Origin of the sequence: Marinobacter salexigens (assembly GCF_018860765.1) — a bacterium.
Lineage (GTDB): Bacteria > Pseudomonadota > Gammaproteobacteria > Pseudomonadales > Oleiphilaceae > Marinobacter > Marinobacter salexigens_A.
Genome location: NZ_JAHKPV010000021.1, coordinates 583,543 through 1,044,915 on the forward strand (window position 1 = coordinate 583,543; position 461,373 = coordinate 1,044,915).

415 protein-coding genes, 6 tRNA genes and 1 CRISPR repeat array (2 of these 422 cut by a window edge) are annotated in these 461,373 nt (G+C 52.3%); of the genes, 147 read left to right on the forward strand and 274 right to left on the reverse strand.

Annotated elements, in window-relative coordinates:
• The 3 genes in view from KO508_RS16230 to hutG are tightly spaced (at most 41 nt apart) and all read right to left on the reverse strand, a layout consistent with a single transcriptional unit that may run on beyond the window.
• Positions 1 to 65, reverse strand: the beginning of a protein-coding gene (locus KO508_RS16230) for a DUF1850 domain-containing protein (protein WP_216009328.1). 406 nt of this gene lie to the left of the window's left edge; the window shows 65 of its 471 coding nt (coding positions 1-65); the start codon lies at positions 63 to 65; its stop codon lies beyond the left edge, outside the window.
• The gene (locus KO508_RS16235) at positions 58 to 1,023 is read right to left on the reverse strand and encodes a TAXI family TRAP transporter solute-binding subunit (protein WP_252738165.1); all 966 of its coding nucleotides are present in this window, start codon (positions 1,021 to 1,023) and stop codon (positions 58 to 60) included. Before KO508_RS16235 ends, KO508_RS16230 begins: the two co-directional genes overlap by 8 nt.
• 41 nt (positions 1,024 to 1,064) lie before the next feature.
• Positions 1,065 to 2,036, reverse strand: coding sequence for a formimidoylglutamase (gene hutG, locus KO508_RS16240; protein WP_216009330.1), 972 nt, complete (start codon positions 2,034 to 2,036; stop codon positions 1,065 to 1,067).
• Positions 2,037 to 2,257: 221 nt separating this feature from the next.
• On the opposite strand from hutG, the gene KO508_RS16245 reads away from it, so the two are divergent.
• Genes KO508_RS16245 through KO508_RS16255 form a run of 3 tightly spaced genes read left to right on the forward strand, consistent with a single transcriptional unit; the run spans position 2,258 to position 4,729 of the window.
• Positions 2,258 to 3,034, forward strand: coding sequence for an IclR family transcriptional regulator (locus KO508_RS16245; RefSeq protein WP_216009331.1), 777 nt, complete (start codon positions 2,258 to 2,260; stop codon positions 3,032 to 3,034).
• 15 nt (positions 3,035 to 3,049) lie between these two features.
• The gene (locus KO508_RS16250) at positions 3,050 to 4,324 is read left to right on the forward strand and encodes an NAD(P)/FAD-dependent oxidoreductase (protein WP_216009332.1); all 1,275 of its coding nucleotides are present in this window, start codon (positions 3,050 to 3,052) and stop codon (positions 4,322 to 4,324) included.
• 27 nt (positions 4,325 to 4,351) lie between these two features.
• Positions 4,352 to 4,729 (forward strand): RidA family protein, encoded by a 378-nt coding sequence (locus KO508_RS16255; protein WP_216009333.1) that lies wholly within the window; start codon positions 4,352 to 4,354, stop codon positions 4,727 to 4,729.
• Between the two features lie 68 nt (positions 4,730 to 4,797).
• Here KO508_RS16255 and KO508_RS16260 read toward each other — a convergent pair whose 3' ends face one another.
• On the reverse strand, positions 4,798 to 5,193 hold the full coding sequence (locus KO508_RS16260; protein WP_216009334.1) for a hypothetical protein: 396 nt from the start codon (positions 5,191 to 5,193) through the stop codon (positions 4,798 to 4,800).
• Between the two features lie 15 nt (positions 5,194 to 5,208).
• Between KO508_RS16260 and KO508_RS16265 the strand changes: the two genes are divergently transcribed.
• The 6 genes from KO508_RS16265 to KO508_RS16290 all read left to right on the forward strand — a co-directional run bounded on the left by KO508_RS16265 (position 5,209) and on the right by KO508_RS16290 (position 10,669).
• On the forward strand, positions 5,209 to 5,958 hold the full coding sequence (locus KO508_RS16265) for a CLCA_X family protein (protein ID WP_216009335.1): 750 nt from the start codon (positions 5,209 to 5,211) through the stop codon (positions 5,956 to 5,958).
• A gap of 77 nt (positions 5,959 to 6,035) precedes the next feature.
• Entirely contained in the window at positions 6,036 to 7,118 is a 1,083-nt protein-coding gene (dusA, locus tag KO508_RS16270) for a tRNA dihydrouridine(20/20a) synthase DusA (RefSeq protein ID WP_216009336.1), read from the forward strand.
• A gap of 128 nt (positions 7,119 to 7,246) precedes the next feature.
• On the forward strand, positions 7,247 to 8,215 hold the full coding sequence (gene tal, locus KO508_RS16275; RefSeq protein WP_216009337.1) for a transaldolase: 969 nt from the start codon (positions 7,247 to 7,249) through the stop codon (positions 8,213 to 8,215).
• Between the two features lie 64 nt (positions 8,216 to 8,279).
• Positions 8,280 to 8,744 (forward strand): TerB family tellurite resistance protein, encoded by a 465-nt coding sequence (locus tag KO508_RS16280; RefSeq protein ID WP_216009338.1) that lies wholly within the window; start codon positions 8,280 to 8,282, stop codon positions 8,742 to 8,744.
• A 9-nt stretch (positions 8,745 to 8,753) separates the two neighbouring features.
• Positions 8,754 to 9,881, forward strand: coding sequence for a 3-deoxy-7-phosphoheptulonate synthase (locus KO508_RS16285; RefSeq protein WP_216009339.1), 1,128 nt, complete (start codon positions 8,754 to 8,756; stop codon positions 9,879 to 9,881).
• Positions 9,878 to 10,669 (forward strand): glycerophosphodiester phosphodiesterase, encoded by a 792-nt coding sequence (locus KO508_RS16290; protein WP_216009340.1) that lies wholly within the window; start codon positions 9,878 to 9,880, stop codon positions 10,667 to 10,669. The genes KO508_RS16285 and KO508_RS16290 overlap by 4 nt, the downstream gene beginning before the upstream one ends.
• Positions 10,670 to 10,681: 12 nt before the next feature.
• Here KO508_RS16290 and sthA read toward each other — a convergent pair whose 3' ends face one another.
• The 10 genes from sthA to KO508_RS16340 all read right to left on the reverse strand — a co-directional run bounded on the left by sthA (position 10,682) and on the right by KO508_RS16340 (position 21,117).
• Positions 10,682 to 12,073 carry a Si-specific NAD(P)(+) transhydrogenase gene (gene sthA, locus KO508_RS16295; RefSeq protein WP_216009341.1) on the reverse strand — a complete coding sequence of 464 codons (1,392 nt, stop codon included), beginning with the start codon at positions 12,071 to 12,073 and terminating at the stop codon, positions 10,682 to 10,684.
• A 65-nt stretch (positions 12,074 to 12,138) separates the two neighbouring features.
• Complete coding sequence (gene nqrM / locus KO508_RS16300) at positions 12,139 to 12,390, reverse strand: (Na+)-NQR maturation NqrM (RefSeq protein WP_216009342.1); 252 nt, start codon at positions 12,388 to 12,390, stop codon at positions 12,139 to 12,141.
• A 12-nt stretch (positions 12,391 to 12,402) separates the two neighbouring features.
• Complete coding sequence (locus KO508_RS16305; RefSeq protein ID WP_216009343.1) at positions 12,403 to 13,455, reverse strand: FAD:protein FMN transferase; 1,053 nt, start codon at positions 13,453 to 13,455, stop codon at positions 12,403 to 12,405.
• Positions 13,456 to 13,464: 9 nt separating this feature from the next.
• Positions 13,465 to 14,691 (reverse strand): NADH:ubiquinone reductase (Na(+)-transporting) subunit F, encoded by a 1,227-nt coding sequence (gene nqrF, locus KO508_RS16310; protein WP_216009344.1) that lies wholly within the window; start codon positions 14,689 to 14,691, stop codon positions 13,465 to 13,467.
• A gap of 37 nt (positions 14,692 to 14,728) precedes the next feature.
• Positions 14,729 to 15,337 (reverse strand): NADH:ubiquinone reductase (Na(+)-transporting) subunit E, encoded by a 609-nt coding sequence (gene nqrE, locus KO508_RS16315; protein ID WP_200201103.1) that lies wholly within the window; start codon positions 15,335 to 15,337, stop codon positions 14,729 to 14,731.
• Entirely contained in the window at positions 15,337 to 16,002 is a 666-nt protein-coding gene (locus KO508_RS16320; protein WP_216009345.1) for an NADH:ubiquinone reductase (Na(+)-transporting) subunit D, read from the reverse strand. The genes nqrE and KO508_RS16320 overlap by 1 nt, the downstream gene beginning before the upstream one ends.
• Positions 16,003 to 16,004: 2 nt before the next feature.
• The gene (locus KO508_RS16325) at positions 16,005 to 16,808 is read right to left on the reverse strand and encodes a Na(+)-translocating NADH-quinone reductase subunit C (RefSeq protein WP_216009346.1); all 804 of its coding nucleotides are present in this window, start codon (positions 16,806 to 16,808) and stop codon (positions 16,005 to 16,007) included.
• A complete protein-coding gene (locus KO508_RS16330; RefSeq protein WP_200361520.1) occupies positions 16,801 to 18,009 on the reverse strand; it encodes an NADH:ubiquinone reductase (Na(+)-transporting) subunit B in 1,209 nt (402 codons plus the stop codon). Before KO508_RS16330 ends, KO508_RS16325 begins: the two co-directional genes overlap by 8 nt.
• 4 nt (positions 18,010 to 18,013) lie before the next feature.
• Positions 18,014 to 19,360 (reverse strand): Na(+)-translocating NADH-quinone reductase subunit A, encoded by a 1,347-nt coding sequence (locus tag KO508_RS16335; protein ID WP_216009347.1) that lies wholly within the window; start codon positions 19,358 to 19,360, stop codon positions 18,014 to 18,016.
• Positions 19,361 to 19,623: 263 nt separating this feature from the next.
• Entirely contained in the window at positions 19,624 to 21,117 is a 1,494-nt protein-coding gene (locus tag KO508_RS16340; RefSeq protein WP_252738231.1) for a glyceraldehyde-3-phosphate dehydrogenase, read from the reverse strand.
• A gap of 161 nt (positions 21,118 to 21,278) precedes the next feature.
• Between KO508_RS16340 and mfd the strand changes: the two genes are divergently transcribed.
• Together mfd and KO508_RS16350 are read left to right on the forward strand one after the other, a co-directional pair.
• Positions 21,279 to 24,809 (forward strand): transcription-repair coupling factor, encoded by a 3,531-nt coding sequence (gene mfd, locus KO508_RS16345; RefSeq protein WP_216009349.1) that lies wholly within the window; start codon positions 21,279 to 21,281, stop codon positions 24,807 to 24,809.
• A gap of 44 nt (positions 24,810 to 24,853) precedes the next feature.
• A complete protein-coding gene (locus tag KO508_RS16350) occupies positions 24,854 to 25,612 on the forward strand; it encodes a CsiV family protein (protein WP_216009350.1) in 759 nt (252 codons plus the stop codon).
• Here KO508_RS16350 and KO508_RS16355 read toward each other — a convergent pair.
• Genes KO508_RS16355 through KO508_RS16375 form a run of 5 tightly spaced genes read right to left on the reverse strand, consistent with a single transcriptional unit; the run spans position 25,587 to position 29,863 of the window.
• On the reverse strand, positions 25,587 to 26,369 hold the full coding sequence (locus tag KO508_RS16355) for an S-methyl-5'-thioinosine phosphorylase (RefSeq protein ID WP_216009351.1): 783 nt from the start codon (positions 26,367 to 26,369) through the stop codon (positions 25,587 to 25,589). The two genes, KO508_RS16350 and KO508_RS16355, sit on opposite strands and share 26 nt — an antisense overlap.
• Positions 26,369 to 27,631 carry a mechanosensitive ion channel family protein gene (locus KO508_RS16360; RefSeq protein WP_252738166.1) on the reverse strand — a complete coding sequence of 421 codons (1,263 nt, stop codon included), beginning with the start codon at positions 27,629 to 27,631 and terminating at the stop codon, positions 26,369 to 26,371. The genes KO508_RS16355 and KO508_RS16360 overlap by 1 nt, the downstream gene beginning before the upstream one ends.
• 32 nt (positions 27,632 to 27,663) lie before the next feature.
• Positions 27,664 to 28,164: a L,D-transpeptidase family protein gene (locus tag KO508_RS16365; RefSeq protein ID WP_216009352.1), complete on the reverse strand. Its 501-nt coding sequence runs from the start codon at positions 28,162 to 28,164 to the stop codon at positions 27,664 to 27,666.
• A gap of 55 nt (positions 28,165 to 28,219) precedes the next feature.
• Positions 28,220 to 28,897 carry a TetR/AcrR family transcriptional regulator gene (locus tag KO508_RS16370; RefSeq protein WP_216009353.1) on the reverse strand — a complete coding sequence of 226 codons (678 nt, stop codon included), beginning with the start codon at positions 28,895 to 28,897 and terminating at the stop codon, positions 28,220 to 28,222.
• Between the two features lie 60 nt (positions 28,898 to 28,957).
• Positions 28,958 to 29,863 carry a hypothetical protein gene (locus KO508_RS16375; protein WP_216009354.1) on the reverse strand — a complete coding sequence of 302 codons (906 nt, stop codon included), beginning with the start codon at positions 29,861 to 29,863 and terminating at the stop codon, positions 28,958 to 28,960.
• 190 nt (positions 29,864 to 30,053) lie between these two features.
• Here KO508_RS16375 and KO508_RS16380 point away from each other — a divergent pair, with 190 nt between their 5' ends.
• A complete protein-coding gene (locus KO508_RS16380; RefSeq protein ID WP_216009355.1) occupies positions 30,054 to 30,674 on the forward strand; it encodes a riboflavin synthase subunit alpha in 621 nt (206 codons plus the stop codon).
• Between the two features lie 16 nt (positions 30,675 to 30,690).
• Here the strand turns inward: KO508_RS16380 and KO508_RS16385 are convergent, their stop codons facing one another.
• The 4 genes from KO508_RS16385 to KO508_RS16400 all read right to left on the reverse strand — a co-directional run bounded on the left by KO508_RS16385 (position 30,691) and on the right by KO508_RS16400 (position 38,766).
• Positions 30,691 to 31,830, reverse strand: a complete 1,140-nt coding sequence (locus tag KO508_RS16385) for a class I SAM-dependent methyltransferase (protein WP_216009356.1) — start codon at positions 31,828 to 31,830, stop codon at positions 30,691 to 30,693.
• A gap of 194 nt (positions 31,831 to 32,024) precedes the next feature.
• The gene (locus KO508_RS16390) at positions 32,025 to 33,086 is read right to left on the reverse strand and encodes a class I SAM-dependent methyltransferase (RefSeq protein WP_216009357.1); all 1,062 of its coding nucleotides are present in this window, start codon (positions 33,084 to 33,086) and stop codon (positions 32,025 to 32,027) included.
• A 30-nt stretch (positions 33,087 to 33,116) separates the two neighbouring features.
• Positions 33,117 to 33,797 (reverse strand): carbonate dehydratase, encoded by a 681-nt coding sequence (gene can, locus KO508_RS16395; protein ID WP_216009358.1) that lies wholly within the window; start codon positions 33,795 to 33,797, stop codon positions 33,117 to 33,119.
• Positions 33,798 to 33,888: 91 nt separating this feature from the next.
• Entirely contained in the window at positions 33,889 to 38,766 is a 4,878-nt protein-coding gene (locus tag KO508_RS16400; protein WP_216009359.1) for an NAD-glutamate dehydrogenase, read from the reverse strand.
• 130 nt (positions 38,767 to 38,896) lie between these two features.
• Between KO508_RS16400 and KO508_RS16405 the strand changes: the two genes are divergently transcribed.
• Genes KO508_RS16405 through KO508_RS16430 form a run of 6 tightly spaced genes read left to right on the forward strand, consistent with a single transcriptional unit; the run spans position 38,897 to position 45,894 of the window.
• The gene (locus KO508_RS16405) at positions 38,897 to 39,871 is read left to right on the forward strand and encodes an AAA family ATPase (RefSeq protein ID WP_216009360.1); all 975 of its coding nucleotides are present in this window, start codon (positions 38,897 to 38,899) and stop codon (positions 39,869 to 39,871) included.
• An 8-nt stretch (positions 39,872 to 39,879) separates the two neighbouring features.
• Complete coding sequence (locus KO508_RS16410; RefSeq protein ID WP_216009361.1) at positions 39,880 to 40,812, forward strand: DUF58 domain-containing protein; 933 nt, start codon at positions 39,880 to 39,882, stop codon at positions 40,810 to 40,812.
• The gene (locus tag KO508_RS16415) at positions 40,809 to 41,279 is read left to right on the forward strand and encodes a DUF4381 domain-containing protein (protein ID WP_216009362.1); all 471 of its coding nucleotides are present in this window, start codon (positions 40,809 to 40,811) and stop codon (positions 41,277 to 41,279) included. The genes KO508_RS16410 and KO508_RS16415 overlap by 4 nt, the downstream gene beginning before the upstream one ends.
• The gene (locus tag KO508_RS16420) at positions 41,273 to 42,313 is read left to right on the forward strand and encodes a vWA domain-containing protein (protein WP_216009363.1); all 1,041 of its coding nucleotides are present in this window, start codon (positions 41,273 to 41,275) and stop codon (positions 42,311 to 42,313) included. Before KO508_RS16415 ends, KO508_RS16420 begins: the two co-directional genes overlap by 7 nt.
• A gap of 3 nt (positions 42,314 to 42,316) precedes the next feature.
• Positions 42,317 to 44,155: a VWA domain-containing protein gene (locus KO508_RS16425; RefSeq protein WP_216009364.1), complete on the forward strand. Its 1,839-nt coding sequence runs from the start codon at positions 42,317 to 42,319 to the stop codon at positions 44,153 to 44,155.
• A complete protein-coding gene (locus KO508_RS16430; protein WP_216009365.1) occupies positions 44,149 to 45,894 on the forward strand; it encodes a BatD family protein in 1,746 nt (581 codons plus the stop codon). The genes KO508_RS16425 and KO508_RS16430 overlap by 7 nt, the downstream gene beginning before the upstream one ends.
• 87 nt (positions 45,895 to 45,981) lie before the next feature.
• On the opposite strand, the gene ccmI is transcribed toward KO508_RS16430, so the two are convergent.
• The 9 genes from ccmI to ccmA form a co-directional block, all read right to left on the reverse strand.
• Entirely contained in the window at positions 45,982 to 47,268 is a 1,287-nt protein-coding gene (gene ccmI / locus KO508_RS16435) for a c-type cytochrome biogenesis protein CcmI (RefSeq protein WP_216009366.1), read from the reverse strand.
• Positions 47,269 to 47,367: 99 nt separating this feature from the next.
• Entirely contained in the window at positions 47,368 to 47,847 is a 480-nt protein-coding gene (locus tag KO508_RS16440) for a cytochrome c-type biogenesis protein (RefSeq protein ID WP_216009367.1), read from the reverse strand.
• On the reverse strand, positions 47,847 to 48,383 hold the full coding sequence (locus KO508_RS16445; RefSeq protein WP_216009368.1) for a DsbE family thiol:disulfide interchange protein: 537 nt from the start codon (positions 48,381 to 48,383) through the stop codon (positions 47,847 to 47,849). The genes KO508_RS16440 and KO508_RS16445 overlap by 1 nt, the downstream gene beginning before the upstream one ends.
• Positions 48,380 to 50,383: a heme lyase CcmF/NrfE family subunit gene (locus KO508_RS16450; RefSeq protein WP_216009369.1), complete on the reverse strand. Its 2,004-nt coding sequence runs from the start codon at positions 50,381 to 50,383 to the stop codon at positions 48,380 to 48,382. Before KO508_RS16450 ends, KO508_RS16445 begins: the two co-directional genes overlap by 4 nt.
• A gap of 39 nt (positions 50,384 to 50,422) precedes the next feature.
• Positions 50,423 to 50,896, reverse strand: a complete 474-nt coding sequence (gene ccmE / locus KO508_RS16455; RefSeq protein WP_200361544.1) for a cytochrome c maturation protein CcmE — start codon at positions 50,894 to 50,896, stop codon at positions 50,423 to 50,425.
• Between the two features lie 15 nt (positions 50,897 to 50,911).
• Positions 50,912 to 51,151: a heme exporter protein CcmD gene (gene ccmD, locus KO508_RS16460; RefSeq protein ID WP_200361545.1), complete on the reverse strand. Its 240-nt coding sequence runs from the start codon at positions 51,149 to 51,151 to the stop codon at positions 50,912 to 50,914.
• Between the two features lie 3 nt (positions 51,152 to 51,154).
• Positions 51,155 to 51,898, reverse strand: coding sequence for a heme ABC transporter permease CcmC (ccmC, locus tag KO508_RS16465; protein ID WP_216009370.1), 744 nt, complete (start codon positions 51,896 to 51,898; stop codon positions 51,155 to 51,157).
• Between the two features lie 32 nt (positions 51,899 to 51,930).
• Positions 51,931 to 52,656 carry a heme exporter protein CcmB gene (ccmB, locus tag KO508_RS16470; protein WP_252738167.1) on the reverse strand — a complete coding sequence of 242 codons (726 nt, stop codon included), beginning with the start codon at positions 52,654 to 52,656 and terminating at the stop codon, positions 51,931 to 51,933.
• Positions 52,646 to 53,287, reverse strand: coding sequence for a cytochrome c biogenesis heme-transporting ATPase CcmA (gene ccmA, locus KO508_RS16475; RefSeq protein ID WP_216009371.1), 642 nt, complete (start codon positions 53,285 to 53,287; stop codon positions 52,646 to 52,648). Before ccmA ends, ccmB begins: the two co-directional genes overlap by 11 nt.
• 125 nt (positions 53,288 to 53,412) lie before the next feature.
• Between ccmA and KO508_RS16480 the strand changes: the two genes are divergently transcribed.
• Both KO508_RS16480 and KO508_RS16485 read left to right on the forward strand, forming a co-directional pair.
• Positions 53,413 to 54,774, forward strand: a complete 1,362-nt coding sequence (locus KO508_RS16480; RefSeq protein WP_216009372.1) for a flagellar hook-length control protein FliK — start codon at positions 53,413 to 53,415, stop codon at positions 54,772 to 54,774.
• Positions 54,771 to 55,091 (forward strand): EscU/YscU/HrcU family type III secretion system export apparatus switch protein, encoded by a 321-nt coding sequence (locus KO508_RS16485; protein WP_216009373.1) that lies wholly within the window; start codon positions 54,771 to 54,773, stop codon positions 55,089 to 55,091. The genes KO508_RS16480 and KO508_RS16485 overlap by 4 nt, the downstream gene beginning before the upstream one ends.
• Here KO508_RS16485 and KO508_RS16490 read toward each other — a convergent pair.
• The 16 genes from KO508_RS16490 to flhA all read right to left on the reverse strand — a co-directional run bounded on the left by KO508_RS16490 (position 55,077) and on the right by flhA (position 72,750).
• On the reverse strand, positions 55,077 to 56,180 hold the full coding sequence (locus KO508_RS16490; RefSeq protein ID WP_216009374.1) for an ATP-binding protein: 1,104 nt from the start codon (positions 56,178 to 56,180) through the stop codon (positions 55,077 to 55,079). The genes KO508_RS16485 and KO508_RS16490 overlap by 15 nt on opposite strands.
• Complete coding sequence (locus tag KO508_RS16495) at positions 56,177 to 58,459, reverse strand: ATPase, T2SS/T4P/T4SS family (RefSeq protein ID WP_216009375.1); 2,283 nt, start codon at positions 58,457 to 58,459, stop codon at positions 56,177 to 56,179. Before KO508_RS16495 ends, KO508_RS16490 begins: the two co-directional genes overlap by 4 nt.
• 26 nt (positions 58,460 to 58,485) lie before the next feature.
• Positions 58,486 to 58,878 carry a DUF2802 domain-containing protein gene (locus KO508_RS16500; RefSeq protein ID WP_216009376.1) on the reverse strand — a complete coding sequence of 131 codons (393 nt, stop codon included), beginning with the start codon at positions 58,876 to 58,878 and terminating at the stop codon, positions 58,486 to 58,488.
• Positions 58,879 to 58,945: 67 nt separating this feature from the next.
• Complete coding sequence (locus KO508_RS16505; protein WP_216009377.1) at positions 58,946 to 59,434, reverse strand: chemotaxis protein CheW; 489 nt, start codon at positions 59,432 to 59,434, stop codon at positions 58,946 to 58,948.
• 134 nt (positions 59,435 to 59,568) lie between these two features.
• On the reverse strand, positions 59,569 to 60,354 hold the full coding sequence (locus KO508_RS16510; protein ID WP_216009378.1) for a chemotaxis protein CheW: 786 nt from the start codon (positions 60,352 to 60,354) through the stop codon (positions 59,569 to 59,571).
• Entirely contained in the window at positions 60,347 to 61,144 is a 798-nt protein-coding gene (locus KO508_RS16515; protein WP_216009379.1) for a ParA family protein, read from the reverse strand. The genes KO508_RS16510 and KO508_RS16515 overlap by 8 nt, the downstream gene beginning before the upstream one ends.
• A gap of 177 nt (positions 61,145 to 61,321) precedes the next feature.
• Positions 61,322 to 62,104, reverse strand: coding sequence for a flagellar motor protein MotD (gene motD / locus KO508_RS16520; RefSeq protein WP_216009380.1), 783 nt, complete (start codon positions 62,102 to 62,104; stop codon positions 61,322 to 61,324).
• 18 nt (positions 62,105 to 62,122) lie between these two features.
• Positions 62,123 to 62,863, reverse strand: coding sequence for a flagellar motor protein (locus KO508_RS16525; protein ID WP_216009381.1), 741 nt, complete (start codon positions 62,861 to 62,863; stop codon positions 62,123 to 62,125).
• The gene (locus tag KO508_RS16530; RefSeq protein ID WP_216009382.1) at positions 62,863 to 64,017 is read right to left on the reverse strand and encodes a protein-glutamate methylesterase/protein-glutamine glutaminase; all 1,155 of its coding nucleotides are present in this window, start codon (positions 64,015 to 64,017) and stop codon (positions 62,863 to 62,865) included. Before KO508_RS16530 ends, KO508_RS16525 begins: the two co-directional genes overlap by 1 nt.
• A 55-nt stretch (positions 64,018 to 64,072) precedes the next feature.
• Positions 64,073 to 66,196: a chemotaxis protein CheA gene (locus KO508_RS16535; RefSeq protein WP_216009383.1), complete on the reverse strand. Its 2,124-nt coding sequence runs from the start codon at positions 66,194 to 66,196 to the stop codon at positions 64,073 to 64,075.
• 17 nt (positions 66,197 to 66,213) lie between these two features.
• The gene (locus tag KO508_RS16540; protein WP_216009384.1) at positions 66,214 to 66,999 is read right to left on the reverse strand and encodes a protein phosphatase CheZ; all 786 of its coding nucleotides are present in this window, start codon (positions 66,997 to 66,999) and stop codon (positions 66,214 to 66,216) included.
• 20 nt (positions 67,000 to 67,019) lie between these two features.
• Entirely contained in the window at positions 67,020 to 67,403 is a 384-nt protein-coding gene (gene cheY / locus KO508_RS16545; RefSeq protein ID WP_008173086.1) for a chemotaxis response regulator CheY, read from the reverse strand.
• A 131-nt stretch (positions 67,404 to 67,534) separates the two neighbouring features.
• Complete coding sequence (locus KO508_RS16550) at positions 67,535 to 68,278, reverse strand: RNA polymerase sigma factor FliA (RefSeq protein ID WP_200361561.1); 744 nt, start codon at positions 68,276 to 68,278, stop codon at positions 67,535 to 67,537.
• 29 nt (positions 68,279 to 68,307) lie between these two features.
• The gene (locus KO508_RS16555; protein ID WP_200361562.1) at positions 68,308 to 69,120 is read right to left on the reverse strand and encodes a MinD/ParA family protein; all 813 of its coding nucleotides are present in this window, start codon (positions 69,118 to 69,120) and stop codon (positions 68,308 to 68,310) included.
• A gap of 72 nt (positions 69,121 to 69,192) precedes the next feature.
• Positions 69,193 to 70,509, reverse strand: coding sequence for a flagellar biosynthesis protein FlhF (flhF, locus tag KO508_RS16560; protein ID WP_216009385.1), 1,317 nt, complete (start codon positions 70,507 to 70,509; stop codon positions 69,193 to 69,195).
• 60 nt (positions 70,510 to 70,569) lie between these two features.
• Positions 70,570 to 72,750, reverse strand: a complete 2,181-nt coding sequence (gene flhA / locus KO508_RS16565) for a flagellar biosynthesis protein FlhA (protein WP_216009386.1) — start codon at positions 72,748 to 72,750, stop codon at positions 70,570 to 70,572.
• A 225-nt stretch (positions 72,751 to 72,975) separates the two neighbouring features.
• Here flhA and upp point away from each other — a divergent pair, with 225 nt between their 5' ends.
• A complete protein-coding gene (gene upp / locus KO508_RS16570) occupies positions 72,976 to 73,614 on the forward strand; it encodes a uracil phosphoribosyltransferase (protein WP_200361565.1) in 639 nt (212 codons plus the stop codon).
• Between the two features lie 2 nt (positions 73,615 to 73,616).
• Positions 73,617 to 74,873: a uracil-xanthine permease family protein gene (locus KO508_RS16575; RefSeq protein WP_216009387.1), complete on the forward strand. Its 1,257-nt coding sequence runs from the start codon at positions 73,617 to 73,619 to the stop codon at positions 74,871 to 74,873.
• Positions 74,874 to 75,069: 196 nt separating this feature from the next.
• On the opposite strand, the gene flhB is transcribed toward KO508_RS16575, so the two are convergent.
• The 23 genes from flhB to KO508_RS16690 all read right to left on the reverse strand — a co-directional run bounded on the left by flhB (position 75,070) and on the right by KO508_RS16690 (position 97,239).
• Positions 75,070 to 76,206 carry a flagellar biosynthesis protein FlhB gene (flhB, locus tag KO508_RS16580; protein WP_216009388.1) on the reverse strand — a complete coding sequence of 379 codons (1,137 nt, stop codon included), beginning with the start codon at positions 76,204 to 76,206 and terminating at the stop codon, positions 75,070 to 75,072.
• 22 nt (positions 76,207 to 76,228) lie between these two features.
• Positions 76,229 to 77,014, reverse strand: coding sequence for a flagellar biosynthetic protein FliR (fliR, locus tag KO508_RS16585; RefSeq protein WP_216009389.1), 786 nt, complete (start codon positions 77,012 to 77,014; stop codon positions 76,229 to 76,231).
• A 3-nt stretch (positions 77,015 to 77,017) separates the two neighbouring features.
• A complete protein-coding gene (gene fliQ / locus KO508_RS16590) occupies positions 77,018 to 77,287 on the reverse strand; it encodes a flagellar biosynthesis protein FliQ (protein WP_200361569.1) in 270 nt (89 codons plus the stop codon).
• 9 nt (positions 77,288 to 77,296) lie between these two features.
• Positions 77,297 to 78,061 carry a flagellar type III secretion system pore protein FliP gene (gene fliP, locus KO508_RS16595; RefSeq protein WP_216009390.1) on the reverse strand — a complete coding sequence of 255 codons (765 nt, stop codon included), beginning with the start codon at positions 78,059 to 78,061 and terminating at the stop codon, positions 77,297 to 77,299.
• 8 nt (positions 78,062 to 78,069) lie between these two features.
• The gene (gene fliO / locus KO508_RS16600; RefSeq protein ID WP_216009391.1) at positions 78,070 to 78,525 is read right to left on the reverse strand and encodes a flagellar biosynthetic protein FliO; all 456 of its coding nucleotides are present in this window, start codon (positions 78,523 to 78,525) and stop codon (positions 78,070 to 78,072) included.
• Position 78,526: 1 nt separating this feature from the next.
• Positions 78,527 to 79,039: a flagellar motor switch protein FliN gene (gene fliN / locus KO508_RS16605; RefSeq protein ID WP_216009392.1), complete on the reverse strand. Its 513-nt coding sequence runs from the start codon at positions 79,037 to 79,039 to the stop codon at positions 78,527 to 78,529.
• The gene (fliM, locus tag KO508_RS16610) at positions 79,032 to 80,030 is read right to left on the reverse strand and encodes a flagellar motor switch protein FliM (protein ID WP_216009393.1); all 999 of its coding nucleotides are present in this window, start codon (positions 80,028 to 80,030) and stop codon (positions 79,032 to 79,034) included. Before fliM ends, fliN begins: the two co-directional genes overlap by 8 nt.
• A 134-nt stretch (positions 80,031 to 80,164) precedes the next feature.
• Positions 80,165 to 80,674: a flagellar basal body-associated FliL family protein gene (locus KO508_RS16615; protein ID WP_216009394.1), complete on the reverse strand. Its 510-nt coding sequence runs from the start codon at positions 80,672 to 80,674 to the stop codon at positions 80,165 to 80,167.
• 173 nt (positions 80,675 to 80,847) lie between these two features.
• Entirely contained in the window at positions 80,848 to 81,960 is a 1,113-nt protein-coding gene (locus KO508_RS16620) for a flagellar hook-length control protein FliK (protein ID WP_216009395.1), read from the reverse strand.
• 133 nt (positions 81,961 to 82,093) lie between these two features.
• Positions 82,094 to 82,450, reverse strand: coding sequence for an Hpt domain-containing protein (locus tag KO508_RS16625; protein ID WP_216009396.1), 357 nt, complete (start codon positions 82,448 to 82,450; stop codon positions 82,094 to 82,096).
• A 35-nt stretch (positions 82,451 to 82,485) separates the two neighbouring features.
• Entirely contained in the window at positions 82,486 to 84,213 is a 1,728-nt protein-coding gene (locus KO508_RS16630) for an ATP-binding SpoIIE family protein phosphatase (protein WP_216009397.1), read from the reverse strand.
• A gap of 24 nt (positions 84,214 to 84,237) precedes the next feature.
• A complete protein-coding gene (locus KO508_RS16635; protein WP_216009398.1) occupies positions 84,238 to 84,543 on the reverse strand; it encodes an STAS domain-containing protein in 306 nt (101 codons plus the stop codon).
• 124 nt (positions 84,544 to 84,667) lie between these two features.
• Positions 84,668 to 85,111: a flagellar export protein FliJ gene (gene fliJ / locus KO508_RS16640; RefSeq protein ID WP_216009795.1), complete on the reverse strand. Its 444-nt coding sequence runs from the start codon at positions 85,109 to 85,111 to the stop codon at positions 84,668 to 84,670.
• Positions 85,111 to 86,511 (reverse strand): flagellar protein export ATPase FliI, encoded by a 1,401-nt coding sequence (gene fliI / locus KO508_RS16645; RefSeq protein WP_216009399.1) that lies wholly within the window; start codon positions 86,509 to 86,511, stop codon positions 85,111 to 85,113. Before fliI ends, fliJ begins: the two co-directional genes overlap by 1 nt.
• Positions 86,492 to 87,430 carry a flagellar assembly protein FliH gene (locus KO508_RS16650; protein WP_216009400.1) on the reverse strand — a complete coding sequence of 313 codons (939 nt, stop codon included), beginning with the start codon at positions 87,428 to 87,430 and terminating at the stop codon, positions 86,492 to 86,494. The genes fliI and KO508_RS16650 overlap by 20 nt, the downstream gene beginning before the upstream one ends.
• Positions 87,430 to 88,473, reverse strand: coding sequence for a flagellar motor switch protein FliG (fliG, locus tag KO508_RS16655; RefSeq protein WP_216009401.1), 1,044 nt, complete (start codon positions 88,471 to 88,473; stop codon positions 87,430 to 87,432). Before fliG ends, KO508_RS16650 begins: the two co-directional genes overlap by 1 nt.
• Positions 88,466 to 90,178: a flagellar basal-body MS-ring/collar protein FliF gene (gene fliF, locus KO508_RS16660; RefSeq protein WP_216009402.1), complete on the reverse strand. Its 1,713-nt coding sequence runs from the start codon at positions 90,176 to 90,178 to the stop codon at positions 88,466 to 88,468. The genes fliG and fliF overlap by 8 nt, the downstream gene beginning before the upstream one ends.
• A gap of 15 nt (positions 90,179 to 90,193) precedes the next feature.
• Positions 90,194 to 90,562: a flagellar hook-basal body complex protein FliE gene (fliE, locus tag KO508_RS16665; protein WP_216009403.1), complete on the reverse strand. Its 369-nt coding sequence runs from the start codon at positions 90,560 to 90,562 to the stop codon at positions 90,194 to 90,196.
• Positions 90,563 to 90,974: 412 nt separating this feature from the next.
• A complete protein-coding gene (locus KO508_RS16670; protein ID WP_216009404.1) occupies positions 90,975 to 92,423 on the reverse strand; it encodes a sigma-54-dependent transcriptional regulator in 1,449 nt (482 codons plus the stop codon).
• A gap of 12 nt (positions 92,424 to 92,435) precedes the next feature.
• Positions 92,436 to 93,674 carry a sensor histidine kinase gene (locus tag KO508_RS16675; RefSeq protein ID WP_216009405.1) on the reverse strand — a complete coding sequence of 413 codons (1,239 nt, stop codon included), beginning with the start codon at positions 93,672 to 93,674 and terminating at the stop codon, positions 92,436 to 92,438.
• A 240-nt stretch (positions 93,675 to 93,914) separates the two neighbouring features.
• Positions 93,915 to 95,366 (reverse strand): sigma-54 dependent transcriptional regulator, encoded by a 1,452-nt coding sequence (locus tag KO508_RS16680; protein ID WP_216009406.1) that lies wholly within the window; start codon positions 95,364 to 95,366, stop codon positions 93,915 to 93,917.
• Positions 95,367 to 95,437: 71 nt separating this feature from the next.
• Positions 95,438 to 95,791 carry an SOS cell division inhibitor gene (locus tag KO508_RS16685; protein WP_216009407.1) on the reverse strand — a complete coding sequence of 118 codons (354 nt, stop codon included), beginning with the start codon at positions 95,789 to 95,791 and terminating at the stop codon, positions 95,438 to 95,440.
• Positions 95,792 to 95,880: 89 nt separating this feature from the next.
• On the reverse strand, positions 95,881 to 97,239 hold the full coding sequence (locus KO508_RS16690) for a DUF1329 domain-containing protein (RefSeq protein ID WP_216009408.1): 1,359 nt from the start codon (positions 97,237 to 97,239) through the stop codon (positions 95,881 to 95,883).
• A 178-nt stretch (positions 97,240 to 97,417) separates the two neighbouring features.
• Here KO508_RS16690 and KO508_RS16695 point away from each other — a divergent pair, with 178 nt between their 5' ends.
• Both KO508_RS16695 and KO508_RS16700 read left to right on the forward strand, forming a co-directional pair.
• On the forward strand, positions 97,418 to 97,918 hold the full coding sequence (locus tag KO508_RS16695; RefSeq protein WP_216009409.1) for a DUF6586 family protein: 501 nt from the start codon (positions 97,418 to 97,420) through the stop codon (positions 97,916 to 97,918).
• Between the two features lie 49 nt (positions 97,919 to 97,967).
• Positions 97,968 to 98,228 carry a hypothetical protein gene (locus KO508_RS16700; RefSeq protein WP_216009410.1) on the forward strand — a complete coding sequence of 87 codons (261 nt, stop codon included), beginning with the start codon at positions 97,968 to 97,970 and terminating at the stop codon, positions 98,226 to 98,228.
• Positions 98,229 to 98,237: 9 nt separating this feature from the next.
• Here KO508_RS16700 and KO508_RS16705 read toward each other — a convergent pair whose 3' ends face one another.
• Together KO508_RS16705 and lexA are read right to left on the reverse strand one after the other, a co-directional pair.
• Positions 98,238 to 98,738, reverse strand: coding sequence for a cell division inhibitor SulA (locus tag KO508_RS16705; protein ID WP_216009411.1), 501 nt, complete (start codon positions 98,736 to 98,738; stop codon positions 98,238 to 98,240).
• 43 nt (positions 98,739 to 98,781) lie between these two features.
• On the reverse strand, positions 98,782 to 99,390 hold the full coding sequence (gene lexA, locus KO508_RS16710; RefSeq protein WP_216009412.1) for a transcriptional repressor LexA: 609 nt from the start codon (positions 99,388 to 99,390) through the stop codon (positions 98,782 to 98,784).
• A 228-nt stretch (positions 99,391 to 99,618) separates the two neighbouring features.
• Here lexA and KO508_RS16715 point away from each other — a divergent pair, with 228 nt between their 5' ends.
• From KO508_RS16715 to KO508_RS16725, 3 genes are read left to right on the forward strand one after another with little or no spacing between them, the layout of a single operon-like run.
• The gene (locus KO508_RS16715) at positions 99,619 to 100,620 is read left to right on the forward strand and encodes an amidoligase family protein (protein ID WP_216009413.1); all 1,002 of its coding nucleotides are present in this window, start codon (positions 99,619 to 99,621) and stop codon (positions 100,618 to 100,620) included.
• The gene (locus tag KO508_RS16720) at positions 100,613 to 101,344 is read left to right on the forward strand and encodes a gamma-glutamyl-gamma-aminobutyrate hydrolase family protein (RefSeq protein WP_216009414.1); all 732 of its coding nucleotides are present in this window, start codon (positions 100,613 to 100,615) and stop codon (positions 101,342 to 101,344) included. Before KO508_RS16715 ends, KO508_RS16720 begins: the two co-directional genes overlap by 8 nt.
• 30 nt (positions 101,345 to 101,374) lie before the next feature.
• Positions 101,375 to 102,064: an SIMPL domain-containing protein gene (locus KO508_RS16725; RefSeq protein ID WP_216009415.1), complete on the forward strand. Its 690-nt coding sequence runs from the start codon at positions 101,375 to 101,377 to the stop codon at positions 102,062 to 102,064.
• Position 102,065: 1 nt separating this feature from the next.
• Here the strand turns inward: KO508_RS16725 and KO508_RS16730 are convergent, their stop codons facing one another.
• Entirely contained in the window at positions 102,066 to 105,848 is a 3,783-nt protein-coding gene (locus KO508_RS16730; RefSeq protein ID WP_354668050.1) for a translocation/assembly module TamB domain-containing protein, read from the reverse strand.
• Positions 105,845 to 107,599 carry an autotransporter assembly complex protein TamA gene (locus KO508_RS16735; protein ID WP_216009416.1) on the reverse strand — a complete coding sequence of 585 codons (1,755 nt, stop codon included), beginning with the start codon at positions 107,597 to 107,599 and terminating at the stop codon, positions 105,845 to 105,847. The genes KO508_RS16730 and KO508_RS16735 overlap by 4 nt, the downstream gene beginning before the upstream one ends.
• A 173-nt stretch (positions 107,600 to 107,772) precedes the next feature.
• Here KO508_RS16735 and KO508_RS16740 point away from each other — a divergent pair, with 173 nt between their 5' ends.
• Positions 107,773 to 108,777 (forward strand): hypothetical protein, encoded by a 1,005-nt coding sequence (locus tag KO508_RS16740; protein WP_216009417.1) that lies wholly within the window; start codon positions 107,773 to 107,775, stop codon positions 108,775 to 108,777.
• Positions 108,778 to 108,928: 151 nt separating this feature from the next.
• Here KO508_RS16740 and cysI read toward each other — a convergent pair whose 3' ends face one another.
• Entirely contained in the window at positions 108,929 to 110,626 is a 1,698-nt protein-coding gene (cysI, locus tag KO508_RS16745; protein WP_252738168.1) for an assimilatory sulfite reductase (NADPH) hemoprotein subunit, read from the reverse strand.
• Entirely contained in the window at positions 110,626 to 112,428 is a 1,803-nt protein-coding gene (locus tag KO508_RS16750) for an assimilatory sulfite reductase (NADPH) flavoprotein subunit (RefSeq protein WP_216009418.1), read from the reverse strand. The genes cysI and KO508_RS16750 overlap by 1 nt, the downstream gene beginning before the upstream one ends.
• Before the next feature lie 300 nt (positions 112,429 to 112,728).
• On the opposite strand from KO508_RS16750, the gene KO508_RS16755 reads away from it, so the two are divergent.
• Positions 112,729 to 113,964 carry an NAD(P)/FAD-dependent oxidoreductase gene (locus KO508_RS16755; protein ID WP_216009419.1) on the forward strand — a complete coding sequence of 412 codons (1,236 nt, stop codon included), beginning with the start codon at positions 112,729 to 112,731 and terminating at the stop codon, positions 113,962 to 113,964.
• A gap of 72 nt (positions 113,965 to 114,036) precedes the next feature.
• On the opposite strand, the gene KO508_RS16760 is transcribed toward KO508_RS16755, so the two are convergent.
• From KO508_RS16760 to KO508_RS16785, 6 genes are all read right to left on the reverse strand, one after another.
• The gene (locus KO508_RS16760) at positions 114,037 to 115,455 is read right to left on the reverse strand and encodes an efflux transporter outer membrane subunit (RefSeq protein WP_216009420.1); all 1,419 of its coding nucleotides are present in this window, start codon (positions 115,453 to 115,455) and stop codon (positions 114,037 to 114,039) included.
• Between the two features lie 11 nt (positions 115,456 to 115,466).
• Positions 115,467 to 117,401: a MacB family efflux pump subunit gene (locus KO508_RS16765; protein WP_200361603.1), complete on the reverse strand. Its 1,935-nt coding sequence runs from the start codon at positions 117,399 to 117,401 to the stop codon at positions 115,467 to 115,469.
• 2 nt (positions 117,402 to 117,403) lie between these two features.
• The gene (locus KO508_RS16770; protein WP_216009798.1) at positions 117,404 to 118,573 is read right to left on the reverse strand and encodes an efflux RND transporter periplasmic adaptor subunit; all 1,170 of its coding nucleotides are present in this window, start codon (positions 118,571 to 118,573) and stop codon (positions 117,404 to 117,406) included.
• A gap of 121 nt (positions 118,574 to 118,694) precedes the next feature.
• Positions 118,695 to 119,564 (reverse strand): ABC transporter substrate-binding protein, encoded by an 870-nt coding sequence (locus tag KO508_RS16775; RefSeq protein ID WP_216009421.1) that lies wholly within the window; start codon positions 119,562 to 119,564, stop codon positions 118,695 to 118,697.
• Positions 119,565 to 119,575: 11 nt separating this feature from the next.
• A complete protein-coding gene (locus tag KO508_RS16780; RefSeq protein ID WP_216009422.1) occupies positions 119,576 to 121,597 on the reverse strand; it encodes a TonB-dependent receptor domain-containing protein in 2,022 nt (673 codons plus the stop codon).
• Between the two features lie 129 nt (positions 121,598 to 121,726).
• Positions 121,727 to 122,683, reverse strand: a complete 957-nt coding sequence (locus tag KO508_RS16785; protein ID WP_216009423.1) for a LysR family transcriptional regulator — start codon at positions 122,681 to 122,683, stop codon at positions 121,727 to 121,729.
• A 140-nt stretch (positions 122,684 to 122,823) separates the two neighbouring features.
• Between KO508_RS16785 and KO508_RS16790 the strand changes: the two genes are divergently transcribed.
• From KO508_RS16790 to KO508_RS16815, 6 genes are all read left to right on the forward strand, one after another.
• Positions 122,824 to 123,780 carry an ABC transporter substrate-binding protein gene (locus KO508_RS16790; protein WP_216009424.1) on the forward strand — a complete coding sequence of 319 codons (957 nt, stop codon included), beginning with the start codon at positions 122,824 to 122,826 and terminating at the stop codon, positions 123,778 to 123,780.
• 82 nt (positions 123,781 to 123,862) lie between these two features.
• A complete protein-coding gene (locus KO508_RS16795) occupies positions 123,863 to 124,849 on the forward strand; it encodes a FecCD family ABC transporter permease (RefSeq protein WP_216009425.1) in 987 nt (328 codons plus the stop codon).
• Positions 124,846 to 125,934, forward strand: coding sequence for a FecCD family ABC transporter permease (locus tag KO508_RS16800; RefSeq protein WP_252738169.1), 1,089 nt, complete (start codon positions 124,846 to 124,848; stop codon positions 125,932 to 125,934). The genes KO508_RS16795 and KO508_RS16800 overlap by 4 nt, the downstream gene beginning before the upstream one ends.
• Positions 125,935 to 125,942: 8 nt before the next feature.
• Positions 125,943 to 126,776, forward strand: a complete 834-nt coding sequence (locus tag KO508_RS16805) for an ABC transporter ATP-binding protein (RefSeq protein WP_252738170.1) — start codon at positions 125,943 to 125,945, stop codon at positions 126,774 to 126,776.
• 50 nt (positions 126,777 to 126,826) lie between these two features.
• Positions 126,827 to 127,741 (forward strand): AraC family transcriptional regulator, encoded by a 915-nt coding sequence (locus KO508_RS16810; protein WP_216009426.1) that lies wholly within the window; start codon positions 126,827 to 126,829, stop codon positions 127,739 to 127,741.
• A gap of 93 nt (positions 127,742 to 127,834) precedes the next feature.
• A complete protein-coding gene (locus tag KO508_RS16815; RefSeq protein WP_216009427.1) occupies positions 127,835 to 129,970 on the forward strand; it encodes a TonB-dependent siderophore receptor in 2,136 nt (711 codons plus the stop codon).
• On the opposite strand, the gene fhuB is transcribed toward KO508_RS16815, so the two are convergent.
• The 3 genes from fhuB to KO508_RS16830 are packed head-to-tail and all read right to left on the reverse strand — an operon-like array spanning position 129,967 to position 133,528.
• Complete coding sequence (gene fhuB, locus KO508_RS16820; RefSeq protein WP_216009428.1) at positions 129,967 to 131,967, reverse strand: Fe(3+)-hydroxamate ABC transporter permease FhuB; 2,001 nt, start codon at positions 131,965 to 131,967, stop codon at positions 129,967 to 129,969. The two genes, KO508_RS16815 and fhuB, sit on opposite strands and share 4 nt — an antisense overlap.
• Positions 131,964 to 132,866 (reverse strand): iron-siderophore ABC transporter substrate-binding protein, encoded by a 903-nt coding sequence (locus KO508_RS16825; protein ID WP_216009429.1) that lies wholly within the window; start codon positions 132,864 to 132,866, stop codon positions 131,964 to 131,966. Before KO508_RS16825 ends, fhuB begins: the two co-directional genes overlap by 4 nt.
• The gene (locus tag KO508_RS16830) at positions 132,860 to 133,528 is read right to left on the reverse strand and encodes a TonB-dependent siderophore receptor (protein WP_216009430.1); all 669 of its coding nucleotides are present in this window, start codon (positions 133,526 to 133,528) and stop codon (positions 132,860 to 132,862) included. Before KO508_RS16830 ends, KO508_RS16825 begins: the two co-directional genes overlap by 7 nt.
• A gap of 434 nt (positions 133,529 to 133,962) precedes the next feature.
• Between KO508_RS16830 and KO508_RS16835 the strand changes: the two genes are divergently transcribed.
• Complete coding sequence (locus tag KO508_RS16835) at positions 133,963 to 134,877, forward strand: HAD-IIA family hydrolase (RefSeq protein ID WP_216009431.1); 915 nt, start codon at positions 133,963 to 133,965, stop codon at positions 134,875 to 134,877.
• 438 nt (positions 134,878 to 135,315) lie between these two features.
• Positions 135,316 to 136,263 carry a porin gene (locus KO508_RS16840; protein WP_216009432.1) on the forward strand — a complete coding sequence of 316 codons (948 nt, stop codon included), beginning with the start codon at positions 135,316 to 135,318 and terminating at the stop codon, positions 136,261 to 136,263.
• A gap of 136 nt (positions 136,264 to 136,399) precedes the next feature.
• Here the strand turns inward: KO508_RS16840 and KO508_RS16845 are convergent, their stop codons facing one another.
• The 6 genes from KO508_RS16845 to KO508_RS16870 form a co-directional block, all read right to left on the reverse strand.
• Positions 136,400 to 138,187 (reverse strand): bifunctional diguanylate cyclase/phosphodiesterase, encoded by a 1,788-nt coding sequence (locus tag KO508_RS16845; protein WP_216009433.1) that lies wholly within the window; start codon positions 138,185 to 138,187, stop codon positions 136,400 to 136,402.
• Positions 138,188 to 138,193: 6 nt separating this feature from the next.
• On the reverse strand, positions 138,194 to 139,807 hold the full coding sequence (locus tag KO508_RS16850; protein ID WP_216009434.1) for a methyl-accepting chemotaxis protein: 1,614 nt from the start codon (positions 139,805 to 139,807) through the stop codon (positions 138,194 to 138,196).
• Positions 139,808 to 139,884: 77 nt separating this feature from the next.
• Positions 139,885 to 140,721, reverse strand: a complete 837-nt coding sequence (locus KO508_RS16855) for a lysophospholipid acyltransferase family protein (protein WP_216009435.1) — start codon at positions 140,719 to 140,721, stop codon at positions 139,885 to 139,887.
• A complete protein-coding gene (locus KO508_RS16860; protein ID WP_216009436.1) occupies positions 140,718 to 141,476 on the reverse strand; it encodes a GNAT family N-acetyltransferase in 759 nt (252 codons plus the stop codon). The genes KO508_RS16855 and KO508_RS16860 overlap by 4 nt, the downstream gene beginning before the upstream one ends.
• 120 nt (positions 141,477 to 141,596) lie before the next feature.
• The gene (locus KO508_RS16865; RefSeq protein WP_216009437.1) at positions 141,597 to 142,355 is read right to left on the reverse strand and encodes an alpha/beta fold hydrolase; all 759 of its coding nucleotides are present in this window, start codon (positions 142,353 to 142,355) and stop codon (positions 141,597 to 141,599) included.
• On the reverse strand, positions 142,355 to 143,461 hold the full coding sequence (locus tag KO508_RS16870; protein ID WP_216009438.1) for a M14 family zinc carboxypeptidase: 1,107 nt from the start codon (positions 143,459 to 143,461) through the stop codon (positions 142,355 to 142,357). Before KO508_RS16870 ends, KO508_RS16865 begins: the two co-directional genes overlap by 1 nt.
• 346 nt (positions 143,462 to 143,807) lie before the next feature.
• Between KO508_RS16870 and KO508_RS16875 the strand changes: the two genes are divergently transcribed.
• Both KO508_RS16875 and ppk1 read left to right on the forward strand, forming a co-directional pair.
• Positions 143,808 to 144,032 (forward strand): hypothetical protein, encoded by a 225-nt coding sequence (locus KO508_RS16875; RefSeq protein WP_216009439.1) that lies wholly within the window; start codon positions 143,808 to 143,810, stop codon positions 144,030 to 144,032.
• A gap of 276 nt (positions 144,033 to 144,308) precedes the next feature.
• Positions 144,309 to 146,534 (forward strand): polyphosphate kinase 1, encoded by a 2,226-nt coding sequence (ppk1, locus tag KO508_RS16880; protein WP_252738171.1) that lies wholly within the window; start codon positions 144,309 to 144,311, stop codon positions 146,532 to 146,534.
• Here ppk1 and KO508_RS16885 read toward each other — a convergent pair whose 3' ends face one another.
• Together KO508_RS16885 and KO508_RS16890 are read right to left on the reverse strand one after the other, a co-directional pair.
• Positions 146,535 to 147,269, reverse strand: coding sequence for a ParA family protein (locus KO508_RS16885; protein WP_216009440.1), 735 nt, complete (start codon positions 147,267 to 147,269; stop codon positions 146,535 to 146,537).
• A 54-nt stretch (positions 147,270 to 147,323) separates the two neighbouring features.
• A complete protein-coding gene (locus KO508_RS16890; RefSeq protein WP_216009441.1) occupies positions 147,324 to 147,485 on the reverse strand; it encodes a hypothetical protein in 162 nt (53 codons plus the stop codon).
• Between the two features lie 105 nt (positions 147,486 to 147,590).
• Between KO508_RS16890 and KO508_RS16895 the strand changes: the two genes are divergently transcribed.
• Entirely contained in the window at positions 147,591 to 149,036 is a 1,446-nt protein-coding gene (locus KO508_RS16895; protein ID WP_216009442.1) for an esterase-like activity of phytase family protein, read from the forward strand.
• Between the two features lie 263 nt (positions 149,037 to 149,299).
• Here the strand turns inward: KO508_RS16895 and KO508_RS16900 are convergent.
• Together KO508_RS16900 and KO508_RS16905 are read right to left on the reverse strand one after the other, a co-directional pair.
• Positions 149,300 to 149,376, reverse strand: a tRNA-Met gene (locus tag KO508_RS16900).
• A 90-nt stretch (positions 149,377 to 149,466) separates the two neighbouring features.
• Positions 149,467 to 150,804: an acetyl-CoA C-acetyltransferase gene (locus KO508_RS16905; RefSeq protein WP_216009443.1), complete on the reverse strand. Its 1,338-nt coding sequence runs from the start codon at positions 150,802 to 150,804 to the stop codon at positions 149,467 to 149,469.
• Positions 150,805 to 151,034: 230 nt separating this feature from the next.
• Between KO508_RS16905 and KO508_RS16910 the strand changes: the two genes are divergently transcribed.
• Positions 151,035 to 152,441: a 3-oxoacyl-ACP reductase gene (locus tag KO508_RS16910; protein ID WP_216009444.1), complete on the forward strand. Its 1,407-nt coding sequence runs from the start codon at positions 151,035 to 151,037 to the stop codon at positions 152,439 to 152,441.
• Between the two features lie 40 nt (positions 152,442 to 152,481).
• Here KO508_RS16910 and KO508_RS16915 read toward each other — a convergent pair.
• The 5 genes from KO508_RS16915 to KO508_RS16935 all read right to left on the reverse strand — a co-directional run bounded on the left by KO508_RS16915 (position 152,482) and on the right by KO508_RS16935 (position 154,859).
• Positions 152,482 to 152,557: transfer RNA gene (locus tag KO508_RS16915), tRNA-Val, on the reverse strand.
• Between the two features lie 8 nt (positions 152,558 to 152,565).
• Positions 152,566 to 152,642, reverse strand: a tRNA-Asp gene (locus tag KO508_RS16920).
• A 69-nt stretch (positions 152,643 to 152,711) separates the two neighbouring features.
• Positions 152,712 to 152,787 (reverse strand) — tRNA-Val (locus KO508_RS16925).
• Between the two features lie 130 nt (positions 152,788 to 152,917).
• Entirely contained in the window at positions 152,918 to 153,802 is an 885-nt protein-coding gene (locus KO508_RS16930; RefSeq protein WP_216009445.1) for a DUF2846 domain-containing protein, read from the reverse strand.
• Between the two features lie 94 nt (positions 153,803 to 153,896).
• Positions 153,897 to 154,859, reverse strand: coding sequence for a hypothetical protein (locus tag KO508_RS16935; RefSeq protein ID WP_216009446.1), 963 nt, complete (start codon positions 154,857 to 154,859; stop codon positions 153,897 to 153,899).
• A 310-nt stretch (positions 154,860 to 155,169) separates the two neighbouring features.
• Here KO508_RS16935 and purE point away from each other — a divergent pair, with 310 nt between their 5' ends.
• The 6 genes from purE (at position 155,170) to KO508_RS16965 (ending at position 162,590) form a co-directional block, all read left to right on the forward strand.
• Positions 155,170 to 155,661: a 5-(carboxyamino)imidazole ribonucleotide mutase gene (gene purE / locus KO508_RS16940; protein ID WP_216009447.1), complete on the forward strand. Its 492-nt coding sequence runs from the start codon at positions 155,170 to 155,172 to the stop codon at positions 155,659 to 155,661.
• Between the two features lie 174 nt (positions 155,662 to 155,835).
• On the forward strand, positions 155,836 to 156,960 hold the full coding sequence (locus tag KO508_RS16945) for a 5-(carboxyamino)imidazole ribonucleotide synthase (RefSeq protein WP_216009448.1): 1,125 nt from the start codon (positions 155,836 to 155,838) through the stop codon (positions 156,958 to 156,960).
• Between the two features lie 89 nt (positions 156,961 to 157,049).
• Entirely contained in the window at positions 157,050 to 157,628 is a 579-nt protein-coding gene (sodB, locus tag KO508_RS16950; protein WP_216009449.1) for a superoxide dismutase [Fe], read from the forward strand.
• Between the two features lie 269 nt (positions 157,629 to 157,897).
• Complete coding sequence (locus KO508_RS16955; protein WP_216009450.1) at positions 157,898 to 159,958, forward strand: putative bifunctional diguanylate cyclase/phosphodiesterase; 2,061 nt, start codon at positions 157,898 to 157,900, stop codon at positions 159,956 to 159,958.
• 23 nt (positions 159,959 to 159,981) lie between these two features.
• Positions 159,982 to 160,569, forward strand: a complete 588-nt coding sequence (locus tag KO508_RS16960) for a LemA family protein (RefSeq protein WP_216009451.1) — start codon at positions 159,982 to 159,984, stop codon at positions 160,567 to 160,569.
• An 11-nt stretch (positions 160,570 to 160,580) separates the two neighbouring features.
• Positions 160,581 to 162,590: a M48 family metallopeptidase gene (locus KO508_RS16965; protein ID WP_216009452.1), complete on the forward strand. Its 2,010-nt coding sequence runs from the start codon at positions 160,581 to 160,583 to the stop codon at positions 162,588 to 162,590.
• A 10-nt stretch (positions 162,591 to 162,600) separates the two neighbouring features.
• Here KO508_RS16965 and gspD read toward each other — a convergent pair whose 3' ends face one another.
• The 6 genes from gspD to KO508_RS16995 form a co-directional block, all read right to left on the reverse strand.
• Complete coding sequence (gene gspD / locus KO508_RS16970; protein ID WP_216009453.1) at positions 162,601 to 164,562, reverse strand: type II secretion system secretin GspD; 1,962 nt, start codon at positions 164,560 to 164,562, stop codon at positions 162,601 to 162,603.
• Between the two features lie 32 nt (positions 164,563 to 164,594).
• On the reverse strand, positions 164,595 to 165,458 hold the full coding sequence (locus tag KO508_RS16975; protein ID WP_216009454.1) for a type II secretion system protein N: 864 nt from the start codon (positions 165,456 to 165,458) through the stop codon (positions 164,595 to 164,597).
• Complete coding sequence (gene gspN, locus KO508_RS16980) at positions 165,458 to 166,249, reverse strand: type II secretion system protein N (protein ID WP_216009455.1); 792 nt, start codon at positions 166,247 to 166,249, stop codon at positions 165,458 to 165,460. Before gspN ends, KO508_RS16975 begins: the two co-directional genes overlap by 1 nt.
• A 175-nt stretch (positions 166,250 to 166,424) precedes the next feature.
• Positions 166,425 to 168,077, reverse strand: coding sequence for a chaperonin GroEL (gene groL, locus KO508_RS16985; RefSeq protein ID WP_216009456.1), 1,653 nt, complete (start codon positions 168,075 to 168,077; stop codon positions 166,425 to 166,427).
• A 79-nt stretch (positions 168,078 to 168,156) separates the two neighbouring features.
• Positions 168,157 to 168,444, reverse strand: coding sequence for a co-chaperone GroES (gene groES, locus KO508_RS16990; protein WP_216009457.1), 288 nt, complete (start codon positions 168,442 to 168,444; stop codon positions 168,157 to 168,159).
• A 194-nt stretch (positions 168,445 to 168,638) separates the two neighbouring features.
• Complete coding sequence (locus KO508_RS16995) at positions 168,639 to 169,181, reverse strand: FxsA family protein (protein WP_216009458.1); 543 nt, start codon at positions 169,179 to 169,181, stop codon at positions 168,639 to 168,641.
• Positions 169,182 to 169,271: 90 nt separating this feature from the next.
• On the opposite strand from KO508_RS16995, the gene KO508_RS17000 reads away from it, so the two are divergent.
• Positions 169,272 to 170,033, forward strand: a complete 762-nt coding sequence (locus KO508_RS17000) for an SDR family oxidoreductase (protein ID WP_216009459.1) — start codon at positions 169,272 to 169,274, stop codon at positions 170,031 to 170,033.
• A gap of 95 nt (positions 170,034 to 170,128) precedes the next feature.
• Here the strand turns inward: KO508_RS17000 and KO508_RS17005 are convergent, their stop codons facing one another.
• The 3 genes from KO508_RS17005 to KO508_RS17015 all read right to left on the reverse strand — a co-directional run bounded on the left by KO508_RS17005 (position 170,129) and on the right by KO508_RS17015 (position 172,359).
• The gene (locus KO508_RS17005) at positions 170,129 to 170,446 is read right to left on the reverse strand and encodes an MGMT family protein (protein WP_216009460.1); all 318 of its coding nucleotides are present in this window, start codon (positions 170,444 to 170,446) and stop codon (positions 170,129 to 170,131) included.
• A 5-nt stretch (positions 170,447 to 170,451) separates the two neighbouring features.
• Complete coding sequence (locus KO508_RS17010) at positions 170,452 to 171,798, reverse strand: AmpG family muropeptide MFS transporter (RefSeq protein ID WP_216009461.1); 1,347 nt, start codon at positions 171,796 to 171,798, stop codon at positions 170,452 to 170,454.
• Between the two features lie 78 nt (positions 171,799 to 171,876).
• Positions 171,877 to 172,359, reverse strand: coding sequence for a YajQ family cyclic di-GMP-binding protein (locus KO508_RS17015; RefSeq protein WP_216009462.1), 483 nt, complete (start codon positions 172,357 to 172,359; stop codon positions 171,877 to 171,879).
• Between the two features lie 116 nt (positions 172,360 to 172,475).
• Here KO508_RS17015 and KO508_RS17020 point away from each other — a divergent pair, with 116 nt between their 5' ends.
• Both KO508_RS17020 and KO508_RS17025 read left to right on the forward strand, forming a co-directional pair.
• Complete coding sequence (locus KO508_RS17020) at positions 172,476 to 173,447, forward strand: GGDEF domain-containing response regulator (protein ID WP_216009463.1); 972 nt, start codon at positions 172,476 to 172,478, stop codon at positions 173,445 to 173,447.
• A 307-nt stretch (positions 173,448 to 173,754) separates the two neighbouring features.
• A complete protein-coding gene (locus KO508_RS17025) occupies positions 173,755 to 174,780 on the forward strand; it encodes an AraC family transcriptional regulator (protein WP_216009464.1) in 1,026 nt (341 codons plus the stop codon).
• 136 nt (positions 174,781 to 174,916) lie between these two features.
• On the opposite strand, the gene KO508_RS17030 is transcribed toward KO508_RS17025, so the two are convergent.
• The 12 genes from KO508_RS17030 to KO508_RS17085 form a co-directional block, all read right to left on the reverse strand.
• Positions 174,917 to 176,128, reverse strand: a complete 1,212-nt coding sequence (locus KO508_RS17030; RefSeq protein ID WP_216009465.1) for an argininosuccinate synthase — start codon at positions 176,126 to 176,128, stop codon at positions 174,917 to 174,919.
• A gap of 146 nt (positions 176,129 to 176,274) precedes the next feature.
• The gene (fliS, locus tag KO508_RS17035) at positions 176,275 to 176,676 is read right to left on the reverse strand and encodes a flagellar export chaperone FliS (RefSeq protein ID WP_216009466.1); all 402 of its coding nucleotides are present in this window, start codon (positions 176,674 to 176,676) and stop codon (positions 176,275 to 176,277) included.
• A 54-nt stretch (positions 176,677 to 176,730) separates the two neighbouring features.
• Positions 176,731 to 178,704, reverse strand: a complete 1,974-nt coding sequence (fliD, locus tag KO508_RS17040) for a flagellar filament capping protein FliD (RefSeq protein ID WP_216009467.1) — start codon at positions 178,702 to 178,704, stop codon at positions 176,731 to 176,733.
• 203 nt (positions 178,705 to 178,907) lie between these two features.
• On the reverse strand, positions 178,908 to 179,345 hold the full coding sequence (locus KO508_RS17045; RefSeq protein WP_216009468.1) for a flagellar protein FlaG: 438 nt from the start codon (positions 179,343 to 179,345) through the stop codon (positions 178,908 to 178,910).
• A gap of 69 nt (positions 179,346 to 179,414) precedes the next feature.
• Positions 179,415 to 180,908: a flagellin gene (locus tag KO508_RS17050; protein ID WP_216009469.1), complete on the reverse strand. Its 1,494-nt coding sequence runs from the start codon at positions 180,906 to 180,908 to the stop codon at positions 179,415 to 179,417.
• A gap of 150 nt (positions 180,909 to 181,058) precedes the next feature.
• Positions 181,059 to 184,682, reverse strand: a complete 3,624-nt coding sequence (locus KO508_RS17055; protein ID WP_216009470.1) for a glycosyltransferase — start codon at positions 184,680 to 184,682, stop codon at positions 181,059 to 181,061.
• The gene (locus KO508_RS17060) at positions 184,679 to 185,740 is read right to left on the reverse strand and encodes a methyltransferase domain-containing protein (RefSeq protein ID WP_216009471.1); all 1,062 of its coding nucleotides are present in this window, start codon (positions 185,738 to 185,740) and stop codon (positions 184,679 to 184,681) included. Before KO508_RS17060 ends, KO508_RS17055 begins: the two co-directional genes overlap by 4 nt.
• Before the next feature lie 17 nt (positions 185,741 to 185,757).
• Positions 185,758 to 186,423: a DegT/DnrJ/EryC1/StrS family aminotransferase gene (locus KO508_RS17065; protein ID WP_216009472.1), complete on the reverse strand. Its 666-nt coding sequence runs from the start codon at positions 186,421 to 186,423 to the stop codon at positions 185,758 to 185,760.
• Between the two features lies 1 nt (position 186,424).
• Entirely contained in the window at positions 186,425 to 187,477 is a 1,053-nt protein-coding gene (locus tag KO508_RS17070) for a DegT/DnrJ/EryC1/StrS family aminotransferase (RefSeq protein ID WP_216009473.1), read from the reverse strand.
• An 86-nt stretch (positions 187,478 to 187,563) separates the two neighbouring features.
• Positions 187,564 to 188,253 (reverse strand): class I SAM-dependent methyltransferase, encoded by a 690-nt coding sequence (locus KO508_RS17075; protein ID WP_216009474.1) that lies wholly within the window; start codon positions 188,251 to 188,253, stop codon positions 187,564 to 187,566.
• Positions 188,243 to 188,983 carry a WbqC family protein gene (locus KO508_RS17080; protein ID WP_216009475.1) on the reverse strand — a complete coding sequence of 247 codons (741 nt, stop codon included), beginning with the start codon at positions 188,981 to 188,983 and terminating at the stop codon, positions 188,243 to 188,245. The genes KO508_RS17075 and KO508_RS17080 overlap by 11 nt, the downstream gene beginning before the upstream one ends.
• Complete coding sequence (locus KO508_RS17085) at positions 188,980 to 190,113, reverse strand: DegT/DnrJ/EryC1/StrS family aminotransferase (protein WP_216009476.1); 1,134 nt, start codon at positions 190,111 to 190,113, stop codon at positions 188,980 to 188,982. Before KO508_RS17085 ends, KO508_RS17080 begins: the two co-directional genes overlap by 4 nt.
• A 329-nt stretch (positions 190,114 to 190,442) precedes the next feature.
• On the opposite strand from KO508_RS17085, the gene KO508_RS17090 reads away from it, so the two are divergent.
• Positions 190,443 to 191,924: a flagellin gene (locus KO508_RS17090; RefSeq protein ID WP_216009477.1), complete on the forward strand. Its 1,482-nt coding sequence runs from the start codon at positions 190,443 to 190,445 to the stop codon at positions 191,922 to 191,924.
• A 69-nt stretch (positions 191,925 to 191,993) separates the two neighbouring features.
• Here the strand turns inward: KO508_RS17090 and rfbC are convergent, their stop codons facing one another.
• From rfbC to rfbB, 4 genes are read right to left on the reverse strand one after another with little or no spacing between them, the layout of a single operon-like run.
• Entirely contained in the window at positions 191,994 to 192,539 is a 546-nt protein-coding gene (gene rfbC / locus KO508_RS17095) for a dTDP-4-dehydrorhamnose 3,5-epimerase (protein ID WP_216009478.1), read from the reverse strand.
• Positions 192,540 to 193,424, reverse strand: a complete 885-nt coding sequence (gene rfbA, locus KO508_RS17100) for a glucose-1-phosphate thymidylyltransferase RfbA (RefSeq protein WP_216009479.1) — start codon at positions 193,422 to 193,424, stop codon at positions 192,540 to 192,542.
• The gene (rfbD, locus tag KO508_RS17105; protein ID WP_354668051.1) at positions 193,421 to 194,335 is read right to left on the reverse strand and encodes a dTDP-4-dehydrorhamnose reductase; all 915 of its coding nucleotides are present in this window, start codon (positions 194,333 to 194,335) and stop codon (positions 193,421 to 193,423) included. Before rfbD ends, rfbA begins: the two co-directional genes overlap by 4 nt.
• Entirely contained in the window at positions 194,332 to 195,453 is a 1,122-nt protein-coding gene (gene rfbB, locus KO508_RS17110) for a dTDP-glucose 4,6-dehydratase (protein ID WP_354668052.1), read from the reverse strand. The genes rfbD and rfbB overlap by 4 nt, the downstream gene beginning before the upstream one ends.
• Positions 195,454 to 195,653: 200 nt before the next feature.
• On the opposite strand from rfbB, the gene KO508_RS17115 reads away from it, so the two are divergent.
• Positions 195,654 to 197,654, forward strand: coding sequence for a hypothetical protein (locus KO508_RS17115; protein WP_216009480.1), 2,001 nt, complete (start codon positions 195,654 to 195,656; stop codon positions 197,652 to 197,654).
• Between the two features lie 47 nt (positions 197,655 to 197,701).
• On the opposite strand, the gene sbcB is transcribed toward KO508_RS17115, so the two are convergent.
• Positions 197,702 to 199,144, reverse strand: a complete 1,443-nt coding sequence (gene sbcB / locus KO508_RS17120) for an exodeoxyribonuclease I (protein ID WP_216009481.1) — start codon at positions 199,142 to 199,144, stop codon at positions 197,702 to 197,704.
• A gap of 48 nt (positions 199,145 to 199,192) precedes the next feature.
• Positions 199,193 to 200,092 carry a hypothetical protein gene (locus KO508_RS17125; RefSeq protein WP_216009482.1) on the reverse strand — a complete coding sequence of 300 codons (900 nt, stop codon included), beginning with the start codon at positions 200,090 to 200,092 and terminating at the stop codon, positions 199,193 to 199,195.
• 284 nt (positions 200,093 to 200,376) lie between these two features.
• On the opposite strand from KO508_RS17125, the gene KO508_RS17130 reads away from it, so the two are divergent.
• Positions 200,377 to 201,408 (forward strand): response regulator, encoded by a 1,032-nt coding sequence (locus KO508_RS17130; RefSeq protein ID WP_216009483.1) that lies wholly within the window; start codon positions 200,377 to 200,379, stop codon positions 201,406 to 201,408.
• Between the two features lie 3 nt (positions 201,409 to 201,411).
• Complete coding sequence (locus tag KO508_RS17135; protein WP_216009484.1) at positions 201,412 to 202,368, forward strand: GGDEF domain-containing protein; 957 nt, start codon at positions 201,412 to 201,414, stop codon at positions 202,366 to 202,368.
• A gap of 86 nt (positions 202,369 to 202,454) precedes the next feature.
• Here KO508_RS17135 and KO508_RS17140 read toward each other — a convergent pair whose 3' ends face one another.
• From KO508_RS17140 to KO508_RS17155, 4 genes are all read right to left on the reverse strand, one after another.
• A complete protein-coding gene (locus KO508_RS17140; RefSeq protein ID WP_216009485.1) occupies positions 202,455 to 202,823 on the reverse strand; it encodes a histone-like nucleoid-structuring protein, MvaT/MvaU family in 369 nt (122 codons plus the stop codon).
• 177 nt (positions 202,824 to 203,000) lie between these two features.
• On the reverse strand, positions 203,001 to 204,041 hold the full coding sequence (gmd, locus tag KO508_RS17145) for a GDP-mannose 4,6-dehydratase (RefSeq protein WP_216009486.1): 1,041 nt from the start codon (positions 204,039 to 204,041) through the stop codon (positions 203,001 to 203,003).
• A 204-nt stretch (positions 204,042 to 204,245) separates the two neighbouring features.
• Positions 204,246 to 205,388 carry a glycosyltransferase family 4 protein gene (locus tag KO508_RS17150; protein ID WP_216009487.1) on the reverse strand — a complete coding sequence of 381 codons (1,143 nt, stop codon included), beginning with the start codon at positions 205,386 to 205,388 and terminating at the stop codon, positions 204,246 to 204,248.
• The gene (locus KO508_RS17155) at positions 205,385 to 206,560 is read right to left on the reverse strand and encodes a glycosyltransferase (protein ID WP_216009488.1); all 1,176 of its coding nucleotides are present in this window, start codon (positions 206,558 to 206,560) and stop codon (positions 205,385 to 205,387) included. Before KO508_RS17155 ends, KO508_RS17150 begins: the two co-directional genes overlap by 4 nt.
• Positions 206,561 to 206,715: 155 nt before the next feature.
• Between KO508_RS17155 and KO508_RS17160 the strand changes: the two genes are divergently transcribed.
• From KO508_RS17160 to KO508_RS17180, 5 genes are all read left to right on the forward strand, one after another.
• On the forward strand, positions 206,716 to 210,327 hold the full coding sequence (locus KO508_RS17160) for a glycosyltransferase (protein ID WP_216009489.1): 3,612 nt from the start codon (positions 206,716 to 206,718) through the stop codon (positions 210,325 to 210,327).
• On the forward strand, positions 210,324 to 211,130 hold the full coding sequence (locus tag KO508_RS17165; protein ID WP_216009490.1) for an ABC transporter permease: 807 nt from the start codon (positions 210,324 to 210,326) through the stop codon (positions 211,128 to 211,130). The genes KO508_RS17160 and KO508_RS17165 overlap by 4 nt, the downstream gene beginning before the upstream one ends.
• Positions 211,127 to 212,374 (forward strand): ABC transporter ATP-binding protein, encoded by a 1,248-nt coding sequence (locus KO508_RS17170; RefSeq protein ID WP_216009491.1) that lies wholly within the window; start codon positions 211,127 to 211,129, stop codon positions 212,372 to 212,374. The genes KO508_RS17165 and KO508_RS17170 overlap by 4 nt, the downstream gene beginning before the upstream one ends.
• Positions 212,371 to 213,273 (forward strand): GDP-mannose 4,6-dehydratase, encoded by a 903-nt coding sequence (locus tag KO508_RS17175; protein ID WP_216009492.1) that lies wholly within the window; start codon positions 212,371 to 212,373, stop codon positions 213,271 to 213,273. The genes KO508_RS17170 and KO508_RS17175 overlap by 4 nt, the downstream gene beginning before the upstream one ends.
• A 145-nt stretch (positions 213,274 to 213,418) precedes the next feature.
• A complete protein-coding gene (locus tag KO508_RS17180; protein WP_216009493.1) occupies positions 213,419 to 214,357 on the forward strand; it encodes a hypothetical protein in 939 nt (312 codons plus the stop codon).
• 5 nt (positions 214,358 to 214,362) lie between these two features.
• Here KO508_RS17180 and KO508_RS17185 read toward each other — a convergent pair whose 3' ends face one another.
• From KO508_RS17185 to KO508_RS17205, 5 genes are read right to left on the reverse strand one after another with little or no spacing between them, the layout of a single operon-like run.
• On the reverse strand, positions 214,363 to 215,208 hold the full coding sequence (locus KO508_RS17185; RefSeq protein WP_216009494.1) for a hypothetical protein: 846 nt from the start codon (positions 215,206 to 215,208) through the stop codon (positions 214,363 to 214,365).
• Positions 215,205 to 215,627 carry a GtrA family protein gene (locus tag KO508_RS17190; protein WP_216009495.1) on the reverse strand — a complete coding sequence of 141 codons (423 nt, stop codon included), beginning with the start codon at positions 215,625 to 215,627 and terminating at the stop codon, positions 215,205 to 215,207. The genes KO508_RS17185 and KO508_RS17190 overlap by 4 nt, the downstream gene beginning before the upstream one ends.
• The gene (locus KO508_RS17195; RefSeq protein WP_216009496.1) at positions 215,611 to 216,570 is read right to left on the reverse strand and encodes a glycosyltransferase family 2 protein; all 960 of its coding nucleotides are present in this window, start codon (positions 216,568 to 216,570) and stop codon (positions 215,611 to 215,613) included. Before KO508_RS17195 ends, KO508_RS17190 begins: the two co-directional genes overlap by 17 nt.
• Positions 216,554 to 218,551, reverse strand: a complete 1,998-nt coding sequence (locus tag KO508_RS17200) for a hypothetical protein (protein ID WP_216009497.1) — start codon at positions 218,549 to 218,551, stop codon at positions 216,554 to 216,556. The genes KO508_RS17195 and KO508_RS17200 overlap by 17 nt, the downstream gene beginning before the upstream one ends.
• A gap of 49 nt (positions 218,552 to 218,600) precedes the next feature.
• Entirely contained in the window at positions 218,601 to 219,401 is an 801-nt protein-coding gene (locus tag KO508_RS17205; RefSeq protein WP_216009498.1) for a SapC family protein, read from the reverse strand.
• A gap of 94 nt (positions 219,402 to 219,495) precedes the next feature.
• Here KO508_RS17205 and KO508_RS17210 point away from each other — a divergent pair, with 94 nt between their 5' ends.
• Positions 219,496 to 221,970: an acyltransferase family protein gene (locus KO508_RS17210; protein WP_216009499.1), complete on the forward strand. Its 2,475-nt coding sequence runs from the start codon at positions 219,496 to 219,498 to the stop codon at positions 221,968 to 221,970.
• Between the two features lie 57 nt (positions 221,971 to 222,027).
• Here KO508_RS17210 and KO508_RS17215 read toward each other — a convergent pair whose 3' ends face one another.
• The 6 genes from KO508_RS17215 to KO508_RS17240 all read right to left on the reverse strand — a co-directional run bounded on the left by KO508_RS17215 (position 222,028) and on the right by KO508_RS17240 (position 231,708).
• Positions 222,028 to 222,723, reverse strand: a complete 696-nt coding sequence (locus KO508_RS17215; protein WP_216009500.1) for a DUF1566 domain-containing protein — start codon at positions 222,721 to 222,723, stop codon at positions 222,028 to 222,030.
• 264 nt (positions 222,724 to 222,987) lie between these two features.
• Positions 222,988 to 226,278, reverse strand: a complete 3,291-nt coding sequence (locus KO508_RS17220; RefSeq protein ID WP_216009501.1) for a DUF4214 domain-containing protein — start codon at positions 226,276 to 226,278, stop codon at positions 222,988 to 222,990.
• Positions 226,279 to 226,699: 421 nt separating this feature from the next.
• Positions 226,700 to 228,034, reverse strand: a complete 1,335-nt coding sequence (locus KO508_RS17225; protein WP_216009502.1) for a TolC family outer membrane protein — start codon at positions 228,032 to 228,034, stop codon at positions 226,700 to 226,702.
• 8 nt (positions 228,035 to 228,042) lie between these two features.
• Positions 228,043 to 229,539 (reverse strand): HlyD family type I secretion periplasmic adaptor subunit, encoded by a 1,497-nt coding sequence (locus KO508_RS17230; protein WP_216009503.1) that lies wholly within the window; start codon positions 229,537 to 229,539, stop codon positions 228,043 to 228,045.
• Positions 229,540 to 229,541: 2 nt separating this feature from the next.
• Positions 229,542 to 231,293 carry a type I secretion system permease/ATPase gene (locus KO508_RS17235; protein ID WP_216009504.1) on the reverse strand — a complete coding sequence of 584 codons (1,752 nt, stop codon included), beginning with the start codon at positions 231,291 to 231,293 and terminating at the stop codon, positions 229,542 to 229,544.
• Positions 231,294 to 231,447: 154 nt separating this feature from the next.
• The gene (locus tag KO508_RS17240) at positions 231,448 to 231,708 is read right to left on the reverse strand and encodes a DUF2279 domain-containing protein (RefSeq protein WP_216009505.1); all 261 of its coding nucleotides are present in this window, start codon (positions 231,706 to 231,708) and stop codon (positions 231,448 to 231,450) included.
• Positions 231,709 to 231,880: 172 nt separating this feature from the next.
• Here KO508_RS17240 and KO508_RS17245 point away from each other — a divergent pair, with 172 nt between their 5' ends.
• Both KO508_RS17245 and KO508_RS17250 read left to right on the forward strand, forming a co-directional pair.
• The gene (locus KO508_RS17245; protein ID WP_216009506.1) at positions 231,881 to 232,090 is read left to right on the forward strand and encodes a hypothetical protein; all 210 of its coding nucleotides are present in this window, start codon (positions 231,881 to 231,883) and stop codon (positions 232,088 to 232,090) included.
• A 45-nt stretch (positions 232,091 to 232,135) separates the two neighbouring features.
• Positions 232,136 to 232,477 carry a DUF6447 family protein gene (locus KO508_RS17250; RefSeq protein ID WP_216009507.1) on the forward strand — a complete coding sequence of 114 codons (342 nt, stop codon included), beginning with the start codon at positions 232,136 to 232,138 and terminating at the stop codon, positions 232,475 to 232,477.
• A gap of 166 nt (positions 232,478 to 232,643) precedes the next feature.
• On the opposite strand, the gene KO508_RS17255 is transcribed toward KO508_RS17250, so the two are convergent.
• The 5 genes from KO508_RS17255 to cysQ are packed head-to-tail and all read right to left on the reverse strand — an operon-like array spanning position 232,644 to position 238,495.
• Entirely contained in the window at positions 232,644 to 234,617 is a 1,974-nt protein-coding gene (locus KO508_RS17255) for a nucleoside-diphosphate sugar epimerase/dehydratase (RefSeq protein WP_216009508.1), read from the reverse strand.
• A gap of 51 nt (positions 234,618 to 234,668) precedes the next feature.
• Entirely contained in the window at positions 234,669 to 235,628 is a 960-nt protein-coding gene (locus tag KO508_RS17260; protein ID WP_216009509.1) for an NAD-dependent epimerase/dehydratase family protein, read from the reverse strand.
• 27 nt (positions 235,629 to 235,655) lie between these two features.
• The gene (locus KO508_RS17265; RefSeq protein WP_216009510.1) at positions 235,656 to 237,077 is read right to left on the reverse strand and encodes an MBL fold metallo-hydrolase RNA specificity domain-containing protein; all 1,422 of its coding nucleotides are present in this window, start codon (positions 237,075 to 237,077) and stop codon (positions 235,656 to 235,658) included.
• A 38-nt stretch (positions 237,078 to 237,115) separates the two neighbouring features.
• Entirely contained in the window at positions 237,116 to 237,673 is a 558-nt protein-coding gene (locus KO508_RS17270) for a sugar transferase (RefSeq protein ID WP_216009511.1), read from the reverse strand.
• 54 nt (positions 237,674 to 237,727) lie between these two features.
• The gene (gene cysQ / locus KO508_RS17275) at positions 237,728 to 238,495 is read right to left on the reverse strand and encodes a 3'(2'),5'-bisphosphate nucleotidase CysQ (protein WP_216009512.1); all 768 of its coding nucleotides are present in this window, start codon (positions 238,493 to 238,495) and stop codon (positions 237,728 to 237,730) included.
• Between the two features lie 147 nt (positions 238,496 to 238,642).
• Here cysQ and KO508_RS17280 point away from each other — a divergent pair, with 147 nt between their 5' ends.
• The 3 genes from KO508_RS17280 (at position 238,643) to KO508_RS17290 (ending at position 243,628) form a co-directional block, all read left to right on the forward strand.
• Entirely contained in the window at positions 238,643 to 239,959 is a 1,317-nt protein-coding gene (locus tag KO508_RS17280) for a hypothetical protein (RefSeq protein WP_216009513.1), read from the forward strand.
• 109 nt (positions 239,960 to 240,068) lie between these two features.
• A complete protein-coding gene (locus tag KO508_RS17285; protein WP_216009514.1) occupies positions 240,069 to 241,430 on the forward strand; it encodes an MBL fold metallo-hydrolase in 1,362 nt (453 codons plus the stop codon).
• Complete coding sequence (locus KO508_RS17290; RefSeq protein WP_252738172.1) at positions 241,427 to 243,628, forward strand: mechanosensitive ion channel domain-containing protein; 2,202 nt, start codon at positions 241,427 to 241,429, stop codon at positions 243,626 to 243,628. The genes KO508_RS17285 and KO508_RS17290 overlap by 4 nt, the downstream gene beginning before the upstream one ends.
• Before the next feature lie 31 nt (positions 243,629 to 243,659).
• On the opposite strand, the gene KO508_RS17295 is transcribed toward KO508_RS17290, so the two are convergent.
• A complete protein-coding gene (locus KO508_RS17295; RefSeq protein WP_216009515.1) occupies positions 243,660 to 244,163 on the reverse strand; it encodes a carboxypeptidase-like regulatory domain-containing protein in 504 nt (167 codons plus the stop codon).
• Between the two features lie 152 nt (positions 244,164 to 244,315).
• Between KO508_RS17295 and KO508_RS17300 the strand changes: the two genes are divergently transcribed.
• Positions 244,316 to 244,582 carry an RNA recognition motif domain-containing protein gene (locus KO508_RS17300; RefSeq protein ID WP_200361695.1) on the forward strand — a complete coding sequence of 89 codons (267 nt, stop codon included), beginning with the start codon at positions 244,316 to 244,318 and terminating at the stop codon, positions 244,580 to 244,582.
• A gap of 4 nt (positions 244,583 to 244,586) precedes the next feature.
• Here KO508_RS17300 and KO508_RS17305 read toward each other — a convergent pair whose 3' ends face one another.
• The 3 genes from KO508_RS17305 to KO508_RS17315 all read right to left on the reverse strand — a co-directional run bounded on the left by KO508_RS17305 (position 244,587) and on the right by KO508_RS17315 (position 248,170).
• Positions 244,587 to 244,865 carry a YkgJ family cysteine cluster protein gene (locus tag KO508_RS17305; protein WP_216009516.1) on the reverse strand — a complete coding sequence of 93 codons (279 nt, stop codon included), beginning with the start codon at positions 244,863 to 244,865 and terminating at the stop codon, positions 244,587 to 244,589.
• A gap of 8 nt (positions 244,866 to 244,873) precedes the next feature.
• Complete coding sequence (locus KO508_RS17310) at positions 244,874 to 245,860, reverse strand: diaminopimelate dehydrogenase (RefSeq protein ID WP_216009517.1); 987 nt, start codon at positions 245,858 to 245,860, stop codon at positions 244,874 to 244,876.
• 105 nt (positions 245,861 to 245,965) lie between these two features.
• On the reverse strand, positions 245,966 to 248,170 hold the full coding sequence (locus tag KO508_RS17315; RefSeq protein ID WP_216009518.1) for an OsmC domain/YcaO domain-containing protein: 2,205 nt from the start codon (positions 248,168 to 248,170) through the stop codon (positions 245,966 to 245,968).
• Positions 248,171 to 248,454: 284 nt separating this feature from the next.
• Between KO508_RS17315 and KO508_RS17320 the strand changes: the two genes are divergently transcribed.
• Positions 248,455 to 249,861, forward strand: coding sequence for a PLP-dependent aminotransferase family protein (locus tag KO508_RS17320; protein WP_216009519.1), 1,407 nt, complete (start codon positions 248,455 to 248,457; stop codon positions 249,859 to 249,861).
• A 178-nt stretch (positions 249,862 to 250,039) separates the two neighbouring features.
• On the forward strand, positions 250,040 to 251,431 hold the full coding sequence (gene ccoG, locus KO508_RS17325) for a cytochrome c oxidase accessory protein CcoG (RefSeq protein WP_216009520.1): 1,392 nt from the start codon (positions 250,040 to 250,042) through the stop codon (positions 251,429 to 251,431).
• A gap of 44 nt (positions 251,432 to 251,475) precedes the next feature.
• Here the strand turns inward: ccoG and KO508_RS17330 are convergent, their stop codons facing one another.
• From KO508_RS17330 to KO508_RS17355, 6 genes are all read right to left on the reverse strand, one after another.
• Positions 251,476 to 252,429 carry a DMT family transporter gene (locus tag KO508_RS17330; RefSeq protein ID WP_216009521.1) on the reverse strand — a complete coding sequence of 318 codons (954 nt, stop codon included), beginning with the start codon at positions 252,427 to 252,429 and terminating at the stop codon, positions 251,476 to 251,478.
• Between the two features lie 185 nt (positions 252,430 to 252,614).
• Complete coding sequence (gene mmsB / locus KO508_RS17335; protein WP_216009522.1) at positions 252,615 to 253,502, reverse strand: 3-hydroxyisobutyrate dehydrogenase; 888 nt, start codon at positions 253,500 to 253,502, stop codon at positions 252,615 to 252,617.
• Positions 253,503 to 253,564: 62 nt separating this feature from the next.
• The gene (locus KO508_RS17340) at positions 253,565 to 254,647 is read right to left on the reverse strand and encodes an enoyl-CoA hydratase/isomerase family protein (protein WP_216009523.1); all 1,083 of its coding nucleotides are present in this window, start codon (positions 254,645 to 254,647) and stop codon (positions 253,565 to 253,567) included.
• 30 nt (positions 254,648 to 254,677) lie between these two features.
• A complete protein-coding gene (locus KO508_RS17345; protein WP_216009524.1) occupies positions 254,678 to 255,457 on the reverse strand; it encodes an enoyl-CoA hydratase in 780 nt (259 codons plus the stop codon).
• Positions 255,458 to 255,483: 26 nt separating this feature from the next.
• A complete protein-coding gene (locus KO508_RS17350; RefSeq protein WP_216009525.1) occupies positions 255,484 to 256,650 on the reverse strand; it encodes an acyl-CoA dehydrogenase family protein in 1,167 nt (388 codons plus the stop codon).
• 26 nt (positions 256,651 to 256,676) lie between these two features.
• Positions 256,677 to 258,170 (reverse strand): CoA-acylating methylmalonate-semialdehyde dehydrogenase, encoded by a 1,494-nt coding sequence (locus KO508_RS17355; RefSeq protein ID WP_216009526.1) that lies wholly within the window; start codon positions 258,168 to 258,170, stop codon positions 256,677 to 256,679.
• Positions 258,171 to 258,344: 174 nt separating this feature from the next.
• Between KO508_RS17355 and KO508_RS17360 the strand changes: the two genes are divergently transcribed.
• The 6 genes from KO508_RS17360 to KO508_RS17385 all read left to right on the forward strand — a co-directional run bounded on the left by KO508_RS17360 (position 258,345) and on the right by KO508_RS17385 (position 263,719).
• On the forward strand, positions 258,345 to 259,220 hold the full coding sequence (locus KO508_RS17360; protein WP_216009527.1) for an AraC family transcriptional regulator: 876 nt from the start codon (positions 258,345 to 258,347) through the stop codon (positions 259,218 to 259,220).
• Between the two features lie 102 nt (positions 259,221 to 259,322).
• Entirely contained in the window at positions 259,323 to 259,751 is a 429-nt protein-coding gene (locus KO508_RS17365; protein WP_216009528.1) for an SRPBCC family protein, read from the forward strand.
• A 149-nt stretch (positions 259,752 to 259,900) separates the two neighbouring features.
• Positions 259,901 to 260,701: an MBL fold metallo-hydrolase gene (locus KO508_RS17370; RefSeq protein WP_216009529.1), complete on the forward strand. Its 801-nt coding sequence runs from the start codon at positions 259,901 to 259,903 to the stop codon at positions 260,699 to 260,701.
• 97 nt (positions 260,702 to 260,798) lie between these two features.
• Complete coding sequence (locus KO508_RS17375) at positions 260,799 to 261,524, forward strand: YebC/PmpR family DNA-binding transcriptional regulator (RefSeq protein ID WP_216009530.1); 726 nt, start codon at positions 260,799 to 260,801, stop codon at positions 261,522 to 261,524.
• On the forward strand, positions 261,521 to 262,255 hold the full coding sequence (locus KO508_RS17380) for a glutamine amidotransferase (RefSeq protein WP_354668053.1): 735 nt from the start codon (positions 261,521 to 261,523) through the stop codon (positions 262,253 to 262,255). The genes KO508_RS17375 and KO508_RS17380 overlap by 4 nt, the downstream gene beginning before the upstream one ends.
• A gap of 18 nt (positions 262,256 to 262,273) precedes the next feature.
• Entirely contained in the window at positions 262,274 to 263,719 is a 1,446-nt protein-coding gene (locus tag KO508_RS17385) for a phospholipase D-like domain-containing protein (protein ID WP_216009531.1), read from the forward strand.
• 32 nt (positions 263,720 to 263,751) lie between these two features.
• On the opposite strand, the gene KO508_RS17390 is transcribed toward KO508_RS17385, so the two are convergent.
• Positions 263,752 to 264,444, reverse strand: a complete 693-nt coding sequence (locus KO508_RS17390; protein ID WP_354668054.1) for a class I SAM-dependent methyltransferase — start codon at positions 264,442 to 264,444, stop codon at positions 263,752 to 263,754.
• A gap of 205 nt (positions 264,445 to 264,649) precedes the next feature.
• Between KO508_RS17390 and KO508_RS17395 the strand changes: the two genes are divergently transcribed.
• From KO508_RS17395 to rluF, 4 genes are all read left to right on the forward strand, one after another.
• Positions 264,650 to 265,672, forward strand: a complete 1,023-nt coding sequence (locus KO508_RS17395; RefSeq protein ID WP_216009532.1) for an AraC family transcriptional regulator — start codon at positions 264,650 to 264,652, stop codon at positions 265,670 to 265,672.
• A gap of 258 nt (positions 265,673 to 265,930) precedes the next feature.
• Positions 265,931 to 267,742: a choice-of-anchor D domain-containing protein gene (locus KO508_RS17400; RefSeq protein WP_216009533.1), complete on the forward strand. Its 1,812-nt coding sequence runs from the start codon at positions 265,931 to 265,933 to the stop codon at positions 267,740 to 267,742.
• Between the two features lie 99 nt (positions 267,743 to 267,841).
• On the forward strand, positions 267,842 to 268,666 hold the full coding sequence (locus KO508_RS17405) for a DUF6160 family protein (protein WP_216009534.1): 825 nt from the start codon (positions 267,842 to 267,844) through the stop codon (positions 268,664 to 268,666).
• A 134-nt stretch (positions 268,667 to 268,800) separates the two neighbouring features.
• Entirely contained in the window at positions 268,801 to 269,718 is a 918-nt protein-coding gene (gene rluF, locus KO508_RS17410; protein ID WP_216009535.1) for a 23S rRNA pseudouridine(2604) synthase RluF, read from the forward strand.
• A gap of 16 nt (positions 269,719 to 269,734) precedes the next feature.
• On the opposite strand, the gene KO508_RS17415 is transcribed toward rluF, so the two are convergent.
• Positions 269,735 to 270,052: a putative signal transducing protein gene (locus tag KO508_RS17415; RefSeq protein WP_216009536.1), complete on the reverse strand. Its 318-nt coding sequence runs from the start codon at positions 270,050 to 270,052 to the stop codon at positions 269,735 to 269,737.
• A 93-nt stretch (positions 270,053 to 270,145) separates the two neighbouring features.
• On the opposite strand from KO508_RS17415, the gene KO508_RS17420 reads away from it, so the two are divergent.
• Positions 270,146 to 271,225, forward strand: coding sequence for an alpha/beta hydrolase (locus KO508_RS17420; protein ID WP_216009537.1), 1,080 nt, complete (start codon positions 270,146 to 270,148; stop codon positions 271,223 to 271,225).
• Here KO508_RS17420 and arfB read toward each other — a convergent pair.
• Together arfB and KO508_RS17430 are read right to left on the reverse strand one after the other, a co-directional pair.
• Complete coding sequence (gene arfB / locus KO508_RS17425) at positions 271,216 to 271,629, reverse strand: alternative ribosome rescue aminoacyl-tRNA hydrolase ArfB (protein WP_216009538.1); 414 nt, start codon at positions 271,627 to 271,629, stop codon at positions 271,216 to 271,218. The genes KO508_RS17420 and arfB overlap by 10 nt on opposite strands.
• Positions 271,630 to 271,666: 37 nt before the next feature.
• The gene (locus tag KO508_RS17430; RefSeq protein WP_216009539.1) at positions 271,667 to 272,287 is read right to left on the reverse strand and encodes a LysE/ArgO family amino acid transporter; all 621 of its coding nucleotides are present in this window, start codon (positions 272,285 to 272,287) and stop codon (positions 271,667 to 271,669) included.
• Between the two features lie 88 nt (positions 272,288 to 272,375).
• Between KO508_RS17430 and KO508_RS17435 the strand changes: the two genes are divergently transcribed.
• On the forward strand, positions 272,376 to 273,242 hold the full coding sequence (locus KO508_RS17435; RefSeq protein WP_216009540.1) for a LysR family transcriptional regulator ArgP: 867 nt from the start codon (positions 272,376 to 272,378) through the stop codon (positions 273,240 to 273,242).
• On the opposite strand, the gene KO508_RS17440 is transcribed toward KO508_RS17435, so the two are convergent.
• Together KO508_RS17440 and KO508_RS17445 are read right to left on the reverse strand one after the other, a co-directional pair.
• Positions 273,239 to 273,841: a CPBP family intramembrane glutamic endopeptidase gene (locus KO508_RS17440; RefSeq protein ID WP_216009541.1), complete on the reverse strand. Its 603-nt coding sequence runs from the start codon at positions 273,839 to 273,841 to the stop codon at positions 273,239 to 273,241. The genes KO508_RS17435 and KO508_RS17440 overlap by 4 nt on opposite strands.
• On the reverse strand, positions 273,842 to 274,696 hold the full coding sequence (locus KO508_RS17445; RefSeq protein WP_216009542.1) for a crotonase/enoyl-CoA hydratase family protein: 855 nt from the start codon (positions 274,694 to 274,696) through the stop codon (positions 273,842 to 273,844).
• Positions 274,697 to 274,989: 293 nt separating this feature from the next.
• Here KO508_RS17445 and KO508_RS17450 point away from each other — a divergent pair, with 293 nt between their 5' ends.
• Entirely contained in the window at positions 274,990 to 275,196 is a 207-nt protein-coding gene (locus tag KO508_RS17450; protein WP_071266268.1) for a cold-shock protein, read from the forward strand.
• Positions 275,197 to 275,258: 62 nt separating this feature from the next.
• Here KO508_RS17450 and KO508_RS17455 read toward each other — a convergent pair whose 3' ends face one another.
• Positions 275,259 to 276,329: a GGDEF domain-containing protein gene (locus KO508_RS17455; RefSeq protein ID WP_252738174.1), complete on the reverse strand. Its 1,071-nt coding sequence runs from the start codon at positions 276,327 to 276,329 to the stop codon at positions 275,259 to 275,261.
• Between the two features lie 268 nt (positions 276,330 to 276,597).
• On the opposite strand from KO508_RS17455, the gene KO508_RS17460 reads away from it, so the two are divergent.
• The gene (locus KO508_RS17460; protein WP_216009543.1) at positions 276,598 to 276,774 is read left to right on the forward strand and encodes a CCGSCS motif protein; all 177 of its coding nucleotides are present in this window, start codon (positions 276,598 to 276,600) and stop codon (positions 276,772 to 276,774) included.
• Between the two features lie 86 nt (positions 276,775 to 276,860).
• On the opposite strand, the gene KO508_RS17465 is transcribed toward KO508_RS17460, so the two are convergent.
• Both KO508_RS17465 and KO508_RS17470 read right to left on the reverse strand, forming a co-directional pair.
• Complete coding sequence (locus tag KO508_RS17465; protein ID WP_216009544.1) at positions 276,861 to 277,370, reverse strand: copper chaperone PCu(A)C; 510 nt, start codon at positions 277,368 to 277,370, stop codon at positions 276,861 to 276,863.
• Between the two features lie 154 nt (positions 277,371 to 277,524).
• Positions 277,525 to 277,863 carry a zinc ribbon domain-containing protein YjdM gene (locus KO508_RS17470; protein ID WP_200361725.1) on the reverse strand — a complete coding sequence of 113 codons (339 nt, stop codon included), beginning with the start codon at positions 277,861 to 277,863 and terminating at the stop codon, positions 277,525 to 277,527.
• Positions 277,864 to 277,989: 126 nt separating this feature from the next.
• On the opposite strand from KO508_RS17470, the gene KO508_RS17475 reads away from it, so the two are divergent.
• Together KO508_RS17475 and KO508_RS17480 are read left to right on the forward strand one after the other, a co-directional pair.
• On the forward strand, positions 277,990 to 278,451 hold the full coding sequence (locus KO508_RS17475) for a YaiI/YqxD family protein (RefSeq protein WP_216009545.1): 462 nt from the start codon (positions 277,990 to 277,992) through the stop codon (positions 278,449 to 278,451).
• 187 nt (positions 278,452 to 278,638) lie between these two features.
• Positions 278,639 to 279,763, forward strand: coding sequence for a PQQ-dependent sugar dehydrogenase (locus tag KO508_RS17480; protein ID WP_216009546.1), 1,125 nt, complete (start codon positions 278,639 to 278,641; stop codon positions 279,761 to 279,763).
• On the opposite strand, the gene KO508_RS17485 is transcribed toward KO508_RS17480, so the two are convergent.
• The gene (locus tag KO508_RS17485) at positions 279,757 to 280,170 is read right to left on the reverse strand and encodes a GFA family protein (protein ID WP_216009547.1); all 414 of its coding nucleotides are present in this window, start codon (positions 280,168 to 280,170) and stop codon (positions 279,757 to 279,759) included. The two genes, KO508_RS17480 and KO508_RS17485, sit on opposite strands and share 7 nt — an antisense overlap.
• Positions 280,171 to 280,274: 104 nt before the next feature.
• On the reverse strand, positions 280,275 to 281,042 hold the full coding sequence (locus tag KO508_RS17490; RefSeq protein ID WP_216009548.1) for a glutathione S-transferase N-terminal domain-containing protein: 768 nt from the start codon (positions 281,040 to 281,042) through the stop codon (positions 280,275 to 280,277).
• A gap of 257 nt (positions 281,043 to 281,299) precedes the next feature.
• Between KO508_RS17490 and dacB the strand changes: the two genes are divergently transcribed.
• The gene (gene dacB / locus KO508_RS17495; RefSeq protein ID WP_216009549.1) at positions 281,300 to 282,868 is read left to right on the forward strand and encodes a D-alanyl-D-alanine carboxypeptidase/D-alanyl-D-alanine endopeptidase; all 1,569 of its coding nucleotides are present in this window, start codon (positions 281,300 to 281,302) and stop codon (positions 282,866 to 282,868) included.
• 34 nt (positions 282,869 to 282,902) lie between these two features.
• Here the strand turns inward: dacB and KO508_RS17500 are convergent, their stop codons facing one another.
• Positions 282,903 to 283,160, reverse strand: coding sequence for a DUF2798 domain-containing protein (locus tag KO508_RS17500; RefSeq protein WP_216009550.1), 258 nt, complete (start codon positions 283,158 to 283,160; stop codon positions 282,903 to 282,905).
• 243 nt (positions 283,161 to 283,403) lie between these two features.
• On the opposite strand from KO508_RS17500, the gene KO508_RS17505 reads away from it, so the two are divergent.
• Positions 283,404 to 284,213, forward strand: a complete 810-nt coding sequence (locus KO508_RS17505; protein ID WP_252738175.1) for a DUF6279 family lipoprotein — start codon at positions 283,404 to 283,406, stop codon at positions 284,211 to 284,213.
• Here KO508_RS17505 and KO508_RS17510 read toward each other — a convergent pair whose 3' ends face one another.
• The 5 genes from KO508_RS17510 to KO508_RS17530 form a co-directional block, all read right to left on the reverse strand.
• Positions 284,214 to 284,984 (reverse strand): SDR family oxidoreductase, encoded by a 771-nt coding sequence (locus tag KO508_RS17510; protein ID WP_216009552.1) that lies wholly within the window; start codon positions 284,982 to 284,984, stop codon positions 284,214 to 284,216.
• 17 nt (positions 284,985 to 285,001) lie between these two features.
• Positions 285,002 to 285,691 carry a histidine phosphatase family protein gene (locus KO508_RS17515; protein WP_216009553.1) on the reverse strand — a complete coding sequence of 230 codons (690 nt, stop codon included), beginning with the start codon at positions 285,689 to 285,691 and terminating at the stop codon, positions 285,002 to 285,004.
• Positions 285,691 to 286,755: a phosphotransferase family protein gene (locus KO508_RS17520; RefSeq protein ID WP_216009554.1), complete on the reverse strand. Its 1,065-nt coding sequence runs from the start codon at positions 286,753 to 286,755 to the stop codon at positions 285,691 to 285,693. The genes KO508_RS17515 and KO508_RS17520 overlap by 1 nt, the downstream gene beginning before the upstream one ends.
• Positions 286,756 to 286,786: 31 nt before the next feature.
• Positions 286,787 to 287,608, reverse strand: a complete 822-nt coding sequence (locus KO508_RS17525) for an SDR family oxidoreductase (RefSeq protein WP_216009555.1) — start codon at positions 287,606 to 287,608, stop codon at positions 286,787 to 286,789.
• A 172-nt stretch (positions 287,609 to 287,780) separates the two neighbouring features.
• Positions 287,781 to 288,992 (reverse strand): acyl-CoA dehydrogenase family protein, encoded by a 1,212-nt coding sequence (locus KO508_RS17530; protein WP_216009556.1) that lies wholly within the window; start codon positions 288,990 to 288,992, stop codon positions 287,781 to 287,783.
• 164 nt (positions 288,993 to 289,156) lie between these two features.
• Between KO508_RS17530 and KO508_RS17535 the strand changes: the two genes are divergently transcribed.
• Entirely contained in the window at positions 289,157 to 290,050 is an 894-nt protein-coding gene (locus KO508_RS17535) for a LysR family transcriptional regulator (protein WP_216009557.1), read from the forward strand.
• Here KO508_RS17535 and KO508_RS17540 read toward each other — a convergent pair.
• Positions 290,044 to 290,400, reverse strand: coding sequence for a hypothetical protein (locus KO508_RS17540; protein WP_200361739.1), 357 nt, complete (start codon positions 290,398 to 290,400; stop codon positions 290,044 to 290,046). The genes KO508_RS17535 and KO508_RS17540 overlap by 7 nt on opposite strands.
• Positions 290,401 to 290,588: 188 nt before the next feature.
• On the opposite strand from KO508_RS17540, the gene KO508_RS17545 reads away from it, so the two are divergent.
• Positions 290,589 to 291,743, forward strand: coding sequence for an isocitrate/isopropylmalate dehydrogenase family protein (locus KO508_RS17545; RefSeq protein ID WP_216009558.1), 1,155 nt, complete (start codon positions 290,589 to 290,591; stop codon positions 291,741 to 291,743).
• A gap of 55 nt (positions 291,744 to 291,798) precedes the next feature.
• Here KO508_RS17545 and KO508_RS17550 read toward each other — a convergent pair whose 3' ends face one another.
• The 3 genes from KO508_RS17550 to KO508_RS17560 all read right to left on the reverse strand — a co-directional run bounded on the left by KO508_RS17550 (position 291,799) and on the right by KO508_RS17560 (position 293,902).
• A complete protein-coding gene (locus KO508_RS17550) occupies positions 291,799 to 292,371 on the reverse strand; it encodes a DUF1439 domain-containing protein (protein WP_216009559.1) in 573 nt (190 codons plus the stop codon).
• Between the two features lie 92 nt (positions 292,372 to 292,463).
• Positions 292,464 to 292,655, reverse strand: a complete 192-nt coding sequence (locus KO508_RS17555) for a CPXCG motif-containing cysteine-rich protein (protein WP_216009560.1) — start codon at positions 292,653 to 292,655, stop codon at positions 292,464 to 292,466.
• A 20-nt stretch (positions 292,656 to 292,675) separates the two neighbouring features.
• A complete protein-coding gene (locus KO508_RS17560; RefSeq protein WP_216009561.1) occupies positions 292,676 to 293,902 on the reverse strand; it encodes a pyridoxal phosphate-dependent aminotransferase in 1,227 nt (408 codons plus the stop codon).
• A gap of 265 nt (positions 293,903 to 294,167) precedes the next feature.
• Between KO508_RS17560 and KO508_RS17565 the strand changes: the two genes are divergently transcribed.
• Positions 294,168 to 295,151, forward strand: coding sequence for a D-2-hydroxyacid dehydrogenase (locus KO508_RS17565; protein ID WP_216009562.1), 984 nt, complete (start codon positions 294,168 to 294,170; stop codon positions 295,149 to 295,151).
• A gap of 75 nt (positions 295,152 to 295,226) precedes the next feature.
• Here KO508_RS17565 and KO508_RS17570 read toward each other — a convergent pair whose 3' ends face one another.
• The 4 genes from KO508_RS17570 to KO508_RS17585 all read right to left on the reverse strand — a co-directional run bounded on the left by KO508_RS17570 (position 295,227) and on the right by KO508_RS17585 (position 301,053).
• Positions 295,227 to 295,892, reverse strand: coding sequence for a response regulator transcription factor (locus KO508_RS17570; protein WP_216009563.1), 666 nt, complete (start codon positions 295,890 to 295,892; stop codon positions 295,227 to 295,229).
• 40 nt (positions 295,893 to 295,932) lie between these two features.
• A complete protein-coding gene (acs, locus tag KO508_RS17575; protein ID WP_216009564.1) occupies positions 295,933 to 297,882 on the reverse strand; it encodes an acetate--CoA ligase in 1,950 nt (649 codons plus the stop codon).
• Between the two features lie 278 nt (positions 297,883 to 298,160).
• Positions 298,161 to 299,699, reverse strand: a complete 1,539-nt coding sequence (locus KO508_RS17580; RefSeq protein WP_216009565.1) for a fatty acyl-CoA reductase — start codon at positions 299,697 to 299,699, stop codon at positions 298,161 to 298,163.
• Positions 299,700 to 299,808: 109 nt separating this feature from the next.
• Complete coding sequence (locus KO508_RS17585) at positions 299,809 to 301,053, reverse strand: AAA family ATPase (protein ID WP_252738176.1); 1,245 nt, start codon at positions 301,051 to 301,053, stop codon at positions 299,809 to 299,811.
• A gap of 222 nt (positions 301,054 to 301,275) precedes the next feature.
• Between KO508_RS17585 and KO508_RS17590 the strand changes: the two genes are divergently transcribed.
• From KO508_RS17590 to KO508_RS17605, 4 genes are all read left to right on the forward strand, one after another.
• On the forward strand, positions 301,276 to 303,237 hold the full coding sequence (locus tag KO508_RS17590) for an HDOD domain-containing protein (RefSeq protein ID WP_216009567.1): 1,962 nt from the start codon (positions 301,276 to 301,278) through the stop codon (positions 303,235 to 303,237).
• Between the two features lie 41 nt (positions 303,238 to 303,278).
• Positions 303,279 to 305,453: an EAL domain-containing protein gene (locus KO508_RS17595; RefSeq protein WP_216009568.1), complete on the forward strand. Its 2,175-nt coding sequence runs from the start codon at positions 303,279 to 303,281 to the stop codon at positions 305,451 to 305,453.
• Positions 305,454 to 305,701: 248 nt separating this feature from the next.
• Complete coding sequence (locus KO508_RS17600; RefSeq protein WP_216009808.1) at positions 305,702 to 306,355, forward strand: class I SAM-dependent methyltransferase; 654 nt, start codon at positions 305,702 to 305,704, stop codon at positions 306,353 to 306,355.
• 40 nt (positions 306,356 to 306,395) lie between these two features.
• On the forward strand, positions 306,396 to 307,403 hold the full coding sequence (locus KO508_RS17605; RefSeq protein ID WP_216009569.1) for a DUF2156 domain-containing protein: 1,008 nt from the start codon (positions 306,396 to 306,398) through the stop codon (positions 307,401 to 307,403).
• Here the strand turns inward: KO508_RS17605 and murI are convergent.
• Positions 307,398 to 308,225: a glutamate racemase gene (murI, locus tag KO508_RS17610; RefSeq protein WP_216009570.1), complete on the reverse strand. Its 828-nt coding sequence runs from the start codon at positions 308,223 to 308,225 to the stop codon at positions 307,398 to 307,400. The genes KO508_RS17605 and murI overlap by 6 nt on opposite strands.
• On the reverse strand, positions 308,222 to 309,049 hold the full coding sequence (gene nudC, locus KO508_RS17615; RefSeq protein ID WP_216009571.1) for an NAD(+) diphosphatase: 828 nt from the start codon (positions 309,047 to 309,049) through the stop codon (positions 308,222 to 308,224). The genes murI and nudC overlap by 4 nt, the downstream gene beginning before the upstream one ends.
• Before the next feature lie 156 nt (positions 309,050 to 309,205).
• Here nudC and plsB point away from each other — a divergent pair, with 156 nt between their 5' ends.
• Positions 309,206 to 311,674, forward strand: a complete 2,469-nt coding sequence (gene plsB / locus KO508_RS17620; RefSeq protein WP_216009572.1) for a glycerol-3-phosphate 1-O-acyltransferase PlsB — start codon at positions 309,206 to 309,208, stop codon at positions 311,672 to 311,674.
• A 37-nt stretch (positions 311,675 to 311,711) separates the two neighbouring features.
• Here the strand turns inward: plsB and KO508_RS17625 are convergent, their stop codons facing one another.
• From KO508_RS17625 to ppc, 6 genes are all read right to left on the reverse strand, one after another.
• On the reverse strand, positions 311,712 to 312,563 hold the full coding sequence (locus KO508_RS17625; RefSeq protein ID WP_216009573.1) for a class I SAM-dependent methyltransferase: 852 nt from the start codon (positions 312,561 to 312,563) through the stop codon (positions 311,712 to 311,714).
• Entirely contained in the window at positions 312,563 to 312,922 is a 360-nt protein-coding gene (locus KO508_RS17630; protein WP_216009574.1) for a UDP pyrophosphate phosphatase, read from the reverse strand. Before KO508_RS17630 ends, KO508_RS17625 begins: the two co-directional genes overlap by 1 nt.
• A 77-nt stretch (positions 312,923 to 312,999) precedes the next feature.
• Positions 313,000 to 313,698, reverse strand: coding sequence for a tRNA (adenosine(37)-N6)-threonylcarbamoyltransferase complex dimerization subunit type 1 TsaB (tsaB, locus tag KO508_RS17635; protein ID WP_216009575.1), 699 nt, complete (start codon positions 313,696 to 313,698; stop codon positions 313,000 to 313,002).
• Positions 313,699 to 313,731: 33 nt separating this feature from the next.
• Positions 313,732 to 314,385 (reverse strand): adenylate kinase, encoded by a 654-nt coding sequence (gene adk / locus KO508_RS17640; RefSeq protein WP_216009576.1) that lies wholly within the window; start codon positions 314,383 to 314,385, stop codon positions 313,732 to 313,734.
• 199 nt (positions 314,386 to 314,584) lie between these two features.
• On the reverse strand, positions 314,585 to 315,958 hold the full coding sequence (locus tag KO508_RS17645; protein WP_216009809.1) for an HDOD domain-containing protein: 1,374 nt from the start codon (positions 315,956 to 315,958) through the stop codon (positions 314,585 to 314,587).
• Positions 315,959 to 316,020: 62 nt separating this feature from the next.
• Positions 316,021 to 318,666 carry a phosphoenolpyruvate carboxylase gene (ppc, locus tag KO508_RS17650; RefSeq protein WP_216009577.1) on the reverse strand — a complete coding sequence of 882 codons (2,646 nt, stop codon included), beginning with the start codon at positions 318,664 to 318,666 and terminating at the stop codon, positions 316,021 to 316,023.
• A gap of 135 nt (positions 318,667 to 318,801) precedes the next feature.
• Here ppc and KO508_RS17655 point away from each other — a divergent pair, with 135 nt between their 5' ends.
• Complete coding sequence (locus tag KO508_RS17655; RefSeq protein ID WP_216009578.1) at positions 318,802 to 319,035, forward strand: hypothetical protein; 234 nt, start codon at positions 318,802 to 318,804, stop codon at positions 319,033 to 319,035.
• A gap of 24 nt (positions 319,036 to 319,059) precedes the next feature.
• Here the strand turns inward: KO508_RS17655 and KO508_RS17660 are convergent, their stop codons facing one another.
• The 5 genes from KO508_RS17660 to cysM all read right to left on the reverse strand — a co-directional run bounded on the left by KO508_RS17660 (position 319,060) and on the right by cysM (position 324,992).
• Positions 319,060 to 319,404, reverse strand: a complete 345-nt coding sequence (locus KO508_RS17660; protein WP_216009579.1) for a pilin assembly protein — start codon at positions 319,402 to 319,404, stop codon at positions 319,060 to 319,062.
• A gap of 156 nt (positions 319,405 to 319,560) precedes the next feature.
• Positions 319,561 to 320,427, reverse strand: a complete 867-nt coding sequence (mazG, locus tag KO508_RS17665; RefSeq protein WP_216009580.1) for a nucleoside triphosphate pyrophosphohydrolase — start codon at positions 320,425 to 320,427, stop codon at positions 319,561 to 319,563.
• The gene (gene relA, locus KO508_RS17670) at positions 320,424 to 322,664 is read right to left on the reverse strand and encodes a GTP diphosphokinase (RefSeq protein ID WP_216009581.1); all 2,241 of its coding nucleotides are present in this window, start codon (positions 322,662 to 322,664) and stop codon (positions 320,424 to 320,426) included. The genes mazG and relA overlap by 4 nt, the downstream gene beginning before the upstream one ends.
• 58 nt (positions 322,665 to 322,722) lie before the next feature.
• A complete protein-coding gene (gene rlmD / locus KO508_RS17675) occupies positions 322,723 to 324,072 on the reverse strand; it encodes a 23S rRNA (uracil(1939)-C(5))-methyltransferase RlmD (protein ID WP_216009582.1) in 1,350 nt (449 codons plus the stop codon).
• Between the two features lie 26 nt (positions 324,073 to 324,098).
• Positions 324,099 to 324,992: a cysteine synthase CysM gene (cysM, locus tag KO508_RS17680; RefSeq protein WP_216009583.1), complete on the reverse strand. Its 894-nt coding sequence runs from the start codon at positions 324,990 to 324,992 to the stop codon at positions 324,099 to 324,101.
• A gap of 224 nt (positions 324,993 to 325,216) precedes the next feature.
• Here cysM and KO508_RS17685 point away from each other — a divergent pair, with 224 nt between their 5' ends.
• Entirely contained in the window at positions 325,217 to 328,090 is a 2,874-nt protein-coding gene (locus KO508_RS17685; protein ID WP_216009584.1) for an ATP-binding protein, read from the forward strand.
• Here KO508_RS17685 and pdxJ read toward each other — a convergent pair.
• From pdxJ to rpoE, 13 genes are all read right to left on the reverse strand, one after another.
• Positions 328,072 to 328,809: a pyridoxine 5'-phosphate synthase gene (gene pdxJ, locus KO508_RS17690; protein WP_216009585.1), complete on the reverse strand. Its 738-nt coding sequence runs from the start codon at positions 328,807 to 328,809 to the stop codon at positions 328,072 to 328,074. The two genes, KO508_RS17685 and pdxJ, sit on opposite strands and share 19 nt — an antisense overlap.
• 11 nt (positions 328,810 to 328,820) lie before the next feature.
• The gene (recO, locus tag KO508_RS17695; protein ID WP_216009586.1) at positions 328,821 to 329,546 is read right to left on the reverse strand and encodes a DNA repair protein RecO; all 726 of its coding nucleotides are present in this window, start codon (positions 329,544 to 329,546) and stop codon (positions 328,821 to 328,823) included.
• A gap of 32 nt (positions 329,547 to 329,578) precedes the next feature.
• Entirely contained in the window at positions 329,579 to 330,496 is a 918-nt protein-coding gene (era, locus tag KO508_RS17700; protein ID WP_216009587.1) for a GTPase Era, read from the reverse strand.
• Entirely contained in the window at positions 330,496 to 331,185 is a 690-nt protein-coding gene (gene rnc / locus KO508_RS17705) for a ribonuclease III (protein ID WP_216009588.1), read from the reverse strand. The genes era and rnc overlap by 1 nt, the downstream gene beginning before the upstream one ends.
• Entirely contained in the window at positions 331,182 to 331,571 is a 390-nt protein-coding gene (locus KO508_RS17710; protein ID WP_216009589.1) for a DUF4845 domain-containing protein, read from the reverse strand. The genes rnc and KO508_RS17710 overlap by 4 nt, the downstream gene beginning before the upstream one ends.
• A gap of 27 nt (positions 331,572 to 331,598) precedes the next feature.
• Positions 331,599 to 332,375 (reverse strand): signal peptidase I, encoded by a 777-nt coding sequence (gene lepB / locus KO508_RS17715; protein ID WP_216009590.1) that lies wholly within the window; start codon positions 332,373 to 332,375, stop codon positions 331,599 to 331,601.
• An 11-nt stretch (positions 332,376 to 332,386) separates the two neighbouring features.
• Positions 332,387 to 334,189 (reverse strand): translation elongation factor 4, encoded by a 1,803-nt coding sequence (lepA, locus tag KO508_RS17720; protein ID WP_216009591.1) that lies wholly within the window; start codon positions 334,187 to 334,189, stop codon positions 332,387 to 332,389.
• Positions 334,190 to 334,295: 106 nt separating this feature from the next.
• Complete coding sequence (locus KO508_RS17725) at positions 334,296 to 336,884, reverse strand: bifunctional diguanylate cyclase/phosphodiesterase (protein WP_252738179.1); 2,589 nt, start codon at positions 336,882 to 336,884, stop codon at positions 334,296 to 334,298.
• A 138-nt stretch (positions 336,885 to 337,022) separates the two neighbouring features.
• A complete protein-coding gene (locus tag KO508_RS17730) occupies positions 337,023 to 338,423 on the reverse strand; it encodes a DegQ family serine endoprotease (RefSeq protein ID WP_216009811.1) in 1,401 nt (466 codons plus the stop codon).
• Between the two features lie 93 nt (positions 338,424 to 338,516).
• Complete coding sequence (locus KO508_RS17735; protein WP_216009592.1) at positions 338,517 to 338,984, reverse strand: SoxR reducing system RseC family protein; 468 nt, start codon at positions 338,982 to 338,984, stop codon at positions 338,517 to 338,519.
• Positions 338,981 to 340,012, reverse strand: coding sequence for a MucB/RseB C-terminal domain-containing protein (locus KO508_RS17740; RefSeq protein WP_216009593.1), 1,032 nt, complete (start codon positions 340,010 to 340,012; stop codon positions 338,981 to 338,983). Before KO508_RS17740 ends, KO508_RS17735 begins: the two co-directional genes overlap by 4 nt.
• 21 nt (positions 340,013 to 340,033) lie before the next feature.
• Entirely contained in the window at positions 340,034 to 340,609 is a 576-nt protein-coding gene (locus tag KO508_RS17745) for a sigma-E factor negative regulatory protein (RefSeq protein ID WP_216009594.1), read from the reverse strand.
• Between the two features lie 15 nt (positions 340,610 to 340,624).
• On the reverse strand, positions 340,625 to 341,311 hold the full coding sequence (gene rpoE, locus KO508_RS17750; RefSeq protein WP_216009595.1) for an RNA polymerase sigma factor RpoE: 687 nt from the start codon (positions 341,309 to 341,311) through the stop codon (positions 340,625 to 340,627).
• A 135-nt stretch (positions 341,312 to 341,446) separates the two neighbouring features.
• Between rpoE and nadB the strand changes: the two genes are divergently transcribed.
• The 5 genes from nadB (at position 341,447) to KO508_RS17775 (ending at position 345,775) form a co-directional block, all read left to right on the forward strand.
• Positions 341,447 to 343,051 (forward strand): L-aspartate oxidase, encoded by a 1,605-nt coding sequence (gene nadB, locus KO508_RS17755; RefSeq protein ID WP_216009596.1) that lies wholly within the window; start codon positions 341,447 to 341,449, stop codon positions 343,049 to 343,051.
• A gap of 22 nt (positions 343,052 to 343,073) precedes the next feature.
• Complete coding sequence (locus KO508_RS17760) at positions 343,074 to 343,346, forward strand: succinate dehydrogenase assembly factor 2 (protein WP_216009597.1); 273 nt, start codon at positions 343,074 to 343,076, stop codon at positions 343,344 to 343,346.
• Positions 343,330 to 343,791 (forward strand): hypothetical protein, encoded by a 462-nt coding sequence (locus tag KO508_RS17765; protein WP_216009598.1) that lies wholly within the window; start codon positions 343,330 to 343,332, stop codon positions 343,789 to 343,791. The genes KO508_RS17760 and KO508_RS17765 overlap by 17 nt, the downstream gene beginning before the upstream one ends.
• A 21-nt stretch (positions 343,792 to 343,812) precedes the next feature.
• The gene (gene ygfZ, locus KO508_RS17770) at positions 343,813 to 344,823 is read left to right on the forward strand and encodes a CAF17-like 4Fe-4S cluster assembly/insertion protein YgfZ (protein ID WP_216009599.1); all 1,011 of its coding nucleotides are present in this window, start codon (positions 343,813 to 343,815) and stop codon (positions 344,821 to 344,823) included.
• 118 nt (positions 344,824 to 344,941) lie between these two features.
• The gene (locus KO508_RS17775; protein ID WP_216009600.1) at positions 344,942 to 345,775 is read left to right on the forward strand and encodes an HDOD domain-containing protein; all 834 of its coding nucleotides are present in this window, start codon (positions 344,942 to 344,944) and stop codon (positions 345,773 to 345,775) included.
• Between the two features lie 166 nt (positions 345,776 to 345,941).
• Here KO508_RS17775 and ung read toward each other — a convergent pair whose 3' ends face one another.
• The 13 genes from ung to ffh all read right to left on the reverse strand — a co-directional run bounded on the left by ung (position 345,942) and on the right by ffh (position 359,664).
• Positions 345,942 to 346,667 (reverse strand): uracil-DNA glycosylase, encoded by a 726-nt coding sequence (ung, locus tag KO508_RS17780; RefSeq protein WP_216009601.1) that lies wholly within the window; start codon positions 346,665 to 346,667, stop codon positions 345,942 to 345,944.
• A gap of 5 nt (positions 346,668 to 346,672) precedes the next feature.
• Positions 346,673 to 348,220, reverse strand: coding sequence for a lysine--tRNA ligase (gene lysS, locus KO508_RS17785; protein ID WP_216009602.1), 1,548 nt, complete (start codon positions 348,218 to 348,220; stop codon positions 346,673 to 346,675).
• Between the two features lie 52 nt (positions 348,221 to 348,272).
• A protein-coding gene (gene prfB / locus KO508_RS17790; RefSeq protein WP_216009603.1) for a peptide chain release factor 2 occupies positions 348,273 to 349,368 on the reverse strand; the annotation gives its coding sequence in 2 pieces (ribosomal slippage) (positions 348,273 to 349,295 and positions 349,297 to 349,368; 1,095 coding nt in all).
• Positions 349,369 to 349,670: 302 nt separating this feature from the next.
• Entirely contained in the window at positions 349,671 to 351,404 is a 1,734-nt protein-coding gene (recJ, locus tag KO508_RS17795) for a single-stranded-DNA-specific exonuclease RecJ (protein ID WP_216009604.1), read from the reverse strand.
• A gap of 6 nt (positions 351,405 to 351,410) precedes the next feature.
• The gene (thrC, locus tag KO508_RS17800; protein ID WP_216009605.1) at positions 351,411 to 352,811 is read right to left on the reverse strand and encodes a threonine synthase; all 1,401 of its coding nucleotides are present in this window, start codon (positions 352,809 to 352,811) and stop codon (positions 351,411 to 351,413) included.
• A gap of 26 nt (positions 352,812 to 352,837) precedes the next feature.
• Positions 352,838 to 354,139, reverse strand: coding sequence for a homoserine dehydrogenase (locus KO508_RS17805; RefSeq protein ID WP_216009606.1), 1,302 nt, complete (start codon positions 354,137 to 354,139; stop codon positions 352,838 to 352,840).
• A gap of 150 nt (positions 354,140 to 354,289) precedes the next feature.
• Positions 354,290 to 355,021 carry a DsbC family protein gene (locus KO508_RS17810; protein WP_216009607.1) on the reverse strand — a complete coding sequence of 244 codons (732 nt, stop codon included), beginning with the start codon at positions 355,019 to 355,021 and terminating at the stop codon, positions 354,290 to 354,292.
• A gap of 135 nt (positions 355,022 to 355,156) precedes the next feature.
• Complete coding sequence (xerD, locus tag KO508_RS17815; protein WP_216009608.1) at positions 355,157 to 356,059, reverse strand: site-specific tyrosine recombinase XerD; 903 nt, start codon at positions 356,057 to 356,059, stop codon at positions 355,157 to 355,159.
• A gap of 113 nt (positions 356,060 to 356,172) precedes the next feature.
• A complete protein-coding gene (rplS, locus tag KO508_RS17820) occupies positions 356,173 to 356,529 on the reverse strand; it encodes a 50S ribosomal protein L19 (RefSeq protein WP_200361791.1) in 357 nt (118 codons plus the stop codon).
• Positions 356,530 to 356,554: 25 nt separating this feature from the next.
• Complete coding sequence (gene trmD, locus KO508_RS17825; protein ID WP_200361792.1) at positions 356,555 to 357,313, reverse strand: tRNA (guanosine(37)-N1)-methyltransferase TrmD; 759 nt, start codon at positions 357,311 to 357,313, stop codon at positions 356,555 to 356,557.
• 3 nt (positions 357,314 to 357,316) lie between these two features.
• Positions 357,317 to 357,844 carry a ribosome maturation factor RimM gene (gene rimM, locus KO508_RS17830; RefSeq protein WP_216009609.1) on the reverse strand — a complete coding sequence of 176 codons (528 nt, stop codon included), beginning with the start codon at positions 357,842 to 357,844 and terminating at the stop codon, positions 357,317 to 357,319.
• Between the two features lie 27 nt (positions 357,845 to 357,871).
• A complete protein-coding gene (gene rpsP, locus KO508_RS17835; protein WP_200361794.1) occupies positions 357,872 to 358,111 on the reverse strand; it encodes a 30S ribosomal protein S16 in 240 nt (79 codons plus the stop codon).
• A gap of 164 nt (positions 358,112 to 358,275) precedes the next feature.
• Complete coding sequence (gene ffh / locus KO508_RS17840; RefSeq protein WP_216009610.1) at positions 358,276 to 359,664, reverse strand: signal recognition particle protein; 1,389 nt, start codon at positions 359,662 to 359,664, stop codon at positions 358,276 to 358,278.
• Between the two features lie 181 nt (positions 359,665 to 359,845).
• Here ffh and KO508_RS17845 point away from each other — a divergent pair, with 181 nt between their 5' ends.
• From KO508_RS17845 to KO508_RS17865, 5 genes are all read left to right on the forward strand, one after another.
• Complete coding sequence (locus tag KO508_RS17845) at positions 359,846 to 360,652, forward strand: cytochrome C assembly family protein (RefSeq protein ID WP_216009611.1); 807 nt, start codon at positions 359,846 to 359,848, stop codon at positions 360,650 to 360,652.
• Between the two features lie 82 nt (positions 360,653 to 360,734).
• Positions 360,735 to 362,018, forward strand: coding sequence for an HlyC/CorC family transporter (locus tag KO508_RS17850; protein ID WP_216009612.1), 1,284 nt, complete (start codon positions 360,735 to 360,737; stop codon positions 362,016 to 362,018).
• Between the two features lie 154 nt (positions 362,019 to 362,172).
• Positions 362,173 to 362,775: a Yip1 family protein gene (locus KO508_RS17855; protein WP_216009613.1), complete on the forward strand. Its 603-nt coding sequence runs from the start codon at positions 362,173 to 362,175 to the stop codon at positions 362,773 to 362,775.
• Positions 362,776 to 362,974: 199 nt separating this feature from the next.
• Positions 362,975 to 365,173, forward strand: a complete 2,199-nt coding sequence (locus KO508_RS17860) for a DUF1631 domain-containing protein (RefSeq protein WP_216009614.1) — start codon at positions 362,975 to 362,977, stop codon at positions 365,171 to 365,173.
• A gap of 80 nt (positions 365,174 to 365,253) precedes the next feature.
• Complete coding sequence (locus KO508_RS17865; RefSeq protein WP_216009615.1) at positions 365,254 to 366,039, forward strand: energy transducer TonB family protein; 786 nt, start codon at positions 365,254 to 365,256, stop codon at positions 366,037 to 366,039.
• A gap of 12 nt (positions 366,040 to 366,051) precedes the next feature.
• Here the strand turns inward: KO508_RS17865 and grxD are convergent, their stop codons facing one another.
• A complete protein-coding gene (grxD, locus tag KO508_RS17870) occupies positions 366,052 to 366,378 on the reverse strand; it encodes a Grx4 family monothiol glutaredoxin (RefSeq protein WP_200361801.1) in 327 nt (108 codons plus the stop codon).
• A 241-nt stretch (positions 366,379 to 366,619) separates the two neighbouring features.
• Between grxD and argF the strand changes: the two genes are divergently transcribed.
• The gene (argF, locus tag KO508_RS17875; protein WP_216009616.1) at positions 366,620 to 367,534 is read left to right on the forward strand and encodes an ornithine carbamoyltransferase; all 915 of its coding nucleotides are present in this window, start codon (positions 366,620 to 366,622) and stop codon (positions 367,532 to 367,534) included.
• A 5-nt stretch (positions 367,535 to 367,539) separates the two neighbouring features.
• Positions 367,540 to 368,613, forward strand: coding sequence for an ABC transporter ATP-binding protein (locus KO508_RS17880; RefSeq protein WP_216009617.1), 1,074 nt, complete (start codon positions 367,540 to 367,542; stop codon positions 368,611 to 368,613).
• Positions 368,614 to 368,845: 232 nt separating this feature from the next.
• Here KO508_RS17880 and KO508_RS17885 read toward each other — a convergent pair whose 3' ends face one another.
• The 6 genes from KO508_RS17885 to KO508_RS17910 form a co-directional block, all read right to left on the reverse strand.
• Positions 368,846 to 370,414 (reverse strand): ATP-binding protein, encoded by a 1,569-nt coding sequence (locus KO508_RS17885; protein WP_216009618.1) that lies wholly within the window; start codon positions 370,412 to 370,414, stop codon positions 368,846 to 368,848.
• A 64-nt stretch (positions 370,415 to 370,478) separates the two neighbouring features.
• Positions 370,479 to 371,219: a response regulator gene (locus KO508_RS17890; protein WP_200361805.1), complete on the reverse strand. Its 741-nt coding sequence runs from the start codon at positions 371,217 to 371,219 to the stop codon at positions 370,479 to 370,481.
• Positions 371,220 to 371,386: 167 nt separating this feature from the next.
• Entirely contained in the window at positions 371,387 to 371,860 is a 474-nt protein-coding gene (locus tag KO508_RS17895; protein WP_216009619.1) for an FKBP-type peptidyl-prolyl cis-trans isomerase, read from the reverse strand.
• The gene (locus KO508_RS17900; RefSeq protein WP_216009620.1) at positions 371,860 to 374,070 is read right to left on the reverse strand and encodes an acetyl-CoA hydrolase/transferase C-terminal domain-containing protein; all 2,211 of its coding nucleotides are present in this window, start codon (positions 374,068 to 374,070) and stop codon (positions 371,860 to 371,862) included. Before KO508_RS17900 ends, KO508_RS17895 begins: the two co-directional genes overlap by 1 nt.
• A 213-nt stretch (positions 374,071 to 374,283) precedes the next feature.
• The gene (locus KO508_RS17905; protein ID WP_216009621.1) at positions 374,284 to 374,613 is read right to left on the reverse strand and encodes a hypothetical protein; all 330 of its coding nucleotides are present in this window, start codon (positions 374,611 to 374,613) and stop codon (positions 374,284 to 374,286) included.
• A 243-nt stretch (positions 374,614 to 374,856) separates the two neighbouring features.
• A complete protein-coding gene (locus KO508_RS17910; RefSeq protein ID WP_216009622.1) occupies positions 374,857 to 375,894 on the reverse strand; it encodes an NADP(H)-dependent aldo-keto reductase in 1,038 nt (345 codons plus the stop codon).
• A 104-nt stretch (positions 375,895 to 375,998) separates the two neighbouring features.
• On the opposite strand from KO508_RS17910, the gene KO508_RS17915 reads away from it, so the two are divergent.
• Both KO508_RS17915 and KO508_RS17920 read left to right on the forward strand, forming a co-directional pair.
• The gene (locus KO508_RS17915) at positions 375,999 to 377,231 is read left to right on the forward strand and encodes a glycosyltransferase family 4 protein (protein ID WP_216009623.1); all 1,233 of its coding nucleotides are present in this window, start codon (positions 375,999 to 376,001) and stop codon (positions 377,229 to 377,231) included.
• A complete protein-coding gene (locus KO508_RS17920) occupies positions 377,197 to 377,769 on the forward strand; it encodes a phosphatase PAP2 family protein (RefSeq protein ID WP_216009624.1) in 573 nt (190 codons plus the stop codon). Before KO508_RS17915 ends, KO508_RS17920 begins: the two co-directional genes overlap by 35 nt.
• 2 nt (positions 377,770 to 377,771) lie before the next feature.
• Here KO508_RS17920 and dinB read toward each other — a convergent pair whose 3' ends face one another.
• Positions 377,772 to 378,836, reverse strand: coding sequence for a DNA polymerase IV (gene dinB, locus KO508_RS17925; protein WP_216009812.1), 1,065 nt, complete (start codon positions 378,834 to 378,836; stop codon positions 377,772 to 377,774).
• A 115-nt stretch (positions 378,837 to 378,951) separates the two neighbouring features.
• Here dinB and KO508_RS17930 point away from each other — a divergent pair, with 115 nt between their 5' ends.
• From KO508_RS17930 to minE, 5 genes are all read left to right on the forward strand, one after another.
• The gene (locus KO508_RS17930; RefSeq protein WP_216009625.1) at positions 378,952 to 379,230 is read left to right on the forward strand and encodes a DUF1244 domain-containing protein; all 279 of its coding nucleotides are present in this window, start codon (positions 378,952 to 378,954) and stop codon (positions 379,228 to 379,230) included.
• Positions 379,230 to 379,616 (forward strand): HopJ type III effector protein, encoded by a 387-nt coding sequence (locus tag KO508_RS17935; protein ID WP_216009626.1) that lies wholly within the window; start codon positions 379,230 to 379,232, stop codon positions 379,614 to 379,616. The genes KO508_RS17930 and KO508_RS17935 overlap by 1 nt, the downstream gene beginning before the upstream one ends.
• On the forward strand, positions 379,613 to 380,362 hold the full coding sequence (gene minC / locus KO508_RS17940) for a septum site-determining protein MinC (RefSeq protein WP_216009627.1): 750 nt from the start codon (positions 379,613 to 379,615) through the stop codon (positions 380,360 to 380,362). Before KO508_RS17935 ends, minC begins: the two co-directional genes overlap by 4 nt.
• An 80-nt stretch (positions 380,363 to 380,442) precedes the next feature.
• Positions 380,443 to 381,255 (forward strand): septum site-determining protein MinD, encoded by an 813-nt coding sequence (minD, locus tag KO508_RS17945; RefSeq protein ID WP_216009628.1) that lies wholly within the window; start codon positions 380,443 to 380,445, stop codon positions 381,253 to 381,255.
• 3 nt (positions 381,256 to 381,258) lie between these two features.
• Entirely contained in the window at positions 381,259 to 381,510 is a 252-nt protein-coding gene (minE, locus tag KO508_RS17950) for a cell division topological specificity factor MinE (RefSeq protein WP_200361816.1), read from the forward strand.
• 54 nt (positions 381,511 to 381,564) lie between these two features.
• Here minE and KO508_RS17955 read toward each other — a convergent pair whose 3' ends face one another.
• Complete coding sequence (locus tag KO508_RS17955) at positions 381,565 to 382,572, reverse strand: DUF2804 domain-containing protein (RefSeq protein ID WP_216009629.1); 1,008 nt, start codon at positions 382,570 to 382,572, stop codon at positions 381,565 to 381,567.
• 137 nt (positions 382,573 to 382,709) lie between these two features.
• On the opposite strand from KO508_RS17955, the gene KO508_RS17960 reads away from it, so the two are divergent.
• The 9 genes from KO508_RS17960 (at position 382,710) to choV (ending at position 392,590) form a co-directional block, all read left to right on the forward strand.
• On the forward strand, positions 382,710 to 383,450 hold the full coding sequence (locus KO508_RS17960; RefSeq protein WP_216009630.1) for an START domain-containing protein: 741 nt from the start codon (positions 382,710 to 382,712) through the stop codon (positions 383,448 to 383,450).
• Positions 383,451 to 383,517: 67 nt separating this feature from the next.
• Complete coding sequence (locus KO508_RS17965) at positions 383,518 to 384,009, forward strand: CBS domain-containing protein (RefSeq protein ID WP_216009631.1); 492 nt, start codon at positions 383,518 to 383,520, stop codon at positions 384,007 to 384,009.
• Positions 384,010 to 384,075: 66 nt separating this feature from the next.
• Entirely contained in the window at positions 384,076 to 385,431 is a 1,356-nt protein-coding gene (locus tag KO508_RS17970; RefSeq protein ID WP_216009813.1) for a PhoH family protein, read from the forward strand.
• 259 nt (positions 385,432 to 385,690) lie between these two features.
• A complete protein-coding gene (gene betI, locus KO508_RS17975) occupies positions 385,691 to 386,287 on the forward strand; it encodes a transcriptional regulator BetI (protein WP_216009632.1) in 597 nt (198 codons plus the stop codon).
• On the forward strand, positions 386,287 to 387,750 hold the full coding sequence (betB, locus tag KO508_RS17980) for a betaine-aldehyde dehydrogenase (protein WP_216009633.1): 1,464 nt from the start codon (positions 386,287 to 386,289) through the stop codon (positions 387,748 to 387,750). The genes betI and betB overlap by 1 nt, the downstream gene beginning before the upstream one ends.
• A 63-nt stretch (positions 387,751 to 387,813) precedes the next feature.
• Positions 387,814 to 389,481: a choline dehydrogenase gene (gene betA / locus KO508_RS17985; RefSeq protein WP_252738180.1), complete on the forward strand. Its 1,668-nt coding sequence runs from the start codon at positions 387,814 to 387,816 to the stop codon at positions 389,479 to 389,481.
• A 35-nt stretch (positions 389,482 to 389,516) separates the two neighbouring features.
• On the forward strand, positions 389,517 to 390,446 hold the full coding sequence (locus tag KO508_RS17990) for a choline ABC transporter substrate-binding protein (RefSeq protein ID WP_216009635.1): 930 nt from the start codon (positions 389,517 to 389,519) through the stop codon (positions 390,444 to 390,446).
• A 117-nt stretch (positions 390,447 to 390,563) separates the two neighbouring features.
• Positions 390,564 to 391,412 carry a choline ABC transporter permease subunit gene (gene choW, locus KO508_RS17995; protein WP_216009636.1) on the forward strand — a complete coding sequence of 283 codons (849 nt, stop codon included), beginning with the start codon at positions 390,564 to 390,566 and terminating at the stop codon, positions 391,410 to 391,412.
• On the forward strand, positions 391,409 to 392,590 hold the full coding sequence (gene choV / locus KO508_RS18000) for a choline ABC transporter ATP-binding protein (protein WP_216009637.1): 1,182 nt from the start codon (positions 391,409 to 391,411) through the stop codon (positions 392,588 to 392,590). Before choW ends, choV begins: the two co-directional genes overlap by 4 nt.
• A 172-nt stretch (positions 392,591 to 392,762) precedes the next feature.
• On the opposite strand, the gene KO508_RS18005 is transcribed toward choV, so the two are convergent.
• The 4 genes from KO508_RS18005 to KO508_RS18020 all read right to left on the reverse strand — a co-directional run bounded on the left by KO508_RS18005 (position 392,763) and on the right by KO508_RS18020 (position 399,270).
• Positions 392,763 to 394,115: a sigma-54-dependent transcriptional regulator gene (locus KO508_RS18005; RefSeq protein ID WP_216009638.1), complete on the reverse strand. Its 1,353-nt coding sequence runs from the start codon at positions 394,113 to 394,115 to the stop codon at positions 392,763 to 392,765.
• On the reverse strand, positions 394,112 to 395,926 hold the full coding sequence (locus tag KO508_RS18010) for a sensor histidine kinase (RefSeq protein ID WP_216009639.1): 1,815 nt from the start codon (positions 395,924 to 395,926) through the stop codon (positions 394,112 to 394,114). The genes KO508_RS18005 and KO508_RS18010 overlap by 4 nt, the downstream gene beginning before the upstream one ends.
• Before the next feature lie 86 nt (positions 395,927 to 396,012).
• Positions 396,013 to 398,193 carry a TRAP transporter permease gene (locus tag KO508_RS18015; protein ID WP_216009640.1) on the reverse strand — a complete coding sequence of 727 codons (2,181 nt, stop codon included), beginning with the start codon at positions 398,191 to 398,193 and terminating at the stop codon, positions 396,013 to 396,015.
• Positions 398,194 to 398,292: 99 nt separating this feature from the next.
• Positions 398,293 to 399,270, reverse strand: coding sequence for a TAXI family TRAP transporter solute-binding subunit (locus tag KO508_RS18020; protein WP_216009641.1), 978 nt, complete (start codon positions 399,268 to 399,270; stop codon positions 398,293 to 398,295).
• A 375-nt stretch (positions 399,271 to 399,645) separates the two neighbouring features.
• On the opposite strand from KO508_RS18020, the gene KO508_RS18025 reads away from it, so the two are divergent.
• On the forward strand, positions 399,646 to 400,272 hold the full coding sequence (locus tag KO508_RS18025) for a DJ-1/PfpI family protein (RefSeq protein WP_216009642.1): 627 nt from the start codon (positions 399,646 to 399,648) through the stop codon (positions 400,270 to 400,272).
• A 37-nt stretch (positions 400,273 to 400,309) separates the two neighbouring features.
• A complete protein-coding gene (locus tag KO508_RS18030; RefSeq protein ID WP_216009643.1) occupies positions 400,310 to 400,975 on the forward strand; it encodes an HAD family hydrolase in 666 nt (221 codons plus the stop codon).
• 48 nt (positions 400,976 to 401,023) lie between these two features.
• Here KO508_RS18030 and KO508_RS18035 read toward each other — a convergent pair whose 3' ends face one another.
• The 7 genes from KO508_RS18035 to cas1f all read right to left on the reverse strand — a co-directional run bounded on the left by KO508_RS18035 (position 401,024) and on the right by cas1f (position 416,528).
• Entirely contained in the window at positions 401,024 to 401,275 is a 252-nt protein-coding gene (locus tag KO508_RS18035) for a hypothetical protein (RefSeq protein WP_216009644.1), read from the reverse strand.
• Between the two features lie 251 nt (positions 401,276 to 401,526).
• Positions 401,527 to 408,098: direct repeats of the CRISPR family, unit length 28 nt; unit sequence TTTCTAAGCCGCCTGCATGGCGGCGAAC.
• A gap of 135 nt (positions 408,099 to 408,233) precedes the next feature.
• Positions 408,234 to 408,860 carry a type I-F CRISPR-associated endoribonuclease Cas6/Csy4 gene (gene cas6f / locus KO508_RS18040; protein ID WP_216009645.1) on the reverse strand — a complete coding sequence of 209 codons (627 nt, stop codon included), beginning with the start codon at positions 408,858 to 408,860 and terminating at the stop codon, positions 408,234 to 408,236.
• A gap of 10 nt (positions 408,861 to 408,870) precedes the next feature.
• Positions 408,871 to 409,893, reverse strand: a complete 1,023-nt coding sequence (gene csy3 / locus KO508_RS18045) for a type I-F CRISPR-associated protein Csy3 (protein ID WP_216009646.1) — start codon at positions 409,891 to 409,893, stop codon at positions 408,871 to 408,873.
• A gap of 32 nt (positions 409,894 to 409,925) precedes the next feature.
• The gene (gene csy2 / locus KO508_RS18050) at positions 409,926 to 410,864 is read right to left on the reverse strand and encodes a type I-F CRISPR-associated protein Csy2 (RefSeq protein ID WP_216009647.1); all 939 of its coding nucleotides are present in this window, start codon (positions 410,862 to 410,864) and stop codon (positions 409,926 to 409,928) included.
• Positions 410,861 to 412,129 (reverse strand): type I-F CRISPR-associated protein Csy1, encoded by a 1,269-nt coding sequence (gene csy1 / locus KO508_RS18055; protein WP_216009648.1) that lies wholly within the window; start codon positions 412,127 to 412,129, stop codon positions 410,861 to 410,863. The genes csy2 and csy1 overlap by 4 nt, the downstream gene beginning before the upstream one ends.
• A 20-nt stretch (positions 412,130 to 412,149) precedes the next feature.
• Positions 412,150 to 415,554, reverse strand: coding sequence for a type I-F CRISPR-associated helicase Cas3f (cas3f, locus tag KO508_RS18060; protein WP_216009649.1), 3,405 nt, complete (start codon positions 415,552 to 415,554; stop codon positions 412,150 to 412,152).
• Complete coding sequence (gene cas1f / locus KO508_RS18065; RefSeq protein ID WP_216009650.1) at positions 415,551 to 416,528, reverse strand: type I-F CRISPR-associated endonuclease Cas1f; 978 nt, start codon at positions 416,526 to 416,528, stop codon at positions 415,551 to 415,553. Before cas1f ends, cas3f begins: the two co-directional genes overlap by 4 nt.
• Before the next feature lie 550 nt (positions 416,529 to 417,078).
• Here cas1f and amn point away from each other — a divergent pair.
• Entirely contained in the window at positions 417,079 to 418,554 is a 1,476-nt protein-coding gene (gene amn / locus KO508_RS18070; protein ID WP_216009651.1) for an AMP nucleosidase, read from the forward strand.
• 14 nt (positions 418,555 to 418,568) lie between these two features.
• Here amn and KO508_RS18075 read toward each other — a convergent pair whose 3' ends face one another.
• The 6 genes from KO508_RS18075 to KO508_RS18100 are packed head-to-tail and all read right to left on the reverse strand — an operon-like array spanning position 418,569 to position 423,179.
• Complete coding sequence (locus KO508_RS18075; protein ID WP_216009652.1) at positions 418,569 to 418,994, reverse strand: secondary thiamine-phosphate synthase enzyme YjbQ; 426 nt, start codon at positions 418,992 to 418,994, stop codon at positions 418,569 to 418,571.
• A 15-nt stretch (positions 418,995 to 419,009) separates the two neighbouring features.
• The gene (locus KO508_RS18080; protein WP_216009653.1) at positions 419,010 to 420,074 is read right to left on the reverse strand and encodes a succinylglutamate desuccinylase/aspartoacylase family protein; all 1,065 of its coding nucleotides are present in this window, start codon (positions 420,072 to 420,074) and stop codon (positions 419,010 to 419,012) included.
• A gap of 3 nt (positions 420,075 to 420,077) precedes the next feature.
• Entirely contained in the window at positions 420,078 to 420,983 is a 906-nt protein-coding gene (gene rimK / locus KO508_RS18085; RefSeq protein WP_216009654.1) for a 30S ribosomal protein S6--L-glutamate ligase, read from the reverse strand.
• The gene (locus tag KO508_RS18090) at positions 420,980 to 421,477 is read right to left on the reverse strand and encodes an ATP-dependent zinc protease family protein (RefSeq protein ID WP_216009655.1); all 498 of its coding nucleotides are present in this window, start codon (positions 421,475 to 421,477) and stop codon (positions 420,980 to 420,982) included. The genes rimK and KO508_RS18090 overlap by 4 nt, the downstream gene beginning before the upstream one ends.
• A complete protein-coding gene (locus tag KO508_RS18095) occupies positions 421,458 to 422,345 on the reverse strand; it encodes a mechanosensitive ion channel family protein (protein WP_436836625.1) in 888 nt (295 codons plus the stop codon). The genes KO508_RS18090 and KO508_RS18095 overlap by 20 nt, the downstream gene beginning before the upstream one ends.
• A 24-nt stretch (positions 422,346 to 422,369) precedes the next feature.
• Complete coding sequence (locus KO508_RS18100; RefSeq protein ID WP_216009656.1) at positions 422,370 to 423,179, reverse strand: hypothetical protein; 810 nt, start codon at positions 423,177 to 423,179, stop codon at positions 422,370 to 422,372.
• 156 nt (positions 423,180 to 423,335) lie between these two features.
• Between KO508_RS18100 and phrB the strand changes: the two genes are divergently transcribed.
• Complete coding sequence (gene phrB / locus KO508_RS18105; RefSeq protein WP_216009657.1) at positions 423,336 to 424,754, forward strand: deoxyribodipyrimidine photo-lyase; 1,419 nt, start codon at positions 423,336 to 423,338, stop codon at positions 424,752 to 424,754.
• A gap of 132 nt (positions 424,755 to 424,886) precedes the next feature.
• On the opposite strand, the gene KO508_RS18110 is transcribed toward phrB, so the two are convergent.
• From KO508_RS18110 to hemA, 4 genes are read right to left on the reverse strand one after another with little or no spacing between them, the layout of a single operon-like run.
• Positions 424,887 to 425,636, reverse strand: coding sequence for a molybdopterin-synthase adenylyltransferase MoeB (locus KO508_RS18110; RefSeq protein WP_216009658.1), 750 nt, complete (start codon positions 425,634 to 425,636; stop codon positions 424,887 to 424,889).
• Complete coding sequence (prmC, locus tag KO508_RS18115) at positions 425,626 to 426,492, reverse strand: peptide chain release factor N(5)-glutamine methyltransferase (protein ID WP_216009659.1); 867 nt, start codon at positions 426,490 to 426,492, stop codon at positions 425,626 to 425,628. Before prmC ends, KO508_RS18110 begins: the two co-directional genes overlap by 11 nt.
• Positions 426,482 to 427,570, reverse strand: coding sequence for a peptide chain release factor 1 (gene prfA, locus KO508_RS18120; RefSeq protein ID WP_216009660.1), 1,089 nt, complete (start codon positions 427,568 to 427,570; stop codon positions 426,482 to 426,484). The genes prmC and prfA overlap by 11 nt, the downstream gene beginning before the upstream one ends.
• The gene (hemA, locus tag KO508_RS18125) at positions 427,567 to 428,856 is read right to left on the reverse strand and encodes a glutamyl-tRNA reductase (protein ID WP_216009661.1); all 1,290 of its coding nucleotides are present in this window, start codon (positions 428,854 to 428,856) and stop codon (positions 427,567 to 427,569) included. Before hemA ends, prfA begins: the two co-directional genes overlap by 4 nt.
• Positions 428,857 to 429,104: 248 nt before the next feature.
• Here hemA and KO508_RS18130 point away from each other — a divergent pair, with 248 nt between their 5' ends.
• The 8 genes from KO508_RS18130 (at position 429,105) to ychF (ending at position 436,101) form a co-directional block, all read left to right on the forward strand.
• Positions 429,105 to 430,853 carry a tetratricopeptide repeat protein gene (locus tag KO508_RS18130; RefSeq protein WP_216009662.1) on the forward strand — a complete coding sequence of 583 codons (1,749 nt, stop codon included), beginning with the start codon at positions 429,105 to 429,107 and terminating at the stop codon, positions 430,851 to 430,853.
• A complete protein-coding gene (lolB, locus tag KO508_RS18135) occupies positions 430,853 to 431,488 on the forward strand; it encodes a lipoprotein insertase outer membrane protein LolB (RefSeq protein ID WP_216009663.1) in 636 nt (211 codons plus the stop codon). Before KO508_RS18130 ends, lolB begins: the two co-directional genes overlap by 1 nt.
• Positions 431,485 to 432,348 carry a 4-(cytidine 5'-diphospho)-2-C-methyl-D-erythritol kinase gene (gene ispE / locus KO508_RS18140; RefSeq protein WP_216009664.1) on the forward strand — a complete coding sequence of 288 codons (864 nt, stop codon included), beginning with the start codon at positions 431,485 to 431,487 and terminating at the stop codon, positions 432,346 to 432,348. The genes lolB and ispE overlap by 4 nt, the downstream gene beginning before the upstream one ends.
• Before the next feature lie 19 nt (positions 432,349 to 432,367).
• Positions 432,368 to 432,442: transfer RNA gene (locus tag KO508_RS18145), tRNA-Gln, on the forward strand.
• Between the two features lie 52 nt (positions 432,443 to 432,494).
• Complete coding sequence (locus KO508_RS18150) at positions 432,495 to 433,445, forward strand: ribose-phosphate pyrophosphokinase (RefSeq protein WP_354668055.1); 951 nt, start codon at positions 432,495 to 432,497, stop codon at positions 433,443 to 433,445.
• 185 nt (positions 433,446 to 433,630) lie between these two features.
• Positions 433,631 to 434,281 carry a 50S ribosomal protein L25/general stress protein Ctc gene (locus KO508_RS18155; protein ID WP_216009665.1) on the forward strand — a complete coding sequence of 217 codons (651 nt, stop codon included), beginning with the start codon at positions 433,631 to 433,633 and terminating at the stop codon, positions 434,279 to 434,281.
• Between the two features lie 21 nt (positions 434,282 to 434,302).
• Positions 434,303 to 434,896, forward strand: coding sequence for an aminoacyl-tRNA hydrolase (gene pth / locus KO508_RS18160; RefSeq protein WP_216009666.1), 594 nt, complete (start codon positions 434,303 to 434,305; stop codon positions 434,894 to 434,896).
• A gap of 113 nt (positions 434,897 to 435,009) precedes the next feature.
• Entirely contained in the window at positions 435,010 to 436,101 is a 1,092-nt protein-coding gene (gene ychF / locus KO508_RS18165) for a redox-regulated ATPase YchF (RefSeq protein WP_216009667.1), read from the forward strand.
• A 59-nt stretch (positions 436,102 to 436,160) separates the two neighbouring features.
• Here the strand turns inward: ychF and KO508_RS18170 are convergent, their stop codons facing one another.
• Together KO508_RS18170 and KO508_RS18175 are read right to left on the reverse strand one after the other, a co-directional pair.
• Complete coding sequence (locus KO508_RS18170) at positions 436,161 to 436,820, reverse strand: pseudouridine synthase (protein ID WP_252738181.1); 660 nt, start codon at positions 436,818 to 436,820, stop codon at positions 436,161 to 436,163.
• A 71-nt stretch (positions 436,821 to 436,891) separates the two neighbouring features.
• Positions 436,892 to 437,272 carry a nuclear transport factor 2 family protein gene (locus KO508_RS18175; RefSeq protein WP_216009669.1) on the reverse strand — a complete coding sequence of 127 codons (381 nt, stop codon included), beginning with the start codon at positions 437,270 to 437,272 and terminating at the stop codon, positions 436,892 to 436,894.
• Positions 437,273 to 437,539: 267 nt separating this feature from the next.
• Between KO508_RS18175 and KO508_RS18180 the strand changes: the two genes are divergently transcribed.
• Positions 437,540 to 437,616: transfer RNA gene (locus KO508_RS18180), tRNA-Met, on the forward strand.
• A 135-nt stretch (positions 437,617 to 437,751) separates the two neighbouring features.
• Complete coding sequence (locus KO508_RS18185; RefSeq protein WP_216009670.1) at positions 437,752 to 438,036, forward strand: excalibur calcium-binding domain-containing protein; 285 nt, start codon at positions 437,752 to 437,754, stop codon at positions 438,034 to 438,036.
• A 12-nt stretch (positions 438,037 to 438,048) separates the two neighbouring features.
• On the opposite strand, the gene KO508_RS18190 is transcribed toward KO508_RS18185, so the two are convergent.
• From KO508_RS18190 to KO508_RS18200, 3 genes are all read right to left on the reverse strand, one after another.
• Positions 438,049 to 438,555 (reverse strand): tyrosine-type recombinase/integrase, encoded by a 507-nt coding sequence (locus KO508_RS18190; RefSeq protein ID WP_216009671.1) that lies wholly within the window; start codon positions 438,553 to 438,555, stop codon positions 438,049 to 438,051.
• 142 nt (positions 438,556 to 438,697) lie between these two features.
• Positions 438,698 to 438,997 (reverse strand): hypothetical protein, encoded by a 300-nt coding sequence (locus KO508_RS18195; protein WP_216009672.1) that lies wholly within the window; start codon positions 438,995 to 438,997, stop codon positions 438,698 to 438,700.
• 2 nt (positions 438,998 to 438,999) lie between these two features.
• Entirely contained in the window at positions 439,000 to 439,218 is a 219-nt protein-coding gene (locus KO508_RS18200; RefSeq protein WP_216009673.1) for a hypothetical protein, read from the reverse strand.
• A gap of 250 nt (positions 439,219 to 439,468) precedes the next feature.
• Between KO508_RS18200 and KO508_RS19100 the strand changes: the two genes are divergently transcribed.
• Complete coding sequence (locus KO508_RS19100) at positions 439,469 to 439,618, forward strand: hypothetical protein (RefSeq protein WP_354668056.1); 150 nt, start codon at positions 439,469 to 439,471, stop codon at positions 439,616 to 439,618.
• 547 nt (positions 439,619 to 440,165) lie between these two features.
• On the opposite strand, the gene KO508_RS18210 is transcribed toward KO508_RS19100, so the two are convergent.
• From KO508_RS18210 to KO508_RS18220, 3 genes are all read right to left on the reverse strand, one after another.
• Positions 440,166 to 440,699, reverse strand: coding sequence for a hypothetical protein (locus KO508_RS18210; RefSeq protein WP_216009674.1), 534 nt, complete (start codon positions 440,697 to 440,699; stop codon positions 440,166 to 440,168).
• Positions 440,700 to 440,820: 121 nt separating this feature from the next.
• Complete coding sequence (locus KO508_RS18215) at positions 440,821 to 441,351, reverse strand: hypothetical protein (protein WP_216009675.1); 531 nt, start codon at positions 441,349 to 441,351, stop codon at positions 440,821 to 440,823.
• A 46-nt stretch (positions 441,352 to 441,397) separates the two neighbouring features.
• Entirely contained in the window at positions 441,398 to 442,336 is a 939-nt protein-coding gene (locus KO508_RS18220) for an FRG domain-containing protein (RefSeq protein WP_216009676.1), read from the reverse strand.
• 335 nt (positions 442,337 to 442,671) lie between these two features.
• On the opposite strand from KO508_RS18220, the gene KO508_RS18225 reads away from it, so the two are divergent.
• Entirely contained in the window at positions 442,672 to 442,848 is a 177-nt protein-coding gene (locus KO508_RS18225; protein ID WP_354668057.1) for a helix-turn-helix transcriptional regulator, read from the forward strand.
• Between the two features lie 499 nt (positions 442,849 to 443,347).
• Here the strand turns inward: KO508_RS18225 and KO508_RS18230 are convergent, their stop codons facing one another.
• Entirely contained in the window at positions 443,348 to 443,788 is a 441-nt protein-coding gene (locus tag KO508_RS18230; protein ID WP_216009677.1) for a helix-turn-helix domain-containing protein, read from the reverse strand.
• 79 nt (positions 443,789 to 443,867) lie between these two features.
• Here KO508_RS18230 and KO508_RS18235 point away from each other — a divergent pair, with 79 nt between their 5' ends.
• On the forward strand, positions 443,868 to 444,239 hold the full coding sequence (locus KO508_RS18235; protein WP_216009678.1) for a DUF2938 family protein: 372 nt from the start codon (positions 443,868 to 443,870) through the stop codon (positions 444,237 to 444,239).
• Positions 444,240 to 444,379: 140 nt separating this feature from the next.
• Here KO508_RS18235 and KO508_RS18240 read toward each other — a convergent pair whose 3' ends face one another.
• Positions 444,380 to 446,020, reverse strand: coding sequence for a methyl-accepting chemotaxis protein (locus KO508_RS18240; protein WP_216009679.1), 1,641 nt, complete (start codon positions 446,018 to 446,020; stop codon positions 444,380 to 444,382).
• Between the two features lie 406 nt (positions 446,021 to 446,426).
• Between KO508_RS18240 and KO508_RS18245 the strand changes: the two genes are divergently transcribed.
• Positions 446,427 to 446,861, forward strand: coding sequence for a PACE efflux transporter (locus KO508_RS18245; RefSeq protein ID WP_216009680.1), 435 nt, complete (start codon positions 446,427 to 446,429; stop codon positions 446,859 to 446,861).
• Here KO508_RS18245 and KO508_RS18250 read toward each other — a convergent pair.
• The gene (locus tag KO508_RS18250; protein ID WP_354668061.1) at positions 446,855 to 447,301 is read right to left on the reverse strand and encodes a DMT family transporter; all 447 of its coding nucleotides are present in this window, start codon (positions 447,299 to 447,301) and stop codon (positions 446,855 to 446,857) included. The genes KO508_RS18245 and KO508_RS18250 overlap by 7 nt on opposite strands.
• Before the next feature lie 67 nt (positions 447,302 to 447,368).
• On the opposite strand from KO508_RS18250, the gene KO508_RS18255 reads away from it, so the two are divergent.
• Positions 447,369 to 448,646, forward strand: a complete 1,278-nt coding sequence (locus KO508_RS18255; protein WP_216009681.1) for an O-acetylhomoserine aminocarboxypropyltransferase/cysteine synthase family protein — start codon at positions 447,369 to 447,371, stop codon at positions 448,644 to 448,646.
• Between the two features lie 139 nt (positions 448,647 to 448,785).
• A complete protein-coding gene (gene lipA / locus KO508_RS18260; protein ID WP_216009682.1) occupies positions 448,786 to 449,829 on the forward strand; it encodes a lipoyl synthase in 1,044 nt (347 codons plus the stop codon).
• Positions 449,830 to 449,907: 78 nt separating this feature from the next.
• Here the strand turns inward: lipA and KO508_RS18265 are convergent, their stop codons facing one another.
• Both KO508_RS18265 and KO508_RS18270 read right to left on the reverse strand, forming a co-directional pair.
• Entirely contained in the window at positions 449,908 to 450,486 is a 579-nt protein-coding gene (locus tag KO508_RS18265; RefSeq protein WP_216009683.1) for an outer membrane beta-barrel protein, read from the reverse strand.
• A gap of 171 nt (positions 450,487 to 450,657) precedes the next feature.
• Entirely contained in the window at positions 450,658 to 451,101 is a 444-nt protein-coding gene (locus KO508_RS18270) for a Spy/CpxP family protein refolding chaperone (protein WP_216009684.1), read from the reverse strand.
• 212 nt (positions 451,102 to 451,313) lie between these two features.
• On the opposite strand from KO508_RS18270, the gene ylqF reads away from it, so the two are divergent.
• Positions 451,314 to 452,249: a ribosome biogenesis GTPase YlqF gene (gene ylqF, locus KO508_RS18275; protein ID WP_216009685.1), complete on the forward strand. Its 936-nt coding sequence runs from the start codon at positions 451,314 to 451,316 to the stop codon at positions 452,247 to 452,249.
• A gap of 97 nt (positions 452,250 to 452,346) precedes the next feature.
• The gene (gene fnr / locus KO508_RS18280; RefSeq protein WP_216009686.1) at positions 452,347 to 453,102 is read left to right on the forward strand and encodes a fumarate/nitrate reduction transcriptional regulator Fnr; all 756 of its coding nucleotides are present in this window, start codon (positions 452,347 to 452,349) and stop codon (positions 453,100 to 453,102) included.
• 27 nt (positions 453,103 to 453,129) lie between these two features.
• Here the strand turns inward: fnr and KO508_RS18285 are convergent, their stop codons facing one another.
• Complete coding sequence (locus KO508_RS18285) at positions 453,130 to 454,011, reverse strand: SDR family oxidoreductase (RefSeq protein ID WP_216009687.1); 882 nt, start codon at positions 454,009 to 454,011, stop codon at positions 453,130 to 453,132.
• Between the two features lie 173 nt (positions 454,012 to 454,184).
• On the opposite strand from KO508_RS18285, the gene KO508_RS18290 reads away from it, so the two are divergent.
• Positions 454,185 to 454,541 (forward strand): hypothetical protein, encoded by a 357-nt coding sequence (locus KO508_RS18290; RefSeq protein WP_216009688.1) that lies wholly within the window; start codon positions 454,185 to 454,187, stop codon positions 454,539 to 454,541.
• A gap of 9 nt (positions 454,542 to 454,550) precedes the next feature.
• Here the strand turns inward: KO508_RS18290 and alr are convergent, their stop codons facing one another.
• The 8 genes from alr to rnr form a co-directional block, all read right to left on the reverse strand.
• Entirely contained in the window at positions 454,551 to 455,627 is a 1,077-nt protein-coding gene (gene alr, locus KO508_RS18295) for an alanine racemase (protein WP_216009689.1), read from the reverse strand.
• Positions 455,627 to 457,033, reverse strand: a complete 1,407-nt coding sequence (gene dnaB / locus KO508_RS18300) for a replicative DNA helicase (protein WP_216009690.1) — start codon at positions 457,031 to 457,033, stop codon at positions 455,627 to 455,629. Before dnaB ends, alr begins: the two co-directional genes overlap by 1 nt.
• Positions 457,034 to 457,262: 229 nt before the next feature.
• Positions 457,263 to 457,709 carry a 50S ribosomal protein L9 gene (gene rplI / locus KO508_RS18305; protein ID WP_216009691.1) on the reverse strand — a complete coding sequence of 149 codons (447 nt, stop codon included), beginning with the start codon at positions 457,707 to 457,709 and terminating at the stop codon, positions 457,263 to 457,265.
• 20 nt (positions 457,710 to 457,729) lie between these two features.
• The gene (locus tag KO508_RS18310; RefSeq protein ID WP_216009692.1) at positions 457,730 to 458,596 is read right to left on the reverse strand and encodes a hypothetical protein; all 867 of its coding nucleotides are present in this window, start codon (positions 458,594 to 458,596) and stop codon (positions 457,730 to 457,732) included.
• Positions 458,597 to 458,622: 26 nt separating this feature from the next.
• Positions 458,623 to 458,853, reverse strand: coding sequence for a 30S ribosomal protein S18 (rpsR, locus tag KO508_RS18315; protein ID WP_114613426.1), 231 nt, complete (start codon positions 458,851 to 458,853; stop codon positions 458,623 to 458,625).
• A gap of 25 nt (positions 458,854 to 458,878) precedes the next feature.
• The gene (rpsF, locus tag KO508_RS18320; protein ID WP_216009693.1) at positions 458,879 to 459,322 is read right to left on the reverse strand and encodes a 30S ribosomal protein S6; all 444 of its coding nucleotides are present in this window, start codon (positions 459,320 to 459,322) and stop codon (positions 458,879 to 458,881) included.
• A 230-nt stretch (positions 459,323 to 459,552) separates the two neighbouring features.
• A complete protein-coding gene (rlmB, locus tag KO508_RS18325) occupies positions 459,553 to 460,290 on the reverse strand; it encodes a 23S rRNA (guanosine(2251)-2'-O)-methyltransferase RlmB (protein ID WP_216009694.1) in 738 nt (245 codons plus the stop codon).
• A 15-nt stretch (positions 460,291 to 460,305) separates the two neighbouring features.
• On the reverse strand, positions 460,306 to 461,373 hold the 3' portion of the coding sequence (gene rnr / locus KO508_RS18330; RefSeq protein ID WP_216009695.1) for a ribonuclease R. It continues 1,416 nt past the right edge of the window; 1,068 of the gene's 2,484 nt are visible here — the last part of the coding sequence; the start codon falls outside the window, past its right edge; the stop codon is at positions 460,306 to 460,308.

A 461,373-nucleotide genomic window follows, 5' to 3' on the forward strand; every position in this document is an offset into this window, starting at 1 on the left:
CCTGCAGCCTGTAGATTACCAGCCAGGGCAAAGGCCCCGGCCAGCAGCAGGGCTAGCTTATTCAATGATGCCCTTCTCACGGAAATACTTCGCGGCACCTGGGTGCAGAGGGATTGAAACAGACTCAAGCGCACTTTCAGGAGTAATTTCCTTACCCTTAACGTGAACCTTGGCTAAAGTATCGGTGTTTTCGTAAAGCGCTTTGGTAACGGCATAGGCTATATCATCAGGCAGGTCAGCGTGGGTTGCCCAGATAGCCCTTACTGCAATGGTTTCAACATCGTTATCCACGCCTTTATAGGTACCGCCTGGCAAAATCGTAGAGGCATAATATGGCTGGGTTTCTTGGAGTTTTTTGATCGGCTCACCGGTCAGCGGAATGATGTTGATATCATGCCCATTAGAAAGCTCCAGAATCGATGCCGTTGGTGAACCCGCGGTGATCAAGGAGGCGTCAAGGTTACCGTCTTTAATCTTCTCTGCAGACTGTGAGAAGGAGGAGTAATCCTCAGTCACATCGTCACGGGTCATGCCGTGAGCTACCAGCAGATCTCCTAGCAGTTGCCACTGGCCTGAGCCTGGCGACCCTGAACTAACGGAGTGACCTTTCAGGTCTTTGAATGAACTAATTCCAGGCTGAGCCACCAACTGAACTGCCTCCGGGTACAGAGCTCCCAAGGCTCGTAGATTCTTCTGCGCCTTCCCTTCAAATTGATTCTGTCCTTTATAGGCTGCGTCAAGTATGTCAGCTGCAACAAAAGCTGACTCTATATCTCCACGCCCAAGCAGTCCGGCATTGGCAACTGACGCGTTTCCGGTCTCAGCCGTTGCCGACAGCTTCTTTCCTTCCAATTCGGCGTTGTTGGAAATCACCTGAGCGAGCATGCCGCCAAGCGGATAGTAAGTACCGCCCGTGCCACCAGTAGCAATGCCGAAAAAGACTCGCTCTTGCGCCTGAGCAGCTCCGGCAGCAAGACCCACTCCCAAGACTGCAGTCATAAGCACTGTTTTCAGTTTTTTCATTGTTTTCACTTCCTTTACTGTTTTAGCTTAGGGATACCGCGTTACGAGCGGCAGTTTTGACACAGAAGCGTGTCGGCCAGCAGAGCCGCTGTTTTAGCGGTAACGCCGGATTCATCAAATTCAGGATTCAACTCGCAAATTTCTACCAGTGGCATGCCGTAAGGTAATGTCATAGCGATTTGCTGCACTTCATCTATCACCGCTTGCACAACCTCCAACGCAACACCTCGTGCCGCTGGAGCACTAACACCAGGCGCCTGATAATGAGGAAGTACGTCCAAGTCGATGGTCAAGTAGAGCATGTCCATACCCTGACTAAATTCGCGGACTTGTTTTATGACGTCTGGAATATCTGCTACCTGCATATCCCTATCTTCACGATAACTCACACCCATAGCACGCGCACGATCGAACAACGACGAGGTATTACTCGTCCGAGCAAGACCCAAGCAGCAGTAATGAAAAAAGTCCTGTCCGCAATGCTCAGCTATTTGTGTAAAGGGCGTACCCGACGATGCACCCTGCCCACCTTTCATGCGCAGATCAAAATGGGCATCTAGATTGATAATGCCAATTCTTGTGGCAGTCGGGTCGTACACCTTTGCTAGACCCGAAAAACTCCCCCAAGCTGTCTCGTGTCCCCCGCCGACAACCAACAGGCGACTCACGGACGTAAGTGCTTCAGCAACTCTTGTCGCCAACTCTTCTTGACCCTGTTCAAGTCCGTCACCTCCAACCTCGACCGTACCAAGATCCGTAACCGACAGGTCATCGCCACCGTGCCAGGCTAATCCCCCCAGCTGACGCCGAAGTGCATCAGGCCCAGCAGCAGCGCCGGGGCGCCCCTTATTTCTAAGCACACCCGCGTCGCACGCGAAGCCAAGTATTCCAACGCTTCGTCCAACGGGTAAATGTGGCGCTAACGACACCTTTTGATGCCACCTTGCTGCACCAACCCCTTCTTCACTATCTACCCTTCCGCGCCACTCTGATGCTGGCTTGAACGTGACCATACTCTTTAACCCTAATTCAAGATTCGATCATATAAGCATATAGATACAGACATTTAAACACCTAAACCTCACATGCCATTCATATGTGAAGAAACTATTCATATATGAATTTATTTAATCAAATTTAGGTACATTTCTCACTTTGCGATAAGCCGAAATGAACAGGAAGAGGTACAGTTACACCAGAAGCGGGCAGAGAAATCGAAAAGGGTAGTGCTGGTATGAATGAAAGTGGAATTCAGACTTTGGACAGGAGCTATTCATTGCTTCATCTGGTGATAAGAGCTGGGCAACACGGTCTTTCCATTGCCGAACTCACCAATTCAACAGGCCTCAGCGCGCCAACCGTATATCGCTTGGTTCGCGCCCTCAAAGATCTAGGTCTTGTTCGGCAACCTTTTAGTCGAGGGCCAATCTACCCCGGCCCGGAACTCTTGAGCTGGAGCGAGCTGACTCGCGCCGCCCTAGATAAGTTCGCGCACATGCACCTACTGGATATGGCAGAGAATTTAGGTGACAGCTTTTTTCTTATGATCCCTGACGGCTTCCACGTGTTATGTCTAGATATCGCTGATGGGCAACACCCAGCGCGAAGTTACACTCGCCAAAAGGGAGATCGAATTCCCTTCGGAGTCGGCCAAGCCTCAATCGCCATCCTTAGTTTTATGAGTAAGCAGGAACAGACACAAATCCTTGACCACAACGAAGTGTCGTTTCTACGTCCAAAAGGAATTACGCGCGGGCGCGTACAGGAAGCTATCACCAATTGCCGACACCTAGAAAGCACCTGCGGAGTGGAAGGTACTGACCCTCCCGAATTTACCGGTGTAGCTGTCCCTGTTTTCGGAAATAACCAGACACCGATCGCCGCATTAAGTTGTTGTCTGCGGCGTTCCAGACTGTCCGACGAACATTACGATCGCCTTACGAAATCACTTCTGGCCAGTGCCAGAGCAATCAGCCACAACCTTTTCGGCCCGCTGAAAAACCCCAGATAAAAGAGTCTAGCCACGATGAACACGAGCAGTTCCCCGTATCCTGATTATAAACGCGCCTGCGGTTGGAATGAGCCGTCTGAGCTGTCCCCGAAACACTCTCGCCTTACAGGTTATCAAACCTGCGATGCGATCATTGTAGGCGCTGGCTATACCGGCATCGGCATAGCCCGCCAACTCGCAAAGTTAAAGCCAAATAGTGATATCAGAGTTTTGGAGGCGGAAACCATTGGAGCAGGCTCCCCCGGCCGCAACTCGGGCTTTGTTCTCGAACATGCCTTCACTGGTGCCACCCCTGAGGCAGCCGGAGTTCTGTACCATCGTTATCAGTCCACGCAAGATGTCATGCGTGAAATAGGCTATACGGGAGCCGTCACGGCAAACTCTAAAATTTTCAAAGGCGCAGCTACAGATCGAGGCATGCGAAATTTGTCAGCCTTAGCGACCCTCCTTGAAAAAAGCGGCCAACCTTTCGAGTGGATGAGTGCGGAGCGATTAAGATCAATTACGGGCAGTAGCTATTACCGTGCTGGGCTTAATTTGCCAGGCAATAGTTTGGTTAACCCCTATGCACTGATCTCAAACCTGGCACAAAGCCTTCCTCCAATCATTAAATTGTATGAGCAAAGCCCAGCTGTTCACCTCTCCCGAACCTCATCTGGCTGGCTGGCCACAACACCCGAAGGTTCCATACAAGCTCCAAAGGTATTTCTGGCAAACAATGCCTTTGCCGCCTCTCTGGGGTTTGGCAATGCTTATAGCGTCAAAATATTCACCTATGCAGGGATCACCCCCAAATTGCCAGCCGATTTATTCGCTGCCCTGGCACCGGAAGGGCAATGGGGATTGCTACCTGCCCACCGTCTTGGCTCCACCCTAAGAACGACCGACGATGGAAGACTTCTTATACGCGGCTTTTACGGCTACGAGCGCGAAGGTAATGACTCCACACGGCGCTATCTTGAACAAAGCCTATTAAACCGTTTCCCTGAACTGAGTAGTTATGGTTTGGAGGAATGGTGGGGCGGAACCACGTCGCTTACGGCAAATGGTGCCCCGCTGTGGGGCCAGCTTAAGAAAGGGCTATTCGCCTCCATCGGATGTAACGGTGTAGGTATTTTAAAGGGAACGCTTCTGGGACAGCAGTTGGCCAACCTTGCTTCCGGCCAACCCTGCTTAAACGTAAACGAACTCATGGGCGTACCCAGCTGGATGCCACCTGAGCCAATTAGACACATTGGATTCAATCTCGTCAGCGCTGTGGAAAGGCGGCTGGCTGGTGCTGAACGCTAACCAAAACCCACCTAAGGAAGAGCAAAAATGATTAAAACAGTAAAAACAGAATTGTACGCGTCCCCCTCGCCGCTTGAGTGGGCAACCATTGGTAACGGGATATTGTTTACTGCTCAAATCCCTATTGATGGCCAAGGGAACGTTGTTGAAGGCGGTATTGAAGCCCAAACTCGCCAGACCATGGAAAACTTGCGCCACACACTAGAATGCGCAAATGCAAACCTAACAGATGTCACACAGGTATTGATTTACGTCACCGACAGATCACACCTGCCGATTGTTAACAGCATCTACGCAGAGTACTTCGAGAAGCCTTATCCAAACCGAGCTGCGTTGGTAATAGCCGGTCTTGCTCGAGAAGAAATGCTGGTTGAGCTGGTGGTCTATGCAGCCATCAAAGATTAGGCATTAATTGACTGCGCCAAACTATCTCCCTGTTTTAATTTCCCAGCAAGAACTGGGCGGTCGACTAATCAAAGATTCACGTTCAGCCGCAACCGTTGCTGAAGTATTCCCTCTACAGGCAGCCTGTATGCGGCTGCCTCCCACCAAACATCATCACGTTTAAGCTCGTCGGCTCTTGGTGTTTGAGGCAAAGGAACTGGCATGACTGCACGCTGACGGGCAAAGCCGTCTATCTCAGCCCTACTGACCTCATAGAATTTCCTCTCACCATCGCTGGGGCCATACCGGAGAGTAACAACCAGCATTCCCGATGGCGCTAACAATTCAGTGAGAATACGGAACGCCCTATCACGCGAACCAAAATACTGTACATATAGACAGCTTTTGCATGTAACATGCTCGTCACACTCCTTGGCGACCATAAGCCGCTCTATCACCAATGCCATTCCGTTTTGATCGCTCAAACGTGGAGGATATTCATGACGATCTCTCACCCCATCTCTTTTATTACGGTACGACGCCGATTCGATTTCCGCGGCATCGAGATCGGTCGCTGGGTGACGCCAACAGAGCGGGATCGTGCAGCGGATCGATTTTACAGGGCTCTGTGTGATCTAATGACGACTTTGCAGGGGCCAGAAAACCTCATATCTCTTCGTGGAACTCTCGGCATGCAGTACGGCATTGGTGGTCGGCCCGGGGTGTCTGCCCACTATGTTCCCGCAACCCGACAACTGGCACTCGCAAAGAACGCTGGTGCCGGTAGCCTGGCTCATGAATGGTTCCATGCTTTTGATCATTACATGGGGTCTAGAGCCTTCCGAAGTTTAGGGAAATTTGGGTTTGCCTCAAGCGGCTGGCTCGGTGGTGCCCTGCAGAAAGATCATCCACTAAACAGCTTACTCAGCACCTGCTTTAAGACCATTCTGTTAACTGAAGACGGAACGGCGCCAAGCCCCCTATTTCAGGCATCCAAAGATGCCGACGAGCAACTAAAGGTGCTGTATTACGCAAAGCCGGAAGAGCTTTGCGCCCGGGCTTTTGAGGCTTTCATAGAAGATAGCACTCCCAACAACTCTTTCCTGGTACGCGGTACTGTCTATTCAGACGAAGCCAATGCGGGCCTTTATCCAAAGGGCATGCATCGCCAGCGTATCAACGAAACATTCCAAGACTATTTTGCCTCGCTGGGTGCGGCCTTGTACCGGGAACAGGCGAAAGCTGGATGAAGCAGTCTGTTTTGGTCAGCTGAACCGTTTTCCTGATAGACTTGGATATTCGAATAATGAGCAGACTTGAGCAATAGATGACCAGCAACGTACCTTCGGAATACGCGAACCTCTCCAACAAAACCCCTGAAAATACTGGGCCAGAGCCATCTCGCCGCTTTTGCGTTGCGCCAATGATGGATTGGACTACCCCGCATTACAGGTATCTTGCTCGCCTGCTTAGCCGACACACCCTACTCTACACCGAAATGGTCACCACAGGCGCCTTGATTCACGGCGATACTGATCGGTTTTTACGCCACAACTCTGCTGAATACCCGTTGGCTCTTCAGCTAGGCGGCAGTGATGCACGCGAGTTGGCCCACTGTTCACGACTTGCGGAAGAGTTTGGCTTTAGCGAAGTAAATCTGAACGTTGGTTGCCCTAGTGATCGCGTTCAGAACAACATGATTGGCGCCTGCCTGATGGGGCACCCTGACAAGGTAGCCGAAGGCATTCGGGCGATGATTGAAGCTACTCGTCTACCGGTTACGGTCAAGCACCGTATTGGCATTAACGGCCGCGAGTCTTGGGACGAGCTTTGCGAATTTATTGAGAAGGTCGCCGCTGCAGGTTGCCGCACCTTTATAGTGCACGCACGCATCGCTATTCTTGAGGGCCTGAGCCCTAAGGAAAACCGGGATGTTCCGCCCCTGAAATACGACTGGGCTTACCGATTGAAACAGACGTACCCGCACCTTGAAATCATTATCAACGGCGGCATCAAAACCTTCGAGGAATGCCACCAACATTTGGAGTATACAGATGGTGTAATGCTGGGCCGCGAGGCATATCACAACCCCTGGCTACTGGCGGGCGTAGATTCAGAATTCTTTGGTAACGAGCCCCCTGTTGCTTCGCGCCACGAAGCACTCCGGTCTATGTATCCGTTTATTCAAAGTGAGTTGGACCGTGGTGTTTTCCTTGGCCACATTTCTAGGCACCTGCTTGGGCTTTTTCACGGAATGCCCGGTGGTCGCCAATTTCGCCGCTACATCAGTGAAAATGCCCATAAACCTGGTGCGGGCTTGGAAGTGATTCAGGCGGCGCTGGCGAAGGTTCAAGAGCAAGAGGAGCCTGTACAAACGGAAGCCGCAACGAGTGCCGTGTCACAGCCTTAACGTTGTATTGCCAGAACCTAACGTTTTGCTATCTTGTTCCTGCCTTTACAGCCCGTTATTGTAGAAGTACAACCCGCATCCAGGAGTCGGATGTGCTGATAAAAATATCAATCGGGACGACTATACGAATGACCACTAAGCTCGACCAACTGAAAACCATGACCACCGTAGTGGCAGATACAGGCGATATCGATGCTATTGCCCAGTGGCGCCCTGAGGATGCCACCACAAACCCCTCGCTATTATTGAAGGCGGCCGTATCTGATGCCTATCGGCCCATGCTTGGAAAAGCCGTTGCTATGGCACGTAAACAGGGTGGTTCAGACGCAGAGCAACTAACCTTGGCCACCGATATGCTCGCGGTTCTGGCGGGTCAGGAAATACTCAGCCTGATACCCGGTGTGGTTTCTACCGAAGTGGATGCGCGCTTATCTTTTGATACTGAGGCCACGCTCAAGCGGGCACGCCGCCTGATCGAGCTTTATGACCAGCAGGGCGTGGATACCAGTCGAGTCCTCATCAAGATTGCATCTACTTGGGAAGGTATACGCGCTGCGGAAATACTCGAGCAGGAAGGCATACGATGCAATCTCACACTCCTGTTCTCTTTCGTTCAGGCTGCGGCCTGCGCTCAGGCTGGCGCTTTTCTGATTTCGCCTTTCGTGGGGCGCATTCTGGACTGGCATATCGCCAATAGTGGCCGCGACCACTTCCCTGCTTCAGAAGACCCCGGCGTACTGTCGGTAGCGCGAATCTACAACTACTACAAAGCGAATGGCTTTAGCACTGTGGTTATGGGCGCTAGCTTTCGCAATATCGGCGAAATCGAAATGCTGGCCGGCTGCGACCGGCTTACAATCAGCCCGGCATTGCTTCAGGAGCTCAAAGACGACAACGGCAAGCTGGAGCAGCAGCTGACTGCTACCGGTGCCTCTTCAACCGATGGCTTTGGAATTCTGGATGAAAAGCGCTTCCGTTGGGAATCCAATGAAGATGCTATGGCCACTGAAAAGCTTGCAGACGGCATTCGCCGCTTTACTTCCGATCAGATTGAATTGGAAAACCGGGTTCGCCAATTGGCCAACAAAGCTGCCTGAGGACCAATATTTGTTTGGCGCAATCTCGGAGCACTTTTAATCCACCTAAACATCCGTGCAGATTATGATTGAGAGCCTGAAAAAACTGTTTAGTGCGCCGGAAACGGAGCATCATAAACCCGATGATCGCCAGCTTGCGATTGCTGCCACTGCTTTGATGGTTCAGCTTTCACGAGTAGACAGTGATCAGGATGAGCGTGAGCTGCAAGTTATCGTGGACTGCGCCGTGAAGGCCCATCAGATAACCCGTGAAGAAGCAGAAGAAATACTGGCCACTGCGCTAAGCCAGGCTGAGGATGCCACTTCACTTTATGAGTTTACCGGACAAATAAACGATGCACTGGATCAAGACGGTAAGCAGGCACTACTGGAGAGCATCTGGCACGTTGCTCTGGCAGATGATCGCATCGACAAATACGAAGAGCACCTAATTCGCCGTATCGCTGATTTATTGCACCTGAACCACAGGGAACTCATGCAGGCACGGCACAGGGCTGAGAGCGCCCGCTCTGAGGCTTTAGATCATTAAGGAGATCGCATGCTAGCTATTCTTCACCCCGATACACCGCTCGACAGCGAAGCCTATCGCCAGACAATGCACTATCTGGAAAACCTGTCAGGCGTAACTGTGCGCGTACATGAAATTCAGGGCGCCAGCCAGCGGCTTACTGAAATATACCTGCTAGGCGACACAAAGCCCCTCGACAAAGAAGAAATTGAAGCCTTGCCCGCGGTCGAGCGGGCCATCCGCATATCCGAGGACTACCGGATTCTGGGCCGCCATCGGGATGATAACCGGCAAACCGGCTTCAGCTATAACGGGGTAAATTTTAACCAATCCAACCTCAATATTTTTGCAGGACTCTGTGCCGTCGATATTCCAGAGCATGTAGAAATGATGTTGCAGGCTTTGGAGCAGAATGGTCAGGTATGTACCCGAATGGGCGCCTACAAACCCCGCACCAACCCCTATTCGTTTCAGGGCCATGGTAAAGGCTGCCTGCCTTGGGTATTTGAAAAAGCAGGCAAGCACGGTATCAAAGTAGTGGCCATGGAAATCACCCATGAAAGCCACATTGAAGAAATCGATACCTGTCTGGAAAAGCTTGGGCGGCCGACCGGCGTCATGCTTCAGGTGGGTACCCGCAACACCCAGAACTTTGAATTGCTGAAAGCTATTGGTCGGCAGAGCACCTATCCCGTTCTGCTCAAGCGCGGGTTCGGCATTACTCTGAACGAATCCCTGAATGCGGCGGAATATCTGGCCAGCGAAGGCAATGCAAACGTTATTTTCTGCTTGCGCGGCATGAAAACCGAAGCTGGCCAGCCACACCGTAACATGGTGGACTTTGCCCACGTGCCCGCCGTTAAAAGACTGACGCGCATGCCAGTCTGTGTAGACCCATCGCACTCTGTTGGCACCCGTGAAAAGTCTCCTGATGGCATCCTCGATGTCATGCACGCAACGGCACAGGGCGTGATCGCAGGGGCAAACATGGTGCTAGTAGATTTTCACCCGAAACCTGAAAAAGCACTGGTAGACGGGCCCCAGGCGCTACTGATGAATGAACTCCCGGCCTATCTGGAAGATATACAGTTATGCCACGACACTTGGAAAAAGCGTCAGGCTATTTACCAACGCTTAAAAGGTGAAACACCGGTATGATTGTCTACGGACACCGGGGGGCTAAAGGTGAAGCCCCCGAAAACACCCTGCCCGGATTCAAACACGCTTACCGGCAGGGCGTTAGGCATTTTGAGCTGGATCTGGTGTTGTCAAAAGATGGCAAACCGGTTCTGGTGCATGATCTTACAATCGACCGCACTACAGGCCAAAAAGGCGAGGTAAGCAATTACACCGCCGCAGAGCTTGCTGCAATGGACGCCCGTAAAAACGCAAGCCCTTGGCCAGAGAGAGCCGGAATTCCGTCGCTTGAGGATTTACTGGATCAGTTCAACGATATTGAGCATTTCCAGCTTGAGGTAAAAAAAGACTCCCGCACTAGGCTGAATGTTCTCTGTAACCGGCTAACGGAAATCATACAACATCGAAACCTGTATCAAACGGCTGCGATTACCTCGTCAGACACATGGTTTTTGAAAGAAATTCGGAGAAGAAATAAACGTATTCGCACCGGGTTGGTAGCAGAAAGACGCTTCCCGAGGCCAATTGGGCAGGCGGCAAGGCTGGGATGTGAATACCTGTGCATTAACTGGAAACTGTGCTCACCAGAACTCGTCGAAAACGCTCGGCGCAAAGAAATGCACGTTTCCTGTTGGACGGTTAACCGCATTCAAGACATGCTTCGGCTAGAAGCTATGGGCGTAGACAGCGTTATTACAGACTATCCCACAAGTACGCGCATGTTCTTCGATAACCGTGCACGCGCAGCTCTGGCGCTGCCCGACCGGAACGAAATGGCTGCGGGCAATGAAACATTGCCCGCCAGCTGAGCGCTGAACAGATTAGAAGATCCGGTTCAGGCCATTCAGTGCAGCTACCCGATAAGCTTCAGCCATAGTCGGGTAGTTGAACGTGGTATTGATAAAGTAGTTCAGTGAGTTAGCCTCACCTTCCTGATTCATAATCGCCTGACCGATATGGACGATTTCTGCAGCCTGGTCGCCAAAACAGTGAATCCCCAGAATGGCTCTGGTCTCCCGGTGGAACAGGATTTTCAGCATACCCACTGCTTCGCCGGTAATCTGCGCCCGGGCAAGGTCCTTGAAAAAGGCCTGACCAACTTCATAGGGTACTTTGGCTTCCGTCAGCTCACGCTCGGTTTTACCAACGGAGCTGATTTCCGGAATCGTATAGATACCCGTAGGCACATCCGTGACGAAACGGAAGTAGTCATCATCAACTATGTCTGAAGACGCAGAGCGCCCTTGATCGTAAGCGGCGCTTGCCAAACTTGGCCACCCGATAACATCCCCGGCTGCATAGATGTTTTCGATCTCGGTGCGGTAGTGTTCGTCTACTGCAAGCTGGCCCCGACCATTGGGAGTTAAGCCAACATTCTCAAGCCCTAAATTATCCGTATTACCACTTCGGCCATTACACCAGAGAAACGCATCTGCACGAATTTTCTTGCCCGACTTCATCGAAAGCACCACACCGTGGTCGTCACCATCCACAGACTCGTACTCTTCGTTGTGGCGCACTAGCACACCGTTATTGCGTAGGTGGTAGCTAAGTGCATCAGAAATTTCGTCGTCAAGGAACGACAGCAGGCGACTTCCCGGGTTGATAAGGTCTACCTTCACACCAAGACCTGCAAAAATTGACGCATATTCCGATCCAATAACCCCAGCGCCATAGATAATCAGGGTGCGCGGTGTATGGGAAAGGTTGAGAATGGTATCTGAGTTGTAAATCCTGTGATGACGGAAATTCAAATCAGGCGGTAGATACGGGCGTGAGCCGGTCGCGATGACGGCCTGTTTGAAATGCAGGGTCTCTACAGCCTTGTTCCCGCGGACTTCAAGCCGGTTCTGGTCAAGGAACGAGGCACGTCCGTTGATTAGGTCGACACGGTTGCGAGAGTAGAACTGGGTTCTGAGTTTTACCTGTTTGCCTATAACCTTCTGTGCGCTTTGCAAGACCCGGGGAAACGAGAACCAACGGGGCTCACCAATATCCCGGAACATCTGGTTGGTATTAAAGGTGATGATTTGCTTAACCGAGTGACGCAAAGCCTTGGAAGGAATCGTCCCCCAGTGGGTGCAATTGCCCCCTACCGTGGGTTTGTCTTCAACGATAGCAACACGCTTGCCGTGCTTTGTCGCATTCATTGCCGCACCCTCACCAGAGGGTCCGGCACCGATAACGACGACGTCGTAATGATATTCTGCCATGCGCGCAGTGACTCCTTATCTACGTCGTGAAAAGTAACTGTGATTATTTGAAATCTGCTAGCGTTTCACCGCTTACGACCAGCCTTGCTTGCATCATAGGCTAAATCTTCGGGCGCTGCGGCTTCCGAAGCCACACGCTGGTTTTCTTCTTCACACTTCTGAGTGTTGCCACCACAAATGTCGCAGGAAGAGCTGATGCCAAGAGCACCAATGCCGCCACAGGTGCCACTGATGGGCTTTCGCCCAAAAATCACACCAACAGACATGCCTGCAACCAGAAGAACCACGATCAATAAAACCAGAAGAAAGGTACCCATATTGCCCTCCCCTTACTGAGTAACGTAGGAGGAAAACGCCGGAGTCTGGTGCGACTCGAATCCGTTTTCCGCCCGAATGATAAAATAGGCCGGAATATTCTCCCGCGTAGCCAGCGCACTAGCCCGCTTATAACCCATCACTGTAAAACCGGTAGCCAGTGCGTCAGCAGTCATGCTGTCGTCGGCAATAACTGTTACTGAAGCCAACCGGTGCGCGATCGGCTTTCCAGTTTTCGGATCTATTGTATGGGAGAAACGACGCCCTTCCGATTCGTAATAGTTACGATAGTCACCAGAGGTGGCCATCGCCTTGGAGGGCAGATTAACAATACGGTTTACTGAATGCTGTCCGCCCTCAGTCGGCTGTTCAATGGCAAGTCGCCACACACTACCGTCAGGCTTTATTCCTTGTGTGCGTACCTCCCCGCCGATTTCCACCAGATAAGCTTTTATGCCCTCACTATCCAGATAGCGTGCCACTACGTCTACACCGAACCCTTTGGCGATGGCGGACAAGTCAACATACTGCGGTCGGGAGGCTTTTACAGCAGGCGGTTGCGCCCGCAGTGAGAGGTGCTCAAAACCGGTTGAAGCGAGTGCTTGGGCCAACTCGTCGTCCGACGGAACCTGTTCAGGCCGAGCTTCCGGCCCAAAGCCCCAAAGGTTGACCACCGGCCCTATGGTTATATCGAATGCGCCATCCGTGAGAAGCGAAATTTCGACTGATCTGGAGAGCACTTCATAAAGCGGTTCCGATACCGGAATCCAATCTGATTGATCCTCCAGGCGATTGAGCTTTGAAAGCTCGGAATCCTTCCGCCATGTCGACATGGCGGCATCAACACCTTCGAGTGCTTCTTCGATGCCTTGGGCCAGTTTCTCGAGCCGCTCGTGATCTTCAGGCAACACAACACTTATATGATAACTGGTGCCAAACACCGGCCCTGAGATTTCCCAGATTTGTTCATCTGGCTTAAACGAGCAACCCGCCAAAGTCACCAACACCAGCGCCGTGAAGACGCTGGCAAAAGTGACCCAGGCGGGTTGAAAGATGCGGGATGTCATTTAAAAGGCTTAGCCTCCGAAGTCATCCAACATAATATTCTCGTCTTCTACACCCATATCTTTCAGCATCTTGATAACAGATGCGTTCATGATTGGGGGCCCACACATATAGAACTCGCAGTCTTCGGGGGCCGGATGATCTTTCAGGTAGTTCTCGTAGAGCACATTGTGGATAAAGCCAGTAGGGCCTTCCCAGTTGTCCTCTGGCTGAGCATCTGAAAGAGCAACGTGCCATTCGAAGTTGTCATTCTCTTCTGCGAGCCCATCGAAGTCTTCCACATAGAACATCTCGCGGACACTTCGAGCACCGTACCAAAAGCTGATCTTACGCTTGGAATTTAGGCGCTTGAGCTGGTCGAAAATGTGGGAGCGCATCGGTGCCATACCGGCACCACCGCCGATAAACACCATTTCCGCCTCGGTCTTCTTGGCGAAGAATTCACCGAACGGCCCCATCACCGTAACCTTGTCACCCGGCTTCAGGTTGAACACGTAGCTGGACATGATGCCCGGCAGGTGGTCAGTGCCTGGAGGCGGCGTGGCAATACGGATGTTGAACTTGAGAACGCCCTTCTCTTCCGGGTAGTTCGCCATGGAATAAGCACGGATGGTTTCTTCCTTGTTGATCGCCTTGTAGCGCCAAATATCAAGCTTGTCCCAGTCGCCGTGGAATTCCTTCTCGACATCAAAGTCTTTGAAGTTAATTTCGTAAGGCGGGCACTCCAGCTGAACATAGCCGCCAGCGCGGAAATCAACTTCCTCACCCTCGGGCAGCTTGAGTACCAGTTCTTTGATGAAGGTGGCCACGTTATGGTTGGAAACAACCTCGCATTCCCACTTCTTCACGCCGAAGAACTCTTCCGGCACTTCAATCTTCATATCCTGTTTAACAGGAACCTGACACGACAAGCGCCAGCCTTCTTGCTCTTCACGATTCGTGAAGTGCGTCTTTTCCGTGGCCAGCATGGCGCCACCGCCATCAATTACCTTACATTTGCACTGAGCGCAAGTACCGCCGCCGCCACAGGCGGACGATAGAAAAATACCGCTACCTGCCAAAGTACCCAGTAGCTTGCCACCGGCTTCCGTTTTCACGGTATGTTCCGGATCGTCATTGATTTCGATAGTCACATCACCGGTGCTTACCAGTTTGGATCTCGCCGCGAGGATGATCGCCACAAGCGCCAGAACGATAACGGTGAACATGACCACGCCGAGTATTATTTCTGTATACATGGTCTCGCCTTTTCGTTAAACCGAATCACCGGGTGAATTACAGGGAAATCCCTGAGAAGGACATAAAGCCAAGGGACATCAAACCAACAGTAATGAAGGTGATACCCAGACCACGGAGCCCGTCTGGAACGTCGCTGTACTTCAGCTTTTCACGGATACCTGCCAGAGCAACGATGGCCAAAGCCCAGCCCACACCCGCACCAAAGCCATAGACCACACTCTCACCGAAGGTGTAGTCGCGCTCAACCATAAACAGTGCCGCACCCATGATGGCGCAGTTAACTGTAATCAATGGAAGAAACACCCCCAGTGCGGAGTAAAGTGCCGGAATGTATTTATCCAGTATCATTTCCATGATCTGGACAATAGCCGCGATAACACCGATGTAGGTGATCAGCCCAAGGAAGCTCAGATCCACATCAGGCAAGCCAGCCCAGGACAAGGCGCCCTCACGAAGGATGTTGTTGTAGATCAGGTTGTTGACAGGCACAGTTAGCGTGAGAACCACTACAACTGCAATGCCAAGGCCTGTAGCCGCTTCAATCTTCTTGGAAATGGCAAGGAACGTGCACATCCCTAGGAAGAACGCGAGCGCCATGTTCTCAATGAAAATTGCTTTGAGAAGCAGACTGATATAGTGCTCCATCAGAAGGCCTCCTTATGGGTGTGGCGGGACATTTTAAAGTCCTCTTCTTCTACCTGCTCTGGCATCCAGGCACGCAGTCCCCAGATGGCCAAGCCAATAATGAAGAACGCGCTAGGCGGCAACAGAAGCAAGCCGTTGGTGATGTACCATCCGCCTTCGTTAACCGGTGTCAGCAGGGTTACGCCAAAGAGCGAACCGGCACCCAGCAGTTCCCGGAAAAATGCGACAAACAACAGCATAACTGAGTAGCCCATACCGTTACCGATACCGTCCAAGAAGCTCAGCCAAGGGCCATTTTTCATGGCAAAACCTTCAGCGCGGCCCATAACGATACAGTTGGTAATGATGAGACCAACGAACACCGACAGTTGCTTACTGATTTCGTAGGCATAGGCCTTGAGAATCTGGTCAACCACAATAACCAGCGAGGCAATAATGGTCATCTGAACGATAATTCGGATACTGCCTGGAATCTGGGTACGAACCAGCGATACAGCCAAGTTGGAAAACGCGGTGACCGCGATAACCGACAGACACATAACAATGGTAACGTTCATGCTGGTAGTTACGGCCAGTGCAGAACAGATACCAAGGATCTGTAGTCCGATCGGATTGTTACTGAATATAGGTTCGAAAAGAACCTGTTTGGCAGTTACTTCAGACATGATCAGGCCTCCCCTTCACGAAGTTTCTTGAGGAACGGTGCGTAACCCCGGTCACCCATCCAATAGTTGACCAACTGCTGAACGCCTCGACTGGTCAGTGTTGCACCGGAAAGCGCATCAACCTTGTGCTCTTTATCGGCTGCGTTAGCGTCAACACCACCTTTAATCAGGCGAATCTGCGGTTCGGTTTTATCCTCACCGTAAAGTTCTTTGCCAACCCACTGGGACTTCCAGCGCGGGTTATCCACTTCGCCGCCCAGCCCGGGTGTTTCAGCGTGGGCATAGAAGCCAAGACCTTCAATCGTATTCAGATCTCCTTCAAGCGACATGAAGCCGTAAAGGGTGGACCACAGTCCGTATCCATGAATAGGCAGTACTACGCGCTTCATTTCTCCGTTCTCGCTCAGGGTATAAACCTTGGCGATATTGGGGCGGCGTTTGATACCGGCCTTATCCTCAGACGATGGGATATTGGTGGACATCTTCGGATCTGAGGCAGCTTTGTACATATCGTATTTCATGGGATCGCTTACTTCCACGAAAGACGGCTCTACATAGTCGCCGGTATCTAAGTTCACCAAGCGCACATCAAACTGCGCAAAAATGCTTTCGATTTCCTCGGCACCCGCTCCGTTCGGCAGCATGCCCGCTGCCGCCAGAATATTGGTTTTGATGTCCAGATTCTGGTTCTTGATCTGGGCCGGGCGCAGCACTACCGCAGCGGTTGATACAACTACGGAAAACACGATACTCAGTACCAGAGCAACAAGCAGCGTTCTGGAGACGGTTTCTTTAGCCTTAGCCACGAGCGAGCCTCCGTTTAACGTTTGCCTGAACCACATAGTGATCCATGAGCGGAGCAAAAAGGTTAGCAAACAAAATCGCCAGCATAATGCCTTCCGGGAACGCCGGGTTAACAACCCGAATCAGGATGGTCATCACACCTACCAAAATGCCAAAGCACCAGCGACCCGTGTTGGTCATTGCCGCTGAAACCGGGTCCGTAGCCATGAACATCATGCCAAAAGCGAAGCCGCCCATCACCAAATGCCAGTGCGCGGGAACGGAAAACATCGGGTTGGTGTCAGAACCAACCAGATTCATCAGCAAGGCCGTACCGATCATGCCAATGAGCACACCACCCACAATTCGGTAACTGGCGATTCTCATACCGATCAGGATCAGACCGCCGATCAGCACAGCCAGAGTGGAGGTTTCGCCCATGGAACCCTGAACCGAGCCCATAAATGCGTTCATCCAACCAATGCTCTGTTCCAATGCTTCAAGCCCGCCGCTTGCGGCCATGCTCAGGGCAGTTGCGCCACTGAAGCCGTCAACGGCTGTCCAAACCGCATCGCCCGAGATCTGCGCCGGATAAGCAAAGTACAGGAATGCACGACCTGTCAGTGCCGGGTTCAGGAAGTTTTTACCTGTGCCGCCAAAGACTTCTTTACCAATAACCACGCCGAAGGTAATACCCAGAGCCACCTGCCACAAAGGAATGGTGGGCGGGCAAATCAGCGCGAATAGAATAGACGTTACAAAGAAGCCTTCGTTCACTTCGTGACGACGCACGGTTGCGAACAGAACTTCCCAGAAACCACCAACCACAAAGGTCACCGCGTAAACGGGAATAAAATAAGCCATCCCGTAAACGAAATTATCCCATACACCCGCACCGGCCCCTGTTATCGCCAGAGCTTGAATAAAGGCTGTGCGCAGACCTCCATCAGCAATCAGGGCATCCGGATTGGAGGCAAGAAAGCTGTTGGCCTGAAAGCCGATATTCCACATACCAAAAAACATTGCCGGGAAAGTGCACAGCCACACTGTGATCATGATGCGCTTAAGATCAACGCCATCACGCACATGGGAGGTTGTGGATGTTACCGAACTAGGTGTGTAGAAAATGGTATCGGCAGCTTCATAAAGCGCATACCAGCGCTCGTACTTGCCACCTTTTTCGAAATGATGCTCGATTCCATCGAGAAACTGTCTGATAGCCATCGTATTAGCCCTCGATCTCGATTCGGGTCAGGTTCTCGCGGAGAATCGGACCGTATTCATATTTACCCGGACACACGAAGGTGCACAGCGCCAGATCTTCTTCATCCAACTCCAAAGCGCCGAGTTTTTGAGCCATTTCGGTATCACCCACAATCAGCGCTCGTAGCAACTGGGTTGGCAGGATATCCAAAGGCATCACCTTCTCATAGGCGCCTACAGGCACCATGGCGCGTTCACTGCCATTGGTTGTCGTGGTGAAATCGAATTTCTTGCCAGCAAAAAGCTTGGACAGATAGATATTCAAAACAGAGAACTTATTAACACCGGGCGTCAGCCAACCCATGAAGTAGCGCTTATTGCCCTCTTCCAGAACCGAAACCTGATTAGCAAACCGGCCGAGGTAGGCACAGGGGCCTTCGCCACGGCGACCACCAAACACTGAACCGGAAATGGCGCGTATATCACAGTCTGTAGCGACTTCGCCATCAAGAAGCTCAGCGAGACTGGCACCCAAACGGGTACGAACCAAACGCGGCTTCAGGGCTTTTGGCCCACCAAGCGCAACAACTCGGCTAACGTTCAGTTCACCGGTGGTAAACAGAAGCCCAAAGTCGATAACGTCTTGATAGTTTATGGTCCAGACGCTCTTGCCAGCGGAAACCGGGTCAAGGTGATGAATATGGGTGCCAACATTTCCGGCAGGGTGAATGCCGTCAAACTGCTGAACGTCGATATTATCCGCCTTGGGTACCGACACATTAGAGCCGGGCCGGCCAGTAACAAACACCTTGCCTGATGTAAGCCTGCTTAGAATGGTCAAGCCGTTTTCAAAGGCTGCCGCATTTTCTGCGATCACCACGGTGGGATCTGCAGCCAGCGGATTGGTGTCCATAACGGAAACGAAAATAGAGTGCGGAGCGGTGTCGATTGCCGGCACCTTGCTGTATGGGCGCGTTTTTAGCGCTGTCCACAAACCAGACTCAACCAGATTGTCGACCACCTGCTGACGCTCAAGACCCGTAAGATCCGAAGCATTGTAGCGGGCAAAGGTTTCAGCTTCGTCACCATCAATCTCGATGACCACTGACTGGAATACCCGTCGCTCACCGCGATTGAGCTCTTTCACCACACCAGCGGCGGGTGACGTATAACGAACGCCTTCGGTCTTCTTGTCCGTGAACAGCAGCGTACCGCGCTTGACACGATCCCCTTCTTTAACAGCCATCGTCGGCTTCATGCCGACATAGTCAAAACCAATCAACGCCACGTGGCGAACTGGCTTGCCGTCTGTAATGGTCTGTTCAGGAGCGCCGCTGATGGGAAGATCCAGGCCTTTTTTGATCTTAATCATTAGCCTCATCCAATCATCAGAAACTTTTCTATGGATTGATATTGCCCGACCCCGGCGGCCCAGAACATCTTGAGAAACAGGGAGCCAGACATACCCAAAATCGCGCCAATTATAGAGTTTAAGGTGAGCTATTTCCACCTGAAACGAGAACTGGTTTGTACCTGAACGTAATCCTGACGAGCTCAGCCCTTGCTTACAAAAAACCCGGTGACTTTCGACACCGGGCTTGTAGAACGATCCATACTAATTCTGGTTCACGAACCTCAATCGCGCGAACGCTTCGGGAAGATGGGGTAATCAATACCGGCCATCTGGTTCACCACCCGAATTACCTGAGCACTATAACCAAACTCGTTATCGTACCAAACGTATAGAATCAAACGCTTACCAGCCGCAATGGTAGCCTGCGCGTCAACAACACCGGCATGACGGGAGCCAACAAAATCAGTGGAAACCACCTCGGGAGAGTTCACAAAATCGATCTGTTTTTGCAATTCCGAGTGCAAAGCCATCTCGCGCAGATAATCATTAACGCTTTCTACATCCACCTCTTTCTTCAAATTGAGGTTTAAAATAGCCATAGAGACGTTGGGGGTGGGAACACGAATAGCGTTCCCGGTGAGCTTACCTTTCAACTCCGGCAGAGCTTTCGATACTGCTTTTGCCGCACCTGTCTCGGTAATTACCATGTTCAGCGCCGCACTCCGACCACGGCGACTGCCTTTATGGTAGTTATCGATAAGGTTTTGGTCGTTGGTGTAGGAGTGCACAGTCTCAACGTGACCGTCTTCAATACCATACTCGTCGTAAATCGCTTTCAGCACAGGGGTAATGGCGTTGGTGGTACAGGAGGCTGCCGACAGAATCTTGTCTTCGTCCGTAATCCAGTCGTTATTGATACCGTAAACAATATTCTTGATATCACCTTTGCCCGGCGCCGTCAGCATAACACGGCTAACACCTTTGGACTTCAGGTGCAATCCAAGCCCCTCTTCATCGCGCCACTTACCCGTATTATCGATAACAATAGCGTTATTGATTCCATACTGGGTGTAATCCACCTGATCCGGACCGTTTGAATAGATCACCTTGATAAAATTACCATTGGCAATCAACGCAGACTGCTCCTCGTCAACGCGAATAGTCCCGTCAAAGGGGCCGTGCACGGAATCACGACGCAAGAGGCTGGCACGTTTTTCCAGATCGTTTTCAGCGCCGCCCTGACGAACCACAATGGCTCTCAAGCGGAGGTTGTTACCACCACCGGCTTTTTCTATGAGAATGCGGGCCAGCAAACGACCAATGCGGCCAAAGCCATAAAGCACCACATCTTTGGTGTCGTTATTGGCGTCTTCTTCTGACTGTGCAGGATACTGACCAACCACCGGCCCGATTTCATTTTTTAGAAATTCAGTTAGGTCACCGCCTTCCTGCTTGAATTTTACCGCCAGCTTGCCAATATCGACGTGCGCGCGCCCAAGCTCCATCTGGTCCATGGCTTGCAACAGCGGCAACGTATCGTGCACAGACAGTTCACCACCTTCTACCTGACGCACGTAACGGTGCGCCCGAATGATATCGATAACCGACTGGTTGATAATGGCGCGACCGTAAACGGAGGTAACGATGTTATTTTTACGGTAAAGACGGCCGATTAGCGGAATCATAGCCTCCGCAGTAGATTCTCTGTCCATCCAGTTGGACAGGCACTGGTTCATCTGATCGTGGCTCACGGTAGGGACCCCTGTTTCGCACATGGAATAATTAAGGTTGGGCATTATCCAACTTAAACCCGCTAACGGCAAATACGAACTGGCACGGACATCGTAGAATAGCCGCCATGACACCGAGATCACCCGGCGTTAGAATAGCCGCCTCACCGGTTCCCCAACCCCACAGCAGGAGAACACGACTGCCCATGAATCAAGGTGCCCCGACTTCCACTTCGCCGCAGACACTGATTGCGCCACTGTTCCCGCAAAAACCGGCCGATCATCGCACCTGGGGGCAATTGCACGGCAGCAGTGGCGCTCTGGCCATTTGCGAAAGTGCACGGGCACACAAAGGCCTTACGCTAGTGATTACCCGCAGCACAGCAGAAGCGATTCGTCTGGAGCAATCCATGCGCTTCTTTCTCGGCCTGCCTCCGGAAGAAGGTGGGGCAACTGTCACAGAGAACGGTTTAGAGCTGTTATCACTGCCAGATTGGGAAACCCTGCCCTACGATCTGTTTTCCCCACATCAGGACATTACCTCACGGCGCATCCGCACCTTACACCGCCTGCCGAGTATCCAGCACGGCGTTATTGTAGTGCCAGCCCGAACCCTGATGCACCGACTGCCTCCGGTGAACTATTTACAAGGCAATACCTTGCTACTGGAAACCGGTCAGTCTCTTGATATGGATCGCTGGCGTTTGCAACTCTCTACTGCAGGTTACCGACACGCCGAGAATGTATACGAGCATGGCGAATACGCCGTTCGTGGCTCTATTCTCGATATATACCCCATGGGCTCAAACCTGCCCTATCGAATTGACTTGTTTGATAACGAAGTTGAAACGCTTCGCACCTTCGACCCCGAAACCCAGCGTTCCATTGATCGAATTGAACGGATAGAGCTTCTTCCCGCCTATGAATTCCCGTGGCATAAGGAAGCTCGCTCAGCCTTTCGCGGACGCTGGTTTGAGCAGTTTCCAAACGCAGATAAAAATGCACCCATCTATCAGGACGTTAGCAACGGCATTACTCCACCGGGCATAGAGTATTACCTGCCTCTATTTTTTGATCACACCGCCACGCTGTTCGATTATTTACCCGACACAACCCATGTGTTCACGGCGGCTGGGCTGAACGAAGCCATCACGCACTTTGACACCGAAACCCGCAACCGCTTCGAAGACCGCCGCCACGACCGGCATCGACCAATCCTTCCGCCCGCAAGCCTTTTCCTCCAGCAGGACGAGTTGTTTGGCCACCTCAAGCGCTTCCCCCGGGTGACCACAACACCCGACACAGCCGAGGGTAGCGGTACCATAAATTGCCCCAGTGAAGCCCTTCCGGATATAGCCATGAACGCGCGGGCTGCCGATCCTGCTGGCCGGTTGAAAAGCTTCATCAATGACTTCTCCGGGCGTGTGCTTATTTGTGCAGAGTCGTCCGGTCGGCGTGAAGCGTTGGTTGAAAATCTAGGAGAGCATCAACTCAAGTTGCAAGGCTTTGAAAGCTGGCACGGCTTTCTAGCCGATAAAACAACTACTCTGGGCATCACCATCGCACCGATGGAACAAGGCCTTGTGATGCCTGAGCACAATGTCGCCCTGATCACCGAAACAGCGTTATTTGGCGAGCGGGTTTTGCAACGCCGCCGCCGGGACAAACCGACAGAAATTAATGATGATGGCTACCGCGATCTATCCGAGTTGCGCACTGGCTCTCCTGTTGTGCATATCGATCACGGCGTTGGCCGCTATTTGGGTTTGGAAACCATTACCGTTGAAGGGGAAGCCAGTGAGTTTTTGATGCTCGAATACGCAGGCGGCTCAAAACTTTATGTGCCCGTATCTAGCCTGCACCTTATCTCACGCTATGCAGGCTCTGATACCGAGCACGCCCCGTTGCACAAGCTAGGCACCGAACGCTGGAGCACCGCCAAACAAAAAGCACTGGAAAAAATCCGCGATACAGCCGCCGAGCTTCTGGACGTATACGCCCGCCGCGAGGCGCGTAAAGGGTTTGCCTTTGAAGACCCCAAAGAAGCTTACCGCGCGTTTGCAGCAGGATTTCCCTTTGAGGAGACGCCGGATCAGCAAGTAGCCATAGAAGCTGTTTTTGAGGATATGACCAACGAAAAGCCAATGGATAGGCTGGTATGCGGCGATGTCGGTTTTGGAAAAACCGAAGTGGCTATGCGCGCTGCCTTCATGGCGACCTGGTCGGGAAAACAAGTCGCCGTGCTGGTGCCAACCACTCTGCTGGCGCAGCAGCATTATGAATCCTTTCGAGATCGCTTCTCGGACACGCCAGTAAATATCGAGTTACTGAGCCGTTTCCGCAGTTCAACTCAAACCAGCAAAGCCATTGAAGCCATTGAGAGCGGAAAAGCCGACATTGTGATTGGCACCCACAAACTGCTGCAAGGCGATATTCAATTTAAGAACCTTGGCTTGGTTATTATTGATGAGGAACACCGGTTCGGTGTGGGGCAGAAAGAAAAGCTCAAAGCCTTGCGGGCTGAGGTGGATATGCTCAACCTCACGGCAACGCCTATCCCGCGAACCCTCAATATGGCCATGGGCCACCTTCGGGACTTATCCATCATTGCCACGCCTCCAGCCAGAAGGCTTTCGGTGAAAACCTTTGTGCGCCAGCGGGACGATGCGCTGGTGAAAGAAGCCATATTGCGTGAGGTTCTGCGAGGCGGTCAGGTGTATGTTTTGCATAACGATGTGGCCAGCATCGAGAAAACGGCGGAGGATCTTCGCCAATTGGTTCCGGAAGCCCGAGTAGGTGTGGCCCATGGCCAAATGCGGGAGCGGCAGCTTGAAGATATCATGTCGGATTTCTACCACAAGCGCTTCAATGTGTTGGTATGCACCACCATCATCGAGACCGGTATAGACATCCCCAGTGCTAACACCATTATTATCGAGCGCGCGGACAAATTTGGCCTAGCGCAGCTGCATCAACTCCGCGGCCGAGTAGGCCGCTCACACCATCAGGCGTACGCTTACCTGCTGACACCTCCGCCAAAAGCTATAACGGCGGATGCCAAAAAGCGGCTGGAAGCTATTTCAGAGGCTCAGGACCTCGGCGCCGGCTTTATGCTGGCAACCCACGATCTTGAGATTCGCGGCGCTGGCGAGTTGCTGGGCGATGAGCAAAGCGGACAGATCGAGAGCATAGGCTTCACGCTATACATGCAACTGTTAGATGAAGCGGTAAAAGCCATTCGAGAGGGCCGCACGCCCAATGCCGAATTGCCCTTAAGCCATGGTACCGAGATGAATCTGCGCATACCGGCGCTGATTCCGGAAGACTATTTGCCCGATGTTCACAACCGGCTAATGTTGTACAAACGCATTGCCAGCGTCAGCGACCGCGAAGGATTAAAAGAACTTCAGGTTGAAATGATTGATCGCTTCGGATTATTACCAGAGCCAGCTAAAAACCTAGTCCGGCAAACAGAGCTTCGTCTGCAGGCAGAAGCTCTAGGCATAGTAAAAGTCGACGCTGGCAAAGAGTGGGGTCGCCTTGAATTTGGCAATTCCACGCCGGTGGATCCGCTTGTGCTGGTTAAGAAAATGCAATCCGCACCCGACACCTATCGTCTGGAAGGTGCCAACAGCTTCCGTTTTCGGCTGAAGGACACCTCAACCAGTGGTAAACTCGACGGCATTTCCGCGATGCTGGGCGAACTTTTACCCGCGCAGAGCGCGGCCACTGCCTGATTATCGCCTGAAATATAAGGGCTTGAAAAAACTGGAGCACTCTCTTGCAGACTGATGGTAAACGCCTATCCCGGCTACTGGCACACACACTACTGACAGCCCTTCTGGCGGCCACCCCGTTAGTGAGCTATGCCCAGCAAACGCCTGACAACTTTTACCGCGCCGAGTTCGTGATTCTAGAGCGTATTACTGACCCCGACGCCGTGAACGAGCGCATGGTTACGCGCAAAGTAGAAGCGCCCGTAGATACAAGCGAGACCCTGTACCAAATTACCCGCGATGGCACCACAAACTCCTCCTTGAAACTTGAAGGTCGCAATCAGCTCCATCTTGGATACGCAGCAAACCGGCTAGAAAACAGCGGCAACTACCGAGTGCTTATGGCCGCAGGCTGGTATCAAGCTTTCCCGCCGGATTACAAAGGCCAACCACTGCGTGTTGAAATAGGGGATTGGCTAGCTCAAGCAGGCCAGAGGGAAGTTGAAGGGCATATCACCGTCGATAGGCAGCGCTATCTGCATGTTGCGGTTCACTTGAATCACTGGCAGGAAGGAAAAATTGCGCTTTCCCCTGTTGTCGCCAGCGGCGAACCCGCCAGCTTAACGCCCCCGGTAGCTGAATCAGGTACAGCAGGCACGGCTGATACCGCAGGTGCAGCACCAACTTTAAAGCCTGAAATACCACTGGAGCTACTCACCTGGATCCGTGAAACCCGCCGGATGCGGAGCGAGGAAATTCACTTCCTCGACTCTCCCACCATCGGCGTTCTCGTGTTCTTCAAGAAGATTGCGGCAAAACCCTAAGCGCTCCTAGCCCGGCCATCGAAACCTCAAGAATACGTCTTACACCAGACATACCTTGATCGATGGCCGCTTCTATTTCTTCCATGGTGATAACGTGGTCTGACTTACCTGCTGCCCAGTTCACCACCAGCCCCAAGCATACATACCGCATACCCAACTCCGCAGCCAGAGCCGCCTCGGGCATGCCCGTCATACCGACCAGATCACACCCGTCTCTCTCCATGCGCCGTATTTCAGCTGCCGTTTCAAGCCTTGGCCCTTGAGTTGCGCCATAAACGCCAAACCCGGAAAAGGGTACATCATGGGCCGTTGCTGCTTGCATCAACACATCCCGGGCGGCCTGATCGTATGGCCAAGTGAAGTCTATGTGGGTCACTCGCTCCAGAGCCCCTTCGAAGAAGGTGCTTGCCCTCCCCCAGGTATAATCAATAATCTGATCGGGCACCACCACACGTGCTGGGCCCATCTCTGGATGTATACCGCCCACCGCATTCACGCCAACGACCGTGCGCACACCTACATCATAGAGCGCTTGTATATTGGCCCGGTAATTCACTTCATGAGGTGGAATCCTGTGCGGATTGCCATGTCTGGAAAGGAACACAACCGACTGCCCATCAAGGTGGCCTTCGACCAACTCGGAGGAAGGCTCCCCCCAGAGAGTCTCCAGTGCTCGGGTTCCCGCGATTTTCAAGCCGGAAAGGGTTGTCAGGCCCGTGCCGCCAATAATGCCTATAGCACCGCTTAGATCAGACATTAATCGCCATCTCCTGCGTCCAGCGACTGCTCGCCTTCATCACCTGGCTGAGTGTCATGGCGACGACTGCGGTCTCGCTTACTAACACTTCCCTTATTTTGGGACGCACGAGGTCTACTCTGGGAGCCTCGGGCCTCATCATGCTCCTCGTCATCATCTTCAGCGCGGTTCTCGTCGCCAAAATGTATGGTTTGTGTCGGGAATGCCACTTCACCACCATGTCCCACGATAACGTCGCTGATTTTTAGGAGCACATCCTGTTTCACTTCATGATACCTAACCCACTTAGTGGTTTTGGTAAAAGCGTAAACCATGATATCCAGTGACGAATGATTAAACGCCAAAAAGTTAACAATTAGGGTTTGATCGCCATCGATGTCGTCATGCTCTTCGAGCATCGAGCGTATGTCTGCAACAATAGACTGCATTTGCGAAACATCTGCGTACCGGATGCCAATGGTCTCGTAGATGCGCCGATTCGTCATTCGCGAAGGGTTTTCTACCGCGATGGTTGTAAAGGTCGCGTTTGGCACATAGAGAGGGCGCTTATCAAATGTCCGAATCGTTGTAAGCCGCCATCCGATTTGCTCCACTGTGCCCTCAATGTTGCGGTCCGGTGAACGAATCCAATCGCCGACCTTGAACGGCCGGTCCAGATGAATAATAAAACCACCGAAAAAGTTCGCCAGTAGGTCCTTGGCGGCAAAGCCCACGGCAATACCACCTACACCACCAAAGGCAAGCACACCAGAGAGGCTATAGCCCAATGATTGCAAGCTGATCAGCACGGCTGTAATGATCACAACCGCCCTTAAAAGCTTACTGATCGCATTTACAGTGGTGTAATCCATGGGCTTTTTCATTTTTACCGGAGAAACAAGAATGCCCTCCACTTCTTTGACCATTCTGAGCAAGGTCCAAACGAAGATAAAAATGAAGCCGACTTTCAGCAATGTTCCATTAGCTTTGAAAATATCTGCAGACGAATAGTGATGAGCCACCTCAGCTGCCCAATAAATCCCTTGCAACCACACAAAAGCAACAGCTGGAGCCCGGGTGGCATGCAGCAGAGCGTCGTCCCAGAGATTGGTGGTTTCCGCAAACTTGCGCTCTAGCGCACCGATGAGATGGCTGGTAATGTAGGCAACCATCGCCGTGCCGAGCACCAAGGCGAATACCACGATACTTACGCGCCATGCCTCGGACATCACACCGAAGTTCTCGATCCAGCCATTAAGCGTGGACATCATTTCTCCGATCATCGGAATCCTCTAGTCAATCTTATTAATTGATTTCAACGAATAGTAACCGGCATACCCGCGCAGACACAGTCGAATACTTCAATAACATCCGAATTGCGCATACGAATACAACCATGGGAAAGCGCAAGCCCCATGGGTTCGGTATCCGGAGTACCGTGTATATAGATAAAACGGCGAAAGGTATCGACGCCAGAACCACGATTTTTGCCGGATTCCAGCCCACAAAGCCATAGAATACGGCTCAAGATCCAGTCTCGGTTAGGGTGATTGGTCGCCAGATCGGGAGAGTATACTTCGCCAGTAGGACGACGAGCTCGGAAAACCGTATTAGCTGGCAGCCCGGCGCCAATCATCGCACGTATGTAATGCCGGCCCCTGGGAGTACAGCCACTGCCGTCGCGCTCACCGGCGCCATTGAGACCCGTGGAAATGGCATAGCGCTCAATGACTCGACCCTTTTCGTCAAGCAGCGCAAGGCTCTGGTCATCCAGACTTACATCAATCGAACAAACTGTGCGGTTGTGATGGCTCACAAAGCTTATGGCTCCCTCGCGGATTCAGAGGGAAGCCTAACCGAGAGGGTGTCGCTCAGGCAACCGGGATATGGATGTCAGCGGGCGAAGCCAACAAGGTATCCTGAGCTTGCATCCCTGCCGCAAGGAAGGGCACCAAACGTGCCGCGATTTCCTGAACCGTGGTATCCACGCCCAACTTGTTACGCAGAATGTCTTGCAAGGCATCACTGCTGGACATGGTGAAAGCCGTAGCTCCCAACATAAACTGAATGCGCCAGTAACGGTCAACGGCAGAAAGCTGGGGCGTTGCTTCTTTCAATAGGCGCATAAAGCGTCCGAAAGGCTCACTGTATTCCTGCTCCAAAAATTTGCGCAAATGCCCCTGCGACTGGGTGTACGCAAGGCCAAGCAACCGCATGAAGATTGAAATACCTTTTTCGTTGCGCTGTGGCATGCGCACCGCACTTTCCGTGAGCGCCCAAAGGGTTTGGTTCAGCGTAGGAGGGCTGCCATCGCAGCGAGCTTCAAGCTCATCAAATGCGCTTTCAAGGGTGGCTGAGAAAGGCGTGAGAAAGCGGCCAAAAACGGCATGGATCAGTGCATTTTTAGAGCCAAAGTGGTAATTCACAGCAGCAAGGTTTACTTTAGCCTTGCTGGTAATCATGCGCAGAGAAGTCTCTGAAAAACCACGCTCAGCGAACAGTTCTTCTGCCGCGTCAAGAATTCGGTCAACAGTATCTGACTGGGCCATTTTATTTTCAGTGCCTCTAACAAACGTCTGTTTGAAACATACGTTTGAAGCGCATTTATGTCAAGTTCTCTCCTCCGGCTCTGCCGCAACCGTTTGCCAACCTTGGTCAATAGCCTCCTGATTACCTTCGAAGAACGCTGCTTGCACCTTGCTATAGGCTTTTTCCGCTTCAAGCAAATAAATCAGATAAAGCCTTATATGCTCCCGGCGGGACAACGCCCCAGGCAGGGATTTCTGCTCCGACAAGCGCAAAAGGCTGCCGAACCGTGTACTTTTCAATGCAGGGTTGAAATCGGCCATGCGGGCGCATTGCCAGATCAACCCTTCTTTGCCCTCAAGATGTTCTGCGTGTTTTCTGGCATCACGCATTAAGCGCTGGCGTTTGAGCAGCAAATCCAGATAGGAAGGCGCAGAAGTATAAACACGGCGAACCACCGGCACACCTAATAGCAGAATAATCACAAAGGCACCAAAACCACCGCCAGCAATCCAGGCAGGCACAAAGCCTGTTAAACCACTGAGAAAAACGACAGCCGCTACAAGTGCGCTAAAAATCCACAAATCCCGGCTCCTGCGAGCCGCCGCAACACTGAAGTTATCCGGCCAGTCATTCATGGCTAGTAGCTCGAAGTCCATCAACAATACCCGGTCGCACTGACGCAACATCAACCTTAACTTGCGCTGGCGGGATTCCGCTTGTAAAGACTCCGAGTGCTCGTACTCCTCCGCGCTTTCGTCTGATGCTTGTTCTGGCCCTCCGTTGCTATCCGGTGCATTTTCACCAGTACCGCCATCGCTATCTGTCGAGGATGCCGCTGGAGGTGCTGCTAAAGGAGCTTGTGGATCATTGTCGCTTGGTGCTTTTATAGCTTCCAAAGGCACAGGGTCGGCCGCGCGCCCGGGTCTTAAAACCGCCCCTTGAGCCGTTCCTGCTAATGCCTGTGCGGCACTCTGATTCTGAGCCATGAAAATTCATCCAAATCGGGAGAGAGCCTCTGATACGCAGGGACCCTGTGTAACAAGGGTATCGACAGCACTATCCAAATCTTGAGCCCGGTTTTCCCTGCATCGCCCAGCGTTCATGCTTGGCAACGGCAACCGCGCTCGTTATCCTTCCCTTCCGATGCCGCACTCCGCTCTCTAATGAGGTCTGCTTATGTTCACAGGTATTGTTCAGGGTATTGCTGTTGTAGAAGAGGTTACGGCAGCTACCGGGCTATGTACCTTCGCGATTCGCTTGCCTGATGACAGCGCCGAGGGCGTTAGTATTGGTGCATCCGTGGCGATCAATGGCACCTGCCTGACAGTTACCAAACAAACGGGCAATACGCTGCTTTTTGATGCCATGCAGGAAACACTTCGCCTCACAACACTGGGTGATTTGGAGCCGGGACACGCTGTTAACTTTGAGAGGGCTGCAAGAATTGGCGATGAAATTGGCGGCCATCTTCTCTCGGGGCACATTCACACCACCGCAAAGGTGGTTGAGATATTGCGCCCCGAGAACAATGTAACTATCTGGTTTGACGTTCCAGGTGAATGGGCTCGATATATCTTTCCGAAAGGCTATATTGCCATTAACGGCGCCAGCTTAACCATTGGCGAGGTAGAGGGCAGTCGGTTCAACGTTCACTTGATTCCTGAAACCTTGCGCGCCACAACCTTTGGAAAAATAGCTGAAGGCATGAAGGTCAACATTGAAATCGACAGCCAAACACAAACCATTGTGGACACCTTGGCGCGCTTGGGTTACGACCGCCCCACCACAGCACTATAAGCTGGGCTAGCATTTGCTAGTGCCCAGCTTCAAAAACAACAAATTTCGGATTGGCATCCAACTGGCGGACCTGCGGGAAAAAGCGCTGCAGACTTTTGTGGTAACCCAAATGCCGATTCCCCACCATGATCAGGCGGCCGGTATTCGATAAATTCTGAGCTGCCTGTTTAAACAGACGCAAAGCGATATGATCTCCCACCACGCCACCTTCGTGGAACGGTGGGTTTAGCAGAATACGCTCGAACGGACCCTCACCGTCGGCAATACCATCCGAATGCAGAAAAGCTGGCCGGGCTTCCGGGAAGGCAACGCCGGTATTGTGCCGGGCGCTTAAAACAGCCTGGCTGGACACGTCGCTGAAGGTCATTTCGATATCAGGCCGCTGCGCCAAAGCTCGCAGGCCGAGAACGCCGTTACCACAGGCGAGATCCAATACACGCACCCCGGGGTGGCAAGATTCAAGCGCAGGCTTGAGATGAGGCAGCATCAGCCGCGTACCAATATCCAGCTTCTCCCGGGCGAACACCGCAGGCATAGCTTCAACACGCATACCCTCGGCCCCCAACTCATAGCCCTTCCAGACCCCCGGCCATACGTCCAACCTTGCCTCACCGCGGCCACAGGTTATCAAACGCGCTTTCTTTACTGCCCTGCTTACTGCCTGAACGGTCACCGCTTCGGCAAACACATCCACGCTGCGATCTGGCAAATGTTTGATCATGCCCGCAGCCATTAGCGTTCCATTGGGTTTGAGTGCGCCATTGGCCCAGCGCAGCAGCCATGCTAAATAGTCGGTTTCGCGGGGCATTTTCAGCACGATCAGATCGTAAGTGCCAACCGGAGGATAAAGCCAGCTAAAGACCTGGTCTGGTATCGCATAATCGGGGTTTAAGGCCGCATTTTGAGCGAGCGCAGCACTAAGCTGGGCACTGTCAGCCATTACCTCAGGAGCAAAAGCGGACAACCCCAGCGTCAACGCGCCATACTGATCATCAACCACCAAAACACGCGAGCCGGGCGCTTTAGTTAAATACTCGAAGGCTTCCTGTAGCAGCAATTCATCGGCAGCACTCCAAGCGCGAAGACTCGGATCCTTGGTGCCGGGTCGAGTCAGGGTCAGGCTACCACCGGGATATTCCAGCACTGCGGTTGTCATATCAGGCATCCAGAGAAACATGCGTTAAAAAGATGCCATTTTAGGCTGATTACTCTAGAAAATAACCCTATTGTTCGTCCTGTTCACTATAAAGACGACCTCTCGGAAGAGGGTTTTCTTTAAATCCTTTTGCGGTTAGCTCCGTTTTTTCCGGATGCCAACCTTTTGCCCCTCTACCCCAGGGGCTTTTTTCGTTATTGGCCCCGAAAAGCTCGATAAACAGTGAAGCGCCCATCTTCGTGCAGGCGTTCAACCCGCCCGATATGGCGTTCGATCAAGGCCTCGTATGGTAGAAAACTGTTAGCCACCAACCGTAACTCTCCCCCCGGAAGCAAGTGCCGTTTCACATCCAGCAAGAACTGCTCGGTCATTGAAGTATCGGTTTTTATACCGCTGTGAAAAGGTGGGTTGCTGATAACAGCGGACCAATAGCCCTTGATTCCCGAGAGACCATCCGAAGCGAAAATGGAGCCTGCGGCCTTGTTACCGCGATAGGTTTCTCGTGCGCAAATAACCGCCTGAGATTGAACGTCTACACCATCAACACCAACAGCCGGCAGTCCCTGGGCAGCCCGCCTCGCTTGTACCCATGCACCAATCACACCCGCACCACAGGCGAAATCGAGTATTCGGTCAGCTTTAACCGGGAACTCTTCCAAGGTCTCCAGCAACACCTGGGTGCCCTTATCCAAATCGTTCTGGCTAAAAATGCCGGGTAAACCGGCAACCTCAAGGGATATCCCTGCACACTCAACCTTACTCCAGCCCAGCCAATCCTGAATCCGGAACCCGGAGGCTGGCTCAATCGCGTCTGCACACCAAACCTGACAATGGCGTGCGCTATCCGCTTTTGATGCCTGTGGCGCAATTGCTTTCAATTGCTTGATGGCCCCTGCGATACCTTCTTTTTTTTCACCGATCAGAAGCAAACGTGCATTTGGTTTTGCCAGAGAACGGGCCAACGCAAGCCGCATTTCCAGTTCCGCGCGGGCTTTAGGTAAAAAAACAACCAGATTGTCGTAGCGGTTTTCGGTGAGTGCGGGGGCATCATAACCAAAGCAGGCTTGCCAGCTCTCATGACGCTCCAACGCACGAAAAACCCCTGCGTGTTCGCTCATGGCAAGGCCGCTGTCAGGAAGTTCGGACAGCAGATGTGCCGATGTCACACCTAATAGAGCCAGCGAGCCCGATAATAGATGCTGGTTTTTAAGCAGCACCTGATGGGAATTAGGTAGGCCGGAGCCAGATATACTCATGGATTGGATGATGCCGTTTTGCAGTGAAGTCTAAGCTTTTTTCTGACGGCCAGAGCGTACAGGACGCACTATCAGCTCATCAATGCTGTTCTGTTTTACTTGCTCCCAGCTTTCGGCGCTGGATGCAGATAAGCCCATGTCTCGGAGTATGCCGTCGGCCAAGTCGTATACAAAGCCGTGTACATTCAGCCGCTGGCCACGCTTCCAGGCTTCTTGGACAATGTTGTTCTGACACACATGCCCAACCTGCTCAATCACATTCAACTCACACAATCGATCAGCTTGGTCATGTTCGTTGTCACAGTTGCTCAGAACGGACTGATGGCGATCTCGAACATCCTGCACATGCCTCAGCCAGTTCCCAATAAGACCAAAACCCTCGTTGCGCAACGCCGTTCTAATGCCTCCGCAGCCATAATGGCCGACTACAAGCACATGCTTAACCTTCAGCACTTCTATGGCGAACTGCAAAACGGAAAGACAGTTGAAGTCAGTATGTACCACAACATTAGCTACGTTCCGGTGCACGAAAAGCTCGCCCGGAGGCATATCAACAATCTGGTTAGCGGGCACTCGGCTATCGGCGCAGCCAATCCAAAGATATTCCGGCGCCTGCTGGTTCGACAGGCGTTGAAAAAACTGCGGGTCGTCGGCCTTAATGCCTTCAGCCCAAGCTCGGTTTTTCTCAAGAACGTGGTCAAGTTGCCCCATTCACAGACTCCATTTAGTGATTCCCGATCGCAATTGAACGGGAATCACGACCTCAGCGCAATACTCAGTTTGTCTGAATCAAGACAAATGCCTACTCGTTACTATCACTTTGAGGCTGATGCAACGTGCTTTGTGCTAGATCCAGCAACTCACGCAATGCCACCGAGAACATAGCATACTCCGGCTCCCCTACGCCTTTAAGCTCAGCAAGCATGGATTCCCAGCGGTGGATCATGTGTTCATGCCGCTGTTTCCAGCTTTCTACACACTCCGGCAAGTCCTCTGGCTTTTCCGCTATATTCAGCACGCCGGTGGTCAATGCCCTTTGCTGCCAATCCAGATCTTCACGGAAGCTCTCACGTGCCAGCGCCTGCCAATGTGAACCAGGCGTGAGGCTTGCGATCGTAGAGCCGAACCAGTTGAGATCAAGCAGGTCGCCCAATTGATAATAGAGGTTGGAAACGGTTTTCAGTGGCATACCTGTGGCCTTCTGGGCCTCGGTAATACCCAGCGAGGAGTAGAGGTATCCTGTACCAGCCAAGACGGAGGCCAATTCCGCAGGTAATCCGGCTTTTTCCAGTTCCTTGTTGCGCTCTTCCCACTCTGCCCGTGCTTGGCCCTCTATATAATTTGGCAGGCCAGACGTTATGGCCCACACACTGTCGGCAAAGCGATCCATGTGCCCTTCAATGCTCAGCTCCGCGCGGCGATTACGTAGTAACCATTGCACAGATCTGCGCATCAGGCGCATAAGGTCGCCCATCAACTCTATCTGTAACTGCGCTGGAATGTGGAAATCCAGATCTTCGATCTTGTCCCACCAGCAGTCAATCCGAAATACGTCTCTGGCGATTAACCAAGCCAAGGCTATGGTGGCCGCGTCGGCGCCGGTAGACTGGCTCAGGCGTTCCACAAAGGTAATACCCATGTGGTTGACCATATCGTTGGCAATCTGTGTCGCAATAATCTCCCGCCGTAACTGGTGCTCTCCCAGCTCTTTCGAAAACTTCTGGGTTAACTCGCGGGGGAACACCTTGTACATCTCGCGGGCAAGTATTGGAATGTCCGGCAAGCTGCTGTCTATGAGCGTTTGCTTCAAATCACCTTTTACGTAGGCAATCATGACGGCCAGTTCTGGCCGGGTGAGCCCCTGCTTGTTCAGTTTACGCTCGTTCAGCGCTTCATCGTCCGGAAGGAATTCCAGCGCCCTGTTTAGTTTGCCTTCGCTTTCAAAGGTGTTCATCAATCGACGATATTCTTCAAGGCGCTCCGCTGCGTCCTCGTTGGCAATACTGATTGCCTGTGTTTGCCGATAGTTGTTCTTGAGCACAAGAGCGGATACATCGCTGGTCATGTCTTCCAGCATAACGTTGCGCTGCTTGGCCGTTAGATCGCCCATGGCAACGCTGCGGTTGAGCAGAATCTTCATGTTAACTTCGTGATCCGAACAATCGACACCACCTGAGTTATCAATAAAGTCGGTATTTAGCCGCCCACCTTTTAGCGCATATTCGATACGACCAAGCTGGGTCATGCCCAGATTTCCACCCTCACCGACTATGGTGCAGCTCAAATCCCCACCGTTGATCCGCACACCATCGTTGGCCTTATCGCCCACATCACTGTGCGACTCACTACTGCTCTTAACATAGGTGCCTATGCCACCGACCCAAAGCAAATCCACCTTAGCCTTCAGGATATGGGAGATAAGCATATTCGGAGGCACCCTGTCTGAGTTGATGCCAAGCAGTTTCTTCATTTCCGAGCTGACGGGTATAGACTTTGCGGTACGACTGAATACACCGCCGCCTTTGGAAATCAGCTTCTCGTCATAGTCTGTCCAGGCTGAGCGGGGCAGTTCGAACAGTCGCTTGCGCTCTTTGTAGCTCTTGGCTGCATCTGGCGACGGATCTACAAATATATGAAGGTGGTTAAACGCAGCTACCAGCTTGGTTTTCTCCGAGCTCAATAGACCGTTGCCAAAAACATCGCCAGCCATGTCGCCGATACCAATGGCGGTAAACTCATCAACCGCCGGATTGATACCCACTTCACGGAAGTGCCGCTCAACAGACACCCAGGCACCGGAGGCGGTGATACCCATCTTCTTGTGGTCGTAGCCGTTACTACCACCAGAGGCGAAAGCATCCCCCATCCAGAAGCCATATTCCGCAGCCAGACCATTGGCTATATCAGAGAAAGTAGCAGTGCCTTTGTCTGCCGCAACCACCAAGTAATGATCATCCGCATCATGGCGTACAACACGGTCAGGCGGCTGAATGCCCGCATCCACCAAGTTATCGGTTAGATCAAGCAAACCACGGATAAACGTTTTATAGGCCGCAATGCCTTCCGCTTGAAAGGCTTCACGGTCAGACGAATCCGGCAGCCGCTTGGCGACAAAGCCACCCTTCGCCCCCACCGGCACGATTACCGCGTTTTTAACTTGCTGGGCTTTCACCAGCCCTAATACTTCTGTTCGATAATCTTCGAAACGATCTGACCAACGCAGGCCGCCTCGCGCAACTTTACCGCCGCGCAGGTGAACACCCTCCACTCGTGGTGAATACACGAAGATTTCGTAAACAGGTAACGGCAGCGGCATGTCCGGAATCTTAGAAGGGTCAAACTTCACGCTGATATAGGGTTTTGGCCCGCCAGCCTCGTCCACTTGGTAATAGTTTGTCCGTAAGGTAGCCTGCATCAATTCCAAATAAAGGCGCAAAACACGGTCTTCACTAAGGTTTGAAACCTCTTCCAACCCGGCATTGAACTCAATCTCTAGCTTTTGTTGTGCAGCCTCACACTTGCCCGTACTTTGAAAACGGTCGGGATTAAATCGTACTTCGAAGTATTCCAGCAGGATTCGGGTAAGCTCAACGTAGTTTACCAATGTGTTTGAGATAAACGTTTGGCTGTTCGAAAAGCGAATCTGGCGCATATAGCGTGCATAGGTTCGCAGCAGCGCAATTTCCCGCCAGCTCATATACGAGGTTATGAGCATCCGGTTAAACGCATCATTTTCTGCTTCGCCGTACCAAACCCGATGGAACAGCTCCTCGAATATTGGCCGAATACGGTGAATATCAATTACCGTTCCATCATGGGCGTAAAGCGTGAAATCGTGAATCCACACGGTTTTATTGTTGCGATCGATAACTTCAAATGGATGCTCGCCCAACACCCGGAATCCCAGATTATCAAAGATAGGCATAACGTCAGACAGCGGCAAAGGCTGGTCTGGATAGAACAACTTGAAATGCAGCGTGCTCTCATCTTCCTCTAACGCCCGATAGAAACTCATCTTCAAGTCGTTGTTAACGGCCGCTGCGGAGATGTGCTCTAAATCGATAGCAGCGCGGCGCGGGGAGAAAGCTTCTGAATAGCTTGCCGGAAACCCGCCAGCCCAGTTCCGGTACAACTCATTACCCTGCTCTTCGCCACAGGCTTCGGTGAGCGCACCTGAGAGGCCATCACGCCAGGACTGAGCCAACTCGATGACTTTTTGCCGGATTTCCGCAATTGGCAACGTGCGGTTTTCAAATTGTGGCACACGAATGGTGAACTGAACCCGAGCCAGCGCAGATTCCGAGAAATGAGTAACAAATTCAATGTCTTCGGCTTCAAGGCTTTCCATAAGCACCTTTTCAACCTTCAGACGAAGCTCGGTGTTATAGATATCTCTCGGGAAGAAAGCGAGGCAAGTAACAAACTGTCCGTAAACATCTTCGCGCATGAACAGCTCAATGCGGCGCCGCTCCTGTATGTACAGGATATTTTTAGCGACTTTCAGCAACTCGCCCTCTTCTATTTGGAACAGCTCATCCCGAGGGTAGAGGGTAAGAATTTGTTCCAGCTCTTTACCGGCATAATCTTCACGCAAAAATCCGGAGCGTGTTATCACATTTTCAAACTTGCGCCTAAGCAGCGGAATCTCGTCAGGGCGCTCGTTGTAGGCTCGGGCGGTGTACAAGCCTAAAAACCGTCGTTCACCAACCACTTCGCCTTTTTTGTTGAATTTTTTAACTGCTATGTAGTCCGGGTACGCTGGCCGGTGGACTCTCGAGCGCTGGGCGGACTTCGCAAAGATCAAAACATCGTCGGCATGGGTCATCTCGTTCCGCGTGCGCTGGGGCAACTCATCCAAGCGAACCCGGTCAGGACGTTCGTTATTTACCCGCAATATGCCCAGCTCAGAATTCTCAACCCGACAGGCGGACAATCCCGCTTTGTCTTTTACAAAGTCATACTCGTCATAGCCAAGAAAGGTGAAATGATCGCGCACTAGCCAGCTGAGGAAGGCTTTTGCCTCTTCCTTTTGCGCGCTGTCGGCACCCACAGTGTTCGCATCCAGCTCTTTGATGATTTCGTTTACTTTATCGATAACCACCGGGAAATCAGCCACAGCAATTCGTACTTCATGCAACACCGTTTGCAGGGTCTGCTCAATACGGCGAAGGTCTTCGGGATTGCTGTGTTTGTCAATTTCCAAAACAATGAAAGCTTCATAGGAGGAAGCAGACTGGTCTTTCTTTGTAGGCAGCAACTCTTTCAGCTTGCCTTGTTTGTCACGCTCTACTTGCAATATGGAGTGCTGGATAGAGTGGGTACCGATTTCCTGCTGATTGATCGCAATTCGCAGTGAGTCGATCAGGAAGGGGATGTTCGGGTGCAGAATAAACACTACCGTGTGGGTAGATTGCCAGCCATCACTTTCCAACTCCGGGTTAAACACAGATACAGGCGTTTCTTCACTGGTGCGTTTTTGCATAAATTGCCAAGCAGCCAATACAGCACCGTAAGTGTCGGAAAACCGCCGACTCACCAGTTCTTCTAACGGAATGTGCGCGTAATGCTGCTTTGCAAATTCGCTGATTTTTCCGGCTTCGGTTTTGGCTATTTTTAAGGAAAATTCATCAGCCAAACGCTCGAAAAACTGATCTTTGCTAGCCATTGTCAGCGCATTCATGGGTGACCTCAGTTAGTGTGAAATAAACGTAATAGGGATATCGTGAGATAAGCATAGTCAAACCCTTGATTTTTGCCGGTTAGACACCAAAACTGCGGCAACTACTTACGCACGAGAGCAATCACTTCCTATGTCGTTACAGCATACGTTCGGTGAACTACGGGTACAGTTAGCCAAAAGGATCATAGGGCAAGAAAAGCTGGTTGATCGCCTTCTCATTGCTTTGCTGGCTGATGGGCATCTGCTGGTAGAAGGAGCACCGGGTCTTGCTAAAACCACTGCCATAAAGGCTCTAGCAGATCACCTAACGGGTGATTTCCATCGCATTCAGTTCACCCCGGATTTGTTACCCTCAGACGTTACGGGCAGCGAAATTTACCGGGCGGAAACCGGGCTTTTCGAGTTCCAGCGCGGGCCGATATTCCACAATCTGGTTCTGGCGGATGAAATCAACCGAGCTCCGGCCAAGGTACAGTCCGCCTTGCTTGAGGCCATGGGCGAACGCCAAGTCAGTGTTGGGATGCGCACCTTTCCGCTTGACCGCTTGTTCATGGTAATGGCCACCCAGAATCCTATAGAGCAGGAGGGCACCTACCCTTTGCCGGAAGCCCAGCTTGACCGGTTTCTGATGCACGTGGTGATCGGCTACCCCTCGGCCCAAGCGGAGCAGGCTATTCTTCACTTAGCCAGAAATGACTATCGCCAAGGGCAGCCAGAGGCCGACATTCGGCTGACAGCCGATCAGGTTTTTGAGGCTCGTGCTCAAGTCGCCGATATCTATATGGCGGAGTCGGTTGAGCAATACCTGCTTGCGCTGGTACTGGCAACCAGAGACCCGGGTACTCTCGACGGTACTATCAACCCTGAACTAGCGCGCTGGACAGCGTTTGGGGCCAGTCCGCGAGGCACAATTGCCCTTGACCGCTGTGCCCGTGCCATTGCATGGCTCAGCGGTCGGGACTATGTAACGCCAGACGATGTGCGTGCGGTCGCCTTCGATGTACTCAGACACCGAATCCTGCTGACCTTCGAAGCCGAGGCGGAAGGCATAACGGCCGACACGGTAATACAGCGCTTGATTGAGCGCGTGCCTGTGAGCGCCTGAGGCTGGCCATGGATGTAAGTGCCAGTGAAGCAACAACACGCGTCAGCCTACAGGCCCTTATTCGCCTGCAGGCTGACGCCCGCGCGCTGAAATTGCCCTCGGCACGGCCAGCACGGGCACGGCAGGCAGGGCTACAGCATTCTTCACAACGTGGGCGTGGTATGGCGTTTGCGGAAGTACGCTTGTATCAGCCCGGGGATGATATCCGCAGCATTGACTGGCGAGTTACGGCCCGGCGACAAGCACCTCACACCAAGCTTTACGAAGAAGAACGCGAACGACCGGTTTTACTCCTTTGCGATCTCGGCCCCACACTCTTTTTTGCCAGTACCGGAGCCTTCAAACAGGTGCGCTGCGCACAGCTTGCCGCTATTTTGGCTTGGCTTGCGCTCTCTGCCGGAGATCAGGTGGGCGGCATTGTATTCGATGGCAGCACACTAAGCGTGCAACGCCCTGCGCGGCGAAAGAAATCCGTACTCCGGCTACTAGATACCCTCGCCAGCCAACAGCGCAGTTCGCCAGACAACTCCGCATCCGAAATCACGCTAGATACCGCTCTGGCAGAAGCCCGGCGCGTTGCCCACACCGGTAGCAGGATTTTTGTAATCAGTGATTTTTTGAATATCTCAGAGAGCACGCCGTCGTTACTTGGCGCTCTGGCGCGACACAATAGCGTTAGCGCTCTACGGGTTGTTGATCCTTTAGAACAGCAACTGCCGCACAGCGGCCGCTTTGCCATTGCGGGAAGCGAAGGCCCGGTATGGTTTGATGCTTCGAATACCAGCTTTCAAAAAGCCTGGCAGGAAAAAATCGACCAACACGAGGCCAGACTTGCAGAGTGCTTTCGCTTGTCCGGCGTAGAGGCCACAAACGTTTCAACCCAAGAGGCACCAGCGGTTAGTCTTAAAGCCATACTCGGGCCAGGGGGACGAGTCGGATGATACCCAAGGACCCTCTGAGCCAGCTTAAGGATATCCACCTGCCGCAAACCGGAGGTTTCTGGCCGCCAGCTCCGGGCTGGTGGGTTCTCGCTTTTGCCCTACTTGTTGCCATAGCCATTCTGGTTTGGGCACTTCGCCGTCGTCATCTCAAAAATCGCTGGCTTAGGCAGGCCAAGGCCGAACTGGCCATCCTAGAACACTCTGGGGCCAAAGAGCCTCAATGGTTTACGCAAATCAATGGACTGCTAAAACGTGCCGCACGGGAGCGCTACCCGGATGAAAACCCGGAGGCTCTCTCGGGTGAGCAGTGGGCCTCATACCTGTTACGGCATCTCCCGAATGAGCGTATCGCCCAGCAACCTGTAGTCGATGCTTTGGTAAACAGTGTCTGGCAGCCCCACCCGACCGCTGAGCCAGCTCTGGCTATAGAGTTCGCCCGAACCTGGCTGGAGGCCCAAAAATGCTGAGCCTCGCCTACCCCTGGTTGCTGCTGCTGATTTTGGTGCCTCTACTTCTGCAGTGGAAAAAGCCAGCCGCCCACGCCGTAGACGCTCCGGTTTTCCCGGTTGGGCATTGGCTTTCGGATTTGCCCGGCGTAACCCGTCGGGGCAATGGCGTTCCACGTTGGCAAACGCTGTTGCTCTTGCTCGCCTGGTGTTTTCTGGTATTGGCGCTGGCACGACCACAGCATGTGGGGGAGCAGGTTCAAATGCCGGTGTCCGGGCGCGACCTCATGCTAGTGGTGGATATTTCTCCCAGTATGGAAGAACAGGACATGATCCTTCAGGGCCGCAGCATTAATCGTTTGCAGGCTGTTAAAAAAGTACTCAATGAATTCATTGCGCGCAGAGGGGGGGACCGACTCGGCCTCATTCTATTCGGTACGGAACCCTATGTTCAGGCCCCTTTAACCTTTGATATCCAAACCCTAGAGACGCTCCTTCAGGAATCGGGGATTGGCATGGCTGGGCGGGCAACGGCTATTGGCGATGCGGTCGGTTTGGCCACCAAGCGTTTAAGAGAGCGGCCCCAACAACAACGTGTGGTGGTGCTTCTTACAGACGGAGCCAACACCGCCGGCGAAATATCACCAGACAAAGCGACGGAAATAGCAGCAGCGGCCAGCGTACGCCTCTACACCATCGGCATTGGCGCCGACTCTATGGTTCGTCGCGGCCTGCTTGGCTCCCGCCGGGTAAACCCCTCCAGAGATCTGGATGAAAACCTGCTCACACGCATGGCGCAGCAAACCGGCGGCGAGTATTTCCGCGCCCGCAGCTTGCCAGAGCTGGAGTTGATATACGAAACCATCAACCAACTTGAGCCTATTGAACTGGATGGAAAAACCTACCGTCCGATTACCGACCTGTTCTTCTGGCCGGCAGGTATAGCCGTGGCACTCTGGCTGAGCATTTTTATGTTCAGACATTTAGCTGGCAGGCTAACACCGGTGCGTCAAAGCATTGACAGCAAATCGGCCGACCGCCGGGGAGAAGCGTAAATCATGGCTGACTTCCACTTTATACGCCCGCTTTGGCTTCTATTATTGCTCCTTATACCGGTGCTCTACCGAGTGTTAAAACACAAAAGCTCCGGCGACAGTGGTTGGTCCGGATTCATTCCTGAGCGATTTTTGTCGCCGGTCATTCGCCGTTATGGGGGAGCTTCAGATAGGCGTGGATCAAAACTTGTACCCGCAATCAGCGCAGTGTTGATTCTGGCGCTGGCTCTCGCGGGGCCAGCCTGGCGCGAGGCACCAACGCCTCTTAAAAAGCCGGGAGACGGTTTGGTGATCGTGCTAGACCTGTCGTTGTCGATGTTAGCAACCGATCTGGAGCCAGATCGTCTTACTCGTGCGAAACGCAAAATTCGCGATATTCTGGCTGCGCGCGAAGGCAGCCTTACCGGATTGGTGGTGTACTCCGGGGATGCCCACGTTGTGACACCCCTAACCGACGATAGCAATACCCTAACCGGTATGCTTAACGTACTTGAGCCAGTCATCATGCCGGTTCAAGGTAACCGCGTAGATCTGGCTATTAGCAGAGCCCGTGCGCTTCTGGAACAAGGCGCTCCCGGGCAGGGCCGCATTTTGTTAATCACCGACGGCGTAGCAGACCAATATCAGGAGCCTATCGAAAACACACTCAAGGACACCGGTTTTACCCTTAGTACGCTCGCCGCAGGAACCCCCGGTGGCGGCCCCATACCCCTTGCCCGGCGCGGATTTATTAGGGAAAACGGCAATGTGGTCATAACCCGCACTGACCCGGATAAGCTCGCGGAGCTAGCCCGAGCCAGTGGCGGCACCAGTCGTGAATTAACACTGGATGACAGCGACATAGCCGCCTTAAATCTGAGCCCCATCGAATCGGACGAGTGGCAGGACACCGATACCGGGCTCACCATTAATCGTTGGCAAGACGACGGCTATTGGCTGTTATGGCTGGCGCTTCCGTTGCTGCTCTTGGGTTGGCGCCGGGGAGCCTTTACCGCATTGGCATTGATACTGATGCCAGCCATACCACAACCGGTCGCGGCGATGGATTGGGACAGTCTTTGGCAACGAGAGGACCAACGAGCACCACAATTAATCCGTGAAGACCCTGAAGCCGCAGCGAACACCTTGCAATCCCCCGAATGGCGAGGCTCGGCACTTTACAAAGCAGAGCGCTATGAAGAAGCCGCCAAGGCGTTCTCCAAAGCAAATACACCTGTCGCGGACTACAACCGAGGTAATGCGTTAGCCCGTGCCGGAAAGCTGGAAGAGGCGATAAAAGCCTACGACAGCGCTCTGGACCAAGTTCCAAACATGGAGGATGCCCGTGTAAACCGAAAGCTTGTGCAAGACTTGCTCAAGCAACAGGAACAATCCAGCCAGAGCGAAGGTGACGAGAACGCTTCAGATTCAAGCCAGAATGATAGCGGTAGTGAAGGTGAGAGTGAGAGTGACCGTGAGAGTGATGGAGAGAGTGATGGAGAGAGTGACGGTGATAGCCAAAACCAAGATCAATCTCAAAACTCGGATCAGGAGTCTCAGCAGTCCCGGAACGGCGACCAAACACAAGAACAAAACGGTACACAGGAACAGTCTGGAGAGCAGGAGCCAAGCGACTCTGCAGAAAGAAACGAAACAACCGCCCAAGCCATGGAGGCCGAACCCAGCGATGAAGAGAAGCAGGCACAAGCCCCAGCGCATATATCTGAAACACCCCTGACCCAGAGTCAGGAGCAATCGCTGCGACGGATACCAGATAATCCGGGCGGGCTTTTACAACGCAAATTCCTGCAACAGTACCAGGAGCGTCAGACACCATCCGATGAGGGCGATACACCATGGTAAAACGGCTGATCATTCCAACAATATGGCTGGCGATTTTTATGGTGCTAGGGCTCTCGGCACAAGCCGGAGAACTCACAGCGGAGCCCGACAGAAACCGCCTTTATGAAGGCGAGGTGCTCACCTTTACTGTCAAAGGCAGCACCAAGATTGATATCAATCTGAGTAACCTATTCGACTTTGATTTATCAAGCCTGCCATCCCCAGATATTGAAAAAGTAGAACCTGACTTTGAAATATTGGCCCGCAACCAGCGCTACAGCGTTACCACTGTAAATGGCGAGATGGTGGGAGAAATAATCTGGACCTACCAACTTGCGCCAAAATCAACCGGTAAGCTCACCATCCCCGCCCTAACCTTCAAGGATTCCGTGTCTAAACCGGTAACTATTGAGGTTGTTGACGGTACCCCTCCGGACCAGACGGGTAGCAATCGAGACAGCTTTATTGAGTTGACGACCGACAAAGCCGAGGTCTATGTACAGGAGCAACTGATTCTGACGGTTCGGTTATTCTTCCGGGGCAACCTTATTCGCGGTGAGCTATCCGACCCGCAACACCCCAACGCCATCATTGAAACTCTGGGTAAACAACGCGAGTTTGCTACTGAACGTGATGGCGTGCGCTACCGAGTTGTGGAGCGGCGTTATGCGTTGTTTCCCCAAAAGCCCGGCGTTTTGAACCTTCCTCCCATTCGCTTTGAAGGGCAAGCCAGAAATACTGACGGCTCGCTCCGTTTTCTCCGGGACAGTGCAGATTTGTTTGAGGTGCCAATAAAAGAAGTGCCTGCAGAGTTCAGCGGTACAATTTGGCTGCCGGCCAACAGTCTTACTCTTTCAGAGGCTGGCATGCCTGCAACCTTGAACCTGAACACTGGGGACGATCTCACCCGCACCCTTAGCCTGCAAGCAACAGGGTTGCCTTCGGAAGCGCTGCCGCCATTGCCAGATTCGGTGCCCGAAGGGCTTCGCAGTTATCCTGAAGAGCCTCAGCGCAGTACGAATGTAGGACCGAATGGCATTACATCCACACTCACACAAACCAGCGCCCTAGTTCCGGTGAATGCCGGTAAGCTAACACTCCCGGCCGTTCGAATCCCTTGGTGGGACACGGAATCCGACAGTGAGAAAGTTGCAATTATTCCCGCACAGACTCTTAACGTAACCGCCTCAGAAGGCTCAGTTGCAGCCACAGGGGCCGCAAGCACTGGACAGAACACACCGCCGACAACTAACGACGAGGCAGCCTCGGGCAACAACCCCATTCCCTCTATTAGTCGATTCTGGAAATGGGCCTGTTTTGCACTAGCAGGCGTATGGGTTCTCACCATGCTGGCTTGGTGGCGTAGCCGAAAAATCGCTGCTGATAGTTCAGATCAAACTGTTTCTTCAAAAAGCACGAACGAACAAGACGTGTTTGAGGAGTTGTTGAGCGCAGCCAAAAACGGCGGTGCCACTACGCCGGGATTATTTGTGCGCTGGTCTAATTTGCGCTGGCCCGGCCATAATTTTGGGTCTACAGGGGATGTGTTTCGGGTCATTCCGGCTCCAGATTTGGAGTCGGAACTCAGCGCTTTGCAAGCGCACCTGTTCAGCCGGGGTCAATCGAATGGAGACAACAGCAGCAAGCATTGGGATGGAACAAGTCTGGCGAATGCTCTCAAGGAAATACGTAAACAGACACTCAAAGCATCTTCCGAAGCTGGTCTGCCGCCCCTCTACCCCAGCAACCTTTCCGTATAAGCGCGGGGTTGCCAGAGCCAGCTCAAATATTTCAGAAAGTATAGTTTGGTGGGCCGAGAGCTAGCGGCTCATCAAGTCCGTTCCTATTCAGTTGCCAGTCAATTGCTGGTCAATCACGAGGTCTACCGGCGAACCCTGATCTCCAGACACTGCAACCGGTAATTCTGTACTACCCTGCCAGTCCCCCGGTTGTGCATTGATGTTGCCTGACAGCGTCAAGCGAGCCGTTACAATCACTTGCTCTGCTCCGGATATCACAGCTTGTGGCGCCATCGCATGGCTGTCGTTCAGGCGAATGTCGATGGGCAAGGCGCTCGCGGTCAACCGCACAACGGCTAAAGGCGGCCCGCTTTGCACATTGGCCGCGCGGGCGAAGATAAACAGAGTAGTGTCTTCAGGGATCTCTTGTTTGAATGCATCATCCAAACTCACTCGCACAGATACGCCCACGTTGCCTGCGCTATCATCCGGAGCGGCAAAAGCGGGTTGTTCAGCCGGCGGCTGCTCCCCAAGGCGAGTATAGGCCTCATGTATTCCCCCCTGAATGGAAGCCAGTTGCGGGTGATCTGGCGCAACCGTTTGGATGCGCTCCCAGTATTGAATCGCTTCGCGATAGCTTCCTTGACTGAACGCATGAATGCCCAACAGCCCCAGCGAGTTGACCTCATCAGGGTTCAGCTCGAGCGCTTCTTCAATGGTAGAGGTTACTTTCTCAGTCATTGCGCCCTGAGTGCGGAAAAACTGCGCCTGCGCAGATAGTCCCAGCGCGACGGCCCGGGAACCCTCATCAGATTTAACACTATCAGCCAGCTGTCTGAACGCCCAAGCTGCGTCGTCATAACGTTTCAAGCGCATGTAAGTCTGGCCCAGCATAGCCCAGCCATCCGGGTTATCAGGGCTGGCCTCCAGCCGCGCACGCAATTGCTCCGTGAGCTGGTTCATCTGTGCTGCACGGGCTTCGTCTGAGCTTCCCAACTCCTGCATAGCAACAAAGGATTCCACACTGTCCATCGCGCCCCACTCCTCATAGAGCAGAACCGTGGCGGCAGGAAGCAAAAGTATTGATATTAGGCCCACGGCCATAGCAGCTTTACGCCCGGGAACGCTCTTTGCTGGTGCTTCATTCTCGGGAACGTCATCGAGCATGGCCCCCGCAAGTTCGTCTCTCAGCTGCCGGTAAGTTTCCTCATCAATAATTCCGGCTTGGTGCTCTTTTTCCAGTTCGGCCATTCGGCTTCGATAGGCCATCAAGTTCTGGTTTCTGAGATCCGCTTGCTCCCGGGAGGCCTGACGGTGAAACATCACAGGGTAAAGTACAAACGCCAAGGCAAGAATGATCAGTACCGTTGCGGCAATCCAGAAAGTTTGGGTCATGGAGATATCATCACAGGTTCAAAATGAATAAAGCGGTGCGCATGTTTACGAAGCCAGTGGCTTGCACTTATGTAGAGGTCAAGGGGCACTGTGTAGAAATCAGGCGCTACCGTTACGATTCTTTTCTGCAAGCATTCTATCTATTCGGGCCTGCTCCTCAGCACTGAGGGTTGGCGCGGCCGTGCCAGTCCGTCGAGAGCGAACAACAATCCCTGCAACCACAATAAGGCCGCCCAGAACGGCTATTGCAGGTGTTGCCCAGAGCATGAAAGTGCGGCTGTCCAAATCGGGCTTATACTTCACAAACTCGCCAAAGCGCCCCACCAGAGAATCGACAATTTCTTGATCGCTGGCGCCATCCAGCATCATTTGATAAACAGCATTTCTCATATCTTTCGATATGGGTGAGTTTGAATCCGCAATGTTCTGGTTTTGGCATTTGGGACACCGCAATTCTGCAATTAAGTTCTGGTAGCGCTGTTCTTCGCTTCGATCATCAAAACCATAAACCGCAGATACATCCGCAAAGGTCATGCTGGATGCCACAGTTGCCACAACAAAACATAGAATGCGCAGCATCAACCATTCTCCCGTGCGTCATTGATCACCGGCAATAGCACCCGTTCCCAAACGTCGCCATTGACCACACCCACATGGCGATAACGCACAACGCCAGAGGCATCTATAACAAAGGTTTCCGGGGCACCGTACACACCCAAATCGAAGCCCAGTGTGCCTTTGGGATCGTATATCACCTTGCTATACGGGTCGCCCAACCGATCTAGCCAAACCAAAGCATCGTCGCGGTTGTCTTTATAGTTCAGACCAATAATCGACACCTTCTTTTCCCGGGCTAGCCACATAAGATCATCATGTTCGTCCCGGCAGGACGGACACCAAGTACCCCAAACGTTCAGCAAGGTGATTTCCCCGCGAAACACGGCTTCATCAAGCGTGGCTTCCGGCTGTTTCAAATCCCGCAGGCTGAACGCGGGAACCGGCTTCCCTATTAATGCGGAATCCAGCTTGGTGGGGTCTTTACCAATACCGGCGAATAGAACAACACCTACTATGATGGCCGCCAGCAAAGGCAGAAACAGAAGAAAGCGCTTCATGAAACTGCTCCGGCCGGACGCTGGGTACCGGCTTGCTCAGACGACACAGCTGCAGAGCGCTCAACATTTCGCTCACGAATACGATAACGTCGATCAGATATAGCCAAGAAGCCACCGGCCGCCATAAACAGCGCACCTAACCAAAGCCAACGGATTAGCGGTTTATACTGTAAGCGGATAGCCCAAGCGTTCTCTGAAATACGCTCACCGACTGCAACGAAGATGTCCCGGAACAGGCCTGCATCAATATCCGCTTCCGTCATGACACTCATGCCAACGGCATATTGACGCTTTTCAGGATGAAGATCAGCAACGAGTTTGCCGTCAAGCATTACATCAAAACTGCCGTATTGAGCAGTAAAGTTCTGGCCGCGGCGCTCGCCAATGTCCACAAACCGGAACTGGTAGTCACCAACCGTTGCAACATCACCAGGAACCATGCGCACATCGCGCTCTATGCCATAGTTCGACACAACGGTAGCGCCTGCCATGGTAATGGCCAGACCAAGGTGGCCAAGAACCATGCCGTAGTAACTGCGAGACTGGCGCTTCAAGCCGTGAACCCGTCCCTTTTTGGACGAAGACTTGTCCCACAAATCCCAGAAGGTTGCGGTGGTTACCCAAACGGCAGTGAACACGCCAAGGAAGGCCCAAGGTTTGAAGCCACCATACGCAACCATAACCGCCGTACTGATCAATACACTAACCGCCAATGGCCACAGCAGCTTGCGAGCAAGCCAGCCACCATCTGTTTTCTTCCAACGGGAGAAGGTGCCAACACCAAGCAAAAGGCCGGTCGCCACAGCCAGCGGGCTAAAAGTAAGATTGAAGAACGGCTCACCAATAGAGATTTTGCCCAGTTCAAAGAAATCAAGAACCAGCGGGTACAGAGTACCTACCGCGACCAGTAGCGTTGCGGAAACCAGCAGTACGTTGTTTAACAGAAGGAATATCTCCCGCGACAGAGAACCGTAGCGGGATCGTACGTGAACCACAGGCGCCCTGAACGCATAAAGCATCAGACTGGCCAGAATGGTTATTGCCAGCAACGCCAGAAGAAAGGTGCCCCGCTCCGGATCAGACGCAAAAGCATGAACCGAAGTAAGCACGCCGGACCGAACCAGAAAGGTACCCAGCAAGCTTAATGAAAAGGTGACAATCGCCAAGAGTACCGTCCAGCTTTTAAAAACACCGCGCTTTTCGGTGACTGCGAGCGAGTGCATCAACGCGGTACCCGACAACCACGGAAGCAAAGAAGCGTTTTCTACAGGATCCCAGAACCACCAGCCGCCCCAGCCAAGCTCGTAATAGGCCCACCAGCTTCCAAGCGCGATACCGATAGAAAGAAACGCCCAGGCAACGGTAGTCCAGGGGCGAGACCATCTCGCCCATGCAGCATCAAGGCGACCGTTGATCAGGGCCGCAATGGCAAACGCAAAAGCTACGGCAAAACCAACATAGCCCATATAAAGCATAGGCGGATGCACGATCAGCCCAAAATCCTGCAACAGTGGGTTCAAGTCTGCCCCATCGGCCGGTACGTTTGGCAGTAAGCGGTCGAAGGGGTTAGAGGTAATAACAATAAAGAGCATGAAGCCAACGCTAACCATGCCGAGAACCGACAACACTTGGGAAATCATTACAGAGGGCAAGCGACGGCTGAAAATAGCAACGGCCATGGTCCAACCGGTTAGCATCAAAATCCAGAGCAAAAGGGAGCCTTCATGGCCGCCCCACACAGCACTGAACTTGTAGTACCAAGGCAGCATGCTGTTGCTGTTGTTGGCAACGTAGGCTACCGAAAAATCGTCCGTTAAAAACGCGTGGGTCAGCACAGCAAACGCTAGCCCGACAAACACAAACATGCCGGTGGTTAAAGGCCGTGCAAACGCCTGAAGGTTGTCCCGACCAGTGAGTGAGCCAACCAATGGCACTACCGAAAGAAGCACTGCCAGCAACAGCGCGAGTATCAGTGCAAGCTGTCCGAGTTCGGGATACATCAAAGCTCTCCAGGAGTCAGGCTATTGGGTGTTGTGTGTTCAGTAAGTTGCAGGCTTGGCATTTTCAGCAGCAGACTTCGTCTCGGCTTGTGATGCTTTCTCTAAGGCACCGGCAACTTCTGGAGGCATGTAGTTTTCATCATGTTTGGCCAAAACCTGATCGGCCACGAACCGCCCTTCGTTGTTGAGCCTTCCCATGGCGACAATGCCCTGCCCTTCCGCAAACAAATCCGGCAAGATACCTACGTACTCAACCGGTACCGAGGCGCTATAGTCGGTAACCATAAATTCGACTTTTAGGCTTTCAGGATCACGCACCACGGAACCTTCTTCTACCATACCACCTGCGCGAATTCGCACGTCAACCGGGGCCTCACCTGCGGAAATTTGGCTGGGGTCGTAAAACAGGTTGATATTCTGGCGCAGCGCGTAAGTTGTAAGCCCCACTGCAACAGATAGGCCTACCAGCAGAAACAGAACGATGGTCAGCCGCTTTTTACGGATTGGGTGCATGTGCTTACCTGTCAGTCAGTCTTGGGAAACATTTACGCGTGCAAAGGACGCAGAAGTTGTAGGCGCCGCCGCCACTGTACTCTTGTCGGCCTGAAACTCATAACGGCGACGGCAGGATTCAATAGTTGCGTTCCTGCTGCGTACCGATCCGGCCATCAGCACAATCATCAGTACAAAAAACACAGCGTAACAAGCCCACACATAGGGGCCATGACCTTCCATTGATACAAATGCCGCAAAGGAATCAAATGCCATGGTTTACACCTTTCCTTTCAGAACGAATTCTTTTACCCAGCGGGTGCGTTGCTCCCGGGACAAAATCTCTGTTTGCATACGAACACATGCAAGCCAACCAAAAATCAGGTAAAGGCCCAGCACTGAAAGCAACAATGGCACCCACATTTCAGCTGGCATGGACGGTTTTTCTGTAAGCTTGAACGTTGCGGGCTGATGCAATGTATTCCACCACTCAACGGAGTACTTGATAATCGGGATATTCACCACCCCAACAAGCACAAGCACCGCGACTGCGCGGGCGGCAGACTTCTCGTCATTAATGGCCCGATCCAACGCGATAACACCACCATAAAGAAACAACAGTATCAGCATGGAGGTAAGCCGGGCATCCCAGATCCACCAAGTACCCCAGGTTGGCTTGCCCCAAACCGCGCCAGTAAAAAGTGCCAAAAACGTTAAAACCAACCCTACTGGCGTAACCGCTTTAACGAATACATCGGCCAGCTTCATGCGCCAAACCAGAGTAACCAGAGCCGCAGACGCCATCATGATGTAAATCGACTGCGCCATAAACGCCGTAGGAACATGAATAAAAATAATCCGGTAGCTATTGCCCTGCAGGTAGTCTTTGGGTGCAAATGCCAGCCCCCAAACAACTCCAGCCATCAGCAGCACTATGCCGCTCATCAATAGCCAAGGCATGAACCGGGTGGATATCCCGAAAAACCATTTTGGGGAACCCAGTTTATGAAAAAATTGCCACATCAGATGGTCACCGCCTTACCGTTTACCTTGTTTTAACCGTTCGACAAGCTGATTCTCAATGCTGCTGCCGCTGCAAACGGCGCCAGTGTCAGCGCCAACATAAGGAAAGCCCCCATCAAAGCCAGATAAGCCCCAACAGAAGCACCTTCCGCTGCTGCTGCAACGGTGCCTGTGCCAAATATCAGCACGGGAATGTACAGTGGAATGATCAGTAGGGACAAGAGCACACCTGCCGAACGCAATCCAAGAGTCAAAGCAGCACCAATGGCGCCGATTAAACTCAGTACCGGTGTACCAATCAGCAGCGTTAGACATAAAACAGCGATAGAGTTCCCGTCGAGATGCACCATTACACCAAGAACGGGGGTCAATATGACCAAAGGCAGGCCTGTTAACATCCAGTGCGCCATGGTCTTTGCCAAAATCAACAAAAACAGGGGCTGCGGCTGGAGCACAAGCTGCTCGAGTGTGCCGTCGTCAAAGTCGTGACGGAACAAGTGATCTAGAGACAAGAGTACCGAGAGCAACGCCGCCACCCAGAGAATTCCGGCTCCAGCTTCACGCAAAAATGAGGCTTCCGGGCTGACGCCCAGAGGAAACAGGGTCACAACCATAATAAAAAACAAAAGCGGGTTTAACAGATCCTGACGCTGCCGGAATGCTACTTTCATATCCCGCGAAAAAACACCCTTCATAGCAGCCAGCGCGCCGACACTGCTACTGGCGAGCGGAACTACCGGGCGAACTTCAACGTTCATCGGTTACACCTCCAGCGCCAAGGGTCAGCCGCTGCATGCCCGGCAGTGCGAGATCATGGTGGGTGGTAACCAACACGGCACCACCTTCAGCGGCCCGCTGTTGTAATAACGCCTCTAGCGCTGTCACGCCATCGGCATCAATGGCGGTAAATACTTCATCGAGCAACCAAAGGGGTTCGTCTGCAATCAACAACCTTGCCAACGCAACTCTGCGCTGCTGACCGGCCGACAAATTACGACAAGGTACATCCTCGAAGCCTGAAAGCCCCGTTCCCTGAAGCGCCTGACGCAAAACAGCGTCAGATACAGGCCTTCTGCCCGCCATCAACGCCCGAAGATTTTCCATAGGAGTAAGGAGAGGTTTGATTCCAGGGCGATGACCGAGATAAAGCATATTCCGCAGAAACACTTCACGCTGGTTTGCAATTGACGAGCCGCACCAATTCAACTCGCCTGTCCAAGCATCATTCAAGCCTGCAAGCATTCTCAGCAAAGTGGTTTTGCCCGAGCCATTTGGCCCCTCGACACGGGTGACCGTACCGGGCAGTATGGAGAAGGATAATTCGCGGAAAAGTATCCGCTTGTCCCGTTCACACTGTAGGTTAACGGCCTGTAGTAACGGCTCGGACATCAGGGCCCCGTAATCAGGACGATGCGCAGATCGCATCGGGTGTATTCACGACAATAGTTGCCAGCGCGGCGTATTATAGCGAAAGCGTTTACAGAATACTCTTGTCTGGAATCAAGTCAGCAGCGATGAAACTACCCAACGGCCAACAGTCCCCTAATCCTCCGGCTCCGGTTGCTCCCAGGTCGCCACAAATCAATGATGCCAATCAGCCGGGCCGCGAAACCCCAGCCCTGTCTGCCCGCCAGCAACTGGACCAAATCCAGCTTGCAAACCGGGAGACCATTCTGGCCCGCGTGGCAGAAATCATTAACCGACAGGGTAGCCGTAATGCAGAAGTGTTATTGGATGTACGGGGAAAGCAGCTTCAAGTAAACGCCGCCATTGGCGCCACGGAGCTGACCCCCGGCGACTGGGTAAAGGTAATGCGGGCGGGCAACGAACTGCAACTCATGGGTAAACTGGCGGCAACGCCGGAGGCTGCTATTTCTCAGGCGTTAGCACAGCGTATGCCCTGGCAGCAGAGCATCGATAGCGGCTTGGCAAAGCTAATGACGGCACTCAATAAGGGCGTGATTCCAGAACTGACACCCGGCCAATTACCCACAGCCCGAGGTTTACAACCGCTACCAGAGGCGGCACGTCAAGCTCTAGAAACCCTACTGGCAAGGCTCCCGGCCAGTAGTACCCTGACGCCCGGCGCAGGCACCCAAAACAACAGCGTGCAGCAAATCCGCCAGTGGATAGCCGAAAGCGGGGTGTTTGCCGAATCTCGCTTAACTCAAACGCCCTCTTCTACACTGCCCGATTTAAAGCTTGCCCTAGGCCGAATGGTAACCGGGCTTCTGGCTGAGCAAGGCGGCAACCCGGCGACCCTATTCAACCGTCTTACACCATTAGCAAGCCCGGGCCTGATGCAAGCACCCTTGCAATTCCCACAGACGATGGCATCACCGCCGACTGGCAGCGGCTCCGAGCCCACATCGGTAGGTCAGACCCTGCGGATGTTGGCGGGTATGTTGAACCGGATTACGGTCAACCAACTCCACAGCCAGATACTCACAGCGAGAGGCGCAGGCGGCGACGCACCAGCTCCGGCCTCAACTATGATTATGGACTTACCTTGGGTGACACCCCAAAACGAGCCCAAGCTGGCACAGCTGCGCATGGAACAGTACAAAGAAGAGTCTTCAGCCAAAGACCGTAACGAAAAACGGGCAGCGATCAGCGAATGGCGCCTGAATCTCGCCATTGATCTGGAGTTAGCCGGAGCGTTGAACTTTGAGGTTTCCCTGCGCCAGCAGGAGGTTAGTGCCCGGGTATGGGCGGAAAAACAGGAAACCTTAAAGCAGGTTTACGAGGAACTACCGCTTCTGAGACGAAGCTTGGTGGAGCTGGGTCTGGAAGTAACCGATCTGGAGTGCAGGCGTGGCACCCCATCTTACCCTGCGACAAGGTTGGAGCACAGACTGGTGGACACCCGAGCATGAAAGAAAAAAACCAAAGCCAACCATCCGGCAGTGCCGCCGTCGCACTGAAATACGACGGCGAAAAAGCCCCTACCATAACGGCAACAGGCACTTATGAGCTGGCTGATGAGATTATCCGAATAGCCAGAGAACACAATGTCCCCTTGTATGAGAACGCCGAGCTAGCAGGCATTCTTGCGCGCTTGTCCTTAAACGACGAAATACCAGAAAACCTATACAGGGTTATTGCGGAGATTCTTGCCTTCGCCTTCCACATACGCGGCCGCACGCCCGAAGACGCCGGCCGGGACACTCCAGTGCCTTCAATGAATAAGTGAACGCTGCGCCCATACTTGCGCCCAAATGTCCCCCTTACGGGGCGCGATCGCAGTTTCAAAGTAATGTTTGAGACGGCGGCGGTCGTCTGGATGGTCTTTTAGGGCTGAGCCAACGATGTGATGCATCAGTTGCTCAATAGTCATCCTGCCATCGCCGTAATACCACGCGTTCAGGCTCGTTGCATGGGCTACTGATACTGCCTCGGCGGTGGAAAGCGCTGCGCCTGCTAGACGGTCAGTGCTTCGGCCATCCATAGTCTGGCCATTCCGCAACTCATGAAACATGGTTACCAGAACCTCGATCACGGCCTCGTCCAAATCCACACGGATGCCTGCACGTTTGTTCGCCTTGTTCACTTCCCTTAGAACCACGCCTATCTCGTCCGGCAGATTCTTAATCGGCCGAATTTCTTCGAAGTCCAGACGGCGCTTGAGAGCAGCACTCATCTCGTTAACGCCAGCGTCCACACTGTTGGAAGTGGCAACCAGATTAAACCCCTCCCGAGCTAATATTACGCCATGGTCGTCAGGGAGTTCCGGGATTACCACAACTCGATCGGACAAAACCGACAAGATTGCATCCTGCAGAGCCTGCGGGCAGCGGGCAATTTCCTCAAACCGCACCAAGCGGCCTTCCATCATGCCCCGCATTAGCGGGCTCGGCACCAGAGCGTCAAAGCAAGGCCCTTTGGAGGCAAGTATTGATTCGTTCCAGCCATACAGCAGTTGTCGAACGTCAGTAACAGCACCGCCTTGCAAAGCCAGAGTGGAATCACCCGAAATGGCAGCTGTGAGCAACTCGGAGAGCCAAGACTTAGCTGTGCCCGGTTCGCCAACCAGCAAGCAACCCCGGCTGGTACACAAGGAGATGATAACTCGGGTAACCATCGCGCGGTCAGCCACGAACTTGCACTCAATACCTAAACTGTCATCACCCAGAACAAACTTCTCAACCGCTCGTGGCGACATACGCCAGCCCGGCGGAACCGGTCCGAGATCCATGGCGGCTATTCTTTCCAGTTCTTCGCGGAAAATAACCTCGGCCGGCTCACGCTGTGCAGCTTTTTTTTGCGGATTTCCTGCACTCATAACGCCCTCCTTCGACCGCCACGAACTTCAGGTGCCATACGTTCCTGAGGCAGAATACGGGGCAGTTCAGACATGGGAATAACACCCTCAATCACATGATCCAACGCACTGTCACGCATGGTGACCAAACCAGAATCCAGCGCCCGCCAACGCAATTCTCCCACCGGCGGTTGGCTCGATATCGCATTGCGGATATCGGAGTCCACCTCCATATATTCCACAATGGCTACCCTACCCCGGGTCCCACGACCACCGCACTTATCGCAGCCGGCACCTTCGAAACATTGAAAATTATCCGGGGCTCCATTGGGGAAGAGTTCCTCAAGTATTACAGGGTCTGGCGTTGCAGGCTTGCGACAATGCTTGCAGATTCGCTTGGCAAGGCGCTGGGCAATCACTGCCAACAACTCACCGGCAATGGAATTGGGGTGAATACCCAAATCGTACAAGCGCTGCAGGGAGTCCACCGCATCGTTACTGTGCAATGTGGAAAGCACAACGTGGCCAGTCTGGGATGCACGGATCGCTTCCAAAGCGGTTTCTTTATCACGAATTTCGCCGACCATAATAATATCGGGGTCCTGACGCACAAACGCTCGCATGGCATCCGCAAAGTTAAACCCGATATCGCTTCGTACTGGCGTTTGCTGGACATTATCGATGGAATATTCAATCGGATCTTCCACCGTAATGACCTTACGGCGGCCATCGTCTGCAAGCGTCTGCAGCCCAGCATAAAGCGTGGTCGACTTGCCCGAACCAGTAGGCCCAACAACCAGCACAAGTCCCGCAGGGTTATCCAAAAGGCGCTCATAATGTGCGCCAATCATCGGCGACATGCCCAGTTCGGCAATAGTCATAGCGCGACCGGTTTGGGGTAATAACCGGATAACCGCATGTTCACCGTGAAGAGAGGGCTGGGTCTGCACCCGAAGATCGTAGGCAATATCGCCAAGTTGTAAGCGCGAACGCCCACCTTGAGGCAACCTACGCTCGGCAATATTAAGCTCAGCGCGTAACTTTATAACGTTGATAACACCTCGGAGTTCCCGGGGCGTGAGTTGATACTGACCTAAATCCCGCAGGTCGCCGTCTACCCGCAAACGAATCCGTATGCGCTCACCGTACTGTTCTATGTGAATGTCGCTGGCCTTTTCACTCACCGCATCGAGCAAAATTGCCTCGTATACAGATACCAGATAGGGGCTTACATGATCGGTTCCGGTTTCCTGACCTAGAGAGTTATCACGCTTGCCACCATTGCTGGAACCGGGGGTAGATAGAACAGCCTGATCGGCGGCAAACCGGTTGCCTTTGGCGGATAAATCCAACGCTGACCATATTCTTCGGAAATCAGTGGGCGTAACCAGCCAGCACTCTATGGTGTGGTTAGGGCTCATACGCTCCAACTGATCAGTGCGAGCATCCGGGTCATCGGTAACAAACGTCACTGTGCCATTTGTCTGTGCCACAGGAATGATTCGGGACAAATCCAGAAAGGTGCGCGAGAAACGGCGAAATAACTCATCTTTCAAGGTTGGCAACAGCTCATCAGCGTCAGCAAAGACCATTCCACGCTGTTGCGCTAGTGAGCGGTAGAGCTCGATTTCTTCAATGTTCAGACTTCGGCGCAAAACATCCAACACGCGGCAGTTTTCTATTGCCGCCTCGGCCGTAGCTTTGGCCAAAGCATGTTCATCTATCATGCCCAAATCGATCAGGATTTGCTCCGAGTTGCGATTAAAGTCCACCCAACCCAGCGTGCGCACCCGTTCGAGTTTATCGGCACGCTTCACGTACATCGCCATGCTTGGCACAGGTCCGGCCTTGCCTTCAAGGCAAATCAAATTGCCGCCTTCACAAAGATATCGCTTTAACGCATCGCGCTCAGCCATGAAGGTCGTGCACAACACAAAATCACACGGCTGATCGAGCTCTAACTGGCTCTCGGCCGATTGCGCCAGAACATCTACATTATTTACCCCCAACCGGAAAAACCGCTCTCTCGCCGCCTTCGCAACATTCGGGTTTTTCTCGATATAAATAACCCGCTGGGCGAGCTTAGACAATACAGCAGCAAGGTAGCCAGATCCGCCTCCCACATGCATCACAACATCCGCTGGCGTAATCTCCGGCATGATTGATAGGATATGGGCAACGGTTTCTTCGCGGGGGATAGAATGTCCGGTTATGGAAGGAATCAGATCCGAGCCGGTTACATAATCGTTGCGGGATACAGCAAGAAGGGCCTCACGGCCCCTTAAATAAACTTTCTTCATTCATTAACATCCATCGCAGCGTAATGTTAGGCCGCCTGACGTTTTTTCAGCGCTGATACCAGCTCGGCCTCGGGACGGGATATTCCACACGTATTCATAAGATCGTCTATATCTGCACCAAGATCAACCAGCCGCGAGGCTTCATCATAAGAAATACGCAAAGGGTCATTCTGGCGCATCTCGTCTAGAGTTGTACGTAGTTCATGCAGTTGCCGTTCGCACACCACAAGCCGCTGGCCTACGCCCATACTGCCGCTGGCTGTGGCATGCAGCTCCCTGCCGAGGGTATCGCATCGATCCTTGAGCATGGCTCTCAGTTGTCTGTTCTGACGCCCGAGCATAATACCGTGTGCAAAAACCAACGAAATCGCTGTGGCAGTCAGTACCCAGGGAAGATAGGAAGGAATTTCAGTAAACATAATGGACGTCTCCGGTTATTTGCCACGGGAGGCGTCCATCATCAGGCTTGGCCGGTATGGCTCCGGTCTATAGCCCTGCGATTTCAGCCCATTCGTGGTCTGTCAGCATTTTGTCGAACTCGACCAATATGATCAGTTCACCATCCTTGTTGCACACACCTTGGATAAATTTGGCGCTTTCTTCGTTGCCCACATTGGGCGCAGTCTCAATTTCGCTGGCCTTGAGGTACACAACTTCGGCCACGGAATCCACCAGAATACCCATCACCTGATCGGCAGATTCCATCACGACAATTCGGGTGGCATCTGTAATATCGGCATCCGCCAATCCGAACCTGCGGCGGGTATCGATAACCGTCACCACATTGCCACGCAAATTGATAATACCGAGAACGTAATCTGGAGCCCCCGGTACGGGTGCAATCTCCGTGTATCTTAGTACTTCCTGAATCTGCATAACGTTCAGACCATAAGTCTCGTTATCCAGCCGGAAGGTCACATACTGCAAGACCTGACCATCATGGGCCTGATTTTGTTGTCCGCTTGGGGCTGCCATAGCCTGTATCTCCTATTCGGCTGCCCGGCGGGCAACCTGATCGTCAAAAAAACATCATCAGTGCCCAATACTATAGTTAAGGGCACAAACCGTGCCAGTACAGCACGGTTTCATTCCGTAACCGGACCAGCCGGTCAGTTCAAATCTAGATGATGCTCCCGTTCTGCACGTACTAGCAAATCTGCCATGGTGCGCACATCAACCAGAGCACACATCTGCTCAATAACTGTTCCTGCCAACCAGGGCCGCTTGCTGCGAGCCGTGCGCCAGCGCACATCGTCTGGACTTAGAGTGAACGACTGGGCTACGTCATCACAGGCTAGCCCCCATTCGCTGTTATCCAAGCGAATAACAAACCGGTAGTTGTCGCGGGCATTGGCTGGGACTCTTCCAGACATTATCCATTCAGCGGTATCTACAACCCTCAAATTCTGTTCAGAGCTTACACGGATGCCCATGTACCAGAGGGGACTACCAGGAATGGGTCGAATATCTTCTTCAATCCGGTGAATAGCCCCCAACAACACAAGAGGAACCGCCAGTTGTAAGCCAGCGACAGTAAAAATCAAGCATTCAAAAGGCCGCTCTGACCATTCCGGGCGCAGTGCAGGCTCGTCTCGCTCTGGCTCTGGCTCTGGCGTCAGCTTCGGCGTGGAAGCCGCTACAGCAACGGACTCCCGAACCTGCACGGGTTGTGGTGCAACCTTTACCAGAGGCGCGGGTTCGGGTTTAGGCGCCATCACCGGCTTGGGTGCAATGACTGGTTTGGGCGCAGCCACAGGTTTTCGAGTTAGAGCCGGTTTGGGTTCTACAAGCTCCTCACGTAAAGCCGTGTCCGTTGCCGTATGCAGCAACTCGTCCAAATAACTGGCAATGGCCGTGGTCGGATCTGCCGGCTTTGTCAATTTTCCGTCAGCCATGCTGACGCTCCTTCATCGCACCTGTTCTTGCTAACACATCATCCAACAGGTGCCGGTACGCCCGAACACCGTGGGTTTGCGCATCCAGCTGAGATGGAATAATTCCGGCCTGACTGGCATCACGAAATTTCGTATCCACCGGCACCGCAAACTTCCACAGGTTGTCCTGATAAGTTTTACGAAGCTGATTTAGGCTCTTTATCGAAGCCTGAGTGCGCCGGTCAAACATGGTGGGCACGATGGTGTAAGACAACGGGTTCTTCTGGGAGCGCATGATCATCTGCAGGGTGTGCAGCATACGCTCAAGCCCTTTAATGGCGAGGAACTCGGTTTGCACTGGAATAATAAGATGCTGTGCCGCTGCCAACGCATTGACCATCAGAACACCCAGCGAGGGCGTGTTATCAAGAAGAACGTAGTCAAAATCGTCCCAGAGCTGGGTGAGTGCCCGGGAAATAATTAGGCCCATGCCTTCAACGCCAACCATTCGGCGCTCCAACGTTGCGAGCGCCGTGCTCGCTGGCAACAGTGCTAGCCCAGGGGAACTGGTGTCAGTAATAAGCTGAGCAGGAAGGCCCTCAGGTACCTTGCCTTGATGTTGAAACAAATCAAAAACACTGTGTGGGAGCGTGTCTGGATCATACCCAAACCAACTGGTTAGAGAGCCATGGGGATCAAGATCAACCACCAGAACGCGCTTGCCACGCTCCGCCAGCAGGCCACCCAAAGTGACCACAGAGGTGGTTTTACCCACACCACCTTTCTGATTGGCTACAGCCCAGATTCGCACGTTTTTGCTCCAGAAACTACGTTGTTGCGACGCACTAAAATCACCTTGTATCAAGATTTATCGGCCAGTTCCCATGCAACTTGAACGAGTTGCAAACCGGCAGCCTGTTGCCGCTTGAATGAATATTGGTGGAGTAATACAGAAACCGTGCCAGACATTACAGTGCGATTAAACACCTTAGCGCATAACGCCCCGGATGCTGGCCTCACGGGATATCAACAGCACCACACGCCGGTTGCGACGCCGCCCTTCTTCTGTGTCGTTGCGGGCCAGAGGCTGGTGCTCGCCATAACCGACCGCTGCTAGGCGCTCAGGCTCAATGCCTTCCATATCCAACATACGCACAACGGCAGCCGCCCGGGCGGCTGACAGCTCCCAGTTAGACGGAAAACGCTGAGTGCGAATGGGCTGGTTATCGGTGAAACCTTCAACCTTTACGGCGTTGTCCCGGTTCCTGAGAACCCGCGCCACCTTATCCATCACCTCAAACGCGTCATAATGTGGCTCAGCATTACCACTGCCAAAAAGCAGGCTGTCTGGTAGGTTGAGGGAAAGCCAACGATCATTAGTTTCAAGCGTAACCACCCCACGATCAATGAGCTCGTCAAATTCCATCGCCAGTTGGTTTGCCATAGTGCGGAGAGCTTCAGTACGTGACTGCGTTTCCAGCGCAGGGTTTCTTGGCGCCTCAGTTACCTCAGGAGGAATAACGTCCTCCGTGGCAGTGATCTTCGGGCGCGGAGGTTGGTCACCGACTTCGATTGGCTGTAAGGATCGCTGGGGCGCGTTAAAAACGCCGGTAAGCGTCTCGGAAAGCACCTTGTACTTACCTTCATTTACCGAGGAGACAGAATACATCACCACAAAAAAAGCAAACAACAGGGTTATGAAATCCGCATAGGAAATCAGCCAACGCTCTTTGTTGTGCAAATCGTCCTGAGGTTGCCTGCGACGCCGCATATTAAGAACCGGGTTTGCCTACTGCAGGAAGCCCCGCAGCCGCAATTCAATGGATTTAGGGTTCTCACCCTCCGCGATGGCGATTAACCCATCGATCATCATGTCTTCGTACCTTGAGCGCTCTTTAACCAATCCGCGCAGTTTGTTGGCAACCGGAAAAAACAGCAGGTTTGCCAAGGCCACACCGTAGATAGTCGCCACAAACGCTGTTGCGATTCCGCTGCCGAGGGACTCCGGGTTTTCAAGGTTGGTCATTACCTGAATCAGCCCCATGACCGCGCCAATAATGCCAATTGTGGGTGAATACCCACCCATGGCCTCAAATACCCGCGCCGCCTCCAGATTGCGCTGCTCCCTGCAATCCAAATCAATTTCCATAATGCTGCGGATGGTTTCTGTTTCGGCCCCGTCTACCAGCAACTGAAGACCTTTGCGCGCAAAGTTTTCCGGTTCGTTTTCTGCCAGCCCCTCAAGCCCCAACAAGCCTTGCTTGCGGGCCTTTACACTCCAATCAATCACCTTACCGATACCGTCTTCAATACTGATATACGGGGGAACAAACACCCAACGGGCCTGAGCAAAGGCCCGCTTTAATACCGGCCAAGAGGTTTGAAGAATCGTTGCAGCCAAAGTGCCACCAACTACGATAATGGCAGCCGGTCCATTAAACAGTGAGCTCAGTGCCCCACCTTCAAGTAGATTGCCCCCAAGGATGGCGGCAAACGCCAGAACCACTCCGAGCAGGCTTAGGAAATCCATTAGCAGACACCCTCAATGAGTCGAGGGCCGACTTCGTCCAGTGACAAGACTTCATCACTTAGGCCGGCTTTGGCAACGGCCATAGGCATGCCATAAATGACCGACGATTTTTCATCCTGCGACCAGATAGGCGAACCGCTTTGCTTCATCATTCGACAGCCTTCGCGGCCATCTGAGCCCATGCCGGTAAGAATCACACCAAGGGTTTTACCAGGATAAGCCCGGGCGAGAGAGCCGAAGGTAACGTCAACACACGGTCGGTAATTAAGCCTCTCGTCCCCGGGTAAAATCCGGACTCTGGGCTGGCCACTTCGGTTTTCGATCATCATCTGTTTGCCGCCGGGCGCAAGCAACGCCAAACCCGGGCGCAGACTATCGCCGTCTTCCGCTTGCCGGACTTCTATCTTGCACAGTTTATTCAGGCGTTCGGCAAACGCTGGCGTAAAGCTCGCAGGCATATGCTGAACCAGCACAATCGGAGAGGGAAAGTTAGCCGGTAACACGCTCAGCACACGTTGGAGCGCCACTGGCCCACCAGTAGAGGTGCCAATCGCAACAACGGCATAGTGCCGTGCGGGCCCTTTTCGCATAGGCCGTTTGGACGGCTCTTCAGGGAGTGGTTGCGCAGACTGACGGCCAGATGCCAATGGGCGACCAGTCGCGGAAGGCTTAGCCAAGGGCGCACGCGCAGATGGCGAAGTAGGCCTTGGAGATGCTGGTGTCGATGGTGCGGGGGACTGCGACCGACCAGACGGACGGCTGCGGGCAACGTCCAGCACGCGATCAATCAGGATTTTTTGCAGCTGGCTGCCGTCTCTGGCAATTTCCTCGAAGTTTTTCGGTAGAAAATCAACGGCCCCAGCTTCCAGCGCATCCAGTGTTATTCTGGCGCCTTCGTAAGTGAGCGACGAAAACATCAGTACGGGAGTCGGATGCTTTTGCATGATTTCCCGCACAGCCGAAATGCCGTCCATAATCGGCATTTCGTAATCCATGGTAATAACATCTGGGCGTAGTGATGCCGCCAGCTCAACGCCTTCCCGACCGTTAGCCGCCGCACCCACAACGCGGATCTGCCCCGACGAGGTCAATATCTCCGTCAGCCGTTTGCGGAAGAAGCCTGAGTCGTCAACGACCAGGACAGAAACCGTCATCCGTTTCTCCTACCAGTGTACTTTTTTCGTAGAGCCATCAGCCACTAAAGCAATCTTAACTGTATTGCTGCAGCAAGCTAGGCACATCAATAATGAGTGCTATACGACCGTCACCGGTAATCGTAGCACCAGCCATACCGGGTGTTCCTTGTAGCCCGCGTCCCAGCGGTTTGATAACCACTTCTTCCTGACCTACTAACTGGTCTACAACAAAGCCAACCTTGCGGGTGCCCATGGCAACAATAACAACGTGCCCGTTTTCTGGGCGGTCTGATCCTACAGAGCTTTTAACCAACCAGCGCTTTATGTGGAAAAGCGGGAACACATTGTCTCGTACAACAATACACTCGCGCCCATCCACAATATTGGTGCGGGTCAAATCCAGATGGAATATCTCCACCACATTTACCAGTGGCAGAGCAAAAGACTGATCATCAAGCTTAATCATTAAGGTTGGCATGATTGCCAAAGTCAGCGGCACTTTTATGATGATGCGAGAGCCTTTACCCAAGGCTGAAACAATGCTGAGCTGACCGTTGAGCTGGTTGATTTTGGTTTTCACCACATCCATGCCCACGCCGCGGCCAGAGACGTCAGAAATTTGTTCCTTGGTCGAAAAACCAGCGGCAAAAATCAGATTAAAACACTCTGTATCGGTTAACCGGTCAGCGGCATCTTGATCGTAAATTCCTTTTTCTACCGCTTTACGGCGGAGCACTTCCGGGTCCATACCAGCGCCATCATCATCAATGGACAAAAGAATATGGTCCCCTTCCTGTTCCGCTGAAAGAGTGACCGTCCCCTGCCTTGGCTTGCCAGCTTTCTCTCGCAGATCCGGCGCTTCGATCCCATGATCCACAGAGTTGCGAACCAAATGCACAAGTGGATCGGAAAGAGCTTCGACAAGGTTTTTGTCGAGATCCGTATCCTCGCCATGCATGACCAAGCTCACTTCTTTTTTCATACTACGGGCAAGGTCGCGAACAACACGCGGGAAGCGGCCAAATACTTTCTTGATCGGCTGCATGCGAGTTTGCATCACCGCAGCCTGAAGGTCGGTTGTCACCACATCAAGGCTGGAAACAGCCTTGTGCATGTGCTCGTCTTCACTCTCAGAGCCCAATCTCTGAAGCCGATTTCTAACCAGCACCAGCTCGCCCACCATATTCATGATGTCGTCTAAACGCTTGGTATCGACTCGAACCGTGGTTTCCGCCGCAGGCGCTTCTCTAGCGGGTGCAGCTTGTTTAGCAGGCTCTTTAGCCGCTGGCTTTGCTTCGGGTTTCTTTTCGGGTTTGGGCGCTGCTTTTGCGGGCTCGTCATTCGCCTGCGGTGGCTGCGGTTTCACTGGTTCTTTATCGGAGTCGCTGGCTGTAGGGCTTCCGCCCTTGCCGTGAAGCTCATCCAAGAGATTTTCAAATTCGTCGTCAGTGATCAGCTCACCGGTATTACCTGCGTCCGGCGCATCAGCGCTTGTGGCTTCGGCATTGTCGTTTTCAACCGGTTTTGCGACGAACTTGCCTTTGCCGTGGAGCTCATCCAGCAAAGCTTCAAATTCATCATCGGTGATGTCATCGCCGGAGGCGCTATCGTTAGTCTCACTATTCGCAGAGGCCGCATGCTCGTCACTCGCCGGGCTGTTGTCCGGAGCCGAAACAGGCGCATCGCCGTGTAGTGCATCGAGCAATTGCTCGAATTCATCATCAGTGATATCACCGCCATCCTGAGCGCTTTCTACAGAGTCTGCAGCAGAAGTAGGCTCTTCGGCGACAGGCGAAGCAGCTTCGGTTTGGGGCTGTGCAAGTGCATCCAACGCAGCAATCAGCTCATCGGGCGCGGGGGTCAGCTCTTCCCCGTTACGCACCTGATCGAACATGGCATTTACGTAGTCCAAAGCCTCCAGAACAACGTCCATTAGCTCGGAGTCCACTGACCGCTTGTGGTTGCGCAGTATGTCGAACACGTTTTCCGCAGAGTGGCAGCAGTTAACCAGCGCCTCCAGTTGCAGGAAGCCAGCACCGCCTTTTACGGTATGGAACCCACGGAATATAGCGTTGAGCAGATCACTATCATCAGGATGTTGCTCAAGATCTACAAGCTGCTCAGACAGCTTCTCAAGAATTTCCCCGGCCTCTACGAGAAAGTCCTGCAGGATCTCATCATCGGCATCGAACGCCATGGGCTAACCTCTCATATTCAGAAACCGAGACTCGACAGCAAATCGTCTACGTCGTTTTGTCCCGAGACAACATCTTCACGCTCTTCAGCTTTCATCTGAGGCCCCACGCCTTGTTCGGCAGAGACTTCCTCATTATCAATTTGATGCACTGTACCGGTAAGTTGGTCAACATGGCTGGCCATGACCACCAAGCTCAGCATTTGCTCTTCAACCTCTTTAACCAAGGCAGTCACACGCTGAATCACTTGCCCGGTCAAATCCTGAAAATCCTGTGCCAGCAGAATCTCTGAAAAGCTGTTGTAGATGGTGTCTGCGTCCTTGGTGACACTCAGGAAAAAAGCATCAACTCGGCCATAAAGTTCGCGAAATTCGGCAGGCTGCATCTCGCGACGACCTAACCGTTGCCACTCTTCTCTCAGTGAAGCAGCGTCTTCGCGCAATATGTTGGCGATTGGCATACTTTCTTCCACCAGATCCATGGTGCGGTTGGCAGCCTGGCCCGTCATCTGAACAACGTATGCCAATCTGTCGGACGCATCTGTCATCAACGACAGCACTTCTTTCTGTTCCTGGCTGCGGGGATCTATCTGGAAATTACGGATAGCCTCATGCAGCGACCGTGTTAGCCGTCCAACTTCACGATAAAGGCTCTGATCCCTGACTTCACTCAACTGGTTAATCAGATTCATGGCGCCAGCATAGTCGCCGCTTTCAACACATTGGGCGAGTTCTGCTGACTGGTGCCGGAGCTTTTCGGTCACTTCTGGCTCAAGATCCCGGTGGATCTTTTTCTCATCGCTCATACGACCCATCCGATTTTCAGTTACTGAATACGTTCAAAAATCTTCTCGATTTTTTCTTTGAGAACGGCGGCCGTGAAAGGTTTTACCACGTACCCGTTCACCCCAGCCTGAGCTGCTGCCACAATTTGGTCGCGCTTGGCTTCGGCTGTAACCATCAAAACAGGAAGGGTTTTCAAGTTCTCATCAGCCCGCACCGCTTTGAGCAGATCAAAACCGGACATTCCGGGCATATTCCAATCTGTCACCAGAAAATCGTACTTTCCGCTTTTAAGCATAGGTAGAGCGGTATTGCCGTCATCTGCTTCATCAGTATTGGTGAAGCCCAGATCACGGAGCAGGTTTTTGATAATCCGCCGCATTGTGGAGAAGTCATCCACAATGAGAATTTTCATGTTCTTGTCCAAAGGGACCTCCAGTTAGTAAGACCCGGAATTCGTTTAGCCTATGTGCTCAAAGTGTAGCAGGCCGCTGGTTTAACTATGTATTGTCTGGTCTTTATCGCGCTTGTAAAGCACCGGTTACCAAATACTACACTCTAGTTGTGTTCTTCAAGGCGCCATTCAGAAAGTCTGCCACGTAATCGTAACGCTGCCTGACTGTGAATTTGGCTGACCCGGCTTTCACTGACTCCCAGCACAGCACCAATTTCCTTGAGGTTCAGCTCTTCCTGATAATAAAGGCTCAGCACAAGCTTTTCCCGCTCGGGAAGCTGCTCAATAGCCGCAGCCAAATTGCTTCGAAACGAGTCAGACGTTAGACCATCCAACGGATTATCACTGGCTTCTGTCTCTTCTATCGGCAGCTCTCCCGATTCATTGAGCTCATCCAGACTAAAAAGTCGGCCGCTGTTGGCATCAGCCAAAGTGGCGTGATATTCGGAAAGCTCCATATCGAGCTCTTCCGCCACCTCAAAGTCTTGCGCCTCACGGCCCTCGCGATCTTCTACAGCCTTGATTGCCCGGGCAACCCGGCGGGCGTTCCGATGAACAGAGCGCGGCACCCAGTCGCCTTTGCGGATCTCATCGACCATAGATCCACGAATGCGGATTCCGGCATAGGTTTCAAAGGTCGCGCCTTTAGTTGAACTGTAACGCTGGGCCGCTTCCAACAACCCGATCATGCCTGCCTGCATAAGGTCGTCGAGCTGCACCGAGGCCGGCAAACGCGCCATAAGATGAAGTGCAATTTTCTTAACCAGAGGGGCGTGAGTCTCCACTAGTTCTGAGGGACTTTTCACGCCAGTCTGGTGGTAAATTCCCAGATTTTTCGCCAATGTCATGCATCCGGTGTTGTTAGACGGGATCCGTTTCAGACTTCGACGAGCCGCTCCACAAAAAACTCCAAGTGACCGCGAGGAGACGTTGGCAGCGGCCAACTTTCTACCTTCTCCGCCAGCGCCCTGATCGCAACCGAGGCTTTGGCCCTAGGGTAAGCATCCAGCACAGCCTTCTGGCGCTGAACCGCCTTTTTTACAGCCTCGTCGTAAGGCACCATACCTACATATTGTAGTGCCACATCGAGAAATCGCTCGGTAACACGGGTCAGTTTTTCGAACAAATGACGACCCTCCTGCTCACTCCCCACTTGATTTGCAAGAATACGGAAGCGATTAGTGCCGTAATCACGGTTCATCAGTTTAATCAGTGCGTAGGCGTCTGTGATAGAAGTTGGTTCATCGCACACGACCAAAAGGAGCTCTTGTGAGGCTCGCAAAAAACTCACAACCGATTCGGAGATGCCAGCAGCTGTATCCACAATAAGCACGTCAATCTGATCGCCCAATTCACTGAAAGCGTTGATCAGGCCTGCATGTTCCATAGGGCTGAGCTGGGTCATGCGCTGGGTCCCGGAAGAAGCCGGAACAATTTTGATACCTCCAGGGCCGTTCACCAGAACGTCTCTAAGGTCACACTCCCCTGCCAAAACATCCTGCAAAGTATGGTTGGCGGTCACTCCGAGCAACACGTCCAGATTTCCCAGACCAAGATCGGCGTCAAGCAGGACCACGCGCCTGCCTTTCTGTGCCAGTGCAATGCCAAGGTTAACCGAAATATTACTCTTGCCGACCCCGCCTTTGCCGCCGGAAACCGCTATCACCTGTACCGGATGTGCTTTGCTCATACTGTTTATTATCTCTCGCCAGATTTAACCGGACATGGTTCATAGCCGGATACAACTCAGGCCCTCACGACCTCATGCAGTTTCACGCGGGCGTTCCGTATCGGGCACTTGCTCTGCAGCCATTTGCTGCTGAGATATCTTCAGACGTTCAATGGCCAAGCGTACCAAAGGGACCGCTTCAGCATGGTGCAAATCTCCTGGAATTTTTTGCCCGTCTGTGTAGTAGGCCACCGGCAAACCGGTTTCCATCACAAAGCCCAAAGATTCGCCCAGAGTCAGCGCTTCGTCAATTTTTGTCATCACGCAGCCCGCAAGACTTGCCATCTTATAGCAATGCCAGACGGATTTCATAATGCGCGGTTGGCTGGTGGCTGAAACAACTAAATGCGTACGAACCTTATGATGGCTGCGCGCCAATTCTGCCAACTGTTCCTGATAGCCCTTGTCTGAACTGGTCAAACCCGCAGTGTCGATCAGCACCAGATGACGGTCTGATAGCTCATCAAGAATATCATCAAGCGTGTTGCTTTCATCCACAACCCGAACCGGAACGTTCAGTATGCGGCCAAACACAAAAAGCTGTTCATGTGCTGCAACCCGGTATCGGTCTGTTGTAACCAATGCAATGGAATCTGCTCCGTGTTTCAACACATAACGCGCTGCGAGCTTACCAATGGTGGTTGTCTTTCCGGAGCCTGTGGGGCCAACCAACGCGTACACTCCACCCTCGTCCAGCCATTCTTGATGCGGCGTGCGCAGGCCCGTAACGAGCATTTTTAGTGACTGTTTCCAGCCATCTTCCAGCTTACCGCCTTTGTGTCGGCGGGAAAGTGAAACGGCAAGGCTTTGGCTCAGACCAAATTCCTGTAAGCGTTCTGCAAGCCGCTGCTGAACCGCATTGACCCCCGGCTTCTCAGGCTCAACACGTTGGCCGCTCATAAGATCCCGCAAGGAGCTGATTTCTGCACGCATACGCGCAAGCTCATCGGAGTAATTGGGGGTGCTGGCGCTTTGTGAGGACGGCTCTTTGTATTCGTCGCTCGCGGCCTCCTGCAAATCCACAAAGGAGGCTTCGGTATAGCTCTGGCCACGCGCGGCGCGGCTTTCCCGCACGTCTCGAATACGAGTACGGGACCGGCTTAGCTCATCTTCCAGCCGACGATGGCGTTCTGCCTGCATTTCGGCAAGACGTGCTCCGTTGGTGGCTTCACTGGCTTGCTCGCCAAGGCTTTGGCGCGCCATGTTTTCGTCGTAATCCAAAGCCGTGACAATTTCAACGCCGCCATCTACCCGGCGGTTGGAAAGGATGACAGCATCCGGCCCCATCTGCTCACTGACCTGCTTCAGGGCTTCAGCCATGCTTTTGGCAAAAAAACGTTTCACTTTCATGATATTGCATCCTCCACCGGCAACGCATCTCCTGCGCTGTCCGTTCTTTCATCCGCTGGCTTATTGACCAACGGACGCCACGATCGTTATCTGCTTGTTATCCGGTATTTCCTGATAAGAGAGCACATGCAGCCGCTCCACACCGTAACTGGCAAACTTTGCGAGCACCGGCCGTAGCGGCCCGGACACCAGCAAGATGGCTGGCTTACCCAGCATTTCCTGCCGCTGCACACTGTCTTGCAATGAACGTTGCAGCTTCTCCACCATATTCGGCTCCAAAACCATGCCGATATCTTCTAGGCCGCCAGATTGTTGACTCTGCTGAACAGACTTAAGCAACAACTGTTCCAAATCCGGATCAAGGGTAATTACAGGGATCTCTTGATCATTGCCGCAGATACTTTGAACAATCATCCGCCGCAAAGACTGACGCGCTAATGTGGTCAATAGCTTGGGGTCCTGACTCTTCGGATGCACGTTCACTATGGACTCAGCAATAGAGCGCATATCGCGGATAGGCACTTCTTCTTTGAGCAGATTCTGCAGTACCTTTAGCAAGAGGCTGATAGACACAGTGGTGGGTACCAGCTCTTCTGCCAACTTTGGCGAGGCTTTCTCCAATTGATCCAGCCATTTCTGAACTTCTTCATGTCCCAGCAGTTCGTGAGCGTGCTTTTGCAATACCTGATTCAAGTGCGTAGCCACAACGGTGCTTGCGTCCACCACGGTATAGCCCAGCGTCTGAGCTTGATCTTTCTTTTCAGGCTCAATCCAGCTGGCATCCAACCCGAAGGCTGGGTCTTTGCCTTCTATACCTTCTATTTTTCCGAATACTTGCCCGGGATCTATAGCCAGCTCACGGTCTGGATGGATTTCCGCCTCTGCTAACGTGACGCCCATCAAAGTAATGCGATACACATTGGGCATGAGGTCCAGATTGTCGCGAATGTGCACAGAAGGCATTAGAAAGCCCATATCCTGTGACAGCTTCTTGCGTACACCTTTTATGCGGCTGAGTAGCTGGCCGCCCTGAGTCTTATCAACCAGCGGTATCAGGCGATAACCCACTTCCAGCCCGACAATATCCACCGTTGCTACATCATCCCAGCCCAACTCTCGGGTTTCTCCCGGCGCGGGTAGTTGGCGGCCCTGATCACCTCCTACATCGCCGCTCAAGGGGATATCGCGCCCACCGCCCGCCGAAACAACACCCGCGTCACCTCTGCCCGCAAACGCGCCACCCTCTTCAACCGTTTGCCGGTCTTTGTTCCAGATATACCAGGCAGCTCCAGCCGCAAGCCCGCCCAGCCCAAGGAAAGCCACATGGGGCATCCCCGGAATCAAACCAAGCAGAATCAGAATGCCAGCAGCAATACCCAAAGCCTTGGGCGCGCTGAACATTTGCTGCAGAATCTGCCCACCCATATCCTGACTGGAGGTAACCCGGGTAACCATGATGGCAGCGGAGGTAGAAAGCAGCAGCGACGGAATCTGTGCAACCAGACCATCGCCGATGGTGAGTAGCGCGTAACGCTCCATGGCCAACCCAAAATCAAGACCATGCTGAAGCATACCGATGGCAACACCACCAATGATATTGATGGCTAGAATCAATAGGCCTGCAACCGCATCGCCCTTCACAAATTTTGAAGCACCGTCCATGGAACCGTAGAAATCCGCTTCCTGAGCAATCTCTTCCCGCCGGTGCTTGGCCTCATCCTGATTGACCAACCCCGCGTTCAGGTCCGCATCGATAGCCATTTGCTTGCCTGGCATGGCATCCAGCGTAAAACGTGCGCTTACTTCAGAAACCCGGCCCGCACCTTTTGTTACCACCAAAAAGTTGATGATCATTAAAATGGCAAACACCACCAGACCAACAGCATAGTTACCGCCGATCAATACCGCGCCAAAGGATTCAATAACCTTACCTGCGGCATCACCGCCTTCATGCCCTTCCAAAAGCACAATACGGGTAGACGCCACGTTAAGCGCCAAACGCAACAGGGTTGCCACCAACAATACCGTTGGGAAGGACGCAAACTCCATCGGCCGCAGCGCGTACACGCACACCAGCAGAATGACAATCGAAAGCGTGATGTTGAAGGTGAAGAAAACGTCTAGCAAAAACGCTGGCATGGGCAGAATCATCATGCCCAACAGCCCCATCAGCATGATGGGTACGCCGAGGTTGCCCTGCGTCAGGGATTTGACGTTATTGAGGACTAAAGCTCTGTCCATGCCCTAAGCATCTCCGATTTACTGTTTCTGAAGGCGTTTTCAGGGTCGAGATTCTGACACCAACGTATCTTTAACCCTGTTACCGCAAGATCCATACCAGCGCGGTCAAATTTTCACTTGGCAGGTGGCTTTAGATGCCTGACTCACCTTGTAAGATGCGGTATCCTTGCGCCTCTAAATCGCGACATTGCCCCTCAAACCCAGACCCATAAAACAGGTGAGCCCATGCCAGTCCACGAGGTAAGACACCCCCTGATCAGACACAAACTCGGCTTGATGCGCCGCGCCGAGATCAGCACTAAAAATTTTCGTGAGCTAGCACAGGAAGTCGGTGCTCTACTTACCTATGAAGCCACTAAAGATTTCAGCCTGCAGGAAAAGACCATTGAGGGATGGGCGGGGCCGGTCAGTGTGGAGCAAATCCAAGGCAAAAAAATCACTATCGTCCCTATTCTACGGGCCGGATTAGGCATGCTGGATGGCGTTCTTAGCCTAATCCCGGTGGCACGGGTCAGTGTAGTGGGCCAGATTCGAAACGAAGAAACGCTGGAAGCCAATACCTATTTGGAAAAGCTGGTGGGTGAACTGGATCAGCGTATGGCTCTGATTGTTGACCCTATGGTTGCGACCGGCGGCTCAATGATTTCCACTATCGACGTACTTAAGAAAGCCGGAAGTACCGAGATTCGCGCATTGGTGCTGGTTGCTGCACCGGAAGGCATTAAAAATGTTCTGGACAAGCACCCGGACGTTTCCATTTACACTGCGTCTGTAGACGACGGCCTGAACGAGAAGGGCTACATCCTGCCCGGGCTTGGCGATGCCGGTGACAAAATCTTCGGCACCAAGCAAAAGGACAACTGATCATGCAAGATCACAATACAGATTCGGTCTGGAAGCAGGCAATTGCCGGCTCCCAAATGCTACTTGTAGCCTTTGGCGCTCTGGTGCTGATGCCTTTGATCACCGGCCTTGATCCGAACGTTGCACTTTTCACCGCTGGCCTTGGCACATTGATTTTTCATATTGTGACCGGGGGCCAGATTCCGATTTTTCTCGCCTCGTCTTTCGCATTTATCGCACCGGTTATCGCGTCCAAGGGCAAGTTCGGCCTTGAGGAAACACTGGGCGGCCTGATGGCAGCGGGCATTCTTTATATTCTTCTCAGTGGCGCAATAAAACTACGCGGCACCGGCTTTGTAACTCGCCTACTGCCTCCCGTGGTCATCGGTCCGGTCATTATGGTGATCGGTCTTGGGTTGGCACCAGTTGCTGTACACATGGCTTCTGGGCGCACAGGCGATGGCGCTGTTCAACTGATCCCGCAGGCTACCGCCCTGTGGATTGCGATGATCTCTCTTGCTGTAACGATTGTTGCGTCGGTATGGTCCAAAGGCATCTTCCGCCTCATCCCTATCATGTTTGGTGTGATTGTTGGATATGTGCTTTCTGCGTTCGCGGGCGTAGTTGATACGACACCCATTCAGCAGGCACCTTGGCTTGCGGTTCCCAACTTCGTGGCACCAGCATTCAGCTGGGGCGCCATTCTCTTCATGATCCCGGTTGCCATTGCCCCGGCCATTGAGCACATTGGCGACATTCTTGCGATTGGTAATGTGACCCGAAAAAACTATCTTGAAAAACCCGGCTTGCACCGAACGCTGCTGGGTGATGGTTTGGCCACTAGTGCCGCGGCTCTATTGGGCGGGCCACCGAACACCACCTACTCCGAAGTGACCGGCGCGGTGATGCTGACCCGCAATTTTAACCCGAAGGTTATGTGGTGGGCGGCCTGCACTGCCATTGTTTTGGCGTTTGTAGGCAAGTTTGGTGCAGTTCTACAAACGATTCCGGTGCCGGTGATGGGGGGCATTCTGTGCCTGCTATTTGGTTCCATCGCGGTCGTAGGTATGAGCACGCTAATCCGTCATCAGGTTGACCTTTCCCAATCGCGGAATCTGGTTATCGTGGGGGTCACACTGGTATTCGGCATCGGCGGCATGGTGCTAGGCCACCTTGAAGGTATCGCCTTATGTGCGGTGGCGGCCATCATCCTGAACCTGATTCTTCCGGGTAGCCGCGAGGCCTGGGGTAAGGCGATTTACGAGCACAAAGAGAACTGATCTCAACGTTAGTTAGTGCACCACTGGTGCCTTCTGGCACTGGTGGTGATCTCTTCTTTGCACTGCCCCTCTTTTACTAAGCCTGCCGACTTAAATGTGTGCCTACGGGTGAGTGCCCAGGGATGGGCTAGTAGCGTGTCCTGAACAGCCCCACTACTGCTGCTCTGCCACCAAACTATAATGCTTGAAGCCCAACTCAGATATCACGCCGCAAATCAGAAGGAATCGGAAGGTCAGGCATACCAGGCTTAGGCCCACGTCCCTTACGGAATTGCCGGAGCTGGAACACATAAGCCAAAACCTGAGCGATGGCCATGTACAGGCCATCGGGGATTTCGTCGCCTATGTCGCTGTTGTGGTACACCGCTCGAGTTAACGGCGGCGTGCGTAGAATCTCGACTTTGTGCTCGCGGGCGATCTCCATGATTTTGAAAGCCGTCTGGTCATTCCCCTTCGCCACGACCATCGGCGCTCCCATAGAATCCGGATCGTACTTTAACGCAACCGCGTAGTGAGTCGGGTTAGTGATAACCACATCCGCCGTAGGCACATCCTGCATCATACGGCGCTGGGCCATTTCCCGTTGGAGCTGGCGGATTTTGCCCTTAACCTCAGGCTTGCCTTCTGAATCCTTGTATTCGTCTTTGACTTCTTGCTTGGTCATTCTCAGCTTTTTCTGATGATCAAAAATCTGGAACGGCACATCGATAATGGCAATGATGATGGTGGCACAGGAGAGCAAGAAAAAGCTCCAGCCCAAGGTCCATAGCACGTGCTCCATGGCTGGCACTGCGGGCTCGTTGGCGATGGAGAGTAGATCTTCCGTACGGACGTTCAATATGAGAACCGCCAAAGCCATAACCAAACCCACTTTTGCGATGGCTTTCACCAGTTCGATCAGAGAACGCGCGGAGAACATTCGGCCCAAGCCTTTGATCGGGTCCATTCGGTTTAGCTTGGGAGCTATGGCTTTACCGCTGAATAGCAAACCACCTATGCCGATAGAGCCTGCAATCGCGGCGATAAGTAGAAGCAGTAAAATGGGAGAAAGCGCCCAAGCGGCCGCTTTTGCGGAGGCTATCAACTGCACACTCATATGCCGTGTGTCGAATATGGCAGAGCGCTCCAGCGTGAAAGCGTCGCGCATGATAGCTTCTAGTGTGGCACCGAGATGCGTTCCGAAAATTAACAAACCGCCAGCGCCAGCAATCAAAACAGCCATAGTAGCCAGTTCTTTTGAGCGCGCAGTCTGGCCATCCTCCTTGGCTTTTTCTAGCCTTCGGGGGGTGGCCTCTTCGGTTTTTTCCTGACTGTTGTCGTTTTCTTCAGCCATGTTTTAGCTCTTGGCCTTGCAGTTAGGGTTGCCCTTGAAGGCCCCGCATAAATTCAAAGGTTTGCTCGGTGTATTCTTGAAAGTGCGGCAGAAAGTTGGCGTGCAGCACCCATATAGCAAACAGTCCAAAAATCAGGCCAATCGGAAAACCAAGGGCAAATATGTTCATCTGGGGTGCAGCGCGAGTCATCACGCCAAAGGAAATGCTGACGATCAACACCGCAGTTACCGCCGGCAATGCCAATAGCATGGCAGAGGCGAACATCCAACTTATTCTGTGAGCAAGCTCCCACACTCCTACCTGACCAAGACCCTCCATTCCTATAGGCATGGTTCGGAAACTTTCAATGAATACTTCAAACACTACAAGATGGCCGTTCATGGCTAGGAACAACAAAGTAATGGTAATGGTGTAGATCTGCGCCAATACCGGCACGTTAACACCATTAGCAGGGTCGACCATGGAGGCAAAACCTAGACCCATTTGCATAGCAATCATCTGCCCGGCAATGACAAAGAGTTGCCAAAGCGCAGTCAAGGCAAACCCCATACCTACGCCAATTAGGATTTGCTGAAGAGTAATTACAACCGCATCAGCACTGAGAGCTTCAACCCGCGGCACGTCCGGAATCAGCGGCACGATCAAAATAGTCATTAACAGGGCAAGCCCCAACCGCACTCTTGCTGGAACCAGCTGGGTACCGAAAATGGGAATAACCATCAAAAAGCTGGCCAAACGGAAGAGCGGCCAAAGATGTTGCCCCACCCATTGGCCGAGCAAGTCAGCACTGAGTTCCATGGGAGTCATGGCTCAGCCAATCAGGTAAGGAATGCTGGATATCAGTCGGTGGGCATGATCCAACAACTTGGTCAGCAGCCATGGACCCAAAGCAATAATCACGATAAGCGTTACCAGTAGTCTTGGAAGAAAGCTCAGTGTTTGCTCGTTAATCTGGGTGGCTGCTTGGAATGTACTCACCACCAAACCAATCACCAACCCCGGGCCGATAATGACGGAAGCAAAAAGCACGATCATCCACAGGGCTTCGCGCACTATGTCGATAACAGTTTCCGGAGTCATAAATTCCTCCTATATGCCATAACTGGCAGCGAGTGTACCCATTATCAGGGCCCAGCCATCTACCAGCACAAACAGCATAATCTTAAACGGCAAAGAGATAATAATAGGCGACAGCATCATCATACCCATCGCCATCAATACACTGGCGACAACCATATCGAGAACCAAAAACGGAATAAACAGAATAAACCCTATTTGAAACGCGGTTTTAAGCTCACTGGTTACGAAGGCGGGCATCAATATCCAGAAAGAGACATCCTGAGCGGTATCGTACTCAACGTCTGCAATACGCATGAACAGAGCGAGATCGTCTTCACGTGTCTGCCCCAACATGAATTCCTTGAAGGGGGCACTCGCAAGCTCAACAGCTTCCAAAGACGTAACCTCTTCTTGTAGATACGGCTGCAACCCCACTCGATTTGCCTCTTCCAGCACCGGCTTCATGATGAAAATACTGAGAAACAAAGCCAGGCCAAGCAATATTTGGTTTGAAGGAGTGGCCTGCAAGCCCAGCGCCTGACGCAGAATGGCAAATACCACGATGATACGGGTGAAAGAGGTCATCATCATCAACATGGCGGGCAGAAAGGTAAGCGCAGTCATCAACGCCAAGATCTGCAGGGTTACCGTGTATTCCTCAACACCCTCGCCCTCACCGGGTTGAACTGTAAACGCGGGAATACCGGGCAAGTCCGCAAACGCGAACGGAGCCCAGAATAAGCCTGCGAGTACTATAAAAAGCGGAGCGAGTCGTTTGAGTGTGGCCACCGTCATAGGGCTAATCATTCCTTATTTGGAGCCGTCCAGGATTTACCGATCATGCCTTGCAAGCGTTTGGCGAAATCTCCGGAATTCGGACTACCTGCTTTAACCACCGGCTCTTCAAAGACTTGCAGCGTACGTATGGCCGAGGGGGTAATGCCCAACAGAATTTGCTGACCGCCAACTTCAATCAAGGCAATACGTTCGCGGGCTCCAATGGCCATCACGGAGACTACCTTGATGGCATTATTGTTCATTCCGGTCATGCCGTTCATTCTCCGAATGATCCAGGCACAGCCGTAGATAATCGCAATAACCGCCAGCAAACCAACGCCGAGGCTAAGCAGTGTGCCCAAGGTATCCGGCGCGTTGCCTGCCATTTTTGCAGGGGCACTCTGTGCGGCCTTGGCCGTTTCTTCTGCAGTAGCAGGTGCGGCCAACAGGAACAGCGGCACAACTGCCGTTTTTATCCACATACTATTTTTGCAGCCGCTTGATGCGTTCGCCTGGGCTGATCACGTCGGTCAGGCGAATACCGAACTTCTCGTTAACCATAACAACTTCGCCGTGGGCTATGAGTGTGCCGTTAACCAACACATCCAATGGCTCGCCAGCAAGCCGGTCCAACTCAATGACCGAGCCTTGGTTCAACTGCAGCAAGTTACGGATGGGTATCTGAGTATTCCCGACCTCCATGGAGATGCTAACAGGAATGTCCAGAATCACATCCAGATCGGGTGGTGTTCCGCTACCATGAGCCGCTATGGAGCCTTCATCAAACTCTTCCATGGGTGCAGCGCGTACTCCACTATCGTCGCTCTCATCAGCACTGTCACCGGTTTCTCCCGCCTCTTCCATAGCCTGAGACCATTCATCATCCAGAGACTTATCAGTGCCTTCCTCGCCGGTCTCTTCCATGGCCGCCTCCCATTCGGCAGCCAGCTTTTCGTCTTCGCTCAGCTCCTGACCGTCTTTCTTGTCGTCAGCCATTGCGTTCTACCTTCAGTTGTTTTTTTACCTTGGGGCGTGTTGCCCGCTCATGAATTCTCAGCGCCAGTTTTCCGTCTCGGGTTCCCATGGTTGCTTTATAAATAGGGATGCCATTGGCGGTTACCGTCAAGTGTTCAGGCACCTCCACCGGAATAATATCGCCAGCTTTTAGCTTGGCGATTTCCCGCAAAGAAATTCTGCGCCTGCACACCGTCGTGTTTACCGGCACCTCAACTTCTTTAATGTCTTCCTGTAGGGCACCAACCCAGCGCTCATCAATATCGTCAACGTCACTTTGCACGCCAGCATCCAATACATCACGGATAGGCTCAATCATGGAATAGGGCAAAGCAAAGTGCAGCTCGCCACCGCCGCCATCAAGTTCAATATGAAAAGTGCTGACCACCACCACTTCACTCGGGCTCACAATATTGGCCATGGCGGGGTTCACCTCGGAATTGAGGTATTCAAAATTCACTTTTATAACTGCTTGCCAGGCTTCCTGCATGTCTGTGAAAACCTGATTGAGCACCATCTGCACAATGCGGTTTTCCGTGGGAGTGAACTCCCGGCCTTCAATTTTTGCGTGCCGCCCCTCACCACCAAAAAAGTTATCAACCAGCTTGAACACCAACTTGGCGTCAAGAACAAACAAGGATGTGCCCCGCAAGGGGCGAACTTTGCACAGGTTCAAACTGGTTGGCACATACAGCGTATGTATGTACTCACCAAATTTCATAATTTGAACGCCGCCGGTAGAAACGTCTGCGTTGCGGCGCAAGAGGTTGAACAAGCTGATTCGGGTATAACGGGCAAAACGTTCGTTGATCATTTCCAGCGTAGGCATCCGGCCCCGCACAATACGATCCTGGCTGGCAAGATCGTATGACTTTACGCCAACCTCGTCGGTTTCTTCATGAGTATCAATGTCACCATCATCTACGCCATGAAGGAGCGCATCAATTTCATCCTGTGACAGTAAATCCTGCATACCTTGTCCTGCCGCTGAAAAGCCTTACCCGCGTGCGGGCTCTGTTGCTCTGTTTGCACTAGCCTAAAATGCTTTTTTGGCCTGCCTTGGCCTACTCTGTAGCGCTCTGGCCGTCGCGCCCTTAAACGAAACGTCTATTGAACGACAAAGTTCCTGAACAATACCTTGCTGACAGCAGGCTCCCCTTCTTGCTTCAGTACCTCATTCACCGTAACCAGCATAGTCGCCGCCAAATTCTGCCTGCCTTCTGGAGTTTGCAGCTCTGTAAAACTGCTGTTGCCAAGCACCATAACAAGCTGGCTACGAATCAGGGGTAAGTGCAGCTGTGCTGCCGTAAGTGCCTGCGGGTCGTCTGCCTCCAGAGCCACATAAGCTTGAGCGTAGCGTTGGCGCCCCTCGCCCTGCACTGTCGTTACGAGTGCCTTCTCGATGGCAAGATAAACACTGGGGCTGAAGGTTTCCTCTGCAACACTGGCTTCAGCTTTAGTATCGTCGCCCATACCGGGTAAGCCACCGCCGAGGAACCACAAGGTTCCTGCAACCGACAAAGCAATCGCGAGAATTATCACCACAACCAGCAGGATGATGAGTTTTAGTTTGCCTTTTTTGGCCGGTGGTGATGCAGCTGCGCTGTTTTCTGCCATAGTGTTTTTCGCCAAAAATCCGTCAATGAACGTTCGTTTCGATGACTTTTATACAAGGTCTGCAAAGGGCGGGCCATAAGACCCAACCCTCCACTCAGAACCGCAGTTTAGCCTTGCAAGGAGAGATGGGCAAAGTGGTTTGACGCCTCACGCTGAGTATAAGGCGTGGGCTTTCAGGCAAAAATATCAACGGCGCCGTTCCAGCTTAGGTCCAGATTACCAGTTTGCATGTCTTCACTGGTGCCTTCCGCAGCTGAAAGCGCTGAACCAGAGCCGGAAGATGAGTCGCCTCCTTCCTCTGAATCCTGCTGTCCGGACTGGTTTCGGGAATTATCCGAAACGTCGAACTGTGCCAGATCAAGCCCCTGCTCACCCAGCATGTCGCGCAGCCTGTGCGAGTGCAGTTCCAACTGTTCTCTTACCACGGGATTCGCCGAATGCACGGTAATATTCGCCTGTTCATTTTGCACCCGAACACGAACCTCCATGGGCCCCATATCTGGCGGTGTTAAGTGAATCTCGGCAACCGACAGGTTTTTAGCTGTGAGCCAACTCAGCTTACCCATCAGTTTATCCCCCCACTCTGCGTGGTTTACGGGCACATCAACCGATGTTGCATAACTCCGCAGGGGTGCCTGTGCTTCTGCCGCCAACTTGCCAGTGGCGTTATTGGCGTTTTGTTGGGCAACCAACTCCACCGCGGATTCGAACCGAGTGCCGGTAAGTAGTCTGGCTTTATCTTCGCCTGCGGGAATCAATGCTTCGGTCAATTGCAGCGCAGTCATCAGGCTACTGCTGCCGCCAGACACTGTCCCTCCTGGCTTTCCCCCTACCAGACCAGCGAACAGCTCATCACCCTGTAAAAGGGCTGGGCCACTCGCCGTAGCATTACCTGTTAGTCCACCGCCCGGAAGTAGCAGAGCTTGCAGTTCGGCAAATGTCAGTGCGGCTGCGCTAGCTTCCATCTCCGGCGCTGTGTTTGGCGCCGCTTCCGAATTTTCTTTATCAGCTACTTTGCTTTCACTGACTGCCTTTTTCGAATCGGTCTTGCTTACCTTCTGTGCACCCTCGCCATTTCCAGAGGATTTCGCGCCGTTGTCACGAGCCTTATCAGGCGCATCGCTCCGCCCGGACTGTTGGCGGTCGAGGCGTTTTTGCTCAGCACGAGATACCGATTCATATCGGCTTTCACCGGCAACACCGTCGCGATCCGAGCTAGCTTTCGAAGCGCCTGCATCTTTCTGCATCTCTGGCGCGGGGGTCTGGGGGAGAACCATTTGGGTCATGGCAACCTCTTGCCGCTTTTAATCCGTAGGTGCCTGATTCAGCCATTTTTGCGGGAATCATCAGGCGCTTTCCCTAACTGAAGCAAAAGCAATGCCAGCAAAACATCCCAGAACCCATCGTTGCCTCAATTGACTATTCAGCGCTTCTCGCCATCAAAGCTTCAAGGGCAACTGTAACCTGCTGAAGCTCCGCATCTATAGCGCTTAGCAACGGCGGTGCATCACTCAAGCGTTCTTCCAGACCTACTTTCTCGATCTGTCGGCATAGATCCCCGAGGTGCGGCGCTCCGATATTGATACTGCTACCCTTGAAGCTGTGAGCCGTCTTTGCGAACGCATCTGCATCCCTGTGCTTCATGGCGGATTTTAGACCAGCGATTCGCTCCTTCGAATCATTGAGATAAGTGCGAATCAAGGTTGCAAAATCATCTTCCATTACATCTTGAAGCTCTGCTAGAGCTTCGTCATCAAGGTGTGGTAAATCAGCCATGACCGACTCCCTTGTTTCCAATAAAAACGTGGTAATTAATAGAACCAATCGTAAACAACTTCCACCCGGTTCCCTTTCCCATGAAACCGTATAGATTCTGCCAGTCGCATTAACAAAGCCAAGCCCCGGCCACCATAGCGGGGCCCGCTCTGGGCCATATCTGTGGATTGTAAAACCGGGTGGCTGTGAAAATCGAATCCCTGACCGCTGTCTTCGCAAACAACGCGAAGGCGCCCGCCAGAAGGCCTTGGATCATGCTGCAAACTGAACCGGATATAGTGGCCACTTACTCTGTTTAGCCGCTCGGAACGTTCGGAATAATAGCGGCCAAAGCCATCCGGGGTGTATTTCCAATCCGAGGGTAGCCGAAGCACACCATGTTCCAGCGCATTGTTATAAAGCTCTGACAGCAGGGTATAGATTTCGCCACTTTTGCGCCTCAGCCCCGGCACTTCCATGCATATATGCAGCAAGAGTGGCAGAGGGTTGAACTCCCCTAGCGTGTTTTCCCGGATTTCATAGTCACAATGCCACTGCGAAGGCCCGGCGAGAGTAGAAAGCCCGATCTCTTCCGTTAACGTTGTTTGGCCAGCCTCTTCCACCATTTCTACACAACAAAGCGTAAGGTCGTCACCAAACTTTTGCTGACCGATAAACTGTTTAATGGCACCCATTAATACATCAAAAGGATGGTTGTCTGGGCATGTACTTTCAATAGCATGGCGAACGCCTCGCTCACCAAAGAGCTGGCCTTCGCCGTTGGCACACTCCAGAACACCATCAGTCATCAACAACAAGCGATCACCGGGCCGGGATCTAACAGCCTGCATTTCGGCGTTGAACTGATCAGCGCTCAAAATTCCGAGCGGTAGATGCCGGGAAGGCAAAGCGCTGCGCTCCATGGTCGAGCGTATCAGCCACATATCGGGCAGCCCGCCATTCCAGATGTTTAACTGGTTGTACGCAAAATCCACCTCCACCATAACGCCACAACAGAACATGTCTTTTGGCAGTATGCGTACAAGTTTCTGGTTAATTTCTCTGAGTATATCGGAGCCATCGAAGCCCTTGCTGGCCATGCCATAAAAGCTCTCCGCAATAGGCATGGCGCCAATCGCAGCGGGCAGCCCATGGCCGGTAAAATCTCCAGCGAATACAAGCATTCCGCCCGCAGGTCGGGGGGAAGCGAAAAGCACATCGCCACTGAATATGGATAAAGGAGAGGCGTGATAACGAATGTTGGCGGCATCCAAACACCCGGTGTGTGCGACATTGTCGAACACCCGCCGGGCTACATGCTGTTCTTCCAGCAGTTGCCTGTTCCGCTCGTGCGTCAAGTCTCGTTGGTGTGACAGAGCTTGGTGCATTAATCGCATCCGGTTAAAAGCGTTGATCTTGGCCTTGATCATCAACCGGTTATAGGGTTTGCTTAGAAAGCCATCCCCTCCCGCTTCGAGACATCCCGCTAAGTCTTCGGGTTCAGATAGGGAGGTTACAAAGATCACCGGTACAAAACGCTCGCCGGCAAGCCGTTTAATTTGTCGGGCTGCCTCCATGCCGTCCATTGAAGGCATGAGAGCGTCTAGCAAAACAATATCCGGGGCACCCGCTTGAAAGTGCAGCACTGCTTCGTGGCCGTTGGCAGCATCCAACACCTGATGACCAAGGCGCTTGAGCAAGGCTTTTAATATGAGGCGATCACTGTCGCTGTCGTCTGCAATAAGAATGCTCAGGGGGACATTTTCGGCATCAGACTCATCCATGAGGTGTTCCAGTAGCCTGAGAAATCACCGAATGGTGAATAATTGTTCAAAATTGGAAATGGTCAAAATTTTGCGGACATCGTTGTTGCAGTTCTCGATCGCAACTTTAGCATTGTCGCCGCCAGCATGATCCCTTAGCAAAAGCAGCATGCCTAGCGCAGAGCTATCAAGATAGGTCGCTTCCGATAGATCGACAATGTAGTTGCTCACATCCGCGCCACTGTGTTCGTAGGCGTCTCGAAAAGCCTGATGAGTGCTGAAGTCAAAGCGCCCTTCTATTTCAATAATTAAGCACTGACCGTCGTGACTGCGGCGGGTCTGGATCGGCATCCGCAAAACCTCCGGTGATATTCTCTGAAACAACCGAACGCCGCGTTTCTGGCGGCCTATGATTATATAATCATAGCCCAGTGCAGCCAGTTTGCATGGAGTGAGAATTGATTCAGCTCATCCTTTAGCGACGGCGTCGCGCAAAGGCACGGCCAGCAGCTTCATCAGCGATTTTTTGCTCTTGCGAATCCTGCTCTCTGAGCTCTTGTTGACGACAGGTTTCAATGTACTTTTCCATTCCTCGACGTCGCTCCCAAGCTTGCTGCCACTCCTGCCGACGAGCCTCAAAAACCGCCTCGGCCTGATCAAGCTGCTTCTGTTGCTGCAAAATAACCTGATCCAACTGGGCAATGAATGCCTGCCAAGCCTGTAAACGGCTTACCTGAACCACTCCCTGCTGGCTGTTGCGGATCTGCTCCCTGTATTCCTGTTGGTAACGGTTGAGGTTTGCGACCTGTTCGCTGTGCTGCTCCACCAGTTCGCGTGCTTTACTCATCTTCTCCAGAGCTTCTTTCTCTTTTCGCTCTTCCAAAGCAAGCACAACAACTAGGCGCTGGGAGCGCAACATCAATTACCACTCCGGTTGGCACTGGCAGCCGCAGGGTCAGGAACGGCAGATTTACGGCGGTCCGGCGAGCGCCTCTCTGGCACCACCGCTAGGAGCCCTTCTATGCTATCACTCAGTGAGGCTCGCTCATTCAACCCCTGTTGCAAGAACTGACGCATGTTGCTTATGTGGGCAATAGCGAAGTCTGTTTCCGGATCGGAGCCCTTAACGTAAGCTCCAACGCTAATCAAATCCCGTGCTTGCTGATAACGCGAATAGACCTGTTTGAATCTCTGGGACCGGGCAAAATGCTCGGTTTGTGTTACCTGCGGCATAACCCGGCTGATGGACGCTTCAACGTCGATGGCCGGGTAATGCCCTTCTTCTGCTAGGCGCCGGGACAGCACAATGTGGCCATCGAGTATCGCTCTGGCGGCATCGGCTATGGGATCCTGCTGGTCGTCACCCTCAGTAAGTACGGTATAGAACGCGGTAATGGAACCGCCCCCGGGTAGTCCATTGCCGGTGCGCTCTACCAATTGGGGCAGCTTGGCAAATACAGAGGGTGGGTATCCTTTGGTCGCTGGCGGCTCACCAACGGCTAGTGCAATTTCGCGCTGGGCTTGGGCGTATCGGGTGAGCGAATCCATCAGCAGGAGCACGCGCTTGCCTTTGTCGCGATAATATTCTGCAATCCGCGTCGTCAGCATAGCCGCTCGCAATCGCATCAAGGGCGAGTCATCGGCCGGTGAGGCCACGACCACCGATCTCGCTAAGCCTTCCTCACCCAGAATGTCTTCAATAAACTCTTTAACTTCCCGGCCTCGCTCACCAATCAGGCCTACCACAGTAATATCGGCATCAGTAAACCGGGTCATCATGCCCAGCAGCATACTTTTACCCACGCCGCTACCAGCAAACAGGCCCAAACGTTGGCCCTGACCGACGGTTAGCAGAGCATTGATCGCGCGAATACCCACATCCATGGACTGCCGCACGGGTGCACGGTTAAGCGGGTTGATGATTTCGCCGGTAAGGGGAACCCGGGCCTCAGCTTGAAGTGGCCCTTTACCATCAAGAGGCTCCCCGCTGCCATCAACCACACGGCCCAGCATAAGCGGCCCAACGGGAACGCGGCTAGCAGCGGAAAGTGGAACCACTCTTGCACCCGGCTTCAGGCCTTCAATAGCCGTCAGTGGCATGAGATAGACCTTATCGTCTTCAAACCCCACCACTTCGGCTTCTACGGTTCCTGCGCCCTCGCCTTTGATTACACAGCGGTCGCCCACCACCATAGGGCAGCCAACGCATTCCAGCGTTAACCCAACCATTCTGGTCAAACGACCTGAAAGCTCAGGCTCGGGGTCGGCACGAAGATAGGTTTGATATCGATCGAGACGGTCAGCCAGGGAGGATGTCATCGGGCTTACCTTCGTCTGGAGTGTCTTCAAGAGAGCTAGCATCAGAGGGACTGTCGTCGCTAGAGGCCTCGTCAACAGAGTCTCCAGACACCGAAGGCTCCGGCGAACTCAGCACGTCCCTTTGAAAATCTGTCAGGTCATCCATTAGGGCGCCCAACTCTTCCGGTTCGCTGCTTTCGCTATCGTTTGTCTGCTGTTCCAGCATACTTTGAACCGCTCGCTGGAAGCGCTTTTCAACGGTGAAATCTACAAGGCTATTACGAGTTTCGACTCGACAGCCGCCGGGCAATACTTTGTCGTCTTCCACAACAGAAGCCGCTGCTTCGAAACGCTCTGCCACTTCAAGAACCGAGCTGTAATCATCGGGATGCACATATATGCGGGTATTCTCTGCGGGAGAGGGCAAAGCCTCCACCGCTCGGCGCACAACCTGACGTATCTGGGAAGAATCAATAGTCAGCTCGCGGTAAACAACTGCACGGGCAAGTACCATCGTTAGGTTTAACAGAGAGGTTTCAAGCTCGTCCTGATGCCGGCTAATCGGCACCAGAAGCTCGCCCAATAGCTGATCCAAGCGCTCAAGGCTGGCACTGACTTCGGTGCGGGTCTCGTCGTAGCCTTCGCTGTGCCCGCGCTCTTTACCCTCGGCGTGCCCAGCTTCCAAGCCTTCTTTATGGCCTTGTTCGTAGCCTTCCGTGTGACCTTCTTTTATCCCCTGTTCTTTGCCCTCGTTGAAGCCATCTTCGTGGGCAGCCTGCCGAATTTCGTCGATATCAGCAGCTGTCAAAGGTTTGACATCGCACTCTTCCTCACGTGCAACCTCATTGCCACGGGCATCCAGTAGGGGAAGCTCCCAACGCTCGTAGGCGGTCAGTTCCTCTTTGGGAATGCGGCTGAGATCTTTGGTGGAGTCTTTCATCACATCATTTCTTCACCGGCACCGCCGAGGGTAATTTCACCTGCTTCAGCCATGCGACGGGCAATAGTAATAATGTCTTTCTGAGCGGATTCCACTTCGCTCACCCGCACCGGGCCTTTGGCTTCCAAATCGTCCTGTAGCAATTCGGCCGCTCGCTTGGACATATTTTTGAAGATCTTTTCCTGAACTGCATCATCAGCTCCCTTCAGAGCAACAACCAGAACTTCGGACGACACCTCACGCAACAAGGCCTGAATACCACGGTCATCAATATCTTTGAGATTATCAAATACAAACATGAGGTCTTCGATGGTAGTGGCAAGATCCGGGTCCATATCTTTAATGGAATCGAGCAGGTTGCCTTCAATGCTGCGATCCATAAAGTTCATGATGTCCGCAGCGCGCTTTATACCACCAATACGGCTGGTTTGAGCCGCCGAACCACCAGAGAACTGTTTCTCCAGAATATCGTTAAGCTCTTGCAGGGCCTGAGGCTGAATACTTTCTAAAGAAGCGACCCGCATCATCACATCCAGACGCACCTTATCATCCAGCGTTGCGAGAATTTCCGCAGCCTGATCGGGGTCCAGATAGGAGATAACAATGGCCTGAATTTGCGGGTGCTCGTAGCGGATAATGTCGCCAACGGCTCTAGGTTCCATCCACTTAAGCGTGTCTAAGCCCGTGGTGTTGCCACCAATGAGAATGCGGTCAATCAGGCTTGCGGCTTTATCGTCGCCCAGTGCTTGAGTCAGCATGGCGCGAATATAATCATCATTGCCAACGCCCAAGCCGGTTTGGCCACCCACAGCGTCTACAAACTGGTTCAACACGTAGCTTACGTCGCCTTTGCTTACATCTCTCATTTGGGCCATGGCGACACCCACCCGCTGAACCTCCTTTGGGCCCATGTGCTTGAGCACCTCGGCAGCGTCGGCTTCACCCAAAGACATCAGCAGAATAGCCGCCTGCTCTACTCGCGGAATCTTCCGTTGCGGTGCTTGCGGCGCATCGCTACCTAACGGTCCAGATTGATCAGTCATCAACATTCACCCACTGGCGCAATACCTGAGAAACCCTCGCCGGGTCTTCGGCAATCAGGCCTTTAAGAGCATTCAACTGTCTATCATAGCTGTCTGTGGCCCCAGGCAAAAGAAGGTCGTCCTGAGCAGTCATCGCTTGGCGCAAAGCATCGTCGCTATCCGTATCATCATAATCACCGTAACCATTCGGGCCAGCCTCATCGTCCCGCTCTCGCTGACCGCCGCCAGACAAGCTTTTTAGCGTTGGTCGTAGCAAGCCGAGCACCAGAACTAGAATCACCAATCCCGCCAAAACCTGTTTCATTAGATCCCAAAACCAAGGTTGCTCCCAGAAGCCCGGCGTTTCAAAGTCGAAGGCTTCCTCGGGTGCAAAGGCGGTATTCATTACGGTCACGCTGTCCCCCCGTGAGGCGGAATAACCAACTGCATCCCGCACGAGCATACTCAGGCGCTGTAGTTCCTGCTCAGGCCAAGGCTCGTAAGTCACTTCGCCAGTATCGGGATTCACAACTTTCATATCGTCAACGGCAAGTGCAACCGTCACCCGCCGTACACGCCCTAACTCCTGACGGGTATAGCTAACCGTGCGATCCATTTCATAGTTACGGGTGGACTCTTTACGCACGTTCACCGGTGGCGCTGGCGTTGCGCCCTCGGCACCATCCGCTTGCGCATTTGCACCGACTTGTTCTGGCACTGTGGCATTGGCAGGAGGTTGATTCGATAACGCTCCGGGAACCCCGCCATTAAAGCCTGCAACACGCTGTTCTGTTAGATCACGCTCACTGCGAACCGCCTGTTGTTCAGGATTGAACAGTTCTTCTGCCTGCTCCACTGAGGAAAAATCCAAATCGGCAGACACTTCTGCGCGGTACCGGCCTTCACCAACAATGGGCGCAATCAGGGAGGCAACTCGACGGGTGAGGCGCTCTTCCAAGCGAGAGGTATACTCATACTGATCCTGCATGCGCTCGCCATCACCCTGGCTTTCTTTACCGGTCAGCAGGTTACCGTTTTGGTCAACAACGGTGACATGGTCTTTGTTCATCATGGGGATGCTGCCAGCGACCAAATTCACAATGGCGGCAATTTGTTCTTGCTCAGGGCGGCGACCCGCAAAAACTTCGAGAAAAACCGAGGCGGTGGGGTCACGGGCATCTCGCACAAAAACAGAACGCTCCGGAATGGCCAAGTGAACTCGAGCGCCGCGAACGCCGCGCATGCTACTAATCGTACGCGCCAGTTCGCCCTCAAGTCCCCGGCGGTAGCTAACGGTTTCCATGAATTGAGAGGTACCGAGCCCACGCTCCTTGTCCAGCAGTTCGTAACCCATGGTTTTTTGGTCAGTCACACCCTCTGCAGCCAGCTTAAGCCGAGCGTTATACACCTGATCGGAAGGCACCAGCAGAGCACCGGTGCGCGTATCCATCTTGTAATCGATGCCATTGCGGTCAAGAATTGTGGTCACATCCTGCGGGTTGTACGCGGACAAATCCCCCACAACAGGCTGGTAATTCGGCTCCTGAGCCCAAAGGACAACTGCAACGCCCAAAGCGACACTCGCGGCAAGGCCGACCATCAGGCCAATTTGGCGTAGCAGGTTCAGGCGATTAAACCCGAGAAACAGATCGCTTTTACTCTCGGAGCTGTCGCCACCTTGAGTGGTTGGCATGTTTGAGTTGGCTTCTGCAGGAACGCTGGCCATGTCTGTGCTCCGTTATCAGATTGGCATATTCATGATGCTTTCATAAGCTTTAACTACCCGGTTACGCACCTGAGTTAAGGCTTCGAAAGAGACTGAAGACTTCTGGGCAGCAATCATCACGCGGGTAATGTCCACATTGGGATCACCCATATCGTAGGCCGTTCGCAGCTCACTGGCATTCTTCTGAACGTCGTTTACCGTATTAACGGCTTTGCCCAACATGTCATTAAAACTCGTCGTTTCTTGAACTTGATCAACTTGGCGTGGCCCGTCAATACGACCTCGTACCGATTGGTCTTGCTCAACACGCTGGTTTTGATTCATTTGCGAACGCAGTGAGCGAATATCGGACAGAACACTGTTGATGTCGGCACGCTGAACCATAACTTTCTCCTGACACCACCCCGCAGAGGGCAGGCTTGCTGGTATGACTGTATGGATTAAGACTAAGCAATGGTTAGGCCATAATCACTTTTTTCTTGATTTACAACAAGTTACTGTCGAATTTTGTCGGTTAAAGTTTGGCGATGACAGAGTTTTGACAGAGCAAACCTGTAAGGCAAGCTTTGGATGAGGATGGTGAAACACAGCTATCGTGTGAAGTTACCCACAATTGCTGTGGATAAGATTGTTAACAGAGCTAGGACAGGTTCCGTACAACGCCATGGAATGGGCTCTACCGGCAATTGGTGTGAAATTGATCAGACTGCAGGAAAGCCCAAGAACTGCTAAAAAAAGGCACTCGCAAGAGTGCCGAATAAGAGGGATGTTAACGAAGGACTACTACAAAAACGGATTATGCCATTGCCAACTCTGCATCTAGATCAATACCAGCGTCCCGCATCTGTGCCAGCTTATACCTCAACGTCCGCGGGCTTATACCTAACTGCTCTGCAGCCCGGTTACGACGCCCGCGCTCGTTTCTCAACGTCTGGATAATGATACGGAACTCTTGCTGGCGTAGATCATCTCCCAGCGATCCGACTTCGATTGATGCCGCATCTGCAGTAACAGGCTGATCCTGATACGCCGTGAAGGGCTCTTCCACGTTCGGTGCAACTGGTTCCACCACAGTTTTTGCAACCGCTGAGCGATGGCCGTCAAAGCGTCCGCTGGTGCCGATATCGAGGCACAGGTCAGCCGCGTGGATCACATTCCCTTGATGCAAAACCAGAGAACGCTGGATAGCATTATCCAGTTCCCGCACGTTCCCGGGCCAGTTGTGCTGAGCAAGCGCGCTGCGGGCATCGGCCGCAAAGCTAATGCCGGTCAATTTCATCTTCCGGCAGTGCTTTTTCAGCAACGAATTTGCCATAGGTAGAATATCCAGCGGACGCTCCCTCAGGGGCTGCCAATGCATCGGGAACACACTCAACCGGTAATACAAATCTTCCCGGAACCGCCCTTCCTGCACAAAATCCGCCAGATCACGGTTGGTAGTGGCAATCACACGCACATCCAATGTGATGGTTTTACGCCCACCTACTCGCTCCACTTCCCGCTCTTGCAGAACCCGGAGTAACTTGGATTGAAGCCCTGGATCCATTTCCGAAATTTCGTCTAGCAGTATGGTTCCACCATTAGCTTGTTCGAACTTGCCTGGGGCGGATGCAACTGCACCGGTAAAGGCGCCTTTTTCATGGCCAAACAGAATGGCCTCAAGCATATTCTCCGGAATGGCCGCGCAGTTTATGGCAACAAATGGCTGATCCGCCCGTGGAGATTGCTGGTGGATATACCGTGCCAGCACCTCTTTACCGGTTCCACTTTCACCAGAAATCATCACCGTAGAATCGCTGGCAGCTACTTTTGCTGCTAACTGGAATATGCGCTTGCTGGCCGGATCTTCGGCCACAGGCTCATCGCCGGTTTTCTGACGGCCACCACCCACCACTTTGGTCACCGCATCAACCAACACTTTCGGTTCAAACGGCTTTACGAGATAGTCCACAGCTCCGGATTGCATGGCAGAAACAGCATGGCTAATTTGCCCATAGGCTGTAATGAGCATCATTGGCAAACCGGGATACAAGCGCTGCACTTCTCCCAGCAGTTCATGGCCGGAAAGCCCAGGCATGTTTACATCGCTGACAACCATATCAACCGGCGACTCTGCCAGCCGCACCAAAGCTTCGTGCGCGTTTGATGCTTCGCTTACGCGAAACTTAGCCAGCTCCAAGGTAGTTACCAGCGCTTCGCGCAGGTCACGGTCATCTTCAACAATTAGAATCTGGGCCTTGGCCATGGTTGCCTCCGATCACACTTTATTATGCAAAAGCGGCAGACGCAGCGTTGCAACCGCGCCTCCCTGCTCCGGCGATTCAATAGAAAACAGTCCTTGGTGGGCCTTCACAACTGCCTGCACAACCGCTAGCCCAAGCCCGGTTCCGTGGGATTTGGTTGTATAGAAAGCCTCTGACAGCCGACCGGCCTCCGTGCTCGCGAAGCCCGGGCCGTTATCCATAACCCGAATTAACAACTCACCCGCTTGTGCTGTCGCTTGGATTGCCACGGCCGTGGCCCCGGCTTCAAGACTGTTATTCACCAAATTGGTACAAGCTCCCACTAACGCATCCCGGTTACACATCAACCGGCAATCCGCAGACACTTCATTCTTTAACATTACATGTGAGCCAGCGGATGGTTTGATCCCTTCTAGCGCAGATTCAATAGCCACAACCAAGGTATCGGCCGACAACTCCTCCGCTAGACGAGTTTCACCCCGTGCAAAAATCAACATATCCCGCACTTGCTGTTCCAGATGCGTAAGGCGAGACATCAACCGGGAGGCGCACCGCTGGCGCATCTCCTCATCAAGGTCGTCCTGAGTTAAGTGCCCGCCATAGAGAATGGCTGCAGATAAAGGCGTGCGGATCTGGTGGGCAAGCGAGGCCACCATCTTACCCATGGCCGATAGCCGCTGAGCATGGGCAAGCTGCGACTGCAGGTGACGAGTTTCCGTTAGATCGGTCAACAAAATAAGTTGCCCCGGCTGGTTCTCCATCGTCCGGATCTCAATACTCACGCGACGACCGTCTTTCAGAGATACCTCATGACCATCATCCCGGCGCGGCGAGAAGCAGCGACGAATCACATCTACCCAACGCTCACCTTCCAAGGGCTCTCCCAACAAGGCGATGGCCGCCGGGTTGCTCTGGGTGACCACACCTTGGCTATCCAGAACAACCACGCCTGCAGGCAGCGCTGTTAGTAGAGTAGAAAGCCGGTCAGCCAGTTGCTCTTTCTCTTCCAGTTCTTGCTGGCGCTGCAAAGACTCCTGACTCAATTCGCCAGAGAGCTGATTAACCCGCGACTCAAGCGTGCGATAAGAATCGGTAATCTGCCGTGACATCTGGTTGAACATCTCCAACGCAGAATCCACCGCCTCATCATCCTGCTGTGGAAACAACGCTCTAACCTTATCGTTAGCGTCCGCTGCCGCATTGGCCTGAGCCTCATGCTCCACCGACTGAATGACAAACTGTGCCTGACTCATAACCTGACTCCCGATTAACCCAAAACAGCGGGTCACACCCTTAGGATGATTCGTTTGCAAGTTACTAAGCCAGCTCCGTGCCAACTAGGAATTTATATTTATAATCAATAACTAAGAAAAATAAAGAAAGGTAGGCGACGGTTTTACGTCGTCCAAAATCGAGAAAACGCCAAAGGCTGTAAACCTTTGACGTCTTATTGTCACAAGAACGAGAAGCTTAATACGTCATCGCTCAAACACTCAGGATCCCTCGGATTCTTCCTCCCGAAGCCCGTACTTCCGAACCTTCTCAACCAGAGTTGTCCGCCGAATCCGAAGCTTCTCCGCAGCTCGCGCCACCACACCGCCTGCCTCGTCCAGCGCCTGCTGAATCAATTGCCGTTCAAGGCCAGACAAGTAGTCTTTCAAATCAATACCATTAACCGGCAGCAAAGCGGGGGCGTCTAGCCCGACTAACCCCGGAATACCAGAAGGCATCCCGGAATCCTCCACTGGGCGATTCTCGTCATAATCGTCCACATAACGAAACTTCTTTGGCAACTCCTGCACGCCGATCACGCCGTAAGGGTGCATAATCGCCAATCTCTCCACAAGATTCGCAAGTTCACGCACATTACCCGGCCAGTCGTGCCTGCATAGGCTCATAATGGCTGCAGAGTTCATCCGCAACGATCCCCGCTTTTCCTTTTCCATGCGAGAAATTAACTCATTTATCAGCAGCGGAATGTCTTCTACGCGATCCCGTAACGAAGGAACCTCAATAGGGAAGACATTCAACCGGTAATACAAATCCTCCCGGAATTCGCCGGATTCGATCATTTCCTCGAGGTCTTTGTGGGTTGCAGCAATTACCCGAACATCTGCAGAAATTGTCCGGTTACTGCCTACCCGCTCGAACGTGCGCTCCTGCAATACCCGTAGGATTTTTACTTGCATATTGAGGGGCATATCGCCGATTTCATCCAGAAACAGCGTGCCGCCCTCAGCCAGTTCAAAGCGCCCTACCCGGGCTGTAATTGCACCCGTAAACGCACCCTTTTCATGGCCAAACAACTCACTCTCAAGCAGCTCCGCGGGAATCGCGCCACAGTTTACTGGCACAAAAGGCTTTTCACGTCTTGAAGAGTGGTAGTGGAGGTTTCTGGCGACTACTTCTTTGCCCGTGCCGGAAGGGCCGGTAACCAGCACACTTACATCTTTATCGGCCACTTGTTCCATAAGTTGCCGCACCTGCTGTACCTTGCGGCTGGTGCCCACCAAACTGCGGAACAACTGCAAGCCACGCTGCTGACCACGCTCTTTAGAGCGACGGAACTGGTCAGTAAATATCTGAGCACGATAAAGAGAATCAACAAACTTGGTATAGTTAAGCGGCCATTCCATACGGGCAATAATGCGGGCTGCACACTGCTCCGACAGGCCTTTGAGCACGGGGTCACCAACCAGAAGAAAGGGCACGCCCTCGACGGATCGACAAACCGTTTCGATAGTGGCAGCGATTTCAGGGTCTTCACCGTCCACGACAGCAACGGAAATGTCCGAGAGGCTTTCCTCATCGCCAGATTCGAGCAGCGCTAGCGCTTCCTTACCGGCAAAGACCTGCTCTTCACCGATGAACTCCAGAATGGTCACCATGTCCCGGCGCCTCGATTCATCCTCGCTCAGCACCAGCACCTTGTTGTTTTTAGACATTCACAGGAATCTCTTTAGGGTGTGTGAGCGGTATTTAAGACTGTAAACGCAAAAGAGTCAATTTTATGACGCTATTTAGGTCGAGTTGTGGATACGTTCTGGTATGCCTTGGCGGCACTGCGATTGCGATTCACCCCTTTCAAGGCTTGTTCCGCTTCAGCCTTAGCGCGAGTCGCGCCTTCACCAGCTGCGTCCATAAACTGGCGCAACTCTTCCAGTCGCGCACGCACCAACTCTGGATCAACCTGACCAGCTTCCAGTGAGGTCATCAAGGGCTCTACTCGGGGCTTTATCTGCTCATTGAGGCGAACCAAAGCATCCCAGTCCTGATCGCGAAGGGCGCAACCTAGCTCCGCCATAAGCTCATCAAGACTATCGAGATGAATTTGGAGCTCAGAAGAGGAAGGGGCTTGAGGGTCAGCCATAAAGCAATGTCCTTGCTGAAAGAGTTGAGAATCGGGCGACCCTAGTAGGCTGCCAGCAAGCACTGGCAACCGAATCCATTACACCAGTATCAGCGGCGGGCTGCGCGCCTCGCAGAGGACGCCGAAAACTCATTGCCTCGGTAGCCCGGCTCAAAATCGTAGGCTGGGTAGTTATCGTCCAAGCCGTCTATGTAATAGCGCTTCGCTTTAAGGTCGTAAGTCATTTCCATGGTAGTCCAAAATGCTGGCACGCTGTAATAGCTAATGTTGTGAGCTTCGGATACCCGCCACAAATTGCCTGCCTCATCATACTCTTCGGACATCAGGATCTGCCAACTGTCTTCATCAACATAAAAAACTCGGCGGTCGTAGATGTGCTTGATGCCAGTACGGCGGGTTGCTTCAACCACCCAAACCCTATGCAGCTCATAACGTGCCAGCTTCTGATTGATATGGCCTGCGCGGATAACATCATTCGGCTTTACCGACTGATCGTGCAGCATGTAAGCATTATAAGGGACGTAAAGCTCACGCTTGCCTTTCAACTCCCAGTCGTACTGGTTCGGCGCGCCGTTATACATATCTTTCTGGTCAACTGAACGCAGCGACGAAGAATTGGGCAGATCCGTTTCATAGGCAAGATTCGGTGAACGCCTCAGACGCCGCGAGCCTGAGTCATAGCGCCATGCTAGCCGGGGTGAGCGCACTTGATCCAAGGTTTCGTGCACAAGTGTAATCGTTCCGGCGATAGAAGATGGCGAAATCGTATCGGTCTTAAGATAGAAAATCTTGTTATCGATTTCCTCAAGCTCGGCGCCTTGCTTGCTGTAAGCAAAGTAGTATTCGTATTGGGTAACAACCGGGTTGTAGGAACCGTCTACTTGGGGGGTCGCCGACCCACTACGAAAAGACACCTCTTCACCACGGTATCGCAAAATGTGGTTCCAAATAACTTCAAGACCGCTTTTCGGAATTGGGAAGGGACTGGTCGTAATAGTGTTGCGCACACCATTACCGTTATCCAACACCTCTGCACTCAGCGCATTCTCGTAAGACTTCCCATATACACGTTCGGGAAACGCAGCTGTTCGTCGAGTCTGGTAAACCGGCATAAAGAAATTCGGCCCGTATTGACTCAACATCTTGCGCGAGCCGTCAGACAGCTTGTCTTTATAGAGATGCATATTGTCCGCAGTGATCACGAACAGAGGCTCGTCATTCGGGAAGGGATTGACTTCAACCTGCCCCTCACGCCAGTTCGCAGGTGCCTCGGACAACCCGCCTGTCCACTCTGGAATGCTGCCGGAAGCATTTGCCCCGCGCACCGCGCCAACCGGCGTCAGGTCCTGCTTTAGACGTTGCGCCTCAGCAACCGACACTGCTGACAAAACCTGCCCGGAAAATCCGAACGAAAGCAGTGCAATACATGCGATAAGGTGGCTCCGCATTCTTCACATCCTCCAGACAATCAAAAAAACCATAATCAGCATGTACTTTTTGCCAAATTCAAACGCCCGTTTCAAGAAAATGTTTGTGTTTTATTGTCACCTGATTGCACGACTGAAGGGGTAAAGAAATCTTCGAACCAAAATGTTAAGATAGCGGATTGCTTTAAGGTGACGTTTGATGGCTTCTCAATGGTATTCGCTGGTTTCACAAAAACTGTTTCTGGCCAGCACGCTGCTAGACACGCCCGCACCGGCCTCCATTGCTGCAAGCCCGTCGCCGATACAAAAACTGCAGCAAGAGGCAACAACTCAAGGCTGTATCGAGTTACTGCTAAGAGCAAGGCTATTGTTACTCGTGATGGTTGCCAGGCTGTACCAAAGGCGGTCGGAGACGCCTTCTTCTGTAGCAGAACTCGCAAACTTGATTGGCGACCAAACTGCAGAAATACAGATGCTTTTTGCGCTTGAGCGGAATAGCGGAAGCTGGTGGAAGCATCTTGACCAACTTGAGGCCGCGCAAAACAACCCGCCAGCCATGCGCAAGACGGTAAGCGCGGAGAATATTATTGCCGTATCTGCAGAAGCTGGGCCTGAACGCTCTGCCCAGTCCCTCAGAGAAACCCTAAAAGCCATGAAACAGTTTGCCGACAACTTAGAAGAACAGCACGGAGAGTGGTAATCCCTCACGTACACATCTTTCGGTTTTCAACTTTATAAAGGTTATTGAAATGTCACCATCGTTTTTCGAGATTGTACAATTAAACAATGGCGATTACGCCCTGCGACGCATTGACGATGATAGCGCGCCACTAGTAAAAATTTCGTTTTCGACAGAAGCCCGTGCAATGATGGAAAACCGGGATATGGCGGTTGCAAAGGCAATGATTGCTGCTGGTATTGAAGCCGTTGGAAATGTGTCTCACGACATCGACTGGGAAGATGACGAGCTGGACGTTTTAGACGCTCAGCCCGCTTACACACTTCACTAAAGTGCCAGCTTAACGCTGCCTGAGCACTACGCCGTGACTGTTGCCTTCGGCAGCCGCTTTTTGCAAGGAAGAAAACGCAGCTTTGCCCAGTTTACCTGTCCACATGACAACTGCGTGGCAAGTTCCAGCGCTGAGGGCAATTTCTGCAAGCTGGCGCGCCGGGTATTCCGCAGTGGAGCGCAAAACCAAAAGTTCACCAGTAACAATTCCGTGCATTTTCTGCCACTTGCTAACGAGTGCCTGAGGCGGATCGATCCACGCCAGCCAACGCTTCTCCTGATTGAGCTGGGTCAACATCGGCAATAGCAGCTGGAAATTCTCCACCTGACCTTCCGGCAAGATGATTTCCGTAACATTGCCAGCCGGGCCAGCTGGCCTAGATTCTCCCACATTGGAAGTATGCCGAGCTCGAATAACCGTTCTCTGCTTTCGAGCTGTATGTTCCGGCACCGGGGTAGGCAAAACACTTTGCTGCCACGCCATGTTCTGATTGAAGCTAAGTTGTTCCATAAGTCACCCGTTTCTCAATGTGTTTGTTGGTATCCCGGTTTGATCAGTGCAAATCAGACCGTCGAATAACACCCACACCCAACCCTTCTATGAACAGTTCCTGCTCTTTGAGGTCGATTTCGATAGGCGCGAATTCTTCGTTCTCAGCAATCAGATAAACCATTGCGCCTTCCTTTTTAAACCGCTTCACTGTGACTTCATCCCCTACTCTTGCCACAACTACTTGGCCGTTGTGCACATCTTGAGTGCTGTGCACCGCTAGCAGGTCGCCATCCAGAATACCGATATCCTTCATACTCATACCCCTAACACGAAGCAGGTAATCGGCGGAGGGGGAGAAAAACTCGGGCTTCAACGTGCAGTGGTCTTCAACATGCTCCTGAGCCAAAATCGGGCTGCCTGCAGCTACTTGACCAATCACCGGTAACCCGGGGTCTTCAGCAACGTCTGGTAGACGAATACCCCGGCTGGCTCCCGGAACCATTTCGATGGCGCCTTTCCGAGCCAATGCCCGCAAATGTTCTTCCGCAGCATTCGCCGAGCGAAACCCCATTTCTGTGGCGATTTCTGCACGTGTAGGTGGGTAACCGGTTTCATCGACCGATCGACGAATAATTTCCAGTACCTGAGTTTGTCTTGCTGTCAGCTTCATTGTTTCGCTGCTCCGCTTTCTGCATGCAGGGCTTGTGCATGCCGGACTGATATCTGATGACGTATACAGTGAACTAGCCATCCTGTTCTTTTATACAGTGTTCTGACTATATACAGTGTTTTATCCAGTGTAAAGACAGGCCCTCTATTTTCTTGCAGGCCGTTAACTATTGGCACTTACGTAGTGTGATAGAGTGAAAAAATATTCCATTCAGCATTAGTGGGTTTTATGAGCCAAGGTATCGCATTGAAAATGCCAGACATAATGAACACCGCGGATGGCAAAGCGCGCAGAGTGGGCGTGGAAATTGAGTTATCAGGGCTGGGGTACCTTCAGCTCGTGGAGCTGGTTGGGAAGTTGCTAGGAGGCGAGGCAAAGCCCGAGTCTCGCTATGTAAGCAAGCTTGAAACACCTTTGGGCGATTTTATTATCGAGCTTGATTCAGATCCCATCAAAGACCTTGATCTGGCAGACGAACGTTTGCCCGAGTCCATTCGAGAGCTTGGCGGGCACGCTATGGAAGTTATAGACGCGGCCGCCGAGATGATTGTGCCATTGGAAATTGTTAGCCCGCCGGTGAAGTTTTCGGACTTGGACCAGATTGAAGCGCTGGTTGAGGAACTTCGTAAAGCCGGTGCGCTGGGCAGTAGGGAAGCTATTTATTTCGCGTTCGGCTTACAGCTTAATCCGGAGTTACCCGACCTCAAGTCCGCAACGCTCATTCGTTACTACCAAGCGTTTGCCGTTCTGTACGACTGGCTAAAGTCTCGCCATCAACTGGATATCAGCAGAAAATTCACGCCTTATATTGAGCCTTGGAGCAGCCGTTATACAGACTTGCTGATTGCGGATGGGTATGAACCAGATCAACGCCAGATGATGGTCGATTACCTTGAATACAACCCCACTCGCAATCGCGCTCTGGACCTTCTTCCACTGTTTGCCCATCTGGACAAACCCTTGCTCGACCAATATGTAGAAGACCCGCGTATTAAAAGCAGACCAACGCTGCATTACCGGCTCCCAGATTGCGACATTGATAATCCTAAATGGCACTTTTCCAGTGTTTGGAACGATTGGGTGGTGGTAGAGCGACTCGCGAACCATGCAGAGGATCTTAAGGAGTTGCGTGCTCTATTCAGAGAAAGCCGGAAGATCAGCCTACGCAACCTAACCCATAGCTGGCTGGAAACCTCGGCAAACTGGCTAGAAAGCAAGGGTTATGTCTGAGCTACGCAACCCTGAGGACAGCCTGCCCGGCCTAACGATAGGCATTAGTGGCCCCTCCCGAAAGCGTGTAGCCCAGCGCCTGATAGCGCTTGCGCTGCGGCTCAAAGGCGCACACACCTATTACATTCGGCCAGGAGCGCGCGTGGATGTGTCGTTGCTGGACGGTTTAGTGCTCTCCGGAGGCACACATGTGCATCCGGAGTTGTATGAGCAGGAGCCGCAGGTCAGCGCACGTTATGACCGCGCACGAGACGCCACTGATCAACGGCTGCTCAAACAAGCAGAGGCTATAGGTATTCCCGTGTTAGGTATTTGCAGGGGCGCCCAGTTCATCAACATATTCCACGGTGGGTCTCTGTGCCAGAACGTGACCCCTTTGCGGGTAAATACCAGACACCGCCCTTTGTTGTTACCCATGCAGACGGTGCGTCTGGTAGCTACAAGCCGACTGGGGCAGCTAATGGGTGCACCGGTAATCGGTGCCAATCGGATACACAGCCAGACAATCAAAAATCTAGGTAAGAACCTGAAAGTAACGGCGGTGGACAACGACCTGTTTGTTCAAGCCATCGAAAGTACCCGGGGGCAGTGGCTGATGGGGCTTCAATGGCACCCCGAATACCTGCTTTACCACAGCGGGCACCGACGCATCTTTGGCCAGTTTCTAGAAGCTGCCCTCTCATTCAAATTAGCTCGGTTGGAGTTTTTACCCAGCAGAGCCTAACCGTATACCCGCTTAGGGGAGGAATATCGCATGGCAAAGAATCACCTGAAAACCCATATCCTTTATGCACTGCCGCTTCTTTTTCCGGGCTTGGCGTTGGCTGGCGAAGTGTCTTTAACAGGCGAAGGCACCGTTCGCTATGAACCCGACAGCGCACGCTTAACATTTACCGCCAGAGCAGAACACGAGCAATCCGATAAAGCCACCGAGCAAGTTTCATCCTTGATGGATCAATGGCGCAAGGGTATCAGTGAGTACCGGAACAAGCTGCAGGAATATTCCGACGCCTCGGTTAACTTGTACAGTCGCACCCTGCCTTCTGAATCCAGAGGACAGGAACCGCAAAAAAGAGCTGTTGCCTCACAGACTATTAGCTTCAGTATTTCGGATTTATCACTGCTCAACCCTATTCTGCAACAAGCTCAGTCGCTCGGTCTGAATTACAATCTCGGCCCCCATCAATTTTTCCATTCCGAGGAAACACGAATGGAGCAGGAAGCCTTGGCTCTGGCCATTGCCGATGCGAAATCCCGCTGCGAGTTTGTAGCCAAGCAAGTGGACCAGAGCTGTGGCGATGTTGTATCGCTTAACATTAACGGTGGCCACCGCCCTGTGCCGATGATGATGGCGGCAGAGGCAAGGGGCGGCTCAGATACAATATCCAGCGTGGGGGAGAGAGAAATCAACGCCTCGGTGAACGCAACGTTCGAGCTGGACTAGGTTAAAAATCTCTGGTGTAGAAGATATCTAGAGAAGCGGCCAACCCACTGGCCGCTTCCAGATAGAAATAGCGGCCCAAATCGTAACGCAGTGCCACCGTGCTAATAGGCTCGAAAATTCCAACCCCGTAGCGAATACTGAGTTCGTCTGTGAGGTAGCCACTGGCCACCACCGATGTTTGATCGCCGCTACCTTCTGCCTCTAAGGTCAACTGGCGAATACCAAGATCCTCTCCTAACTGGCCGGTTACCTTGTTCACCTGAGTTAAGCCCAGTGAAATAGCGGCGCGGCTCATCTGGCCGTCATCACTTTGGCCCCGGGGCGCGCGACCAAGAATGACATAAGACAAGGCATCGGACTGCGGCATGTCCGGGCTGGAAAACACTTCGGTTGTGGGCGATTGAACCGGCCCACTCAGGCGAATTCCCGCCACCACTGTATCTACCTGCCGGATGGCTTCGATATCCAAATACGGCTGCACCAGATTGCCAACAAACAGTAACCGCGCGCGTCGTAATTCTAGCTCCTGACCGTAAGCTTCGTATTGGCCATTGACCAACTGCAGGGTGCCTCTGGTGTCCATGTCGTTATGGATTCGTAAAGTTCCCTCCAGATCACCCGTCACACCAAATGCTACAAAGCCCACCCGGTCTTCGCCCACTACAACGGTGACGTCCATTTCCAGAGACTGTATAAGTGGCTCCTGCTGCTCCATACCAACAATCACTTCATCCTCAGATACCGACACCGCCTGCGCCGGCAAGCCTTCGATTTCAATATCGCCCCGGGGTACCTCAACTCTGCCTTCCACACTCAACGCGCCTTCACGGAATGCAATGGTAAGGTCTGGCGCCACTTCCAAATGTGCGTAGGGTTCGATGCTGAAAGGCAATCGTTCGCCGGTAATGCGAACCTCCCCGCCGGGAGCGCCTTGCCAGTCAACCTCCCCTCGAATAACAGCTTCACTGCGGTCATTGCTTCGGATGCGGCCACGGATATCAGCAGCGTTGCCTTCAAGCTCGACACTGATCGTTACTTCCTCCATAGGCAAAGGTAAGCGCGGATCTACCACCCGACCATTGGTAAGAGCCACCTCCCCTCTCACTGAAGGTTTCAACAGGGGCCCGGAAATGGTGCCCTCGCCATTTACTTCGCCAACCACTTCCTCAAGACCGGTAAACAGGCCAGCCAGAGCAATATCCAAGCCTTCCAGCTTGAACTTGCCTTCAACCGGCCGATTCTTGGCCATCGGATCCAGGCTCATATCTACCGAAAGCTCGCCGAGTACCGGGCCAGACAAACGCACAGCGAGGTCCGCCTGCTCTGGCTTCAAATCCAGCTCCGTGGTTAGCGTTTCATAACCCAGAGTTTCCCATTCGCCATCCAGCAATATCTCAAAACGACCTTCGCCAGCATCGAGCGCTATGCTGCCATTCGGCCCCGCATCAGAAGAGGTGAAGTCGATTTCACCGTTTATGCTGGAATACCAGCGCAAGTTCTCTGGCAGTATCGGTGCCAGAGCCGTGGTGGGAAAACTGTCAATGCGGTAAACAATTCTCGGCACTGGCAGCAGCGTTTGATCATCAGCGCAGATTGAGCTTTGCTGCCAACGCCAACAATGGGCAGCAAAACTGAGTTCACCGTCTGCGCCATAAACGAGCCCTGCAGGTGAAGCCAACTCCCAACTCTGCTTCTGGCCGGGCACATCCACAACGCCTCGCGTAAGCTCACCCTGCCAACTCGCCCAGGCATCACCCGCAGCCCCCTTAAAATCCAACTGCAACCTTGCGTCTTGATGCTGGGCATCAATAACCACCGAGTGGTCACCCTGTGTGCCCTGAGCTTTAACGGTGAGCGATTCAACAGCCTGCCCAGCTGCCGTAATGCCTGTGCCTTTCACCTCACTGTTGAGACGAAACCCGGACTCCAACTGGGCATCAAGGTTCAGAGTTTCAACTGCCAACAGATCCTGCCAACGTAGCTCGGTCGCATTGGCAGTGAATTCCCCACGGGGGTCTTCGGGGGTACCCGTGAGCCTAAGCTGAAGATCAGCTTGCCCGCCAAGGCCCGGTAAAATCCTTTCTGGCTCAGGTAGCTTGAGGTCGAGCTCCGCTTTTAACTGAGCGCCCCACTGGCCGTTGCCTTCAACGCGGTTGTCACCAACAACCAACTTTAATTCCGGCACCACCCAGTCACCGGTTGCCGAGTCCAACCGGCCAGCAATGGTGGTTGGGCTAGAGCGCCACTGGCCCTTCAGGTCCCAGCTTGCCTCCATAGCGGGAACCGGCCCATCGGTGAGCTGCCCTTTTGTGGTAACGCCACCGCTGAGGCTGGCCTCCAAAACCGGCACCCAATAGCCCGGGTTAAAATTCTCCAGTTCCAGCGCGGCTTGCCAACTCAAAGGCCCAGAGAAATTAACAGCGCCACCACCCGTAAGGGAGCCTGCATCGGTTACCGCTGAAAGCTCCGTTAGCTGCGCCTGAGTGGCATCACCGGTAATCGATGCTGCTAACTCTGAACTGCCCTGAGGGGAATCAACGCCGGCGGTCAGGTTCGCTTGGTAGCGCCCATCGCGCCAAGAGACATCACCATTCAGGCTACGTAAGGTAACCGGCGGTTCATCCAAACCAGCAATTAACGAATACCAAGGAAATTGATTCAACTGTATATTCGCCTCCGCACTCAGCTCACCCTGCCATTGGGTGGTGCCGGTTACGACGACGTTTCGGGTTGAGCCGCCCGCTTGATCCTTGTTTTCTTCGCCCTCTGCAGAGAGCTCCAGCTGTATGCCCCGGGCCTCGGCGGTGGTAACCAAGCCCTCCAACGCGAGCTCGATCGGCCCTTCTGTGCCCGGCAAGGTAGCCTGCGCTTTGGTTTTAAACCCACGCTGCAGACTGCCCTGAGCCTCTGCAAACCAGTTTTTCAGTACCAGCGTATCCGGCAAGGCTTCCACAGCGCGGAAAGATTTTGAAGTAACCCGTAATCGCGCAGGTAAGCTCGCGGCCAAAGGCTCCAGCTTGCCTTCCAGAGCAGCATTGAGATAACCCCGGCTCTCGCCGGCAAGTGTCAGGTCTCGCACGCTGCCGGAAAGCGCCAAATCAATAGCCCAGTCACTGCCATAGGGGGGCGGCAAAAAAGCGCTGACTTCAAGATTAATTGGCCAGTCTCTTCGCGTTTCAACCCGGCCAGAGGCCGTAAGGGTGTAGTCATCAAGCTGATAATAGACTCGCTCCAGCTGCCAATCGGCCCCGGAGCCGTCTGCATCAAGTTCCAGCTTGTCCCACACTTTGCTGCCATTAAAGGTGAACGTACCAAGCCTTACATCGCTGACGCTCAATTTAAGCGGTAACTCAAACCCCGGCAGGCTGATATCCCCACCACTCGCCTCTTCTTCCGAGGGCTGAATGTTCACCGCAAGGTGTTTCAAACGTAGGGTTTCAAGGCAGAGTTGCAGATCAAAAAGGCAGGAGGGCGACCAGTCAATAAGCGGCGCTTCAACCGCCACGCTTATCCCATAGCCTTGCCACTCAATACGATCTGCCTGCCAGGTTCCAAACAGCGAGCCATGATCGTTTACCGCCTCAAGCCCCGGCACCTGCTCAATCACCCAGGCGGTACCCGTTTCTGACCGTAGGGCAAGCAAAACCGCAGAGACAAGAACAATCGGTAAGAGAACAAGCAAACCGAGAAGCAACAGTATCCAAAATCGAACCCGCCCCATAGGTTTGCGTTTAGGCTGCTGTGGGGTATCAACACTGTTATTACTCTTATCTGATTCAGTCACAACTCTGGCCCCATGGAGAAGTGGACCCGCCATTCACCACCAAACTCCGGGTTTAGCCCCTTGGCAATGTCCAGACGCAAAGGCCCAAGCGGGCTAATCCAGCGAATACCAGCACCCGCACCTGTCGCGAGAGGGTCAAATAAATCGTTAATGGCGTTGCCATGATCAACGAAGAGAGCGGCACGCCAATTATCAGCAAACTGGTACTGGTATTCTGCGCTGCCTACCATGGTGTAGCGGCCGCCAACCGCAACCCCGTTGTCGTTTTCAGGCGAGAGAGTTTGGTACCCATAGCCACGCACGCTCTGGTCACCACCAGCAAAAAAGCGCAAAGACGGCGGCACATCCTCAAACCGATTGGTCCCGACACCGCCAATCTGAACCCGTGATAAAAAACGATGCTTGCCCGCGAGTGTAAACAACCCCTTGGCAACAGCATTTATATGCAGTATGTCCACATTGGAAAGCGCCGCCCGGTGTGAGCCGGTGACATTAAACTGCAAACGGTAACCCCGGGAAGGGTCCAACGGTGAGTCGACGTGCAACTTGGAATAGGCTACCCCAGGAAGCAAAAGTGTACTGGTGCCTTTCTCATCGTCTCCGATGTTAAAACGCTCTCCCTCCCAGCGTAACGACAGCACCTGTAGCCACTCGTTTTCAAGTTGGTGCTGCCATTGTTGACCGAACGTTAACAGATCAGACTCAACGTTCTCTATATCCTCACGCTGGTAACCCGCCGTAAAGCGGATCAAATCCGTCATAGGAGGGTCTAGTGGTAGTTCGTACCAGGTGCTTAGGTTTTGTCTTGGCCCCGAAAGTTCCGTTTCTGCGCCCCGCTTGTGGCCCATTGGATTAATCCAGTGTTCCCGCCAGGTGCCACGGAAACGTGGACCTACATCCGTGGAAAACCCAAGCCCTGTAGCTATGGATCGAGCATCTCGACGAGTCAGGTCTATGCGCACAGGAATAACGCCATCTTCAGCATTTGAAGGTCCGGCATCAATATCCACGCCCGAGAAATACCCGCTGCTGAGCAGGTCGCTGTTGAGCTTCGCGATTTCATCCGCATGATAGGGAATGCCCGGTTCAAAAGTCACAAAGTCGTGCAGAAGGCGACTTTCGAACCAGTGCCCTTCTTCAAAGGTCACTGCACCAAGCCGGTACCGATCACCACTCTCGAAAACCAGAGTAATATGTGCTTCCAGAGATTCCGGATCTACTTTAAGGGTGCGGGTAACAAAGCGACCGTCAAAATAGCCTCTGCGCCGGGCGCGGGTTTGTAGGACGTTGCGAAGGCTGGTGTAATCGCCATGATTCAGTATATCGCCTTCGGCGGGGTGATCAGGCAGGTTATCAGTGAAGTGCGAATCCGTTGCAGCAGCCCCCTGAATTTCAACCCTGCGGGATTTCACACGCACCGGGTCACCGGGTGTTATATCCAAAATCAGAAGGGCCGACTCTTCTGAATCGCCGTCGTCCACCTCCCAATTTATAGTTGGGCTGTAGTAGCCTAGGGCTCGCAGCCCCTTACTAGCTTGGCTAACGGCTGTCGATGCATAGCGCCGAAGGTTGCTGGCACTGCGACCGTCCACTTCACCAACAAATGCTTCGGCGTTTTCCTTCAGACGTGGATAGTCGCCGTTAACACGAATCTCAACCTGGTGTGCCAAGCCGGTAGAAGACCACAGCAGAAGCAGCAAGCCCAGAAGCCGAATCCGCCCCGATTTCAAAATGTGATCAAGTGATAGCATCCGGCTGTTTCAGTGTTGGTCGCAATGGAAGTGATTATCGCTCAAGCGTGAGAGTTTAACGGCGGTCGGTCAAGTTAATCTGCGGCCAGACAAGTCGTAGGCCCGGTTCAAATGCGCTAACCTGTCTAACTAACTGCGCAGGCTATTACACCACAGAGATTGGATACCAGCGAATGCTGAAAATTAACCGCGAGAATTTGAAATCCAGCCACCAGCTAATCTGGCTGATTATCGACTTCCTGATGTTGGGCCTGATCATCATCAACCTCGCGTTCATTATCTGGGATTCTGTTTACAACTTCGCTGCCATCCAGAACGCCCTGAAAGAGCAGTTTCCGGCCCTTCAGGCGGCCTATCACCCAATCCATGAAAACTTCATTTTTTACGATGCCATATTCGTTGCCATCTTTCTGGCTGAATTTTTTGTGCGTTGGGGCTATGCAATCAAGGCCAAAGTATACGACCGCTGGTACTTTTACCCCTTTATCCACTGGTATGATCTGGTGGGTTGCATACCTGTAGGAAGCTTGCGATTCCTGCGAATTTTGCGGGTCATTTCTATTGTGTACCGCCTGCACCATTACAAAATCATTGACGTTACCGACACCGGAATTTACCGCTTCGTAAACTTCTACTACGAAGCCTTTATGGAAGAGTTATCAGACCGCATTGTGGCCAAGGTGCTGAGCGGCGTGCAGCACGAAATAACATTGGGTTCGCCGCTTTTTGAGAAGATTCAGAACGATATTCTGTACCCGCGTCGAGAAATGTTATCCGACTGGATATCCCAGCGGGTTGCTCAAGCCGCAAAGGAAGGTTACGTGCCCAATCGCGGCGCTCTGAGAACTTACCTTGAAGACCGTGTAGACCATGCATTGAAGCAGAATGTGGAATTATCGCGATTGAAATACCTGCCCGTGGTAGGTTCGACCATTCAGGAAACTCTAGAGGATGCAGTTGGCGATATCGTCGCCAACGTTATCCAACAGATATTGGAAGATCTGGCCTCCTCTGCAAATCACGCGTTTATTGAAGACATAGTAAACGCATTTATAAGCGGCCCGGATGAGCGGGATCATGAAGCAAGAAACGAAGCTTTGATCGCTCTGATTATTGAGATTATTGACGCCATTAAAGGCCAAGTCCACGTCAAACGCTGGCGCGAACAACTCCCCTAGTATCGGATCTCCGTTGCAGAAGGCTGCAGCGAAAGCAGGGGTTCCGGGCCTGAAGCTCAATCGGCGCAGCGCCAAGCGGCATTAAGCGACGAACAGCGAACCTCTGAACAATGCCGCCGGCGTTGGCTATGTTATTCAGAGGCCAGCTATTCTATTTCAAAGGTTGGTGCAACATCGCCGGTGTACGTTCTTGTTCCACAATACCCGCTCTCACCAGAAAATCACCAAAACGCTCCTCAGCTTCACGTTGCTGCTGGTAGGCTCGGAACAGCGGCCGTAACTCACTCAGTATGGTGTCGGTATCAATGTTCTCACGGTACAGCCGGTTCATACGCTGGCCTGAGAAGTCAGCTCCCAAGTATAGATTGTACTTACCCGGCGCTTTGCCGGTCAGCGCAATCTCGCCCAAATACGGGCGGGCACAGCCATTCGGGCAACCGGTAATGCGTAGGTTGATGGCATCGGGCTCCAACCCCTCTTTTGCCATGGCACGCTCTACGCGAGTCACAAACTCGGGTAGGAAGCGCTCGGCTTCTGCCATCGCCAAACCACAAGTTGGCAGAGCGACACAGGCCATGGAGTTCTGTCGCAAGGGCGAGCTGCGGTTACCCGCATCAAGCTTGTACTCTTCCACGATAGCGTCCACGGCAGCCTTGTTCTTGGGCGATACGTTGGCGATAACCAAATTCTGGTTACAGGTAATGCGAAAGCTGCCGTCGTGAATTTCTGCAATTTTTCGGAGGGCTGTTCGCAACAGGCCGTTTTCGGTATCCGCCACCCGGCCGGTTGGGATAAGCAACGTCAAGTGCTGATTGCCATCCTCGCCTTCCACCCAGCCAAACCGGTCACCGTTGTGGCTTAGGCTGAATGAGCGCGGCTTTTCAAAGGCCTGCCCGTGATTTTCCACAAAGCGCTCCCGAAACCAGTCCATGCCATAGTCATCAATGGTGTACTTAAAGCGCGCATGGGCGCGATTGGTGCGATCACCAAAATCCCGCTGAATGGCGCAGATGGCTTCACAAGCGTCCACAATTTGTTCTTTGGGCACATATCCCGCCATGGTGGCCAGCCGAGGATAGGTGGCCGGATCACCGTAAGTCAGCCCCATTCCTCCGCCAACTACCACGTTGAAACCAAGAATTTGGCCAGCTTCAACAATGGCAATCAGGCCGATATCGTTGGCAAACACATCGCAATCGTTTTCCGGAGGAACGGCCAGTGCGATTTTGAATTTCCGGGGCAGATATTTGTACCCGTAGAAGGGCTCCTCTTCCTCACCCAGCTTTTGAACACATTCTTCCCCGAGCCAAACCTCGGCGTAGGCCGCAGAGCGCCAGCGCAAACGCTCACTGATGGCTAGCGACAGTTCATGAATCTCCCCGTGCAATTGCGACTGATGGGGGTTCACGTTACTGATCACGTTGCGGTTCACATCGCCACAAGCGCCTCGGCTATCTAAACCTAGGGCATGTATTTTCTGCATGAACGGCTGCATCTGCTCTTTGAACACGCCGTGGAATTGAAAGGTCTGGCGCGTAGTCAGGCGCAGAGTAGAATCCGCACACTCGTCTGCAATTTTGTCCAACCCCAGCCATTGGTCTGCAGTCAGCACACCGCCGGGTAACCGCAAACGCACCATAAACTGGTAGAGCGGCTCAAGTTTTTGACGCCGGCGCTCATCTCGCACTTCCCGATGATCCTGCTGGTAAGAGCCATGAAACTTGGTCAGTTTGGTATCGTCTTCCGGCAAGGAACCTGTGGTGCGATCCGCCAGCCCGTCTAAAATGGTTCCACGAAGGTAGTTGCTTTTACGCTTGATTACTTCGGCTTCAGGCAGTTTCTCACTCATCAGTACACATCCCGCTGGTAACGTTTATCCCGGTTTAATTGGCGCAGGTAATCTTCGGCCTGCTCCGGATTCAGCCCACCCTGTTCACTGGCAATATCCAGTAGGGCCTGATGTACATCCGGCGCCATTTTTTCTGCATCGCCGCACACGTATAGGCTGGCGCCCCGCTGTAGCCAAGCCCACACATCGGCGCTGTTCTCCTTCAAGCAATGTTGCACATAGCGTTTTTCCGCCTGATCTCTGGAGAAAGCCACATCCAGCTTTGTAAGCAAGCCGTCGCGACGCCACTTAATCCATTCCGACTGGTAAAGGAAATCACTGCGGAACCGGCGATCACCAAAGAACAGCCAGTTCTCGCCTTCGGCCTCCCGCTCTTCCCGCTCCTGCAAGAAGGCACGGAAAGGTGCAACGCCTGTTCCGGGGCCAATCATGATCACCGGCTTGCTGTCATCCGGCAGCGCAAACTTCTTGTTGGGATCAATATAGATCCGCATTTGATCACCCTCGCCCATACGGTCCGAGAGCCAAGCAGAAGCCACACCCTCGCGATCCCTGCCATGGCTTGAATAACGTACGGCGGCAACGGTGATATGCACTTCGTCATCCACAGCAGTCTGACTGGAACTGATGGAATAGAGTCTTGGAGGCAGCTTACGCAGCAGGTTTACCAGCTCTTGCGGTGCCAGCTTGGCTATTGGCCATGCTTGAATCAGGTCCAGAAGATCGCGCCCTTCTGTCCAGGCTCTCAGTTCTGTGCTATCTGCCACCAACGCGTTAAGGGCATCATCGTTCGCCAAGTCAGCCCAGTGCTTCATGAGCGGTGGTGTTAGAAGGGTAATTTCACGGTAAAAAGCCAAAGCTTCCCTTAACGAAACCTCACACTCATCTACGGAGACCCGCTGTTCGCCGTCAAAGCCCAGCGCATTTAGTAATTCGCCAACTAGGGTCGGGTTGTTTTCCGGGTACACCCCCACCGCGTCTCCGGGTTTATAGGTCAGCCCGGAGTCTTCCAGCGACAGTTCTATATGCCGCACCTCTTTGTCGGAGCCACGACCACTGAGCAATTGATTAGTAAGAATCACCGCCGTATAAGGGTTCTTGCGGCTATATATCGAGGCTGGCGCTTGCTCTGCCGTTACTGAGCTCGCAGCCGTTGGTTGGTTGGCGCCTGCTTCGCTGACAATGGCCTCCAGCACCCTATTGATCCAGTCTTCAGCCAGGTCTTCGTAGTCCACATCGCAGTCCACGCGCTCTACCATTGCCGTTGCACCCAGTGCAGCAAACTTACTGTCAAAATCCTGACCGGTTTTGCAGAAATGCTCGTAGCTGGAGTCCCCCAACGACAATACGCTGTAACGAAGCCCCACCAGCTTCGGTGCTTTCTTACCATGGAGAAATTCGTGAAAATCCAGCGCGTTATCGGGTGGATCACCCTCCCCATGGGTAGATGCCAACACCGCCAAATACTGCTCACTCTTCAACTGCTTGGGCTTGTAGTCCGCCATGTCCAGCAGCTTGGCAGACACGCCTTTATCGGCAGCGCGAGCCGCTAGCTGCTGCGCAAGCTCTTCTGTGTTACCGGTTTGCGAGCCGAATAGAATCGTTAGTTCCGGAGCCACGGGCTGAAATGCGTTCTCGGCATCGGCTATGTTCGCACCCGTGCTCCCGGAACCACCGGCACATTTACCGGCTAAAAAACCGGCAAGCCAAAAAAGCTGTCCTTCGCTTATGCCATCAAGTAGCTCTGCAAGCCGCTCTTGCTGGCTCGCCGAAAGAGGAGATGAGTTCAGATCTGTCGTCATGTTGGATGATCCGTGTGGGCGGTAAATAAATTACTGGTTTCAAGCCAAACCTGCTGAAACCTGCACGCACTCTAGGAATCAAAAAATGAGCGACAAAATGGAATAGACGGGACAAATAAATCGAAAAATCCGATATAAACTCTAACCAATTGTTTTAACTGAATATTAAACATATTCCAAATGACTCTAAGCGAAATGACCTTAATCATTCCGAAGAATAACGAGTTACTTTTAAGCTAGCGCTTCTTATTTGCACGCCCAAGGAGCCACAAAAAGTGCTCCTTTAAAGGAGTATTCTAAATGTCTCAGATAACATCTTCACAGGCACATCAGGTGGTCGTAATCGGTGCGGGTGCGGCAGGTACCAGCGTTGCTGCATCCCTGCTTCGGCAAAGACCGGGCTTGGATATCGCTATTATTGAACCGAGCGATGTTCACTATTATCAACCGGCCCTCACACTAGTAGGTGGCGGGGCTTATTCCCTCGCGAAGACTGCTCGCCCTCAAGCCCGAACACTGCCCAAAGGCGCACGTTGGATTAGAGCTGCCGCGCAAGAACTTCAACCGGAACAGAACCGGGTTATCTTGGATGACGGGCGGATAGTGGGTTATGACACCCTAGTGGTAACGCCGGGACTGAAGCTGGATTGGGACAAAATAGGTGGCTTGCGGGAAACTCTGGGGCGAAATGGCGTTTGTAGTAACTACGACCCGTCACTGGCGGAATACACCTGGCAGTGCATTAAACAATTCCGAGGTGGAAAAGCCTTTTTCACTCAACCGGCCGCACCCATCAAGTGCGCAGGCGCACCCCAGAAAATTGCCTATCTGGCGGCAGACTACTTTCGCAAAAACCAGATAGCCGGGCAGAGTGAGTTACGGTTTTATGCAGCCGGGGGCGCTCTTTTCAGCGTTCCCGACTTTGTTCCCTATTTGGAAAAGGTCGCCCGCCGGTACAATATCGGCCTGCTGATGAATCACAATTTGATTGCCGTAAATGGTGATAAAAAAGAAGCCACATTCCGTTTCACCGACGGCAATGGAGATGTACAGGAGATAACCGAATCCTTTGACATACTCCACGTAACGCCGCCGCAATGCGCACCGGATTTCGTGAAAAACAGCCCGCTGGCAAATGCCGATGGCTGGGTAGACGTAGACCAGCACTCGCTGCAGCATATGCGCTTCAAGAACGTATTTAGTCTGGGTGATTGCAGTTCGCTGCCCACCTCGAAAACAGCGGCGGCCGTTCGCAAGCAATCGCCGGTAGCGGCTACCAACATTTTGGCCCAACTTGCCGATGGGCAGCTGAATGCAAGCTACGACGGCTATACCTCCTGCCCCATTGTGACTGGCTATGGCAAAGTAATGCTTGCAGAGTTTGTATATGGCGGCAAGGTAACGCCGACACTGCCGCTGAGCCCGTTTAAAGAGTCTGCATTTTATTGGCAGGTTAAGAAGCGCGTCCTGCCTCCCTTCTATTTTGATTACATGCTGAAGGGACATGAGCGCGATATAGCTCATAAAGCTCGTTAAAGCGGATAGCGCGTTTATGGTCATAAGTTGCGAATACAAACTTAAGGACCAGAGGTAATTGTGGCTCTTGGCTTACTTACCGGTTTGCTGTTTCTCCCATCCGCCGCCCAGTGCTTTATAAAGATCCACCGCAGCTATCAGTCGCGATATCCGCAGCTGTACCAGTTGATCCCGGGTTTGGAACAGGGTGCGCTGGGCTTCTAGTAGTGTAAGCAGCGCATCACTGCCTTCTTTATAGCGCAGCTCCGTCAACTCAAGTGTTCGGGCTGCGCGCTCGTTTACGGTTTGCTGCAGCTCTTCCCGGTACTGGCTGGTCTGCACGCGATCCAGCGCATCATCGGTTTCCTGCAATGCGGTCAGGATGGTGCTGCGATAGTTTTCAACCAACTCCCGCCGCTGCGACTCACTGACCGCCTGCTGCGCATCAAGGCGTCCACCGTCGAACAGAGACTGGACCACCGAGAGACTCCAGCCGGCAGTTTTCACTGGATCCGTCAGGCTAAGCAAATTGGTACTGTTGACACCGGCATTCAAGCCAATCGAAAAAGACGGCAGCAGAGCTGTGCGCGCCTGTTCCACATTGGCATCAGCGGCCTGAAGTCTTGCCTCTTCCCGTGCCAAATCCGGGCGCCGGGTGAGCAGTTCCGGCGGCAGTCCCGCATCGACCGACGGAAGCGTCATGGTCAACAACGTATTGTCAGCGGATTTCACCTCAAAACCCAAGGGTGAAGCTCCAACCAACACCGCCAGCGCTGACCGAGTTTGTCGGTATTGCAGTTGCAGGGGGATCAGGCTGGCCCGCTGATTCAGCACTTCTGTTTGCTGGCGCAGCAACTCAGCGCGGTTTGCAGCACCATTCCGGTAGCGCACTTCAACAATTCGCTCAACTCGCTCGGAAATACGTAAGTTTTCCTGTGCCACCCGCAGCTGTTCCTCCAACCCTAACAACTGGAACCAAGTAGTGGCCACGCTACTGGCGAGGGTCAGGCGCACCGTGTCGTAATCAAACGCGGTCGCTCGAAAAGAGGCCTCAGCTGCATGACGACTAGCCGCAAGGTTACCCCACACATCCAGCTCGTAACTGGCCGTAAGGGAGGCAGAGGTTGACTCGCTGCGCTCGGAAGGGCCGCGCCCATCAGTAACCCGAGACCCTGTAGCTCCGGTTAGTCCCAACGACGGCAACAGGCGGATGCCTGCGATACGCGCTTGCTGCTCAGCCTGAAACACGCGCTCTGCCATGGCCGCTAAGTCAGGACTTTGTTCAAAAGCCCGACTGATAAGCTGGCTCAGTTCAGCTGAACCAAAAGCCTGCCACCAGAACCGATCCGGAGCCACGCTGTTTTCCCCAATATCCCTCGGAATATTCCATGTTTCCGTGCTATCAAGCGAAGGCCGTTCAATTGGGGGTGTAACGGCGCAACCAATGAGTGTTGCTGTGGCAATCGCCAACAACAGCGCCCGCAACTCACACACTCTTTTGTTTATAAGCATCTCTTTACCCTTTACTCCGCCGCCAGCGCCGTAACCGGATCTAACCCAGCGGCCTTTCGTGCAGGCAGAAAGCCAAACAGAAGCCCAGTACCAAATGCACAACCGAAGGCGAGTAATACCGGCAACAAAGAATAGCTTATCGGTGTACCAAAATGAGCCACTAGAGCCGCCGCCCCGAGCCCAAGGCCTACGCCAATCACACCACCCAATGCCGAAACAGCCAGCGCTTCCAGCAAAAATTGCTGCAAGATATGGCGGGCGCGAGCACCCGTGGCCATGCGTATCCCGATCTCCCGTGTACGCTCAGTCACACTAACAAGCATGATGTTCATGACACCTATACCTCCCACCAACAGTGAGATCGCTGCCACGGAACCTAGCAACCAGGTGAACGTGTCTTGAGTCTCGGAAACTGTATCAATCAATGAGGCCATGTTGTAAATCTGAAAATCCTCAACACCGTGGCGCTGAAGTAGTAACTGGTGTACTTGCGCCTGAACCTCATCCATCAGCGAGGTGTCATCCACCGCAATGGTTACGTTGCGCAAATGCCTCTGACCGAAAACCCGCATACTGCCGGTGGTATAAGGCACGAGAACCACGTCATCCTGATCCTGCCCCATGGGCGACGCCCCGCGCTCACTCATCACTCCGACCACCTGAAATAGCACATTACTCATCAGGATATAGCGTCCCACCGGGTTATCTGGCCCGAACAACGCTATAGCTGTGGTATTGCCAAGAACGGCTACTGGAGCATACCCACTTTCGTCTGCCTGATTAAAAAAACTGCCCTGCTTGACTGGCCACTGGCGAACGATAGGAAACTGCCAAGAGGTCGCGTTCACCTCTGCCTGATGGTCAGCATTAGCGTGGCGCAGGGTCTGGTTACCCGTAAGTTCAGGCACCGCAGCAATGATATTCGGCAAGGTATTAATGGCATGAACATCTTCTGGCACCAATGTGGCAATGTTCCACCCACCCCTCCTTTGCCCTGGAACACCAGGCCGCACCAGCAATAGGTTACTGCCCATAGCACTGATGCGATCCACCACCGCCTCACGGGCACCGTCACCGATCGCCAGCATCGTAATCACTGAAGCTACACCTATAACAATACCCAGCAATGTCAGTGCGGTACGGAACAAATTACCCCTCATGGAGCTGATGGCTGTGCAAGCCCCCTGATAGAGTTCCCTGACAATAGAAGGGTTGTGCTTTAAAGGCTGTCGCTGGAGCCGCGGGCTGGCAATGACATCTGGCGGGCCAGGATCTCTCACTATTTGACCATCAGCGATCTCAATCTTGCGATGCGCATGCTCAGCCACATTGCTGTCGTGGGTGATCAAGACGATGGTGTAGCCTTCATCCGACAGCTCTTTTAGTAGTTTCATCACCTCGCGGCCGCTGTGACTGTCGAGGGCGCCGGTAGGCTCATCAGCAAGGATGATCTCACCGCCGTTCATCAGCGCCCGGGCGATGGATACCCGTTGTTGCTGACCGCCGGAAAGCTGACCCGGACGGTGGTCCATGCGATCATCCAGCCCCAGCCGTTGTAACAGACCGGCCGCCCTCTTCTGACGTTCACTCGTGCGCAGGCTAGCGTAGCTGGCAGGCATTTCAACGTTTGCACTGGCCGACATACCCGGCAACAAATTGTAGCTCTGAAACACAAAGCCAAACGATTCACGGCGCAAACGCGCCAGACCATCGCGATCCAGCTTTGACACATCGCGCCCATCGAACCAAAAGTGACCACTGGATGGCCGGTCGAGGCAACCTAGGATATTCATTAAAGTAGACTTGCCAGATCCGGAAGCCCCCATAATGGCTACAAACTCTCCCCGGTGGATGCTCAGGTTGATCCCGCGCAATACCTGTACGGCTAGATCACCGTTATGGTAGGTACGGGTAATATTTCGCAATTCGATCAGCGGTTGCGCCATAATTACAACCTCATGCCTGGCATCCTGCGTGAATTACCCGATGAACTTTTGGCGCCACGTTCACCGCGCGGGTTGCTCACTACTCGCTCCCCCTCTTCCAGACCATCCAGAATTTCAACCTGCACCCGATTCGAGACGCCAACTGTTACCTTCCGTTGTTCGATTACACCGCCACCACCTAACACCTGAACTGTTGGAGCTGCCCCACGTTGATTCAGGGCTGTTACCGGCACCAATAATGCGTCATCGGTTCTGGCGTTAACAAAAAAGACCTGAGCGGTCATTTGTGTCATCAACCGACCTTTCGGATTGGGCACATCAAACACAGCGTTATAGAGCACGACGTTATTTTCGACTACGGGAGTGGGCTCTACTCGGTCCAGATGGCTTTCCCAGCGTTGCTGCTGATTGCCAAGCGTGGTGAAGTATACCGACTGGCCCTGCTTCAGTTTGCCAATGTCCGCTTCTGAAACCTGTGCCTCAACAGTCATCACAGACAAATCAGCAATGCGCATCAGTACAGGTGCCTGCTGGTTTACGTTCAGAGTTTGGCCCTGACGAGCCTCAATCGAAACAATGGTGCCATTCATAGGCGCATAGATACGGGCATACTCCAGATTGGTTTCTTCCGCCCGGAGGGTTGAATTCGTCTGCTCTATTTGGGCACTGATGGCCTCAACTTGTGCTTTCGCTGACCTCAGGCTTGCTTCAGCTATCTGTGCTGCTTCACGACTTGTGGCTTCTTCCCGTAAAAGGTTCTGCTGTCGCCGATTCTGTATTTCTGCAAGGGTAAGCTGTGCTTCCCGCTCCATCAGCTGCGCTTTCTGGTTACGAAGCTGTGCGCGGATTGCATCTACTTGGGCGAGGTATAATTTGGCATCAATCTCTGCCAATAGATCACCCTCTTTCACGTCCTTTCCAACCTCAACGTGAAGCCGCTTAAGCTGCCCCGAGACCTGTGCTCCTACATCCACGTAATCCCGCGGCTGCAACACACCCGTAGCCGTCACCAGATCTTCCAGCCCTCCCCGCTCCACGGCCACTGTCAGTAAATTCTGCTGGGGCTGATTGTCCCTCTGAAGCCACCAACCCGCAGCAATTACAGCCACAAGAACAAGCAGCACTGGCCAGACAAACTTTTTTGGGAAAAACATGCGCACCTCATCACCCATTCCATTCAAGACACTCTCCGAATACAAAAGAGCTTGAGCGGGATTATGGGCAAAAAGGTGCATGCGTAGTATGGCTAGAAGCCGGCTTTACGTAACATTTACGCGGTGATGATTTCCGTTATTACCGGGTGATAGCGGCAATCACTTCATCTACCTGCAGCTTGGTACTTTGTAAGCCTGCCCCGGAGAGATACCAAAGCTTGGCATCAAGCACCGTTACTGGTGCGTTGGAACCCGCAGCTTTGAGTGCCTGTTTCAATCTACTCAGATCCATAGGTTCATCGCCGATTGCCGCGCTGCGATCTACGATCAACAGGGCATCCGGCGCCATTTTAGCCATAACCTCCGGCGTCACCGGAACGAACACTCTTGTTCCACGAGTTACTGGCTTCACCTCCTCAGGAAGTGCCGGCTCTTGCAAGCCTAACAACTCAAAAACAACCGGCTCCCGGCGCAATGAAAAATGGCCATTATTGTGAGTAACCACCACCACTTCCGGATCGTTTAATATAGCTTCACGCTGGCGTTTTATGTGGTTCCACAGCTCACTAAGGCGATCGCGGGCCGCGCTCTCACGATCATAAAGTGCAGCAAGCCCCATGACCTTTTCTGTAACACTGGTTTGGTAATCTCCCCCCTCAAGGCTAACATTGCGTATCTCGGCAATAGCTTGAAGGCCTTCCAGATTTGCGCTCTGGCGCCCAGTGATCAAAATAATATCTGGGTCCGCCCCACGAACGGCCTTCAAATCGGGAGTTTTAAGGTTGCCTACATCTGTGCGGCCTTGCTCAATGCCACTCAGGTAATCTGGCAATCCAGTCAGAGGTACCGCAATCACTTTTTCAGCCAGTCCCAGTTCTATCAGAGTATCCAGCGCACCATGATCAAAGCTCGCTACCGTTGGGCCTCCGCTACTAGCCTGAGCAGTGGCACCAGCGGACAGCGCTACTAAAGCAAAAACCGTGAACGCAATCGATTTTAAAACAGCCATAATCCCTCCCATTAGAAGTCGACGGTTAACCCAAGGTTGAGACGACGGCCATCAAGCACAACGCCATAGCTTTCTGTAGTGACTTGCTTGTCACCAAGGTTGTACACACCCGCTTTGACTCGTGCGCTGTTGTTAAGCTGATAAACCAACCCTGCATCGACGAAGCCGTAACCTGGGGTGCCCTTCGACATGCTATTACGGCCGAGGTAATCACTGGTTTCACCACGAACATTAGCGTCTAGCCAAAGGTTGAGCAGATTACTGCTTTGCCAGTCCAGACCGGCGTTGAGCATGTGCCTCGGTATCTGGTTTAGTGGCTCACCTTTGAACTCGCCAGATTGCTGTTCGGAGTCGGTAAAGGTGTAGCTGGAACTAAACGTCACGGTTTGGGTAATTCCATAATCAAGAGTGAGTTCGACACCCCGCATCATGGCGTCTGCAATGTTTTTACGGGTGCTCAAAAACACATAATCACGCCCTTGGTACGAGCACTGCCAGGTTGTTGGGTCGTTACGATCGCCACCAAGATCACACAAACGATCTTCGGCAATTTTGTCATCGAATTCCGTGTGGAATAGCATCACACTTGCATTCAAATCCGCTGCTCGATCATTAAACACAAAGCCAACTTCGTAACTCGTGCTGGTTTCAGGGTCCAGATCTTCGTTGCCGATAATCAATGCACGGGGATAGGGTGCAGGAGACCCCCCGCCTCCGGTACCGCGACCAAAACCTTCCGTCGCCTCTGGCAGACTTGGCTGTTTATACCCGGTTGACACACCACCTTTAATCGTCCACGCAGGCGTCAGTTGATAGTTGGCGTAGACCCTTGGGGTTAAATGCGCGCCGAACAGCTCATCATCGTTATAACGCACACCGGTGGTGACGTTAAGGTCGTTGGTTACCGCCCATTCCACCTCGGTATATACCGCTGCAATCCAGCGATCAACGCTGGCGCTTGCCGAATCCAAAGTGCCTATCAAGCCATTTGTTTCATCCACCAGATCTTCATACTTGTACTGGCCGCCGAAGGTCAACATATGGCCACCCAAAAACCAAGTCCCCTGAGTATTGAAGACAGACATTTCCTCCTTTTTCTCGTCGAGTTGGATTCGCTCGGAAATATCGTGCTGCAAGTAAGAATTCAGCGTGAGGTTGCCATAGGTACCCTGATGAGTCAGAGCGTAAACGTCTTTTTGATACTCATAGCTAGAGGGGGTCGCATCTGCGGCGATACTTACGCCGGGGCTGTGGCGATAATCGAGTGTTGACGAGTTATAACTCAAGCCGAACTCGTTGGCTGCGTCTGGGGTGAGGATCAGTTTTACGCCACCCTGCTTCTCCGTCTTGTCGGGGGTGCTTTCTGCATTATCGTCGCCGGCAATGAAGTGGGACTCATCGGAGCCTTCCCAGGCTCCATTAACCTGAGCGCCCAACAAACCTGGAATAAGTGGGCCACCGGCAAAAAGATTGACTTGCTGTGAGTCTTCATTCAAATCGCTAAATGACTTGGTGTATTCGGTGGCTATTGAGCCTGACCAAGCATCACCCGTTTTTTTGGTAATGATATTGATAACGCCACCCATAGCTTCTGAGCCATAGAGTGACGACATCGGGCCGCGGATCACCTCGACTCGGTCAATCATTGAAACCGGTGGCAAGGCAATCTGCTTGCCGCCATCATTACCATTCGTGTTGATGTTTCGACCGGCTGAAACAGGCCGCCCGTCAATCAAGTAGAGCGTGTAGCCTTCAGACATTCCTCGAATAGTAACGTCTTTGGCATTGCCTCCGCCGTTGACGTATACACCCGGGATATTCTTTACGGCATCGGTAATACTATTGTAGGAACGTTTGGCCAACTCTTCCCCGGAAATAACCGAGATACTCGCAGGGGCCTCGGAAATATTCTGCTCAAAGCCCGCGGCAGTGACAACTATTTCACTAAGCTCCATAGGGTCAGACTGAGCTACGGCATAGCTACTGGTACCCGCAAGTGCAATGGACGATGCCAATAGGGAAATACGTCGCATAAAAGACTCCTTGTGTATTTTGGAACGCTCGAAACCAATACATCCAGAAGCCAGATCAGCAATAGGCTGAAACCAACTCCAGATGCAAATGAATATCATTGGCGGCGAACGTTACCACAAGTTAAGCCTTTAAATGTTGGTACGGTGTGTTCCATATTCCGGTACGGGTCCAATGGCGATCGCTGGCGTTGGCACCCACCAGTTGGCGGGTACAGAATCTAGAACATGGTTAATAAATGCGCGAACCCGTCTCGGCAAGGCTCCATGGGGATAGAGCAATGATACGGGTAGAACAGGCCCCTGCCAGTCAGGCAAACATTTCTCAAGAGTGCCGGGATGCGACCGCAAGCGACGCTCTATTAACCAGTGGGGCATTAACCCCAAACCCCGGCCATCTGCTATGGCGTCGCCTTGAACACAGAATTGATCGACGGTAAATGCGCTTTCCGGCAGATTAAGAGGGTAAACTCCCTCGCAGGGATGCTGAAGTACAAGCCCTGAGTCGCAACTACCTAGCATGTCTACCCAAGCATGGTGTTTGAGATCACCTGGCCCACCGGGGTAGCCAACACGCGCGAAATATTCCGGGCTTCCGTATAGCCCCTGATGCAAGTGCCCCAGCGGTTTTTGCCGAAACGGTGCGTCACCTGGACTACCAAGCCAAACACAGACGCCGTCATCTAAAGATTCAGGAACCTCGTTTTGAGTTTGAATGGAAACACTCAATCCGTCATAACGCGCTAAAAAGGACTGCACCAGCTCGAAAAACCAACCCCGTACCAACGATTCATGGCTACGCAGCACCAGTTTGCCCGTGACCTTCTCGCTCAACTCATCCAACGCCTCACGCCCTTGGGATGCCAGCGCCAAAATATCGTTACTGTACTGATAGAACACCCGCCCCGCTTCGTTGGGGATAACACGGCGGGATTCACGTCGTAACAACGACTGCCCTACGGTTGTCTCCAGATTACGAATCCTCCGGCTCAAGGTAGATTTCGGAATATTCAGCTCCAGAGTACTAGCCGTAAGGCTGCCAGTTTTCACCACTGAAACAAAGGCTTCCAACTCTTTCAGATCGTACATAAATGCTCCGTTCCGGAATATGCAACAACTTGTGCCAACTTAGCATCTTCAAAATGATAATACGAACAATTATCATTAGTTCGGAATGACAGTATTTTGGCGGCTAAGTCCGCATTCAGTAAATTCACTGGAGCACGTTCATGCCCAACCCTCTTTTTGTGGCTAAGTCCCTGCTGGTCAGCCTTGTGCTGGCGGCAACCTTTACCAACGCGGCAGCCCATGCCGATACCCGCATAGTTCAAACCGCTTATGGCCCGGTGAGTATTGAAGGCACACCAAAGCGGGTGGTCACCTTGTATGAAGGCGCTCTTGATGCTGCCATTGCGTCAGGTATAAACCCTGTGGGTGCAATCATTACTCGTGGTGGGAGTGATGTTGCAGAATACATTCAGCCGAAAGCCAAGGGCGTCGGGATTGTTGGTACGCCAGGTGAAACCAACATTGAAGCGGTCATCGCCCTGAAGCCAGATTTAATTCTGGCTTCAGCACAACTGGCCAAAGAGCAATACAACCTGCTTTCTCGGATAGCTCCAACCATAGTCCCTAATTTTCCCGCTTTTACACCAACGACTTGGAAGCAAGAAACTCGTCTATTCACAGAGGCCTTAGGGCGGGCTGAAACAGGCAGAAAAGTGATATCCGGCGTGGAAAACAAAATCGCTGAGGTCGCAAAACTAGTAGACGCAAAACTGGGGCCAGACCAGCGTGAAACAGCGCTCATTCGCTGGATGCCGCAAGGTCCGCTCGTGATGTCTGAAGGTCTGTTCTCTGCCAGTCTACTCGAGGCAACCGGCTTCAACGTGAACTCAGGAGGTATCGTCAAAGAGGGCCGCCCTCACAGCCACCCTTTGAGTCAGGAGAACCTCGGGTTAATTGATCACCAATGGGTATTTCTTGCCACATTAAACGCGGACGGCGATGCAGCTCTGGATGCAGCGCGTGAGTCACAAGCATTTCAACGATTAAAGGCAAACCGGGCGGATCAGGTTGTCACCGTAAACGGCCAGCTTTGGACCAGCGCCAGCGGCCCTCTTGCCGCAACTGAAATTTTGAACGATATAGCTAACACCATAGACAACGTAGCTGCCGATCGCTGATCCGGCTATAGCTGCGCAGTATTTTACCGAGTCCTTTTGCTTGCCCGCTTCACGGCGGGCTTTTTTAATATTTGAACCATTCATGAAAACCTATCGCAATTATGTAGCCACCTGGGTCATGCTATTTCTAGCATGCCTAGCATCACTGCTTTTTGGAGCCGGAACGCTAGAGTTAGGGCAAGCGTTTGCTGTTTTGACCGGACAGGGAACAGAAGATGCCCGATTTGTTGTTATGGAATTGCGGTTACCTCGGCTGGTTATTGGCATGGCAACCGGTCTGGCGCTTGGCGTCGCCGGTGCCCTACTCCAAACTCTGACTCGCAATCCACTAGCTGAACCCGGGCTGCTCGGTGTAAGTGCAGGCAGCGCTTTTGCAGTGTCCTTGGCCATTTTGCTTGGCGCCAGCACAGCCACCTTAACCACACTGATTTCACAAGTCGGCGCCCTCGCCGGTTGCGGTTTGGTTGTTGCCGCAACACGTATTCAAGGTGCGGGCCAAGACCCGGTGCGGTTAGTGTTGGCAGGAGCAACCTTGACAGGCTTACTGCTGTCTTTGAGTTCCTTGTTAATGCTCATTGACCAGAGAGCAGCGGACGAAATCAGGTTTTGGATCACCGGCAGTCTGGCCGGTAAACGCTGGGATCAACTTACCGCCACCATGCCCTCATTGCTGTTGGCAGGAGCAATCGTAGTCGGCGTTGCGCGGCCGCTGGCATCACTAGCCCTTGGCGAGAAAGTCGCTATGGGACTAGGACACAAACCTGGGCTGATCAGGCTAATGGTTATTGTCGCCGTCGCACTGCTCGTGGGCGGCGCTACTGCACTTGCAGGGCCACTGGTATTCGTCGGATTAGTCGTTCCGTTCGTGGCTCGGTCGCTAGCCGGTGCAGATATCCGCAAAACCCTATGGCTGTGCCTGCCAATCGGGCCCGCCATGATTATTGCCGCAGACACACTGTCCCGGCTTTTGGTTACACCTTCTGAAATGCCTCTTGGCGTCATAACCGCCGTTATAGGCGCACCAGTATTGATGGTAATCATCCGTGCCAGAAGGATCCCTGCATTATGAACTCCTCTCTTGATTCAACGGACACTGGGCAGACGCCTCTGCATTTAACACCCGGTCATTGGCTCTGGCGATCAACAACAAGGCACTGGAGCCTACTGATCAACAAACGATCAATAGTGGTGAACGCCACCCTTACTCTTATACTTCTAGCCTGCGCACTGAGTTCGCTGGCACTGGGCACGCTGTCCATAACGATTCCAGACGTCATACTCGCCCTACAAGGTAAAGGCACCACCATGCACACCTTCGTGCTCGAAGAGCTGCGCGGGCCTCGTTTGTTGGCCGGCGCTCTTGCGGGCGCTTCATTTGCGCTCGCCGGCTGCCTAATGCAAACGCTGGCACGCAACCGGTTAGCAACACCTGGGATCATCGGCATCGACAATGCCGCCACAGCGTTTGCGGTTGCCTCGGTTGTAGGGGTGGGTATCAGCGCTGCCCCTCATACCATGGCGCTTGTCGGCGCCGCGGTTGCAACTGCATTGGCTTTTGGGTTGGCCGGAGCAACCGGTACGCGGGGTTACCGCTTTATTATCGCTGGTCTCGCCATTGGCGCCGTTTCAGGAGCCATCACCCAAGTTATGCTGAGCAGTGTTGCACTGGACGATGCCAATGCAGCTTATCCTTGGACAGTGGGGAGCCTTAACGCTCGCGCACCCGCGGCGGTGAATGCTCTTATCATCGGGCTCATCGTGGGCTATACGCTGTCGCTGTTCCTAAACCGAGCCTTGGCAACCCTACAGCTGCCAGAGCCTGTAACAGCCAGTTTGGGAACTCGCTCTGGCCGGGTGAGAGTGGCAGGGTTGATTCTTTCAGTTTTACTCACCGGGCTGGCAGTATCCGTTGCAGGCCCAGTGGGGTTAATTGCACTACTCGGGCCCGAACTGGCCCGCACAATCAGCCGGCCCGGCAGCATTCCACTCACGGCCTCAGCCCTATCCGGTGCCATTTTGATGGTGCTATCAGATCTGGCGGGTCGCCTAGTATTCTCGCCACTAGAAATTCCTGTCGGCATTATCGCAGCATTGGCTGGAAGCCCTTATCTGCTCTGGATATTACTGCACAAGTCGCCGGACATTAACCGATGAACCAGTTTATGACCATGTCTAAAATAAACAGCCCACGCGCTCCTTTGGCTGCTCAAAGCCTAATGATGTCTCATGGCCCGCATACCATAATCCCACATTTAGATATCGAGCTACGCACCGGCGAGGTAACGGCTATCGTGGGCCCGAACGGTTGCGGAAAATCCACTTTGTTAAACGGACTTGCACGAATTCACAAACCCCGGCAAGGTACCATCGTTCTTGATGGTGCTGATATTCACACCCTGCCGGCACGGGACGTTGCGCGGAAACTCGCGCTGCTGCCACAAGACAACAGCGCGCCGGAAGGGCTTACGGTAACCGACCTAATCCGGTTTGGCAGACACCCGCACCAGAGTTGGCTGAGCCAGTGGTCTGAAGACGATGAACGTGCTGTCAGGAAGGCACTCAGGGCAGCCGACGTAGGTGATTTGGCCAATCGCCCGCTAGACACCCTTTCCGGCGGTCAAAGGCAACGAGCATGGATTGCTATGAGCATTGCTCAGGAAACCCAATTACTGCTGCTTGATGAACCCACCTCTGCTCTAGATCTGGGGCATCAGATTGAGGTCTTTGAACTAATCCGCGCCCTCGCCAGCCAAGGTAAGACCATCGCCATGGTGGTTCATGATCTTGTCAGCGCCTGCCGATATGCGGATCACATCATTGCCATGTGCCACGGAGAAATCGTCACAGAAGGTACGCCATCAAAAGTTATCACCACCAACCTGATTGCAGAGTTATACGGTGTTGCATGTGATTTGATGCACGACCCCGTTTCAGGCAGCCCCATACTGGTTAATATCCGTCGCGTTCATCCTGCTAAACCAGCCGAAATCACTTAAACTAAACCCCACGTCCACAAATGGTTTTGGCCTGAAAAGAATGAGGTTAAATGGAGAGCAATCGGCGGATACAGCTACATAAAATTCAGCAAGTACTCGACCATGTCCACCTTAATCTGGATAAGCCATTAGCCGTGCCTGCTCTGGCGCAGCGCTGCGGCCTATCCCGCTGGCAATTCAATCGGATATTCACCCACCAAACAGGCCTATCATTGGGCCGCTACGTGCGAGAACTACGCCTTAGTCAAGCTGCCGAGATGCTGCTATTTACCAGTCAGCGCATGATCGACATTGCACTGGCCTGCGGCTTCAGCTGTGATATTAGTTTCAGCCGGAGCTTCAAGCAGCACTTTGGCTGCGCACCTATCAAATACCGCCAGCGCGGACTGCCCTGCTTATTGAAAGCACCGATGTCTTGCCACCCAGACCTGCTGCCTTCAGAATCACTACGCTCGCGAGTTCCTGATATTCGGCTTGATTACCGGCCAACGTTCACCGTGGCAGGTGTTGCGGCCCAAGTGAACGGCCTATTTTCAGCCGCCCCTGACTTCCATGAGAAGCTCCCCCGTTTATGGCAACAGTTCAGCTCCGCCAGCTGCCCAAGTTCTGAACACTCCAGAATTGGCGTAATAGATGTTGGCGGAGGCTCAGGTACAACCTTCACCTACCTTGCTGGAACTGAAGTTCAAGAACCGACAAAAATAGGCACGCTAAACTGCATCACAGTGCCGAGTCGAAATTACGTTGTGATTGCATTTCATGGCCCACTGCTCTCTTTGCCAGATGTTCTCAAATGGTTCTTTCAGGCTTGGCTACCAAACTCCGGTTGCGAAGCACTTCACGCCTACGATCTTGAAATATACCCGCCCGGCCTGACACCTTCGGCACCAGAGGTGTCTATGGAGTATTGGATACCGGTAAAGCTCTGCAGGCCAATGATTTCATGGGATGCACCAAACTGTTAAGTATCGCCCTCACAACCAAATATAATGATAATGATTCGCATTATATTGGTGGCAGACAATCCTGCCTGATTCTGAATATTACGGGGCTTAACCATGAAAAAATCCTTGCTGGCTTCCTCGATACTGGCCATTACGGCGAGTGCTGGTAGCAGTACAATCGTTCTTGCAAACGAGGTTATGGAACTGGACGAGTTGGCGGTTTACGGAGATACCTATCGCAGCACCGCCACCAAAACGTCATTGCGGCCTGAAGAGACTCCTCAAAGTATCTCGATACTGGATCAGCAAACGCTGGACATGCGCGATGCAGACTCTGTCGCAGCCGCACTTCGCTACTCGCCGGGCGTCAACACAGAGCTGCGAGGGGGAGCTGTCGGCCGTCTTGACCTGTTCAGCATTCGTGGATTTATTAATTACCAAAACTATTACGATGGCATGCAACTGCTCTACAACGACTGGAACCTTCAACCGCAAATCGATTTGTTAGCTGTTGAGCAAGTAGAAGTTTTTCGTGGGCCTACCTCAACTCTGTATGGCTCCATGCCGCCAGGGGGCATGGTTAATCTAATCAGCAAAAAACCGACCGCCGGTTCATCCAATACAATTGAATTGGCCACAGGATCGCGCAATTTGAATGAAGCATCGGTTGAAAGTAACGGCCAACTGGGAGACTCGGATCTGTCCTACAGCCTAGTCGGGCTTGCCCGCACCCGAGACGGACAAGCGGCAACTGCGGAAGAAGAACGTTACATGGTAGCGCCCTCCCTAGATTGGCAGATTAGCGATAAAACTCTGGTGAATTTTAACCTGTATTATCAGAAAGACCCTGAGATGGGCATTTACACATCCCTTCCGGCATCCGGTCTCTTTCTACCGAATCAAAATGGTGAGCTGGATACCGATGCGTTCTCTGGTGACTCCAACTGGAATCAGTTTAACAAAGAGGTTCTTCTCGCAGGCTATAAAATTAACCACAACATCAATAACAACTGGAATTTTCTTCAGAATTTTCGCTACACCGATGCCAGCACGTTTCAAACCAACACTTATGGCACCGGATTGGCCGCTGACGGGCGAACCCTCTCGCGGGAAGCTTACCTGACAGACGAAGCAACCACTGGCTTCACGATTGACAATCAAGTTTCGGGGCGCTTTCAAATCGGCGCTGTCGAGCACAATCTGCTGGTCGGGTTTGACTACCTAAGCCTGAAATCAGATGTTATTTATGAGGATACGGCCGGTGGAAGTGGCGCTCCCTCTATTGACCTTTTCAATCCAAACCACCAGCAAATTTCACGCTCAACCATCAACATTACAAACACGCCGTATTCATCTGACTTCACGATTGATAAAAAACAGCTAGGCGTATACCTACAAGATCAGGTCAGAATCGACCGAGTTGTGCTGATAGGCGGCGTACGATGGGATGATTTCACGGGTACGGAAAACGGAAAGCAGTACGGCACAGCCGTCGATGCAAAACTTGAACAGAATAACATCTCAGCACGTGCTGGAATCATGTACCAAGCCGATAACGGTCTCTCACCTTACCTCAACTACGCTGAGAGCTTCGAACCACAGACTGGACGGGATCGAAACGGCAATGAATTTGATGTTTCCACCGGCGACCAATGGGAGCTGGGCGTGAAGTATCAGTCACCAGACCAACGCACCAATGCCAATCTGGCGTTCTACCAAGTCACCAAAGACAACGTACCAACCCGTGATCCCGCTGGCGGCCCCTATGACAAGATTCAGGCAGGTGCTGTGCGCTCGCAAGGCGTAGAGCTGGAAACCCTGACCCAGCCTTTGGATAACTTGCTTCTCACGCTGAGCTACACATTCCAAGACGCAGAGGTCACTAAAGACAACACTGGTTTGGAAGGCAAAACACCGGTTTGGATTCCCAAACACCTGCTGTCCGGCTGGGCCGACTATCGCTTTGACCAAGGAGCCTTAAATGGCTTAATTGCAGGCATCGGTGCGCGCTATATCGGCGAGGCTGAATACGACGCGAGCACCAACGCAGGCAAGGTTCCTGACGCCACCCTTCTGGACATCGCTCTGCGTTATGACGTGGGCCAGTTAGCACACACTTTGAAAGGTACAGAGGTTGGTGTGTCTATCAATAACCTCACCAACGAACGCTACTACAGCTGCTTCGACAGCACTAACTGTTGGTTTGGAGAGGAAAGAACGGTGGAGGCGTCCGTCGCTTACTCCTTCTAATACCTTCTAAGCCCCCATATGAAATAGCTGCCTCCAAGAAGTGAGGCTATTAGGCCGGCTGGGATCTCCTGAGGGAATAACACCTGACGTCCCAGCCAGTCCGCACTTATCATCAGTAAAGCGCCTACAATTGCTGAACCTATAAGGTGGGGTAACGCCTTAGAAAGGCCCAGCATTCGGGCGACATGGGGCGCTAGTAGGCCCGCGAAACTCAAGGGGCCGACAATCAAGGTTGCAAGTGCAGTCAATATCGCCACCAGCACCAGCAGTACAAGCCGAACCTTATCGACACTCAGCCCCAAACCCAAAGCAACGTTGCGACCTAGTGGTAATAAGTCCAGCCACCGGGCAACCAGTGGCGTTAACGACACCATCACGACAGCGAGCAGGAAGGCGCTCAAGCCTGATGAAAAATCGACGTAGTAAGTTGAGCCTGACATCCACGCGACGACTTGTTGTATTCGCGGATCACCGTTCGCAAGAAAAATACTCCTCAACGGTTCGAACAAAGCCGCTATCGCTATTCCAGTGAGAAGCAGGCGTTCAGATTGAAACCCAGTTCGGCGATTCAAGAAAATCAAAACGGCAAGCGTTATGAAGGCACTTGCTGCGCCGGACACGATAAGCAGCGGCACAGTAATGTTTGAGGAAAAATAGATAGTTAAAATCAACCCAACAGCTGTACCAGAACTGATCCCTAACACCTCCGGGCTGGCCATCGGGTTGGCTGTCATTCGTTGAATCGTAGCACCCGCCAAAGCCAGCAAAATGCCAGCACCGGCAGCAGCAAGCACACGCGGAAGCCGCCAATTGGCAATGGCCTCCCATTGCCCAGTGTCAGTCAACACCCAACCTGCAGCAGACCGAGTAACGAACAACGCCACAATCGATGAAATGAGCAGTAGAGCCAGAAACCAAGCAAACATTCGTGGGTTGGGCTTACTGGTTAGCTGAAAAGGCATTGTAGAGGTGTTTGGCGCGGAACCTTTCAGGGCTAAGCGCGGAATAAGCCAAAGCAATAATGGTGCGCCTAATAGCCCGGTCATGGCACCGGTTGGAACCATCGAAGGCAACTGCGCTGAATACTGCAACAAAAAAAGATCCGTGGTGAGGAGTAGCAGCCCGCCAAAAACAGGAGCCCAAAGCAGCCGCTGTGCCAAGCTACGCGCCCCCATCAGTTTGACGATCACTGGCGCTGCCAATCCCACAAAGCCTACGATGCCCACCAAACTAACTGCAGACGCTGTAATAAAAACAGACAAACCCAAGCCCACTAGCCGGAGCTTTCGAACAGAAATACCGAGACTACGGGCCCCGGACTCGTCCAACTCCAACAAGCTCAGAGGCCGCGCTATTAATCCCGCTAAGATCACCGCTATCACCAAACGTGGCAACAAATGCAGAGTATCGCTCCAACTATTCTGAGCAAGGGAGCCAGCTGCCCATATCATCAAGCCACGAAACTCTTCCTGATGAAAAAGAATCAGTACAGTGCTCAGCGCACCAATGTATAGATTGACTACCAACCCAGCCAAAACCACAGCAACGGGCGCTAACCCGCGATGCCAAGATAACGAAAGCACAAGCAGCAATGAGATAGCGCCCCCGGCCAATGCCACCCACTCACTACCGAAAGCTAAGAGACCGGGCGCAAACAATGTGGCCAGCAAAAGGCCAAGTTGCGCTCCGCTGGCAACACCCAGTGTCGTTGGCGATGCGATAGGATTGCGTAATACCTGCTGCATCAAAACACCAGCCAGGCCAAGCGCAGCACCAACCAACAACGCGATGGTGATCCTAGGCAGCACGCTAAACTGGATCACAGCTTTAGACATCTCTGTGGCTTCAGAAGTGGAAAATTCGACAGAAAAATTAAAACTGCGGTAGCTCAGATCTGGCAGTGTGCTTTGTATCAAGTTAAAAGTAATAACAATGCTGATGATCGCCAGAGGCAAACAGACATAGGCGGGCGAAACCCACCGATTCAATTGGATCATAAGGTGCTCGAATCGGACTCGATGGCGCGCTGTTCAGAAAGTGCCTGATATAGCTCTTCAGCAAAGCGGACTGCTGAAGGCAGTGCCCCAAAACTCCAAACGGCGGGCATCGATAGAACTCGGTCACTGCGAACAGCCGGTAACGCTTGCCAAAGCTTGTTATCTTCGAACACCCCCTCTGCACTCATGGGAATCGGGTCAACAATCACCAGATAGCCTTGAGTAGTCAGCTTCTCTATGCCTACCGTGGTGTAGCCCCACATATTTGTTTGACCTTTCCAGGCATTTTGTAACCCGAGTCGATTGATCACCATGTCGTACAAGCTCCCTTTGCCGTATGCCCTCACATGACGGTCATCAATAAACTGAACGACCAACAGTGAAGGAGTACCCTCAGTAATGTGTTTTTTCAGCCGACTAATTCGCAAGCGGTGATGGTCTATAACTGCCTCCGCTTCTGCTGAGCGATTGGTAAGCTTACCGACCTGCCGCGTGGTATCGACGAGGTTCTGCCAAAAGTTGTTCTCGGGATTGTATGTAGTCAGTGTCTGAACGGGAGCTATTTGTGACAGGGTTGGTTCAATGGCGCTGAATAACGGAGATATCAGGATTAGATCGAGATTCAGCGAAGCTGCTAATTCTCGGTTGGGCTGGCCTCGCAAACCTATATCTACCACGCTTTCAGGGAGTGCGGGCTCCGCAACCCATGCTTGATAGTCCTTAATTTGGGCTGAGGCCACAGGCACAACCCCTAACGACATAAGAGTCTCCACCAACGTCCAGTCAACAGTGGCCACTCGGGGATAATCACCCATCGGCTGCGAAGTGCCGGATGTCGCAGCTTCGACGCTCAGCGACATCAATGCGAGAAAGAAGAAAATCACGAACGGCCTTACCATCGATAGTTCAAGCTAGCAGTGACGCGTCTCGCCTCGCCGTAATAACACCAGTAATCACAGCTTGCGACATACTCCTTATCAGCCAGATTGTTAACGTTAAGCTGAACGCGCCAACTCTGTGCAAAGTCATAACTGGCCATGGCATCAACGACACTGTACGAGGGAACCTCATAGCCATAGGTTTCGTCCTTGGTTTCACCAACAAAGCGCACCCCTGCTCCAAACTTCAAACCTGGAACGGCTTGTGAAAATACATAGTCGAACCAAGCCGAAGCCATATGGCGGGGGACCAAAGTAGCCCGAACCGTATCAGCTCCAATGGCCCGGTTTTGAGTAGTGGAGTCACTGTAGGTATACGCCGCTGTCACCTGAAAGCTGCTAGTCAGATAGGCAACCCCTTCCAGCTCAAAACCGTCAGTGTTGCGTTCGCCTTCTTGTACCTGAAAAGCACCATTGGTCACCAGCGAGTTTTTTTCTTCAATCTGGTACACCGAGGCGTTCAAGTAGCCATCAATGCTGTCCGGCGCATACTTGATTCCTGCCTCCAGCTGCTTACCTTCCCGGGGCTTATACAAGGCCCCATTAGCGTCGGTACCGACTATGGGCTGAAACGACTCGGTATAGCTGATGTAAGGTGAAATACCGTTGTTCATCAGGTACATAATGCCGCCGGATCATGGAAGCTTTCATCAAGGGACCGCACATTGCGCTCTCCTAACTCATCGCGAGTAACAACGGAGGCCGGACGAGGTGTTTCAATAATTGGCGCTTCCACTTTCATCGCAGTTCCAGTAACAATAAGTGGAGTGAGTAAGGGGGCGCCTTTCGGCGATCTAACCATTTGAACAACGTCGCCAATGATAATAATAAATATTGCTACTTGGAAGCCATTCTTGATTAGACAAATGCATCTAGACTCTATACACCACACCGGAAAGCTATTGCGCACGACGAGCGAATTGATTACCAACTGTCCCCGGTTAAATCCAAGTGGGCCCAAATTGACTCCATACATGGTGGTCGATGCAGAATGGGTATCTGAAAATTTTCTGCGGGCCTTGCTTCAACACGGTACTATCGCCGAGAGGAATAGCCTATGAAACCTTCACCGCGTTGGGCCTTTGAGGCTTATCAGCGCATTCGCTGTCGGCTTCCAGAGCTGCATCCAGAACCTGTTAAACCACAGCAAGTGCCATCTTTGGGGGCTATTTGCGACCGTTTCGACGGCTTTATTTTCGATGCCTTCGGCGTGCTCAATGCAGGCAATTGTGCCTTACCCACCGCAGTCGCACGGTTCCACGATTTGCAGTCGATGGGAAAGCACTGCTTGGTGCTTTCCAATGCCGCCTCAGTTCCCCAACAGGAGCTGGTGCGGAAATATCGCAACCTCGGCTTTCCAATCACACCAGAGCAATTAATTTCCAGTCGCATGCTGGTGAACGCTGCTCTGGCATCCGAACCGGAACGCACATGGGCCATTATGGCGCCTACATCAGCCCACGCCGACCAATTGCCCTGCCGCGGTTTTATCATTGGCGACCTAAAGGTAAAAGCCAATCGCGAAAGACTCCATAGCGCCGATGCCATATTAATGTTAAGCGCCCAGCGCTGGACCGACGAGCTGCAGCAAGGCCTGATCGACAGCCTTCACCACCGGCCTCGACCAGTCTGGGTGGCAAATCCCGATCTGGTAGCCCCCCGTGAGAACGGCATGTCTCTGGAACCGGGGTACTATGCCCACCACCTAATGGACGCCGCCGACGTCGACACTGTTTTTTTCGGGAAACCCTTCAGCAATGCCTTTAGCGCAGCTAAAAGCAGGCTATCTCAAATACCAGCTTCCAGATTGCTGATGGTGGGGGACACTCTGCACACAGATATCCTCGGGGGGCGCAACGCTGGCATACGCACAATGCTGGTAACCGCCCATGGCGCGCTTAAAGGTTTGGATGTGAATGCCTGCATAGCGGCATCTGAGATAGTTCCAGATTTCATTGCCCCGGAAATTTAACCCCCCTCCGAGCATGAGCCTCCCTCTGAAGCAAGCACCAACCTATCCTTAGCCCCTAAACTTTCCATACGGTTTCTGGCATCCATTCTCCTTTGATTATAGATCGGCCGAGTGAATGCGTGATCAAGCCTTTGACCATCGAAACGTCACTAATATGTAACTGCTTTGAAACAAGTGCTTCGTAAGCTGGCTCTACAAAGCTTGTGGCAGCTATCAGGTTGACTGCCACAGAGAACCCTACTAGCAAAAAATCTTGCCAGTATCGTTTTCAGGGAGGCTTTGGATTCATGTTGGGTTTTGCGAGAGAAAACATTTATACCGGGGCTTTGCCCCGGTTTTTTTCTACCCAGCATCTGCGGTGCTCTGCACGTGTAGAAAACCTGGATTAGTTCCAGCAATTAATGTTCATCAAACTAATAGATCGTGGAGTTAAGATAAATGAAAAAGCTATTTTTGGCTGTTGCTGTATCCACTATGGCCGCAGGATCTGTTAACGCAGCTACCATCTACGAGAAAGACGGATTTGTTTACAAGCTAAACGGTGACTTTCAGGTTCAGCTGCGAAAGAAAACTGGCAACGACACCAGTGAGTATGTCGATTTTGATGATCTGGAACTGAAAAACTACGTTAGTTACGACCTTAACAACGACATGAAGGCTTTCGGCCGTTTGGACTTCGATCTCAAGGATCATGCTAATGGCAAAGACGTAAACAAACCGATCGAAGAGGCGTACCTTGGTATTCAGTATGGCGCCACCTCTTTCTCCTTCGGTAAACAAAACTTCGCCTCAGATGAATTCGGTGTCGAAGAAGCTTATGAAGTACCCCTAGAGGACGATCAATTTGCTGCCGTTGGCACCGATGGTGACGACACACTCCGTGTTGATATTGAGCTAGACAATGTCTACATCGCGGCAAGCTATGAGTTGGAAGCAAAAGACAAAACGGGCAGCACTGCTATTGCGGGCGAGTTCATTGACTTGTTTGTATCCACCGAAATTACAGGTCTTACGCTAGCAGCCGCGTACCAACAGCACTCTCCTCTTGCGGGCGAGTCTCTGGACACTTGGGGGCTGAGCGCTGGCTATGATTTTGGTATTTTCGGGCTTGCGGCAGATTACAGTGTTACCGATGATGGCAACACAGACCAAGAGACAACCCTTTACAACGTAGCGGCAACCTTCGATGTGGCAAGCACCACTGGCGTAGCCATTGGTATGCAGAATCAGGAACCAGACGGAAGCGACGACGTTACGGCCTGGTACGCCAACGTTACTTATAAATTCCCAACGCAAAAAAATGTCAGCGTTTTCGCAGAAGTTGCTGATACCGACAAAGACAATGCTGACATGGGTTTTCTTGCAGGTATGCGTGTGAAATTCTAAGCCTTTATCTGATAGTTTAAGAGCATCTCTGGGTGCCACTTGCTTCAGATATAGTTAAAAAGCCGGACTTCGTCCGGTTTTTTACTATATCCCTCACCCGTCCCGAATACAGGATTTCTCAAATCGGATGACAGAGCTACAAGGGTGACCCTGCATTGAAAACAATCACCTGAGCTGGCACTGACCCTTCTGCAACGCACTCACCTCTGACAATATGAATTCCGTCGGTTGATTTTTTTGCTTTGGCCTTGGCATCCGCTGCAGTAGCAGCCAAATCTGCAGCAGAGCCAAATGATCGACTCCCTGCCACTACGATCCCTGCGGAAAGCGCGACGAGAGGAAAACGCTTTAGTTTTCCATCACGATCCTCTGCAGTCATGGAGCGGGCCTTGCGCAGTGCTTCGGGGTAACGCGATAGGGTCTCAAGCTTAAAAAGTTTTTGTACTTGCTCGCAGCGATTTTGGAGTTCAAGTTTGCTGCTATACACCACAAAATCATCCCCTCCAATGTGACCGACCCAGTCTGTATCTCCGTCAAAAACTGCGCATAACTGTCGTGCTAGGGAGAGAATAACCTCATCACCCTCGCTATACCCCATCACATCATTGAATGGTTTGAAGTGATCAATGTCGAAGTAAATGCAGGTAAAAGCTTCGTTTTGCTGAAGCCTGCGCATGGCTTCCCGTTGAACAGGAACATTTCCCGGCAACTGGCTAAGGGGGTTGGCATGCTTGGCCTGCTCAACCCGGCGCTGGGTCATCGTGCGAAGTAGAGAACGCGTTGAACCCAGACCCATGTATCGACCATCTCTGGTCACAATAAAATGCTGCTTGAGATAGTAAAGATCATCCTCCAAAAGCGACTGACTGACGCCCTCCAGAGGTTCATCATGCTCTACTACAAGCGCGTCGCGAGCGGTCAGACTGTCTACCGGCTTTGCCTGATTGAGAGAGCGCCCGTATTTAGAGCTAAACACCTCCATTACACACCACTTATGGAGCAGACCGAGAGGCCTATCGTTTTCCACGACGGGCAACGCAAATATTGAAGGCGACGACTGCAGAATTTGCCAGGCATGTCCGAGTGAAGTATTGGGCGAAAGGGGTGCAATATACCGCCCCAAATACCCTGCACCGGCAGCCAAAGGATCTCCGCTTACGGGCATTGAGTCACCTAATGCAGACAAATCAGCTGCAGGAAAAGGGTTGGGGCGCCCGAATAAGAATCCCTGGATCAGGTGAATGCCCATTGATCGAAGTAATGTCAATTCAGCTAGAGTTTCAACGCCTTCTGCAATCAACCGGCATCCCAAGCGCTCACACAGATTAATTACCGACCGAACAAACTCTTTCTTTACCAAGTCCCTATCAACATCGCGAATGAAGTGCCGATCAATTTTGACAAAGTCTGGCTGAATTTCAGACCAACGTTTCAGCCCTGAATAGCCGGTACCCAAATCGTCTATCGCGACTCGGAACCCGGTCTTCTTCAAGGCAATGAGCCGGGCCTTGAGTACCTCTGAATTGTCTACGGGATAGCGCTCAGAAAGCTCAATAACAATTTGATCCGGTTTAAGGTCATTCATTGTTAAAAGAGCCTGTAAACTATCTTCCGAAAAAGAACTCGGTAATAGCAGTTCTGGCGACATATTCACAAAAATCAGGCGACTGACGCCGTATCGATTACATGTGTGCCCTGCTTGTTTCAAGCAAGCTCGCTCCAAACTAATAACCTGATCGCACTGCTCCCCGGCCTGAAACAACGCAGGCGCTGCGTGAAGAGGGCTATCAGAAGGGCCCCGGCTAAGAACCTCGTAACCGAGAACACTTCTTTCCTGACAGTCCACAATTGGTTGGAGCAACGTGGAGATTAGCTGCTGATCAATAATTCTCTGCAACTCTTGGGTCTGCCCGTTCAAAGTCATGCTGGCTTAGGCTCCTTGGATCTGGAAACGAGAAATCAGAGCTCTTAGTGATTCAGACTGTTCACGTAGTTGCTCACTAACCGTCTTTGTACTGCCAATATGGTGTTCAAGTGACTCAGCGCTTTCACCCAGCGCAGTCGCTCGCCGCCCCACACGACCAATCTCATCACGCTGAACATCAATCGCTTCGTCGACCTCATTTGTATAATGATTCAGGTCGTCAAAGGTTTTATTGAGCGCCACAAGATGAGTTTTAAGCGATGCCAGAGTTTCCCGATTGGAATTGCCCGCCTCCCGGGTGTCGCTTAGTAGACCATGAGCGTCATCAACCTGGGCAACCAACTCACCAACCCATTGACGCACCTGACTGGTAGATTCGCCCGTTCGGCGAGACAGATTTCGCACTTCATCTGCAACAACAGCAAAGCCCCTCCCCTGCTCGCCAGCGCGAGCCGCCTCGATGGCTGCGTTCAAAGCCAGCAAGTTCGTCTGTTCGGCAATGTCAGCAATCACGCTGATGACCTGTTCGATTTTTTGGCTGGAGCCTCGAAGCGCCTCAATTGCTTCCGCCACACGATTGATTACCTCGACCGCATGTTCAGCGGCCTGCTCACTCTCCCGCAATTTAATCTGAACATCATCATTGCCTTTGACGGCACCGGTAACCTGCGCGCGAGAAAACTGTGCCGACCTTTCAATCTGGCTAGCGCTCTCAGTAATGGCACCCATCGATGAAACTACATCATGGACTTGCCGGTTATTATGCTGTGATGAGGCCTGAACTGCATCAGCCTGCGCATCCAGATTGGCAGAACGCTGCTGCAAGGCAGTAGCGGCGTCGGTGACCTCCTTTACAAACACCGTGAACTTGGCAATCAATCCATTGATTGCCAATGCAACGGCCGTTACTTCATCGCGTCCTGAAATCGGCAGTGGTGTGGAAAGGTCCGATGTCGCCTCCATAATCCTGAGGCGTTCCGCGATCAACTGAAGTCTGGTAGTCACAGTCCGGCGGAGCCAATAGGTCAGAAGCAAGGCACCCAGCAATACGAAGAGCGAGCCTGCGAGCAACAAGTACTGCTTCTGTTCGAGGAATGCGATCAGGGATACTGACCCTGCATGAGCTTGCTGACGGCCCGCCGAGCGCTGGGCATCAATTTCTGCAAGCATGGGATCAAGCGCCTGATGCAACTGAAAATCGACAACTTTCCCGGCGGAATAGTAGCTCGCTTGATCAATCGGTTCGTTCAGCGCTACAAGAAGATCCAAAACCACCTGATGTGCCCCCATGTTCTCCTTTGCCCAGTTCTGCAAACGGGGGTTCTCAAGCGCGGACTGCCATTGCACTTGTATTGCGGCGGAAGTTCCCTCGAACTGTTCGCTGATCTCATTCCACAATAAAAGCTGAGCTTTTATTTTGTACGCAAGGTCTTTGAGTTGACGATGGCTACGATCAAGATCCGTCAGCAGCCAAACATCCGACATTTGTTCCCGTACGAGGCTATCTGTTGCCTTCTGGGCTTCGCCTACCACTGACACCGAAAGCCATGCCAGACCAGAAAGCGCAATCAAACAAAATCCGGAAAACACCAGCAATCGCTGACGGACGGTAAGACTCATAACGTGAACTGCCTCTCAAAATGTTCAGGACGAGCCTAGACCGCGATGATGACAGTTTTGCTACAAAACACCTTAACCTAACCGAGTTCGGTACCACTTTCGTTGCTGTCATGAAGTGAACTTTGGCAATCGGATGCGCCTTTTTTTTCGCGCAATATCGCCAGCCCTTGGCTGACTTTCTGGTGAAGCATTTGGGCTAAGTCGGCGGGATTATCACTAGCGGAAACTGCTACAGCTGGGTGGAACATCACATCCACACGCACCGCAGGCTTTTTTAGCAGGCGGCATAGGTGTGCGACAAAATCATCATCTCCCGTAAATGGCACTAACCTGTCGGGCTGCCCATCTCGGTGGTAAGCAATCGTTATCGCCTGTACCGAGCACTTAGCCTCGATGGCCGCCCCGAGCATCTGGGGGTGAAACCGCTTCACACGTTCACCAGAGGTTGTCGTTCCTTCGGGAAACACCATGACTGAACTCCCGCCTGCCAAAGACGAGACCAGTGCTTGTCGTACCTTCGCGGAATCTCCCGCACCCCTATGGACAAAAATCGTACCGATTTCACCTGCAATCCAACCAATTAGGGGCCATGACGCCACTTCGCGCTTGGCTAAAAACCGTAAGGGAAGGCCCGCGGCCAGAATGGGAATGTCGGTCCAAGAAACATGATTGCACACTCTCAAGGCCGCGCCCTTCTTCGCCACGCCGTGGGTTTGGATGCGCATGCCCAACAATCGGCATAAACCAGCGGAATACCCTTCCACCAGAACGGTTCGGTCGATTCGTTGCCGGCTGCAGCATTCAATAATTCGAACCAAACCGAGGGTTGCCATACTGAGCGACAAAAAGACTAAAAACGCACTCAGGCGAGTGAAGAACCGAACACCCTCGACCATCCGATCTAGTTTGCTCAAGCGATCTTGGCCTCTAGGTTGTAACGCCGCGCATAACGGGCAGCTAGGTTATCCACATTCAACAGCACCAGCAGATCCGCACAGCGGAAAGCAGGATCCCAGCAAGGATCACCACACACTTCGGCACCCAAACGCATATAGCTACGAATCAGGGGCGGAATCACAACCTTGTCTGTTTGTGTGCTCTGGCTGGCAAGGTGAGGCAATGTGCGCTTCGGCGTGACTCGGAATTCCGCTGATGCAAGGTACTCCTGCTGAACCTGCTGGGTAACTCGCCAAGCCTTGTAACCGCCATCAAGCATACTAATGCTGGCGCAACCCAACAGGTAGTCAATGCCTTCCTGAACCAGATACCGCGCCACTTCGGACCACAGCATGCTTAGTGCCGCTCCCGAGCGGAAATCGCTGCGAATGCAGGTCCGGCCTAACTCTGCAAACACGCCGGGATTCTGTTTCAGGCGATTGAGATCGAATTCGTCTTCCGAATAGAAACCACCAATTTTCGCGGCTACCTCACCGTGCAAAAGCCGCGTGGTTGCCACCACCTCGCCGCTTTGGCTCATTACCACGAAATGTTCGCACCAAGGGTCAAAGCGATCTTCGTCAATACCGTTATCCGTCTCCATATCAGCGCCATATTCGCTGGTAAATATCTCATACCTTAGCTGTTGGGCCGCTATAATCTGGGCTGGCTCACTTGCTACACCGGAAGTGAGCTTTCGGCCGCTACTGGATGCTCTGGACTGACTTTGCATTCTCTAATCCCTTCCTCTGGCAGATTCGCTGCCCGTTGACCTAGAGCAGACCGATTTAACCCGAGACTAAAGATGGAGCTTTACAACCAGATGAAGAATTTACGATGAAGCGATGACAGTTCAGTCGGTGCGAACCTGAACAGATTGATCTTCGGGAAAGTAAGTATTCAATTGCTCGATCAGCCACAGCGAATCGTCCAGCGGCAAGTCATGACCGGCGTTAGTGTGCAGCTCCAATGGACACTCAAGCATCTCAGCCAGATCCCGGCTGCAACGCCAGTTCGTCAGTCGATCTCGATAACTGGCCAGCACAAGGGTTGGCATTTCAGGAGCTTTCTTGGGTGGTTTATAGCGGGAGGCCGCACAGAGCTGGCGAACCACATCGCCCCGCCGAACCGGGCGCTCACGCTGAATTGCCTGCCATTGCCGAGCAACCTCACCACTAATGGGGCGGTTACTCGTAAGAGCTAGAATGGCGCGTTCCCGCGTATCACTGTCGGCTTGTGCCAGGATACGCATAACAGGCACCCACTGAGTCGGGCGCATTCGCCGCCAAGGCGAACTCAATCTGGAACTGGAAGAAATCAGCACCAGACCCGCGCAATCTTCAGGCTGATTGAGTGCCCAGTCTAGCGCCACCATACCTCCGAGAGACAGTCCGATCAGCCCTAGCGGGCGCGGCAGCCGGCGAGTCGCCCGGTCAGCGAACTGGCGAGCCTCGGCAATGGACGTGGGCGAGCGCAAGTCTCGGGCTAGCCCGGTGCCAGGCAGGTCAACTGTATGGAATCTATCCTCGGGGCGTGCCCGTCGAAGCTGATCTGGCCAGTCGCCCCAGTGAGCACTTTCCCTTGCCAGCCCTCGAATTAACAACCAATCCATTAAAGATTCTCACCCCTACTGTACCAGTGTGCTCTGGCAGCAGCGCGCAGCCACTCGCCTTCAGACGGGGTGGGCAGCCAGCTGTCATAATTAGCACTTGCACTGAGCAGGAAATCAAACAAAAGCATATGGCTACGAAGAACCCGGTGATGACGATGAGTCACCAGAGGATTGAACAGCCCTTCCCGACTGAACAGCTGGCGGGGACGCTTGCGCAACCAGCGCCACGAGCCCATCTCAAGAGTCAGCGGAAGCCAAGGAGCACTGGCTTCACGATTATGACGTTTATAAAAGTAGTCCCACAAATCACCATGGGTAACGTAATGCTCCGATTGCGGCTCGAACTGATAATCGTGATGGGGGTAGGCTCGCTCCCAAAGCAGCTTCAGCGCCATAACGGACGAGATGTTACGCATTGGGCGGCGCCGATATGCGTAGGGAAACCAGATCTGATCACGCCAGCCGAAGCCTGAGTGGCAGTCGAGCGACACGCTGAATGGTCGGCCGGGCAACAGCTCCTCGATAATGCCCTGCAAAGCCAAGTTTTCGGGCTGCATCCCTTGGTCGAGCTTGCCTCTGTACCACGGTAGCAAGGGCGATATACGCTGCCCGCCCACCAAAAAGGTAGTCGGGCTCTGGGCCGAAATAGGCGCATTACGCATAAGGTCCACACCGGCAGGATTGCTTCGCCGGCTCAGATACATACCGCCAGGATTGAGCAAAGGCACTACCACCAAACGCACCTGTTGTAGAAGTTCTGCCAGATGCACATCCCAGCGCAGCCGGTTGGCCAAGCTTTGCAGCCACGCCGTAACCACCTGAGTGCCGATGCGCTCCAGCCCGTGCACGCCACCCAGTAACAGCAGCGCAGGACGGTCCGCTGGCGCATCGCCGACATCAACACGGTAAATTGGTAGCTCAAGCGAATCCACCGGAATACTCGCACTCACCTGCACTTTAAATTGCTCCGGTGATTCAGCGAGGGTGCGCTCCAACTCAATGAGTTCAGGTAATCGCCGGCGCAACTGCCGCCGCTGCTGCCCATCACGTAGCCCCTGTTGCTCCGGCACCACCTTGATGTGAGTGAGATCGCTAAGTTCAGTCATGGTTCCACCTCACCTAAGCCACCGTGACTTTGACGCACGCCGGCTCTGGGTCATCCAGCGCCAGTTTTCATTCAGACCTTTTACCTGAGAGCTTCGTGTTTCATGCGACACGCTTTCTTGAATATAGAGACTAATTCCGGGCATCGTCGGATTTGTTCCTGCTAATTTCCTCAAACATAACCGAACAAAGTGAAAACCTCGTGACACTGCCATTTATTTCGAGTGCCGAGACGGCGCGCTTGTGCAGAATCCCCCAAATTACCATTGAAGCTTGCGCTAACCCAAAATGTATATACAATGTAGATATCTTTCAGTTTTGAGATTCACTTTTTCGCGAGCATCAGTTATGTCCGATAAACCAAAGAAAGTGAAGACCAACAAGAAAGATAGCCAACTGCTGATTCGTATCAGCGGTACAGAACGCGAGCAGTTTCTAGAGTTGTGTGAGCAGCTAGATACCAGTGCCGCTCGCGAAATCAGACAGTTCATTCGTGGGTTCGTTAAGAAGCATAGAAAGAAGAAAAAACCCACTGAAGAGCCTAAAAACGCAAAGGGAAAACTCGATGTCTAAGAAAGCCGTTAAAGCTATCAAACAGAAAATCAAAGCACGTCAAAGCAAAATCGAAAAACACGAGAAAAAGATCAAGTCGCTAAAGAAAGAGGCCAAAAAAGCAGCATAGCATCGGCTCAGGGCCGCCTAATGGCGGCCCGTCTCCACAACCTACAGCAAACACTGAACAACTTTGTCACATTCCGCATTTCCGCTTAGTCATTGTCATCAAACTGTCACCTCTCGGATTCACTCTACTTGTTTTATGCCTGCTCATTCAGGAACCCGAGGTCAACGATGCACGAGACACAAGATGAGAGGCTTTCTGCCGATAGCCCAACTCAGGACAGGCCCGTCAGCGATATGTCTGACAGTAGCCCAGAGGGTTCTCCGCTGAGGGTCAATCGAACACGGCGAGGCGTCCGCGCCAAGCCAGCCGTTCCGGTGGAGACCAACCTCGCTGCACCAGAGCTCTACTTTAATCGTGAGCTTTCAACACTGCAGTTCCATATCCGCGTTTTGGAGCAGGCTCTGGACCCCTCGCATCCATTGCTTAACCGGCTGATGTTTCTGTTGATATTTTCATCCAATCTGGATGAGTTTTTTGAAATTCGCGTGGCTGGTATCAAGCACCGGATCGCCTTTCAGCACGAAGAGGCCGATATCGACGGTCATCGGCCTTCCCAGCTTCTGGACGAAATTTCAGCTATTGCCCACCATCATGTTGAGCGCCAATACCAGATTCTCAATGACATCCTGATCCCTGAACTGGCAAAGAAGGGCGTACGCTTTCTTCAGCGTTCCAGGTGGACCGAGAAACAAAAACAGTGGGTGAAGCAGTATTTTGAGAGCGAGATAAAACCCGTTATTAGCCCCATCGGGCTTGACCCTTCCCATCCATTCCCACGTCTGGTTAACAAGAGCCTCAACTTCATTGTTGAACTCTCGGGTCAGGATGTATTTGGCCGGGAAGGAGGTCTGGCGATTTTGCCCGCACCCCGCTCGTTGCCGCGCCTGATTCGTCTTCCTCCCGAGCTTTGTGAGGAAGCAAGTGATGACTTTGTGTTTCTTTCTTCTATTATTCACGCCAATGCGGACGACCTTTTCCCGGGCATGACCATCAAGGGCAGTTATCAGTTCCGGCTTACCCGCAATGCCGATTTAACTGTGGACACAGAGGAGGTCTCTGATCTGGCGTCGGCACTCAAAGGAGAATTATCGGCGCTGCGTTACGGTGCTGGCGTGCGTCTGGAAATCGCGAGCAACTGCCCGCCGGAATTGGCGGAATTCATGCTTAATCAGTTCAAACTCGGTGAACGCGACCTTTACCGCGTAGATGGCCCTGTGAACCTGAGCCGACTAATGCAGCTAATCAGTGAGGTTGAGCGGCCAGACCTGCTTTACAAACCCTTTGTACCGGGTCTTCCAAAAGGCCTTCGTAGTGGCAATGAGAGTCTGTTTGATCTAATACGTCAGGAAGATGTACTCCTTCATCATCCGTTTCAGTCTTTCTCTCCCGTTGAGAGCCTGCTGTCTGAATCGGCGCATGACCCAAACGTCCTCGCAATCAGGCAAACCCTCTACCGTACTGGGGCGGACTCACCCATAGTCAACGCCTTGGCCGAAGCCGCTCGCAATGGCAAAGAAGTAACGGTGGTGATTGAACTTAGAGCCCGTTTTGACGAGGCGGAGAATCTGGCATTGGCTTCCAAACTTCAGGAGGCGGGCGCCATTGTGATTTACGGCGTAATGGCATACAAAACCCACGCAAAAATGATGCACATTGTTCGTCGGGAGAACGGTACCCTTCGCTACTATGCGCATCTGGGCACCGGAAATTACCATTCCAAAACCGCTAAACTTTACACCGACTACAGCCTTTTTACCGCTAATGTAACCCTATGCGAAGACGTCAATATGGTGTTCCAGCAGCTCTCGGGGATGGGCAAAGCACGCAACATTTCCACCCTGCTTCACGCGCCTTTTGCTCTACACAATGGTTTGCTACAACTGATCGCCCGGGAGGCCAAAGCTGCCGCGCGGGGTAAAAAGGCCCATTTGATCATCAAGTGTAATTCGCTAACGGAACCAGAGCTGATCCGTGCTCTGTACCGCGCTTCTCAAGCGGGTGTGCGTTGCGATTTATTGATCCGGGGCATGTGCTGTTTGCGCCCGGGGGTACCGGGAGTTTCTGAAAATATCCGGGTACGCTCTATCGTCGGCCGTTTTCTGGAGCACACCCGGGTGTTTTATTTCCATAATGAAGGGCAGCCCGAGGCCTGGGCCTCCAGCGCCGACTTTATGGAGCGCAATATGTTTCAGCGAGTAGAAACCTGCTTCCCCATCTTGGATAAGAAGCTGGCACAACGGGTGCGAAAGGATCTGGAGACCTATATGGTCGACAACAGCCAAAGCTGGGATTTAACGGTTGATGGTACGTATGTGAAGCGAACCCCCATAAAAGAAGTCGCTGCGATCAGCGCTCAGGAAACGCTTCTGTACACCCACGCGGCACAGGCTTAATCACCTTAACCTTTGGGCTACCTCCTCCCACAAAGTGGCGTAGGCCAGCGCTGCAGGCGTGCGGGCGGCAAACTGGGATAAAGGCGCCTGCGTAATGCCCATTCTCTCAACTACACTAGAGCTCGGGATAGTCGTGCTCAGGAGTAATTTATGCTCAGATGAAAGCTGTGCCATGACGTCCAGATGCAGCGTTTTACGACGATCTACCAGCGTAAAAAAAGGCCAGACTGAACAAGGGTAGTCCTGCTCATCGAGATGACTGCGCAATTGTTTGAGTGTGCGCAGGGAAAGCGTCGTTGGGATCAGCGGAACCAGCAATGCATCCACGCTGGAGAAGACCTGCTCTGAGAGCACAGAAATGCTGGGCGGGCAATCTAGTATAACCAGATCGTAGTCGTCGCGGATGGGCTTGAGTAGTTTACGTAAATGACTTGGTTTTCTCTCATCAAGCAGTTGATCCAGCTCCCGGGCGTCGAACGACGCCGGTAACAAGTCCAGCCTCTCCACATCAGTGTCGTAGATCACCTTATCAAACGAAGCCTTGCCCTTAATGAGCTTGTCTATACCACCTTTCACCTTGGGCTTTGCCCGGAGATAGTAGGTTGTAGCAGCTTGAGGATCGAGGTCCCAGAGCAGAACCCGATAACCGTGCAAAGCGGACTGTGCCGCAAGGTTCACTGCTGAGGCAGTTTTTCCTACCCCGCCTTTGATGCTGTACAACGCTAACATTTTCATGGAGGCATCCAATATAGGTGGTGAAAACTATTTTACTTTGATGGAGCCACACTATCATCGATTTGCTTTATTCGTATCGCGCACCTTCTGCCACTGGCCAACAAAAAGTCCGCCATAGGTGGCGCGAATGTCAGAAACTCCACGCTTCCATTCAGGGAAGATGCCAACAACTGTAGCAACCTTGTCAGGAGCGGCCAGCCCCTCAGGTACCGTCACCGTAATGTCATTTTTCGCGCGTAAGTTAATACGCGCTTCACCGCCATCCAGTTGCCACCTAGCGGTTTCGGCGAGTTTTGTTGAAAAGAAAAAGGAAGAAAGCTGATGTATAAGACAATGACGTTGATTACCACGGTGCTGGCCACTTCCATGTTGGCCGGTTGCAGTACCGTTAAGGAGAACAACGACGAAGCAAGGAGTGCAGGTGTTGCAGCAGTGTTGGAGAGTTTTCCGGCGACAGGAGTACTCCTGCCCTATGATGTCCTGCGCAGCGACCTAATCGACGCAAAATCTCGACAGCCATTGGAGGTACGTAATGGCGGCTTCGGCTCCGCAATGACTGCCCATCCCAACAACCCGACTCACTTCTATGCCCTTACAGACAGAGGCCCCAACGCCAGTTTCACCGGCGACTACGGCAAGGGCAAGAAATTCCCAAGCCCGGACTACACTCCGCGAATCGGTTTGTTCGAAGTGATGGAGAACGGCCAGATAAACCACGTCAGCACCATTCTACTCAAAGACCTCGACGGTAATAACATCAGCGGTTTACCCAACAGCGCTGCTCTAGGCGGCACCGGGGAGACCCCCTACTACAATAGCGGCCAGCCCATCCTGATCGATGATACAAAACCATACGACGAGACCACTAATCCGTTCAGGTTGGACGACTACGGCCTTGACGGCGAAGGTTTGGTTGCGTTGAGCGATGGCACCTTCTGGGTCAGCGACGAGTATGGGCCGCATTTGGTTCACTATGATGCTAACGGCGTGGAGATCGACAGAATCAACGCATTTTCCGGCGACGCTCGCACGAGCATCAACCTGCCAGCCGAGTTCGCCAACCGCCGCGCCAACCGAGGTATGGAAGGCCTGACTATCACACCAGACGAAAAAACCCTTGTCGGGATCATGCAGTCGACCATGTACAACCCGAACAGCAGTGTCAAGGATCTGGATATCACCCGTATCGTCACGGTTAACCTGGACACGAAAGAAGTGGGACAGTATCTATACAAACAGGAAAAGACTCAGAACTCCAACTCAGAGATCGTCGCCCTGAGCAACACAGAGTTTCTGGTCATTGAGCGTGACGGCAGCTTCCTTAATGGTGGCCCCGGTGGCGCCAGTGCCGCCAACCCTAGCGCTCAGAAGCACGTCTATCGTGTCGATCTCTCGATCGCAACCAACCTTGAAGAGATAGCCGCAACCGGAAACATAGATCAGGACAACGCACTAGGCCTAACCATCGACAGCAAAACTCTGGAAGAGGTAGTCCTTGCAGACGGCGACTGGACCAGCCTGATCGAAGCAGGCATCGTGCCGGCTGAAAAAAATCTGGTTGCAGATATGGTCGCTGCGGTGGGTTTCCCTCACGACAAGATGGAAGGTTTGTGGCTCATTGACGATAGCCACCTTGGCGTTCTGAACGATGACGATTTTGCCACCTGGTCCACCGGTGGTGAGCTGGAGCAAAAAAAGCTCGACGTCAACACCATCGACGGAAGCCGACTGTACATCATCGACGGATTAGATCTGTCCAGCCACTAAGACGGTATAAATAGGGGCGACTGGGTCATTGAGCAGTGGTCCTGCGAGCAGCCAGTTGAAGCTGCCAAGCGCCCAGAAAGGTGTGTGAAAAACCGTGCAACCCACCTGTGTTGGCAAGCGTGACAACGAGAGGCTGAATATCTACACAGATTTGTGACAAGCCAAAAATCATGAATATGCGTAGCTCATGCACCACATCGTTTTTCGACTGCCCAAACGCAAAAAGGCAGATCAGTAAGTTACTGATCTGCCTTTCTTTTATATGGTAGCGGGGGCAGGATTCGAACCTACGACCTTCGGGTTATGAGCCCGACGAGCTACCAGACTGCTCCACCCCGCATCAAACTGGTTGGTGTCTCTCGATCACCGTGGCGCGCATACTACGGCGCTTAAGCCAATCTGTCAAAGCCTATTCGCGCTTTCGAGAAATTTATCGCTCCAAAATAGCCGTTATGCCTTGGCCGCCAGCGGCGCAAATTGAAATCAGGCCTTTGCCGCTGCCCTTCTCTTCCAGCAGTTTGGCAAGCGTAGCCACGATGCGCCCACCCGTAGCTGCAAACGGATGGCCTGTTGCCAGACTGCTGCCCTTAACATTCAGTTTGGCGCGGTCAATGCTGCCCAGCGGCTTATCCCAACCCAGATTATCTTTACAAAACGCAGGGTCTTCCCAAGCTTTGAGGGTAGAAAGAACCTGAGACGCAAACGCCTCGTGAATCTCGTAAAAATCGAAATCCTGCAAACTAAGGCCTGCTTTTTCCAGAACCCGCGGCACAGCGTAAGCCGGAGCCATCAACAAGCCTTCTTTTTTATCAACAAAATCCACAGCCGCCACTTCTGAGAAGGTCAGCCATGCCTTCACTTCCATATTATGGGCTTTTGCCCACTCTTCACTGGCCAGAAGCACACAAGAGGCGCCGTCAGTCAGAGCAGTGCTGTTAGCAGCCGTCATGGTGCCATTTTCGCGATCAAAAACCGGCTTTAAAGTGGCCAGTTTTTCCAGCGTCGTATCCGGGCGCAATATGTTATCTTTTTCAAGACCAGCCAACGGCGTCATCAAATCACTAAAGAAGCCTTCTTCATAAGCCTTCATCAACTTCTGATGGCTTTCCCACGCCAGTAAGTCCTGCTCTTCACGGGGGATTGCCCACTCTTTGGCGGTTATCTGAGCATGCTCACCCATGGACATTCCTGTGCGTGGCTCACCATTTTGGGGTACTTCCGGCTTTAGGTGGGAAGGGCGAAAACGGCTGAGGATTTTGAGCCTATCACTCGTCGACTTGGCACGGTTCAAATCCAGAAGGATTTCCCGTAAACCCTCACCTACGCCAATAGGAGCGTCCGAAGTGGTATCCGTACCACCGGCAATACCACACTCAATCTGGCCGAGAGCAATTTTGTTGGCAACCAGAATGGCAGCTTCCAATCCTGTGCCGCAGGCTTGCTGAATATCATAAGCCGGCGTTTCCGGCGCTAGCCCGCAGCTCATCGCTGCTTCACGGGTGAGGTTAAAATCGCGGGAATGCTTGATCACGGCTCCAGCAACCACCTCACCAACACGTTTACCCTCCAGATTGTAACGATCGACAAGTCCACGCAAAGCCGATGTCAAAAGTTCCTGATTGCCAATCTTGCTATAGGCTGTATTCGAGCGCGCAAAAGGAATTCGGTTGCCCCCGAGAATGGCTACGCGACGAACTCCGCTAGCCTTTTTCTCTGTAGCTTTAAGGGCTGGGGATTTCTTTTGGTTGGACTTCTGAGCCTGTGCCATGATGATATCCTTCCTCTATTGGGTTCCTGAGCACAAGAGCTTGAAGGTGCGGCTTCCAAACCCGTGCACTCGGGTAAGCAGTTTATGAATGCAGTCTAGCGCCCACAGCCGCCATCTCATTGGCATGCCTGACAAAGCCTTAAAAGCGTTGAGTCAATCACATAGCTGATGGATTCATTACTCTGTAATCTTTCATACTCCACTCATCATTCCAACACAAGGACGAAGCCATGTCAGACATCTATCTCAAACTCGTCAATACACCCGTGGGCAAAACTGCAGCACAAACGCTTGGATTACCCTCACCGGCGCCCCTCAAGCGTCTCAAGCGCGCAGATCAACCGTTTATTGAAGGTGATGTTTTGGTCGGCGCAGGCAATGGCGGCAAAGCTATAGCGGTGGTTGGCGGTGTTCTTGGTGCCAGCGCTGCAATGCTGCACCACGCCAGCGGCAAGGCAACACTTGAAGATTCATCAAAAGCGGGCAACAAAGCGAAAGCACTGGATTTAGCGGCAGCTTCCGAAACCAAATTTTCGGCTTTAGTGTTTGATGCCACCGGGCTCAAAGGCCCAAACGATCTTCGTGCGCTTTATGACTTCTTTCACCCAACCATCAAAAAGCTTGGTGCCAACGCCCGAGTTGTAGTCATTGGTCAGGACCCTGCCACTTGCCGCAAAGCACCACAAGCCGCAGCGCAACAAGCTTTAGAAGGCTTTACTCGGAGCCTAGGTAAAGAAGTGGGCAAAAAAGGCGCCACGGCCAACCTACTTTGGATAGCACCAAATGCCGAGAAGCAGTTGGAATCCAGCCTTCGTTTTTTCCTGTCTGCCCGGTCGGCATATGTTTCAGGCCAAGTTGTTCGCATTGGCAAAACCACTGAATCACCAACCACAAACCCGGTTGCCCCACTCACTGGGAAGGTTGCATTGGTAACGGGCGCCTCGCGGGGCATTGGTGCCTCCATTGCCGAAACCTTGTCGCGCGATGGCGCTACGGTTATCGGGTTAGACATTGAACCCGCAATGGAAGATTTGGAAAAAGTTACCCGTGCAATCAAAGGCAAAGCTCTGGCCTGTGACATTACCGCTACAGATGCTCCTGCAAAAATTGCGGATTTTGTCGAAAAGCACTTTAGCGGGGTGGATCTGGTTATTCATAACGCAGGCATTACCCGGGACAAAACTCTAGGCAACATGCCGGAGCATTTCTGGGATATGACTATTGCAGTTAACCTGACGGCGGAAGAGCATATTAACGGCGAACTTATGAGCCGAGAATTGTTGCGTGAAGGTGGACGAATCGTCTGCATTTCGTCTATCAGCGGCATTGCCGGAAACTTCGGGCAAACCAACTACTCTGCCGCAAAATCCGGCGTAATCGGCTATGTAGAAGCTATGGCAAAGCAGGTAAAGAATGGCATTACCATCAACGCCGTAGCCCCAGGCTTTATTGAGACTCAAATGACAGCTGCCATGCCCATGACCTTGCGTGAAGCCGGTCGACGCATGACCAGCCTGTCTCAGGGCGGCCTACCTGTAGATGTTGCAGAAACCATTGCCTGGTATTGCAGCCCTGCATCAGGCGGTGTTAACGGGAACGTTGTAAGAGTATGCGGTCAATCGCTGATCGGGAAGTAAAAAAAAGGGCAAGCCCATCGGACTTGCCCTTTTTAAAATCTGGTGGGTGGTACTGGGATCGAACCAGTGACCCTCGCCTTGTAAGGGCGATGCTCTCCCAGCTGAGCTAACCACCCAGAAAGAGTGGCGGAGCGGACGGGACTCGAACCCGCGACCCCCGGCGTGACAGGCCGGTATTCTAACCAACTGAACTACCGCTCCGCATTGATTCGGCATTAAGCCTGAATCGCGCATCGAACTCAAGAGCTCGGTGCTAGCCCTAGAAAGAAGTGGTGGGTGGTACTGGGATCGAACCAGTGACCCTCGCCTTGTAAGGGCGATGCTCTCCCAGCTGAGCTAACCACCCACTTCATAACCTTTCAAAGGCACTCACTTGAAAATGCTGATGTTGCCTGCGAAGAGACTTCATTGCTCAACCAAGTGAGAGGCGCATTTTAAGCATTTGTTCGGCGGTGTCAAATCTTTTTCGGGAAACTCTAAAAAAACCACCACCCACTCGACTCTGCCGCTTCACGACGCTCCCGCTCCAGTTCTAACTGAGCATAGTCTTGCTCCAGCTTCTCAATCTTTTGATCAGCTTCAAGCGGAGCCGACGGACCACCACCGAACGGCCAGTACCAAGACGAAGGCTCATATTTCCCTTCGCGTTCCAACCGTTCCAATTCCAGCTCGCGTTCCTCTTCAAGCAGCGCGATTTGCCGTTCGTAATCGGCATCTTCATTGGCCTCTACAATCGAAACCGCGGCATGGTTCGGTGCCAACAAGTCACTGTTCAGGAAGCGAGTTGAAACAATCTCCTGCTTCTGCATGGCGTACTCTCTGGTAACCAGCTGCAGGTCACCCTGCGCCAAGGGGTGCTCAGGATCGAGGTCAGGATGCGCCTGTGTAGGCTCAGAAAGCTCATTGTAACGCAGATAGTAAATCCGACCCGGCTCAACCTCTAGCAAGGCGTCTGCAATCTGGCTGAGACTGAACGAATTCAATCCCTCCAGCCCCAGTAGCGGCCTGCGCATAGCGATATGACGCTCACCTGGGCTGACTACCAGCCAAGTGAAGCTATCATTGCGGATATTGAAATAATGGGAATCATCGATGTAGACGCTAGGGGCTTCAATTTCATCAGCGGCCCACTCAGAGTCGGTGCGATAGAAGTAGAGTACTGCGTGTTCGCGATCCCACTTATCGTTATCAATGTGCACAAAATCATGGCCAGAAACCGGGTGCAGGAACGACCCGGTACTTTTGCCAATAGACTGGTAAATCGTGCATCCAGACGCCGACAGCATGGCCACAATCAACAACGTACGGACGCATAGGGAGCTCAGCTTAAACGGCTCAAAAAAAGACACAGGGGTTTTCATTGTATTAACTCTTCATCCTTTGGTGAGTAGCCTGATCATAGCAACTGCCAAGCGCTATAAATGAGAGCTACCGCAAGGGATGAATAACAAACCGTTACTGTACTGACATCTCGTTTCGAAGCTGATTAACCTCTTCTGATAACCGCACAAGCCGCGAGGTAAACTGGGCGCGCGACGAATCAATGGCCTGAACACTTTTCTTCAAGGCCGCAAGCTCATTTTCGAGCTGCTTGTTACCGTCACCCCCAGCAACCTTTTTCTCCAAGGCTGACAAACGCCCCTCAATCCCCTGGATACCAAGCTTCTGCTCTTGTTCAAACCGTCTCACCCGGCGCTCAACCACCTGATCAACATCCGCCAACTGCTTGCCTAAAGCAGTCAGCTTCTCCGTCGCCTGCCGGTTTGCACTCTCCAAAGCTGCAACCGACGTATCCGTTCGTGTTTTGAGCGCCGCCAAATCCGCACTCAAAGACGCCTGCACTTTTTCAACCGTAGATCCCACGTCTGCCAACGCTTTCTCACCCTCCGCAAGGCCCGCTTCTAAAGTAGAAATTCTCTCTTGCTGATCATTCAGTCGCTTCTTATTTCGCTCATTCGCGACCACCCAAAGCTTGCGAATCTCACTATCCGCCTCATCCAGCTGCTTTTTCTGGGAATCCAACTGCTCGGTCAACGAAGCACCACGCTCCTCCAAACTTTCCCCTGTCTCAGAAAGATCCCCCTCGAACCGCGCCAACGCCAGCTTACTCTGACGCGCCCAATAATCCGCCTCCTCCAACTGAGCTTCCAGCACCTGAATCCGTTGATTCTGTGAATACCAACCCGCCACTGAAGCCACGGCCACGGCAATAACCAACAACCACAACACGGCCAAGCCCGACCGACCGCTGCCACCTCCGTTGCCGTCACCCTTGACTGGTTTCGAGGGCCTGGACTTCCCCCCGGCTCCTCCCTCGGCGGACGATTTCGGCTTCTTCTGAGCTGGCGCCTTATGCTCTGGCGTACCAATAGGCCGCTCGGCTCTCAGTTCATCGTCATCTGGACGGATGGGTTCCATTACAGCTCCTGAATATGGACGGTTGAATTAACTGGTACTGATAATACATGCACTTACAAATGGGTTGAAATGAAGAAAGAAAAAGGTGTTGATTCTACATTCCCACGTCAGGGACCAGGGTACGGTAGGGACTTCTTTTTCAGAAATGTCGTAGGCCATGGATGGCCAAAGACAAGCGCACAGGGAAGTGCTTGTAGCGGTTCCTGAAAAAGAAGCCCCTACCGTGCCATGCACCCAAACACCTTCCTTGCATGGCAGATAGCCAAAACATACAATGTCCGGCTTTCCAATTATCACAGGACAGTTGCGTATGCAGCCGCTTGTAGGACTTATCATGGGCTCCAAGTCCGACTGGCCCACCATGGAACACGCCGCTCACATGCTCGAAAAACTCGGCGTTGCCTATGAAGCCAAGGTCGTCTCCGCCCACCGCACTCCGGACCTGCTTTTCGACTACGCGAAAACCGCCTCCGACCGCGGTCTCAAAGTGATTATTGCAGGCGCAGGTGGTGCCGCACACCTACCCGGCATGGTCGCCTCACAAACGTCCTTGCCAGTTCTGGGTGTTCCCGTACAGTCCAAAGCCTTGAGCGGCCTCGATTCGTTACTTTCCATTGTTCAAATGCCTGGCGGCATTGCCGTGGGCACACTGGCCATCGGCAACGCTGGAGCAACAAATGCAGGCCTGTTAGCTGCGCAAATTATTGGCACCTTTGATGAAGGTGTTCGAAAAGCAGTAGATGAATTTCGGATGACACAGACCCAAACAATTCTGGACAATCCTGACCCGAAAGAACAGTGAATCTACTGACCAGTCCCGATTGCGCGGCAGGGGCGAGGCTTTACAAAACTGTGCGGAGCCATGGATGGCGGAGCCAAGCGTACATGGACGTATTCACAGCGTGTTTTGTAAAGCCTCGCCCCTGCCGTGCCAACCACCCAAGGTAAAATGCCCGACAACGGCAGGAGAACACAAATGAGAATTGGTGTATTAGGTGCCGGCCAACTGGGAAGAATGCTTGCCCTCGCCGGTTATCCGCTGGCCAAAACCTTTGTTTTCTATGACATGTCCGGCAGCCCCAGCGCTGGTCTGGGTGAAGTCATGATCGACCGCGAAGGCAAATACATCGACGACTTCCTGTCGCGGGTTGATCGTGTCACCTACGAATTTGAGCACCTCCCGGTAGATGTGGCAGAAAAGCTGGCGAAAGAAAAACCGGTACACCCCTGCCCCCGCGCCCTGCAGATTTGCCAAAATCGCGAAGCTGAAAAAACACTGTTCGGCGAGCTCGGTATCCCCACACCCCAATGGAAAATTGCCGACAGCGCTGCATCCCTAAAAGCCGCAGCAGAAAGTCTTGGCTGCCCGGTCGTGGCGAAATCCAACACCGAAGGCTACGACGGCAAAGGTCAGGCTGTATTGAAGAGCCCGGAAGATGCAGAAGCTGCCTGGGAAAGCATTGGGCACCCAAGGCTAATGGTCGAAAAGTTTGTAGAGTTCAGCCGCGAAGTTTCTATCATCGCTGTGCGTGGTGAAGATGGCCAACTGGCGTTTTACCCGATTTCAGAAAATGTTCATCACGAAGGCATTCTTCGGTATGCCATTGCGCCAGCGCCGAAGCTCGAAATGCACGTTCAAGAAGATGCCGAGCGATACATAAAAGCCTTGTTGAACGAGCTAGGTTACGTAGGTGTACTTACTCTTGAGCTTTTTGATACAGCCAATGGACTGGTCGCAAATGAGATGGCACCCCGAGTCCATAACTCCGGACATTGGACCATTGAAGGAGCAATGACCAGCCAGTTTGAGAACCATATTCGGGCCGTGAGCGGGCACCCATTGGGCAGCGTTGAGCCTCGCGGTTTAAGCTGCATGATTAATATCATTGGAGAACACGGCGATGTTGAACGCCTGCTTGAACTCCCCTACGCTCATGTACACCTTTACAACAAAGGCGAACGGGCTGGCCGCAAGCTGGGCCACGTCAACGTATTGGCGGACAGCTATGAAGAATTGGTTTGGCGAGTTCGGAACTGTGTACAGTTTTTACCCGGCAGCCCTGAATTCAGCAGTTCATTACACAGTAACCGCACAGCCTGAATCATCTTACGGGGTTGATATCGCTCAAATCGACCCTATATTAGCTCGGTGACACTCACCATAATAGAGAGACTAGGGAGAACGACCTCATGGCTTTTGAACTTCCAGCACTACCTTACGAAAAAAACGCTCTAGAACCGCACATCTCCGCTGAAACCCTCGAATACCATTACGGTAAGCACCACAACACCTACGTAACCAAGCTTAACGGTCTGGTTGAAGGTACCGACAACGCCAACAAGTCGCTTGAAGATATTATCAAAAGCGCTAGCGGCCCGTTGTTCAACAACGCAGCTCAGGTGTGGAACCACACTTTCTATTGGCACTGCCTAAGCCCGAACGGCGGCGGTGAGCCAACCGGTGCAGCAAAAGAAGCCATCGAGAAGGCTTTCGGTTCTTTCGATAACTTCAAGAAAGAGTTTAATGATAAGGCAGCCAACAACTTCGGCTCTGGCTGGACATGGCTGGTAAAGAAGGCTGACGGCAGCGTTACCATTGCCAACACCAGCAATGCAGAAACACCGCTTACCGGCGCAGACAAGCCTGTTCTGACGGTGGATGTTTGGGAGCACGCGTACTATATTGATTACCGCAACTCTCGTCCGAACTATTTGGAAGCGTTCTGGAATCTTGTTAACTGGGATTTCGTGAACGAAAATCTGGCCTAATCAATTTGGCTAGTATTCCAGATTCAGCCGATAACGGCTGAATGTAAGACGCCCGCATTCAGCGGGCGTTTTTGTATAATCATTAATCAAATTTACAAATTGAAACGCCAGTATCCTGAACTATTTGAAATAATCGTCGATACTTCATGATGCAGTGTCGTTTAATCTGAACCATAATCCGTACCGTTGGCGCCGTTTCGCTAAAGCCGCCAGCGCAATCCAGCTTCAAGTCTATGGGCGCCTAGTGGATAGGCTAACGACGGGTCTAAATGCGGAAAATTTTTGAGCTTGATAATCGTCTCGGCTATAGAATCCTTCGCTGGATACTGGCCGTCGCGCTGATCAGCGGTGTGATTTTCAGCGCCATACAGGTGGTGCTCGATGCACGCCGTGTGTCTGCAGATCTGGACAATGAAGCCATGCAAACCATCGCCATGGTTAAAGATGCAGCAACTCAAGCTGTGTTCAGTATTGACTCTGATCTAGCAGACCAAGTAGTGGACGGCCTGTTTGCCCGTGAGGCCGTACATCTCGCCCAGATACTCCACACAAATGAAGAACCTCTTAGCAGCCGTAAACGGCCTATGGCCGAGAGCACCTTTAGGCCGTTGACTGACGCTATTTTTGGTGTCGAGCGCCAATACCGTACAGAACTTAAACGCAATAACGGTTCAGATACTGTTTACGGCTATTTTGACGTTCACTACGATACTGTGCCTGCCGCCCACATATGGTTGGGACGCGCCACCGTGACTTTCACCTCTGTGGTGGCAACGGCGGTCATTCTCGGCATGGTACTGTTCTTCGTCTTTTACATGCTGCTAACCCGTCCACTGTTGCGCATTGTACATTCGGTAAAACAGGTAGACCCGGCGCATCCAGATGACCGCTTAATTGCTACACCTATTGGCCATGAGAAAGATGAACTCGGGCTTTGGGTGGGTGCCACCAACACACTGCTAAGTGCCATTGGGGAAAGCCAGAAGCGCCACCGCGAAGCAGAAGACCGAGTAAGCCGACTCGCACGCTATGATCAGCTTACAGGGCTGCTCAGCCGAGATAGCTTTATGGAGCTTTTAAACGCTGATATCGAAGAGTCCAAACACAACCAAACACTTTTGTCGGTCATGGTTTGCGGCGTTGATGATTTCAAGTCTGTTAACGATCAGTGCGGCTTCCGCGCCGGGGACCTCTCCCTACAAATTGTTGCAGACAGGCTCATAAATTCACTCAGCGGATCACGCTTCACAATAGCACGCCTTGGCGGCGATCAATTTGTCGTTGTCGAAAAGAGGCTTAAAGACGGTTTTCAAGCTGCGGACACTGCTGAAGCAATTCTTTCCGGTATTAGCGAACCCATAAGGATCGAAGGCCAGAGTGTTTCCATGACCGCAACGCTGGGCATTGCACTCTACCCCGCTGACGCCACGCAATCAGACAGACTGCTTCAGAGCGCCGAGCAAACTATGATGCTGGCGAAACAAAAAGGGAAGGACCATTTCCAGTTCTACGTGGCCAGCATTGATCAGGAAATCCGAGACCGTAAACAGCTGGAGACAGACCTATCCAAAGCCTTATCGCTGAACCAGCTGCACCTTGTTTACCAACCTCAGATAAACCTGGAGACTAAGCGGGTTATAGGTGCTGAAGCACTACTCCGCTGGGAGCATCCTGTACGCGGGCTGGTGCCACCGGATTATTTCATACCTGTCGCCGAGAACAACGGATCCATTGTTGGAATTGGTCAATGGGTTTTAGAGCAGGCCTGCCTTCAAGCCAAGCTGTGGGCAGACAAAGGGCTCCCTTTGCGCATTGCCGTAAACCTGTCAGCGGTACAGTTACATCAAAACACTATTGTTGATGACATTCTCGGTACTTTGAAGCGTTATGATATTCCGGCTGGGCGTCTCGAATTGGAAGTGACAGAAACCAGCTTCATGACCAACATGTCTGATGCCGTAGCCAAATTACATACCCTGAATCGAGCGGGCATTAGCCTTGCGGTAGACGATTTCGGTACTGGATACTCGTCCCTTACTTACCTTAAAAAAATGCCGGTGCAACATCTGAAAATTGATAAGCAGTTCATTCGTGACCTGCTCGTAAATAAAGAAGACACCCGCATCACCAACACCATTATCGATCTGGGCAGAAGCCTCAATTTAACCGTTGTCGCCGAAGGTGTTGAAACAGCAGAGCAAGAGTATTATCTCACCCAACGCGGGTGCAAACTTGCGCAAGGTTACTTCTTCAGCAAGCCCCTACGCCCTGCGGATTTCGAGACGTTTGTGCAGGAGTTTCACGAGAAAATCGTAGAAAATAACGCCTGACCCATTACCTGTGAGGATTTGCCATGGGCACTACCATTGTTGGCCTGATCGTTATTGCAGTTGCGGTAATCTATCTGGTTTTTATCTATAACCGTCTGGTTTCTCTGCGTAACCAGTTCAAAAACGCCTTTGCGCAGATTGATGTGCAACTCCAACGCAGACACGACTTGATTCCCAATCTTGTCGAAGCTGCCAAAGCTTATCTAACCCATGAAAAATCAACGCTCACACAAGTTATGGAAGCCAGAAACAATGCTGTGAGCGCCCAGAAAGACGCCGCAAGAGATCCCGGCGACGGTACCAAAATCCAGCGTCTTGGCGGAGCCGAAAATCTACTTAACAAAGCTCTAGCCAACTTCTATGCGGTAGCGGAGAACTATCCCGACCTAAAGGCAAATGAGACCATCCAACAATTGATGGAAGAGCTTTCCAGCACCGAAAATCGCGTGTCTTTTGCCCGCCAAGCCTATAACGATGGCGTGATGAGCTATAACATCTTCCGCGAGCAATTTCCCAATAACGTGATCGCTGGCATGTTTGCCTTCAAAGAAACCTCCCAGCTAGAACTTGAGTCCCCAGAGGCCCGTCAGGCGCCTAAAGTGGCCTTTTGAGGCCCTGACACATGGCTCACACCGGGTTTTTCCAGCGTCAGGCCAGTGCCCGGCGCAACACCAGTCTGTTGGTCGTTTTGTTCCTTACAGCTGTGGTGCTGATCACTCTCGCTGTGTGTCTGGTGGGTTACTTCGTAACCCGCAGCGAAACCTCAGGCCAACCCTTTCATCACTGGCTGCTGTCCAGTCACGGCCTAATTACTGCAGCAGCCGTGGTGCTTCTGATTGGCATGGGTTCATTAATACGCTGGGCGGATCTTGCCGGTGGCGGTAGTCGCGTCGCAAAAATGGTTGGCGCCCGCCCTATTGACCCAGATACCCGCGACAGCGACGAGCGCAAGCTGTGCAACATTGTAGAGGAAATGGCCATTGCAAGCGGTGTGCCTGTTCCAGAACTCTACATCATGGACACCGAGACCGGCATCAATGCCTTTGTGGCGGGTTACACCCCTGGCTCGGCAGTTATGGTGGTCACTCATGGTGCGATAACACAACTAACCCGCGACGAACTGCAAGGTGTTGTAGGGCATGAATTCAGCCATATCTTTAATGGCGATATGCGCTTGAACATTCGCCTGATTGCTTTGCTTGCTGGTATTTTGATGATCGGTCAGATTGGCGGATTCCTGCTTCGCTCGTCATTCTACAGCGGCGGGCGCACCACCGGCCGCAATCGAGACGGACGAGCCCAAGCCGCCATGGGCGTCGTTGGCATCGCACTGTTTGTCATCGGATATGTGGGAGTTTTTTTCGGGCGATTGATACAGGCCGCCGTATCCCGGCAACGGGAAACCTTAGCCGATGCGTCTTCGGTACAGTTCACCCGCAACCCGGATGGCATTGGCGGCGCCCTCTTTAAAATCGGGCTCAGGGGTAGCTATTTGGATACTACCGGCCATGCCAGCAACATGAACCACATGTGCTTTGGAGAAGCGGCACGCATGAAGTTCTCCTCGCTGCTTGCGTCTCATCCACCGATTCAACAACGCATCCACGCCATCCAACCCGGGCTTATGGCGCGCCTGAAAAGTCGCCTGCGCGACACGGAACCGGGAGCCGACCTGCGCTCTGCAACGGCGGGATTTCAACCAACCGGGGTCTCAGGCATCGCAAGTGCAGCCACCGACCTTTATGGCACCATCTCTGGCAGGCGCACGTCGGTTTCTGGCTCCGCAATTGCCTCGCATGCCGCACCCGGCCCCCACAGTATACAAAGGCTCTCTGAAAGAGTCGGCACCATCAGCCCTGAAGGTGAAGACTTTGCAATCAAGCTCCTCCAACAGTTGCCCTCAACCTTTCGCGGCTTGCTCTACACTCGGGCTGGCGCCATTCAGCTATGTTATGCACTGCTTATCAGCGATCTGACTCAACAAGAGCAGGCTGAACGGCTCGGATTGCTTCCGGAACATTCGTTATTTGGTCCGCAACCCGACTTGCTTGCAAAGCTGATCCCGACACTCCAGAAAATGGGTGACGCCGTTCGTTTCCCGGCCTTGGAATTGGCAATGCCAGCACTCAGGAAGCTCGACCCTGAAGAACGCGCGGATTTGATTCGGTGGGTAAGAGTATTGGTGAACGCAGACAAGAAGGTTACGCTGTTTGAGCTGGCGCTTACCAGCTTCCTTTCGCGCCACCTCGGAGTGGATGCTGCCCGGGCCATTCCCGTTCGCTATCGCAGCTATAAGGCCGTGATGCCTGCGTTGCAACAGCTTCTGAGCCTCTTGGCTCGAGCCGGGGTGGGCAACACCCAGCACGACGCTAAAGCGTTGTACCATCAAGCGATGGCGGGCTTCGCCAGCAGCTGTCATGAAGACCACCCAATGCTAGCAAAAGTAAGCATGCGTCAGTTACAGGAAGCGCTCAAAGCCCTGAACGGGCTTTCTCCATTGTTAAAGCCTGCCGTTATCGACGCCTGCGGACACTGCATCACCTACGATGGAGTAATTGAGCCGAGGGAGTACGAACTCATGAGGCTAGTGGCAGACCAAATGGACTGTCCGATGCCACCTATGGTTGTGTGAGCAAGCAGGCCTACGGAGCCCGCTCCCCTTCCCCTGCATTGAACAGAACATTCACACTCGGGTTTGCTTTAACCTCTGGCAGACCCAGCTTGTTGCGTATATCGAGATTCACCTTCCAGAGTTTATTGAACTTCTCCGAGGTAACCGTAACCGCTTCCGCCTTACCCAGCATGATCTTCGGCCGCAAAAACACCAACAGGTTACGCTTTACCCGGCGCTCAGACTCCGATGAAAACAGTCGGCCAAGATAGGGGATATCGCCCAGCAACGGCACCTTGCTCTTGCTGACCGTGTAGTCATCTCTGGTAAGACCACCCAACACGATGGTTTCGCCATCATCCGCGAGCACGGTTGTCTTGATCTCACGCTTGTTAGTTACGATATCAGATGCGTTATCAATGCTATCGGCTACGCTCTCCGTCGTTTGCTCCACCACCAATCTCACAAGGCCGTCCGCGCTGATTGTTGGCGTTACCTTTAGAGTAAGACCAATATCACGGCGCTCAATGGTCGTGAACGGGTTAGTGGTGCCATCACCCGCCACCGTGGATTGGCCAGTACGGAAAGGCACATTCTGGCCCACAATAATTTCGGACTCTTGGTTATCCAGTGTAATAATGCTTGGCGTCGATAACAGGTTCGCCGCAGCTGACGTAGACAGCGCCTGTAGTAGAATACCCCAGCTAACGCCACCCTTGTCCCTTTGGCCAGCACCCAAAGTTATGCCGCCAACCGCTGGCGTAATAGCTGATTCGGTCAATATCGCGCTCAGCACATCTCCGAGGCTCTTACCTACGTTTCCGAAGTTGGTGCCCATCACGGGTGTTGAGGAGCCAGACTCATCGCCGACAGCTACCTGAACGCCCAGATCTTGACCCAGTTCATCACTGATCTCCACAATCGCTGCTTCAATCAACACCTGAGCACGGCGCACATCCAACGCAGCGACAATTTCCTCAGCCTCCTGCATCAAAGACGGCTCACCACGAACAACCAATGCATTTAGCCCTTCATCTGCGAATACCGCAAAATTACCCTGAGGTTTCGTACTGGCACCACCACCGGTTGCACCACTTCCACCGGCTGCCTCTTTGGTAACCTCCCCCATAATGCCTTTTAAAAGCTCACTAAGGCCTTTTGCATCAGCATGCTTAAGACGAATAACTTTAGTGGCCCCACCACTGGCAGAAGGCTGGTCCAGCTGCGCAATCAGGCCGCGCATTTTTCCACGAAAGGTTTCATCGCCACGAAGAATAAGGCGATTGCTGCGCTCATCAGCAGTCACGCTGTATTTTCTTGCAGAATTATCGTTACCTGCACGACCAAGCTCATCCGGAGCAAGCTCTTGCAACAAAGCAACCATATCGCCAACCCAAGCCTCTTTTAGCTTGATAACTTCCACTTCGTATTTCGACGGGCTATCCAGCTCCCTAACAATTTGCTCCATACGCTTAATGTTGGAGGCGTGATCACTAATAATCAGGGCGTTGGCTGCAGCTACACCCGCAAGGTGGCCATACTTTGCAACCAAGGGCCGCAGAATAGGAACCAATTCCAGCGCATTGGCATTATCGATCTGAATAACCCGGGTTATAAGCTGCTCGGAAGGAATACTTGAAAAGCGCCCTAACACTTCGGCTGATTGTTTCGCATCCACTTGCTGTACAACCTTGATAACCTCTTCCCCGGGAATAGCCGTAAACCCGTGCACGTTAAGCACGGCTAGAAACAGGTCATAGATTTCGTTCTTGTTCATCGGGGCGCTGGAAAGAACCGTTACCTTGCCCTTCACTCTGGGATCTACCACAAAGCTGTATCCGGTAATGTCTGCAACCTGAGTAACAAAAGCGCGGATGTCTGCGTCTTTGAGGTTCAGCCGCCAGGTTTCGCCCTGAGCGTACGCTGCCGACATAAGAGGAAGAAGGATAAGCAGAGCCAAGGTCCGCAATAAATTGGTCTTGTAGTTGTACATCTGGCGATTTCGTCCTGTATCGATGAACCCTGTCAGCGCCACTGCTCAGGTATGGCATAACTTATGGTGAGGATGGACCCGTCACGTTCGATTTCTATATCAAGGCTGGTCTGGCCACGCCAGCTCTCTAGAAGCGACCGATCCTGCGCCACATCACCCAGGCGCTGCCCGTTGATGGCAGTAATCACATCGCCAGCTTTGAGGTTCACGGCATTCAGCATGGCATTAGAACCGTTGTACACATAACCCGAAACACCTGTCTCATCAACCGGGCTAAGGCCGTAAGGCGTTAGAGCGGCCACCCCTGCGCTGTCGAGTTGCTGCCGCGCATTTTCTAAAAACGCTTCGGGCGAGGATTCTGAAGGCCCGCGGGCCACTTCTGCAACCATTGTGGATGCGTCATCTTCCTCAAAGGTTAATGACTCATAGCGTCCACCCCGGCGAATCAATATGCGCCCCGACTCAACTTCTGCCAGTTCGGCATTACCGGGCAAAACACCACCAACACGATACCATGCTGTTTCGCCATTGCTCCCGGCCACTATAGCACCAGAGTCCTCCGGACGCTGACCTACTAGAACACCTTCAAGTCTGAGGCTCAACCCTGTTTCCGGCGCCGCTCGCTTCGCGGCGGCTGCCACTTCTCCCGTCGCCTCCGCGCGACCAAAAAATTCATAGCTTGCCATGGGGTAGCTGCTTGAACTTAAGCTTCCGGAAGCCTTACCCACGGAGGAACCAGCACCAGAAGAAACCGCAACCGGTTTGTCTTGCCAGACAAAAAGCCAAGTGACATTCGCCATCGCGATGCCCAAATAAATAACCAGCCACATAAGAAGCACATTAGCGACTGCTTTCGCTATTCGATGCTGGGTTTCTGGGGCTGGCGTAGCCGTCATCAACGAGCTCCCGGTAACAGAGGCTGCTTTATGCGGAACACAACATCATCGGGGCTAGCCGTGTCCGACCAAGGCTGGCCAGCCAGATCTATCATGCGTTTATAAACCCGCAATTCCACCATGCCGTTCCACAGAATATTGGCATCTGCAGCCGGGCCGTTACCCGCCTGCTCTGAAACAACCAGCTCTACACCGCCGCTTGTAGTCTCGATATTTGCCTGCATGGGCGGAAACTGCGCTTGCCCTGTCTGGTTACCCATGGGCCAGCTTACATCCCCGCCAGCCCATCTTCCGAGACCGTCCGCACGAACCATGCGGTCATCCGCCCATTCAAGAATCAAGCGGTCGATACTTACATCGCCTTCAATCATCGCGCCGCCGCTGCGGCGAATCAGTTCTTCAAACTCGACTACGGCAATCTGACCACGAGCATTCAATCGAGCACTTTCGGGCCAGCCTAAGGTTATATCGCCCGCAATAGACGACTGCTGGGATTCCACAGAAACCCGTACAGTCTGCTCCAAACCCATAATGGACGGCCAGCCAAGTTCCCATTCAATCCGTAAAGGAAAATCCGCAACAACAACACCAGCCTTGCCATCCCAAAGCTTGCCCGCCACCTGCTTCACTTGAACCTGAGGTGGCAAGGAAACATGAGAAGAAGCCTGATGCCACACCCAGCCAGCAGGAACAAACACAATTAATGCGCCGACATAGAAAAGCAGCCCGAGCAGCATAAGCAAAAACAGCTTACCGAGGCGGAAGAAAGGCTTGGGTTCAGCGTCACTCATTCAATTACACACAAACAGTTGACCGGTTGCCGAGTCTAACAAACGCTTTCGCCAAGTTCATGACAAAAAAACAAAAACCCCTCGCCAGTGTGAACCGACGCGGGGTTTTCGAAAGCGGATCAGGCCACGTCTCTCAATTTGAGACGCAGTCGGAATCAGCGAGTTATGAACGGCATTACATCATGCCGCCCATGCCTCCCATTCCACCCATTCCACCCATATCTGGCATGCCGCCACCGGCTTTCTCTTCATCCGGCTCATCTGCAACCATCGCCTCAGTGGTGATGATCAAAGAAGCAACAGATGCAGCAGCCTGCAGCGCAGAGCGGGTTACCTTGGCTGGGTCCAGAATACCCATTTCAAGCATATCGCCGTACTCTTCAATCCCAGCGTTGTAACCAAAGGAGCCTTCGCCTTCACGAACCTTGGCAACAACAACTGAAGACTCACCACCAGCGTTGGAAACGATCTGACGCAATGGAGCTTCCATCGCACGGCGCAGGATGTTAACGCCAGCTTTCTGCTCTTCGTTGATCGCGTCAACCTTATCCAGCGCAGCAATCGCGCGGATTAGAGTTACACCACCACCCGGCACAATACCCTCTTCAACAGCAGCACGGGTAGAGTGAAGGGCGTCTTCAACGCGGGCCTTCTTCTCTTTCATTTCCACTTCAGAACCGGCGCCCACCTTGATGACGGCAACACCACCCGCCAGCTTGGCTACACGCTCTTGAAGCTTCTCTTTGTCGTAGTCTGAAGAACTGTCTTCAATCTGCTTACGAACCTGCTCAACGCGAGCTTCAATATCAGCCTGAGCACCGGCACCATCAATAATAGTGGTGTTTTCCTTGGTTACGTTTACACGCTTGGCTGTACCCAGGTCGTCCAGAGTAGTGTTCTCAAGGCTCAGACCAACCTCTTCGGAAATCACAGTACCACCGCTCAGAATAGCGATGTCCTGCAGCATTTCCTTGCGACGATCGCCAAAGCCAGGCGCTTTAACAGCAGCTACTTTTACAATGCCGCGCATGTTGTTAACAACCAAAGTTGCTAGCGCTTCACCTTCGATGTCTTCGGCGATGATCATCAGTGGCTTGCCAGCTTTGGCAACAGCTTCCAGCACCGGGAGCAGCTCGCGAATGTTGGAGATTTTCTTGTCGACCAGCAGCATGTACGGATCATCAAGCTCAACAGACATGTTGTCCTGATTGTTGATGAAGTACGGAGACAGGAAGCCGCGGTCGAACTGCATGCCTTCCACTACGTCCAGCTCGTCTTCCAGACCACGGCCTTCTTCAACCGTGATAACACCTTCTTTACCTACTTTTTCCATTGCGTCAGCGATTAGCTTACCAATAGTCTCATCGCCATTGGCAGAGATGGTACCAACCTGAGCAATAGCACGGCTGTCGTCGCAAGGCTTGGCCATTTCACGGATAGCTTTTACGGCTTCCGTCAGACCCTTGTCGATACCGCGCTTAAGATCCATCGGGTTCATACCCGCGGTTACTGATTTAACACCTTCATTAACGATAGACTGGGCCAGAACAGTGGCCGTAGTAGTACCGTCGCCGGCTGTTTCATTGGCTTGGGAAGCAACTTCCTTCACCATCTGGGCGCCCATGTTCTCGAACTTGTCTTTCAGTTCGATTTCTTTGGCAACTGATACACCGTCTTTGGTAATAACCGGAGCGCCAAAAGACTTCTCCAGAACCACGTTACGGCCTTTGGGGCCCAGAGTTACCCGAACCGCGTCTGCAAGGACGTTGACGCCTGCAACCATGCGCTTACGGGCGCTATCACCGAACTTAACTTCTTTTGCTGACATGTCTTCTATTCCTGTTCGTTAAAACCGAATTCGTTGAATCAATCGGGTTACTGACTGTTCGTGCGAATTGCTTCAGCGATCACTCAAGCACGCCGTAAATATCGCTTTCGCTCATGATGAGCAGCTCTTCACCGTCTACCTTTACGGTGTTGCCGGCGTATTGGCCAAATACCACGGTGTCACCCGTTTTGACTGCCAGCGCACGAGTCTCGCCATTTTCCAGAACACGACCGTTACCCACGGCAATAACCTCACCTTGAGACGGCTTTTCTTTGGCGTTACCCGGCAGCACGATGCCACCTGCAGTTTTCTCTTCTTCTTCTTTACGGCGTACAACGACACGATCGTGTAGCGGACGAATCTTCATTGCTCGGTTTCTCCAATTAGTCAGATTAATGTGGCAATGACATTTGCTGTTGATGGCCGAATTGCTAATGCAACCCGACAAAATTGCCCGGCCTCTAACTTGCTGTTTTCCAGCCAGTATCAGCCTGCGGCGAACTTGTGAAACCTATGTGGGGTTGGCCCGGAGGTTTTCAACACCCGCAACCATAAATTTTTTCACTTTCTATCGAGGCGATCCCGGTCGGTTTTTGTCTCGTCCCGGTATTCACCTTCAATAATATCGCCGCTCCCATCGCGGTCGAACGGGCGCTGGCGCCCGAAGGGGTTGCTGCGATCACCAAAAGGGTCGTCTCCGAACGGCGAACGGCCACCGCCAGCGCGGAAATAGAAACCGCCGCCTTGGCTCGAAGCCACCATGCGTTTCAAGGCTTGCGCAGCCAGCCAATGCCGACTAAACGGCAGCAGGCACAAAAACCCAATAGCATCGGTGATAAAGCCGGGGGTAAGCAGAAGCACGCCACCAACCGCCAAAATTAGCCCTTCTGCGACCTCTTTTGCAGGCAACTCACCGCTGTTCAGGCGTTGATTAGCCTTAAGCAGCGTCGCCAGCCCCTGCTGGCGCAGTAACCAGGCGCCAATCACGGCAGTTAACAGCACAAAACCGATGGTATTGAACACACCAATAGCACTGCCAACCTGAATGAGAACCGCCATCTCGGCGATCGGCATGATAATAAAAACAAACACTAATATAGACATCAGGCACTCGCGTTGCGGGTTTGGGTATTCCAAGGTCTGGTATACTCGCAGCCTTTCGATTCCATCTGTTTTTAATATTTAGGGCGAAACATGAAACTTCAAGATTCCGTGATAGCAATTACTGGCGGCGGTCAGGGCCTTGGCCGTGCAATGGCAGAATATCTGGCAGCCAAAGGAGCAAAGCTGGCGCTGATAGACCTTGCGCAAGATAAGCTGGAGGAAGCTGCAGCAGCCTGCAAAGCAGCTGGGGCTGAAGCAAAAACCTACCTGTGCAACGTAGCGAAAGAAGATGAAGTAGAGGCAACCTTTGCAGCCATTGCCAAAGACTTCGGCCAGCTAAACGGACTGATTAACAATGCAGGTATATTGCGAGATGGCCTGCTGCTGAAAACCAAAGATGGCGAGATCACCAAGCGTATGGAGCTGTCCCACTGGCAATCGGTTATAGACGTTAATCTCACAGGTGTTTTCCTGTGCGGCCGGGAAGCCGCTACCCAGATGATCCAGACTGGCAGCGCAGGCGTCATCATCAACATCGCCTCCATTTCCCGCGCTGGCAACATGGGCCAAAGCAACTACTCGGCAGCCAAAGCCGGCGTATCTGCATTGGTACCAGTTTGGGCAAAAGAACTCGCGCGCCAGGGCATCCGCTGCATGGGCATTGCACCTGGATTTATAGCAACAGAAATGACAGCCTCTATGAAACCGGAAGCTCTGGAGAAAATGGCCGCAGGCATTCCGCTGAAGCGCATGGGCGAACCTGAAGAGATTGCTTCAACGGCAGCATTTATCTTTGAAAACGACTATTTGTCTGGCCGTATGATTGAAGTAGATGGTGCTTTGAGGCTTTAGAATGACTGAAATACTTTACAAACAAGCCTAATATGGCCGAAATGTGAAGTAAATTAGCCAACTCCGGTTTTGGTGCGCAAGTATCCGCACACCGCTTATTGCCACCGAAACCGGCGCATAGCGACTCGGCCGTTGACCACCTCCACACCTTCGGCTTCTAGTCGGCTAACCTGTTCCCGGTAGATTTCCGACCCCTCGGGGAAAGCGACTTGCCCATTGCTGCGGATAACGCGATACCAGGGCACTGAGTGGCCTTTCGGCAGTTTTCCCAATGCCCGACCTATGTAACGCGCCTGTCGCCCGAGACCTGCCATTTCTGCTACCTGCCCATAGCTGGCCACCTTGCCAGCCGGGATAGCAATAACAACCTGCCAAATTTTCTGATCTTTAGTCGGCTCATCTTGCTGTTCCATAGCATCTACCCTCCTGTTGGTTGAGGAGCGCCTGGCTCGCTGCCACCCGAATGATCCGGCGCCAGAGCATCCAGCCTTCCACCGTGACGAATCATAAACACCGACAACAGAATAGCCGGGACGCCCATCAAGCCCGCCACCAAGAAAAACTCTGCATAGCCAAACTCCGCAACCACCATGCCTGAGAAGCCCCCCAAAAACTTACCCGGCAGCGTCATTAGAGAGCTGAACAGGGCATATTGAGTGGCCGTGAAGGAGGCACTGGTCATACTGGAGAGCCAAGCAACAAGGGCCACATTGGCAATGCCGCCACTGAGATTATCGGCACTCACCACCACCGCCAAGGTTGCCAGATTGGGCGGATACTGAGCCAGAAATACGAACAAAAGATTAGTGCTCGCAGTTAGAATGGCGCCTACAAGAAGAATTTTTCTTGTGCCATAGCGTACGACCAAAACACCGCCTGCGAGGGAACCAGCAATGGTCATGAAAAACCCGAAAATTTTGGTAACGTCTGCAACTTGAGTTTTGCTGAACCCCATAAAATCCAAATAGAAGGGGTTTGCCATCACACCCATGGCGATATCGGAAATGCGGTACACAGCAACCATTAACAAAATCGCAATGGATAGCTCTTTATAGCGGCGAAAGAAATCCAGAAAGGGACCGGCCACAGCCGCATAAAACCAACCCGCAAAGCGTGCCATCCGGGGCCCAAGTTGGTTTCGCTTGGCGGCTTCTTGCTCAATTTTATGCGCTATGTCTTGAGCTGCAGAATAGTGGTTCACTCTGGGTTCTTTCACAACCAGAACGGTTAGGGCTCCCACGCCCACCAGAGCAGCCATAACCTCATAGGACACCTGCCAGGACCAAAACTCTGCCAAATACAAAGCGCCAGCCCCGGCAACCAACAGAGCCAGCCGATAACCGAATATGTAGGTTGCCGCCAGCGCGGCCTGTAAACGCTCCTCCGCAATCTCAATGCGATAGGCATCTATAGCCACGTCCTGCGTTGCAGAGGAAAACGCTACCAGCAACCCACACAGCGCTAGGATTTCGGGTACCGCAATGGCGTCCACATGCGCCATCAGGTATAGGCCCGTTGCAATTCCCGCTTGCGCGAACAAAATCCAGCTACGGCGCTTACCCAGTAGCCTATCCAGCACCGGCAATTTCAGGCGATCCACAACCGGCGCCCAAAACACCTTGATGGAATAGGTAATTCCTAACCAACTAAAAAAACCAATGGTAGCGGTTTCCACACCCACATCGGCCAAACGGGCGTTCAGCGTGGAGAAAACCAGCAAAAACGGTAACCCCGCAGAAAAACCGAGAAACAGAAGGGCAATCACCTGCCAACGTGTGTAGGTGTATAGCGTATCCCGGATTAAGTCCAGGCGGGTGCCGGTTGAGATGGTGGAACCTCCGGGTTAGTCGCGAAAATTATTGAACTGCAGAGGCACATCCAGCTCGGTCTCTCGCAACAGCGCAATGGCGGTTTGTAGGTCGTCCCGTTTTTTGCCGGTTACCCGTACTTTGTCACCCTGAATGCTGGCTTGCACTTTCAGTTTGGCATCTTTGATGAGCTTCACAATTTTCTTTGCCATATCGGTTTCAATGCCCTGCTTCAAAAGCAGGTGCTGCTTTACCAGCTTGCCCGCTTTGCTCTCGCCATCTTCAGCAAGGGCGCGGCCGTCAATATTACGCTTGGCGAATGCCATCCTTAGCATATCCATTAACTGCTCAAGCTGGAAATCCTCAGGAGCGCTGATGGTTAGGCCCTTCTCATCTTGCTCAATATCCGCATCCACATTCTTGAAGTCCCAGCGATTACCAAGATCACGCTTGGCCTGGTCCACCGCATTGGTCACCTCGTGCATATCAATTTCAGAAACAATGTCAAAAGAGGGCATGATCGTTATTCTCCAGGAGCTGTAGCGAGTATACTCTTTGCTTTAAAGTGAGGGCCAAGCATACCAAGCCCCGGAATTCCCCGCATCTAACAATGGACTGGTTAAAGTAGGTAACAATGCCAAACCTGGATCTTCCTATCCTCGTAGTAGACGACGCGAAATTCAGCAGTATGGTCGTTGGCCGAACCCTGCGAAATGCCGGATATCGCGACGTACGAATAGCCAACGACGCTCTGGCAGCCCTAAAACTGATGGAACAGCGCCCAGTGAGCGTGCTGATTGCAGACTGGCTGATGCCCGAAATGGACGGGCTGGCGTTAACCGACCGGGTACGCCAGCAGGATGAACAGATTAACCACTATACTTATGTGATTCTGCTGACTGCTCGAGAGAGCGTAGAAGCCTTGGCAGAAGCCTTTGATCGGGGTGTAGATGACTTCATCTACAAGTCCGACATGACCAAGCAACTAATCCCGCGGATTTTTGCGGCAGACCGTATGGCAGATCGCCAGAACACACTGTTGCGCGCCAACGCCCTTCTCATCGAGAACAACCGCGAACTGGAATCCAGCAACATCATTGATCTGGAAACCGGGCTTTGCAACCACCGTTACGGCCGCGACCGCCTTACCAAAATGCTTCGGCATGCAGAGTCCAGAGGTGGCGCATCCGCCTATGTACTGTGCGGGATTCGAAACTGGCAAGAGTTGAAACGCAAGCATCCGCCCACGGTGATGTCCGAACTGGCGGTTGGTATCGCTCGCAGACTAAGCACCCTGATTCGCCCTATTGATGTTTTATGCCGTGTGGGCGATAACCAATTCGCACTTATTGCTTATTTCCCCAACAGCGATCACTGCACAGCAACCGCTTTTCGCCGGGTTTTTGATGGCATTAACCATAAAGCACTGAAAACCACGGCCGGTTATATTTCCGTTGAAGCAAGTATGTCGCTGTGCAAGGCAGATGCCCAACATGGTACGCCATCCATTCAAGACATGGAGCAAGCGGCTGTGCACGGCTTAGTAGATGCCTACGAAACCCGGCGATTTACCGAGACCACACCAACGCTGGGAACAAGCGCCTGACGCAAAGAACAATCTGTAACATTGAGACACACATCACACACAGACATATTTAAGCGAAAGCCCTATTCTGAAATTGTGGATTTAAGCAGTATCCCCCATGGTGGAGGAGCCGAGATGTACCTCCGCCGCCAAATGGGAAATCCACCGAATTAACGAATTTTTCAGGCACTTTCGTTTGTTCTCCTTTTTTAGGTCAGCTTCTTAGCTGGCCTTTTTGTTTTTTGCCCAGACAACCCCCTCCCTTCAAGTCGTTCGGCGTAAGTTTCGCTATACTCTGGCCATAACTTCTAGCAACTGTGCAGCCAACATGAAAAACCTTGGAACCGCCTCTGTCGCCGCGCTCCGACAATACGCCCGCGCCGCCGAATCCACAGGTGCCGACACTGCCGCCCTTTTTAAAAAAGTGGGTCTTGATTCCGCCACTCTGGACTCCGATGAGGGCCGAATAAACGGTGAGCAGTTTCAAAGCTTCATCCGTTTACTGTGCCAGCATACCGACAACCCTATACTTGGGCTGGAAACCGGTGATTTCGTGCAGCCGGGCTCTTACAGCGTGCTGGGCTATATTACTATGAGCTGCGCCACGCTGGGAGAAGCCGTCGCCCGGATTGCACCGTTTGAAAAACTGGTAGGCGACATGGGCACAACTGGCCTCACCATGGCGCAAGGCTCTATAAAGCTCACTTGGCACTGCAATTACGACGACCCGATTGTACGACCACAGGTTGTGGACAATGTTTTTGCCTCCTGGGTTAACTACGCCCGCTGGCTAGCAGACGATTCAGCCGCCTCCCCCACGAACGTGCGATTGAAACGACAATCCCCCGGCAAGGATCTAGAGCAGGCTTACCAAAAGCGCTGGAATTGCCCGGTACACTTTGGTGCCGATGAGAATTCCATAACCTTAAAGCAAGAACTGCTGGAAACTCGCCTGCGACAACCTGACCCCCTGCTTCGCAAAACTCTAGAAGCGCATGCCCTCACCCAGTTAGCTTCGCTGGACACGGACACAGACCTGATATCTCAAGTAAAACAGAGCATTCAGAAACAGTTGGTGCACGGCATAACTCGGCAAGACATGGTGGCTGAGGATCTGGGTGTTACGAGCCGAACTCTGCAACGGAAGCTGAGCCAGGAAGGTGTTTCTTATCAGAAGTTACTGGATGAGGTTCGCCAGAAAATGGCCGAGGATTACCTGTTGAACAGTGACCTGAGCATTCCGGATATAGCGCTAAGGCTGGGGTACAGTGAAACTACGTCGTTTCATCGGAAGTTTAAAGCAGTGGCGGGGATGACGCCTGGGGAGTTTAGGCAGTCAGAGGCCATCGATTAAGTCAGAACGACCGAGGCTGGCACAAACTCCCAGAAACGTGGAGCGCCAAGGATGGCGCGACCGAGCCCTACATGGATGTATTCACGGGCGTTTTCTGGGAGTTTGTACCAGCCTTGGTCAGACTCAAATTCAGGCCTTAAAGCTTGCGACCTTTACCCGCAGCAATCCGCAGGCGGAGTGCATTCAGCTTGATGAAACCTTCCGCATCCTTCTGATCGTAAGCACCGTGATCTTCTTCGAAGGTCGCGATGGTCTCATCGAACAGGGAATCTTCAGACTTACGGCCAACAACATCAACATTGCCCTTGTACAGCTTCAGGCGAACAGTACCGTTGACGTATTCCTGAGTCTGATCGATCAGTGCCTGCAGCGCTTCACGCTCTGGCGACCACCAGTAACCGTTATAGATAACCTCGGCATAGCGTGGCATCAGGCTGTCTTTCAGGTGGGCCACTTCACGGTCCAGCGTAATGGATTCAATCGCACGGTGGGCTGGCAGCATAATGGTGCCGCCCGGTGTTTCGTAGCAACCGCGGGACTTCATGCCCACGTAACGGTTCTCAACAATATCCAAACGGCCAATACCGTTAGCACCAGCAACCTTGTTCAGGGTTTCCAGCACTTCATGGGCCTTCATTTCAACACCATCAATGGCAACAATGTCGCCCTTGCGGTATGTAAGCTCAATGTAAGTCGGCTTATCGGGAGCTGCTTCCGGAGATACACTCCAGCGCCACATGTCGTCCTCGGCTTCCGACCAGGGATCTTCCAGATTCATGCCTTCATAAGAAATGTGCAGCAGGTTGGCATCCATGGAGTAAGGCGATTTGCCCGGCTTCATGTCCACTTGAATATTGCGCTCTTCACAGTATGCCAGCAGCTTCTCACGGGAGTTGAGGTCCCATTCACGCCAAGGCGCGATAACCTTTACTCCTGGCTTAAGCGCATAAGCACCCAACTCAAAACGAACCTGATCATTACCCTTACCAGTCGCGCCGTGGGAAATAGCGTCGGCACCGGTTTGATTGGCAATATCAATCAAACGCTTGGCAATTAGAGGGCGGGCAATAGAGGTACCCAGCAGATATTCGCCTTCATAAATGGTATTCGCACGGAACATCGGGAACACGTAATCGCGAACAAACTCTTCGCGCAAGTCCTCGATGTAGATTTCCTTAACGCCCAAGGCTTCTGCCTTCGCACGCGCCGGCTCAACTTCTTCGCCCTGACCAATGTCAGCTGTGAAGGTTACCACCTCGCAGTTATAGGTATCCTGCAACCACCGAACAATAACAGAGGTATCCAGGCCGCCAGAGTAGGCCAGAACGACCTTTTTAATATCAGACATGCTTTTTGTGCTCCAGACTGAACAGAATGGATGTATTGAAAAGAAGGGCCGTATTGTACGGGATGGCGGGGGAGTTGGCTATTGGGACAATAGGAGGGGCATTAGCCCCCTCTCCCCTTGCGGGAGAGGGGGAACTACTTCAACTTTCAACCAACCTGAGCAGACTGCCCAACGGCCTCCTCCCGAATACCATCCCAGCCATCTTTGATGGAGCGAAGCAGGTTAGCCACTTCATCTAGCTTGGCAACATCATTTTTAGCATTGGCTTCAAACAGTGTGCGCTCCATGTAGTCATAGAGTGCTTCTAGCTGAGCGGCTAAATCACCGCCTTTTTCAAAATCCAGAAAGCTGCGCAAGCCGCCAATAATCTCAATGGCCTTGGTGATCAACTTACCTTTGCCAGCATAATCATTAGCCTGCATGCGAGCCTTGGCCATATTGATACGCTCAAGCGCACCGTTATACAGAAGCTGAATCAGCTTGTGTGGATCCGCATCGGTGATGCTGGTTTGGGTGTTTACCCGTTGGTACGCTTGTAATCCGTTCATGATTAACCTCGTTAGTCACCGGCTACGCCGGAATGATCAATTCTTTAGCCGGGATCACTTCTTGTTAAAGTTCTCAGGCGCCAAAGCAGCTAACTGCTGCGTCAGATAATCCCCAGTGCTGTTTAATTGGGCAATCAGCGAGTCCGCAGCAGTAAATTGACTAACTAAACGCTCCTGATAAGAAGCAATTCTGTCATCCAGCCGAATACGCTCTTCCTGAATACGCTCCAAATCGCGAGTCAAACTACTGGTTTTGGTATCAAGCGTTCCGTCAGGCCCCACAATGCTGGTTACCAAGTTAACGGCGCTTTCACCAATCCCCTCAATAAAATTCACATTGCCATAGGTGCGTGCTTCATCACCGCTAATGCGCAACTGCATGCCCTTGGCGCCGCCAGAACCCACAACCGTAAGCATTTGGCCCTCGCCCGTTGCTTCCTGACCGCCCACGGTTCCTGCTACATCTTTACCCAGCGTTCCAGTTTGCACGGACAGCCCAAGTGAAGCTCCATCTTCCACAGACATAACACTAACGTTCGAGCTACTACCATAAAGCCCAGATGTAAACGTAAGAGCTCCCGTTCCATCTAAGCCAACACGTACGGATTGGCCAGCTGAATTCAATGCCGTATTACTATCTAGCTGGCTCTGAATCTCATCGGCAAGCTCCTGAGCCGTGGCGTAGGTTTGCTGGGTCAGTTGCAGATTAACCGTCGTTTTGCCGTCAATGGTGAGTTCCAGCTCGTCATTGGTTCCATCAATAGTGACTCCGGACGCCAAAGGCGCGGTACCTGCAACTCCACCGCGCGTAGCTGGCTGGGTAATTTCGATCTCATAATTACCACGCTCAGTGCTAGTACCCGCCTGAATAAACTCAACACCAGCATCCGATACACGCCCCTGCTCAGCAAAAAGCGCCGTCACATCATCCGGGTTAGCTTTTAGCTGCTCTTCAAATTTAGCGCGATCAAATGTCAAACCGCCGGTTTCATAATCGGTTGTAATGCCTACATCGGCCATGGTTCGAATGCTTGCATTCTCTAAACCCGGTACAACACGTGTTAAAACGTTACGCAGTTGAGACTGAATAGCCCGTACAGACGTGTCGCCAGAAAGTATGCCTCCCTGCCCTGTGTCGGCGTTGTAACCCGACAAACCTTTAATGGTCGACTGCAAGGCATTGAACTTTTCGACAAACGCGCCAACTCTATCCGCAACTGCACCAAAGTCTTGATCAACCTTAACAGTTGAAGTTGCACCCTCAGCTTTCGCCTCGAACGACAGTCCGTCAATTACGTTATCAAAGGTATTAGTAGAGCGAGTGATCTCGATACCGTTTATCTCAACAGAGGCATCTTTCGCTGCAATGGTTTCGTCCAGATTCTGCACCGAACCATTAAAGGCAAACTGCGACAGTCCAGCACCGTCTTCATCTAGCCCATCGTCATCCGAAACCGAAATATTGATGGCATTGGCTGTACCCGTGTTCTCAGACGACATAACAAGTCGATAGCCGCTGCCGGTGTCCACAATGCCTGCAGATACCCCAACACCCGCTTCGTTAATCGCATTGGCAAGACCTTGAAGCGTATTGTTTGTGCCATCGATAGTAAGCGTTGCCGAGTTCTCGCCAGACGAAATAGTAAAAGTACCCGTACCTACAGCCGTAGAGTCGCGATCTGCAAAGGTGTTGGAAGCCAACGATTGAGCCTGAGCCAACCCCAGAACTTTCACACTGTAAGAACCACGGCTAGCCTTGCTGCTATCCACCGTTACAGCAATATCTTCATTGGAGGAACTGGCAGAAAACGCCTTGAGGTTATCTGGGGCGCTGAGTTGTCTCATCGGCAACCGCAGTTCCGTTACGGCGCTACGCAAAGTGCCATAAGCGGAAATAAGCGTTTCTGCACGCTGGGTTTTAAAGTTAAGTCGATCTTCAACGGGCTTGCGTTCAGCCGCAACCAACTGATCCACGAGATCCGAGTTCAATACCCCGGAACCAATACCTAACGATGAAATGCCTGCCATAACCAAGCCTCCTCATGGGGGCGAATCTCTTTATCTATTCCGGTTATCGGCAGAGAGCGGCAAAACTTTGCCTTTTTCTCTGCCAATTTTGTAACTGGCCGTTAAAACTAGCTTAGCCTAAAACGCAAAACACCGCCGGGCCTTTATCAGGTACGGCGGTGCTGAAAAACCATTGCTAACCTCAAACCACAGGTATCGAGTACCTATACCTTGATGTTAAACAACGTCAGCGGTTCATCTTGCTGCAATTTCTCTGCCAACCTCATTGCTACTTCATCCGGAATCTGGCGGATAACTTTCTGGGTTTGCTGATCCACCACTTTCACAATGGTCTGCCCCATGTCCTTATCAACCTCGAACTGCAGATCCCTTTGGACATTCTGAACATAATCGTTCAACTGCGAAACCGCACCTTTCAACTCCTCCTGCCGCGTTTCATTTCGCTTCTGCAACTGATCAGCTTTTGAAACGTCTTGGGCCTGTGAAGTCGATTGATTTGGCAAAGCACGCCCGGTTGATGAAGAAGCAAGCTCGGAGGCATTTCTGCCTTCGGCCTGAGATGACGACATTGCCCTTGCCGGCGACTGCGCGCCAGAACGCGCCAGTTTGTAATCCGGGTTATTCAGGTTAACGTCATTCATAGCTCACCTCACTATCCTTAAACGGCTTAAAACCGGAACCCGAAGGTTCCGGCTGTTACCGCTAATCCCTTACTGCAGGAGGGAAAGAACCTGCTGCGGACGAGCATTTGCCTGTGCCAGTACCGAGATACCAGCCTGCTGCAGTACCTGAGCCTTGGACAGCTTGGCGGTTTCTGCCGCAAAGTCTGCGTCAAGAATCCGGCTCTGAGCGGCGCTCAGGTTAGTGCTGGTGGACTCCAGGTTGGAGATGGTGCTCTCGAAGCGACTTTGGATCGCACCGAACTTCGCACGCTGTGAGCTAATGTTGTTCAGTGCAGCATCAACAGTTTTCAACGCTTGAGTTGCACTTTCAAACGATGTCACATCTAGCTCAGACACCTTACGCATTTCAGAACCTTCGTCTGCAAACACGTTTGAAGTAGTAACGTCAACAGCGAAGGAACGGTCCGAATCAAGCTGCAAATAACCGCTACTCACGACGTCTTCGGCTGTGGTATCAGCGGCTAAACTTTGTACGCCACCAGCATCTTGCAACACGCCATCCTCATCACGGTACTGCTTCGTGACCGATACAGCGCCTGCGTTTTGCACTGCCGTATCACCTACTGTGATATCTGCGCCGGTTTCGTTGGTCAAAACAACCGATTTACCATCTTCTGCAACCTGAGCACTGATACCGGTCTTAGACGACTGATCGTTAATCGCCGCAACTGCTGCAGACAGTGCATCCTGACCTTCACTTGAATCGAGCGTGAAGGATACAGATTGTGCATCACTGTTTTCAGATGTCAGGTTCAAGGTGTAACTACCCGAAGCCGCAAAAGACAGATCAACCTCTGTACGCGCAGTGGCAGTTACGCCCGTATCGGCGGTCTTGGCATTGATATCTGCCGCTATGTCTTTCGACGTCGCGTTGGCTGCGATATCAATATCTTCAGAGCCCAAGTAGCCGTTGATTGCTACAGAACCACTTGTTACTGCGTTATTCGCTGTTCCGCCTGACGCAGCAGCAGTCGCACCGGCCGCAGCACCATCAGCAATCACCTGATTATTACCGTACTTATCTGTACGAAGGTTCGATGTGGATGCAGAGATAGTCTCATTGGCGTTAGCGCCAACCTGAAACTGTACAGAACCGAAGGAGCCGTCAAACAGCTTTTGGCCGTTAAAGTTCGTAGTGGTTGCAATACGATCCAGCTCTGATGTCAACTGGTTCACTTCGTCCTGCAAGGCTTGACGGTCGGAAGAAGAGTTTGAGGCGTTGGCTGACTGAACAGCCAATTCACGAACTCGCTGTAGAATATTACTTGTTTCACCCAAGGCACCCTCAGCCGTCTGCGCCAAAGAGATACCGTCGTTCGCGTTACGGGTGGCCTGATTCAAGCCGCGAATTTGAGACTCAAAACGGTTAGAAATTGCCAAGCCAGCAGCGTCGTCTTTTGCCGAGTTAATACGCAGGCCAGAAGAAAGACGCTCAAGAGCTTGGTTTGATTGGCTTTGCGACCGACTCAACTGGTTCTGAGCGGACAGTGATGCAACGTTAGTGTTAATACCGAGAGCCATAATGCTTCCCCTTCGACAAAAGTCGTTTTACTGAAAACGGTCTAGCGCCCGGCTTTGGGTTGTGAGCGCCGCCCTGTTATTTCAGTTAACGGCACCTCACCAGCACTCTTTAGAAAATATTCCGCTTCTTTTGTAAAAAAGTGTAAAAGCTTAAAACTTCGTCCAAGCACCCAGCCATTGCTGGAGATTCTCGCCTTCGAGCATCCAGTCTCGCAGGATCACACTCTTGAGCTCATCCCCTTGTCTGGCCGTTTCATCCAGATCGCTCAATTGCATTCGTATCGCATCCAACCAATCCTTATAGCGGTTTTTAACCCTTGTGACCGGCAAGTTATGCATTCTGTATGGCTCGACGTCGCTGCACACAACCGGGAACCCGCACGCGCCATATTCCAATAACCGAAGGTTGCTTTTACACCGATTAAAGAGATTATCTTCGAGGGGCGCGATTGCCAGATCCAAGTTCATTGATGCCAGTTTTTTGGGATACAGAGTAATATCTACGCCTTCATGCACCTCTTTAACAAAGGGCCGCAGTGCATCAGGGCACATACCGAAGAATACCCAGTCGACTTCTTCAGTGAGATCGCGAACAACAGCCTCTACCAACTCAAGATCACCTGTATGCCCGATGCCGCCAGCCCAACCCACTCTCGGCTTGTCAGACTGACGCCGCAAAGAACTCAAATCTTGCCACCAATCAAGCGGTAGCCGGTTCTCCACCACGCGAATATCTGGGTGGATTCCCTTAAAAGCTTCTGCCAACGGGTGGGTAGATACCACAAACCGATCAACATGCTTTAAAGACCGCCTTAGTGACTTGAGAATGTCTTTAGGCATATTTTTTCGGTAGGCGCTTTTCAGTGGTAGATTTGGAAGATAGTCGTCCAACTCATATACCACCGGTTTTTTCAGGAAGCGCCTCACCTGCTTCATGCTGGCAATGGCTTCATCTGTGATTTGCCGTTGATAAACGGCGACATCAGGATCAAGGCGAGCCAGTTCAGGCACAGTTAGCCACTCCCTTGAGATCATGCCCCCTGCCACTCCTTGCGCCTTCATACTCTCAAGGGGCTGCATCATCCGATAATGGCCACAACCCCACTGATCCGCTGGATGCAAAAGAATCGTCGGCAAACCCAGGGCTTTTTGAGGCTGCCAATTCAGCTCTACCCTGTGTTCCACTTCAAAGCCTGTGGCTCTCAAAGAAAGGTTGCGATTAAACGCCGGATCATTTGCCATGTACGGGAGCCAACGTTCAAACATAGCCTCCCGCTCTCTCTCGAAGCGCTTAACCTTCTTTTCCTGAACGGTCTTATCGACGGATGTTTGACTTGCATTTGCAACGTGCATTACCAAAGCGTGAGGTGTCCACACGATCAAGAAACCCGTCTGCACCACCTTTAGACAGAAATCGATATCATTATAAGAGACTGCAAAGGCTTCCTCATCCAAACCACCTACCTGCTCATAAACCGACTTCCTTACCAACATACAGGCGCCAGTCACTGCCGAGTAATTTTGATCCACAACGAGGCGGTTCATATAGCCGGGCTCATTGGCCTCTGCATCAATACATATATGTTCTGCGGCGCCCCTCATCCCAACAACAACACCAGCATGCTGAACTCTACCGTTCGGAAACAGCAATTTCGCACCGACAATGCCCACCTCCGGTCGCTGGGCGTGGTTCATCATTGCATCCAGCCAATCCGATTGAATTATTCCTGTGTCGTTGTTAAGCAAAAGTACATAGTCGCCTTTCGCATGCTGAACTGCGTAATTATTAATGGCTGAAAAGTTAAAGGGTCTTGGATATCGAAGAACGCGCAAGTTAGGCAGCGCCATGTCCTCAATGCCTTTCAGCCAAGCTTTAGCTTGAGGCGTTTCACTATTGTTATCGACAATAAGAATCTCGTAATGAGCGTAGGCTGTCTTCTCAAGAATGGATTCAACACAAGTCTGAACTAAGTGGAGTTGGTCTTTGGTCGGTATAATAATTGAAACGAGAGGTGTGGTTGGGTGTGAATAGTTAACACGTAAACTACTGGATGCTAGGCCTTGCGCAACCCGGGCTGTTGCATATCCTCGGCGCTCAAGATGTTTCTGGATGACGGGGACATAATTCGCCAGATCAAAACTCTGTGTGCCCGAATGCAACAGGAACAAGGGCTCATCAGAGCGGCCAATACAGCCAAATCCCTTTTCTTCTAACAAGCGCAGTATATAGTCCAACTCAAAGGCACTTTCATCGACCTCGCTAAAGCCACCAAGCGCCTGAACTGTCGAATGCCTGAAAATCCAGTGCCGCGACATATCTGCGGGCGAGCTAAGGAGCAAATCCAGATTCAGACCAGAACGGAAAAAACCACTTTCTGTTTTGCCATTATGCTCCAGCAGCTCATCTCCGTAGGCCGCATCCAAGGCTTGCCCCGAAGACTCCAGCTCTGCCAACAATAGCGGTAAGCCTGCCGGAGTTAACTCTGCAGGAGTCCTTGCGATCACAACCCAGTCAGCTTCAACCACGCCTATAACGAACTGATTTAGCGCTACCGCTGCCTCTCCGCGGTCATATTGAATAAACCGAACATCTTGAAACAACTCCTTCCTGTAAAACGCCTCGTCGGGAGTTAAAACCACGCACGTTAGCGAGGGGCAATAGTAGCGAGCGATTCTAAAAGCGAGTATCGAGATATTAAGGTTATAGGTTTCAGGCGCGGCATCAATAAGAATGAGGCACAGGGATTGTTGGGACGCCAGAACCTCTAGCTTTCTAGCTATCGGTATGGGCAGCTCGCGTTGCCCATACCAAGAATCGAGACCAATCACGCCATCCGTTCTTTCACACTCCTGGACACGTCTTTCAAGATCTGAGAAAGCTGTCAACGCAGCGTCATCAATGCTACCTGCTTTCTGATAGAAATTTTTAAATGAAACCGACTTAAACGCAGCCGACGGCTTCCAAAGGGGTTTGACTTGGACCGCCCCTTCTCTCCGAACCTCACCGCCAAGCATGGCATCGATTTGCGCGAGGAAGGCTTTACGTCCATTCTCGCCTAACGTTTGAGCGCTGGCGTGTCGTTGGTTTTGTCCCGAGTGAATTCGAAAACACGATAGCTGTTCTTGGACAAAGGCAAGATCACCTCGCATCAGTAATCTAGCGTACAGCGCCAAATCGTTTACAGAGGTTATAAGCCGATTATTAAGCGCACTCAGATGCGGATAAGCTCCTATTAAATCACTTCTGCGAGCCATGAACGTACTAGGCTCCCCGATAAAATTAATCGGAAACACCCTCAAAAACTCAAGCACATCCTTACCCAAAAGCCGGGAGTCCTGATCGAACGGAACCAGATTAAATAGGCGGTCACTCAACTCTTTCCCAGACTCGTCAATTAGCTTCCTTCTTGATGAAGCCAATACGACACCTGGCTGATCCAGCGCTTCGCGTAACCTAAGCACACAGTTTTCAACCAGAACATCGTCGTCATTCAGAAATTTTATATATTCCCCTTTGCTTAGTCTGACCCCGTAGTCCATGCCTACGAGCCCTCCTAGCTGCGTGGCAGACTTAACGTACCGAATGCGAGGATCTGCGTAATCCGCTATAGCTTCGGCAATAGACTTGTCAGCACAATCATCCATGACCAAGATTTCAAAGCTATCTAGTTCCCGTTGGGCAAAAATTGAGTCAATCGCCTCGCGAACAAAAGTGGCTTTAAACGCCGTTATAATAAAGCTCACGTCCAGCATTTCAGTTCTCTGACGAGTCATACGTTGCTCATCTCAGGTTTCTTGACGACGTAAAGAACACTTTCTTTCTTCAACCCAAGCGATTGGTAGGTCGCTGCACCGAAATAGCTGACATCTAGTAGACTGACTTCAAACCCGGCGCCACGCACTCGCGACACAAAGCTCTCACGATTGTACAGTCGGAGGTGATCTCCTTGGCCAAACCTACGCCAGCGTTCAGACTCACGACTTTCTTCGGGGTCCTCATCAATCTCATCAAGCCCAGAGATAATTGGCACCATCAGCAGTGATATACAACCAGGTCGCAAGATTCTGAAGAGCTCAGCAATAGCTTTGCGATCATCAATGACGTGCTCTAAAACATGACTGCACACAAAAAAGTCTACGCTATTCGTGCTAAACGGCAGGCTCATCAAGTCAACTTGATGATCAACACCGCCCATTGCAAAGTCCGCAGTCTGGTAGTCAGTGAATCCAATAGATTCCATCCAGCGTGAAAATCCGGGTTCTGGCGCAAAGTGCATAACCTTTGCTTTACGGCTCAACTCTTGCCGACAAAGCACTGATGATACCCAATAGGCATACAAACGCTCACGATCAGACGCCCCACACTCCATGCAGGTGTATGTCTCATGAGCCGTCATTTCTCCACGCCCAAAATGCTTAAAACCATGCTCCGCTGCATGCTTACGATAAAACTCTGGCAATGCCTGAAACCCCTTATCCGCAGAACCGCATAAGGGACAAAATGTCCGAGAGAGCTGCCTTGCGACCTCCTCCTCTGGCAGCCTCTCCGGCTGCATCGAAACCTCCCTGCTGTCTTTCATTACTTCGATCAAATTATCAATAATCAGCTTTGACGCAAGCGCTTGAAGCTCCGACGCCTCTTGAAATTTCCCAATTGCAGCCTCGAAATCACCTTTCTTGAAATGGGCAACAGCAATGTCGTTCGACAAAGCGTCATAACTACCAATACGAGACTCCACTGCTATCAAAACTTCTGCAGCTCGCTTGAAATTTCCGGCTTCAAATTCTCTGTAGGCCTCAGCTTTCATGTGTCCGATATCTGGTTCATTCATATCCTAACCTTATTGTCTTATGTCCCAGTCTGTACGGAACGACTACAGCGATTGAGAAAGTTCAACACTGCCCCAGCCTGAGCCTCCGAATACCGCCCATTACAGGTTACGAAAACCGAAACCGGTTTTGTGATCCCATAGCTACTGCGAACGTTTCTAGCCCTTTCGGCATCTTCATCTGAATCAAACAGTAACACCGACCCACCGCCTTCCGTAGGTAGAGGCAATATCAATGGCATAGGATAGGAGGCGAATTTGCCAACAGAAGGAGAGAAGCGCCACCAGCTTGAACACACTTCAGTTATAACAGTATGACCATTTGAACCACCCAGAAACTGATCCACGCCTGAACTCTGAATCGCCCGATAGAAGACATCAGATTCTTCAGAGTACATTTTCATTTCTTTTATTGCGCAGACCTCGAGGCCACATAACGCTCCCATGTGCATCAGCCTCGAACTATAGTCCTGTGATTTACAAACCAGTCTCCGCTGGCCTTCCTTACGCATCGCAATCAGTGAAACTAACAAGGCGAGCTCGACACTTCCCACCAGCACTGCATTGCGAACACCGAACCACCCTGATAATTTCGCCTCCAAAGCACGGGCTAACGGCCCATGATTGGTAAAATACTGATTTTTCAGAATCTCATTAACGACAGCATGGACATCATAGGTTTCCATTTTAGCCCCCGCTATCCATTGACAGACTCTTCTCGATCACATCAACCACGCTTGACACATCACCTTCCTTCATTCGGAAGCCGCAAGGTAAGTTAATAAACCGCGCGGCAACACTTTCAGTAACGGGCAGAGCATCAGGACATGAAACAGGAAACTCGTAAGAGCGGGTGTGTAGCGGCGGTGAGTAGTGAGCTCTCGCCAACATGCCGTTGTGGTTCAGTTGTTGAACCAGACTATCCCTCGAGCACGAGCTCCTGTCTGTCAGCTCAGCGACGATATTCTTAAATGAAGTCTGTTCTGCTTCATCAAATGCCCTCAGTCTGATGCCGGGAACGGTTTTTAGTCGCGCCTGATACGCGCGATAAATACGCTGGTTATGGCTCACATTTAGGTCAATTTCATCCAGCCCAGCAAGAGCAAAAGCAGCATGCAGGTCTGGCATTTCCGATGGTATCCAGCTACCAGGTTCTTGCAACGAAGCGCTTGTCGCGTCATGGGTTTTGAAACGGCGAAGGCGAGCCACAAACTCACGGTCATCTGAGCAAACGTAGCCGCCCTCGAGTCCATTTATGAGCTTACTGGCATGAAGGGAAAATACCTCTGCACCTTCGAAAGAACCAACTCTTCGACCTTCACAGGTTTCGTGTACAGACTCGACGGCATCGAAAACAATGGGAACCCGGTGATCGTGCGCAATGCCTTGAAGCGCGCCCACATCACAACAGTTAACAATGGGGTGTACCGCCAGAATGGCTCCAGTCTTAGAACTTATTGCACGCTCAACTGCTTTCGGCGAAATAGCCAGTGTTCCGGGGTCTACATCAACAAAACGAGGCGTTTTGCCTGCCCAGAACACCACGTCAGCCAACCGTCTGTAGGTAAAGGAGGGGATAATAACTTCAGGTGCATTCAAAGCTTTAAGGCGCAAACATGCAACCAACGACCAAAACCCTGTAGCAAAAGCAACGCAATACTTAGAGTGGTGGTACTCACAAAGACGCTGTTCCAACAGGGCAACCAGAGCGCCGGGTCGCGAGTGTCCACCTTTTGCCATCCATAAATCGACATAACCGAGAACTCGGTGTTTATCGGGCTCGTACAGATTCGACGTTGAGAGAAAATGGCTTGACTCACGCACCATTATGGCCTTTTTAACAACACATCAAATCGATACTCGGCACCATAAAAAGACTCAGGCATCGTTAAAATGTCAACGTCATATCCAAACATGTTGCCGATCCGGATGAACTCCTCCGGTGCCCACCAAATCCCAATGGCTGACTCTGGGTCATCAAGACGATATTGCTCAACGTTTCGACGCCTAAAAAACACAGCCGCTTTACTACGATGAGGTATGTTGCCAATAAATATCCGCTTACAAGAGGTGTATCGATTCGAGAGTGTCGAGACAAGGTGTTCGACATCAGCAGCGGCAAGATACGAAATGACCCCATAGATCACTACTTTGTCTATCTTTTCTGGGTACTCAAACGCGTTTGTAAACGCTACTGCGTCGTCACAGTAATAATGGGTTTTACCTGCATGTGAAAAAAACTCTCTAGCCACCCCAATTAGGTAGTCCGAAAAATCAACACCGAAGTACTGCTGAACATGACCAAAAAGATAACTAGCCAGAGCTGCATTTCCACAACCTAGATCAAGGAGCCTCTCATCTGAACGCAAGTCGAGCGAGCTCTGTATTTGATCGACAATCATTCTAATATCTTGGTCGCTGACAGGCTTTCCATTCACTGTCCTCTTGATTTGCTCCCAAAAAGCATCGCGATCAAACTGCTTGGGGTATTCTTTGTGAAGATAGTCAGCACTCATTAAAAGCCCCTGAACATGAGTGAATTGAGAAGTCTTCGCTCAACATGCTTTTGAGGGTATCGGAGTCACACCACATCATCGCATCAAGAATAGATAAGTTCGGCACATAATCGTATGGACCCTGACAATACTCACGAATGCGTGTTTCCAGAAAACGAAGCTCGATACCCGCTTCAAAAAACTCCAATGGGTCAAAGAGACTTTCTCCTCCTATGGGGTTGAGGTATTCGGTGGCGCCCAGCGCTTCAGAGATTCTCAACGCCCACTGACCGGAATGCACCACCTTCTCAACACCAAGACTAAGCTCAGAATAGACCACAATTCGTGTCTTCACCCCAAGGTAATCCGCGAGTAGTCGAAGGGAGTTAACTAAGAAAGCAGACAATCGGGAGCCCTGATAACTTAGAGCGTCCTTGAAAACCGCCATCACCTCCTGATAATGGGGTGCGGCTCGATAATGGGTCAACTTACCAACTAGGCTCTTCCGCCAATCCGCATTCTCATCAATGTCTATCTGATCGATAAAGTCAAAGCGCCCTCGTTTGCTCAAAGGTACAGTGAGATACTGCCACCCCTTCTCGGGATCTGGGTGGAGGATTCGATTTCTATTCACCCAACCTTTATTCACAAACTGGCAGTGATCGAATACTACCCAGAGATCTGCCTGCGCTAGTAATTGAAAGTAGCCCGGATAAGGGAAAAAATAAGGCTGCATTATGGCCAGCTTCATTCTTTGCCCCTGTATCTACCAGTACTTTTGTCAACCACATCATTCAGGCATTCAATAATCCGAGCGAAGTCCTGTTCACTCAAATCACTATAGATAGGAAGGCATAAGATACGCTCTGCAACCGATGAGGCGCACTTATAGAAGGCTGAAGAATCAAAGTACATTGGAAAATCTGAAACGAGAGGGTAGAAATAACGACGCACTAAAATTCGCCGCTCTCGAAAGTCGTCATAGAGTTCATCTCGCGAAACTGGAAACTCGTCTTGCACAAGCACTGGACAATACGAATAGTTCCACTGTGTATCCAATGGCTCGTCCATTAATTTCAAACCAGCAATACCCGCTAATGCGGCTTGGTACTTTCGGTAGACCCTCCGTCTGGCCAAAATATCTTCATCAATCTTATCCAACTGCAAGAGGCCAAGAGCAGCTTGGAACTCATTCATCTTGCCATTGATGCCTGGCGCTACAACGGTAGTTTCATTTGCAAAGCCAAAGTTTTTTAGGTAGTCCACTCGCTGTTTCGTTTCTTTATCCTTGAGGATTAAAGCACCTCCCTCAAAGGTATTAAAAACTTTAGTAGCATGAAAGCTAAGCACCGAAATATCGCCAGCATCGAGAAGACTGCTGTGCTTATGACGCACCGCAAAAGCATGTGCCGCATCATAGATAACATGCAAACCATGGAGATCAGCTATACGCTGTATTTCACTTACGTTTGCTGGCGTTCCGTAACAATGAACAGGGAGAATAGCTGTTGTTTCTGGCGTTATCGCCGCTTCGATCTTCGAAGCATCCATATTGAAACCGTCAGGTTCAATATCCACAAACACCGGCTTCAATTTATTCCAAAGCAACGCATGGGGCGTCGCTGCAAACGTATAGGGCGTTGTAATAACTTCTCCAGTAACCCCCATAGCCTGCAAAGCGGTAACCAGAGCAATTGTCCCATTGGTAAATAACGACAGATATTCAACGCCAAGATAGTCACAAAGGCGCGCCTCTAACTCCTCGTGGAAACGGCCGCCATTGGTCAAACGCCCACTTTTCCAGATTTCCTCCAAGAGCGGCTGCAACTTTTCCAAATCAGGAAGGCTAGGCCGAGTGACAGTGATCAGGTCTTCAGACAAAGCGTAAACCCTCAGAGGAAAAATAGTAGTTATAAGTTAACCCCATCCTAGCAGCAAATTGAAGCGTCACTCCAATGACTTTCTGCTTGATCAAATGGCGGCAATTTTTTACCTCATTGCCCAGTCATTTTAATGGCAATCAAATCCCCAAGACACTCAGACAAACTCAAAACGATGCACAACCTTCTGTAAATTATGATTTTTCACAAATGTGGCATGAGCATGGCTTTATCTCTACCAAACGGCAATCAAACGAATTCCAGCCGGCAACGGTTCACCACAAGCTTCATGAACCTAGTTTCCGGCAATGCTGAGCAGGGAGAACAGACATGCCTCAGATTATTAACACCAACATCGCGTCGCTGAACGCTCAACGCAATCTGAATGCTTCACAGCGAGATGCAGATACAACACTCCAACGTCTGTCTTCCGGCTTGCGCATAAACTCCGCGAAGGACGACGCTGCGGGCTTAGCTATAGCGGAGCGATTTAGCTCTCAAGTGCGCGGCCTCAATCAGGCGGTTCGAAACTCCAACGACGGCGTCTCTCTGGCTCAGGTGGCGGAAGGCGCACTGGGCGAATCCGGCAATATTGTGCAGCGTATGCGCGAGCTTGCAGTTCAGGCTGCAAACGCAACAAACTCGGCCTCCGACAGAAAGGCACTGCAGTCAGAGGTGAACCAACTCAAGCAAGAGCTGGAACGCATAGCGACTACTACACAATTTAACGGCCTTAACCTACTTGACGGTACCTTTCAGGCGCAGAAGTTTCAGGCTGGGGCGAATGAGAACCAAACGATTTCAGTGTCGATTACAGGCACTCGAATCGACAGCCTTGCGAATAATACTCGGGACACTGTCGCTAGTGGCACAGGTACAGGCTCAATAGCAACAGCGTCAGGCACTGCTCCCACTGAGAACAATCTCGACCCTCAAAACCTGACAATTTCCAGCTCGCTAGATGAGCAAACGGTTGCGATTACCGCCTCCGGTGCAACAGCCGAATCTATTGCCGCTGAGATCAACAAGAAAGCTGAAACAACTGGGGTAACAGCCTCTGCCAGAACATCTGTAGACTTTGGACCACTTTCGGCGAGCGGCACCGTCACCATGAAACTATCGACTGGTGATGGCAATGAAGCCACAGTATCTGCTCAGATCTCAGATGTCACAAATATTGAAGCTCTGGCCCGTGAGATAAATGCCAGCAGCGGCAAAACCGGCATAACGGCAGAAGTCGATGGCGGTAAAATGAAGCTCATTCAAGAGAGTGGTAAAGACATTGTTATTGAGGGCTTTACCAATAATGGTGGCGGCACCGTTGGGCTAGAGAGTTCTTCCGGAGACACGACGACACTGACTGCCGGGGCGACTGACAGTGCGCGAATTGCTGGCGAGGTTACGTTTGATTCAGCCACCAGCTTTGCTGTCTCCAGCGATGTCGGCGGCGCCACAGGGCTATTCGCAGCTACCACAGCCTATGGCTCGACAACGGAAACGCTGGCAGATATAGACATCAGCGATTTTGAAGGCGCAAGCAGTGCCATGCGGGTACTCGACTCTGCCCTTGAGACCATCAACAGCATTCGTGCAGACCTTGGCGCCGTCCAGAACCGGCTGGAGTCCACTATTGCGAACTTAAGCACCACAGCAGAAAATCTCTCCGCAGCTCGATCGCGCATTCAAGATGCCGACTTTGCAGCGGAATCTGCAAATCTGGCGCGCACACAGGTGCTCCAGCAAGCTGGCCTCTCGGTATTGGCTCAGGCCAATGCGCGGCCGCAGCAGGTATTACAGTTGCTGCAGGGATAAGCGTTCAAGTAAAAATCAAAAAGGCCGGGCAATGAACCCGGCCTTTTTTGGTTAATAGACGTTGCACGTTTAGACTTCGAACATTGCCTTCAGGCTTGGGGCGTTGGCGTCTTTTTCTGAAATAATCAATTCGGCAGGATCAACATCGCCCCAGTCAATCGCTAAAGTTTCGTCATTCCAACGAATGCATCGCTCATCATCTGGAACATAGAACTCGGTGCACTTGTATTGGAAATCGGCCTCATCACTCAAAACGCGAAAGCCGTGAGCAAATCCCGGTGGTATCCAGAGCATGCGATGGTTTTCGCAAGACAAACACTCGGCAACCCACTTCCCAAAGGTTGGCGAATTACGGCGCACATCCACAGCCACATCACATACCTCTCCGCGACTGACCCAAACGAGCTTGCCCTGAGGCTTTGCCTCTTGAAAGTGCAGCCCACGTAATGTGTTGCGACAAGAACGGCTAAAATTATCCTGCACAAAGTTAACGTTTAGCCCATGTCTGGCAAACTCTCGCTGATTCCAGACTTCCTTGAAAAACCCACGACTGTCGCCGAATACCCTAGGCAATATAAGCTTTACGTCGCTTAAGGCGGTATCTCTGATTTCCATTTACCATGCCCCTTTAGAATCTGAGCCTGCCAGCTTTTTGAGATATTCGCCGTAACTGTTCTTTTGCAGTTTTTCCGCCTGTTGAATCAACGCTTCACGACCAATGTAGCCCATCCGGTAGGCCACTTCTTCAAGGCAGGCGATTTTTAGCCCCTGACGTTTTTCGAGAGTTTCGATAAACCCAGATGCCTCGTACAAAGAGTCAAACGTACCTGTATCCAGCCAAGCGAATCCCCGCCCCAGTAACTCAACATTTAGCTTTCCCGCGCTCAAGTACGCTTGGTTAACGGCGGTTATTTCCAGCTCGCCGCGAGCTGACGGCTTAACGGATTTTGCCACTTGAATAACATCATTATCATAAAAATACAGACCCGTAACTGCGTAATCTGAGGCCGGTTTTTCAGGCTTTTCTTCAATGGAGATGGCGTGGCCAGCCTCATCGAACGCCACTACACCAAAGCGCTCTGGATCTTTTACCTGATAGCCAAAAATCGTTGCACCGGTATCTTTGCTCGCCGCACGCTGCAGGCGCTGACTCAACCCTTGGCCATAATAAATATTATCACCCAAAACTAGGCATACGCTGTCTTCACCAATAAACCTTTCACCAATCAGAAAGGCCTGAGCAATGCCCTCGGGCCGAGGTTGTTCTGCGTAACTCAGTTCAATGCCAAACTGCTTTCCGTCGCCCAATAGTCGTTGAAAGGAAGGGCCGTCCTCTGGCGTGGTAATAATCAAAATCTCGCGGATACCGGCAAGCATAAGCACCGACAATGGGTAATAGATCATCGGCTTGTCATACACCGGCAGTAACTGTTTAGACACTCCTTGAGTAATGGGATACAAACGAGTTCCAGAGCCTCCAGCAAGTACAATCCCTTTCATCTCAATATCTCCTTTTCCGCAAGAGAAAACCGCTCATCAATTACTCGGGCTACACCGTCTTCCCAACGAGGTAAGTGCAAACCAAAAGCCTTTCGCAAACGGTCACAGCTCATGCGTGAGTTAAGTGGTCGTGCGACGCCACCAGCATAGTCAGCACTGGTTACTGGTTTGATGGCATCCGTATCCATTACCGTTCGCATACCCTTAGCGCGTAACTGCTCTGAAATAAGAACAGCGAACTGCCACCAAGAGGCTTCTCCAGATGCAGCCAAATGATAAAGCCCACAGTGTTTTCTATCATTAAGCGCTGCCAAAACCCCATGAGCGGTGATATCCGCAATCAATTCCGCAGAGGTTGGCGCACCCACCTGATCACACACAACACTCAGGCTCTGTCGAGAGGTTAAAAGCGGCAGCATAGTGCTGAGGAAATTTTTTCTACGCGCGGAGTACACCCAGCTTGTTCTGAACACAAGGTAGTCGCAACCACTCTGGGTAATAGCCATATCTCCGGCGAGCTTGCTCTTGCCGTACAAGTTTAGGGGTGCCGTCTTACTGCTCTCATCGTATGCTGAGCTCGAATTGCCATCGAACACATAATCCGTTGAGTAATGTACAAATAAAGCACCTATCTGTTTGGCTTCTTCAGCCATCACTCGGGGGGCTTCTGCATTGATGCGAAATGCCATTTCCTGCTGGGTTTCTGCCGCAACCACATCGGTAAATGCCGCCGCATTTACAATGACATCTGGCCTAGTGCTTTGAATACAAATGCGCAGGCTCTCAGGCTTTTCCAGATCAACCTTCAGCCCGTCATTACGGGTGATCGCCTCTACGCTTCCCAATACAGAGAGCGAACGGCGCAACTCCCAACCCAACTGCCCTTCAGCTCCAAAAAGAAGAATTCTCACGGCTCTATCCCCTGCCGGTATGCGCCACTATTAACACGTTCACACCAAAGCGGATTATCAAGATACCAAGCAATCGTTTTTCTCAGCCCCGTTTTTAGGTTTTCGCGGGGCTGCCAAGCCAGATCTCTTGCAATTTTGCTCGCATCAATCGCATAGCGCCTGTCATGGCCCGGTCTATCTTGCACAAACGTAATCAGATCCTTGTACCAGGCAACTCCTGCGGGCTTTTCTGGAGCCAACTCTTCTAATACTTCGCATAAGGCATGAACCAAATCAATATTCCGCCTTTCCGCGTTTCCGCCAATGTTGTACACCTCCCCGGGCCGAGCTTCTGTCAAGACTCGGTAAAGTGCTTCTGCATGGTCATCAACATAAAGCCAGTCCCGAACCTGCCCACCATCTCCATACACCGGCAATGGCTTACCTTCCAGTGCATTCGTAAGCATCAAAGGGATCAGTTTTTCCGGGAACTGATAAGGACCATAATTGTTCGAACAACTCGTAATCAATACAGGTAACCCATAGGTTCGGTGCCAAGCCCGCACGAGGTGATCAGAACTGGCTTTGCTGGCGCTATATGGGCTGCTGGGCGCATAGGGTGTTGCTTCGTGGAAACGCTTTGTTGCGCCCCCTTCTTCATCGGCAAGGTCGCCGAACACTTCATCGGTACTAACATGGTGAAAGCGAAACGCCTGCTGCTCCGGACTTCCTAAACTATTCCAATAATGTCTGGCGCTTTCAAGCAATGTGTAGGTGCCAAGAATGTTGGTCTCGATAAATGCCGCTGGCCCAAGAATCGAGCGGTCCACATGACTCTCAGCCGCCAAATGTAAAATGGCGTGAGGGCGGCACTCCTCAAGGATGCGATCAACAGTTTTTCGATCGCATATATCCCCGCGCTCAAATCTATATCTAGGGCTTTGACTGAACTCGGCAAGGTTATCCAGATTGCCAGCGTAGGTTAGCTTATCGAGCACAACCACCTGATCGTTCGTGGCGTTCATGATATGCCTCACCACTGACGAACCGATAAACCCAGCACCGCCCGTTACCAATAGTGTTCGCTTAGTTGCCATGCCGATCCCCACCAATAAATACCCGATATCGCCTGACAACATACTACCTCATCGTTAAACCCGCGGCATTTGCCTGTAACTTCCAGAGCAATCGAAAGAATGTGTCAGCCACGTTAAGCATCGTACCTACTTAAAACTGGCACACCTTTCGCAACACCTCTTACAAAGCACAGCAAACCACCAAAAAACTGCAGGCCTTTGCCGCAATTTTTTAGCGCAGCGGCAGGTAAACGAGGTATCCCATGCAAGCCAAACATCACATTCAGGAATCCCATTCCCAACAGGCACAGGCGGCTCGCCTGCTTCTGCAAGCCAATCTTGCGTATGGCGAGTCCAACAGCAGCGGGTTAAGCCATATTCAGCGTTTACAGACCCGGCGGGAATGCCGTGTGTATTTGGAAGAGGTGATTGCACTTGATCCAAACAATGCAATTGCTTTGGGCTTATTGGGGCGTGTCGAAATGGACGACGGGCAACTTGAAAACGCTCACGACCTTTTCAACGCCAGCCTGCAGATTCAGCCTGATCAGGCGCAGCAGTACGCAAATCTGGGTTACTGGGCACTGAAAACCGAGCGCCCTGCCCTTGCTGAGCAGCACTTCCTACGGGCTCTGGACCACGACCGGCAATCCGCCGCCGCTTTTTGTGGTGTCGCCCACGCCAAGCGCTTGCAGGGTCAATTTGATGTGGCCTATCTGCATTACCGCAAGTTGTTAGAAACTGGCACCGAGTGGGATTCCGTATACAGCGGCATGCTAACCTGCGCCCAACATCTCGCAGTAAACAAAGCGGATAGCAATTTAGCTTTGGACGCTATCGCGCTGCTAAGCCATGAGGGTTTGCCGCATCAGGAAATCGGTCGTTTTGTAGCATCCATCATCCACCAGCAATACGATTTGGATAACCCTCAAGCAGAGATTTTTCTGGATTCTGCGAGCGCCGATGAGCTATTACTCCTATCCCTGCAAAAAACACTGATGCCAGACCCGGCGGTGGAAGAGCTGGTTGTTATGTTACGCCGCGCGATTTTGACAGAAGTCGCCCAGACGGTAGAACTTAGGGAAGACTTACAGCAGCTCGTGCTCGCTATCGCTCAATATGCAGACCGTACCGGCTATGCGCTCGCGGCTGCGGACGATGAAACACGCTTAATAGAAGCGGTTAACGACAGCCTCAAAGCACAGATCGTGATGGGCGAACCTCAGGAAGCCTTGATTGGCTCGCTAATGATCAGTGCCATGTACGGCGCCCTATTTCATCAAAATTTTGCGGTGCAACTTGGGCAGTGGAATCTGGTGGACTGGCCGCTGGCACTTCAGCCTGTCCTCGCTGCCAGCTACTACCACCGCGCCGAAGAAGAAGGTATCAAACAGTGCTTTGACGAAAAGGCGGCAGAGCTGTGCCTCGATAAAACCGACATAGCACAAGCTTGGCCGGTCTGGTCGAAACTGGCTTACCGCACTGAAAGCAGTTTGAAATCTCTGATGGCAACAGAGCTCGGATTAGCCACAGACAATCTACCAGACACCTTGCGCGTTATCGTATGCGGCGCTCAATCTGGCCAACGAGCCATGGAACTGGCCCGCTACTTGGCAGATGTTGAAGTGATCGCCGTGGATGAATCCTTAGCCAACATCGCCAGAGCGACTCGCATGGCCGCGGAATCAGAGATCAGTAACATTGTGTTCTGGCCCTGGTCTATTGCGCAGCAGTTCGTGGCGGATGGCCATAAGGTGCATTGGGTTGAAGTGGGCCGCCTGCCCTCACCAGCCATGACAGAACTCTCTCTAGCAGCATTGGTGAACAGTGCCGCCGGTTCTGGTGCAATAGTTCACCTGCATACAGCCATAGCCGAACGCACAACCGGCGACCGGCAAATGCGGAAGTTAATAGCTGAACATAACCTGCAACCGACACGCGCTACCCTGTTACAACTTAGGCGAATGGTTCTGAGCAACCGGCAGGACACAACATGGCAAGAGCTTGCCCAAGAAGATGACTTCTACAGCCTTGGCGGCTGCCGAGACCGCTGGTTTCAGCCACAGGACGAGGCCCAGCTAAGAGACTTGATGGCAATGGCGAGCAATGAAGTGGAATGGAAGCTTGTGAAAGCCCGTGATGAAGATGGCCACAGCTTGGCTACCAAGCCTGTTCAAACACAAATTCAGGCAGAGGCTCTGGGGAGTGAGGTGCAGAGTTTGATGGGGCAGAATTTGAGTGTCTATTTTCAACGGCGGCGGTGAGAATAACTCCCCCTCTCCCGCTATGGGAGTGGGGGCCAACCTTCTTTTCACATATAAGGAATCAACGACTCCCCATACAAATGCAAATCCTCCAAAATCTGCTGCTTCTGCGGCGTCAGTTCCGGATCACTAGCCAGCCGCTGCAGCTCCAGCCCGAATGCCTCAAGAGACAGCCAACCTTTTTTCGGAGCCATTAAGCGCTGAGAGCGGAACTGCTCCCAGCGTTCAGACTCTTCACTGGTTAATGAGTCAGGATAATTACGAGCACGATAACGGAAGAGCATTTCCTGTAAGCGCCCGTCTTTAAAACTGAAGGTTTCGTCAACCAAGGATTCCGGCGGCGTTTGTAACACTCGATTCAGCTCACTGCGATCGGCTGGGCAAATAAAACCGCCTGCGTATAACTGTTCATCGGGGTCCGTCAGGTCACCTTGGTGGGGCTGGTCGAATGCTTCAGCAATTCGCTCCGCCAGTCCCGGCGCCTTTCTCAGCAGTGCAAGATTAGCTCGAAGGGTTTCGCCATCAAGCTCCAGCTCTTCCAAGCGTTCGGCGGAAAGCGTTGTGAGCATGTTCGCCGGTGCCAGAACTGGGCACTTGTTCAACTGTACACCTTTTAATGGGAAGCGTTTTTTGTCTCCCAGTTCCGCCTGAGAAGTAAACACCCGCTCACGAATCTGTTCCGGCGTGGCGTTAATCAGTTCGCTCGGGTCTTCCCTTAGGTCGTAAACAATCACGAGATTTTTATTGCTGGGGTGATCTGCCAACGGCGCAACCATGGCGCAGCAACCCCTAGTTGCCGGGTATTTGGCGGATATGTGGAAGACCGGCTTCATGGCAGCCGTATCCAACATGGCTCGTGCGGAGTGTTTATCTTTGTTGTTAAGAACAAAATCAAACAACTTCGGCTGTTTGTCCCGGATCAGCTTGGCAACGGCGAGGGTTGCTTCCACATCTGACATGGCATCGTGGGCAGCTTCGTGGGCGATGCCATTGGCGGTGGTGAGCGCTTCCAATTTAAAGCTAGGGCTGCCATCTTCCTTACGCGGCCAATTGATCCCTTCAGGCCGCAGTGCGTAGGTCAGCCGCACCATATCGATAATATCCCAGCGGGAGTTACCGTTTTGCCACTCCCGGGCATAGGGGTCTTGCAGGTTGCGGTAAAGCGTATGGCGGGTTACTTCATCATCAAAGCGAAGGCTATTATAACCTACCACACAGGTCCCGGGCTGGCTGAACGCCTCATTAATCTGCGCGATAAACTCGGTTTCGGGAAAGCCGTCCTGCATTGCCTTTTGGGGCGTGATGCCGGTAATCAGGCAGGCCTCTGGCGACGGCAGGTAGTCATCGGTAGGTTTACAATAAATAACCAACGGATCTTCAATAACATTGAGATCCGCGTCGGTTCGAATGCCTGCAAACTGCGAGGGCCGGTCATGAACCGGGTCTACACCAAATGTTTCGTAATCATGCCAGTAAAAAGAGCGGATCAAGCGAAGACTCCTGCCTTATGAATCATTAGGTTCAGGAGTCTAGCAAAATCAAAACAGCTTAGTACCCATATCCACCTGATGAGTGCGCAAGCGATCAATACCACCGCTGGTGAGATTGGTTAGATCAACCGTCATATTCGTCGGCAGGTTAATGAATACACCCTTGCCAACATCAATAACGTTTGCCCCATCAATGGATTGCCACTCCATATTATCGTCTCGTTGGAAGCCAATAAAAAAGCCATCGGTGAATCCAATGGTGCCGTCACCTGCACCTGTATCCTCACCAACCGTTATCGACCTGAGGTTGGTTAACGGAGCGCAGTTGGCCAAGGCACCATCGATATTACAACCCGCCGCTTGACCGGGATTGTTGGGCGCAAGGCCGATGTGAGTGGCGCGTTTATTCGTCGCAACTCCACCAACACCGTCAAACAACAGAGCGTCGTATACTTCGCCGAAATACTCGACTTTCATACCAATGTTGCCACTAAAACTTGTGGTATGGGATGAAACCGACCCCCGGGCTTGTTCAAAGCCCATGCGAAATCCGGCCAGTCCGGCACCATCTTCAGCCAGTTCGATATATGGCTTGCGAGCTTCAAAAGGTATGGCGTCACCCTCGTTGTAGGTTACGCCGTTAAATTGCTCACCATCAGCCCGCGCAATGTGGCCAAGGGCTAAGTGTTGAGCGGAAAAATCGGTACCGCCATCAATTTGGCCAATCTGAACATCATCGATGTTTACACGGGTGTCTACATCCATACCCAGAGTCATGCGGGTATATTCATGACTTGTACCGTTAATATTCTGGACTTGCATAAACGCCTGCCCTGTCACATCTCCCATCGCCGACTCGGAGATGGGCGTTAGTTCAGCTTTGGCAACAGGCGCAATACCTACGCAGAACAAAATGAGGGGGGCGTATCCATACGCGTAATGTCTCATAACACTGTCTCAAGTATAGAGTTTAAGAGCCAATTTAAGTGGAACACGGCGCACAAGAGGATTTTTCTTGCAACTCTCACTTAATTTTTATTTTCATTGACTACACTGACACTATAATTGAGGCAACTCGGGCTATTGAGTGAGCTCAGTCACAAACCAGAATAACAAATTGTTACAGTATCCATTTTTGCCGAGTTGATTTTTAATGGTGTCGTTTATATGTACATATATCGCCCTAATGCTATAATTTCCGAACCAACTACCATTCCCGTCTGGCTACAAACATGACCACCCGCATACTTATCTGCGACGACTCCACACTTGCCAGAAAACAAATGGCCCGCGCCCTACCTTCCGGCCTTGCCGAAACGATCTTGTTCGCAAATGACGGCCGGGAAGCACTAGAGAAGCTGCGGGCGGGCGAGGCAGACCTGATGTTTCTGGACCTCAACATGCCAGAGATGGACGGCTATCAGGTATTGGAGCATGTACGGGCGGAAGATCTTCCGATAATGACCATTGTGGTTTCCGGCGATATACAGCCTGAAGCGCGAGAGCGGGTACGCAAGCTTGGCGCTATTGATTTCATAAAAAAGCCCACAGACATGGCGCTTGTTCTCAGCCTGCTTGCGGAATACGGTTTCTACCGACCGGGTGATCTCGAAAACGCCGCGCTAGAGGATAGTGAACTCACTCCAGACGACCACTTCCCGTCCCATGAAATATCGGTTTCTTTAAGCGACTACCTACAGGAAATCGCCAACGTTGCCATGGGTCGCTCTTCTGATCTACTTGCCCGGTTGCTTCGGGTGTTTGTTAAACAGCCCATTCCGAAAGTTGACTTTATTGCCAATTCTGAACTTCACATGGCCATTTCTGCAGCTAACGACAGCGAAACCTACTCAGCTGTATGCCAAGGCTTCACCGGAGCCGGTATCGCTGGCGAGGCGTTACTCCTGTTTGCAGATGCCAGCTTTCACGAAATGGCCGAACTGCTTCACTACGAAACCTTTGAGAAAGAATCTGTCAACGTAGAAGTGTTGATGGACATGTCTAGCATTCTATTCGGAGCTTTCCTCAATGGTATCGGGGACCAATTGGATCTCAAGCTAGGCCTCGGCCATCCGAGCGTACTTGGCCAGCACCGCCAAATTACGGATCTACTTGAGCACCAAAATTCTCGCGATGAACAACTCCTGTGTATTGAAATCAGCTACGCTCTGGAGGATCGCAATATACAGTGCGATATGTTGGTGCTTCTCACGGAAGACTCAGTACCCTTTTTAGAAAACCGTCTTCAATATCTGGTGGACTAACCCATGACCATAAACGAACTCGAAGCGCAATCCTTCCATTGGCTGGTGGATATGCTTGAATCCGTTGAGGTGGGGCTAGTAGTGCTGGATCTCGACTTTAGGGTGCAGGCCTGGAATGGCTTCATGGAAAACCACAGCGGCATTACGGCTAGCAAAATTCGCAACCAGAGCATCTTTGAGCTATTCCCCGATATCCCGCAAGCCTGGCTCACACGTAAAGTCGATGCCGTGGCACTGCTGAATACGAGGGCCTTCACCTCCTGGGAGCAGCGGCCCTACTTGTTCCGGTTTCGCAGCACGCGCCCCATTACCGGCACAGAAGACTACATGTTCCAAAACCTCACCATCAGTCCACTCGCTGGCAGTACCGGGCAGGTGGAGAAAATATGCATCATGGTTTACGACGTAACCGATATTGCCACCGGCAAACGGGCACTGGAGCGGGCAAACGAACAGCTGGCCAAACTCAGCATGACCGACAGATTAACCGGCTTGCTGAACCGGGGTACTTGGGAGAACTTGGTGGACGCGGAGTTCGAACGCTTCCGGCGCTATGGCCATACCACCAGCCTTGTGATGTTCGATATAGACTTCTTTAAAAAAGTAAACGATAACCACGGCCACCTAGCCGGAGATGAAGTCATCAAACACACAGCAACAACCGCTAAAAGCAGCTTAAGGCAGTCTGATAGCATTGGTCGCTATGGCGGTGAAGAATTCGGAATCATATTACCTGAAACCGATGCCGAGGGCGCCCGTACTATATGCGAGCGAATACGGGAAAGCATAGAGCAAAGTGTGGTTCAAACCAGTGTAGCCCCTATTAGCTACACAGTGAGCATAGGAATCTCTCAATTGAATAACAATGCGGAGAATCACATGACCTGGATGCAACAAGCAGATGAAGCTCTATACGCAGCAAAGAAAGGTGGGAGAAACCAAGTGGTTGTATTTGAGTAGTTTAAATCCGCTCTCAACTGTAAAATAGCACCGATAAAAAAGGGCCGAATGAATACATCATCCGGCCCTTTTTAATCTCTGGCTTATCAGTCTTGCTGCCAGCTCTGTACCGTTTCCTTGCCGTGCTTTTGACGCCACTCATTGAGAACCTTATGGTTGCCACCGCGAGTTTGGACCTCTTCACCGGTATGCGGGTTCTTATAAGTTTTCAAGGGGCGCTTGGCACGGGTACCTGTGCCGCTTTCGGCCTTTGCTCCAGCAATGGAGGGGTCAATCGCTGCTAGAATCTGAAGCACATGCTTCGGAGACTTATCGTATTCAGCCATCAACTCACGAATGCTGTTCTCAAACGCCAATTCACCCTTCAGAGCTTGATCTTGCTCCAGTTGGTTGATCTCGGCCGCAAGCTTTTCCATAAGCTGCTTCTTCTGGTAGTAATCATTAATCTTTGCCATGGAATTAAAACCTTATCTCATCGTTGGGTTCTAAAACTCAAACCGCGTAAAACGGTCCAAGGGCTTGCTCAAAACCACCGAAATAATAAGGCATCGAATTATATATGGCAAAGATTATTCATTTAAGAGTATTTAATTAACCGATGTAGAAAGTTAGATACTCCATACGTCTTATGTTCAGAATGAAAAACCGACCTTATTTCTTCGGAGGTCGGCATCCACCATCATTTTGCACAAATCTTCAAGCTGTGTTTTGGGCTCCCAACCAAGCTCATTACGTGCTTTTGACGCATCACCAATTAGCAGTTCAACTTCCGCAGGGCGATAAAATTCAGGATTAACACGAACCAAGGTTTTGCCCGACTTAACATCAGTTGCGCACTCAGATTCTCCCTCGCCTTGCCATTCAACATCCAAATCCACAGCTTTGAATGCCAAAGTAACGAAGTCCCTTACTGTCTCCGTTCGGTTGGTTGCCAGAACAAAGGTATCAGGATGATCTGCTTGCAGCATCCGCCACATACCTTCTACATAGTCTTTGGCATAACCCCAATCCCGCTTAGCATCTATGTTCCCAAGCTCCAATACGTCCTGCATACCCAAAGAAATTCTGGCAACGCTGTTGGTGATTTTTCGCGTTACAAACTCTTGGCCACGCAAAGGAGATTCATGATTAAACAGAATGCCGCTTGTGCCAAATATGTCATAGGATTCCCGGTAATTTACCGTCATCCAGTGCGCGTATAACTTCGCGACACCATAAGGGCTGCGGGGGTAAAAAGGCGTTTCTTCTGTTTGAGGGATAGTTTGCACCTTACCAAACATCTCGGAAGTAGATGCCTGATAAAAGCGTATTTTCGGATTAACAATCCGAATTGCTTCGAGCAGGTTTACAGCACCAAGGCCAGTAATGTTCGCAGTGGTTACCGGCTGACGGAATGAAACGCCCACAAAGCTTTGCGCCGCCAGATTGTAAACCTCTGTCGCTTCCGTTTCAGCCAGCAGCCGAACGCTGTCAGACAAGTCGGTAAGATCGTATTCCACAAGCCGAAGATTCGGGTGGTTCTGGATTCCCAGCTCTTCAATGCGCCAGAAATTCACTGAGCTTGATCGACGGAAAGTGCCATATACAAGGTAGTCTTTTTCCAAGAGCAGCTGGGCCAGATAAGCGCCGTCCTGACCAGTAACCCCTGTAACTACTGCTTTTTTCTTACTCATAGATACGAAACCCATCGCAAAATGTTCTGATAGGCGCGCCTGCGGGAATACTAAATTGTCTCAGAGAGCTTTTGGCTAAGGTTAAACGCCACAAAATAGTTTGAATTCTGCCGGTAACGCGCAAACGCGGCAGTTTACCACTGCCGCTATATAAAGGCATCCGTATACGCCCTTAGGAAGCTACTCGGTGTACCTTAACGAGGATTAATTGCTAACCGCACGCGCCGCCGACTCGTATACAGTAAGCGTTTGCCGAGCGGTTTCCTGCCAACAATATCGGAAAGGCTCGACCGACGCGGGCAGCGTGAGCAAGGCCTGATGCAAACCTTCCGGGAGCTCATCCGGGTGAACGAGGCAAGCTTGATCCCCGGCCACTTCCGCCATGGCGCCGTAACTGGTGGTCAGTATTGGCGTACCGCAGGCTCTAGCCTCGGCAATCGGCAATCCAAAACCCTCGTAAAATGATGGGTAGGCAAACAAACGCGCACCACACAGCAGGCTGGCCAAATCGCGCCTTGGCACACGGCCTATTAAGATCACCCGACCCTTTGTATTTTGCTCCTTCAGCAAGGCCTGAAGTTCGTCATTTTTCCAGCCAGCGCCGCCCACCAATACAAGCGGCATCTCCGCCTGAAGCGCGGAAGGCAGTTTTCGATAGGCCCGCACAAGCCCCGCAAGATTTTTTCGAGGCTCCAGAGTGGCTATGGATAAAATGTAAGATTTGAAAGGCAAATCGTAATGAGACAGCACAGAGCGAACCGTCTCCGTATCTTCCTGCGCAAGAGATTCCTCAACCCCCAAGTGAACGGGGAAAACTTTGTTTTCGGCGTTCGGAAAATAATCCAAGATCTCATCAGCGGTGAACTGGCTATCCGCAATAATCGCCGCAGCATTATTCACCGCAACAGGAAGGTACCGCTCTAAAAATCGCACCCGCTCTGGTGGATGATACTCGGGATGGCGTAAATGCGATAAATCATGAATGGTCAGAACGGTTTTGCCAGAGAATGGGAAAGGAACAAAGTTGGGCTCGTGGTAGATCTCAGCCCCCGCTGCCGCACGGGCAGAATGTCGATCCCGAAAATACTGCCTCAAAGGGTAGGCGCCCGGCACTGAACGCAACCAAGGCTTCAACCGAGCAATAAAACCCGGCGCGCTTGATGCATTCGCTTCACCCGGATCGGCAAGTAACGACTGAAGCTCGGCACCATCCACACGCTGGCCATTGAATACGCCGGAAACGGTCACCTTAGGTTGCTCAAGCAACGCTCTCGTAAGGTGCTCTGTGTAGTATCCAATCCCTGTTCTTGGGGCAACAAGTGAGTCCAAGCGAATGACAACGTTCACTCACTCACCCTTACTGTTGATTTTTCTGAATCGAATAACGATGGCGACACCACTGACTGGTATACGCGAGCGTACTCCGCACCCACCCGCTCACCAGAGAAAACAGTATCCAGCCTCAAGCGCCCCGCTTTTCCATAGCGCTCTGCCAGTTCAGGGTTTCCATCAAGCTGGCGCATGGCTTCTGCCAAAGCATCAGGGTCTTCAGGCGGGATCACAACACCAGTCTCACCATGCTTGTTAACGAAGCTTGTGCCAGTACCAATATCGCAGCTAATGAGCGCACGGGAATAGAGTTGCCCCTCAAGCAAAGTAACACCGAACGCCTCTGAACGAAGAAATGAAGGAAAAACCACGGCGCGACAAAGTGTGTATAAAGCAGCCCTTACCTCATCGGCTACGAACCCTGCAAACACCACACTGCTGCAATCCAGTTCCTGCGCACGCTTTCGCAGCCACTCTTCTTCCGGTCCGGCTCCCGCAATCACAACCGGTAAGCCCGATTTTGCCGCCGCCTCCAGTAGCGTGTGCAAGCCTTTGTAATAACGTAAAACACCCACAAACAGGAAAAAACCTTCTCCGTAGGTTTCACGCACAGAATCAAGCGTACTACCCTGCACCGGCTCATAGGTGTCAGGGCTGAGACCAAGAGGGATAACCTCACACTTTGCAGCCAACTTCTGCAAAACCGGGCTGCTCGCCATGTAATCAGGAGACGTTGCAATAATTCTCTGCACTTGGGAGAAAAACCAAGTACGTAGAGGGCGGTACGCTTGCTCTAGGTATCGCTGGCGGAGAATATCGGAGTGATAAGTAATTACCACAGGCTTATCGATTGCGGAAAGCACGTGCACAAGATCAGCAAACGGCCATGGATAGTGAATATGTATAACATCGGCCCACTGAGCATGCTCCCGATAAAGCCGAAAAAGCGCCAACCCCATGGAGCACGACGCGGGCTCCCACTGCAAAGGTGCCCGTATAACTGTAGCCTCAGGCCGTTCAACAATGTCTACTTGGTCTACGCGCGCCAGTGTTAGCACTCTGTGGCGCACACCGTGCTCACCCGTAGCAATGCAAATCTGCCGAATCGCTTCTTCTACGCCGCCTTGTGACTCAGGCATATAGGTGCGATAAAACTGCAGCACATTCAAAGACGATTTCTCCCCAGACACTGAGCGACCCTGTAACCACTAAAAAGTGCGGCGATAATAGCACAGGATCAGCCGCCCTCTCATTGCGGCATACCGCTAGCCATTCTCCCACTGTCCAGAACAGTGATACCATTGACGGTTTTTAAACGTTACCGCATTTAACGACTGGACAATCCATGACCAAAGGTTTCTACCAGAGCTTCGAGAACCTCCACAGAGGCAGCGAGGAAGAAGTCGCAAGTCGTCTTGGGGCTTATCAAGCCCTACTCGACACGCTTCATGAAATCCTCCCCGAGGCACCCGTTCTGGATCTAGGCTGCGGCCGCGGTGAATGGCTAACTGCACTCAAAAACACAGGCTTTCAGCCGGAAGGGGTCGATACAGATCCTGATATGCTTGCCGACTGCCAGAGCAAGAACCTGATCGCGCACGACAGCGACGCACTGGCTTTTCTCCGTAAAGCGCCGGATAACCACTACGGGATAGTGTCGGCCTTTCATTTTGTTGAACACATACCGTTTGACGATCTAAAAAGCCTAATAGAAGAAGCCTACCGAGCCTTGCAACCGGGTGGCTTACTGATACTGGAAACCCCAAATCCCGAAAACCCGACCATCGGTGCCTGTTATTTTTACATGGACCCAACCCATGTAAAGCCCTTGCCACCGGGGCTACTTCAGTTTGTAGCAGACTATAGCGGTTTTCAGCCGAGCTGTGTTTGGCGCTTGAGTGAAGCAAAAGGGCTGCGTGACCAAGCACCCTCGCTAGACACCGTGCTCAAAGAGTCCAGCCCTGATTACGCCGTGATCGCCCAAAAGCCGGGGTACGATGAGGCCAGCACGCGCTTGCAGCCGATATTCAAAGAAGTAAAAGGCATTACCTTAAGCGAGCTTGCGAGACGTTACGACAATCACCACCAAGAAACGACAGACCACCTTGAGCGCACCATTCACGCCGAAGTGGAGCACATGGGCGCAAAGCTCACTCAAGACCTTGTTCGACTAGACACCGAAAGACAAACCCTTTCAGAAACCTTTGCAAAGCAACAGCGCGCCTTACAAGACTCTTTGCAAAGCGAGTTCCACAGTGTGCTGCGCGGTGTTACCGAAGATTACAAAGCAAAGATCGCTCAACAAGAAGCCCTGCTGCTCGATACCCGAAAGCTACAGGCGACCCACGACGAAAAAATCCGCTCGCTGGCGATTTTTACCCGAATTCTCGTACCGATTAGCCGCCTGATCACGGGTGGAAACAAACGTCTGACCCAAGCTCACAGAGCAAGCAACAATGGTATCTTCTATCAATGGCAACTGATCAAACTGCTTAAGTTGCTCGGCCTTACCAACCTGGCAAAGACACGGGCGGAACGTATAGGCCTCACCTTACAAGGCACGCCAATCAAGGCGGCGCACCCGACCACCCCCGGCGTAAACGAGCACTCAGCTACGGGCCCCCTGCAGCACATTCAGCAAGCGCTGATTCGAATGCTAAGTTACGAGAAAAGCACCGAACATAGCCATCAAACAACCACTGACCACAGCGCTGAGCGAACCATCTGCATTGAGGGCCACTTCAGCGGCTCTTACAGCCTCGCGGCCGTAAACCGTGCTTTAGCTATGGCGCTGCTAAAAAACGAAGATACAACACTGGCATTGATTCCCCGGGAAGGCACTCGATCAACGCAGATTCACAACGCACCAGCCAATGAGCTAGAGCGCCTACGCCCTCTAATCCAAACACCCCCGGTAAAGGCAGACATTGCCATTTACCACCACTTCCCGGTTATCGAAAACCCGGATGCCCAGCAAGGTACGCCCATACTCTTCTTTTTCTGGGAAGAATCGCTGGTACCAGAACAAACCATTGCGCAAATCAACCAGCACTACTCAGGCGTAATCGTGACTAGCTGGGTTGTCAAAAAGGCGCTGATTGATTCAGGCTGCAACCAGCCTGTTGCGATAGTACCTCTGCCCATGGAAGACGACTTGAAAACACCACCGGGGCCAGCGCATGGAACGCCATACCGCTTCCTGCATATCTCTTCCTGCTTCCCCAGAAAAGGTGCGGATGTTTTATTGAGCGCTTTTCGAGATCTACTGGAAAACCACCAAGATAGTGAGCTGGTGATCAAAACCTTCCCCAACCCTCATAACACTATCGAGGAGCAGATCAACGAGCAGATTCCTGAGTCGCTGAAATCACGGGTGCAATTAATTCTTGAAGATTACGACGATCAAAGCATGGACTCCCTATACCGGTCTGCCCACGCCGTCGTACTTCCAAGCCGTGGCGAAGGACTCAACTTGCCCGCTATAGAAGCTGCACGCTATGGGTTGCCCGTGATCACGACCGGCTACGGTGCGCACACCGACTTCCTCACGGGCAAGGGCGTGAAGTTCATCAACTATTCTTTTGCCCCGTCACAGAGCCACTTGCAAACCCCCGGCTCATTGTGGGTAAACCCCGATGCCAAAGACTTGCAAACTCAGTGCGAAGCGGTTTTAACCGAGCTGCGCTTGGGCACGGTGACCACAGAAGACACCCAGCAAGCTATTGCAAAGGCCTTCTTCAGCGAAAACGCCCGAGAGCGTCTAACCAGCAGCTTGCAAAAGCTGACAGAGCTGGCGCCCGACACAAAAGAACGCTCGATTATCCTAATGAGCACTTGGGGTGAAGCCTGCGGTATCGCCGAATACAGCCGTTACCTAGCACAAGAACTGCTTGAGCAAGGCGCCTCTGTAGGTGTTTGGGCACCCAAATACCTCACTAACCCAAGCCAAACGCCATTGGCTAAAAAACTGACCAGTTTGGACTGCTGTTGGCAGCCACAAAGCCACGACATGCCAGCTGCATTGGCCACAGCAGATGACACCGTGTGGATTCAATACCACCCCGGCTTCTTTGCGCTGGATAGCCAACTGGAACAATCTATCGAAACGGCCACGCTCACTGGCAAGCTGCGTTTTATAACCTTGCACGCCACGCTCCCGCTACTACAGCTACCCGCACAAAGCCGCGAACAAGCAGCCAACACGCTAAACAAGTTCTACCGTGTCGTTGTGCACACCCCCTCAGATATGAACGTACTCAAAGAGCTGGGTGTCACCGACAACGTTGCCTTACTGCCCCAAGGCGTGGCAAAGCCCACAGCCGCGAGCAACGCAGAGCCATCGGATAGCTTCACAGTAGCCTGCTTTGGCTTCTTATTCCCTCACAAGGGTGTGCTTGAATTAATCGATGCATTTGCAGATTTCCGCCAAGCGCATCCTGAAGCTGCGAACGCAAAGCTGCTACTGCTTAACAGCGTTCATTCCAGCCCGGCTTCTGCGGATTACGAACAGCAATGCCAGCAGAGAATCCGGGAAAAAGGTCTTGAAGCGGTTACTGAGTTCTGTTCAGAGTTTTTGACAGAAGAAACGATTGCCACGAAGCTGGCCAGCAGCAACCTTCTGATTCTGCCTTATAGGGAAACACCGGAGTCCAGCAGCGCAGCCGTGCGCACGGCCGTAGCCTGCTGTCCCACAGTTGCCGTGACTCCGGCGCGCATTTTTACTGAAGTGCGCAGCGCAACCCTAACCTTACCCGGTTTTGAGACTCTTCATATTCGCCAGCTCATCGAACAAACATGGAATGGCAGCAATGAGCGTGACATTGAACAGGTACATAAAGGGCGGGAGCGCTGGCTTGCGGAGCACAGTTGGTCGATAGTCGCCAGTCGCCACAACCGGTTAATAAAGGCAGGCACAGCCGATGCGCGCTGGTTAACCCAACCGGAGGCAACCCAATGATTCAACGAGCCCTTGCCATAGCCCGCTACTGGTGGAGCTATCGTTTCTTCGTGCGCAGTGCCATCCGCAACGACCTGCGCGCACGTTACGCCCGCAGCAAGCTAGGCCTACTCTGGGCTCTGGTACAACCTCTGGCTATGGTGCTGATCTACACTTTGATCCTTTCGCACCTTATGTCAGCAAAGCTTCCTGAAACTGACACAGTTTACGCCTACCCTATCTACTTGATGTCCGGCATGCTCGCCTGGACGCTATTCTCCGAAGCCGTAGGCCGAGGACTTGGGATTTTTGTGGAACAAGGCGAACTGATTAAAAAGGTGGCATTCCCCCGAGCACTACTCCCCATCATTGCGTTAGGCAGCGCCACTGTAAACGGCCTTGCACTGCTCTCGATGATGCTGATGGTTTTCCTGTTTCTCGGCCACTGGCCGGATTTACACTATTTGTGGATGCCGGGCCTAATGTTCCTTGCGCTCTGGCTCGGCTTGTCCATTGGCTTGCTCTTTGGCCTGATGAACGTATTCTTCCGGGACATCAGTCAGGCAATACCCGTCATTCTCCAATTCCTGTTTTGGCTAACTCCCATTGTTTACGCGCTCTCGATGCTGCCTCCGGAATACCATAGCTACTTTTCCTGGAACCCCATCGCCAAACTGACCGCAGCCTTTCAGGACGTGATCCTTTACAGGCGCAACCCTACAGAGTTGCATCTCGTATATCTGAGCGGTATTGCTTTCATCTTCACTGCCCTAAGCGCAGGCCTCTACCTGCGGGTAAAACACGAACTGGCAGACCACCTATGAGCGTACTCATCAACGTAGAGAATCTAGGCAAGGCGTTTCGCACCTACCCGAACGCCACCCAACGGATCCGCAGTTGGCTGGGCTTGCCCACCCGTAATGTAAAAGACATTTGGGTGCTCAAGAATCTGAACTTTCAGGTGCACGCTGGCGAAGCCGTTGGCCTTGTGGGTGAAAACGGCGCAGGTAAGAGCACGTTGCTCAAAATGATAGCGGGCACCCTCGCCCCTACAGAAGGCGGCATCCAACTCTTTGGAGAAGTGAGAGCCATTCTAGAACTGGGTATGGGGTTCAATGGCGAATTCACGGGCCGGGAAAACGCACGCCACGGCCTCAGCATGATGGGCATGAGTGCCGAAGAAGCGGATTCCCTTCTGCCAGAGGTGGAAGCGTTTGCAGAAGTGGGCGACTACTTTGACCGCCCTCTTCGCACCTACTCCAGCGGCATGCAAATGCGAGTAACCTTTGCCGTTGCCACAGCGCGGCGCCCACAAGTACTCATTGTTGACGAAGCTCTAGCCGTGGGCGATGCCTACTTCCAACACAAAAGCTTCGAAAAAATCCGTGAAATGCAAAGAGCAGGCACAACGTTGCTCATCGTGTCTCACGATCGCGGTGCCATACAAAGAATCTGCGACAGAGTTATCCTGCTTGAGCACGGCGAAATCAGCCGGGAAGGCGACCCGGAAGTCATTATGGATTACTACAACGCCATGCTGGCTAACAAAGGCAACCAAAAACACACAGTACACAGCGAAGAACTTGAGGATGGCCGGGTTGCAACCACATCAGGCACCGGCGAAGCTACCATCCAAAGCGTGACCCTACACGACGCCAATAGCGGTGATCCCATAGAAATAGCCACAGTTGGCCAAGAAGTAGAGCTTAAAGTAAAGCTCGATATCAACGAGCATATTGATCAACTCGTGGTGGGCTACGTCATCAAAGACCGCCTGCGGCAAGACGTATTCGGAACCAACACCCACCTGTTGGACCAGGTGCTGGAAAACCCAAAACCGGGGCAAACCCAATGCTACCGATTTCGGTTTACCTGCAACCTTGGTGAAGGCAGCTACTCTACATCTGTAGCGGCACACGCGGACGACACGCATGTGCGCCACAACTATCACTGGAAAGACCTCGCCTGCACCTTCGAAGTGGTAAACGCCAACAAAAAGCGGTTCCTCGGCGTAGCTTGGATACCGCCAGAGCTAATCATCGAACCCAACTCCGGAGACACACCATGACGGCCAGCCCACACGTTCTCATTACCGGCGCCAGCGGTTTTACCGGACAACATCTGGCCCCCATGCTGCAAAGCCGGGGGTATCGGGTATCGGGTACCGGCCATGGCGATTGCACGGGTGTGAGCTGCGAACCCATGGACCTGACCAGCGCAGCGCAGGTAAAAGAGGTTATTAATAGGCTACAGCCGGATTACGTAATTCATCTAGCTGCACTCTCCTTTGTGGCGCACCCAACACCGGAAGATTTTTACCGTGTAAACACGCTGGGCACAGAGCATCTGCTCGCGGCCTTGGCCGAGCAAGAGAAGCCGGTAAAAAAAGTGATATTGGCCAGCACGTCCAACGTGTACGGACGGCATCAGGTGCCGGTGCAAAGCGAAGATTTATGCCCTTCTCCAGTCAATCACTATGGCTGCAGTAAATTGGCTATGGAGCACATGGCCGCCAACTGGTTTAGCCGCCTCCCCATACTTATCACCCGCCCTTTCAATTACACCGGCCCCGGGCAATTACCCCACTTTCTCGTTCCCAAAATGGTGAAGCACCTTGCTGAGCAAGCGCCCCAAATTGAGCTAGGTAATCTGGATGTGGCAAGAGATATCTCCGATGTGCGGGATATCTGCCAAGCATACATCGCTCTGCTAGAGAGCGACGGCCACAGCCAGACAGTCAACCTGTGCTCCGGCACCGGCACCCACTTAAAAGAACTGATGAGCATATTGTGTGATTTGGCGGGTTATCAAATAGAGATTAACGTAAACCCAGCCTTTGTTAGGGCCAATGAGATACCCAGCCTGCGCGGCGATCGAACCCGGTTAGAGCAATTGGCTGGCCCAATACCCACTCGGCCATTACGGGATACTCTGGCAGATATGCTGGCTGCCGCCCGCAACGAATAAACCCAATGCAAAAGCCGTAAAGCTGACTATATTTCAAACCAACATTACAAGGCTGACATTTTTTTCAAAGAATACTACACTGCCATTGATACTTCTGGCACCCGCGTGCTCAGGGGATATACAACCAAGGATGAAGGAGAGAAAAATGCAGATAACAACTAATAAATCGTGGGGCTCAAAGGCGGGATGGGCCATTTTGTTTTCGGCAGTGCTCGGCGTTACCGGCTGCGGCGGCTCAAGCAGTTCGGGTGGCGGCAACCCAGATAACGGGGAGGATAACGGCGGAAACAACGGTGGTGGTGCCGTTAACGAACAGCCTGCGAATATTCAATCAGAAGACGATGCAAGACTGGGCGCCGATGCGGCCGTTGAATCCGCCCAGCAGGCCATCGCTCTAGAAGACTCGCCCGGAGGGATGTTCCCCGGAGGCGTAACCTTAACTCAAGAAACTCGCAACGACTGGGTTGCCTCCCACAGTCTTGAACTTGCGGAGCTAGGCCAACTACCTACCGGTGCCGTTACTAACGTGCCGGGAAGTTGTGGTGGTAGCGCAGATCTAGACTATAGCGAAGGCTCCAACGACTATCGCATCGTCTACAATAATTTCTGTGTCGGAGATGGAGGCGACAATCAAATTATTGATGGCACGATCTCTTGGTTTGGCTATACCAACATGGGAACAGAAGGGGTTTGGGGCTACGATGCGGACTACTCTGTTAGCTACCAAGGTGAAACCGAATATTATAATTACAGCTATAGGTGCAACGGAGACAACTATGTTGGCTGCACCTATGATGGCAGCAGCTACGAAGGCAGAAATGGCAGAAGCTACCGCTCTGAGAATGTCTCCGTTTCAGAATCCAACGGCAACTACGATGTAAGCGCCCGGGTTTATGACGAAGATATCGGCTACGTAGACTATCAAGCCAGCAACCTCGTTCTTTGCGAAGGCGGTTACGGCTTCTCCTCAGGCACCATTACCGTATCGGATGAAGCCAACAATGAAGTGCTAACCATTACCTTCTCTGGTTGCTCTTCGTTCACCATGACCTATCAGGGTACCGGCTACACCATCGACTACTAACAGGCTTAGAACCTCAAGCCCACAGCAAACCCGGTCAGCCAGCTTTGGCTGGCCGGTTCTTCTACTCGCAAACGCCCCCCTCCTGCACGGTAAACAGTTTTGGTGTCACTTTTTCCAAACTGCCAAAAATGACCAAACACCTTAAACTCAACCGGCCCCATCAAAGCAGTTGCCTGAACACTCGCACCGGGCTTTGAACCTAAACGGATAGATGGCAAGCCCGCGTCAATTTCGGTTAAATCTACTTTTACACTTCCTTCAAGGGTATACAGCCCCCAGCCTTCCAAACACCAACTATCCATCCAGCCCAGCGCCACACTTCTGCAAACCGAGCCACCAAGCCCCAGCTCGCGCCAGCGGTACGCTTCGTTAAGCCGCAGAGTATTTCTGGTGGGAAGGATGTCTCTCTGCCATTTACGAAGCCCAGCCCGTACCATGGGTGTAAAGCGGTAGCCGTGAAAACTGACCTCTGGCGCGCCCAGCGTTACCTCCAATAACGTTTGTTCCGTATCTGTGCGCGTTGTTAACTCACGGCCGGATTGGGTCATCCCACGGTAGCGAACATCGTCAGAAAAGCGGGCGCCAGACACTTTTATCCAGCCTGAGTTCGAACTGTGAAACGCAAAGGCTGCTTGAACACCCGGCAAGGTTCCGCTTTCCTGGTTGAGCGTAGCGCCTGAGCTAGACTGCTCTTCATACTCGAAATGCCCAAGCACAAGGCCAGCTTCAACCTGAACATCGGCCAGCCCGGGAGCACTATGGATTAACAGAGGGAAAATAGGAAGGAACCGAAACAACGCAGCTCGGCGCGGCTCACCGTTCACTCCGCGACCAAAGCCAACCGGCTTCATTTTTGGAAAACCCACAATTTAGAACCAGCGAAAACAAACAGCGGAACCAAAAAAACCGACAGACATATCGCTAAGAACCCGGATTTCACCCCCGCCATTAAAAACAGCCACAGCAGGCCATTGTTAATGCCAAACCCTGAAAGCGTCACCGCCAAAAACTTCAAGGCACTGCCCTTTTGCCGGAAGGTATAGCGGGAGTGCCCCCAAAAAGACACTTGAAAGGCTACAACAAACGCAAAGAAGTTCACCAAAAAAGGCGATACATCAGGCCAAGTGAATAAGATCCACCACGCCATCCCTAGGTGCACTATCGTCGCCAAGCCACCTACAAGCCCAAACCGAATCAACTGCCCCGCCAACTGCGAGAACCTGGATCCGGAAGTGGGTACGTGTATTTGCTCTTCAGGCTGTTGGTGCATCGGCCACCTGCTTTTCAGCGACAATATAAGGCGGTCGCCCTTTGGACTCGATGAATAACCGCCCTAGATATTCACCTAAAATTCCGATGGAGATTAGCTGCATCCCCCCCAAAAACATGACCCCCACGGCTAGCGACGCATAGCCGGGCACACTCACACCCCAAACCATCGTCTGGAAAATAACCCAACCACCATAAAGAAAAGCAAAAAAAGCGACCAGCACCCCAAGATAAGACCACACACGCAGCGGCCAAGTGGAAAAGCTAACAATGCCATCCAACGCAAAATTCCAGAGTTTCCAATAGTTGAAACTGGATGTGCCCGCCACCCGCGCAGGTTGCTCATAGGGCACGGCACAGGTTTTAAACCCTACCCATGCGTAGAGCCCTTTCATAAACCGGTTTCGCTCCGGCAGGCTGCGTAACGCATCCACCACCCGGCGATCAAGCAAGCGAAAATCTCCACCGCCCTCAGGCAAAGGTGTATGAGCCATCATGTTGAAGAAGCGATAGAACTGGCGAGAGGTCCAGCGCTTCATCGCCGTTTCTTCATTATCCGCATTGCGAACGCCATAAACCATCTGGGCGTCATCTTTGCGCCACACCTCCACAAACTGCGAAATGGCCTCAAAAGGGTGTTGAAGGTCTACATCCATAAGAACCACGGCATCTCCCACCGCATGGTCCATACCCGCAGACAGGGCAACTTCTTTACCAAAATTCCGGGAAAACGACAGGTAGTGAACGTTTGCATGCTCCCCTGCGTAATAGCGCAGCAATGCAAGAGAGCTATCTGAAGAGCCATCGTTCACAAACGTAACATCCGCAGCAAATGGCCACTGCGCGCTTGCTTTCAAGAAAGCCTCCATGAACAACGGCACCGATGCTTCTTCGTTAAACACTGGCACCACCAGACTGATTTTTACATCACTCAACTCGTTCACGCTCTTCCCCTTCTGGCTCGCTTACGTGTTCTATCAAATCCAGAGACCGCAACCCCACCGCCAATTCACGCACATCCTGACTCTCACCCGGATAGCCTGGCTTGCGAACTGCCTCGTACTCTAAAGTAAGGCGCAACGGCGCATCGAGAACCAATTGCGGCAAAGGCACTGTTGCCTCGCAACAATCATTCCCCGAGTGACGTTCCGCCGAGTAGCGCCAGATTGCTACCTCCTCGCCATCAAGAAGCACCGTGATTCGCTGTTGCTGCAGCGAAGGTCCGAAGTAGGGCCGGAGCTGCAAACGCAACGCATCAACGTTATCGTGTACGCCCGGCTGTAACAACACGTTCAGCTCTGAACGATTGCCTTCACTCCAAACGCCCCATATTTCCGGGCTAGACCAACCTGCGCCCAGCACACCCGCGCCCTGTGCAGACCACGACGAAAAACTAGTGTGAAAAGCATCTACTAACGGCTCGCTTCTCTCTTGCTGCCCTGCGGGGCACACTCCGGAACGGCGTAGAAAATTCATATACTCAAGCCAGAACACGCGGCTGTTCATATCAGAGTGCATCGCCACAAAACGGTGCGGGTCCAGCGAGGACATCTGGACCTGCGAAAGCCAACGGTCGATAGTGTCTTCGCTGTACCCCACAGAACAAGCCACACCCTCTGCTTTGGCCCATGGCGCTACCCGAGCGCGCATGTCGTTTGCTATCAACGAATTGGCTGCATAATTAACGCCGCCTACCAACCCCAGACTCAAAGCCAGTATGGCAAACACTACCAGCCGCCAACGATCCTTAAACCAGACGACCAGCAGGCATACCAGCGCATAGGCCAGCACACCAAAACCCGGAAACGCCACTCGGCTGTCCAGATAGCCGCAAACCTGCAGATCCAAACACCACTCTTGCTGGCGCGCAGTGGCGGCCAGAGGTGCGGCAATGTAAAACATCAGTACGCCAATACATACCATCATTGTAATGGCGGCTTTAGCTGAAAGCACCGGCATCCGCCGCAACAAACCCCAAGCACAAAGCGTGGTTATCAGTGCAACCAATCCCGATACCAGCCACGCATCGGCCGTAACCCGAGAAAAATCTACACCCGGTAAACGGTGAAACACCGTGCCCGCACTCAGGTGCCACATCGCGGTTGCAAAAAAGCGCGAGGTGTTGGCCAAACCACTGGGGTCATTGCCTTCATACGACGATGGGTACTGAAGCCGAAAACCCACGTAAACGGCCAATACAACAGCCACCACCAAGGCATCCGACACTAGCTTACCAGTGCGTACCTGCAGCCTGAGAAAACGAGCCTGCAGCTCACTCTTTCGGGGCCAAGCCATGTTGGCTAGGTGGTCGGCAGCCATCAAGGCTGTGGCAAACAAAAAAACAAATTCACTCACCAGCATAGCGACAGCCATACTGCCGCATGCGATCAGTTGGCCGAGCCAATGCATGCTAGGCCAGCGCATTAATGCAAGGCGAGCAGCCAGCACCACAAGAAAAGGCAGAGTGTTCTGCAAAGGGTAAGCGTTGGGGGGCATGTGCTCATACGCCAATGGATGTAAGGCCAAAAGCACCAGCACAATAAACGCGGAAACGGAAAACGCCCTGTTGCCGGAGGTCAATCTGGCAAGGTAGTGAGCGAACAACACCAGAACAGAATAGTAAGAGATGAGGATGAGCAGGCGACCCGAGGTGAAACCCGACACCCAAGCACCCAGCGCATTCAGCGGCGTCATCACATAGTGGCCAATGCGGCCACTAAACTTAGCGACAGCCTCCGCTTCCACCCATACACGATCCCATCCATGCCACAGAAACTGAAGAAACATGGCGTCGTCAGCGGTTAGCCTATAGCCGAACCGAAACTGCAACGCCTGCAAAGCAACCAGCAACCCAAGGCCACAGACAAGCCAAACCTTCCAAGCCGTGAGGGGCAGCCAAGCCCGACCGTTTTGCCTGCTCAACACAATAAACACCCCATCACGGCCTGCATTCCCTTACAGATTATTCCAAAACTTAGAAAGTCAGATTGTCGTCGTCATCGTCTGCAAACAACGCCTCAAGATCCACATCTTCAGCGGGGCCGGCCTGCTTTTTGGCTTCTGCACGCAACTCATACAAGCGCACCAACCCCTGTAAACGGTGCTCCGACAGAAGCTGGGTATAAGCCACAGACAGTGCGCCGCTCTTCAATAGCTTAGAGGCGGTTTCTGGCGGCAGCTCGCGCATGGCCGCTTCATCAATGTGATAGACACCCTGAACGTCGTAACCGCCCTCGCTTTTTCCATCGCTGGCAGAGATCTTCCAAGGAACAACCAACCCGGCCTCCTCAAGCTGGTTAACCAACACCTGCGTCATTTCGCGGGCTTGTTCCAGTTTTTCCAAGAAGACAAGCAAGTCGCGGGTTTTGGCGGTAGGCTCGCCATCAGCATCAAACAAGCGCACGGCGTCTGGCCCGGCTTCAAGCTGAAAGGCGTCAGCATCTGTATCCACGCATACAACCCGGCGCGAACCGCTTTCATCGCGCACAGCCAAAAATGGATGGGTTCTATACCAGGCAGGCCTGTACCCGCCAATCCAGCGGCCATTGGTGTGAACGTATACGTTAACCCCCGGCTGCAACGACTGAAGCGCCACCAACTCATAAGGCTTACCTTCACCCTGGCTCACAAAGGCCAACGGCATGGTGGGCACTACCTGAGGCAGCTCCTCTACTACTACAGGTACTACAGCTTTCTCAAGAGCATGGCCGTTGCCCGCAGGCAGAAGGCCGGACTCCCGATGGTCAGCTTTGTTCAAAGCGATGTAACGGGCCATGGGCAACCTCAGTGTCAAAAAATGGGCAGGAATGATAGCACATAAGGCGGGGTAATATTTGATATGATTCCGCTCCGGTTTAGCGGGGAACGGAATGAACAAACACTACCCTTATGTGCCTGCCATAGACGGGCTAAGAGCCATAGCAGTACTAGCTGTTATGGTTTACCACCTAGATACAAGCTGGCTGCCCGGCGGATTTGCCGGTGTGGATGTATTTTTTGTAATTTCAGGGTACGTTGTATCGCGCTCCTTGGTAGGGCGTACTGGCGAGAGTTTTGGGCAGTTTCTCGCCGGATTCTACTCCCGAAGAATAAGGCGCATTATACCCGCGCTTGTTGTATGCATGCTGGCCACATCGTTTTTTACCGTACTATTCATACCAGAATCTTGGTTGAGCTCCACCATACGTCAGGTGGGTCTTTACGCCTTTTTCGGCCTGAGCAATATTGCACTGGTGTGGTACCAAGATGACTACTTCTCTCCAAGGGCCGAATTCAATCCCTTTGTGCACACTTGGTCTTTGGGCGTAGAAGAGCAGTTTTACTTCATTTTTCCGGCGCTGATCTTTTTTTGGTTTCTAGCTCACAACCGGTCACAGGCCAGGGGCTTTAGGGTCTTAGTGAATTGTCTAATTCCTGCGCTGGCCATCGCTTCACTCTACACCGCCTATCACATGGGGCAGTCGCGGGCAGATTGGGCCTACTACATGCTTCCCGCTAGGTTTTGGGAATTGGCGGCGGGGGTGATGCTCTTCCAACTACAGGCCAAGAGTCGATTACCGCAGCTATCCACCCGAAGCGCCTCTTTGTGTCTGGGCCTCGGGCTGGTGACTATTCTTGCTGGGTACCTGTGGGCAAATGTGGAAGCCTTTCCTTACCCTTGGGCACTATTGCCAGTAATAGGAACATTGCTTTCGCTCGGCGCGATAACCGGTCAAACCAAGAGCAAAGCAACACGTACCTCTATGCTTTCGCACCCCGCAACTATTTACTGCGGAAAAATATCCTACTCTCTCTACCTTTGGCACTGGCCTGTTTATACGCTGATGCGTTGGACCACAGGCTTGGAAACACCTCTACAGATGGCCACCGCGGTTGCGCTCACCTTCTTGCTAGCTGGGTGCTCTTACCATTTTATCGAAACACCCGTGCGGAGAGCCCGAACTCTAGCCAAACCACCCTACCGAGGGCTACTGGCGGGTGGTTTGGCCATCGCCCTATTATGGGCCGGTGCATGGCAATTATTTGAACACCGAAACGATCTGTCGTTAAGCGTTACGGCCGACACCAAAACGTGGCAAGCGCACGAGTACCCATACCATGCGCTTACCACTGCAAGGAGTGACACTTTACACGGGCGTAAAATGTTTGTGATTGGCAACTCCCACACCGGCGCCTATAGCACTATGGTTAGCCTACTCAGGCAGCGCCAAGGTATAGAGGCCCATCTGATTCAAACCGGGCATTGTGCTATCGGCAACCTGTTATACCCCATTCAGGAACTAGATGGCTGCCAAGCCATCATTGACTACTATCTGAACCTGCTAAACGAAAGAGCCAAGCCAGGTGATATTGTATTTTTTGCGTCACTCAGAACCCATCGGCTTGCCGACCAATGGGCTCGCTCCTCTCCTAAAGAGGTTTTGGCTTTTAGCCAGAGCGAAGAAGCTGCCCATGACCTTCAGGCCGCATATTCTGAGACGACCCCAATTATTAGAGCCCTTGAACGCCAAGGCGTGGTTGTACTGTTTGATGCGCCCAAGCCAGTCCTGCAAGGGCCGGCCTATCGCTGTTCCGACTGGTTCAACGCGAACAACCCGGTGTGTGGCGATCAGCTAGCTGTTAGCGAAGCCTTCATCCGAGACCTTCGCCAACCGATGATGGAGTCCTTAGCCCGTATAAAAGCCAACTTCAGCAATGTGCAAGTCTGGGACCCGCTCCCCTACCTCTGCAGCCATGGCGAATGCTCACCGTTTGATAGCGATGGCTTGCCCTTGTACTTTGATGGAGATCACATCAGTGGGCATGGCAACCGAGTGCTCTACCCCCACTTTGAAGAGGCCATACTGAGTCTCTACAACAACTGCGAAAGCTGCTCCGGGTTGGCAGCCAACATCACACCCCTGTTTCCAGAACCTATTCGCCCCGACGAACGGATTACCTTTAATAAAAACGGAAACGGATTGAAATACAAGGGGCCAGGATGGTCTTTACCGGAAGACTGGGGCGTATGGAGCGAGAGCGACCGTGTAGTCCTTTACATACCTGTTGACGGCAATGCCAGCACCATCCGCATAGAAGCCCGACCGTTTTTGGCATCCACGCTCACCAGCCAACGCGTGCAGGCAAGGATAAACGGCATAGACGCAGGTACATTCGCGCTGACAGCCGATTCCACACCTTACTTAGCACTGGATATACCCGAGACGAGCCGAAGCAAAACCAACAACACATCAACTCTAAAAGTAGAGCTTCAATTGCCCGATGCCATATCACCGACTGATTTAGGAGTAGGTGCAGACCCGCGCGAGCTGGGGATAGGGCTGAATAGCTTGTTTGTGGAATAGCAATAACGAGGAGAGTTCAGGCAGCCGAGATACAAACGGCTGCCTGATGCGTGTATTTTATTGATCGTTCGTGCGGGGGCGTGAGCCGTCTGCAGCTCGCGGGTCGTCGCCATCTTCCGGATTGCGGACCAAGATAATTCGGTAGTCAGCTTCAACACTGTTGAAGTCACTTAATACGCCACTGCCAAACTGAATGCCTAAGCCTGCGCCCTCTATGCTTTCACTGGCGCTGCTGGTCCACACCGTTAATTGCCTCATATCCGGGAACACGGTTGGCTCTATCGTGGGGCTCAACGTCGGAGAACCACAGCCTTCCGCGATATCCAACTCACCAATTTCATTTGGGCTGGTGTGAAGGTTATTGCAATACACCAATGATTTGAGTTCCTGCAGATCCGGCAAACGGAAGCCGTCTGCGTCTATAAGACTACGGGCCACAGTCCACGTCAGCGTTCGCGCGCTGCCCTCACAGGCTGAAAGCTCAGAACTCCACGTTTGACCATAGTAACAGCGCTTCCACGCAAGGTTGGTTTTGGTATCGAGAACAATAGCTGCACTCTCGCCAAGTGGCTGGTAACGCTCGCGAAGGACCTCACCTGCTGCCTCTGGCAGCGGCGGCACACCCTCCTCTTCTCCACCACCTGACGACCCGCCACTACTCAAGCACCCTGTAAGCAGCGTGACGCTTACAAGGCTTACCGCTAGTACCGGCGAAAGAAGCGGCCGAAAGCCACAAAACCTTACTGCTTGCATACCTCAAAACTCCTAAAACGAAACGAGTGAAACACAGTTTACAGCGAACTATCCCCTAAATCCTAGCGATCCCAGGAAGACACAGGAATCCCAAAGACCCAACTCACGTATCAAAACCTGCCACTCTTTATCCAATGGTTTTTTCGAAGCCAAAAAAAACCCTGACCGAAGTCAGGGTTTTTAGGCTCTGTTAGCTATCGCTAGCTAGCAGATGGTTGTCTGACCCTCCCGGGGAGGGTCTTAAACCGCAGTTCTAAGCTCAGCTTACGCCAAGCCAGACTCTGCTGCCCACTCAGCGGAACCCACCAAGGAGAGTTCCATATCAGGAGCGTTGGTAGCCAGAGAAGCACCCAGATCTACAACACCAACCAACTGAGCGCTGGTGTTAAAGTCGCCAGCATCAGCGTCTGCTACACGAGTAGACGTAACGTGGAAGATCTTGTACTCACCGTCGTTGGCATCATTCTCAACCATGAAGATATGGTTGTTGGTGTTGCCAATGATTGCGCCAGGCGCAGCGGTGCCCATGTTAGTTTCACCGTTGTCAGCGTCGTAGCCGCCAAACAGAGCAGTGTTAGCAACATCGCCGTAGCCTGCGCCAGTACCGTTCAGCAGAGCTGTCAGGTTAGAGGCAGTCAGGTTATCCCAAGTTTGCTGTGCGTTGCCGCCGTCGCCTTGGAAGTCGATGATGGAAACGGTGTTACCGTTGAACGCACCAGTGCCTTCGAAAGTAACAGGGCTTGGGTTGGCAGAAGAACCTGCACCAGAGCCAGACGCATCTACTTCAGTGGTCAGGTAGCTGGTGAAGTTCAGGAAGTCAACACCTGTAGCCGTTACGCCAGCAGCGCCGTCAGTATCCTGAACAAAGTTCAGAACTGTGTTTTCACCGTTGTTGTAACCGGTGTACACAAGCATGTCGTTGCTGTCTGCGCCAGTGCCCAGAACCACTACGTCTTGGCCAGCACCCATGTTGATTACGTTGTTGCTCTCAACAGAGCTGTCTGCGCCTACAACATCAGTACCGCTGACCTGACCCAGAATTGAATCTGCAGCAGTTGTTTCGGCACCAGTGTTGTCTAGAGCACCCAGACCTTCATAGCCGCCAGTACCAGTGGTGTCTGCAATGCTGTCTACAGCAGCGTTCAGATCACCTTGTACCAGTGCACCGATTGAAGAATCGTTGTTGAACGCTTCCCAAGCAGCTTGCAGCTGAGTCAGAGCAGAACCAGTTGGCAAAGTGCCAGCCTGAAGGTCAACATTCAGGTCAACGTTTTCGAACTCACCGTCTACCAGTGAACGAACAATCAAGGTGTCGTTCGGGCCGTCGATAGCTACCAAGAACTTGCTCAGAACCGCATCACCATTGATGGCTGTTTTCATAGCCTGGTTGATGTGACGCTCAGTAGCTGCATAGTTAGCACCGGTTGGTACGTCAACAGTTACTTCAAAACCGTTGGTGAACGCAGCAGCTGCGGCGCCAGTCAGACCACCAGCAGGCGTTACGCCAGCGCCAGCGAAGCTAACGGTCAGAGTATTGTCATACAGGAAGTAAGGACCAGTGGTACCAGAAGTACCAGCCAGAGGCGCTCCAGAGCCGCCCAACAGGTCTTGTACGTCTACGTTCTCTGAGTTGAATACCCAGTGAGCGTTGAAGTCTGTGCCACCGATGTCTTGCTTACCACTGTTGTCTGCATAAACAACGTCGTTGCCTGCACCAACCAGAATGGTAGCGTCGCCAGCACCCTGAGTTTCAACAACATCGTTACCAGAACTAGTGTTGATCACAATGTTCTTCTGATCTTTCTGGTTATCGTACCAGTTGCTAGGAGCAACTGTGTCGTTGTCCAGAACCAGAACAATCTTATCGTTGCCGGTACCGGTAGTGATGCTCAAAGAAGCATCTTCATGAGCGATAACAGACTGGCTGAAAGACAAGTAAAGCTCGTTGTCGCCGCCGCCTAGGTTGTAAGAATATACAACGTTGTCTGCAGCTGCGTTGTCTTGACCGTCAACACGAACTAGGTCACGAGCGATAACCGCTTCAGTCACTTCGGCGTTCATGCGAACGTTTTGACCGAACTGAGCTGCGTTGAATACGCGAACATCAGACAGACCAGCTTCAGCCTTACCATCCAGAACCGCACCGCCGTCAGAGCTCAGAGCAGCAGACTGCTCGGCACCAAGGTGGAAGTAGCTCGCAGCGCCAGTCAGGTTAACAACTTCTAGGAAGTTAACATCGGTAGCACGCAGTGGGTTGGAGGCCAGCTTGGTCAGCCATACGCCCAGATCAAGATTGTGATCTTCAGCTACAACGTCCAGCTGCTGAACACCCATGTCAGACATAGACTGACCAGAGATGTTCACTGAGCCGCCCTGTGAACCGTAACCAACGTTCTTAAGTTCGAGGTTGGTAGTGATCAGGTCAGTTGAAGAGCCCAGTACGTTAGTGTCCTGACGACCAGAGGGGTCAACGTTACGGTCGCCGCCGGCACGATCGCCGAAGGAGAAACCGCCACGCTCAATCAGGTTGCTACCCGTTGCAGTAACCAGAATCTGGGTACCAAGAACGTTTGCACCAGTAGTTACCAGAGTGTCTGGATCTACTTGCTGACGTGTGAAATCTGCGCCCAGCTCAACAGTTACGTTGTTCAGTGCTTCGTTGTCCACGCGAAGTTCTTCGATGCGCGCTTGGATAGCGGCAGCCAGCTCTTCGTATGTTTCGGCGTTCAGGATATCCTGAGAACCTACAACGATTTCTTCGCCGTTCAGACGGAAGCTGAAAGACTCGATCGCAACAAGGCTTAGGGCCGCGTCTTTATCGTTGGCTTCGGCCATACGGTCGATAACTTCAACGGTAAGAACAGAACCCAAGTTGGTGGTTACGTTGTCCAGAATTGGGGACAGGAAGTAGGCTTCGTAGTTGCCTTCTTCACCCAACTGGTTTTCCAGACGGAAGGAGTAGTCACGGGAAATAGTACCCGCGCCCTGATCAATCGCCTGCATACCAACGTTGAAGATTTTATTGGTGTTTGACTCGAAGGTCTCGTCTAAAGTCGGGTCAGCTGAAACGTGTGTCCAACCAGTGACATCCGACACACCCTTGTCGGTGTTGAAGTTGAAGTCGAAGACGATATCGTCAGGTGTTACGTCGTCACCTGGATCTACAGTACCGTCTGCGAATTCGCCGTTCACGGTAGAAAGACCAGCAGTGCCATCAACGAAGCCAGCTTCATCAGCTGCGTTCAAAGCGGCTGCGTTTTGAAACTCAACGGCCAGACGAGCTTTGCTCAGCTGGTTAGGGCCAGCAGCGCTGGTTAGCAGTGAAGTCCAGTATTGCAGGCCATCGGCTTCAGGCGCACGGCCTAGCAGATTGGTGTACAGGTCGGTTACGAACCCGTTGTTGCTTTGCGCAGGCTTGGCCTGAATAAGTGCAGTCGCAAGAGCGTCGAGGCCAGTAGTGTCGAACGCATCGTTCAGTTCTGTCTGTGTCGGCGCGTTGCCAGTGATTGCAACGTAGGTGCGGATAACACCAAGCTCGTTAACATTTAAAGCCATGTGCTTTACTCCATCTTTATATAAAGTGCTTATAAATTGATCAATTTATAGCAGGTAAAATAACACGATAAGGCTAACAACACGTCAGCATCGTGTCACTTTAGCCACTTCACTACAGTGCGCAGCTTCCTACTGCGCAGGCACAGATTCTAATCCGTACACTCTCTTTCTGTAAAGCCCAACGGGCCTAACAGCAATCTTTGAGTCTGACTGGTATTGCCTGAAGGCGGAAGCCCTCAACCAAATTGTCGGATCTGTTCGACCCTCCCAACCAGACCTATCTCCTTTACAGCTGGAATACACTGACGAGGAGAAAAAACTTACTTAGGCCTAGAATCATACATACTGCATGCACAATCCACAACTACCCACAGCAATTCATGCAACAAGTTAATTTGTAAAGGGATGTAACTGATGTAATTCAGTTTCGCTGCGCAGCGACTGGCATCTGTTTATCGAGCACACCAGCCACCTGCATCAACTCGTACTGAAGTTGAAAATTCTTGTAGATTTCACGTACTTGGTCGCGCTCGGTGGTTGATAGGCGGGAGCGAGCATCAAGCAAATCGCTCAAGCTGCGAATACCGCTGGCGAAGCCACGCTCGGCAGCTTCCAAAGATGCCGCCGCTGACTCTTTGGCGGTATCGAGTGCTTTTATGGTCTGGTAGCTACCTTCAAGCCCTTCAACCAGCCGTGTGACCTCCACTCTTACTAGCTGTTCTTTATGTTGAAGTTCTAATTTGCTGGCCTCCTCACGGTATGCTGCTTGGCGAGTGCGCGCAGAGGTGGCACCGCCTTTATAGATAGGCAGTTTTAGCTGCACCTCTACGCGGGTTTCTTCCCGTAAGTTGGTAGCAAAGGTATCGTTTTCTGTGTAGCGGGCATTTAGGTAGATTTCTGGATAGTGGCCGGAGCGCTCATAACTGCGGGTTGCCCTAGCCATTTCGAGATTTGCGCTGGCAATGCTTAACTGGCCTGAGTTTTTAAGAGCCAATGCCACCCAGTCTGTACGCAGCACCGCCGGGGTTTTACGCCAGAGCGTTTCATCCGTTGGCGCTAATTGTATTTCTTTGAAGCTCAAACCGGTTATCGCGGTAAAGTTCTGCTTTGCGGCTTGGTATTCTGTTCTCAAACCCGTCAAGTCAGCTTCGGTTTGATCAATGGTGGCTCGGGCTTCGAGTACATCCGCGCGGGATGCAAGACCTCTTTCACGCATACTTTCCATTTGTTCGAGGCGACGACGGTGGCTGGCCCGCTCATCTTCCACCACGCCAATTTCACGGGCAAGTGCCGAGGCTCTCAAAAACGCTTCTATCGCCGAGTAGCCGGTTTCAAGGCTTCGATTGCGCAGCTCCTGCTTCGCCAACTCTTCGCCCTTATTCGCACGACCTATCGCATTAAACGTGCGCCCTGAGTAGACCACCTGGCTAAGGTTTACGTTATAACTGGTGTGCTCATCGGTGTCGGTTATAGAGTCATTTACGTCAAAATCCCTTGTAAACCGTGAATGCCCGTAACTGGCGGAGGCCTCAACCTGAGGTAGCACGCCAGCCCACGCCTCTCGCGTGGCCTCTTTTTCACCTTTGAAACCTGCCTGCTGGCTGCGCAAACCAAAGTTGTTTTGCAAGGCGCTGGTGTAGGCTTGGCTCAGATCAACAATCGTTTTGCCTTGCATTTTATCTTGGCTGGCTACTGGGCCTGAGGCCAAGCACAAAACCAAAAGGCTGCTGGTGATGGTTGCTTTCATAGTTGCCATAATTACCTCTAGCCTTCCCGGAACGAACGGCGGAACATGCGGGTAATCGGCTCCGCAAGGTATTCGAATAGGGTTCGCTCGCCGGTTGTGATCATTACAGTCGCTGGCATACCAGACACCAGAAACATGCCTTGCTTGTTCATGCGGGTCATGCCTGCCTCGGTTAGCTTTACCTTAGCCTCGTAATATCGCTCCCCTGATTTCTCGTTCTCGAAGGCATCGGCAGAAATACCAATAACTTCGCCTTCGATAACGTGGGACATCTGGAGATTGAAGGCAGCCAACTGCAAATCGGCTAACTGGCCTAAGGCAATGCGGTCGATATCCTGGGGCTGCACACGGGCCGTAATCACGTACTCCTGATCTTGGGGCACTATTTCCATCAGTGTGTCACCGGGCCGGACGATGCCACCGACGGTATGCACCTGCTTGCCAACTACCGTGCCCTTATCCGGCGCAAATAGAGTTGTGCGCTGCAAAGTGTCATTGAGCGCAACTCGACGCGCCACAAGGTCGGCTTTGGTTTGTTGGGTGTCGCGCAGCTCGGTGGCGACCTTCTCAACAAACTCTTGGCGCGTTACCAGCATCTCACTTCGGGTTTCACCCACGCGAACATTAAGTTCGGCTATCTGGGCCTCGTTGGCGTCCTTCTCACCCTGCAAGCGGAAAAGCTCGCGCTGCATTTCGTTGATGCGGGTGCGGTCTGCGAGCTCCTCATCAAACAACGCTTGCCAGTTTTCCAACTCGGCATCGTAGCTCTCAATGCGGCTCTTCAGGTTGTCATTCATCGAACGCAAGCCGCGCATTTGCTGATTCAACGCACTAACGCGCTGATCGAAAATTGTCATTCGACCTTCAAGCGCCTCTTTGCGCGCCTGAAACAGCTCCTTTTGCCCCGCTATGATGTTGCGAACGCTTTGGCTTTCACTTTCGCGCTCTAGCAGCTCTTCCGGAAACTCAACCGTGTCGGCGCCGACGCGCTCAGCGAGAAGACGAGCTTCACGCCCAAGCACTTCCATCAATTCGGATTCCACAATGGAAAGATCTGCCTTTGGGCGGGTATCGGAAAGAACGATCAAGGGGTCGCCCTTCTCTACTTTATCGCCATCATTTACGTAGATTTCAGCGACTATGCCGCCCTCAAGGTGCTGCACCACGCGATTCTGAGATTCCACCATCACTTTGCCATCCGCAATGGCAGCGCCGTTAAGAGGCGCAAAGAAGGCCCAGCCCCCAAACCCTACAAAGGTTACCAACAGCACGATAAAGCCAAACCTTACCCGCGCGCCCCAACCAGTAGGAATGCTCGCCATCGCTTGCTTGTCGACATCCTGACTCGACTCGCGACTATACTCGGCAGAGAGATCGGATTTCTCATCCACCTCTTCCCAGCTACTTTCGGCCTCAGACTGATTGCCTATACCCGGCTTTGACTGCTTACCAGCCAAGGCCTCCTCTTCGGCTTTTGCATCGTTACGGGGATTTTTAGGTTCGTTACTGGACATAATTATGCTCCCCCACCTTGGATAGCGGGCCGGTTACCACCCTTGTTTCCTATTGCAATGGTGCCGTCTTGCAGACCTTTCATAACATCGTCGCGGGAACCAAAGGCCACTGCGCGGCCATCGGCAAGCACCAGCATTTTGTCTACCAAGCGCAAAATCGGCTTACGATGAGAAATCAAGATAACGGTTACCCCCCTTCGTTTTAATTCCTCAAGGGCTGCAAGAAGCGCCTGCTCACCTTGATCGTCGAGGTTGGAGTTGGGCTCATCCAATACGATCAAGCGAGGTGAATCGTATACCGCACGAGCCAAGCCGATACGCTGGCGCTGGCCGCCAGACAACACACCGCCAACCGAGGCAATGGGTGTGTCGTAGCCATTAGGCAGACCCAAGATCAGCTCGTGAACGCCTGCCAGCCTGGCCGCATCTACCACTTTGCCGGGTTCAGGCTCGCCAAAGCGCGCGATATTTTCACTGATCGTGCCTTCAAATAATTCGATATCTTGCGGCAGGTAGCCGAGGTAGGGGCCAAGCTGGGCTTTATCCCACTGGTGTATATCCGCACCATCAAGCCTTGCTGTTCCGTTGGCCAAGGGCCAAATACCCAACACCGCTCGCGCAAGAGTGGATTTACCGGCAGCACTCGGGCCCACAACGGCAAGCATTTCGCCTTTACCCAGCGCAAAGCCTAGGCCGTTCAGCGCGGGCGACTGACCGCCGGGCGGAATCACTACCATAGATTGAATTGACAAAGCGCCTTCCGGCGGAGGCAAGGGCATGCCTTCACTTTGGGTGCGGTAGTTATCAAACAGCCCGTTCAAGCGATCATAGGCCGAGCGGGCTTGGCTGAACCCTTTCCAGGAGGCAATCAATAGATCCAGCGGCGCAAGTGCGCGCCCCATCAAAATGGAGCCCGCAATAACCATACCCGGAGTAATTTCTTGCTCAATAGCGAGGTAGGCGCCCAACCCCAGCATTAGCGACTGGAAAAGCATGCGCAGGGTTTTAGACGTATTACTGAGAATACCTGCCCTATCGGAAGCATCTGCCTGATTGGACAAGAAGTCCATGTGGCGATTGAGCCAGCGCCCACGGATATTGTTTTCCATGCCCATGGCGTGCACTACTTCAGCATTGCGCAGGCAGGACCCGGCATATTGTGTAGACTGAATATTCGCTTGGCCGGCTCTGGCTAGCATTTTGCCAGTCCACTTTTCGTTTGCGTAAGCGAGGGCAATCAGGATGAGTGCCGCCACAATGGTCGCCACACCAAACCAAAAGTGGAATATAAACATTACTACGATGTAGATCGGCAACCAGGGGCCATCAAAAAACGCAATAGGACCCTGCCCTGTTAGGAACTGGCGCAAAGATGTGAGATCGGTTAAAGGCTGAGCACTCTGCTGCTCGGGTTTATCTATAGCTTGGCGAAACATGGCAGAAAAGATTTTCTGGTTCATGCTCTGGTCTATTTTGTTCCCGACCCTTACCAGTATGGCGGAGCGTACCATTTGCAGTAATGCAAGGGTGGTGAACAGCACCACCAATATGATGGTAAGCATTACTAGCGTTTCTACGCTTCGACTTCCAAGTGCACGGTCGTACACCTGAAGCATGTAGATTGCAGGCACAAGCATCAGAACGTTTATAAACAAACTGAATATGCCTGCTGAAACAAAACCATCCTTACAGGCCTTGAGCGACTCTTCGAGTTCTGTAGGCTTGGTTTGCCGGGCGTCGGATTTTTTGAACATGGACAGCTTTACCGATAGGTTAGAAAATTAGTTAAAGCATGAAAACGTGCTGCACGGAGCGGGAACCTAGAGAGGCCGCCATTCTATGGAGGGGGCCAGGGGGTGTCAACGCGCCTTGAAAGATGGTAATCATGGCGTTTGCGCCCAGATTTGGTTATAACCATGGAAGCACCAATATTGCACCTAGGGATACGCCTACGGCGTTCGCTATAATATCGCCCCAACTGAAACCGTCGCGAAAAAACTTGTCGCCAAGCTCTTTGACGATACCTATACCAAACGCGACCGCTGCGGCACTGAAGATGTCTAGCCAGTAAAGCCCCATCTGCACCAGAACGATGCTCACAAGCATGTGCTGGAGCTTGTCGGCCTCGTGCAGCCAATGCTTCAGACGCGTGATTGCACTGCTCATCATAAATCCGTTCCGGGGCCAAAGAAGCCTATTTGGTTGCGAGCGATCCGATTACAACCCCCGCACATGGGTTTATTTTTTGTTAACCTTAGATGAAACGCTGGTGGCGCTCTTGTATACTTCGCCACCTTGAATTGCGTTACTTTTGAAAACCGTTAAGCGGATTTGACGACTTATGGAAAAATTTACGTTAGACAATAAAAGCTATAATCTCGACGAGCTCCCAGAGGAAGCTCGGAAGCTGGCTAACCAAGCCGCATTAACCAGTGAATTTATCGAGAAGCTTGAAGCCCGTATCGCTATTGCCCGCACAGCCCAAGCTCGTTACGTTGAGCATTTGAAAGCCAGCATTGGCAAAGCCACCCCGAGCAAGAGCGGAAAGTAATCGCGAAAGTAATCGCAACGCCATTTTTCACTCAGGAGCTGTAACATGACTGAATCCAAGAAGACGACCAGCGCTGGCAAGAAGTCTCCAGCAACGGGTTCCACCGCTAAAGCAGCAGCCCGCAAAACTCCTGCCAAAAAAGCTGCAGCGCCTAAAAAGGCTGCCGCAAGCAAAGCAAACGCCAGCCCACAAGTAAATATTGACGGCAAGACGTATGATTTGAATTCCCTGAGCGAAAAAGCGCAGGCTCAAATCAACAATTTGCGTGCTACTGATCGATTGATCAACGAATTAGAGCTTGAACTCGCAATAGCACGAACCGCCCGTGGCAGCTACTCAGAGAACCTTGAGCGCGAGTTGTCAGCAATGAATACAACGCTGCAGTGAACAATTCACTATTATTGAAATTTCCTATCAACCTGACAGTTTTAGTTTAGTTGACTCTGTTGTTAGGCGAGCGTAGAATTTGTAGTGAATTGATCAATTAAGTGTTGTCAGTTTAGTGCGGATAGTGAAAGCCAGCTTTTAGGAGCTGGCTTTTTTTATGGCTCGCTCAAACTGGAAACTTATAAATATTACTGCTGTTTGGTAGCGCTTCTGCCACTGCGGGCACATCAGGATTCCCTGATACTGACCAAAGTTCATCCTGCAGTACGTGCTGGGGAGAAAACCCTGTCGGCGCCTCTGACAAAATCTGCACCACGCGAGCACAATCAAACTGCTGGCTTGCCTGCACCAACTCCTCCAATAAAACCCGCACCTCTGCCCAAGGAAGACAAGCCTCTCTTGCCATCATAATCCGCGCATTGGTCGTCGCAACCGGGTTGTCTCCAATCAGCAGTTCTTCATAGAGCTTTTCGCCGGGGCGTAGCCCTGTGTAAACAATTTCGATGTCACCATCAGAATTTAAACCTGTACGCTCTGACAACCCCATTAAACGAATCATTCTTTTCGCAAGGTCGGCAATTTTTACCGGCTCTCCCATGTTTAACACAAATACTTCCCCGCCCTTACCCATAGCCGCTGCTTGACGCACCAAATGGCCAGCTTCAGGAATAGTCATAAAATAGCGGATTACTTCGGGATGAGTGACGGTAACAGGCCCACCACTGCGGATTTGATCTCTGAATAATGGCACCACAGAACCGGAAGAACCTAGCACATTGCCAAAACGAACAATCGAAAAAATAGTGCCTTGCTGGTGCGCCGAAAGGCCCTGCAAAACCAGTTCAGCCATGCGCTTGGTGGCCCCCATTACGTTGGCGGGGCGCACGGCTTTATCGGTAGATATAAGAACGAACCGGTTCACTCCTGCAGCAATGGCGGCCTCTGCGCAGTGACGAGTTCCCATCACATTGTTCTGCAAGCCTTCGATTACGTTGGATTCTACGAGTGGTACATGCTTGTATGCTGCTGCATGGTAGACCGTATCTACTTTAAAGGTCCGCATAATCGCCTCACACCGTCGGCGATGCAGCACGCTACCAAGCATGGAGTGCACATTAACCGATAAGCCTTGGGCACTCACAATGGCCTTTAGTTCTTTATCAATGCTGTATAAGGCGTATTCAGACTGCTCCATGAGAACGATCGCGCTTGGCTGTTCTTGAACCAGTTGGCGACAGAGCTCTGAGCCGATAGAGCCGCCCGCTCCGGTCACCATAACAGCACGACCTTGCACTATATCTTTGGTTGGGCCGCGGCTTGGCTGCACCGGCTCCCTTCCAAGCAATTCAGCGGGATCTAGATCCCGGATATCGTTGATTCTGGCAGTACCAGCGACCAATTCTGACACGGCGGGCACTGTTTGAATGGGCACTTGCAGCTCTTCGAGTGTTCTTATTAACTCTTTGCGACTGAGAGCCACATTGTCATCGAGAGCGAGAAATACTCTCTGAATGCCCTGCTCATTTACCGCTTTTTTTAGATGACTGACTGCATAAACCTGAAAGCCCGCTATTAAGCTTCTGTGTTTTTTACTGTCCAGAGTTACGAAGCCCATGGGCCGATACTCGGTTCCCTGTATGAGCGCGTGGTGTAGCTCAAGGGCTCGCGAACCAGTGCCGACAATTAAAACCCGACCCTTGGTTTTCTCCATAGGGCGGTTAATAAGCGCGCGAAACCCGAAACGGGTGCCGGCCACCATAATGAATAGGAAGGAACCATACATGACGGGAACGGAGCGTGGCACCATCGCCTGAAGCAGGTAGCCGGACACTACAAGTGAGAGCCCGGACGCAACCACACCAGCCAAAACAACCATGAGGGCTTTTTCGCTGATGTATCGGATCACTGCTCTATACAAGCCCAAACGCACGAAAACCGCAATGGTAATAACACCCGTCACAAAAAATACAGGTAGGTGGTTCCAAGTGGGTCGCCACAGCCATGTTTCAAGACGCAGCGCATAGGCTGCCCAAAGGGAAAGGAAAACAAAAGTCAGATCAGCCGTAACGGATATCATGCGTTTCTGCGGGCGTGAAAGCTCAAACAGCTTTTTGAGGGCATTGGCTAACTGATCATTCATTACCTGATTTTCCTTCAAACTTATGAGTCCTAAGATTCAGACTAGCAGCGATCAATGCCTTTCTTTAGTTACGGTTTTTTCAATCACCAGCGTTTCTTCAAAGCCTTTGAACCCGGTCAGCGCAGGTTCCCACCCTAGTACTTGTTGCGATTTTGAGGAATCAAGCGTTAAGGATGATGCAATACGATCCACAATGCTGTTCAGGCCCGGCAACGCAGTTGCCAGCTGAAAAACCGCTCTTGGCAAGCTCCAACGCAAAGGCCTGCGACCATACAGTTCGCGCAACCCTATTAAGATTTGTGCTGTTGAAAAGTCTGCGCCATCACTAACAAGAAAGCTTTCGTTGGCGGCGGCGGGGTGCTGCATGGCCAGTTCGGTAAACTGAACCATGTTATTAAGGTAGATCATACTCCGCTTGTTCTGAATGCGGTTTATCAATATGGGGACACTGCTGTTCGCCCACCGCATAAGCATACGGAAGTTACCTTTTGCGCCCGGCCCATAAACCAGCGGTGGACGAATTATAACGTATTCCATGCCAGTTTCGTGGCAGATTTTCGTCAGTTTGCTTTCCGCGGCACTTTTGCTCACAGCGTAGGGGCTAACAGGGTTGTGCGGGCTAATCTCTGTGTACGGACCGCCGGTTTCGCCGTGCACTTTAATGGTACTGAAGTACAAAAAACGCGAGACTCCTTGCGCAGCTGCCTCGCTGGCCAGCCGTGCAGTTCCCGTCGCGTTAATCTCATAGAGTCTTTGCGCACGCTCAGCACCGTTGCCGCCTTCTGCTGAGTTTGCCGCTGCGCAATGAATTACGATTTGTATGCCGTCCAGAGCCTCACGCCAGTTCGTTGTTGGGCCAAGTTCTCCGACCCTAACCCATTTGAGCTTTGGGTGGCATACCGGCCCGGGCTCGCGACAAGCTGCGACTACAAACACCTCGGGGCGCTTTAGCAGTGCTTTCACCAAGGCGCTACCAACAAAGCCTGTGGCGCCAGTAACCAGAACCTTCATAACTCAACCTGTTGTGGATTAAAGACATTACTTGTTCGGTATCAGAACCCTTGGATAACCCAAACCGTCAAGGCACTGCTTGAACGCGCGCTTTGCAGAGTCATCACCGTGAACAACACGTATTTCTCTTGGTTTTTTGGCTATACCTTCGATAAAGCGAATTAAATCGGACTGCCCCGCGTGAGCCGAATAGCCGCCTACCTGATGCACTCTGGCCCGAATATCAAACCTACAGCCATCGAATTCTACCCAACCACCGCGTGGGCCATAAATCAGAATATCACGCCCCGGTGTGCCTGCAGCTTGATAACCCACGAACAACACGTCGTTTCTGGCTTCCCCCAGCATCGCTTTAAGGTAATTTACCACCCTCCCTCCGGCACACATACCAGAGCCAGCCAACACTACGCAGGGGCGGTGTGAGCGGGTCAGGTATTCAACGGCGTTTTGATGGTCTTCGTGGGAGTTGATTACGGTTAGCTGCTCAAAGGAAAGCGGGTGTCGGCCTTGGCGAATCAGTTCCGCCGCCTCGCCATTCCAAAACGGCTTGAGTTTACGATAAATGCTCGTGAATTCTGCCGCCAGCGGCGAATCTACCACAATTTCTAAGTTATCCCAGGCCACGCCGTCCGTAACAGCATCATGTCGAAATTCGTGTATCAAGCCTTCAATTTCATACAATAGTTCTTGCGTTCGGCCAATACTGAATGCGGGAATCAGTACCGTACCGCCATCCGCTAAGGCGTGCTCCAGAATCGTTTTCAGGCGGTAGCGCCGGGTTTCCCGGCTCTCGTGATCTTTATCGCCGTAGGTGCTCTCGATCACGAGTCGGTCTGCTTGTTCTGGCGAGGCTGGCTCTTGTAATAGAGGTGCATGGGGTGCGCCTAAATCGCCGCTGAATACTACCCGCTCCCGCTCCACTCCAGAAACCGCCTCGCATTCAACATAAGCCGAACCTAGAATGTGCCCCGCACGCTGTAAACGCACGGACAGTGAACCGTTTGGTTCTGAAAACACCGGGTGCCACTGCCCATAAGGTACAGGTACAAGTCTGGTGCGGATTAGCTCAAGCACTCGATCGATTAGCCGTTTATCCCGAGTAAAGCCAATTTTCAGGGCATCTTCGAGTATTTCAGGAAGCATTAGGGCCGAAGGTTCGGAACAGATAATCGGCCCCTCGAAACCCGCAGCCAATAAATATGGAATTCGTCCGACGTGGTCGATGTGCACGTGTGTGACAACCAAAGCACGGATATGCGCAATGGGAAAGTCTATAGAAAGGTCGGATGCGCTGGCACTGGAACCCTTTTCTTGCCCCTGAAACAAGCCGCAATCAACCAAAATGCCAGCTGTATTATTCGGCTCTGAGGCAGCTACTAAGCCAAGGGTGAGCTCATGGCAGGAACCGGTAACCCCCGTGGTTGCACCATGATGAATGATATCTATCATTTTCAACATTCCCTGTTGTCTGTTTAAGCAAATGAGACTTAATCACGACCAGGCACTCTATCGCCTAAGCCTTTGCCTGATATCGTCAAGAAGATGTATTTAAAGTAGGCCGCGACGCCAAGGGTGGCGAGCATCTTTGCGTCGGTTTGCGCTAACAATAGGGGAGTAGACATATCAATGCCCTGCACCTGAGCCAAACCGGTAATACCCGGCCGAGCATTGAGCACACCCAGACGCTCACGCTCGGCAATCAGTTCTTCCTGATTGAATAAACAGGGGCGCGGACCAACCAAGCTCATCTCACCTTTTAAAACATTCCACAGCTGCGGCAGTTCATCGAGCTTGGTACGGCGTAAAAAACGGCCCAATTTGGTGATGGATGAGTTGCTTGCTAAATGGCTGGCAACAGAGGCCGTATCTACAGACATCGTTCGGAACTTTACCAGCGTGAACGGTTTCTTGAGTTGCCCTACTCTTTGCTGCCTGAATATAGGTGCGCCTGTATCAAACAGCCCGATAAAGCAAAGAACAAGCAACACCGGGAAGCCCAATACCAAACCAAGCAACGCGAACAAAAAATCCAACATACGAATCAATAGTTTAATCCTGATAGCTCGGAATATTAGTGACGGTCAGCAAAACACAACCTATTAAAAATACCAATTCCCCGCAGCAATAAAATGCGGATTCAAGACATCTTCCTTGCCATACTGCAAAGGCTCACCATCCAGCTTTCGCACATCGCCTCCCGCCGCTACCAATACTGCATGGGCTGCCGCTGTATCCCACTCGCTGGTAGGCCCTAAGCGCGGGTAGAGGTCTGCGTGGCCTTCGGCTATGCGGCAGAATTTAAGGGAGCTGCCCGCTTGAATGGTTTTATGGGGGCCGAGTGCTCTAATAAAGTTCCGGGTCTCGTCATTCATGTGGTTTTTGCTGGCAACGACGCGCTTGGTTGAGGGCGGCTCTGCCACATAAATTCGGTGAATTCGCCCAGTTCGGTCGCGCTTGTGGGCACCTTCGCCTTTTATTCCCCAAAAAGCTTCTTTTAAAGCAGGAGCTGTGACAACGCCCATTACCGGCTCACCGTCTTCAATCAATGCGATATTCACTGTGAATTCACCGGTACGCTGGGTGAACTCTTTGGTGCCATCAATGGGGTCAACCAACCAGAACCGCCGCCAATGTTTTCGCTCTTCCCAGGGTGATTGCGCACCCTCTTCCGAGAGGATTGGTATGTCTCGGCTGATATTGCGCAAGCCTTTTACAATGGTTTCGTGGCTGGCGACATCCGCAGCGGTGATTGGCGATTCGTCCTCCTTATAGCTCACTTTAAAATCGGATTGGTATATATGGAGCACTCTGGTGCCAGCTTCATCAGCCAATTTGATGACTTCGGGGAGCATTGAACTATAGTGCATATATCGCGTCCTGCTTTTCGGGTGTCAGCGTTATGGTATCAAACAATGCGAGCGTACCCTTTCAATTTTAGCGGAACTGAGCGACCTTATGTACTCGGTAGCGACATACGCTGTACAGTACAGCCCCACCTAAACCGAGGAAGCTTTATGGGCCATTCCAATAAAACGGTTTTCTCAAGCCGCGTTGCGAATTTAATGCTTCTAACTTCAACTATTTTTCTGGCAGCATGTGGCGGCTCCTCATCGTCGAGCCCTGCTACCGACCAGACAGAAACAGTTGCGCTTTCTGGTACAGCGGCTACCGGCGCAGCAATAGGTAACGCTCCAATTTCTGCAAGGTGTGAAGACGGTTCTGGCTTTCTAAATAACGTGGTAACAGACGCTAACGGTCGATTTCAGGGCGAAGTTGGGGCAAACGCGTTGCCTTGTGCTCTGAGCGCTAAGCAATCGGATCAAAGGTCTTTCCATAGCCTTGCGGTTACCGGCGGCAGGGTAAATATAACGCCTCTTACAGATATGGCCATCGCACTTGCAGGAGAGAATCCCAGCCAATGGTTTGCACAAGGAGATCTAAGCCAAGTCGCCGAGGTTTTATCGCAACGAGCGCAGGAATTGCTGAGTACATTAGAAAACCTTGGCTACTCGGTTCCTGAGAATTTGGACCCGGTTCGCAGTACCTTATCTATTGGCGATAGCCATGATCAACTACTTGACCAACTGATCGCCGCTATCGAAAACGCTGCCCCAACGCTGGCAAGTTACGAAGCTCTTCTGTTGCTGCTGCAAGACGGCAATCTCGATCAGATTCCTAGAGCAATTGTGGATGAAGATAGCAACCCGAGTGCGCAAAATTTTAACGCCTGCTTCAACCCTGATCTTTTCAGATCTGGCGCAGAGCTGGTTACGCAAACCCGTGTAACGCTGCCAGGACAGTCCGCCTACACGGAAACCACATCGCAACGTATGCTTGAACCCACCACGTTTAATGACCGGCCCGTAGAGGTCCGCGAGATTCAACAATCGACTGCGAATGGACAACTGACAATAACCCAGTATTTGATCATTGATCTCGACTCTGGTGCCAGCTCGTACTTCGGGTCTGTTTTTGAAATCGGTGGAACCGTGGTAGAAAACACGTTCGAACCATCCGTCGACACCATATTGGATATCGGCCTCAACGATACCTATAGCTATAACTATGTTGCCAAATCAAATGGCGTACGCTCTAACGTTTCTTTCGAACATACGTTTCTTGGTATCGAAACCGTTGAAGTGCCAGCTGGGCGCATTGATGCGTGCAAAATGCGCTTCCTGAACTTTGAGGACGGCGAGAGAACAGAATCTATCGAATGGATTGCCGTGGGAACAGGGATCAACTTACGAACTTATTCACCAAGTGAGGCCAACCCCCAATCTATTCTGGAACTGGAGTCGGCCACCTTGAATGGTCAAGTTATTTACTGATTATTCACCGGCTTGCATAGCCAGACTTTTCTAAAGCGACGCTTTCAGGCAGTCTGGCTAGACTCGTTTCAGACGTTCTCCACCCTGACTAGCTAGAAGGTCTTTTGTTATGAAACTTCGCTTCCTCGGCGGAACCGGTACAGTGACCGGTTCGCGCTACCTGTTATCTGACGATAAACACCGCGTATTGATCGACTGTGGTATGTATCAGGGGGTTAAAACCCTACGCAGAAGGAACTGGGCGAAGTTTCCCGTAGACCCGAGCACCATTGATGCGGTAGTGCTCACCCATGCCCACATAGACCACTCGGGCTACCTTCCCGCGCTGGTGAAAAACGGCTTCAAAGGTAAGATTTACTGCACTCAAGGCACTCACGATTTGTGCAAGGTATTGCTTCCAGATGCGGGCTATCTGCAAGAAGAAGATGCCAAATATGCCTTCCGAAAAAAGTTCTCAAGACACGAAAACCCGGAACCACTGTTTACGGTGAAAGATGCATGGGAATCTCTAAAGCACTTTGAACCCTACCATTACCACCAAACGTTTGAGCCGGTAAAAGGCTTTGAAGTGACCTTCACCCCCGCGGGACACATTCTTGGCTCTGCTTGCGTGCACGTGCGCCACAAAGCCAATGACCGAACCGTGGTGTTCAGCGGTGATGTGGGCCGGCAAAACGACCTGATTATGCGACCGCCAGAACCCATCAAAAAAGCCAATGTGTTGGTGTGTGAATCTACCTACGGCGACAGGCTACACGAGGAAACCGACCCGGAAACGGAACTGGCCGAGATCATTACTCGCACCGCCGGCCGAGGCGGCATTGTATTGATACCAGCTTTTGCCGTGGGTCGAGCCCAGATGCTGCTCTATGCGATTCACAAAATTATGCGAGAGGGGCGCATCCCGAAGTTGCCGGTATTCCTCAACAGCCCCATGGCCATCAAAGCGACAGAGATTTTTTGCACGCATCACAAGGAACACAAACTCAGCGCTAGCCAATGCGAGGTTATCGACAGTCATACTGAGTTCGTTCGCACGGTGGATGAATCCATCAAACTGGATTCCGTGCGCTTCCCCTGCATTATCGTATCAGCCAGTGGCATGGCTAGCGGTGGCCGAGTTCTGCACCATTTAAAAACCCTGCTGCCAAATTACAGGAACAGCGTGGTGTTCGCGGGTTTTCAGGCGCCGGGAACTCGGGGGGACAGGCTAGTTGCCGGGGCAGAACGGATAAAAATCCACGGAGAATACTGGCCCGTAAAAGCCGAGATACACAACATGGGCTCTCTCTCGGCTCATGGCGATTACAATGAACTTCTGCAATGGCTTGAGCAAGGGGCTCTGGAGCCCGAACACGTGTATGTTACCCACGGCGAAATGCTAGCCAGTGACATTATGCGCAAACGCATCAATGATAAATTTGGCTGGAACACCGAGGTACCGGATTTGTTTGAAGAGGTAGAAATTTGAAGTTAACTGCGCTCTTTTTTGGCTTGGTCTTATTGTTTACTGCGATGGGCACTGCTCAAGCCCAGCCCTTTACGCTACCCGGCATTCCCGGGTTTTCGAGCCAAGCAGAAAAAGAAGAAACAGCTTCACCAGAAGAGCTGGAGAAGTCTCTTGAGGTAGCTATCCAGGCTCTGGAGGATGACGAAAACCGACGGGTGTTGGTGCAACAACTGAAGACCATTCAGGAGGGATTGCAGGCGGAGTCATCTCAAAGCGGCCAAGGAGCTTCCAACGGAGAGGGGTTGTTGGGTGCTCTTGCCCTTTTGTTTGATCAAACCACTAATGCAGACAGTACTGCCGAAACACCTCTTGGCCAATGGAAGACGCATTTCCGTAATGCCTATGGCGCAGCTGAGAAGCTTCTGGCCAGCGCCTCCCATCGCGTGCTGGCAGAAACCGCGGCCGGGCTTGTTGTTTGGATAGCGGCACTCTGGGGTCTTTCACGCCTTGCTCGCCTGTTTTTTTCATGGCGAGGCTGGCCACTCACAATGCCAAGGCAACCTCGGCCCTGGATGTTAATCGCCCACTTTGTGCGGCGGATTGCGCCTTGGCTTCTTACCTTTGTTGCCCTTTTGGCCGGGTTGCCAACGTTTGGCATGTCTGAAGAGGCGCAAACCACTATTCTTATCCTGGCTTATGCAGCCTTGAGCGCGCGCGGATTAACATCGCTATTTGATGTGATGATTTCGATTTTCTCCAGCGGCCATCGCTTAGCGGCTGTTCAGATTTTGCGCCGCCGCATGCTCTTACCACTCTTTATTATCGGCGTACTGTTCGCTTTGGAGGATGCTCTTGGTACCAGTGAACTGACCGAGCCCTTGGGCAACGAACTGGCCAGTGCGCTTGCACTGATTTTTAGTGTAATCGCGGCCTTGCTCAGTTTTTATCTAATTATCCGCAATCGCCGCCCGGTCACACACTTGATCCGCAATCGCCCTTACAAACAGCGCCAAAACCAAGGTGTTTGGCGGGAAGTGACCGCTCTGTTGGCGAGGCTTTGGCATATCCCCATGCTGATGGCCATCAGCGCATCTGTAGTCGCTGTTTTTGTAAACGGCGGCGAAGCGGATGCAGCCCTGGGCAAGGCTATGGTTTGCGCACTACTGCTTGCGTTGACTCTCGCCCTTCAAGGGCTAATTGGCATTCAAGAGAACCGCCCGCAACATCAAGCGCTCAGCACGTTCAGCCGAAGGCTGGTACGTTTCGGTTACCGCCTAATACAAACGGCGGCGTGGCTACTGTTTTTTGAGCTGATATTGCAGATATGGGGCTTGTCTTTTCTCGGTTTGGGAGAAAAGCCACCTGTGAGCCCCGGGCTCGCAGGCAGTCTGATTGGCATTATTTTTACCGGCTTGATTGCCAACCTAACATGGATCTTCGTGGATGAGCTTTTAGAAAGAGCCATGCGCGGCGGCGACCGTAAAAAGCGTATCAATCCGGCAAGAGCCCAAACAATTCTGCCTATTGCGCGAAACACGCTGCTCATAACAATCCTGATCATAGCCACATTGGTAGGCCTTTCTACCATCGGCGTTGATGTAACCCCTCTGTTGGCAGGTGCGGGTATTATTGGTTTGGCCGTTGGTTTTGGTGCGCAAACACTGGTGCAGGATTTGATTACCGGCCTGTTTATTGTTGTTGAAGACTCAATGTCGGTAGGGGACTTTGTAGAAATCAACGGGTTCATGGGCACAGTGGAAGGTTTCAATATGCGCACCGTGCGCTTGCGGGATCTTGAAGGCGTTGTTCATCACATCACGTTCAGCAAAATCAGTTCCATTCACAATATGTCCCGGCAATTTGGTATCGCTCTCATCAAAATCCGCATTCCCCGTGAATTGCCAATTGATGATGCCATTCTTTTAATGACGGAGACGGCCGAAGAACTGCGCACACTGCCAGATATGCGCTGGCTAATCTGGTCGCCGCTTGAAATGCAGGGTATTCACTCGTTTGAGGAAGGTTGCCCCGTGCTGCGTATGCGGATGCGCACTAAACCGGAGTATCAGTGGGATGTTTCCCGCGCCTTTAACCTGCTACTTAAACGGCGCATGGAGGAGCGATACATTGATGTTGCGGCACCAAGGATTAGTGTTCAGATGGAAGGCGAAGGTGGTGCTAGGTCACCTTACGTGGATAGACGGGCGCCGGGGGTATGACTTGAGAATCACATCTATATGAAAATCAGACCTACCAGCGACAAATGCTAGATATATCGTGAGTAAAAGTTTGGTTCTCTACTTTTGTAAAATGATGAACTATCTCCTCGTCCTCAAGACTACAGTTAAGGTGTGCCAGTTTTTCCGTTATTACAGCCTCTCCGGTGACTCTTGCGGTAACATAGTGCCAAAGAACATATTTCTCTCCTCCCTGTTGAGCAACAACAACCTGCCTTAGCCTATCTTCAACAAGTGGCTTACCCGGCGTTCTGGACTTAGTTGTCCAAGGCGGAAAGCTGAACACTCCATTCTTATCGGTATAGGTTTCCTGTGTTTCAGCGGTATCATATGTCGCAGCACGAATAATTTTCAGACCTTGAACTGGCGCTCCGGCTTGCTCAACTCTTCCCCTGACCTTAGGGAAAAGAAGAACATCGAATTTCTTTAAAAACCCAAACATCCCAGCGTTCCCTTCATTTAAAAATACAAAGAACATCGCCAGTATCAGCCCACACCGACGCAATACTGAAGTCATAGTGAATTCCGAATGTACCAACGCCTTGCGAATATACATCGCTTGGGCGAAATCATGTGGGAGTGATCCCAGCCGGGCTGAAAAAGCAGCTTGTTCTTACCACCCCACACTGAAACAATTGGCGCGACAACTCCCTTCTCATATGGTCCATCATGAAACTATTAGTCCGTAATCTCGCACGCACAACCACAGAACAGGAAATTCAAGAGCTGTTTTCAGCCCATGGCACGGTTGCTGAGTGTACTTTGGTACTGGATAAAGAAACCGGAAAGTCCAAAGGCTTCGGCTTTGTGGAAATGCCGAATGCTAAGGAAGCCAAGATGGCCAAGGCGCAACTGAACGAAACCCGTGTGGGAACAAACAGAATTCGGGTGAAGTTCGCTCAGGATAAGGAACAGCAACCCGATACGAAAAGCTGACGCTTTACGTTATTGGCTCGTTGGCAGTGCGCTCTTCTATACATTCGTAGCCGCCCATTTCAAACTCGCGGCAAATAAATGGCCGCTTCTCGTATATCGAGCACGACATGGTGGTGCGGTCCAACGCCGCACACCAGCCGTCGTCCAATCGCGCCATAGTTCTGCCGCCCCACTGATCTGTTTCAATAAAGCGCTCTGGCACGCCTGTCTCGGTGATTAGCATTACTTCCAGCCTACAGCAGCAGGCTTGGCAGTTTGAGCAGCTAATACCGGGGTCGGTCATGTAAGGTATCAAAGCAGGTCTTTGCGCAATTGCGCTGGGGTTTTGGGTGACAGCAAGCCCGGAGCCACATCAAATACAGATCTGGCACCGGTTTCGCCCGCTTGGGCCATTTTATGAACCGCGCGTGTGTAGGCTACCAGTACACTGGCGGTGAATTCCGGGTTGCTGCCAAGGGCCAGCGAGTACTCAATGGACTGCTTGCTCTGGGTGCCAGTATCACCACTGCGAATCACAAAGCCGCCGTGGGGCATGGCGCTGTGCTCTGCGGCAAAGGTGGCTTCATCAATGAAGTTAACCGTGGTATCAAACGGCTCAAAATAGTCCGGCATGGTGACTATGCTGTTGCGCACTGTGTCTTCATCGGCACCGTCTTCAAGAACAATGAAGCATTCCCGCACATGCTTTTCACGTGTGGTCAGCTCTGGCTGTTCACCGTTGCGAACTCGTGCGATGGCGTCTTGAGATGGCAAGGTGTATTGCACGCCTTTTTTAACACCCTCCACACGACGCACTGCATCCGAGTGACCCTGACTCAAGCCTTTGCCCCAGAAGGTGTAGGTTTCGCCTTGCGGCAAAATAGTTTCACCAAACAAGCGGTTCAGTGAGAACAAGCCGGGGTCCCAGCCCACAGACATAAGCGCCAACTTGCCGGCCTTGCGAGCAGGCTCATCCAGTGCTGCGTGGTATTCGTTCACTTTGGCATGGGTGTCAAAGCTGTCGACGGTGTTGAAGAACTGTGCCAGATAAGGCCCATGCTCCGGCAGATCGGCCTTTGAGCCGCCGCAAAGAATCATTACATCAACGTCGTTCTGGTACTGCTCAATATCGGCCATGGCATAAACCGGCACTTTGCCATCCAGAAGAGCCACACTGGAGGGTTCGCGGCGGCTGAACACACCCACCAGCTGCATATCCGGGTTCTGCGCCAACGCAGCTTCTACACCTCTACCCAGATTGCCGTACCCAGCAATGGCCACTCTAATCTTGTCTGCCATGTTGATTAACCCTGTACCGTTAAAAAATCTGCGTGGGAAGCTCGCCACATATGCCGGAGCGAGCCCCAAGAACTGAAAGAATGGTGACGAGAGGTATTATTAACGTCAAGCCCTCGTATACGACAGCTCAATTCCTGCCTTGGCAGCACGCGCTGCGTGCAGCTTTTTGTAGCTTTCGATCAAGCGTAGGTGCCTGTCCAGCCCTTCGAGCTGCATATTGGTTGGGGTCAGGCCATAGAAGCGGATGCTGCCATCTACTGAGCCGACTACCGCGTCCATAACCTCGTCCCCAAACATGCGCCGAAAGTTAAACAGGTAATCATTCAGCTCAAGCTCTTCATCCAGAGTGACTTCCAGCACTGCGCAAACGGCTTGATAGAAGAGCCCTCGCTCAACGGTGTTGTCGTTGAACTGCAGGAACATTTCCACCCGCTCCAGCGCGTCTTCGTATTGCTTGAGCGCCAGATTGATTAGCAGTTTCAATTCCAGAATAGTGAGCTGGCCCCACACGGTGTTTTCATCAAACTCAATGCCGATCAGGGTGATGATGTCTGTATAATCGTCTATCTGACTATCGTCCAGTCGCTCTACCAAGGCAGCTAGCTGTTCATCACTCAGGATGTGTAGATTAAGAATATCTTCTCGATAATCCAAAGCCCGATTGGTGTTATCCCAGATCAGATCTTCTACCTGATACACTTCGGAGTAACCCGGCACCAGCATGCGACAAACCGGGGCGCCCAGATCGTCGTATGTCGCGGTATATACTTCGTGACCCATGTCTTCAATGATTCCGAACAGTGTAGCGGCTTCTTCTTCGGTGGTGCCCGTGAAGTCCCACTCCTGAAAATCTATATCCGCCTTAGCACTGAAGAAACGCCAGGACATCACGCCGCTGGAATCAATAAAGTGCTCCACATAATTGTTGGGCTCTGTGATGGCTAGGCTGTTAAACGTAGGCGGAAGAAAATCATTGAGACCCTCAAAGCTGCGGCCTTGCATCAATTCGGTAAGGCTGCGTTCCAGAGCAACTTCCATGTTTGGATGGGCACCGAAAGACGCAAACACACCGCCGGTTTTCGGGTTCATCAGCGTCACGTTAGCAACCGGGAACTGGCCACCGAGTGACGCATCCTTCACCAGTATGGGGAAACCCTGCGCCTCTAGCGCCCTTACCCCCTCAAGAATATTCGGGTACTTTTCCAGAACATGCGTAGGCACATCTGGCAGGGCAATTTCTTCCTGAATAATCTGCTTTTTCACAGCCCTTTCGAGGATTTCCGATAGGCATTGAACCTGTGCTTCCGCCAAGGTATTGCCTGCGCTCATGCCATTACTGAGAAACAGGTTTTCAATAAGGTTGGTCGGAAAGTAAACGGGCACGCCGTCGGAGTGACGCACGTAGGGCAGCGCACATATTCCGCGATCCAGACGGCCGGAGTTGGTGTCGATCAGATTGGAGCCTTGTAGTTCGCCATCCGGGTTATAAATGGCCAGGCAGTGATCGTCCAGAATGCCTTCCGGTAATTCATCATTAGGGCCAGGCTTGAACCAGCGCTCTCTCGGGTAATGCACGAACTCGCTGTTGGCGATGTCCTCACCAAAAAACTGGTCGTTGTAGAAGAAGTTGCAGTTCAAGCGCTCAACAAACTCCCCCAGCGCCGAACACAAAGCGCTTTCTTTGGTCGAGCCCTTGCCGTTGGTGAAGCACATGGGTGAGGCTGCATCACGCATGTGCAGAGACCATACGTGGGGGACAATGTTGCGCCAGGAAGCAATTTCGATCTTCATGCCCAAATCAGCCAAAATGCCGCTCATATTGGCAATGGTTTGCTCCAGCGGAAGGTCTTTACCTTCTATATAGGTATTCTCACCTTCTGGCTGGATCGTCAACAGCGCTTGGGCGTCTTCATCCAGATTATCGACAATTTCAATCTGGAAATCCGGGCCGGTTTGCACAACTTTCTTAACCGTGCAGCGATCGATGGAGCGCACGATTCCTTGGCGGTGCTTTTCGGGCAGATCATCGGGCAGCTCAACCTGAATTTTGAAAATCTGTTTGTAGCGGTTTTCCGGGTCAACAATGTTGTTCTGAGACAGGCGGATGTTATCCGTAGGAATGTCCCTCGCCACACAGTACACCTTCACAAAATAAGCGGCGCACAGGGCTGATGAAGCCAGAAAATAGTCAAAAGGGCCAGGTGCCGAGCCGTCGCCTTTATAGCGAACGGGCTGGTCGGCAATCACCGAGAAGTCATCAAACTTGGCTTCAACTCGGAGGTTGTCGAGATAATTGACGTTGATTTCCATTGCGAGGGTACTCAATTTGAAGAATTTGGCGCGGAACGCGCCTTAGATCGCTGCCTATTATCCAGTTTTTTTCACCCCTCGTCTTTTCAAATCCATGAAATTCCGACTCATCGGAAAGAGGATGATTTATGATTAACCAGACTGACCGGTAAGCTAATGGTGAAACAGCCCACGCTGATAGTATGCAGCGATGTAGGCAGCACAAAACGAAAGCGGACTACCGAAAATAAATCCATCCCGATTTTCGTTGTTCAAATTCTAACTGCTCAACTGGACGCGGCCAAATGACATCGGAGTATCGCTATCAAGCGTTGGAAAACTGGTTAGTGCAAGGTATTCGTGAACACCGCTGGCGGTTGGGCGAGCGCTTACCATCCATTCGGACATTATGCCAAGAGCGAGGCCTTTCGAAAGCGACGGTTCAACACGCACTGCAAAGATTGGAGGCGCAGGGGCTAGTTGAAGCCCGGCCCAAGGCTGGTTACTTCGTAACCTTACCGCTGCGAGACACAAACAAACCGCTCATCTTTGGCCGAATTGAACCGCCTCGACCGGTCACCGTGAGCGAGTTGTTCCTTGACATAATGAGGCGTTGTGCGGCTTTTGATCTATTGCCAGACCTAAGTGTCGGGAAGCTACCGCCAGGCATTGTGAGCCTGAACCGTTCGATTGGCCGGGCATTGCGACGCCAACGAGGTGAGCATCACCAATATTATGATGCTCCGGCTGGCGTTCCATGTTTTCGAGAGCAACTTGTCTCTCACTACGCTAAGCGAGGCTGGGCGGCCCGGTTTGACCAATTGTGTGTCACCTCAGGCTGTCAACATGCCCTATTTCTAGCCCTGATGGCATGCTGCAATCGTGGTGATATCGTTGCGATCGAGTCGCCGGGGTTTTATGGCGCGTTGCAACTGTTAGAGCAACTAGGGCTTCAGGTGGTCGAGGTGCCGAGCTCTATCGAAACCGGTATCGACACCGACGCACTGGAAGAGATTCTGGCGCGTTGGAAGGTCAGGGCTTGTATTGTAACACCTGCATACGCCACACCCGGCGGCGCGCTGATGCCACTGAGCGCGAAGAAACGTCTTATTGAGTTGGCGAACGTTCATGATCTAGCAATTATAGAAGACGATATATACGCTGACACGGCATTGCACGGTACGCCGGACCCGCTCAAAGCAATGGATCAGGACGAACGTGTCATTCTCTGCAGTTCCTTTTCCAAAAGTCTTTCCCGTGACCTTCGACTTGGCTGGGTGTCTGGTGGGCGTTGGCATGATCGTATTTTACATCTAAAGCTGGTGACGCAGTTGGCCACCAGCCGCTACCTTCAAGAAGGTGTAGCTGAGTATATGGCTGATGGAAGCTTAGGTTCGCATCTTCGCCGGCAACGGAACGAGCTTCGTATTAACCGGGATCACCTGATAGCGTCGCTACAGGCTTGGCCCTGCGAAGTGCGTGTTAGCAACCCTCTGGGTGGGCTGGCGATTTGGGCTGAGCTGGCTGAACATGTAGACACACTGGCAGCCTATCTGCCGGCCCTAGATCGCGGAGTGGTTATCACACCAGGCCCTCTATTTTCAGCCTCAGGTCAGTTTCGGAATTGTTTGAGAATTAGCTATGCCCACCCCTGGAACAACGCTCGCTCTCAAGCCCTAGCAAGCTTGCCAGAGCTACTTTTACAGCGTTGACCGAATAACAATAGCCGCTTCCATCTCCCTTTACCGCCGCAGTTGGCAAGTATTATATTAAGCTGGGCCCAGCACATCTGTACCTATTGGCTTTTAAAAAATTGAGCCTGTACCGACCATGGCCCCAAGCGTACTCTCTCTCCATTACACCTTGGCATCACGCCGGAGAGAATGACTCATGGGTACACCCATTCAAGTGCACAACATTGACACTCACGACGCCAAGCGGCACCTCAACGAAAAGATCCATACCCGCAGCTTTCAAGGAGTCTTCCGGCGCGTGAGAATAATAGCCGGAACCTTCCTTTTCGCTCTTTTCTTTGGGACGGTATGGCTGACGTGGAACGACCGTCAAGCTGTTCTATGGGATCTATCGGCAAAAAAATTCCACATTTTTTCCAGCACGTTTTGGCCTCAAGATTTAGTGCTTCTGTCAGCGATTCTCATTGTATGCGCGTTTGGACTGTTTTTTTTGACGGTATGGGCGGGGCGAGTTTGGTGTGGTTATACCTGCCCCCAAAGTGTCTGGATGTGGGTGTTTATGTGGGTAGAAAAAGTTTCCGAAGGTGATCGAAATCAGCGCAAAAAGCTTGATCAGGCCCCATTTACCGGTCTGAAGGTATACAAGCGATTTAAAAAACATGGGCTTTGGTTACTTATAAGTGTGTTCACCGCTATTACCTTTGTTGGCTATTTTACGCCGATTCGGGACCTAGTGCCGGCGCTTTTGACGTTTCAAGCGGGCGGATCGGCTTTCTTCTGGGTATTTTTCTTTACGCTTGCAACCTATCTCAATGCAGGCTGGCTTCGAGAAAAAGTATGCGTTCACATGTGCCCGTATGGGCGTTTTCAGTCGTCTATGCTGGACAAGGACTCTCTCGTAATCAGCTATGACGTAAGTCGTGGAGAAGCTAGAGGAGGCAGAAGCCTCGGATCAGATTACAAAGCTAAAGGGTTGGGAGACTGTGTAGATTGTCAGATGTGCGTGCAAGTTTGCCCAACAGGTATCGATATTCGTGACGGCCTGCAAATTGATTGCATTGGTTGTGCGGCATGCATTGATGCCTGCGATTCCGTCATGGAAAAAATGGGCTATGAAAAAGGACTCATTAGATACACGAGCGAAAGAGAACTCAACGGTGGACGTTTGCACATTATGCGCCCTCGACTTGTCGCGTACGGCGCTCTTTTAGTAGCAATGGTGTTAACGTTGGGCTGGGCCATAGCTTCGAGGCCACTCGTGAGTTTCGACGTTGCCAAAGACAGAGGTCTATACCGTTTCAATGCCCAAGGCGAGATCGAAAATAGCTACACGCTGAAAATCATAAATAAAAGCCACGAGCGCAAACAATTTAATGTGAGTGTAAAAGGATTGGAGGGTTTGAATCTAATAGGCCCATCGTCCATCAATTTACGTTCAGGAGAAAAGCTTGAGCTTCCGCTATCTGTCAGCGTAAAACCGGCTTTGCTTGCAGAAAGCATGGCTGAAATCGAGTTCTATTTGACACAGTCTAAAGACAGCGATTTAAGCTTAGTGGCAAAAAGTAGATTCACTGGTCGAGTGCCGTAGATACAAAAAGAGATCTCGATAGAACGGCATGCGCTTCGCATTATTCATTGGTCATCGCGCATCGCCCTAGCTACCGAGCGGCTTTCTGCGGGTCGGAAGATCCGCCATACCCTCTTCAACTTGTGTTTAGGCACTATCACCAACAGGTTACCGGCAAGCACTAGTGACACGCCGGCAACGGCTTCGGCCGTCCAGATGTAGTTTTCGAACACGGTTGAAAGCGCCAGCGCAACGATTGGGAAGAGTACCATGCAATAGGCTGCACGCTCAGGCCCAATGCGTCCAAGTAGTGTGAGAAAACTCCCGAAACCAAGCACCGACCCGACCAAAGCCAGATACACCAGAGAACCTGTGTAAGCCCATGTGGTCTCAAATCCAAAGGCTTCGCCCCTACCCCAAGCGATTAACGCAAGCGCAAGTGCACCATAAGCCATGCCATAGGCGTTGCTTTGCATAACAGGTAGCTGCACCGACTGATTGCGTGCAGATAACATATTGCCAAAGGAGGTAATAAAGGTTCCCGCCAAACTCAGCATCATCGCCCGCAGTGTCGTGCCGTCGGCATCCAGTGCTCGAATTTCCGGCAGAAATACCAGACAAATGCCTACTAGCCCAAACGCTGCCCCAACGATAACGGAACGCGGAACACGGTTACCGAAAAACAGTGCCCCGTTAACAATATTCATTACGATAATGGTGGAGAATACAACCGCGATAAGACCGCTGGTGATATTGGCTGCAGCCTGATAGACCAGCATGTAATTGAACCCGAACAGCATCAGACCCTGACCTGCCATCCAGAGATGTTGGCGGAAATCAAATTTCATCTTTCGCCGGGTAAGACTGCACCAAAGCATCAGCACCAACGCAGACAAGCCAAACCGATAAGCGATGGACACATCGCCAGACACTTCGCCCAACTGCAAAGGAATCGCTATGAAGGTTGATCCCCAGATCAATACCGTCGATAAATAAAGTACAAAGGTGTTTGTCAGCATAGGTAGAGCGGCCTGCAACCGTGATCAACAACCGGCTACGTTTTTCGCGCTACCGATCTTCCATTTAAAAAAATCATTCTCCTACTTATAGTTATCTTGCTCAATAGTTTTTGCTTTGAATCTGCCCACTAAAAAAACAGAATGGGATAGATTCCGGGGCACAGAAAACCGCGCCCCGGTATAAGCTACTCCGGCTTATAAAAGCGCTGGATACTTGAGAAATCCAGAGTTCCGTTGCCTTGCTCGGCATGGAGCGTGAACAGATTTCGGGCGAGAGAGCCCATGGGAATGGCAGCCTGATTTTTCACAGCGTTATCGAAGGCCAAGCCAAGATCTTTGTTCATCAAGTTGACCAAGAAGCCGCCTTCGTACTCCCGTGATGCGGGTACTCCGTCCATTACGCCTGGCCATGGGTTGTATACATTCAAGGCCCAGTTGCCGCCGGAACTCTGCTTCATGACTTCAGAGAGAACCGCAGGGTCCAATCCGTTTTTTACACCCAGAGCCAAGGCTTCACTGGTGCCTGCCATTAAAATGGCCAACAGCATGTTGTTACAGATTTTAGCGACTTGCCCTGCGCCGTGGTCTCCAGCATGGAAGATATTTTTGCCCATGCTTTCCAGAATCGGTTTTGCTTTATTGAAAGTGTCTTCGTCGCCGCCGCAAATGAAGCTCAGGGTGCCCGCTTTGGCGCCACCTACACCGCCGGAAACAGGAGCATCGAGGAACGGGATGTGCTTTGCTTCTGCCTGCTCCGCCACACCGCGTGCGGTCTCGGGAGAAATAGTCGATGAGTCAATTACCAGCGTGCCCTCGGGCAAAGCCGCCAGCAATCCATCTTCGCCCAGATACACCGCTTCAACGTGTTTACCAGCCGGTAACATGGTAATTACGCACTCGGCACCCTTGGTTGCGTCGTGGGCTGTGTCTGCATTTTTTGCACCTTCGGAAACCAATGCGGCCACAGCGTCTTTCGACAGGTCAAACACGGTTACGTCGTGCCCAGCTTTCACAAGATTGCTGGCCATTGGGCCACCCATGTTGCCCAAGCCGATAAAGGTAATCTTTGCCATATTCATCCCCTTGTTTTTGTATTCGGTTGATTAGGCCGCCCATGCTCAGCCGGCCTGCTTGGCTAATTCTCGAAAAAGCTGTCGATCCACTCGCTGTCCATTTCTTCCAGCGATGTGTAGCGCCAGCGGGGTTGCTTGTCTTTGTCTATTAAGAGCGCACGGACGCCTTCGGCAAACTCGCCTTTACCAAGGCAGTTTTTGGACAACGTAAGCTCTTTATCGAGCACCTCACGAAGGCTATCCAGACGGCAATTGCGCAAGTGCTGCCAGCACAGTGCCAAGGATGTTGGCGATGCGGCACTTAAAGGCTTGGTTGACTTGGCCAACCAGCCTTCACCGCTAACCAGCTCCTTCATTTGAGCCACTATATCGGCCAGAGTGTCGGCATCGGTGACGCGGTTGATGGTATTGAAATTCGACCGCACCGGAGACTCTGGCAAGGCATTGGCGCTTTGGTTTTCGTGCTGCCTGAGCACACTGCTCATCACGGCAAAGGCGTCCTCCCCCTGCCAGTTATGCGCGGTCAGATCAGCAACCACCGCTGCCTTGTGTTCATGCTTGATGAAACGATCGGCAAGCCCCACGAACAAGGCATCTGCCGCGTTCATGCGGGCGCCGGTTAAGCCCAAAAACAACCCTGTGCGCCCGGGGGTACGGTTCAAAAACCAACCTGCTGCTACATCCGGGTACAGCCCGATACTGCTCTCCGGCATGGCCAGCATGGATGCTTCCGTAACCACTCTATGTGAGGCGCCCGCCATGATGCCAATACCGCCCCCCATAACTATGCCATGGCCCCAACACACCACGGGCTTAGGAAACGAATGAATCAAATAGTCCATTTCGTATTCTTCCGTGAAAAACTCGGCACCTACACTGGCGCCGCTTCCGCTCTGAGGCTCGGTCATGCTCCGGTAAAGGGCAACTATGTCGCCACCGGCACAGAACGCTTTATCGCCTTCGGCCTCAATCCAGACTGCACGAACGCGGTCGTCTTGGGCCCAGTTTTTGAGCTGTGGCGTCAGCATCCGAATCATCTCAAGAGAGAGTGAGTTGAGCGCCTTGGGAGTATTCAATCGGGCTACAGCAATCAGCGCGCCGTCAGCGGTTTTCCACTCTTCAAAAACAATCGGTTGGTTGCTCATAAAAATCCTTAAACCGGCAGGTTGCGGGTTTCAGCGGTTTTTCCATTCCGGTTTACGCTTTTCCAGAAAAGCATTCACGCCTTCTTTCTGGTCTTCGGTTGAGAACAGCTCAACAAACAGCTCTCGCTCCATGCGCCAGCCATCGGAATGGCTACGGCCATCGCGGGAACTCATCACCAGCGTTTTGCAACGGGCAACCGATGAGGGGCTCTGTTTACACGCCAATTCAGCCAGTTCCAGTGCCTTCTCAAGGCTCTTGCCAGCGGGCACAACCTCTTCAACCAGACCAATCTGCAGTGCTTTGTCAGCCTTGACCCGCTCACCACAGAGAATCATACGTTTGGCCCAACCCTCTCCAACGATCCAAGGCAGGTTCTGGGTGCCGCCAGCACAAGGCAACAACCCTACGGTTGCTTCCGGCAGCGCCATCTGAGCATGTTCTTCGGCAATGCGAATATCGCAGGCCAATGCGCACTCAAGGCCACCGCCCATGGCGTATCCGTTTATCGCGGCGATGGATACGCCACGGAATGCCGTTAATGCAGCAAAAGCTTCACCAAAGAGCTGGGCCATTTCATTGGCACGGGCCTTGTCGCCATCAGCGAAGGTTTTTAGGTCGGCGCCGGCGGAGAAGAACTTCTCCCCTTGCCCGGTTAGAACCAACGCAAAAATATTCTTGTCTTCATTTAGCTCACGGACGATATTTGTCAGTGCAGGCAGTGAATCCGCCGTCCATGTATTGGCCGGTGGGTTGTTGATCGTCAATACTGCAATGTGTCCGCGTTTTTCGAGCTGAATCAGATCGCTCATCATCCTTCTCCTATTATTTTTGCGAATTATTGAATGGCCTCGGCCACACCGTCATCCAGCAGACGGCGAGCAACAATTAATCGCATAATTTCGTTGGTGCCTTCCAGAATCTGATGTACGCGCAGGTCGCGTAGATAGCGTTCCAGAGGGTATTCACGGATATATCCGTAGCCACCATGCAATTGCAGTGCGTCATTCACCACATCAAAACAGACATCGGTTGCGAAACGCTTAGCCATGGCGCAATGGAGCGTGGCTTCGGTATCACCGCTGTCCAGCTTGAAAGCACCCAGACGCACCATCTGCCGGGCTGCCACCAGATTGGTCGCCATATCCGCCAGTTTGAACTGCAATGCCTGAAAGGCTGCCAAAGGTTTACCGAACTGTGCCCGCTCATGCATGTAGTTGCGTGCTCTGAGCAACGCCGCTTGGGCCCCTCCCAGAGAGCAGGTAGCGATATTGAGGCGGCCGCCATCAAGCCCTTTCATCGCAATGGCGAAGCCGTCGCCTTCTTCACCAACCCGGCTGGTTGCGGGAACGCGAACGTTCTCAAGGCTGATCATGCGCGTGGGCTGGGAATGCCACCCCATTTTCTCTTCATTCTTGCCGTAGGTAATGCCTTCCGCATCCGCAGGAATCACGAATGTGGAAATGCCCTTGGCACCAGAATCCGCCTCGCCGGTACGGGCCATCAACACAAGAATATCGGTTTCGCCAGCGCCAGAGATAAACATCTTGCTGCCATTAATGATGTAGCTATCACCCTCCCGAACCGCCTTGGTTCTCAGGCTGGCTGCATCGGAACCCGCACCGGGTTCTGTTAGGCAATAAGACGCTAACCACTCACCGCTGGCCAGCTTCGGTACCACATCTTGCTTGAGAGCATCAGACGCAAAGCTTGCCACCATCCAGGTTGCCATGTTGTGGATGGTGATAAAGGCAGCCGTTGAGGGGCAGGCTGATGCCAGTTCCTCAACGATGACCGATGTATCAAGCCGCGACAGCCCCATGCCACCGAGTGCTTCCGGGGTGTACATCCCCATAAATCCCATTTCCCCGGCTTCTTTCAGTACATCAACCGGAAAGATGTGCTCGTCATCCCATTTGGCCGCATGGGGCGCCATGGATTTTTCAGCAAAGGCACGGGCCGCTTCGCGGAACGCCTGCTGGTCTTCTGTGAGGTTGAAATCCATCGTTAGGCTCCTGACGAAGAACGCAATTAACGTAACTGGATGGAGAAGTTAGCTTCCGATGATGTAGCCTCACTGGAGAACCAACGGGATGTAACCGTTTTGGTTTCCGTGTAAAAGCGCACAGCCTGCTTGCCGTAAGCGTGTTGATCACCGTAGAACGATCCTTTCCAACCGGTGAACGAGAAGAACGGTAGGGGCACAGGAATGGGGATGTTCACACCGACCTGCCCTACTTCAATCTCGTGCTGAAACTTACGGGCAGCGCCACCGGAACTGGTGAAGATGGATACGCCGTTACCGTATGGGCTCTTATTGATCAGGGCAATGGCATTTTCCAGGCTGTCTTCTTCCATGCAGGCAAGCACCGGGCCGAATATTTCTTCATTGTAGATATCCATCTCGGTGGTTACACCGGAGAACAGGGTTGGACCAACCCAGTTGCCATCCGGCAAACCATCAACAGTACATCCACGACCATCGAGAAGCAGGTTTGCACCTTGCGCTTCACCGGTGGCAATCAGCGCTTCAACACGATCTTTTGCTTTGGCGGAAATCACCGGGCCGTAGCTGGCGCCGGAATCGTTCCAAGCACCCGGGCGAACTTTCGCCATCGCCTCTTTCAGTTCCGGAATCCAGGCTTGGGCTTCACCCACAAATACAGCCACCGAAATAGCCATGCAACGTTGGCCCGCTGCGCCAACAGACGCGCCTACGAGGGCATTGAGAACCTGCTGTTTATCGGCGTCCGGCATAATAACCATGTGATTCTTGGCGCCAGCAAAACTCTGAACACGCTTCATGTTGCGGGTCCCGGTTTCATATATGTAACGGCCAACCGGCACAGAACCTACGAAAGACACAGCCTTGATTGCGGGATCAGTAAGCAGCACGTCAACCTGTTCTTTACCACCGTGCACAACCTGCAGCACACCCTTCGGTGCGCCGGCCTCTTCAAACAGCTCAGCCAAACGCATAGGCGTGAGCGGGTCTTGCTCGGACGGTTTGAGGATAAATGTGTTGCCGCAGGCAATGGCCATGGGGAACATCCAAAGGGGGATCATCGCCGGGAAGTTAAACGGGGTAATACCTGCACACACGCCCAAAGGCTGGATCCAGGAATGGGTGTCCACCTCCCGGGCTACGTTTTCTACGGTTTCACCCATCATCATCGAAGCAACGTTGGCAGCATGTTCGACAACTTCGATGCCGCGCCAAACATCACCCTTGGCATCGTCAAATGTCTTGCCGGTCTCCTGCGACAGGATTTCTGCAATCTCGTCGTGGTGTTCTTTCAGCAAGGCCTGATAACGCAGCATCACACGAGCGCGTTCCGAAACCGCAACCTCTTTCCATGTTTTGAAGATTTCGCCAGCAGTGTCAATGGCTTTACGCATTTCGGCAGTGGTGGCGCAAGGCGTCCGGGCGATCACTTCATTCGTGGCCGGGTTAGTAACATCAATCCATTCGCTGGTTTGGCTCTGAACAAATTCACCTGCTAGGTACAGCGGAACGTTTTTCATCTCGGTATCCCTGTTTGTTGTTGTGCGGAAAGCGCGCCAAAGCACGGTGGCTTTGGCAATGAATGAGCAATCTATGCTGAGACCTTAGCACGGCCACTGGCACTTTATGATTGACTAAATTTCGACCTTGATGGACTATCTTTCGATTAGCTCACAAAAACACAAGCATTCAGCATGACGCAAACATCCTTATGGCCAGTACCCAAAGACAGCATACGCTACGTGGTGCCAGCGCCTATTATTAGCCTTTTGTCTGAGCATCCGCTGACTCAGGACCTCTACCCACTGGCATTCGGCCACTATCGTAGGGCCACAGGCCACCACATGCACCGTGAGCATCATCGCGACAATCTTTTGATTTACTGCACCGAAGGCAGGGCCTTTCTAAACTTGAAAGGAGAGCCTTACACGATGGAGGCAGGAGACCTTCTGCTACTGCCAGCAGGGGCCAGCCACCGTTACACAGCTGACCCGGAAAACCCCTGGACGATTCACTGGGTGCACTACACCGGGCCACTGGCTAACGAATTTCACAAATATATGGGGTTTGATGCTTCAACACCCATCCGCCATTTGGGGAGGCAACCTCGGCTGTTGGTGGATTTTAACGGCCTACTGTCTGTTCGCCAGACGGGCTTTCGGGCCCGCGGCCTGATTCACGCGGCCAATCGCCTAAGGCAACTGCTGGCAGCGGTTCCGATCAGTTTTGATGAAACAAGCCAAGAACGAAAAGCCGAACTGGATACCATCAACAACTATATGCATGAGCATCTCGATGAGCGCATTACACTCGAGCAACTTGCCGATCTTGCCGGGCTTTCCCCTGCTCATTTTGCAACCCGCTACCGTGAACAAACTGGCACCTCCCCCATTCAGCACTTTCTTCACCTAAAAGTAGAGCGCGCATGCCAGATGCTGGATACCACAAGCCTGAGTTTTACAGAAGTAAGCCATCGTCTGGGCTATGACGATGCCTATTACTTCTCACGGCTGTTCAAAAAAGTCATGGGGCAGTCGCCAATGGATTACAGACACACGCCGAGGCATTAACAAGGCACAACAGGCCAGTCACTCACCTGTCTTCATCTACGACTTTTGTTGCAGAAGCGAAACCGTTAGTCTTGGAGGGAAAGACACAAAAGAAGCATAAAAATGGCCACACATACTTTTGAAATTGACGAAACCTTCGACGTACCGCGCAGCAAGGTGTTTGCACTATTCGCTGATCACAATAGCTTCGGGAAACTTCTCGGGGCGCCTGTAAAAAGGATCAAGAACAGCGATCAAGCAGACCCCAACGGCCTTGGCTCTGTGCGCAAGCTTGGCATCGGCCCGATTGGTCTGGAAGAAACAGTGACTAGTTTTGAGCCGGATATGCTGATTGAATACACCATCACCAGTTTAAGCCCGATTCGCAACCATCTGGGCCGAATTCGCTTCGAAGACACCCCGGAAGGACACACCCGAGTTCGCTATCGCATTACCTTTGACGATATCGTGCCTTACACCGGGAAATTGGTCAGTGCCGGGCTGGAACACGCCATACGTCGCGGGATCAAGCAGGTTCCCAAACTGGCCTGATTCAGAACTTCGGGTGAAACAAAACGTTACTTGATGGATATCAGATAATTGACCTGAGGCAATTGTTGCTATCCGTCAATTTTGTACTCTCCGCGCAACCCTGCAATTAATAGGCCTACCAGCCGATCCTCATCACTGCGGAGATCAAAATGGCAAACGAGCCAATCGTCCTGTTTGATAATGGGCACCACAAGTGCCTAATGTTTGATTCTCTCGTTACCGGAGAAGGCGTTCAGTCCAATCAATTTTTGGTCGTTGACGGCAAACACGAAGCCTTGATTGACCCGGGCGGTGACCTCACCTACACACCGCTTGCGGTTGCTGCGTCCAAATACATGAATATAAAGGATATGGATTTTGTGTTTGCATCGCATCAGGATCCAGACATTATTGGCGCCATTGATCGCTGGATTGTCCATACCAGTGCGAAAATCGTCACATCAAAGCTTTGGGCGCGGTTCCTCCCGCATTTGGTATCAAGCTACGTCACCAATCAGCTAAGCGGCAACGTTTACGATCGCATCATCAGCATTCCGGATGCGGGTGCTAACGTAAAGTTTGGTGAATCTTACCTACAGTGTTTGCCTGCTCACTTCATGCACTCTGTGGGCAACCTGCAATTCTATGATCCTGTCTCAAAAATTCTGTTCTCTGGAGATCTTGGGGCATCAATGGGCGCTGCAGACGACCACCTTCCGGTGCAGGATTTTAACCGCCACATCCCCCATATGATGGGATTCCACCGGCGGTATATTGCCTCAAAGAAGGTGTGCCGACTTTGGGCCAACATGATCCGTGAAATGGATGTGGCAATGATTGTGCCCCAGCACGGAAAACGCTTCGAAGGCCCAGCAATGGTTGATCAGTTTTTGAACTGGGTAAGCAGTGTAGAATGTGGTATCGACCTGATGACGCAGGACAACTATCGCGAGCCCGTTGACTACATCTAAGCTCCTGCGGGACAGGTCAACCAAATAGGCCTGTCCCAAACGGGGATTCTTGCGTAAAATCTTGCCTTTTCACTCGCAAGTAGAAGGCATCGCAAAAATGGGCAGAGCCTACCAGAACCGCAAAGAATCCATGGCCAAAACAGCACAGGCCAAAACCAAGGTTTACAGTAAATACGGGCGCGAAATCTACATGAGCGCCAAGTCCGGCGGAACCGACCCGGATGGCAACCTATCACTACGCGGGCTGATTGATCGTGCAAAGAAAGATCAAGTGCCCACTCACGTTATCGAAAAAGCCCTAGATAAAGCCCGAGGCGGCGCTGGCGAAGATTACTCACCTGCCCGCTACGAAGGCTATGGCCCCGGCAACTGCATGGTGATTGTCGATTGTTTAACCGACAACCCTAACCGCACCTTTGGCGATGTGCGTTTAGCCTTTACGAAAACCAAGTGCAAAATCGGCACACCGGGCACTGTTGCCCACATGTTTGACCACAGTGCCATTTTTGTTTTCAAAGGCGAAGACGACGAAGCCGTACTTGAAGCTCTGATGGAAGCCGACGTCGACGTTACCGATATTGAAAACGAAGACGGCCAGATCACGGTATTCACACCAAACACGGAATACGCCAAGGCTCGTCAAGCACTGACAGAAGCCTTTGCCGATATCGACTTCGAAGTAGATGAAATCCAATTTCTACCGAAAACCACAACACCGGTTGAAGGTGACGATATTCCCATGTTTGAGAAGTTTTGCGACATGCTGAACGAACTGGACGATGTGCAGAACATCTTCCACAACGCGGAATTACCGGGACAGTGAGCCAATCTAAGCCACGAGTGGCTGTTCTTAAAACCGGTAGCACCTACCCGAGCATCAAAGAAGAGTTCGGTGACTTCGATCAGTGGTTCTTGCGCGGCCTATCATCAGGGTTGGACATTACTGTATTTAATGCCGAGGCCGGTGAACTGCCCGCTAATCCAGTTGACTGGGACGGCGTTGTGGTAACCGGCTCTCCCGCCATGGTAAGCGACCGCAAACCTTGGAGCGAAAGCGCTGCACAATGGCTGGCTCGGGTTGTTGATAAAACCATACCCTTACTCGGAGTGTGTTACGGGCACCAGCTTCTGGCACACGCTCTGGGTGGCGAAGTTGGTTACCATCCGGAAGGCCGCGAGAGCGGGACAAAACGCATAGAGCTGCTGGCCAGTGCTCAGGAAGACCCGTTATTCCTCGACATGCCTCCTAACTTCAGCGCGCAGCTCACTCATAAACAATCCGTATTGAGCCTGCCTCCGGGTGCAGTTTTGCTCGGTCGTAATGAGTTCGAGCCACATCAGGCATTCCGTGTGGGTAAATGTGCGTGGGGCGTGCAATTTCATCCGGAGTTTTCCAGTGCTGTTATGAAAGCCTACTTGGGTGTGCAGGCGCCAGATTTGGAGCGTGAAGGGTTCAACCCACACACTATGATCAACTCAGTTACCGATGCTCCTGAAGCCTCCGGGCTGTTGGAACGGTTTTCTGATTTGGTTAAAGAAAACCATGCAGGCTAAAACGACACAGAGCCGTTTATGACACTGAAGGTATTGTTCGCAGTTATAGTTCTGGCATTGGTTGGCGTGGGAATCTACCACAGCTACAAGCCCCTGCCACCCGGCATCAGCTACAACGGCGACGCACACCCTCTCAGTGACGCAAAGCTTTTGACAGATACCACCATCCATCATAACGACGGCACAGAAACCCGCGACCACGAGATATTTGACGAAATCCTGCGCCTCATCGGTCAGGCTCAATCCTTTATCCTGGTCGATATGTTTCTCTTCAACAGCAGCAGCCCTGAGGGTGTGGAGCACCGCCATCTTTTGGCGCAGCTAACCCAAGCGCTTATCAATCGTAAAGCAGAGCAGCCCGAGTTGGAGATTGTTGTCATCTCTGACCCACTGAATACTCTTTACGGTGGCTCTGTGTCTCCATGGTTTCAGGCGCTTCGGCAAGCGGGTATCCCCGTAACAGAAACCAACCTGCGACCACTTCGGGACAGCAACCCTGCCTGGTCTGCAATCTGGCGGCTCTGCTGCCAGTGGTTCGGCAACAACGCAGAGGGTGGCTGGCTGCCGAATGCCCTAGGCACCGAACCCGTTACTGTTCGCAGTTACCTCGCTTTACCCAACTTCAAAGCCAACCATCGAAAGGTTTTGGTTGCCGACGAGGGTGATAAGCTGCGGGCTCTCATAACGTCTGCCAACCCGCACGATGGCAGCAGCAGGCATAGCAACATTGCTGTTAGTTTTACTGGCCCGGCGGTTATAGATGTTCTGAAAAGTGAGCAGGCAGTTCTGGCTATGTCTCGCCAAACTAACACGGCACTGAATAAGCTGATCAACCAGAAAATGTCGTCTGAGGTAACCGCCGAGAATGCTGCCGGAACGATTGCAGTGAAAACTGAATCTGCGATTCGGGATACGGCTCTTGAAATGATCTCCAGAGCCCAAAACGGAAGCCAGCTTGATCTCGCCTTTTTCTACCTGTCACACCGGAACATTGTTACTGCTCTGCTTGATGCCCATAAGCGCGGTGCAAAAGTGAGGGTACTACTTGATGCCAACAACGAAGCATTTGGCCATCAAAAAAGCGGCATACCCAACCGGCAAGTTGCACTGGAGTTGCACAAAGCTGGTATCCCCGTACGCTGGTGCAACACCTTCGGTGAGCAGTGCCACAGCAAGATGCTAATGCTGCACCCGGCAGCCGGCCCTACTGAAATTTTGCTCGGCTCAGCTAACTTTACTCGGCGCAATCTTGATGACCTAAATCTGGAAACCAATGCGTGGGTCTCTGTTGCACCAGATTCTGCACTCGCCACAAAGGCCAAGAGCTTCTTTGGCCGCCAGTGGCAGTCTGGCCCAGACTCAGACCCGACTATGAGCCTACCTTACGAGCACTGGGCGGACGACTCAGCGCTGCGTTACTGGCGGTACCGTTTGATGGAAGCCACTGGCCTTTCGACATTTTGAGCCGAGTTAATCGCTGGTTAGCGCCTCATTTTTCACAAAGGCTTGTAAAAAATCGCCACGTCTTTACAGGGCACCGACATAACCCAGCCCATGCGCTCTGCGACAAGCCTCAAGGTTGTTTCACGATAGAACACAATGTGGGTGGGGTCTCGGCGGTAATGCCAATTATCGAATCGCTCATCACAGGTTTGAAAACACGTCATTATGCCAAGCCATCCGCCGGGCTTAAGCAAGCCATCTAACTGAGCAAATACTTTAGCCGGAGAATGCAGATGTTCCACCACTTCCGTGCAGGTAACGAAGTCGTACTGGCGCTGTAAAACTGACGGCTCTGGGCAGAAAAAGGGATCGTACAGCGACACATCCATTGCGGATTCCCGCAATATTTCCGCAAGCGCCGGACCAGGGCCGCAACCAAAATCCAGCCCTACCGCTCCAGATGGGGTGCGCTCAATCATCGGCAGCGCTAGCTTTTCCAGAAAGGCTCTATAGCCCGAGTCGCCCGGATCATTATTGTGAAGATCATAAACCGCGCGCTCTTCTTCCGGTGAAAGCCAGTTTTCCCGCGCCATTAACGTCGCCTCGCAGAGCTGGCAACGCAAATACCTTTTGCCACCTACAACTCGAAAGCCAATCAAAGCACCCTGTTCACACACAGTGCATACGGCACCCTCACAAACGGCAAATTGCGTGGTTTTATCTACTGTTGGTGTTGGTTTCTGCAAGCATCCTCCAGCTATATGTGCTTAACCTGACAAATGTTTCATTTGTCATATTCGGCCATCGCGGCCATTTCGTGACGGGCTGCCAAATCGACTCGATAGCTTCGTGTCTATACTGCGCGCCAATAAAGAAAGTAACCGATTCACGCCTGAACCAGTAGCAAAACACGACGATCTTACGGGCTTCGCTCGTATCAGGGATAGGAATATGGACATTTCAAATCGTATGGCCCTTGAGGTGCCCCTGATCTCTGCACGCTATGCGCGTCGCTTCATCGAATTTATGGAACGTAGAGGAGTAAAGCGCTCAGCCCTTCTAAACGACACCAATATCACTGACGCGATGCTGGATGACCCAGACGCAAGTATCAGCATGCAGGAAATAACCTCCGTGCTGAAAAAAGCAGATTGGCTGATGAACGACGAGAGAGCTGCCTTCCAGTTCGGGCAACAGCTGGATTTGCCAAGCCACGGCCTGCTCGGGTTTGCGGTACTTGGCCAGAACAATCCCCGACAACTTATCAGCATGATTGTCCAATACCTGCGTGTTGGCCTTCCCTTGATGGATATGGAGCTCAACTCCACCGGGCCGACCTTCAATATTCGCCTGCTCGACACCTGGGGGCTTGGTGAGCTCAACCCCTGTATAACTAAAATGTACATGGGCAGCATCCATCGGGTTTCAGCTGAGGTATGCGGGCACTTCGACATCCGGTTTGCTTTCTCGGCACGTCGTGATGCCAACTCATGGCAGTCACTGGCCACGGATTGCGAGTTCCACTTCGATGCGCCCTGCAACCAGATAACCATGACATTGAAAGGGCAACCCAGCCAGAAGGATAACGTAGGCCTTCAGTTTCTTTTGGCCCGAACACGAAAACTAGCCGGGCAACAAAACGGTCAGGCCGATGAGACACTGATGCAGGTTCGGGAAATGATCATGAGCCAGCCCGGCCGACCATGCACCACAGGCAACATAGCCCGGCGCCTCGACATAAGTACGCGCACACTACGCCAACACCTCGCCAGTGCAGGCACCTCCTTTCGCGAATTAAGAAACGAAATTCGGGAAAACTTCGCGACTCTATACTTAAGAGACACTAACGTGCCGCTGGAATCCATTGCTGAAAAGCTTGGATTCAGCGATCAGGCAAGCTTTACCAAAGCCTACCGCAGCTGGACAGGCAAAACCCCCGGCGATGCGCGCAAGCAGTCGCAAAAAAGCCACTAACGGCCCCAGTCAACTGAACAGCCATGCAATTTGAAGCCGATCACGGTTTGGACATTCTCTGCACATTATCGCCGCTTTGAACAAAAACCATGCCGCGAACGGCAATGACCCGCTGGGGCCTTCAAAGGCCTAATAGGCCCGCACACTTGCGTATAAACGCGTGGCGAAAGGGTATTTTGCAAGTCCGATTAAAATAGTCGTTTTCGGTGTTGTCTGCGCGCCCTCCCATAATAACGATGCTTTACAGAGGACGAACTCATGAAACACAGGAACACCAACTCCGGCGGACGCATGCTTGCGCCCGCTCTGGCAGCTGCGACATTAATGTCCGGCGCCGGAAGCGCACTTGCAGCCCCTGTCTCGACCAATCTGCAGTTCACTTGCCCATTCCCTCTGATCGGCGACCAGCCTATCAGTGCGGAAATCAGCGCAGACATCCCTACGAGCGCAACGGTTGGCTCTCCTTTGCCCGCGTTCGCTGTATCCGCACTGACACTGGTAAACGAAGACTCTCGCACCGGACTCAAGCTGGTTGGCTCAGAAACCGTTGAAGGCACCGCGGTAAATACGAACCAGATCATTACGGCCGGCGGTACCGTTGAGCAGACAGTTACGCTGACCATTCCCCAAAGCCCAATCCCCTCAGAATCTGGTGCATTCACAGTTCCAGCGGACGGACAGGCGCCAGAGCTCACATTTACCGATCAAGATATCGGTAACGCAGAAATCCGTGTTGGTGGTCTGACACTGAACTTGGTCGCTCGTACTGCCAATGGTGATATTGCACCGGCACCGATTGGTGAAATTACAACCAACTGTACACTGCTTGCAGGCCAAGATAATTTGCTGCAAACCATTACCGTAGAGGGTGACGTTGTAGAAACACCGCGCATTGCGATAAACCGTGATGAAGTAGCCTTTGGCAACGTGCAAGCTGGCACAACCAAAGATGAAATCGTTACTCTGAGCAACACCGGTAATGCGGCACTTGGCATCAACGGTGTTTCGATTGCTGGCGCAAACGCCAGTGCATTCATGCAAAGCAACAGCTGCAGCACCATTGCTGCTGGCGAAAGCTGTGATGTAAACGTTACTTATATTCCTGATGGCGAAGGCACTCAGAATGCCACGCTAACCATCAACTCAACTGATGCAGACAACAGCTCTGTAGACGTTGCTCTAAGCGGGCGCAGTGTTCTTGCGCCGATTCCTGAGATTGCAGTTACACCTGCCTCAGTAGACTTGGGGCGAGTTCAACTTGGCCAGAGTAACTCTGTACAGGTGACCATTTCTAACAATGGCAACGAAACCTTGCTGATCAACGGCATTGCACTTACTGGTGCTGATGCAAGCGAATTCCTGCAGACCAATAACTGTACCACTGTCGCTCCTGGACAGACTTGCGCAGCCGAAGTGAGCTTCACAGCCGCGGCTGCTGGTGTGCGCAACGCACAACTGGTTATTTCCTCTGACGACCCTGAAAATGCAGAAGTCTCCGTACCAGTAACTGCGGAAGGCTTTGAAGCACCGACTAACGAAATCGAGCTTCTGCTGGATCTGGCAGGTTCTACCTACATCAACTCGTCGGACAGCACCCTGCCTCTGAACGGTAGCATCGCGACTCTTCTGGAGCTGGCGAGCGGTACCTTCGAAGCCGACCTGAACGTTGAACCAACTGTTGGTCACTTCTCTATCAAGCTACTGTTCAGCCGCCTGAATGCTACAGCGAATGTGGAATTCGAGCAGTCAGAAATGACCACTGGCAGTCTGGTTAACGGAAAACTGACCGCAAACTCTCACCTTTTCATTAAGGTGCCAAAGGTTCAGCTCAAGTTGTTCGGCATTCCCATTAAAGTTGGCGGCGGCGACCAGTGCCAGACCATCCAGCCTGTGGATATTACTTTGACCTCGGTCGAAGGCTCTAACTTCTCGCCTGCAACTGGCGGTGAAGTGAGCGGCGTGTACGACCTGCCACCACTTGAGAACTGCGGTCTTCTGACAAGCGTTCTTAACCAGTTCCTGACTGGTTCCGGTAACACCATCGACCTGACGTTGACCCCGGAGCTGTAAGGAAAACAGGGCTAATTGAATAGGGCCCCATCTGGGCCAGCTGAGATCGCTCTCGGCTGGCCCACATAACAAAAGCAAAAAAGTAAAAAAGGAATAATTATGAAAAGCCTGAAGAAATCAGTACTGGTGCTGGCCATTTCAAGCCTGTCGTTCGCGGCAAACGCAGAACTAAAGCCACTTGGAGACACTCATATGGGTAACATCACCGGTCAGGCCGGTGTCACGATTGAGCTGGAAACCCAAGTTAATATCGGTGAGTTCGTTTATACGGATGAAGGCTCTCTGTCTGTAAAAGACATCTTCATCGGCGGTGCCAATCGCACCGATATGTTTGCTGAGTTTACCGATCCTACAATTCGCAACTTTTTATTCGCCGATACAAGCGACCTGATCGATAACATTAAGATTGAAATCGATATTGCGGACGACGGCGATGCTTTGATCAACGTATTCCCACTAGTTGCAGCACCTATCGACTTTGCTGTTAGAACTGGGGAGTGGTCATTGCAAGGACATACAGACTCCACTCTGTTGGCCAACAATTTTGCTATGGACGGTATAGTAACGGAGCTGAAAATCCGCATTGATACCGCAACCGACAAGATGAACGTGCAAACCTTGTTCGCCATCGACGATCTGGATGTTGATATCCCATTTTTGGCCCTTGGCATTCGTGACCTGCACATGACTGGCGCAGACTTCGATCCAAACAACCCGATCATCACCAAGCTAGGCGCCAAAGTAAACATGGACATTTACAATGGCACCAGAGCCAATGGCGGCTCCGCTTTGGCAATCGACTTGAATACCTTTGAGGCTGACATGACTATTGGGCAAGTGCTCGTAGGCGGCACCTCGATAGGCTCTGTTGCTCTGGACAACTTGTCTGTTCAGAACACAGCCATGCGCATCTACGGCCACTAAGGCTGTCGGGGCCTCCAATATTCCGGGGGCCCTATCTTCCCCTCCATCCTCCTACCCATTTATCCCGCTCAAGGGCGCAGAATTAACATCTGGCTGGTATCATGCCCGAATTCTGATTCGCAACCGGGTAACCGATGTCCAACAATCATTCTACGCGCCTCAACAAATACATTAGCGAAAGCGGCATGTGTTCACGCCGTGAAGCCGACCGTTACATTGAGCAAGGCAATGTCTTTATCAATGGCAAGCGCGCCTGCGTGGGCGATCAGGTTTTACCCACAGATACCGTTAGAGTAAACGGCCAGATCATCGAGCCCAGAGCTGAAGAAGACTTGGTGCTTATCGCCTTGAACAAGCCAGTGGGTATCGTCAGCACCACTGATGATGCGGAAAAACACAACATCCAGCGTTTTGTTGGCCACAGCACGCGCATTTTCCCTATCGGGCGCCTCGACAAGGATTCGCAGGGGCTGATATTCATGACCAGCAACGGCGATCTGGTCAATAAAATCCTTCGAGCTGGCAACAACCACGAAAAAGAATATGTTGTAACCGTCGACAGACCCATCACCAAGTCGTTTATTCAAGGTATGGCCGGAGGCGTTCCTATCCTTGGCACAATGACCAAAAAGTGCAAAGTGGAGCAAGAAAGCCGTTTTGTATTTCGCATAACGCTGGTGCAAGGACTGAACCGCCAAATTCGCAGGATGAGTGAGCATTTCGGGTTTGAGGTTACCCGGCTGGAGCGCGTTCGTATTATGAACGTTAACCTGAAAGGGTTGGCGGTAGGTCAATGGCGGGATCTAACGGAGAAAGAGTTGGCAGGACTTTTTGAAGCGATACGTCATTCATCTTCTGACGACGCTCCGGATAAGCCTGCTGCAGCTAAAAAGAAAGCAAACGGACAACCCAAACGCCCTCCGCGGCCACCGAGATCAGGTCACAAATCGGGTTCTAAAGCTCCCGGCGGCAGGTCTGAAGCCGGTAAAAAAACCAAATCATCAAAGCGGCCAAAACCCGGAAAGCCAAGACAAAGAAGTGTTAAGCGGTAAGCTATAATTACTGCACTTATCTTAAATTCAGCCATACAAGTGCAAAAACCGCCGTAGCCAGTAAAAACCAACGCGCATAGGCGTTCGGCTTGCCATCATTGCTTTCTGTGGCTCGCGCAGGCTGATTGTTCGCCTCGTACTCTACTATCAGCTTCCGGGCCGCGTAGAGGTCGTCATCTTCCACATGAACATTGCTAAAGCCCGCTGCACCTATTTCACCCATCGCGCCTTGAAGATACTGGCCGCCCACGAAGGTTTCGATGCCGTTCGCTTTCAACAAACCTGCGACAATGTGTGCCTCAGTAATATCTTTGGCCCGATAGGCTATTTGCAATGTCTGCCCCCTTTTGTGACATTAAAGGTGCTTCCTAATCAAAGCATAGTGCGCCTATGCTTGAAGGGCCAACTCTAAAGATACGGACAACTCATGTTCTGGATTATCGCTGTCGTCATAGTGGTTATTGTTGCATTGACTCTGCTTGTGTTTCGGATGGAAGATTTGTCGCACTTCGATAAAGAGGAGTATTCCGTTAGGGAGGCAAGCCCCAGTGCCGAAAATCAAAATGTGCTGGAGCGATTAAAAGAAATGCGCAGAGCGGGCGCGGGCCTTCGTGGCAAAGCGAGACTACTCGCGATGCGAAAGCATATGGACAGCCTTAGTGACGGTTTGGATTTGCAATCGGAATTCCGCCAATGCAGCACTCCGAAAGGCGAGTGGGTGATTGCCCCAGGGGCCGACACACGGCGAAGGATTCTTTACATTCACGGCGGGGCCTGGGCGGTCGGCAGCCCCCGGAGCCACAGATCTATTACAGACCGGCTGTCCCACATTGCCAATGCTGCCGTTTTTTCTCTGGATTACCGCCTTATGCCAGAGCATCGGTTTATGGACGGTGTGCGTGACTGCCGCAAAGCCTACACCTGGCTATTGGAAAACGGTCCGGAAGGCGAGTCAAAGTCAGAATTCATTTTAATCGCAGGGGATTCTGCCGGTGGAAGCCATACCCTTGGACTGCTGGCATGGATTCGCGACAATGGCTTGCGTCAGGCTGACGGTGCTGTGGCGTTTTCACCTTCTACCGACCTCACACTGTCGGCGCCCAGTAACCGCAACAATATTTCTACAGACCCTATGTTGGGGCCAATGTTCGGTGGCCTCTCTAAAGTTCCCCGGCCGGTGATCTGGTGGGCAACACTGGCGACCTTTCGCATTTCCCCCACCAGCCCTATTGCATCGCCCCTTCTGGGCAATCTCGCCAATCTGCCGCCCACATTGATTCAGGCCAGTGATTCGGAGATGCTATTGGATAACGCACGGCGATACACCGCCAAAGCAAAAGCAGCCGGCTCGCTTGTAGAACTGCATACTTGGCCGGGTATGGTTCATGTATGGCAAATTTTCACGCCCATGCTGCCGGAAGCTGAAGAAGCGTTTGCTGACATAGAGGTGTTTATTAGAGATATCGAATCCCGTAAATCCCGGCCAATAGCAGCTGCTCAGACCTGAACTTTACCGCGCAGGGCTTTGGTTTTGCCCTTCTGGGTTTTGCGGTCAACCCGTTTACGCCGTGCAGACTTTGAAGGCCGGGTAGCGCGCCGCACCTTTTGCACTTTGACCGCCTCCTGAATCATCTCCTTCAGGCGCTCCAGAGCATCATCTTTATTTAACTCCAGCGTACGAAAAGACTGCGCCTTGATCACGATAATGCCTTCTTTGCTTATGCGCTGATCCTGCAGCGCCATAAGCCGCGTCTTATAAAAGGCCGGCAGAGCGGAATTTTGAATATCGAAGCGCAGGTGCACCGCCGAGGCCACTTTATTAACGTTCTGGCCACCATTACCCTGAGCTCGAATCTGTGTAATTTCTATTTCCCAGTCCGCGATTTCGACAGTATTGGATAGTTTCAACATGGCATTAGGATACCAAATCCTTCAAACCGTAACCTGACTATAGACTGCCGTTGAACGCAAGATGAAACGCGATAGCCGCCATCATTACACCAATTACGCCATCGATGATTCGCCAGGCTAGCGGGCGCGAAAGAACAGGTGCCAGTGCCGATCCGCTCCAAGCGAGCAAGCCAAACCAAAGAACAGATGCACTGCTAGCGCCTGCCACAAAGGTAGTTGCGTTTTCCTGTTGTGCGCCAACCGCCGGAATCAATAAGAGCGTATCGAGATACACTTGCGGGTTCAGCAAGGTGACCGCCAAGGTGGTAAAAAGAACGCCTTTTAAACTGCGACGGGACACCTCTCCGGTTTCAAGTGCCGCCCTGCCCCGACTGGCGCGATAAAACGCCTGAAGAGCCAGCCACCCGAGAAAAGCCACGCCCAACCAACGCAAAATTTCCAGCGCCTGTGGCATGGCCATTAAAGCCGCACTCACTCCAAACATACCAAGCGTAAAAAGCGTAATATCTGCAGACATGCACAAACCAGCAGCCCACCAATGGTGCTCGCGCCGGATAGCCTGGCTCAGTACGTAAGCGTTCTGCGCTCCAATAGCAACAATGATACCGCCGCAGACAATCAATCCCGTCAAGTAGCTCTCTAGCGAACCCTCAAGCACTATGTTTACTCCTTTTTTGATGCCGCAAGAATAACCGCATGACGGTATACTTGAAATTCATATTCATAATGACGTATCAGTTTTTCTTATGATTGATTACAAATTATTGGAAGCTCTTGCCACTGTTATCGAGACGGGAGGTTTCGAGCGGGCAGGCGCTGTGCTCGGTCTAAGCCAGTCCGCTATTTCGCAGCGTATTCGAACGTTGGAAGTGCGCATCGGACAGCCAGTTCTGTTTCGCAGCCCTGTTCCCAGAGCCACACCCGCGGGCCAACAGTTACTAAACCACGTTCAACAGGTTCAGCTGCTTGAACGCGATCTTGCAAAATCACTCCCAACCCTTTCCGAGCCCACCGCACGACTGCGTATTGCCCTGAATGCAGACAGTCTCGCGACTTGGTGGGCAATGGCTATTGGAGAGTTCTGTCGGAGCGAAATATTGCTGCTGGATATGCTGGTTGAAGATCAGGACATTGCACTGCGCCGAATGCGCGAAGGTGATGTCGCAGCGTGCCTATGCAGCAACTCGCAACCAGTAGCTGGAGCGCGGTGCATTCCACTCGGCAGCATGACCTATCTGCCATTGGCAACGCCTTCGTATAAAACACAGTATTTCAATCAAGGTTTCAATGAACAGAGCCTGCAGTCGGCGCCTGCAATTGTATTCGGGCCAAACGATCAGTTGCAGCACCGGTTTTTAGCTCAAAATGGCTATCACGGCGCCTTCCCTTATCATCTATGCCCATCTTCTGAAGGGTTCGTGAAACTGGCGTTGGCAGGCATGGGTTACGGCATGATCCCGGAGATTCAGGCGCAGCACGAAATCAAGGCGGGGCGTCTCGTCAGTATTGCTCCCGGACAATCTCTTGAAGTTGAGTTGTATTGGCACTTCTGGCGTCATAGCGGAGGTGTTATGGAGCGCCTGACAACTGCACTGAAAGCGGCTCGGCCTTAATCTTTTGGTCGCACATTAACGCCAAACCACCCAGGAAACCGGAGCAGGCAGAACAGAGCTATCATGTCGTAAACGCCATGCCAAACCATAACCAAAAGAAGGCTGTCGGTTATCGCATAAGCCATACCCAGCACCAGCCCAAGGCCGGTTGCGATAACAAAGTAAGTGAAGGAAACGTAGTGTACGAGGCCGAAAAGCAAGGATGCTGCTATCACTGCGGCAATTGGCCCCGTATGCTCAGCAAGCCAGCCTTGCACCGCTCCGCGGAATAAAAGCTCCTCTCCTACACCCGCAAAGACAGAGAGCAAAATAAGAGCAGGCCACGAGTACCCAGACGCAAATTTGTATAATCCACGCATTTGCCGGTCGAGATCTGCCGGGAACAAACCGGGGATTTGCGAGGCCAGTAGCAACCCAGCATAGGTGCATAGAGCGCCCAGAACACCATAGAACACACTTGGCCAAACCCCGGCTCCAAAACCTTGAACCGGGATGCCCGCAACCAGAATAACCAAAAGCCCGACAACCCCAATCCCACCCTGAAATATCAGGGCGGCAATTGGAGTAATTTTTGATTTATTCAGACTCTTCACTGCCATTTATTTTTCAAACAATCCCTTCACAGGGAAGAGGTCATCATACTGAGGTGCTTGCTTCTGGGCTTTCGCTTGGAAGGTTTTCATCATATCGGTAGGTCGGAACATACCTGCCTGCCAGGTTGCCATGTACTTCAGGCTATCCGCTACCGTGTGCTCACGGCTGTAATTGAGCATCTCTTTGCAACCCGTGACCGCCAGCGGCGAATTGGCTGCAATTTTAGCCGCAATCTCCATTACACCGGAAACCAACGATTCCTGATCGGGGTAAAGCGCGTTCACAAAGCCCAGCCCATTCGCTTCCTGCGCAGTCAGTTTACGCCCAGTGTATGCGAGTTCGCGCACAACGCCTTCCGGCATCAGCTTGGGCAACCTCTGTAACGTGCCCACATCGGCCGTCATGCCAAGCTCGGTTTCCTTGATGGTGAAATAGGCATCTTCCGTGCAGTAGCGGCTATCCGCGGCACACACCAAGTCCAACGCACCGCCTATACAGCCCCCATGGATCGCCGCCAGTACCGGCAAACGAACATTCTCCAGCGACGTTAGCGTGTCCTGAAGCTGCAACACAACCCGGCGCAAGTTTTCTGCCATGCGGCCGGGGTCGCCACTCATAGGTACCGCTTTAGGATCTGTAAAGACACCAAGGTCCATGCCTGCCGAGAAATGCTTACCCGTGGATGACACCACAATTACGCGGGCATCGCTGTTCGCTTCAATATCCTGCATGCAGAGGGGCAACTCAAGCCAAAAGGCCTTGTTCATGGAATTCAGCGATTCCGGGCGTTTGAACTGCACATGGGCAATCTTGTTTTCAACGCTGACGGCAAAACTTTCGTAGGTGGATAGCTCAGACAAGACAAAACTCCTCTATTGATTTACGCAAATACTAAAACACAGACGCAAACATACGCTATGTTGCTAAAAATGTCGGGTTTATACTTACAAGAAAATTCTTTGCTTTTCACTAGCCAGCAGGTACAGTGGCCCTCGTTGGAAAGATTTAGCAAAGCACTTCATCAATATGACGCATTCCAGTAGTTGTACGTCCTGTTTTTGATCACGCCCGTTTTTTGTTTCCGCATACCGCTGACCAGCCATCAAAATGATGTTCTGGCGGCACTTTAAAAGATTGAATTCAGGATTATATTATGTCTACTGTTACCGGTACTGTTAAGTTTTTCAACGAAGCAAAAGGTTTTGGCTTTATCACTCGTGAAGGCGGCCCCGACGTATTTGTTCACTACAGCGCTATTCAGGGCGGCGGTTTTAAGACTCTGGCTGAAGGCCAGCAAGTTGACTTCACCGTGACTCAGGGCCAGAAAGGTCCTCAGGCTGAGAACGTTGTTGCTGTTTAATTAACAGACAACGCTAAAAAAGGCAGCTTCGGCTGCCTTTTTGCTGTCTGGAAATCTGTGTTTTATTGCTCTAAAACCTCCTCCTGCTCAACCCTATTCCTACCTCCGGCCTTGCTACGGTATAGCGCCTGATCTGCACGGCGAATAACTGAAGCTATATCGTCACCTTCGCAAAATTCGCTAACGCCCACACTGATAGTGACATCCATTGCTACTCCATCGATAGCTTTCCAGTCGTAACTGCAAAGCGCATCTCGCACTCTTTCCGCGCTGGACAAGGCACTATCGATACTCGTAGTTGGCAGAATGATCAAAAACTCCTCACCACCCCAACGAGCTACAAGATCTTGGGTTCTTAGCTGCGCCAATATTAACTGTCCGATCTTGGCAAGCACCCTATCCCCCATTTCATGCCCGTAACGATCGTTGATCAATTTAAAGTGATCCACGTCGAGCAGCATAAACGATACCGGATGTCCTTCCCGCTGGAACCGTCCAATTTCCTTTTCAGCCAACTCACTTCCGTGACTCCGATTAAAGAGCCCTGTTAACGGATCAATGGTGGCTAACCTGCGAAGTTTACGCTGAGCTGAAAGCACCATGCTCAAATAGTAAAAGGACAGGTAGCTGAACATAGCAAACACAATGCTCAGGTTAAACAGGTGAACACCAAGCAAAGCACCGGATGATATCGGCTGAATAGGCGCAATAAACCACATCAAAATATCCAGCCCTACGTAATACCCCCAAAGCCCGACCAATGACAGAGCCGCACTCCTAAGGGGCATGGTAACGAACAAGGCAGGAATGAACATAAGCAGGTAATAATGGAAACCACTGCCCCAACCGATCAAAACGGTACCCAAGGCAGAATGAACAATAACCTCAGTCCAGATGAGCCGGATAGCCAAACGATTCTGCTGACGCCCTAATGCGTAGTATGCGGCAACGTACATAGACACACTGATAACATTGACCCACGCCAAAATGGGGGATCCAAGAATGTGGAATAAGAAAAAAAATGACACATCAACAGCGCCTGCAAGTTGGCAGGCTTGGCGGGCAACGCGCCAGAATTGGGGGCCACGCTCTTTACGATACGAGGAGTCAGGCATGGCAGCATTGCTTTCCATGAATTCGAAAATCCCTAGTTATTGAACCAACTAACCCATCAAAAAACGGTGTCTATCCAACACGGGCTAGTAAAACAGCTCATCTTGCATGCAAGCGTGTCTGCGCAACACTAACGCCCATCTAGAATAGACGTACCTACCTCTTCACGCAAAACCTATGTTCCAAAACTCACGTTGACTGGCACCAAAAATACAAATAACATTCATCTAAAATGACACTTAATACTCAGAGCGCATTGAAAGGCTCTTAACGGCAGGAAATCATTTTATGAAGCAATTATTTAAGGAAGTAACCAGCCCCAAAATTACCGATAAAGCAGAAGCTGAAAAGTTGAATGCTGGCGCGGCGCAGGAAAGCCCAGAAGATTCTGTTGTCGCTTCAGAAGATTCGTCCAAAAAAGGGAAGCATGGGGATTCAGGTGTTTGCTGTGGCGGTTGCTCGTAAACACGCAGAAATCAATACGATGCCAGTGACGTTCCATTGCATCCCCTGCGCGCTGGAAACGACACTGGCAGCTCAGGATAACAGGGTCAATGCTCCATTGTGTGCTCGGAGTGATCCATGTCCTTCTGCCCCATGTCTGCGTCTAACGACTCCACGCTGAGCTCAACATCCATCGCGTCCGCCCCCTCGAACTCCAACCTAAGGGGAATGCTCTCTCCCTCCTTTAGCGGTTCGACCAGTTTTTCCAACATTAGGTGATAGCTATGGGGCTTGAGCTCCACAACCTCCCCCGCTGGTATTGCCAGCCCGCTTTTAAGTGACTGCATACGCATCACACCGTCTTTCATAAGCGTTTCGTGAATTGAAACACGACCGGCCCTTGGCGTACTTGCGCTCACCAGCGTTATATCAGTGTCACTATGGTTCGTAATAACCAGATAGCCGACTCCCATGGGCGTGCCCGGCGGGGTTGGGCGACTCCAGGGGTGGTCAATATCAACGTTCCCATGAGAGTACTCATGGGCCAGTGCTCCAGTGATAAAGGCCGGAAGGATCACTATGCTGGTTACAAAGAGGAATAGGATTCGTTTTATCATAGTATCTCGCATCGCTACGGTTAATCTGAAAATGACTGTTGTCAGGAACAGCAAGCATAAGGCTTACAGTGTTGCTTTGTGTTCAACTCAACGCAAGGAATGGGGTGCGTCGAATAGTCGCAGCGAGCGAGATCAGGTTAAGGAGCTGCCGATATCAGGCTTTTTTAACAAACTCAGACTTAAGCTTCATGGCGCCAATGCCATCAATCTTGCAATCAATATCGTGGTCACCCTCAACCAGCCGAATGCTCTTAACTTTGGTGCCAACCTTAACAACCAAGCTTGAACCCTTAACCTTCAAGTCTTTAATAACGGTTACCGCGTCTCCATCCTGAAGCTCGTTGCCGTTAGCATCTCTCACAACTTTGCCTTCGGCCTTCGCTGCCGCCTCGGCTTCTGTCCATTCGTGAGCGCACTCAGGGCAAATCAGCTGGACACCGTCTTCGTAGGTATATTCAGATCCACATTGAGGGCAAGGTGGTAGTTGAGACATCGGAGGCTCCTGTAAATGAATTTGCAGAGATTATACCACCAACACCCCTGCAAATCCGGAGCTGGGAGCCCAGGCCAACAAAAGGTAAACTCAGTAAGTAAAATCAACCATTTTGAGGAATCTGTTATGCCAATTTGGGTCGATGCTGACGCCTGCCCTGTCCCCATACGGGAAATACTCTGCCGCGCCGCGGCTCGATGGCAGATGCAGACGACCTTCATCGCCAATCATGTGATCAAATTACCGCCCAGCCCCTATATTAAGGCTCGTCAGGTTATGCAGGGGTTTGACGTGGCGGATAACGAGATTATGGACCAGTTGAGCGCGGGTGACCTCGTGATTACCCAAGACATTCCGTTGGCGGCCGAGGCTATTGAGAAAGGTGCGGAAGTGTTTAATCCAAGAGGCCAAGCTTTTACTAAAGAAAACATCCGCCAACGTCTGGCGATGAGAAACTTCATGGAAGAGATGCGCAACGCCGGGCAAGTTACCGGAGGCGCAGCGCCATTCAATCAAACCGATCGCAAGGAATTCGCTGATAAACTCGACCGTTGGTTACAGCGCAATCGCAAGCCCGGCAACCACTAACGCAACAAAAAGACCGGCGCCAGCCGCAAGCTTTAACCCTTCAATCATTTCCTGCTCTGCCGTCATGGCTGTATCTCCCTGAGCTTATGGTGTAAACAGATCTTATGGAGTGTTTGTGCCTCTGTTAGGTGAGCACACATATATATTAATGATATTGATTATCATTTGCAATAAAAAGGAGAAAAATATGCTCTCTGCCCGATCGTTTGTCAGGCTAAGCAGTCTACTTTTGATATGGCTACCTCTTGCTGCAACGAGTCAAACCTTCACCAGCGAGAACGTTCACTTCAAACTGGACACCGTTGCTAAGGGTCTTGAGCACCCGTGGAGCTTGGCGTTTCTGCCAAATGGTTCTGTGCTCGTCACAGAAAGGGCGGGCCGACTGCGCATTATTCAAAATGGCAAATTGCTACCCAAAGCTGTTCGCGGCCTTCCATCGCTCGCTGTATCCGGTCAGGGCGGGCTGCTAGATGTCCTCCTGCATCCAGATTTCCAGGAAAACAGAACTCTATTCCTCAGTTACGCCCACGGCTCCAGCAAGGGGATGACAACACGGGTCGCTCGCGCGGTGCTTGAGGAAGGGCAGCTAAAACAGGTAGCGGTCATCTTTGAAGCCCTCCCCCGCGCCAATACGGCGCGCCACTTTGGCGGGCGAATGGCATTCGATAGATCCGGCTACCTCTATATCTCCGTTGGCGACCGCGGTGAGATGGACCGAGCTCAAGACACACTTGACGATGCAGGTGGGGTTCACCGCCTCACGGTGAATGGTAAACCAGCGCCCGGTAATTCAGGGGTTAATGACACAAGCATCATCGACACGCTGTTCACTTGGGGAAACCGCAACATCCAGGGCATGACAGTACACCCGGACTCCGGTGATATCTGGACTCACGAGCACGGCCCACGCGGTGGTGACGAAATCAATATCTTAAAAGCCGACACAAATTACGGGTGGCCCGAAATAACCTACGGCATCGGTTACTCTGGCCTTCCGATTACCCTAGATACCGCCAAGGAAGGCATGGCGCAGCCCTTGCACTACTGGGATCCATCCATTGCACCTTCAGGCATGGCCTTTTACACCGGGTCCGAATTTCCTGAATGGCAAGGGAACTTATTCGTAGGTGCTCTCAAGTTGCGCAAGCTGGTTCGTTTGGAAATCGAAAACGGACAGGTAACTAATGAGGAAAATCTACTCATCAACTTGAAAGAACGAATACGCGACGTTCGAACAGGCCCAGATGGCGAACTGTGGTTACTCACCGACTCGCCAGAAGGAAAAGTCTACCGGATTGTACCGGCTCAATGAGGATCGCCGGTACGCTCGGTTTTTTCGTACTGAGCAATAGTATCGGTAATCTCAAACCAGTCGGATTTTGAGCCAGTATAAACATGCTGCGCAGGGCCTTTGCCCAGAGGCTCGTTAATGACGCCAACACGCAAGCGGAGAATCCCGGGAATAGCATCCACTCGGCTATACAGCTGGCTGCCACAACGGCTACAAAATGCCCGATACTTTCCCGGACGCGACTCGTACTCGGTGAGTTTTTCTTCTCCGGATAGGAACCGGAAACGAACCTTCTGAACCGGGGAACTGGCAGAAAAAGCACTGCCATGAGCACGGCGACACTGGCTGCAATGGCAGAGTGATATAGGCCCAAGAGGGCCTTCGTATTCAAAAGTAATATCGCCACACAGGCACTGACCGGTATACATAGGCGTCCTAACAGATTGCATCACGTTGCTATCGAGCTTCTGCTCGATAGCAGGCTATGATACCCGTCTAATTGACCATGAAACAGAGTGAATGACGACTGGATTTAACCATATTGCTCATTCAGATAGTCCAGTATACGCGCAGATTCAAACAACCCTTCACCGGTATTCGGGTCTTCAAGGTAAGGCACCTGAACTCGACCGTGAGCCTTGAAGAAAGCATCACGCTTGCCGCCAGCTATAGGCTTGTACGGCCCGGGCTTGAGACGTTGCTTGGCAGGGCCAATTTCAGTCCAGTGTTCTTTGCCCAAATTATGCAGAGTGTATGGAAGTTCCAGCTTGCACAGTTTCTCGCGCACCAAACGAGAGAATGGACTACCCTCAAAACTCCACAAATGCAGCGGTTGCTTTGGCTGTTTTCCTGCATTGGCTCGCAACCCTCTCATAGCACTTGCGACAGAGGCTATCGAGCCCAAAACCGGTTGCCAAACTCGCTGACGATAGTAGCTAGGCACCGGCCTTCCTGCATACTGGCGGAAAAGATACTCGATAATGGCTTCCGACTCATACATCACGGTTTCGGTATTACGATCAACCAATAAAGGGAACTGTTGCTTGCCCCCCGTTGCTTCAGCCTGCGCCCGAAAAACTCGCCCGCCCTTGGGGCACGGTCGAATTTGCACATCAAGATTGAGTGCGGTCAATGCTTCACGAACTCGCCGACAATATGGGCACCCCTCCATGTCGTAAAGCACCAAGGGTTGTTCAGGTTGCGGCACAGCCTTTACTACAAGGCAACCACGCCAAGCCGTTAGCGATGACGTTGCGACAGAACCAAGCACATTTGCGTGATGGGCCAACATATTAAGCATAGAGCAATTCCTCTGGTGAGAATGCCATCATTATCACTAAACATGTCGCCTTTACATTGGCCGATACTACCGGCTGGTACCGACAGCAACGCAACTTACACACCGTGACAAACTTCAATACAAACAAACCATCTACTGGCATTTATTAACGTCATGTAGAGGTTTTCTGCATAGTACAATGAACAAAGATGGGCTATTGTTTAATCAGCGGGTCTATCCGCACATTTCTTAGTCTGGCCAATATGGTGATCACGGGCATGTCGCATACGAATAGCGCAGGAAAAATCAGCCGTAAGATACGGCGCCCAGCCTTGATCCTTGCTACAGCTATCGCACTAGCACCGGCTTTGGCGTACCAGCCATACGCGCTGGCAGCGGATGGTGACGATAAGAGCTACAGCGACAATCGTCTTTGGGCCAGCCAAATGCAAGATTACGCCGCGAAGTCCCTTAACAGTGATGAAGCATTGAGTATGGCTGCTGTGCCTCTGAACGGCCCGGGGCTTGATCAGCACATCAATGCCGATATACCCATGAGCCCTGGCTCTATTATGAAGGTGATCACAACCTATGCTGCGCTGGAAATCTTGGGCCCTACGCATCACTGGGATACAGATTTTCTAACAGACGGGCAAATGGTCGGTGATACCCTTAAAGGGAACCTGTATGTACGTTTTGGCGGCGATCCAAAACTGACATTCGAGCGGCTATGGACAACCCTGCGGGAACTTCGCGACATGGGTGTAAACCGTATTGAGGGCAATCTCGTTCTGGATGGCAGCTACTTCAAGGTAGATGGAGGTTTTCCTGCATTTGCTGACAACGGCAGCAATCCATTCGCACCATTTTTGGTTGAGCCATCGGCTTACCTCACCAACCTCAACCTTTTGCACTTTCAAATTCGAGCAGACGAACGCGGCACACAAGCTTGGAGCACGCCCGCTTTGAGCGAAGTCGTTATCGACAGCCGGGTAACCGCCGTACCTGAAGGGCCCTGCCCCGCACGCCGGAATTTCGATTGGCAGCCCGTGGTGCAAGAAGGTGGCCAGATAACCGTGCGAGTAACAGGCGAATTGCCACAGGGATGCCGCACGACAGCCTATTTCTCTTTATTGCCCCACGAGCAATACAGCGCTTCGATGATTCGTTCTTTGCTTGGTGAGATGGGCATTATTCTGTCTGGCGGGAACCAGACCGGAACCACTCCGGAAACTGCACGACTGGTAATGAAAACCACCTCACCCGATTTGGTGACCATGGTAAGGGACATCAATAAGTGGAGCAGTAACGTGATGGCACGGCAGCTATTGCTGACTATTGGCGCCCAAAATCGGCTGGACACCGAAAGCGATGACCGCGTTGCCGGCATACGCGTTATTTACGATTGGCTTGAGAACAAGGGCATCGATACCGCGGGTATGGTCATCGACAACGGGGCCGGCCTAACACGCCACGGCAGAATTACTGCAAGACAGGGCACCAAGATCCTACAACATGCTTGGAATAGCCCCTACTCGTCAGACCTTATGGCTTCTATGCCTATTATCGCTATGGACGGAACCATGGCACGGCGCCTCCGCAATACCGGCATGGATGGAGAAGGCCGCATCAAAACCGGTTATCTTGAGAATGTTCGCTCCATCGCGGGCTTTACGCGAGACGAGAACAATACAACTTGGGCTGTTGTAGGCATGGTGAATAATGACCCTGCCTGGAATGGCCAAGCCGTGCTTGACCGGATTCTCTACTCCCTGCACTTTCAGCCCCCTACCGGAACGGCTCTATCGCAAGCAGGTTCGGGCAACTCAGGCACATCGGTCCAATAAAAAGGGCGCCTCGGTTTAATCCGGGGCAGCTCTATTACGGAACGTTGCTGTCCTTAAGGCGCGACCCCAAGGTCATCTCCGTAAGTTTCACCGCAACAGGCGCAATGAAAGTTACCAGCGGAAATGCCACCGCCCATGCCACTAAAAAAGCGGGAATCCAGCGATACAAAAAGGCGCTATCCATCCCTGTGTTGATGAAGGTGATGACCCCGGACATCAATAGGGACATCATTCCAGACATATAAAATCCAAACACTAGCTGTCGCAAACGGGCGGGTTTAATTCGGCTCATGGACTCTCCTGATTCAGGTACTGGTCTTTTAATAGCTACATCTGAAAGCTTCGGGGTGTCGTACACTGTACGTACCAAAGCAAGACATAATAGTGAGCTTGCAATCATTTTTCGATAGGCTTTTTTTGCCGAGCAAGGCGTCTTATGGATCAGTATGGACATTTATCCAAAGTACATAGCATACGAACGGCAGCGCTCTTACTTGTTACAGTTCTTTTTATTTCCGGGTGCAGCTCAACCCGATTGGCATACCGTTACGCCGACTGGGGCATTGTTTGGTGGGTTGAGGATTTTATTTCGCTCTCTCAAGCTCAAGAGCAGCGGCTAAACGCGGACATTGAGAGGTTAAAGCAATGGCACTGTAGCACCGAGCTTCCGCGCTACCGGGCTTGGCTCAACAATATCGACAATGATTTAGTTTCCGGCAAACCGAACCCAGAAGCTGTTAGCCGCCTACAAGACCAACTTGTTAGCTTCTTTCCGCCTTTAATGCAGAGCATCACACCTGTTGCTATCAGCCTTCTCTCCAGCCTAAGTGATGAACAGGTGCGCGAGCTGGCAGGCAACATGGAAGAAAACCACAAGAAACTGAAAGAAGAATTTTTGGCTGGTGATGCTGAATCAATTGCGCAAGCACGAGCGGAACGGACAATGGAACGAGCAGAGCGTTGGCTAGGCAACTTGAACGATAGCCAACAAGCAATCATCAATATCTGGTCCGAAAGCCGCACAGGACAAACCAAAATCTGGCTTGAAGGCCGTAGAAACTGGCAAAAGGCCCTGTTAGTGGCTCTAGAAAATCGCCGGGAGGCGGCGTTTGAACACGAAATCAGTGAACTAATCAACAATCCGGAAGCAGGCCGTGGCGATGCCTACGCACAAAGAACGGATGAAGGCATGGCAGCTATGTCTTCATTAATTCAAGACCTGCTACAAGCAAGCCAACCTTCACAACGTGATCACTTGGCCCAGCGGACGTCAGAATTAAACGGCGACTTCAAAGCCCTTACCTGCAAGCCTGGCTCGGAAGTCGCCGTGCAATCTAACCAATAATTAGATTGTAAGATAACCACCGTCTGCATTGATGCAGGCGCCCGTGGTGTAGCTGGAAGCGCTCGATGCGAGATAGAGCACCGTACCCGCCATTTCGCTTGGATCGGCCACCCGCTTCATGGGAATGTGCGCCATAGCCTGCTTCTTGATGGCTTCGTTGGTGGTCAAGGCACTGGCAAACTTGGTGTCTGTCAAACCCGGCAATAAGGCGTTAACGCGGATATTCTGCTGACCCAGCTCCATTGCAAACGATTTAGTCATAGAGATAACCGCCGCTTTAGTGACCGAGTAAATCCCTTGGTAATGTCCAGGATTCACACCGTTTACCGACGCTACGTTAATGATCGAACCACCGCCGTTTTTCTTCATCAGTTGCGAGCCACGGGCACACATAAAGAAGTAACCACGAATGTTCACGTCTACGGTTTTGTGGAAGGCGCCAAGGTCTGTGTCTTCAACCGGGCCGAAATACGGGTTGGCGGCGGCGTTGTTCACCAGAATATCCAACTTGCCGTGCTCTTTTTCGATATGAGCCCAAATGGCTTCAACCTGATCCATCTCGCCAATATGGCAGGCGTAGGCTTCTGCACTACCGCCAGCCTCGCGGATACTGCTTGCTACGGTTTCACAGCCATCAATCTTGCGGCTGGTTACAATCACATGGGCACCATAATCTGCCAGCGTGCGCGCGATACTCTCGCCAATTCCACGGCTGGCACCGGTGATTAGGGCGGTTTTCCCGGTCAAGTCAAACAGATCTTTCTTGCTCATTCGTTCACCTCAATTCGTTATCGGAACGTCACCAGAGCGGGGTCTTCCGCTTCAAGGTGGCTATAGTTGTTGAAAACAGACAGGCTGCGGCGCCCCGAGGAGTACAGCACTCGGGTAACGCTGGTATTGGCAATGACTTCGTTCAACCCTAATGCCCGCTCGTCGCTCAGACTTAGAAGATGCTGGCACATAACGGCGATTGGCCCGCCGGATGTAGACACGAGAACATCGCCACCATCCGCATACTCGATCATTTCGTCGAAGGCTGCGAGAACCCGTGCTTGGAAACCTGCCCAGGTTTCATCGTATTCGGCATCGTGCTGACCGGAGGCCCAGCGGCGAACAGCTTCAACAAATGCCTTCTGAAAGGCTGCTGCGGGTTTTGGAGACGCAGCAAGCTCCTTAGCCATGACCTGCCGATCACGCCACTGGGGGCGGTAACAGTTTACGATGGACTCGTGATCAAATTCGTTAAAACCCCGAGCAACCTGCATATCCGGCAGATTAGCTCCGTACCCAGTTGCAATGGCCTCTACGGTTTCCCGGTGACGCTGTAAGTTGCCGCCAAAAATCGCTGCCGGTTCGTATTTACCGGCCATCCATCGACCAAGAACCTTGCCTTGCTCCCAGCCCTTTTTGGAAAGTTGGTCATAATTCTCTTTACCAAAACTGGCTTGGCCATGGCGCACCAAGTAAACAGTAGCCATTAAAGGGAGCTCTCCGAGATCAAACGCTTACACCTCTTTTCAAGATAGTTCGCCGCATGGCCAAACGCTGCAAAGCGCTTGTCACTGGTTTGACCGTGGTAGAAGCGGTAATAGATCTGCTGCACGATCACCGCCAAGCGGAACAACCCGTAGATTTCATAGAAATCGAAGTTCTCCGCCCGAAAGCCTGACTTCTCCATGTAATAGGCCACTACTTCCTTACGGGTAAGCATACCCGCACGATGGGTGGGCTGGCGGCGCAGCATCTGGAAAGGCCCTTCGTCGTCAGCCTCAATCCAGTAGGCCAGCGTGTTGCCCAGATCCATCAGCGGATCACCAATGGTGGCCATTTCCCAGTCCAATACACCAATCACTTCAAAAGGGTTGTCTGGGTTCAGCACTACATTGTCGAAACGGAAGTCGTTATGGATAACAACTTGCGCAATATCGTTCGGCATTTTTTCGCTGAGCCAAGTCATCACTTCCTCGAAGTCGCCAACGTCATCAGTGCGAGCCTTGCGGAAACGATCGCTCCAGCCACCGATCTGTCGCTGAACGTAGCCCTCGCCCTTCCCCAGAGAATCGAGACCTGCGGCTTTGGCGTCAACAAGGTGCAGGTCTACCATCTTGTCGATCACACTCAGACACAGTTTGCGTGTGTCGGCTTCGTTTAACTCCAGATCGTCTGGGAAGTTTTGGCGCAAAATGATGCCTTTCATTCGCTCCATCACATAAAAATCGCACCCCAGCACATCGTGATCATCGCAAATGGCTATGATGTCGGGCACATAGGGGTAAACAGGCTTAAGCGCCTGCATTACCTTCGCTTCGCGCAGCATGTCGTGGGCAGATTTTGCAATTTTTCCAAACGGTGGGCGGCGCAAAACAAATGATCGGTCGCCATAGTCCACCTGATACGTCAGGTTGGAGGCACCTCCCGGGTATTGGCGGATGACTGGCTCGCCGGTCAGATTGGGGATGGCCCCTTTCATGAAGTGATCTACTGCTGCAAGATCCAGCTCTTCACCTTCGCGAATAGCTTGTGCCTGATCAATCTGGGTCATTCATCTCTCTCCTTTTGTTCCCGGGTGCTGGTCAGGCTTTGGCCTTGTTGCCCATCTTCTTCATCCAGCGCTTACTTTCTTCGTACATGAGCTTGTCAAACACCGCAGGTGCATAACGCTTGAGTATCCACAAGCGGCGCTCTTTCACATGGGGCAGTACCCAGAAGTCATTTTTCTTTACCGAGCGAACTATGTCGTCAGCAACCTGATCGGCCGTGATTGTTGAACGCTTCATCAGCTTGTTCACATTCTGCTGAATACCGGGAATGTCCGAGCGCATACTGTGAGTGAGGTTTGTCTGGAAAAACGCCGGGCACACACAACTGACGTGAACGCCGTCGCCTCGCAGTTCCTGACGCAATGTTTCGGACAGTGCAATCACACCGGCCTTGGATACGTTGTAGCTGTCCATCAGCGGTGCGAGCATGAGGCCCGCCATGGAGGCGATGTTCACGAAGGTTCCGGAGCCCTGTTTTTTAAACTGAGGCGTGAATGCCTTGCAGCCACGCACAACACCTAACACGTTAATATCGATTATCCATTCCCAATCGGCCATGGTGGTGTCTTCGATGGACCCGGCAGAGGCCACACCGGCGTTGTTTACCACAACGTCCACACCGCCCCATTTTTCAGTGAGATCGGCGCAGATTTTTTCCAGATCTGTTAACCGTCGAACATCACATTCAACAAAGTAGCCTTCACCACCGGAGTTGTTAATTTCTTGCTCTACACCAGCGCCCTGCTCGGGATTGATGTCGCCGATGCAAACCTTGGCGCCTTCTCGGGCATAACGCAGTGCAATGGCTCGGCCAAGGCCGCTTGCGCCGCCTGTTACGAATACTCTTTGTGTCATGGGGTTGTCCGTTGTTTTTGGATTGTAGTTAGCCTAACTCGGAGCTAGACACGAGTGGGCGAGGCTGGCTTTCTGAAACTGTGCGGAGCCATGGATGGCGGAGCCAAGCGTACATGGACGTATTCACAGCGTGTTTCAGAAAGCCAGCCTCGCCCACTCCTGCACCAAGCTATCAGTTTTTATACTTGCGCAATTCGAGACGCGCAACCGTCGCACGATGCACTTCATCCGGACCGTCTGCCAAGCGTAGTACACGAGCATAGGCGAATAATTGAGTAAGCGGGAAGTCGTCATCGCTCACACCAGCGCCGCCGTGAATCTGGATAGCTTGATCCACAATGGTTTGTAGCATGTTAGGAATAACCGCCTTGATCATCGCCACTTCCTGAATCGCGCCGGCAATACCTTTGGTGTCCAGAGCCCAGGCACATTTCAGGGTCAGTAAACGCGCCTGTTCGATGGACATACGAGCGTTGGCAATAATGTCCGGGTTACCACCGAGTTTGGCCAGCGGGCGCCCAAAGGCTTCGCGGCTTAGTGACCGCTTTACCAATAGCTCGAGTGTGCGTTCTGCTGCACCGATTGCACGCATGCAGTGGTGTACACGGCCAGGCCCAAGGCGGCCTTGAGCAATCTCGAAGCCGCGACCGGGGCCTGCAATAAACGCACTCTTGGGTAGGCGAACGTTTTCGAACAATACCTGACCGTGACCATAAGGCTCGTCGTATTCACCGAATACGGGAAGCATACGTTCAATTTTCACGCCCGGAGCATCAAGGGGCACCAATACCATGGAGTGGCGGCGATGTTTGTGAGCATCGGGGTCTGAAAGCCCCATAAAGATAGCCACTTTGCAGTCCGGATGGCCAATGCCGGTGCTCCACCACTTGCGACCATTGAGCACCACTTCGTCGCCCTCAACAACAGCGGTTGCTTCCATAGTGGTGGCATCAGAAGAAGCTACGGCAGGCTCAGTCATGCAGAAGGCAGAGCGGATTTCACCACTGAGCAAACGCGGCAGCCATTCGGCTTTTTGCTCTTCAGAGCCGTAGTGGATCAACACTTCCATGTTGCCTGTGTCTGGGGCGTTGCAGTTGAAGATCTCTGGTGCGATAAAGCTGCGACCGGTTTCTTCGGCAATCAGGGCGTAGTCGGAGTTGAGCAAGCCGCAACCATGCTTTTCATCTGGGAAAAACATGTTCCAGAGGCCTTGGGCTTTGGCCTTTTCCTTCAATTCCTTGATGATGGGCAGCACGACCCAGCGATTCTCAAGAGACGCTAGTTCTTTGTGGTACTGGGCTTCAACCGGGAAAATCTCTTCCGCCATAAACGCTTTTACACGTTTGAGATAATCCTGACCTTTCTCGGAGATACTGAAATCCATTGCCGAACCCTCTCAGAAATTGAACAACTATTTTTTAGACTAGAAAACGGTGCATGAAGTTTAAGCACGATTAGGTCAGTCTAAGGTTGCTCTCACTATTACGCGACTGAATTATTCTTATCGTTTACTATCAGTAATATTTATTCAATCAGAGCGAACTTACTATGGCCGGGACTCGTCTGGATCTCAACCTGCTGCATGTTTTTGACACCATATACCGCGAAGGCAGCCTCACACGAGCAGCAAAGGCGCTACACCTTACCCAGCCCGCCGTTAGTCATTCCCTGTCTCGATTGCGGGACCATTTTGACGATCCTCTGTTCACACGTCAGGGCAATCAGATGGTGCCCACACCTTTGGCACGGCGTTTTCTGGAATCCATGAAGCCAGGGCTTACCCAAATTCAGGGTGCGGTGAATCAGTTCCATGCTTTTGACCCGGCGAACCAGCGCAAAACCTATTCTTTGGGGCTGAGGGATGTTCTTGAATCAACGTTTCTGCCGCCGCTTATGCAGCGATTAAACCCCTACCCGGAGCTGGAAATAGCCAGCAAACGCATTCCCCGGCGGGATATGGAAACGCAATTGGCCGCAGGCAGACTGGACTTTGCAGTGGATGTTTTGCTACCCGTCAGCAACCATACATCCCATGAACTTCTCAGGCAGGACAGGCTTGTGGTTCTGGCTAGGGAAGGGCATCCGCTGGCAGAAAACACGCTGAATATGGACGGATACCTTTCGGCACAGCATGTGTTGGTTTCTTCACGTGCAGAAGGGCCGGGAATTGAGGATTTTGAATTATCAAGGCTGGGGGTTCAGCGCAGCATTCGGCTACGCTGTCAGCACTATTACGCTGCCTGCCGGGTGGTCGAAGGAACGGATATGTTGCTGACTATGCCGGAAACCTACGCCCAGATTATTTCCGAGCGGGCAAACATCACCATAATGAACCCGCCAGCCGACCTGCCCTCAGTGGATGTGCACCTGTACTGGCACACTGCCTACGGTCAGGAACCGGCGCTCATTTGGTTTCGGGAACAACTCAAGGCAATTCAGTAAGCTCCCACAGCCACCAGAAAGCCGAAGAAGCAAATGGCGGTTATGCCAAGCGAGGCCAACACAATTCCAAACCCCCACCAGATGGCTGCGCCATCAGAGATATCAACTCCATGGCCGCGCAGGGTGCGGTAAAACGCCCAAGGGCCGAGTAGAAAAGCGCCCACCACAGCAAATACAAGCCCTATGCTCATTCCAGCAAAGGTCCAGGTGGCAAGCTCGGTTGTTCGGCCTGAAAGGTTATCGATAACGCCCTGGCGCTGCAGAAACTTTTTGCAGAAAAACCACACCAGCGCAAAAAGCGCTGCCACAAATACGAGGCCGCCAATAACGGTAAGAAGTCGGTAAAGCAAAGCTACCTTCCTGTAGTGTAGTAAGTAGAGCCTATAAAATACGCGAGTGCGCGAATTGAGGACACACTATAGCGCCGGGCTGCAGGCGGGTAAAACGGCTTTATTTCCCTCACTGGTGGCAACCCCGGCTTCCCCGACTAAACTGGGTTGGTTATCCATACCAGACAATTTGAAAAGGAGTCTCCAAAATGGCCCAAACGACCCGCATTGCCGTTACACCCGGCGACGGAATTGGCCCGGAAGTTGTGGGGGAAGCCATACGCTGCCTAGAAACTCTGAGAACCAAGCACAATCTCGCTCTTGAGTGGACTCATTTTCCTTGGCCGTCTCATGCTTGGCACCAAGAACATGGTGAATCCATGCCCGAGGATGCTCTAGCCCAGCTCAAAGCCTACGACGCCATATTACTTGGCGCACTGGGTGATCCGGGGCCTCTGGATGACCCCAACCGCTACTTGCTTACGGACAGCGTTTCACTGGCACCTTTGCTGGATATGCGTAAGGGCTTCGATCAATGGGTGTGCGAACGCCCTGCTCGCCTGTTGCCCGGCGCTCGTCAGTATCTCGCTGATGAGCGTGCAAAAGACATAGACATGCTAGTAATTCGGGAAAATTCCGAGGGTGAGTATGTGAGTCAGGGCGGGCGCTTGCGAAAGGGAACCGAGGATGAGGTTGCGACCCAAATGGAGGTGTTTACCCGCAAGGCCACCAACCGCATTATCCGCTATGGTTTTGAGCAAGCTCGCGCCCGGGCAACGGAGCGTGCAAACGAAGGCCGCACACGGAAATTCCGCAAGCTTGATGGCAGCACCTGTGAAAGTCAGGTGTGCGTGATCACCAAACGCAACGCTTTGCGTTATTGGGGTGACATGTATACCGAGGCGTTTGAGGAGATCAGCCAGGAGTTTCCTGACGTAGCAACCCACCATGAACTGGTAGATGCTGCTTGCATGAAGTTCGTACAAAGCCCCTGGGCCTTTGACGTGGTGGTTGCCAGCAACTTGCAGGGGGATATCCTTACGGATTTGGCCGCCGTGTTATCAGGCGGCATGGGCGTTGCCCCATCCTGCAACCTAAACCCAACAGACCCGAACATGCCCTCTATGTTTGAGCCCACTCATGGCAGCGCTCCAGACATTGCAGGCCAAGGCTTAGCAGACCCAACGGCCATGTTATTTACCGCTGCTCGTATGTTGGAATGGTTTGGCCGAAAAGATCCGGTGATGGCAGCGGCAGGTAAGGAGCTATTCGACGCGGTGGCCGCAGACTTGGCGGAAAATTCCGGTGCGCGGCGCGGAACTCAAGACATTGGCGAAGCTATCTGCGCGAGACTGTCAGCCTGATAGACCACAGAAGCCGAGCCAGAGGTTTTTCTGGCTCCGCTTCAACTGAAGCCCTTTATTCGTCAGCCATCACAAATTCTAGACGGCCCGGCGCTACTCGCACGTCCATGGGCACCATCCCGAACATACGCTGGGCCAGCTTGGTTTCATCCAAACGGTAAACCGGCATGGTTTCCAGCATCTGAGCCACCACGCGCATGACCGTGTCTGTAACCGGTGCTAGATCGCCTTTGAAAAAGCTCGAATCAATACTGCTTTCAAGCAGCTTTACTCTGCGAATATAGATCGCTTTCTCTTTGCTGTCATAAACCGGGGCGCCTTCCACTTTCAAAGCCAGATCAACCGGAAGCTTGGCTAAGAACGCATTAAGCGCAACCTGTCCTTTGAGATCAATCACCGCCACATCGCGGCCATCCGGCCCTAACGCCACGTTTGCATCACTGAGACTGAGGCTCAGGGGCGAGCCGCTTTTCAACTGCGTGCGGTCGTAATCACTTACAACGCTTTGGAGGTGCCGCTCAAGCTCACCTTCAGAAATTGCATAAGGGGATATGCCGGCACAACCACTGGTTAAGGCAAGGGCCATTAACACCAAGCCCCAAAGGCCGATAAGGTGTAGTTTCTTCATCGTTTATTCTCCGTGAATGAACACCCATCCTGCGGCAGAGCGGAAGGCGCAACAAGACTGGCGGATTAATAATTGGTCAGAACTCGGGCCCTTTACTCGTTTTCGGCCCGAGCTTCTACATAAGGGACGAGATTATCATCGAAAATAACCCGCAATAGAATGGGCTGGCAGCATACCTGACAATCTTCGACATACTCCTGCTCCGCTACTGATGGGTCGACGCTGATATCCAGCGCCTCCCAGCAATAGGGGCACTGGACGATTACAGAGTCCAGAGCCGACATAAGTACTCCTTAGAGTTCTTTTAGAACTGCTGCTTGGCCATCCACGGAATGATTCGGTCAAACGCTGCATCCAGCTTTTCACAGGTGGTGGAAAAGCTAATGCGCACGGCGTTAGTGCAGCCTTCACCGAATGCATCACCAGGCACTAGACACACCCCCGTCTCTTTAAGCATGCGCAGTGCTAAATCCGACCCATCAACATGAGGCGGCAGATCCGGGAACGCAAAAAACGCTCCGCCCGGTTTGTATCCGGTCATGTATGGAGTTTGATCAATAAGCTCTACAACTTTATCACGGCGTTCTTTGTAGATCCCTAGCATATCCCTCACGCACTGTTGGTCACCTGTCAGTGCTGCTACGCCAGCGAACTGAGAAGGCGTATTGGCAACCGATGTGGTGAACATGTGATAGCGCCGCAAAGATTTGATCGCAGCCTGACTGGATATTACCCAGCCGACACGCAACCCTGCCATGCTGTAGGTCTTCGAGAAACTGCTGATGCACATGATGTTGTCCAGATCCATGGAGCAATTCAGAACACTGGCAAAATCTTCGTCATCAAAAATCATGTGGTCATACACTTCGTCGGCGTAGACCTGTATGCCCCGGTATGCGCACTCCTCCAAAATAGTCTCTACAGTACTGCGCGGATAGACCGCCCCGGTAGGATTGTTTGGGTTATTGAGGATTAAGGCGAAAGTGCGCGAACCCATGGCTCGAATCACTTCATCGGGATCGAGCTGATGGTCGTTTTCGGCCCGCGTTGGTACAAACTTAACCTCTCCCCCGTTCATACGAATGAGTGGGGCATACAACAGAAACGAGGGGTCGGTTACGATGAACTGTCGACCCGGAGCCGCTGTCGCTGAGATGGCCAGATACATGGCCTCAGTCGCACCACTGGTCACCAAAATATTATCTCTGGTGAGTTTACGGTTGTAGCGCTTGCCGTAATAATCCCTTAGCGCCACTAGCAACTCAGGTAGCCCGGCGTCCATGGTGTAGCCAGTTTGCCCTGCATGGAGAGCGTCAACATAAGCATCAATAATATGCTTGGGTGTTGGCAGATCAGGCTGACCGATTGAAAGGTGGATAACGTCCTTCATGGTGGCAGCCATATTGACCATACGCCGAATACCCGGCACCGGAACAGCCTGCATGGCAGGGTTCCAACTGGCCTTGGTTTTCCGGTACTTCACTTTGCGAACTGCATCCTGGCCAGTATCTCTGTTGGCGGCATTTGCCATAACAACCTCCTGCAACGGGAACGACGGGGCGAAAAAGACCCCTTTGCAGGTTAGCCAGTAAAATCAGGGCATACAAGATAAAGCCGCGAAAGATATTGTAGGTATAAGTACACAGCAAAATAGACGGGGCTTGAGCCCACAAAGCCGAACCGAGGTTGACCAGAGCGCATCTGCCTACCAGACTCTTTTCAGGGCCTTGCAAGGAATACAACCGGCCCACAAAAAACACACACAGAAACCAGCTTTTTATTCAGGCGGAGGTTCAATGTCTCAGCGCAACAAACCTGTTGTAACCATACTCACTGCCCCCGGAGAGCAGGAGCCACCAGGCATGGACTCTCTAAGGGCACGCGCCGAAGTGCGTTTTGCCAGCGATGAGGCCACCCTGCGCACTACATTGCCAGGCACCGACGTAATGATGGTGACAGATTTTCGAACCGAGGCACTCGAGGCGGCTTGGGGCTGTGCGGACCAATTGAGGTGGATACATGCCACCAGCGCGGGGGTAGACGCGCTGATGTTTCCTGCCCTCACGAAAAGCAGCGTGGTAGTCACTAATGCCAGAGGCATATTTGACAAAACCATTGCCGAATACGTGCTCTGTACTATTTTGATGTTTGCCAAAGATTTCCCGGCCTCAATTCGCCTTCAACTCAAGCATCAGTGGAAGCATAGAGACACAGAAAGAGCAGCGGGAAAGCAGGTGCTTGTCGTGGGTGCGGGCTCTATCGGCCGACAGATTGGGCGTTTGGTGGCCGCTGCGGGCCTACAACCTCACGGTATTGCAAGAACAGCACGCTCAGACGATCAGGACTTTGTGGCCGTGCACAGTAACGACGACCTATATAATCAGCTAGGGCATGCAGATTATGTAGTCATCGCTGCACCACTGACACCCCAAACGGAAGGCTTGTTCGATGAGAAAGCCTTCAAGGCCATGAAGAAGACCGCGCGCCTGATTAACATTGGCCGTGGCCCGATTGTTAAAACCAAGGATCTCATTGCAGCACTGGAAAGTGGCGAAATTGCCGGTGCCGGGCTCGACGTATTCGAGGAAGAACCCTTACCGGAAGATCACCCGCTTTGGGACATGGACAATGTCATCATGACCGCACACATGGCGGGCGACTTTGTCGGGTGGAAGCGCGCACTTACTGATCAGTTTTTGGAGAATTTTGACCGCTGGCATGGCGGTGAGGAGCTGTTCAATTTGGTGGATAAGGAGCTTGGATACGCTGGGAGCAAGTAGCCGAGCGTACAGGGAGGTATTCACAGCGTGTTTTTGGGAACACCTCCCCTGCCCGCTCTCCTAACTTACTGAACCTCAGCTCCCAGACAACGACTGGTCCGCTGGATCAATCTCCATCTGCTGTATCGCAATCACCGCCTGAGTACGGTTGCGAACCCCAAGCTTACGGAACACCGCCGTGATGTGTGCCTTAATGGTTGCCTCAGACACCTCAAGATCGTAAGCAATCTGCTTGTTCAGAAGACCTTCCGCCAGCATACCCAGAACCCGGAATTGTTGCGGAGTCAGTGACGCAAGCTTTTCAGAGAAGTCCGTGGTGTCGGCGTGCATGCGTTCAAGCTTGTCTGCAACACCTTCGGGCAGCCAAACATCGCCCTCCAACACCGCCCGAATGGCGTCTGTAATGGTGGGCAATGGCGCCGACTTAGGAATAAAGCCAGACGCTCCATAGTCAATGGAGCGCCGCATTACCTGCAACTCTTCGGAGCCAGACACAACCACCACGGGTAAGCCGGGGTACTGCCCTCGCATAAACACCAACCCGGAAAAACCGTGGGCACCCGGCATATTGAGATCGAGCAAAACCAGATCTGCATCCGGGTGCGAATCTACCGACGCTTGGAGTGCCTTGATGCTGTCGACTTCTACGGTTTGTGCATCAGGTACTGCTTGATTGACCGCCTGTTTCAGGGCGGCCCGAAACAGGGGATGGTCATCAGCGACGATAATTGTTTGTGTCATTAAACCGATTCCTCACGGATTTATGATCTGTTTCCAGACCTTATTTGAACGCACGATTGCTGACGAGGTCATCAACCACACTGGGGTCTGCCAGTGTTGAAGTATCCCCCAACTGGTCGTGCTCGTTGGCGGCAATCTTACGCAGAATGCGACGCATAATCTTGCCTGACCGTGTTTTGGGCATACCCGGTGCCCACTGAATGACATCCGGGGAAGCAATAGGGCCAATTTCCTTGCGAACCCATTGTACCAGTTCTTTTTTGAGCTCATCGGAAGGTTCTTCACCTTGCATCAGAGTCACGTAAACGTACAAACCCTGACCTTTTATCTCATGGGGGAAGCCAACAACCGCAGCTTCTGCCACTTTGTCGTGGGCTACTAGCGCACTTTCAACCTCAGCAGTACCCAGACGGTGGCCAGATACGTTGAGCACGTCGTCAACCCGGCCAGTAATCCAGTAGTCACCGTCTTCGTCCCTACGGGCCCCGTCTTCAGTAAAATACATACCTTTGTAGGTGCTGAAATAGGTTCTCACAAAGCGCTCATGGTCACCGTAAATCGTGCGCATTTGCCCAGGCCAGCTATCCAAAATAACAAGGTTGCCGTCGGCCTTGCCTTCCAGCAGATTGCCTTCGTTATCTACCAGAGCTGGTTTTACACCGAAGAATGGCACGGTTGCGGAGCCCGGTTTCAAATCAACCGCGCCCGGCAGTGGCGCAATCAGAATACCGCCAGTTTCGGTTTGCCACCAGGTATCCACAATCGGGCACTGACTGTTACCGATAACACGGTGGTACCACTCCCAGGCTTCCGGATTTATCGGCTCACCCACAGAACCCAACAGTTTCAGGCTCTTGCGCGAAGTACCCTCCATACAAGCCTCACCTTCGGCCATCAGCGCCCGAATAGCCGTCGGGGCTGTGTACAGAATGTTGACCTGATGCTTATCAACAACCTGACCCATACGTGAGCTGTCCGGATAGTTCGGAACACCTTCAAACAGAAGTGACGTTGCACCATTACAAAGTGGGCCGTAAAGAATGTAACTGTGCCCCGTTACCCAACCAAAATCTGCCGTACACCAATAAACATCGCCATCTTTATAATCAAATATATACTGGTGCGTCATGGAAGCGTATACCAGATAGCCCCCAGTCGTATGCAGGACGCCCTTGGGAGCACCGGTAGATCCTGAGGTATATAGCATGAATAGAGGATCTTCCGCATTCATAGGTTCTGGTGGGCAGTCAGCAGAGGCCGCTTGCACTAGCTCCCCGTAGCTCACGTCACGCTCGTCGTTCCAGGGTACATCTTTGTTACCGGTGCGGCTGACAACCACAACTTTCTCAACAGCGACACCTTCCCTGTCTTTAAGCGCTGCATCCACGTTCTTCTTCAGTGGTACCTTACGACCACCGCGGAGCCCTTCATCGGCGGTAACAACAAATCGTGATTTACCATTTACGATCCGGGCACCTAAGGCTTCAGGCGAGAAGCCTCCAAACACAACCGAGTGAATAGCACCAATTCGCGTGCACGCCAGCATAGCCACAGCGGTTTCCACAATCATCGGCATATAAATGGTGACTACATCACCTTTCTTTACACCCAGATTTTTTAATACATTGGCAAACTTGCAGGTTTCTTCATGCAGTTCACGGTAGCTAACGTGACGGGACTCCGCCGGGTCATCACCTTCAAAAATAATGGCCGTCTGGTCGCCACGGGTTTCAAGATGACGGTCAAGGCAATTTGCAGACGCATTTAGCTGCCCATCTTCAAACCATTTAATGGAAACGTTGTTGTAATCAAAAGACGTGTTCTTAACCTTAGAGTAGGGTTTGATCCACTCAAGACGCTTGCCGTGCTCTCCCCAGAAGCCATCGGGATCCTCGACCGACCGACGATACATTTCGTCATACTGTTCCCGGTTTACTAACGCCCGTTTGGCTACTTCTGGACTTACCGGATAAAGATGTTTATCAGTCATAGTGTTCCCCTTTGGTCAGAGTTTGTTGTCATTGTCGATTTTGCTGATTTAAAACGAGAGGGCATGCGAGCCCTGCGGACACATAGCCGTAGTTCAACATGTGAGCTACCACCTATTGAATTAGACTAACGTCCTAACACGCTTAAACTTTTAGCGCAAAACGTTCAGTAACCTGCAAGAATTCAAGGGTAAATTCCTGACAAAACAAGCCACAAATTAAAGAGTAGTTCGGTTTCCCTGAGAGGTAAACCAATCCCGCACAACGGGACCAGACGAAATCAAGCCGCTTTTTTACGCCCCCGAATGCCACGTGGAGCACGCGCTTTTTTCGCTTTAAGTGCGTACCGGTTGAGACCTGCCAAGTGAATTTTACGCAGATAGACAGCCCAATCGATTAGACCAGCATCTACTGGAAACAGGGCTTTATCTACCTCACCCATGCGTGCGGCCAGAGCTAGTAAGTCATCGTTATGGAAGATGTAGTCCGGCGCGGTATAGAAGCCGAAAATCGATGCAAGGGAACGCGTGGTATCGAGGTTTTGAAGTACCTTGAACTCACTACCCCGCCCCAGCGCGCCCATCAAGCGGCTCGTAAGACTGAGGGGAATGCGTGCACCTCCCACCAAGGCATCGAACAAGGTTCGGTTTACAGCGATAAAAGGCTTCACTGGCCGACGATAAAACAGCTTTTCATAGGCCGCATAATTAGTTTTGGCTTCCGCCATAAGGTGATCAATAAACTCACCCACAGACACTGGGTTTGAACTGCCACTACAACACTGGTAAATCCGAGAGCGCGGGGCTTCATCCAAGGCCTCTGCAACAGCAAGAATAATAGTGTTTGCGACCAAATCCACAGGTATTACATCAACAATGCCTGAACGCTTACCGGGGAATAAGGTTACTTTTTCTCTTGCATAAGCAAGAATGATAGCGTCTGCCACCTTCACCCCTTCAATCCAACCGGGGGCAGGCTCTTCCAGAGCGCTCTCGATTATAGATGGGCGTACAATAGTAAACGCCCGGCCGTTCAAAGCCTTCAATAGCAGCTGTTCGCCCAACCACTTTGTAAAGGTATAGGTGTCACTCCAGCCGTAGCGGTTGGCCTCACGCATACCCAAATCCACAAGCTTGCGATCTAGGCTTTTTCCGGTGTAGCGAGAACGGAGATCTGCGATGCTGTCATTAAGCACCCGAACCAACTCTTCAATCTCATAATAACCAGCTTGGCTTCGGGGGATCTCAGCACCTGCAGGTTTGATCACAGACTCCGTTACCTGCCCAGAGTTTTTCCCATTTACATAACAGGTTGAAACTTGGACAACTGAAAGGAATGGGTTCTGGCGCGCGAGTTCAGCAATGTTATTCAAGCACAGGGTGTTGATGGTTAGTGCTTTGTCTAGCTCTTCGCGAAAGTTAACGCTGGCCGCAGAGTTAATAACGGCGTCTATACCGCCCGCCAGGTTTCGGAACGCCTCTGGCGGCAAGCCAAAGTCGGGCTCGGTTACCTCTCCCGTAACGCAGTGCAACCGCTCCTCCAAGAAAGCTTCAAATGCCTCGCTGTTCTCTTGCCTTAATCTATCAAACACCGAGGAGGTGGCAATTTCTTCAAGAAAGCGGCCACGGGCGTCAGGATGTTGTTTATTGCCCCGTATCAGCAAGTGTATACCGCCAATGTCCGGCACCGCACGAATCAGCTTTTCCAGAACGACTTTACCCAAAAAACCTGTAGTACCCGTAATCAGGACATGCTTACCACGCAGCTGTTCAAGTACCTTGGACGAAGACACTTCTGCCTCCTTTATTCGTTTTACCATTGTGAAAACTCCTTTTCGTGGATGCCAGCAACGTCCGATCCTTGCACATTTTTTGGGACAATGCGGTGACAAACTGCAAAGTTGTCATCAATAAACAAGAGAGGGCTTTTCAGGTATTGTTATTTTCTTTATCCGCCAGCGATCTAAGCAGTTGATTTAGCGAAATACTGGAAGGCTGCTCTTTCAAAGCTCTGACCAAGCTCTCCTGATCACCAAAACGGATACGATCATAGACAGGTTCAGGTGGGATAGGCTGCGAGATCTCATCAGCCAAATGCTTGAGGTGAATTGCCAGATGCTCACGCTGCACCGGGCTCAGTGCCTCCCAATCAATTGCGCCAAGTCCGGTCTGGATAATTTCGATCGTATCGTTGTCTAGCGAACGTCCCAGCAGCGCAAACAACCGCATAAACACATCGTACCGCAGCATTGCACTCACATCCGCAGGCCCGAGCACCGCTTCCAGCTCGCCAACAGCCTGCATACAGCGTTCATTCGGAGACATCGAAGGCCGGCTTGCTTTCGCCGCTTGGGCTGGCTGGCGCTTAGAGACTGAATACCAATAGGCTGCTATACCGGCTTTGCGAACAGGCAGTTGCGCCAAGCGCACATCAAGCATATCAGCCAAGGTAGTGAACTGCCGACAAGACGGGTCCGCCTGAGGTAGAAGGGCAACGGGCTTTTGATTCAGCACTGACTGGCGCAGAGTCTCATCGCGCCAGATACCCCCCATATAATGTAGTGAACATTGCAAATGGCGCCGTGCCGCTGAATCCAAGCGCTGAAACACGGAACGGGCCTGACTGGCCCCTTGAGCCATATTAATCAACACACTTGGTGTTTTCCGGTACCCACGGCGCTTCAACACCTTGATCAAAGAAAAGGCATCGGTTAATGAAGCAGGGTCTGGGGTCACAACGACACACGCGAGCTCTGCAGCCGCAATCATGTGCAAACCTGTCGATTGGAGGCCTGCAGCCGTATCCGTTATAACGTAGTCGTAATGTTTTTCGAGTAGAGATAGAGCCCGCAGGATACGAAAACTATGCTCAGGAGCCATGTCCACACACTCCTGAACACCAGAGGCACCGGGCAGGATGTGTAAGCCGTATTCTACATCCAATAGAATGTCTTCCAACCGACATTCATTGGCAACAACATTCGCAAGTGTTCGCTCGGGATACAGCCCCAACATAATGCTGACATTGGCAAGATCCGTATCACCATCAAGTAGCAAGACTCGTCTTTTTTGGCGGGCAAGCGTCAGTGCCAAATTAAGAGCAACAGATGTTTTTCCGACGCCACCCTTTCCGCCAGTGACAGCGATAGTTCTGGGGGTGCTGGGTTCGTGCATGACAGATTCCCGAGCTCTCATGGCAGGCGGCCTATATCCTTGAGATAACAACAAGCAGCGCTTTAGTCTGTAGAAATTGTACACATATCACCAGCCTGTGAATACGCTGATCAAAAAAAGCACAGCTGTTGTTTTACATTCTCAGTTTTTTAGCTAAGCTCCAAGACTACAAAAAATGAACGCCACTTCATAAACTGGTTTCAGCGCGCGACAGGCAAACCTATGAGCACACTTCCCGACCTTCAGCTCCCGAGCCTTCCGGAAGTCACTCTACGTGCGCTTGAAGCTTGCAACCGAGATGACAACTACCGTGCAATCAGCGAAATTGTAACGTCTGACACGGCCTTAGTGGTTCGGATTTTGACACTGGCAAACTCCGCTCTTTACGGCCCACCGTCAGGAATAAACTCTGTAGACCAAGCGCTAATACGTCTTGGAACTCGCCGATTCAAAACGCTGGTGCTGACCGCAGCTATGCGCCAGATATTATTCGATTTGGGCGGTGGGGCCTGGCAGCAATTACGAGACTTTTGGCGACACGCTCTTACGACTGCGTTGACCGCTCGAGCACTGGCAACCCTGACTCGTTATCCGGAAGCCGATGAAGCGTTCATGCTTGGCATGCTCCATAACATCGGCGAGCTGATCGCGATTAAAACGCCAGATATGGAAACCAGACAAGAGTATATGAACCGACAGTCAGAAATAGCGGCTGAAGTGGTGACCTCTTGGGGGCTGGGACCCATGGCAGCGGATGCCATGCGCTATCAGCAGGCGCTTCCATCAGATTTGCGCGATGCAGGGCATTTGGTCAAAGTCATCAGTCTTGCAGCGCGTATAGCATTGTCTGACTCAGCAGGCATTGCCGCTGCCGGTACCATGTTCGGGCTCAGTGAAGAGCTAGTTAGGGAAATCAACCGGCGGATCGCGCAAGATGTATCCACAACGGCGGAATCTCTGGGAGTCCCGCTGCTTAACAGTTACAACGCTGAACCCGCGGCGCTAAAGCTCCGACACACCGTGTTACAACAGGCTATTACCCAGCAAGCTATTGGGCTTGCGGATCTCGAGACCACGAATGCCGCCATTCTAGCCGAAGCTGTAAGCAGCCTAACGCTGATTACCGGCCTGCCAGCCTTATGCTTTGGACACATAGATGACAACCTTGTTCTTGTTTCCGGTACCGTCGGCCAACACCCACATTTAGCAGTAAACGCAGTCGCTGGCGGCAGCGCCTTGACGGAAGCCTTTGCCTCCCAAACTCTCACCAATCTCAGCGGCCGCACACTTAACGTGCTCGACCATCAACTTTTATCACTGTTAAGAACGCGGTCATTGACAGCCATCCCGATCGTTACGGGTAACCTCTGCCCCGGTGTATTTGTTCTGGGTACAGATGGCAGTGCAACAGACCCAACCGCAGAGTTAGTTACTCTATTTAGCCGCCAACTCTCGACTGTTCTTCAGACGAAGAGTGCCTCAGTTGCGAGCAAAACAGGTGGGGGAGATCAGGATCACCAGCTCGCTCTGGAAAAACTGCATAGACAACTACATGAAATCAGCAACCCCCTGACAATTATCCACCAGTACATTCATCAGCTCAGAAACCGACTGAACGACCCTGAAGTGCAAAATGAGCTAGATGTAGTTCGAGAAGAATTGGACCGGGCGAGCAACCTGCTACTCCAGATTAACCGCGACACTGCTAAGAGCTCAAACGAGCACACCGCCGACCTTAATTCAGAAATACGCAGTCTCGCTCAGGTATTGGACGAGAGTCTTTTCAGCGACAACAAACTCCAATTGAACCTGCTATTGTGCAGCAATCCGACGCCTGTGAATGCGGGCCCTGCCGTTCTGCGCCAAATACTGATCAATCTGATCAAAAACGCTGCCGAAAGTATGCCGGAGGCTGGCGGCGCAGTAAGCATTAAGACGACGGCCCAAGTATGGCAAGGGCAACGCGACTGGGTTGAGCTAAACGTAGCTGACACAGGTACCGGCCTTACTGATAGTATACGCAACACACTGTTTACGCCGGGAAACACCACGAAAGGAGCTGGCCATAGCGGTTTAGGCCTTAGCATTGTGAAGCAGCTAGTTGATGACATGGATGGCATCATTGCTTGTCATACGGGGCCAGAAGGTACTACCTTCCGGCTTTTGATACCCGCAACCAGCTAAACAAATACCGAAACTGACTGATAGAAAACGGACTCAAACCGATGGCATCAGAGCTAACCAAGAGGACCTCCCCGTCCGAGGCAGCGCGCATTTTGGTGGTTGATGACGAGCCACGACTGGTAGACGCGCTAGCCTCGCTGTTAAACAGCTGCGGTTATGATGTCACCGAGGCCTATGGCGGAAACCAAGCCTGTGAATTAGCAGACACTTCACACTATGACCTCGCGCTGATCGACCTACGCATGCCAGAGGTCGATGGTTTTGCCGTTATGGCCCACTTTGAGAACCGGCAACCGGAATGCGGAATCATCGTAATCAGTGGCGAAAGCTCGTTTACAGCGGTCAGCCGTGCCCTAAGGCGTGGTGCTCTGGATTACATCCGCAAGCCCTATGATCCTGAAGAACTCATTGCCACAGTAAAAGGCGTTGTTGGAAAACAAACCCTCCTTAAAGCCCATGAAGACGTACAGGGGCGCCTTGAAAAATCTGAAGCTCTGCACCGTTACATCGTAAACAGCTCGCCCGATATCGTTTTCATGCTTGATGCCCATGGCCGCTTCTGCTTTATCAACAGCAAAATCGAAAGTCTGCTGGGGTACAAACCGGCTGAGCTTTGCGGCAAACACTTTCGGCACATACTTGATGATCGGGACGTTGCCAGAGGCACCTACGCTCTCAATGCACCAGACATAAGCGCGGACAACCCACGCACTCTGGAAATACGTCTTAAAACTCGCGGCAGCAGGCGCGCAAACCGGTACTTTGAAGTGACGGCCTTCCCAATTGCGCCCCAATCTTGGACCCACAATAGCAATACTCAAGGCGATGGTAGTGGGCATAAGGCCTGCTATTACGGAACGGCCAGAGACGTTACTGAACGCAAAGAAGCTGAAGCTTTTATCAACTTCCAGGCTTATCACGACTTGCTCACACGCTTACCGAATCGAGCCCTATTCAAAGATCGTCTGGAGCTGGCCATTACCCATGCGCGCCGCGCAAAGCAGAAGCTCGCCGTGATGTTTCTTGATCTTGATCGTTTCAAGGTTATTAACGACACCCTTGGTCATGCAATGGGCGATCGATTGCTGCAATCTGTAACCCAGCGTTTGGAAGGTTGTTTGCGCAAAGGCGACACTTTGTCGCGCTTCGGAGGGGACGAGTTCACGCTGCTGTTGCCTTCAATCCATGGCAAAGAAGATGTCAGCCAGATCGCGAGAAAGCTAATCAAAACGCTCAAGGCGCCGTTCCAACTTGACGAACATCAGGTGTTCATTGGGGTCAGTATCGGGATCGCCGTATACCCAGAAGCAGGAAGCAACATGGATCAGCTGATCCAAAATGCCGATATCGCCATGTATCACGTTAAGGCTAGGGGCAAAGACAGCTATCGCTTTTTCTCAGAGAGCATGAGCATCGACAGCACTCATCGTCTGGATCTGGAACGAGACCTGCGCATGGCGCTTGAAAGGAGTGAGTTGCGGGTATTTTATCAGCCTCAGGTTTGCGCTAGCACAAACCGTATTGTGGGGCTAGAAGCTCTAGTGCGCTGGCAGCACCCTGAAAGGGGTTTGCTCTACCCTCGAGACTTTCTAGGGCTGGCAGAAGAAACTAAGCTTATTGGTCAGTTGAGTGAGCAGGTTTTGAATCAGGCCTGCAAAGATGTTGGCCACTGGGTCCGTTCTGGCCACAGCGATCTGCGCTTGGCTGTTAACCTCTCTCCCATTGAGGTGGAACACCCCCGGTTTGTGGAAACTCTTATAGAGCGAATTAATGCCAACGATTTCCCTCCCGGAAATCTGGAAATCGAGATTACTGAGAATGTGATCATGAATGATCTGGAGCAGATCAGCCAAAAGCTCCGTGAACTAGCGAGCCTGAATGTCCGCATCGCCATTGATGATTTTGGTACGGGTTATTCATCCCTCAACTATATACACCGGCTGCCCATCCATACTCTGAAAGTGGACCAATCCTTCGTAAAAGCCATTCGCAATGGCGCCGACGATGCATGCATTGTGAATGCCATTGTAGCCATGGCTCATGGTCTAAAACTACAAATCATTGCCGAAGGCGTGGAGACAATTAAACAGCTTGAATACTTACGGGCTCTTGGCTGCCACCAAATTCAGGGTTTTTTCTACGGCCCGGCACAGTCCGCCGCGGATATCAATAATTTACTCATGCAGACACGGCTTCAAAATGCCGTATCTGGCTAATTTTTCAGTACGACCACACATCACTGTCTGACACTCCTAAGCCAAACTTTGATCTTGTTTGCAAAGTATTGCATTGCGTTAACTTGTGTATCCCGAAATGCGCATTGCGGCACATATTTATCCCTCCTCGTTCACTAAACTCGATAATTCCAAGGTCTTAGCCGCCGAAACGCTCTGAACGTATGGTCAGAGCAAAAATGACAATAACGGTGGCGGCATCAAAGCAATCAAGAGCAGGCAGCAGTTCTATGCGCGACAAGTACCGCTACATTGGCCCCGTATACGATTTTCTCAGCAACCTTTACAGCGGTAAGAACATCCACCGTTGCAAAACCGCCATGCTGGAGGTGGAAACAGTGAAGCCCGGCGACCGTATTCTCTTTGCTGGCGTTGGCCATGGCAGAGATGCAATACGCGCGGCGGAACTTGGCGCAGATGTTACGGTTGTTGATCTATCAGAAACCATGTTGCGGAAGTTCGGCGAAGCCCAAGAAAGTGAAGCACCCCACCTAACCATTCGCCGCATTCACAGCGATATCATGAAGGTGGACGAAGCCGGCCAGTATGACATGGTTGTTGCCAATTTCTTCCTGAATGTTTTTGAAGAAGGAATGATGGTGAAAGTTCTGGAACACCTAATCCAACTGGGTAAAACCGATGCCAGCATTGTTGTGGGTGACTTCTGCTACCCGACCGGCAACCTGTTCTCGCGCGCATTCAAAAAACTGTACTGGTATATGGCCGTGTTCACCTTCTGGCTATTTGCTAACAATGCCTTCCACAAAATCTACAACTACCCGGAACACATGCAGCGTCTGGGTCTTGAGATTACAGAGAAAAAGCACTTCAAATTGATGAACATGGACTGTTACTGGTCCATTCTCGGCCGCAAGCAGGCATAGCCCAGCACCTGCAAAACAATAACAACCGGGGAGAATCACTATGTCAGATCAAATTCTTACACTCAACCAAACCTCAGAATTTGAAAACACTGAATTTACCTTCAGTGAAAGAGTGAGTTACCTGAAAAGGTTTGGTAGCCACTCCCAATCCTTCTCTACCCTGCAGCCAGACATGCAGTATTTCGACGTGCCCGAAGTGGGTTACGTGGCCTACATGCGTAAGTGGGGTGCGACCATCGTCCTTTCCGACCCCGTTTGCGCGCCCGAAAATTTCGGCGCTATTCTTGAACTTTTCCAGAAACGGTTTCCCAACGCCTCCTATGTTCAGGTCTCCAAACCCGTTGTCGACTTTTTGCACCTGCGTTTCGGACTGTACGGCACGCAATTTGGCAGCGAATCACGAATCGATCTGGATAAATGGTCTCTCAGTGGCAAGAAAAAACAGATTCTGCGCACGGCACTAAATCAGGCCGAGAAAAGCGGAATTACCGTTCAGGAACGCTTCAGTGACGACCACACCCGGGAAATTTCAGAAGCCTGGATTCGCACCCGGAAATGCAAAAGTAACGAGATACGCTTTCTAATTCGCCCTATGGAAATGGAATATCGGGAGAATGAGCGTCATTTCTACGCGTATCAAGATGGTAAGGCGGTTGGCTTTATTTACTTTGACCCAGTTTATCGCAACAACGAAATCATCAGCTACGTGCCTAACATTTCCCGCGCAAACGCTGACTTTAAACAAGGTATTTTTTATACCCTTATGGCCCACGCGATGGATACCTTCAAAGCCGAAGGCGTTCCTTATCTGGATCTGGGTCTTATCCCTCTGTCTCTTGATGCCACCACAGAATATCAGGAAAGTAAGCTTTTGAAGCGAATCTTCCACGGCCTCTACAGCAGAGGAAACTTCATTTACAACTTCAAAGGATTGGAATTTACCAAGTCACGGTTCCGGGGAGACAACTTCAAAACCTACTGCTGTCACAAACGAAGCATACCGGCCTTGGAGTTCCTTGCCATGTTCAAGCTCACACAGGTGCTATGAGCTACCCGGCCAGTCCCCGATAACTCGCTCTGGCTGCAGGCTCAACTCAGCCATATAGCGGGCAATACCCTCCGGGGGTTTGCCCGAAAAGATCGCCACGGACACAGGCGATGTCCCGTCCCCGTTAATTGCGTCGCCAGTCTTGTTCGCTTGCACTAGAAGCGACGCAACACGGCGGGCAATAGCCTCCCCGGAATCTACCCAGAATTTCACTTGAGGCAAACTCAGCTTAAGGCTATCCAGTAAAAGCGGATAGTGGGTACACCCAAGAACCACGGCATCTACATCAGCATCACGTAGGCGCGCCAGCACACTATTGAGCTCGGTTTGCGGCACGGCCAACCCTCGAACCAAGTCTTCCGCCCACTGTACAAGGCCAGGGTGGCCCAAGCGCTCAACTCTACAATGGGGTGCAAACTTCTGAATCAGTTCATCTAGATAGGGTCGACGCACCGTTGCTGGCGTGGCCAGAATACCTATGCGCTGATTTTGCGTGCAGGCTGCGGCAGGCTTAACCGCTGGCACCACTCCAATAACTGGAACATGTGTTATGGCCCGCAAGTGCGGCAAAGCAACCGTGCTGGCTGTGTTGCATGCAACAACAATAGCGTCGCAAGGGTACTGTTCAAGCGCCTTCACAATGAGCCTACAGCAGCGCTCAATCACCACAGATTCAGGCTGACTACCGTAGGGGAAGGCGGCGTTGTCGGCGAGGTACACAATGGAAGCGTGCGGTAGCCTTTCATGAACACAAGCCGCAACACTCAGCCCGCCAACACCGGAATCGAAAATCAAAACTCTGGGCGCCTCGTGCTCACTCAAAACTTAATTTCTCTACCGAGAATCGTCTTTTCCATTTCCCGGATCAAACGCCCGGAAATAGTTGTGCTCGGAGGCACAGAAGGCCTACTCCCGGGTAGAAACCAGCCAGCGTCCGCCAGCTCATCTTCCTGTAGAACCAAATCGCCACCTGCATAATCGGCGAAAAACCCGGCCATCAACTGGTGTGGAAACGGCCAAGGCTCAGACGCCCGATATTGAATATTGGTGACGTCAAGGCCGGTTTCTTCTTTCACCTCACGGACAACCGCCGCCTCTAAGCTCTCACCGGGCTCCACAAAACCTGCAATTAAACTGTAAAAATCCCGTTTAACACGTGACGATTTTGCCAGAAGATAACGATCTTGATTTCTTATAACCACGATCACACAAGGAGCCAATCGCGGGTACCAGGGGATATTGCAATGACTGCACCACTTTGCCCGCTCCCGCCGATGAAAGCCTGTTCCACCACCACAACGACCACAGAACTGGTGATCCTGAAACCATTGCCACACTTGAAACCCAGTGCTCAACATCGCCGCTGGCACATCGCTGGCCGTTAACAGAGCATCCCGCAAAGAAACAACATCATAGCCAGTACTTACAGACTCCGACACTTGTGTCACGAAAACCGGGCGGCCATCGGCGCTTCCCAAAGACACAAAGCTCGTATTCTCCGCATGCTCGGGCATACGTTCTAACGGCTGCAACCAGCCATCATCCGGTTTGAACACACCAGACCCGGACAGCATCAGCACAAGGTCGCCCGGCTCGGGTGCCTTGGTAGTCCAACCGGGACTCCACTGAACTGTTGTTGTCGTCATGGCTTTCGCACCTCTATTAATAAGCAAGCCTTAGTGATAAACAGGCCGAACAGGAATGTATCATAGTGTCGCAAGCTTCAAGAATGACACAGTAGCTTTCCGGTCTTCCCTCAACCAAGTAAACTTGGCGCCTGATTTTCATCGGAGCGACATTTTATGCGTCTTTACCAGGGTATTCGAAGCCTGATTCTGACTTTTTTCCGGAAAATACTGTTTTTGTGGGTCCGGACGGATGTCAGCGGAAACAGCGTTGATGCTCTCGGATTGTCCTCCGAAATACCGGTTTGTTACGTGCTTCAATACAGTTCGTTATCGAGCCGACTGGTGCTCGAGCAAGAGGTAGTCCGGGCACAGCTGCCGGGAGCCGCCACATCGCTACCGGTTAAAAACGGCCCCTCCCACTCGTTCTTCTTTCTCTACCGCCGCATTGGCCGATCGTTCCGTAAACGCCAAACACCGGTGCCCACCTCGGAGTTTCAGGCGCTCGTGCGGTACGGCCTCGAGAACCCTGAGCAAGATGTCCAGATTGTTCCCGTATCTCTGTTCTGGGGACGTTCGCCAGACAAAGAGAAGTCGCTAGTCAAACTGCTGCTTTCGGATACTTGGTCTGTCGCCGGCAGATTGCAGAAGTTTCTGATTATTCTAATGCACGGTCGCAATACATACGTGCAGTTCAACAAGCCTTTTTCCCTGAAACAGGTAATTGAGGAGCACCGCCATAGTGAAGAGCGCGCTAACCGTAAGCTTGCACGCATTTTGCGAACCCACTTTCGTAAGGTGCGGCAAGCAGTTTTGGGCCCGGATTTATCTCATCGCAGAACGCTTGTATCTGGCCTGCTACGAACTCAGGCAGTAAAAGAAGCCATAAGAGAAACCGCAGCCAAAGAAGGCATAGCGCCGGAAAAGGTCCGTGCCCGCGCATACAAATACGCAGATGAAATTGCTGCCAATATGTCAGTTGTTACCATCCGCGTGTTTGAAAAGCTGCTCTCTTGGTTATGGAACCGAATATACAATGGCGTTTCCGTCAACAATATACGCGTCGTAACGGAATCCGCGCAAAACAGCGCCGTCGTTTATGTGCCCTGCCACCGCTCTCACATCGATTATTTGCTGTTGTCTTACGTGCTCTATAAAAACGGCCTAATGCCGCCACATATTGCTGCGGGCATCAACCTGAACATGCCCATCGTAGGCCCCATCCTCCGCAGGGGCGGTGCTTTTTTTATGCGCCGCAGTTTTCGCGACAACCCGCTGTACGCCACAGTATTTAACGAATACATGCACGTTATGTTTTCCCGTGGTTACTCTGTGGAATATTTCGTGGAAGGTGGCCGCAGCCGCACCGGGCGCATGCTGCAACCGCGCCCAGGCATGCTCTCCATGACTGTGCGCAGTTTTCTCCGTGATCACCGCAAGCCGATTGTGTTTGTTCCTGTCTACGTAGGCTACGAAAAGGTGATGGAGGGGCGCTCCTATCTTGGCGAACTTAGAGGCAAGAAAAAGCAGAAAGAAAGCGTGTTTGGGCTGGCCAAAACAGCGCGCAAATTAACGAACTCCTTCGGACGGGTTTCCGTGAATTTTGGTGAAGCCATTCACCTATCCGACGTTCTGGACGATGTCCGCAGCAGTTGGCGGGATGAGGCCTATGATTCCCAATACCGGCCCGAGTGGCTGAGCGACGCGGTATCTGAGTTATCAGTGCGGGTTGCCTCCAACATTAATGCCTCTGTTGCTGTTAACCCCATTGGCGTGATCGCAACCGTATTGCTAGGCACCGAGAGACTGGCCATGGATGAGGGCCAGCTTGAGCGCTTAGCAGATCAATATGCAGCCCTTCTTAAAGCGTTCCCTTACGCTGAAACTGTCACCCTACCGGAAGGCTGCGGCAAAGACTGGGTAGCTTACTGTGAGTCCATGGGGCTGGTTTCGCGCCAACCACAGAAACTTGGCGACATCATAGAGCTGGAAGGCAGCAATGCCATTCTAATGACTTACTACCGTAATAATATCCAGCATCTTTTTGCCCTCCCCGCCTTGGTGGCCAGTCTGTTCGAGAACAAAAACTCTTTGGCACGGGAAAGAATCGTTTATCTTGCCAGCGTAGCCTATCCCTATGTCCAGTCTGAACTGTTCCTGAAGTATGACGACGACGAGGCTGAAACAGTGATCAATCAGTGGATTGATGTGCTGGTCGATCAGGGCTTACTTTTGGCTCTGGATAACGAACGCATTGCGCGCCCGGATGAAGGCACCGAAGCCATGCTGCGCCTGAGAGTGCTTTCCCGATTCATTATTCAGATGGTGGAGCGTTATCACATTGCTCTGGGCATACTCCGTAAATACGGTACGGGCAAGATCACTGCGGCTGAACTGGAAGAGCAAAGCACCTTGCTAGCAGAGCGCATGTCTATACTGTTTGGGCTGAATGCACCCGAGTTTTTCGATAAAAGCCTGTTCCGTAACTTTATCGCAAACATGCAGAAAAACGGCGTTCTCACTACCGACGATAACGGGCTACTCTGCTACGGAGAGGGGCTGGATGAGGTGGCGGACGATGCCAGACTGGTGTTAAGCGTGGAGAAGCGCCAAGCTATTCAGCAAGTTACTATGCTAGGCGTCTAAACCAAGGGCCTGTGTTAGGCGCCTTACAGGCAAGGCGCTAGCGTGAAGGCAACGCGCAGATTGGGTAGATATCGTAGCGGCTGCTCTTACCTTCTACCCGGGCGCCGGGCTCAGGTCCAGATATAGCCGGAGCCTTGCGCGGACGCTTTACCACTACGCGGTACTTGGCGACAGCTAAGGCTGCCTCCAGCAACACCGGCGAATCATCATCGTCGCCCACCAGAGTTCGAAAAACCTGCATTTCCTTCTTGACCAGCGCCGATTTGTCCCTGTGAGGAAACATAGGGTCAAGGTAGACCACATCGGTTGCATCAGAAACCTCTGCCCCCTCTTCCCAGGCATTAGTCAGCCAATCGATACTGCTACCTTCGTGGAGCGTCATCCGGGCGACGATCGGGGCGCAATCGACATTCAACGCTGCGCGAGCCAGCCCATCCGCCAGTAAAGCGTGAATCACAGGATTGCGCTCAAACATTGTGACCCGACAGCCAAGCCCAGCTAGTACAAACGCATCTTGTCCCAAGCCTGCAGTGGCATCCAGAACATGCAAGTCTGCCTTTGTCTTCTGCAAGCCCACGGCGCGCGCCACCAACTGACCAGCGCCGCCACCGTGCTCACGTCGGTAACCCATTTTGCCGGTTACAAATTCCGCCCTCACCGGGCCAGGAGCACCTTTACCGGCCACCTGAAGAGACAAACCGTTTTCATCCAGAAACAGCAGAGCATCTGCATGTCGCACATCTTTCGGATGCACTACGCCAAGGTAAGGTAAGGAAAGTTCGACACCTAGAGCCATGGCCTGATGTTCGTCACCAAGATGGCTTCTGGCTATTGCCAGTGGGATGCTTTTATCTTTGGAGGACGCCCTTGCGCCATTGGAGCGAGGCATTAAATCAGGATATCGATTCCGGCGAGCGTCGAGCCATCAGAGTTCTGCCCGGCAGCAGCTACACTGGCAAAGGTCGACAAGGCGCGGGCTGCGGGTAGAGGAACTTCATCCGCACGAAAGCGTTCCAGACGCACATCTTCAGCCGCTCGACGGGCTTCTACACGACGCTCAGGGCTGTCACTGACATTCCGCTCTGACGCGGGCTGGCTAGGGCCGTCTGCTAAATCACGGCGGGCCGCGTCGGCGGTTTTCTCGGGGGCTGACGCAGGGGAACGGGCAACATCACCGCGCTCACGCACGGGGCTGTTAGTCCCTGACTGATAGGAAAGTGTATTGCCTGAGTTGATACCACCAATCATCGTCAAAGCACCATGGGCTTCAGAGAAATAAACGCGATTAGCTGAAGTATGGAAGAAGTCCGCACGGATTAAAAGCCTTACTCACGCCCCGGCAGCTTCTTCCAGGTAACTTCGTCTCGAATATAGACCGGTTGGGCTTGCTCCGCTGGTACAGCTAAGCCCTGATGGAACTTAGCAACAGCCAGACGTGCTACCCATCCAGCCCGAGGAATAATGGTTTCATCCACCGAGTTGATTCGGCCCGAAACGTCGGTCGGCATGGTTTCGTAGAAAGCCCAACCATGACCTGCGCCAGCCCACTGTGTGGCCTCATGTTCTAGCGTAACCCGCGATGGCGCACAGACCCGCTCTTCACCGATGAGCTCCGGTATGCCCGAGCTATTTCGGAAGCATCCCCAGTACAGCTCACTCATGCGGGCATCGAAAGCGACAGCAATGCCTTCACCTTCCTTTACCTGCAAGACTTCAATGGCACCCAAAGCCACAGTTTCCAGAGAGGAAACAGGGACAACGGGAAGATCAAGACCCCATGCCAAACCTTGAACCACACCGGTAGCGATGCGAACACCGGTAAAAGACCCCGGGCCACGGGCAAACGCCAGCGCGTCAAGGTCGTTAGGTTTGAGTGCTTGTTCCGCCAACAACTCGCGCAACATCGGCATTAAGAGGCGGGTGTGGCCTCTAGGCGCAATTTCAAACTTCTCAAAAACCTCTCCATCAACAAAAAGGGCTGCAGAGCAGCCCTCTGAGGAGGTGTCCAGTGCCAAAAGTTTCACAGGCGTGAAAGGCCTCGATAAAAAGTCAGTGAATTATTTGAGGCTGGCTAGAATCTGATCACGAATGCTGTCCAGACTCCCCACACCCTCCACACGCACGTATTCGGGCGCTACGTCTGGCTGATTTTCTGCCAGATTCTGGTAATAGCCGATCAAAGGCGCGGTCTGGTCGTGATAGATTTTCAGTCGCTTACGAACGGTCTCTTCTTCATCGTCAGAACGCTGCATCAGCGGCTCGCCGGTTTCATCGTCTTTTCCTTCTAGCTTGGGCGGATCGTACTTAACGTGGTAGATGCGGCCACTGCCTTCGTGTACACGACGGCCAGAGAGACGACTTACAATTTCCTCATCATCGACAGCAATTTCGACAACATAGTCGATAACAATGCCTTGATCTTTGAGTGCTTCAGCTTGAGGAATTGTGCGCGGGAAACCATCAAGCAGGTAACCGTTTTTACAATCCGGCTGTTTAATACGCTCTTCAATCAACGCAATAATGATGTCATCGGACACCAAACCGCCCGTTGCCATCACTTCCTTCACCTGTTTGCCAAGCTCGGACTCGGCTTTAACGGCTGCCCGCAGCATATCGCCAGTAGAAATCTGGGGTATCCCAAAACGCTCGGTGATGAATTGGGCCTGAGTCCCTTTTCCCGCGCCTGGTGCGCCTAACATGATGATTCGCATAACGCTGTGCTCCCGTTTTCGTCATTATCGTTTGAAAAGTTGTGGCAAAAACTTATGCCTTTGCGACAACCTCTCCTGCCGGAACAGGTGTTAGCCAGATTTGGCGATGGCGCATTATACGAAGTCAGGCACTCCAGAGAAAGTCGACCTCCGTATCATCTTTATAAAACGGGACACAACCAATCTTCAAAGACCGCCGTTAGGTGATAAGTGACGATGCTAGTACGTCCAGCTCCGGTGCAACCTTATCAATCTCGTCAATCATTTCATTCGCGATGGCAGGCTCCAATTGCAGCCCATGCAGTAGCGCCGGAATATCATCGGCATTAAACTCGTCGCCTATGTTCCGCTCCTTTAAAAGCGCATTCGCTAGCTGAACCATCATCACGTAGTTTTCATGCTCACCTTGGTAACCCAGCTGCTGATGCACACCCGCTGCTTTGACCACAGGGTCCGGCAACTCCCAAAGACGGTGCAGGATTCCACCAATAGCGCCGTGGCCTACGGCGATAATTTCCTGTTCGCTTCCCTGCCCGAATACCTGCTGCTCCAACGATTGCATGCTGGTCTCGAGGTTAGCCTCTCTAAGCCTGTTGAGTTCTTTAAACTCTGCCGGGAACAAATGGCCCACCAACAGCAACCCAAAGTTGTGCAATAAGCCACATAGATAGGCCAAACCTTTGTCTGCACCGCAGCGGGGCGCCAACCACTGGCACAGGAAAGCGCAGTAAAGCGAGTGACGCCAAAAATTATCCATGCCTAGAATGCCTGCTCTTGGCACGTCAAAGGCACGAACCGAGGCTATCCCCATTGCAATGTGGGCAACACGATCAAAGCCCAAAACACGGGTTACCGCTTCCTGAACAGAGGTGATTTGACCAGGGTAGTTGAATAGGGCCGAGCGCGCATAGCGCATCACCTGCGCGGTTAGGCTGGGGTCGAATTCGATAAGCTCTGCCAATTCCCGCGCAGTCGCCTCAGTGTTGGAGGTTAGGCGCAAAATGCGTAACGCCAGTGCTGGCATGGGCGGCAGCCGGTACAGCTTTTTCAGTTTGATAGCGACTTCTGCCAGCGTCAGTGCTTCCCGGGCGTCATCACTGTCCGGGCCGCGAATCGCCAGATGCCCCTCCCGGGAGCCAACCATTGCAAGGCGCAGTGAACGCCCGTCCAGCTCCACCAGAGAGTGGTCTGTACCACTGGAAAAAAGAACACGCTCTGATCTGGTAATACCTTCATCGACAAGCACCGGCAAGTCATACGCATTGCCAATTGGCGGCGTAAACCCACGATCACAATCACTGAACAAACGAAAGGCCTGCTGTTCGGTAAGGGGTTGCAGATGGCGCCCTGTCATTTGCCAGAGCGCTTCTGTATCGAGCGCACTGTCAACCCTGTGAACAACCATCACAATGCCACCGATGTCGATCAGCAGCGTCGCTTTGATGACGTCCTGGCGGGATTGACCAAGAGCAGACACCGCCTCGTCAAGGTTGGCGGCCCTATCGATTGGCAGCTCCTGATAAGCTATACCCTGTTTGTTAAAAAACCGCTCCAGTCGCGCTGCGAGAGCCAAACGAATACTCCTGTTATCCATGGCTGGGGCATTCTGAGCCCCGCTGTCCGTTCCCGGTGGTGTTAGCCGGTGTTACGCATACCGGCGGAAATTCCCGCCATTGTAACCTTAAGCGCACGTTCTACCAGCTCAGGCACTTCGCCTTTGCCCTCACTTTCCCGGTCGCGCTTCAATAATTCCGCCTGAAGGTAGTGCAAGGGGTCTGTATAAGGGTTGCGCACGCGCATGGAGTGGGCAAAGACCGGCTCGCCCTCCAGCAGCTCATGCTGTTCTTTAAGCTCCAGCAGGCGCTGAACGCAGCCTTCAAGGCGCTCACCTAAGCTGACACCCAAGGCACGGAGCTTGTCATCGTCCAACAGTGTTTTTTCATAATAACCGGCGATGCGCAAATCAGCCTTGGCCAACACCATTTCGAGCATGTCGACATAGGTGCGGAAGAAAGGCCACCCTTGCATCATTTCACGCAATTCGGGCAGACGCCCCTCTTTAGCGGCATTCTCCAGAGCCACATCACTGCCTAACCAGCTGGGCAGCATTAAGCGCATTTGGGTCCAGGCGAAAATCCACGGAATGGCTCGTAAGCTTTCCACGCCGCCACTGGCTTTACGACGTGCAGGCCGACTACCCAGCGCTAGTTTGCCCAATGCCTGCTCCGGGGTGACTTGGCGAAAATAAGGTACAAAATCGGGATTTTCCCGAACCACTTCGCGATAGGCTTTGAGCGAACGCTCCGTCAGCCAATCCATGGTATCGCGCCAAGCTTTTTCGGGTTCGGGTGGCGGCGCCAGAGTCGCCTCGATCACCGCCGTGCTATATAGCGTTAAACTCTGCACCGCAAGCTGTGGCAAACCAAACTTGAAACGGATCATTTCCCCCTGTTCGGTAATGCGGAAGCTACCGTTCACTGAACCAGGTGGTTGAGACAAAATTGCTCGGTTGGCTGGGCCACCGCCACGGCCGACGGTTCCGCCGCGGCCATGAAACAGAGTTAGATGCACACCGAATCGCTTTGCAACTTGAGTGAGCTTTTCCTGCGCCTGATACTGGGCCCAAGCAGCCATAAGCTGACCCGCATCCTTGGAGGAGTCTGAATAGCCAATCATGACTTCCTGCCGCCCCTGACAGTAATCCCGATACCAGTCCACCTCATATAGGGCAGACATACTGTCGGGTGCACCGCGAAGGTCATCCAGCGTTTCAAATAAAGGCACGATCCGCATGGGGAATTTCATACCGGATTCGCGAAGCAGTAGGATGACACTCAACACATCCGACGGCTTGCTGGCCATAGATATAACATAGGAGCCCAGAGCTTCCGGGGTTTGTTGCGCAACCACTTCGCAGGTGTCTAGAACTTCCCGTACCGGTTCAGAAGGCTCCCAGTTGCGGGGCACAAGCGGGCGGCGACCCTGAAGCTCTTGTATTAAAAATGCTTGGCGCTCTTTTTCAGACCAAGACAGGTAATCACCAAGCCCCAAATATTCCACCATCTCGGCAACAGCTTCTGCGTGGCGGGTCGCTTCCTGACGGATATCGAGGCGGCTTAGGGGCAAGCCAAATGTATGGGCGCGACGAATGGTGTCTAACAAAGCGCCATTGGCGATTTTTTCAAGCCCGCACTCCACTAGCGAGCGGTAACAGAGTTCTAGCGGTGCCGTCAGATCTTCATTCTCAAAAAGTATGCCCGAGGTATCAGCTGGCTCGCCAGTAACGCGAGACTCCGCCCAATCCCGCGTTCTGATAAGGCGATCCCGCAATTCTGCCAATACATAGCGGTACGGTTCCCGGGAATCGCCAGATAATCCGCGCAGCTCATCGCTTGCCTGCCACATGGAAAGCTCCGCTCTCAGTGACTTGATATCACGCAGAAACAAGTCCGCAGCCATCCACCGCCCGAGCAAAAACACTTTTTGAGTTACCTGATGGGTAACGTTGGGATTACCGTCCCGGTCGCCGCCCATCCAGGATGCGATACGCACCGGCGATGCCTGTAACGGAAGGCCCTTGCCTGTCGCCTCCTGAAGTGACCGATCCAGATCACCAAGGAATCGCGGCAAAGCCTGCCAAAGACTGTTTTCGATAACCGCAAAACCCCATTTGGCTTCATCAACAGCCGTGGGGCGTTCATGGCGAATCTCATCCGTATGCCAAGCTTCAGCTACAAGTCGTGACAAGCGTTCTGTAATCGCCTCTCGCTCAGGTGGAAGCAAGTCTGCGTGGTCCAGGCTCGCCAAACAATCCGACATTTCATCATATTTCATGATCAGTGTACGGCGCGCAACTTCTGTGGGGTGCGCTGTCAACACGAACTCTACGCGCATATCCGCAACACATTGGTGCAGCGCTTCGGCACTTACGCCACCGTCTTTAAGGCGTTCAAAAACACCAGCTAATGGTTCAACCATCAGATCAGACTGATGATCACGCTTGCGGCGAATACCGTGGTATTGCTCAGCTAGGTTCGCGAGATTAAGAAACTGGTTAAATGCTCTGGTGACTGGCAGCAGTTCGTCATCGCTTAGCTTGCCAAGCAGGCTGACTAGCCGCTGGCCGGATCCGCTTTCCTGCCGCCGGTCGGATTTGGCGGCCGCTCGGATTTCTTCGATTCGTTCGAAGCATCCCCGCCCGGGGTAGCGCTGGATGCTTTGCCCCAGCAATTCGCCCAGCATGCGGACATTTTCACGGAGATCAGGGTGTAGCTCGGTCACATTGGCGTCCTTATGAATTGACGGAGACAAACTAAACTTACGATACTAAGGAACCACCGAAAAAGTCTATTGGCGTTTGGGGCTGCAACTGCGCCCGCACCAGTACCACAAAGCCTACTCTTGAGAGGAGCCAACATGAAAGTCACAGATCTGCCCAAGCACTGGGAACAAAAGAAAAAACCAGTAGAGCTAACCCATGATTACAATTTGAGGCTTCCCTTGGAAGACGCAGCCAGAGTGGCTGCTCTGGCGGAACTTTATCCCGAGCGCAGCGAAAGCGACATTCTAAACGATATGATCGCCGCCGCACTGGACGACTTAGCCAGTCAAGACCCACTAAAAGAGAAACTAGAGAGCCACACCGGCTAGCAGATCTTGTTAGAAGACTCGTTACTAGGCTACTGATTCGAGTTGGCGAGCCTTCAGACGCTTGATGTGCTTTTGGCTGAGGCGAACGAATTCCGGAGTCAGCCCTTTGTCTTCGTATATTTCGAAGCCGTCTTCATCGTAGGCGACAACCTGATCACCTTGAACGTAAGGGAACTCGGTTTCGACCTCATCGAGCGCAGCGGAGATCAGGTCGCGAATAAGGTCCTGAGATGACTTTAGAGGATAGAGGGCAGATAGCGTTTCGAGCTGCCGATGATGCTGGTCAGATAACGCCATAAAGCAAGCATCACGGGTAAGCCTACCTTTAGCGTGCTTATCCCAGTAACTAACCAGATCTTTGATTTTCATCGAGCCAGACTCCTAATTCTTGTTGATGACTCCTGAGCTCTTTTGAACTCTTTTGGCGCGCAAACTTCTTACCCAGAGCCGCCGCCAAACGCCCTAGCCAATAAGTGTAGACGAAGCTCAGGAGTGAAAACGTAAGGAATTGGTAACGGATTGTACCTACTCTGGCTGCCCGCTTTTCTTTTCCACACCTTTGACCGATTGCCAGATCTGATCAAGAGCTTCCAGTGTTTCTTCATCAAAGGAACGGCCTTCACGCTCAAGAACCTTTTCAATGGCCCGGAATCGCGCCTCAAACTTGTGATTAGTGCGCCCAACAGCCTGCTCCGGATTAACTTTCATGAAGCGCGCAAGGTTCACACACACGAACAGCAGATCGCCCAATTCATCTTCAACGGCATCGTGGCCACCCTGCCCGGATTCTGCCGCCTGCCAGGCCTCCTTGAGCTCGTCGATTTCTTCATGGAGTTTGTCGAATACCGGTTCTATGTTTGGCCAATCAAACCCGTGCCTTGCCGCCCGCTTCTGCAACTTTTCCGCGCGCACCATCGCGGGCAGCGCCCGTGCAATACCAGCCAGTCGGCTTGGCGGCGTTGCATCCGCTGACGTGTCTGACTGTTTCTGAGCCCGCTCTTCTGCCTTGATACGCTCCCAGCTCTCCTTAATCCAGACTTCGTCTGGCCGGTTGTCCGGGTCAATACGGCTTTCCAGTGTGCCCTGCGGGAACACATGGGGATGACGTCGCACAAGCTTACGCACTAAATTGTCGACCACAGCATCAAAGCTGAAATGACCTTCTTCCGCCCCAATCTGCGAGTAAAAGATCACCTGAAACAGCAAGTCACCCAATTCATCTTTCAGGTTTCCGTAGTCCTCCCGCTCGATGGCATCTGCTACTTCGTAGGCCTCTTCCAGCGTGTGCGGCACAACACTTCTAAACGTTTGCTTGGTATCCCAGGGGCAACCGGTTTCGGGGTCACGCAGCCGCGCCATCAACAGTTTCAGATCGTCAATCGAGTAGGTCATGATCGTTTACGCTTTACGTCGATAACATTGGGCAGGTTGCGGATTTGGGCGAGTAGGCGCGCCAACTGCTCAAGGCTGGAAATTTCAACAGTCACTACCATGGTGGCCGTGTTGTCGTCACGATTGGTCATGGTGTGCAAAGACAGAACATCACTTTTCGACACTGACAGCACTTGAGTGATATCCCGTAACAGACCAGACCTATCGTACGCTTCAATTTCAATGTCGACCGGATAAACAGAGGCTTGTTGCCCTCCCCAACTCACTTCAATAATTCGGTTGGGTTCAAACTCCTGCAAGTTCAGAAACGTTAGACAGTCCTGTCGGTGAACGGTTACACCACGCCCAACGGTAATGTAGCCACCTATGGCATCTCCTGGCAACGGCTTGCAGCATTTGGCCACTTGGGTCTTCAGCTTACCTACGCCCACTATGTGAATATCCGATTCGGTATCGTAGGGCTTGTCACGCTGGGCTATCAGTTTCAAATCGAGCTGTTCGGATTTGGGCTCGATCATTTGCTGAGCAACATTGGCAACGTGTGCAGGGCGGAGATCACCAGCACCTACCGCAGCAAACATGTCCTCGGCGTTGTGATAGTTCACCTTTACCGCCAGCTGGCTGAGGTCCACATCGTGCAACGACAAGCGCCGAAACTCATCCTCAATAATGGCACGACCATCCGTTACGTTACGGTCGCGATTTTGTTCTTTAAACCAATGAGTTACCTTGGCTCTAGCGCGAGATGTCTGAATGTATCCAAGACTGGGGTTTAGCCAATCCCGGCTAGGCGCAGGATTGTTCTTAGAGGTAAGAACAAATACCTGCTCACCCGTTTTCAACGGGTAGGTAAGAGGTACTATGCGGCTGTTTACCCGGGCACCGCGACAAGCATGTCCAATCTCAGTGTGAACTCGGTAAGCAAAATCTACGGGTGTCGCCCCCTGAGGTAAATCAACAACGTGCCCCTCAGGCGTAAACACATAAATTCGATCCGACACGATGTCGGATTTGAGATGGTCCGCCAGCCCGGAGATGTCGCCCAATTCTTCCTGCCACTCCAGCACCTGTCGTAGCCAGTTAATCTTGGCATTGTAGCCAGACGACTTGTTACTTTTGTCCGTGCCCTTGTATAGCCAGTGAGCACATACCCCGAGCTCGGCATCTTCATGCATACTGTGAGTGCGAATCTGTACCTCCATGACCTTGCCATCCGGTCCGATCACGGCGGTATGCAGAGATTGGTAGCCATTCTCTTTAGGGTTGGCAATGTAGTCATCAAACTCATTCGGTATGTGGCGCCAAAGCGTATGCACAATCCCGAGAACGGCGTAACAATCCTTCACCTCAGGCACAAGAATACGCACGGCCCGTATATCGTATATCTGGGAGAAATCGAGGCCCTTAATACGCATCTTCCGCCAGATGCTGTAGATATGTTTGGCACGACCCGAAAGATCGGCTTCGATACCAGTAGCTTTCAGTTCTGACTGCAACTTGGCAATCACGCGGCGGATGTAGCCTTCCCGGTCTAGGCGCTTTTCGTCCAGAAGTTTGGCAATCTTTTTGTAGGCTGTTTCATGCAGATACCGAAATGAAAGGTCTTCCAGCTCCCACTTGATGTGCCCGATGCCCAGACGGTGAGCCAGGGGCGCGTAGATATCAAACACTTCGCGGGCAACTCGCATACGCTTTTCTTCTGGCGCATCCTTAACACCACGGATGGCGCAGGTGCGCTCGGCAAGTTTGATAAGCGCAACCCGCACGTCATCAATCATGGTAACCAGCATTTTGCGGACGTTATCCAACTGGCCTTCACTCTGCCCAAGCACGTTGCCTTTGAGCGGGTGGTGTATGGAAGAAATGGCCGCCATCTGTTGTACGCCATTAATAAGCATGGCCACTTCATCGCCAAACTCTTTGCGGATAACCTCAAGGGCTACCCGCTCCTCCCGAACCGCACGGTATAGAATGGCAGCAACCAGGCTGACTTGATCCAAGCGCAGCTCCGCCAGCACCTGAGCCATCTCAATGCCGGTGCGAAAGCTGCTAGAGCCAGACGCCCAGAGGCGATCCTCCCGGAAGGCCTGCAAATCGATTTCAGCGGCTTTTTCACACGCCCTGCGAAACTGGTCCACATCGTCCAGATGGGTCTGGGAAGCAATCTGCTGTACCCAACCCTCGATATCGATCTGGCCATCGCCATTCACTGCGTAATCTTCGCGAACTTTTACCATATCTGTTTTGTTATTCCCGGTGATTCACACAACTGTCCTTCGCTGTGCACAGCAAAATTCAGCGAGAGCCACGCTCAAACAGCGCAATCGACTCCACATGCGTGGTGTGAGGAAACATATCCATTACACCGGCGCGCACCAGCCGGTAACCGTTGCTGGCCATCACACCTGCATCCCGTGCCAGAGTGGCAGGGTTACAGGACACATACACAATGCGCTTGGCACCGAATGCGGTGAGGTACTTGCAGATTTCCTCTGCTCCGGAGCGCGGCGGATCAATAAGAATTTTATCAAAACCCTCTTGTGCCCAGCTTTGACCGGTAAAATCCCCGTGCAAGTCAGCGCCGTGAAACTCCACATTTGCAAGCGCGTTCAGCTCCGCGTTTTCGCGACCCCGAACAACCATGGCATCATCACCTTCCACGCCAATAACCTGCCCGCCTTTGCGCGCAAGTGGCAGGGTAAAATTGCCCAACCCGCAGAACAGATCCAAGACTCGCTCACCCGGCTGCACGTCCAGCCAGTCAACAGCTCTGCTTACCATGGCTTTATTGATGCCCGCATTAACTTGGGTAAAGTCCATGGGGTGAAATTTCATGGTGAGATCAAATGCATCAAGCTGGTAACTTAAGCGCTCATCGCTTCGACCTGCTGATTCAGGCCAGATGCGGTGCACAGTATCTGGCCCCTTGGGCTGCAGATAAATATGCAAATCGTGGGCCTGGCCAAAAGCAATCAGCTTTTCCCGGTCGCCACTGCTCAGATCGTCCATGTTGCGGAAAACCATCGCTGCGGTGTCGTCACCACAAGCAACTTCGACCTGAGGCACACGGGCGTATGCATCCATGGTGTGTAGCAGCTCGCGCAACGGAACAATGCGCTCGCCAATGCGCGGATCCAGCACTACACAGCGGTCAATATCCGTAAGAAAGCTATTGCGCTTCTCCCGAAACCCTACCAGCACCGATTCCCGGGCTTTCACATAGCGCACGCCCATGCGCGCCTTGCGCCGATACCCAAGGTTACTGTCTGGGCGCAGCGGCTCAATCCACTCCTCCGGCTCGATACCGCCAAAGTGTTCAAACTGCTCGCGCAGAGTATCTTCCTTAAAGCGGATTTGGGCATCACTGCTCATATGCTGAAGGCTGCAGCCACCGCATAAATCGGCAAAATCACAGGGGGGAATTTGGCGATCAGGCGCGGCTTCAAGTACCTCTAGGGTACGCAACTCATCAAATTTACTGCGGGTGGAAACCACCTTGGCCATTACGGTTTCACCCGGCAAAGCACCATCCACAAACAGGATTTTGCCATCCTGACGAGCTATGCCACGGCCATCATGGCTAAGCTTTTCCACTTCACAGCGTACGGGTTCCGTAGGAAGCACCTTCCTGCGTCGTCTGCTCATAATCTATTCTCTTGGTGTCGTCAGGTTCAGGCGCCGGGGAATACGCCAGTCGATAAATAGCGGTCGCCGCGATCACAAATAATGGCCACAATAATGGCGTTTTCAACCTGCGAAGAGAGCTTAAGTGCGGCAGCGATGGAGCCGCCGGATGATACACCACAGAATATCCCTTCGCGCTCTGCCAAAGCGCGCATGGTGTCCTCTGCCTCTTGTTGGCCGATATCCAGCACCTGATCCACACGAGTAGAATCGTAAATGCTGGGGAGATATGCTTCCGGCCAACGACGGATGCCCGGTATAGAGGCGCCCTCTTTTGGTTGCAGGCCGACAATATTGATATCCGGATTACGCTCTTTGAGGTATCGGGACACGCCCATAATAGTGCCTGTAGTGCCCATAGAACTAACAAAATGGGTTACACGCCCTTCGGTTTGCTCCCAAATCTCCGGGCCTGTGGTGCGATAGTGTGATAGTGGGTTGTCCTGATTACTGAACTGGTCCAGCACTCTGCCCTTACCTTCAGAAGCCATTTTCAGGGCCAAATCTCTGGCCACTTCCATGCCTTCTTCCTGACTCACGGTGATAATCTCTGCTCCGTAAGCTCTCATGGATGCTCGACGTTCTTCACTCATGTTCGCGGGCATAATGAGTACCATGCGGTATCCCTTTATAGCCGCAGCCATGGCCAGCGCGATACCGGTGTTACCACTGGTTGCCTCAATCAACGTATCGCCAGGTTTAATTTCACCACGGCGCTCGGCCTCTTGAATCATTCCTATAGCAGGTCGGTCTTTTACAGAGCCGGCCGGGTTATTGCCTTCCAACTTGGCCAGAATCACGTTACTGGTATCCTCGGGGAGACGCTGTAACCGAACCAGAGGCGTGTGCCCGACATAATCTTCAATTGTGGGAAAATGCATAGTAAGAACCCTGTGGTACACTTTTGCGTTGGCATGATACGCCTTATAGCCCCAGTCGCCCAATACACCTTCTCGCTAAAACCATGACTGACGGCTATATAAGTGGTGTATTTTTCGGCTCGCCCGGCACTGACTCGGAATATTATTTCGGCCCGGACGAACTACTAATACAAGGACGTAACCCGCTCCGACAGGCGGTGTTAAGTTATTTGCAGGAAATTGGTATGCGACGTTGGGGCATTCGCAAAAAAGTGCTGGTGGTCACTCTGGTGCCCACCCTGATCACTACCTTGATACTAGGGCTGTTTTTTACCTACAGCTGGGTCAACAACATTGAGAACCTACTAAAAGATCGTGGCGAGTCGCTGTCCCGCCAGCTTGCGGCTGGCTCTGAGTATGGTTTGTTTACGGCGAATCGCAGCCTGTTAAGCAGTCTTTCCAATGCCCTACTGGAGGAGCAGGACGTACGCTCAATTACCTTCTTTGACAGCGACCGTCGTCGCTTGCTGCACACCGGCCCAAACAGTTCCGACAATCTCGACAGCAAAGAGCTAGCGAAGGAGCAGGCCAGCCAGATTACCCGCAAGGCCAGCACCCGTTTTGTGAACCCGGTTTTCCTGCAAGACTTGATGATTCAGTCTATGCATGATCCGGACGCCCGGCAGTCTGCATTCAAACAACGAGAGCCGCTTGGGTGGGTAGCCGTAGAAATGTCTCACATCCGCACGGAAAAAGAGACCTACAAGGCCTTATTGATATCACTGCTGTTGGTTCTCGGTGGTGTTCTTTTCAGCCTTCTAATCGCGCTGCGGCTCAGCCGCGCTTTCACCGGCCCGGTGCTTGAACTTAACGAAGCCGTTGCAAAGCTGAAGGAAGGCAAGCTCGACACCCGCATTCATACCAACGCCGGCCCCGAATTCGAGCAGCTTGAATCCGGTCTGAACGCCATGGCGGAAGAACTAAGCAAAGCGCAGGCGGAAATGCAGCAGAACATTGACCAGGCCACGGAAGACCTAAGGGAGACTCTGGAAACCATTGAAATCCAGAACATTGAACTGGATTTCGCTCGCAAGGAAGCGCTGGAAGCCAGCCGCATAAAATCCGAGTTTCTGGCCAATATGTCCCACGAAATCCGGACACCACTCAACGGCATCATCGGTTTCACAGAACTGCTGCTCAAAAGCCCAATACCGCGCCAACAAAGGGATCACTTGAGCACCATACGGAAATCTTCCGAAATCTTGCTCACCATCATCAATGACATTCTGGATTTCTCCAAAATTGAAGCAGGCAAGCTGATTTTGGACCGTGTGCCCTTCCAGCTTCGAGATATTGTGGAAGAGGTAATGGTGATGCTGGCACCTGCTGCCCACGGCAAAAATTTGGACCTAGTACCTCTTGTATACAACGACGTTCCAGACAACATCACTGGTGATCCTTTAAGGGTAAAGCAGGTAATTACAAACCTGGTCAACAACGCCATCAAGTTTACCCAAACCGGAGAGGTGGTTTTGCGTGCCAGTCTGGAAGACGAAGATAAAGAAAGTAACCGAGTTACTCTGCGCCTGAGCATTAGTGATTCTGGCGTTGGCTTATCCAGAGCCCAGCAGCAGTCTTTATTCAATGCCTTCAGCCAGGCGGATGCCTCTACGGCCAGACAGTATGGCGGCACCGGTCTTGGATTGGCGATTTCCAAACGCCTTGTGGAAGAAATGGGAGGCGAGATTGGCTTGGAAAGCGAGCTCGGCAAAGGCTCCACTTTCTGGTTTACCCTAACACCCGAACTGTCCTCTGGTGGCGAGGCGGTTGCCCCTCGGGACGCTCTAAAAGGCGAACGAGCCATATATCTGGAACACCAAAAAACCTGTGGCCTTGCGGTTGAGCATCTATTGCGGGATTGGGGCATGACGGTTGATCGTGTTACATGCCCCAGCGCTATGCAGGAGAAGATTGAAGAGGCCCAGAAAAGCCAGCTGGGCTATGCCGTGGCCATTATCGGAATTACTCGACACTTGCTCAACTCAAGCCAATACTGCGGACTGGTGCGAGCGATTGAAATCGAGCGGGATTGCCGCACACTGCTACTCACTCCAACTTTGGAGATTCACGACACTCCACTTTCAGGGCTTGCCAGCGGCCATCTTACCAAGCCTATATGTCGCGATGCCCTCTATGACGAACTGCTGCTTCTGGTGCACGGCATTAATACGTCCGGACAAGGTATTGCCCATCAGGACCAAACTGCACGCCTACCTGCACCCGTTAATGTACCGCGGGTGCTGGCTGTGGACGACAATGAAGCCAACCTAAAGCTGGTTATGACCCTGCTGCAGGATTATCAGATAGACGCTGATGGAGCTTCAAGCGGGTTTGAGGCCCTGAGCAAGTCTCGACATAAAGCCTTTGATCTGGTGTTTATGGATCTTCAGATGCCGGGAATGGACGGTGTAGAAACAGCCGCGCGCATTCGTGAAATGGATAAAAGCAATAATCATAGAACAGCCATCATTGCCCTCACTGCACACGCGCTGGCTGATGAGCAAGAGCGGCTGGCCCGACAGGGGTTTGACGGCTACATGCCCAAACCCATTAGTAGTGTCCAGTTGGCAGACACCATACACGAGTGGACTGGCTATCAGTGCCGGAGTACCAGCACAGGTCGAATTCAGGTCCCCGAGGTGCGAGATACAAGGCGTACCTTGAGGCCTTCTACCCGACAAATGCAGCGGGATTGCGTTAGCGTGGATGAGGGTATCCAACTGGCTGCGGGTAAAACGGATCTGGCAGAAGAGCTATTCAGCATGCTTCTGGAGCAATTGCCCACAGATCTAGACAATATTGAACGACTCTGGGCCAGCGGCGACTTGGAGAACCTTTTGGAGTGTGTGCACAAACTGCATGGCGCCACACGTTACTGCGGCGTTCCTGAGCTGCGGTCCGCGGCAAATCACTTGGAAACGGCGCTTAAATGCTCAGCGCCGGACATGGAGTTGCAGAAAAACCAGTTAACCTCTGCTATCGAACGCCTGCAAATCTGGAGCGAACAGACCGACTGGCAGCAGATGTTCCGGGGGCACCATCAGCAGGCTGACGCCTGATCAAGAATTGCTTTCATATCCCGAACTGCCTCTTTCAGACCGCTAAACACGGCTCTAGCGATAATTGCATGGCCAATATTTAGCTCATTAATTCCCGGGATCGCTGCGACTCGCTCAGTATTGTGATAATGCAATCCATGACCCGCATTCACAACCAGCCCTTTTTTGCGAGCGTAAGCCACCGCATCGGTTAGGACTTTGAAGGCTTCCTCCTGAGCTTCGGCGCCAACAGCCTCAGCGTATTCGCCGGTATGAAGTTCAATCACGGGGGCGCCGCAGCGTACAGCGGCATCAATCTGCACCGGGTCTGGATCTATAAATAGAGAAACTTCCGCGCCCAGCTTAGCAAGGCGCTCACAAGCATTCGCTACACGTTCTTCTTGGCCATCAACATCAAGGCCGCCTTCGGTTGTAAGCTCTTCGCGCTTTTCGGGCACCAAACACACACACTCAGGCTTAACTTTTTCGGCAAACTCCAGCATGGCATCTGTAACCGCCATTTCCAGATTCATTTTGGTCTGCATCACTTCTTTAAGTAACAGCACATCACGATCTTGAATGTGGCGGCGATCTTCTCTTGGATGGATTGTTATGCCGTCGGCGCCAGCTTCTTCAGCAATCAGTGCAGCCTGAACCGGATCGGGGTAACGCGTTCCCCGGGCCTCGCGTAACGTGGCAACATGATCAATATTGACACCAAGCAATACTCTAGGATTCATGTGGTTCTCCCTTAGGATGAGCGAACAGAGTGATGAGTAAAAAGGCTGCGGCTATTCAACGGGCGGCCCTGCAACAGGTAATCCGTTAGTGCGCGCATAACCCGCTTCGATAACCGGCGGCTAGCGATACTTTCATAATCCCCGCTGGCAAGGGCCAGCAGCGTTTCCCCGGACAGGTTTTGCAAACACACGCCACGAGAAGCGTTAGCAACAATACCTTGTTCTGGGTTATAGCAATAGGTTTGCCCAGAATGGACGGGCTCGCCAGTATCCATCACCAGATCCCATGAAAAACCGTACCCCAGAGCTGCAGCAAATGCCTGCTCAAACTTCCGTAAAACCGGCTCTACATCCGACGCCTGCGCAAGCTGCTCAAGCGCCTCAATGTATGCGGCAAAAAGGGTTGGATGGGGGTCTGCCTGAGGCAAAATTCTTTGCATCAGTTCATTGAGGTACAGGCCACTATAAAGCGAGGCAGTGCGATGCAGTAAGGGGCCTTCACGTACATCAACTTCGGTGAGCGTTTTCAGATCGCCGCGCCCTACCCAGCCCAGCAGCAATGGCTGAAAAGGCTGCAACTGAGCCTTTAACGGGCTCTTGTTACCAACAGCACCACGGGCGATCACGCTCAGGCGGCCGTAATTCAGGGTAAAAAGGTCAACCATGAGGCTGGTTTCCCGCCAGGGTCGGCGGTGAATCACATACGCGGGTTCCTGCTGCTGTGCTTCTCTACTCATAGTGCCTCAAGGTGGCAGAGCGGCCTCAACGTTTAGAGATCGTTCATACCCAGACTCTTCAATGCCCGATCACTGTCAGCCCAACCACGCTTTACCTTCACCCACAACTTCAGCATAACCTTACTGTCGAACATACGCTCCATGTCGGCCCGGGCTTCCTGCCCAATAGTGCGGAGCCTGTCGCCTTTATCGCCAATCATGATTTTCTTCTGGCCTTCACGCTCCACAAGAATCAACGCCGATATATGCAGCGTTTTGCCATCGTGTTTGAACTCTTCGATTTCTACTGCCACCGAGTAGGGTAGCTCAGCGCCAAGTTGTCGCGTGATCTTTTCTCGCACCATTTCCGACGCCATAAAGCGCTCACTGCGATCGGTAATCTGATCGTCGGGATAGAAGTGTACGCTCTCGGGCAGAAAACGACCCACCGCTTCTTCTAGCGGTTCCAGGTTGGTTTCCTTTAAGGCAGAGATGGGGATGATTTCCGCAAATTCCCGCTTTCTGGACAGCATGTCTAGGTGCGGCAGCAGGTTTTCCCGGTTTTCAATCCGGTCCACTTTGTTAACCGCCAGAATAACCGGGCAATCAAGTTTGCTCAGTTTTTCCAGCACCATCTCGTCGGCGGTGGTCCAAGCCAACTGGTCCACTACAAACACCACCACATCCACTCCGGAAAGCGCCGACGTAGCCGCTTTGTTCATATAGCGGTTCAGGGCTCTTGGCTCTTCCACGTGCATCCCGGGTGTATCCACATAGATCGCTTGATCCAAGCCCTCGGTTTTAATTCCCAGCACCTTGTGGCGCGTGGTTTGAGGCTTGCGGGAGGTAATGCTCAGCTTTTGCCCCAAAATATGGTTCAACAAGGTTGATTTGCCGACATTGGGGCGGCCAACTATCGCGACGAAACCACAGCGGCTGTCAGGATTTTCCGGGCGGGTAATATCGTTCATCAGGGTGTCTCCACGCCGAGTTGCTTCAGCGCACTACGGGCTGCTTCCTGTTCCGCAATACGGCGGCTACTGCCAACGCCGCTGGTTTTGCGCTCAAGCGAAGGCAACACACAGGATACGTGAAATGTCTGTTTATGAGCTTCTCCATCCACAGATACCACATCGTATCTGGGCAACGGGAACTGGCGTGACTGTAGATACTCCTGCAATCGGGTCTTTGGATCTTTTTGGGTATCCTGAAGGTCGAGCTGTTTAAGGCGTAGCTCGAACCAACGCAGAACCTGATCCCGGCAAGTGAGGAAATCGCTATCGAGGTAAATAGCACCAATGACAGATTCCACCGCATCTGCAAGAATGGAATCGCGACGAAAGCCGCCGCTTTTCAGCTCGCCGGACCCCAACCGCAAATAGCTTCCCAGGTCGAACTCCCGACCAATCTCGGCTAGAGTTACACCTTTCACCATGCGAGCGCGCAAACGGCTCAATTGGCCTTCCCGGGCTTTATCAAAATTCAGGAACAAGTACTCTGCAATCACCATGTTAACGATAGAGTCGCCAAGAAACTCCAGTCGCTCATTGTTCTGATTGCCATAACTTCGGTGCGTCAGCGCCAGCAAAAGACGCTCGGGCGACTTGAACCGATAACCAATGCGCCGTTGTAACTGATCCAGATCTGGTTGCGAACTCACTTACCCTTCAACTCGTATTTGTGTTGGAAGTGAACAATGACATCCATATTGCGGACAAGGTTATTACGTACTTCATAATCCACGGTGATCAAAACAAGCTCGCCGTCTTTTTCAACCACAATATCTTTGGCCTCAAGGCTGCGAATATTATTCACACTTAGGCTCTTGTTGATCAGGGAACGAATTTGGGCTGGCCCCATCCGCGACAAGCCTTCCGTGCCATCCAAGTTTTCAAGCGCTTCCTGAATAGTAAGGTCGTCCATGTACGCTGGCCCAACCTTGATTGCCAACGAAAGAATACCCCCGAAAAACAGAACCATAATCAGAATAACAAGCGCCGAAGCACCGCCTTGACGCCCCATGGCGGAGAGATTATTTTTCTTCATTACAATTAAACTCCAAAATGGTCAAAATTACTCAATACCGCCCACACGCTTAAAGGATGGCAAACTGGTAAAAGATTCCCAGTGCATCCAGATCGCAAAGGCTTTGCCCACAATCAATTCATCGGGAACCGTGCCCCAATACCGGCTGTCGTTACTGTTATCGCGATTATCGCCCATCACGAAGTATTCACCTTCCGGTATTCGCCATTCCCCTTCACCCGGTGCGCCTGAGCGCCCCATTGTGTGAAAAATATCGTGCTCTACTGTGCCCAAATCTTCCCGGCGCACTTCTACCGGCGGCAGGCGCACGACAAACTCGCTCTCGATTTTTTCACCGTTGATAAACAACTGCTTATCGCGATAGCGCACAGTATCACCGGGCAAGCCAATCACACGCTTGATGTAGTTGGTTTTGCCGTCTTCGGGATAGCGGAACACCATAACATCACCCCGTTCCGGGTCCCCTATGCTCACAACTTTGCTTCCAGCGACGGGCAGGCGTAGGCCATAGGCGTACTTATTAACCAGAATAAAATCACCAACCTCCAGTGTTGGCAGCATAGAACCCGAAGGAATCTGGAAGGGCTCCACCAGAAATGACCTGAGTATAAGCACAATCGCCAGTACCGGGAAAAACGAGCGGCTGAGATCAACCAAATACGGCTCTTTGGGTAGGTCTTCCTCGGCAGTGCTGTCAGAAGACACTGCAAGGCGGCGCTTACGCAAAAACAATATGTCTGCCAGCCAGATTAGCCCCGATGCAAATGTCAGGACGACCAGTACCAGTGGAAAATCAATATCCATCAAAGTCCCTTCTAATTATCGACTTTCAGTACGGCAAGGAAGGCTTCCTGAGGCACCTCAACATTGCCAACCTGTTTCATGCGCTTTTTGCCTTCTTTCTGCTTTTGGAGCAGCTTTTTCTTTCGGCTAACATCACCGCCGTAACATTTTGCCGTTACGTTTTTCCGCAGTGCTTTAACACTGACTCTGGACACTACCTGATTGCCGATGGCGGCCTGAATAGCAATATCGAACATCTGCCGAGGAATCAGCTCTTTCATTTTTTCAATGAGCTGACGCCCCTTATAGTGGGACTGGTCTTTATGAACAATCAGCGCCAATGCATCCACACGCTCACCGTTGATTAGCACATCAAGACGCACCAGATTCGCCTGCTGAAAGCGGACGAAATGGTAGTCCAACGAAGCAAAACCACGGCTGGCGGACTTAACGCGGTCAAAGAAATCCAGCACAACTTCGGCCATGGGCAACTCATAAGTCAGCTGCACCTGATTGGTGGTAAAGTGCATGTTTTTCTGAACGCCACGCTTCTCTTCACATAGAGCAATAACGTTACCCAAGTGCTCTTGAGGTACCAGAATATTCGCTTCAACGATGGGCTCGCGCATTTCCTCGATGGAGCCAATATCCGGCAACTTTGACGGGCTGTCCACCGACAATGTCTCGCCCTGCTTCGTCAACACCTCGTAGATAACCGTAGGCGCCGTCGTAATCAGGTTAATATCGTATTCGCGCTCCAGACGCTCCTGAATAATTTCCATGTGCAACATGCCAAGGAAACCACACCGGAAGCCGAAACCAAGGGCATCGGAACTCTCAGGCTCGTAAAATAGAGAGGCGTCGTTCAGGGTTAGCTTTTCGAGCGCATCTCGGAAATCGTTGTAGTCGTCCGCACTCACCGGGAACAGGCCGGCATATACCTGCGGCTGAACCTTCTTGAATCCGGGCAGCATGGGGGTTTCTTCGGCAAACTTGTGGTGCACTATGGTATCGCCCACAGGCGCGCCGTGAATATCTTTGATACCGGCAACCACAAAGCCAACATCGCCCGCTTCCAGAATGTTGGTATCGTAGGGTTTGGGCTTAAAAATCCCTACTTTATCGGCATTCCATGCCCTGCCAGTCGACTTGAGAACAATCTTGTCGCCTTTCTTCATAACGCCCTGAGTCACCCGGACGAGAGAAACTACGCCCAGATAGTTATCGAACCAGGAATCGATGATCAAAGCTTGCAAGGGCGCCGAACGATCGCCCTGAGGTGGTGGGATCTTCTTAATGAGGTCTTCCAGAACATCTTCAACGCCCATACCACTCTTGGCAGAACAACGAACCGCATCCGTGGCATCAATCCCAATGATGTCTTCAATTTCAGCCGCAACCCGCTCCGGTTCCGCCTGCGGCAGGTCCATTTTGTTCAAAACAGGTACAACTTCCAGCCCCTGTTCAATGGCTGTATAGCAGTTGGCAACAGACTGTGCCTCGACGCCCTGACCGGCGTCTACCACTAATAGCGCGCCCTCACAGGCGTAGAGGGAGCGTGACACTTCGTAAGAAAAATCAACGTGCCCCGGAGTATCTATAAGGTTCAGCTTGTAGACTTCGCCATCCCGTGCCGTGTAGCTCAGCGTGACGCTTTGGGCTTTGATGGTAATGCCTCGCTCCCGCTCAAGGTCCATGGAATCCAAAACCTGCTCGGCCATTTCCCTTTTGGTTAGGCCGCCGCATATTTGGATAAAGCGGTCAGCAAGGGTGGATTTGCCATGGTCAATGTGGGCGATAATGGAGAAGTTACGGATTCGGCTCAGTTCAGTCACAGACAATGAATACTCATAATAAAGACGAAGGATTGAGCCCGGAGAGGCCAATACCTGAATCCGGGACCGGCGTGATTTTACCGGTTACCGACCGCCATTGCCATGATCAGGAAATAAGCGGCCGTTCATATTGTCGAATCAGGAAACCAATCAGGGCATCTTCTTCCAGCGGATAACTGAACAAGTTACCCTGGCACTGTGTGCATCCGGCGGATTTCAGGAAGCTCAATTGCTGCGGCGTCTCTACGCCTTCCGCCACAACAGTAAGATGGAGCTGTTGCGCGAGCGCAATCACAGCAGACGCCACATCGGTTGCACTAACATTGTACGGAATATCACGAATAAAACGGTGATCAATCTTTATGACATCAAGAGGTAACTGCTGCAGCGCCACCAAGGAGCAGGAACCAGCCCCGAAATCGTCCAGAATAAGACAAATACCAAGATCGTTGAGTGATAAAAGCAACTCGCGCACCATTCTTGGGTCTTCGTTCAGCAGTTCAACCGGCATTTCCAGTTCTAGCTTTTCCGGGGAAACACCGGTCTCGGTAATTACCTGCCGAACCATATCAAGGAAGTGGGAATCGGTTACTTGCGTGACGGATAGGTTAACCGCCATTTTCAGGGATTCAAAACCGGCCCTTTCCAACGCCTGAACCTGAATACAAGCCTGGCGCAAGGCTACTTCACCCAAACGTACAATCAGTCCGGTTTCTTCAGCCAAACCGATAAACTGCTGGGCCGACACCAGCCCTTTCTCCGGGTGGTGCCAGCGCAAGAAAGCTTCAACACCAATAACCCGCTCACTAGCCAAATCAATCTTGGGCTGGTAGTGCAAGACAAAGCGCTCCTCCTCCAGCGCACTGGCCAACTCCTCCTGTTGCAACAAACGGCGTGCAGCTTTGATGTTCATGGCGGGCGTAAAGAACTGGTAGGTGTTCCGGCCCATCTCTTTCGCGCGGTACATAGCGAGGTCCGCAAACTTCATCAGGGTTCCCGGGTCTTCGCTATCATGGGGAATCATGGTGATGCCGATGCTGACCGTAATACCCACTTCATGGTCGTTCAAACGCACCCGCTGGCACAATCGGCGCAATATGATGTCTGCAACTTTACCCGCAGCTTCTGTTCCACTGATTTGTGACAACAGTACAACAAACTCATCACCGCCAAGGCGAGCTACCGAATCTTCTTCACGAACACAGCCCTCAAGCCATTTAGCAACTTGCTGCAAGAGCTCGTCACCCGCATCATGACCAAGGGTATCGTTAATGCGTTTAAAACCATCAAGGTCCAGAAACATCAAGGCAGCAGGTTCGCCACTCCTTCGGCTTCGGCGCACCACATTGTTTAAGCGATCCCGGAACAACTGGCGGTTAGCCAATCCGGTAAGCGGGTCGTAAAACGCCAGTCTGTGCAGCTCAGACTGAGCCGCTTTAAGCTGGGTCAAATCACGCAAGCTAAGCACAACGCCCTCAACCCCAGGCACTGCAAGCATGTCGGTATAGGTGCCCTCCATGTTGCGCCAGTTGTCTTGTGCGTCGCAAATACGCGCCAGAATAACCGGCATTTGCTTACCCGGCGACTGCACCGCTTCGTCCATAACCAGAGTGACGTTGGCGGCACCTTCCGTGATAGCGCGATAGCGCCCTTCGCTGATTTGCGCCATGAGGCGGGAGCGGATTAGCACCAGAGCGATGACAAACAGCAGTAGGCTTATGACCGCACCACTTCCAAGCACAATGAGCGGGCGCGGATCTGACGCCAGATAATCAAAAGCCGGGGTGGAACGAGTTTGTAGCAGCCAGTCTCGCCCACCGTGGCTGACGGTTTGGCTCATTTCAAAGCTGAATTCATTATCGAGCGACCCCAGATTAGAACCGTACATAAGGTTTTCGCGGGCGCTCACGCCGTTGTCATAGATGCGAACATCAAGAAACGGTGAAATTAAGCCAATGATGCCATCAAGAAGGTTGTTCATGCGGAAGGCGCTGAACACAAAGCCAGCCAACATCATGCGGCGTTCAGCCCGGATTTCGGGAACGTCTCCACCTTGGTAAACCGGGTAATACATAAGGAAGCTGGCCTGGTCTTCCGCCAGCTCTTCTTGCACCAGAACCACCTTGGCCGTTACCGTCGGAATGGCGTTATCCCGTGACTTTTCCATGGCCTTACGGTGCACCGGATCGCTGAAAGCATCATAGCCAAGTGCTCGCAAGTTTCTCTCGGTACCCGGCTCCAGATACACCATAGGATAGTAGAAGGGTCCAGTGCCAAGCGGCTTTACCAAATATTTGTGCACACCTTCTTCTCGCACCAGCGCGATATGCTCTGCCATGTCACGCACTTCAATGCGCTCGACAAAACCTATGCCCTGAATGCCCGGGTAATACCGGTCTATATCTACTTTTTGTACATACTCCCGCCACTGTTCGCGGGAAACTTTCCCGGCAACTGCAAAGAGACCAGCACTGCCAGCTAGAACCTGCTCGTAATTGAGCAAACGCTCCTCGATGGCTGTTTTGAGTTGCAACGACTGGGTTCGGAATCTGGCTTCGGTGCGATCTTCCACCAGACGTATGGAAAATTGCCAGGACGCAGCGGTTAGGGCGACTGCCACGACAAGAAGTAGCCAGGCAAGCCAGGAACTGCGGAGTTTAAGAAGCTGCAGGAGGGGGAGATCCTTTCTATTCATAATGCTTTAACCTGATCCGTTCCGTGGCAGCTCTAGTTTTGGCGCGGGACATTATAACAAAAGCCTCCAGACCTGTCGTTTTTAACATCAGGCCTGAAGGCTTTTTTATTATTGCCAGTGGCTTATCGGGTAACGCTGTTAGGGCTTCATTACCAGATAAATTGCCCGCCCCTGACGCACTACGCGAACGGAGACCGCCCGTCCTTCCGGCAAGCTTCTGACAACTTTGCGGAAGTCCTCGACTGAGGATACGGCCTTCCTGTTAATTTCGGTGATAACGTCCCTCGAACGAATGCCCGCATTGTAAGCTGGCCCCCTGCCAACGCCGGTCACTACAACACCGCCGGATACTCCGATGGAATCGGCCAAATCCGGGGCCAATGGCTCAACGGTAAGCCCGAGAGGCGCTGTAGACGAGTTATCACTTGTGGGTGCCGCTTGTTGCGACCCGCGCTCATCCGGCAGCTGGCCGATTTCCACATCCAGCGCAATCTCTTTTCCACTGCGAAGAACGGTCAAGCGAGCGGACTCCCCTACTGGCGTGCGGCCAACCATTGGTGGAAGATCTGACGACAAATGAATGTCTTCACCATCGTACTCAAGAACAATGTCTCCAGACTGCAATCCGCCTGCCTGAGCTGGCGAGCCGTCCATCACTTCTGCGATCAACGCACCCCTTGGGCGCTTGAGGCCAAACGACTCAGCCAAATCCCGATTCACCTCTTGAATCAGCACACCCAACCAACCTCGGGAAACTGAACCTTTATCACGAATCTGGCGAAATACGCTCATGGCGTCATCTATAGGAATGGCAAACGAGACACCCATGAAGCCGCCAGAGCGGGTATAGATCTGTGAGTTAATACCAACAACTTCACCGTCCAGATTAAACAGCGGACCACCGGAGTTTCCAGGGTTGATCGCTACGTCTGTCTGGATGAAGGGCACATAGTTTTCCGATGGAAGTGATCGCCCCAACGCACTGACGATGCCTGCTGTAACGGTATAATCAAAACCAAACGGCGACCCTATGGCGAACACCCACTCACCCACTTTGAGGTTTTTGGAGCGCCCTGTTTTAACAACAGGCAAATCGTCGCCGTTTTCTAGTTTCAGCACAGCCATGTCCGAGCGAGGATCTGTACCGACCAGAGTGGCAGGCAACTCACGTCGATCGTTGAGCCGAACGATAATCTCGTCCGCACCTTCAACCACATGATTATTCGTCAGTACGTAACCATCAGCCGACACAATGAACCCCGAACCCATAGAACGACGGGGCTGGGAGCTACCCGGCGCTCCGCCAAAAGGCGATTGAGGCCCACGAAAGAATTCTTGAAAAAACTCCGGCAGCTGGTCGAGCTGTCGCTCATCAAAAGGCAAACCGTGGAAACGTGTATTCCCGGTTGATGCTGCACTGGTGGTGCTTATATTGACTACTGCGTCTGCATTTTCTTCAACCAGTCCGGTGAAGTCTGGCAGGCCCCGCGCCAAACTTGCCTGACTCCAAGCCAAAAGAAAAATCGCAAGCAGCATCATCAGCACAGAAGCCGGCACCCTCTGAGTGAGTGATGCCGGGGAAAACCGGGTAATGGCTGGTGCTAGTCTCAGCATATCAGGATCCCCTGTTAGTCATGTTAGCGAGTCTGAATGAGAAACCACTCCGGCCGGGATACGGTTAACCCGAAGCAGTCTGGGTTCATAGCTGCCGGCATTCCGGCGCTGTAATTTTCGGCTGATTAAAAAGCCTGATGCAAGCCCGGCAGCAGCGCCGGCCATAGCAAAAGCATCGCTGCCACCAGAAAGTTGGTGACCAACCATGCTGGCCACCACCATGAGCAGCAACGGGAGCGCATACACTAGTAGCGACGCACCGAGGAGTGCGCTTTCATCAATACCAAGAGTTACGTCTTCACCCACGCAGGCGTTTACAGAATTAACAACCCGAACCTGATTGGCGCGCCCGCCGGTGGCTGACGCCAAAACTTTCTGCCCGCATCCATTGCGTGCCGAACAGCTCTGGCAAGCACTGGTACGGATGGTCTGGACCCAAGCATGCTCACCTGTAACAGCAACGACTCTTCCGGTTTCGGTGATCACGGCTCTCTGGCACCCAGTACAAAAGCTTCATCAATTCGCACAGATTCGGCCACCTGACGCGCTGACGCAGGTGGCAACTCGCCCACCACGGTTACCAGAAACACCCTATCGCCGCTCTCAAGCTGTCGCATGTAAATGGTTGTAGCCCCTACCCGCGAAGCTCCGGTGGGCATAGTAACTTTACCGGCTGGTTCGACAAATACAGAAAATGCCGCCAGCCCATCCGAAAATGCAACCGCCCGTCCTTTTCCGGATCTCGGTGCGGCAGCAGGCTCAAACCCTTCCGGGCGCCAACCTAGATGCCACCCGAGCATACGCGGCGTTTTCGAATACTCTTCCTCTGTGTTTTTACCACCCAAAGTACGGGAAATCTCGCGGCCCTTAGTGCGAATCTGTAACTCACTGTCTAGAATGTCGTCCGTAATTTCCAAACTGGTGAACTGGAAGTGCTCCAGCACCTCACCACCTGCTGTACGCACATGGCTTTTTACCAAAAGCCCGGTAGATTTTTCCAGCCATAGGTTGTGACTGTATCTATGCCGATCTTTGGCGGTTAGCCCGATTGTAACCACGTCATAGCCTGAAATTCGGTCTTCACCCTTTAATTCCGCACTGTACCAACGACTAACCGGAACCAGCTTGCTGGTGAAAGCTTCCGCAAATGGCCCCGATGGAATAATCTGCTCTAGATGCACCTTGCCCTGCTCAGGGAGCACACAGACTACATTCATATCCCGGCGCACAATCTCACCACTGCCGCCATCCTGCAGTACCAAACGCTCCTCAACAATGCCATTGTGATAGCGATGCGCAATCTGCATAGAGTGAACGCTGGCCCCGCGGGCATATACGAACACACCTCGGTAAGATGTCATATTGAGGGCTGGCCCCAACTGTTCAAGCCAGTCGGCTGCTGTTTTCTCAACAGCAGCTGCATGTGCTGGCAGAAACATCGCCAACAAAAGCGCCAGAAACCCGCGTAATGTCAATCCGGTAGGGCTCAGGCCCAAATAACGAGCTTTGCTCATGGACACCTTCATTGCTTACAGTCAGTAGCCGCCGCTTGCGCTAACAAGGCGGGCATAGCCCACCGAACCCTGCCCGGCGCCCACACTATTATGTTGGGCATGCTCCAGCAGGTATCGGCTCATGTGTTCCCACTGTTTCTCATCAAGACCCTGCAAAGCAACTTCCTGAACCGGGTCAACCTCGTCTACTTTTTCAATTACAGGCGTTGCCGTAACAGAGTTTGATGCCATCGCATCTGCAGGCGATGCTGCACCGGAATCCCAGCCTGTGCCAGCGCCGAAGCCAACTAGCAGCGCGGTTGCCACCATTGCAACCGCCGCAGGCCATTGCCACGGCCATCGCGACTCTCGATACCGGGGAACCTCAGGCGCTTGCGATTTTACCCGGCCATCCAGCTCCTCACGCACCGCAGCACTTACATCGATACCCTCAGCCGGGGAGTGGCCTCGGTGCATCAAATCATGCACACCTTGCCACCGCTGCCACTGGGCACACACATCTGCTTGATTTTCATGGGATAACAAACGTCGAACCGACAGTTCGTCGGCCTCATCATCCATCATGGCAGACAATGTTTCTCTGAGACGATCATCCATAGGATGCACCTTCAATTACGTCATCGAATGATTGAGCAAGGGCCCTAGATGCTTGTCAACAGCATCTCTGGCCCGAAAAATACGCGAACGTACAGTGCCAATGGGGCACTCGAGAATCCGCGCTATGTCCTCATAACTGAGGCCGTCGTACTCCCGCAGAAGGAAGGCTGACCGCAGCTCTTCCGGCAAGTTGGCAATGGCATTACTGAGCTCTTTCTGCAACTGGTCCCGTTGCAGCAAACGCTCTGGCGAGGCCACATCGCGTAAGCGCCGCCCGCCGTCAAAGTTCTCTGCTTCGGCAGAATCAGCCGTGCCCTGAGGCCTTCGGCTGCGAGACTCAAGATGATTTTTCGCAGTGTTCACCGCAATCCGGTAAAGCCAGGTATAAAAAGCACTATCACCACGAAAGCGGTCAATGGCACGATATGCCTTGATGAACGCCTCTTGAGTAAGGTCCATGACTTCCTGACTGTCGTAAACATAACGACTGATGATCGAGGCCACCCTTGACTGGTATTTCACAACCAAGAGATCAAACGCTGCGCGATCACCGTTCCGAACTTTGCGAACGAGCTGAAGATCGGTTTGACTGTCTGGCTGATCAGCCTGTTTTTTTTCGTTATCGGGTGCCATGGACGATATGCCAGTACGCTCCGGTTTGGTGGCCAGTTTACCGGCCGATACGAGTTTCTGATGGTTCATACTCACTGTCTGGCGCCCGTGGTTAGGAAACGACGACCCAGCCATTAAAGGCCTGTCATCCATCAGGCCAAATAGACAGCAAGCGTAAAGTTTAGTTCAATACACACCCACATTATGGCCTGCGATAACGACCCGATGCCACAGTCCTATGAATACGACGTACTTATTATTGGTAGCGGAGCTGCCGGCTTAACCGTTGCACTGAATCTGCCAGAGCACTTAAAAATATGCGTTGTCAGCAAAGCCGACATTAGCAGCGGCGCAACACTCTGGGCTCAGGGGGGGATAGCCGCCGTTCTGGATGACCAAGACTCTACCGAGAACCATGTGCAAGACACACTTGCGGCAGGCGGCGGGCTTTGTAACGAAAAGGCCGTGCGCTTTACGGTAGAGAACAGCAAGGAAAGCATTAAATGGCTTATCGGCACAGGAGTTAACTTTACCCGGGACACAGACGCCCAACTCCACCTTACCCGTGAAGGTGGCCATAGCCATAGACGCATTATCCACGCGGCCGATGCCACCGGGTACGCTGTATCCACAACACTCACAGCCCAAGCGCAAGCCAGACCAAACATTGAACTCAGATCGGGGCGCGTTGCGGTCGATTTGATTACCAACCGTAAACTGGCCTTACCGGGCAATCGTTGCGTTGGGGCTTACATACTGAACCTTGAAGACAACCATGTGGAGCTTTTTAGAGCGCGCTTCACTGTGATCGCAACCGGCGGCGCATCCAAGGCGTACCGGTACACCACCAATCCAGACGGTGCCTCCGGAGACGGCATCGCTATGGCCTGGCGTGCAGGCTGTCGCGTGGCTGACATGGAATTTAACCAGTTTCACCCAACCTGCCTGTACCACCCCCACGCAAAGTCATTCCTTATTACCGAAGCCGTTCGAGGTGAAGGTGGGCTATTGAAACTGCCCGATGGCTCCCGCTTCATGGATCGTTTTGATAAGCGTGGAGAATTGGCACCTCGGGATATAGTGGCCAGAGCCATCGACCATGAAATGAAACGGTTGGGTGCCGACCATCTGTATCTTGATATAAGCCATAAATCAGCTGAGTTCATCCGGCATCACTTCCCCACCATTTACGAGAAATGTCTGGAATTTGGCATCGACATTACCCGCGAGCCTATTCCCGTGGTGCCAGCCGCGCACTATACTTGTGGTGGCGTTGTCAGCGATGAGCGCGCGCGAACCGACATTAACCAGCTCTACGTGGTCGGGGAAGCTGGATTTACCGGGCTCCATGGCGCCAACCGAATGGCCAGCAATTCGTTACTGGAATGTCTGGTATATGGCCGAGCCGCTGCCGCCGATATAACACGCCGGGAAGCAGACATTCCACCTCCGCCAGACGCTCCTGCATGGGACGAAAGCCAGGTTCGGGATTCCGACGAAGACGTTGTGATCTCACACAACTGGGACGAACTGCGTCATTTTATGTGGGATTACGTAGGCATAGTGCGCACCACCAAGCGCCTTCAACGGGCGAAGCACCGAGTTGATCTACTGGCCGCCGAAATCAGCGAATTTTATAGCAACTACCGAGTAACCAACGACCTACTGGAACTGAGAAATTTGGTCACAGTGTCTGACTTAATTATTTGCTCAGCATTGCAGCGAAAAGAAAGCCGCGGCCTGCACTACACACTGGATTATCCGGGACTACTGCACGAAGCCCGCGATACCGTACTGATACCAACGACCTACAGAACCCCTTCGCCGTAAAGGGATGACCAAGAGAGCAACTATGCAAGACACCCACCGTTCTTCAGAAAACCCGGAGTTCAAACGCCTCTGGTGGCACAGCCGTCGCGGCATGCTGGAATTGGATGTCCTACTGATTCCATTTCTGGAGGAAGCCTATCTGGATCTGGATGCGGCAGATCAGGAACGCTACAAAAAACTCCTAGCCTGTGAAGACGCCGACATGTTCGAATGGTTCATGCAGCGTGCCCGTCCAGACGATGCCGACCTGCAGCGCATCGTTGATATTATTCTTACCCGTGTCCAGCCAGATTGATCTGAAGCTAACACGCTGTGGTGCTGTTGGCTGCCTAGCTGCAGCACCGTGGCTAGCCGCAAGCGCGTTCTTACTGATTGCAGGTGCTGCCGGTAAACACTGGATGTACGGGCTGGTGCCGCTAACTCTAGCGGGCGCTCTAGTTCAATACCGACTAAATGGGCTATTGGCTGGACCATCGGCGGTTGTGGGTTTGAGCCAAAATCAAAATACTCTCTACGCACGCCTCGGCAATGGGCAAGTTCTCGCGGTGAGCGCCTGCCCTTCGAGCCGCATGAACTCCAAGATGGCGCTCTTGAAACTCAAGCCTGCCGCCTCCAAATATACCGCATATTCGGTAGTGTTACTCTCCACCACACGGATAACTGGTAACCTACCCGAAGATCAGTTTCGTCGCCTGAGAATGTGGCTCCGACTTGGCCGCGCTCAGCAACCCTCTGAATAACATTTTGCCCGGAGTTCTCCAATGACTGGCACAGAAGCACCTGTTTCAGCCTCGGCTGCATACACATCCGCGGAGTTTCCACCCACCGCTTACGGTCGCGCCTTGCTAACCAATCGCGTTCTGATTCGTATCGCCGGGCCGGGAACAGATAAATTTCTGCAAGGCCAGCTCAGCCAAAGTCTTGACGACGTCAAAACCGGCAAATCACCTCGCGCCGCAGGTGCCACACCTAAAGGCCGGGCCTACTGCCTGACGCGCTTAGTCCGCGATGGCGAAGACATTCTAATGGACCTGCCATCCGAACTCGCAGAATCCATCATGACCCACCTGCGCAAATACTTGATGCTCTTTCGTGGCACCTCCATGGAGCTGCAAACAGAGGCCCAGATCATTGGACTGCTAGGCAATGAGACTACATCGATTCTTGCTGGAGAAAACGTGAACACCCTGACGTCCTCTGGAGATACTCTGGAGCTGGACTCAGGGTTTTTAATTCGGACAGAAAGTACCGCTGAGGGGCTGCCGCGTTTTGAACTCTGGCAAACCAGTGCAAACGACCTTGCTCTGGAGAGCATCCCACAGAAAACTCTAGCCGACTGGCAAGCTTCGGAAATTGCCGCAGGCGTTCCAATGTTGAGCACGGCCACCAGCGAATCCTATGTGCCGCAGATGCTCAATTGGCAACATCTTGGCGGCATGCATTTTAAGAAAGGCTGTTACACCGGCCAAGAAGTCATCGCTCGAATGCACTTTCTCGGGCAACTCAAAAAAAGCCTATTTCGGTTTCGCGCCGCTACAACCAACTGCATCCCTGCACCAGGCACCTCCGTTATGGCGGGCGAACGCTCAGTGGGCGAGGTGATTAACGCGGTCGGCTTCAATGATGGTTCTTGCGAATTACTTGCGGTGATCAGACACGATGCCGCAAACGACGAACTAACTGCGAACGGCCTGCCAGAGACTTTGCTGGAGCAACAACCGCTGCCCTACACCGTAAGCGAACGTGAGGACACCGAACCAAAGGATACATAAGTTGACAGGAAAACCCGCAAGAGTTTGCTATAAATAGAGTTTATAATTCTGATCTTCGAGGAGCCCGATGAACAACATAATGGGCCTTTCGAACTGACAAGCGGATCCTAACAGAACCATGTCGAATATTGCTGAAACCATCAAAGCGGATCTTACAGCCGCGATCGAAAACGACAAGCTGCTACTCCCCACCCTGCCAGAAGCCGCGCTTCAAGTGCGCGAGATAGCAGAGTCTGAAGACTCTGCCATTGGCGACCTAGTTAAGGTGATTAGCAACGATACGGCGCTTTCTGCTCGTATTATCCGCGTGTGCAACAGCCCTTTGTTTCGGGGCAACCGTGCCATAGAGAACCTGAATATGGCGGTAAGCCGGTTGGGCATGGCCTACACCAGCAACTTGGCCATGGGTTTGGCCATGCAGCAGATGTTTCAAGCAACCTCCGAAATGATCGACAAGCGCCTGCGCGCAACCTGGCAAACCAGTACCGAGGTTGCGGGCGTATGCCACGTGTTGGCCCAACATTATACTAAGCTGAAGCCGGATCAAGCGACTTTGGCAGGTTTGGTTCACCTCATCGGTGTTCTGCCCATTTTGCGCTACGTGGAAGACGAAGACTTGCAGATCAGCAGCATTGTGCTGGATAACATCATTGAGGAGTTGCACCCGAAAATTGGTGTCGCCATTCTTAAGAAGTGGGATTTCCCCAAGGATTTGCAGAATGTTCCTCTAGAATTTTCGAACTTCCAAAGGGAAGTACCAGCCGCCGACTATACTGACTTGGTTATGGTGGCAAATCTGCAACTGATTGCTGGCACTGAGCACTCTTGGGCGCAAATGGACTGGTCTACCATTTCAGCATTTGATCGTCTTGGCCTTGACCCGAATATTGATATGAGCGAAGAAGAAGACCTGAACGCCCAGATGGAAGCGGCTATGGCTTTGCTTCAGTAGCCACTGCCCCTCCCCCTTCAAATTACTGCCTGAGCAGTTACGCGGGGGGAGCCTCCCAAAACACGCTGTGAATACGTCCGTGTACGCTCGGCTCCGCCATCCATGGCTCCGCACGGTTTTGGGAGGCTCCCCCCGCGCAACTGCTATCGCATCACCGGAGTTTCATTCACGAACAACCTAGGTCAGCTCTGGAAGGCAAATCCCAATTTATCGGCCTACATCCCTGCTCTACAAGCCATTCATTAGCTCGGGAGAAATGCTTGCAACCAAAGAATCCACGATAGGCGCTGAGTGGTGACGGATGTGGTCCTTCGAGGACCAGATGGCGGTTACGGTCGATGTGCTGCCCCTTCTTTTTGGCATAGCTGCCCCAAAGCAGAAAAACAACGCCATCACGTTCGCGGTTTACCGTCTCTATCACTCGGTCGGTGAACGTCTCCCAGCCTTTTCCCTGATGGGCGCCAGCCTGACCCTGAACAACGGTGAGCACACTGTTGAGCAGTAAAACACCCTGCTCTGCCCAAGACTGTAAGCAGCCGTGATCAGGCGGCGAAATACCCAGGTCACTTTGGATTTCTTTGAATATGTTAACGAGGGATGGCGGCGTAGGAACGTTCGGCCGTACTGAGAAGCACAAGCCATGAGCTTGACCGGGGCCGTGGTAGGGGTCTTGCCCGAGGATGACAACACGAACCTGATCCAGAGGCGTGCTGTTGAGGGCATTAAAGCAGTGTTTACTGTCGGGGAACAGAACCTTTCCGGCGCTCTCTTCCGCAGCGAGAAATTCCGCCAGCGCCTGCATGTAGGGCTGGCAGAATTCGTCTGCGAGGTGTTCTTTCCAGCCCCGGTCGGATCTGAGATGGTTTGCCAGTACCTCATCAACCGGGTGCATGCTGGTTACTCCTTGTCTTCAGCGCTCTCGCTTTTCGAGCTCTCAGCTTTATGCTCAGGGCGCATAGCGGGGAACAGGATAACGTCGCGGATTGATGGTGAATCGGTCAACAGCATGGCCAGACGGTCAATGCCTATACCTTCACCTGCGGTGGGCGGCAATCCATATTCCAGCGCCATCACGTAATCTTCGTCGTAGAACATGGCCTCGTCGTCACCGGCATCTTTCTCGGCAACCTGCGCCTGAAAACGTTCAGCCTGATCTTCGGCATCGTTGAGCTCGGAAAAGCCGTTAGCAATTTCACGACCACCCACGAAGAACTCGAAGCGCTCCGTCACGAACGGGTTGCTGTCTTTGCAACGGGCAAGAGGCGATACTTCTTTCGGGTATTCGGTTATGAACGTAGGTTGCATCAGGCGATGCTCTGCTGTCGCTTCGAAGATTTCGATGTGAATCTTACCCAAGCCCCAGCCGTTTTTGACGTGAATACCCAAATCCTTCGCAACCTGACAGGCAGAAGCTTCATTCGCAAGCTGATCTGCAGTCACATCAGGGCAGTAGCGCAAAATGGCGTCTACCACGGTCAAGCGCTCGAAGGGCTTGCCGAAGTCGTATTCAATAGACTCTTCCGCTCCATCGGCCAAAATACGGGTGTTCACAACCGTGGTGGTGCCCAGTACTTGTTCCGCAATAGTGCGCAACATGTCTTCGGTAAGGTCCATCAGGTCGTTGTAATCGGCATAGGCCTGATAGAACTCCACCATGGTGAATTCCGGGTTGTGGCGGGTAGAAAGCCCTTCGTTCCGGAAGTTACGGTTAATCTCGAACACCCGCTCAAAGCCGCCTACCACCAACCGCTTCAGGTAGAGTTCCGGCGCAATGCGCAGGTACATATCAATACCCAGAGCGTTGTGATGGGTCATAAACGGCCGTGCTGTTGCTCCGCCAGGAATCACTTGCAGCATGGGCGTTTCTACTTCCATGAAGTCGCGGTCTGCAAAAAACTGTCGCATGGCGGTAATGATCTTAGAGCGCGCGAGGAAAACCCGGCGGCTGTCTTCGTTAACCATCAAGTCAACATAGCGGTGGCGATAGCGCGATTCCGTATCCGTCAGGCCTTTGTGCTTTTCCGGCAGCGGGCGCAACGATTTGGTGAGCAGCACGTACTCATCCATGGTCACATACAGGTCGCCCTTGCCGGATTTTGTCAGCATGCCACGCACACCTACAATGTCACCCAGATCCCAGTGCTTGGTGTCTTTCTGCACATCTTTGGTTGCATAAATCTGCATGCGACCAGTCATATCCTGAATCACTTTAAATGCTTTACGATCAAGCATCATGCGACCGGCCACGGCGACTTTTATGCCCATGGACTCCAGCTCTTCCTTGCTCTTGTCACCGTATTTCGCCTGCAGTTCGGCGGCGGTGGCATCACGCCGGAAGTCGTTGGGGAAGGCGTTACCGTTCTCGCGCAGCTCTGCCAGCTTGGCGCGGCGCTCAGCAATCAGCCTGTTGTCCTCTTGCGGTGCATTCTTGGTGTGTTCAGTCATGTTGGCTCACTAAAAATCAAAGGTGCTCGGGTTGGTTTGGCGATGGTGCTGGTTACAGCGCCATTTTCAGGCTGGCTTCAATAAACTTGTCGATCTCACCATCCAACACCGCTTGGGTGTTGCTGGTTTCAACCTTGGTACGCAAATCCTTGATGCGGCCATCATCCAGCACGTAGGAACGAATCTGGCTGCCCCATCCAATATCAGACTTTGCATCTTCAGCTTTCTGCTTCTCGGCGTTACGCTCTTGCATCTCTCGCTCATAGAGCTTGGCTTTAAGCTGCTTCATGGCCTGATCTTTGTTCTGGTGCTGACTTCGACCGGCCTGACAGGCAACAACAATACCTGTGGGGTTGTGGGTCAAACGCACTGCGGATTCTGTCCGGTTAACGTGCTGACCACCGGCACCGGAGGCACGATAAACATCCACCCTCAGATCTGCCGGGTTGATTTCGATTTCGAAGCTGTCATCCACTTCCGGTGATACAAACACCGACGAGAAGGATGTATGGCGGCGGTTGCCGGAGTCGAAAGGCGACTTGCGAACCAGCCGGTGAACGCCGGTTTCCGTGCGCGACCAGCCGAACGCGTACTCTCCTTGAATATGAATAGTGGCACTTTTCACGCCTGCCACATCACCTTCCTGCAGTTCTACAATCTCGGTCTTAAAGCCTCGGCTCTCTGCCCAGCGCAGGTACATACGCAGAAGCATATTCGCCCAATCCTGCGCCTCGGTGCCGCCCGACCCAGCCTGAATTTCAAGATAGGCGTTGTTGGGGTCCATCTCGCCGGAAAACATGCGGCGGAATTCGAGCTTTTCGAGTTCCGCATCAAGTGTTTCAAGATCCGATTCAATGTCGGTTACTGTATCTGCGTCGTCTTCCTCTACAGCCATTTCAAGCAGGCTTTCTGCATCGGATAGTCCGGTTGTGAGGTTGTCGATGGTGCGAACAATCAGATCAAGGTCAGAGCGTTCTTTACCCAACGCCTGCGCGCGCTCGGGATCATCCCACACTGTGGGCATTTCCATTTCTCGTTCTACTTCGACCAGCCGTTCACTGCGCTGATCGTAGTCAAAGATACCCCCTGAGCGCCTCAGTGCGCTCACGAAGCTCTTTAATCTTCGTCACAATGGGATTAACTTCCATAAGACCATTACTCAATGTTGGAAAATGATGCGAAAACAGTGGCGGGATTCTACCGGAATTTTGGCGGTAAATCAGCCGCTGCATTTGTGCCAGCACTGGTCAGGAACGGCTTTCCGGGAGACGCTGTGAATACGTCCTTGTAAGCTTGACGAAAACATCCATGTTTTCGACACTCCCGGAAAGCCGTTCCTGACCAGCGCCTGATATGTGAAACGAGCCTACGATACTGTGGACTGTGCCAAGTGCAGACCCGCCCCGTGACCACCCACCAAACAGCAAGGCCCGCAATAAAACTAACTCAGCTAGGAAAGCGGCTCCAGATAATCAACCAAAAGCTGCAGATTAGTCCGCCCCCGAAACGTATTGGCATCCGGCTTGTAAACCACACGAGCCCCAGTGCGCGTATAATCGGGAACCTCCGGCCCGGTGTTGAACGCTATGCCATCAATAATGCCGCTGCCGTCCACGGGCTGCAAAACCAGCTTTAAGTGGTTTTCGGCCACAATACGCTGGCTGACCACCCGAAAATCGCCATCGAACAAGGGTTCCGGGAAATGCTGCCCCCAAGGACCCGCACGCTTGAGCAGCGCTGCCGTTTCCAGCGACAGTTCATCCGAACTTAGCGGGCCGTCGGTGGTGATCGCCGCCTCAAGATCTGCGGCTGTGAGAGTATCACGCACAGCCTGATCGAAAGCATCGGAGAATGTATCGAGGTCACTCCGGGCTAAGGTCATTCCAGCCGCCATCGCGTGGCCGCCGTATTTATGCATCACACCTGGATACCGTGAATCCACAACTGCCAACACATCGCGGATATGAAGTCCCGGAATGGATCGGGCTGAGCCTTTTATATCCACACCGTTTTCATCCGGCGCAAAGGCGATGGTGGGTCTATGGGTCTGTTCGCGGATTCTGGCCGCAAGAATACCGATTACCCCTTGGTGCCAATCCTGATCAAACAACGCCAGCCCCCAGGGTAGCCCTTCCAAGTCCAAAGACATGGAGGCGAGTAAATCCTGCGCCTGCGTTTTCATGTCTTTTTCGATGGTGCGCCTTTCCCGGTTAAAGGTATCCAGTTCACGGGCAAGTCTGCGGGCTTCGTCCGGGTTGTCTGCCAGCAGGCAGGCTATGCCAACACTCATGTCGTCGAGCCGGCCAGCGGCGTTGAGCCGTGGGCCAACCACAAATCCAAGATCGGTTGAGCTTATGTTCCCATGCTCTCGGCCAGCCACTTCAAGCAGTGCAAGGATACCCGGGCGGGCTTCGCCTTGGCGAATGCGGCGCAAACCCTGCTCGACAAAAATCCGGTTGTTGTGATCCAGCGGAACTACGTCAGCGACAGTGCCCAACGCAACCAGATCCAACAGGTTACCCAAGTTGGGCTCTGGCTGTGGCAAGAGGCCAGCTTCCCTTAGTTTTTTGCGCAGAGCAGTGAGCACGTAGAACATGACACCCACGCCAGCAGCATTTTTACTCAGGAAGGCACAACCGGGTTGATTGGGATTTACAATAGCGTCGGCATCTGGGAGCATTTCGCCAGCAAGGTGGTGGTCCGTAACCACCACCTTAATTCCCAGTTCCTTCGCTGCGTGTACACCCTCGACGGCTGAAATTCCGTTATCCACCGTCACCAAAAGATCCGGCAGTTCACCCTCTTCTTTCAGTCGCTCAATAATCCCCGGGGTCAGCCCATAGCCATCAGAGAAGCGGCTGGGCACCCGAAAATCAATGCGTTGCAATCCGAGCATGGAGAGCCCGAGCATGGCGACTGCTGTGCTGGTTGCGCCGTCAGCATCAAAATCACCGAGTACAAGCACACGCTGGTTCTGGGCAATAGCACCTGCTAGAAGTTCAACCGCACGGTCGATGCCGCGCAACTCAAAAGGCGAAGCCAGATGCTTGAGGGTGTAACTCAATTGGTTATCGGAGGTAACACCACGAGCGGCATAGAGGCGGCGGAGCAAAGGGGGCAGATCTTGCCCCCAACCCGGAAAGTCTTCCGGGCGGGGACGACGCAGGATCTTTTTGGGTGTCATACAGGGTTATGCATTCTTCCAGTGCTTTGCGATAAACGCCTGAACCCCTGCTCTATCGTTGTCGAGCACGGTGTAACGCTCTTCCCGCTCGAACAGATCCGCCATATGAGCCGGAAGTGCCGGTTTAACCGTCAGTCCGGATTCAACGATGGCGTCAGGGAACTTGGCCGGATGTGCGGTACCAAGGGTAATCATCGGAATTTGGTCATCCCGGCGACAAGCCCGAGCGGCATGCACACCAATGGCGGTGTGGGGATCTAGCAAGTATTCGTTCTGTTGATAGACTTCACGGATGGTGTCACACGTAGCTTGGTCATCAACGGAAGCGCTGTCAAACAGCTTACGGGCTTTCTTCCAGCGGTAATCTTCAATACTAACAGGGCCTTTAGCCGCGTTTTCGAGCAGTTCTTTAACCGCAAGCCCATCACGCCCGTGAAGGTCGAACAACAAACGCTCAAAATTGCTGGACACCATAATGTCCATACTCGGCGAGAGCGTGTGCTCAAGTTGATGCTGCTCGTATTTGTTGCCACTCATAAAGCGATGAAGAATATCGTTTTTGTTGGTGGCGATAACCAGCTGCGATATCGGAAGCCCCATCTTCTTCGCCAGATAGCCAGCAAAGATATCTCCGAAATTACCCGTAGGCACAGAGAACGCCATGCTGCGATCCGGGCCACCGAGAGCTAGAGAAGCATGGAAGTAGTAAACAATCTGAGCCATGATCCGGGCCCAGTTAATGGAGTTCACTGCTGCCAGCTTGGCTTTACCACCCAGAAACGACTGGTCGCCAAAACTCTCTTTAACCATGCGCTGGCAGTCATCAAAATTGCCTTTAATGGCAATATTGTGGATGTTGTCACCCTGTACCGTGGTCATCTGGCGACGCTGTACTTCTGATACACGCTCGTAAGGGTGCAGGATAAAGATATCCACGTGTTCGCAGCGGCGACAGCCCTCAATAGCCGCAGACCCGGTATCCCCGGACGTCGCTCCCATAATTACTGCGTGTTCCTGGCGCTTTTCAAGCACATGATCCAGCAAGCGGCCTAGCAACTGAAGGGCAAAATCCTTGAATGCCAATGTTGGCCCGCGGAATAGTTCCATCACCCATTCGTTAGCATCAAGCTGCACCAACGGAGCAACCGCTTTATGGGCAAACACACTGTAGGTGTCATCAAGCATTTGCCGGAAATCAGCCTCTGGAATAGCCTCTTCCACAAACGGGTACATAATATTGAACGCAAGCTCTGTGTATGGAAGCCCGCGCCAACTGCGAATCTCTTCCAAACTGAAGTGCGGGAGTGATTCCGGCACATAAAGGCCGCCATCGGGGGCTAACCCTGTGAGCAAAACGTCTTCAAAGCCCAGTGCGGGTGCTTCTCCCCGCGTACTGATGTATCTCACGTGAGTACCTGCTGATTATGGTTTTCTCAGTTAAAGTTTTCGGCGCGAATACGTACAACCGGGCCGTCTGTATCAGAGAGGGACTCCAGCTCTTCAATAGCGCGGTTGATTTGCCGCTCCTGCACAGTGTGAGTGAGGATAATGACGGGAATGCGGCCGTCCTTCATCTCTGACTCTTTCTGCATGATCGACTCGATATTGATGCCGTGCTCACTCAGAATGGATGCGATCTTAGCCAGCACACCCGGACGGTCTAAAGCAGTTATGCGCAGATAGTAGGCAGACTGGATATCTTCCATGGACAGTACATCCAGATTTTCCAGCGCATCCGGGGTAAACCCAAGGTAAGGCACTCTCAATGTGCTTCCACTTGCCAGGATGCGCGCAACATCTACAAGATCTGCAATTACTGCAGAAGCCGTTGCTTCATCGCCCGCACCGGGGCCGTAATACATAGTTTGGCCAACTGCATCACCATCCACAAGAACCGCGTTCAGAACGCCATCAACCTGAGCAATCAGGTGGCTTTTGGGAACCAGAGTGGGATGCACACGTAACTCAATACCGTCATCCCGTCGGCGCGCAATGCCCAGATGCTTTATGCGGTAGCCAAGTTGCTCCGCATGGGCAATGTCGTAGGGTGTGATTGACGAAATCCCTTCAGTAAAGGCTTTTTCAAACTGCAGAGGAACGCCAAAACCTGCCGAAGCGAGAATGGTTAGCTTATGGGCTGCATCAATGCCCTCAACGTCAAAAGTCGGGTCTGCTTCCGCGTAACCGAGATCCTGAGCCTCTTTAAGTACTTCAGCAAACGCACGGCCTGCGCGCATTTCGGTCAGAATATAATTACCGGTGCCATTGATGATGCCAGCAATCCAATCAATACGATTACCTGCCAAGCCTTCACGGACGGCCTTCATTACAGGAATACCGCCTGCAACACCCGCTTCATAGGCAACCACAACGCCAGCCCTTTCTGCAGCGGTAAATATCTCGTTACCATGAACGGCAATCAACGCCTTGTTGGCCGTAACGACGTGCTTACCATTGACGATAGCTGCTAGCACAAGCTCACGTGCGGTTTCATAACCTCCGATCAGCTCTACCACAACGTCGACCGCAGGGTCGTTAACCACATCGAAAATCTCGGTGCTGAAGGCCACATCGCCAAGATCTAAATCGTCACGGTTGCGCCGGCTAGCTACCCGGGTAATCCGGATATTACAGCCCGAACGGCCCGCAATAAGTGCGGCGTTACGAGTCAATACATTGAATGTACCGCCGCCAACGGTTCCCAGTCCGCAGATTCCGACATTGACGTCTTTCAAGCTCTCACCTCTGATCCCGAAGGGGTCCTGATGTATTGTAGTAGTGCAGCAACGTGCAATTGCGGCACTGAAAGGCCGCATAGTATACCGATTCAGGGCTTGATGAATAAGCCCTGAACCAAAAGCAAGTCACAGAAGTTCGTAACCGTTTTAAAGCAGGCCAAGCCCTTCGGCAAGACTCTTGGCTGGTACATAGCCTCGTACAATGTTGCCGTCCTCCAGCAAAATTGCGGGCGTGCCCGTAACACCAACCCGCTGACCTAGCTGAAACTGCTCCAACACAGGGTTTTCGCACTCCGCCGCAGGCACTGCTTTACCGGCCTTTGCTGCACTCATCGCCGCTTTCTGGTCCTCTGCACACCAAACGGATTCGTATTTCACAAACGATGGTTGACCCGGGCCGGAGCGCGGATAGGCATAGTAGTTCACAGTAATACCGTATTCATTGAGTTGCTGCACTTCATCATGGAGCTTGCGGCAATAGGGGCAGTCAATATCGGTAAACACATCGATCACGGCTTTTTCATTACTTGCCTTGAATGTGATAAGCCCGTCCTTGCCATAACCTTCCATGGCCTTCTGGCGCTGACCGGCTCTGGCCTCTTCTGTTACGTTGGCGATCCCCTTGTCAGTAACCTTGAGCAAATCGCCGGTAAGCAGGTACTGCCCGTCAGATGTGGTATAAACGGTTTCGCCGTTAGCGCTTTGAACTTCATAAAGCCCCTTAGCTTCGGACTCTTGCACCGACAGAATTTTCAACCCCGGCACAGCACCGGAGAGCCTCTCGCTGATGCCATCTTCAACATCACCTGCAATACCGTAGGGCGAACCCAAAACACCAACTGCCACAACAACCGTCACAAAAAACCGTTTTACATTCATTCTGGCAAACACACCTATTCTGTCGAATATTAAATGGACCTGCGGGAACACCCAAGCCATCCATGAAACCTAGAACCCTGCGACACCTGAGCGGAACAAAAGTTCAAAACGCCACCTTACAGAAAAATCACATACTCAACCACGGGGATGATGAGTCTGATGTAGCGACTGTAGGCGCTGGCGCGCAACGTGGGTGTATATTTGGGTGGTAGAGAGGTCAGAGTGCCCCAGCAACATTTGAACCACACGCAGGTCAGCACCATGGTTTAGCAAATGGGTTGCAAAAGCATGCCTGAGCGTATGGGGTGATAAATGCTTGCGAATACCAGTGCGCACTGCATATTGACGAATACGGTGCCAAAAGGTTTGCCGTGTCATGGCTACCGCCCGGTTACCGGGAAACAGCGCATCACAGGCACGGCCCTTGAGGAGCTCCGGGCGCCCCTCTTTCATATATCGCACAAGCCAGTCCACTGCCTCTTCTCCCAAAGGGACCAAGCGCTCCTTATCCCCCTTACCCGTAACACGTATAACCCCTTGGCGAAGGTTTACCTGATCAACACGCAACCCAGTGAGTTCAGACACCCGAAGACCACACCCGTAGAGGATTTCCAGCATAGCCTTGTCGCGCTGCTCAATTGGCAATCCGGGGTCCGGCTCAGCCAGCAGCGCGTCCACTTCCTGCTCAGTCAGCGAGTCCGGAAGTCGGCGCGGTAAGCGGGGGCTGTCGATACGCAGTGTGGGATCTTCATTTATCAAACGTTCGCGAAGAAGAAACCGATAAAAGCGCCGAATACCTGAGAGCCGACGGGCTGCAGTCGATGTTTTAAGGCCTTGGGCAAGACCGCTAGCCATCCAGTCCAGTAGATCTGTTCGTCGCACCTGCGCCAGCAAGGGCTTACCGGGGAGACCCTCCAACCACACCGACAAGCGCTGCAGATCGCTGCGATACGCCTGACGGGTCTTTTCGCCCAGACCATCCTCAAGCCAAACCGCATCGACGAACCGGACAACGACTGTTTCATCCTCGGGCCTCATAGACTCGCTCTCTGTCAACCTCATTAACAATACTGCATTCTGGCTCGCCAGAATCGAAAAAGGCAGCCCTAAGGCTGCCTTTTTCACTGCAAGGTTGCTCAGCGAATAGCTGATCAGCCCAACTTTTCCTTGATACGTGCCGCCTTACCAGACAGCTCGCGCAAGTAGTAAAGTTTGGCTTGACGCACATCACCACGACGCTTCACTGAAATGCTGTCGATCAGCTTAGAGAAGGTCTGGAAAGTACGCTCAACGCCTACGCCGTAGGAAATCTTCCGTACGGTAAATGACGAGTTCATGCCACGGTTACGCTTACCGATTACAACACCTTCGAACGCCTGCAGACGCTCACGGTTGCCTTCCGTAACACGAACCTGAATAACCACGGTATCACCCGGCGCAAACGGGGGGATTTCCTTGGTCATCTGCTCTGTTTCAATTTGATTGATGATGTTGTTCTTGCCGCTCATCGTAATGCTCCTGATACCCAATCTTTTAATGCCCTGATGATTCAGAGGCACACGGTTCGTTTAAAATCTCACCCAGCAACTCACGCTCTTCATCCGTAAGCACCCGCTTTTCAAGCAGGTCGGGGCGTCGTTCCCGGGTTCGCCTCAGCGACTGCTTGAGCCGCCAACGCCGGATCTGATCATGGTGACCGCCCAACAAAATATCCGGCACCGCCTGACCTTCGTATACTTCGGGCCGGGTGTAGTGCGGACAATCCAGCAAACCGTCAGCAAATGAATCTTGTTCTGCCGACTGCGCATGACCCAGCGCTCCGGGGATGAGGCGTGTAACCGCATCAATAACAGTCATCGCTGCCAACTCGCCACCAGAAAGCACAAAGTCTCCCAACGATATTTCCCGGTCGACTTCTGTTGCTATCAGGCGCTCATCAACACCTTCATAACGGCCTGCAACCAGAATTAAACGCTCTTCTGCAGCCAGTGACTCAACTACAGCCTGATTCAGCGTTTCACCCTGAGGTGACAGATAAACCACACAGGCTTTTCCTGGCGCTGCTTTCCGTGCTGCGTGGATGGCATCTCTGAGCGGCTGAATTTTCATCAGCATACCCGGGCCACCCCCGTAAGGACGGTCGTCAACGGTGCGGTGACGATCTTCGGTAAACTCTCGAGGGTTCCAGCTATTGAAGGTCAAAAGACCGTCACGTACTGCCCTACTCGTTATCCCGTAATCCGTTACCGCCTGAAACATCTCGGGGAACAAGCTGACTGCGCCAATCCACACCCGTCAGAACTCCGGATCCCAGTCTGCAACCAACTTGCGCGCTTCCAGATCAATTTCCCGAACCACTTGATCAGGAAGATATGGAATCAGGCGCTCCCGCTGATCTATTGAGTCAGCCGTTGCGTGCACAACCAGTACATCATTGGAACCGGTTTCTATTAGGTGGTCCACTCTTCCGAGGCACTCACCCTCAACCGTAAACACATCAAGACCCTGCAACTGACGCCAGTAAAACTCGCCTTCAGGGAGCTCTGGCAACTCAGCAGTCGGAACCTTGATTTCAGCGCCACAATAGGTGCGCGCCAACTCACGATCGCCAATACCTTTAAGCCTGACAACGATCGCCTTACCTTGTCGGCGACCCTCCTCAAGCTTTGCAGGAATACGCTTACCGTCCAGATCAAGAACCCAGTTGGTATAACCAAGTATTCCATCTATGGGGTCGGTAAAGGAATAAACCTTGAGCCATCCTTTAACCCCAAACACCGAGGTAATCCGACCGATCACAGTTTCCTGCGAATTCTGCGTCATGCTACAACCTCGGCTGTCAGTAAAAGCTTACTCAGCAGTCTTTAGCAGCTGCGCAACGCGATCGCTGGTCTGTGCACCTTGACCTACCCAGTAATTCACTCGGTCGCGATCAACACGCAGACGCTCTTCCTGACCGCGGGCGATAGGGTTGAAAAAACCAACGCGCTCAATGAAAGCACCGTCACGTGAATTACGGCTGTCAGTTACTGTTAGGTGATAGAACGGGCGCTTCTTGGAACCGCCACGAGCCAAACGGATTGTTACCATTTAACCAATATCCTGTTCTGTTATACGAACTTTGTACGTTTCACGCTTGCCACAACCGTGGCTGACGCGGAGATCCATACTCGAAAGGGGCGCTATTCTATGCTAAAAATACGCCAAAGAAAACAGGCAAACAGACTGAATGCAGGTTTTCCTTGTAAGGCATTTTACATACGGCCAAACGGAGGCATTCCACCGCCGCCACCGCCCGGCGGCATCATACCACCAAGACCGCGCATCATATTCGCCATTCCGCCCTTTTTGCTAAACTTTTTCATCATCTTTTGCATCTGCTTGTGCTGCTTGAGCAGACGGTTAACATCCTGTATCTGCGTTCCGGAGCCAGCAGCTATGCGGCGCTTACGGGAATTATTGATAACATCGGGGTAACGGCGCTCTTTTGATGTCATGGAACAGATGATTGCCTCCAACTGCCCCATAGACTTATCGTTGACTTGCTGCTGGGCCACCTGTGCCATTTGCCCCATGCCCGGAAGCTTATCCATCAAGCCACCGATACCGCCCATATTTTTCATCTGCTGGAGCTGATCCCTGAAGTCCTCCAGATCAAAGCTTTTGCCTTTCTTGATTTTCTTCGTGAGCTTCTGGGCCTTTTTCTGGTCCAGCTTGCGCTCCGCCTCTTCAATAAGAGAGAGCACATCGCCCATACCCAGAATCCGAGACGCAACCCGATCTGGATAAAATGGCTCTAAAGCATCGGACTTTTCACCGACACCCATAAATTTAATGGGCTTACCGGTAATATGCCGGACCGAAAGCGCAGCACCGCCACGGGCATCACCGTCGGTTTTAGTTAGCACCACACCAGTCAATGGCAGGGCATCGTTGAACGCTTTCGCTGTATTAGCGGCGTCCTGCCCTGTCATGGCATCGACCACGAAGAGAGTTTCCACCGGCTTGACCGCATTATGCAGCCGACCGATCTCGCCCATCATCTGCTCGTCAACGTGCAGGCGACCGGCGGTATCCAGAATGACAACATCAATGTGTTTCTTGCGGGCTGCCGCAACAGCACCCTCGGCAATGGTAACCGGATCCTGATCCGCGGTACTTGGGAAAAACTCAACACCTACTTCTCCCGCCAGCGTTTCCAACTGCTTAATAGCTGCAGGTCGGTAGACGTCAGCACTCACCACCAAGACAGACTTCTTTTGGCGCTCTTTTAGAAAACGCGCCAACTTCGCAACTGTCGTGGTCTTACCCGCGCCTTGAAGGCCTGCCATCATGATCACAGCGGGGGGCTGAACGGCTAGGTTAAGGGTTTCATTCCCCTCACCCATCACTCGTTCCAGCTCCTGCTGAACCACTTTCACAAATACTTGGCCGGGAGTGAGGCTGCGCTGAACTTCTTGCCCGATCGCCCGCTGCCGGACACCCTCAACAAAGTCCTTTACCACCGGCAAGGCGACATCGGCCTCCAGCAGCGCCATGCGCACTTCCCGAAGAGTGTCCTTTATATTGTCGTCGGTGAGCCGCGCCTGACCGGAAATCTTGCGCAGGCTACCGGAAAGTCGGTCTTGGAGGTTTTCAAACATGTTGCTCTTCCGTACCCCGGGTTAATTGAGTGCACAAACCTCAGAGCCAGCTTTGGCTCCTTGATTCCTGTTGCATATTCGCGACATTATAACCAGACTATCGTCCTGAAACGACCAACCCGGTCAAATCGGCAGCCAAGCTTGCCGATCTCCAGCCAGCACAGTGGTGAATAAGGAAGTTATGGGAACGCTGATTCTCGCGGTCACCTCTCTTTTTCTGTATAGCGTCGGCACCGCTTTGCAGGCGCTTCACTTTCGTGGGCGTGTACAAAGCAACATTGCCATCACCACCCTTATTGGCATGCTGGCACTCACATCCCACGGACTTCTGATTACCCAAACCATCCACCATGATGGAGGTGTTGATCTGGGGTTTTTCAAAAGCTCGGTGCTGATCTCCTGGCTGATCGTTTTTTTACTGCTGGGGCTAAACCTAAGAAAGCCGGTACAAAGCCTTTTTTTGGGTGTTTACCCACTGGCAGCTTTCACCATCATAATGGCCTTGATCACGCATACACCGTCGCGACTGGTTTCCGATGAGAGCTATGGAGTACTTTCTCATATCGCATTATCAGTGACAGCCTACAGCCTGTTTTCTCTGGCGGCTATACAGGCAACCTTGCTTTACTTCCAGAACCGACAACTTAAGCAGAATTATAATAGCCCCCTGCTACGCAATTTGCCGCCGCTGCAAACCATGGAGTCCCTGCTTTTCGAAATGGTCTGGGCCGGTGTGGTTATGCTGATTCTTGCCATTGTGACGGGCGCAGTTTTTATAGAAAACCTGTTTGCCCAGAACTTGGCCCATAAGACCGTTTTCTCCATACTCTCGCTACTGGTTTTCGTAGCCCTGCTAGTAGGGCGCTACACCAAGGGCTGGCGAGGCATGACCGCAAGCCGCTGGACACTGGCTGGTTGCGCACTCTTGATGCTGGCGTTTTATGGCAGCAAATTTGCGCTTGAGCTTGTCTTTCAGAATGGAGGCTAACTCCCGCTCCATTACCTCTTGACACCGGGCGCAATCAGAACCAAATTTCGCTAAATGCCAGCAACATAAGGATACCTTTAGTTTGGACGGTACATCGCTTACTGCGCTGTCGATAACTCTTGTCGGGCTGATCATGCTGTCGGCATTTTTTTCCAGCTCCGAAACCGGAATGATGTCACTGAACCGGTATCGCCTGAAACACATGGCGAAGACAGGCCACAAAGGTGCAAAGCGTGCCCAAGGCTTGTTGCAGCGCACCGATCAATTAATCGGCATCATTCTTATAGGCAATAATTTCGTTAACATTCTGGCCTCGTCCATAGCGACAGTCATAGCCATACGCATATGGGGCGATACGGGCATAGCCATAGCGACACTTCTTCTAACGATAGTGATTCTGATTTTTGCGGAAGTCACGCCGAAAACCCTTGCCGCACTATTTCCCGAAAAAATTGCATTTCCTGCAAGCTACATTCTCGGCCCCCTACTGAAGGTTCTTTACCCCGTCGTATGGGCGGTCAACCTATTTACAGGTGCCATTCTGAGGATTTTAAGAATTTCACCGAATGACGCTGCCAGCGACCACCTAAGTCGAGAAGAACTCAGAACGCTTGTGAACGAAGCTGGCGCACTTATCCCAGCTAAACACAAAGACATGCTGGTTAGCATTTTGGATCTCGAAAAGGTAACGGTGAACGACATCATGGTTCCCCGAAACGACGTCTCCGGCATCGATTTGGACGACGACACAGACACCATTTTGCGTCAATTGAGAAACAGCCAGCACACGCGCCTGCCCGTCTTCAAAGGCGACATCAATGAGATACAAGGCATTCTGCACCTACGCAGCGCTACCAAGCTGTTACAACAGGAAGAAATTAACAAAGCCATGATCTTGCAGCTTTGCCAGGAGCCTTACTTTGTGCCGGAGAGCACACCCCTTAATACCCAGCTGATCAACTTCCAAAAGGGTAAGCGCCGGTTTGGCATAGTTGTGGATGAGTACGGCGATGTACTCGGGCTAGCCACGCTGGAAGACATTCTTGAAGAAATCGTTGGTGAGTTCACTACCGATTATGCGGCAACCAGCCCCGACATCATTCCACAGGAAGACGGCACGTTCATTGTGGACGGCACAACCGCTGTGCGCACAATTAATAAAACTCTCGGCTGGAAACTGCCCATCGATGGCCCGAAAACCCTCAATGGCTTGATCACCGAGACCCTTGAGAACATCCCTGACACCAACGTTTGCCTCAAAGTAGACGGCCATCGGGTAGAAGTGCTTCAAATCAAAGACAATGTTGTAAAGGCAGCAATTGTTCATCCCAAAAAACGTAAAAAACGAACCCTCTCCATCACCTAATCTACGCCAACTCCCACTCTTCGCTATAGACGTTCCAGTTATAGCGAAGCCTGCTCTAGAAAGATCAAAATGTAACCAGCTCCTTGACGCATATCAATCTGGCACCAACACTGAAGGCGTATGCGAAACAACAATAATCGCAAGGAGTTTTTCCATGAGCCTGACACACACCTTTGGCCTACTGACCAACCCTGACAACCAATGGAAAGCTATTCGAAAAGATTCGGAATCTGTTTCACGCCTTTATACAGGGCACGTATTGCTACTTGCACTTATACCTGCCGTCGCAGGCTTCGTTGGAACCACTCAGGTGGGCTGGCAAATCGGTGACGGTCAGATCATCCGCCTGTCTACAAACAGTGCATTAAGTCTGTCCGTACTATTTTACGCTGCCATGCTGGCTGGCATATTCATTCTCGGAAAGTTTATCGATTTCTTTGCGGCGACCTACGATGCGGGCGACCAGACGCCACGAGGCGTTGCCATGGCTGCCTACACCGCAACACCCATGTTCCTTATTGGCGTTATCGCGGTTTACCCTAATATCTGGGTGAATATGTTGGCTGGGCTTGCTGCCATTGCCTACGCTGTATACCTACTTTATGAAGGACTACCTATTCTCATGAAGATCCCTGAAGACCGGGGATTCATGTTCGCCACGGCTGTACTCACGGTCGGGCTGGTTATGTTTGTTGGTCTACTTGCGATTAGCGTGGTTATTTGGAGCGTAGGAATTGGCCCGATATACGTTAACTGATCTCGGAAACTCGCCAGCCAATATAAGTTAACTGCCACAAGGGTGTTCTTGCGGAACACCCTTTATTTTTTGATTGAGTGCGCAACTTTGTTTTTAATTATGTTAACCAAGCTGAAAATGAGGTAGATTTAGCCTATAACTCAAAACAGGCAGTCTGGCTCGATTATAAATTCGGTTGAGCCATCAACAGGAGTCGGCTATGAACAAGCAGTCCGGCATACATTACCTCCGCGACCACAAAGGGACCGCTAGCAACGAAGCCGTTCCCACGGAGGTCGCCCGTATCCGCGACACCGTTGTCGCCGGACTGGGTGATTTGCTGCAGGGCGCGTTTGATGCCGTTGATGATTCGCTGTTCGAGTTGGCCAACAATGCCCGCAGCAACAACGAGCAAAACCGCTACTTTGAAGCCATGCGAGAAATTCGCATCAAGCGCAAGGGTGTGGAGCGACACTTCCAAAATACCGTTGCGCGATTTTTTGCCAACCCTCCCCATACAGATCAATTACACGAAGACTCTCTTGGGCAACAGGTAAACGCAGACAATTTAGCGCTCGTCGGCAATGATGATCTTGAAGAGCAAGTAGCTCTGAACGCCATGATCACCAAAGCTAAAGCCCATTTTCAGGGCCCCCTTATACAGCTGCAAGCCCGCTTTAGCCACGTCTACGAGGGTGCATCGGATCAATCACCGGTCAACCCTATGGCCCCTGAGCACCTTTGCAGCGCCTTTACCGAGGCTATTCAAGCTTTGGAGATACAAATCCGTGAACGATTGATTCTGCTAAAGCAGTTTGATCGCTACGTGGTCTCCAATTTGGGCATGCTGCTAGACGAAGCCAATAGAATTCTAGTTCAGGCAGGCGTCATCCCCAATTTTCGCTTTCACGGCAAAACAGGCCAACAGCATAGCGCTTCAGGGAATCGCGAGAGCCAAGAACACGCGTCTGAACAGAACCAAAACCGGCCTGATGGCGACGCTGCAAGCAACAACGCGGTTTTTGATCAGATCCACCAGCTGTTGGCACGCCAGAGGGCTAACTCTGGCATGTCACCACCGTCGCACGACCCAGATATTCGAATTATTGGAGGAAGCGAACTCTTTAGCCTGCTTGCTTCGCTGCCTTTGGGCACCCAGACGGGCAATGAGCACAACCTCAGCGAAGGCGAACCCCTAACGATTGATCTTCGCAGCGCGGTTAAACAAATTCTAGCCCAGACCAACACCAGCGACGGCAAGAAGCCCGCTTTGAAAGAAGTAGACGAGGACCTAATCAACCTTGTCTCTATGCTGTTCGAGTTTATTCTTGATGACTACAGCTTGTCCGCTCCGGTGCAAGTTCTCATCAGCCGGTTGCAGATTCCCATCTTAAAAGTTGTCCTCAAGGATAAAAGTTTTTTCAGCAAGACGACCCACCCTGCGCGCAAGCTACTCAATGCTCTCGCCCGAGCAGGAATCGGTTGGAGCAACAGCGACGAAAAAGCTAGAGACAAGCTCTACGAAAAAATCCACAGTATTGTGCAGAAAATTCTTTGTGAGTTTGATGGCGACGTCACACTCTTCGAGAGCCTAAACCAAGAGTTTGAAGAGTTCCTTGCAAGAGAAAACCGAAAGTCGTCTCTGGTAGAGCAGCGCACTCGTGAATCGGAGCGCGGTCGGATCAAATCCCAGAAAGCACAAGAGTTGGTCGACCGGGTTTTAAAAGAGCGAGTTGCACGCTACCGTCTTCCAGAACCGGTGCATAACATCCTCATTAATGGCTGGAGCCGGTTTATGTTTCTGGCCTACCTTCGGGATGATGTAGAGCATCGCTGGCAAGAAAGCGTAAAAGTGGTTGATGATTTGATCTGGTGCCTACTCCCACATGAAGATGACTCCGAGCGGGATCAGTGGGTTCGCGTTGTTCCAGGCTTACTTAAGTCGCTGCGCGCAGGACTGGAAGAAGTTTCTTACAATGCAACAAAGCTTGACGACACCATGGGCCTGCTCAAGCATGAATTGGCTGAAGCTTTCCGTGCGAGCCCAAATATTGAAATAGCGGAAGAGCTGCCAGTTCAAGAAGACTCCTTTACCGAGAGCCATAATGCTGCATACCTCCAGCCCGAAGACTCTGCTATGGCAGAGCACATGGCTCAGGTTGACAGCATTGAGGTTGGTAACTGGGTAGAGTTCCGGCTGGTAAACGGTGCAAACTTCCGTTGTAAGCTCTCAGCGATTATCGATGAAGCAGACTGCTTCGTTTTTGTGAATCGCATGGGGCTGAAGGTCATCGAAAAGACCCGCATTGAACTTGCCCAAGAAATGCGACGCGGCCGAATGACTCGGCTCGAACAGGGAGCACTCATTGACCGGGCTCTGGATGCCGTGGTTGGTTCACTGCGCAGTAAAACCGCCTAATTGAGCTCTGGGCCGCAACCACATTCGGGCTCAAGCCCGATGCAGCGATCATTCCGTAATATTGGAGAAATCTAGGTTAAATGCTGGAGTATGGCAGCAACAACAGCCTTCCGGCGAAATATCGGATCGCCCTTGCCTTATCAACCGCTTTCCTGATTCATACGGTGTTATTATCCGGGGTTCCTTCTATTGTGCAGGACTCACCTGTAAAGCACCGAGAGCAGCTGAATCTGGAGTTGGTAGCGGCAGATAGCCCTCAAAGTGCAGCGGCATCTATTAGTGACGAGAGCCCTTCCAAAAAAAGCCTCTTCCATAATCCGCCCTTCAAGGCGGAGCCAATGAACACCAATCCGAAGCCTATCGAACCATCGCTTTTAACACACCAGTCCCCTCAAAAGGCCCCGGTTAGCGAAAGCTCGCAAGCTGCACCAGCCAAGCAAACACTTGATTCACCCCAACCAACTCCAATTACAACCCCCACTAGCACGCCGTCTAAACCCGGGGCCCGCAATCAGATGGCGGAAAAGCCAACGGCTGAGGAAGTCACAAAGGTTACGCAATCACCCGCTGAGCAGGACCCCTACCTGATCAAACTCGCAATGCATTTGGCCACTAAGCTTGAAACATCGCGAATTCCCGCAATCAGGAAGCTGACGGAAACGAGTACGATGGAGTTGGAACTGCAACTTTTAGGGAACGGCGCGCTCACCAGAGCGCGGGTGCTCAAGTCGACAGGCATCGAGCCGATCGATAGAGCCGCGTATCAAGCTGCACTATCGGCTAGTCCATACCCCGTGCCACCGCCGGCTCAAAACAATAAGAGCCGCTTCAAAGTAAAACTGGTGTTTGCTCCGTCGCGACTCTAATCGGTATAAAACTCAGGCTTCGGCTTGCTTTGCAGCCTCTTTCACCAAAGTAGCCAGCTCACCGTTTTCCGACATCTCCATGATGATGTCACAGCCGCCAACTAACTCACCGTTAACATACAGCTGGGGGTAGGTCGGCCAGCTTGAATAAACTTTCAAGCCTTCGCGCAACTCTTGGTTATCAAGAATGTTCACAAATGCAAAACGCTCTCCGCACGCCATCAGCGCCTGAGAAGTCTTTGCAGAGAAGCCGCACTGCGGAGCTTGGGGCGACCCTTTCATGTATAGAATGATCGGGTTTTCTGCGAGTTGATTTTTAATGGTTTCGTTAATATCCATGAACATTCACCTCTGGTTAAAACGGAGCGGTCTGTGCGCTTGGTTGCGCCGTTTTTCCCGCCCAGACTGGCTGCTATTGTACACGCTGGCTAGGCTCCTCAACAAACACGGCAATTTGATACAGGGCAAGCCTGTGCGCCGCAGCGTTGTCATCACTGACGCGAAGGGCTAGACTTGTTCTCCCCGATTTTTCACCAGTATTTATACTCACCCAGGGCTTCACCAAGGTAAGGGCCATCCTATGGCAGCAAGGCATTTTCTGACACTGAATGACATGTCTACAACCGAATTGGAGAATTTGGTAGATCATGGCACCAAGCTCCGGAACGAATGGCGCCAAGGCAAAGTCAGGGACTCTCTGAAAAATCGAGTACTGGCGATGATCTTTGAAAAGTCCTCAACCCGCACCCGGGTTTCTTTTGAGGCTGGCATGGCGCAGTTGGGCGGCGCCGCGATGTTTCTTTCCCCACGGGACACGCAACTTGGGCGCGGCGAGCCTATTGAAGACTCCGCCATTGTTATCTCCAGCATGGTCGATGCGGTAATGATTCGCACCTTCGCCCACGACACTGTTGAAAAGTTTGCGCGGGCTTCCTCAGCGCCAGTCATCAATGCCCTCACAGATGACTTTCACCCCTGCCAACTGTTGGCTGACATGCAAACCTATCGAGAGCACCGTGGAAGCATTCGCGGCGCCACCGTCGCCTGGATAGGTGATGGCAATAACATGTGCCACTCTTATATCAATGCCGCCATGCAGTTTGATTTTCATCTGAACGTTGCAACACCCGAGGGTTACGAACCATCCCCTGAACTGATCAAAGCCCATAGCGACCGCATTACACTCATGCGCGCGCCAGAGGAAGCAGCGCGCAATGCAAACCTTCTTGTCACTGATGTTTGGGCGTCCATGGGCCAAGAAGACGAACAAAAGGCCCGGGAAAAAGCCTTCAGTAATTACCAGATCAATCAGGCGTTGATGGACGTGGCCGATAAAGACGCGCTGTTAATGCATTGCTTGCCAGCCCATCGTGGTGAGGAAATTTCTGCCGAGATGATGGAGCATCCAAACTCAGTGATATGGCACGAGGCCGAAAATCGGCTTCACGCCCAGAAAGCACTGCTGGAGTTCCTGATTCTGAACCGTCTGGATTAAAACGTATGAGTTCGCCTGATACTACCGCCCACAACTGGTTGCTTGAAGTAAACAACCTAACCTGCGGCTATGGCGGCGACGCCGTTGTAAAAGATGTTAATTTTGCGCTCAGCCACGGAGATATCGGTTGCCTGCTGGGGCCTAGCGGGTGTGGCAAAAGTACCATTTTGCGGGCTTTGGCGGGCTTTCTTCCGCTGACCGGCGGCGAGATACGCTTGCAGTCTCAACCCATCAGCTTGCCCGGCCGCACTCTGGCACCTGAAAAACGCCGCATCGGCATGGTTTTTCAGGACTACGCGTTGTTTCCGCACCTGAGCATTGTCGACAACGTTGGCTTCGGTTTACGCGGGCTCGACAAGGCCGATAAGCGGCACAAGGTTATGGAGTTACTGCACGTCGTTCACCTACAGGATCTGGCCGACAACTATCCCCATGAGCTTTCAGGTGGCCAGCAGCAGCGGGTTGCATTAGCTCGTGCACTGGCCCCGGAACCAACACTCATTTTGCTTGATGAGCCCTTTTCCAATCTGGACACTGATCTGCGTCGTAGGCTCAGCCTCGACGTTCGCGAGATTCTGAAAACCCTAGGCATCAGTGCCATTCTGGTCACTCATGACCAGCAAGAAGCTTTTGCCATGTGTGATCAGGTGGCAGTGCTTCAGAATGGGAGAATACAACAATGGGATGTGCCTTATAACCTGTACCACGAACCCGTAAACCGTTTTGTGGCAAGCTTTGTGGGGCAAGGCGGGTTTATCCCCGGCAAAACCGTTGGGCCGGACATCATAGAATCCGAGCTTGGCATCATCCACGGCAACCGAGCCTACAAATGGCCTTCCGGCACTCTGGTGGATGTACTTATCCGCCCCGATGACATTGTCTATGATGAGGCCTCCGACTTGCGCCCGAAAGTTGTCGAGAAGACCTTCGCGGGCACCTCAACGCTTTATCGCTTCCGGTGCTCTGAAGATACAGAATTTGAAGCGCTGTTCAGAAGCCATTTAGACTTCCATCTGGGCGAGACAGTTCCTGTGCGGGTAGAAGCCGACCACCTTATAGCTTTCGAGCGCAATAGCTGATCAGTAGAAAATACAGAAATGCATGCAAGGATGCTAAAAAAGAAATAAAAAAAAGGGCCGGAAAACCGACCCTCAAATGACGAATGAAACAAGGAAAGTTCGTAAGAACCACAACCTCAAAAGTCATCCCTTACGTCTACAAGTATTGAGGTTACCAGCAATACGTTCAGTAGCACTTGTGTATTCGCTTTGTTACATCAGGTTAATGCCCAAGACCTGCATCACAACCTTTCTATAGCTCTGGCTCCATTGGTTTTTTGCGGGGCCAGACCAAACTGAAGCGTGCACCACCAAGGCTGTCACTTCGGCTCACAAACGCCTGCCCGTTATGCCAGTATAGAATTCTTCGCACGATGGATAGACCAAGCCCGTATCCACCTGAGGTACGGGTTCGACTGTCATCAAGTCGAGCGAAGGCAGTGAAAACCTTCTCCCACTCATCTTCGGGGATACCCGGGCCATCGTCCTCGACATCGACCCGGCAATGATCTTCGTCGATACTGCAACGAACAAGCACCTTGCCCGAAGCATAGCGCCCTGCATTACCCACAAGGTTCTGTATTGCGCGATGAATATAACGCGGCTCAACATCGGCCATGGCTAATTGCTCGGAAGCCTCATCAATTTCGCCTACGATGCTAAGAGCTGGGCGCACAAGCTGCTGCTCGGTTACTACCTGCCTAACAATGTCGGTTACGGACGCTTCGTCGAGAGAAAACACAGGGCCACCCTGTTCGAGGCGCGCATAGGTCAGGATTTCATCAATGAGCTCATCCAACTCCTGAATATCGCCGTCAATGCCGTCAAGCTGCTTCTGGAGGGCTTCTTGACCCTGACAGTCCTCTATCATCTGCACGCCAAAGCGTATGCGCGCAACCGGCGTTCGTAATTCGTGGGACACCGCATGAATCATTTCACGCTGAACGTCTACAAGGCGCTGTATATGCTCCGCCATACCATTGAACGCGGCAGCTAGCCGGGAGACAATACTGCCCTCACCAGATTCCACACGAGCACTCATCTCCCCCCGGGCAATACGCACGGCCACGGACTCTACTTTACGCAGGTTGCTATCCAGACCCCGTAGCACAAAAAACAAAGCCAACGCCAACACGCTTCCAGAGACCACCAACAGCAACAAGATGACCGGCCATGCCCAGAGATTGAACGGTGCGGGCAAAGAAACAAGAACGAGCTCGCCATCTGCCAACTGCAAAAGCACCCGCGCTACTTGGTTGTCGTAGTAAAAAGCCGAGCCTTGGCGGTACACTCGTTCGAGAACCTCATCATCAGGCAAGGCTGCGGGGCTCTGCACTCTCCGAACACGCGCCTTCAAACTTCCTGAAAGCCGCTCAATAGCTTCCTCACGCTCCTCTAAACCGACAGAATCAAGATGAACCCGCATTACCTGGGCAGACACGATGGCTATATCGCGATAGGGCTGGGAAGCTCTAAGTTGCAATGCCTCGCCATGAAATCCGCTCACCAAAAACCGATAACCCAGACTGCCTTCAACCGCAACAATCTGACCATACCCCAAGCGTTCTCGAATCACTGGTGAAAGTGATGGATCCCCTGCGTCTACAACCTGAAACCCATACTCAGGAGGCAGCCAGTGATACTGTTGCTCAGGGGCCGGCGAAGACGCGAGCCAGCGCATCAACGGCTCGGCAAAGCGTTCATGCCAGAACTGTGAACGTACGGAGTTTATGCCGACAAACAAGACGATACAGAGGAGTATTACCAGTGCAGTGAGGCCAGCAAGGCGGGCATATAATTTGAGAAAAAAGTTCAGGGGCATGTCGGAGAACCCTGGCACGGAAGCATCGGCCGAGACAACCGTACCGACGCAAAAGACTGAATCTTCAGACTTCCTTCACAAACAGGTAGCCTTTGCTTCGGACGGTCTTAATCCTGCGAGGATGAACAGGGTCATCGCCAATTTTGGGGCGAATCCGGGACACTCGAACATCAATCGATCTATCCTGACCATCGTACTCAATACCCCGCAAGGCGGTGAAGATCTCCTCCCGGCTCAACACTCGACCAGCATTACTGGACAGCAGCCAAAGCAGATCGAATTCGGCACTGGTCAAATCTATGCTATCTTCGCCAAGCCAAGCCTCGCGCATAGCGCGATCCACAATCAGATCGTTGAACTGAAGACGTGAAGGCTCTTCGCCGCTCACTTCTTCTGCACTATTTTTTTGCGCATTTTCCGTAACGCGTCGCAACATGGCGCGTATTCTGGCCAGTAACACGCGGGGCTTAACGGGCTTGCTGATGTAATCATCCGCTCCCATCTCAAGGCCAAGCACCTGATCCAGATCGTCAGTACGTGCAGTGAGCATGATGATAGGGCCAGAATAAAACGGCCTCACACGACGACAAATAGAAAGACCGTCTTCACCGGGCAACATCAAATCAAGTACGACAAGATCTGGTTGCTCGTTGCGGATTCGCTCCACAGCAGGGCTTCCATGGGTTTCTAGTGAAACGGTCAGGCCGTTGCTTTCTAGGTATTCACGGGTCAGCTCAGCCAACCGCTCGTCATCTTCGACAATAAGAATTCGCCAACTTTCGTTTGTCTGTTCCACGGGATCCATCTCTGATTTTATTTTTCCGGGTTCAGTTTTTGCCTGTAACCAACGGCGCAGGCAACCTGATGTAACCGTAATTATACATGCTATTCAGAAATATACATGGAACTACACTGCGGTTACACCCAATTACAAACGTTAAACTCTAGACGCTGCGCCCTAAAAACGCCAACTCACTCGAAAAGTGGTCGGCCCTGAGCAATTTCATCGTCAGTTGCTGCGCGGCGCTCAATGATTTCCAAATCGAAATACAGAGTGAAGCCTGCAAGCGGGTGATTTGCGTCAATTCTAATAAGATTGCCGTCGATTCCCATAACCTGAACAATTTGGGCATTATCGCCGGTATTGGTTTGAAACTTCATACCGACGCGCAGGTTTTCTACCCCCTCAAACATCGAGCGAGGCACCTTGCGGACCAAATCCTCCCTGTGCTCACCATAAGCCATGGACGGAGGCACAGTAACCTCCAAACAATCCCCCGCGTTGCGGTCTTTCACGGCCTCCTGAATACCTTTGATGACATCGGAGCTGCCATACAAAAAATGCAGAGGCTCACCGCCCTCGGATGTGTCAACCAACTCGCCGAGCTTATTTTTTAAAACGTAGTGAACCGTAAAAACGTCAGGTTTTTCTTGAGAAGCTTGCATCAGGCTTTTGAACTTCCTGTGTCTGATGGATTTTCAGTAAGTTGCAAGCCATGGATCACAAGACGTTGATCCAGCTTTTCACGCAGACCCGAGGGTTGATGCAACCCCATTCGCTGCAATAGTTCAGCATAACGCCCTTGCTCATCTTTGGCTTGAACAGCTTGCAATAGAGTCGATATTTTACCACGACTGGTCGCCGTTTCCGCCTTTAGCCTTTTTAACGCTTTACCCAATTTCAGCTCTTGATCGGTAAAATCCCGGCCAAAAGGAAACACGGGGAACCAGTCTTTATCGCCAGCACCAGCAAACGCCTTAGCGATAGCGTCCGGCGTATTGTTCAGCCAACTGGCTGGTAACTGGAAGTTCTTGTCGACCTTACCGGCTTTCTGCGCCTTTTCGAGCAGATCCGGCTGAAAGCGCGAATCAGCGATGCGTATCAGGCGCAGGTAGACTTGCTCATCCGACTGACCGCGTAGATCAGCAATACCATATTCGGTAATGACCACATCCCGCAGGTGGCGGGGAATCGTGCAGTGGCCGTAATTGAACACAATGTTTGACACCGCCTTGCCCCCGGTATTTCGGCAACTGCGCAGAGCAATAATTGAACGGGCGCCCGGCAACTCGTGGGCCATGGAGACAAAATTATACTGGCCGCCCACACCGCTGATTACCCGGCCATCTTCAAGCCCGTCAGACACCGCAGCGCCGCTGAGCGTGTACATTATGGCCGTATTGATAAACCGGCTATGTATCCGTTGGGCCGCTTTGAGCCTTTGATTACCCAGCCGGTGGTCGTAGAGGTGATTTATATAGTTAACGCTGGTCATGCAAATTCGGTTACGTTCCTCATCGGAAAGCTCCCGCAAGGACTGGTAGAATTTCTGCGGGCCCACATAGAAACCGCCGTGCATGGCAACGCCACCAATGAGCCGCTCGCCAAGAGCCAGAGTTTCTATCGCCCCTCTCGCCTCTGCATCATCGAGATCAGTGTTTAGCGAATGATCGCCTATCTTTAATCTACCACCCTTGAACTCGACTGTTTCACGGAGAATGCCATATCGCCGCAGCCAAGCGACATCGCGCGACCGCATGGGTGAGTCAATCAATCCCTCCCGGCGCAGAACATCAAGGGTAGCCAAGGAAATCTTCTCACCAATCGCACCGTTGTTGATGAGAATTTGCAGGTCGGCATGGTCATAGACCTCACGCCGGATAACACCTGCTTCCATCAGATAAAGAAAACCGTCGACCATCATCTCGCTACAACCATAAAGGCCTTTTTCAAACGGCCCGGTACCACCTTCTTTTTCCGCCAGAGGGAAGTTCTCGGCAACGTTCAAATAGTCGAAAACCGCCCGCCAAGCTTCGTTGTTTTTGTGACGCAGAATAGCACTGTGTACAAGGGCCGCCCCAAGAGAACCTATGCCTACTTGCAGGGTGCCACCGTCCTTCAACAAGGTGCTGGCATAAAAGCCGATCAGATGATCTGCCGCACTGATAGCCATCTGAGGCGCAGAAAACAGCGGGTACTCAGAGGCTTGGTGCTCAAAAACCATATCAAATTCGTCTTCGGCAACCGCGGCATCGCGTCCGAACCAAGGTAACTGGCGATTGATTTCGCCCACCACAGCCACGGGGCTCCCTGCCGCTTCCCGCTCCCTCAGCATTGGCAGCAAATCTAAACTCAGATCGGGGTTGCAGCTCAGGCTTACCATACCCGGTGCATCATGCAGATCGCCCGGCGCTACGATTTGCGCCACCACGTTAACTCCCAAATCCATAAGATCACGTGCGGCATGGGTATAGTTAGTGGAAACATAGTGGCGCTGCTGACTGCGATTATTGAGATAACTACCAGCCTTAAAGAAAAACTCCGACACTTGCACGTTGTGGGGCAAGCAGTTATCGCTTACATCTCGGGCATATTGCAGTTCCGGAATCCCACCATAAAGGCGTTCCGCAAAGGGGCCCATAAAGCGCCTTTCTAAAGAAGAACTTCCTACAGGTGCCAATAATGAGAGGGCAGTAAAAATGTGCAGTTTTATTTCGGGATCGTCCTTTGCCCGCTGATAAAGCGCATTCACTAGGCGAACCGGCTTTCCCAATCCCAGAGGCAAGCCTAAGTTTATGTTTTTACCGACCCGGCGGATGACTTCATCCACGCAACGCTCTGTGCTGTTCACGCGCTGTCTGCTGTTTACCGCCATACAAAGATCCTCATTGATCATTCGATATGTGACTATCTGTAAAGGAATCATCACATGACAGATGTACTCAAACAATGCACCAGATCATGAATCCTGCGTTAAACCGAGGTATTGCCAGAAATAGACTTTACAGAGCGTACAGAAAGCAACTGAGAGCGAAAAGAGGGAGCAAATACAAAGAAAAGAAGAGCTAGGGTGTTGCAGACTAGAGAATCAGAAATTCCACTTCAGGTTGAGGCAAGCGCCCTCATTTAATAGTGCTATGCCGTGATCAGCCTGAGCCGGCTGGGAAGCATAATGCTTGCCGGTGCTGCCTGAACGCACCAGAGAGAGACTCAACAAACGAGATCCGATTTCGGCGACGGCAATAGCATCTGAATCGTCTTCATCAATATCGCCCGAAACCCGCTGTTGGAGCTCGTAGACATCTTCAACGGTCATGGTTTCGTTTGTCGCCTTAAACGCCCGCTCGGACGCATCGGCGCGAACAACAAACGCGGCGACGTTGAGAACAAGCAATGCGACAAAAATGCGGATAATCATGATACTTACAGCGACCTTTTAAACGGATTAGAAGTTTACTCATACCCTAGGCTAAAGTCTAACCCTTGAGCTGCAAAATAATGTGAAACGACGCGCAATGGCACTGTTTTTTGTCACGAGATCACAGCTTTTTTGTCAAAATATGATCGACTGAGTTTCTGAATGTAACTCACCTTTCACCAAACGCGGCCAATTCCTTTTGGCCTCAACACCTTAGCGCTTATTAATAAAGCCTCCGCCTAATCACGGGCAAGGATAGGTGAACTCTTGGTGAATGGCCTCAATAGCTTCCAAAGTATCTTGACTGAGATTCACATTACTTGAGTCTAGGTTTTCGCGCAGCTGTTCCATATTGGTGGCGCCAATGATGTTGCTGGTCAGAAAACTGCGGCTATTTACGTAGGCCAGCGCCATCTGGGCCGGAGACAACCCTTTCAGCCAAGCGAGTTCCGCGTAAGCGCGAGTGGCGTCAGCTCCGCGCTCGTTGGTATAGCGGCTGAAACGTTCATACAGCGTGAGGCGAGCCTTTTCTGGCCACTTTCCGCCCATATATTTACCCGACAGCATACCGAAGGCCAGCGGGGAATAAGCCAACAACCCCGTTTGCTCTCTATGGGCTATCTCTGCCATACCGGCTTCAAACGACCGATTTAAGAGGCTGTAAGGGTTCTGAATACTGGCAATGCGCGGCCAACCATTCTTTTCCGCCAAACGTAAATACTCCATAGCGCCCCAAGGTGTTTCATTGGAGATCCCTATGTGCCTGATCTTCCCGGCTTGTACAAGTTCATTGAGCGCTTCCAGAGTTTCCTCGATCGGCGTGGACTTCTCTTTCGGGTCGTGATGGTAGCCAAGCTTACCGAAGAAGTTCGCGTTACGATCCGGCCAGTGCACTTGGTACAAATCAATGTAGTCAGTTTTCAAGCGCTTTAGGCTGGCGTCACAGGCTTCGATGATGTGATCACGGGTGAGGCGCGGACCACTCCGCAAATAGCCGAACCCATCTCCCGGCCCGGTGACCTTAGATGCAATCACCAAATCGTCACGGCGACCACGCTGTACCAGCCAGTTGCCCAAAAATGTCTCAGTCAGACCCTGAGTTTCAGCCCTTGGTGGTACGGGGTACATTTCTGCCGTGTCTATAAAGTTCACACCCACAGACGTGGCGTAATCCAACTGTTCAAAAGCTTCCTGCTCAGTATTCTGCTCGCCCCAGGTCATGGTGCCAAGGCATATCAGGCTCACATCGATGTCTGAGCGACCTAGTTTTCGGGTTTGCATAGCGCCTCCGCTTCGGGTTTTTGAATGCGTAAAGAGAATGTCATAAGAGTGTCTCGCGCCTGTCACCGGCCGCTCCCATAGTAGAAATATGTTAATAAAAAGCCATGGGGAACGTCGTGACAAAAACTAGACTGGTCTACCCGCGAAAACAACACATTACCATCGTTTCGGAGACGTTTCCGCCAGAAATCAACGGCGTTGCCAACACACTAAGATACCTGTGCCTTGGACTCGTACAGCACGGACACAAAGTAACCATTGTACGGCCCAGACAGCGTCATGAGAGAAAGGGCCTGACACCGAGCTCTGACAATGCGCTGTTTGCGAATGAGCATATTGTGGCCAGCCTGCCCCTCCCCGGGTATGCCGACTTACGTGTTGGCATCGCAAGCAGCAGCCAGCTTCAACGACTTTGGCACGCGAACCGCCCCGATGCAGTCTACGTAGCCACCCAAGGGCCTTTAGGCATAGCAGCTGTTTCAGCAGCGCGAAAAATGGGGCTGCCTGTTGGCTCCGGTTTCCATACAAACTTTCACCAGTACAGCCGATATTACGGCTTCGGAGCCTTGGAAAAACTACTGTGCGCTTATGGCCGTTGGTTCCACAACCGCACGGATATCACACTTGTTCCAACAACCAAAATGCAGCACGCGACCTCAGTCATGGGCATCGCGACAACTGGACTTTGGAGTCGAGGGGTGGACTGCCAACGCTTCACGCCAGATAAGAGGGATGAATCTCTGCGCGCGAATTGGGGGCTTGAGGGAAATGACCGAGCAGTACTCTATGTCGGACGACTAGCAGCCGAGAAAAACATTCGAGCAGCCGTCGCGTGCTATGAGCGGATACGCAAGCTATATCCGCGAACTAAGTTCGTGCTCGTGGGCAACGGCCCCATGCGCAAACAATTGTCTGAGAGGCACCCAGACTATATTTTTTGCGGTGCCCAGTCTGGCAACGAGTTGGCTCGCCACTATGCATCGGGCGATTTGTTTTTGTTCCCAAGTAAAACGGACACCTTCGGGAATGTTGTACTTGAGGCAATGGCCAGTGGCCTCGCCGTTGTGGCGTACAACGATGCGGCCGCCCATGAACACATCCGCCATGAAGAAAACGGTATCACGGCCCCTCTAGATCAGGATGAGCTGTTTATCAGCGGAGCCCTTCGATTGGCAAATCAGCCAAGCCTGCTCAAACGTATTCGCATTCAAGCGCGGATTGAAGCTCTCAAGCTGAACTGGGAGTCGCGGATCAAACAATTCGAAAAACTTGTGTTGAACCAAAACCCAAAGGCCCAACTCCATGCCCGAAACAAGCAAAGCATTTCGATTCTTTGAACTGGCAGATCGGCGTGAGTACGCATTCTGCCAATCCATCAACCAAGTCGTTAAGTTCCGACCGATCATGCGTTACTTCCAATTGGTAAGCCGGTTGGGAGACGGCTGGTTCTGGTACGCTCTGATTTTGGCTATCGCTTTCCTAGAGCATGAGATTGGCGCGGGCCTAGCATTACTAATGACCCTAACCGGGCTGACCTGCACCCTAACCTACAAACTGCTTAAACGCTGGCTAATCCGCGAAAGGCCTTTTATCTCCTTCCCCTCAATTAACTGCGGAACGCCACCGTTAGACCGCTACAGCTTTCCTTCAGGCCACACACTCCACGCTGCCTGCTTTCAAACCATCCTATTCACGACAATGCCAAAGCTGGCGCTGGCAACGGCTCCGTTTACTTTGAGCGTAGCTGCATCGCGTGTTGTACTGGGCTTGCACTACCCGTCAGACGTTGTAGCTGGCGCCTTTATTGGTGGTCTAATGGGGTACCTTTCAGCCACTTACTTTTTCAGCACATCTCTAAGCTTCTTTTCAGGATGAGCTTAATCGAAGAGCCTTAACTGGGTAACGGGGGCATCATCATTCCTAAATCGCACGCCCAAGCCTAACAAGCGAACCGGACGCTCGCGATTGGTGACCAGCTCATTGAGAAGCGGTAAAAAATCGTCAAACTCAGGCTCCTTTATATTGTCCCGCACTCGCTCCAGAGTGTGTGTTGAAAAGTCGCTGTAACGTATTTTTATAAACAGTTTATGAATGGGTTTATCTTTGGCCTTTCGGGCGAGCCGTAAATTCAGATCGGCTGCCAGCGACGCCAGTACGGTTTCACAAGCAGCCAAATCTGGTAAGTCCTGAGAGAAGGTGCGCTCTACGCTCACAGATTTGGCAATTCGCGAAACCACCACCGACCGTTCGTCCCGGCCGTGGGCCATTTCATAAAGCCGATAGCCTTGTTTGCCAAAGCGCTCGATCAATACATCCACGCCCAACGCCTGCAAATCTCCACAGGTTTTAACGCCAAGCGCGTGCAATTTCGCGGCTGTTACTTGCCCCACCCCAAACAATTTTTCAACGTTGAGCTCGCGAACAAAATCCTCCACCTCATCAGGCTTCACCACAAACAGCCCATTGGGTTTTTGCCAATCGCTGGCAATCTTGGCAAGAAATTTATTGGGGGCAACCCCGGCGGAAATGGTTATCCCGACTTCTTTTTCTACCCGATCTCGCAAATAGCGAGCCATCAGCGTGGCACTGCCTTTGTGGTCAGTTACATCGGACACATCCAGAAACGCTTCATCCAGCGACAGCGGCTCAACCAGATCAGTGAGTTCCCGCAGTATGCTCATGACCTTCTGTGATGCCGCGCGATAACGGGCCATATCTGGTGGAACAATAACTAGGCCGGGGCAGAGCCGACGGGCCTCTCCGCCGGGCATGGCCGAGCGCACACCGAAAGCCCGGGCTTTATAGTTACAAGTTGTCACCACTCCTCGACCACCCTCACCCCCTACCGCCAGCGGGACGTCGCGCAATGTTGGATCATCACGCATCTCAACTGCCGCATAAAAGCAGTCGCAATCCACATGGATGATCTTGCGTTGAGGCATAATCACTGGGCTCACGTCGGGTTTCTGTACATTCATACAGTCTTGTATCTTAAAGTAAGATGCTGAGAATGTCAGGAATCTCCAAAACAACCATCGGATAGCATAACGAGGCCCCATGTCGAACCCTATTCCAGACTCTGAGCGCACTGAAATTGAAGCAGCAGCTTTTCGCCGCCTGGTTAAGCACCTAGGAGACAACCCTAGCGTTCAGAATATTGATCTGATGAATTTGGCCGGATTTTGCCGCAACTGCCTTTCTAAATGGTATCGCGCAGAGGCCAGTGAACGCGGCTTCGAGATGTCCGACCCGGCTGCCCGGGAAGAGATTTACGGCATGCCATACGAACAGTGGAAAGCCCAGCACCAAACGGGTCCGAAACAGGATCACAAGTAATGAAGTTAAACGAAGCGTTACGCATCCATTTGGCTTCGATAGATGGCGGCCATGCAGACTTTGATGACACTTTGACCCTAATCCAGCGCTACTTCGACTACACGCCCACAAGCTTTCAGAATGGCCCTTTAATAAATGCCGAAGGAGAAAACGCCGGTTCATGCAAAGTATTTGCACTCGGCCTTCATGGCTCTCTCAACGAGGCAGACACTCTGAAACTTTTCGCGCAACACTACCAGCAGGTACTACACGACCCTGCCGGCGACAGTCATAGCAATATTCGTCAGTTCATGGGCTCTGGTTGGTCAGGTATACGCTTTGAAAATTCACCACTACGCCCACGCAGCCCATCAGAGCCAACCATCAAGGAAGAGACCCACTCATGAGTGACACCGCTACCACAAGGGCACAGCAGGTATTCCAACTAAAAAGCGCCAGTGTTTCCATGACCGCTCTGGAGCTCTATTACTTTGACAACGACGAGTTTGAAGACACGTTGAGAAATAAAATCAGTCAGGCTCCCGGATTTTTTCGTGATATCCCCCTGATTATAAGTCTGGAAAAGTACGAAGGCCTCGACAGTGAGCTGGACTTCTTCAAGATCATCGGAGCCTGTCGGCGCAACAATATCCACGTTATAGGTGTTCGTGGCGGCAATGATGACCAACGCCGCCTTGCTCGTGGTGCTTCCCTTGCACTCATGCCCGGGAACGGTCAACGGGACCGAGGTCATGAAGCAGAAGCGGAAACAGTACCGGCTCCTGCAGCGCCGGAACCTCAAGCCGTTAAGGAAGCACCCGTAACCAAGGTCATCAGCCACCCCGTGCGCTCAGGCCAGCAAATTCATGCGCCAGAGGGTGATCTGGTTATTCTGGCGCCGGTTCAGGCGGGCGCGGAAGTGCTCGCTGCCGGCAACATCCATGTTTACGGACCGCTGCGCGGCCGAGCCTTGGCGGGCATTCATGGCGCCGAATCTGCACGAATTTTCTGTCAATCCCTTGAGGCAGAGCTTGTGTCCATCGCCGGACACTATAAAATCTCCGAAGATCTTCAGAATAGCGGCTGGAAAAGCGCTGTGCAGATTCAGCTCAGGGATGACCTGTTAGTGGTGGCACCACTGGACAAGGCCTGATACTGGAATCGAACAAAATAATGTGACCGGGCCAAAAGCCGGCAGACACGACGAATCCATCGAGACACAGGAATTAAACCTTGGCTAGAATTATTGTCGTTACCTCAGGAAAAGGCGGTGTTGGTAAAACCACCACCAGCGCCTCTATCAGTACAGGCCTTGCCAAGCGCGGCCACAAAACCGTCGTGGTTGATTTCGACGTGGGCCTGCGCAACCTAGACCTAATCATGAACTGTGAGCGCCGTGTCGTGTATGACTTCGTAAACGTCATACAAGGCGAGGCATCGTTAAATCAGGCCTTAATCCGTGATAAACGGGTTGACACTCTCTACATCCTCCCGACTTCCCAGACCCGGGAAAAAGAGGCCCTTACTAAAGAGGGCGTTGAAAAAGTTATCAACGAGCTCTCCGAAACCTTCGACTACATTGTGTGCGACTCACCCGCCGGAATCGAGCATGGGGCTCTGATGGCTCTGTATTATGCAGACGAAGCCATTGTAGTAACCAATCCCGAGGTCTCATCAGTTCGAGACTCCGACCGCATCCTTGGCATCTTGCAAAGCAAATCTCGGCGCGCCGAGATGGGTCAGGAGCCGGTTAAGGAGCATTTGCTGCTAACGCGCTACAATCCGGATCGGGTTGAGCGAGGCGAGATGCTGTCTGTAGCGGATGTTGAGGAAATACTCGCCATTCCATTACTGGGCGTTATTCCAGAAAGTCAGGTTGTTCTGAACTCCTCGAACCAGGGGATGCCGGTTATTCTAGAAACCGAGAGCGATGCTGGTCAGGCTTATGATGACGCAGTAGCGCGCCTTCTGGGTGAGGAACGTGAACACCGATTCATGACCAACCAGAAAAAAGGTTTCTTTTCACGGATGTTCAAGGGGGGCTAACGGATGAGTTTCCTCGACTATTTCAGAGGCAAGAAATCAAGCTCCGCCAATGTGGCAAAAGAGCGTTTGCAAATTATTGTGGCCCACGAGCGCGGACAGCGCGATCAGCCCGACTATTTGCCGCAAATGCAGCAAGAAATATTGGCGGTTATTCGCAAATATGTGCAAATCAGTGATGATATGGTTCAGGTGGAAGTGGACCGAAATGGCAGTTGTTCTGTGCTCGAATTGAACGTAACTCTGCCCGAACGCTGAGCTGAATTAGGCCAGTTAAGCGCCTGCCCGCTTCTTGGGTGCAGGCGCTAGGTATTACCATCGTGCGAAATGGTCCTCGACCAGCCCCTTCATGCTCTGAACGGCAACCTTATTGCCACTCTCATCGGTAATGGTTCCGTTAAACGTTCCCACGTACTGCCGAAAATTGGATGCCAATATCCCGGCATTAAGCTTTTCTTTACGCGCTGAGGCTGGCTCAAAGTGCAGATCAACGCGATTATCATCCGTTGTTACATGCCAGTCGCCTCCCGCCTGATAACGATCGAAGCGAAACTGGGCTGTACCGAGCTTAAGGCATTTACCTTCTAGCCAAAGGGCGTTTTCTGTCATACCGGTTTCATTCACGCCCGCAGCCAGATTGAGGCCCAGCGACCGTCCGTCTTGCAACTGCCCAGCCAAGCTGGCCCAATTCCAAGCCGTTTCCCGGCGCATAAAGCCGCAACTCCAATCAATGGCGCCACGGACCGTTTCGTCGCATCGCCAAATACGATGGTTCCAGCGAATTTCACCTTCAACCGGCACACCTGCCGACTTACGAGTGAACACCCAGCCGTTATAACCCGCTGGGCAAACTAATCGTAAAGGATCGTTATCCTCTTTCAGCGTTAACTCTACGCGGATACCCTTAGGCGCGGACACCGATATGGATCTACCTCCAACGAAAGGCAGAATGCGCATTGAAACGCCACCTTTGCTGAACGACGCCGAGCCATGTTCAGGGTGCGGCTCTATGCGGGTCCCCAATGCAAATGGGCTCATAAAACTCTGCTCAAGCATTTGCCCGGATGCGAAATCATAGAGGTAGAAAAACCCGTTCCCCACCATTTTCAGGTCCACCAGCGCCATGCCAAAAACCCAGTCTGGCCCAGTGGCACTTACAAATTGGAACTGGTTAAACCGCCAGCGCCGGGCCAGTTTCGAGCGCGGTCGATCCATCACCGTACGCAAGTCGTAGTCCATGTAGTTTATTTCATCTACAACTTGACTCAGCACTCCGGGCGAGAATTGCCCCTTCGCATCAATCAGTTTTTTTATCGTCATGTTCTTCGTCAGATCGGGCCAATTTAACGAATTGCTACATCGGGTGGTTACCTGGTTCACAATCCCCTGTTTCGGCGGCTAAAGCACCCCACTCCGCATGTTAGACTCCGCCCACAATATTTCAGGAAGTGTAGCTTATGAGAAACACCCATGCCCATAGCTTTAAAGGCTGGGCTTCAGTTGTCAGCGGTGTACTTTGCGCCCTATTGGTTTCAGCCATGGCGACCACCACCGCACAAGCAGCTTTACCAGAAGAAGACAGCGAGGCTTGGACCTTGCGCAAAGAAGCTGGCGATATCCAAATCTATACCATGGATCAAGGCAACTCCAGTTTTCAAGCATTCAAGGCCGTGGCTCTTCTCGACGCCCCCATTGAAAACATAATGGCCGTTATGGTGAATCCAGCTTCGTGCATTGAGTGGGTGCTCAACTGCACAGAATCATACGGTATCGGCAAAGGCACCTTTCACGACCGCTATGCCTACTCGGTTAACGACATGCCTTGGCCGGTAACGGATCGCGACTATGTTCTGCACATCCGCACACAAGGAAACGAAGCGTCTGGCGAGATCATTATGGAAATGAGCGCGACTCCAAACATGCGAGTAGAAAACAGTAACCGCGTAAGAGTTGAACATTCCGAAACGCTTTACCGCTTTATTCCAGAGGGCAATAAAACCCGGATGATCTGGCTGCAACACACAGACCCCACGGGCGCTCTGCCCGGCTGGCTGGTCAACTCTCTTCTGGTTGATATACCGGTGCAATCCATGGAAGAGCTGGAGCGGCTATCAAGTCACGAACGCTATCAGGGGTTTGAGCTGATCTATGGCGAAAGCGGCAATCTGGGTGATGTAAGGCAAACCGGCAGCAACTGAGGGGTGACGGGCAGAGTATGAAAGGCTAAGCTCTGGTTAAAGGACTTTACAAGGCAGACATCACCTAATGACCGTGCTCGCGTACGAGATAATGACACCCAGTATCAAGGCGGTGCCCCAATCCTGGACAATGGATCGTCTGGCCCGGTTTCTTACCGACAACGAAATCACCGGCAGCCCTGTTACGGATGAATCCGGCGAAATTGTTGGCATTGCCACCCTCAAGGACATCACGGAATTTCGCTGGAACGCCACCCATTCGGATGCCGACAAAGAACTTACGGCAGAAGAGCATAAGGAAGCACGACGCCTACGCATGGTGCTTTTTGAGGAGATGGGGAAAGTGCCGGTAGAAGTGCGCGATATTATGACGCCCATCGTATTATCGGTTGACGAGACGACACCGGTGCGCGACATTGCCAACATTATGATGAATGAACACCTGCACCGCATTTTTGTCACACGGGATTCAAAGATAACCGGTATTATCACCACCTACGATATGCTAAAAATCGTCTCGGATGAGGAGCTTACAAAACGCTGCGCCCGTAACGACTGAACCACCACAGAGGTAGTGCCCCTTATGCCCAGAACACCGGAAAGTGCACCGCAAGCTCGAAGAACCATGTATGTCCTCGATACCAACGTCCTGATCCACGACCCGAACGCCCTCCTCAATTTTGAAGAACACGATGTCATCATTCCGATGACCGTTCTGGAAGAGCTCGACGGCCTGAAAAGCGGAAAGCAGAGCGTGGCGGCGGACTGTCGTCAGGCCATCCGCACCATCGACAGACTTCTTGGCGATGCCAGCCCCAAAGATATCGAAAAAGGCGTTCCGATCGTGCGCGCGACAATGGCAGAGCCCTTAGGCACCTTGTCCATTTTGATGAGCACCGAACACACTGGCAACCACTCGCTGCCGGAGCACCTGAACGACAACAAGATTATCAACACACTTGCAGCACTGCAGGAGCGGCACAAGTCCCGGGACATCATACTGGTCAGCAAAGACATCAACATGCGCCTGAAAGCCCGAGGCTTCGGTGTGGAAGCCCAGGACTATCAGAATGACCAGTTGGTCGATGACATTGACCTACTGCCGAAAGGCTACATTGAGTTCCCCAATTCGTTTTGGGACACCATCGCCAAAGTGGAAACCGTGCAACGGGAGGGGATAACCGAGCACATTCTCAAGCGCGAGGGCGAACTGGCAAAACTCAACATTAACGAGTTTGTACTTGATGAGCAGGGCTTTATCGGCAGAGCCGTTGAGATTACAGATACCCAAGTGGTCATCCGGGATCTGCATCAGCATGACCTGATGAACGAAGAAGTCTGGGGCCTAGTACCTCGAGATATCTATCAAGCTATGGCACTGAACCTGCTGCTGGATCCGGATATCCATCTGGTAAACCTTACGGGTTCCGCCGGTTCCGGTAAAACCATTCTGGCGCTGGCGGCCTGCATTGAAATGACCGTCGCCAGCAAGCTCTACAAGCGGATTATTGCCACGCGCTCAACTCAGGGTCTGGATGAAGACATCGGCTTTTTGCCCGGCACCGAGGCGGAAAAAATGGAGCCCTGGCTAGGTGCCATCGTGGACAACCTGGAAGCCCTGCACGAAGACGATGAGAATATGACCGCTAGCGTGGACTACATTCTCAGCAAGGTGCCTTTGCACTTCAAATCCATGAACTACATTCGTGGTCGCAGCTTCCAACACAGCCTAATCATTATTGATGAGTCCCAGAACCTGACTCCGCACCAGATCAAAACGATCATCACCCGCGCAGGTAACGGCTCCAAGGTAATCTGTCTAGGCAACTTGGCACAGATCGACACACCGTATCTGAGTGCATTAAGTTCTGGTCTTACCTACATGACCGAACGCTTCAAGACCTTCAGCCATGGTGGACACATTCACCTGCAAGGTGTCCCTCGCTCCCTGTTGGCAGAGTTCGCGGAAGCCAACCTGTAATAATAAACGCCGGTTTACCGCCTCAACCCGAGGCGGTGCCGCGCGTCTGACCAACGCTAACTCTTTCGTATTCTAAAGATTTCCCCCTCTCCGAGCCGCCGCTCTTCAAGCCCTTTCAATAGCTTTGGACCAAAAAGCCCTAATCCTCGGGATTTTTTGCGTGTTTGATATTTAGCCTTCAAACCATTAACCTTCGTTCATTGAACACCTATTCAATATACTGAACACTCATTCAATATGCGCGCAATTTGAGGATGACATGGCACGACTCGGGGTGGAAGCCATTCGACGGCAACAACTAATCGACGCAACGCTGAAGGTGATTGAAGAGCACGGTTTTCAGGGAGCCACAATTGGCAAGATTGCAGGTGCCTCGGAGCTTTCAGTTGGCATTGTCAGCCATTACTTCGGCGGTAAGCAGGGCCTACTCGAAGCCACCATGAGGTATTTGCTGTCTTGTCTGCAGAAAGACGTAGCCATATACATGGCAGGGCGACCCAACGCGCCTCGCGAACGCTTGCTCGCGATTGTGGACGCGAATTTCTCCGGCGTTCAGACCAACGCCCAGTCGGCCAAAACCTGGCTGGCATTCTGGACCCAAGCCATGCATAGCCCAGACCTAATGCGCCTGCAGCGAGTGAACGAACGCCGCTTGCTTTCAAATTTAGTGTTCTACCTTCGCCAATTAATGCCTACCGAACAAGCACGCTCAACAGCGCAAACCATTGCAGCACTGATTGATGGCTTCTGGCTACGAGCAGCCATGAGTGAAGGCCGCATTGAGCCGGATCAAGCCATTACTTTGTGCAAAAGCTATATCGACCACGCTATTCAAGCGAACAACGGAGCCTGCTAATGACGCTGCCAATCTATCAATCGTTTATCAACGGCCAACCCATGGCAAACCAGAGCGGCGAACGGTTCGACGTTGTAAATCCAGCAACAGGCAAGGTGATCTATCAAGTGGAGCAGGCGGATGAGTCCGTTATGCAGGCTGCGGTTGCCAGCGCCCAAGAAGGTTTCAAAGCTTGGTCTACCATGACAGGCCTTGATCGAGGTCGTATCTTGAACCGGGCCGCTGCCATGCTACGCGAGCAAAACGATGCTCTCGCCGAAATTGAAGTACGGGACACCGGTAAACCCTGGCAGGAAGCCAGCGTCGTGGATGTGGTAACCGGTGCAGATTCGGTTGAGTACTTCGCGGGCCAAGCTTCAAGCATTATGGGCGAAAGCCAACAGGTCGGGCCGGATTTTTTCTACACCCGCCGGGAGCCTCTGGGGCTCTGTGCCGGTATTGGTGCTTGGAATTATCCGTTGCAAATTGCCTGCTGGAAATCAGCACCGGCTCTGGCTTGTGGCAACAGCATGATATTCAAGCCCTCTGAAGAAACCCCGCTGGGCGCCATCAAACTGGCTGAAATCTACATGGCCGCTGGTGTGCCCGCTGGCGTGTTTAACGTGGTACAAGGCGACTACCGGGTAGGCCAAATGCTCACCTCAGACCCTGCCATCGCCAAAGTATCGTTTACTGGGGAAGCAAAAACCGGTCGCACGGTGATGGCTGATGCCTCGCGTACACTCAAGTCCGTCACCATGGAGCTTGGCGGCAAGTCACCACTGATTGTTTTTGACGATACCAATCTTGAACAAGCAGTGTCCGCCGCTATGCTGGGCAACTTCTACACCCAAGGCGAAATCTGCACCAATGGCACTCGGGTGTTTGTGCAGCGCAACATTTACGACGCCTTTCTCGACCAACTGGTCAAGCGTACCGAAAACAACATCATCGCCGGTGACCCGGAGAATCCGGATACCAACTTTGGTGCTCTCATCAGTGCGGGCCATCAAGACTTGGTTATGAAGTATATCGATAGCGGCAAAGTCGAGGGCGCACGCCTGCTAGCCGGAGGCTCAAGATTGCAGCCCACAGGCTTTGAGAACGGCTACTTTGTGGCGCCTACCGTATTCGCAGATTGCACAGACGACATGACCATTGTGCGGGAAGAAATCTTTGGCCCCGTAATGGCGGTGCTGCCCTTTGATACCGAAGAGGAAGTTATCCAGCGCGCCAATAACACCCAATATGGACTAGCCGCCGGTATCTTCACCGCAGATATCACCCGTGCTCATCGCGTGATTCACCAACTTGAAGCCGGTATTTGCTGGATCAACAGCTTCGGCGCTTCACCCGCTGAAATGCCCGTGGGTGGCTACAAGCTATCGGGCCTTGGCCGTGAAAATGGCCGCGAAACACTCGCCCACTACACCCAAACCAAGTCGGTATACGTAGGTATGGCTCCGCTTGAGGCGCCGTTCTGATAACACCATTCAAACCATCGCCGCTGCGGATTGTTAGTCCGCGTCCGTATGAAGGAGACAGCTTTGCAGTTTGATCATGAATTTGACTATGTGATTGTGGGTACCGGCTCTGCAGGTTGTGTATTAGCTAACCGCTTGAGTGAGAACGAACAAAACCACGTGCTGGTACTGGAAGCCGGACGCCGGGATGACACCTGGAAGATCCACATGCCAGCGGCCCTGATGTTCAACCTGATGGACGACAAGTACAACTGGTATTACCACACCGAGCCACAAGAACACATGAATAACCGGAAACTCTACTGGCCGCGCGGCAAGGTTTGGGGTGGCGGTTCTACCCTGAATGCCATGGTGTATATACGCGGCCACGCCTACGATTATGATCGCTGGCACGACGAAGGCGCAGTTGGTTGGCGCTATCAGGATGTACTGCCGTACTTTAGAAAAGCAGAAAGTCGCGAAAAAGGGGCTGACGACTATCGCGGCGGAGACGGCCCGCTCAATGTACATACCGGAGACGAGCCCAACCCCTTGTTTGGTGCCTTTCTGGAAGCCAGCCAGCAAGCGGGTTACCCCTACACCAAGGACATGAACGGCTACCAGCAAGAAGGCGTTGGCGAGATGGACATGACCATCCGCAAAGGTAAGCGCTGGAGCGCTGCCCAAGCCTACTTACGGCCAGTATTAAAGCGCCCCAACCTAACCACAGAAACCGGCGCTATGACCACGCGTGTTCTATTTGATGGCACCAAAGCCGTGGGCGTTGAATACGTTCAAAAAGGCAAAACCATCCGTGTGGCAGCTCGTAAAGAAGTCATTGTGAGTGGCGGCGCCATCAATTCGCCACAGCTGTTGATGCTTTCTGGTATAGGTGCAGCGGCCGAGCTGGAAGAACATAACATTCCTGTAGTGGCCGACAGACCCGGCGTTGGTAAAAACCTTCAGGATCATCTGGAAATATACGTTCAGCACAAATCGACTCAGCCGGTCACCTTGTACAAATACACCACCCAGCCCGGCAAAACCCTAGCGGGCATGAAATGGTTTTTGAATAACGACTGGGGCGCCTGCCGCACAGCGCACTTGGAAGCGGGAGGGTTTATCCGCTCCAAAGCGGGAGTGCAGCATCCGGACATCCAGTTTCACTTCCTGCCTTCTCAGGTAATTGACCACGGCCGTAAAGACGCAGAGTGCCATGGCTATCAAGTACACGTTGGCCCCATGCGACCCACCAGCCGCGGCTATCTGAAGCTAAAATCTGCCAAGCCGGGCGACCACCCGATCATTCAACCCAACCTACTCAGCACCGAGCAAGATCGCTGGGAAATGCGGGAAAGCATCAAATTGACCCGGGAAATCTTCGCTCAATCCGCGTTTGACCCCTTCCGGGGCGAAGAGCTGCGACCAGGCACAAACGCCACCACGGATGAAGATATTGATGCATTCGTTCGTAATTACGCAGACAGCGCCTATCACCCATCCTGCACCTGCAAAATGGGTGCAGCCGACGACCCCATGGCAGTAGTAGACGAGCAGGCCCGGGTTTACGGGGTACAAAATTTACGCGTGGTGGATGCCTCCATCATGCCGAGCATGGTGAGCGGCAATCTAAACGCACCCACCATTATGCTAGCGGAAAAGTGCGCGGACCATATCCGTGGTCTGGAGCCGCTACCGCCCTCATCTGCCCCTGTGTGGGAACACCCTGACTGGAAGAACGCACAACGCTAATGCTGTGTCCGATAACCGAGAAAGGAGAACAACTAATGAGAAAGCTAATTCTGGCCTGTGCTGGCCTTGCGATCAGTGGCGCCGCCGTAGCTGCCCCAAACGCCGAATGCAAAACCGTACGCTTTGCCGACGTTGGCTGGACCGACATAACAGCCACCACGGCGTTGGCCTCAGAAGTGTTGGCAGGCATGGGCTACGAGCCGGAAGCAAAAGTGCTGTCGGTACCCGTAACCTATCGTTCACTCAAGAACAAAGACATTGACGTGTTCTTGGGGAACTGGATGCCAACCATGGAAGGCGATATTCGCCCTTATCTGGAAAGCGGCGATGTTGAAACCGTAATTACCAACTTGGAAGGCGCCAAATATACCTTGGCGGTACCGCAATACGTTTACGACGCCGGTGTAACCAGCTTTGCAGACATTGCCAAGCACTCCGACAAGTTCGATGGCCGCATTTATGGCATTGAGCCCGGCAACGACGGTAACCGCCTGATTCACGACATGGTTGATCAGAACGCGTTCGGCCTAGGCGAGTTTCGTGTGGTGGAGTCTAGTGAAGCCGGCATGCTGTCTCAAGTTGGCCGCGCAACCCGCCGGAATGATTGGGTAGTCTTCCTTGCCTGGGAACCACACCCGATGAACGCCAATCACGACTTGGCCTATCTGGACGGTGGTGATGATTTCTTTGGCCCCAATTACGGTGGCGCAACGGTACACACCAACGTACGTGAAAACTACCTAAACGAGTGCCCGAACGTTGGTAAGTTACTGACCAATATGACGTTCACTCTAGCCATGGAAAACGAAGTGATGGGCGCCATATTGAACGATGGCGAAGAGCCCAGCGACGCGGCCCACACCTGGCTGGCCAACAACCCATCGGTCCTGGATGCTTGGCTTGAGGGTGTCACTACTTTAAATGGCGATGCGGCACTGCCCGCAGTCAAAACCTCCCTGAAGTAATAAGAACGGTGCTGTGCAGACGCTCTGGGCCAACCGGCTCAGTGCGCCTGGTAACCCTAACGAACACCTCCCATTTTCGGTGCTGGCCAAAGCCTGCACCCAACAAGACTGAACGCCATGAGCTGGATAACTGAGCACCAACTGCCTTTCGGCGACTTCATGGAAGACGTTGTTGATTTTTTAGTCGTCAACTTCAGCGGCTTTTTTGACGCCATTTCAGAAACCCTTAGAAACATGATCCACGGCCTGACCGATGCCTTTTTATGGGTACCGCCCGGCGTCCTGATATTGCTTCTAACCGCAGCGGCTCACCTTCGCCATCGCCGTTGGGGATTGACTGCGTTTACCGCTTTCAGCTTTCTGCTGATTTGGAATATTGGCTACTGGGAAGACACCATGGCAACACTGTCGCTGGTGTTATACGCCACCATGCTGTGTGTATTGATTGGCATCCCATTGGGCATCTATGCCGCCCATAGCACTTGGCTGTACAAGTTTTTGCAACCAGTGCTCGATTTAATGCAAACCATTCCTCCCTTTGTTTACCTCATCCCAACCCTAACACTATTCGGCTTAGGCGTGGTTCCCGGCGTAATCTCCACCGTAATTTTCGCCATCGCGGCGCCGGTACGGCTTACCTACCTTGGAATCTCTCAGGTGCCGAAAGAACTGGTGGAAGCAGGCAAAGCCTTTGGATGCACCAACCGGCAACTGCTTTTCAGAATCGAGCTGCCTGCCGCCATGAGTTCAATTGGAGCCGGTATTACCCAATGCATCATGTTATCGCTCTCGATGGTGGTTATTGCCGCTTTGGTAGGCGCCGATGGCTTGGGCGTACCGGTGGTTCGCGCATTGAATACTGTTGATATAGGGAAAGGCTTTGAGGCAGGACTGGCAATTGTGTTGCTGGCCATCTGGATGGATAGATTCTTCCGCCAAAGTGATGCTAAGGAGACGTCATCATGATTGAGATTGAAAATGTAAACGTCGTCTTTGGCAAACAACCTAAACGGGCACTGCCGCTCATTGAACAGGGTCTGGAACGGTCAGAAATCCGGGAACAGACCGACCTAATAGTGGGTGTTCAAAATGCCAGCTTGAGCGTAAAAAAAGGCGAGATCTGCGTTTTGATGGGGTTATCCGGCTCGGGCAAATCTAGCCTGCTGCGCTGTGTTAACGGTTTGAACGAAGTCACCAGTGGCGCTATTCGCATTCAGCACGATGGCGAAATGGTGGACTTCACCCAAGCCAGCGAGAAAGTACAGCGAGACATTCGTACACGCCGCATCTCCATGGTATTCCAGAACTTCGCGTTGATGCCCTGGCTAACCGTAGAAGACAACGTCGCCTTCGGCTTGGAGCTACAAGGCCTGAGCAAGTCCGAGCGTCGTGAAAAAGTAGCACGGCAACTGGAGTTGGTTGGCCTTGAAGGCTGGTCCAAATCAAAACCCGGCGAACTCTCCGGTGGCATGCGCCAGCGCGTGGGCCTAGCTCGGGCCTTGGCAACAGAATCAGAAATTCTGTTGATGGACGAGCCCTTCTCTGCCCTCGACCCGCTGATTCGAAACCAGCTGCAAGACGAACTGCTCACCCTGCAGGACGAACTGCAAAAAACCATCGTTTTCGTAAGCCATGATCTGGATGAAGCGCTGAAACTCGGCTCTCACATTGCGATTATGAAGGACGGCCTGATCGTTCAACACGGAAAACCGGAATCCATCGTGCTGCAGCCGGAGAACGATTACGTTAAGAGTTTTGTCGCCAGTACCAACCCTCTCAACGTTCTTGCCGCACGCTCACTGGCCCTACCGATAGGTCAGATTCAGGAAGACGCCAGCGGCAATCGCTGCCTGAACAAGCGCTATGACACCTGGCTGCATACTCCCGATATCGCAGAAAAAGCAGTGGTCACCAGCGGAGGCCAAACCTTTCAAACCCAGCCTTGGGAAGAAGGCCAAGCTATCGAAAGTCTGGCCAAACAACCCACTCTCATCGCACCAGACACCCCATTGCGAGATGCGGTGGAAATCCGGTACTTCACCGGCCACAGCCTGCTGGTGGTAGAGAACGGGCAGATCACCGGTGCCATCGGCGACCGGGAGCTGTACCACGCCATGCTAGGCAAACATTTGGATGACAGCTAAAGCGGCTACTACCAGAGCCTGCTGGTTCGTAAAGTGGCAGAGCAACACCCGTTATTTGAAGCCCGGGAAGCACTGCCGCTCCCTTCAGTAAAGTGTTACACCACACTGAAGTAGGCCAGTACGCTACCGACGCTCTGTAAACCAAAACCGGAGCTATGAGAAAGGACAAGGCTCAGTCCTTGAACTGAGCCTTGTCCAAACCGTGCTTTTTCATTTTGTCGTACAGCGTTTTTCGAGCAACGCCCAGTTGCACCATAGTGTCTTTGATGCTGCCATGGCACGCATTGAGGGCGCTGGTCAGCACCGAATGCTCAAAGCTATCCATCATTTCTGCAAGAGTCCGCCGCCCACTTACATCCGCCTTTGCCACCGGCTCACTGTCATCCAAAGCCGACGGTCCCAGCAACACATAACGCTCTGCCAAATTACGCAACTCACGAACATTTCCCGGCCAGCTATGGTGCATCAAGTGCGCAGCCTGACTCGCATCTAACGGAATGCTCTCTCGGTCATACCGGGCTGCGGCGATCAGCACAAAGTGGTGAAACAACATTGGGATATCCTCTTTGCGCTCTCGCAATGGCGGAATATCCACTTTGACCACATTCAGCCGGTAATACAGATCCGCACGAAAACTCCCCTCATCACTGAGTGCCTTCAAATCGGCTTTAGTGGCTGCAATAATGCGCACATCCACATCCTGTACTTGGTTGCTCCCAAGGCGTTCTACCTTTTGTTCTTCAAGCACACGCAGCAGTTTGATCTGCAGCGGCATCGGCATGCTTTCCACTTCATCCAAAAACAAGGTACCCAGATGGGCGTGTTCAATCTTACCAATGCGGCGTTTATCCGCGCCGGTAAACGCCCCGGCTTCGTGGCCGAACAGCTCACTCTCGATGAGGTTTTCGGGCACCGCGCCGCAGTTAATCGCCACGAAATTGTGCGCCCCCCTTGGGCTGTTCTCGTGAATATAACGGGCCAGCGCATCCTTACCGGATCCAGTCTCACCAAACAACAGAGTGTTGGCAGATATATCCAGAATCGGCGTGATGGTATCCATCACCTTTTGCATGCTGGGCGTGTCACCAAGAATTCTCGGGCCAGGCCGAGCCAAGTGGCGCAACTGGGCCTTGAGCCGACGATTTTCCAGTGCCAGATGGCGCTTTTCCAGCGCATGATGCAGGAGTTCAATTAATGCATCGTGATCAAAAGGCTTTTCAATAAAATCATAAGCGCCCTGCTGCATGGCAGACACAGCCGTACTGATGTCGCCTTGGCCGGTAAGAATAATAACGGGAATGGTGTTGTCTAATGCTTGAATCGCGTTCAGCATCTCAAGTCCATCCATCCCCGGCATGTTGTAATCACACAGCACAACGCCGTTGTATTCCGGCGTAATAAGCTCAAGACCCAATTCGGCGCTCTCAAAACAACTCACAGGTAAATCTTCTAATGTGAGTGTTTGGGTCATAGCTTTGCGAATATGTGAATCATCATCTACAAAAATAATCGAGGGTTCCGTCATTCCGTGGCCTCCCGTTTTTTCAGGGTAAATTCAAATTCCGCACCTGGCGCATCGCTACGATTGCGCCCGGTAAGCCGGCCACCCAAGGCATCCACAATTTGCCTTGAGATAGACAACCCTAGCCCAAGCCCCTGTTTCACTGACTTGGTCGTAAAGAAGGGTTCAAAAATTTGCTCTGTATCCGCTGGTAGGCCAGGGCCGTTATCCCGAACAAAACAGCGCCAGCACTCTCCTTGCTCGTCTACTTCGATAGTGACTACCGGGTGCTTCTGGTTTTCAACGGCCTGAACCGCATTGGCCAGCAGATTCACCATAACCTGTTCAATTCGAATCAGATCGCCATGGCATAGCACCGGCTGTTCTGGGCGGTTCCAACGAATATCAATGTCTGCGCTGCTCTTCTGCGCGGCGATAATTTTCAGAGAGGCATCCACAGACAGGCGAAAGTCCACAATCGTTGGCGGCCCTTCCGATTTGCGAGCAAACACTTTGAATTGGCGAGTAAGCTCCGCCATTTTGTCACACAGAAGCACGATTTCACCGAGGTTCTCATCCACCATATCGGCGGCGCCTTTCTCTAAAAACCGCCGACTGTTTCTAGCGTAGGTTTGAATGGCCGTCAGAGGTTGGCTCATTTCGTGATTAAGACCAGCCGACATTTGCCCCAACACCGCTAGTTTGGCTGCTTGAATCAATTCCTGCTGGGTTTCTCGCAACTCACTCTGGGCGCGTTCGCGCTCGCGAATTTCCTCCAGCAGTTTACGGTTGGAGCGTTCCAGATCGGCCGTTCGTTCAGCAACACTGAGTTCAAGCTGTTCGCCTCTTAGGGCCAACTCTGCTTCGCGACGATAACGCTCACGCAGATACAGCCACGCCAGTAGAACTCCAAAATAAATCGCGATCCCGCCCACTACAAACCCGAGCCGCATCCAAGCAACAGAGCGTGTACTCACCATCACCTGCAGTGTCCAATCCAGTCTGGGCAGCGGCGTTTGAACACGCAGATATTCGCGGCCTCCGCCATTTTCCCGGATACGCAGGGTTTCGGATGTGCCGGATAAGCCCGAGGGTTTTCCAAGGGATATTAAGGAGACAGGCTTAAGATCCCGATCTGGGTAACGTTGGCGCGATGCCTCACCCGGTGCGTTTCTAGCATCGCCAGTAAAGTCCCGATACAGCCACTTAGCTTTGCTAGCCAGAAAGCTAACGCCAGCTTCATCTAGCACCACCATCTCAGCTTCCCGCACGGAAGCGGGCCTGTGCCACTGAGATTCCAGCTCATGCACCAAGACCTTAACCGTAACAATGCCGAGAATTTCGGAATTCTCGCCACGCACTGGGTGGGAGAAATAGAGGCCACGAACACCAGACATAAGCCCGAGCGCAAAATATACCGCCGAAGTACCGCCCTTCATAGCCTCGTAAAAATAGGGCCTGAACGCGAAATTTTTACCTACAAAACTGCTGTCTTGCTGGTAGTTATTGGCCGCAATGGTCAAGCCAGAAGTGTCCATCAGGTAAACATCCGAACTGCCAACGATGGTAGCCATACGCTGCATTTCTTCGTTGGCCCGATGAACAATGGAAGGATTATTCGGAGCACTCAGAGCAGACGCAAGCAAGGGGTGCTCTGCCATCAACTCGGGAATTGGCAGGTAACGGTTAAGCTCGTTACCCACAAGTTGTCGGTAGCGGAAGGATTCCTCAAGGCTGTCTTGTTCAACCTGCCGATAGCCAACCCAGCCACCCAGCACCCAAGACACCGAAAGGGTGATCACGAACACAACAAAAGCGCCTATCCGGTAGGACATAGCCCGGTTCCCGCAACACCGTTAAAGGACGCCAGAGTATCGCCCGCTCCCTTGAAGGACAAGGGCGCGGGCGACGATAGACAAACTCAGGCTGCTGCTAAGCGGCTCTTGCGCTGGCGTTGCATCAAAAACGCCAATGCTGCAAGCCCAATACCAGCAAGGTCTGACACCATGCCACCCTCAATCATCAGCAATGCGGCGCCTATCAACAGCAAGCGGGCTATCCAAGAAGCCGTGACATTGCCGAACCAACCCAGCACGCCACCAGAGAGCAGATACACACCAAACAGAGCAGTAACAAGTGCGCGTGCAATGTCGAACCATCCGGCTTCCATTAGCAAGGCGCCGTTATAGAAGAACATAAAGGGTACGATGAACGCCGCAATACCAATGCGGAAGGATGCCACCGAGGTTTCCATAGCATTGGCACCGGAAATCCCCGCCGCCGCATAAGACGCCAGCGCGACCGGAGGCGTAATCGCAGAAACCACCGCAAAGTAGAACACAAAGAAATGCGCTGTAAGCGGCTCAATACCTAGCTGGACTAGGCCAGGCGCAACCACCGAAGCCGCGACCGCATACGCCGCAGTAGTGGGCATGCCCATGCCCAGCAGAATGGAGATAAACATAGCAAAAACCAACGCCAATAATTGGCTAGCCTCTGCTACATCAAGCAGGAGAACCGAGAAGCGGGCACCAACACCCGTCAGGGAAATAACACCCACAATAACGCCCGCTGCCGCACACACCACAATGATCTGTATGGCCATGTAGGAGGCAATTTCCAGCGCATTCAGGATCTGCCGAATACCCATCTTGTTGGGTGAGAACCAGCTAACAACCGCTGCAGACACCATCGCCAGAGTACCGGCGCGTATCACCGAATAGCCCATGAACAAAGCCACCACCAAAATAATAATCGGCAGGAACAAGTAACACTGCTTAGCCATGGTGCGTAGCTTTGGCAGCTCATCTTCACGCATGCCACGCATACCGGTTTTCGCCGCTTCAAAATCCACCATAAAATACACAGAAGCAAAGTAGAGAATTGCAGGAATAATGGCCGCGATGGCAATTTCGGTATAAGGGATACCGGTAATCTCAGCCATGATGAAGGCACCGGCCCCCATAATTGGCGGCATAATCTGACCACCGGTAGAGGCTGCCGCTTCCACAGCGCCCGCAGACTTTTTGCTATAACCCACTTTCTTCATGAGCGGGATAGTCAGTGAACCTGTAGAGACCACGTTGCCCGCGCTGGTGCCATTGATCATACCCATAAGACCAGAGGCGAAAATTGATACCTTGGCAGGACCACCCCGAGAGCGCCCAGCAGCTGCAAACGCAAAGTTCACAAAATAGTCACCCACTTTGGACGACTGCAAAAATGCGGCAAAAATAATGAAAAGAATAATATAGGTAGACGACACCGCCGTGGTGGGCCCAAGAATACCGGCGTCGGTATACACCTGACTGAAAAAGCGTTGTACCGATAGCCCCGGATAACCCAAAAAGCCCGGCAGATACGGCCCAGCAAACACATACACCAGAAATACAAGCCCGATAATCACCAGAGCCAACCCGGCCACTCGGCGAGTAAGCTCCATAATCAAAGCAGTACCCGCTACAGCGGCAAAAGATATGCCCACTGGAGCAAATGAGGTACCCGTGGACATACGCATAGAGGTGTTAAAAGCCACAAGAAAGTATGCAGCGACGGCGATTGAGCAAACAATCAGCACTAGATCTGGAACACTAAAGCGCGAGCGTTCACGCTGGTGAAACCAGCTCATCACAATACCAACGCCCGTTGCCGCTAGCAGCGGCCAACCAAAATGCCAGGTTTCCAGATCAACCGGAATTCGCATAGCGCCGTTCTGAATCATCTGCCAGAACGAGTAAGTTTGATACAGCACATAAAAAGCAGGCAATAGCGCCACAGCGCCAACCCAAGTTGTCCAGCGGTGGCGGGCTGATCCTTCTTCCGCCGACACAAAACGTGCACCCGCAAACAAAACAAACCCCAGAACCAGAGCCCCGGCAATGTGCACTATCCGGAACGACCAGGTTTCTAAAGGGGCTATATTCAGGGAGTAGAGGTGAAAGGAGGAATAAACAATGGCCAGCAAAGTTACAAACTTCAGCATGCCGCCTTCAAACAGCCTGCGGTTTGCCTCTACAGGTTCCTGATCTACATCGTGGGCAAGTACGTGGTCTTCGCCCACCTCCACATCAGAAAAATCTTTGGGGTGTCGTTCGAGTGTCATTGGGGGTTCCTGCCTACAGGCAAATCGGAGCCAGCACAGCGCCAGCTATTATTCAGGGGCCTTGCGGCCCCCTTCTCTCAGCTATTCAGATCAAAAACCTTATTTGATCTTGCTCTTTTCGATGGTGTAGCCGTTCTCGTTGAACCAACGCGCTGCACCCGGATGCCAAGGCAGTACATTGTTCTTTTTGTAATTCTCAGGAATCGAATTACGGGCTGCTTTGTGGATGGAAACCATCCGGTCGTTCTGCTCCATAGTCAGCTTGGTGATTTCATACACAAAGCTTTCCGGCATATCGCAGTTCACCATGGCAAAGTTCCACATGGATACAACGCGCGAAGGCTCATCCAGTGATTGGTAAGTGCTCGCCGGAATGACGAACTCAGACACCGGGAACGCATCTGTTACCTTCTTTGCTTCGGCATCTGTCATACCAATGATGTTCACATCGGTTTGAACCTCAAGCTGGCTAACCGCCGGAATTGGAATGCCTGCAGCGAAGGCCACAACATCAATCAGGCCATCCTGAAGCTGGCCACCAAGATCAGACCAACTGCCGTTGCGGCGCTTAAAGTCTACGCCCAGAGTTTCCATCATGCGCGGGAAGTACGTATCGGAGGTTGAGCCCGCCGGTCCAAAACCGATGGTGGCGCCATCCGGGATGTCAGAGATAGAGGTGATTCCAGAACTGCTTAGTGCAGTTACAGAGAAAGGCGTTTCGTACATGGGGAACATGGCACAGACGTTATCCATCTTCATGCCTGGCGCCAACGGGCTGTTGCCATCCATGGATTCACGGGCCGGGCCCATGGTGGTTAGGCCAAACTTGAGGTCGCCAGTGTGAACCAACGCCATATTCTGCATAGGCCCGCCGGTAATTTCAGCACCGCCGGAAACCCCTAGGCTTTCTGCAACAAAGTTGGCCCAGCCAGAGCCATACGCAAAATAGGTACCGCCTTGGCTGGCCGTTCCCACCGTAAAGTTATCTGGCCAACCAGCACGGTCCTGAGCAATAGCAGGACTAGCAACAACAAGAGTAGAGGCGAATGCCGCCGCCATAATGGCTTGGGTCTTCATAGAGAATGCTCCCTGATTCGTTTTGTTAGTTAATTGGGTGCTAAGACGGAGCCCTGATGGGCTGCGGTAATAAGGAAATTGCAAATAGCGGGCCAGATTAAAAAGAACTTATAAAACAACAACTTTCTGAAAACCTACAAAGTAGGCACTATAAAATGGGTACGCTATCACCCATTATTAAAGCCCCGTGGGTTGAATTCCGCCACACCGAAGAAGCAAAAGGTGCAAAGACCAACCATGTCATTTCCGTTTTATACCGTCGGCTGTAATCTAATCCCACTAGGGGAGCGTGAGTAAGCCGAGCACTGGGCGAGACAAGCATGATAACTGACGACTCATGGACGAAGCGACGCTCATACCAGTTGAGGAGAACGCATGAATTTTGGAATATTGGTTTTTGACGGAGTCGAAGAGCTCGATTTCATAGGGCCGTGGGAAGTTCTAAAAATCTGGTCAAAGATCGCTGGCGGTCCGGAAAACTGCTTCATTGTTGCAGAGTCAAAATCTCCTACCATCTGCGCCAGAGACCTATCTATTAATCCACATGTCTCCTTTAACGATTGCCCAGAGCTAGATTATCTTCTGGTACCGGGGGGCCAAGGGACTCGCAAAGAGGTCAAAAACCGAGCTCTGACCGAGTTTGTAGCAAAGCAAGCACAACACTGCCAAACAGTGTTGTCCGTGTGTACGGGTTCCTTCATTCTCCATGCTGCAGGACTGTTGTCAGGCAAAAAAGCAACAACCCATTGGGCCTCACTTGATCGCCTGAGAGCCTTGGGGGATGTCGAAGTAGTAGAAGAGCGGTTTGTAGAGGATGGAAACATTTGGACATCGGCAGGAATCTCTGCGGGCATCGACTTAATGCTGGCTTTCATTGCGCACACTGCAGGCGAGAAAGCAGCTGGTCAGGTTCAGTTCAGCTCAGAGTATTACCCCGCTCCAACCGTTTACGGGCAACCTGAACAGCACCCAGATGCGCCCATGTACCTAAAACGCCACTGAGCCTCCATTACTAACCCCTCTCAGGAACCTCCCCAACATGCCCATCCAAGCTGTACTCTTCGACCACGACGGAACATTAGTCAACTCCGAACCAACCCACCTGAAGCTATGGAATGCGGTTCTTCGTGATTACGGCGTTGAGCTTTCAGACCAAGAGTACAAGGATCTATACGCAGGCGTTCCAACCCCCACCAATGCCACTGATCTGATCAGTCGATTTCGAATTCCGTCCACCGCAGCAGATCTAATAGCGGCGAAGCAACTTGAAACCAAGAGGTATCTGGAGGAGCAGTCTTTTCCGCTTATGCCGGGCGTTTCCGAAACGATCTTGGCGCTCGATAAGTTAGGCCTAAAGCTCGGTGTTGTAACCGGCGCAAGTGCGCACGGTTTGGGTGTAACCCTTCGTGCTAATAAGTTCGAATCGCTATTTAGCCTCACTGTATCGGGAGACGATGTGCTCAGAAGCAAGCCCGCGCCGGATTGCTACCTATTGGCACTGGAACACCTTTCGCTGCAACCAGAACACTGCATAGCGATTGAAGATACCGAACACGGGCTGCGCGCAGCCGCAGCGGCTGGCATTCGATGCTTGGCCATTCCCACAGAGATGTCCAAGCACCACGATTTCTCTCTAGCTACTGCGGTTTTGCCAGATATGAACGCCGCGTTTGAATATGTTAAAGAACGCTCCGCGCAAGCATAAACGCGCAGCACTTCTTGGAGAGACTCTCCCCGCCCCTACCTAGATTAATCACTTGCTGCACTCTTGTTGTCCGGTCTGGCACACCTGAACGTCGTGCTCATACCACGAAACGTTACAGACGTTGTGACCGGGGGACAGGCCGGGCCACTCCAGCCCTTTCTTTGACGGCAAGGAACGGGCGACAGTGTTGATACTCGCCATGACAGCCTCAAACACTAAGCCTTCTAGGCGAGCAAGGACTTCGAGTTCCGTCAATTGACTCGCCGGAAGGGTGCCCGGCGAGGCGTGGCGCCCGCCCATATTCTAGCTGCTAGTTGCTTTCCGCTCTTGAACACACCTTCGCGCCAGCATTGCAGGTAAGCCGCATTGGCTGAAGCCTTCTCACCCCTCCTCTTCCGATGCGGTGTAAAGCTGGCGTTGCCGCTACAGATGCGTGGGCCGCAGTCAAAGGCGCTGAGCGGGTGAATGTTCTCGCCAATGTTCGCAACAATCCAACGCTTAATATCCAGCGCGGTGGATCTGAGCGTTGATAAGGGATTGCTGCACGTTGATTTCTAAGCCGCCTGCATGGCGGCGAACGCTGTAGCTGTCCGCCGCGTGATCTTCGTTCGTTTCTAAGCCGCCTGCATGGCGGCGAACTAAATCGCGCTGCACTAGAGGCTATGGTGAAGTTTCTAAGCCGCCTGCATGGCGGCGAACTGCGGGCAGCTTGCGCAGGTGCGGGCCGTATTTTTCTAAGCCGCCTGCATGGCGGCGAACAAGTCGGGCGCGCCCTATCCGAGATTGCCGGTTTTCTAAGCCGCCTGCATGGCGGCGAACTCCTCGGTGATCTTTCCCTTGGAGGTGGGCACTTTCTAAGCCGCCTGCATGGCGGCGAACAGGAGGGCTCAGGCGATGAGTGATGTGAGAGATTTCTAAGCCGCCTGCATGGCGGCGAACCAAACGACCCAACCGTTCGTCATGCTTAATCATTTCTAAGCCGCCTGCATGGCGGCGAACGTTAAGCGGGGGCGTTGTGGTCGGTGATAGCTTTTCTAAGCCGCCTGCATGGCGGCGAACGAGTCCGGCCCTGACTACGACTGGGTCGTAACTTTCTAAGCCGCCTGCATGGCGGCGAACGGTTACGCAACCAACTCTCAACCACTATGAACTTTCTAAGCCGCCTGCATGGCGGCGAACCGACCACTGCCGGGAGCTTGTCGTCTGTTACCTTTCTAAGCCGCCTGCATGGCGGCGAACCGAGGCGTCCGAAATCGTGAGCTACACGGCTCTTTCTAAGCCGCCTGCATGGCGGCGAACCAGTTCGGCGATGAACGCGTCCAGCTGCGCAGTTTCTAAGCCGCCTGCATGGCGGCGAACACAGCGCTGACAGTGGGAGCGGGGATTCTGCTTTTCTAAGCCGCCTGCATGGCGGCGAACTGGCCGTCTTTGTCCAGCAGGACGGACGCCTGTTTCTAAGCCGCCTGCATGGCGGCGAACGCCGTGGATATTAACTGATAAACGCGGCTACTTTTCTAAGCCGCCTGCATGGCGGCGAACACCTGAGATGATACGCACCGCAACGCAAGGGATTTCTAAGCCGCCTGCATGGCGGCGAACATGCACGATATGTACTACATCGCCAGCCGCAATTTCTAAGCCGCCTGCATGGCGGCGAACCTCTAGTGCGCATAATGTATAGCCGGTTAAAATTTCTAAGCCGCCTGCATGGCGGCGAACAAACTCGACCGCTGATACGTCCGCCTTGAACATTTCTAAGCCGCCTGCATGGCGGCGAACTGATACGTCCAGTTTCGCGGTAACCGCATAGTTTTCTAAGCCGCCTGCATGGCGGCGAACCGCATGCGAGAGGAAGAGCGCCAGCGCCAAATTTTCTAAGCCGCCTGCATGGCGGCGAACAAGCTGTACCTGCTAGATGAGACGGCTATGCATTTCTAAGCCGCCTGCATGGCGGCGAACGATCAGCTAAAGGCAAGAGTGGCGGAGCTTGATTTCTAAGCCGCCTGCATGGCGGCGAACATTTGTGGGGGCGGTGGCTGAGTTCGAGGGCTTTTCTAAGCCGCCTGCATGGCGGCGAACGAAGCCTCAGACGCAGAGCTGGCGCTAGAAAATTTCTAAGCCGCCTGCATGGCGGCGAACCTGAACCCGTTCGCAAAATCATCTTTAAATAATTTCTAAGCCGCCTGCATGGCGGCGAACATGAACCAGTCACCCAATGAATTGACGGTTACTTTCTAAGCCGCCTGCATGGCGGCGAACTACACCGTGCCCAACGTTCCCTTTTGCGCTCTTTTCTAAGCCGCCTGCATGGCGGCGAACTAGCAGCGGCAAAAGCGGCCTTTTTGCTTGTTTTTCTAAGCCGCCTGCATGGCGGCGAACCATCGGCAGCAGTCACCGTCAATTTACTGGGGTTTCTAAGCCGCCTGCATGGCGGCGAACATACGGGCTTGTCAACAGCCAGTTGCATGATTTTTCTAAGCCGCCTGCATGGCGGCGAACATGACACCGGTAATTCGGGGACTGTCACGTTCGTTTCTAAGCCGCCTGCATGGCGGCGAACCGAAGAGATCCCGCAAAATGAGGATGCGGCATTTTCTAAGCCGCCTGCATGGCGGCGAACTTTACATAACATCCACGGCGTACCTGCACAAATTTCTAAGCCGCCTGCATGGCGGCGAACCGCATGGCGCGGGCTCAGGATCGGCGCTATATTTTCTAAGCCGCCTGCATGGCGGCGAACGAATAAGTGCTCCATTCCTGAAATCTGGCATATTTCTAAGCCGCCTGCATGGCGGCGAACAGCTGACGCCAGCGGCCCGCGCGCTGTTTGACTTTCTAAGCCGCCTGCATGGCGGCGAACCATTGCCCATTATCGTCTTGTCGGATTCGCTGTTTCTAAGCCGCCTGCATGGCGGCGAACAGTGGAGGAAAGAACAGTGGCGGCGGCGGCATTTTCTAAGCCGCCTGCATGGCGGCGAACAATGCTCGTAATAAATTAACCCCGGCACGAAATTTCTAAGCCGCCTGCATGGCGGCGAACGTGTCAAGTATTTTTTTCGTGCCCGCTACGCATTTCTAAGCCGCCTGCATGGCGGCGAACCCGAACGAAAAGCTGCAAATGGAGTTTCAGAATTTCTAAGCCGCCTGCATGGCGGCGAACGCAAAAGGTGCGGCTGCAAAGCTCAGGCCGGATTTCTAAGCCGCCTGCATGGCGGCGAACCTAGGCTCTCGTTTCGCTTGGTAGCGGTAATGTTTCTAAGCCGCCTGCATGGCGGCGAACGTAAAGCTAACGGCATGGTTACGGCTACACCTTTTCTAAGCCGCCTGCATGGCGGCGAACATTTGTCTTTTTGTGGTTCTGTCCTTATGAAATTTCTAAGCCGCCTGCATGGCGGCGAACTTGTAGGTTGGCGGTTAAGAAGCACCTACGAGTTTCTAAGCCGCCTGCATGGCGGCGAACCTGAACAATTCTTTGGCCATTCATGACCAAGATTTCTAAGCCGCCTGCATGGCGGCGAACGGCATGTTGACCGAGCGGGTCGACGTGACCACTTTCTAAGCCGCCTGCATGGCGGCGAACATGATTCACCAAGCGCAAAGACGCGCATTGATTTTCTAAGCCGCCTGCATGGCGGCGAACTCCATTCGCCCCACTCCGCCGCACCACATGATTTTCTAAGCCGCCTGCATGGCGGCGAACAGAGCATGTATCAGGTGACAACTAAGCAAGTCTTTCTAAGCCGCCTGCATGGCGGCGAACTACACGAAATGGCACGCAACAGGCTCTAAGCATTTCTAAGCCGCCTGCATGGCGGCGAACCTACAAAGCTCCAGGAAAGCTCCAGAGCTACTTTTCTAAGCCGCCTGCATGGCGGCGAACACGTTCGGCGCGGCTGGTACATTGTCTCTAGTTTTCTAAGCCGCCTGCATGGCGGCGAACTCAAGGGGCGTCTGCTCTTTCTGGCGATGCAATTTCTAAGCCGCCTGCATGGCGGCGAACTATTCATAATTTTCTGCCTTCAAGGTTAGTTGTTTCTAAGCCGCCTGCATGGCGGCGAACCCGCGCCCCGCCATGCGTCGGCATACTGAATATTTCTAAGCCGCCTGCATGGCGGCGAACCTAGAGCGCTACAAGTTGTCACTTGGATGCTTGTTTCTAAGCCGCCTGCATGGCGGCGAACCACGCTTGTTTGTGAGTATACGACTGAGTACATTTCTAAGCCGCCTGCATGGCGGCGAACATAGCCTACGCTACCCCCGGCAGTCCTGCCTATTTCTAAGCCGCCTGCATGGCGGCGAACAGACTGTGGAGGCTGCGAAAGGGGCATATCCATTTCTAAGCCGCCTGCATGGCGGCGAACCTCTGCGTCTGAGGCTTCGTCTATTTCGCGCTTTTCTAAGCCGCCTGCATGGCGGCGAACCTTTAGTGGTATGTAGTGGGTAGCATCTGACATTTCTAAGCCGCCTGCATGGCGGCGAACACTAGGGAGGCGCTGGCTCAGCGTCAGGGGATTTTCTAAGCCGCCTGCATGGCGGCGAACGGCTGAGTCGCTGCGGGAGATGATTGCAACTATTTCTAAGCCGCCTGCATGGCGGCGAACGTTAACTCACGAGGTCAGTTTGACGCTAAAGATTTCTAAGCCGCCTGCATGGCGGCGAACAAACAGGTCTGGCATGACGTGCGCAACTGGGATTTCTAAGCCGCCTGCATGGCGGCGAACACTGTTGCCGAAAATAACAAAATACAGAACGAGTTTCTAAGCCGCCTGCATGGCGGCGAACGCTTTGCAAGTTGGCCTCTGCGGGCATGGAGATTTCTAAGCCGCCTGCATGGCGGCGAACGATCCGATGAATCTTGAGGAGGATGCTGTGTTTTTCTAAGCCGCCTGCATGGCGGCGAACACGGTTTCGCGTTTGTTGTGTGCTGTGGCATATTTCTAAGCCGCCTGCATGGCGGCGAACATCCCTACCGCCTCTGCATCACCCTGAGCGCGCTTCTAAGCCGCCTGCATGGCGGCGAACCCTCTCGATGGCTGATCGTCCCGGCGTCCCCGTTTCTAAGCCGCCTGCATGGCGGCGAACGGTGCTGCAGGCGCACACGGCGCAAGCGGGCTTTTCTAAGCCGCCTGCATGGCGGCGAACATTAATTGGCTTGACTCAGTACGCGCCGCGCCTTTCTAAGCCGCCTGCATGGCGGCGAACCAGTGGGGGTGGTGGCGCTCGGATTAAGAGCATTTCTAAGCCGCCTGCATGGCGGCGAACTGATACGCGGACAGCCCGCCCGACGCGGTGCCTTTCTAAGCCGCCTGCATGGCGGCGAACATTACCGTGTCTTACATTATATCCGATACGCTTTTCTAAGCCGCCTGCATGGCGGCGAACCGACGCCACAAGCAATGCTCTACTAGGAATGGTTTCTAAGCCGCCTGCATGGCGGCGAACTCGAGTAGCGGTGGGGGTGGTGGCCACTCGCTGTTTCTAAGCCGCCTGCATGGCGGCGAACGGCGCGACTGGCAATAGAGGCCGCTGCTTACGTTTCTAAGCCGCCTGCATGGCGGCGAACCAAGTCGCTACAGCTCTGGGTACGCTGGGTCGTTTCTAAGCCGCCTGCATGGCGGCGAACGCGGGGATAGAAGACGGGGTCGCCTACAGCGGTTTCTAAGCCGCCTGCATGGCGGCGAACGACTGTAGACATCCTGGAGAATCTAGTCGACTTTTCTAAGCCGCCTGCATGGCGGCGAACATCCTGCTGGGGGAGATTTTGAAAGCTCAAGCTTTCTAAGCCGCCTGCATGGCGGCGAACTAAAGGCCACTCGAATACTTATATCGCGCAAATTTCTAAGCCGCCTGCATGGCGGCGAACTTAACCGCACACCATAAGCCTTTTTATAGTCATTTCTAAGCCGCCTGCATGGCGGCGAACATCGAACAATATTTTCGCGCCACTTTCGGTGCTTTCTAAGCCGCCTGCATGGCGGCGAACTTCGTGTTTGATGATTGCCGCGACCACTGCCGTTTCTAAGCCGCCTGCATGGCGGCGAACCGATTAGCGTATTCAGTTGACCACCTCCTACATTTCTAAGCCGCCTGCATGGCGGCGAACGCGCATGATCAAGCGCATTTGATCCGGAGACTTTTCTAAGCCGCCTGCATGGCGGCGAACGGTGCTTGTATTATTCGCAAGCTGCGCAGATATTTCTAAGCCGCCTGCATGGCGGCGAACGATTTTGTTAATTGGTACACCGCCAGCGGTCGTTTCTAAGCCGCCTGCATGGCGGCGAACAAAAGCGGGCCATTTTTAGACGTCGACGGTGTTTTCTAAGCCGCCTGCATGGCGGCGAACTCTGCGGAAGGATATGACGCTTTAGGGTTGCATTTCTAAGCCGCCTGCATGGCGGCGAACAGCGCGACTACCACACTGGAGATCGTGATCGATTTCTAAGCCGCCTGCATGGCGGCGAACTCATACCGCCGATTATTTAACAGTGGATAGCATTTCTAAGCCGCCTGCATGGCGGCGAACTGCTATTTAACGAATCGCATTGTTACGTCATCTTTCTAAGCCGCCTGCATGGCGGCGAACATGTGGTGCATATCGTGCTATTCGATGGTAGTTTTCTAAGCCGCCTGCATGGCGGCGAACATGTAGCGAGCGACATAAGCAGCGCTTTCAAATTTCTAAGCCGCCTGCATGGCGGCGAACTAAGAAGAATGGGCGGTGATGTGCTTGTGTACTTTCTAAGCCGCCTGCATGGCGGCGAACCCTTCTGACTTCGTAACAGTCCGGGGCAAAAATTTCTAAGCCGCCTGCATGGCGGCGAACCCGCTGCTATCGGCACTGCCGGACAACTCGGCTTTCTAAGCCGCCTGCATGGCGGCGAACAAGTTGGCACGGTTTATGCCGGGGCGGAATTTTTTCTAAGCCGCCTGCATGGCGGCGAACCTGCTTTCCGTCTAAAACCTTTGGCTGGCTAGTTTCTAAGCCGCCTGCATGGCGGCGAACAACAGATTGTTTACCGTGGCCTCAATCTCGTCTTTCTAAGCCGCCTGCATGGCGGCGAACTTTTGGGCGGCCCAGTTGGCATTGCGCTAATTTTTCTAAGCCGCCTGCATGGCGGCGAACAATAACTTCTGGACAAAAAAAGAGGCTACACCAAGCAGTTAACGGAAAAAAGCAACTTTACCCTTCCCAAACTGGCCTGCTGCAACCTATTGACTTTGAATTGTTTTTTTAAAGAGCCATTTTTTTGGTATTTCCTTAAAACACAGGTAGAGCTATGGGTTCTTCAGGTCGGCTCAACCCGTAGCATGTTAAGCCCCCCTCCCGAGCTCCAGCCATCTCGCTTCTTTGGATGAACAAAGGAAATTTTCGTGCTTGGCTGCCATCACGCTGCTTTGTTTCCTGACTTTCCGCCCAGAGAAAAGGCAGGCCAGTCATTGGCTCAGGCCGTGTTTTATCTAGTTCTTTCAGGCACTCATTCAAGGGTTTACCTGATTTAATCATCCACCGCCGAGCTTTTTCCTGATGGTCTTTTTCAATGCGCGCCGCCCCTTTTGCGTGGTAGCGCATAAAGCTGACATAACCCGTGGGTTCGGGAACCGTCTGAATCGACTTTAGGTGTGCATAATCGCTCAGCCTACTCAGATAGCTCTCAATATTAAGACACTCTAATTGTGCTCGTCCGGGTGCAAACAGGCGCAGCTTACGCCCAAAAGGGAAGCCTTTGGCGCCATATTCCGGGAACCCAACCGCCACAAGACTCTGATTGTCCGCTACTTTATGTTCCACTAAGGCAATATGTATCTGCTGGTAGAGCTTCTGCCAGAGAAAGCCGAGCGATATGTCGGCCTCTGGCAGCAGGGTAATTTCCTGATAAGCCTGCATGGATCTCTCCCTATTTGTCACTTTCGCCGAAGACACCACCCCTTACCAAAACCGCCATCACATAGTGTTGGTCGTTAGTACTTAGTTCACCACCTCGGGCCCAGACGTCAAAGTGGGTAAAAAAGTCCTGCTTATCTTTTGGTGTGCGGTAGGCTTTACCTAGGTTGGTAACGGCTCCGTAGGGTTCTATAGCTATGGCGCCAGCACTTTTCTCTGGGCTGTCGTAATCTGGGTACCAGGTGTCGATGGAGCGTAGAGCATTGCCTATTTTCTGGGAATGCATGGCCGCATGGCCTTTCACCTGATAGAGCACTTTACTCTTTTTACTTTTCCCTTTGTCCAGTACCAGCTCCTCAGACGGGTAAACTTCCTGAGCCTTGCCCAGCTGTGAGTAGGTAGTGATCTCCAGCATCAGCGCTCCGTCACCACTGGCTAGGGCAGCGGCGATTTTCTCCCCCAACTGATTTACCTTGTCGTCCTGATCATCAAAGCTTCGAACGCTGTAATTCAGGGCATCAAACGCCCACTGCTGCTCCTGATTTTTGTTTAGCACTTTCACCTGTACTTCAATCTGCTCTGCACCCACTCTGTTACGCCACAAAAAACGGGCGTTAGCGATATTCTGGGCATAACGCTGGCCAAGTTCCCTGAAGCCCTCTTGCTCAATATAATTGCGTGCAGCCTGAAAATAGCTTTGCTTGAACAGCGCATTGTTACATGCAGAAGGGTGCTCCACGCCTCCAAGTACTTTGAGGGTAAACTGATGCTTGAGAGTGTCCTGATCGGTTCCTAAAGCGCAGGCATCCACTGTTTGCAGGTTCGGCTTTTCGACTTCTGCGTTTAGTTTGGCCGGATCGTTTTTTACCGCTGTCTTGAGACGGTTCGAGATGGTGCCCCGGACAGACTTTTCCTGAAGTTCCAGAGCCATTGCTTCAGATTTGTCATCCCAGCGGGTGCCGTAAAAATATCCGTCTGACGGCACCAGTTTTTTCTCGAAAGCCAGTACTGAAGCGGTATCGTTGTTTTTAGCCATGCTGTATTTCCCCTTCTTCCTTTATCAGTAGATTAGAAATAACCGTCGTTATTTATCTCTGGCTGTGCCTGCTGGCACAAGTACAGGTTGTTTTGTAGGTCGGTGTGGTATTGCCAAAAAATGTCGTCTAGCGCGCTAATCCTGTGCAGCATTCGGAATTCACCTAGGGTGACTACGCTTTCCGCAAAGCGATGAGGCGTATCCGGGTCGCGCTGGTTCTTTGCTTGGCCGACTGGGCTGATACCTTGAAAGCCGGTGGCAACAGGCACTATCCATCCCGGCTTGCTCCCCTCCGCTTCTGTTTTACGATGACTGTGCCAGCTGACATTGCCGTCTTCATGCTGCTCGCACCGGTGATGCACAGTCAGGTATTCGAGCAATGCATCCAGCGCGTCTGCTCCTTGCTCCATAGCGCTCTGCATAAGCTCACGCCGCTCAACAAGTGCAAAACCGGGCATCAGTCCAAGCAGTAGTTTGCGGACTTCTCGTCCGTTGCTGTCGTCCAATACTGTGAATCGGGGCTGGCTAAATATTTTCAGATCTCCACCAGCAACTTTCATCGTGACTAACAATTGCTCTAGCTGCTCGGCGAACTCTGGTTGCTCAATTCGGTCGAGATCATCTTCATGGGCACGACATTCAATCAGCAGGCTTACATCCAGATGACACCGGGCCTCTTCAATAAACGCAGAGCGCTTGCCATCTTTGTCCAGGGGGTTAGCAGTACCAATGATTGAATGGACGAAGTCGCCGGGGCCTCGATAAGTTTGCAGATCACATTGGTGACTGATCACGCCAGTTGCGGATAGCCCAAGGGTGGGATAACCACCTACTTTTAGCTTGCGCTCCAGTGCGTGCACAAAACCCAGCCAGGCGGTCATGGCCGGAAAACCAATGGTAAAGGGGCTGGAAAGTGCGTTGGCGTTATGAACTTTGAGGTGTGGCAGCACCAAAATACGGCGGGTGCTCATAGTAGCGCCTCCTTGCTTTGTTCGATGATGCGGTTAAACGCTCTAAGTTCGTCATCGCCCAACTGGATTGCGGCCTTGCCCATCACTTTTTGATAACTGTTGACAAAATGGCGTGTGACTTCATCTACTAACGTTTTCAGCCATTGCCCTTCTTCTATTCGCTCTGATTCATGCTCAGGGAACAGCCAGATCTTCTGGTAGCCGGGCAGGCTTTCGGGGCGGCTGTGGGGCTGCGCCTCAAACGCTTTACGCACCTGCCACATTTTGAGAATGACCTGATCAAGATATTCCTGGATCCTGTGGTCGCGCCCTCCGCGGATGCGCATGTTGTTATGGTCTGCAATTAAAAGTCGGTGGAAGCCTTGAAAGGTTTCCTGGAGTTGCTTGGCATAAAGCGTATCGCCAAAGAAGTTGCGTGTTGGGAGCCGGGTGGCTCTGGGGGACAGCTCGGGTGGCATGGATAACAACAAGTGGGCTTTGCCCATATTTTGGCTGTTCAAGACACTGATATTTTGTGGCTTTGTTCCTCCAAAACCTATAGTGGTCAGGTTATAGATTTCTTGATAGCCGGTCTCTGAGTATTGATTCTGCTTTTTCAGATCCCTTTTAGCTTTAACCTCATCGGAAAACCTTAGCCTGTCCAGTCTTTTCCGCATCTCGAACAGATGGCCGGAGTGGCTAAGGATAGACAACAGATGGTAGCCAGAGCCTTCACTTTCAACCGGGAAATAGACCTGCTTTATTTTAGAGCTAGTTATAGCCTCGTCTTTCGTGGCCGCCATGGCGAGGAGACCAGCTTTTAAAGCCTCTGTGTCTCCACCTGCCTTCTCAAAGAGGCTTTTGGCAATGTCAGTCTCCCTCTGGAGGTGCTGCAGCAGCGTCATGCCATCTTCCAGCGTTAACGTAAGGAACTTATGCACATCCAGTGCGGCTGCATTACCCAATGCATCCGGCTCTACCTGAAGGTTGCCGCTGCGCAAAAAGCCATCAGGGGAGCGCTCGCCTCCCTGAGCGATAATGGAGCTCACGTATCCGTTTTTATTTTTCCGGGCGCTTGGATGGCTGAATGTGCAGGGGTGGGTTGCCATTGAAATTTGCCCTGCCCGTTTGGCTGCATTCGGCAGCCAGTTTTGCAGCGCAAAAACATTTTCACACTCCTGCTCTGTCTCACCTACTTCGAGGTCCGACATAGAGACCTTGAGATTTTTCTTCAACCAGGCTTCTTTGCGTTCGGCAAAGAAGCCTTTTATGGCTGGGTCAAACATGGTTTTCTCCTGTAAACCTATTATTCGTTGTCAGCTTTAACCAATCCCAACTGATCGTTATACCGGTAGCGGTCGCCATCATTGTGAAAACTTAAAGTGACTTCTCCCAACTGCTGAGAAGTTTTCGTTAAATCGGTCGAACGGCGCTGGCTTTGTTCCGCCACCAAGGCCTCATAATCCCGTTGTAGCCAGAGCCTGGCGCTGCGCTCCGAGCTGAGAGGCTGGCGCTCAATACCAAACCTTTGCTCAATTCGTACCCAACCACTGCGCCGATCGTAGATCCAGAAAGCCACACTGCCCTTTTCATCAATTACCCGGTAAAGACTGATGCCGGGAGCGCTGTTGCGAAACCGGTTAAATTGCTGTGGTAAGGCTGACATCCACCAGTAGTCATCGGTGTAACCCCAGAGAATTTTAGGGCTTTGTGCCGGAGTATCAGTTTGAATTTTTTCTTTTTTTAAATAGTTGCATCCCAAAGTATGACCAATTGCGTGATGCTCCAACGCCGCCAACTGAATCTTGGAATCTTTCAAAATGCGGGGCGCCGCATCTACGCTTCGCGACATTGCTTTTTCATCAACCAAATCCACCAAGTTGCGTGAGAACAACTGCCAAGTGTTATGTTTGCCGCCTGTTTGCTCATAACCTGGTCTGCTGAAGACATTCTCCGTATCTCCCCGATAGCCTTTAAGGTTGTATTGAAGCAGCCCCAAATTAGGCACCGTGTTATCGGGGTCGGAACTGCGGTGACGGAGTACCCGCCCGGCAAGTTGCACGATAGACCGGTATGACGAAGGCTCAACCACTGCCCAGTCAAAATCATGATCCCGGCCTACCTCTTCCACAGGAGTAGCAACCAGCACAAAGATGAGATCCGGACTTGTTCCCGTATCCAGGTGCTGACGGATAACGGGGTTTTGGTAGGCTCCTCCGGGCTCGTTGGCAGGGATTTTCCGCTTAAGCACCTGATCAAGATGTTGCTCCTGAGCGTGGCGCAGCAGTAATACTTGCTGGCTGTGGTAGGCCATCACCCGCACTTCAACATGTTCTGGCCATTCTGCATCCAGCAGATACTCTGTTAGCTCGACGCAGGGCAGAATATTGGCGCAGCGCACAACACCAAAAGACACGTTGCGGCCGGAAATGGCATCTTGTTCATGGTGCTGGTGATGCCTGTTAACAATGTCATTCTGGATAGCGGAGAAAAAAGCCGCCTTAACGGTCTGGTCTTCAGCAGGGGCTGGCAAGGGTACAATGATGGCCCGGCGTTTCACTGGTTCTCTGCGCAGTTTTGCGATGCGCCTCTCTACAAACGACTGATGGGCCGCCTGATAGCTAACAATTGCGTTTTCACCCTGACTAATAGTTACCAGACGGGTTTTAAATTCGTCTGTCCAGCCGCAAGCTACCTGACTGTTCTGGTAGCGACTGACTGCAAATAAGGCCCAACCTTTTTGGTAAGCAGTAAAATACCCAAGCGCAAGATCGGGCGGAATGGTGGCGGAAGAGATCATCACCTTGCGCCCCAACATGCCTGCAAGGTGGATGAGCCGCCCGATTGCCACCAGATCTTCGCCAGTGAAGTCATCGACCTCATCAATCACCAAATCCGATGACATCAGGCGCAAGCTGGGCAGTATAAAGCGCCCACCGCGGGTGGTTTCAGTCGCCGCCATGATATGGTCGATGGTGCATGCCAGTACCGGGGCGTAGAGCAAGGCGCGCTCTTTTTGCCCGGTCAGCACGGTGGTCAGTTCTTCTTCGGGTAACAGGTTCTGCCAGCGCTCATCATCAGCAAAGCCAACGACTTGCTCCTGTTCCCCCAGCAATGCTTCAACGGATTCTGAGCCAGAATCTTCAGACTCCAGTGGCTGATCTTCTTTCTCTACAGACGTGTTGGACTCCCGGTGCAGTTCAAGTACTGCCCGGGAGCCAATCAGGACGGCCAGTTCTTCGTCGCTCAGGCCGATGCGATCACGATATTCATCCCCGGTTTGCAGGGTGAGAGTTCTCAACCCTAGCGCGAGGATAAAGCGCAGGCTTTGCTGATCTTCCGACAAGGCCTGCATGATTTTGGCATTGGCCAGAGTTTTGCCCCGCCCGGTACTGGCCATGTTGACGACGAAATAGCCTTTAACCTTGTCGTCGTTTTCTTCACGGTAGCTTTTTATGGCGGTGACAGCTTTATCCTGCCAACCGAACTGCTTTTTTATTTCAAGAGGCACTGATCTGGCAGGTTGCAGCTTCTCAATGTCTTCAGCCACCGGCGTATCACGCTCAAAATGCGGCAGTATTTTGCAGGCACGCACCGCCACCCGTGACACTTTTACCAAGTGCTCATCCAGCCGCTGTTTAAATTGCCCTTTGTTGGGGCCTTCAGGGTAGGTGTTCGCAAACAAACCGACACTGGCTGGCCAGTTTGCGTCCTGCGGCTGCGAGGAATAATAGTGATCACCCAGCATCAGACACAGGCGGGCATGATGTGCGATTGTCCGCCAGCTCCCATCGTTGACCGCTTGGTTGTACAGGGGTAGATGCTCTTGCAGTTGGCGGGCGCGGAAGCTGAGTTCTTTTAGCCAGAGTGAAGATGCAGATAGCAGGCCTTCAGGAAAGACAAAGCAGTCCGGTAAGCGTTTTTGAAACTCCACATCATCAAAGTTGTTTTCGTAGCCCCATTGCTGGTTAATTCGCTTCAGTAGTTGCTGCGGCGTGTCGTTGGTCTCATCACCAAATGCACTTTTATTGTCAGGTTTGGGTAGGCGATGGTGAGACAGTACCAGCCAGAGAAGTAGGCAGGCGGCGTCAGGCATATCCGCTAGCGGCCTTCGGCTCCCATGCAAGGCTGGCAGCGCATCCAATAGCTGCTGCTCATTAATGGCCTGACTCAGTAAAGGCGCAAGCCAGCTTTCATCCTGACCGGGATTTTTTCCAGACTTGATCAGTGCCATCAATAGCAAACTGGAAATCCACTCATGGCGCAGCGGGTCGCCTTGAAACTTGTTTTTCGACCGCGGGTTGAGTTTGTCCTGAAACAGTTTAGTTGCTTTGCCCCAGTCATGGAGCAGGGCCGCCAGCCCGGTAAAGGCCTTAATCAACGGCAAGTATTTCCAGTTGTGTTCAGCGTCACTGAGAGGCAGGTCCAGCTCGGTACTGTTTACGGGCACAACACCTTCTTCGTTAAATTTTCGTCGGTTGCCAATAATCCATAGCAACTGACTACGGGCCCGTGAGCGTATCCAGTGACAGCTTACAGCGGTGCTTTTACTGGCGGTGTGGCGCAGCATCTTTTGCACTGCCTGCAAGCCATCTTCAGTAATCAGGGTTTGCCAGGTATTGTCCCCAATGCGATTGGCAAAGGCATCCAGAACGCGTCGGGTTCTGGGCAACGCCTTCTTTTCACATTGGGAAACAAAGATCACCATCATATATCCGGCTCCTCACTCGCTTCGGGAGTGGATGCCTGCAAGGCAATGGCTTTAACGGTGTCGAACATGAATTCCAGCGCTTTGTGATCAGTGAAGGCTTGTAATACCTGTTGGCGAAAGTCCTGCTCCGTTGCACCTTCTTTGGCACAGATAAACGCCCAAGGTAATACCAGTGCATCTTTGATCAGGTCGGCCACATCAAACACCAGCGCGCCCCGGCGGGTTTTACCGTGCATGACCGCAAAACCATGAGGAATACCCAACACCCACAAGCAGCAAGCTGCCAATCCATAAGCCAGATAGTTGCCGTGATTGAGAAAGCTGTTGGCCTTATCCACAGACTGGTGTTGCCGGGTGAAACCGCCCTGCCCTGTTGCCTCAGCAGCATATTTGTAGAGTATTTTGGTTAGTTGGGCTTCCGTGAGCAGAAGGTCTGAAGATTTTTCAGCGGCTTCCGTGCGCGTGTTGAAGATATCCAGTGCTTGTTGGATCAGAGCATCGCAGGCATCAAAGCCTTCAAGTTTAAGTTCACGATCCTTCTGCCATACCTCCAGCAAAAAGTTGATTCGCGCCTGCTGAAATTGCTGTGCCGCTTTAAGGCGATGGGCATCATCAAACCAGAACCCCAGCCAGCCTTGCAAGTACTCGGTGGGCCGGTATTCACTTTGCGGGGTTAACCATTCTACTTCGCTACCCATATAAAGCGGCGTCCCACCGCCACCGCAAAAACCCACAAGCACACCCGCCTGCGCAAGCATACGCATAGCTGCCTGAGTAATTGATGTGCCGTTACCCAATAGCAGTACGGTGGTATTGGCAATGGGTATGTTGTAGTAGAGGTTCTCTTTTTCCGCTTCTGTCAGATAAAGCACACGACCATCTTTTTGCATTACTCGGCAGTATTCCAAGTAGTACAAGTTGGCACGCTTTGAGTGCAGAATTGCCTTCAAGTCCGAGGGGGATAGGTCATCCATAAGCGTTTTCCAGCAGTTGCCCACAGTCCACACAGAGCCCCCTATGATTCATCCAGAATCCGGGTAGCTCGCAAACCGAGGTGTTGGGAGAAGTGCAGAAAATATCGTGAGCTTTATAAATACGATCAAAACGACTCAATTAACCACCTTCCCTGACAGTTCAAAACCAACCACATAGAAGCGTAGCTATCTATTCAACATTATCCAGTGATGTAAGTCAGTTTCCGGTGAACTCGCCTCGTTGTCCAAGGAGGTTATGAATAGCCCGTCAAAATCAGCGACAATACCTCTCTGCGGCTCAAGAGGCTCATTGCCCCTCTTGCTTACCAATCTATTTTCCTCACGCCACGGATACTCGGTAGGCGCCCTGCTGGTGGGTTTAGCTGTATTGGCGGTTCTCTATCCATTTGTTCAGCCACGCTACGCTCATCTCGGTTGATCTGGCGGCTGGCGATTACGCTGATCGTTCTGTTAGCGTTAGCCATGGCGTTTAAAGATTTGCGCGACCGAAGCGCGCAGCACTGACGGTAAAACAACTCTGAGGCAGATCGTGACACTATCCAGCGATGATAATTTTATTGAAGTAACCACTCCGGAAGCGGCGGTTGATCGTCTTGCGGCACTTTATGAGCAAGCCACCAGTGCGTTGCGTGTAGCGCTGAAGCAGTATCTTACTGACCGCCAGCTACCACAGCACTCCCAGTGTGCCTTTCGTTATCCTGAGTTGCGCCTGACCTATCAGGCTCAGGGCGAGGTTCCCAGCAGCATACGTGCCTATGCGCGGCTTCAGGTACCGGGTGTTTACACCATTACGGTAACCCAGCCGGAAGCTTTCCGGCGCTATCTGGAAAACCAGCTGGAGCATATTATGGGGGATTTCACCGTTCTGGTAGAGGTAGGCTGGAGCCGGGTAAAAATCCCCTACCCCTATGTTGTTGAACAGGGCGATGAGCTGGGTGCTTCGGGTGTTACCGCCAGCGAGCTGGCTCGGATTTTCCCCAGTACCGATCTATCAGCAACCGATGATGGCACAGCAGATGGCCTCCGCGACTGGCAGGAGCTTGAAGAACTGCCTCTGGCCCTGTTCGATGCCTCTCGCACGGATTTTTCCTTGCGGCGTTTGGTGCATTACACCGGCAGTGACTGGCAACACGTGCAGCCTTGGATATTGCTGACCAACTATCATCGCTATGTCGACCAGTTCATCCGCCATGGGCTCGACATGCTCTTGGGAAGCTCTCGCTTTCAGAGCATGGTATTGCCCGGGAATGTGGTAATTGAACGGGGGATGCGCGAAGAAGACATGAAGGCGCTTGTGGATTCTGTGGTCTGGCACAGGTTCCAGATGCCTGCCTACCACCTGAAAGCAAAGGAACCGGGCCAGGGCATTACTTTGGTCAACATTGGGGTGGGGCCTTCCAATGCCAAAAACATCACCGACCACCTCGCCGTACTACGCCCGCACTGTTGGCTGATGATTGGCCATTGCGGTGGGCTGCGGCAGTCTCAGGTGATTGGCGACTATGTACTGGCTCATGCTTATATGCGCCGGGACGGCATTCTTGATCGGGTGCTACCGCCAAACATTCCATTACCGGCGTTGGCCGAGGTGCAGCAAGTGCTACAGCAGGCTGCGGCGGAGATTACCGGAGACGAGGGCGACACGCTCCGGCGCCGACTGCGCACCGGCACGGTGTTAACCTACGATGATCGAAACTGGGAACTACGGTGGGCACAGGAGCGCTCGCAAATTAATCTTGCCCGCGCCATCGCAGTCGATATGGAGAGCGGCACCATCGCTGCTCAGGGTTATCGGTTTCGCGTACCCTATGGCACCTTGCTATGTGTGAGCGATAAGCCACTGCACAGTGAGATCAAACTACCCGGCGCAGCCGGTGCTTTTTACGAGAGTGCGGTTACCCAGCATTTGCATATCGGCATCCGCGCTCTGGAGCTGATGCGCAGTGAGCGGTATACGCTGCATTCACGCAAGCTGCGTAGCTTTGATGAGCCGCCGTTTCGTTAAATGGAAGCTCGCTCTCACCAGCGACCCTGCAAAGTCGCTACAACCCGGCGCCCGCTGGCTTGGTCCCGGTGTTCGCAAAGATAGATACCCTGCCAGGTTCCAAGGGCTAGCTGTCCATGGTGTACGGGCAGGGTGAGTGATGGGCCAATAAGGATGTTTTTGATATGGGCCGGCATATCATCCGGCCCTTCCATCACATGCTCATAGTGTGGCGCTCGTTCGGGCACCATCACGTTGAAGTGACGTTCAAGATCACCGCGCACGTCTGGGTCTGCGTTTTCGTTGACTGCCAGCGAGGCTGAGGTGTGCTGGATAAACAAATGCAGCAGCCCTACTTCGCAGTTGGTCATATCTGGCGCCTGCGCGAGGATCTCATTGGTAACCAAATGAAACCCTCTCGCCAGAGGTGCTAGGTCTACGAACGTTTGATCCCAAATCATAGCGGCTCCTATGGTTTATTTCTGCAACTCATCCCAAGGGTGCATGGGCACAACGGCCTCACTTACTTCCGTCTCAAAGGAGCTTCGGAAGTAATCCATGGCTTTCTCTGCCTCGTTAAGCTCGTCAAATCGGGCTATGTGGTAGATGGCTTCGCCTTCGTTGACCAGCGGCAGATTATTCACACAGATAACAATGCCCGAACACGGTGACACAATTGCCGTTTCGGACTCGCCAAACGGATCGGCCACCATGGCCAGCTTCTGACCTTTGCGTACTTTCTGCCCAAGCTTTGCAACCGGCCGCATGATGCCATCAATTTCTGCCCTCACCCATTGAGAGCTGGCTGCAATTTCCGAGCGCTTTTTCACTGTTGAGCGCCCTTTCCGTGGCGGAACCATTTCCAGTTCACGCATCACTCGCATCACACCTTTTACACCACTGCCGATAACGACATCATCAAAGCGCAAAGCTTCGCCACCTTCGTAGGTAATAACGGGGATATCCAGCGAGTCGGCATAAGCGCGCAAACTGCCGTCCCGCAAGCCTGCATCAATAATAACCGGCGCCGCGAATGCTTCTGCCATTCGCGCAGTTTCTGGGTTTTTCAGTTCAGCCCGCACCTGCGGCAGGTTGAAGCGATGAATAGCACCCGTGTGCAAATCGATGATGTGCGTTACATGTTCCATAATCTGCGTACGCAGAAGGTAGGCAATACGGCCGCCAAGAGAGCCTCTTTCGCTACCTGGGAAACAGCGGTTGAGGTCGCGCCTATCTGGCAGGTAACGGGTGCGGTGAACAAATCCAAAAATGTTCACGATGGGCACCGCTATCAAGGTACCGCGCAGATTGCGAAGCGCTGAATTGGTGAGCACACGGCGCACAATTTCCACACCGGCAATTTCATCTCCGTGTATGGCTCCACACACCATCAATACCGGGCCATCGCGCCGACCGTGTACTATTTCCACCGGAATGTGCAGGGGTGTATGGGTGTACAGTTTCGCAATAGGAATTTCTATCGTCTGCCGGGTGCCGGGCTTTACCTGCACTCCGGCCATTTCAAAGGGCGCTCGCGCCATCGATTATCCTCTGCCTTTGGTTTTTGTGCGCCAGGGCGCGTGATTTTTTTCAATCCAGCTAACAATCATGCCCGCTACGTTTTTGCCGGTTGCGTTTTCGATGCCTTCAAGCCCGGGTGAAGAGTTAACCTCCATCACCAGCGGCCCACGGCTTGAGCGCAACAAATCCACACCGGCCACATTCAGGCCCATGGCTTTTGCGGCTGTAATGGCTGTTTTGCGCTCTTCCGGCGTAATGCGAACCAGAGACGCACTGCCCCCACGGTGCAAATTGGATCGGAATTCTCCTTCGGCACCTTGGCGCTTCATAGCAGCGATAACTTTATCGCCTATCACAAAGCAGCGAATATCTGCACCACCCGCCTCCTTAATGAATTCCTGCACAAGAATGTCTGCCTTGAGCCCCATAAAGGCTTCAATCACGCTTTCTGCCGCGGTACGGGTTTCCGCCAATACAACACCAATGCCCTGAGTACCCTGCAATAGTTTGATCACCACCGGCGCGCCGCCGACCATCTTCAGCAGTTCGGGCACGTTATCCGGCTTGTTGGCAAACCCGGTTATGGGCATGCCTACGCCTTTTCTCGCAAGCAATTGCAGGGAGCGTAGCTTGTCCCTTGAACGGGTGATGGCAACTGACTCGTTCACCGGGAAGGTTCCCATCATTTCAAACTGGCGCAAAACCGCTGTGCCATAGAAGGTAACGGACGCCCCGATACGGGGAACAATCACGTCAAAATTCTCAAGAACTTCTTCGTGGTAATGAATTCTCGGGTTGGCAGACGTGATGTTCATGGAGCAGTGCAGGCAATCAATCACCTTCACTTCATGGCCACGGTTAATCCCCTCTTCCACCAAACGGCGGGTCGAGTACAAATGCCGGTTACGGGATAGAACTGCAATTTTCATTTTTCAGGCCTTAAAGCCGGTTCCCCGGCAAGATAGGAGGCTTCGGGATAAATCATAGTGCGGCCCGCCATTGCAGTGCGCCCTAGCAGCATACGGAATCGCATGGTATCCCGGTTTGTTAGCGTCATTTCAATGGGCCAGCTTTCGCCACCAACAATCAGAGTGGTCTCAATCACCAGCCGTAATTCCTTGTGTCCACCGGAGTCCGACACATCACGCTCATCAAGAACGCGAGCATCACACTCCACAACGTGGTGCATATCATTCTGTACCGGGTGAACCCAAAACCTAACCCGGCGCTCACCATCCTGTGTGTAAGGCTCTGTTCGAAAAGTGTGCAGGCAGGAGGTACGGGCGCCGGTATCCACCTTGGCTTTAATACGGTTTATATCCAGCTCCGGCAGAGCCACCCATTCCCTCCAGCCCAGGCTGGTTTTGTTGTCAGCAGGTGTCGGCTCAACCGTTTTTAGGGCTTCAACTGTCTTTTTCGACATCCAACACGTCCTTTTCAGTAGATTTTCCCGGCGCCAACAACTGCACCTTAAAGGGCTCGGAATGGCTGCCAGCGTAGATGCTGGTGTGTGGAAAGGGTATTTCTATGCCTGCCTCATCCAGAGTTTTCTTTATAGCTACGAGCATACCGCTTTTGCCCTCAAGTACCTTGTCTTTGGGTACCCAAAAAGAAAACTGCAGATCCACCGAGGAAGGGCCAAATGCGGTTACCAACACTAAAGCCTTAGGCTCTTCCAGACACGCGGGGTTCTTTTCTGCCAATTCCAACAGTAGCGCTTCTACTTTCTCTGCATCTTCAGCATAGGCAATACCTACCTGAAGATCGATTCTGCGAATAGGAAAACGTGAACGATTAACGACCGGCGTCTTGATCAACGTCTCGTTGGGTATGCGCACGTAGAGGTTATCTCTGGTGCGCAGCTTTACACTGAGCATGTCGATACCCACAACCTCACCCATGATGGCCTCTACTTCAATGAAGTCACCGATTTCAAAGGGCTTTTCAACGAGCAAAAACAATCCACTGATCATGTTGGATGCAGAGGTTTGCGATGCAAAACCAATAGCCACGGTAAGAATGCCTGCTGCACCCAAAACTACATCCAAAGAGAAGCCAGCCTCTCTGAGCGCCGCCACGCCAAACAGCAAAAAGATAATGTAGAACACTAGCCGCCGAACCATAACGGTATGGTGCCGGGAACTGCGCTTTACCATCATCCTTGAAACGCTGCGGGCCGCCAATGACGCCAGCACAATACCAAGCACCAGCAAAAAGCCGGAACTGAGCCACTGCCCCCAAGCTATGACTGTAAACACGTTCAGCGCTCCCGTTTCAAGATCTTCAGCCACGTGGGTTACTCCGTAGAATGCGCATTAGCCAAACACTCTGTCGATAGCACGAACCAAGCGCCCTCTCGCTGCCTTTTCTCGCGCTGGCGCCACTTGTTTGCCGTGGCCCGCCGCAACAAGCAAGCTTTCATCAACATGTAAGCTCGCGGAACTCATATCCGTTGCCACTTCCACAACCACGCCTGGTGTCCATAATTGCCCGCGCTCATTCTGATGCAGTGAAAGCAAAGGTGTGGGCAGGCTGAAGCGCTCCAACAATAAAGGCTCCGTTCTGCGGTTGATAATCGTAACCGGTGTGGTCGCCCGCCATGCTCTCTTGGGTAAAGCATCGAGCACCAAACGGCCAAAACTTGACGATGAATAACACAGTTCGCCTTCCATCGTATTTCTACCCACCCAAGTGAGCGAGGGCACCGCTAAGGGAACCTCGGTTAGAAGGGTTTGATTAGGCCCGGAACAGATTTTCATCCAAACCGCCGTTCCCACATAGATGGTGCACCGGGTGCCGCCGGGTATAGTCAGCGGGTGATAGGGCCGAATCACCGTTGGACGATTCGCCACCGCAGGTATAAAGGTGACCGTTGAGGACTTGCCCTCGCGGATAAACCGCTGCAAAGACACGCTTGTGTGCGGAAGCTGGTGGCCTATGGATTCCGACCAGCCCACAGGGGCGGTCTCGGGTGCTAGGGTTTCGGAGCGCACCTGCCACTCTTGGTCCAGAAGAGTGACCCACAGCCGAACATGACCAAGTTTGTGGTGCTGGGTTTGGCCAGACAAAAGCTCATAGGGCTGCGCCCAGACACCATCACGCGGGCTTTCCGTTTCACTATCCATAAACGCTGAAAATCCCCTACGAGTGAGGTCGCTAAAGTTGTGTCGACTATAATCCAATCAGTAACCCCGAGCGAATATCTAACTAAGTGATTTTATTGCCTCAGCGCGATGTAATTACCCCTACATTCAAAGTTCGAACCCAACACGGAATGACACATGACACAACTGGTTTGGTTCAGAAACGACCTAAGAATCGCCGACAATCCCGCCCTTACCGCTGCCTGCAAAGAATCCGACCAGTCGGGAAGCCGAGTACAGGTTCGTGCCTGTTTTATCCTCACACCAGCTCAATGGCAGGAGCACGACTGGTCGCCAGCGCGGGTGCAGTTTGTTGTTGCCCACGCAAACGCACTGGCGGAAGAATTGGCAGAACTCGGCATACCGCTGTCTTTTATAGTGGCTGAACATTTCAGCGACAGCGTCACTGCGCTTGAAAACCATTGCCGTAAACATGGCATTCGCCAACTGCACTTTAATGAAGAGTATGGCATCAACGAGCGCAAGCGCGACAAAGCCGTAAAACATCGCTTTGACGAACTGGACATAAAAGCCCGCAAGTACCACGACCAAACCGTCGCGCCGGTAGGCGAGATACTAACGGGCCAGGGCGAGCCGTATTCCGTGTTCACCCCCTTCTCACGACGCTGGCGTAACTGGATTGATGAGACCCAGCCAGCTCTCTATCCGATTCCTCAAGCACAAGGCGAAGCTATAGAGCCAGAACGCATAACAAGCATTCCTGAAGGCTTCGAAGATGCGCCACCAGCATTGGTAGAGACCGGCGAAGACGCAGCGCATTCGCAGCTTGAACGCTTTCTCAGCGAACAGGGCGGCGCCTACAAGGAACAAAGAGACTTCCCCGCTCTTGATGGCACCAGCCAGCTTTCTCCTTACCTCGCCAACGGCGTGCTCTCCGGCCGCCAGTGCTTGATAGCGGCGCGGCAAGCGCAAAGTATGGGTGGCAATCAAGAAGGCTTCCTAACATGGATAAACGAAATCGCCTGGCGGGATTTCTACATCCATACGTTGTACCACTGCCCGAGGGTGAGTATGCACCGTGCCTTCAAGCCAGAAACCGAAGCGCTACAATGGAACGACCCGGGGGAGCACTTCGAGGCTTGGAAAACCGGCAACACAGGCATTCCTTTGGTAGACGCAGCCATGCGCCAGCTCAACCAAACCGGCTGGATGCACAACCGCTTGCGTATGGTTACGGCGATGTTTCTCACCAAAAACCTGTTTATCGACTGGCGACTGGGCGAGGCTTATTTCATGTCAAAACTGGTGGATGGCTTTCTGGCTTCCAACAATGGCGGTTGGCAGTGGAGCGCATCAACGGGCACTGACGCCGCGCCATACTTCCGGGTATTCAACCCTGTGACTCAGAGTGAGCGTTTTGACCCGAAGGGTGAGTTCATTCGCAAGTGGGTGCCTGAGCTGGCAAAGCTGGATAATAAGCACATTCACGATCCGTCTATAGGCGGGGTTATTCCGGGTGGATACCCAAGGCCTATTGTTGATTTGAAGGAGAGTAGAAAGGAGGCGATCGCCAGATTTAAAGCGTTAAAGGAGTAGGTGCAGACTGGGTGCATACGCAGGCGGGGAAGCCTCTCCAAAACACGCTGTGAATACGTCCCTGTACGCTCGGCTCCGCCATCCATGGCTCCACACGGTTTTGGAGAGGCTTCCCCGCCCGCGTATATCAGCTTATTTCTTTCCGCAAACCGGGCAATCAGGGTCTTTTGCAAGCTTCATTTCACGCCACTGCATTTCCCACGCATCCAGAATCAGCAGCCTGCCCACAAGTGGAGTGCCTACCCCGGAAAGCACTTTAATAGCCTCCATCGCCTGAACCGAGCCAATCATGCCAACCAGCGGCGCAATCACCCCAGCTTCGGAACAGGTCAGGTCTTCATTGCCCTGCTCTGGGTATAAACAGTGATAGCAAGGGGACTCGGGGTTTCTACTGTCATACACGCTGATCTGACCTTCACCCCGTATAGCTGCGCCCGAAATAAGCGGCACACCCGCCGCCACACAGGCGCGGTTAAGAGCAAATCTCGTGGCAAAGTTATCCGAGCAATCCAAAGCCAAGCTGACTCCAGCCACCTCCTGCGCAAAACCATCCTGATCAAGGCGACGATTAACCACAGAGATAGACACTGCTGGATGAATGCCGCGCACTCGGGCGGCCAGCGTCTCTGCTTTGGATTCGCCAATTTGTGCGGTTTCAAACGCTATCTGCCTCTGCAAATTAGGTAATTCGATAACATCGTCATCTACCAACGTTAAATGTCCAACACCAGCAGAGCCCAGATAAAGCGCGACCGGGCAACCCAACCCGCCAGAGCCGACAATCACAACGCGGGCAGTCTTTAACGCCTGCTGGCCAGCGATATCAAAACGCGGCATCAATATCTGGCGACTGAATCTCAGGAGTTCTTCATCAGTGAGCATGGAGGGCTCCTTGTTGAGGCCATTGGCCCAGAGTCATGCGGTCGTTGCCGCCATAGTCTTTCCGGCTTTCCACCTTAGCAAACCCTCGGGTGGAGAGTAGCTCTTGAACAGCGCTTGCTTGATCAAATCCGTGCTCAATAAGCAGCCAGCCTTCAGCCTTTAGCCATTCAGGCGCTTCGCTTACAATCAAGCGGATATCATCCAAACCATCAGCGCCCGATACCAGTGCCGTAGCGGGTTCAAATCGAACATCGCCTTCACCAAGATGATGATCGCCAGAGGCAATGTAAGGTGGGTTCGACACAATCAGGTCGAAACGGCCTGCGGGCAACCCGGCAAACCATCGGCTGTGAAAAATCTCTACGGGCAGCTTCAGCTGACTGGCGTTTTCCTTTGCCAATGTTACTGCGTCTTCCATAAGGTCGCAGGCGCTGACCTGCCACTCGGGCCGTTCGCTCGCCAGCGCCAAAGCGATGGCGCCCGTGCCGGTGCCAAGGTCAACAACCTGAGCATTTTCCGGCAGTGGTAACTCTAGCGCCTGCTCAACAAGGCATTCGGTGTCTGGGCGCGGAATAAGTGTACTTTTACTGACTTTAAACGGAAGCGACCAGAACTCTTGCTGGCCTAACAGGTAAGCAATCGGTACGCCCTGAATACGCTTAGCCACTAATGCTTCGAATTCTGTTGCTAGTTGCGCTTCCACTTCACGCTCAGGGAATGCCCGAAAGCCAGAACGGCTAAGACCGGTAATATGGGCAAGAAGCAACTCGGCATCGAGCCGCGAGGTGTCACTGGCGATTTGGCACGCAGCTTTTTCTAGCAATGCCTCGCAGGTTGGTAAGGACTTACTCGTCATCGGAAAGCGTAGCCAAAAGCTCCGCCTGATGCTCTTGCTGTAGCGGTACAACCACAGAATCCAAATCGCCAGCAATCACGTCATCAAGCTTATAAAGCGTGAGGTTAATGCGATGATCTGTTACCCGGCCCTGCGGGAAATTGTAAGTGCGGATACGCTCAGAGCGGTCGCCACTGCCAACCAGACTTTTACGGGTTTCTGCCATGGTTTTTTGCTGTCGCTCAGTTTCGACGTTCTGCAGCCGTGACGCCAGAAAGCTCATGGCCTTGGCACGGTTTTTATGCTGCGAACGCTCTTCCTGACACTCCACCACAATGCCGCTTGGCAAGTGCGTTATCCGGATGGCGGAATCGGTTTTGTTAACGTGCTGGCCGCCCGCGCCGGAGGACCGGAAGGTATCCACACGCAGGTCGGCTTTGTTGATCTCGATGGCCTCAGCCTCATCAGCCTCGGGCATAACAGCAACGGTACAGGCAGATGTGTGAATACGGCCCTGAGATTCGGTTTCCGGTACACGCTGCACCCGGTGCGCGCCAGACTCGAACTTCAGTGCACCGTATACGGCATCTCCGGCTACCCGTGCGATAATTTCCTTGTAGCCGCCGTGTTCGCCTTCGTTCTCGCTCAGCACTTCTATCTGCCAGCGTCTGCCTTCAGCGTAACGGCTGTACATACGAAACAGATCACCGGCAAAAATGGCTGCCTCGTCGCCGCCAGTTCCTGCGCGAATTTCCAGAAACACGTTTTTGCCATCGTTTGGATCTTTCGGCAGCATCAAACGCTGCAATTCTTCATCTAGGGCTTCGGTTTTTTGCTCGGCAACTTCAAGCTCTTCTGCGGCCATTTCGCGCATGTCCGCGTCGCCGTCTTTCGCCAGCTCTTTGGCTTCTTCAATATCTTCCAGCGACTGCTTCCAAGCTTGAAAGCACTGAACCACAGGCTCGATGTCGGAAAACTCCCGGGATAGTTCCCGAAATTTGTCCTGTTTGGCGATGGTTGCGGGGTCGCTGAGCAAAGCACTCACCTCCTCGAAGCGCTCAACAAGTTGCTCGAGGCGGGACTGAATGGATGGTTTCATATTTTTTCCGGGGTGGTCGTCGCGTCTGCGTCCAACGTATCAAGCTGATGCAATTCTCTTAGCCACTCGGTCACCTCGGTGCGCCCTTCGGTGGTGGCCTTGCGAACCTGTATGGATGGTTCGTGCAGGAGTTTGTTTGTAAGGCCTCGCGCCAAGCTGCGCAACGCTGTTTCGGGGTCGCCACCATTACGCAGGGCGCGTAGGGCCTTTTCCGTTTCTATATCTCGTAGCACTTCCGCACGCTGCCGGAACTGTTTAAGTGTGGAGACCGCATCCAAGGCCCGGAGCTGGCTAAGGAACTCTTGCACACCATTGGCGATGAGGTTTTCCGCTTCGCGGGCGGCGCCTTCACGGGTTCGGATATTTTCTTCGATGACCTGGCGCAGGTCGTCAACGGTATAAAGATACACGTCCGCCAAAGAGGCAACTTCCGGTTCAATATCCCGCGGCACGGCAATATCGACCATAAAAAAGGGTCGGTGCTTACGTTTTTTCAAAGAGCGCTCTACCGCACCTTTGCCAAGAATAGGCAGAGGGCTGGCCGTGGACGAGATGATGATATCAACGTCGGCCAAATAGTCCGGTATCTCAGAGAGCAGAATGCCCTTCCCGCCTCTGGATTCTGCTAACGCCTGAGCCCGCTCAAGTGTGCGGTTGGCAACAATAAAGTTCTTCACTCCGGCATCTGCAAGGTGTCGGGCAACCAACTCGATGGTTTTACCGGCACCAATCAGCAACGCCTTGTTCTCCGACATGTCGGCAAAAATGCGGTGCGCCATGCTTACGGCGGCATAGGCGACAGACACAGGGTTCTCACCAATGGCAGTCTGCGTGCGTACGCGCTTGGCAACCGAGAATGTCTGCTCAAACATGCGAGAAAGGAAGGACCCACTGCCGCCATGCTCGCGCGCCAGGGCGTAAGCATCTTTTAACTGGCCGAAAATTTGGGGCTCGCCTAAAACCATGGAGTCCAGACCAGCCGCTACGCGCATTACGTGGCGCACGGCATCTGCGTCCCGGTGCACATAGAGGACTTCTTCCAACTCGCCCGCGTCCAAATCATGAAACCCAGCCAGCCAACGCAAAACCAGAGGCGCGCAGTCGTCATCGCCAGCCAGATAGAGCTCAGTGCGGTTGCAGGTAGAAAGAATTGCAGCCTCACTGGCGCCAGACGCCGCCCGCAACTCTGCAAACGCGTCTGACATACGCTCAGGCGTAAACGCGACTCGCTCCCTTAATTCAACAGGCGCGGTGCGATGATTGATTCCCAGCGTTAGCAGTGCCATTTCTTGGTTCTACAATCCTCTACCGATGAACTGAGTAAATAAACACCATTGTGCAGGCATTTTAGCGGCCAGAGCCCTTAGCTGCCACCCATAACCGCTTAAGCTTCGGGAAGTGCGGACAGGTTGGGCAAGAACCAGAGCTTATGCCATTATAGGGAATCGGCGCATACCGCAGCCCGACTCAGCTCAAAATAATGACGGGTTGTGGGCTATTCAGGGTGCGTAGTCAATAAATCACGGGAAGTTGCATGCACAAATCCGCACCGCTTTTGGTTACCTGTTTGTTTGGCCTCGCACTCACAGGCTGCGCTAGTTTAACCGATTCCGAACAAGCGTCTGGTGTCGATGAGACAACCGCTTCAGATACCAAAGACATCAACAGCGCTCCCCCCATAGAGTACGCAGACTTTGAACCGGAAACACTGTACCTGCTGCTTGCAGCAGAAATTGCTGCGCAGCGGGGCCGTTTCGACGTCACTCTGGTTAATTACCTGAAAGCCGCCCAACAATCCCGGGATAAAAACGTTATCGCACGGGCCATGCGCATTGCCCAATCCCTCAATGGCGACAACGCCCAAAAGCAATTAGCAGAGTTATGGTTGGATGTAGACCCGAACAATCTGCAAGCTTTAAGGGTGTCTGCTATTCAGGCAGTCAAGCGCAGTCAGCTTGAAACTGCCATGGGGTACATGGAAAAGATTCTGGATCAGGGCGAAGATGCAGATTTTGACAGCCTCGCCGCCATGGCCGCCAACCTGCCGCCAGAACAGCAAAAAGAGTTGATGACCCTGTACACCGAGATAGCTGAACGCCACCCCAGCATGCCGGAATTGGAATACAGCATCGCCCTGCTGTTAAAAATCACCGGTAACCCACAGGCGGCCCTTAGCCGACTCAACCCGCTGCTAAACGACCAGCCCAATTTTCAGCCAGCTATTATCCTGAAGGGTGACCTGCTTTACCAGAGCGGTGAAGTGACGAAAGCGCTTGAACACCTGATGGTGAATACACGCCGCTTTCCGGCCAACCGTCAAATGGGCACCTTGTATGGGCGCATGTTGATCAGTGAAGGGGAGCTGCAGGCTGCTCAAGATGAATTTAATCGGTTAGTACAACGCTACCCGGACAACCCCGGCTTGCGGCTCTCGCACGCGCTGGTTGCCTTAGAGAATAAGCAACTGGAACTGGCAAAAAAAGAGCTTACCCAGCTAACCGAACAAGGTCACCACACAAACGAAGCTAGCTATTACCTTGGCAGAATCGAGGATGATGCTGGCAACACAGAGCAGGCTATCGGCTATTACCAAAGTGTGAGCGAGGGAACTTACTATTTTCCCTCCCTTGCCCGCGCCAGCGCTCTTTTGACCAAAGAAGGCAAGCTCGACGAAGCACTGGAAGACATCCGTTCTCTGCGCAGTGCGACCCCCAATCAAGCCGAGAACTTCTGGCTGCTTGAAGTTAACCTGCTGCTTGACCAAAACCTACGTAAGGAAGCACTGGAAGCTGCCACCAGCGCCCTTGCAGACCATCCGGGCAACCTTCAAATTCGCTACGCACGGGCCATGCTGTTCGACACTCTGGATCACCCAGCTAAAGCCGAAGAAGACCTCAAACAGATTGTTGAAAACAACCCGGACAACGCCGTGGCGCTGAATGCCCTTGGGTACATACTCACCACTCGCACGGATCGCTTAAGCGAAGCCCGCAGCTACATTGAACAAGCTTTAGCCTTAGACCCGGAAAACCCCGCCATCCTCGACAGCATGGGGTGGGTTCTGTTTCAGGAAGGACGGGTCAATTCCGCACTGGATTACCTTTCCCGTGCATGGGCCGCCTTCCCCGACCCAGAGGTTGCCGCCCATTACGGTGAAGCTTTGTGGGTGAATGGTGCCGAGGAACAAGCGCACATTATCTGGGAGGAAGGCCTTGAACAGGATCCCGAACACGATGTGCTTCTGGAGACCATTGAGCGACTGACCGTCACTGGTGAACAGTGATGCTATCGTTTATCCGCCGATGGGCAGCTGTATTACTCGTAATGGGTTTGAGCGCCTGTACCAGCATTCAGCTAGAGCCGTTACCGGAAGGCATGACAGACCAGCCGCCAGCCGATTGGCAAGACCGTGCCGCTAAACTGGGAGTGTTTGATCACTGGCAGTTAACGGGGAAACTAGCCGTACGCCAGCCCTCAGACAGTGGCACCGCGATCATTAACCATTGGATACAAGAAGGCGAGGCCTACGATCTTGCTTTATCTTCCTCATTTTTGGGAATGGGCAGCACAAAGCTGAAAGGTGTTCCGGGGTTTATTGAGCTCAAGCTCTCCAACGGAGAGGTTTATCAATCCGGAGACCCAGACGCTCTAATGGAAGCCGCAACTGGCTGGCAACTGCCTCTAGAAAGCCTAATCTGGTGGATACGGGGCCTGCCAGCACCGGCGGGTGATTTCCGGCTACTCTTTGACGACCGGGGCGAATTGGCGATAATCCGTCAGGACGGCTGGGAGATCCGCTATGACCGCTGGCACGAACTGCAAGGCAACACACCAGCCCTACCAGCCAGAATCACAGCGCTAAAAGAGAAAAAGCGGGTGCGCGTTGTTGTAAGCAACTGGCAGGATCTAACTCCGTGACAAGCTCTATCACTCTCCCCTCTCCCGCCAAATTAAATCTCTTCCTACACATCGTCGGTCAGCGCCCGGACGGTTACCATGAACTGCAGACGCTGTTTCAGTTTCTGGATTACGGCGATGAGATTACGCTGAGCCTAACCCCTGAACAGCCCGGAGTTCGCCTTGAGAGCTCCCTTCCCGGGGTTTCCGATGAAGACAACCTGATCATCCGGGCCGCCAAAGCCATTGCAAACAAAATACCTGACGAGCTTTCAGGCGTAAGCATTCGCATTCAAAAACGCTTACCCATGGGTGGCGGCCTCGGTGGCGGCAGCTCCAATGCGGCCACAACACTGCTGGGATTGAACCATCTATGGGGCCTCAAGCTAGAGCTCGAAGAGCTCGCACAAATCGGTTTACCTCTGGGTGCCGACGTACCGGTATTTGTGCGCGGACACGCGGCTTTCGGTGAAGGTATCGGCGAAAAGCTAACTCCGGCATTCCCCCCGGAAGACTGGTTTGTCGTGCTAAAGCCAGCCTGCAACATCAACACCGGAAAGATATTTTCAGTCAAAGGGTTGACAAGGGATACCGCGAGAATCACAATAGCGCCCGCTTTTGAGGGAGACGCCTCGAGGTACCGAAATGACTGTGAAGATGTAGTTTTAAAACTATATCCTGAGGTCAAACAGAGCATGGATTGGCTCACACAATTCGGACCTGCAAGATTAACCGGAACCGGGGCTTGCATTTTTGGACGTTTCCCTACAGAATCCGCAGCCCGGATTATCTGGGAAAGCAAACCCTCCGGCATCACCGGGTTCGTAGCTAAAGGGGTGAACGTATCACCTCTTCACCAAAAGCTAACAGAGCTGGAATGATGCCAAAAAAGCACGATACTGGGGTGTCGCCAAGTGGTAAGGCAACGGGTTTTGATCCCGTCATGCGCAGGTTCGAATCCTGCCACCCCAGCCACCTTTCTCCCGATTCTTCTGACTCAACCTCCGAAAACGAGAAGGATGCCGTCGTGTCCAAATTGATGATTTTCTCCGGCAACGCCAACCCTGAACTTGCCCACGCCATCGCAAGAAAACTCCACATCCCCATGGGGGAAGCCACTGTAGGCTGCTTCAGCGATGGAGAAACAACCGTCGAGATCAACGAAAACGTTCGCGGTCACGATGTATTCATTATTCAGCCCACCTGCTACCCGACGAATGACAACCTGATGGAACTGATCATGATGGCCGACGCCCTGCGCCGCGCCTCTGCATCGCGCATCACGGCCGTTATTCCTTATTACGGGTATGCACGCCAGGATCGCCGAGTACGCTCCAGCCGTGTTGCCATCAGCGCTAAAGTTGTTGCAGACATGATCTCCAGCATCGGCGTCGATCGCGTACTAACCGTAGACCTGCACGCCGATCAGATTCAGGGCTTTTTTGACGTACCGGTAGATAACATCTATGCAACACCCGTTCTGCTCGATGACATCGAAAAGCAACGGTTCGAGAATTTTGTTGTGGTTTCTCCGGATGTTGGCGGCGTTGTACGGGCTCGCGCTATTGCCAAGCTTCTCGATGATGCCGATCTAGCCATTATTGACAAGCGCCGCCCCAAGGCCAACGTATCCCAAGTGATGCATATCATCGGTGATGTTGCAGACAAAACCTGCATCCTTGTGGACGATATCGTCGATACCGCTGGCACCTTGTGCAAGGCTGCAAATGCATTAAAAGAACGTGGAGCAACCCGCGTTGTAGCCTACATCACCCACCCGGTTCTCTCCGGCCCCGCTATCGAGAACATAAGCGCGTCCGAAATTGACGAAGTGGTCGTATGCGATACCATCCCGCTGGGTGACAAAGCAAGAAACTGTGATAGAATCCGCCCCCTCAGCATGGCCGGACTGCTCGCGGAATCTATTCGCCGCGTAAGCAACGAAGAGTCCATCAGCGCCTTGTTTGAGAATGTCTGAGTAAACGGCGCGCCGTAATACTCAATAAAACAGCAAGTTAATAACAGCTGTTCGAAAGATACCGAGTCGGGAGCCCAATCAGGCTCCCGACTCTTTTAGTCAGCCGGAAAATCCGGCTTTTTGAAACCATCGCCTGTCCCAACGCCTGGTCGCGGGCAGTTCAGGTGACGATTGAGGTACAAACCATGTCTCAGGACTTTGTTATTGAAGCATTTCCTCGTGACGACAAGGGGAGAGGTGCGAGCCGCCGCCTGCGTCGCGAAGAACGTAAAATTCCAGCCATCATCTACGGTGCTGGCAAAGAAGCTACTCCGATTTCCATCTGGCACAACGAGCTGAAAAAAGCTCTGGAAAACGAAGCTTTCTTCTCTCACATTTTGACCATTGAACTGAATGGCAAAAAAGAAAGTGTGATCATGAAGGATCTTCAGCGTCACCCGTACAAGCTGCTACTTACTCACGCCGATTTCCAGCGCGTTGAGAAAGATCAGGAAATCGTTGTTCACGTTCCATTGCATTTGGTGAACGAAGACACAGCTCCGGCGATCAAGACATTTGGTGGCGTTGCTTTCCGTCTGATGACCGAAGTTGAAGTAGCTTGCCTGCCAGCCAACTTGCCCGAGTTCATCGAAATCGATATGGCTGACATCGAGATGGATCAGGTTGTGCACTTGAGTGACCTGAAACTGCCAGAAGGCGTTCGTATTCCAGCCCTTCAGCACGATTCAGAACACGATCAGGCTGTTGTGTCTGTTAGCAAGCCGAAAGGCGTAAAAGCTGACGACGCAGAAAGCGAAGGCGACGAAGAAAGCGAAGAAGGCGAAAGCAAGGAGTAATTACTCCGGAGGCGTTGGCAGATGGCACAGGATATTGTCATGGTGGTTGGGCTGGGTAACCCCGGTACCGACTATGAGAATACCCGCCATAATGCCGGCGCCCTCTTCGTTGAAGCACTGGCCCGCGATGCGGGCCAGTCGCTACGCCCTGAAAAGAAGTACCACGGGCATTATGCCCGTATTCAGTGGCAAGGCATTGAGCTTCACCTACTGAACCCCGCCACTTTTATGAACCGCAGCGGCCTTTCTGTAAAAGCCCTCGCGGACTTTTTCAAAATCCCTCCCTCTCAGATTTTGATCGCTCACGATGAGCTAGACCTCCCCCCGGGCACCGCAAAGCTAAAAAAAGGCGGTGGGCATGGCGGGCATAACGGCTTAAGAGACACCATTGCTCACCTTGGCACGAATGAATTCCAGAGGTTGCGTATTGGCATTGGACACCCAGGTGATAGCCGCAAAGTGACCGGTTATGTGTTGGGCCGCCTAGGCAAACGTGAGACAGAAGACCTAGGTGCACTATTTGACGAAATCATGCGAGTACTACCCGATGCAGCCACGGGCAACCTTGCTGCTGCCATGAACCGTTTGCACAGCGTAAAGCCAGCCACCGCCTGAACCTGCCCGAGAGTAGTTTCAAGCAATAGCCACCCCTGATATCCCCTACTCGCACCCACAGCCGGACACCGGTATAATCCGGCCAAATTTCCCCGTATCAGCAGAGGCACTCCATGGGTTTTAACTGCGGCATCGTCGGCCTACCTAACGTCGGCAAATCCACCCTGTTCAACGCATTAACCAAAGCAGGCATTGGCGCGGAAAACTTCCCGTTCTGCACCATCGAACCGAATGCAGGCGTGGTTGCAATGCCAGACCCACGCCTCAACAAGCTCGCAGAGATCGTAAAACCTGAGCGAGTTGTGCCCACCACCATGGAATTCGTGGACATTGCAGGCCTTGTAGCTGGCGCATCCAAAGGTGAAGGCCTAGGCAACCAATTCCTTGCCAACATCCGCCAGACTGAAGCCATAGCCCACGTCGTTCGCTGCTTCGACGACCCCAACGTTATACACGTTGCCAATAAAATCGACCCAGCTGCAGATATTGATATCATCAATACTGAACTTGCACTGGCCGACATGGATACCGTTGAAAAGGCCATCAAGCGTGTTCAGCGGATCGCCAAAAGCGGTGACAAAGAAGCGAAAGCCCAGATTGCGATTTTTGAACGCCTATTGCCGGTATTGAACGAAGGCAAACCCGTGCGCGGGATGGATCTGGATAAAGACGAGCTGCGGCTCATCCGCGAGCTGTGCCTACTCACCATCAAGCCAACCATGTATATCGCCAACGTTAGCGAAGATGGCTTTGAGAACAACCCTTACTTGGACAAAGTGCGCGAGATCGCGGCTGAAGAAAACGCAGTAGTCGTGCCCATCTGCAACAAAATTGAAGCGGAAATCTCGGAGCTGGAAGACGACGAGAAAAGTATGTTTCTGGGCGAAATGGGCATGGAAGAGCCAGGCCTCGACCGTGTTATCCGCGCCGGCTATAGCCTACTAGGGCTACAGACCTATTTCACCGCCGGTGTAAAGGAAGTGCGGGCGTGGACAGTCAAAATCGGCGCAACAGCCCCGCAAGCCGCGGCAGTTATCCACACAGACTTCGAACGCGGCTTTATCCGGGCCGAGGTCATCGGATATGACGACTTTGTAGAATATAACGGCGAAGCTGGCGCCAAGGAAGCTGGCAAGTGGCGTCTGGAAGGCAAGGAGTACATTGTTAAGGATGGCGACGTCATCCACTTCCGGTTTAACGTTTAAGCCTCTCGCTGTGACTAGAGGGCTGCCAGACAGGCGTTTGGCAGCCCGACGTTTCCTACCTACTCTGTTGCACCTAGTGTCCCGCCTAGCTTTTCTGCGGTAAGCACCCTGCTCTCCCCTACCCCAAGCCCCGCCAAGGTTATGCTCCCGACAGAAATCCGGTGGAGCGCCAGCACTTGGTTCTGAAAATAACCGAACATCCGCTTAACTTGGTGATATTTGCCCTCAACCAACGTGAGCCTAACAGCGAAGTCAGAGAGCACCTCTAAACATGCGGGGCGCGTTGTGATGTTTTCATACGCAAAGTAGATTCCCTTGCGAAACACCTCCGCATATTCATCGCCCACCGGCTTAGCTAACGTCACTTCATAGGTCTTTGCCAGTTTTGTCTCAGGTAAGCTTATCTTGCGAGACCAAGCTCCATCATTGCTGAGCAGAATCAGCCCGGTTGTGTTGAAATCCAGGCGGCCAGCAATGTGAAGTTCGCTCTTCTGCGGGTGCTGAATAAGATCCAAAACGGTAGGATGCTTAGCGTCTTTGGTTGCGCTAACCACTCCCCGAGGCTTATTCAGCATAATATAAACGGGTTCCTTGTCTTTTAAGCACTGGCCATCCAATACAACCTGAGTGAATTCCGTCACTTGTTGTTGGATTGACTGCGCCACACACCCGTCCAGAAAAATCCGTTTTTGCGCAATCAAAAGACGGGTATCTGACATCGAAAAAGCACTATTTTGGCTTATAAAGCGATCTAGTCGATGGGTCTTGGATTTCAAACAGCACCTTGTTTTCAGGATACCGCTGAAGGCAGGTTGCCACCCAGCATATTCTCCACCACAGCGGCGTTATAAAAGGCTTCAACCGTATGAATTTTGTCGCCACGAACCCGAAACCAGACCGCAAGCCGAACATCCCCAATGGGTTCAAAATGAGTTTGATAGTCCAGAATCGCAAACACGTGTTCTCCATCTGCACTGAGCTGGCGAACGATTAAGCTCTTTTGGATGGCAACCATTCCGAACAAGTAGGACAACAGGTCATCACGACTGAGGAAACGCATGTTTGGCCCCACATACTCAAAATCTTCCACAGCCAGCAAGTTCTTTGCTTCATCCGGACGCTGGGCACGAATATCAGCGATGAACTGCGCCACTATTTCTTTCGGTTGCATAATTAAATTCCACTTCTGAGATGAGAACGGCCAACAATGGAGTAATGATACACGTTATTATGCAGATTCACCCGAGACCCTGCTCCACTGGCTATATTCAGACAGTTTTTTCTCTATCCAAGAACACCTTCAACTTATTGTTTAAACGCACCTAATGAGCACGTGCGGCAGAATCCGATGCAATTTCGGGAACCAATTTTTCGGCCACCCCTTGACACCTTCACGCTCCGCACATAATATACGCGCCGCTTCCATTGGTGAAGCGATGGCAAGGTAGCTCAGTTGGTTAGAGCACAGCACTCATAATGCTGGGGTCGGCGGTTCAACTCCGCCCCTTGCTACCAAATTTCAAGGGGTTACGACGTAAGTCGTGACCCTTTTTTTATGGTTGTCCCCTTTTTGTCCCCCGCTGTCCCAGACGGTGCTAATATCTCACCCACCGCTTTTATCGCAAGCAAGATAACCATAAGGAAGTGACAGTGAAGAACCTCATTCTGATTGCCCTGATCGCCTTTGGAGCATGGCAGTTCTATCAATCGAAGCAACCCAAAAGCCAACCCACTCCAGTGGCTAATCCAATGGCGGGACAAAAAGCATTGATTGAGGAAGCTAAGCGGGTGACAAGCTTTCATTGTGACGGTCGGCAGCACTGCAGTCAGATGAATTCGAGGGCAGAGGCAGAGTTCTTCACCCGGAACTGCCCAGACACGAAGATGGACGGTGACCGTGACGGCATCCCCTGTGAAAACGATTCCAGGTTCTAACCTTTTCCAGAATCAAAGTCGAGAGACCGGCGATAGCTTTCTGGCCGACTCAAGGTGATCTGGCGACAGATGCGCATACTTCATGGTCATCGTGATGTTCCCATGGCCAAGAATGCGTTGAAGCGTGAGAATATCTCCACCGTTCATCATGTAGTGACTGGAGAAGGTATGCCTGAGAATATGGGTGAGCTGCTGGGGCGTCGAAAAACCACACCGCTTATACGCTGCCCGAAATGCCGACCGGCAAGGACCAAATAAACGCCCCGGACCAGGTAACGCATATTCCCGGATCTGTTCCTGAATCTTAGGTTCAATGGGTACCGCCCTACTCTTTCCGTTCTTTGTATCCCGAAAGATCACTTTGCCCGTGACAAAACCCGAACTGGTCAGGGTTTCTGCTTCAATCCAACGCGCACCCGTCGCAAGGCAAATCATAGCAACCGACCAGACAAACTCGTTTGAGCTTTCCCGGCATTCCTTTAGAAGCTGATGACACTGCTTGATGGTGAGAAAGGTCATTTCCTGTTCCGAGACTCTGATCTGGCGAACCGGGCCAATTGGGTTCGTTTTCAGGTGTCCGATCCGGACCATTTCAGCAAAGACGGAAGAAAGATAACGCTGTTCGTGGTTAAAGATGCCAGGCGTAACTTTTTTGATTCACTCAGCGCGGTTTGCGTTGTCGTCGAAGTGGACTGCGTAGCCGTTCACGGGGCGCTGTTCGATATAGGGAGAAGACGAGGGACCAACCAGAGGCACATCCACCAACGGCCACCCACTGACGGCCTGAAGCGCTCACAGCGACGGTACCAGGGGCAACCATTCGGGCCGGGCCGAGGCGATCAGCGGTAGCGACACATTTCTGACCGTCAAAGAAAAAGACATTCCCGAATTTTTGCCCGGTGGTGGCTTCCAGTTCCTGGTACTCAGCCACTACGCGACCAGCATGATTAAGGTGCTTCATCTTCAGATCTCCTCTGCTTCCATCTGTTCCAGTAGACGGGGGATGTTGACCATGCGATGACGACCGATCTTGTAGGTCGGGATGTAAGCGCGCTTTATCCAACCTTCTACTACGCCGTGGTCTACGCGGACCCAATCGGCAAACTCGTGCCAGTCCATCAGTGGCGGCCAGTTGAGGTCTTTAATGCGTTCGGCTAGTTGTTCGTCTATCATTGTCTTCATCCGAAACGTCCAAAAACGGACAGTAAAGGTCAATAATGGAGGTCAGTATTTGACCTTCATCCATAATAAATACATCCCTTCCTGAGGTCAATATCTGAACTCGGAAAGACTTAATGATTTTTAGATCAATATGGAATTAATAGAAGATCGAGCAAAGCTGCTGATAAAAAAGGCAGGGATAGACCAGCTGGTGAGATCAAGCGAAATTGGTAACTCCAGATGGAAGGCAGTGCTTTATAAAGGTGTTCGAATGAGCACCAACGAGCTAGAGGTCGTAAAAAAGATTTACCCAAATTACAGTTTTTGGCTGATCAGCGGCGAAGTCGCGCCAGAGATAGGGCAAACAAGCCCAGAGTACGACGAAGTGAACTCAAAGTTAGACAGTCACGCCGAGGGATAGCAGTCACCAAATCAGTGATGAAAAGATGGTTCCAGAATCGGCCAGACTGAAGAATATGTCACCAATGGAACATAGAGCTAAGCAATTAATATCTAAGGCAGGCTTTGACCGCTTAATTAGAGAAAGCGAGATAGGTCACGCCAGATGGAAGAGCGTGCGCTATAGAAATATCAGAATCAGCACGAACGAACTTGAGGTTCTTGAAAGGATCTTTCCAAGATACGCTCTTTGGCTTATCAGCGGGAAAACCGCTCCAGAGGTCGGGCAAATAAGCCCTGAGAACGACGAAGTGAACTCAAAGTTAGGCAGTCAGGCCGAGGGATAGCAGTCACTAAGTTAGTCATGGAAAGATGGTTCCGGGATCCGCAAGACTCAAGGACGCAATCATGAAAATGATCTTTGCTTTTACCCTCGATCAATTATCCTTGAATATATTTTTTAACGTGAATAGATAAGCCGTGGTGCTAAAAAAATGACGCCAGCGTAACGAGCTAATTCTTATAGCGGCAGCGGGAAAAAGTGGTTCCGTTAACGCACCTTTTATAAATTATTGGCTCTTAATCTCTTCATAAGAACAATTGTAGTCCTTCATCAGACGATTCCTCAGCTCTTCGACTATACTTAAAAAAGTATTAGGATAAACATTTCCTTTTGGATTGTTCGCCCAATCAAGAAAACCTTCCAAATCATCACCAACTATAATATCGAGATTTTCGTTTATTTCAGAATTATGAAGCGGTCTCTGATTCGTTTTGTCCCAAATATGGCCGATACATTTGTTTCTAAACTGATTTACCTTTTTTTGACGCAATGTCTTCGTGAGGGCTTTACACTCCACCCTTAATTCATCAGGAATAATGGCAGAATATTTATCATAAAACTCCAGCCACTTATTAAGAGTAAGAATCAAATATGATAAGCACATTTTTTGGATTGCTACAAGCGCTGTTATCTGCTCTTCATCACCATGTAAAATTCTACGATATTCATGAAGAACCATAACGGATGCTACGCAATCTCCAACAAAATCATTTAGCAAGTCTATTGCGTGCACGGCTCGATTTCTTTTTGAATAATCCATATTAGATTCCACCCTATTTATTATATCAATTAGATCGAGCTGTAAAATACCGCGGAATTCTGACCGCTTTATTTAAAAATAATCTAAGGCTGTGCGGCAATTGCAAAATAAAAACTAAAATTCAATGCACAAACAAACATTGTTCACCTTCAATAGAACCCATAACCCTTGCAGCACCATCTAAAGACCGAAACATTGACGGTGGAGGGCAAACCTTTGAAATACCATTTAACTTACAAAGAACAACATTTGCGGAGAACAAGGCTGCCATAGCATACAAAACATTCTTTAAGTTCCCCTCAGAGTATGAACTACTTCTTTGATGCTTAACTTTATTATAACTTCTCCACCAAAAAAGTGGTTCTTTAGAACTCCAATCAGACCAAGGTTCAAAATCAAGCCCAAAACGGGGGATATGAACAAGACGACCATCAAAACACAAAGACTTAGAACTTATCAAGTCTCTATAATCACTTATGTTTTTAACCTTCCTTGACGGCTCAAGAATTTTACATATATCCTTAAGAACCACATCCACCTCAGATCCTGCAGACAATAGAATTCTCACCATTTCTATTGAATAAGAATTAAAGTTATCGTATGAAAACTCAACATATCTAGAAAGACTCGTCAAACTATCTTCAAGGGCCAAAAAATAGTTCCAACTGTAGTTTATTTCACTCTCATTTGACCTCATCTTAACGCACCTTACCCCACAAGTTTCTTTTATAATTAAAATCATCAGATGCATTTTGGAGGGAAGGCATTAGTGTCAGCTTCGATATTCCAAATCTATAAAGCAACCTCAACAATTCATCAGCCTCTGACGATGGAATATTTATTCTTAAAAAAGGTGGCTTTGCCAGACTCTTACTAACACCACTATTTGATATTACACTTTCTAAATCAGGCCACTTAAAGTTTTTTTCAAAATATGAATTTGCAGTTTTTATTAAAGTAAAACAACCTTTTTGGGCACACAAAAATGAATTTCCAGCCCTAGGCGCTGGAACATATTCTATATCATCTATTTTATCAATAAGATGTCGACTCAAACATATTATGGAAATAGTGTCCGAGCTTTTCCGCTCATTGGCTATAGAGGAAGCCTTCTCTGCAGCAAAGAAAGCTGCTATCAAAGGTGATTGTGTCCAATCCAACAATCGGGTTGGAGCACCATAATGTTGCGCCATAGCCATGCTTGGATAATACCTTCTATTGGGAAAATCATCCCCGACCCATGACAAGTCTCCATCATTATATTTTTCGAAAATATAATCATGAACTTTCAATGAATCGTAATCCAGAGGCGTAGGAATTCCGACACTGTCAGCAGCTTCCAGAAAATAGCGTATCACGCTAAACTCGGCATGTACGTGGAGAGCTAGGTACTCGTGTACGTTTTCACGCAATGGGCCAGGAGGCTGAGGAGTAAATTTAGAGAAATCAACATGTGCCCTGTGAGCTAGTGGTTTTAATTCCCAGCTAATATCGGATTGGCCGCGAAAAATGTACCGACTAAAATCCCTTTCCACAACATCAAAAGTAGACCGAGGGCTAAAAATATTTTCCTCCAAAATTAAGTCGAAAAAGCATCTAGCGCTATCAATATTAATGTCTTCATATTCGTATGACATGCACCACTCCAGATAGTTACTATCCCACCGATATACGCTTTTTAAAAAAAGCACCAAGCGGATAGTTTGAGTCACTATTACCTCATTGACCGCCATATTTTACATCAATATCTATTAGCGAACGATCAAAATTGAAAGGCAATCGATCTTGAGCCCTGAGTGATGAGCTGTTCAAAACCCCAGCAAAAGCCAAAGAGCGGTTGAAGGAGATCAAGAGATGAAAAGTTTTAAATATTTTAAGTAGAAAGCACAGGAAAACCCGAGTCCCGCAAGGAGTACGACGCCCTCCAGAACGAGTGCAGCCTGATTGATCAGTTGGTCACCATGAGGACCTCGTGCAGGCCTTACGCAGGAGGAAGTTACCAAGACGCTTGAGACCAAGTAAGAGCAACATTTCCAAACTTGAACATGGCAGAGGAAGTCCGAGCTGGGGCACGCTCAATAAGTATGCCACTGCATGTGGTTTCCGGGCGAAGCTGGAGGCTGTCAAAGACAGCCGCGAATCGGCCTGATGTCAATTGCCCCCTCGACTACCGCTGTGTACTATTGTGGCCTTTAACGGCCAGACAGAATACGCAACTAACTGATATTGAACACTTGTGACCATTAGTGTGCGGCTCACACAGGTCTCATAATGCTGGGGTCGGCGGTTCAACTCCGCCCCTTGCTACCAAATTTCAAAAGCCTACGATGAAAGTCGTAGGCTTTTTTTGTTATTGTCCCCTCTCCCGTTCCCTCAAACGATGTACCAAATCTTCTGTTTTCGCTAACACAGGCAATTCACCGCTGATGAATACCGTATGGAGAAATGTTTGAGGGCGCCTCCGTTTTGAGTATAAAGAGCAGATCATAGTGACTGCCGACGAGATCAGCTCAAAGTTAGACAGTCACGCCGAGGGATATCAGTCACTAAATTAGTTATGGAAAGGTGAGATCAGGACCGGTGAGACTGAAGAATAGTGAGAGAGACCGCATCGAAGGTTAAGGAATATGCAGTTAATAAGGCCGACATCACGCGCTTGTGCCGCGCCGTTTTTGCGAAAGCGCCCCCTTGCTGTCACTACTAATCACTCCAGATGCAGCTAACCCAAGCAAACGACGAAACTTCGGACATTCCATATGGCTTGGCGCAGAACAAACCGCCGCATGCCGAAGTCCGTCTCGAATCGCCGTGAGATTTTTAATAGTTTTATCAAGTTCATCTGCCTTACTAACCAGCAACTCGCGATCAATGTTTGGCCTTCCTTTAGACCCCAACATTTGAACGATTTCATCCAACGAAAACCCCGCCGAACGCCCGAGTGCAATCAGCGCCAGCCGGTCCAATATATTGTCTCTAAAAACACGACGTAATCCTTGCCTGCCAACAGAGCTGATTAACCCTTTTTCTTCATAGAAGCGCAGCGTCGAGGCCGGCACACCCGAGCGTTTGGCTACTTCCGCGATGTCCATAATGATCGCTTGACCTCAAGTCGACTTTAAGTTGTACGCTAACACCAGTCACCGGCTAAAACAAACAAAGGAGAGCGTTATGAACAATCTCGTATTCATATTAACCATCGGCATTGGAGCTACTGCTGTAATGGATTTGTGGGGCATCGTACGAAAGCAGCTGCTCGGCGTCCCGCCTCCAAACTACGGAATGGTGGGGCGTTGGATAGCCCACATGCCCCGCGGCCAGTTTCATCATGAGGCGATTTCCGCGTCCTCTCCGATACGTGGGGAACACATCATAGGATGGATAGTTCACTACCTGATAGGCGCTGCGTTCGCTGCCTTACTAATCGTTATATACGGGGAGTCATGGATTCATAACCCAACGATTGGCCCCGCTCTCGCAGTTGGCATAGGCACCGTTGCGGCCCCTTGGGTGCGTCAGATAGTCGGACGACTGACGGCTTAAATCCGAAGATAATATTTTCGTTAGCTGCAATGGCCGCCGCAACATCACGTATGCGGCGGTCGACAATCTCGAATCGGGGAGCTGCCCTTTATTTACTTTATAAAAGGAGCCCCAGTTTTCCTGAGGCTTGCCCGTGTCGGCTAGGCTGTCGTTTTGAAAGATGAAACGCGATCCTTCATCTCTGCCGCCAATCTCGCCAGCTCATGACTGGCCTCTGATGACTGCTTGGCACCGTCGAGGTTTTGACTTGAGAGATCGACAATATGAGTAAGGTTTCCACTAACTTGTTCCGCTGCAACTGACTGCTCTTCGGCCGCGCTCGCGATCTGCTCGCCCATTTGAACAATGTGATCGATTGCGTCCCCAATAGAATTCAGAGTTTCGGCCACACCATCGATCAACATGCGATTTTCTTCCACTTGCTCAAGCCCAGATTGCATTACTGCGACGGTTGCCCTGCTCTCCTCCGTCAGGCCTTTAATTACCTCGGCAATCTCGGCAGTTGATATCTGTGTACGTTTGGCGAGGGAGCGAACTTCGTCAGCTACAACAGAAAAACCACGGCCATGCTCCCCAGCTCTTGCAGCTTCAATCGCGGCGTTCAGTGCCAGAAGATTCGTCTGGTCAGCAATGTCATTGATAACCTCAGTAACCTTCTGTATTTCCAGACTCCGACTCTCCAGAGAATTAATCTGTTTCGCGACTCGACGGATATCCTCAGAAAGCCGGTGCAGCGCTTCTCGTCCTTTTTCTCCACGCACTCGCCCTTCAATGCCTTGCTCTTTCGCTGATCGTGCAGCGGATTGTGCTTCCTCTGCGCTTCTGGCTACGTCATTTGAGGCAGCGCTCATCTGATTCATTGCTGTTGCGACCTGGTCCGTCTGATCAGACTGGGATTCAATATTTCGTTCTACGTTTGAGTTTATTGAAGACAGCTCTTCTGACGCGGTAGCCACCTCGTCAGACACGCTGGATAGACGACTGATGACCTGATCGAATTCATTCAACATGTGATTGAGGGATTCGCCCAATTGGGCGAGTTCGTCTTTACCCTTAACTTGAATGCGCTGGGAAAGGTCTGACTTCTCTGCGACAGACCGCATCAGGCTTCTCATCGCGTTAATAGGACCCGTGACGGACAAGATGATCAGAATACTGACAACGATGGAAAGTACAGTAGCAACGACAGCAGTTGATGGATAGAGAATCTGACTTTGAGCGTAGAGTGCCCCAACCGATTGTCGTTCTTGCGCCGCAACATCAAGCTGTAGTTCTATCAGTTCGCCAATCTTTTCGGTCACGGGGTCAATAACCTCGTAGAGCGGACCATCAATCTGATCCAGCCGGCCTTGAGAACTTGATGAGGCGCTACGGAGAACAGTCTTAGCTTCTTCGATACCTCGATCAGCCGCAGCAAAAAGCGCCTTCGCTTCACTCACCAACTCTCTTTCGCGTGGAGATAGGGATGTCTGCGTGTAACGCGCCCAATTTGCTTCGATGTTGGACTCCGCCTTTTCAATCTGACGAAGCGCTTCAAGAGATGATATTCGCCCTGCATTTGCTTTGTTAACAGCATCAATAACAAGAACCGCATAATCATCTGAGATAAGTTTCAAATCCTTGAGTGGTACAACTCGATCATTGTAAATACTTGAAACTCCGCGGTTAATATCTGCGAAAACCACGAGTGCGTATATAGAAAGGCCAGCGATAGCTACCAGAGGGATGGATACTAAGAAAACTAATCGTAACTTGAGTGACAAAGCGCTTAGCAGATTCATGCAATCTTCCTGTTCAGCGACCTCCCTTTCGCATTGAATTTCCAAAGGCGCAATTATGCCTGAGTTTATTACATATATATAAATGGAATTTGGACTCTTTCTGTAGCTAAATTGTAGCTAGAATCGAGCACAACCAACTCAGAGCCAGCTCAACATCGATTGCCCCCTTGTTTACAGCCGTGTATCTTAGTGGCTCTAAACGGCCAGATAGAGCACAATAAGCAGCTGATATTGAACACTTTTGATCACTAGTATGCGGCTCACACAGGTCTCATAATGCTGGGGTCGGCGGTTCAACTCCGCCCCTTGCTACCAGTATTCGAAAAAGGCCGCGATTCATGTCGCGGCCTTTTTTTTATTTTTGGGCGAGTAAAGCGCGCAATGCATGCTTCTGCGGAGATGTCTTATGAGAACGACCGGCGACAGGATCCGGCAAGCGGTTTCCTTCGAGGTTATCGGGTTACTAATATCCGTTCCCCTTGCTGCCTTTGCGTTCGGCTACTCTCTTGAAAAAACCGGCGTGCTCGGATTGATAGGCGCCACGCTGGCCACTGTGTGGAATTACATTTTCAACTTAGGTTTTGATCACGCCCTGAAGCGCTTTACAGGTTCAACCCGAAAATCAATTAAACTCCGCGTTCTACACGCATTCAGCTTTGAGCTCGGTCTGTTAATGGCCTTCCTTCCAATTATTGCCTGGTGGATGGAGATTGAACTGCTGGAAGCGCTTTTAGTGGACGTTTCTTTTGCTGTGTTTTATTTGGTGTACGCTTTTGTTTTCACTTGGTGTTACGACACAATTTTCCCAGATACTGATGCGGCGCCACCCTCTGGTCAGTGAGCCCCTGTTCGGGACAGTACGTTCAACACGAAAACGCCAGATACAATCAGCGCCATACCAACCATGCCCCAAGCGTCTAACTTCTGCCCGAATGCCAGCCAACCTACAGCAGCCATAAGAACAATCCCCAAGCCTGCCCAGATCGCGTAAGCGATGCCAACCGGAATGGTGCGCAACGCTAATGACAAAAGATAGAACGCAGCGGCATAACCTAGAATAACCACCACCGAAGGTGCCAATCGGGTAAACCCTTCACTCGTTTTGAGCGCCGATGTGGCTACAACTTCTGCCACTATGGCTATTCCCAGCAAGACCCAGTTATTCATCATGTAGACCTTTATTCTCGATAACTTTTTTTGCGCAAAGCTCGGCAGAAAGCCTTGAAAGGCAGGCATATTATGTTCAGGCATGTCAGGATTGCATACCGTTATAAGCCCCATCCAATCTATATGGCATACTGACGTCCGAAACAATTAACGCCGACTTAGCATTCTTAAGGAAGATACTATGAAATTTGAGACGCTTGCTCTCCACGCCGGCTTCAAAGGCGACCCAACCACCAAAGCGGCCACCACTCCAATATACCAAACGACGTCCTACACGTTTGACGATACCCAACACGGTGCAGACCTGTTCAATTTGAAGGTTGCGGGCAACATTTATACTCGCATCATGAACCCGACCAACTCTGTGCTTGAAGAGCGCATGACAGCTCTTGAAGGCGGCGTAGGCGCTCTCGCCGTTGCATCAGGCATGTCTGCCATAACCTATGCGCTGCAAACCATTTGCCGAGTTGGCAACAACATTGTCAGCACCAGCCAACTTTATGGCGGCACCTACAACCTGTTTGCCCACTCCCTTCCCAATCAGGGCATTGAGTGCCGCATGGTACGTCATGACGATTTTGATGCGATAGAAAAAGCTATCGATAGCCAAACCCGCGCACTGTTCTGCGAGTCCATAGGCAACCCTGCCGGCAACGTAGTCGATATTGCACGCTGGGCCGAAGTAGCTCACAAGCATGGCATACCACTGATTGTGGATAACACTGTTGCCACACCTTATATCTGCCGCCCGTTCGAGCACGGCGCAGATATCGTGATCCACTCCCTCACCAAATACATTGGTGGCCACGGCACCACCGTAGCAGGTTGCGTTGTCGACTCAGGCAAATTTGACTGGAAAGCCAACGGCGCTAAATTCCCGATGATGAACGAGCCAGACCCCTCCTATCACGGCGTGGTTTACACCGAGGCTCTGGGCGCTGCCGCCTTTATTGGCCGCTGCCGCGTTGTGCCGCTTCGCAACACTGGCTCGGCCCTCTCTCCATTCAATTCGTTCTTAATTATGCAGGGCTTGGAAACTCTTGGCCTGCGCATGGAGCGCCACTGCGAAAATGCCGAAAAAGTTGCCAACTTCCTTCAGGATCACCCGGCGGTTGCATGGGTTAACTATGCAGCACTGGCTAACAGCCCCTTCAAAGCGACTTGCGACAAGATCTGTGGCGGCAAAGCATCTGGCATAGTGAGCTTTGGTATCAAAGGCGGCCGTGAGGCAGGTGCCAAGTTTATTGATGCTCTAGATCTAATTTACCGTTTGGTGAACATTGGCGATGCTAAATCATTGGCCTGCCATCCAGCCACCACTACCCATCGCCAGTTAAACGCGGAAGAACTCGAAAACGCGGGCGTCAGTGAAGACTTGGTGCGTTTGTCTATCGGCATTGAACATGTGGATGACATTCTTGCAGACATTACTCAGGCACTGGAAAAAGCTCAGGCTTGATTAAGCGCAACCGGGTACGACTAAAGTCGTGCCCGGTATACTGGTTTACACCTCGTGATTGCCCTTACCTACCTTGTAACTACCCCGTCAGCCTATTATTCTCTATGGCTACCCCAGCTTTAATGAGAGTCCGGTTGCAATGAGCGAAAGCGCAAAGCCCCGCGTCACCAGTGGTTCCAAATTCCGCAATGAGCATGGCTTCTCAGCTATCAAGGATGGCGTAAAGCGCTCAGCAACTCAGGAACCCGTATCGGTTGAGCGCAAACCCAAATGGCTGAGGGCAAAGATGCCCGGCGGCGAGCGCTTTGAAGCCGTGCGTAAAAACGTCACTGAAAACCGGGTCAGCACCGTATGTCAGGAATCCCACTGCCCCAACATTGGCGAGTGCTGGACAGCTGGCACGGCAACGATCATGGTGATGGGGTCAGTATGCACCCGCGCCTGCCGCTTCTGTGCAGTTGATACAGGCAACCCTAATGGCTGGCTAGACAAAGACGAACCGGAAAACACCGCCAAATCGGTCGAACTTATGGGGCTACGTTATATCGTGCTGACCTCTGTTGATCGAGATGACTTAGAGGACGGTGGAGCCGCCCACTACGCCGCCTGTGTGTCAGCTATCAAACAACGCACACCGCACGTTGCTGTAGAAGCACTAACACCAGACTTTGATGCTGTTATGACCCACGTGGAGAAGGTGGTGGATTCGGGGCTTGAGGTTTTTGCACAAAATGTGGAAACCGTGGAGCGCTTAACACGTCGCGTGCGTGACCCGCGAGCTGGCTACCAGAAGACGCTCAGTGTACTCGCCCACGCCAAGCAGTATCGGCCCGACATACTGACCAAAACCAGCTTGATGTTAGGCTTAGGCGAAACCCATGAAGAAATCCTTGCGACCATGGACGACCTCCGTAACATTGGAGTGGACATCCTCACACTTGGCCAATACTTGCGCCCTACGCCGAATCACCTGCCTGTCGAGCGCTACGTAACCCCAGAAGAGTTTAACCAATATCGAGAGATAGGCTTGGAGAAAGGCTTCATGGAAGTACCCTCAGGCCCTATGGTGCGCTCTAGTTACCGGGCAGATAGAGTCTTCGATAAGAATAATTTGGGGCTTGCAGTGCCAGATGTGCCTGTCGCCTCGAACGCAATGCAAATCCCGGTAAAAACTCTGGACTAAACTCTCTAGCAACTCTTTGTTCGACACAAAAAAACCCGCGTTCACTTTATGAAGGCGGGTTTTAAATCAGAGTGGCGATTAGAAGAAGTAAGTCACGCCGCCGAACAAACCGAAGTCACCATCCTGAAGATCAACTTCGCCAGTCAGGCTCAGATTCTCCTGAAGCTTGAAGCGACCTTGGCCGGTAAGACCCAGATAGTCTAAATCTCCAGTTACATAACGTGCACTTGCACCAACTTCAATTTTATCATTGAGTTGGTGACGAATGCCGCCTCGCAAGGCTGGCGCCGTATCGTCAGCAGACGCACTAGAACAACCAAAGAATCCGGAGCAGAAGTCTACTTCAACCTCTTGATAATCTAGGCTAGCTCCACCCCAAACGTCTGTTTTAGCGTCTAGCGCATGGCGATAGCCGCCACCCAAATGCCAGTTTGTGTAGTCAATATCATCTGACAGCATGCGGAAGCCGCCAAATGCAAAAATATTTTCGTTAACTAAGTATGAGCCGCGAAGATCAAAACCCACGTAGGTCTGGTCGCCATCGGCGCTCAGCATAGCAAGGCCAGCTTCTGCATACGTATAGCCCAGCTCAGCTGCGGCCGAACCAGAAACCAAAACCCCTGCCAGAATTAATCCCTTAAATCCCTGTTTGATCATAATATCCACTCAACATTGCAATTGCGTTAAAAGAAATACATCCACGCATCAATTTTAAGGGATAGAGTATCAATTGCAACTATTTCGGCTTGCTCTACGCAGCTATCCACTGGCTCGTTAACCGCTACTTAGCCTAGTATTTACCTACCACGCCAAGCATTAGCACACCGCTCACTGCCCTTGCTGCATCATCTGGCGCTGTTGCTGCATTTGCTGGCGCATCTGTTGCATTTTCTTATCCAGCTCGTCCCGCTGCTCTTGGGTGAACACGCTATCCACCTTGGCCTGCATGAGGGCTGAGAGCACAGCAATCTCGCCGGTCACGTCCCCAAGGTCTTCCCCGTGTTGGCGAATGGCGCCTTCATCATAATCTGCTTTGATTTCAGCCTGCATTTGCTCCTGCAAGGCACGGGCCTCTTCACGTAACGTACCAATTTCACCCTGCATTTCGTCAAGGATGCCGCGAATCTCTTTTTGCTGATCTTCGGAAAGCCCAACCATCTGAGCCAATTGATCAACCTGATCCGGCTGCCCGGTCGGTGCTTGCTGGGCGAACGTGGGTGCCGAAAGGCTCAAAGCAACAAGAGCAGTGCCGAACAGTTTTGTGAGCGTCATAAAATCTCCGTTAACAAATTAGTTTAAATGGCTAGCTGGTTCATACCCTAATGCATCCAACCTCCTTTTTTCACCCCGATACCCCTTCTTTTTATACAGGTTGTGAGCCATGCCCTCCGGAAACCCGCAACACGAGCGCATCGAAACAAGTGTGAAAGTTTAGTCATTCCCCTTCATAATGGCCCAATTCACAGATATCCGGAGCGTAAAAGATGACCATCAACTGGTTTCCAGGGCATATGCACAAGGCCCGCAAGGAGATCAAAAAGATCATGCCTCAGATGGATCTCATTATTGAGGTGCTAGACGCACGCATTCCTTTCAGCAGTGAAAACCCACTGGTGCCAGCGTTGCGTGGCGACACCCCACTGATCAGGGTTCTCAATAAGCGCGATCTGGCTGATCCGGAAGTCACAGGACGCTGGCAAACCTGGCTGGAAAAAGAGCGCGGTGTAAGAACCATCACGCTCACCCACAACCAGCGCGGCGAAGCTCTGGACATTCTCCGTCTGGCCGGTGAGATGACACCTAACCACGATCGCCAGAAGAGCGCTCTACGGGTAATGATTCTGGGTATACCTAACGTTGGCAAATCTACACTCATTAATACCCTTGCCGGGCGCCCAGCCGCCAAAACCGGCAATGAACCGGCAGTGACCAAAGCACAGCAAACCATCAAACTGCCAGGCAACATTCTGCTTTACGATACACCCGGTTTCCTTTGGCCCAAACTTTCGCCGGAAGCCTGCGGGTACCGGCTGGCGATTACTGGTGCTATACGCAGTTCTGTATTAGATTTTGAAGATATTGCCATGTTTGAAGCCGACTACCTTCTGGAAGCCTATCCCGCTCTGCTGAAAGCCCGCTACGGCTTCGATAAACTGCCGGCAGACGGCTTAGCTCTTATGGACGGCATCGCAGCGAAGCGGCGTTTTCTAGGGCGCGGCGGCGTACCAGACCTGAACAAAGTCTCCGAGGTACTGCTCAATGAATTCCGGGCTGGCACTCTGGGGAGGATCTCGCTGGAGACACCCGAGATGGTAGAGCGCGAAATTGAGGAAACCGCACTGGCCGAGGCCGAGAAAGAAGCAAAGCTAAATGAGAAGAAGGCAGCATCCAAAGCAGCCCGTTCTGGTCGCCGACACTAACTGTCAGTGTCTTTCCTTACGTTTAATCATTGGCAAACCGGCTCTCGCGTATTAGAGTAGCAAGTTGACTTGCATCAATTTGGATGGTTTACCCCCGATGGCTCAACCAATTAGATTTCGCCAAGCTGCCTCCCCCCTTAAAGCCTCCTGTCAGCAATGCAGCCTTAGCAACCTGTGCTTACCGCTCGCCATTGAGGAAAACGATTTAGGCAGGCTCGAAGAGATCGTTCAGCAGGGCCGTATTTATAATCGCGGCGAACATATTTTTGATCAAAGCACGCCGTTTCGTTCCTGCTTTGCCGTCAAAAGCGGTTCAGTCAAGACCTCGATTATTACTGAGGGTGGTGAAGAGCAAGTCACAGGCTTTTTTATGCCCGGTGAATTGGTTGGCTTGGATAGTATGAGCGGTGAATCCTACGCTTGCACTGCCAAAGCCCTTGAGCGCACTAGCGTGTGCGAGTTCCCGGTAGACAAACTCGAAGAACTTACTGGTAAGCTGCCGGATTTGCAGCACCACATGTTTCGCCTAATGGGCCAAGAAATCCAGAACAGCCATCAGTTGGCCTTGCTACTTAGCAAAAATACAGCAGAAGAACGCATTGCGTCGTTACTTTTGTCTTTATCCAGCCGCTTCCAGCGTCGTCGAATGTCACCAACCAACTTCAGCCTGCCTATGGCTAGAAATGACATCGCTAACTTTTTAGGGCTGGCCGTTGAGACCGTCAGCCGTGTTTTTACCCGCTTCCAAAACCAAGGCATTATTCATGCGAGGGGCCGCGAGGTGGAACTGTTAGATGTTGAAGCTCTACAGTTAGTAACCCGGGAGTTCGCCCGCCAGAACTGTCAGCAGTAAGCCACTCTTTGCCGCAACTGGCTGAATTTACTCAGCCAGTTTGCTGGCCTCCAAACGCGCCGTATTTTCTTTCAACAGCACCAATTCGTTTACGAGTCCGGAGCGCCAAGGAACCTGTTTGATACCAAATGTGTTGCGGATTTTGGTGCATATCAGAGTTGTGTTCTGCGGCTCAAGCGCGCCCCAAGGCGGCATGTCATCTACTATGTGAAGGTCTTCAGGGATACCCGGCAGACCAGCGATTGCTAGACCCAACTCGTACAAACTGATCTCTTCGGCACCTGCATATTGGAAGGTACCCCACACATCTGCCCCACAGTCCAGTTGCTGAATAATAGCGGTGATCACTCTGGCAAGGTCTACCACCGATACAGGCTGACCCACACACTTGTCTGGCAGAGTCAGGGTTTCGTTGGCAGCCACGGTGCTCGTCTGAACCTTGCGGATAAAACGACTAAGGCTCCAACCCGTACGCAAGATAATATGTCTTGGCAAAAGCGTGCGTAACGCTTGTTCACTTTCCCACTGCCAACTACCTAACTCATTCACCGGCTGGCCGGGGTTGGATGCGAGATAACCACTTTGCTTGCGCCCGTCAAACACATAGCAAGACGACAATTGGAACAACGCAATGCCCCGGTCCCGGGCAAATTCAGCGATGGCTACCGGCAAGGAAAAAGCAGCTTTATGTGTGCCCTCGGGATCCCGCTCAGCGGCTTCGGGGTCTGCCAACCACAGCGCATTTACCACTAGGTCTGTATCTTCCGGAATCCATTGCGCCAGAGCACTAAGGTCAGCGCTGTTCGGATTGCTGACCAGTAAAGGGCTCACGTGCAAGGACGTCTCCCTAAGCCGCTCGAGAAGCACCTTTCCCAAAGGACCATAATCATGAACGACAAGTACATGCACTAGAACTCAATGCCTCCGGATATAACTAATATGACGGTTTTAAAACTCCGCCTGGCCAATGGCTTACCACCATCAATTTATACAATGCCTTTCAAAACAGGATGCAGCCATACAAAACTAGGCAGCATCGCTTTTATTATCGTTATCAAAAGCCTACAAAATTAGGTATCGCCATGCTAAAACAACAAAGCCATATTGTTGCACCCATCCCCGATGAGTTGCGCACCCGTGCACTTTATACTATTGAAGAACTGCGCGAGCGCGGGAAAGCCGATAAAGAAGCAATCGACCAGCTCTACAATTTGATCATAGATATGACCGAAACAGGCTTGGACTTCTTTTTCATCGAACCCTTGCGGCGCCTAAACGCCAGCAAGATGATGCTAAGCATGGCTAAAGTAGGCATCAGCAGCATGCTAAAAGGCAGCAAAATGGTCGTCCACAAAGTGCTCAAAAAGTTGGATGACCGCAGCTTGGCCTCAATTCTCGATTTCCTCGAGGAAATTATTCATCAACCAGAAGATGCCTGACCACTCAGGCTATCGACATATACGAGGAACTCTGCGGGTAATTCCCGTCAGCAACTCGTAAGAAATGGTGCCAGCGCAGCTGGCAACCTCATCAACACCAACGGTACGCCCCCAAAGCTCAACAAGATCCCCTTCGCGGGCCTCAGGCGTATTACTCAGATCCACCGCCAACATATCCATCGACACTCGCCCGATGAGCCGAATACGGCGTCCCCCAATGGCTGCGGGGGTATCGGTGCCAGCATGGCGAGGATAACCGTCACCGTAGCCAACGGCCACCATTCCCATCCGGGTGTCGTGTTGCGCAACCCAACCAGCGCCGTAGCCCACACTGTCGCCCGCCTTTACAACACGGGTAGTAATGAGGGGCGCTTCGAGCGTCATTACAGGCTCAAGGCCCAACTCGGGGCCGGCCTTTCCGATTATGGGTGATCCGCCATAAAGCATTATGCCGGGGCGGCTCCAATCAAATAATGGTTGCCCCGCAGTAAAATGCGCAGCAGAGTTGCCCACGCTTCTCATGAACGAGGGCCAAGGAGCAGTGGCCTTTTCAAAGGTGGCTGTTTGGGCCGCTGTCATTGCGCTGCTCTCGTCGTCAGCACAGGCAAAGTGGCTAACAAAGCCTTGCAATCCACCAAAGGCGCCTATCTTTTCCAGCTTAGCCATTACCGCAGGCAAGTCGTCAGGCCAAAAACCCAAGCGATTCATTCCGGTATTAACCTTTAACCAGAACTCGGGTATAGCGCTACCCTGCTCCATCCATTCCAGCTGATGCTCACCGTGCAGCACTGGCTCAAATTGATTGTGCACACACTCCGCCAAATCACCTACGGCATGCACGCCTTGAAGCAAGACAACTGGCTGAGCGAGACCTGCTGCACGAATAGCAAAGGCCTCTTCAATACAGGCAACAGCGTATTTGGGTGCAACATCCGCTAGAGCAGAGGCAACCTGTGCAATTCCGTGGCCATATCCGTCAGCCTTTACAACCGCCATGGCTTTTGCACTGCCCGCTCGTGCACAGGCTTTACGATAGTTATTGCGCAACGCGTCCAAATCAATCCGAGCAGTTGTATTACGCGGCATCAGTACTCACCACCATAATCGCCGTAGTCGCCATGGGCCAAATCTTCAAACTTTGTATATTTGCCGATAAAGGCTAGGCGAATGGTGCCAATAGGCCCATTACGCTGTTTGCCGATGATGATCTCGGCAATGCCTTTATCCGGCGTGTCTTCGTTGTACACCTCATCACGATAGACGAACATGATGACATCCGCATCCTGCTCTATCGCACCTGACTCCCTCAAGTCAGAGTTGATTGGGCGCTTATTCGGGCGCTGCTCAAGACTTCGGTTGAGCTGAGAAAGGGCAACTACGGGGCAACTGAGCTCTTTGGCGATACCTTTCAAGGATCGGGAAATTTCCGAAATCTCCGCCGTTCGGCCTTCGGTGTTACCGGGTACACGCATCAGCTGCAGGTAATCCACCATAATCAAGCCAATTTTGCCATCGTTCTCGCGGGCAATTCGACGGGCACGAGAACGCAGTTCCGTAGGGCTTAGTCCCGGCGTATCGTCAATATACAAAGGCTTTTCTTTCAGCAAGCTAACAGCCGAGGTCAAGCGAGGCCAATCGTCTTCTTCAAGCTTGCCAGCGCGGACCTTGCTCTGGTCGATACGGCCCAAAGACGAAAGCATACGCATAGCCAGTGCATCGGCTGGCATCTCCATACTGAACACTAAAACCGGAGTGCCCGTACTAATAAGCGCATTCTCGACAATGTTCATTGCGAAGGTGGTTTTACCCATCGAGGGGCGACCAGCAACAATGATGAGGTCGGCCGGCTGCATGCCGGATGTTTGATCGTCCAGATCCCTAAAACCCGTGGTCAGCCCTGTTGTCTGCTCACCAGACTCAAACAGCTCTTCGATACGACTTAAGGTTTTAGCAAGAATTGGAGTGATAGACTGCGGACCAGAGCCTTCTTTGACTCGGGACTCCGCGATCTGAAATACATTTCGTTCGGCTTCATCCAGAATTTCGTTACTGTTACGCCCTTGCGGGTTAAACGCAGAATCCGAAATCTTGCCAGACACCTCTACAAGCTGCCGGAGTATGGAACGCTCACGAACAATGTCGGCATAGGCGCGAATATTTGCAGCGCCCGGCGTTTTCTCCGCCAGTTCGGCTAGGTACGACAACCCTCCAGCGTCTTCAATATCACCGGCCCGCTCCAGAAACTCGGCCAAAGTAACCACATCCAGCGGCTCATTCTCGCTGGCCAAACGTTCAACCGCACCGAAAATCAATCGGTGATCCTGACGGTAAAAATCGACGGCAGAAATAATCTCGGTGATTTCGTCGAATCGGCGGTTATCCAGCATAAGGCCACCAAGAACCGCCTGTTCCGCTTCTGCGGAATGGGGGGGTACTTTGATGCGGCTGGTTTCCGGATCAGTGATTGCAGGTTTTAGAGTAGGCTTGGCCATGAACACATCTTTAGTTGAGCAGCCTTATTACGACACTGGAAATGGGAGGTCGTAATAATGGAGGAGGTTTGATCGTTACAGCATACCAGAAAGCAACAGGCCCGAAAGCCGTATTAAACGGTTCGGGCCTGTTGGGTTGGGCAGTAGCAAACCCCGGAGAGCTCACTACCAACCACCAGCGCATCACAGAGACCGGGGCACGCCCGGCGCTGCTTCCGGAGAAGACAGCTTACTCGGCAACAACCGCCAGCTTTACAGTTACTTCAACATCAGAGTGCAGGTGAAGCTCGATGTCGTACTCGCCAGTTGCCCGCAGCGGGCCTTCTGGTAGGCGAACTTCGCTCTTCTCAACTTCAGTACCCGCAGCTGTGATTACATCAGCAATATCACGCACACCGATAGAGCCGAACAGCTTGCCTTCATCACCTGCTTTAGAGGTTACTGTGAAGGACGCACCTTCCAGAGCCTCAGCGCGGGACTGAGCTGCTGACAGCTTATCAGCTGCAGCTTTCTCAAGCTCGGCACGGCGCTCTTCAAACGCCTTCAGGTTTGCTTCGGTAGCAGGCGCAGCCTTGCCATAAGGAAGCAGGAAATTACGGCCGTAACCGGACTTAACTTTTACTTTGTCACCCAAGGTGCCAAGGTTTGCAACTTTCTCGAGCAGAATAACTTCCATCTCGTTAACCTCTTCGTGCTTTATTCAGCTGGCCCGGCAGGCTTTATTCGCCCCCGAATGTCCAACCAGCTATCCACAAAAGCCAGAACCACTAACAGAATCATCAGGCTTGGGCCAAGAAGTACCAGCGCAACGTAAAACATTGCGAGCCACTGGCCGCTCAGATTCTTACGCCCGACAATGCCATGTATAAGCGCCAACCCCGCCAAAAACATTGGCGTTCCGGCCACCCAGACCAGCAACATGGTATTCAACCCAAGGAACGGGCCAAAAACCATGGTGGCGGTAAGAACAACAGTAACCGCGGGTGACAGCTTGAGATTGTGGAACTCCTTACGGAATCCGCCAGGGTTGTACAACCCCGACTGCCACGATCTTGCCAGCATTGTCATGCCCACGCCGACTGCCAGATAACTACCGGCCATACTGGCGTTCATGGTGTCCCGTATAACCGTCTGGAGATCACTCCCAAGCGAACGGGCCACTTCAGCATTGTACTGCTCGTAAAAACCAACCCCGGCGCGAACGAGCTCGTCCATCAGACCGGGGTACGCCATGGGCAAGACAAGCCCCATAACGATCGCCAGAAAGCTCCCCCCAAGGAGGGCTCTCTCCCAGGACAGCGTTGTTCTCAGCATGGATGCCATCAGCATCACTTGCAGCAGCACTGCCAAAGCCGTTGGATCGCCTCCAAACACACTCCAGCCAAGCGCTGGAAGCAGTGCCCAAAGACCGACGTTGAGCCCCTGACTGATACCGAGTCTGAGGACAACCAGACCAACAACCGCCGCGCCTATCCAGAACAACAAAGGTACTGCAGTTGTTACTGCCGCTACCCCGCTGGCCTGCAGGGGACCGCGCATTACAAATTGTGCTAGTGCACGCATGGTCCCAAGTCCTGTTTATCTGTTACTTAGTTATCGTGGCTGTCCGAGTACGGCAGCAGTGCCAGGTAGCGGGCGCGCTTGATAGCGGTCGCCAGCTGACGCTGATAACGTGCTTTTGTGCCGGTAATACGGCTAGGCACGATTTTGCCGGTTTCTGTGACATAACCTTTCAAGGTGTCCAGATCTTTGTAATCGATCTCTTTAACACCTTCTGCCGTGAAGCGGCAGAATTTACGACGTCTGAAAAAACGAGCCATAACGTAACTCCTCAACTCCGGTTAATTACTCTTCTTCGTCCTGAGACTCAGCTGTCTGATTCTCGTCTTGGCGTTCGCCCTGACTGTCATCAGAAGATTCAGCTGAACGACGCGGACGATCATCTCCGCCGGAACGACGGTCCTCACGGGACTCAGCGGCTTTCATCGGAGACATATCGGTAACGGCTTCATCGCGACGTAGAATCAGGTCACGGATAATGGCGTCGTTGAACCGGAAGTTGTGAGTCAGCTCGTCCATTGCTGCCTGTGAACATTCAACGTTCATCAGCACATAGTGAGCCTTGTGAATCTTGTTGATCGGGTAAGCCATGTGACGACGGCCCCAATCTTCCAAACGATCTACCTTGCCGCCATCTTCAGTGATGAGGCTGGTATAACGCTCGATCATCGCGGGCACTTGCTCGCTCTGATCCGGGTGTACCATAAATACGATTTCGTAGTGACGCATGAGTTCTCCCTACGGTTTAAACAGCTTTCTCTAATTCGCGGACTGGCCGGGAAGCATGAAAGCAAGGAGGTGGCAGCCAAAGCCGCCGGTTTTTTTGCTCTATCAATAAGGCTTTACGAGAAAGGCTTTATCAAAAGCGAAGCCTTGCACGCCCGATTAAAGACAATACAAAACCTTCCCCTGAAAAAGGGGTCACGTATTCTAGGCGTACGCGGCCCTCTGTGCAAGAGTTAACCAAGACGCTGGCGCAAAGCCTCGTACAAGCAAACACCAGTGGCTACAGAAACGTTCAGGCTATCCACGTGGCCAAGCATGGGGATGTTAATCAGTTGATCGCAGTGTTCTCTGGTGAGCCGACGCATACCCTTGCCTTCGGCACCCATCACGAGTGCAATCGGGCCTTTGAAATCTGCCTGATACAAGGTTGCTTTTGCTTCACCAGCTGTTCCGACCAACCAGACTCCCTGATCCTGCAAAGTGCGCAGAAAACGCGCCAAATTCGTCACGCGTACAAACGGTACAGTCTCTGCCGCACCGCAAGCAACTTTGCGAGCTACCGGAGTCAATGAAGCAGATTTATCTTTGGGTACAATAACCGCCTGCACACCAACCGCGTCGCAGGTACGCATGCACGCGCCCAAATTATGAGGATCGGTTACGCCATCCAGCACCAATAAGAATGGAGGTTTGTCACTCGCTGCGAGCTGAGCCAGAAGATCGTCTTCACTCCACTCCCTGCTTTCACTAACCGCAGCAACAACACCTTGATGAACCCCACCAACTCGCTCATCGAGCTCACGGCGATGAACAACCGCCCATCGAACACCCAGCTCTTCTAGCGTATCCGTGATGGTCTTTACACGTTTATCCTGCCGGCCAGTCTGAATCCAGACTTGCCGCAGCCTTTCTGGCTCGCGTTTGAGGACAGCCTCAACCGCATGCCAGCCAAATACAAATTCTTCGGACACTGGTTCGACTTCCTGCTACTTATCTGTTTTGCGCGACTTACGCGGCTTGCTGAGACCTGCGGCCTTCTTGCCTGACGCTTTCTTTGGTTTCTTACCGGCTTCGCTAGCCGCATCCGCTACAAGCTGAGCCTTCGCACTACGAGGCTTGCGCGCGCGTGCAGGCGCACCTCCGCGACCACGACTTTTTTCAGAACGCTTCCCATCTTTGCCTCGCGGGTCACGCTTGGCAACGCTCAAAGCGTCTCGATCCGCTTGCCGACGCCTGGGTTCGCTAACCAGCTCCAAATCAATCTTGCGATCCTCCATGCCCACCCGCACGACACGAACGCGTAACTCATCCCCCAAGCGGAAGCTGATAGCCGTGCGCTCACCGATCAAGCGATGCTTAGCTGAGTCATGGTGAAAATAATCGCCACTGAGGGTGGAAACGTGCACTAGGCCCTCAATGTAAACCCCCGACAACTCAACAAAGAAGCCGAACGGCACAACCGCTGCGATCACCCCGTCAAATTCTTCGCCAACATGGTCGCTGAGAAATTCGCACTTGAGCCATGCCATCACATCACGGGTAGCGTCATCCGCACGGCGCTCTGTCATCGACACGTGCTCGCCCAGCTGCTCCATTTTGGCGTGATCGTAGGGGTACTCCACCAACGCGGGATCAAATACCGCCGGCGACACCACATCTTTTGTTACCTCGGGATTGTGAATGCGAGACTTAATAGCCCGATGCACAATAAGGTCAGGGTAACGGCGAATGGGCGAAGTAAAGTGGGCGTAGCTTGGGAAACCTAAGCCAAAGTGACCACTTTCTTCCGGACTGTAAACAGCCTGACTCAACGAGCGCAACATAACGGTTTGGATGACGTTAGCATCCGGCCGATCCACTATCTGCGACAATAACGCCTGATAATCGGCCGAGGTAGGCTTATCACCACCGCCCAACTGAAGACCAAGTTCACCTAAAAACAAGCGCACCGAGTTGAGCCGCTCTTCCGAAGGGCCATCATGCACCCGATAAAGCGCTGGCATTTTATGCTTCTTGAGGAATCGCGCCGCGGCCACATTTGCGCACAGCATGCA

Coding starts and splice junctions, on each gene's coding strand:
- alr (WP_216009689.1), bottom strand. CDS start 455,627: ATGCCGCGTAATACAACTGCTCGGATTGATTTGGACGCGTTGCGCAAT.
- KO508_RS17745 (WP_216009594.1), bottom strand. CDS start 340,609: ATGGATGATCGTCTCAGAGAAACATTGTCTGCCATGATGGATGATGAG.
- KO508_RS18210 (WP_216009674.1), bottom strand. CDS start 440,699: ATGGATTATTCAAAAAGAAATCGAGCCGTGCACGCAATAGACTTGCTA.
- KO508_RS16955 (WP_216009450.1), top strand. CDS start 157,898: ATGCGGAAAATTTTTGAGCTTGATAATCGTCTCGGCTATAGAATCCTT.
- rlmD (WP_216009582.1), bottom strand. CDS start 324,072: ATGAGCAGACGACGCAGGAAGGTGCTTCCTACGGAACCCGTACGCTGT.
- KO508_RS17885 (WP_216009618.1), bottom strand. CDS start 370,414: ATGCCCCTGAACTTTTTTCTCAAATTATATGCCCGCCTTGCTGGCCTC.
- KO508_RS17905 (WP_216009621.1), bottom strand. CDS start 374,613: ATGATTATCCGCATTTTTGTCGCATTGCTTGTTCTCAACGTCGCCGCG.
- plsB (WP_216009572.1), top strand. CDS start 309,206: ATGCGTCTTTACCAGGGTATTCGAAGCCTGATTCTGACTTTTTTCCGG.
- nqrM (WP_216009342.1), bottom strand. CDS start 12,390: ATGGGTACCTTTCTTCTGGTTTTATTGATCGTGGTTCTTCTGGTTGCA.
- KO508_RS17475 (WP_216009545.1), top strand. CDS start 277,990: ATGCCAATTTGGGTCGATGCTGACGCCTGCCCTGTCCCCATACGGGAA.
- KO508_RS17625 (WP_216009573.1), bottom strand. CDS start 312,563: ATGCCTCGCTCCAATGGCGCAAGGGCGTCCTCCAAAGATAAAAGCATC.
- KO508_RS17435 (WP_216009540.1), top strand. CDS start 272,376: ATGATTGATTACAAATTATTGGAAGCTCTTGCCACTGTTATCGAGACG.
- dnaB (WP_216009690.1), bottom strand. CDS start 457,033: ATGGCCAAGCCTACTCTAAAACCTGCAATCACTGATCCGGAAACCAGC.
- KO508_RS17520 (WP_216009554.1), bottom strand. CDS start 286,755: ATGACCCAGATTGATCAGGCACAAGCTATTCGCGAAGGTGAAGAGCTG.
- fliG (WP_216009401.1), bottom strand. CDS start 88,473: ATGACTGATCAATCTGGACCGTTAGGTAGCGATGCGCCGCAAGCACCG.
- KO508_RS17205 (WP_216009498.1), bottom strand. CDS start 219,401: ATGGCCCGTTACATCGCTTTGAACAAAGCTGACCATCGGGAGTCCGGC.
- dinB (WP_216009812.1), bottom strand. CDS start 378,836: ATGCCTCAACGCAAGATCATCCATGTGGATTGCGACTGCTTTTATGCG.
- KO508_RS17140 (WP_216009485.1), bottom strand. CDS start 202,823: ATGGCAAAGATTAATGATTACTACCAGAAGAAGCAGCTTATGGAAAAG.
- KO508_RS16785 (WP_216009423.1), bottom strand. CDS start 122,683: ATGTACGATCTGAAAGAGTTGGAAGCCTTTGTTTCAGTGGTGAAAACT.
- KO508_RS16775 (WP_216009421.1), bottom strand. CDS start 119,564: ATGGCTGTTTTAAAATCGATTGCGTTCACGGTTTTTGCTTTAGTAGCG.
- motD (WP_216009380.1), bottom strand. CDS start 62,104: ATGCGGCGTCGCAGGCAACCTCAGGACGATTTGCACAACAAAGAGCGT.
- KO508_RS17305 (WP_216009516.1), bottom strand. CDS start 244,865: ATGACCGACCCCGGTATTAGCTGCTCAAACTGCCAAGCCTGCTGCTGT.
- KO508_RS16530 (WP_216009382.1), bottom strand. CDS start 64,017: ATGACGGTTTCTGTCCTGGTCGTTGACGACTCAGGCTTCTTCCGCAAA.
- KO508_RS16780 (WP_216009422.1), bottom strand. CDS start 121,597: ATGCGACGTATTTCCCTATTGGCATCGTCCATTGCACTTGCGGGTACC.
- KO508_RS17920 (WP_216009624.1), top strand. CDS start 377,197: ATGCCCGAAACAAGCAAAGCATTTCGATTCTTTGAACTGGCAGATCGG.
- fliR (WP_216009389.1), bottom strand. CDS start 77,014: ATGACTCCCATGGAACTCAGTGCTGACTTGCTCGGCCAATGGGTGGGG.
- KO508_RS18195 (WP_216009672.1), bottom strand. CDS start 438,997: ATGAAGCACCTTAATCATGCTGGTCGCGTAGTGGCTGAGTACCAGGAA.
- KO508_RS17015 (WP_216009462.1), bottom strand. CDS start 172,359: ATGCCCTCTTTTGACATTGTTTCTGAAATTGATATGCACGAGGTGACC.
- KO508_RS17005 (WP_216009460.1), bottom strand. CDS start 170,446: ATGGAACAGCAAGATGAGCCGACTAAAGATCAGAAAATTTGGCAGGTT.
- KO508_RS16800 (WP_252738169.1), top strand. CDS start 124,846: ATGAACTCCTCTCTTGATTCAACGGACACTGGGCAGACGCCTCTGCAT.
- recJ (WP_216009604.1), bottom strand. CDS start 351,404: ATGACACCCAAAAAGATCCTGCGTCGTCCCCGCCCGGAAGACTTTCCG.
- KO508_RS16755 (WP_216009419.1), top strand. CDS start 112,729: ATGTCTCAGATAACATCTTCACAGGCACATCAGGTGGTCGTAATCGGT.
- KO508_RS17525 (WP_216009555.1), bottom strand. CDS start 287,608: ATGACACAAAGAGTATTCGTAACAGGCGGCGCAAGCGGCCTTGGCCGA.
- ccoG (WP_216009520.1), top strand. CDS start 250,040: ATGGGTACACCCATTCAAGTGCACAACATTGACACTCACGACGCCAAG.
- KO508_RS16410 (WP_216009361.1), top strand. CDS start 39,880: ATGGATGTAAGTGCCAGTGAAGCAACAACACGCGTCAGCCTACAGGCC.
- KO508_RS17935 (WP_216009626.1), top strand. CDS start 379,230: ATGAAGTTAAACGAAGCGTTACGCATCCATTTGGCTTCGATAGATGGC.
- KO508_RS17420 (WP_216009537.1), top strand. CDS start 270,146: ATGTTCTGGATTATCGCTGTCGTCATAGTGGTTATTGTTGCATTGACT.
- dusA (WP_216009336.1), top strand. CDS start 6,036: ATGACCAGCAACGTACCTTCGGAATACGCGAACCTCTCCAACAAAACC.
- KO508_RS18005 (WP_216009638.1), bottom strand. CDS start 394,115: ATGACGGAACCCTCGATTATTTTTGTAGATGATGATTCACATATTCGC.
- KO508_RS17000 (WP_216009459.1), top strand. CDS start 169,272: ATGAAACTTCAAGATTCCGTGATAGCAATTACTGGCGGCGGTCAGGGC.
- KO508_RS17890 (WP_200361805.1), bottom strand. CDS start 371,219: ATGGATCCCGTGGAACAGACAAACGAAAGTTGGCGAATTCTTATTGTC.
- KO508_RS16385 (WP_216009356.1), bottom strand. CDS start 31,830: ATGACAACCGCAGTGCTGGAATATCCCGGTGGTAGCCTGACCCTGACT.
- fliM (WP_216009393.1), bottom strand. CDS start 80,030: ATGCAGGATTTACTGTCACAGGATGAAATTGATGCGCTCCTTCATGGC.
- KO508_RS17555 (WP_216009560.1), bottom strand. CDS start 292,655: ATGTCGGCTCTGGACTCTGTAATCGTCCAGTGCCCCTATTGCTGGGAG.
- KO508_RS18290 (WP_216009688.1), top strand. CDS start 454,185: ATGCTAAAACAACAAAGCCATATTGTTGCACCCATCCCCGATGAGTTG.
- KO508_RS16975 (WP_216009454.1), bottom strand. CDS start 165,458: ATGACGGCTACGCCAGCCCCAGAAACCCAGCATCGAATAGCGAAAGCA.
- KO508_RS16280 (WP_216009338.1), top strand. CDS start 8,280: ATGATTGAGAGCCTGAAAAAACTGTTTAGTGCGCCGGAAACGGAGCAT.
- rpoE (WP_216009595.1), bottom strand. CDS start 341,311: ATGAACCATCAGAAACTCGTATCGGCCGGTAAACTGGCCACCAAACCG.
- KO508_RS16625 (WP_216009396.1), bottom strand. CDS start 82,450: ATGGCTGATTTACCACACCTTGATGACGAAGCTCTAGCAGAGCTTCAA.
- KO508_RS16425 (WP_216009364.1), top strand. CDS start 42,317: ATGGCTGACTTCCACTTTATACGCCCGCTTTGGCTTCTATTATTGCTC.
- KO508_RS16790 (WP_216009424.1), top strand. CDS start 122,824: ATGCCCAACCCTCTTTTTGTGGCTAAGTCCCTGCTGGTCAGCCTTGTG.
- fliQ (WP_200361569.1), bottom strand. CDS start 77,287: ATGACTCCGGAAACTGTTATCGACATAGTGCGCGAAGCCCTGTGGATG.
- KO508_RS18310 (WP_216009692.1), bottom strand. CDS start 458,596: ATGCGTGCACTAGCACAATTTGTAATGCGCGGTCCCCTGCAGGCCAGC.
- KO508_RS16740 (WP_216009417.1), top strand. CDS start 107,773: ATGCTGAAAATTAACCGCGAGAATTTGAAATCCAGCCACCAGCTAATC.
- KO508_RS17340 (WP_216009523.1), bottom strand. CDS start 254,647: ATGAGCAACCAACCGATTGTTTTTGAAGAGTGGAAAACCGCTGACGGC.
- KO508_RS17255 (WP_216009508.1), bottom strand. CDS start 234,617: ATGAATGATCAGTTAGCCAATGCCCTCAAAAAGCTGTTTGAGCTTTCA.
- KO508_RS16735 (WP_216009416.1), bottom strand. CDS start 107,599: ATGCTATCACTTGATCACATTTTGAAATCGGGGCGGATTCGGCTTCTG.
- KO508_RS16630 (WP_216009397.1), bottom strand. CDS start 84,213: ATGGATGAGTCTGATGCCGAAAATGTCCCCCTGAGCATTCTTATTGCA.
- KO508_RS17970 (WP_216009813.1), top strand. CDS start 384,076: ATGTATGTCCTCGATACCAACGTCCTGATCCACGACCCGAACGCCCTC.
- KO508_RS18200 (WP_216009673.1), bottom strand. CDS start 439,218: ATGAAGACAATGATAGACGAACAACTAGCCGAACGCATTAAAGACCTC.
- KO508_RS17845 (WP_216009611.1), top strand. CDS start 359,846: ATGGGAACGCTGATTCTCGCGGTCACCTCTCTTTTTCTGTATAGCGTC.
- KO508_RS17960 (WP_216009630.1), top strand. CDS start 382,710: ATGAGAAACACCCATGCCCATAGCTTTAAAGGCTGGGCTTCAGTTGTC.
- KO508_RS17655 (WP_216009578.1), top strand. CDS start 318,802: ATGAAAGTCACAGATCTGCCCAAGCACTGGGAACAAAAGAAAAAACCA.
- KO508_RS16450 (WP_216009369.1), bottom strand. CDS start 50,383: ATGTATCCCGAACTCGGACAGCTTGCACTGATACTCGCGCTGTTGCTG.
- rplI (WP_216009691.1), bottom strand. CDS start 457,709: ATGGAAGTTATTCTGCTCGAGAAAGTTGCAAACCTTGGCACCTTGGGT.
- KO508_RS17090 (WP_216009477.1), top strand. CDS start 190,443: ATGCCTCAGATTATTAACACCAACATCGCGTCGCTGAACGCTCAACGC.
- fliF (WP_216009402.1), bottom strand. CDS start 90,178: ATGGCCAGCGTTCCTGCAGAAGCCAACTCAAACATGCCAACCACTCAA.
- KO508_RS17130 (WP_216009483.1), top strand. CDS start 200,377: ATGACCACCCGCATACTTATCTGCGACGACTCCACACTTGCCAGAAAA.
- KO508_RS17070 (WP_216009473.1), bottom strand. CDS start 187,477: ATGGCAAAAGGTGGACACTCGCGACCCGGCGCTCTGGTTGCCCTGTTG.
- KO508_RS17060 (WP_216009471.1), bottom strand. CDS start 185,740: ATGAATGAACCAGATATCGGACACATGAAAGCTGAGGCCTACAGAGAA.
- rpsR (WP_114613426.1), bottom strand. CDS start 458,853: ATGGCTCGTTTTTTCAGACGTCGTAAATTCTGCCGCTTCACGGCAGAA.
- KO508_RS17710 (WP_216009589.1), bottom strand. CDS start 331,571: ATGAAGAAAAATAATCTCTCCGCCATGGGGCGTCAAGGCGGTGCTTCG.
- KO508_RS17500 (WP_216009550.1), bottom strand. CDS start 283,160: ATGAGCCGAATTAAACCCGCCCGTTTGCGACAGCTAGTGTTTGGATTT.
- KO508_RS18110 (WP_216009658.1), bottom strand. CDS start 425,636: ATGCTCACTGATGAAGAACTCCTGAGATTCAGTCGCCAGATATTGATG.
- KO508_RS16670 (WP_216009404.1), bottom strand. CDS start 92,423: ATGGCCAAGGCCCAGATTCTAATTGTTGAAGATGACCGTGACCTGCGC.
- KO508_RS17405 (WP_216009534.1), top strand. CDS start 267,842: ATGAAAAGCCTGAAGAAATCAGTACTGGTGCTGGCCATTTCAAGCCTG.
- KO508_RS16910 (WP_216009444.1), top strand. CDS start 151,035: ATGTCAGACATCTATCTCAAACTCGTCAATACACCCGTGGGCAAAACT.
- cas6f (WP_216009645.1), bottom strand. CDS start 408,860: ATGCAGGCTTATCAGGAAATTACCCTGCTGCCAGAGGCCGACATATCG.
- KO508_RS18235 (WP_216009678.1), top strand. CDS start 443,868: ATGAACAATCTCGTATTCATATTAACCATCGGCATTGGAGCTACTGCT.
- KO508_RS16840 (WP_216009432.1), top strand. CDS start 135,316: ATGAAAAAGCTATTTTTGGCTGTTGCTGTATCCACTATGGCCGCAGGA.
- KO508_RS18230 (WP_216009677.1), bottom strand. CDS start 443,788: ATGGACATCGCGGAAGTAGCCAAACGCTCGGGTGTGCCGGCCTCGACG.
- KO508_RS16360 (WP_252738166.1), bottom strand. CDS start 27,631: ATGATCGGAGAAATGATGTCCACGCTTAATGGCTGGATCGAGAACTTC.
- KO508_RS17740 (WP_216009593.1), bottom strand. CDS start 340,012: ATGAGCAAAGCTCGTTATTTGGGCCTGAGCCCTACCGGATTGACATTA.
- KO508_RS16690 (WP_216009408.1), bottom strand. CDS start 97,239: ATGCGGAGCCACCTTATCGCATGTATTGCACTGCTTTCGTTCGGATTT.
- KO508_RS17910 (WP_216009622.1), bottom strand. CDS start 375,894: ATGCAAACCCGAAAACTAGGTCGCTCAGACATCGATGTGAGCCTGATA.
- csy2 (WP_216009647.1), bottom strand. CDS start 410,864: ATGAGCACCCGCCGTATTTTGGTGCTGCCACACCTCAAAGTTCATAAC.
- KO508_RS17685 (WP_216009584.1), top strand. CDS start 325,217: ATGCGACGTTGGGGCATTCGCAAAAAAGTGCTGGTGGTCACTCTGGTG.
- KO508_RS18130 (WP_216009662.1), top strand. CDS start 429,105: ATGCACAAATCCGCACCGCTTTTGGTTACCTGTTTGTTTGGCCTCGCA.
- KO508_RS17030 (WP_216009465.1), bottom strand. CDS start 176,128: ATGTCTGATATTAAAAAGGTCGTTCTGGCCTACTCTGGCGGCCTGGAT.
- KO508_RS17400 (WP_216009533.1), top strand. CDS start 265,931: ATGAAACACAGGAACACCAACTCCGGCGGACGCATGCTTGCGCCCGCT.
- KO508_RS16285 (WP_216009339.1), top strand. CDS start 8,754: ATGCTAGCTATTCTTCACCCCGATACACCGCTCGACAGCGAAGCCTAT.
- KO508_RS18155 (WP_216009665.1), top strand. CDS start 433,631: ATGTCTCAGGACTTTGTTATTGAAGCATTTCCTCGTGACGACAAGGGG.
- KO508_RS18035 (WP_216009644.1), bottom strand. CDS start 401,275: ATGGGCGGGCGCCACGCCTCGCCGGGCACCCTTCCGGCGAGTCAATTG.
- rfbA (WP_216009479.1), bottom strand. CDS start 193,424: ATGAAAGGGATTGTACTTGCTGGAGGCTCTGGAACTCGTTTGTATCCC.
- rpsF (WP_216009693.1), bottom strand. CDS start 459,322: ATGCGTCACTACGAAATCGTATTTATGGTACACCCGGATCAGAGCGAG.
- KO508_RS16490 (WP_216009374.1), bottom strand. CDS start 56,180: ATGAGTGCAGGAAATCCGCAAAAAAAAGCTGCACAGCGTGAGCCGGCC.
- cas1f (WP_216009650.1), bottom strand. CDS start 416,528: ATGGATGACCTATCCCCCTCGGACTTGAAGGCAATTCTGCACTCAAAG.
- KO508_RS17510 (WP_216009552.1), bottom strand. CDS start 284,984: ATGAGCAAGAAAGATCTGTTTGACTTGACCGGGAAAACCGCCCTAATC.
- ylqF (WP_216009685.1), top strand. CDS start 451,314: ATGACCATCAACTGGTTTCCAGGGCATATGCACAAGGCCCGCAAGGAG.
- lexA (WP_216009412.1), bottom strand. CDS start 99,390: ATGAAGCTGACAGCAAGACAAACTCAGGTACTGGAAATTATTCGTCGA.
- pdxJ (WP_216009585.1), bottom strand. CDS start 328,809: ATGAATCCTAGAGTATTGCTTGGTGTCAATATTGATCATGTTGCCACG.
- KO508_RS16615 (WP_216009394.1), bottom strand. CDS start 80,674: ATGGCAGAAAACAGCGCAGCTGCATCACCACCGGCCAAAAAAGGCAAA.
- KO508_RS17450 (WP_071266268.1), top strand. CDS start 274,990: ATGTCTACTGTTACCGGTACTGTTAAGTTTTTCAACGAAGCAAAAGGT.
- KO508_RS17535 (WP_216009557.1), top strand. CDS start 289,157: ATGGCCGGGACTCGTCTGGATCTCAACCTGCTGCATGTTTTTGACACC.
- KO508_RS17490 (WP_216009548.1), bottom strand. CDS start 281,042: ATGCTTAATATGTTGGCCCATCACGCAAATGTGCTTGGTTCTGTCGCA.
- mazG (WP_216009580.1), bottom strand. CDS start 320,427: ATGACCTACTCGATTGACGATCTGAAACTGTTGATGGCGCGGCTGCGT.
- KO508_RS18175 (WP_216009669.1), bottom strand. CDS start 437,272: ATGCAACCGAAAGAAATAGTGGCGCAGTTCATCGCTGATATTCGTGCC.
- KO508_RS16965 (WP_216009452.1), top strand. CDS start 160,581: ATGGCTCACACCGGGTTTTTCCAGCGTCAGGCCAGTGCCCGGCGCAAC.
- KO508_RS17930 (WP_216009625.1), top strand. CDS start 378,952: ATGTCGAACCCTATTCCAGACTCTGAGCGCACTGAAATTGAAGCAGCA.
- KO508_RS16810 (WP_216009426.1), top strand. CDS start 126,827: ATGGAGAGCAATCGGCGGATACAGCTACATAAAATTCAGCAAGTACTC.
- fliO (WP_216009391.1), bottom strand. CDS start 78,525: ATGTGGATAAAAACGGCAGTTGTGCCGCTGTTCCTGTTGGCCGCACCT.
- KO508_RS16870 (WP_216009438.1), bottom strand. CDS start 143,461: ATGACTGAACTTAGCGATCTCACTCACATCAAGGTGGTGCCGGAGCAA.
- KO508_RS18190 (WP_216009671.1), bottom strand. CDS start 438,555: ATGACCTTTCTCACCATCAAGCAGTGTCATCAGCTTCTAAAGGAATGC.
- ccmD (WP_200361545.1), bottom strand. CDS start 51,151: ATGGCATTTGATTCCTTTGCGGCATTTGTATCAATGGAAGGTCATGGC.
- rpsP (WP_200361794.1), bottom strand. CDS start 358,111: ATGGTAACAATCCGTTTGGCTCGTGGCGGTTCCAAGAAGCGCCCGTTC.
- fliE (WP_216009403.1), bottom strand. CDS start 90,562: ATGGTTCAGCGTGCCGACATCAACAGTGTTCTGTCCGATATTCGCTCA.
- KO508_RS18080 (WP_216009653.1), bottom strand. CDS start 420,074: ATGGCGCGAGCGCCCTTTGAAATGGCCGGAGTGCAGGTAAAGCCCGGC.
- KO508_RS17360 (WP_216009527.1), top strand. CDS start 258,345: ATGACGCAAACATCCTTATGGCCAGTACCCAAAGACAGCATACGCTAC.
- KO508_RS17125 (WP_216009482.1), bottom strand. CDS start 200,092: ATGAGACATTACGCGTATGGATACGCCCCCCTCATTTTGTTCTGCGTA.
- fhuB (WP_216009428.1), bottom strand. CDS start 131,967: ATGATCCAATTGAATCGGTGGGTTTCGCCCGCCTATGTCTGTTTGCCT.
- KO508_RS17880 (WP_216009617.1), top strand. CDS start 367,540: ATGAGTTCGCCTGATACTACCGCCCACAACTGGTTGCTTGAAGTAAAC.
- KO508_RS16850 (WP_216009434.1), bottom strand. CDS start 139,807: ATGAGTCTTACCGTCCGTCAGCGATTGCTGGTGTTTTCCGGATTTTGT.
- KO508_RS17595 (WP_216009568.1), top strand. CDS start 303,279: ATGGCATCAGAGCTAACCAAGAGGACCTCCCCGTCCGAGGCAGCGCGC.
- KO508_RS17760 (WP_216009597.1), top strand. CDS start 343,074: ATGCAAGACACCCACCGTTCTTCAGAAAACCCGGAGTTCAAACGCCTC.
- dacB (WP_216009549.1), top strand. CDS start 281,300: ATGTCGCATACGAATAGCGCAGGAAAAATCAGCCGTAAGATACGGCGC.
- KO508_RS17855 (WP_216009613.1), top strand. CDS start 362,173: ATGAGCCTGACACACACCTTTGGCCTACTGACCAACCCTGACAACCAA.
- KO508_RS17310 (WP_216009517.1), bottom strand. CDS start 245,860: ATGGCAGACAAGATTAGAGTGGCCATTGCTGGGTACGGCAATCTGGGT.
- KO508_RS17375 (WP_216009530.1), top strand. CDS start 260,799: ATGGGCAGAGCCTACCAGAACCGCAAAGAATCCATGGCCAAAACAGCA.
- KO508_RS17210 (WP_216009499.1), top strand. CDS start 219,496: ATGAACAAACACTACCCTTATGTGCCTGCCATAGACGGGCTAAGAGCC.
- KO508_RS17440 (WP_216009541.1), bottom strand. CDS start 273,841: ATGGCAGTGAAGAGTCTGAATAAATCAAAAATTACTCCAATTGCCGCC.
- era (WP_216009587.1), bottom strand. CDS start 330,496: ATGAACGATATTACCCGCCCGGAAAATCCTGACAGCCGCTGTGGTTTC.
- fliI (WP_216009399.1), bottom strand. CDS start 86,511: ATGACATCCTCCCTGGCTGACCGTCTCGATCGATATCAAACCTATCTT.
- KO508_RS17045 (WP_216009468.1), bottom strand. CDS start 179,345: ATGAATGACGTTAACCTGAATAACCCGGATTACAAACTGGCGCGTTCT.
- KO508_RS16705 (WP_216009411.1), bottom strand. CDS start 98,738: ATGGAACAACTTAGCTTCAATCAGAACATGGCGTGGCAGCAAAGTGTT.
- cysQ (WP_216009512.1), bottom strand. CDS start 238,495: ATGCACTATAGTTCAATGCTCCCCGAAGTCATCAAATTGGCTGATGAA.
- KO508_RS17330 (WP_216009521.1), bottom strand. CDS start 252,429: ATGCTGACAAACACCTTTGTACTTTATTTATCGACGGTATTGATCTGG.
- KO508_RS17895 (WP_216009619.1), bottom strand. CDS start 371,860: ATGCAAGCTTCTCAAGAAAAACCTGACGTTTTTACGGTTCACTACGTT.
- tal (WP_216009337.1), top strand. CDS start 7,247: ATGACCACTAAGCTCGACCAACTGAAAACCATGACCACCGTAGTGGCA.
- KO508_RS17115 (WP_216009480.1), top strand. CDS start 195,654: ATGCAAGCCAAACATCACATTCAGGAATCCCATTCCCAACAGGCACAG.
- cas3f (WP_216009649.1), bottom strand. CDS start 415,554: ATGATGGTGATCTTTGTTTCCCAATGTGAAAAGAAGGCGTTGCCCAGA.
- KO508_RS17055 (WP_216009470.1), bottom strand. CDS start 184,682: ATGACTCGTCAGAGAACTGAAATGCTGGACGTGAGCTTTATTATAACG.
- KO508_RS16835 (WP_216009431.1), top strand. CDS start 133,963: ATGAAACCTTCACCGCGTTGGGCCTTTGAGGCTTATCAGCGCATTCGC.
- flhB (WP_216009388.1), bottom strand. CDS start 76,206: ATGGCTGAAGAAAACGACAACAGTCAGGAAAAAACCGAAGAGGCCACC.
- KO508_RS17080 (WP_216009475.1), bottom strand. CDS start 188,983: ATGAAGCTGGCCATAATGCAGCCTTATTTTTTCCCTTATCCGGGCTAC.
- KO508_RS16550 (WP_200361561.1), bottom strand. CDS start 68,278: ATGACATTGGCGAAAAATCTGGGAATTTACCACCAGACTGGCGTGAAA.
- KO508_RS16960 (WP_216009451.1), top strand. CDS start 159,982: ATGGGCACTACCATTGTTGGCCTGATCGTTATTGCAGTTGCGGTAATC.
- xerD (WP_216009608.1), bottom strand. CDS start 356,059: ATGAGGCCCGAGGATGAAACAGTCGTTGTCCGGTTCGTCGATGCGGTT.
- KO508_RS17240 (WP_216009505.1), bottom strand. CDS start 231,708: ATGATGAGCAGTGCAATCACGCGTCTGAAGCATTGGCTGCACGAGGCC.
- ygfZ (WP_216009599.1), top strand. CDS start 343,813: ATGACTGGCACAGAAGCACCTGTTTCAGCCTCGGCTGCATACACATCC.
- KO508_RS17165 (WP_216009490.1), top strand. CDS start 210,324: ATGATTCAACGAGCCCTTGCCATAGCCCGCTACTGGTGGAGCTATCGT.
- KO508_RS16905 (WP_216009443.1), bottom strand. CDS start 150,804: ATGGCACAGGCTCAGAAGTCCAACCAAAAGAAATCCCCAGCCCTTAAA.
- KO508_RS16830 (WP_216009430.1), bottom strand. CDS start 133,528: ATGTACCTGATGAACAACGGTATTTCACCTTACATCAGCTATACCGAG.
- groL (WP_216009456.1), bottom strand. CDS start 168,077: ATGTCAGCAAAAGAAGTTAAGTTCGGTGATAGCGCCCGTAAGCGCATG.
- KO508_RS17900 (WP_216009620.1), bottom strand. CDS start 374,070: ATGGCGGTAAACAGCAGACAGCGCGTGAACAGCACAGAGCGTTGCGTG.
- KO508_RS17965 (WP_216009631.1), top strand. CDS start 383,518: ATGACCGTGCTCGCGTACGAGATAATGACACCCAGTATCAAGGCGGTG.
- fliS (WP_216009466.1), bottom strand. CDS start 176,676: ATGAACGGATTACAAGCGTACCAACGGGTAAACACCCAAACCAGCATC.
- KO508_RS17515 (WP_216009553.1), bottom strand. CDS start 285,691: ATGGCTACTGTTTACTTGGTGCGCCATGGCCAAGCCAGTTTTGGTAAA.
- KO508_RS17355 (WP_216009526.1), bottom strand. CDS start 258,170: ATGAAAAACGTTCCGCTGTACCTAGCAGGTGAATTTGTTCAGAGCCAA.
- KO508_RS16650 (WP_216009400.1), bottom strand. CDS start 87,430: ATGAAAGACTCCACCAAAGATCTCAGCCGCATTCCCAAAGAGGAACTG.
- KO508_RS17485 (WP_216009547.1), bottom strand. CDS start 280,170: ATGTATACCGGTCAGTGCCTGTGTGGCGATATTACTTTTGAATACGAA.
- KO508_RS16995 (WP_216009458.1), bottom strand. CDS start 169,181: ATGTCTATATTAGTGTTTGTTTTTATTATCATGCCGATCGCCGAGATG.
- choW (WP_216009636.1), top strand. CDS start 390,564: ATGAGCTGGATAACTGAGCACCAACTGCCTTTCGGCGACTTCATGGAA.
- lepB (WP_216009590.1), bottom strand. CDS start 332,375: ATGGATATTGATTTTCCACTGGTACTGGTCGTCCTGACATTTGCATCG.
- KO508_RS16765 (WP_200361603.1), bottom strand. CDS start 117,401: ATGGCGCAACCGCTGATCGAATTGCGAAATATTACCCGTACCTACCAT.
- KO508_RS17460 (WP_216009543.1), top strand. CDS start 276,598: ATGAAGCAATTATTTAAGGAAGTAACCAGCCCCAAAATTACCGATAAA.
- KO508_RS17725 (WP_252738179.1), bottom strand. CDS start 336,884: ATGAATAGAAAGGATCTCCCCCTCCTGCAGCTTCTTAAACTCCGCAGT.
- flhA (WP_216009386.1), bottom strand. CDS start 72,750: ATGGACAGAGCTTTAGTCCTCAATAACGTCAAATCCCTGACGCAGGGC.
- KO508_RS16700 (WP_216009410.1), top strand. CDS start 97,968: ATGTCACCATCGTTTTTCGAGATTGTACAATTAAACAATGGCGATTAC.
- rfbB (WP_354668052.1), bottom strand. CDS start 195,453: ATGTTGTCAGGCGATATCGGGTATTTATTGGTGGGGATCGGCATGGCA.
- relA (WP_216009581.1), bottom strand. CDS start 322,664: ATGGTAAAAGTTCGCGAAGATTACGCAGTGAATGGCGATGGCCAGATC.
- KO508_RS18250 (WP_354668061.1), bottom strand. CDS start 447,301: ATGGGGCTTATAACGGTATGCAATCCTGACATGCCTGAACATAATATG.
- KO508_RS17660 (WP_216009579.1), bottom strand. CDS start 319,404: ATGAAAATCAAAGATCTGGTTAGTTACTGGGATAAGCACGCTAAAGGT.
- KO508_RS16445 (WP_216009368.1), bottom strand. CDS start 48,383: ATGAAGCGCTTTCTTCTGTTTCTGCCTTTGCTGGCGGCCATCATAGTA.
- KO508_RS17320 (WP_216009519.1), top strand. CDS start 248,455: ATGACATCGGAGTATCGCTATCAAGCGTTGGAAAACTGGTTAGTGCAA.
- cysM (WP_216009583.1), bottom strand. CDS start 324,992: ATGCATTTTCCCACAATTGAAGATTATGTCGGGCACACGCCTCTGGTT.
- KO508_RS16245 (WP_216009331.1), top strand. CDS start 2,258: ATGAATGAAAGTGGAATTCAGACTTTGGACAGGAGCTATTCATTGCTT.
- KO508_RS18240 (WP_216009679.1), bottom strand. CDS start 446,020: ATGAATCTGCTAAGCGCTTTGTCACTCAAGTTACGATTAGTTTTCTTA.
- KO508_RS16875 (WP_216009439.1), top strand. CDS start 143,808: ATGTCCGATAAACCAAAGAAAGTGAAGACCAACAAGAAAGATAGCCAA.
- nqrF (WP_216009344.1), bottom strand. CDS start 14,691: ATGTATACAGAAATAATACTCGGCGTGGTCATGTTCACCGTTATCGTT.
- KO508_RS17245 (WP_216009506.1), top strand. CDS start 231,881: ATGGAAAAATTTACGTTAGACAATAAAAGCTATAATCTCGACGAGCTC.
- KO508_RS16235 (WP_252738165.1), bottom strand. CDS start 1,023: ATGAAAAAACTGAAAACAGTGCTTATGACTGCAGTCTTGGGAGTGGGT.
- ccmE (WP_200361544.1), bottom strand. CDS start 50,896: ATGCACCCAATCCGTAAAAAGCGGCTGACCATCGTTCTGTTTCTGCTG.
- KO508_RS18020 (WP_216009641.1), bottom strand. CDS start 399,270: ATGAAGACCCAAGCCATTATGGCGGCGGCATTCGCCTCTACTCTTGTT.
- KO508_RS17580 (WP_216009565.1), bottom strand. CDS start 299,699: ATGGTAAAACGAATAAAGGAGGCAGAAGTGTCTTCGTCCAAGGTACTT.
- KO508_RS16440 (WP_216009367.1), bottom strand. CDS start 47,847: ATGCTGCGCATTCTATGTTTTGTTGTGGCAACTGTGGCATCCAGCATG.
- nudC (WP_216009571.1), bottom strand. CDS start 309,049: ATGACGACAACAACAGTTCAGTGGAGTCCCGGTTGGACTACCAAGGCA.
- KO508_RS16795 (WP_216009425.1), top strand. CDS start 123,863: ATGAAAACCTATCGCAATTATGTAGCCACCTGGGTCATGCTATTTCTA.
- KO508_RS16500 (WP_216009376.1), bottom strand. CDS start 58,878: ATGTTTACTGAAATTCCTTCCTATCTTCCCTGGGTACTGACTGCCACA.
- KO508_RS17220 (WP_216009501.1), bottom strand. CDS start 226,278: ATGGCTTTAAATGTTAACGAGCTTGGTGTTATCCGCACCTACGTTGCA.
- KO508_RS17545 (WP_216009558.1), top strand. CDS start 290,589: ATGGCCCAAACGACCCGCATTGCCGTTACACCCGGCGACGGAATTGGC.
- KO508_RS17185 (WP_216009494.1), bottom strand. CDS start 215,208: ATGAAGCCGGTTGGCTTTGGTCGCGGAGTGAACGGTGAGCCGCGCCGA.
- KO508_RS18255 (WP_216009681.1), top strand. CDS start 447,369: ATGAAATTTGAGACGCTTGCTCTCCACGCCGGCTTCAAAGGCGACCCA.
- KO508_RS17135 (WP_216009484.1), top strand. CDS start 201,412: ATGACCATAAACGAACTCGAAGCGCAATCCTTCCATTGGCTGGTGGAT.
- KO508_RS17775 (WP_216009600.1), top strand. CDS start 344,942: ATGTCGAATATTGCTGAAACCATCAAAGCGGATCTTACAGCCGCGATC.
- fliN (WP_216009392.1), bottom strand. CDS start 79,039: ATGGCTGACGACAAGAAAGACGGTCAGGAGCTGAGCGAAGACGAAAAG.
- KO508_RS17260 (WP_216009509.1), bottom strand. CDS start 235,628: ATGAAGGTTCTGGTTACTGGCGCCACAGGCTTTGTTGGTAGCGCCTTG.
- ccmI (WP_216009366.1), bottom strand. CDS start 47,268: ATGACCCAAACTTTCTGGATTGCCGCAACGGTACTGATCATTCTTGCC.
- KO508_RS16805 (WP_252738170.1), top strand. CDS start 125,943: ATGACCATGTCTAAAATAAACAGCCCACGCGCTCCTTTGGCTGCTCAA.
- hemA (WP_216009661.1), bottom strand. CDS start 428,856: ATGGCACTGCTAACGCTGGGAATCAATCATCGCACCGCGCCTGTTGAA.
- KO508_RS16845 (WP_216009433.1), bottom strand. CDS start 138,187: ATGACTTTGAACGGGCAGACCCAAGAGTTGCAGAGAATTATTGATCAG.
- ffh (WP_216009610.1), bottom strand. CDS start 359,664: ATGTTTGAAAACCTCCAAGACCGACTTTCCGGTAGCCTGCGCAAGATT.
- recO (WP_216009586.1), bottom strand. CDS start 329,546: ATGAGTAGAGAAGCACAGCAGCAGGAACCCGCGTATGTGATTCACCGC.
- KO508_RS17190 (WP_216009495.1), bottom strand. CDS start 215,627: ATGCACCAACAGCCTGAAGAGCAAATACACGTACCCACTTCCGGATCC.
- KO508_RS16290 (WP_216009340.1), top strand. CDS start 9,878: ATGATTGTCTACGGACACCGGGGGGCTAAAGGTGAAGCCCCCGAAAAC.
- KO508_RS16675 (WP_216009405.1), bottom strand. CDS start 93,674: ATGAGTCAGGCACAGTTTGTCATTCAGTCGGTGGAGCATGAGGCTCAG.
- KO508_RS17025 (WP_216009464.1), top strand. CDS start 173,755: ATGAAAAACCTTGGAACCGCCTCTGTCGCCGCGCTCCGACAATACGCC.
- KO508_RS17175 (WP_216009492.1), top strand. CDS start 212,371: ATGACGGCCAGCCCACACGTTCTCATTACCGGCGCCAGCGGTTTTACC.
- KO508_RS17020 (WP_216009463.1), top strand. CDS start 172,476: ATGCCAAACCTGGATCTTCCTATCCTCGTAGTAGACGACGCGAAATTC.
- KO508_RS18075 (WP_216009652.1), bottom strand. CDS start 418,994: ATGATTTGGGATCAAACGTTCGTAGACCTAGCACCTCTGGCGAGAGGG.
- KO508_RS16535 (WP_216009383.1), bottom strand. CDS start 66,196: ATGGCGTTCGATGCCGATGATGAGATCCTGCAGGACTTTCTCGTAGAG.
- KO508_RS17865 (WP_216009615.1), top strand. CDS start 365,254: ATGCTGGAGTATGGCAGCAACAACAGCCTTCCGGCGAAATATCGGATC.
- lipA (WP_216009682.1), top strand. CDS start 448,786: ATGAGCGAAAGCGCAAAGCCCCGCGTCACCAGTGGTTCCAAATTCCGC.
- KO508_RS17295 (WP_216009515.1), bottom strand. CDS start 244,163: ATGACTTCAGTATTGCGTCGGTGTGGGCTGATACTGGCGATGTTCTTT.
- KO508_RS17160 (WP_216009489.1), top strand. CDS start 206,716: ATGACCAAAGGTTTCTACCAGAGCTTCGAGAACCTCCACAGAGGCAGC.
- pth (WP_216009666.1), top strand. CDS start 434,303: ATGGCACAGGATATTGTCATGGTGGTTGGGCTGGGTAACCCCGGTACC.
- hutG (WP_216009330.1), bottom strand. CDS start 2,036: ATGGTCACGTTCAAGCCAGCATCAGAGTGGCGCGGAAGGGTAGATAGT.
- KO508_RS16335 (WP_216009347.1), bottom strand. CDS start 19,360: ATGATTAAGATCAAAAAAGGCCTGGATCTTCCCATCAGCGGCGCTCCT.
- KO508_RS16255 (WP_216009333.1), top strand. CDS start 4,352: ATGATTAAAACAGTAAAAACAGAATTGTACGCGTCCCCCTCGCCGCTT.
- KO508_RS16525 (WP_216009381.1), bottom strand. CDS start 62,863: ATGGATTTCCTAAGCCTGCTCGGAGTGGTTCTGGCGTTTGCCGCCATC.
- KO508_RS16885 (WP_216009440.1), bottom strand. CDS start 147,269: ATGAAAATGTTAGCGTTGTACAGCATCAAAGGCGGGGTAGGAAAAACT.
- KO508_RS17315 (WP_216009518.1), bottom strand. CDS start 248,170: ATGGAAATCAACGTCAATTATCTCGACAACCTCCGAGTTGAAGCCAAG.
- minC (WP_216009627.1), top strand. CDS start 379,613: ATGAGTGACACCGCTACCACAAGGGCACAGCAGGTATTCCAACTAAAA.
- choV (WP_216009637.1), top strand. CDS start 391,409: ATGATTGAGATTGAAAATGTAAACGTCGTCTTTGGCAAACAACCTAAA.
- mmsB (WP_216009522.1), bottom strand. CDS start 253,502: ATGGCAAAGATTACCTTTATCGGCTTGGGCAACATGGGTGGCCCAATG.
- KO508_RS17230 (WP_216009503.1), bottom strand. CDS start 229,539: ATGTCCAGTAACGAACCTAAAAATCCCCGTAACGATGCAAAAGCCGAA.
- groES (WP_216009457.1), bottom strand. CDS start 168,444: ATGAAGATTCGTCCGCTACACGATCGTGTCGTTGTACGCCGTAAAGAA.
- KO508_RS16380 (WP_216009355.1), top strand. CDS start 30,054: ATGTTCACAGGTATTGTTCAGGGTATTGCTGTTGTAGAAGAGGTTACG.
- acs (WP_216009564.1), bottom strand. CDS start 297,882: ATGACTGATAAACATCTTTATCCGGTAAGTCCAGAAGTAGCCAAACGG.
- betB (WP_216009633.1), top strand. CDS start 386,287: ATGACGCTGCCAATCTATCAATCGTTTATCAACGGCCAACCCATGGCA.
- KO508_RS18265 (WP_216009683.1), bottom strand. CDS start 450,486: ATGATCAAACAGGGATTTAAGGGATTAATTCTGGCAGGGGTTTTGGTT.
- KO508_RS17075 (WP_216009474.1), bottom strand. CDS start 188,253: ATGAGTGCTGACTATCTTCACAAAGAATACCCCAAGCAGTTTGATCGC.
- KO508_RS16370 (WP_216009353.1), bottom strand. CDS start 28,897: ATGGCCCAGTCAGATACTGTTGACCGAATTCTTGACGCGGCAGAAGAA.
- nadB (WP_216009596.1), top strand. CDS start 341,447: ATGCCACAGTCCTATGAATACGACGTACTTATTATTGGTAGCGGAGCT.
- rluF (WP_216009535.1), top strand. CDS start 268,801: ATGTCCAACAATCATTCTACGCGCCTCAACAAATACATTAGCGAAAGC.
- KO508_RS17630 (WP_216009574.1), bottom strand. CDS start 312,922: ATGATTGGTGGTATCAACTCAGGCAATACACTTTCCTATCAGTCAGGG.
- KO508_RS19100 (WP_354668056.1), top strand. CDS start 439,469: ATGAGCACCAACGAGCTAGAGGTCGTAAAAAAGATTTACCCAAATTAC.
- KO508_RS16680 (WP_216009406.1), bottom strand. CDS start 95,366: ATGTCTAAAAACAACAAGGTGCTGGTGCTGAGCGAGGATGAATCGAGG.
- ung (WP_216009601.1), bottom strand. CDS start 346,667: ATGCACCCGGTTGATGAGGTACTGGCAAACCATCTCAGATCCGACCGG.
- KO508_RS18090 (WP_216009655.1), bottom strand. CDS start 421,477: ATGTCGAAAAAGACAGTTGAAGCCCTAAAAACGGTTGAGCCGACACCT.
- KO508_RS17455 (WP_252738174.1), bottom strand. CDS start 276,329: ATGGAAAGCAATGCTGCCATGCCTGACTCCTCGTATCGTAAAGAGCGT.
- KO508_RS17530 (WP_216009556.1), bottom strand. CDS start 288,992: ATGGATTTCAGTATCTCCGAGAAAGGTCAGGATTATCTCAAACGTGTA.
- upp (WP_200361565.1), top strand. CDS start 72,976: ATGCCAGTCCACGAGGTAAGACACCCCCTGATCAGACACAAACTCGGC.
- KO508_RS16725 (WP_216009415.1), top strand. CDS start 101,375: ATGGCAAAGAATCACCTGAAAACCCATATCCTTTATGCACTGCCGCTT.
- gspD (WP_216009453.1), bottom strand. CDS start 164,562: ATGTACAACTACAAGACCAATTTATTGCGGACCTTGGCTCTGCTTATC.
- KO508_RS17605 (WP_216009569.1), top strand. CDS start 306,396: ATGTCAGATCAAATTCTTACACTCAACCAAACCTCAGAATTTGAAAAC.
- KO508_RS16400 (WP_216009359.1), bottom strand. CDS start 38,766: ATGAATGCGCTGACAATGGCTAGCAAAGATCAGTTTTTCGAGCGTTTG.
- KO508_RS16930 (WP_216009445.1), bottom strand. CDS start 153,802: ATGAAAACCCCTGTGTCTTTTTTTGAGCCGTTTAAGCTGAGCTCCCTA.
- KO508_RS16750 (WP_216009418.1), bottom strand. CDS start 112,428: ATGACGACAGATCTGAACTCATCTCCTCTTTCGGCGAGCCAGCAAGAG.
- rplS (WP_200361791.1), bottom strand. CDS start 356,529: ATGAGCGGCAAGAACAACATCATCAATCAAATTGAAACAGAGCAGATG.
- ccmB (WP_252738167.1), bottom strand. CDS start 52,656: ATGAACGTTGAAGTTCGCCCGGTAGTTCCGCTCGCCAGTAGCAGTGTC.
- KO508_RS16250 (WP_216009332.1), top strand. CDS start 3,050: ATGAACACGAGCAGTTCCCCGTATCCTGATTATAAACGCGCCTGCGGT.
- KO508_RS17810 (WP_216009607.1), bottom strand. CDS start 355,021: ATGAATGTAAAACGGTTTTTTGTGACGGTTGTTGTGGCAGTTGGTGTT.
- KO508_RS17265 (WP_216009510.1), bottom strand. CDS start 237,077: ATGATAGATATCATTCATCATGGTGCAACCACGGGGGTTACCGGTTCC.
- KO508_RS17170 (WP_216009491.1), top strand. CDS start 211,127: ATGAGCGTACTCATCAACGTAGAGAATCTAGGCAAGGCGTTTCGCACC.
- KO508_RS17600 (WP_216009808.1), top strand. CDS start 305,702: ATGCGCGACAAGTACCGCTACATTGGCCCCGTATACGATTTTCTCAGC.
- KO508_RS17065 (WP_216009472.1), bottom strand. CDS start 186,423: ATGGAAACCTATGATGTCCATGCTGTCGTTAATGAGATTCTGAAAAAT.
- KO508_RS16695 (WP_216009409.1), top strand. CDS start 97,418: ATGGCTTCTCAATGGTATTCGCTGGTTTCACAAAAACTGTTTCTGGCC.
- KO508_RS16865 (WP_216009437.1), bottom strand. CDS start 142,355: ATGGATTGGTTGTTAATTCGAGGGCTGGCAAGGGAAAGTGCTCACTGG.
- KO508_RS16390 (WP_216009357.1), bottom strand. CDS start 33,086: ATGAGTATATCTGGCTCCGGCCTACCTAATTCCCATCAGGTGCTGCTT.
- fnr (WP_216009686.1), top strand. CDS start 452,347: ATGGCTCAACCAATTAGATTTCGCCAAGCTGCCTCCCCCCTTAAAGCC.
- KO508_RS17385 (WP_216009531.1), top strand. CDS start 262,274: ATGACACTGAAGGTATTGTTCGCAGTTATAGTTCTGGCATTGGTTGGC.
- KO508_RS17550 (WP_216009559.1), bottom strand. CDS start 292,371: ATGAAGAAACTACACCTTATCGGCCTTTGGGGCTTGGTGTTAATGGCC.
- KO508_RS16760 (WP_216009420.1), bottom strand. CDS start 115,455: ATGCTTATAAACAAAAGAGTGTGTGAGTTGCGGGCGCTGTTGTTGGCG.
- KO508_RS16895 (WP_216009442.1), top strand. CDS start 147,591: ATGTATAAGACAATGACGTTGATTACCACGGTGCTGGCCACTTCCATG.
- KO508_RS16575 (WP_216009387.1), top strand. CDS start 73,617: ATGCAAGATCACAATACAGATTCGGTCTGGAAGCAGGCAATTGCCGGC.
- KO508_RS17050 (WP_216009469.1), bottom strand. CDS start 180,908: ATGGCTCTCGGTATTAACACTAACGTTGCATCACTGTCCGCTCAGAAC.
- KO508_RS16935 (WP_216009446.1), bottom strand. CDS start 154,859: ATGGAACCCATCCGTCCAGATGACGATGAACTGAGAGCCGAGCGGCCT.
- lolB (WP_216009663.1), top strand. CDS start 430,853: ATGCTATCGTTTATCCGCCGATGGGCAGCTGTATTACTCGTAATGGGT.
- fliJ (WP_216009795.1), bottom strand. CDS start 85,111: ATGTTGCGCTCCCAGCGCCTAGTTGTTGTGCTTGCTTTGGAAGAGCGA.
- KO508_RS16505 (WP_216009377.1), bottom strand. CDS start 59,434: ATGGCAGCCCCAAGCGGACAACAAAATCAGGCCCATGATGGTCAGGTC.
- KO508_RS17860 (WP_216009614.1), top strand. CDS start 362,975: ATGAACAAGCAGTCCGGCATACATTACCTCCGCGACCACAAAGGGACC.
- KO508_RS16825 (WP_216009429.1), bottom strand. CDS start 132,866: ATGGTAAGGCCGTTCGTGATTTTCTTCTTTCTCGCATTGATGTCGCTG.
- KO508_RS17730 (WP_216009811.1), bottom strand. CDS start 338,423: ATGATGCTGCTTGCGATTTTTCTTTTGGCTTGGAGTCAGGCAAGTTTG.
- KO508_RS16405 (WP_216009360.1), top strand. CDS start 38,897: ATGTCGTTACAGCATACGTTCGGTGAACTACGGGTACAGTTAGCCAAA.
- argF (WP_216009616.1), top strand. CDS start 366,620: ATGGCAGCAAGGCATTTTCTGACACTGAATGACATGTCTACAACCGAA.
- ccmC (WP_216009370.1), bottom strand. CDS start 51,898: ATGTGGCAATTTTTTCATAAACTGGGTTCCCCAAAATGGTTTTTCGGG.
- KO508_RS17990 (WP_216009635.1), top strand. CDS start 389,517: ATGAGAAAGCTAATTCTGGCCTGTGCTGGCCTTGCGATCAGTGGCGCC.
- can (WP_216009358.1), bottom strand. CDS start 33,797: ATGGGGCAACTTGACCACGTTCTTGAGAAAAACCGAGCTTGGGCTGAA.
- KO508_RS16430 (WP_216009365.1), top strand. CDS start 44,149: ATGGTAAAACGGCTGATCATTCCAACAATATGGCTGGCGATTTTTATG.
- KO508_RS16715 (WP_216009413.1), top strand. CDS start 99,619: ATGAGCCAAGGTATCGCATTGAAAATGCCAGACATAATGAACACCGCG.
- KO508_RS16330 (WP_200361520.1), bottom strand. CDS start 18,009: ATGGCTATCAGACAGTTTCTCGATGGAATCGAGCATCATTTCGAAAAA.
- KO508_RS17395 (WP_216009532.1), top strand. CDS start 264,650: ATGGACATTTCAAATCGTATGGCCCTTGAGGTGCCCCTGATCTCTGCA.
- KO508_RS17955 (WP_216009629.1), bottom strand. CDS start 382,572: ATGACGATAAAAAAACTGATTGATGCGAAGGGGCAATTCTCGCCCGGA.
- KO508_RS18010 (WP_216009639.1), bottom strand. CDS start 395,926: ATGTCCTACCGGATAGGCGCTTTTGTTGTGTTCGTGATCACCCTTTCG.
- KO508_RS16420 (WP_216009363.1), top strand. CDS start 41,273: ATGCTGAGCCTCGCCTACCCCTGGTTGCTGCTGCTGATTTTGGTGCCT.
- KO508_RS17370 (WP_216009529.1), top strand. CDS start 259,901: ATGGCAAACGAGCCAATCGTCCTGTTTGATAATGGGCACCACAAGTGC.
- KO508_RS16340 (WP_252738231.1), bottom strand. CDS start 21,117: ATGTGCGAAACAGGGGTCCCTACCGTGAGCCACGATCAGATGAACCAG.
- adk (WP_216009576.1), bottom strand. CDS start 314,385: ATGCGAATCATCATGTTAGGCGCACCAGGCGCGGGAAAAGGGACTCAG.
- KO508_RS16815 (WP_216009427.1), top strand. CDS start 127,835: ATGAAAAAATCCTTGCTGGCTTCCTCGATACTGGCCATTACGGCGAGT.
- KO508_RS16265 (WP_216009335.1), top strand. CDS start 5,209: ATGACGATCTCTCACCCCATCTCTTTTATTACGGTACGACGCCGATTC.
- KO508_RS17465 (WP_216009544.1), bottom strand. CDS start 277,370: ATGATAAAACGAATCCTATTCCTCTTTGTAACCAGCATAGTGATCCTT.
- KO508_RS17250 (WP_216009507.1), top strand. CDS start 232,136: ATGACTGAATCCAAGAAGACGACCAGCGCTGGCAAGAAGTCTCCAGCA.
- cysI (WP_252738168.1), bottom strand. CDS start 110,626: ATGAGTGAGAAACTGCCTGAAGCCGAAGTAATCAAGCGTAAAAGCAAC.
- KO508_RS17225 (WP_216009502.1), bottom strand. CDS start 228,034: ATGGCAACTATGAAAGCAACCATCACCAGCAGCCTTTTGGTTTTGTGC.
- KO508_RS18170 (WP_252738181.1), bottom strand. CDS start 436,820: ATGTCAGATACCCGTCTTTTGATTGCGCAAAAACGGATTTTTCTGGAC.
- rimK (WP_216009654.1), bottom strand. CDS start 420,983: ATGAAAATTGCAGTTCTATCCCGTAACCGGCATTTGTACTCGACCCGC.
- KO508_RS18220 (WP_216009676.1), bottom strand. CDS start 442,336: ATGTCATACGAATATGAAGACATTAATATTGATAGCGCTAGATGCTTT.
- KO508_RS18025 (WP_216009642.1), top strand. CDS start 399,646: ATGAATTTTGGAATATTGGTTTTTGACGGAGTCGAAGAGCTCGATTTC.
- KO508_RS16375 (WP_216009354.1), bottom strand. CDS start 29,863: ATGGCTCAGAATCAGAGTGCCGCACAGGCATTAGCAGGAACGGCTCAA.
- prmC (WP_216009659.1), bottom strand. CDS start 426,492: ATGACGAGTAAGTCCTTACCAACCTGCGAGGCATTGCTAGAAAAAGCT.
- KO508_RS17345 (WP_216009524.1), bottom strand. CDS start 255,457: ATGAGCGATCTGATTCAGCTCGAAAAACGCGGACACATTGCAGTATTG.
- rimM (WP_216009609.1), bottom strand. CDS start 357,844: ATGACGCAGAATTCGCAGGAAACTGTGATCGGTCGGATTACCTCGGTG.
- KO508_RS17585 (WP_252738176.1), bottom strand. CDS start 301,053: ATGCACGAACCCAGCACCCCCAGAACTATCGCTGTCACTGGCGGAAAG.
- KO508_RS16720 (WP_216009414.1), top strand. CDS start 100,613: ATGTCTGAGCTACGCAACCCTGAGGACAGCCTGCCCGGCCTAACGATA.
- KO508_RS17590 (WP_216009567.1), top strand. CDS start 301,276: ATGAGCACACTTCCCGACCTTCAGCTCCCGAGCCTTCCGGAAGTCACT.
- flhF (WP_216009385.1), bottom strand. CDS start 70,509: ATGAAAGTGAAACGTTTTTTTGCCAAAAGCATGGCTGAAGCCCTGAAG.
- mfd (WP_216009349.1), top strand. CDS start 21,279: ATGAATCAAGGTGCCCCGACTTCCACTTCGCCGCAGACACTGATTGCG.
- KO508_RS16355 (WP_216009351.1), bottom strand. CDS start 26,369: ATGTCTGATCTAAGCGGTGCTATAGGCATTATTGGCGGCACGGGCCTG.
- betI (WP_216009632.1), top strand. CDS start 385,691: ATGGCACGACTCGGGGTGGAAGCCATTCGACGGCAACAACTAATCGAC.
- KO508_RS17235 (WP_216009504.1), bottom strand. CDS start 231,293: ATGTTCAAAAAATCCGACGCCCGGCAAACCAAGCCTACAGAACTCGAA.
- KO508_RS16635 (WP_216009398.1), bottom strand. CDS start 84,543: ATGCCGATCCAGACCCGCCGCAGTCACGACGGTCAGTGCTTAATTATT.
- csy3 (WP_216009646.1), bottom strand. CDS start 409,893: ATGGCTAAAAACAACGATACCGCTTCAGTACTGGCTTTCGAGAAAAAA.
- KO508_RS16540 (WP_216009384.1), bottom strand. CDS start 66,999: ATGAGCGATGAGAAAAAGATCCACCGGGATCTTGAGCCAGAAGTGACC.
- KO508_RS16945 (WP_216009448.1), top strand. CDS start 155,836: ATGAGAATTGGTGTATTAGGTGCCGGCCAACTGGGAAGAATGCTTGCC.
- KO508_RS16320 (WP_216009345.1), bottom strand. CDS start 16,002: ATGTCTGAAGTAACTGCCAAACAGGTTCTTTTCGAACCTATATTCAGT.
- KO508_RS18245 (WP_216009680.1), top strand. CDS start 446,427: ATGAGAACGACCGGCGACAGGATCCGGCAAGCGGTTTCCTTCGAGGTT.
- KO508_RS17365 (WP_216009528.1), top strand. CDS start 259,323: ATGGCCACACATACTTTTGAAATTGACGAAACCTTCGACGTACCGCGC.
- KO508_RS16415 (WP_216009362.1), top strand. CDS start 40,809: ATGATACCCAAGGACCCTCTGAGCCAGCTTAAGGATATCCACCTGCCG.
- KO508_RS18030 (WP_216009643.1), top strand. CDS start 400,310: ATGCCCATCCAAGCTGTACTCTTCGACCACGACGGAACATTAGTCAAC.
- grxD (WP_200361801.1), bottom strand. CDS start 366,378: ATGGATATTAACGAAACCATTAAAAATCAACTCGCAGAAAACCCGATC.
- gspN (WP_216009455.1), bottom strand. CDS start 166,249: ATGAGTGACGCTGAACCCAAGCCTTTCTTCCGCCTCGGTAAGCTGTTT.
- KO508_RS17565 (WP_216009562.1), top strand. CDS start 294,168: ATGTCTCAGCGCAACAAACCTGTTGTAACCATACTCACTGCCCCCGGA.
- nqrE (WP_200201103.1), bottom strand. CDS start 15,337: ATGGAGCACTATATCAGTCTGCTTCTCAAAGCAATTTTCATTGAGAAC.
- KO508_RS17470 (WP_200361725.1), bottom strand. CDS start 277,863: ATGTCTCAACTACCACCTTGCCCTCAATGTGGATCTGAATATACCTAC.
- rfbC (WP_216009478.1), bottom strand. CDS start 192,539: ATGGAAATCAGAGATACCGCCTTAAGCGACGTAAAGCTTATATTGCCT.
- KO508_RS16555 (WP_200361562.1), bottom strand. CDS start 69,120: ATGAGCAAAGCACATCCGGTACAGGTGATAGCGGTTTCCGGCGGCAAA.
- KO508_RS18270 (WP_216009684.1), bottom strand. CDS start 451,101: ATGACGCTCACAAAACTGTTCGGCACTGCTCTTGTTGCTTTGAGCCTT.
- KO508_RS16495 (WP_216009375.1), bottom strand. CDS start 58,459: ATGAAGAAAGTTTATTTAAGGGGCCGTGAGGCCCTTCTTGCTGTATCC.
- KO508_RS17285 (WP_216009514.1), top strand. CDS start 240,069: ATGAAACTTCGCTTCCTCGGCGGAACCGGTACAGTGACCGGTTCGCGC.
- KO508_RS17570 (WP_216009563.1), bottom strand. CDS start 295,892: ATGACACAAACAATTATCGTCGCTGATGACCATCCCCTGTTTCGGGCC.
- csy1 (WP_216009648.1), bottom strand. CDS start 412,129: ATGTTTGACCCAGCCATAAAAGGCTTCTTTGCCGAACGCAAAGAAGCC.
- arfB (WP_216009538.1), bottom strand. CDS start 271,629: ATGTTGAAACTATCCAATACTGTCGAAATCGCGGACTGGGAAATAGAA.
- KO508_RS16860 (WP_216009436.1), bottom strand. CDS start 141,476: ATGCAAAGTCAGTCCAGAGCATCCAGTAGCGGCCGAAAGCTCACTTCC.
- KO508_RS16685 (WP_216009407.1), bottom strand. CDS start 95,791: ATGGCTGACCCTCAAGCCCCTTCCTCTTCTGAGCTCCAAATTCATCTC.
- KO508_RS18100 (WP_216009656.1), bottom strand. CDS start 423,179: ATGGATAGTGAAACGGAAAGCCCGCGTGATGGTGTCTGGGCGCAGCCC.
- sodB (WP_216009449.1), top strand. CDS start 157,050: ATGGCTTTTGAACTTCCAGCACTACCTTACGAAAAAAACGCTCTAGAA.
- purE (WP_216009447.1), top strand. CDS start 155,170: ATGCAGCCGCTTGTAGGACTTATCATGGGCTCCAAGTCCGACTGGCCC.
- prfA (WP_216009660.1), bottom strand. CDS start 427,570: ATGAAACCATCCATTCAGTCCCGCCTCGAGCAACTTGTTGAGCGCTTC.
- ppk1 (WP_252738171.1), top strand. CDS start 144,309: ATGCACGAGACACAAGATGAGAGGCTTTCTGCCGATAGCCCAACTCAG.
- KO508_RS16510 (WP_216009378.1), bottom strand. CDS start 60,354: ATGGCTGACGGAAAATTGACAAAGCCGGCAGATCCGACCACGGCCATT.
- KO508_RS16480 (WP_216009372.1), top strand. CDS start 53,413: ATGAAACTACCCAACGGCCAACAGTCCCCTAATCCTCCGGCTCCGGTT.
- ychF (WP_216009667.1), top strand. CDS start 435,010: ATGGGTTTTAACTGCGGCATCGTCGGCCTACCTAACGTCGGCAAATCC.
- fliP (WP_216009390.1), bottom strand. CDS start 78,061: ATGACGGTGGCCACACTCAAACGACTCGCTCCGCTTTTTATAGTACTC.
- phrB (WP_216009657.1), top strand. CDS start 423,336: ATGACACAACTGGTTTGGTTCAGAAACGACCTAAGAATCGCCGACAAT.
- KO508_RS16620 (WP_216009395.1), bottom strand. CDS start 81,960: ATGACCCAAATGGTTCTCCCCCAGACCCCCGCGCCAGAGATGCAGAAA.
- KO508_RS17350 (WP_216009525.1), bottom strand. CDS start 256,650: ATGGATTTCAACCTCACAGAAGACCAGCAGGCGTTCCGCGAAGCGGCC.
- KO508_RS17480 (WP_216009546.1), top strand. CDS start 278,639: ATGCTCTCTGCCCGATCGTTTGTCAGGCTAAGCAGTCTACTTTTGATA.
- KO508_RS16770 (WP_216009798.1), bottom strand. CDS start 118,573: ATGGGTGATGAGGTGCGCATGTTTTTCCCAAAAAAGTTTGTCTGGCCA.
- KO508_RS17560 (WP_216009561.1), bottom strand. CDS start 293,902: ATGGCAAATGCCGCCAACAGAGATACTGGCCAGGATGCAGTTCGCAAA.
- KO508_RS17300 (WP_200361695.1), top strand. CDS start 244,316: ATGAAACTATTAGTCCGTAATCTCGCACGCACAACCACAGAACAGGAA.
- KO508_RS17215 (WP_216009500.1), bottom strand. CDS start 222,723: ATGCAAGCAGTAAGGTTTTGTGGCTTTCGGCCGCTTCTTTCGCCGGTA.
- sthA (WP_216009341.1), bottom strand. CDS start 12,073: ATGGCAGAATATCATTACGACGTCGTCGTTATCGGTGCCGGACCCTCT.
- ccmA (WP_216009371.1), bottom strand. CDS start 53,287: ATGTCCGAGCCGTTACTACAGGCCGTTAACCTACAGTGTGAACGGGAC.
- fliD (WP_216009467.1), bottom strand. CDS start 178,704: ATGGCAGGCATTTCATCGTTAGGTATTGGTTCCGGGGTATTGAACTCG.
- gmd (WP_216009486.1), bottom strand. CDS start 204,041: ATGAGTAAGAAAAAAGCAGTAGTTACAGGGGTTACTGGTCAGGACGGC.
- KO508_RS16305 (WP_216009343.1), bottom strand. CDS start 13,455: ATGACATCCCGCATCTTTCAACCCGCCTGGGTCACTTTTGCCAGCGTC.
- KO508_RS17180 (WP_216009493.1), top strand. CDS start 213,419: ATGCAGATAACAACTAATAAATCGTGGGGCTCAAAGGCGGGATGGGCC.
- KO508_RS18015 (WP_216009640.1), bottom strand. CDS start 398,193: ATGACACTCGAACGACACCCCAAAGATTTTTCTGATGTGGAGGTGGGC.
- minE (WP_200361816.1), top strand. CDS start 381,259: ATGAGTTTCCTCGACTATTTCAGAGGCAAGAAATCAAGCTCCGCCAAT.
- KO508_RS16485 (WP_216009373.1), top strand. CDS start 54,771: ATGAAAGAAAAAAACCAAAGCCAACCATCCGGCAGTGCCGCCGTCGCA.
- lysS (WP_216009602.1), bottom strand. CDS start 348,220: ATGACTGAACACACCAAGAATGCACCGCAAGAGGACAACAGGCTGATT.
- KO508_RS17915 (WP_216009623.1), top strand. CDS start 375,999: ATGGGGAACGTCGTGACAAAAACTAGACTGGTCTACCCGCGAAAACAA.
- KO508_RS17280 (WP_216009513.1), top strand. CDS start 238,643: ATGGGCCATTCCAATAAAACGGTTTTCTCAAGCCGCGTTGCGAATTTA.